The following is a 461373-nucleotide window of genomic DNA, read 5'->3' on the forward strand; positions in this document are numbered from 1 at the left end:
CTTCTACATGAACTCTGGAGATATGGTCTTCGTTGACAACACCAAAGTCCTACATGATCGGGATGGATTTATTGATACTCCGGATCAGAAGCGGGTTTATACCAGGGTATGGATTGATTAGGCTACATCTAATCAACCCATAAACCATATATTCTTTAGCAGAACACCATCACTTTGTGAGCTAATAATTTGCGAAATGCTGATTGGCAGCCTAAGAAAAACTGGAGAAGTACTTTAAACACTTCTCCAGCTTTAACGGGTGAAAGACTTCCCCGCAGAAATTTCTATTAACTCCCAATTAAACCTAACGATACCGGATACCTACTAAAAGCAAGCTAGTCTTTTTATTAACACCTCAAACACTTGACTTATGAAGTTGGAGGCTTTTTTGTCGGCAAAACGAGGCCAGCTTTTCAAAGCTTCATGCTTTAACTTAAATGGTTTCACTTGCCTGATTTTGACCCATGCATACAGCAAAAAAATAGATTGCATGACATGGGATTATAAGGTATTACAGGCGCTGTATTTGAACATGCTGAATTTTACCGCCATATACAACCACATCTTCCAAACCGGAATACTCTACTTTCTCTCCAGCATGTGTTTCACCTGTAAAGTTAAAGTTGAAATGAACTATCCCGGGTTTGGTTTCTGTAACACTGCATACTTCCCACTCAAGCTTTGAAAACATACCATGATGAAGTCTCTGCATAGACATGATGTCATTCACACCTAAGAATAGATCTCCTTTTCCTGACCTGAATGTGGAGCTTTCACAAAATAGTTTTGTGATTTCATCAAAGTTACTTTCGTTTGAGAGTTTGAAGTAATACTCTGCTACTTCCAAAGAACTCATCATCTTTTATTCCTCTCGATTACACACATCTGAGTTGTAGCATAGAGCTACTCATAAGTGCAACGCTTTACTCAGGCCATCACCGGGATAAAGCTGCTTTGGTCTACAGCACAAAGCGAGCAGAACATAGGATTCAGCAATTTGTTATGCTTTACTCCAAACAATTGAAAAAACAACCCACATGAATATAGGAGTATTGATTCCTAGTGATAAAACACCAAAATGTTGAAAACGTTTAAGCTTGGGTTTCCATCTGCTTTTGTAAATTTTACTAAACCGAAACGGTTCGTCTATTTCCTTACTTGAAATAAACATCGAAGTTATCATTATCAAAGCAGCGACAACCAATATGATTGATTTTATCAAACCACTCAGCTGAGTAAAAATCACAACCCACCAAGAAATCGGAACTACACACCCAACAAAAAACCTACCGCAAATAATGCTCTATATTTCATCCGACCTTTTTAAAAATATAACAATTCAAACACATATGTGCTTTAGCGCGTCTGTTTGATTTGATTTACTAAAGCTTGGCACCATCTACTTCCATTGCTGCTTTCGATAAGCCTTCCAATTCCTGAGCCGCATATTACTGCGATAATAATCATCCCAAGAATTGGGCAAACACTTAGGATGTCGACGCCCTCTAATTTTAATAGAAACATCAACTTCATTTATACCGGAAGCATAAAATTGCTTCATTTCATTTTTTGTATGAGGATAACGAAAGTAGTCGGTGTAGCTCATACTAACCTCCAGTAGCTATAAATTGCTAATGGAAGCCATACACTTTTCTCCAAGTATTATTCTATAATTCACGATCTTATTCTCTAAACAGTTTTAAAGAACCTTTGATCATGCAGGTCTTTTTTCTGAAGAAGTCTCAGCCGATAAAAACGGGCTTTTTTGTAAGGAAAAAGTTAATTTCAGCAAAATACCCCTCTAATTTTTTGCCCAGAGCCCGCTTTAGACAGATTTCAGGCGCACTGCCCCTAGGCGGCTAAGTATCTCCCTCCTATTAGTAAGTTAGTAAAGCCTGCCTGCAAGTGCAGGCATTCTGAATTTTTGCTAATCCACGATATCGTGTCTTAGTATACCCAAACACTCGATATACCAAAGGGGGTGCTCCAGCTTAGCCCTAACCTGGGCCTTAATTTTTTTCCTTACGGAGAGGTTCTCGCCATGGAAGCGCTTTTCACTTGCTAGGATTCATCGCCATATACCAGTCCAATTTTCGATCTTTCAGCGCTTCACAATTTCTGCACCGGTATATCCTGAGTCACCCCAAGCTCTTTTTTCTTAACTATGACGAACCCGCTCTGTCGCCGTTACGTCGTAATCGTTCGCCGGTGTAGCGTCTTCACTATGTATAATTCCTGTCACATCATCGACTACGATATGCATTTTCACACCAAAATGCCACTGCTGTAGTGGTCTACTAAACCCGGACACCAACTTAGGTGGTAAAGTTGCCATCGAAAATAGAGGTATTCAATGAGTAGACAACGTCGATCCTTTTCTCCTGAATTTAAATTAGAGGCTGCCCGCTTGGTAGTAGACCAGGGCTATTCAATTGCTGAAGCAGCCCGGTCGCTGGATGTTGGTACAATGCCTATCCTCCATTGGGTGAAGCAACTAGAGGCAGAGCGGAGTGGAGAGATGTCTGCAGGTAAAGCGCTTACCACTGAGCAACAGAAAATTCAGGTGCTTGAAACCCGCATCAATCGCCTGGAAAGGGAGAAATAGATACTTAAAAAAGCTACTGCTCTCTTGATGTCCGACAAGATGAATCGTACGCGCTGATAGACCGATTGAGTGAGCAGGAGCCAGTGGAACTGGTCTGCAAAGCGTTAAAAAATACCTCGATCATGCTACTACGAATACAGGAAAAAGAAGAACTCCGTTGATGTACCTAGAATGCAGCTCCGCTCCAAAGTCATTGAAGTCTTCGAGCGCAGCCGTGGCTCTGCAGGAAGTCGTACAGTCGTAGGTTTGCTTTATGAGCAAGGGATATCAATCGGACACTTTAAAATCCGAAGACTCATGTGTGAGGCCGGCTTGGTGTGTAAACAACCTGGTCCTCATAAGCATAAGAGAGCAATAGTCGAGCACTTAGATATACCGAATGAACTTGATCGCCAGTTTAATGTTGAGAAACCCAATCAAGTTTGGTGCGGTGACATTACCTATATCTGGGCTGGTTCAGGCTGGTGTTACTTGGCTACCATTATAGATTTACACGCTCGCCGTATCGTTGGATGGGCCCTCTCAGGGAAACCAGATACTGCACTAACGATAAGGGCACTGGAAATGGCCTGGGAGCAGCAAGGAAACCCCAATGGAGTTATGTTCCACTCGGATCAAGGCAGTCAGTATACCAGTCATCAGTTCCGCCAACGTCTGTGGCGCTACCGAATGACCCAGAGCATGAGTCGACGTGGAAATTCCTGGGATAATGCACCAATGGAAAGACTGTTTCGGAGTCTGAAAAGTGAATGGATACCCTCTCTCGGTTACACCTCTATCACAGAAGCAAGCCGAGACATCAGCCATTACTTGATGATTTACTATAATTGGGAACATCCCCACCAACACAATGACGGATTACCGCCCGCAAAAGCGGAAGAAAAACTAAACTTACTGCCCGGAAATAGTTGACCACTACATGCTGACCTTTTTTAAATCTGGTACATCTCAGGATCAAGTGTTCTCTCTTTATTTTTAGTGGAGCTGGGCGCAGCGATAATGGTTTCATCTACACTACTGCCTTTTTTCAGTAGCATAGCCATCTCTCAAAGGTACTGCTTAATTTCCTCAAAGATCTGACGACCAAGCTGGTGCGTCTCAAGTAGATACCGGAAATTGAGAATAGTTGTTTCGTCTGGAATAGGCTTTGTCAGCGTTAGGCCTGCAAAACGGCGCATCGATTCAATCTCGTAGAGAGTATCTCTCCATCGCCGGATCAATGAAATTGTAAAAGAGTTACATGCAGTGAATACTCAGCATAACCCGCAATGGATAAGGGCGGCGGCCTTTTCCTGATTTTGCTTAGAGGGGGGGCAATTTGACTCTCAAGGCGCCCCTAGGGAATTAACGAATCCATTCGCTCAAGGAACATCTCTTTACGAGTTCCACAACGTTTGTATCGGTATTCGGCTTCTACAAAGCTGACTTGAGATATGGTGTGTTACGTTATCTGTCTTGCGTTAGGCTGTTATTCTACCTCGTTTTGGGCACAAACTTATTCAGAGATTCCTTAGATTGTTAAAGTGCGCCTATTTAATATTGAGATATGCTATTGCGCAAAAGGAATAATTATATTTTTTCATAATCATGAAATTTAGACACAATTAAATCAAATTGGTGTTAGTGTTAGAACGCGCATATTCCACCCCTGGATAATTTCATTGAGTAAAGTTTCAGTCAAGGGGATATTAAGTATATTACAGCTTTGTTCAATTGATACGCCTATACCATACGACAACAATCCGAATAGTTCCTTAGTTATTTCCAGCTTCTCAACCTGAAAAAAACGAGATGCCTTTGATTCAATAGTGTAGATATCTGTATACCCTCTTGAAGATTGGAAACAACCCTTAGTAACTACATAGCTTGGCTTAATCGATAGATGTAGAGACTTAATGCCTACAGACAAGGAGCAATTTCTTGTTATCAAAAAATCACCAATAACTAAGTGAGTCAAATCAGTCGTCAAATAACAACTTATAGCGTCATCAATGGAATCCACGATCGGCTCTACATTATTGTTGAAGGAGGTATTGAGAAGAATAGGCACTCCAGTAATATCACCAAAGCACTTTATCAACTTCCAATATTTTTCATTATATTCTGGTTTTACCGCTTGAATTCGAGCAGTTCCATCCACATGGGTGATTGCCCCCAAAAAGGATTGCTTATCCTCCACCACATCTACGACAACATTCATATATTGCAAACTCCTCGACTCCATAGGTATATGGAAAAATCGGTCAGCTTCCTGAGCAAGGACAGAGGGTGCAAATGGTCGATAACCTTCTCTCTTTTTTATCATTTGATTTATACGAGTCTTATTCTCTAGTGGCCTTGGGTCAGCTAGAATACTTCTGTTACCTAAGGCTCGTGGACCAAATTCTGACTGGCCTTGAACCCAACCCACGACAGAATTATTCGCAATAAGCTGCGCCACCTGTGTACAGGTATCATCCATCTTAGAAACATTAAGAAGGGCACCCCATTTAAGGATATATTTAAACTGCTTATCCTGATTTGGTAGATTAGTACCCCAATAAATATGGGACATTGGCTTTGGCGGATTTCGAAATACCAAATGGTATGCATAGTAAGCAGCACCAATAGCACATCCAGCATCATGGGCTGCTGGCTGAACATAGACTTCATCAAATAATCCGCTTTCTATTATCTTCTTATTTAACGTGCAATTATGAGCGACGCCACCAGCGAAGCTCAACTTATTAATACCCGTACTTTTTTGAAAGTATCGAATGCAATGTAATGCGATATCTTCAATAACATACTGAACTGAAGCTGCAAAATCTTTGTGAATCTGAGTAAAAGGTTCACCTTTTCGTCTGGGTGGAATTAATCCAGTAGATAATTCTTTCTTCCATATTTCTAAGGATGGATTTCTGACAATCGTAAATTTCCCATCCTCTTTTAGATCATAAAATTCTTTCATTAGGGGAAGAAATCTATGAGGATTCCCATAAGGAGCTAACCCCATCACCTTATATTCATCAAATCGATTATAACCGATAGAGCGTATTATATTTCGATAAAATGTACCTAAAGATTGGCTATCACTCAACTCACGTATAGTTGTATATTGAAAGCCATCATTAATTCCAATAACACCTGATAGTAATCTGCCATCACCTGATGGGCCATTTCCATCAAACACGACGACCAAGCTTTTATGGAAACCGCTGGGCACAAATGCACTCCAAGCATGAGCCTCATGATGAGAGCAATAAATTAATTTTGACTGTAAATCAGTTTTAAAAAGGAGGCGTAGGTATTCAGCATTTACTTCATCACCAGTCTGCCAAGACTTAGAGCTATTATTATAAACATCAAATGCATTTTTTATCTCTCCATCATATTTTGAACAGTTTAAAGCGATATAATCAACATCCGATATTGTTATTCCCGCAGAATCCAAACAAAATTGAATAGCCCGTCTAGGGAAGAAATTGCAGTGCTTTACACGACTTAAACGTTCCTCTTCTATACCAGATATGATTTCTCCATCCTTTAGTAAAACGGCAGCCGCATCATGTCCAGTAAATTGATTACGATTAAATTCAGCTTCTAACTTATCACCAACATGCAAACCTAATATATACACAATACCTGCCATTCCCAAAAGATGAAAAAAACATTGAATATTTATTAACTAAATATATACACAAATAGTATGGGGGTCATTCTCTATAATTGAATACATCCGAACTGAAGTCAACTTCATAGTTCTCTCTAATGAACTCTACCAACAGCGGCACCGGTCTACCGGTAGCAGTTTTTCTTCCCTTTCCTTTAGCTACGACACCTGCAATATCCAGATGAGCCCAAGGCACCCTCTCCGTGAATTGAGATATAAAGCTGGCTGCCGCAGAAGCACCTGCATTTCGGCCACCGACATTAGCTATATCCGCAAAAGGAGATGATAAGTGCGATTTATGCTCGGACACTAGCGGCAGACGCCACACTAAATCACCTGATTTAATCCCGCAAGTAATGAGTGCATCAGCAAGTTTGTCATTAAAGGTAAACAGCCCTCCAAATTCCTCTCCCAACGCTACTACACAAGACCCTGTTAAAGTAGCAACATCAATCACCAGTTTCGGAGCGTATTGTCTAATCGAGTAAGTTAAAGCATCACACAAAACCATGCGGCCTTCTGCATCTGTATCCAATATTTCAATTGTCTTTCCAGACAAAGACGTTACTACATCGCCTGGCCGACATGAGTTACCGTCTGGCATATTCTCAGCGTTGGCTATCACTCCAATAACATTAGCATTAGTCTTACTTGCAGCCAAGGTGTACAACGTACCGATAACTGCTGCAGCTCCCCCCATGTCAAATTTCATATCACTCATTTGATGACGAACCTTAAGAGATATCCCTCCTGAATCAAAAGTAATTCCTTTTCCTACCAATAGAATCGGACAAGCATCAGGGTTCTTAGCGCCACGATATTCAATGATAGTTATATTTCCAGGGTTAACACTTCCTTTGGAAATAGCCGAAAATGCACCCATTCCCATTGATTCAATTTTGTCCTGACTCAGAACCTCAAAATTCAAACTATTAGATTCACTAACAACAGAAATGGCAGCTTTACTAAGGTAATCAGGCGTACAAATATTACCAGGCAAATTAGAAAGTTCTTTAGCAATCATTATACCATTTGCGGTTGATTGACCTAAACAAACAGACTTTTGAGTTAACGCTTGTGAGCTACTTAATATAACTCCTGACAATTTAGTTGATTTTACTTGCTCTTCTTTTTTATTTAACTGATAACCATATTGGCTCAGGAATAAAGCCTCACTTACCCACTCAACTAATTTATCAGCACTATGACGACATTCCTCCAAAGATAATATTGTATCTATAGAGATGCAGCAAGTAGAGTCTACCCTATGGATTTCTCGTATTACGATATTTAGCAATCTAATTATTCTGGCTCTTGATAGTACTTCATAACCAACCCCAACTACCATAAGTCTTTCAGCTTGAATTTTATTTATACTAAAAAGCGATGCAACTTGACCAAATTCACCTTGAAAACCTGCAGATTCTAGTTGATTAGAAATCTGCATGATCTCAGTATTACTTAACCCATAATATGCATGAGAAGAAAGTAACGGTGAAGTAAAAATGATAGCCACTCCGCAATCAAGAGTCCAAATTAACTCCTGCGTAAGCCCGATTTCAATTTGCATTCTACCCATAAAAACTAATCCTCCAACTATGGTAAATATCTTTTAGATCAAACACCTATATACTTGACAGCAAACTCGCCCAGAAAATAATATTTTTTAAGTTGAGAGCATACCCTTATCAAACCTAGAAAAATCAACCACAAAGTCACTTCAGGGAAAATAAATTTGAATCGAAATTAATCCTACTTAATACGGCATAGTAGCGCCACCACCACAAAACACAACAATTCAACTCTTGAAAGAAACTTCGAACACCCCTACATTTTAGAAAAAATCTAACAAGATCTTGAATAGAAATTTTTATAATAAATTTAAAACTAAGAGCCACTCTCAAAAGAAACCTTGACTACTATTTTTCACCACTTCCTTACCAACTTCATAGGTGGCTTTTCCAGCTCTTCATTCAATGGCGCATGCGATAGCTTCAACTAAAAACTGACTCACATTGTAAGCCAAATTCTTCATATAGAGCTTAATCACGGATCGGACTATCTCAATTGTTTTAACCCACATACCGCTTTGCTCAAGCCTCATAAAATAAAATGCACACTAAACTGAAGCTTGAATTCTTAACGTTTAGTGTTTAATTATCTGCGCTTCCATTAATAAATTGATTACCATTGCAGCTCTTCAAATGTACACAGTAGCGCCCCGTAACCAATGGATACACTCTCATCACTCTCGTAGACACTATCACCCCAAACATCATCGAAACTATATCTATCCAGCAATTTTCATTACTTATGGTCCGTGAATTCCGCCAGAAGTGGCAATGTAATCTCGAATGAAATTATACTCGTTATCCATGCAAGAATTAGTTTTTATATCAACAGAAAACCTAATCACTTCTATTGATTTCAGGGCGCCGAGATCTTCTTAGTGATCGGACTTTAGATTTTTCGCCTATCCTTTTGTGCTTGGTTTATTTTATTATCATTTCGAAAAACTTTTATAATATAGCCTTGGAGGTTATGTGAATCCTTAATCTATAAAAATGGTTATCAAATTCAAGCTAATCAATAATAACTAGAGCCTGAACACCAAAGAGAAGCCCTTTAGATTTTACAGCCGACGTTCTTCTAATATAAGTTACTACAGCTCTTGTTGAATCATTATTATTTGTGGGGCATAAATGCCTAGAACTATTCTCTTTAGGGTGCATCACCGACTTAAACCCAAGTAAATCCAAACAGGCTTCACTAGATTTTATTTCATTCAAAATAAAATGATAGTGAGCAATATTTTAAAATAGAAAAAATCGCCTACAAATTCTTCATGAAAAAACACTTTACAATAAACAAAGAGGATTTGCTAAACTTTAAACCAAATTAAAGTAGCGACCTGGGTGGTCACTCACACCCCACCCAGGTCAACCTAACTATAGTACAGCGTGTGAGCAGCCATCACATCCATCACAACCGCCACAGCTGGTAGCAGACTCAAAAGACGCATCTTCAACTACAGAATTCTCTGCGACTTCAAATATTTCATTCTCAAAAGACATAATAACTCCCTAAATTTTAGGCCTATATTAAAGTTTAATGATTAATTATTAATGATTAGAAAATCTAAACCTATACAGTGAAGGTTCTTAGCAATTAAAGCCAATGGATATATTGCAATCATTGACAACAGCCTAACTACATCATTTCAGTTTCAGAGCATCCATCACAACCACTACAGCTGTCATTTGACTCAGCCAGTATACTTTCTACAGATACCGCTTCCTCTGCCTCGAAAATTTCGTTAATCATGGAATCATCCTATTACATTTTTAAAATTTACCGTCCATTCACTTATGCCTAAAGGGTATCACCCACTGCACTGAAAACAAACGGTGTTCAGATGCGCAAAAGCGCGACTTATCATTTAGCTGTTGATAAAAGCAACCGCCAAAGATAACCTTCACTGAAAGAGGGGCACCCTCTTACAACCTAATTGCTTATATATGATATTGAATGTCATGCAAATTTTATCACGGGTATACTTATAGTTTTCTTTTTCTTATTGTCTTACCTAAATAAAAAATCTATAATAGTCAGTGTTAACTGCAACTCTTCCCGACAGAGATTTGTCTGCTGGACACAAATCTAGCGAGTAGTAGATGAAGAGTGCCGGATGGAGGCTAGTTACAACCCCATCAGCTTCATCTACTATTGATGACTACCTTCTACCCCTTGACTCTTGCTACACTCTCGAGTCATCTATATACATTGAACTCTAATATAATCACTCAGCAACCTAGAGAAAAAGTCTCTTCCTGCAGATTACCTTTTCAGATATCCAACAGGATATAAATAGTTAAATCTCTAAGGAATCAATAAATTTATGAATACGACCCTCCATTTCATCCCCCTCATCCAACTCGAGGCCCTATCGACGGCGTCGGTATCGAAGTGTCGATCCAATCTTCCACCTCAATATCCCAAATCATGCTTTCTCTCGATACTTAGACATAAATACCACGTGGTAACCGCAAAATACTTCAAGCATAGTTAATACTCACGATTTGGCATATAGCTTCCTTATATAGGACCTGCAAGCTCATGGAAGTCATACTTTTAATCTCCCAACCGAATCAGCAGAGTCTTATCAAGTCTGACTACCAGAGGGGGAGACCTACCTATGCGTCGAAAAATCGGCATGCTGGAAAAATTTTAGCGGCTCCAGCGCTTAATAACTAAGAGTTATCATTGAACTTAATTAACCTCAAGCACACACAGTGCCACTTGATGTGCCTGTTAAAATTAACATAAACGAATTTTGACAATGCGGCCAAACTGATAATTCAGATACCTCCCTGATCAAATTCTCAGCATGGGACCAGCGCAAAATTTAATGTCAACACATGCTTACTCCATCTATACAAAATTATTGAGACAAGCAAATAAAAAATGACTATCTGGTTTCTAAAATTATCACACCCCAAAAATTATGCTGATCCATATAATTATCCACACAGCCAACACCAAAAAATTATCCTAATGTAAAAGCACAACCAAAAACTTAAATTCGAAACTCTACACTTACGAAGCTGAGCCCCTTTTGACCACACCCCTCTATGTGTCTAATTTAATTTTCACAATATCCTAGCAACAAATTTCCCAAGAAACTAGCATCATACGATTATGCAATGCAAGAAATATTACTGTATGTTTTTCGTGAGGACTTACTGCAAAAAATTACACTAACGGCTAGTAGTAGTATGCACCCTATAAAGAAATAGATGGCTGTCATAAAAATGATGCGGATGTTCCACGCAAATAAATATCTAGACATAAACAAAACATACTAAGCCGAGTTTCTCAGGCAAAAAACCTAAAATTTCTTCCAACCTTGGCCCCACTAAAGAGTGCTCGCAATATTAAGATTAAAATCAACTTCCAATCAACAGAAAAAACAATAAAAAAACGAAACTATAGTGCAATGTCGCAGTGATACTAAAGAAATACGGCGTACTTTGCATAAGTCCAAACTAATAAAAAATTATAAACCCTAGCAGCACTCAACCGTCATACATGTCATACCTGTAAAATTTTTTTTGTTCCAACTTAAGTCTCCAAAAAAAAATAACAGAATACAAAATGGCACTTGATTAAAAATAAAAATAATAACAATATACAAGAAGACGGTATTTATATTTATAAATCTACTGTACTTGAGGTTGGTTAATCTATAGGTTTAAGTACACTCTAATTTATAGCGCATACGGAACCTCCAGATGCTCCATGACAATAAGTGTGAGTTATAACTAAGTCTAGTGTTTGAAGATTTGAAACAGGAAAACAGGGTATCTGGTTAATTTGTTATCGCCAAACAAAGCAATCAAGAGTGCACAACTATGGACAAGAATACCGTTGTTAAGTTTACAGGTCGACAGGAAACCACTTACCGAGCTTTTGCGCCGAGGCGGACCGAAGTTGGCCCGATAAACCAGGGGCCGAGCAAGGGCGGGGAGACGGTAACCTTCCGCTCAGCTCAGGTGCCGCCGTACGTTCGCAAGGCCCGCTCACTAGAGGCGGCGCTACCGTGGCTATACCTGAAGGCTGTTTCAACCGGCGAGATGGATTGGGCTCTGTCGGTGCTGATTGCGGCCCGGAAGCGAAAGGTATGTTAACCAGCACAGTGGCTCGCCTGAAGGCCTGTGGAAAGGCGAATATGATACTTGGAGAGCCAAATATCTGGATAGAAATCACTGGGTATGCATTTGGACAAACGGCATACATAGCGGCCTGCCCTTGGAAGAAAGCAAGCTTTTGCGCTCTGGTAGTTATTTATGTAAATGAGCCTGGAGGGAAGTACTTTCTGGCGATTGAAGATGGAAAGCGAGAGTCGAGGCTAAGCTGGGAAGGTGTACTGGGTAAGCTGAAAGAGCGTGGCATGAACGCCCCAGAACTGGCCGTTGGCGACTGCGCCTTGGGGCTCTGGGTGGCACTACCCCGAAACCCGCCAGCAACGTTTCTGGGTACACAAGACGGCCAACGTCCTGAACAAGCTGCCGAAGACAAGTCAGCCGAAAGCCACACACTTCCTGCGCGAAATCTGGAAAGCAGAGACGCGGGCGAACGCGGTGAAGGCATTCGACACGTTTATCAGGACGCACAAAGGCAAATACCCAAAGCCTGTTAAAGAATCACGAAGAGTTAATGAGCTTCTACGACTTCCCGGCAAAACACTGTCAGAGTACCCGAACAACGAACCTGATTGAGTCGACATTCGGGACGATACAGCACCGGACCAAGCGTTCAAAAGGCTGTCTATCGAGAGAAGGAATACTGCACATGCTGTTCAAGCTCGGGATGTGTGCGGAAGGAAAATGGAGAAAGCTCCGAGGTTTTGACTGCCTTGCGAAAGTTATCTCCGGAGTGAAATTCAAAGACGGAGAAGAGATGTCAACCGCTAACCAGAGTACTGCCTGATCAAGCCTGCTGAACACCAGAATTGACAGTAACTCAATAAATATTACTTTGAGTAAGCACGATGTTATGTATCAAAAAGTTTATCTGCCAGGCTTTCTAGTCAAGTCATTTAAAGAGTAACGTGGTATCTCTTCGGCCTATAGTTCAGCCTCAGAATATATAGTGCTGAAGGAGTCCACCCAAAAAGAGTTAGAAAGAAGTGGATGTTTATAAAAAAACAATCAGTCGCAAGAAAGTCATTGCTTCTGTATTGTTCGTAATAGCTATTCTATACGTATATTTTCGAGTATTTATTTCATCTAGCGATGAACTTTATGATATACCAGCTAATGAAATGATTACCGGCGTTGTTCAACGAGGTGACCTTGAGGTTCGATTGGATGCCTATGGTATTCTTAAGTCTAATTCACGTCGCCTGTTAACCTCACATAGTGATGCAGTTGTTGAAGAAATTATCTTGAAACCAGGCTCATTAGTAAGTATAGGTTCTACCATTCTTAAGCTACAATCCCCAGAGCTAAAAGAAACTCAACAGAGACTACATCAACATTATCTTAGCTCTATTGCAAATAAGCGTCATCTAAAACTAGAACAAGAACAAGAGCTTCTTGAAGAAAACCTCAATTTAGTCAAACTTACATCAAAGCAGAAGACAGTTGAATTTAACTCTTTAGAGGTAGACAAGCTGGCTGAAAAAGGAATAATTAGCAAGTTCAAACACTTGGAAATGGTAGCTGAACGAGAAGAGATTAAAACATTAATCCAAATTTCCAAATTAAAATTAAATAAAATGAAAGCTTCGCATGAAGAGGCAATGGAAATTGAGGACGTTAAGATTGCTCAAGCCAAGGCGGATTTAGTTGCAATTGAAGATAAAATTGACAGATTGACTGTTACTGTTGATAGCTCTGGTATTGTACAAGAACTATATGTCGATCTAGGGCAGAGCGTAAAAGTAGGTGATAAGCTGGCAACAGTTTCCAAATCTGATGACTTGATAGCTTCATTGAGTATTTCTCAAACCCAAGCTGTAAATTTAAACCTTGGCCTACAAGCTGAAATAGATGTTGGAGGTCAGATCATTCGAGGTGAGATAGTTCGTATTGATCCAGCAGTAAAGAATGGTACCATCACGGTAGAAGTAGAATTTTCGTCACAATTACCATCGGCAGCACGACCAAGCTTGGCTATAGAAGGCCAGATTATTGCGCTTCAAGTTAAGGATACATTGTTTGTTAGTCGCCCCCTCAATTCAAATCCGAATAGTAAAAATTTCATATTTAAAGTTAATAAAGATAATTCTATAAGTCGCCCAGAAGAAGTGGAGTTTGGAGCAGCCAATAATACGTACATTGAAATTATTAAAGGGCTTGAACAAGGCGACAAAGTTATAATATCAAATACCCATAAACTACAAGAAATGTACTAACTAAATACTCCAATATATCTTATAAAAAAAATTTGCCGGAACCCAGCAATGAATATTATTGAAATTAATAATCTTTCGAAAGTTTTTACAGTAAAAGAAATAGAAACTCATGCGCTAATAAATATCAATTTAGAGATTAAGAAAGGAGAATATGTTTCCATTTCTGGGCCATCTGGATCAGGTAAATCAACATTATTATCAATATTAGGGCTATTAGATAGACCTACTTCTGGGACTTACAAGCTAGAAAACTACGATGTTCATGAACTAAATTTAGCAAGCCTCTCAAGAATGCGGAATGAAAAGATTGGTTTTGTTTTTCAGCAATTTAATTTGATTGACCAATATAACGTTTTTGACAATGTAGCATTACCATTACTCTACGGGAAAGAACGATTATCAAATGTTGAGATAAAAGAACGAGTCCTTCAGTGTATAAATACCGTTGGCCTTAGCAGTCGTGTGTATCATAAACCAAATCAACTTTCTGGAGGGCAGCAACAGAGAGTGGCTATCGCCAGAGCGCTAGTTAGAAACCCTTCTGTTCTTTTGGTCGATGAACCTACTGGAAATTTAGACTCGAAGATAGGTGATCAAATCATAGCTATGTTAGGTAGTTTACATGAGCAGGGTACCACCATTGCAATGGTAACTCACGATTCTCGCTATGCCGATTGTGCTGAACGCAAAATTGAATTACTGGACGGAAGAATTGATTACAAACGCGAGGGAATTAATATAGAGCGTGAAAGATATTTGGAAAAGGAGGCATAAATAAATGAATCAAATATTCCAATATTTTCGATTAGGCTACAAGAGCACTTTAAAATCTCCCATTTTCGCTTTGACAATTTCTCTAACTATCGGTTTAACAGCTGGTTCATTAGGTAGTATCTTTAATTTGAGCTACCTACTGATGTATAAGCCTCTTCCTTATGATCAGGCTGATGAACTATATCTAAGTAATCATGCGCGTATAAAAGACAATGAGAGGATCGGGGTTGGATTTCAAAGTTATCCAGGATTAATTGATATTTACAAAAAGCAAGATACTTTTGAGGAATCAGCATTAATTCAATTAGGTAGAATTAAAATTGACCAGGGAATGACCTTACAGAAAAAAGGCAACCTAAGTGTTAGTACCAGTTTTGTAACACCTGAATATTTCTCATTTTTTTCTGCTGAGTTCAGCAATGGGAACGGATTTACTAGCAAGAATGGACTAAATACCTATACACCTGTAGCTGTAATTAGTCATAATTTTTGGATGAAACATCTAGGCGGCATAAAAGAAGTTATTGGTCATTCACTGTTAATTGAAGATAAATCATTTAAAATTATTGGTGTATTATCAAAAGATTTTATTGAGCCAAAATTCGATAGATTACAAAGAAATTCCGAATTGTGGCTGCCAATAGATTTCAATATACATGATAATGAATTTAGAAATGACTGGACAAATTTTTTACCCCATAACTATTTAGTTGGAAAAATTAGCTCTTCGCAAGACAGCGGTATAGTTGATAACCGTATTAATCAATACCTTCTAGAACGTTTTTCACAAGAAACCAAAGGGAATAGTTATTGGAGTCATATGAAATTAACTCATCATATGATTACTCTAGAAGATGCAATCATTGGCGAAAGTCGTCGTACGGCTAGCTTAATCTTTCTTGGTTTGTTAGGAATATTCCTACTTGCCTTAGGGAATGTAACAAATTTATTCGTAGCAAGAAGCATAGAAAATAAGCGGTTTTTTTCTATCAAAATAGCTTTAGGTGCATCTAGAGATCAATTGTTTTTGTCAATATTATGTGAAGCACTTGCCTTACTGTCTATTGCATTTGTTTTCTCATTATTAACACTTGATGCGGGCTCCTCATTAATCAAAAGTTATGGAAATTCTTTATTTCCGAGATTACATGAATTTGGAGTGAATCTAACAGCAATTACTTTCTTATTAATACTACTGGTAATAGTTGCATCAATTTTTTCATGGTTTACAATCAGAAGTCTAAGTTACACAGATCTTATAAAAGAGATTCAAGGCAGCGGTAAAGGTGTTAGTCAACAAATATCAAAAAAAACGATTAATCCAATTTTGATAGCCCAGATAACATTTGCCGGAATTATACTCTGTGCTAGCATTGAAGTAACATTAAGAACAATTGACAATATTAAACGTCCTCTTGGTTTTAACATTGACGACACATATTTCTTAACGTTAGAAACTCGTACAGATAGCCTCTCAGGTTCGGAACTACGCAATAAAGTTTTAGAAGTTAGAGAAAGCCTGAAAAAACTGACTGAAATTAAAAATGCCTCTTTAACTAATGCAACGCCATTACAGGCATATTTACGCCGCTCAGTAACCTCTCTTGAAAAGAACGAGCAGGTCAGAACATTTCTAATTAGTACTGATGAAAATTTTTTTGATTCTACATCAATACCAATCATATCTGGCCGAGCCTTTAATTCTGAAGAATTTAACAACAAAACCAGTGTAGCTATAATTAGCGAGGCTTTGAGTGCATCATTATTTGGAACGGATTATCCGGTTGGTAAAACTATTATTTTTGGTGGTCGCCAGCTGCCCTTTCAAATTATTGGAGTCGCAAAAAATACTGGCCACCCATCACCAACATATGATACAAAAGTTCTATATCTTCCTGAGACAAGAATAGGAACTAAACTTCTATTAAAGGTTAAAGATGGCAAATATTTATCAAAAAAAGAACTTGAGAGCAAAATCACCTCTATAGATAAACGATTAACAGTTTTTCGTCTCAATTCACTCGGCCAATTATATAATTCTTTGACGGGAAATGATTACAAGCTTTTAAGTATTTCTTTGATTCTGTCCATCGTCGCCGCGTCCATAACAATGATAGGAATATATGGAGCGTTAAGCTATGCAATGAGTTTAACCAAGTATGAATTAGGTGTTAGAATGGCTATTGGTGCAAGCCCAATAGAAATAATAAAAAAATTAATTATAGATAACTCCCATATATTAATATATGGGATACTTTGCAGTATTATCCTAGGCGGCATACTCTACATGTATTTAAATGCAAATATTGAAGCCGTAAAATCAATAAGTATCTGGTCCCCCATATTGGCTTTGTCGGTTTTATTCGCTTCTACGGTGTTAGCCATTAGTGGCCCTATTTATAAGCAATTAAACAGACTACCCATTACATACCTAAGGGATTAAAATATGAATAATTTAAAATGTCTTGTAAATGGAGAAGTACTAGGTAAGGGTCTCCCAAAGACTAAAGAGGAAATATTTAAATACGTATTTAGAGGTCTTGATGTAGAAACCTTCTATGCAGAATACTGGGAAAAGAAACCACTCTATATTAAAAGCGACAAACCAAACTACTATAAAGATATTTTAGAGGAATCAGATATAGATGAATTTCTTTGCGGCCGTTTTTTACATGAAGGAGATATACGTGTTTTCAAATGTGAATCACAAGCCCCTTTTAATACCTATTCAAAGCCTTTGCCGGGCTTATATAGCCACCGAAAAGTCGTTCAGGCCTCCAAAGCGTTAGGCCTATATCAAGATGGTTATACATTAATTTTTCAAAATGTTAACAAGTATAGTAAATCATTTGGTTCGCTAGTTAGATCATTTGAACGGGAAGCTCAGTTTTCAGCCAGATCAAATATATATGTTACCCCTCCCAAAAACCATGGATTTGGTAAACACTGGGATCATATGTGTTCCATAATTCTCCAGCTAGATGGAGAAAAAGAATGGCGTGTATATGAGCAAGAGGTAACATATCCTAATCACATACTTGGACCAGATCAAGGGAAGGGCAAATCTTCAGAGTTAATATTTACTAAAGTACTGAAACCGGGTGATTTACTATATATCCCAAGGGGATTCCCTCATGCTCCTCAAACTAATAATTGTCATTCCGTACATGTAAATATTGCTTTTAAACCAATTTATGTTTCGGAGCTATTAAATACTTTTGTCCATCATGCTACTGCAACAGAGCCATTGCTAAGTCGAGGTATTCATCCCTTAAGTTCAGATATTGATGAAGAAACGACGGCCATCGTTACGTCTTTGCTTGAGAATTATGATTGGAAATCGGCACTCCAATTAGCTAGGCAAGATATATTACAAGATCGACCACCGATGTATCAACAGTGGTGGCGTCAGGAAAAATTGCTTTCTCACGTTTCTAATAAGACAACATTTCACTTCAACCCGAAGATGGAATGGTGTTTTAGAGAACTAGAGAATCATATACTTATAGTTACTAATGGAAATAAAATTGCTGTAGAAAAGGAGAATAAGGAGCTACTTTTATTTATACAGGCTTGTGATCACAAGTTTAGTTACGAAGATCTGAGCTTTTTTAATGATAATATTTGTAATAAATTACTCTCTGAGCTTATTAAGCTGGGTGTTATTTTCATCAAACAGGAACAAGAAAAAATATGATTTCATCATTTATAGATAGCTCATTTAGTCAGAAAGTTCTAGAGCCTGATTTTTTAGACTCATGCAAAGCAAGCTATCAAGATAAAGGTTTTTTTAACGTACCTGATATCGTTAATGCCGATCTTTTTAACGATCATATTTACCAGTTTTACAAATCAATAAAATCAATTTTGGTTAACAAAACTATTCGAAAGCATGATGAATTCACATTCAAAGACGTTGAAATGATTAGTAATGCTGGATTTAGCTTTTATCGCCTACTTATGAAGTCACGCTGTATCCCAAAAGAACATCAGGATACTTATATAGATATATGCAGGGAGTTTCAACTTGTCGAACTTGCAAATCTCTTAAATAAATTTACCGGCCCGCTATTGAACTACTGCACTGATAAAGCAATGAAATTAGTTGATGTGAAGTGCTTTATCTACGAAGAGGGTGACTATATTGGAGTCCACAATGACAGACATGTTGAGCATCATATTAATTTTCAGTTTCCTGTAAACATAAATACTATTGGTACGTTTCGCTATATGAATGATGGAAACTTAAAACTTAACTATGATCAAGATGGTGGAGCTAAGGCCATGTGTGGGGATATTTGGCATGATGTACCACCTATAATTAGATCTGGTGAAGGTGAGGATCCTGTACGGATCGTTTATATGTTGGTCTACCGTTAGTAAAATATTGTTTACAGGAAAGCTTTGTGAAAATTTGCCTTATAGGAAAAATTACTCCAATCCAAGGCGGTGTGAGTCGCCAGAATTTTTGGTTAGCCTATGCACTTGCCAAGTGTGGTCATGAAGTACATTTAGTTACCAACGCCAACGAAGTTGAGGAAGAGTATCGCTTAATAGGTGGCCGTATAAATAAAACTCTAAACAACACACCACTAGAAGATGTCAAAGATAATTTAACAATTCATTTCACCCATGATCGTCTGAATTATTCATATATTCCTTATGCTAACCCTTATGTCAGTAAATTAACCTCCAAAGCGGTTGAAATTGTTAGAAAATATAAATGTGATATTATTCTTGCTTATTATTTCGAACCATATGGTGTTTCTGCATATTTTACATCAAATATAACTAAAGTACCTTTTGGCTTACGTCATGCAGGTAGTGATGTTGGTCGTCTACTTCGCCATCCAGATCTGAATTATCTTTATAAAGATATGATAAGGCAGGCTGACTTCATTTTTTGCTCACGCACCACTGGACGTCGCTTTATGGAGATGGGAGTTGATCATGAAAAATTGAGTATTCTCTCGATGGTCAGCTATCCATCACATATTTATAATAATGAGCAACCATGCCTAGACCTCGAAAGCCATATGAAACTTGCGGACGAGGAAATGGAAAGCAAAATATCGAAATTGCTTAGAGAGCATCTGCCAGTTAGCAATTACAAAAAATCTTTACCAACCATAGGAATTTATGGGAAGGTTGCTAAGGAAAAAGGAAGTTTTGACTTAATCTCAGCTTTGGGAAAATTAAAGCAGCAAGGCTTAGAATTTAATTTCCTGGCTTTATGTAGTGGTAAACCAAAAGTACTTCATGAATTCAAGATGAAAATCTTGGAAGCTGGAATACAAGATATGACCACTTGGCTTCCCTTTGTGCCACATTGGGACATTCCTCAATTTATAAAGGTTTGCGATGCCGTATGTTTTCTAGAACGTGATTTTTCTATCCCTATACATAGACCAGGAGTAGCAATGGAAGTCATGCTATGTGGTGGATGTTTAGTGGTATCTAATGAAATTGCTGATAAACAGAGCTTTTGTGACGCATTGATTGATGAAAAGAATGCTCTGGTTGTTGACCCAACTGATATCAATGCACTATCTGAAAAGCTTAAATTTGTCATATCAGATACTAACAGAGCACACAATATTGGGGCAGCTGGTAGGTTGATGTTAAAAAAACTGATGCCAGATTTTGATCAAATTATTGTTCAAATCGGTCAGCATCTAGAATCAACATATGAAAGAGTTAAGTCACAGGAACTTGAAATGAGCATTATTGAATATCAATCATTTATCAATCGTTTATATACTGATGAGATATTCAGAAAATTAAACGATGTCTCACCAGCAGAAGCTGAATCTATATATCAACTAACAACTGAAGAGAAAAATCTACTTAAAAAACTTGACAAAAAAATGATTGCTGTTTATTCAGAATCCCTCAAGGGTAAATCTATGACAAAATTGCGGGGCATGTACCCGCTATTATCCAAATCATTGAAGGATCAGGAATTTGTGAAGCATTTTTCTCGTTACTATAGTATAAATTCCACTTATCCTGGAGAGGAAAAAATATCCCTGAATGACAAATTTGGGTATTTTATGGAACAAAGTGTTATTCCCGAAAAAAACTACCTTTCTGAGCTGGCGAGATTTGAGCGGATCCGGAATAATATTTTACTTTCGACGACGCCAGAGGATAGCTTTGAACAGATAAATGAGCGCAAATCAAATTTACCTATTGATATTAACTCACATATTAGCATCAACCCAAGCGTTAAAATTATAGATTTTGACTGGGATATCGACTCGATTGTAAATGCACTCAATACTGATGATTTTAGATATCTTGAAGAATTATCTCCTAGAGAAATAACTCTAGTTATATATTCTATTCCCAACGAATTTAAAACGAAAACCTTAAAAGTAAACAAGGCAACTGCAAGTATTATTAAACTTGCTAAAAAAGAAAGTGGCATCTCTACAATTATAGATTTATTTGAGACCAATAATAACCTCAAAGACACAACTCAAAAGGTAATTGATCTTATGAACTTCTTAATGGAAAGTGGGATTGTCAGGGTCAGGAAGAAATTAGCATGAGCCAATTAGATAGCATACCATTTCTAGGGGGGGGGATTGGCTACCGTCCCGAATTACATCACGAGATTCTAGCAGCTAAAAATAATATAGATTTCCTCGAGATTATTGCAGAACGTTACGCTTATGGAGCTAAGCAAGCCCTATATAATTTATCTGAAATTTCTGAAAGATATACTGTAATCCCGCATGGTGTTTCACTATCTATTGGTACATGTCAATTACCATCAAAAAGTCATTTGGCAAAAATCAAAAAAATAATAGAAATTACAAATGCTCCATATTTCAGCGAACACTTGGCAGTTACTCAATGTCCAGGTATTGAATTAGGGCATCTATCACCTATCTGCTTTAATGATGTAGTGTTAGAACATGTAATAGAAAATATTGATCATGTACAATCCTTCCTCAATGTACCGCTAGTACTTGAAAATATTACTTTCACACATAAGATCCCAGGATCCACGATGACACAAGAGGAATTTTTCAATGAAATTTGTCGTCGTACAGGTTGCGGCTTATTATTGGATATAACCAATCTTTATACAAACAGTGTAAATTGGAATACCAATCTGGAAGGACAGCTGGATAGCTTTCCTATCAACCATTTAGTCCAAGTTCACCTTGCAGGAGGCTTTTGGTCGGGTGGAAAATTGGTCGACTCTCATTCAGAAGCGATCCCCAAGCAGGTTTGGCAGCTTTTTTATAGCCTTCTGGAGATGACATCGATTAAAGCCGCAATCGTAGAAAGAGATAGTAACTTTCCAGAATTTAGTGAGCTTTTAAATGAAGTTACTCACATTCGTAATGCATTGAATAAGGCTCATCAGCCTTCACAATAGACAGAAATATGACAAGAAAGGATTTTAGCGCTTTCACCTGGTATTGGAAGTATTTGCGACCCTATAAATGGGTCGCTTTCAAAGGTGTATTTTTTTTAACCCTTGCAGTATTATTAAGTTTGTTGCCACCTTTAATGATTAAGGAGATGGTTGATGATGCCCTGCCAAATAAAAATTTGACGCATTTGCTTTATATTTTTACAGTATTGATCATAACATTAATTGTTATAGCTATTTCACAATCGTTGGAAGAATACTACACGGGCATGCTTGGTCTAAGTGCCACCAAAGATATACGTATAGACCTTTATCGCCATATTCAGTTCGTTTCCAATAATTTTTTCTTAGAGACCAAAACTGGTGAAATAGCTAGTAGGTTCACTAGTGACATCTTGAATATTCACAGAGTAATTAGTAAAACTGTACCAGGTCTATTCACTAATTCGGTATTACTCATCGGCGCAGTGGTCATAATGCTCAATTTAAATATTGAACTTACATTGGCAGCCATTTCCACTCTCCCTTTTTACTTTATAGTACTGTTTCTAATTGTTCGTAAAAATACTGAATTATCTAGAAAAGCCTTCAATCTTTCAGACAAAATCAATGGGAATATTACCGACAACTTTAGTTTTGAAGGTCAACTGCATTCTCGAGTAAATGGTCTCCATGGTAAAAATTTAATAGAGTTTTCTTCTTTTGCCGAGGGTATTCGTCTTATACGCTTAAAAATTGGTCTTTTAACTCGAGGTAATGAATCTATTTTTCATATGTTATCAATGAGTGGTATTGCTATCGTATATTTAATTGGAGGAATTATCTTTATCGAGGGTGAAGTTAGCATCGGTACGATAGTTGCTTTTAGCGTATTTGTCACCAGAATGTATCAACCTTTGTCCTTTTTTTCAACATCCGCAATCGAGCTATCAAGTGCATTGGTTAGCATGAAACGTTTAGCTGAATACTTTTCAATCCCTAAAGAGAATTCACATCAAACAGAAAATAAAAGTGAAAATACCAATTTCATTAAGCCTTCTGATATAGCTATAAAATTTGATAATGTTACCTTTTCTTATACTCATAAAACTGAAAGGAAACTCGTTTTTGACCGCCTAAATTTAACAATTTTCAGAGGTAGTAAAATTGCTATTACAGGTGCAAATGGTGTAGGAAAATCTACATTAACACAACTTATTGCTGGGATTTATAAGCCCCAACAAGGCACAATATATATTAATAATAACACTATAGATAGAATGGGCTTTTTGGCCTTTAGTCAAAATGTCAGCATTGTATTTAGCAGCAGCTTCTTTAGTAATGGCTCAATTTTAGATAATTTAATTCAAACCAATCCTGATGCTTCTGAAGATCAAATACAAGAAGCATTATTACTTTCAGAAAGTGATTCTTTCGTATCAGAGCTGAGTAATGGCATCCACACTCAAGTAGGTCAAGGTGGCTATAAGCTTAGTAGCGGACAGCGGCAACGACTCGCCTTAGCTAGGCTCTTTATTCACTCAGAAAATATAGTAATTTGTGATGAAATTACATCAAATCTAAGTGCTGACGTAGAACAAAGAATACTACGGAATCTTTTAGAAAAACTACGGGAAAAAACCGTATTATTTGTATCTCACAATAAAAATATTATGCAATTTTTCGATGAAGTAATAACCCTTGATGCAAGTAATAAGATTAACTCTAAGATACTTTCTAGCAAAATAAGTTAAATTAATTCAAATGACAGTATGTATGTCATGGAGTCTTCTATGTGTGGAATTACTGGAATTATTAATATTGATGGGCAGCCGATATCAGATGGGCAAATAACTACATTTAACAATTCACTTACACATCGAGGCCCTGATAGCGGCTGTATTTGGGTGGATAATTCAGCTCCCATAGGGCTTGGTCATCGTCGTCTTGCTATTGTTGATTTATCGGATAAAGGTAAACAGCCTATGCATTATAACAATCGCTATCATTTAACTTATAATGGAGAAATATATAATCACATTGAACTACGTCAGGAGTTAGAATCTCTTGGACATCACTTTATTTCAGATTCTGATGCCGAGGTCTTACTTATTGCTTATGCTCAATGGGGTGACGAGTGCCTGAACAAACTAAATGGCATGTGGGCCTTTGCTATTTGGGATAGTATTGAAGAAGAACTAACTATATGTGTTGATCGTTTTGCTATCAAATCTTGTGTTTATGTATCCAATGAATTTTACTTTGCATTTGCTTCCGAAGTAAAAGCATTCTTACACCTAGATCGATTCAATTTGGTGATGAATGAGGACGAAATATACCGTCGTCTCTATTCAAAAGAACATGATACCATAGAAACTATTGTTAAAGATGTATTTCGGATTCCGGCCGGACATTTTCTAAAGGTCTCAAAAAAGCAACGCCCGAGATTAGTTCGGTGGTGGAATACACTTGAACATACTGCCAATCTTGCTGAGTATCATGGTTGTAGAAAGGAAATGCTGCGCGATCTACTAGAATCATCAGTACAGCTTCGAATGCGCAGTGATAAACCTTTCGGCATTCCCATCAGTGGCGGTATGGACTCCAGCTCAGTCTTAATGATGGCAGATAAAGTTTTATCCAAAGGTGACATTTCTTATAGCCATATCGACATCTTTCATATTGTGAAAAACGGGCCAAGAAGCGAATTACCTGCAGTTGAGATTTTAAACTCAAAAACCCATTCAAAATTACACAAAATAGAAGAATTTTCACGTATGTCTTATACAATGATGAGAAAACTTCTATTTAACAATGAAAATATTGGAGTAACTTCTGAAGGGCCTTATCGTGTATATCAGCGCATGAGGGAGAATAATATTGTTGTATCTTTAGATGGACATGGTGCTGATGAGTTGATGGCCGGATACCATTTTTATACTCCTGCGGCAATGTTAGATGCTTTATCTGGAATACCTGACCCATTTCGTGCAGCCGATATTTCACAAGTGTGGTACCAGATGGCCAAAAACTCAAGTGCAATATCTACTCTCCAACAGTTAAAATCTAGAGTTAAGTTTCTAAAGCAGTTTGTTGGTTCACAAAAGAGAAAAAAGCAGCAGATAAACATCCCGGATTATATAGTATCACGTCAAATCCGTCCGCGATTCTCACTTTTGGATCAAGACAAACATCTTTTAGGAGGGCTGGATGATAACCTTAACTGTAAGTTGTATGAAGAATTTCATTTCGGGTTTTTACAGAAAATATTGAGGGCTTTTGATTATGCATCTATGGCGAATGGAGTGGAAGCAAGAACTCCGTTTCTTGACTGGAGGATTGTTTGCTTTCTTTTCTCTTTGCCTTCCAAGACAAAAATGGGAAAAGGACTGAACAAATTACTACTACGTCAAAGCATGAAAGGAATATTGCCGCCTGAAGTAAATGGCAACCCAGTAAAAACTGGATTCATCACATCCAACTCAAACTACTTCTTAAATTCTGAAATCTTAGAATGGATAGGTGATAGCCTTCATTCATGTAGTGGAATCCTACCTAACCTGGTTAATATAACCAAGGTACGTGAGAACTTTAATTTATATAAAAGAAAGCGCCTTAGTTATGCGGAAGGGTTGCAACTATACCAAATTGCTCAAATAGTGGAACTTGAAAATATGTATCATGAAATCCATCAAAATAATAATTGGGCTGTAGCTTAGAATTTTAAATGTTAATTAATTATTAATTAATTATTACTGTAAAAGCCTATAGTATTTAAATAAAATTTACTTGCGCCACCAAGAAATATCTAAATGATACTTCTGCAAATTTTTGCTCCTTTGAATTCAAAAATATGGCAGGGGGGGGGAGCCGATAAAATCGAAGGAAATAGACTTTTTAGTGCTGCCCTTATGCCTCCCCCCCCTATATAGGACTATATATAAGCATTATTTAAAAATCAAAAAATAAAATATTACCGATTTTTTTTTGGAAAGATGGAAGCTGGTATAGTTTTCGCTGAGATTGAAATAATTTGGATTGGTTCAGGCCAAATCTGACGCATTCTCTTGAAAAAGCAGAGTTTACCGGTTTTGATGAGGGTACCTAAAAGTAAAACCAAGAATATACCCCATAATCCATACCAATGATCGCATCATCAAACACAAAACCGGATTACTAAACCTAGCAGAAAAGCTCAGTAATATATCCAAAGCTTGTAAGACGCTAGGAGTATCGCTAGACACTTTCTATCGGTACAAGGAAGCGGTTTCAAGAAGCGGCATGGACACCCTTCTTGAGAAGAACTGGCCCGTGACCAACCACAAAAACCGCGTTGACACAGTCATTGAAGAGGCAGTGTTAACTCATGTCGCCCAAAAGCCTACCCATGGGCAGGTTTGAGTTTCCAATGAAATGCTCAAACTCGGTGTATTTGTGTCCCCTAGTGGCGTTCGGAGTATCTGGTTACGTCATGACCTGGCTAAATTCAAATTGCGATTAAAGGCACTTAAGGCCAAGCTAGCTGAGGAGGGACTGATCCTCACGGAGTCACATGTTCAGACTTTGGAGAGAAACCGTCATGATGATGAAGCCTGTGGTGAAATTGATACTCAACACCCTGGTTATCTAGGCTCGTAAGATCCTTCTATGTAGGGACCTTTAAGGGCGTTGGGCGTGTCTACTAAACGTGGGTAAGTCTTACACTTAACGCCGGCCACAGCGGCCGCAGAGCCTGGCACGTAATTGCGAATGCAATTTAAGTTACAGGTTTTGCGGTCCGTTGCTGGCCCTTGTTCAATTCTTTATCTCGTAACTGTTCCAGAATTATTTTTCCTTTATCTATCCAGTCAGAAATCATTTGGCTACCTCCACACCTGGAGATAAGCCTATGTTCTCTGATGAAAAGAATATACTTTGCTCCAGTTCTTACTCCTAGAGCACAGTTATGAAGGCCTTCATATACATGGCCAGTTTCAGAATCATCACCTTTGAATTGCTCAATGACTTGATACTTGATCCTAACCCGTTCTTTATCCCTTTCAGGGTCGTTTTCCAAAGAGGTTCCGACAATCTTCACATGAGCCACTTCTATAGAATCGGAGTACCACTTATCCATATCTCCTGGAACGCACTTACAAGCGAACGTGTAACTAGATACGAATAGCAGAAATATTGATATCAAATACTTCACGATCTTCTTTATAGAATTGAACGCCCAGCTTTGGGGCGGACTTGGAGCCGCTAAGCGGCGGAAAGACCGTCACAGCCCCGCAGGGGCGATAACAGCCGCTTGTTATGTTTCGATCCCCTTTTTTACACGCCAATAGAGGTCCACGGAAACCAAAGGGATATACGCTGTACAAATTGCTAGTATTCTCCGTGTAAGCTCAAACCTTCCCGAAAACAGATCAACTGGCATTTTTCCCTCAAAAAATTTAAACACTACGCCCATCGCGACAAGAGCGATAACCAATGGAGTTTTTGACTCGATAATTCTCAGTACTATCGCTAAAAATAATACCCCATACTCAACAATTTGATACTTCTCAACCGAGACTAGCAAAGCGCCAAGTGTTGGTAATACAGCCAATGCCGTTCCAGGTATGTAGGCTCCGTAATTCGGTTTCACTCAATGTCCTTGCCAGAAACATACGCCCGCCAACACGGGCCGGAGCTGCGAAGCAGCGGAGATCCTGCAAATGCTTGCATTTGCGGTCGTGCTTGACCTTGTATGGTTGTTCTTACCCAATTCTGATGTTGAAAATCCTTTTCGTTAACGGGTAAATTGAGACCCACCTTCGGCGGCCACCGAAGGCCTTGTTTATCACAGTTCGCTGCCTGGCCGGTTCGTAAAAGACCGATAACAAGTATGAACGTGATAAGCACTCACTAGGCATAACTCGAATAGTCATGTGGGCCTCGAGCCCGAATAGCAAGGCGGAGATAGCTTATCTTATGGAACCTCAAGAGATCAATGTCGGTATCGATACCAGCAGTAAACAACTCGATATTTATGTGAGACCTACTGGCCAATTCTTTAGTGTTGCCAATGATAAAAATGACATTAAGGATGCCATTAAACAATTACAACCTCTTAAACCTCAAAGAGTATTAATAGAGTCTACAGGAAGACTCGAATTCGAGTTTGTTTGCGCCGCTGACAAAGCAGGATTACCTGTTGTTGTTTGCAACCCTTCACAGATAAGAAGCTTCGCTAAATCCGCAGGGCGCCTCGCCAAAACTGACAAGCTAGATGCAATGGATATTGCACATTTTGGTGAGGCCATGAAGCCAAGGCTGTCGGTGCTAAAGCCAGAAAAGCTTAGGGAGATCAGTGACTTACTGGCGGTAAGAAGTCAGTGTTTAGAGATGAGCACAATGCAAAAGAATCGGCTTCAAAGGATGCCGAAATCAGTACACAAGCCTATCCAGACCATTCTAAACACCATCAAGAAGGAGATACAAGGTATCGACAAGCAACTGGATAAACTGGTTAACAGTGTGTCTGAGTGGCGGCAAAGGCGCGACCTATTGTTGAGTGCTAAAGGGGTCGGAAATGTATTGGCTTATACGTTGATGAGTGAGCTTCCCGAGCTAGGAAAATTGAACCGTAAAGAAATCGCTGCACTTTTAGGTGTCGCCCCGATGAACCGTGATAGCGGGAGCTTCCAGGGAAAGAGATATATTCGAGGCGGAAGGCATCGTGTACGAACGGTTTTGTTTGTTTCCATTATGTCGACCATACAACATCACCCTAAATTAAAACCGATGTATAAGCGATTGGTCGACGCTGGCAAACCTAAAAAGGTCGCTCTGATTGTCTGCATGAGAAAGCAGATTACGATCCTGAATACGATGGTGAAAAATAACACCTACTGGGATGAAAGTATGGCTTAAAAACTTGACGAGCAACCATAGTCACTTGTTAAGCATTGCGACGCTATAAGCCAGAATAACTTTGATAAACTTCATGATCTTTGTAGTCCCCTTGCTTATTTAAGTTGATATATATTTGAATGGCACATTCATAGAATAGCCAAAGAAATATAGATTCAAATTTACAGTCAGCCTCATTTTCTCGTACTACGGCCTGGTATCTAAAAGAATACTTATCGTAAGAATACACAATGTTTGCTGAGGCTAAATATTCTTCAATTGCTTTCGTACTATCGCCTTGCGATAGATTAGCAGAAATACTTTCCTGTATTTTCTCGACTGTATTGAGACTATTACCCCAAACAGGATTGCTAATCATTACTAGTGCTAAAATGGTAGCTATCTTCAATGCTCCTCCTTGAACGCTTAACGTTGCCAACAGGGACGGCCGAAGCATAGCGTGGGCCGTCCAGCCCAGCCAATAGCTGGGCGAGCCTGCTTGGCCTGGTTATGTGGTTGGGGGTATATCAGAATGCTCGCCATTTTTAATTACCGCACGCATGAAATCAACTAAGTGCACTAATACCAAAGCCATTAAAACGCCTATGAATTCAGCACCAAGAGGTATTATTTCATCTTTCCCAAGTAAGGCGCGAATCAATCCTACAAGAACTATTGAAGCACACAATGTAAAAATAAGCTTAAATAAGTGTCTGATAAAAATTTTACCGCAACCACCTGCTTTAAACCCATCAATGACATCAATCATATTTCCTACTCACTGACACATAACGCCTTGATCTGCGGCAGGCCGCGCGAAGCGTGGACTGTCCGGTGTAGGCCCGCAGGGCCGGAACGAACAGCATCAACTTGTTACGTTTAATACTCTTCGCCTTCATCACCAACTACAACCGCCCCAACTTTACTGGCAATTTCTTTTGCCTTTGGTATTTGAGCATCTTCACCACCGAATGTTATTCGCCCAGAATTATAGCTAAATACATGTGTGCCATTCTTGGAATCAGTCCAATGGCATAAAATACCAGGCATCGAGATTTCTTCACCTGTATAGGGGTTAACACCGCTGATCTCTGTCTCAATTTTTAAATCTTGATCATTTTTACAAATGTTCAGCCATTCCGCTTCTGATATTCGATTTTCTTCAGAATCCCAATGGCCTAGTTTTTCAATGTGCAGGTTATATGCCATAGAGGCTCCAGAAAAAGATATTGAAACAAGTAGAAGTATTAGATTTTTCATCTTGGAAACGTAACAGTTAATTCAAAAGCAGCGCCTATATATCACCCTTCTATATAATTCTACCGCCCTCAATCAAAGTCCGCTTAAAAACCCAATAAAATAAAAAAAATACATTGTGTGTCACGAAACGAAACAAGTAGATATAAAGCAGCGTCTTTTGAATTCTGATATACGAAGCAGGACTTAGTTATCAGTACTGTATTTCATCAGCCTACTATGCACATATGTCCCAGCTGGAGGGATGCGCTACCGCGTAAAGAATTGGCTTGTTTAGTACTCGACCTTACTGAGTCAGGAATCTTTTTTGTTGAGATCAGCAGCAGATTCATTAGAGGAAAGAAAAGTGACGGTCCTTACCTCAAAGACGAAAACGTCCCGCTTCCCTACAAGGCTCTCATAAAATCACAGGGTCGCTGCTGGTCATTCGACTTTCAGTTGATAAGCCATCCATAGTGGTTTGCCCCCCACTCTGCTATTCTGCGCTCCCGATAAAGAAGCCCTTCGAACTTTAGCCTGGACCTTTCTGTTCAGATCTATCCCGATTGCATGCTTCAAGAACATCAGGTTTGGGCTTGCCGTTCATTATTTGATCGAACGCTTCTGCTTATTAAGCCCCCGAGGAAACCTGCCCCCTACCCCAATCTGAGCCGGCCGCCACTCCTGCGGGGCTCTTGGGGTTTGCGAACACTTTTGTAACTTACTGATTTTCTTAGAGAAAAATGCCAAAAACCGCAAACAAGACCAAGGCCGCGAAACCCGAACACACCCCCATGATGCAGCAATACATGCGCATCAAGGCCCAGCACCCCCAAGAGCTGGTGTTCTACCGCATGGGGGACTTTTACGAGCTGTTCTTTGATGATGCCAAGAAGGCGGCAGAGCTGTTGGATGTCACTCTTACTGCCCGTGGCAAGTCCGGGGGTGAGCCTATACCCATGGCCGGTATTCCATACCATGCAGCTGAGGGCTACTTGGCGCGGCTGATTAAAGCTGGGGTTTCCGTTGCCATTTGTGAACAAATCGGTGATCCCGCCACCAGCAAGGGACCGGTTGAACGCCAAGTAGTACGTATTGTTACTCCGGGCACGGTCACGGACGAGGCACTTCTCAACGATCGCCGCGATAACCTCCTGGCTGCTATTTCACACTTGGGCGATGTATTTGGCCTGGCACTGCTGGACCTGGCAACCGGTCGTTTTGTGGTTCAGGAAACAGATACTCTGGAAGCTCTGGCCGAGCAGGTGCAGCGCCACAATCCCGCTGAACTGCTTGCGCCGGAAGACCTTAGCCTGCCGGTTGAAATCGAGCGCCGCGCTGGCGTGCGCCGCCGCGCACCTTGGGAGTTCGAACTTGAGAGCGCTTTGCGTCTGCTCAACCAACAATTCGGCACCATGAACCTGGAGGCCTTTGGTTGTAGCCATATGCACGGCGCTGTGATCGCTGCCGGCTGTTTGCTGCAATATGCACGGGACACCCAGCGTACCGAGCTGCCCCATATTCGCGGCCTGCTGACGGAAAGTGGTGATGAGACAGTCGCCTTGGATGGTGCCAGCCGCCGCAATCTGGAGATTGATCTGAACCTGAACGGTGGCGATGACAATACCCTATTGTCGGTCTTCGATAGCTGTAAAACCGCTATGGGTAGCCGCTTGCTGCGCCGCTGGTTTAACAACCCCTTGCGCCAGCTGACTAGCTTGCGCAACCGCCAGGATGCCATCGCAGCATTAATTGCCGATTATGGCTTTGAGCCTCTGCGTGATGCCCTCAAACCTGTGGGCGATATGGAGCGAATCCTGGGCCGTTTGGCACTGCGCTCTGCACGTCCTCGGGATTTGGCTCGCCTGGGCCAGTCCCTAGCTCAATTTCCGGAAATCCAGCAACAGTTAGCGGAATCTGACGCAACTTTATTGAATGAATTGTGCAGCCAGATCGGCGAGTGGCCTGGAACCGTAGAGCTGCTGCAAGATGCCATTATTGAAAACCCTCCGGTAGTAATTCGCGACGGTGGCGTTATTGCTTCCGGCTACGACGAAGAGCTGGACGAGCTGCGCGCTATCAGTGAAAACGCCGGCGATTACCTGGTGCAACTGGAGCAGCGGGAAAAAGAGCGCACCGGTATCCCCACCCTTAAGGTGGGTTACAACCGGGTGCACGGCTACTTTATTGAAATCAGTCGCGGGCAAAGCGATAAGGCGCCAGCTGAATATATTCGCCGCCAGACCCTGAAAAATGCAGAGCGCTTCATTACTCCCGAGCTGAAGGAGTTTGAAGACAAGGCGCTCTCCGCCAAGAGCCGCGCGCTAGCTCGTGAAAAGGCGCTGTACGAAGAGCTGATCAATCAGTTGAATGAGTCCCTGGCAGAGCTCCAAGCCGCCGCTGCGGGTATCTCCGAATTAGACGTGCTGGCATGCTTGGCCGAGCGCGCTGACGATTTGCGCCTGTGCCGCCCCGAACTGGGCACTGAGCCTGGTCTGCATATTACCGGCGGGCGCCACCCGGTGGTGGAGCAGGTATTGGACGAGCCCTTTGTGGCCAACGATATTGATTTGCACAATGACCGCCGCATGCTGGTAATTACCGGCCCGAACATGGGCGGTAAATCTACCTATATGCGCCAGACAGCATTGATTGCCCTGTTGGCCCACTGCGGCAGTTACGTGCCCGCCGACAGTGCCCAGATCGGCTTGCTGGATCGTATCTTCACTCGCATCGGCAGTGCCGATGACCTGGCCGGTGGCCGCTCCACCTTTATGGTGGAAATGACCGAGACCGCCAATATCCTGCGCAATGCCACCGAGCACAGCTTGGTACTGATGGATGAGATTGGCCGTGGTACCAGCACTTACGACGGCCTGTCCTTGGCCTGGGCCTGTGCCCACTACCTGGCAGGGGAAGTGCGTGCCTTTACGCTGTTCGCCACCCATTACTTTGAACTGACTGACCTGCCCAGCCAATGCTCTGAGGCCGCCAACATCCACTTGGATGCCACCGAGCACGGCGAGGGAATTGTCTTCCTGCACCGCATCCAGGAAGGGCCCGCCTCTAAAAGTTACGGGTTGCAGGTGGCCAAACTGGCCGGCATCCCCAGTGATGTATTGACCGAGGCCCGCGCGCGCTTGGCAGCATTGGAAGCCGGCGCCCAGTCGGTAGATGTGCCAGCTCCTATTGCTACGCCTGCACCGGCCCCCAAACAGGAGCCGGAAGAAGCCGCTGTGCCAATGGCCGCAGCCCCTGGCTCCCCCCAGCAGGTAGATCTGTTTGGCAGCCCGAGCCACCCGGCCGTGGATGCCCTTGAGGAGCTTGATCCGGACGATTTGACGCCACGCCAGGCACTGGAAGCGCTCTATTCTTTACGCAAGTTACTGAAGTAAAAGACCGGGCGACCCTGGTCGCCCAATTCATCCTGTTATAAACAGTGAACTAAATCGACTGAAAAGCCACTACAATTCGCGCCAGTAATTGATAAAATCCGCTGCACGAAGAATTCAGTGGCACTATCGAGGGACAAACATGACATTCGTAATTGGGGAAAACTGCATTAAGTGTAAATACACCGACTGTGTAGAGGTTTGCCCGGTAGACTGTTTTTACGAAGGCCCCAACTTCCTGGTAATTCACCCAGACGAGTGTATCGACTGCGCCCTGTGTGAGCCGGAGTGCCCCGCCAACGCGATTTTCTCTGAGGATGAGGTTCCGGACGATCAGCAGGAGTTTATCGAGTTGAACGCAGAACTCGCCGAGGTATGGCCCAATATTACTGAGAAGAAAGACCCATTACCGGATGCCGAGGAGTGGGACGGCAAGAAGGGCAAGCTGGACCAGCTAGAGCGCTAAACAAGTTCAAAGAAAAAAGCCGTCATTGACGGCTTTTTTTCTATCTGTGGAAACCCTAAAAAATGAAAATAATAATTAATGCTATTTGCATTTGGCTTTTTGTATTTTCAACCTGTGCCCAGGCAATTACCGGCAAGGATAAATGGGTAGCGCTTATTTTTGATGAGGGGCCCTCCCCCGACAAAACCGAACCGCTGTTAAAGCGGCTCGAGTCTTTAGAAGTAACCGCCACTTTTTTCCCTACTGGGCAGGAAATGGAAAGGTACCCGGAGCAGACCCAGGCAATCATTCAGGCTGGACATCAGTTAGGTAACCATGGTTACTCACACACAAACCTTTCCCAGATGCCTTTGAGTAGTGCCAAGGAAGAGATTAAAAAAACCTGTCGGCTACTACAAAGTAATGGCTATACCAGCAAGCCCATGTTTCTCCCTCCTCACGGAAAGATGTCTGACGAGCTGGGCACGCTTTTAAGCGATCACCAGTTCAAGATTGCTCACTGGGATATCGATCCTACTGAGCAACTGCAAGCAGGCGGCGCTCAAGTCGCAGCTGACTATATATCCCAAAAGGCAAAAGACGGAAGTGTGGTTCTGCTGCACCCCATGTATGGTCAGCACCATCAGGTAATGGAGGCCCTGCCCCTCATTACTGCGCAACTCAGGCAAAAGGGCTTCCAGTTTGCCACACTGGAGCAACTAACCCTGATGAAAGCAGGCGACCATTTGGAACCTGTGGAGCGGGACTCTATCAATTAGCGGAACGGGAGCCCAAGGCTCCCTCCACTCTATTGGGAGCCTCTTATGTTGCGCTGGGCTGTCACCTTCCTGGTTATTGCGCTGATCGCCGCCTTCTTTGGCTTTAGTGGCATCGCTTCGACCGCAACTGAAATAGCCAAGATTCTTTTCTTTATTTTCCTTGTGATGTTTGTGCTGGCACTAATTTTCGGCAGACCCAAGTAGAACAGCCGCCCAAGGGCGCCTGTTATTACTTCTTGTGAGGCACTCGGGTCGGCGCCAGGCTGAGCACTTCAGCAATGTGATTGGCCCCCAGTACCATCTCCATTACCCCCAACGCCTCAAGAATCTCATCATCACCGGCACCGAGCTTTCGCGCAGCGGCGATCAGGTGCTCGCGATGGTCATCAGGGGCGCTGTTGGCATTGCGCGCCAAGTCAAACAGGGCGTGCTCTTTTTCAGAAAAGTGCACATGCTTGGGGTCAGTGCGAATCCGCATCACTTCATCGGTTTCCACCCCAAGCATTTGCAGGGACATACTGTGATGGTAAATGCCATAGTCACAGTGGTTATCGGCTGAGACTGCCAGGCCAATGGCTTCTTTCAGCTGCGCCGACAAACAGCCGTGAATCATCACCGTCTTAAACTTGTACCAGTTTGCCTCAAGCAATCCCGGGTGTTGGGCGTAGACACGGAACAGACTGGGGATTCCCCCCAGCTCGTCATCAATCTCAGCAAAAACCCTGGCTACATCATCGGAAGTTGGGTGCTCGACCAACGGAATACTGCTCATTATTCACCTACCTGTCATCGCCGGGTGTCCAAGTGGCATAAATTACTTTCTGGCACGACATAACACTGTATATAATCACAGCATGAGAAAGATTATCCACTGTGATTGTGACTGCTTCTACGCTTCGGTCGAAATGCGTGACGATCCCAATCTTCGTGGACGCCCTTTGGCCGTTGGAGGCAGTAGCGACCGCCGCGGAGTGATCTCTACCTGCAACTATGAAGCCCGCAGCTATGGGGTTCGCTCCGCAATGCCTACCGCCCAGGCCAAGAAACTGTGCCCTGATTTGATTGTAGTACCCGGCAACATGGCTAAGTACCGGGAGGTCAGCGGGCAGATACGGGAGATATTTCTCGACTACTGCGATGATATTGAGCCCCTATCCCTGGACGAAGCTTTCCTGGATGTCACCGACAGTGGCCGCTGCCACGGCAGCGCTACCCTAATCGCTGAGGAAATCCGGCAACGGGTGCGCGATACCCTGGGTATCACTATTTCTGCCGGGGTGGCCCCGAATAAATTCCTGGCCAAAATTGCCAGTGATTGGCAGAAGCCCGACGGATTGACAGTCATTACGCCAAGCGAGGTCGATCAATTTGTTTTGCGCCTGCCTATCAACAAAATACACGGCGTGGGACGGGTGACCGCAGAGAAAATGCATCGACAAGGCATTCGCACTTGCGCGGATTTACGCAATTTTTCGCAAGTTGAACTGAGTAAGAAGTTTGGCAAATTTGGCCGCCGCCTTTACGACCTTTGCCGTGGTGTTGACGATCGCCCGGTAAGCGGCGATGGCTCCCGCAAGAGTGTTAGTGTCGAGCGCACCTTTTGCGAAGACTTATCCAGTTTTGACGAATGGCTGGAACAGCTGACAGAGCTGTATATGCGTCTGCTGGAGCGGCTGGAAAAACTCGGCGATCGTTACGAAGTAAATGGTGCCACCGTAAAAGTAAAGTACGCGGATTTTACTACCAGCACCCACGAGCGCAGCAGCCGTGCCGGGCGTATTTCTGAATTCCGCCAGCTACTGCAGGAATGTCGAGAAAAACGCCCTGCTCCCATCCGCCTTCTTGGGGTAGGCTTGCGACTCACAGACCTCCGGGCGGGACAAGGCCCTGTTCAATTGCCACTACCCTTGCCGGAGCAAGCCTCTTTTTGACGTTTGATTGCTTAATTAGGCGCATCATCACTTATTGATAAATCTGGCGTTGGCCCTTACCCGAGCAACCACCTCTCAAACCAGGGGCAACTATACTTCGCAAGCCCGAAGATTCGTATCTGTCGTACCGTGACATCGGCTGAAATTATAAGTACTGGCCAGAGAATAATTGCGACGCAGAACCATACTACAATCTTCTTTATTGACGCCGCATAAACCAATACTCGGCCAGTGGTTCGAGGCGGGATAATTTGCGTACGGAGGCTCAAGACATTGTCTCTCAAAGAGTTACGCCAGCTATCTGACGAGGCGCTATTCCAATACTACAAGGAGTCGCGCAAACCTGCTGTGTTCCATCAACTCTACGGCCGTCATAAAGATTCCCTGTATCGCTACTGTATGCAAATGGCGCCGTCTTCATCCACTTTACTCTTGCAAAAACTCTGGCGTGGTCTTTTGGAAAATCCGCCAGAATTGCACGGGCGTCTGCTTAAAAGTTGGCTTTACATCCAAGTCAATAAATTGCTCAAGCTTGAGGAATTTTCCAGTTCGAAGAAATCCGCGCAAGAGTCTCCCCAGCAGAATAGAATTCTCGCAGCGATTCAAAATTTACCTTCTCAATTGCGCAATGTTTTATTACTGCATATGGAATGCAAGCTGCCACTGGCAACCGTGGCCGATATCGAGCAGCTCTCTCTCAATAAATGCCGCACCCTATATCATCGCGCCCGAACCGCACTGGACGAAGCGATATACGGTTCGGAGAGAAGACCTTGGCAAGTAGAAGTTATCGAAGAGTAATCGAGTTAATGCTATGAGCAATTGGGAAAATCAATATTTTAAAGAAGCCGAGACGTTGACTTCCCCGCAGCAGCTGGATGACGATCTATATAAAACAGCCCAAACCTATAAGCCGAAAGTAAACGTCAATCATCTACTCTCTCGTGCAACAGTAAGTTGTAGCTTGGTAACCGCCTTGCTATTGCTTCTTCATCCAGCCCAACACCTAGGTGCCTTCACTCACAAGGCAAATTCCACCGAGCAGCATTTGTACGAGCCGGCGTTAAGGGATTGGAAAGAAACTGTGATGGCAGTTACCCCAGCGCCAGATCCCTGGCTCGTACTACGCAATCAGGTAAATAGTGGCGAGTATGTTGCCTTGTGCCACTTTTGGCGGACTGAACAGCAGGATGGAAGTGAAGAATCCCTGCCCGATGAATTACGTAAAAGTGCTAAGCGTCACTGCCGAATTTTATCGAGCACGGCTTCAAGGAGCTAGAAACAACTGATATCAAGTTCAAGCGGCCAGTTCGAATTCTCACTTCCTATACAGTCTCAACTTAGCCACTACACTGTGGTAGGCATCTACGGTGCCGGTGGTCCTTCTGCCGGAGAAAATCCAGTACTAAAGTCAGTAATCAACCAACTTCATGGGCGGATATTCTCCCACACACGAAAGCTCACTATTTACCGTTACCTTAAAAATGGGGTTTCGCGCAAAAAAGCAGCGATATTGTTTGGCTACAGCAGAGGGGGAAATGCTGCGATAAAAATCGCCAATGCACTTGGCAGGCAAGGCATCTCTATACAATGCCTGGTGATATTTGACGCCCACAGCATCAATGACAAAAGAAAATTCAAACTCAAATATGACAATATCAAAAGGGCTTACAACTTCTTTCAAAGAAACCCCAGAACCGCTGGGAAATATGGCTGGTGGGGTATAAACCCCTATTGGGGATGCACCCTATTCTCACCATTTATCGAAGTCCAACAATTTGACTTTACTGGTGAGTACTACAAAAAAGGTATTCCCGCTTCTCACTTGAATATTGTTCGCATGGGTCTCAACACCCTTAAACAAGAAGAAACATTTATGTAAACTCGCCTTAAACAACTCTCAAACAGATCGAAACCACCACTTTCCACCACGACTTAGAAAAATGGTGGTCCGGCCTTATACTGACCCCACTAGGTAATCTGCAGAAAAATCCACTCTGCAACTAAAGCTGGCTTCGCCTCACCCTCTATTTCCATAGTTACCATCAGCTTAATTTGATACTGGGACTCTTTTTTCTCCGTAATATCCAGTATTTTCCCGGAGACGCGCACCCGGCTACCGGTCTTTACAGGGTTGATAAAGCGGACTTTATCCAAGCCATAATTCACCCCCATATAAGCACCTGTAACCGTTATCTGTAGAGCACCTACAAAATAAGGCAGCAGTGACAGTGATAGAAATCCATGGGCAACCGTTCCACCAAAAGGTGTTTTCGCAGCGGCCTCTGGGTCTACATGAATAAACTGTCGATCCAAGGTGCACTCAGCAAAGCTATCAACTCTCTGCTGGTCAACTTCAAACCAGTCTGTGGGCTCTGTTTCAAAACCAATGTAATAGCCGAGGCTATCAGGTGAAATTTCTACAGGCATCGAAGGCTCCTTTTCGATTCTCTATTCGCTTTCTCTGCGACTCCCAACCTCAATAGGCCGAGAGACCGCCATCTACTGCCAGTGCCTGCCCGGTAATGTAAGTCATTTTTGGGGAAACCAGCATCAACATGGCCGCTACGACTTCTTCCGGCTTGCCCAGGCGTTTCATCGGGCATCCCTCAGCGAGAAACGCTTGAACTTGTTCAGGGCTGGCATCTTCAGTTGCAATATCGGTAACCATCGGGGTTAGACAATAGAAGGGGCAAATCGCGTTTACACGGATACCGTACTTGGCGTTTTCCATCGCTGCCGTTTTGGTCAGGCCGATCACACCATGTTTTGCCGCTGCGTAAGAGGCTATCTTGGGAGCACCGCCCAGCCCCGCCATAGAGGAAACATTCAGTACAGCTCCGCTGGTCATCTTCAATAGGGGCAACTGGTGTTTAAGCCCCAGGAAAACCCCCTTAAGGTTAACGTTGTACTGAAGATCCATCATGGCCTCATCTGTCTGCTTGAGAGACATCATCGGAGGCGCGATTCCGGCATTGTTAACAGCGATATCCAGCTGTCCAAACTCTGACTGAGCCAATTGCGCCAGAGCAGCGCAATCAAACTCTTGGGAAACATCACAGCGCTGGGCGCGCACAGCAATATTTTGGCTTCCCAGTTTGTCTGCCAACTGCATCAAGGCCTCTTCATTGATATCTCCCAATACCAAACGAGCGCCCCGAGAACCAAGTTCCTCGGCCAATAATTTTCCAAATCCACTGGCAGCACCGGTAATCAATGCGACTTTATCACTAAAATCGAGAATTGGATCATGCATGGTTAAATCCCCCCACAAGAAGTCAAACCACCATCCACAACGACACATTCGCCGGTCGTATAACTGGAAGCATCGGAGACCAAGTACAAAACGGTGCCCGCCATCTCTTCCGGCTCCGCATGACGGTGCATGGGAATATGGCCAACAGCAGTTTTATAAATATCCTCGTGGGAAAACAATGCCCCGGCGAATTTGGTTTTTGTAAGCCCTGGTAGTAGAGCATTCACCCGGATATTAAATTGCGCACACTCCTTGGCAAACGCTTTGGTCATATTGACCACCGCCGCCTTGGTAATTGAATAAATACCCTGCCCAACACCCGGCTGCAAGGCATTCACTGAGGCAGTATTTACAATAACGCCACCACCCTGCTCTCGCATCAATTTGCCGGCTTCTACCGACATAAAGAAATAACCGCGTATATTGACCTCTACCGTCTTTTCGAAGGCCGCTAGATCAGTATCAAGAATATGGCCAAAATAGGGATTAGTCGCCGCATTGTTGACCAAAATATCCAAGCGACCAAATCGCTCGCGAATATCGCCAATAACCTGCTGGATATTATCCATGTTGCCAATATGGCAGGGGATTGCATCGGCACAGCCACCGGCATCCACAATTGCATCGGCTACGGCCTGACACCCTTCAATTTTTCTGCTGGAAACCAAAACATGGGCACCCTGCTCAGCCAAAAGTTTTGCGATGGCCTCACCAATACCCCGACTAGCACCCGTCACCAGGGCAATTTTTCCCGAGAGATCAAAAATATTCTTTGCCATTTCTTATCCTTATAATTTCACAAGTTAACCGTTAGCAGCGATATCCAATGCAGCTTGTGCGAGGGGTTCTACCAGGGCTCCCAGTTTTGCCGCATTTTTATTGGAGGCATTGCCGTCTTTTGCACGCTTCACCACCCCCTGAACAATCGCTGCCAGGCGAAAGAAGCTAAAAGCCAGATAAAACGGCCAATTATCAATCCCATCAATACCCATTCGCTGGCAGTATTTGGCCACATACTCTTTTTCGGAGGGGATACCCAAGGCCTTTATATCCAAGCCTAATAGGCCGGACATTTTGTCTTTGCCAGCGGGCATTCGCATTTGCATACACTGGTAAGCGAGGTCGGCATAGGGATGTCCCAGTGTGGAAAGTTCCCAATCCAAAAGCGCTATGACCTTGGGCTCCTGAGGATGGAAAATCATATTGTCGAGCCGGTAATCACCGTGCACCAATGCGATACGCCCATCATCATCCGGTAAAACGTCACCCAACCAGGCCATCAACTCATCCATTGCGGCAATGGGCTCCAGCTCAGAGGCTCGATATTGAGTGCTCCAGCGGTCCAACTGCCGCCGGAAGTAATTACCTGGTCGGCCGTAATCCGAAAGGCCTACGGCATTAATATCCAAACTGTGCATGGCCGCCAGTACACGATTCATTTCATCGTACATAGCGCTACGCTGCTCGGCGTCAACTTCCGGCAGTGCCGCATTCCAGAATATCCGACCCTCACAATATTCCATTAAATAAAACATAGAACCGATTAGGTCCCGGTCCTCACAGAGGTGCAATACCCTGGGCACCGGCACATTAGTATCGGCGAGTGCCGACATTACCCGGTACTCCCGATCTACGGCATGGGCAGATTTCAATAACTTGCCCGGAGGCTGGCGTCGCAAAACATATGATCGCGCCGGGGTCTGCAACTTGAAAGTGGGGTTAGACTGGCCACCGGGAAATTTGGTGACCGTTACAGGCCCATTGAAACCGTCGACTTTGCCGGACAAATATTCTTGCAGTCGCTCAACAGGCAGCTCTTCCACAGAGCTGCGCAAATTCTTTACCGTCTCAGTCACTGAGTCCTCCCTGATTTTCTGCGGCGGCATAGTGAGCTGCCAGGTTTCTGCCCAACTGCATCATATGAACTTGATCGGGACCATCCGCCAGACGGATGGTCCGAGCATAGGCATAGTGATGGGCGAGACTGTAATCCTGCCCCAATCCCGCGGCGCCGTGAATCTGTATGGCGCGATCTATCACCTTACAAGCCATCTGTGGCGCAACAATTTTTATCATTGCGATTAAACCTTTGGCCGCCTTATTGCCAAGTCGATCCATTTGCGCAGCGGCCTTCAGAGTCAGCAGGCGTGCCTGCTCGATTTCGCAGGCGGATTTGGCAATATCTTCCCGTACCGATCCCTGCTTGCTCATCGGGCGGCCAAAAACAATGCGCTGCTCCGCGCGTGCCGACATCATCTCCAGTGCTCTTTGAGCCTGGCCAATTAACCGCATACAGTGGTGTATCCTGCCCGGCCCCAAGCGTCCCTGTGCAATTTCAAAACCGCGCCCCTCTCCAAGAATTAAATGGCTGGCAGGCACCCGGACATTTTCAAAAATCACCTCTGCATGCCCTTCCGGTGCATCGTCATAACCGAATACCGTCATCGGGCGAACTATTTTGACTCCAGGCGTATCGGTGGGTACCAGGATTTGCGACTGCTGCTGGTGACGATTGGGATTTTCCGGGTCGGTCTTACCCATCACGATCATCACTTTACAGCGTTTATTCATCAGGCCACTGATATAAAACTTGTGGCCGTTAATAACGTAACTGTCGCCATCGCGGGTAATCGACGTTTCGATATTAGTGGCATCGGAGGAGGCAACCCGGGGTTCGGTCATAGCAAAGGCAGAGCGAATTTTTCCATCCAAAAGCGGGGTTAACCATTGTTCCCGCTGGGCCTCAGAACCGTATTGAGCCAAAACTTCCATATTGCCGGTATCCGGGGCATTACAGTTAAATACCTCCGATGCAAAAAGTACTTTCCCCATTTCCTCAGCCAGGGGTGCATACTCCAGGTTATTGAGCCCGGCACCGTAACGGGAATCCGGTAAAAACAGATTCCAGAGTTCCGCTTCCCGGGCTTTAATCTTTAATTCTGCCAAAATCGCCGGCTCTCCCCAGCGATCCTCCTGCAACTGCTGCATAAATATCGCTTCGGCGGGATAGATATACTCCTGCATAAAATTTTGCAGGCGTTCCAGCAGTCCTTTTACCTTGTCTGAGTATTCAAATTCCATCGTTACCTGCCCAATCAACTGTAAGTGATATATTCGTGACGCCCATCCCGATCCAGGTGCGGCACATGATTGAAACTGTGCAGACTGATATTTTCTGCACTGAAAAATAAACGGCTAACGGCTGTGTTTTGGATTTGCATATTGAGATTGGCGACGGTGGAAATTGAGCCGCCCAATATTTGCGTCAACATCATGGCAATGGCACCGCCCGAACTAACAACCAGGGTTCGGCTGCCTTTGGGGCTATCGCAAATGTTTTTAAGTGCATCTGCGATTCTGGCTTCAAAATGCGACCAGGTTTCCGGTGGACTGATCTCACCGGCGGCCCAAGCCAGCATCCCCTTCTTCAGGAATCGATAAAAATCGGCGCGACTGGCACCTGCTCCCGGTGCCTGACCCGGGTATAGCTCGCTGTAATGCTTGGCAACCGCTAGAAAATCAAATTCATTAAGCTGGGTGAGTACACTGCGGGTATTTTCACCGGGGATTTCCAGCCCCTCGCAAATGCCGTCCAAAGTTTGCCGGTGCCGGGTTAGATTGCCACACAGCAACCGGTCGAAACGAATACCCTTATCCCGCCAGTATTCACCCAACCAGCGCGACTGTTGCCAGCCGGTATCGGAGAGATTGTCATAGTCATCGGCCCCAAATGAAGCCTGTCCGTGACGTACCAGAATAAATTCAGCCACCTATTTCCCTCCCCTTTTGATCTCCCCAACCCTATCTCCAGCATTTGAATCATCAAAGTTTATTATGCGAATATTGAATCATTCATGAGAGTGATGATGGTGACAGCAATGCAATTACAGCGGATCGACATGAACCTCTTTCCCGTGCTGGAGGCGATATACACAACCCGAAACCTGACTCGTGCCGCTGAGCAACTGCACATCACCCAGCCGGCTGTCAGTAATGCCCTGGCGCGACTTCGCCGTACGTTAGACGACCCACTATTCACTCGCAGTCCCACCGGTATGGCACCGACGCCACTGACTGAAAGTATTATGCCGAAGGTCCAGGAAGCTCTTTCTCTACTGGGGGCAAGCCTTAGCGAGCAGCGTCACTTTGTGCCACAGGAAGCCAGAAAAACCTTGCGCCTCTCCATGAACGATATGGCGGAGACTTTCCTTTTACCCAGGCTGCTGGAAGTGCTGGAGCAGGAGGCCCCAGGTATTACTGTCGAGTCTTTCCAGGTCCCAAGGGAGCAGCTGGTCAAGGAACTGGCCGCCAACACCCTGGACTTTGCCCTGGATGTTCCCGTACCCACTTCCCCACACATAAAACAACAGCGACTGATGAACGATCGCTACCTGTGTATGTTGCGCCAGGATCACCCCTTGGCGGATTCCGCCAGCCTTACCCTGGAACAGTACCTCAAGCTGGAACATATCCATGTCTCCAGCCGTCGCAGTGGTCCGGGCCTGGAAGATATTGCCCTGAACAAGTTAGGGCGCCGTCGCAATGTGAAATTGAGGGTCCAGCACTACCGGGTCGCACCGTTAGTGGTATTGAGAACCGACCTGGCACTGACAGTCCCCGCCAGCCTGGCGCGACAGTACTCAGCCCGATTGTTTGAGCTTCCGTTTCAAATCCCACAAATGGACTGGCACCTGCTGTGGCATAAAAATCAACACGACGACCCAGCCAATCAATGGCTGCGAAACAAGTTGGTAAGCTTGGTAGAAGAGTAAACGAGCCTCTGTATACGTCGAGACAGGGAACCCTTAAAAAACACTTTATTTATAGATGAGAATGGGACGCATCAAGGTTAGATAAGGTCCGTAATTGATCACTGAATTCGACCGGTTAAGTCACTGTTTCACAGTGGGCCGTCTTGTTATCCTGCTGGGCAACGATATGCACTTTTTTGCATATACATAAATGAACCCTAAAGGTTACAAGAAGAGAAATTTGCCATGTCCCAAGCCTACCCTAATATGCTTGCCCCCCTGGACCTGGGCTTCACCACCCTGAAAAACCGGGTGCTGATGGGCTCCATGCACACCAACCTGGAAGAACACCCCAATGGCTTCACCCGTTTGGCGGCCTTTTTTGCCGAACGTGCCCGCGGTGGCGTTGGCCTGATTGTAACCGGTGGTATTGCCCCGAACGAAGAGAGTGGCGTATTCCAGGGCGCTTCGAAGATGACCACTTCGGAAGAAGCCCAGCAGCACCGCGAAGTCACCGATGCTGTTCACGCTGAGGGCGGCAAGATCTGTATGCAGATCCTGCACACCGGCCGCTACGCCTACAACGAAAACCTGATTGCACCCTCTCCCATCCAGGCGCCGATCAACCCCTTCACCCCGCGCGAATTGACCAGCGAGGAAATCGAAGGCCAGATCGATGACTATGTACGCTGCGCCACCCTGGCTCGCGAAGCCGGCTACGATGGTGTGGAGATCATGGGCTCCGAGGGTTACTTTATTAACCAGTTCATCGTGAAACGCACCAACAAGCGTACCGATGAATGGGGCGGCTCCTTCGAAAACCGTATCCGCCTGCCGATCGAAGTTGTGCGCCGCGTACGGGAAGCCGTCGGTGAGAACTTTATTATTATCTACCGCCTGTCCATGTTGGACCTGGTAGAAGATGGCAGTGACTTCGATGAAGTAGTGGCTCTGGGCCAGGCTATCGAAAAAGCTGGCGCCACAATTATCAATACCGGTATCGGCTGGCACGAAGCGCGCGTTCCCACTATTGCCACCAGTGTTCCCCGCGCGGCATTTACCGACATTACTGCCAAGGTGAAAAAGCACCTGTCTATCCCGGTAGTTGCCAGCAACCGTATCAATGTGCCGGAAGTCGCCGAAGAAGTTCTGTCCTCCGGCCAGGCTGACATGATCTCCATGGCACGCCCCTTCCTGGCAGACTCTGAGTTCGTCAACAAAGCCGCCGAAGGCCGCGCCGACGAGATCAACACTTGCATTGGCTGTAACCAAGCGTGTCTGGACCACACTTTCCAGCTGAAACTGACCTCCTGTCTGGTAAACCCCCGCGCTTGTCACGAAACCGAATTGAACTACCTGCCTACCGACAACGTGAAAAAGGTAGCTGTAATCGGCGCCGGCCCTGCGGGCATGGCCGCATCTACCGTTGCCGCAGAGCGTGGACACGAAGTAACCCTGTTCGAAGGCAGCGATAAGATTGGTGGCCAGTTCAATATCGCCAAGCAGATCCCCGGCAAGGCAGAATTCCAGGAAACCCTGCGCTACTTTAAGCGCCGCCTGGAAGTCACCGGTGTTGAAGTAAAACTTAATACCATTGCCACAGCAGAAGACCTGCAATCTTTTGATGAAGTGATTATTGCTACCGGTATCGAGCCGCGCACTCCACCGATCCCCGGCATTGAGAGCGATAAAGTCCTGGGTTACCTGGATGTACTGAAGCACAAGAAGCCGGTTGGCGAGAAGGTTGCCATTATCGGAGCCGGCGGTATCGGCTTTGATGTAGCGGAGTACCTGACCCACGATGGCCCCCACTCCACTGAAGATGAAGTGGTCGCCAGCGATAAAGAAGAGTTCTTCAACGAATGGGGTGTCGATATTGCCCTGGAGAATCGCTCCGGCCTGAAGCCTCGCGAAGCAGTGAGCTCTCCACGCCAGGTATATTTGTTGCAACGCAAAACCACCAAAGTGGGCGCAGGCCTGGGTAAAACCACCGGCTGGATTCATCGCGGCAGCCTACAGCATCGCAAGGTAGAGATGATTGCCGGTGCCCTTTACGACAAAATTGACGATAAAGGCCTGCATATCCGCGTTGGTGAAGAGGAAAAGGTACTGGAAGTCGACAATATTATTGTCTGCGCCGGTCAGGAGCCCGCACGCAAGCTATACGAAGCTCTGCAAGAGCGCGGCGTAACCACCCATCTGATTGGTGGCGCTGATGAAGCCGCAGAACTCGATGCCAAGCGCGCTATCGACCAGGGCTCACGTCTCGCTGCCGAGATCTAATTTCCCGGCGATCACAAAATAAAATACCCCCGTCGACCAGAGTTGGCGGGGGTATTTTTTTGCCCTTAAATTCTGTATCCGGTGCTAGGACACATTGGCGACTCGATCCGCGACTACCGTTCCCTCAGGCTCAGGCCATTCAGGGCGAGACAGATACTCGGTAAGGCGATAGAGCACGAACACGACTCCACATAACACCACTAACAAGCCGTATAGGGCCGGGCCACTCCACCATTGGATAATCACGCCACCAATTAATGGCGCCATCGACCAGCCAATAGCATAAAAGGAAGAGGCCCCAAAATAGGTACCACGTAAATGGGACGGTGCCAGCCGATCAATTTGAATACTCATGGTTGGAAACAAAATTGCCTCAGCCAGACTCAAAATAAAAGTCGCTCCGAGCCAACCCCAAAACCAATCTACCGGATTTAGGGCATACCAAAGCTGGGAGATCGACAAAATACCCAACCCAATCACAATACGGGTGTTAATGGCCAGCGGTCCCATTAACTTCATAATGGGAAACTGCAGTAATACTATCGTCGACGCATTAACAAAGATCATGCTGGATATCAGCTCTACCAATCCCGGCGCTTCAGCGCGGGTGAGGTATTGCACCAAGCTTGAATCCATATGCGCATAGATAAACAGCGTTAAAATATTCGCAATAATCACCACCAGAAATACCTGATCACGGCGCAATACCGAGAGCGTATTTCCCAGAGATACGCCCGCATCCCTTTGCTTACTCGCTAAACGCCCGCTCTCGGTTCTGGCAAAACCCCAAACAAAGGCCAGGGCTAAGAGTAAGTAGCTGAGAGAGGTGAGCCCAAAAGTGGATTGCTGCGCACTCAAACCAGCCCAGACACCCACAATCGGCCCCAGCGCGGCCCCCACATTAATCAGGAAGTAGCGGAATTGCAGCGCCAATTCACGGCTGGCTTGATCGTCAATTAAGTCGCCTATCAGCGCACTCGCCGGCGGCTCCCACACCGCGCGACCAATAGCACACAGGGTCATCGCACAGATAAATCCTACCAAGGTTTGCGTCACAGCCAACAAGGCAAAGGAAAAAATACTCACAATACAGCCAAGCAATAGCATATTGCGACGCCCATAGCGATCCGATAGCGCACCGGTAAAGAAGCCCAACACAGCAGCACCAACGGCAGATGCACTTAAGATCAAACCAATTTCAGCCGCGCCGAGGTGAAACTTTTCAAATAGAAGGATGGCCAGGAAAGGCCAGACCATAAAATAAGTTCCACGGCTAAAAAAACTGCCAATTAAAATAATCCAAACTAACGGAGGGAAGCTCCTCAAGCTTCTCCACCACTTCCCATTCATGGTTACTACTCCAATAGATTCACTGCCAACAATTCGATAGAGGCACCTGTCCTGTATGGTTTAAGTTGACTGGTTCCAGATAAAAGAATGGCGCTAAGGCCACTCGGCGAGTGCCCGAAAGACATTGGTACAAATACAAACCCGGAAGGTTCTCTCACTATTCGGCCAAGGTGCCCATCTTTCTGGGGAGGGCAAGCAGCCTACCTCAGAAAATTAAGAGGCAGACAAAGAAGAGTTTCAGTAAGCAAGATGAATTTGAGACAAACAACCTATATTTACCGACAAAAAAACCCGAGATGATAAGATCCCGGGTTTCCTTCTTGGCAGAAAATGCTCCTGCCCTACGGCTAAACCTTGGTATTAACCCACACTGTTAATTACAGTGTTAATAGAGAATAATCTGAGCGAGTTGCACAACAATCATTCTGAATACGGTTACCCAATACTATCCGACAAGATTTGTTTTGAAAACCCAAATTGACAGATAAAACAAAAAAATATTTGCCACACCACCACCCCAGTACAAACCACTAAAAGCAGAATCTTCCCCCCCGTCTATACTCGTTCAGGAAAAGCACCCGAGCCGACCAGCAGAAAAAATACTGCCACGCTTTTTTAATAGAGAGATAAGTCGCGACATGTCCCTATCCAACATGCTCGTTCAAGTGCGTGCTCAGGTTGAGCAGGCACTGGGTAAGCAACGCCCCCCCTATACCTTGTTTTTTTCAATTAGTGATGCCAAGCATCGCGCCATCGTGAAGCATAAAACGGCGGCGGATATTTCGGAAGCCTGGCAAGCCTTAGCAAAGACAACCCAAAGGGCAGCAAAGTCGCACAAGATGGAACCCTGTTGGTTACGTGTCGATTGGGTCACCCAAAAAAGCACAATGACATTTGCAGGCCTGGAAGAAATCCTTAAAGACACCAAGAGGTCGTATTTCCGCTATGGCCTCGCACTTGATATGGACTGCGAAATAGCATTCCTGGAGCAAGAGCTAAATGCTAATGCCATGCTCTATGGCGGAAATCAGATTGATCATGTCATTATTAATGAGAACAATTTTCTTGCCTACGCTAAGCAAAGATTCGGTATAAATACCGAGCTGGATTTTTCAGAAGAAAAGACTGTGCTTCTGCTTTCAACTCAGGGAGTTTTCTGTGAATCCAAACGTCAGCCCGTTTGCCTCTACGGACCCGGTTTAGATGCCGGCCGACGTGTCATAGAAAAATTAGATACTAATACTGTCTCTGAATTGATTAGAAACAGCAGTAACTACTTAAGCTCTCAAGTCAAAAAGAATGGCTCCTTCCACTATGGTTGGCACGCCTGTTTCGACCGGAAGATCGATACCTATAACAACTTACGACATGCCAGTAGTACTTATTCGATGATTGAAGCCTGGGAGGTTACTGGCGACAAAGCTCTAATGAGCTCCATACATCGATCACTGGAACACCTTACAACAGAGCTAATTCAGACCGCCACCCTCCCCTCAGGCGCTGAGGGAGCTTTTTTGGTAGAGGCAAATAATGAAATAAAACTAGGTGGCAACGCAGTATCACTGTTAGCCCTGGTAAAGTACTCTGAGGCAACGAAAACCGACAAGTATTCCAAACTGATGGAGCAATTAGCACTTGGGATAGAGTATATGCAGGACTCAATCACCGGGCAGTTCTCCCATGTTCTTGAATTTCCAGATCTTCAAGTTAAAGATAAACATAGGGTCATCTATTACGACGGTGAAGCTGCCTTTGGCTTGATGCGCCTCTATGGCTTTACTAAAGATTCACGCTGGCTAAATTTGGTTGAAAAGGCATTTGATTATTTCATTCAAGCCAATCACTGGCGCGCCCACGATCATTGGTTAAGCTACTGCGTTAATGAATTAACCCTTTATCGCCCCGAAGAGAAGTACTACCAGTTCGGTATTCGAAACTTCGCCAGCTATTTGGATTTTGTGGAGAATAGGATAACCACATTCCCTACTCTGCTTGAATTGATGATGGCAGCTGAAAAGATGGTAACTCGCTTGGGCAAAGAGCCCGAGTTCCAATATTTACTTGACCAGGTAGACCTAAAACTCTTTTACAGAGCACTACATAAGCGTGCGATGTACCTTCTAAATGGGTATTTCTGGCCTGAATTCGCCATGTATTTCAAGAATCCCAAACGTATATTGGGAAGCTTCTTTATCCGGCACCATGCCTTCAGAATCCGTATTGATGATGTCGAGCACTATCTATCTGGTTTTGTCGCTTATCGAAAGTACCTGCTTACGCCCAAAAATGCACCCGAGGATATTGAGGAGGCATACCAAGAAATGACCGTCGAGCCAACTGCCGGCTCCCACAAGTCACTACCAGTGCTCGCTTGGGGAGGAGATGTTAACTTAGCCCGGAGGCAGCATTACCGTACGGCCCAATTTGGCACCGAAAAAGTACTCGGCACAGTCATTGCCCTAAAAAACGCAGATATAAGCGTCGTTAACTTAGAGTGTGTCGTCGGAACTGAGGGTGAGCAAGGGATCAGTAAAGGCGAATCGTCCCCATACTATTACCGAGCCCGGCCCGAAATGCTTTCGGTATTAATGGAAGCCGGTATTGATGTTGTTGTCACTGCAAATAATCACAGTGGAGACTATGGCACTGCTGCGTTAATGGAACAGCAGTATTGGCTCAACGAAACCGGTATCGGGCACACAGGCTCAGGCATCAATATCGAAGAAGCTCTGGCCCCAGTATATCGCCCGGCAGGCCGACTTAATATAGCCATTTTTTCTCTTGATGCTACACAACCCCGATTTGCAGCAGGTCCAAATACTCCCGGATGTGCACACTTGCCACTAACCATGCCCAGTCTCTGGTTCGACAATTTGAAGCCTCGAATTGAGGCCGCGCGAGAGAAAGCTCATATAGTACTTGTCGCTGTTCACTGGGGAGGCAACAGAGAACCCGAACCCAGCGAAGACGAAATCGCTATTGGTCATGCCATTATCGATGCAGGGGCAGATGGTATTCTGGGTACCAGTGCGCATAACCTACAAGGTATTGAAGTCTATAAGAATCGGCCAATCATCCATGACGCCGGGGATCTATTATTTGATGCAGTTCGGCGAAGCTTGGCAGATAGTGGAGTCTTTCGGCTTTACTTAAGTGAAAAAGGAGTAGAAAAGGTTGTCTTTGTACCTGTAGGTGTCGGATTTGGCTTTAGCAAGCAGTTGAGTGGAGATAGCGCAAAAGAGCTTACCCAACGATTTTCCAAATTCTGTTCAGCTCTGGGAACAAACCTAGTACCGAATTCAGATGGTAGCGGAACCATTTTGCTTTCGCCTCCGGATAGACAATACCGTAAATTACCACATCTCTTTAAAACCCATTACAAACGGGACCCGATTAAGCAGCAGCGTCCATTGAGTCCAAACTGGACAGTAGATCAAGTACCCCTGGATGCGCAGATCCCTCCGCTTGAATGCGGACCGCTTAAATTATTAGGTGTCAGGTTTTATCCCCGTGAAATAAAAACTCGCCAGATGCTGTGGGTAGAATCCTTCTGGACTACTGACGAGAAAGTACAGGAAGATTTTCGCCTGGACTTTCGAGCTATCCCCATTAAGGAAACATCTATGCCTTATTGGGGAAAATCGATGGACCATGATCCCTGTGATTGGCAGGTACCCACCACAAAATGGCAGCCAGGGGTAATCTACCGAGACCTGTATGGAATAAGAGCACCAGCAAAGAATGAACTTCAACCTGTACATTTACATTTAGCCGTAGGCCTAATTTCAAACACCACCCAGATTAAACCCATACTCGTAGGGGGAATGATTACCCAACTGAATCTACTGGGGAAGAAGCCCTCCACACGTCCCAGAGTCCCCAATTATATGACCGAGTTCCCATCGGTTATTTATCAACATCATCCAGGTCAAACTTGGAACGAAGAACAAATTAATGCAATTGCAGGTGGCAGATGGTTGGTCCCTCCCCCAAAGGGATGGTTTGTCCGAAGTGTAATCTCAGGGAGCAGTTTTATAGAGGAGTCTCTCGACCCGATTCTATTCGTTGCACACACTAATCTTGATCGAGCTTACCATGAACAAAGCTCAAAAAAGCCAACCAAATTTTGGGATTTCCACCAGAAACTCCCTTCTTTTGCCGATCAAATTGCCGGAGTAATTGTATCCAAACCCGTTGCTGGACTTCCAAAAGATCTCCCTGTACTCCAGGTAAAAGACCCAATCAAAGTCATTGTCGAATTAGGTTTAGCGGCAAGGGAGCGATTTACTGGTGATGTAATAGCAATTACTGGCACTGCGGGAAAGTCAACAACACTCAAGATGATTACCCAAATGCTGGGAACAAGAGAAAAAATACTTTCCAGCATGGGGAACTATAACTCTCGCGTAGGTGCGCCGTCGATGATGGCTAGCCTGAATCAAGATCATGAAGTCGCAGTTATAGAAGTTGCTCAAAGTGCCCTATGGATGAAACGTGGCCCTATTACACATCAAGTAAAACCCACTATTGCCTTAATAACCGAAATTGGAATGTCTCAAACTAGTCACCACGTAAAATGTGTCGAAGATACTGCTCGTTGGAAGTCGCGAATTTATGATGGTCTTACTGGCTCCGCTATCGCTATTGCTGGAGAGCATCTAAAGTGCTTTGACTATGTATTGAAGAAAGCCAAGAAACATGCAAAGCGAATCATCATCTTTGGGGAAAGTCCTAATGCTGAAGTTCGTATTCTGGGAGTACGTACCGATGAATCTGGTAGCTGGGTCCAACTGAAATTTCCTAAGCGGGAATTGGAACTTCGCGTTCCTGCTCCAAGTATCGGTATGCTACACAATGCTGTAGCCTCCATTTGCGCAGTCTATGCCTTGGGCAGAGATATCGATGCAGCGGCATTAAAACTACAAGAACTACAGTTAGATGACAGCCACCTACAGCGCACCCGTATAAAAGTGCATGGGAAATCCATTAGTCTGATCGATGATAGTTGGAATGCTACTGTCAGCTCAATGCTTAATGCTTTTTCCGTATTTGCACAAACTGAAACTCAAGATAAAGGAAGAAAGATTGCCGTTCTAGGCCGAATCGTTCATTTAGGCGAAAAAGCCAAGGAGCTTCATGAGAGCCTTGCTGGCCCCCTTATTCAAAGCAAGGTAAATTGGGTAATAACCCATGGCGAGGAGATGGAGTATCTTCGCAAGGTGCTGCCTGATGAATTATTAGGCCCTCACTTTTCCGAAGCTCCCGCCTTGGTAAGTTATCTAACAGACTTTTGTCAGGATTCAGACCTTATCCTTTTAAAAGGCTCAAGGCGGGATTCAGATTTTGGCTCTATTCCTGCACTGCTAGATAAACTCCAAAAAACCGGGCAGACTTTGGAAACAGAATAAAATTCAGTCTACAAAATATATCAGAACAAGTAGTCGCTATTGTAAGCTCCACTCAATAGCGACCTTTGTTTGGTCTACATTTCCCCTAAATTCTTTAGGCCACAAATTGGACCACACCCAAGTAAAATCGCGGGTAAGGGTAATTTTACTGAGCTGTCCTCTACCAAATCCATATCCAAATCGAGACTCTTGAGCTAAATTAGGGTCTACCGGCATCCAGCGTCCATTCATGTAGACTTCAGCAGCATGATGATTGGGTTGTTTAAATTGCTTTCTTTTAGTAAAAAGAAACTCAGAAGTGACCCTTGCTGGATAGCCCATTGAACGGGCCAAAGCAACAAAGAGAGCTGCATACTCTGTACAATCGCCCTTTCTTGACTCGAGTGCCGCAAGTGCGCCTTTTGTCGATTGGATTTTATATTCGATAACAGCTTGAGGTAAGAGAAATGCAGCTCGCAATCGCCCCTCTTCATCAGAAAACGTATTCTGAATTTCCAAGGACAATTTTTTTATTGCCAAAGCATCTGATTCAATATATTTTGCTGGCTGAAGATATTGTTTAGCCGGATAAGGCTCACGACCTCGAGAAATTTTGGCATAATCATAAGAACTCAACAAAAGGTCAAAATGAAATTTTCGCTTGACGACCTTTCCTGCAGGTATGTCTAGTCTTACCTCTAAATACTTGGAATCTCCCTTCTTATGATCTTTGATAACAAAATTTTCAGGGTAATCGTATCTTATCTCTTTTAATGACTGCTGCAATCCAGTTTCAACTGGCATCGACAATCTGTGAATATACCCTATGACATCACGCTCAGAGTGATTTTCAATAGTAACTTCTGCGGACAAGGTAACCTTCTTGCTATCAGCTGCTGCACCGCACCAAAAACCAAAAAGGCCGAGAAAAATACAAAACACCGAAAACGCGATTTTGCTACCAAGCATCAATTCCCACCGCTATCTCTCTCGTAAAGCTTCACCTGCTCTGTTAATCGGCTTTAACAGATAATCAAAGATGGTTTTTGATCCTGTTTTGATATCCACCGTAGCAATCATCCCTGGCACAATTGGGAATTTCTTTCCAACTTTATTTATCAAGGAATCTTTTTCAGTTAGGATAAAAACCCGATAATAATACTCCCCTGGTGTAAATTCATCTTGTATTGTATCTGGAGATATAGTCGTAACCTCACCATCTAAGCCTCCATATACTGCATACTCATAAGCTGTTATTTTTACCTTGGCAGCCTGCCCAGGACGGATAAATGCCACATCTCTAGGTGATATTTTTGCCTCAATTAAGAGCTGATCGTCCAGAGGAACTATCTCCATTAATTTTCCATTGGGTGGCACAACTCCGCCTATTGTCGTAACTTCAATAGCCTTAACGATACCCCTCACAGGAGATCGATGAGTCAACCGGGTCAAGGAGTCAGACCGCCCCTCTTTTACGGAAGAAAGTGACTCAACTTCTGCTCTAACATTGGCAAGCTCTTCTCGAGCCTTGACCATATAATCGGACTTGATTTCCAGAATTTTGGTTTCCAGCTCTGACTTCTGTCGTTGCAGACGCAACACATCGACACTACTAGCCGCCCCGGAATCAAGTAAAGAAGTTGTGATAGTTAGCTCCTTGCTAACCAACTCTAATGTTTCTTTTGAACCACGAAGGGATTCCGCCAGACCTCGCTGTCTTATATCAAATAACTTCTTTTCTGTAGCAATAAGTTCGGTGAACTCTGAAAGTTCTTCCGGGAATTTTATTGGTATTCCATTTACTTCGGCACTTAGGCGGGAAACGCTTGCAAGAGCAGCTCTATATCTTGCTGAAATTTCATCTACATTTGAGCGAAGCTTTGTTGGATCCAGTTGTGCTAACACCTCTCCTTTCTCGACAATATCTCCCTCAGATACTTTTAAATCAGCAAGTATGCCCCCCTCCAAAGACTGAATAATTTGTGAACGTGAAGTTGGCACTACTTTTCCACTACCCGATGACACTTCATCCACTTTAGCGAGATATGACCAAGTCACTGACGTTGCGAGAAGTAGGAAAAACACCCAAACAATTCTTCCAGAACGAACCAGAGATGCATCATCAACATCATCGCCATACTGCTTTTCGTCATTTTGTGAGTCTATATCTAGTAGGGCAACGCGTTTTGGTTCTCGCCGAGGGTGTAATAGCAAATCGTGACCATCTGCGTTTGACATGGCTACCTCGCCAAAATTTGTCTATGAAACCTTCTCACCCTGTTGGGTATCTTTGCCTTTTTGTCGTGACAATATGGAAATCGCCTTATCTTTGGGCTCATCTAAAGCAACTCTGCCGCTATCTAAAACTATTACGCGATCCACAAAATTTAGAATACTTGTTCTATGAGTAGCGACTACAACTGTCCGCTCAGCACTCCACTGTGAAAGAGCATGAATAAACCGCTTCTCAGTAGCTTCATCCAGGGCTGACGTTGGCTCATCTAACAAAAGAACATTTGGTTGGCGTAGAAGCAGGCGGGCTAGAAGTAGAGATTGCTTTTGTCCTCCAGAGAGTCCAAACCCTCCTTCCTGGATCAAGCAACCCAACCCTTTTGGAAGCTTGTTAACAAAAGCCTTGGCGCCTGTCATATCAAGCGCCCACATAATTTCCTCATCACTGGCATACGGGGCGCCTAGCACCAGGTTTTCATAAATAGTGCCATGGAAAAGGCCTGTTTTCTGACTAAGCAGGGAAACATCACGCCTGACATCAGCAGGATCTATGTGGGCAAGGCTCACATCATCAAGCCGCAACTGCCCCCTGGCAGGCTCAATGTATCCCGATAAAGCATGTAAAAAGGTTGACTTCCCTGACCCATTTCTGCCCAGGATCGCAATTCGCTCACCTTGATGTATTTTTAGGTCGGAAATAATCAGTGCCGGTTCAGCAGCACTATCTCCGTAGTTATATACCGTTTGCTGAAAGTGATAATTGCCCTGGATAACTGATTTTTGTACTTTTTTTTCATTTTCAGGATTATCAACCGGCAGCTGCATAATTTGATCAATACCCTGCATCGCAAACCTAGCCTGCTGCCACCGACTAAGAACTTGGGTTATATTTGCCATTGGCGCCATCATTCTGGAGCCCAGAATCGAGGCCGCTACCAAAGCACCGGTCGTCATACCCCCTTCCATTACCATCGGCGCCCCAAAAAGAACAACAACAGCAAAAACCGATGATTGAACATTGTGAGTCCAACTCAGTAACAACCCTACCAAATACCGCAATTTAAGACTGGATTCGGCGGTAATGGCATTGAAGTGATTCCACTGCCCCTGAAATCTCTGCTCTGCCTGCATGGCTTTTATATCTTCAAGTCCCTGCACTGTCTCAATTAGCATGGCATTGCGCAGAGCACCCTCTCTGATTGATTCTTTGGAGAGAGTTGCCAATTTTGGCTGAAGTAGCAAACCAGGAATTATCAGTAGGAAGACTGCTACCAAAGGAATTAATGCCAGGCTTCCTGCAATCCACCACATAACAAACAGAAAAAGTATAAAAAATGGAAGGTCCGCGAGTGCCAGTATTGTCGAGGATGTAAACAACTCTCTTATTCTTTCAAGATCTCTAATTTGTGAAATAAAGGTCCCTGTAGACTTTGGCCTTGCCTGATCTTTGACCCGAATAGCATGGCCAAAAACTAAATCTGACATACGAATATCCGCACGTTTTCCCAACAGATCCGTTACCCTGACCCGCATGGTTCTCATAATGAAGTCAAAAACAATGGCAACTACAACACCACTAAAAAGGACATAAAGTGTTGGCAATGACTCGGCGGGGATTACTCGATCATAGACTTGCTTGGAAAAAATGATGCCTGCTAACGCCAATGAATTAGCGATTGTAGTAGCAATCATCACATGAAAGTAGGGTTTTAAGTCCCGTAATATAATACGTCGAAACCAATGTTTATCGTGGGGCTTAATGTACTCATCAATTCTAGAATCAGTCGCTGTACGCCTAGGCCGGAATATTGCCAAACTTAAAATTTGACTCTTCAACTCACACAGAGGCACACTCGTTTTTAGGCCTTTATCGCCACAGTAGGTAACACTCAGTTGCTCTTGCTTGGATACAGAATCGATGACAATCAACTGTCCATCTATCGTTTGTGCTACAACAGGCAATCTCCAAGAATTAATCGCAGACTCTGTGAATGGGCAAAATTTAACCGTTAGGCCTGCTTGCCGCGACATCTGACGAATAACACCTTCTACCGAATCACAGCCCCCCCAATTTCCCGCTATTCGTACTCTCTCAGCCGAACAGTCGATACGATAATGTCGTGCAATGGCAATAATTGCCTCACACCATGGATCAAAGTCAGATGCCATATTGGAGGTATCTAAAGATGAACCCTCACCATCATTAGTACTTTCAATTTGGTTATTATTCAAGGCAACACCTCCACGCCCTGAATTTGAATACCTTCTAGCTTGAAGGCTTCACGCATACCGCCACGACTATGTAAGCAGTCAATTTTTAATAAATGCAAATCAAAAATCGTATTATTTTTTTCCAGACGAGCAAGGTGTAATTCCTGCTCTGAATTTAGCAAATCAATTAAAGTTCTTGTTCCCAAGGTGGAGTATTGCTGCTTATACAGATCCCTTGTTTCTGCAATTGCACTTTCCCTGGCACTAAGCGCCCCCAAACTTCGCATTAACCCTTCTGCCTCCTCTTGTGCCTCCCGATACTTTTGGGTTGCTGACAGCTGAGCTGAATCCCGAGCAGCATCCGCTGACTGTAAGGCATAATTAGCGCCTTCTCGACCAGCAGATATTTTTCCGCCTTGGTATATAGGCATGGAAACATTTAGGAAGATGGCTTTTTCATTTTCATTGAGGGCGTTGGCATCTACATAGTTTTGATCCAAATATTGATTTACATTACCGTCCAAAGTGAATGTCGGCCAAGTGTTTGCTTTCGCCAACTTTAGTTTCGCTTCTGCCTCAGCTCTATCTGCTTCGGCAACCAGAACCTCTGGAACAGAGGACAGATTAAACGATTCAACGTCACAAGCTTGGGCGACATCTTCCGGAACATACATAGCAACTCGAAAAGGGGACTGAAAGCCTGTTAATTTTTGTAGCGTGCTACGCCACCGACGCAACAGGGCTTCAACCTGTTGCTTGGAGGCCTGCGCAGCATCTACTCTAGACTGAGCTTGTAAAACATCTGAACGAGAACTCACCCCTCGTTCTTTTCGAATTTGCACAAGTCTGGCAATAGCAGATACACCTTGAACTTGTGCATCAGAAGTAATTAGAAGTGACTGGTAACGTTGAACTTCAATCGCAGCTTTTGCAGTTCTCCTTGCAACTTCATCAATAGATTGGAGAACTTCAGCTTGCGATCTTTGCACCCCAGCTTGGGCAACAGAAACGCTACTGGATACTTTGCCAAAGTCATAAACCATCTGTGAAACATTCATCTGAAATGCGTGACCATCACCTTCACGCTTATATTCAGAATCATGCCCAGCCACGACACCAGCACTCAACTGCGGGAAATATCCTGACCTTGCGGAACGGACGCCCTGCCTCTGCTGGTAAAGACTACCTATTGCTTCTGCAATTAGGGGGTGCCAACCCACCGCTTGATGCACGACTTCAAGGATATTAAGTTCATTTCGTTTAATTCCCCTTTCATACTCACTAAACGATAACTGCCTAAGTGAATCATTCACTTCGACATCCATTTTACTTGGACTAATTACTTCAGCTGTGGGAGACGAACCAAAGAGGTCAGCTTCAGCAAGGAGAGCCCAAAATGCCAGAGCAAATAGCATTGACATTTTCCATAGTCGTTTAAACACTTCCACTATGTTCACTTTTCACTGATTATTGGAGAGATAAAACACGCACTCACCGCTAGACATCAACGGTTTCGTAGAGTGGCTACGAAAGTCTAGCCAAAAAAAACCGGGCCTTGCGGCCCGGTAAATAAGTTAATGAAAGGCTATCTGATCTAGGTGTCACTCAAGCCATTTTGTTGCCACATATCTCCAACAGGATCTTCAAACGCCGCTGCATTATCTGTCGCTGTCAGGGCATCAGTGCCACCAACCATGCCACTGGAATCTAAGGTCGGGCTCACACCCTCCTCATTTTCACCCGACTCAAATACCTGAGCATCTTCACTCGTTGACTCAAGTAGCTCATCGATTGACAGGTTAGAACCGGCACCCAGCATACCTTCGCCCGCATCTGCAGTAACGTCGATATCGAGGAACCCATCAGATCCAACGGTTGAATCAGAACCGATATTGATGATGGTGATATCAATATCAATGTCGATATCAAGGTTGATATCTATGTCGATATTTATATCGATGTCTACATCGGCATCAGCGTCTGCATCAGCGTCTGCATCAGCATCTGCATCAGCGTCTGCATCCGCGTCTGCATCAGCGTCTGCATCAGCGTCTGCATCAGTGTCTGCATCAGTGTCAGCGTCTGCATCTCCATCGGGCACCCAAGCGAACAACGCATCGGACGACGTTCCAGCTTCGCTATCGAGAGCTTCTACATCGCTGTCTTGAAGTTCACCAGGCTCTTGCGAATCCGATCCGATATTGATGATGATAATATCAACGTCAATATCAATATTGATGTCGATATCAATATCAATATTTATGTCGATATCGACATCTGCATCTGCATCTGCATCTGCATCTGCATCTGCATCCGCGTCAGCATCCGCATCTGCGTCAGCGTCGGCATCCGCATCGGCATCGGCATCAGCATCAGCATCAGCATCAGCATCAGCATCAGCATCAGCATCGGCATCAGCATCAGCATCAGCATCAGCGTCGGCATCCGCATCAGCGTCGGCATCCGCATCGGCATCCGCATCGGCATCCGCATCGGCATCCGCATCCGCATCGGCATCGGCATCGGCATCGGCATCCGCATCAGCGTCGGCATCCGCATCCGCATCCGCATCCGCATCCGCATCCGCATCCGCATCCGCATCAGCGTCGGCGTCCGCATCGGCATCCGCGTCGGCATCGGCATCCGCATCGGCATCCGCGTCGGCATCCGCGTCGGCATCCCCATCGGGCACCCAAGCGAACAACGCATCAGACGGCGTTCCGGCACCGCTATCGAGAGCTTCTACATCGCTGTCTTGAAGCTCACCAGGCTCTTGAGAATTTGATCCGATATTGATGATGATAATGTCAACGTCAATATCAATATTGATGTCAATATCAATATCAATATTTATGTCGATATCGACATCTGCATCCGCATCCGCATCAGCGTCTGCATCGGCATCCGCATCCGCATCGGCGTCAGCGTCGGCGTCGGCGTCGGCATCCGCGTCAGCATCGGCATCGGCATCGGCATCGGCATCGGCATCAGCGTCGGCATCGGCATCTGCGTCAGCATCCGCGTCGGCATCAGCATCCGCATCGGCATCCGCATCCGCGTCGGCGTCGGCGTCGGCGTCGGCATCAGCATCCGCGTCAGCATCGGCATCGGCATCTGCGTCGGCATCAGCGTCAGCGTCAGCATCAGCATCCGCATCGGCATCCGCGTCGGCGTCGGCGTCGGCGTCGGCATCCGCATCCGCATCGGCATCCGCGTCGGCGTCGGCGTCGGCATCCGCATCCGCGTCAGCATCAGCGTCTGCATCGGCATCGGCATCGGCATCAGCATCCGCGTCAGCATCGGCATCGGCATCGGCATCCGCGTCGGCATCCGCGTCAGCATCGGCATCGGCATCGGCATCGGCATCGGCATCTGCGTCAGCATCCGCGTCGGCATCCGCATCGGCATCTGCGTCGGCATCCGCGTCGGCATCCGCATCTGCGTCGGCATCAGCATCAGCATCTGCATCGGCATCCGCGTCGGCATCCGCATCTGCGTCAGCATCCGCGTCGGCATCAGCATCCGCATCTGCGTCAGCGTCGGCATCGGCGTCAGCGTCGGCGTCAGCATCGGCATCGGCATCGGCGTCAGCGTCGGCATCGGCATCGGCATCGGCATCGGCATCCGCGTCAGCGTCGGCGTCGGCATCCGCATCCGCATCCGCATCCGCGTCGGCATCGGCATCGGCATCCGCATCCGCATCCGCATCGGCATCGGCATCGGCATCGGCATCGGCATCGGCATCCGCATCAGCGTCCGCATCGGCATCAGCATCAGCATCAGCATCAGCATCAGCATCAGCATCTGCATCTGCATCTGCATCGGCATCGGCGTCGGCATCCGCATCCGCATCAGCATCGGCATCGGCATCGGCATCGGCATCCGCGTCGGCATCGGCATCGGCATCGGCGTCGGCATCAGCATCCGCGTCAGCATCCGCGTCAGCATCGGCATCGGCGTCGGCGTCGGCGTCGGCGTCGGCATCAGCATCCGCGTCAGCATCGGCATCTGCGTCGGCATCGGCATCGGCATCGGCATCGGCGTCGGCGTCGGCGTCGGCGTCGGCATCAGCATCCGCGTCAGCATCGGCATCAGCGTCGGCATCTGCGTCAGCATCCGCGTCGGCATCAGCATCCGCGTCAGCATCGGCATCCGCATCCGCGTCGGCATCCGCATCCGCATCCGCATCCGCATCCGCGTCAGCATCGGCATCGGCATCGGCATCGGCATCTGCGTCAGCATCCGCGTCGGCATCGGCATCGGCATCGGCATCGGCATCAGCATCAGCATCCGCGTCAGCATCGGCATCCGCATCGGCATCCGCGTCGGCATCCGCATCCGCATCCGCGTCAGCATCCGCATCCGCATCGGCATCCGCATCCGCATCCGCATCCGCATCCGCATCAGCGTCCGCATCAGCATCAGCATCAGCATCAGCATCAGCATCAGCATCAGCATCAGCATCAGCATCAGCATCTGAGTCAGCGTCGGCATCAGAATCAGGAATAAAAAAACGATCGCCGTTATTGTCATCGTCATCACTAGCCGCAACAGCTATAACAACAACTCCAAGGGCAATTAATGCTGGAATCCACCAAGAAAAACCGGGATTGGCCGGCGCTGGTGCGGGATAAGATGCACCACCAGCCGCAGCAAAGGCGGAGATTAAGTCTCCATTAGAAGCTAACATAAGAGGCTCTTCAGCCCCTGTTAGCACTAGCTCACTATGGTCACCTTCTTCATCTAACAGGTAAAACCCTGAAATAATGATGATTTGACCGGACTTTAAAACAATAACAAGGTCTACTCCGTCCTTGGAAAAAGACGCAATATCCTCAGGATCTGCGGGCATTTCGACAAGACCAGGAGAGGTCAAAGATAGCCCTTCCAGTGATCGCTCGTCGATTGAGCCCGTGGATTTGTCAAAGATTTTCGCAATCATGCTCTCACCAACTTCAAACGGTGCAACTTCCTAAATACACAGTTCATGGCCTGAGCTTAAAGACGGAAAATACCCCACTTTGAGCCCATCCGTGACTAGATTCACTAATACATTGCCTTACTAATTTCCCTCCATAAAAAAACAATTACGCCAGTACGTTTTTACGCGCACTACTTTTGTATGGACGTAATTCAAAACGTTTTCAAGGAGGAGTTAGGCTGCGGCAGGAGAAAAACAGTTTTCGTGCTAACTTCAGCAAGATTAGGAAGTTACAAATGACTACAGACCCGGAAATTGGCAGGCACTTAAACAAAAAGCCTACCCCCGTTGTTGATACGCCTGCCGGGCCAATCATCGGAACCACAGATGAAGAAACTGGCGTATATAAATTCTTGGGTATTCCCTACGCTCTCCCCCCTGTAGGGAATTTACGTTGGCTACCACCGCAAGAGTTGGACCGCTGGAAAAATCCTTTCCAAGCGCATAGCTTTGGTTCACCAGCAGCGCAAAACTCATCCACCCTAATGGAAGTTCGAGATCAAAACGGGAATCTTCCTGAAAGGGAGGAATGCCTCTATTTGAATGTATTCTCTCCCGCAATGTCGCAAGGAAAAAAGCTGCCAGTAATGTTTTGGGTTCATGGCGGCTCTTTTTACATGGGATCAGGATGCCAAGAAATTTACAATGGTAAATACTTGGCAGCTAGCGGTCGGACAATTGTTGTCACTATAAACTACCGCTTAGGCGCCCTGGGATTTCTGCGCCTAAAGGATATTAGTGATATACCATCAACCGGCAATGAAGGGCTTTTAGATCAAATAGCCGCCCTACAATGGGTTCGGAAAAATATCTCAGCATTTGGCGGAGATCCAAACAATATCACTCTTTTTGGCGAATCAGCCGGGGCAATGAGTATTGCCTCCTTACTTGAAACTCCACAATGTAAAGGCCTTATACGGCGTGCAATTGTCCAAAGTGGGCACCCAAGAGCCTCTCACTCCCAGCAAAGCGCTAACCATGTTGGTAAGACTTTCATTCAACAATTTGAGAAAATCTCTGGTGGCATCTCACTAAAAAATTGTCCGACCAAACTTCTTCTGAAAACCCAAAAAGCAATACTCTCTGACACGTCTATGACAGCAAAATGGGGGCAACTGCCATTTAAACCTGTCGCAGACAGGGAACTTTTTTCCCCTGAAAAAAAGCTCTCCCCGACACACCAAACATCCCTTTTGTTAGGGAACAATTTGGAGGAATGGAATCTCTTCAGCGCGATAAACCCTCAAAGCTTTAACATGGACTACCGGCAAATATGCACTCATCTCGAATGGCTTATCCCAGAGTCCGAGTTAAAGCCCCTACTCAGACATTACTATCAACTAGCAAAAAAAATGACAGACAATCCCTGGCCAGAGTGGAGTCGAGCCTGGAACCTTTTGCTCACTGATATGGTATTCACCTTGCCTGGGCTGAGACACCTACAAAGTCATCAGGGGGAAAACTATCACTATCACTTTGCACAACCTCTCGCCGCACAGCCTTTACTAGGGGCCTGTCACGCCGTTGAGCTTGGTTATGTATTTGGAACCCATAGCGATCAGTCCTTGAAAACACTATATGGTGCTGAAGAAAACCCCCATTTATTAAGTGCCTCAATGCAACAAGCTTGGCTGAATTTTGCTGAAACAGGGAAACCCGGCAATGATTGGCCAGAGTTTTCAGGAAAACACAGTAAGCGATTTGGCAATCATCCCTCAGCCAGGGCGTTTAATTCACCAGAGCTTCTCAGTTTATGGCAACATATACCCGACGATAGGTTGAATGGTTATCTTTAGGCTGGCATAGATGGCAAGAATTTTTTTAATCAGGCATGGAGAAGCAGCGAAAGGGGAGCACATCCCCGATCCAATACTCACAGACGAAGGTTACAAGCAGGCAGAAGAGCTAGCCCTAAAACTTTCCACACTCGAGAAAGTTCAATTAATAAGCAGCCCCAAACTCCGTGCACAGCAAACAGCAAAGCCCTTGGCCGAAGTTTGGGATATAGAGGTTGTAATTGAAAATGCAGTGACGGAAATACCTACACCAGAGGAAATACCCAAAGCTCAACGCCTAACCTGGTTACGAACATTACTTACTGGAGAGTGGGACCCCTGCGACAGAGAACAAAAAGATTGGCGCGATGGAATAATCAGGTATTTGGAAAGTCTTTCAGAGGACACCTTTATCTTCTGCCATTTTATGGTCATCAATTCAGTTGTTGCACATATCCGAAACCACCAAAAAGTACAACAGTTTAGGCCCGACTACACTTCAATCACTGAGCTAAAAAATGATGGAAACAAGCTACATTTAGTCCAGCTAGGCGAAGAAAAAGATAACAAAATTCTATAAGAAAATGGGGTATGTCCAGCATACCCCAAGCGGGCATTTATTTTAAATCAAGCTTTTGCTGACTACCTCAAACAAATCCTTAGATAGGTCTCCCGAATCAGCAATCCTTTGCAGGGCAACTTTCATCTTCTCACCCAGGCTACCAGAGTATTTTTTCCAACGTGTGATCGGTATAACCAGTCTTGCTGAAATTTGTGGATTTAGCTTGTCCAAGGCCAGAACCTGATCGGCAACAAACTCAAACCCGCTACCATCGCTCTTATGGAATTGCTTAAAATTACGATTAGCAAAACCACCTATTACAGACCTTACTTTATTGGGGTTTTTCATTTCAAAAGCAGGGTGATCCATAAGTGCACGAATATTTTCCAATGTACCGCGCTTGGGACTACAACTCTGCTGACTCAGCCATAGTTCTACGACTTGAGTATCGGTTTTCCAGCGCTCATAAAATTGCTCAATCAACGCCCTGGCTCGATCTTCCGGTGCATGATTAATAATAACAGCGAGAGCCTCCGCACTATCTGTCATATTACTAGCGCTCTCAAACTGAACCTGGGCTATATTTAACGCCTCCTCAGTTTCTGTTATGCACATATAGGATAAACAGGTATTTTTAAGTCGTCTTTGCGCAATATCTAACGCATTCGGGCTATAGGGCGTAGTCGTATTCAATTCTAGATAGCGCGTGCGAAATTCATCAAATAATTCACCTGCAATTACCTTCCTTACAAATTCCCTCGCAACAATTATTGCTTCCGCATCAATAGATGATGACTCTTCAGCGATAAACTGCTCGCTGGGCAACTGCAAGATCTCTGCAACCAGCGCTAGATCGAGATCAACATCCTGTAAAACCTCTTTATAAGCACTAATTAAACTTGGTTGTACCTGTAGCTCCTCACCTTTACGAAAAGCCACCTGAAGCTCACACAAAGCATTTAATGCTAGGCGCTGACTTGCATCCCAGCGGTTAAACGTGTCCTTATCCTTCCTCATTAAAAATTGAAGCTGCTCATTACTATAGTTGTACCTTATTTTTACTGGAGCGGAGAAGCCTCGCAGCAATGAGGGTAAAGGCTTCTCCGCAAGTCCGGAAAACTCAAAAGATTGCTCATCTTCTGTTAACTGTAAAACAGTTTCAGTATCACCCTGCTCATTGAGTACAAGCTCTGCGCCATCAGCCCCCAGCAATCCAATTCTTATTGGTAAGTGGAAAGGTAACTTCTCTTCCTGACCTGGCGATGAAGGGCAAGACTGGCGAATAGTTAGACTATAAGTGCCATCAGTTTCATTAAAGCTATCTGTCACATCAAGTATCGGCGTGCCTGCTTGGCTGTACCAGTTGCGGAATTGCTTCAGTTCAACCTTGTTAGCATCTTCCATCGCCTTGACGAAATCTTCACAGGTTACCGCGCAACCATCGTGCCGCTGAAAGTACAAGTCACTTCCTTTGCGGAACCCTTCTGCACCTAAGAGTGTATGAATCATCCGTACAACTTCCGCACCCTTTTCATAAATTGTCAGAGTGTAAAAGTTTGAAATTTCTATATAAGAATCTGGCCTGATAGGATGGGCCATAGGGCCGGCATCTTCAGCAAACTGGGTAGTACGCAAAAGGGATACATCTTCAATACGCTTAACCGCTCGGGAATTAAGATCAGCGGAGAACTCCGCATCACGAAATACGGTAAAACCTTCCTTCAGACTCAACTGAAACCAATCCCGGCAAGTAACCCGATTGCCGGACCAGTTGTGAAAATACTCATGTCCTACAATAGACTCAATCCGCTGAAAAGCTGAATCCGTTGCTGTTTCCGGGCTAGCGAGCACACAGGCCGAATTGAAAATATTTAATCCTTTGTTTTCCATAGCCCCCATATTGAAATGATCAACAGCAACAATCATAAAGATGTCTAGGTCATATTCCTTTCCGTAAGTTTCCTCATCCCAACGCATCGCATTTTTAAGTGAGCGCATAGCATGATCACACTTCCCAATATTTTTCGCTTCCGTAAAGATCTGTAACTTAACCTTTCTACCAGAGGCTGTTGTGAAGCTATCTTCCACATGCTCCAAGTCCCCGCCTACCAACGCAAATAAGTAAGCCGGCTTGGCGAATGGATCTTCCCAAGTTACAAACTGACGACCATCTTCATATCTACCCCTTTCAACTTCATTGCCATTTGAAAGTAGTACTGGGTGGTCCATCGGCGCGACGATGGTGGTGGTAAATTTGGACATAACATCCGGCCGGTCAGGATAGAAAGTTATTTTTCTAAACCCTTCAGCTTCGCATTGGGTGCAATACATACCATTAGAGAGATATAATCCCTCTAGAGATGTGTTTTCCTCCGGATTTATCCGATTGCGGATTTCCAGCAGAAATTCTGGTTTCTCTACAGGGATAGACAGGCCCTCAGGTAGAACCTGATAATCAGATTTAGACAACAAAACTCCATCCAAAGAAACCGAAAGTAATTCCAGCTCGACACCATCCAGCACTAAAGGCGGCAGCCCTGCACCCGCTTGCGGATTTCTGCGAATATTCAAACGAGATTTGACCAAAGTTGCCTTGGGTTCCAGCTCAAAATGTAAATCAGTAGCATCCACCAGGTAATCTGGTACTTGATAGTCTTTCAGGTAAATGGTCTTTGGCTGGCTATCTTTCATTATTGAAACACCTTCAGTCATTCTATGCCCTTCCGGGGCAGTATGAATTCGATTAATTGGACCAACAATATCGTTACCCGGGCTAATACTATTTATCACCCAAGTTAAAAACCGGACTATAGCTTCCCAGCGCGATTGGTGCCACGCATAGATAAGTTAGATTACTGCTTGCCCTTGCAGCCTTGCCCACAGCCACTCTTGGCACATCTGCCTCCACAAGCACAGAGGTAACATCGACGGAGAAGGCAAAAACTATCAGTGCGCCACCTTAAATAGATTAACGCTATATAATAGTGGTCGATTATATACCCATATAGAGCACTTACTGTCTGCCCTACCCCACAGCACAGTAGATACTGACCAACATGGTGAGAAATTGCAGCCAGTATAATTATCCAATCTGGTAAACTCGTCATAAGGTAGAAGTAAGGAAATAAAGTACTCCTACTTCGCCCTTTCGTAACGAATAATAGATTTAAGTTTGAGCTAATCTCTTGCGGGAATTCCGAGGTTCAGTGTGCGTAAACTCCGTATCTCCATCATAACTCTATCTTGTTTTTTAGCTGCCCTCATAGCAGCTAGCTGGTGGAAAAAGGATATCGTTGCCTCTCAGCTAATCAATATTTTCTCAGGAGAGGTAGTTATTCAGGAGCTGACAGGACTACGACTGGGTTTTAAAGAAGTTTCTATCCAGGAAGTTCGCCTAAAGTCCAGTGTAAATAGTATTATCCTCCTCGAGGGAGTAAAAATTGTCTATCCTTTCCATATTATTTATGACCGAGATAACACTCAAAAAATTGAACTATCAATAGAAAAGCTAACCAGGAGCATGGAAGCTGAAGATATCGTTACCAAAGCCCATATCGACGAGCAGCTCCCGGAAAATAATGTCAAGACAAATAATACATTATCGTTAAGTACCCTAAGCCAAAGTCTAACCCGCTTTTTGCCAGGCAAGATATCTGTTAAGCAAATAGTACTCGATAGCCAATTGATTGGCGGTCCACTAAATATAGCTCGCGACAACACAAAAATTCATGCCGAGACTCCCCTTAAACACCCCCAGTTTGGCGAGCTTAATTTATATTTTGAGGCTTATTTAGGTTTGTCAGAAATCAAACTAAAACCCAGAATACTAACTAACAACTCAAAGATTCTGTCTGAAGCTGATATAACTATTGCTAAACTAGAAACTGACACATGGGTTTTAAACAGTGAACTTGTATCAGAGCTGGAATCTATAGCCCCACTGATAGAGATATTTGAACCTAAAGCTAGCTCCACAACTAAGCCGACAGTATCAGGCAAAATTATAGCTACCACCGCGATTAGCTTGCCAGACAATCTGCTATCCATTTCAAGCTACCGAGAAATTGACATTCAACTTAATGGCAATGATCTAAAGGCCACAATCCCATACGCTCAACCAAACTCCAATATAGAAGCCAAATTATCTATAAGCAATCCAATAAAAATAACACTTGAATCACTATTTCCGTTTAAACCTCGACATATCAAGGGGAGTGGCGAGCTTGATATAGCTTTAGGTACTGATAAAAACACCAATACCCCGCTATTAAGTGCGGACTTTAGCTCGAGCACATCGGCGACATCTCCCGAATTAGATATCGAAGGTACTTTTCATCTAACAAGTGCAAATACTATAGTTAATTCCCCCCTATATCTCAGGCACTTGCCAGCACTACCTATAGATAGTGTTAATGGAGATGTGGCATTTAAGGGTAAACTTCAACTTAGTTCGCTTAACAATATTAACTCTCCAGAAGTAAATAGCTTTCAATTAGAATTGATACCAAACCAAACTATTCAATTGGATATTTCAGCTTCCACATCAGGAAAAAACTCGCCTTTAATTACTACTGGATTACATCAGAGCAAGATACAGGCAAGCATTAAAGATCTTATCTCCATTACAGGTGACCTGACCAATCCCAACCAAAGAGATATTAAGGTCGAACAAGGATCTCTAACTGCAACGATACAAGGCTCCAATGGGGACTCGACAGTACAGTTAACCGCTAGCGACATACAATGTCACTTCTCTGACATCAGTGCCTGTAACTTTGACCTAAAGACAAAAATACCCCAACTTTATGAGCGATCCAGAGAATTAGCAGTTACTAATTTGAGTTCAACTGCCAAGGCAAAGATTGAAAGCAATCTTAAAGGTCAAAAATTCACGCTAGAGAGCATTAAAGTATCTGGAGAAAAAATAGCAACCAAAACATTGGCGGCTGACAGGGTAAACTTAGATATACCAACAGTACACTGCGAAGTAACAGAACCTACAATCTGTACTCTCCCAGAAATAAGCAGTCAGTTTGGAATTATCAACACCGAGCAATTTTCCCTTTCTGGAGACCTCAATTTTCTTGATAGTATTGTTACCATCAAAAATGGTGCTACAGCGCTGGACAGTGAATTTAATAGTAACAATTTAGAGATTGAGACACCGGAAAAGTACAAGGTTAACTCTTCAGCCAAAGGCAAGCTATCCCTGCAACACAATAAGCTAACAAGTCATAGTCAAATTAAAGCAGGTGCAATTGAAATTGATTTAAGCGGCTCTTACGACTTATCAAAATCCTCAGGTGGAGTTGAATTTACCGTTCCTGAAGTTACCTTTAGTACGGATCGCTCTCTAAACGATACGATCCAGGGCCTTCCCCTCAATATCGTCTCGGGTAGACTTTCTGCCGGTGGTTCTGTGTCTTTGCCCTCCCAGTCCAAAGATAGTATCCATGTTTCATTGGACGATATTGCAGCAACCTATAAAGATAGTTTTGCCACCGGAATCAGTGGAGATCTAAAAGTAGAAAACGAAGATGGGCACTGGATCACACCTACAGCATACCCACTATCGATAGAATCTATTAACGCGGGCTTACCAGTGAAAAATGTCCAGTTATCACTGCAACTGGACAAACAGAAAGATATTACATTGCATAATTTTTCTGCTGATTTTTTGCAAGGCAAGGTTACTTCATCAGCCCTTATTTGGAATCTCGCTGAAGAGACTCGAAAAAGCATTGTACATGCACAAGGTATTTCTCTAGGGGCTTTAGCTCAGGAGACGGACTCAGAGAACTTTGAGGCCAGCGGGCTAATTAATTTGGAAATCCCCATTGTAACGGGGCCTGAGGGTATCACTGTGGAAGCCGGCCACCTTCAGGGTGAAGCTCCAGGCGGACGCTTGCGCTACTACGGAGCCTTCTCTCCGCAGATGCTGGCAAGCAACCCCCAACTCAAGTTGATAGCCAATGCATTGGAAGATTATGAGTTTCAATCACTGGAAGGCAGCATAGACTATCCAGCCAGCGGAGATCTCCAACTACAGCTAAAGCTGGTTGGGCGAAGTGAGGCTATCGATTCTGATCGAGACCTGGTGATCAACCTGAACCTGGAAAACAATATCCCAGACATGCTGCGCTCATTGCAAGCCAGTCGTGATTTGACTGAAACCCTGGAAAAGCAGCTGGACCAATAGGTCAGGAGTGAAGTAGCCTTTATTGGTATGTACAAGCCTGCTTGGTTCATTACCGGTTAAGGTTGACTCAATAAAATACTTGGGTCTGCCGGCATCCAACTCACCTGCTGAACCAGGCAGGTAACACGGGCTAGGTACAAAAAGTAAAAGGGTACCAAAGAGGTACTGTGAGGAGTGTCAGATGAAAGCCAGCCGACTGATTCCTATGGGGCTGCTATACGCTATGGTTGCTACAGGGTGTACACCCACTGTAGCGGTAAAGGCTCCCAGTGAGCCAATTACAGTAAACCTGAATGTGAAAATTGAGCATGAAATTCGGGTCAAGGTCGACAAAGACCTGGACAACCTGTTTGAAGACAAGGAAGGGATTTTCTAAGGAGGCAAATATGAAGACATTAATGAAAGCCTTTTTGGCACTGAGCTTATTAATCGCCCTGCCTGCAATGGCAATTTCCCTAAATGAAGCCAAAAGTAAGGGACTGGTTGGTGAAGCCAATAGCGGATACATCGCTATCGTAGATGCCAGCTCACCAGAATTGGAAAAGCTGGTCAAAGAAGTGAATGCCAAGCGAAAAGCTGCTTACGCTCGAATCGCTGAACGCAATAAAATTGATATAGCCCAGGTGGCAACACGCGCCGCTGAAAAGTTGGAAGCACGCTTATCACCTGGAGAATACTACCAGGACAATCTGGGACGCTGGGTCAGGAAGTAACTCGTAGCCCGAAGACTTCAGCTCAGTAAGAAGAGATGATAAAAAACCCCACAGCCAGAAACTGGCAGTGGGGTATTATCAAGGAGTAGAGGCTACAAATTGCCAAATAGTGAATGCCCGTCGAGCCCCTGCTTCTCCATAACCTCTCTTAAACGTTTCAGTGCATCCACCTGTATCTGCCTGACCCGCTCCCTGGTGAGACCGATTTCACGCCCTACTTCTTCCAGGGTGCTCGCTTCAAAACCGCGCAAACCAAACCGCCTAGAGACCACTTCACACTGCTTGTCAGGTAACTCTCCCAACCAGCGGTTGATGCTGTCAAAAAGGTCCCTGTCCTGTAAAAGCTCTGCTGGGTCAGATTCCTGCTGATCGGGGATGGTATCTACCAAGGTCTTCTCAGAAGAGGGCCCAATGGGAGTATCTACAGAAGTAACCCGCTCATTGAGCCCCAGCATACGCTCGACATCTTCGACTGGCTTCTCAAGGAGGGTGGCAATTTCTTCTGCAGATGGCTCGTGATCCAGCTTTTGCGCCAACTCTCGAGATGCACGCAAGTACACGTTTAACTCTTTCACGACATGGATGGGCAGGCGTATGGTCCGGGTCTGATTCATTATGGCCCGTTCTATCGTCTGACGTATCCACCAGGTGGCGTAAGTGGAAAAGCGAAAACCTCTCTCTGGATCAAACTTCTCAACTGCTCGAATCAGGCCCAGATTGCCTTCCTCAATAAGGTCCAGCAGTGCCAAACCTCGGCTAACGTAGCGGCGAGCAATCTTTACAACAAGGCGAAGATTGCTCTCGATCATTCGTTTTCTTGCCGCAGCATCTCCACGCAAAGCCTTGCGCGCGTAATACACCTCTTCTTCTGCGGTCAATAGGGGGGAGAATCCAATTTCATTGAGATAGAGTTGAGTAGCGTCGAGATTTTTCTGCAAATGGCCATCGCCATCCAATCTACAAACTCTACTTTTCTCTGCCTGGGAGGGTGCGGAACTCTTTTTAGCCGCAGATTTCCGCGTGCGACTAACACCTGCTTCAGTTGAACCTAATTTCTGCTCATCATTTTCAACGTCTAACTCAGGAGGAAAGTCTTCTGCCTGGCCAGTCACAGACTGGTCTTGCCGTTGTGCTTCCATTTCCCCTGCTCCTTGTACTTTGCCAATTTCAGCCGCACAACACACTCGTGCATTGATAACACAACTATCAATGCCGCAGGTATGTGGCGACAGCCACTGAATCGGCTGACCCTGGGATGGCCACGATTACAGTGACTACCTCAAGTGGTACTAGTTAAAAGTCCATTTTTATTTGCAGAGCTTTACTGCGGCCGTGAACTTACGGTAAGTAGGCAAGAGGGTCTACTGGCTGACCGTTTTTGCGAATCTCAAAGTGGAGCTTGTTGCGGTCGGTACCACTCGAACCCAGTTCCGCTATCCTTTGCCCCGCCTTTACCCTGCTGCCCTCCTTTACGAGCAACCGGTGATTGTGTGCATAGGCACTGAGGTAAACCTCGTTGTGCTTGACGATCAGCAGCTTTCCATAACCTCTCAAGGCGCTTCCTGCGTAGATCACGGTGCCATCAGCCGCTGCCAGTACAGACTCACCCTTTTCACCCGCGATATCAACTCCCTTACGCAATGGGTCCCCAGAGCGGAAGTGACTAATCACTTTCCCCTTGGCGGGCCAGCGCCAGTTGACCGATCCGCTCCGGCGAGATGCTGTTGATTGGCGCTTTGGGCTTGGTGTTAAAGATTTTTTAGCAGTGGTCGTTTGAGTTGTTTTTGGTTTGGCTTTTGTAACCGGCGCTTTTTGCTTCTTCTGCGTGCTGGCAGTGCCCTTGATTGGCACTGAGCCCGTCAGCCTGATTCTCTGTCCAGGATATATCTGGTAGGGGGAGCGGATACCATTTATCGCCGCCAATTGGCGAAAATCCTTGCCGTAACGCCAGGCTATCGAATAGAGGGTATCCCCTTTACCAACCGTGTGGTGGGTAATTTTGATACTCGGGGGCTGGCGTAGGGAGCTTGAGGGAGCTTTGTGGCTGGAACAGGAGGAAACGGCCTGCAGCAGAACCAGCAAGCCTATTATTTTAAACACCCCCCACAAACAATGACCGATTTTAGGGAGTTTGTTCCGCCAATATCGGCGCTCAAGAGGTTGCAAAAGATGACATTCCATTATTCTCTTTTTACATCAGACCACGGCATTTATGGAAAAAGTGTCTAAAGAAAAGCTCCAAAAATCTCTGGAAAAGTTTGATAAAACGCTGCCATACCGAGATTTTCCAGATCTTATTGCGGAGTGGCGCAAGACTTCTCTCTGTGCACCTTGCCAAAGAAGTCTACAGCGAGAACCAAGAGCGCTGCCCCTAGAGCCGCAACAATTGCGCCCCCCAAATGAGCACTGTCGCCGGTTTGCTCGACATAAGTTAGCGGAGAAGTGTTGGATAGCAAAGGGGCCAATTTGCTTGATGCTTCGATTTCCCCAGAAATTGGCAGTTTCCAGGGCCAAATAATTTTCAGACTACCCAACAAAACCCCGGCAAGAAATGCCAATGTCCTAGCTACATATTTGTGCATCAGCCAAGACAACAAGCGACTGAAGAGCATCAGCCCTATTGCCGCCCCTGCCGCAAAGCACAATAGGTTTGAAATTTGGAGTTCATGAACTGCAGCTAAAACCTTGGGGTATATCCCGATTAATAACAGCAGGAAAGCGCCGGAAATTCCCGGCAGTGCCATCGCACATATTGCCAAAGCACCTGATAAAAACAGCGTAAGTGGAGTTGCCGGTATCTCCGAAGGCCGCATCTCACTCACTGTTACTGCAAGCGCAATACCCAGTGCGAGAAAAACCAAAACAGATGGCGACCACCGGGGGATATTTCTCACAATGGGAACAATTGAGGCGAGAACCAAACCGAAAAAGAATGACCATACAACAATTGGATAATTTTGCAGTAAGCCACTAATCAGGTGGGCCAAGCTAAAAACGCTCAACAATACCCCAAGGAAAAGAGAGAGCAAAAAGCTCCCATTAATATAGCGCCAAGTAGATAGAAACCCCTCCTTCCGCCACACTGTAATACAATGCGGGCCTATTCGACTGAGGGAGTCCAAAAGCTCCTGGTAGATGCCGGTAATAAAGGCAATAGTTCCCCCGGAAACACCGGGCACCACATCGGCAGCCCCCATTGCCATTCCCCGCAGTAGTACTCCGGGGTAGCGACTTTTTAGAACCTCAGCAAATCTCATCGAACCACGCCACCGAGTAAAGGCACGAAACGTACCGCTTCCAACTTTTCCACATCAAACTTATTACTATCCTCACGACGAGTCACCATCGTCAGGTATTGCTGCTCAGCCCCCACCGGAATTACCAAAACCCCATTCGGAGCCAGCTGTTCTCGCAGCTCATCGGGAATCATTGCAGGTGCTGCTGCAGCCAGGATTGCATCGTAAGGACCCTCTTCTTTCCAACCAAAGCCCCCACTGCTGAGCTTATACTCTACATTGCTATAACCCAGCTCCCCCAACCGATGGCGAGCGGTTTCCAATAGAGGTTCGACACGCTCGACGGAATAAAGTTGTTCGACCAAGCGAGCAAGAATGGCCGTTTGGTAGCCAGAGCCCGTACCCACTTCCAGAACCCGGTGTAGAGACTTGGCTCTACTCAGTAAGAGTTCAGTCATACGGGCGACAATGTATGGCTGGGAAATAGTTTGGCCATACCCTATGGGCAAAGCAGTATCTTCATAAGCCCGAATAGCCAGGGCCTCATCCAAAAAGAGGTGTCGAGGTGTAGATGCCATTACATCCAGTACCTCCTCGTTGGATATCCCCTCTTCCCGCAATCGCTGGATCAAGCGATTACGGGTTCGCTGGGAAGTCATCCCCAGACCTTCTTGTCTCAAGCGATCCATATTCTTTTCTTGTCCATGATTTGTACAACAGCGCCAGTCACCTAAATACAAATTTTATGTGCACTGTTTAACATTGACCAGCTGAGCTATCTCCCGTAGCAAAGCCGTAGCAAAAGTACCCGGTGGCAAGGCAAATTCGACGATTAAATGATCACCTTCCCACTCATAGCGAAACGCCTCCGGGGATAAAATCATGGCCCGGCGCTCCTGGCTAAGACCGCAGTGCTCCAGCCAGTTGCACCAAGGCTGCCACGGAGACAGCACTTGCTCTTCCAACTGCCCCAGGGCATCCGTTGACAGGTTTCTGCCACGCCCCCAAAGAGGCCCGGTTGGGTAATCTTCAGGCTCTCCAACGAGGGGGCTCTGCCAGGTTCCGGTGTTGACTCGTTCAGCCAAAACCTGATTGAACAGCCAGCTACGGGCAGCAGACATGGCGAAGGCCTTTTCGCTTTTGCGGCAGCGACCGTCTTCTTCAGCTAAGTTTTTTGCCAAGCTAAGGTTATTGCCATCAATCCCAAAGCGCTGTTCACCGAAGTAATTGGGCACCCCTTTGGGAATTAGCTGAAGTACTTCTTCTGCTTTGTCCCGATCACCTTCTACATTGCGCAGCCGAATCTTGAAGCGATTCCCTACATGCTCGCCGCGACGCAACTTGCGTGGCCCCCGGAAGGCCTGGAGCAATGAAATCTCATCGCTGTTAATTTGCGACCAGTCTGCTTCTGGCTTTTGTCCGAGCCATACACTGAACCATTGAGTGGTAACAGCATGTCGGTCTTTCAATCCATAAAAGCTGACATCCCGGCTTTGCACCCCGGCTAACTTCGCCAATTCCTTGGCAACCCAGGCGGTATTTGCCCCACGCTTTTTAACCTTTAAGTAAACATGCTCACCATCTTTATCAGCCGGTGGCATAGCCAGTTCATCGACAATAAAATCTTCTGGTTCTGTGCGAAAATCGCCAGAAATTACCGTACCCCCAAGCGCTCGGGGCCAATCCAGGTTCCAAACTTCAGACATCTTTGCGCTCTAATAAAACAGTAGCTTGCGCGGCGATACCCTCACCGCGACCAGTAAATCCAAGCTTTTCTGTAGTGGTTGCTTTGACACTGATCGCACCGCAATCAACACCACAGTCAGCGGCAATATTGACTCGCATTCCATCGATATGCGGAGCCATTTTGGGGGCCTGGGCAATCAACGTCATATCCGCATTAACCAGGCGATACCCTTTACTATCGATTAATCCAACAACATGTCGAAGCAGGTTTCTGCTATCCGCTCCGGCAAATTGTTCATCGTTATCGGGAAAGTGTTTACCGATATCTCCCTGGGCCAGAGCACCCAGTAAGGCATCCGATAGGGCGTGCAGTAAAACATCCCCATCAGAATGAGCTACCAAACCATACCCATAGGGGATTTGTACCCCTCCGAGCACTACATGATCACCAGGGCCAAATGCGTGCACATCAAAGCCCTGGCCTATTCGAAAACTCACTATCGCTTATCCTCAGTCGGGGAGTAGCGCAGACGTAAAATAGTTTCTGCAATTATGATATCGGCGGGGTGCGTCACTTTAATATTGTCACTATCACCCGCAACCAATTGCGGTGAATGGCCAAAAAACTCCAGTGCACTGGCTTCATCGGTTACAGCGACCCCTTGTTCCAGGGCTTTACCAAGGCATGTGTGCAGAGTACTGAGAGGGGCCCGCTGTGGGGTTTGCGCCAACCAAATACTTTCGCGGTCAACCGTTTCTTCCACACAGGCTACACCGCCAGTCATATGACTGCGCTTTAATGTGTCGCTTGCGGGGCGCGCCAAAAGTGCCATCGGTGAGACTTCGTCACTGAGTAAAGCGCAAATATCGCGCTCAGACACACAAGGTCGTGCAGCATCGTGGACTAAAACCGGAGTATCGCCGCTTTCTCGCTCCGCCAGGAAATCCAGGGCGGACTGAACAGAGTCTGCTCTCTCAGCTCCACCAATAACGGTGTGTACCAAGGGGTGGTTTGCTTCTTTCAGGTGAAGGAAGTAGGTATCCTGCTCCGATAGCGATACTACAACGCCAGCCAAACCTGGCCACCCAAGAATATTTTTTAAAGTCAGGGATAGCAGTGGTCGCCCGAGCAATGGCAGGTACTGTTTCGGGCGATCAGCCCCCATACGTTTGCCAACGCCGGCAGCGGGTACAATGACCCAATAATCCTTAATCAATTTTCAGCCTCTTCCTTATCCAGGAAGATAAACAGTGTTTCCCCTTCCTTGATCAGTCCCAGGTCATAACGGGCTTTCGCTTCCACACCATCAGTGCCAACTTTCAAACTGCGGACTTCCCTGAACAGTTGACGGTTTTCCCGCACCAGCGCGATATTTTTTTCTTGCTGTTGGGCTAATTGACGCTTGAGACGGGTAACTTCGGCGAGACTACCTTCACCAACCCAAAGTCGGTACTGGGTGGCGAGGAGCATAATGGTGAGTATTGCCAGCAGCCATTTCATACGAGATTACGATATTTCGCTTGTTCGTATTTATAGTACTACAAAGAGGGGCTAGCCCCTCTTTGTAGTACTTGCACGCTAATTCAAATAATGGATTACTTGAATTCAGCGCGGCCGCGATAAGGAGCGGAGCCATTCAGCTCAGCTTCGATGCGCAACAGACGGTTGTACTTGGCTACGCGGTCTGAACGGCAAAGGGAACCGGTCTTGATTTGACCAGCAGCAGTCGCAACCGCCAGATCCGCAATAGTAGTATCTTCGGTCTCACCGGAGCGGTGGGAGATCACAGCGGTGTAGCCCGCATCTTTAGCCATTTTGATCGCATCCAGAGTCTCGGACAGGGAGCCGATCTGGTTGAACTTGATCAAGATAGAGTTACCGACACCTTTCTCGATACCTTCCTTCAGGATCTTGGTGTTGGTTACGAACAGGTCGTCGCCTACCAGCTGTACTTTTTCACCAATTTTATCGGTGAGTACTTTCCAACCGTCCCAATCACTCTCGTCCATACCGTCTTCGATAGACAGGATCGGATAGTTGGCGGACAGATCGGCCAGGTAGCTGGCAAAACCTTCGCTATCGAACTGCTTGCCTTCGCCAGCCAGATCGTACTTGCCATCTTTGTAGAACTCGGAAGAAGCGCAGTCCAGAGCCAGGGTAATGTCATCACCCAGGGTGTAACCGGCCTTCTCTACCGCTTCAGCAATCACTTTCAGCGCTGCTTCGTTGGAAGGCAGGTTCGGAGCAAAGCCTCCTTCATCGCCAACTGCAGTGTTCAGGCTGTTGCTGGACAGTACTTTCTTCAGGGAGTGGAAGATCTCAGCACCTTGGCGCAGAGCTTCGGCAAAAGATTCAGCCTTAACCGGCTGAACCATAAATTCCTGGATATCCACATTGTTGTCAGCGTGCTCACCGCCATTGAGGATATTCATCATCGGCACCGGCATGGAGTACTCGCCCGGAGTGCCGTTTACCTCAGCAATGTGCTGGTACAAAGGGATTTTTTTGGAAGCAGCAGCTGCTTTAGCGGCAGCCAGGGAAACCGCCAAAATAGCGTTAGCGCCGAAGTTCGCCTTATTTTCAGTGCCGTCGGCATCGATCATCGCCTTGTCCAGGGCGCGCTGATCAGTAGCATCCATACCCTTGAGCAGGTCGGCGATAGTAGTGTTGATATTTTCAACCGCTTTCAGGACACCCTTGCCCAAGTAACGGCTTTTATCGCCATCGCGAAGTTCCAGCGCTTCACGGGAGCCAGTAGAGGCACCGGAGGGGGCGCAGGCGGAGCCAATAGAACCATCCTCCAGGATTACATCGGCTTCAACGGTAGGGTTACCGCGAGAATCCATTACTTCAAAGGCTTTAACAGCGACAATCTTGCTCATTTACAATGGGCTCCGTATTGGTACTTACTGAAAATAGGTTTTCGTAAATCAGACTTTACGCACTTTTTGCTACAGCGCTCAGGCCAAATAGCAGAGGGGAAAGTGCCGCGCGCCCAATCAGGGCGCGCAAAAATATTTCTTTTTTATTTCGTATCCAGCGGCTCAAAACCTTTAATCAGGTCATCTACCGCTTTCATCTGCGCCAGGAATGGCTCCAGCTTTTCCAGTGGCAATGCACTGGGACCATCACACAATGCTTTGTCTGGATTCGGGTGTGCTTCCAAGAACAGGCCGGCAATCCCGATAGCCAAACCTGCGCGGCCCAGCTCAGTGACCTGTGCACGGCGACCACCAGAGGCTGCACCGGAAGGATCGCGCATTTGCAGTGAGTGGGTGACGTCAAAAATCAGCGGCGCACCGCCGGAGGCATTGATCATGGTGCTAAAGCCCAGCATATCGACAACCAGGTTGTCGTAGCCAAAGCAGGCTCCGCGCTCACACAAAAGAATATTTTCGTTGCCGCACTCAGCAAATTTCTCCACCACATTTTTTACTTGCGGCGGGCTCATAAACTGGGGCTTTTTGACGTTGATCACAGCACCAGTCGCTGCCATAGCGGCGACCAGATCAGTCTGGCGGGCCAGGAAGGCCGGCAGCTGGATAATATCCACGACTTCGGCAACCGGAGCAGCCTGGTGTACTTCGTGGACATCGGTAATCAGGGGAACCTTAAAGGTATCTTTGATTTCCTGAAAAATCTTCAGGCCTTCTTCCATTCCCGGTCCGCGATAGGAATTGATGGAAGAGCGATTGGCCTTGTCAAAAGACGCTTTAAAAACATAGGGAATACCCAGTTTTTCAGTGACTTTTACATAGTGCTCAGCCACCTGCATCGCCAGGTCGCGGGATTCCAGTACATTCATACCGCCAAACAGCGCAAAGGGCTTATCGTTGGCGACCTGAATATTTCCGACTTCAATTGTTTTCACTGTCAGCTCCCTGTCATCTCACCCCCAGTCCCAGAGACCGGGGGCGGATTACTGATTAACCCTGGTTTTCACGCTGCTTCATTGCGGCGGCAACAAAGCTTTCGAACAGCGGATGGCCGTCGCGCGGGGTTGAAGTAAATTCCGGGTGGAACTGGCAAGCAACGAACCAGGGATGGTTCGGCAATTCAACCATTTCTACCAGGGTATCGTCTGCAGACCAGCCGCCAATTTTCAAACCAGCTTGCTGCAGGCGATCAACGTAGTTGTTGTTCACTTCATAGCGGTGGCGGTGGCGCTCTACAATGACGTCTGCGCCGTAGATATCGCGAGCCTTGGTGTCTTTAGCCAAGCGACATTCCTGACCGCCCAAGCGCATGGTGCCACCCAAGTCGGACTGCTCGTCGCGCTTCTCGATATTGCCTTCACTATCGATCCACTCTGTGATCAGGCCGATAACCGGGTGCGGGGTTTTAGTATTGAATTCAGTACTGTTGGCACCTTCGAGGCCGAGCACATTGCGCGCGAACTCGATAACCACAGACTGCAAACCGAGGCAGATGCCCAGGTAAGGAATATTGTTTTCACGAGCGTAGCGAACAGATTCAAGCTTGCCCTCTAAACCGCGCTCACCAAACCCACCTGGAACCAGGATTGCATCGGCATCCTTGATCAGGTCAATGCCGTTCTCACCCTCAACGTCTTCAGCGTTGATAAAGTCGATATCCACTTTGCAGCGATGCTTGATACCCGCATGGGTCAGAGACTCGATCAGGGACTTATAGGCATCCAGCAACTCCATGTATTTGCCAACCATGGCAATTTTCACTTCGTGCTGCGGGTTCAGCTTGCCATCGACCACTTCATCCCACTCGGAAAGGTCTGGTGCCTGGCATTCCAGCTGCAGTTTTTCCACAACGATATCGTCGAGGCCGTAACTGTGCAGAAGACGCGGTACGCCGTAGATGGTCTTGGCATCGGGCAGCGGTACAACAGCGCGCTCTTCAACATTGGTGAACAGTGCGATCTTGCGGCGGGAGTCCTCATCGATCTCGCGCTCGGAACGGCACAGCAGAATATCCGGCTGCAAGCCGATAGAACGCAACTCTTTAACAGAGTGCTGGGTCGGCTTGGTCTTGGTTTCACCAGCAGTGGCAAGGAAAGGCACATAGCTCAGGTGGATCAACAGGGCGCGATTGGTGCCCATTTCCACACGCAGCTGACGCACAGATTCCAGGAACGGTTGGGATTCGATATCACCTACGGTGCCACCGATTTCAACAATAGCGACATCGACATCGCGGCCACCTTCTACAACGCGGCGCTTGATCTCGTCGGTAATATGGGGGATCACCTGTACGGTGCCACCCAAGTAGTCACCACGGCGCTCTTTGCGCAGTACGGTCTCGTACACGCGGCCGGTGGTGAAGTTGTTACGCTTGGACATCCGGGTACGGATAAAGCGTTCGTAGTGACCCAGGTCCAGGTCAGTCTCGGCACCATCCTCGGTGACATACACCTCGCCGTGCTGGAAGGGACTCATGGTACCCGGGTCTACGTTGATGTAGGGGTCCAGTTTGAGGATGGTAACCTTGAGGCCGCGGGCCTCGAGAATGGCGGCCAAAGAGGCGGAGGCGATACCTTTCCCCAACGAGGAAACCACGCCACCAGTTACAAAAATATAGCGCGTCATGCAAAACCTTGGTCAGTTGAGCGCTCGATGAATGTCGAGCTTACAGGGCTGGCCCGGGCGGATAATCCAGCTTCTCCCGGTGCCTTTTAGACGGGGCGCCAGGGTAGCAGAAACCCCCTTAACACTCAATCGAAAAACCGCCAGCCGGGTGGTTCATCCGGGATGGCGCAGCCTGCTTTGCATGAAAAGAGCCCCGCGACAGCCACCAGATCATCCCCCAAAAATACCAATGGGACACGATCCCTGAGCCAGGGTTCAAGGGTCCACTCCTGCAAGAGCTTCTTAAGCGTTTGTGACCTGGAGCGATTTACCGGGTGCGCACGCTCCCCTCCTCTGCGATAACACACTCGATAATCGTCCTCTGGCCAATCCGACAAGGGCCGAAGAATGCCACCCGCAGGCAGAGCCAGATTAGAGCGGCCATCCCAGTGCCAACTTTTATCGGAGTTATTGGCAATTGGCGCCAGCTCAGGAGTCAGGTAAAGGCGATTTCGAAAACGTCGCACCACTCGCCCACCCAGATTAACTTCAAGCTGTGCGTCCTCTGCCGCATGAGTCACCTGGAAAAGCGCCTGATTTAATAGGGCTGACTCTGGCGGCTGCCCCCCTTGGCCCAATACCCAATGCCGCATAAGGTTTTTACGGCGCCCCTCGCTAAGGCTGAAGAAGCGAGGCAGGGCCAGACTTTCGCCAAATCGCTCCGCCTTTAAATCAGCCTCCTCCAGGTCAGCAAGTGCCAACTCAGACAGCAAGTCCGCAGACTCCCTCAGGTTCTCCGCTGCCCGAGCGATCTGGCGACTCACTCCCCAACGCTGGTTGAGCAGTGGCACAACTCGATGCCGCAAAAAATTACGCTCCAGGGCCTCATCAGCATTGCTGTCATCTTCAATCCAGCTCAATCCGTGAGCCTCAGCCCACTGCTCTAGTTCTTTTCGCCCCGCCCTGAGCAGAGGGCGCAGTAAGTACTTATTATCTCCAATAGTTCGGCTCTCGGACATGCTGGCCAATCCCAACACGCCCGCGCCCCGCATTAAGCGCAGCAGGAAAGTCTCAGCTTGGTCATCCGCATGGTGACCGAGCAGAATTTGATCACCTTCGGACATCACCTGATTGAAGGCGGCATATCTCGCCCGGCGAGCCCCCTGCTCCAATCCGCCATCTTTGTAATCAACAGTAACCTGAATGGCTGTAAAGGGTACCGCCAGACTTTCAGCAAACTCTTTACAGTGAGCCAGCCAAATGTCCGCATTTGCATTTAGGCCATGGTGAATATGAAGCGCACGCACAGGAACCTGGCAAGTTACCAGAAGGTGCAGGAGAACAGTGGAGTCCAGACCACCAGAAAACCCAACCCACAACTGGCCGCTGGCAGGGTGGGACTGCAGTATATTCTTTATCAGAGATGGAAGTTTTTCGCTGGGATTTACATTTTTCACTGGGAGTTAAACAAAGTCTAAGCTCCAAACAGTATACCGCCAATAGGCCAGAATGCAGATAGAAGAAAGCCCCCATAACTTCAGACGCGCCAAGACCGCAATATTAAATAGAGGGTCACTAAAGGTTAAATTTTACACAAAGGCTTTACCTTACACTTTAGGAGCAAATTATCTAACTCCTCAATTGTCCCTGCTAAGACGATTAGCTAGTCGCATATAAAAACCTCGAAAATTAGATGAAATTAATTTTGGAGTAGTTCACTTCAGGATTTGGGGCACTAACCGTAAATTATACCATTGCAATAAAAGTGATACTAACCGCACTACCGCCAATGCCAACCCCATAAAATATGCCTAAAAACTGTGACAAAAGGAGAAGGTTATTTTTTATCAGTCGACTTAAAGCTAACACTCACGACCTCCACCCCACTAACATTTAAGCCCATAAAATTTAACCATTCACTCTAATCTCCGAGCAACTAATGAATACCATCACTTTTCCGCGCTCACCTTTAACAAAAAATAAACCTGTAGACATGTAATTCAATCTTTTCATTCGGCAACTAATTTAAAAACCCAATGCAAGAAACTCAGCAATCGACAATCAAGCACCTAAAAGAACACCCAAGCCACATAGCTATAGCAAATACTTTTAGCGCTATAGCTATGTGAAAAACGCAGTCAAGCCGTTTTAGCTAGAGGACTTATTAGACTTGAGAGATACCCAGAAAGAAGCTGATAAAATTCTTCAGGCTTTTCCAGCATAGGACTGTGCCCACAATCATACACTTCACAATAATCCAAATTATCATTCTGGGAGGTCAGCGACCGCCAGGATTCAGCCGGTGTTATTTGATCGAAGTCTCCCCATATTAACTTGATCGGGCATCTCACTTTCTTCAGACTGCCATAAACATCATACTTCCTACTTATATTCAGCCATTTAACCACTGATTTAAACGTTTCGTTAGTGGAGAAAATAGTATTGATATCGGCGACGCCCTTTTCGTAGTCCGGTTTCGGCAGGCGGTTAATATCTCGGAAGACCCGCTCACAAAGTGTATTTGCTGCTCCAGGTACCGACCCGCGTAAATCAGAAAGGGAAACTCCTGCCTCCAATTCTTCAAGCCCCGGGGCTCCACTGATAACCACCCCAGCCACCAATTCAGGATATTTTGCGGCAAAATCTAACGTAATAAGCCCACTCATCGAGTTGCCGACCAAAATATTATTATCCATATCTCCATTTAACTGGAGACACTCTCTAATCATTTCGTGCGCCGAATCCAACTTACCCATAAAAACCTCGGGGATAGATGGCTCGAAAACAGTTATTTTATGCCCCTGCTGCCGGCAAGCATCTGCAACCTGATTCCAGATCCATCCACGCGCAAAAAGTCCTGGTAAAAAAACGATATGACAAGGTGCCATTAGTTCCTCCAATTCCATTTCAAGTTAATTTATCCGCACCATCCCCGGCACTACCATGACCGAGGACCTCAAAATGCACAAAAATCAAATAGGGAACCAACCCACCATAACCGCCATAATTCAATGGAAGGCCAGGTCTGAAAAGTAAACACTCGAAAAATAACCAGCAATAAGAATGCCAACTATCCAAGAGCCCTAATTTTGAAAGCGAAGCCATACTAACCAGAGTGGAATGGCAGCTTCATTTCAAATCAATTACCTTTCTGTTCCCGAGAAAATGGAATCTGTGCAAAGCCTACCCCACTCCAAAATTTAAATAAGATTAGAAAATAAAATTTATTGAATTATTTATTTGCTTGCACGTTTGCAGTGCCTGACAACTCAATACAGCACCAATAGCGGCAATAATTTTGTGACAAGTAATACTATAAAGGCGTGAAATAGCAAAAATCAGGAGAGGTAGATTTATCGTGGGATAACGCTATCCAATATACTAAAAATGGAGAAGGAAATAATACACTGCGCTCGGAACCCTATGAGGCATGGATGCCGATTAGGAGCTTACAGGGATGTATTCACAGCGTGTCTCGAGTGAAGTGTATTCTTTCCTTCCACCCCAGTAATAAATCTATGGGATAAAAGAAATAGTAATATCTGGAAAGAAGAGATTGGCGGGCAAAGAAGTGCCAACGGGATAGAACATCACACTGGCACCGTTCCTGTGAGAACAAATTGTTTCAGCCGCTAACCGGAACCAAAAAACAAGCTCCGGTTAGAACTGAGGGTAATTAGCCCTTTAAGTGTGTTGTAACTTAACCGTCACAACGAATATCAGCAGATACTCCAGCTTCCGGGGTCAACTTAACGTTGGCAACCGCAATAGCCATCGGAGCTTCACTCTCCAAGCCAAAGGCACTAAACACCTTGCCAAAATCCGCACCGGCTTTTACAAAACACTGCAGATCTACAGAAACCCGGGTCCAGCTTTTCTGCTCCATGGATTTCAGCGCAGACTCCAGCGGTACCTTGGCAGAACAACCATCGCCACAGTTCATGGTCGCTATCACCGGCTTTTCAATTGGCTGATCGACACGGATATTCAGTGTCAGCGCAGATTTCTCTTCCAGATAGACATTCAGGTCTTGCATATATTCAGCAGACAACTGAACTGCGCCAGGACGCAGGCCTTTCCAGGTAATCAGTCGAGCATCTTCCTGGGAAGACATATCGATGGAGTTAACGGTGATGTTTTCATCGCTTCCGCTAACCGCGTAGTTACCGTGTACAGGTACAACGTCCGCCCCAGCTTCAGCAATATTCAACACCCAGGGAGCCTGCGGGCGGGATACCAACAGCCAGGCTTCTTCCAAACCGCCACCGGCACTGGATTCACTGGTCTCTGGCAATTCGTTGCTCACCAGGGATTCCTGTTCAGCAGCCAGGCCATAGCCCAATTCAAACAGTGGCTCGTAATTCTCGTGGTAAGGATTCAGGACATTCTGATAGCTGTGCATTGGCCAGCTGAATGGCAGCTTGCCGGTAAAGTCGTAACGGGCTTCCCCATCGGCGCCTTTAATCAGCACATCCGCAACACCAGCACCTTCAGAGCCAGGCAGCCAGGCAGCAACAAAGGCATCGGATGCATTCAATTCACTGTTAATCCAGAGAGGACGGCCTGAAAGGAAAACGCTCACTACCTGAACACCCTGCTCACGCAGTTTTTTCAGCAACGCCAAATCCTTCTTGTTACCGCGCTGGTATTCCAGGTTGGTAATATCGCCGTGCCACTCTGCATAGGGCTCTTCGCCAAATACAACAACAGCAACCTTGGGCGCCTTACCATTGGCAAAAGTGGCATCTGAGAAACTGCCATCCACACTCAATACCGCTTCACCGCCAGCCGCTTTAACCGCCGATGAAATACCTTCAAAAATTGAAGTGGCACCGGGGAAGTCTGCGCGCGTGTTGCCGGTACCCTGCCAGGAAATCGTCCAACCACCACTCTGCTTGGACAGGTTATCCGCACCATCACCGGCAACCAGAATATTCTGGTCAGCAGCCAATGGCAGCAGCTGGTCGTTGTTTTTCAGCAATACCAGGGATTTGCGTACCGCTTCACGAGCGATTGCGCGGTGCTCCGGGTTGCCCAGGATGCCGTCTTTGCCTGCCAGCGGCATATTGCGGTCAAACAGACCTGCACGGATCTTCACTCGCAGGATGCGGCGAACAGCATCATCGATACGCTCTGCACCGATTTCACCGCTTTTGGCCTGGGCCAGGGTGTTGTTGTACAGGGCTTTCCAGTCCGCCGGCACCATAAACATATCCAGGCCGGCATTAATCGCCGCTGCACAGCTCTCTACGGTGCAACCGGGCACGAAACCGTGGCCATTCCAGTCGCCCACAACAAAACCATCAAAACCGAGACGCTCTTTTAAAACAGTGGTCAGAAGGTATTTGTGGCCGTGGAGTTTTTCACCGTTCCAGCTATTGAATGAAGCCATCACGGTCTGTACGCCAGCCGGCAGAGACGTCAGGTAACCCGCCGCATGGACCTCTGCCAGTTCTTTTTCCGGAACCGCATTATCACCTCGGTCAATTCCTCGATTCGTACCACCGTCACCGACAAAGTGCTTGGCAGTGGCAACCAGGTTTTCGCCGCGCAGGAATTCAGCGCTGGATTTTTCGCCCTGGAGCCCCTTCACCATTGCCTCGGCATAATCCGCAACAATCTTGGGATCTTCTGAGTAGCTCTCGTAAGTTCTGCCCCAGCGGTCATCGCGGACTACCGCGACGGTAGGAGCGAAAGTCCAATCGATACCGGTCACTGCCACTTCGCGGGCGGTGGCGCTGCCAATACGCTCAATCAGCTCCGGGTCTTGGGCGGCACCCAGACCAATATTATGCGGGAACAGGGTCGCACCGATCACATTGTTGTGACCGTGAACCGCATCGGAACCCCAGATCAGGGGAATCGCAACACCGCCATCGGAAGTGTCCATAGAAGCCTTAAAGAAGGCGTCAGAAAGGGCCAACCAGTCTTGCGGCGTGGCAAACTTATCGTTGTTCGGGAAGGCGCCACCACCATTCAATACGGAACCCAGGTGATAGATCTTCACATCTTCAGGAGTAACGCTGCGGATTTCCGCCTGGATCATCTGACCCACTTTCTCTTCCAGAGACATGCGGGACATGATTTCAGTGATTTGGGCTTCCAGCTTTTCATCGCGTGGTAAGGCTGGCTTGAGTTCAGGCCAGTTGTCGATGCCCTCGGCGGCACTGGTGCCAGTATCGGCCTGCGCTTTATCGGCTTTTTGCTCAGTTTGTTGGCTCTCAGAGTGACACCCGGCGAGCACAGAAGCACAGAGCACAAAGCCCAGCGAAAATCGCTTACTAAAATTCACGAATAACTCCCAAAATTATTCCACGCTTGTTAACTGGCTCTACGAGTTGCGCTCAGACAAACTTCAGAGGAAATATCTCCAAAGCCCTACACCCAGCGCGACCTACTATCGCCATATTTATTATGCCGCACATCACCTGCCCCGGCAGTTGTGCACGGTCTGCCTCCACCGAGCTGAAATATTAGAGATAACTCCAGATCCAGCTCTCGTCGGAATCTAGTTCTGCGAATGCCGCATGCACCGAACGGCCATAAAACTAAGTCATGGCTACCCTGTGGGCACAGTTCGCAATGACAACAAGTTGCAGTACTTGTCTCTACAGGCCAATAGAAATCCGATGGGCTGGTCCAAATTGCAGACAAGGCGGAAAGGATAAATGAAGGTTCTACTCCACTGCGCTACCGCGCAGGGTTCGTGAAAAAGCCCCGTAATAAACGATGTAGCAGTAACAAACCAGAGGCACCAAAAATGAATACTGTATACCGGCGCTATCAGCCAGCATTCCCTGGAAAAGAGGAATAATTGCACCGCCTACAATAGCCATGCATAAGATACCGCTACCCTGGCTGGTATGTTTGCCCAGCCCGCGCAAAGCCAGGCTGAATATAGTCGGGAACATGATCGAGTTGCACAGGCCCACTGCAACTATAGACCAGACCGCGATCGGGCCTGACGTCATCATCGCGATTGCTATAAGTACCACCGAACCCAGGCCACAAACCGCCAGGGTTTTTCCAGCAGAGACAAAGCGCAGCAAAAAGGCCCCGGCAAAGCGCCCAATCATCGCTCCGCCCCAGTAATAAGAGACATACTTTGACGCTTCAAAAGGAGCCATCTTTGCCACTGATGGTTCACCAAAGAAACTCACCAGAAAACTGCCAATAGCCACCTCCGCACCCACATAGGCAAAAATACCTACAGCCCCCAGGGTCAAGCGGGGGAAACGCCACAGAGAAAACACATCGTGACCATCCGCTCCTCCACCCTGTTGGTGCTCGGGAATGGCCGGCAACCTAATCCAAGAAAAGAAAGCGACCATCACCAGTAGTAGAACCGCTAACCAGAAATAAGGTGTCTCCACCAAAGCCGCTTCGCGGGCCCTGAACTCAATAATACTCGCCGCTGTATCCGGGTCAGCGGTAATAGTCAGTCCCGCAAAGAAAACTGCGCCGCCAATCACCGGTGCCAAGGTAGTTCCCAGGGAGTTAAAAGCCTGGGTCAGATTCAGTCGACTGGGCGCCGTGCGAGCACTGCCCAGCGCGATAACATAGGGGTTTGCGGAAACCTGCAGCAGGGTAATCCCGGAGGCCAGAACAAACAGTCCCAGCAAAAAGACTTCGTAGATTTGCAGGCGGGCAGCGGGAATAAAGACCAGGCAGCCCGCACAAGCCACCAAAAGCCCGAGCACCAGCCCAAGCTGATAGCCAACCCGCCTCAACAACATGCCTGCCGGCACAGATACCAGGAAATAGGCAGCAAAAAAGTAAAACTGCACCAAGACAGCCTTGGTGTAACTCAACTCAAAAACATTTTTTAAGTGCGGCACCAGCACATCGTTCAGGCCGGTAATAAATCCCCAAATCAGAAATAGGGACGTAAGTGCAATTAAATTGATATAGCGCGGGGCAACGCCGGCTACTACTCCAGCACGGGCATCAGTGTCATATTTAGCCATCTCGCTCGAGGAGAACCCCGATTCGGGCAACATCTGGCTCATCGGAAACCGATCCCCAAATCAAAACTATTTCTTACTAGCGGTTTGTCCATTCACCCGGAATTTTTCCGCCACCACAACATTTTCAACAGAAGCCAATATCACCCCTGCAACTGTGGATTCATTCAAGCCGTTAAAGGCCCTGCACATTTTTACCACAATTACTGGCAACTACCTATCTACTCAACCAAATTTCAAATTACCGTTTTTGACCAGATAGACAATCTACTAGTGTCGAACTGGATAAACAGAAGTACCACTGAACTTTGCTATCAAAGAAGCCCTGACCGATTTACTCGGGTTTAAAAATAGAGAGGAGTTGTCTTCTGAATCGAGATTGCCGAAAATTACTCGACTATTCACCCCGAAATCAGATAGAAAGGACTTTCTCGGGGATGAGTAGGAAGCGTGGCGCTATCCCCCCTAGCGGGTCACGTTTCTGCAAGGTAATATTTCGCGGATAATAATGAACGCGACGATGAGCGTCTATCCCGTCCTTTTCACAATACTAAATATGCGGGAAATCATGCAGTACTCGACCCGTCTGGAAACGAGACCGAACACTGAAATTCAGTCGACCCGCTGGTTCTGGAAACTGCAGCTGGTCAGCTGGCTTGGCATACTGCTGGTCACTTTTCTCTCCCTGACTCTGTGGCACTCCCCGACTGAGTGGCCCCACTTCGAGCCGGTCAATACAGTATTCCAGTGCGCTATTGCATTTTTATTATCCCTGTTTCTAAAACCAATTTTTGATGTTGCCTGGGAATCAGAACTCGCTTTCCGCACCGTAATCTACCTTTTGGCGGTGGCAGTTATTTCTGGAATATGGACCTTGGTTCGCATGGAGGCCTACATACGCCTCAGCGGTGAACACTCGATTTGGTCTGAATTCGGCGGCTGGTATTACGCTTCTTTATTTGTGTTTCTATTCTGGAGCGCCCTGTACTGCGGGGTAAAATATCACTTCCTGCTCAATGAAGAGCACAAAAAAATGCTGGAGGTCGCAGCAGTACATGAGCGGGAGCAGCTCCGCAGACTTCAGGCAGAGGCCATCGCCAATGAGGCGCAACTAAAAATGTTGCGCTACCAGCTCAACCCCCACTTTCTCTTCAATACGCTCAACTCCATTAACGCTCTAATTCGATTCCAGCAAGCTGATGAAGCGCGGGAAATGGTTGTGCGTCTCAGTGATTTTTTAAGGCTCTCCCTAAAAGAAGATCCGATGCAGAAAGTTGAACTTGAACGAGAGATCGAGGCGGTATTGCTTTATTTGGAGATTGAAAAAACCCGCTTTGCCGACAGGTTGTCCGTAGACCTGTCGATCGATGAAACCGTACGCCGCGCACAAGTGCCCAGTATGTTGCTGCAACCACTGGTGGAAAACTCAGTGAAATATGCCATAGCCCCCAACGAAATGGGGGGCACTATCGGTATCCACGCGCACAACACCGATGATCGCCTGGTGCTGGAAGTCTACGACACCGGCTGCCCAGATCACTTTGCCAGCGAATGTGACCCAGAGTCCTCCTCAACGGGAGTGGGCCTCAAAAACGTACGCGAACGGCTATCGACGCTCTACCCACAAGATTTCAAAATAGAACAAAACAAAAACTCTGATGGCGGTATGCAAGTACTCATCAATATTCCACTGGAAATTTCCAACCAATCAACCCACCTGACACAGGGAGAAGTTCAATGAGCAGACTCAGCGTCGTACTGGTGGACGACGAGCCCCTGGCTTTAAGACTACTGAAAAGTATGCTCGAAGAACGCAAGGACCTGGATATTCTCGCCTGTTGTCGCAATGGCCGGGAAGCTGTCCAAGCAGTTTCAGAGCACAACCCGGACCTACTCATTCTCGATGTGCAGATGCCCGGAATGAACGGCTTTGATGTGGTGCGCAACCTGCAGGCTGACACCATGCCCTTGGTCATCTTTGCCACAGCCTACGACCAATACGCCCTTAAGGCTTTTGAAGTCCATGCGGTTGATTATGTACTCAAGCCACTGGACCCGCGCCGACTGGAAACCGCCCTCGACCGGGCCCGCCAGCGCCAGGCACAGATGATGTCCAAAGGAGAGGATGGCCATCAGGAAGAGAAAAATCGCCTGATGCGATCTTTCGAAAGCAGTGCCGGCAAAGCCTCAAGTGGTGAGAGTACTGCTGCGGCTGCAACCCAGCGTATTGCCATTAAAGACCGGGGCAGTATTACTATGGTTAACCAACCGGATATCGAGTGGATCGATGCGGCGGGTGACTATATGTGTGTGCATGCCAAAGGGGAAACCCATGTAATGCGTAGCACTATTAAAGACCTGCAAAAACAACTCTGCCCGGACACTTTTAAACGCATTCACAGATCCACACTGGTTAACCTGAACTTTATTGTACATATCAAGGTTTTAACCAAAGGCGAATACTTTCTCACCCTGAGCAGCGGTGCAAAGCTGAAAGTAAGTCGCAACTATCGCTTACCGATTAAAGAATTTCTCGATTCCAACAAACAGTCTGATCTAACGGCCCCCCAAGCTTCCTAACCCCCAACCTCTCTAAAACTGGCAGGGATCGCCGGTACCCCCTCCCCCCACAGTCAAATACATTTCAAATTGGCCATTTATTCCGGACACAAAAAAGCCGGCATAAAAATGCCGGCAAACGAGCTCAGAAGAGAAGAAAAGAAAACTTAAGCGCGTTTATCTGTACGGTGTCCTGAGAGACCGTAGTAGAGAATATAGAGGTAACAGAAGATCGGCAGAACGAACGCCAATTGGATACCAATTTGGTCAGCCAGAAGCCCCTGTAACAACGGCACAATGGCACCGCCTACTATGGCCAGGCATAAGATTCCGGAGCCCTGACTGGTCGATGGGCCCAGCTGGGCCAGCGCCAAACTAAAGATAGTCGGGAACATAATAGAGTTGCAAAGACCCACAGCCAGTACCGCCCACATCGCCAGATAGCCGCTACCGGTAACAGTAATCAACAGCAGCACACAGGAGCCGATAGAGCAGATTGCGAGCACTTTGCCGGCAGAGATAAAGCGCATAATTAAAGCGCCGGCAAAGCGACCAACCATAGCGCCGCCCCAATACAGGGAAATATAGAAGGCGGCTTCAGACTCTTCCAAACCGGCAATGGAATCCTCAGCGATAAAGTTCACCAGGAAGCTACCGATAGAGACTTCGGCACCTACGTAGACAAAAATAGCGATCGCGCCCAACACCAAGTGACGGTAGCTCCAGGCGGAAGCGGCTTCAGTATTGGAAACAGACTCAGAAGTTGCACTACTGACAATTGCCGGCAAATTCAAAAATGCGAAGACGATAGCCAGGATCGCCAGCGCGGACGCTAGGATCAGGTAGGGAACTTCAATAACAGCAGCGCTGGCAGCACCCGCTGCAACACCGGCAGCGGGTAAAATCAGCAATGCACCAAATTGAGGGGCGATAGTGGTGCCCAGAGAGTTAAAGCCTTGGGTCAGGGTCAGGCGGCTGGGCGCCGTGCGCTCATCGCCCAGTGCTGTCACATAAGGGTTGGCGGAAACCTGTAAAATAGTAATACCGGAAGCCAGAATAAACAGTGCACCGAGGAACAGTGCATAGACTTCCATTCTTTCAGCGGGGATAAACAGCAAACAGCCAACCACTGAAATACTTAAGCCGGTCACAATCCCTTTCTGATAACCAATTTTACTGACCAGGGCACCGGCAGGCAGGGAAACGAGGAAATAAGCACCAAAAAAGCAGAACTGCACCAGCATTGCCTGGGCATAGTTCAGCTCGAAAATTCCTTTCAAGTAGGGAATCAAAATATCATTCAAGCAGGTGATAAAGCCCCACATAAAAAATAGTGAGGTCAGCGCCACCAGGGCAAACCTGTGCCCCGACTGGTCACCCGTCGGTATCTGCGCAGCATCCGTTGCTGTATTACTCTGCATTATTGCCATAATTATTAATCCTGAGACTTCAGCTCACAGGCCTCTCCGGTCGATATTTTTATCCGGGCAAACCTGTGCCTATTGCACCAATCTTTATTGTTGGTACTTTCTATCATGGAGGTAGCGCCGCCTCAGAGGGCTTTTCGATAAGGGGGTTCAAAATGGGGGCAGCGTGGACAATCAGCGGCCGCCAGGCTCCAGACTGTCTGCTATCGGGCCAGCTGAACCGCTTTCTCAAAGGCCTCCATCGAAAGAGTAGATCAACCTGTTTGAGTACTTTATTTCCTTCTAAGACTTCCCGGGAGTCCAATAACCTAGCCACATAGAGGAGACTGACCACAAGGCAGCTCTGTAAATAGTGGTTTTTTTTCAGGCAGAGGGACAGCGAAATGAAAACTCAATCGCGCGGAAAATGACACACAAGCGCAAGTATCTATGAGCAGGGAAAGAAGGGACCAGGAAGGAAACACCAACCGCACACAAGGGCAATACTTTTATACACTTGGCGCGGCAGGAAAGGATCTAGGGAGCCTCCGAACAACTCCCTAAAGCAAAAAAGCAGCTTAGGAAACGATATTGCCGTAGCTCATCAGGCGCTGATAGCGCTTCTCCAGCAGCTCATCAATGGGGATGCTGCTCAGCTGGTCCAGCTGCTCGCTAAGACGGTCTTTGAGGTTATTGGCCATTGCATCCGGGTCACGGTGAGCGCCACCGAGAGGTTCGGGGATGGTTTCATCCACAATACCCAGCTCTTCCAACACGCTGGAGGTCACCCCCATCGCCTCAGCGGCCAAAGGCGCTTTCTCGACCGTTTTCCAGATAATGTTGGCGCAACCCTCAGGGGAAATCACAAAGTAGGTGGAGTACTGCAGCATGTTCAGCTGGTCACCCACACCGATCGCCAGTGCACCACCGGAGGAACCTTCACCAATCACGGTACAAATAATCGGCGTGCGCAGGCGGGACATCACTGCCAGATTCTGGGCGATGGCTTCACTGATACCGCGCTCTTCACTGTCGATACCCGGATAGGCTCCCGGGGTGTCGATCAGGGTCAGAACCGGCATTTTAAAGCGCTCGGCCATTTCCATAACACGCAGAGCTTTGCGGTAACCCTCCGGCTTCGGCATACCAAAGTTACGCGCAACCTTCTCGTTTACAGAGCGGCCTTTCTCTTCACCAATCACCGCTACCGGCTTGCCATTTAAGCGCGCGATACCGGCGATAATCGCCTTGTCATCACCAAAGTGACGGTCGCCGTGCAGCTCATCCCAATCGGTAAATAAACGCTCGATATAGTCCTTTGAATAGGGACGTTGCGGATGGCGGGCTACCTGTACGACCTGCCACGGGCTCAGGTCGGAGTAGATGGACTCGGTCAAAGTTCTACTCTTCTCCCGCAACCGGGTAACTTCATCGGCGATATTCAGCTCGTTGTCATCACCCACAAGCTGCAGCTCTTTTATCTTGCCTTCCAGCTCTGCAATTGGCTGCTCAAACTCGAGAAAATTAAAATTCATGAAATCTGCGCCTTTAACTCTTTTTGTTACCACCGGGCTATCACAGCGGCATAGCTTAACTGTACAGAACCAGCCAGTCGAGCCCGGTAGATTTTAACGCCGTTGTGCGTATTGAAGCGCCACCTGCTCACGTCCCAGCAGTTCCCTGAGGGACTGGACCATCTGGTCGTTTGGTTCTACGTTCCACTGCGGCGGCAGTCGGTACAAGCCCCGGGCATCGTGGCGGGAAACCTCAAGGCTGACCCCGCACTGACCACCGGTATAGGGTTGCAGGCAAGCGGCCAACCGCTTAGCCAACCCCGGTGCCACACTGCTACTATCCACTCGCAAGCGCACCCCGGTCACCCGGCTCTGGCGCAACTCATCGAGCGTGGAAACGCTGTTTACTGTCATCTTCAGGCCGCCACTGTAATCGTCAGTGGCAACCGGTCCATCCAATACCAGCAGAGCATCCTTGGCCAACTTGTCTCTATGTTCGCCAAAGGCCTCGCTGAACATGGCCGCTTCAATACGGCCACTGCGGTCATCCAGGGTAACAATAGCCATGGAATCACCGCGTTTTGTTTTCATTACCCGCATCGCCACAACCAGACCCGCAACTTTTTGCGATTCCCGGCCGGGTTTCAAATCGGCGATTCGCGCCTTCACCAGGTGTTGTAACTCACCGGCATACTCGTCAATCGGGTGCCCTGTGAGATACAGACCCAGGGTATTCTTTTCACCTTCCAGGCGCTCGCGAATACTCCAGCAGCGTGTGCGGCGGAAATCCTCGTACACATCGCCTTCCGATGCCTGGGGCACCACTTCGCCAAACAGGTCCATCATGCCCGCATTGGCATTGGCCTTTTGCTGTTCTGCTGCTTTTACCGCTTCATCCAGCGCGTTAAACAGCACAGCGCGGGAATAATCCAAGCCGTCGGCACCATTGGTATCCGGGCCTATGCTGTCCAGTGCCCCAGAGCGCACCAGTGCCTCCAGCGCGCGCTTGTTCACCTTGCGTGGGTCAACCCGCGAGCAGAAATCGAACAAGTCGGTAAAGGGACCACCCTCTTCCCGCGCCGCAATAATATTTTCAATCGGACCTTCACCCAGGCCCTTAATCGCACCGAGACCGTAGATAATGCGATTGTCGATATCCACCGAGAACTGGAAGCTACCCAGGTTCACATCCGGCGGCACCAGTACCAGCTCCATGGCTCGGCACTCTTCGATAAAGGTCACCACCTTATCGGTCTTATCCATATCCGAAGACATGGTCGCCGCCATAAACTGGGCGGGATAGTGCGCTTTCAGCCAAGCGGTCTGGTATGACACCAGTGCGTAAGCCGCAGAGTGCGATTTGTTAAAACCATAGCCTGCGAACTTCTCTACCAGGTCGAAGATCTTAATCGCAAGTTCGGGGTCAATTCCTTGCTCTTTTGCCCCATTTTCAAAAGTGGCCCTCTGTTTGGCCATTTCCTCCGGTTTCTTTTTACCCATCGCCCGGCGCAACAGGTCAGCGCCACCGAGGGTATAGCCCGCCAACTCCTGGGCGATCTGCATCACCTGTTCCTGGTAAACAATAACCCCGTACGTGGGCTCCAGGATCGGTTGCAGTTTTTCATGCTGGTATTTGGCATCCGGGTAGGCCACCTGGGCGCGACCGTGCTTACGGTTAATAAAGTCATCAACCATGCCCGATTGCAGCGGACCCGGACGGAACAGGGCCACCAGGGCGATCATATCTTCCAGGTTGTCCGGCTGTAGGCGCTTGATCAGGTCCTTCATGCCCCGGGATTCCAGCTGGAATACCGCCGTGGTCTCTGCTCTTTTGAGCATTTTGAAGGTTTCTTCATCGTCCAGCGGCAGCGCGGCAATATCCAGGGGCTCCTCACCCACGCGCATACGGGTCTCATCCACCATGCGCTTGGCCCAGTCGATGATGGTCAGCGTTCGCAGGCCGAGGAAGTCGAACTTCACCAGACCCGCATCTTCCACATCGTTTTTGTCGAACTGGGTTACCAGACCCGCGCCGGTCTCATCACAGTAGAGCGGCGCAAAGTCGGTGAGCTTGGTGGGGGCGATAACCACACCACCGGCGTGCTTGCCCACGTTACGGGAGACCCCTTCGAGTTGCAGGGCCATCTCCCAGATTTCCTGCCCCTCATCGTCGTGGTCGAGGAATTCCCGCAGGATCTCTTCCTGGTCGAAGGCCTTTTGCAGGGTCATGCCCACATCGGGGGGAATCATTTTGGACAGCTTGTCGGCGAGGCCGTAAGACTTGCCCTGCACCCGCGCCACATCTCGCACCACCGCCTTCGCGGCCATGGTTCCGAAGGTGATAATCTGGCTCACCGCCTGGCGGCCATAGTTATCCGCAACGTAGCCAATTACTCGGTCGCGCTTCTCCATACAGAAGTCGATATCGAAGTCGGGCATCGACACCCGCTCCGGGTTCAGGAATCGTTCGAACAGCAGATCGTATTGCAGCGGGTCCAGATCGGTAATGTCCAGCGAGTAGGCCACCAGGGAACCGGCACCGGAACCCCGCCCCGGGCCCACCGGGATATCGTGGTCTTTGGCCCACTGGATAAAGTCCATTACGATCAGGAAGTAACCGGGGAATCCCATCTGGATAATGATATCCAGCTCAAAGCGCAGGCGGTCTTCGTAGATCTGGCGGCGCTCGGCATAGTCCGCAGCAGACTTGTCGAGGATGGTGGCGAGGCGCCGCTCCATACCTTCATAGGAGACTTTTTCGAAGAACTGGTCTTCGGTCATACCCTCGGGAATCGGATATTCCGGCAGGAAGTATTTACCCAGCTGGATCGGTGCGGAGCAGCGCTTGGCAATCTCCACGGTGTTTTCCAGGGCTTCGGGGATATCGCCAAACAGCTCCCACATTTCTTCCGGTGTGCGGAAATACTGCTGCGCGGAATAGCGGCGTTCGCGGCGAGGGTCATCGAGAGCGCGGCCTTCGTGGATACAGACGCGCACCTCGTGGGCCTCGAACTCGCTCTCGTCCATAAAGCGCACGTCGTTAGTCGCGACCACTGGCAAGTTCAGGTTCTGGGCCAACTTCACCGCCGAGTGCAGGTAGTCCTCATCGCCGGCGCGCCCGGTGCGCTGTAACTCCAGGTAGTAGCGGCCGGGGAATAACTCCGCCCACTCCCGTGCCAGCTCCTCCGCCTGAGCGCGGCGCCCCGCCACTAGGGCACGGCCCACATCGCCGTACTTGGCACCGGACAGCATCAGCACCCCTTCGCTGTACTCCTTAACCCATTCGCGCTTGATATAGGCATTACCGTGGTACTGGCCTTCCATCCAGGCTCGGGAAATCAGCTCGGTAATATTGCGGTAACCATCGGCATTCATCGCATAGAGCGTGATCAGCGTAGGCTTGCCCTCGCCGCCTTCGCTAAGCCAAAAATCCGCTGCGGTAATCGGCTTGATACCGGAGCCCAAACAGGCCCGGTAGAATTTAATCTGCCCGTAGAGGTTGCACTGGTCGGTAATCGCCAGGGCTGGCATTTCCAACTCCTGGGCGCGGGCGATGGCCGGCTTGATTCTTACCAGGCCATCGATCAGGGAAAATTCTGAGTGAATTCTTAGGTGGACAAAGGGTTGGGTCATAGTCGCATTTAGTTCCGGGCCCTGCGAGGCCCGGCCCCGACAAAGCGCTATCGATTGTTTACCAGATTCGGCCCATTTGCCGCGCGCGCTCGGTGCAGAGTTTTAACACTGCACGGCGCTCATCATTGTTCATGGAGCCCCAGAGGCTGATTTCGTTACCACTGCGAAAACAGCCCTCGCACAGGTCCTGTTCATTCAGGGCACACACGGAGATACAGGGGGATTTCACCGGGCGTTCTTTCGGCTCCACGGTTTTTACCGGTTGTTCAGACATCTTTAGCCTCAAGCGGGACCAGTTCACTGGCGAAATGTTTGCCGTTGGCCGCATAGTGATCGCTGCTGGCTTTGAGCAGCTCGTAGGTGGCGGGATCGAGAGATTTTACTACCTTGCCGGGAGAGCCCAGCACCATAGAGTAATCGGGGATTTCTGTGCCCTCGGTCACCAGCGCATTGGCGCCAATGATACAGCACTTGCCGATTTTGGCCCGGTTTAAGATCACGGCATTGATACCAATCAGGCTGTAATCACCAATGTCACAGCCGTGCAGCATCACTTTATGGCCTACGGTGACACCGGTACCGATGGTTAATGGCACACCCACATCGGCATGCAGTACCGAGCCATCCTGTACGTTGCTGTATTCACCGATAGTGATCGGCGCACAGTCACCGCGCACCACCGAGTTAAACCATACGGAGCTGTGCGCAAGCATACGCACATCTCCAATCACATGGGCACCGGGCGCAACATAGTGGCCCTCACCTTCCAGTTGTGGCTGTTTATCCCCCAATCTGTACAGCATTTGGCCTCCGGCTCGATATGATTATGAACCGCTTATTATCTCGCGCCAAAGAGGCCGTGGCTAGGGAGAGATGATTGCGCTTTTCCCAATATTACCCGCTAGAGCAGCTCGCCCTGCTGGACAAAGTTGGCACCCTCAAGAGTGAGTAAGCGCGCTTTCAAAGACAGGCCGCCGGCGTAGCCGGTAAGGCTGCCATTGGCTCCGATTACACGGTGGCAGGGAATAACGATGGCAATCGGGTTCGCACCATTGGCCCGCGCCACTGCACGGATAGCGCGGGGCTGGCCCAGCCACTGGGCTTGCTGGCTGTAACTGCGGGTTTCGCCAAAGGGAATTTGCAACAGCGCATCCCAAACCCGGCGCTGAAATTCAGTGCCCTTTGGCGCCAGAGGCAAATCAAAACTTTTGCGCTGGCCGGCGATATATTCCCGCAACTGCTGAGCGGCCAAATCTGTCAGCTCCGAGGCGCCTCGCTGCCAACCGGCCCCCAAACGCAATGGTCGTTCATCGTCATAAAACTGGAGTGCAACTATACCTCGGGAAAGACCCTCTCCCTCTTGCTCGCAGGCCGCGATGGCAACATCCCCCAATTCCGTGGTGTAACTCTCATAGACAATCATTTTTTCTCTCCAGATTTCAGGGACTGCCACAACAAAATGGCTCCATATGCCCGCCAGGGCCGCCACTGCTCTGCCCGCTCCAGGGCCTGCTTGGGTTTTGCCTTTTCGCCATCACTGCCCAGGGCTTGCAGAATACCCAAATCCGACGCGGGGAAAGCATCCGGCATCGACAGGCCACGCATAGCAATATAATGCGCCGTCCAGTCGCCAATACCCGGCAGTGCCGTGGCCTGGCTGCACCAATCCTCCAGGGACTGATCGGCAAAACTCACACGGCCATCTAAAGTTGCGGCGACAAACTCCTGTAGGGTTTTCATCCGAGCCCGGGTCAAGCCCAGATCGGCAAAGTCCGCCTCAGCGAGACGCTCCGCCGTTGGGAATAAAAACCGCTCTCTGCCAGCATCATCCACAAAAGACTCCCCGTAGCGGGCCACGATACGTCCGGCAATAGTGGTCGCCGCCGCGACACTGATCTGCTGACCGAGAATCGCCCGCAGTGCATATTCGAATGGGTCCCAGGCACCGGGCAAGCGCAGGCCCGGATTCTTCGCCAACTGATCCGCTAGCAATGGATCTTCATTTAATACCGTCTGGATCTCTTCAATATCCGCATCCAGGTCAAACAGCCGGCGCAGGCGCTGGTTCAGTAGATATAACCCTGCCCCACCTTCCTGACCAAAAACCTCCACCACCAGGCGATTTCGTTGCGGGTCGTGGGAGACCTCCATCACACCGCGACAAGCATCCAGTTCGAAACTGCGCGAATAGACCTCCCCCTCCACCTGCTCTACCCCGGCCAAAGCGCGAGTTCCCAAAAAAGCCAGGAGTTGTTGCCAATCTAATGGCGGGCGGTAATCCAGGTACAGCCGCACTCGTGTGGCACTCGCCTTCTCCGCGCGCTCTGCGTGTCCCTCCCTGCGCACCTCGGATGGGGTGCGCTGATAGATCTGTTTGAATACGCCGTTAAAGCGCCTCAAGCTGTTAAAACCAGACTCGTAGGCGATTTCAGCAATAGGCAAGTCCGTATCTCGCAGTAAGCGAAAAGCAAACAGTGCCCGCTCGGTTTGCCAAACTGCCAAGGGGCTTACGCCCAGATGCTCAGAGAACAGGCGGCGCAAGTAGCGGCTGCTGACCCCGAGACGCTCTGCCAGTCGCTCCACAGATTGAGGCTCGCGCTCACTGCGCATCAGTTTTAAAGCGCGCTGTACGGTGGTCGAAACCAATCCCCAAGCTGGACTGCCCGGCGCAGAATCGGGGCGACAGCGCAGGCAGGGCCTAAAGCCCGCATTTGCCGCCTCCGCCGCAGTCTCAAAATAAGTGACATTGCGCTCCAGCGGTGGCCGAGCGGGACAGATCGGGCGGCAGAAAATGCCGGTTGTTTTCACTGCGGTATAGAAGCGCCCATCAAAGCGCCGGTCTCGGGCCAATCGCGCACTGGAGCAAACTGCTGCATCAATCTTCATAAGTCTCTCTCGTTTCTGACTACCAGTGTATGGATTGGACGGTATCGGAACTAGTCATAAACGGAACTGACCATTTTGAGTTATAGACTTATAAGTCAGGCAGCCGCGGCCTGAAAGAGTGAAACCAATTAGATGCTCTTGAATACCTTACGCAAAAAGCCCCTCGGCCGATAAGTCTCAACTAAAGATTATTCTTTAAGTAAATTGATAAAACGGAGGCTTTTGACCATTCTAGGGAGGTATTCATAAGTGGATTAAACAACCCTGGAATAGCCCTACTCCCCATCAGGAACGCTAATTGATACAAACCCTGAAACGTAAATGCTCAAGGCAATCGCAACGGAGTCACTCATTCTTTGCGCACCTTGAAAACTACAAATAGTAAGCGCAACTCGCCGCAAATGGACCTAATCCTTTCCAAGCCCCGTAATGCAGCAACTATAACCTTCAAGACACCGCCTTCGACGCTTGTAGAGTTATTAGCAACCTGCACCACGACGTTGTAATGGTCCAGACATTTCCGTCGAACCGCGTCTTGATTGTGAAACGCCCTGTTAGCCAGAAGTATCATGAAATTATTCAGCAGCACTATAGATTTGAAATACTCAGGCCATAGCTGTTGCTCAACTCCGGCCCTATCTGCACTAACGGTCGCTAACAATTAATGGGCATACAGAGATATTTTTGATCATCTTGACTGTTATTTTTGAAGAATAGCTTTATCAGGAAAAAACTTGATGAAATACAATGAGTTACAAAGGTAGTCTTTTTTGGGGATAGTAGCCAAAGTGATCATTTTTACAATTGGTACGACTGACATAAAAGCAAATAATCTTTTGATTTAAATAACATTTTTTAGGCAAGGCGTAAGATTGATTCCAGGATAGTAATCAGGATAATAGTGATCAGAATGATTACTATATAGCTGTTATGAATAAAAACTATGTCTAATCTCAAAGACCGCCGATGGCGTCGAAAAGGCCTCGATAGAAAAATCGAGACTCCTTCATGGGGGGAGCTTGCTTTTGGGAAAAAGCTTTTCAATTTGCGGCATATGTTACTAGCTGTATTTACTAGTGGCTTCATATCTTTTGCAATGCTATATCAGCTTATAACCTATGGGCATTGGGAGGCCAAAGGAGCTAAAGTAGATGGTGCCGTGGGCTATGGTGTTGCCTTTTTCCTTCTAGTAATTTTCATAGCCCTACTTATTGCAACTATTAAAGACTGGCGGAGAGGCTAATGCATAACAAAAAGCAGCACGATTGCCCACAAAATATGTGGGCTGGACGGCCTATGCTTTGCTTCGGCCGCCCGTGTGCTAGGCGTTATAAGGCATAAAGGAGTAACGGTGAGAACTCTAACTTTCATAATTCTTCTATTACTCACGGGTTGTGAATGCGACTCAATTTGCGTAGCTAGTAAAGAAACCAAAAATTTACTTAAAAACTATTCAAATCAAACCGAGGTGGTTAGTTATCTACAAACCTACAATGGCGAAGGGCCTGGTTCTGAAAAGTTTGCAGTATTTGTGGCGTGGGGTGTAGAACACCCAGAAGAGTTCATTTCAATAATGAACCATCAAAATATAACCGAGCAAACACTAGACTTAATCTCCTACACAATATCTGACATAGGCTATAGCAAAGAGTATTGTGAAATTTATGAGCCATCAGTAAATGGTCGTAATGTTGCCACTATCCGCAAAGCCATTTTGGGGTGCAAGTACAATGCCTTATAACAAGTTGCTCAAGTACACTCCGGCCGCAAAAAGCGCGGCCTCCGCGGGACAGCCTACACCACGTTTCGGCTGCCCCTTAGCAAGGCGTTAAGGGGCAAGAATGCTGCATCCAGACTTCCCAATAGTTGAAGGTCATTATCAAATGACTAGAGAATGGTCATTGATGCTGCCTGATCAATTTAATCGCAGGGTAGATAATGACGACCTTATCATTTGGAGGCCGGGTTTTACGATATATGTGGCAGTTTGGGGCAATGATCACAACGTGTCAGCCCGAGATTTATTCCAAGAGTTAAAGGCGGATATCTCTCCGTCGTCATATGACCTTACATCAGAATCAAATAACGATGCATTGTATTTCTCATACCGGCTGGCAGAAGAATCTAATGACGAAAGAGTGGCAGCTTTCTATTGTTACGCGGTGAATGATAATGGTTATGTTCAGATGGCTATCTATTCTGATTCAGAGGAGGAAGTTGAAAGTGCCAGGGAAATTTGGAGATCATTGCGTGCTAAAGCCCCTTAACCAGTGCCAGCACGGGACAAAGTTTCCGCTGTCGCTCCAACTTCGCCCATGTGGCAAGCGTTAAACATCTAATGGATATTATCGAGTTGCATGATTTGATCTCTGAGGTTATTGAAAGTCTCCCCGAACAAGAATCTAGAGAGCTGATTGCCCTTTGTGACTCTTTAGAAGAGCTTGGCCCTAATGAATGGAGTATTAGGATTGCGAAATTCTCAAATAAAATGCTCCTAAACAATATTGGCGATACCGAAAAACTACTGAAGCTAGAGGCTTAGGCAGAGAATGCCGGCTCCATCGAGATCAAACCAATCTACCTGTTGTTACTTTTAGTTCTAGTGGCATTGGTGGTGTATTATGTTTAACAAATCAATGAACTACGCGCCTTCGGCGCCGGACAGCTTACACTGCGCTTCGCTACGTTCCTGCTGCCGGTTATTGAGGCGTTAAATTTCCTAAGGGCAATCTCCAGTGAGTCGTATTGATAACTCTCTCATTGTGATTTCACTTTTACCGTGGTTATCGGCTATGTGGGTAAACTGGTATGTCATTGAGATGGGCTTTGTCCATACAAACGAGTCTCGTGACGTTGCAAGGCTAGCTCTCCATGTAGTTGCCGGTTTTACCGCGACGTATTTGGCTATTTTATTTCTATGGTATCGCAAGCAGCGATTCAGACTGTACAATTGTTTACCATATCTGAGCTGTATCAGTTTTTTAATATGGCTTAAATCGCTGGGGTGGCCTCAATGGACATAAAATTTAACCAGGCCAGGCAAGATCGCCCAGCTTAAGGCTGGGCTGGACAGCCTACGCTCCGCTTCGGCTGCCCTTGCTGGCAACGTTAGGGTTTAAGTAGAATTTATGCCAAGAAAGCAATTGTATATCTTGTTTTCGTCAATTATATGCTTCGCGGTGTCTGTAGAGATATTGAATCGAAGCATTGGGGTTTGTCAGGGCGTTTTTATAGAGGAGCTCCCAGATCATGAGCAAGTTTTTCCTTAAGTGCTTGCCGTTTACTGTAGGAATATTTTTTACAGTTGCATTTGTATTCCTGCTCCATGAATTCGTAAGGGGTTTCGATTATGAAGACATGGAGTTTACTATTGAGGTTCTGCCTTATCTCGGAATGTCATTTCTTTGTGCATTAGTTGGAATTCCTTCAGTAATTTTTGGCATAAATCGTTTGTCTGAGCGTCAACCCTAACAAGGCGCTACAGGGGACGTCTTAGTTTGTGCATCTTTTGCGCAGTCGCTGCGCTCCATGTTCGCGCAAAAGTCACACAAACCAAGCCGTCCCTGAGCGCGGCGTTATGTGTACCGGTAATATGAAAAAGAATATTTTTATACTTTTTGTTTTTGCAATAGTGACAGCTTGCTCTGTAACTAATACAAAACCTAAAATTAGCGTTGAAGAAGCGATCGATATTGCCAAGCAGGAATGTGGCGAATGCGGTTCTGCATCCATTGAAAAAGATGGCAACAATTATATTGTTTCTTTCGCGGGTATCCTGGCGTCTGACAGTCCAATGCTTGGTGGGGACGGCGGCATGGTAATCATAGACTCATTTAGTGGCAAAGTAGTAAAAAAGCTATTTTTAGAGTGAATACTTCGAGTCGAACATCAATACATAACCAGGCTAGCCAAGCTCGCCCAACCCCTACGGGGCTGGGCTGGACAGCCTACGCGTTGCTTCGGCTGCCCTTGCTAGCGGCGTTATACGGATACTACCTATGGATAGAGAACTAGCTGAAAAAACAAGCTTGCTTGCACTTAAAATAGGGGCTGCAATGGATAATAATCTTGCTCTTATTAAGGATGGATGCTCTGAACAAGAGTTTAAAAACTACCAGCAAGCCACAGGAAAAGTGATGGGTGAACTACTTACTAGCTTCATGAACCCCATCTACGAGCAACACCCAAGCTTGAAGCCCAAGGAAATGGGTGGAGAATATGAAGTTGATCCCAAAATCTACAAATAGCCAGGGTATAACAAGTTTATTAAACATCGTTGCAGCCAGAAAACGGCTGCAACTGGACGCGCTGAAAAACGCACGCCGTTTATAAAGGCTTTATGCATCCAGATAGCATTGAGTAACCACGTAAAGATATGGACTTCGCCACATACATAATCATGGCCATATTTGCCCTGGCATCTGTTGCGTATGGTATCGTCTGGGCTATTGCCAAGAATAAGCAGGGCCAAGAAAAAGAAATCTTAAAGGCAATGGATAGATTTCAGCTGGTAGCATTCATTGTATTAGTTGTAGGAGTCGTTGGTGTTACCATATATTTTTCTTAACTCTACATGTGGAGCAAAAATGCATAACAAATTGCTGCAATTCGTTCCGGCGCTACGCGCCTCCACCGGACAGTCAAAGCGTTAAAAGGCTTTGAGAATGTCGAGAAAACTCAAAATCACGATCATTATAGCGTGCGTAGTGGCAGCACTACTTGCTGCCACATACTGGTTCCTGATTAAAACGCTAGAGCCTAAAATACCTGAACCAAAATCTGATGTACCCATAACGTATAAAATTGGGTGGTGGGGCTACCAAGACGACCTAGTAATCGACGTATTAGAAACCAAAGAAATATACTCCAACTTGTACTTATTTAATTCCAAGGCTGTTATCGAGTACAGATTGAAAGGAACTATCAAAAACAAACCAATGTGGAAACCTTATATAAAATCAGTATTCCTTAGTGAGCGCTGGCTTGGTAATCCTGAAAACTTCAAAGGAAATGCCGGGGAAGTTATTTTGACTCCTGTTGTAGGCGTGAAGGAAGATCAAGCGTATACGGGGGAAAGAGTTTCTTTCGATCTTAAAGTACAAGACTATTTACAGGCCGGAGGATGGGGTACAAATACTTATCTTGTAAAAGCACAAGACAAGGAACAAAAAATTGTACTCCAGCAGAGTAAGTAGCCTTCTAACCAGGCCAAGCAACAGGACCCGCGCAAGCGCGGGCCTCTGTTGGCGGCATTAGGTGCCTTATGAGGTTTATTGCAACACTTTTATTACTGGCATTCAGTGAAACTGTTTGGTCTGAGGAAAATAAAAATGAATACGATTTAGCCCCATTATGTAATCAACTCTACAAGATTGCGACTTCAGCACTTATTCACAAAGAAAAAGGTATGACTAAAGAACAATTACTAGCGCCTCTTCCAGATCTCACAACTTTAATTATGATGCCTTTTTCGAAACAAAAACACTTAGCCCAAAATATGCATCGGATAGCAGATGAAATTTATACATTTGAAGATTTGGAGGTGAGATCATACTCAGCTTTTACTGCTGAGTCTTGTCACAGACAACTTCAAGGGTTACATGTTCCTGGGAGCTTCGAAGTAGCTTACCCGAAACTATTGGAGTGTAATAAGCTGCCAACACCACAAGAAAGAATTGACTGTGGCATGGTTGTCTCAGGTTCAACTGTGAAACCTCAGAAATCAGCACCTAAATCGGGTAGCCGATAGTTTCTAGCTACCGGCCCCCACACCACCCATCGTGCGGGTCCGCAATGGGCGGTTCCCTATCCGTAATGAATCTCTACCCAACGATCTCGCAATGAAATCAAACCCATCTCTTCGAAGAACTCATTATTGAGCGCAATATGAATACCCTCAGTTTTTGCGCTTCGCCAGTAACTTTTACCGGACGAGCCGCAGGTAACTGCCAGCGATTCACTCACACCCATACGCAGTAAATTTCGAACTTTCGCTCTCACTCTGCGCCAATTCTTCCAATAGCTCATTCTTAATCGCCGCCGTATCCAGCAGTCTAGATCTATACATTTTTGATAGCCTTGCGCTATTCCAAAATAGTTGATCCAACCACGGAGGTATACGGTAAGTTCTTTCAGTTTCTTTTCCATCGAAATACCACGGGATCGTCCTGTAATCTGGCGGACGTGGTATTTAAATTGGCGCAGTGACTTATCATGCCAGACAAGCTTTGCTCCAAACCCAGAAACTTACAACGACTAACGGGGACTACTTGGCTTTTTGCATCGTTAACTTTGAGTTTAAGCTTGCGCTCAACAAAGCGTTTAATGCTCGTCATAACCCGATCACCCGCGCATTTAGAGGAAACGACAATCACAAAATCGTCCGCATAGCGGACGAAATTGTGTTGGCGTTTTTCCAGCTCTTTGTCGAGCAGGTCGAGTACAATATTGGACAGCAGCGGCGATAAAGGGCCACCTTGTGGCACCCCCTCATAACACGCTTGCCAACATCCATCTTCCACCCAGCCTGCACGCAAATAGCTTGCAATCAGTTTGAGTAAACGCTTATCGCTGATTCTTTGGCCAAGTAAACTCATGAGGAAGTCATGGTTGACCCGGTCGAAGAACTTAGACAAATCGACATCTACGGCTATTCGCTTCCCACCTTCGATATACTTCTGTAGCTTTTTCACCGCATGATGCTGTGATCGCTTTGGCCGGAAGCCATAACTAAACTCTGAAAAAGTCACATCGAAGATGGGGTTGGTGATTTGCGCGATAGCTTGCTGAATAACACGATCAAAGATCGTAGGTATCCCAAGGCCTCGCTGACCACCGCCTGACTTGCGAATGTAGACGCGTCTAACAGGCAGCGGCTGGTAATGACCTTGCCGAATGGCTTCGATAATTTCAGCCCCAACTGCCTTGAAGTGCTGCACAAAATCATCAACGGAAATCCCATCGATACCTGCGGCACCTTTATTGGCTCGAACGTGCTTCCATGCAGCATTGAGGTTTTCTTTGCTGAGGATAGCGTCGAGTAGATTTTCATTTGAGTTGAGTGTCATGGCAGTGCGCTACGTCAATTTTATATCCGGCTGGCAACATATCGGTAGGCTAGCCCTGTCTTTTAACTCGTGGATTTTGGGTTCAGGTCTTCACCCTGTCCAAGGTATTAATCTTGGCATTTGGCTACTATGCCGTCGGCTGACTTCTGTTCAATCACCTTGGCCATCACTGGCCGAGGCGCCGCTGTGTTCCACCACTTTTTTTTTACCCCGCGATGGTGGCTAGCGGGCTGGGCCTACTTATGAGTCAGCGGCCACGCTGACAGCTTTACAGTAGCAGGTTGAACAGATCTGCCCAGATAAGAACGTGAACTTTCACTACACAACTGCATCATTTACTTTACCCGTTAGATCACATGGCTTCAGTGTTCTTGGCCACCTCGCCTCCAGGCTAAGCCTTATATGATGTTTCTGTCCGTCAGCTCGTAGTTTTGCTAGCGGCTTCCTCCCCACAAGACCTCACGGTATTGCAGTTGCCATTCGCTAGTAGTTAGCATTTAATGAAGTCCATTAAACGGTGATCTTCCTACAGGGGACTTTCATCCCATTAGTTCACGCCCATGCTGGGCGTACCAAGCACATGCAATCTGACCTCCGGCCACTGTCACCTTTTGTGCAAAAAGCGCACAAAAGCCGCCAGTAGCCTCCGGCAGTTGATGTGGGCGTTATGCGATATGAATAGAGAAGAATTTTTAGGTGAGCTTAACCAGTCGATTGAGAATGTATATAGGACTGAGAAAAATCACGGTTTCCTCTCTCTCGGTTTCCTACGAGAAGGAGTTGGTTTTCTTGCCGCAGAATATATAGCTAATAGCTCTGACGTATCAGTATTAGAGGAATGTCCTAATTGGGTGGTAGATTATGTCCGCTCATATGGAAATGTATATGAAAAGCATGGAGAGTACAAAATTCTGTACCCAGAAACCCCCGGCGCTGACCATACAGAAATGGCAAAAAAATTGTTTAAATTGCTGGGGTCTCATTTAAATGCATAACAAATCAATCAATGGCGCACCTTCGGGGCTGGAAGAGTCGGTGAATATCGAAGTAAATTTGGTTAGCTCATTTACGGTTAATGGAAAGGGTGGAAACCCTGCAGGAGTTGTCTTAAATGCTGACCATCTTTCGGATAGTCAAAAATTAAAAATCGCGCAAACTGTAGGCTATTCAGAAACGGCTTTTGTTTCGAGTGACGAGGACGCAGACTTCGAAGTCTCTTTTTACACAACAACAGAAGAAGTCGATTTTTGTGGCCATGCCACTTTAGCTACCTTTTCTACACTGTTTAAAAAGCAAATTCTAACCGTTGGCTCTTATATTCAAAAGACAAAAGCAGGAATGCTTTCAGTGCACATAGAGTCAAATGGCAAAGTTGTTATGGAGCAACAATTACCTCAAAAAATAAATTGCTTTTCCTATCAAGAAGTCGCAAATGTTATTGGTTTAGAAAGCAATGTATTGGAAAGAACGAAGCTGCCTATTGAAGTTATTTCAACGGGTCTTCCTGATGTGATTATTCCAGTTCCAAAGGGATATTTAGATCTAATAGAACCAGATGATAAACTAATTGCAGCCTTCTGCAAAAAACATAACGTTATAGGTTTTCATATTTTTGAGCTTTGTGAGCCAGGCAATAAGCTTACAGCTAGCTGCCGTAATTTTGCACCATTGTTTGGTATATCAGAAGAATCAGCTACTGGTAGCTCTAGTGGCGCTTTAGCATGTTATCTTACAGAGCATCTAGCTTTAGGTGATGATTATATTTTTGAACAAGGTAGAGCTATGAATTGTACTTCTATAATTACAGTAGCTGTTAGCTCTAATAATTCTAAGGTAATGGATGTAAAAGTCGGCGGCTTTACAACTAGTATAGGTAAAGTGCTAATCCCCGTATAACAATGCAACTATGTGTGGGACGTCTAAAGCTTGGCTGGCGCTCATTCTTCGCTAATTATAGCCAAGCATACAAAGCGGCGTTATTGATTTTTCGTAGTAACTGAAGCTTTAGTGCCACCAAATAGCCCCCGGTATTGAGCAATTTTGTTGATTGTTATTTAGGCAGTTTCGCTCCTAGAGTGTTCGCTTAAGTGCTGTAAAAATGGGCAGTCCGCTGCAATTTCGCAGAGTGCCAGTAAGATAGGAATTGGTTGGGGAAAGTACGATATTTTTTCCTCGTAAATATTGGGCAGCGGCCAGCGAAACTATGGCTGGCAAAGTACTAGTAGTCGGTCCCGAGCGCGCCAGCCATAACCAGGCTAGTCAAGCTCGCCCAGCCCCTTCGGGGCCGGGCTGGACAGCCTACGCTCCGCTTCGGCTGCCCTTGCTAGCAGCGTTATGAGTGCCGAGAATATTGAGAGTATGGATATATCAATTTCATTAATCAGCTCAGATAGATTCTTTAGTAAGGCTTTTACTAAGTGCCATGCTTTAGTGCAAGCAGTTGAAGATATTCTATGCAATGATATTGAGAGCTCTAAATCTCTTGAGTTATGGTTTGTTGATAAAGATGCCACTTACTGCGAGGTGGTTAAAGAAAACAAAGAATTTATCGAGATTCATTTCGGTAGAGATTTAGCATTTGATTACCGGCCAATGGCTGGTGGTGATATACACTCAAAAATAAAAGAAGAACTTTCATCTCAAGTTACAAAAGCAGTTACTCTGCTTTGTAAAACGGAAGATGAAGCTATGAAAATGAATGAGAAAGTCTCATTGTGGTACAACTCATAACAAGCATAGGCAAGGGATGGACAAACCGCTGGCTTGCCCGCCCCTAATACAGTCGTTAGGCACCTAATGAGAGTAATCGCACTTTTTATAGTTTTATTTTCATCACTAGCAATGGCCACGGAATTTAAGCCCCCTACGTGGTATCCACATAAAGACTATACACCGTCAGATAAAGTAATCCTGGCCTTCGATGTCGCTCAGGAATATTATGTAAAGAATGTAGCCAGCACAAGCCAACTTATTGATTATGAGTTTCATGCTTATGCAACAGATGGTGGCTATATCGTTTCAATTATGGTGCTTTATCGTGAGAAAGATGGTAAGCATAGCGTGGCGATGGATGGCGAGCACTGTATCTTTTTGAATCAGCAATACACAATAAAAGGATCAAGGCAGTGCATGGCAGCAGGCGCAAGTCCTTTAAAGCAGTGACACCTAACAATCAGCAGCAATCGCTCCCGTTGGTCGCTAGGACAGTCAAAACGCTACGCTTATTTGTCTGTCCCTGTGCGGGTCGTTATGAGTTAGCTCTGAGGAAATTACGATTATAGGATCTATCTTCTATTCACTCTTAGTGTTTGTAGTTGTGGGGCCGTTTATCGGCACTATACTATTTTCCATCCAAGGTGGAGCCTCTCCATTGAAAATATTAGGGCTTGGTTATGTCATGGGCTTATTGCCCGCTTTAGTCGCTTGGGCATTTAATTTGGCGTTTACGCTATTAATCAAGCGTCGCAACCTACCGGGTTACACATCTGGTATGCTAAGCGGTGTTGCTTTGCTGCTAGTTGCATTGGTTATAAAGGGTTTTCCATCTGACCCTAAAGCTGGTTTGTTTTTGTTGTTTATGTTAATTATTCCATCATGTATTTGTAGCTGGCTGGTTAATCAAAAGTTGGGGAGTCTTCAAAGTTCATAACAAGGCAATTAACTATGCCACTTGCTGTGCAAGCGGCCGGACCTCCGCACACTGCGCTTGCTTCAGCCCGTTATCGCGACGTCATGAAAAAGGAAGTTGAAATATGTGGGATGAAACTGTTGTAAAGATCTTGCCTTATCTTAAAGGCTTTACTCTCTGGCAGGTAAATGAAAGAAGAGAATATGAAATAATTGATCCAACAGATATAAAATCAATAAGTGAAAATGCATGTTACTTGGCTATGAAAGAGAGTTACCTCCCTATAACACAGGTGTCCCAATAGAAGAATTACTTAATTCCTTATCGGGTGTGGTGGAAAATGATATTTTCAGACAAATAAGTAGAAGTGGACCATTTTTTGGTGAGTACCTTCGGATTGAAAAATCATAACAGCTCGGTGTTTTTGCCCCTTTGCGGCAGTTTTTTATCATAAATTAATAAAAGAGGATATATTTTGATAAAGCTCTCTGTAAGTATTGATGTTTCTAATATTAAACAAGCTGAGAATTTTTATATTGAAGCTCTTGGTTGTAAAAAACTAAGGGATCAAGGTGGAATGTCAGTAATTTCAGTAGAGAACTGTGATATTTATCTACAAGAGAAAGAGGCTCGATCAGCAGCAGTCCCCACCAAGACAGCTGAGCGAATTTATTCTCGTCATTGGATCCCCGTTCATATTGACTTTCTAACTGAAAACGTAGATGAAATAGTTAAGCGAATTGTCAAACTAGGCGGAAAGCATGAAGGCGGAGAAAGAGGTGACTGGGGTGCTATTGCATATTGCTCAGATCCTTTTGGTAATGGGTTTTGTGTAATTAATGAGTAAAACACATACAAAGCACATTAAAAGTCGCTCCACCACGTTGCACCTGATGTCATTGACGCTCCGCCTTTTATATGGCTACTAGCCTCCTTTAGGAATTTTATGAAAAATATAGATTTAAAAGGAATTTTCGTCGGTGGCTTTCTTGGGCTACTCGGTGTTTTCGTTATCATCGTAATCTCGACATTTATTAAAATTATGCTGTTTGGCTATCAACCATACAATACTCCATACACTACCGAAGAGCTTGTCATTTTGGTTTTTACATGTACCTTTAGCTATATCTGGTCAGGCTTTATAATCTCCAAAATATCCCGAAAAGGCAAATTACTTAATCCGATTATCGTCCCTTCAATAATATTGGTATTAGCTTTCTTTCCCGCTCGTGAAGTACCGTTTTGGTATATTTTACTATCTGGTTTTCTAGCACCACCACTTTTCTACTATGGTGCTAATTACCACCTTAAAAGGCTAACCAGGCGCTCAAGCAGGGAAGCCGAAAGCAGCGCTGCTTAGCCCGGCGTTGGCCTTCTAGGACATTACGGAGTACTTACATGTCGATCAATGCTGACTGGGCCTATTGGACGTATATTCTTGTAGACGGAAATGTTGCTACGAGAGGTTGTATTCTAGAGCTAAATTTAGAGAAAAAATGGATCAAATATTCTAAGGAAACAGGAAATTCCCCTCAAGACAACCCCTTTAAAAAAGGAGATCCACGGAGAAGTGAGTGGTATCTTGAAACCTGTGAAGGAACTTATAAGGAGATATGGGTGGACCCTAAAAAGTCTCTAATTCTCTCGCGTGAAGAATTCCGTGCTATTGAGTCTGGTATTAAACCCGAATCTTTTATATTTTTGAATGATACCGATCCGAGAGCATATTTCGAGAGTGAAATCCAAGTTGTATCGACAGGAGTTCCACCGAAAAAATAGCCATGAAAAAAAGTCTAACAAGGCCGATCAGTTTGTTTCAGGCCTGCAGCCTTACGCGGGACGACCAACGCTCCAGCTGCTCCTGTTGTGGTCATTATGCCCTGTTCAGCTCTCTAACATCAGTAAATAATAAAAAGGAATCAACGAATGATTGAAAGTGCCCAAATAATTCAGCCTGTAATTGCCTTGATAGCTTGGTCTATGGTTATGTGGCAGTGGATGTATGCAACACGATTACCTGCTGTAAAGAAAGCTAAATTAAAGCTTGATCCGAATGCACCTCGCGGAGAGCAAATGTCAACCCTGCCTCCCCATGTTCGTTGGAAAGCTGATAATTATAATCATCTCATGGAGCAACCAACTATTTTCTATGCTTTGGCAATATCACTTGCAGTCCTTGGCGCAGGAGATGGCATAAATTTTATTCTGGCATGGACATATGTCGGTATTCGAGTAATTCATAGTATTGTGCAAGCAACTTTCAACAAAATTGAAATCAGGTTTTTAATATTTGCTCTATCAAACATTCCATTAATAGCCTTAACAGTGAGCGCTTTGCGAACCACATTCATGTAATAAAACCAGTGGGCATAACAAGACGTCGGCGTTCGGTAGCAAGCTGCCCGGGACGCCTACGGCGCCTCATAACTTCGTGTTAGCACAATATATGAAAGCACATATACCTTATGAAGAAAGATCTGGAAGAAAGCCGGATTTTGTAGTCAAGTACAAGATAGACTTATCTGAAGAGAATAAAAATGCCAAGCCGGGACAAGGAATGAGAGTGGATTTTCTTTATGACGGGGATGATCCACAAGTTGAAGGTATACACATGATCTGGCCAGAGATTCTTGATGAAAATGGCAGAGTCATAAGAGATACTACTCCAGGTAAAATTTCTAATGAAGGCTTTGCCAATATATGGATATTAAGCGAAGGGCGCCGTGAGCATCACCATAAAAGGCTTAAGATTGGTACAAAAGGGACTTGGTGGCGCGGTGGTCGCATTGCTAATGTCACGGTAGTTCAGATCAATGCTGTTAAATAGTACTTATAAATTGTGGCACAATCGCCCACACAGGATACAGACTGGACTCGCTGCACGTCGTTCCTCTAGCCTATCATATAAGGTGTTAATAGTTATGAAAACTATCGCAGCATTTTTTTGTTTGCTATCTCTTCTAACGCCTTATCATATCAGACACTTTCAACAGCGGTCAGATCTCTATTAGAATCAGGGAGTACAGATAGCTTCGTTCACGTCGGAAACAGCACACAGCCAGAATTCAATAAACGGCGAAGTATTGCTTCGTCATGCGCCCTCAACATTCTAGAAGGTGATGCCAAACAACCAATAGGTGATGGTAGCGCTAGCAATCATGCTCTCATTGTCTGCCCTGGCTTTAGAACTCTCGGAATTCGTTTAAAACCTGAAGAGTCTGGCAAATACCATATATTGGGTTACTGGTCCCAGTAAGCTTTTAACAAGTTGCTGCATCCCACCACCTATACTCCGTTCGCTTTGTGCTGTACGCTACACTAGCACAAAGCGGCACCTGTACAAGACATTATGTGTAAGGAAGAATCGTGGATATAACTACACTGAGAGAAAGCAGGAGCAGTTTTTTCAGTCAGGTAAAATCAACAAGGCTGAATACAATGAGTTCTCATCGATTCACCAGGGGATATCTGAAATATCATCGAAGGCTGAAATGAGCCCAGAGGAAGCTGACAAGATAGGTGAACTATTGCAATCTAGCTCAAATATTCTATTAAAAGATGCTATCGAAACAGATACCACCTTTACTCAAAAGTTAACAAAACGAAGTAATCAAAGATTCAAACAATGTATCACTATATTACTTATATCCACATTTATTAGCATATCAATTATAATTATTAAAGGGCTTTAAACACATAAGAAGTTTTGGGAACGGACTGGCAAACCTGTCACCTAATTTTATTTGCGATTACGTGCCAACTTCATCAGCCCATGTTCACGGCATTATGCGTCATTAAACATAGAGTATTAATTGAAAAATGAGTAAAGATCAACCAAATAATCCGCTACACGGTATTACTCTTGAGAAAGTTGTTACACGTTTGCAGAAACATTATGGCTGGGATGGTTTGGCAGATAGGATCAATATCAATTGCTTTAAGAGCGACCCGTCAATTAAGTCTTCGCTCAAGTTTTTACGCAAAACCCAGTGGGCGCGCGATAAAGTCGAGGATCTGTATATCTCAACTTTTGAAAATAACTCTCCGTGGACTAATCGTAAATAAGCACTACTTGGTAACCACATAGATGTCGCTGTGATTAGGTAGGGATAGGCGCATAAATAGGGTATGCCGGTAGTTTTAGCTACCGGCCCCCACACCACATATCGTGCCAGTTCGCAATGGTGGCTAGCGGGTTGGGCCTATTTATTAATCAGCGTCCACGCTGACAGCCTCATAGCAGCAGGCTAAACTGATCTCTCCAGATAAGAACGTAAACTTTACTAAACAGCTGCATCATTTACTCCATCTATTAGATCGCCCGGCTTCAGTGTTCTTGGTCGCCTCCCCTCCAGGCTAAGCCTTATAGGATACTTCTATTTGCCAGCTCGTAGTCTTGCTAGTCGTTTCCTCCCCACAAGAACTCATGGTGTTGCAGTTGCCATTCACTAGTAGTTAGCATTTAATGGAACCCATTAAACGGTGATCCTCCTGCGGGAACTTTCATCCATTATTCCGTGGGCGTACCAAGCACATCAAAGTAAGTCCCACACAAACACGCGGGCCGGGCAATTTGTCGCACCAGCATTTTGTGCGTTAAAATTATCGAAAAAACACCTTCACAACAAATTGCCCTTTATGCGAGTGTTATGCGGTTAATCATTTAAATATTTATAATATATAAGGAAAACTAAGTATGTCTACAGATTGGATATTGATTTTTCAAGGAATGGCCTCTTTCTCTGCCATGATACAAGCCGCGAAAGCAGGACTAGATATAACCGGTATCACGAAAGATGAATTGGCCGAAAAAGTTCGAAGTGCAGAGTCAAATGCCAGAGCTGTTTACGAAGCCAGTGCTGAAAATAGGAAGTTTGCTTCATCCTTAAGTGAATCAGAAATAGAGTTAATAAATAAAAAATTGGACGAGGCAAAGGAGCGCTGGTATGAGGCAATATCACATAGTGATGATCAAGCCGATTGGGCTGAAGCTACCGATCGTTCAAGGTCTGATCAATGTGCCCTACTAAAAATTGCTAAGCAGTTACATCGAGGCGTTTTACCTAAAGAGTGGTACAAGCTTTGGGTAGATCTCGGTTGCTGCTAGACACATAACAAGAGCCGACACAAGCGCACCCTTCGTACACTGAACTCGCAACAATTTGCTCGTCTGCGCAGTGGGCGTTATGCATCTTAGGAAATTATGAATAAGAGAGAAGATTGTGTACTAGCTTAGACCTAAGGGCTATAGAGCAAAAATTGAGTAAAGCGGACAGAGAAGCATAACAAACAGCAGCACGTACGCCCGGCAAAGACGACAGGCTGGAAGGCCTACACGCCGCTTCGCTTTATTTTGGTTACCCGTGTACTGGGCAGGTTTCTAAAGCATGAATGACACAACACTAACAATACTTGCTGGTAGTTTTGAGTTCGGACTTCTAGCTGCTCTTATAATTATTGCTAGTCAGTTTCGATCTAAGAGGGATTTAGTCATTCCTGCTCTAGGAGCAGCCACTCCACTCTGTTTATTCATGCTTTATGGTTTGTTCCAGCATTATTTCCTAAACCCGCCAGAAAATAATATGCATATGGCAGGCTTCGTTATAGGCTTCATCCCATATATATGGTGCATTGTAGCTGGCCTTGTATTGGGGTTGGTCACGCCTCAACAGGTAAGCCCTATAGCGCGCTATTTCATAGGCCTTATTTTTGGGCCTACTGCAGTGGCTATACTGTTAGCAAGCCTATGAATCAGGTAGCCAGTAGTTTCTAGCTACCGGCCTCCACACCACTCATCGTGCAGGCCCACAAAGGGCGCCCCTTATCCGTTGAATCTCTACCCAAGCGATACTATCGTGCAGCTCTTCATTTGAGCTGAGTCTCATGGCAGTACGTTACCTTAACTTTATCCGACCATCGGTGGACTAACCTTGTCTTCTAACTTGTGGAGTTTGAGTTCAGGCCTTCACCATATCCAAGATATTGATCTTCGCGTTATGCTACTATGCCGTCGACTGACTTCTGTTCAATTAGCTTGGTCATTACTGACAGAGGCGCTGCTATGTTCCATCACTTTTATCCTCGCGATGTGTCTAGAGGGTTGGGCCTATTTATAAGTCAGCGACCATGCTGATAGCTTCACAGTAGCAAGTTAAACAGATCCCGCCAAATAAGAACAAGAAATTCCGCTACACAACTACATCATTTACTCTTCCATTGAGATCTCATAACTTCAGTGCCCTTGGCCACCCCGCCATCAAGCTTAGCCTTATATGATGTTACCGTTCGTCAGATCGTAGTTTTGCTGGCAGCCTCCTCCCCACAAAACCTCACGGTGTTGCAGTTGCCATTCGCTAGTAGTTAGCATTTAATGAAGCCCATTAAATAGTGATCTTCCTATATGGGGCTTTCACTCCATTAGTTCACGTCCATACTGGGCGGGCGTACCAAGTCAAGGCTATCGGAAGCTTCGCTCTGCAGCTTGAGGCGTTAACTGCTTTATTAGCAATTTTACTTGCAAGTGGAAAATCAAGAATACAAAAAGAGGGATTTCATTGAAAACTATATTCTCATTAGTAATATTCTTAATATTTACGACATTTGAAACTGTTGCTGAAGAAGTTGATACAAAAAAAGATTATCACACCTTTGTTTTGGTACATGGTGCTACAGGCGGTGGATGGGACTGGAAAGAGGTTGGTAAACACCTTAGCGCTAAAGGTCATACCGTCTACAGGCCAACACTGACGGGGTTAGGTGAGAGGCACCATCTTTCCTCTCCTGATATTAACTTAACCACACATATCAACGATATCGTTAACCTGATTATTTTTGAAAAATTGAAAAATGTGGTACTTGTAGGTCATAGCTATGGTGGCATGGTAATCACCGGAGTTATCGATCGTATTCCAGAACGAATTCATCATGTTACATTTTTAGACGCGAAAGTACCTGAGGATGGCATGTCAATGATGGAAGGGCAGCCAATATCTGCGGAACATAAAGTGGTAAATGGTCAAGTTCACTTCTCATGGATTGATGTTAATTCCGAATTTCCACGAGATGTTACGCAGCCATTAAAAACACTTACGGAACCTGTATCGTATAAGAATCCTCTGGCAAAAAAACTCAATGTCACTTATGTAGCTTTTATTCCTGAGGGGGTGTCGCAAGCCGATAGAGCTAAAGATCCTTCTTGGCATCGGGCAGTAGAGCGGAAATGGACAATTCGTACATTTAATGGTGATCATGTGATTTATCGGGCCAAGCCCAAAGAATTTTCAGAGATGCTTGAAGAAACCGTAAACGATACAAATAATATTTAAATATTTTGTGGCATGCAGTTAAATCGGGTAGCCGGTAGTTTCTAGCTACCTGCCCCACGCCACCCATCGTATAGGTCCGCAGTGGGCGGTTCCCTATCCGCTGAATCTCTACCCAATGATCGCGTCGAGCAGATACTCATCTAAGTTGAGTACCATGACAGTGCTCAACTTTATCTGACTGGAAACATATCGGTAGGCAAATCCGGTCTTTTAATTCGTGGAGTTTAGGTCCAGGCCTTCACTCTGTTCAAGGTATTAATCTTGGCACTTGGCTACTATGCCGTCAGCTGACTTCTATTTAATCACGCTGTTCATTTCTGACCGAGACACTGCCGTGTTCCACCACTTTTTTCTATCCCCGCGATGGCGGCTAGCGAGCTGGGCCTACATATTATTCAGCGGCCACACTGACAGGTTCACAGCAGCAAGCTAAACAGATTTCCCGAGATAAGAACGTAAACTTTATATACACAACTGTATCATTGACTCTGCCCGCTAGATCATCCGGCTTCGGTGTCCTTTATCCCCCACCTCCAGGCTCAGCCTTTTAGGATGTTTCCGTTCGTCAGCTCATAGCCTTGCTAGCGGCTACCTTCCTACAAGACCTCGCGGTGATAAAGTTGCCATTCACTAGTAGTTATCATTTAATGGAATCCATTAAATGGTGATCCTCCTACAGGGGACTTTCACCCCATTAGTCCACACCCGTTCTGGGCGTACCAACTCGCCTCACAGGAAGCTAGGCGTTATGTGCTAATCGATCCATGAGCCACTATAAGAAGAGATTAATACAGCTTTTAGCGACTGGCGCCATATTAATCCTGCTATATCGAGTGGTCGATTCCTCTGGCGCCATCTCCAATGAGCCAACAAGCTTCCCCCCATTCGGCAGGCATTGGTGGGTAGCAATGGGATACTGGTTGTTCATCGTTACATGTGTTTTGCGCTTTAATTGCTCTAAATGTAAGAAACCACAGATAATCAGGGCAGTAGTATCAAACAATGGCATTGGCCAAGTGAGTCATGCTGGTCTTGCAATCATAAATTTAGACAAAATAGTGACAACACATAAAAAATCAATCAATGGTGCCTTCGGCTGGACTTCCTTACGCTTTACTCCAGTCGACCCATTATTGAGGCGTTAGGATCTAAAAGGATTCGAGTTATGGAACCAAAAGAAGTAATTCAGGCTTGGGTTGAGGCCTTTAACAAAGCGGATGTAGAGAAAGTGGTCAGCTTCTATTCTGATGATGCAGTTAACCATCAAGTTGCTAATGATAAGGTGGTTGGCAAAGATGCTATTCGAGCCAGATTTGAAGAAGAGTTCATTGCAGCGGATATGGTATGCATAGTAGAGCATATCTTCCAAGATGGAGATTGGGTAATTTTAGAGTGGAAAGATCCTCTAGGTTTGCGTGGCTGCGGTTTCTTTCAAGTCAAAGATGGAAAGATCGTATTTCAAAGAGGATATTGGGATAAGCTTTCTTTTCTAAAACAACATGGATTGCCAATCCCGCAAGAGTAATTAGCATGGTTGCCCTAGCAAGCCGCTGTGCTGAACATTGAAGTTGTAGAAAAACTAATGTATATCTTTGCTCCCTTAGGAGTGGCCAAATAATAACTACAAATGGTGATCCTACGTGAATTCTGATTTAGCCTTTCACTGATAAGTAGGCTATTTTTCACATAAAAACAAAACACGAAAAGCGGGCTGAGTTTTCCTGCACCTTCGTTAGCACTAATTTGGTACAACCAATGAAAATGACATTACTTTTACTGGTGTTACTTGTTCTTTGTGGATGCTCTAGTAACAAGGTAATTGATAGAACCGAAAACGGTGTACTCATAAATAGCCGAGAAAAAACAGATGGCGGTGTTTCGCTCATTTTTGCTTCAATCGATGGAAAAAAACTTCATCCCGGACCATGGACGGCGCCAATTGAGGCAACCTTTCCAGTTCCGCCAGGATGGAGAGATATTGGTGTAAGAGCTGTATTTACACCAGAAAAAACCACAGCGCAAAAAATAGGTTTTCAACCCCCTTTTCACTATGTCCTTGAGTCAAATACTGAGCTATTGGCAGAGGCAGGAAAATCGTACATGTTGAAAGCTAAAAGGAGTGGGAGTTTAGCTACTTTCTGGATCGAGTCAGAATCGGGGGATATCGAGTCAGAGATTAAAACTGGCCCAGTGAAAAAAGTAACAATTATTCCAGTATTCTATTAAATTAGAATCTGTAGGTAACAGTACTAACAAAGCACAACAGAAGGACAATTTTCTTTATGTGGGCAAGACCACAGACAATAGGAGCATAGAGTGAAATTAAGAATTTTTATTATATGGTTCATAAGTAGTACTGCTTTCGCAAGTGAACACCTTGAACCTGAGGACTCTCAGTTTTCGAGAGAGCTCTTTGGCGGATATACGCATCTTGTCTTAAGTTATCTTGGTTCAGCATATGAAGAAGATGTAATAGTAAGGCTTATTGGATTCCCTTCCTTTTCTCCTGAATACGTCTTGGGTATAAAGCAAAATGATAAAGAAAATTATATATTTTTTGAGTCCCCCAAAATGCAATTATGGGGATACCAAATGATGCCTTTGATGGAAGAAGGTTCTGTGAAGGTTATGAATGATGAGGGTGAATTCGTTAAAGATGAAGCAGGGCTTAAAGAACTAGAGTCCCAATACCCTAAATCTCCCCAAGAAATTCCACGAATAAGGTGTAAAAAAGAAATTCGTCAAGAGTTAGCAGATAAAATTCAGTATGTTTGGCAAGAAATGCTGTATGAAACAAGGTATCCACGAGATTTTTCTATGGGAGCAGACGGTCAAACTTACCACTTCTCAGCAAAAATGTTTGGAAACTTGAATTACGCTGGCAAGGTATGGTCACCTTCGCCAGAGAGCAAAACAGGTAAACTCGTTAGAATATCTGATTTAATGGTGGACTACTGTCTTGAAGGCAAGAGGAGAATTAGGAAAGAGCTAGAGAAAAAAGTAAGCACTTTTAAAGTAGAATTAGAAAACATTAACAAATCAATCCAACCGTCCGCTAACGCATCAGTTGATTGAAGTGTTTTAAGTATAAATAGGTGGGAAGATGTTACAGGCTGCAATAATTGCTTTGATATTGATAGGCATCTACAAGCTAATTGACAGAAACAAGGCACAAAGTAGTGATCCAGATATTGACTGGTGGGTTGCCTTTACCTTCATTTTTGTACCTATGATTCTTATATTCATAATCAGCTTAGTAGTCATAGGAAATGCTTTTTCGGAGATCATTATTTTATCGGCCTATTCCTTATATTTTATTATTCCGTTTATCTATTTAAAGAAGATTCTAGGCTATTCAGCAAAAAAATCACTAAAGTATTCAGTATGGGCTCCAGTTACAGTGTTGGCTATCGAAATTCCATATACTTTGTTTTTCGGCCTACACAATGTTTAACAAGCTTGTGTTGTCGTCTCCGACTTGAACAGCCTACTGCATAGGTTCTCATAAAAAGGCGTTATGACCCATAGAAAATGAATATATTACCGGGTATTGGAATAGGTGAAATTAGGTACGGCATGATAGAGAAAGAAGTCATTTCTTTCTTGGGCAAGCCAGATCGAGTCGAGGAATCCGAGTATGTTGAAGGCAAAAGTGATTGGCATAGAGAATTATGGTATTCGCATAGAAATTTAACATTTACTTTCAATGATAATGATAACTTTCGCTTAGGAACAATAACAGTTATGGGAGCCGGATATTCATTATTTGAACAGCAACTATTCGGTTTAGGAATCAAAGAAATTTCAAGGTTAATAGCTAAACATACTGGAGAGATAGCAAAACTAGAAGACTGGTCTTCCGAAGAGCTTCCAGATCATAAATGCTTAATTCATGATGATTTAGGTATAATGTTTTGGTTTGATTACACTTACCTTGCAGAAATGCAGTGTAGTTATCTATTTGAGCCGGACAACGAGACTGTTATATGGCCCGTAAAGTCATAACAAGTTTAGCCAGCATCGCCAAGCCAAAAAGTAACTGGGCTGGACCTTACTTCGTTCGGCCTATGCTAAAGGCGTTGAGCACCGACAATATACGGATCAATAATGAAGCCTGATGAAAGATGGAAAAAGATTCGCTCTAAAGGGTCGTTTCATTTTACTTTAACTAGAGGTTTATTTGGAGGCGGTTGTTTACTATTTGTTAATGGGTTTCTATCAAGGCAGATGATCCATAACCAACCCATTCTCACTATGGATGCATTTTGGTCATTAATAGGGTGTTTGGCTGTTGGGTTTCTCTTGTCAGGTGTAATCTGGTCTATTAATGAGTCAAGATACAATGGGCCCAGAACCTAGATCACATAGCTGGTAGCTTCTAGCTACCGGCCCCCACACCACCCATCTTGCGGGTCAGAGATGGGTAGCTCCCTCTCAGTAATGAATCTCTACTCAACAATACTGTTGAGCAGCTCTTCATTTAAGTTGGAACAATCTTGGGCGCCCATAAATTGGTTACCTATGGCATATTGATAGGTGAGTTCAATACTAACCCAGTGATTACATCCAGCAAATAGGGATCGCTAGCAAAGGCATCCTATATCAAAACCACCACCTAGCCATGGTTTTGATATGGATGCTTTGGGAAATCCTTAGCCACAGTGGGGCTATCAACGATCTCCTCTTCCAAGTGCCCGCTCCTTTTGTACACGTATATATATTTCTTCACGGTGAACAGGCAGGGATTTGGGAGCAAGTATGCCTATCTTCACTTGATTACCCTTAACTTCCAGTACGGTAATTGAGACATTTGCTCCAATCCTTAAGTTTTGACCCGTCCGGCGCTTTAAGATCAACATATTTGTTTCCTCTAAGACTCAAACCATTTGTAGGCCGCCCTTAATGGAAGGCTTTATAAGTAACTTTTTGAGGATATATGAGGTGGTGCACGAGAACGGTAGGCATAGAAGAAGAAAAGGCGGGCACTACGCTCCCAGAGCTTGGAGAACCTCTCCAAACCGCTCAATACTCTCCAGTTTATTGAAGACGAGCGGGTTTCTAGCGTATGATCCATATAGCCATTTTGATAGTCTGCTTATCAATTTGGTTAGCTGGCCCCTGGTGTTCGAGCACCTCGGGTCAGCGCCTTTTACTTGCTTTTACGTCACAATACCGCACTCCTTTGACAGGCTGATTTTTAGAAAATCATTGACTCGGGTAAACTTCTTTGTTAACTGGCGTTTTAAAAGGCGGACCTACGCCAACCAAAACACCAATAAATATCCATTGATTTTACGCAGCTTTGACACTAAAACAAACTTAATAAAATCCAATAAGATTATTTTTGTGCCTATATTTTTTAATTTAGCGCATTAATTAATCTAAGTTACGCATAAAATTAACCACTTATGCTGGTGCCTCCATTAAGCTCACTCGAAAGAACTCAGAAGAATAGATCTTCAATACTGCTACTTACCGCAAGCCTCCTTCTGCCGGCAGTCAAAATTGCTTAGGTATTTTTAATATACTGTGAGGATTTTAGGTAATCAGTCTATTAGGAATAGCAATGGTGTTATTTTTATAACCCTTTAGGGTTTGGACTTTTTGATACGACAACCCCTATAAATTCACTTCATTCAAAGGGTGGAACTATAAATTCTAAATGTTCGCAGTGCATCTCAAATAGTGAAGTCCAAGCGAGATATACGCGCAACGATTGAAATCGCTAGGGATGGGGTTGCAGAGCAATTGAGATATAAAGCAACGATTTACGGCTAGCACTCTTATCAATTGATGATGCCAATCTGGTACCGCTCAATCAGATACAGCGAGCTGATATAAGTTCCTATGGAATCCCTGGCTTGTTTGTGTCGGAGCACGCCTGACTACTGCTAGCTTCCTTCATTACCGCCAAGTGTGTCGGTCATTGTGGGAACCTAGGCTGCAATTGATCCTCTATTTGGTCTAGAATTGGCTCCTAAGGAAAGTGCATACCTTTGAACTGTTTGAGCTTGTGAATCAGCTCCTTTGGAAAAATCGAAGCGCTAATCTATCACTCAACTAACCGTGGGTGACAATAGAAATTGGTCTTATTTTTCGAGACATGCCAAATAGTTAAGAGGAGTGGTTTACAATAAAGCCACCAGGCCATCTTACGCTGCGCTCAAAGCGGCACGTTGTAGTAGCGTTACATACACGAGGTTCAAGTGAATATATCTATAGCTGAGACAGATCAAGATATAGTGGGTTGTTATGAGGTTTTATCTCAGCTCAGGCCACATATATCAAAAGATGATTTCTTGAAAAGGATCTTATCTTTAACTCACAACTGCGGGTATAAACTGGCCCGGCTAGACGATAACGGCATAAAAGCTGTAGCAGGTTACCGTATATCTGACTGGCTACATACAGGAAAGTATCTCGAAATTGAAGACCTTATAACCTCAGCAGAGAAAAGATCAAGTGGTTATGGCGGAAAGCTTTTTGACTGGATTTTAGAGCAAGCAAAAGTTGAAGGCTGCAATCAGGTTCGCCTTGTTTCTGGTATCCAACGCGAGCAAGCTCACAAATTCTATATAGAAAAAGGCATGGTATGGGAAGCAAAGTACTTTTCCATTAATGTTTAAAGTCCATTGCCAAGCCAATAACCTAATCTCTACGTACTATCAATTTTACATAGATAACAAAAAACCATCCCAATTAGGGGTGGTTATAGAGACGTTATACCTAAGACTTACCCACGTTTACGAACAACAAGGTGAAACTTATGTTGAATCCATTTCATCTCTCTTTCGTGGTTCCCGACAAAGAGGAAGCGAAGCGTTTTTATTTAGACATTTTGGGTTGTTCTATAGGTCGTGACAACCCCACCTGGTTCGACATTTTATTTTACGGTCATCAAATTACAATTCATCAAGCTTCCGACAAAATGCCGGCCTACCAAATTGACCATTTTGGACCAATTCTAAGTAAAGAGGAATGGCTGTCCGTATTAGAAGTTTGTAAATCAAATGATGTAGAGTTTGTAGCAAGTAGCCTTATAAAGAACGAAGGCGCTGAAGATGAGTCAGGTAAGTTTCTTATAAAAGATCCGAGTGGCAATACACTTGAATTTAAGTATTATATGAACTTTGAGCGTACAGTTGGGTAGCGACATATATCAATTAGCCAGTATAGCGCATCTATTACCCAAAAAACGACCTGTTAGCTCCGTAGATGGGCCCCAACCTATCTGCTCACGGTGGGGCTTCAATATCAAATTCAGGTGAGAACAACTATACAAGCTTGCAAAGACATGTACCTCCTCAACCAACCAGCAAGCCACCAAAGAAAAGCCCATCACTGGCAAGTTGCCTTAGTTGTTAGCCCACACTAATTGGAAAATCGTATTTTATGAACAAGAAGGCACTTGGAATTAATGAAATTATTATCCTCACCACCCTACTGGCAATGCTTGGCTTGCTGGCTATCCGGTTTTTGAATCCTGAGATGCTAAATCTGTCCATTTTCAATACTCGGGCAGGCTCCTTTTTACTTGGCTGCGCATTTTGTTACTTCACTCTAAATGAGTTCAAAACGGCCATAGCTAAAGATGAGTGGGGCCCAAACAGAATTGCAGGTATTATTCGTGTACCCCTAAATCTCGCCGCTGCTTTATTCCTGTTTTACATGAGCGCAAGCGGAGGAATTAATACATAATAAGAGATTATTAGCTTCCCCATCACTGGTGAGTACAAGGCAGTTAAAATGAGCAACCAGAGAATTCCTGACAGAAATAAGAGCTCCTACGGCTGGTGGGTCGCAACAATTATAGAGAGGTTTCAATTTGATGATGAGGAACTCGACAATATGCGCCAGCGCTGCCGGGCATTCTCACATGTTGTGATATTAAATCGCTCTTAATCTATACAGATTTCTGTTGAAATATCTCTACGATGCTTAGCCCGAAACTCTCGTGGAGATTGCCCTGTCCATTTCTTAAAGCTTCTGGAAAAACTACTGGTATCACCGAATCCAAGTTTGTAGGCGATTGACGTGATCGGGGTATCGTTTTGCTTAAGGTACTGCACAGCCTGATACTGGCGTATTTCATCTAGCACAGTCTGATAACTGGAACCTCTTTCTTTTAGTTTTCTATGCAAACCACGGCAACTAATACCAAGCTCCTTGGCCACGACCTCTTGTGAAAAATTACCTGTAGCCATCAGATCAACAAGCACTCTACTGGTTATGCTAACTATGTCATTCTTCTGCAAACGCTCCAAGTAACCAATTAGGGCTTGCTCGTTGACCCTGACCAGCTCATCGTTTCCCGAAGAGAGCTTTCGATCAACAAACTCTTGTTTAAATCTAATCTCACAAGTGTCCGCCGAAAAGTTAATTGGGCACTTATACATCAATTGATGCCGCTCAAGAGTGATAGGTCTGGGCCTCTCCAGATTAATAGAAATCAAATGACGATGCACATCAGGGCATATCTTTCTGATGGACTTTATTAGCAAAGCCATAAAGGCATCTATAGCGTGAATACTTGGATCATATGGAAAATTGTCAACTTTTTCCCAGGATACTACTACTTGTTGCCGCTCATCATGAACATTGATTCGCATAGCGGTGGTAACCACTTCTGAGAATCGAGCAGACCTCAGTAAGCTCTCCCTGATGGAGCTACTGGCCAAGTGGGCATAGCTTAGAGCGTGAAGATTTGTATGATTAACATACTTAGTGACTTGCAGGCCGATACAATCATCACCTGATATGGATTCAGCGAGCCCCCATAGTTTTTTCATATTCTCTAAAGGAATTCTCTGGTTTGCATCCACTATGCATTTAGGGTCAATTTCTGCACGCTGCAAAATTTCTTGGGTGGAACAGAATGGTTTTAGGGCCTCAATAATAGGTAATACCCAGGTTGCAATGGTCGTGTGTCCATACTCAGCCATCTACAAATGTGTCCTAATTGGTCAAGAGATTGGCTTTATTTGCAAAGAAACCTAAAAGCCAAATGATTAGCATCTAATCAATCACATCCTTATTTACCAAGATTATCCTAACGATCCTGACATGTTAAGAGGATCTAATCGCCTAAAAGATAGCCAGCCGACGCTGGTAATTGGAAATATGAAAAATCCCATAAAAAGAATAGCACGTCTGGTAGGGGTTACATTATCCATCACTCACCTAAGTGTTACTGCTAGTGAGCCCACTCAGGTTTTCTGGGGAGATATGCACCTTCATACCTCCTACTCATTCGATGCCTTCTTAAGCCAAAATTATTCGGCAACTCCGGACACCGCTTATCGGTGGGCCAAGGGGCAGCCGGTTATTCACCCCTACACTCATGCAAAAGTACGTATAGACACCCCGTTGGATTTTCTCGTGGTTTCAGATCACGCTGAAGGGCTGGGAGTTATGAGGGCAGTGGTGAATGAAACAGATGAACTCGACAGCGATATGTCCTTATACCAGTCGATGATGCGCTGGTTTGCCAAGCAGCATATTAGATATAAAGTCTCAATAAATGAAGGTATGGATATTTTCAATGAGTTACTGCCCAAAAAGGCGCTAGACACAGTAGCTCCCGCTGACCCTGTCCAGGACCCAGCTAACACTCCCCCTGAGCCCGTTCTTGGAGACCTGGATAAGACCCGGACAAGCGCATGGAGTGCAATAGTCGATGCCGCAGAGCGCCATAATAACCCGGGCACTTTTACCAGTTTTATTGGCTGGGAATGGAGCTCAACACCAACTGGGGCCAACTTACATCGGGTGGTTGTCTCTCCTGATGGGGTGGAAAAAGCTAAGCAGTATCTTCCTTTTGGGTCTGATCAGAGCCAGTACCCAGAAGATTTGTGGCAGTGGTTAGATGAGACATCCAAACGAACTGGCAGTGAATTCATTGCGATTCCCCACAATTCCAATGTGTCCAAAGGTTATATGTTTGCAGAAACCACTCTGCGTGGTGAGCCAATTGATACACAATATGCGCGTACACGCATGCGCTGGGAGCCCCTGGTTGAAATAACACAAATTAAGGGGGACTCAGAAACCCATTCAACGCTTTCCCCGGACGATCCTTTCGCAGACTTTGAGAATTATCCATTCTACCTACAAGCTGACCCGGAGTCGTACCGTGTCGCTAAAGGTGATTTCGTCCGATCCGCCTTACGCATAGGACTGGAAATACAGGAGAAAATTGGTGTAAACCCCTATAAGCTGGGGTTTGTAGGATCCACAGATTCACATACGGGTATGTCAACTGCTGAGGAGAACAACTTTTGGGGCAAGTTTGCTCATGACTCAGTACCAAGCAGTAAGCGAACTAACACTGTCATTGGCGGAACCAAGGCTACAGGTTGGAACATGTCTGCTTCTGGACTGGCCGCCGCTTGGGCTGAAGAAAATACCAGAGAAAGCCTTTTTGCTGCATTTAAACGCCGTGAAGTATATGCCACTACAGGCCCTAGAATTCAGGTGCGCGTCTTTGCAGGCTGGAATTTTCCTAAGCACGCCATCGATGCTGAAAATATTGCTGAACTCGGTTATTCCCATGGAGTACCTATGGGGGGTGATTTAGTGAAACCACAAGGAACTGACCAACCAATTCAGCTACTTATACGCGCGACAAAAGATCCTAAAGGAGCAAATCTGGATCGAGTTCAGGTGGTTAAATCTTGGCTGGACTCAACAGGAAAAAGCCATGAAAAAATATTTAATGTTGCCTGGTCTGGAGAACGCACGCTTGATAACCAGGGGCAGCTAAGGCCTGTGGGGGACACGGTAAATCGAGAAACGGGGCAATACACTAACAACATTGGCTCCATAGAGTTATCAACCCTATGGCAAGATCCAAAGTTTAATATGAACGAAAGAGCCTTTTACTATGTTCGGGTATTGCAAATCCCTACCCCACGCCATTCACTCTACGATGCGATAGCTGCAAAAGAAATCAATAATGGAAATATTCAGGTACCGCCTGAAGGACCCGCCGTTATCCAGGAGCGCGCTTATACATCCCCAATTTGGTATACCCCCTAAGACTGGCAGGAACCTCGACACCAAAGCAAGCAAATAGCATATCTAAAAAAGTCGCTTACATACTGATATCAATACTCTCTGCAGGTTTCAATGGAGGAAGCTTCATGCAGCGGAAATTAGAGATTCTGAAGAGGGAGCCTCTGGTACACTTTTGTATTATCGCTTTATTTCTGTTCGTTTTCGCAGAGTTGTTAATAGAGGAAAATGGAACCAACTATGAAGATACCTTGCTTATCAGCGAGGACATACTAATTGAGCACCTCCAATTCCAGAAAAAAACATTTAACCAGAGTTTTGCACGGCGTTATTGGGAGGGCTTGACTCATCCAGAGAAGTCCAACCTGATTAATGATTACATTAAAGAAGAAGTACTTTACCGTGAAGCCCTTAATCTAGGCCTGCAGAAGCATGATCAGATTATACGACGACGCCTTATTCAAAAGCTGGACTATGTAAATGGTGGCTTTTCCAGTAACACTGATATTAGTGAAGAAGACCTGGAAAACTACTTCCAGCTTCATCTCGAAAAATATCGAATTGAAGCATCTATTACCTTTACTCATGTTTTCTTTGATTTTAGGCGGCACTCTACAGAAAAGTTAGAGGAGACTGTCAAACAGAACTTGAACCACTTAATAAAGCAGTCAGTTCCATTCGAGGAGTCCGCCCTCTACGGAGATAGATTTATCTTTCATCGGAATTATGTAGATCGCACTCCCCATCTAGTGGCCAGCCACTTCGGAGATAATTTCGCAGAAAGTATCTTTCAACTACCATTGAATACCTGGTCCGGTCCATTTGAATCTCCGTATGGTCTACATCTAATTTTGGTTAGTGAAAACAAAACAAGCCGGCTACCCAGCTTTAGAGAAGCCTCCCCCTTTGTACTTGAGGATTATCGACGGAATAAAATGGAGGAAAACAGACAATTTAGGATACAAGAGCTATTGGCAGGATACAGAATAGAGAGGGATGCCTCGATACCATATGTTCCTGTGGACATCACCTATGCCAACTAAAAATACCTACAAGATCATCAAAGCCATTCTATTCTTATTGTTACTTACAACAATTAGTAATGTTAGTTTCGCTCATGACGGAAGACCGATATACATTGAGTTAAAAGAAGTCACGGAAAGCAGATATATCCTTCGATGGAAAATCCCGCCTATCATGCAGCCAGGGACTGAACCTGAGATACACTTAAAGGGCGAATTCTGCCAAATACAACCAGAGATAACAGGGCCTGCCGGACCCAACGTGAAGAGTTACCTATGCAGGAACCCCCACCCAAACAATTTTACAAGGCTATATAATCCCCTAAAAATAAAAATCACATACCCCATTGCCAATCCAGCCTTATCGAGCTTAATTCATTTTGAAAAATCAGACGGTGACACTATTAATCTCTTTAATGGCCCCAAGGTCTCAGAGATAAATTTACCTTCCCGCCTAACTATTTGGGATTGTGTCAAACAATATATTGAAGCAGGTTTCTTACATATATTGGAGGGCTATGATCACTTACTATTCGTGTTATGTTTAGTCTTTATCGCCAGAAATTTTAGAAGCACTTTAATAGCGATTAGCGGATTTACATTAGGCCACTCCCTCACCCTGGGACTCGCAAGTTTAGACTTATTCACCATAAGAGTAGATGTTGTTGAAGTGTTGATCCCATTGAGTATTATGCTGTTAGCCGCAGAAATTGTATACGCGCATAATGGACAGAGTAAAACGAGTTTAACCCGACGCTATCCTGCGATTGTTGCCAGTGGCTTTGGGTTACTTCACGGATTTGGTTTTGCCAGTGCGCTAGCGGAATTAGGCCTTCCTCACAGCAATAAAATCACCGCATTATTTAGCTTTAATATAGGTGTAGAACTGGGGCAGATATTATTTGTCTTGGTTTTGATTTTCTTATCATCTACAGTTCAGTGGATATTCTCGAACTGGAAGATCTCAATTTTGTATCAACACTTTCTAACACAATCAAAATACGCTATTTATCCAGTTGGAGTAGTCAGCGGGTATTGGGTAATTGAAAGGACCGTTGGGCTAATTTCCTAAACAAACAAAGCTTGAATCACAAAAGCTGCTTCAAGACTTACAATCTGCTATCCTCACGCAATCACACAGATCACGGCCTGCAGTAGAGGCCAGATACAAGTATGAATTGACCGCCACTCAATAGAAATTTGTCTAGCTTTGTTAGCCCACACCAAAGTCAGATACAGGCCTTTGTAGAGTTGGAGCAGTTTTCATTACCAAATCTATCACCACTGAAAATAAAGATGTTAAATTTTAGAACAGCACTTATAGAAGACCTTCCTGATTTACTTAAGCTGGAACAGTGTCTTATCGAAGCCGAAAGGCCATACAATTCATCCATTAAAGCTGAATCAGCATTCTATTATGATATGGAAAAGTTGATACTATCTGATGACTCATATCTTCTGGTAGTTGAAATCGAAGGTGAGGTTATTGGAACGGGATATGCCCAGATTCGAAGCTCAAAAATATCTCTTGATCATGAGCGGCATGCTTATCTGGGATTTATGTATGTATCACCAGCGCACCGAGGAAAGGGCATTAACTCAAAGCTAATAGAAAAATTAATTGCATGGGGTAAACAGAATGGAGTTCAAGATTTCTACCTTGATGTTTACTCTCAAAATGGCTCAGCGATAAAAGCCTATGAAAAAGTTGGCTTCCAACCATCACTTATGGAAATGAAGTTAAATCTTAAATAGAAAGTTCACAGCTTATAAACCCAGGTGATGTCGATGCCCTTGGCTCACCTGATTTACACCAGGCGATTTCAAAGAGTGTTATTAAAAAAGCCTTAGCCAATATACTTCGATCTAAATACCTGCCTGCAAGATTTATAATCAACTTGATATGGCGGGGTAATTCCCCATCTTAGTAGCGGCTTAATCAGGCTCAGAATCAGATTCCACTTTAGAAAGAGTCAAGAGCAACAGCAAATCAAGCTGTCAAATTATCTATTCCATTATATTTTATGGCGTAAATTTGTCTTCACTAATTACACGCTTTATCACCCATAAATTATCCCGCCAAAATTTCGCCATTCATCACACTTTTAGTGAGAAAGAACGCATAGTTACCACACTCATAAACGGTTGTGCGCCATAACTTTAGTATTAGAAATATGCACAACCAAAATAATGACATCTATCTAAAAATTAGCCGGAGCCCATGTGCGTCAGCATAAATGATTTATTGCAGGCGTATTTTTTATAGGCCTACTGCGCTTGTCCGACAGATAACAAAAATGGATTTTGTTCGGGAGATTATGACCATGCGTCTACCTTCGCTTATTGCGATACTATTTTCATTGGTGCTTTTAAGTGCCTGCGGTTCTGATGGAGGCCGGGGCGATGCCGCCGATGACTTGCTCCCGCCCCCTGGCGTCACTGACTCAGATGGTGATGGTATCGATGATGATAATGACAATTGTCCGAGTGTTAGTAATTCAGACCAGGATGATTTAGATGGCGACGGCAGCGGTGATGCCTGTGACATTGATGACGATGGCGATTCCCACCCCGACACCTCAGACAACTGCCCACAAACCCCGAATTCAGACCAAGCCGACAGTGATAGCGACGGCATAGGCAATGCCTGTGACAGCGATCTGGATGGCGACAACGTCCCCAACGATTCTGACAACTGCCCTGCTGATTCAAATAGCGAGCAGGGTGATATTGATGGCGACGGCGTCGGGGATGTGTGCGACAACGACCGCGACGGGGACAACTACACCGACAGCTTGGATAACTGTCCGGATGTAGCCAACCCAGACCAATCAGATCAGGACAATGACGGTATCGGCGACGCCTGTGACGAAGATAGCGATACTGATAATGACGGCCACGATGATGGCCAGGATAACTGCCCAGCCGTATCCAACCCAGACCAAGCCGACCTTGACGGCGACGGCATTGGCGATGCCTGTGACAGCGATGACGACGGTGATGGCGTAGACGATCAAGACGACAACTGCCCAACCGCAGCCAACTCCTCACAAACCGACCAGGATGGCGATGGTATAGGCGATGCCTGCGATGACGATGCGGACAGTGACGGCGTCGATAACGAAGATGACAACTGCCCATCCACCCACAACCCAGGCCAAGACGATAACGACGGAGATGGCATTGGCGACGCCTGTGACAGCGACGACGACAATGACTCTGTCGATGATGAGGCCGACAACTGCCCCAGCCATAGCAATACCGACCAAAGTGATATTGACGAAGACGGTGTCGGCGATGCCTGTGATAGCGACCAGGATGGTGATGGTATTGATAACGACGATGACAACTGCCCTGCTACCGCCAATTCAGACCAAAGCGATATCGATGGTAATGGGCAAGGCGATAGCTGTGACAGCGACGATGACGGCGACGGTATAGACGATGGAAATGACAACTGCTCGGCCGTTGCCAACGATGATCAAACCGATACCGACGGCGACGGCACCGGCGATGCCTGCGACAGCGATCGCGATGATGACGGCATTGAAAATGAAAATGACAACTGCCCGCTGGTACCCAATGCAGATCAAACAGATACAGATGGTGACGGTTACGGCGACGTCTGCGATGACAACACCGATGTCGACGGCGATCAGGTACCTGACAGTGTCGACAACTGCGTATTCGTCCCCAACACGGATCAAATTGACCAGGATGGTGATGGTGAAGGGGACGCCTGCGACAGCGACTTGGATGGAGACGGCACCGATAACGATGCCGACAATTGCCCATCAATACCCAACTCAGACCAACTCGATACTGACGGGGATGGCAGCGGCGATATCTGTGATAGCGACGACGACAACGACGGCGTCGATGACATAGCCGATAACTGCCCCACGGCATCCAATAGTGAGCAAACAGATACCGACGGGGATTCAGTCGGTGATGCCTGCGATCCAGACCTCGATGGAGACGGCGTCTTTAATGACGACGATAACTGCCCCTACGTCAGCAATACACTACAGGAAGACAGTGATAACGACGGAATTGGCGATGCCTGTGACGGCGACAACGATAACGACGGAGTAGACAACGCCTACGATAACTGCCCGGATACTGCCAACAGCGATCAGTCCGATATCGATCAGGACGGCATTGGTGATGTCTGTGACAGTGATAAAGATGACGACAATGTGCCCAATACTTCCGATAACTGCCCGTCTATTCCAAATAGCGACCAAGCCGATCAGGATGGCGACGGCATCGGCGATGTCTGTGATGACGATAGTGATACCGACAACGATGGCCACGACGATGGTGAAGATAATTGCCCGACGACCCCTAACCCAGATCAATCAGACACGGATGGCGATGGTACCGGCGATGAATGTGATAGTGATGCCGATGGCGACGGCATAGACAACACCGATGACAACTGTCCACTAACGCCAAACGACCAAACTGATACTGACGGTGACGGTATTGGGGATGCCTGTGACGAAGACCTGGATGGTGACGGCGTTAATGATGACGTCGACAACTGCCCAATGATTCCGAATCCAGGGCAAGAGGACGGCGATAACGACGGTGCCGGAGACGTCTGCGATAACGACCGCGACGATGACGGCCTTGATGATACCGTCGACAACTGCCCGGCGATTCCAAATCCAAACCAAACCGATACCGATGGTGATGGAGAGGGAGATGCATGCGATTCAGACATGGATGGCGACGAAGTAGAAAACGATCTCGATAATTGCCCCCAGACTCACAACCCCGGGCAGGAGGATTCTGATAACGATGGTATCGGCGATGCCTGCGACCTCGAATCAGGCCTGTCCTGTGCAGCGTTTGAAGACTTGGAGATCGTTAACGGTGTAGATGCAGACCTGACCTACGGTATCGAACAGCCCTGTGATGGGTGCTCTATTACTGCAGTAGAAAGGGTATTTAACGGTGTCCTATCTGATGCAGCCAGAATGGAAGTTGTCAGCGGTGCGGGCGGCTCTACCCATATTCAAATCAACCACCACTCGGTTAAAGAGGGACGCCATGTGGTCGGTTTCCTGGTAGAGCACACCACACCACTGCTGGATATCATCTACCTCAACACCATCACAATCAGCACTTACTTGGATGGAGTAACTACTGGGGAGTCCACTAGTGGATATCGTCTCGCTCCATTCAAAGTCAACGGTGCACGCAATCACCGCCTGCTCTTAGTCACCACCAATAGTGATTTTGATCAGGTCAGGCTATCTTTGAGTGGCTTGAGCTTTATAAACAACCAACTGGATGTTTACCTGGCCTGCTCAAAACCTGTGAGCCATCCATAAATAAAAGAAGAAATAAAAAGCCCCGGTACGCCGGGGCTTTTTATTTACAATTAAATTGAAAGGAATAAAGCACATAAAGAAAACTAATTCCAACCTTTAAAACAATAAAGAACGCAGGTCAAAGAACTTATTTACCCCCATCTATTGCCCACACACCAAAAACTACAAAATCAAAAACCCTAAAAAATAATACTTTTTAAAACAATCAAGATAGGACTGATCAAATTGACAGCGGCGCACCTTATAATTACTGACCAGTAAGTTAACCATATATTGGCCGGCTTATTTTTTAGGCATAATTGACAATTAAACTTATAGTCACTCGAACGCCTCTCAGAAACCATTCCAACGGCAATAAGACTTTAGAAAAATATGGGCTTGCCATTATTAACAACATGCAGATGTATCTGTACATTCGGAGGTGAAGTACTTAACGAGGATCTCCATGGCTTTTTTTTATGATTAGCCAACGTCATCAAGTGACTTCCCCGTCATTTCTATCCGGTACTTCCAGGTTATCAGTGCGCCAATCAAGGAAGTCACCGCTAGTGCACTAAGCAACATACTTGCGCCAATGCCGCTAAGTAAAATTGGAAAAAAAAATGCGATTGCGACACCCCCGAACTTTGAGACGGATGCGGCCAATCCCGCACCAGCACCACGATAGCGGGTCGGGAATACCTCCCCAGCGATTAGATAAGTCTGAGAATTTGGCCCCAGATTATTCATCAAATTGAACAACATAAACCCCCCGAAAATGAATGGTAACTGCTGGCTAGTATTTAAAGATTCTCCATAGGCAGCAATAAGAAGGCCTAGTGCACAACCAAGGAAGCCAAGAACTTGCAATCGGATACGCCCCACCCTATCCACAAATATAATTGCTAGAATAACGCCAACTACCAGCATTACATCGATTAATGCTGCCCCTTTCGCCGCCTCGACTTTGTTATGGATTAATTCCGAAATGGAGCGTGCATGGGGTGACGCATATCCCAACACATTCGCTAAAATTACTGGCGTGAAGATACCAACGCCATAGGTTCCCAAATCCTGCAAAAACCAGGGAATAGAAGAGAGTTTGATTGCTTTTCGAGAATTCCTATCCTGAAGTAAATGCTTAACACTCGATAGTTCACCTATCTTTTTCTCATTCGTCTCCGCTGTGGCAACATTCTTCAATAAGAATCTGGACGGGTATGGCGGATCTCTTTTCAACAGTTGGCTGATAGATTTCTCCGCCTCAGGCATGCGACCTTTAGCCAGAAGCCACATCGCACTCTCTGGAATATAGAAACGTCCAACCGTGATCAAAATCGCTGGAACAATCGCCGCAGCATACATATACCGCCAAGCTTCCAGGGAGGGATACCAAGAGAGGACCAAAAATGCGAGGCCTGTACCCACCAAAATTCCAACAGCCTGAAAACTAAAGGCTCCGAGAACTAGCCTGCCCCGCATCCGCGATGCCATACTTTCAGAGATCATCATATGCGCTGTGGGATAATCACATCCAAGCGCCAACCCCAGACCAAATAATGAAATAACAATCACGAGAAAAGAGTCTGCGAAAGTCAATATCACCAGGAAAAAGATAAACATGATCATCTCAGCGATGAACATTTTCCGCCGGCCATAATGATCGCTGAGCCCGCCTAGGGTTATCGCTCCAACCAGAATTCCAAACAATGTCGCCGATGTCACAAAGCCCATACTAAAGGCGGTCAAACCAAATTCTTTAGCAATTAAAATGTGGGATACCCCAGTCATGAAGACGATCATTCCCTCGAAAAATTTACCAGCTGTCGCAAGCCACCAAATTCGCCACTGCATTGGCGTAAAAATATTCTGCGGAATCGAAGTTCCATCACACCAAACGGGAGTTTCGTCAATGTAATAGTCAGCCGAATGGTGTTCGCTGAACCGGGCATTTTCAGTCAATGACGGATTTGGAGTGTCATCGGGCTCATTTTTCTCCATAACTACTTCTTTAAATACCCCAGTGAATTATGGCGAACACTAGCATAAAGTGATGACAACTAAGTGATCGAAATATCAGTATTAAGAAAGATTCGAAACCATGGTCTGTTACTACATTAGACTAAGGCGGTCGGTGATGCTTTTGTAGGTAAAGACATACCATAAGGCAGCTACTAATATCAGCCCTTGAAGTGTAGTAGTTCAGACTTGACCCGACAGTTACCGATTTTTCAGAAGGTGTTCTGTCAGGTCAAGTCAGAACTACTACAACTAATTATATAGTGGGCATACTATTATTCAGGTAATTAGTTAACTACGACAAACTACCAACATTAAGGGTTTTAAAACTTTACTAAAATTAGAGGTGGGCACGGTATGGCATCCGCACTGCTCAACTTTTCTTTTGCCTTCACTTCCGCAATTTACAGTTTCACAAGGATACATGGAAATACCATCAGTGAAATTCGTCCCCATATCAATGACAGTCTCATTTTGTCTTCTCCTGCTATTAGACAAAAGAGGTTCTAATCAGAGCTATATAGCTTTGGATGGCATACTTATTGAGCAAGCAACACGCTATTCTCCCACCAATAACAAGAACACAATTATTTCAAGCAATTTGGGCTAGCAGTATCGAATATGTTACCAAACCAAGTATTACTGGAGAGGCAAGCATCAGGAGTCTCATCTACCAAATCACCTTCACCATTACTACCAGTCACCTGATTTCCAGAAATAATGTAGTTCATTGAGGGTGGATCCACTATATCAAAATCCATCATGATACCGCTATCTGAAGAATTCGATATCACATTCTGCACCACCAATCCATTAACAGTTGGAGGCTCTATAATAATTCCAAAAATAGATCCATCAATGGTATTCTGAATAACCTGACTGAAACTACCCGCAATGACAATCCCTGCTATGGCATCACTATTACCACTTAGAGAGTTCCCTGAAATATGACTGAAATCCCCATTGAGTTGAAAACCAATGCTACCAGGGCCACCTGAAAGAAACATTGAGCCATTAATAGAATTGTTGTCACTCTCCACTATAAAACCCACCCCTGGACTATCAGAAATCAAACCTTGAACTGAATGAAATCCATCGCCTTCTAAAAAGACAGAAATTCCACAAGTGTCTATGGTACCTCCTACTAATACAGCTCCTAAACCTTCAAGAGAGATCCCTGCGCTATCACTATCTTCACAAGTAAGTACATAACCGTTCATGTCCAGGCTTCCGGAAGGCCCTTCTATTGTGACCTGTGTTTCAAGGTCACAGGAAATATCCTGACTGAGAATTTCTGCTGTCGTTATCGTATCTCCACACTGAACATCTGCCAGAGAGAAAATTGGCTTTGAAATAAAGATTGTTAATAATGCCAATGATGCACATACCTTCAGGTTCATCTTTTCCTCTAGAATAAATATTTGTCAAAGAGCTTTGATATACGAACAAGAATAACAGCCTATAAGAAATACTTTAAATGGCTCCGAAGACCAACAGAGGAGGATTTTAGTGAAGTGTTAAAGGCCTTCACTCCCTAACAGACTCCTTAAATTGCCAATGTGTACGCTAAAAATTCCTAGCCAAAAGAGTTCTCCGAAAAATTAAGCCAGGTGATGCGCCACTGAGAATCCCCGGGAAGAAAAAAGGCGCATCAGCTGACTAGTTTGATATAGAGCACGCTATTAAACAAAGTTCTTCACAAGCAGAAACCTACCCACCTCTACACATTGAGAGTAAAACTTATTGCAAGCCGAGCACGGTATTATTGTCCCCAAACTGGACGGCGGTGGCCAGATTACTAACCGTTGCCTGACTTAATCTCAACTGATTGGTATCACCATCCTGTATAGCCACTGCGGTATTAAAACTCTGTAGCTGTACTATCAAGGAATCATTAAGCAAACCACTTAACTGTAACGTTTCTCCAAAATTAAACTCATTGCTTTGCACAGTTTCCGCAGTATTAATCCCACCGCGCTGTTCAGTTAGCGCAGTATTAAAAGCACCAATCTGCTCATGTATCACCTCAAGGCTGGTACCCCTCTGCAGGATATAGCTGTCATGACCAAGATTCTCCTGAGTAGAATCAATAGAATTAGTATTCCCACTTTGAAGGGCAAACGAACTAGATCCCGAAGCAGAGTTTTGTGTAATCTCCAAACTCATAGAGTCACCTAACTGAATCCCTACAGCAGAATTATCTATTGCCGACCTTTGATTCATCTGGAAAGTTAAGCTTTCTCCAACTTGAAGCACGAACACCTCATTCTCGGAACTATTTTGAACACCGCCCTGATTGACGGTGCCTCCGTTAGCAACACCTAGCTGAGTAACCGTCGCTGAATTCCCAACTCCATTATTCTGCCCTATACTGACATCGTTACTTATCCCACCCTGAAAAACAAAAGTAGAGCTATCGTCGACATCACCCTGAACTGAAGTTGCCGTATTCCCCTCTCCAAACTGATACTGTACAGCTATTGAGTCAATTGCTGCCTCCAGCTGTTCCGCACTAGCGGATTGATTACTGCCCACCTGTCGCTGGATAATAGTACTGTTTTCAGCAAAAGGACCTTGAGTTGCAGAAGCCCCATTATTAACACCAATTTGTAGTTGAATAATGGTACTTCCATTTACACCAGGACCACTCTGATCAGCTTCTGCCGTATTACCTTCACCAATCTGTATGAGCTGATAGGTATTATCAGCTGCTATCCCTGCTGCACTGGAAATCGAAAACAGAACGCAGGCCATTAGAGAACTGTACTTCATGAGCGGTTACTCCCTTTCATCTGACAATATTGATTACTGAAGTCCTAAAACTGTGTTGTTGTCACCAAACTGGGAGGAATTAGCCAAATTCCCCACTGTAGCCTGACTCAAACGGGTAGAGTTCGTATCCCCAGCCTGTGTTGCAATAGCAGTATTGAATGCCTCCAGCTGCAAAACAAAAGCATTGTTACGAAATCCACTCAATTGCAGCATCTCTGATGTACTAAAATCTCCACTTTGAGCCAACTCAGCAAAATTTAAAGCTCCAAACTGCTGGACTAACCCAGCACTAAAATTACCTATTTGATCCTGCATGGCGTCCAGACCAATACCGTCCTGAACTCCAACACTTAAATTACCTATATTCTCTTGCCTAACTGCATAAGAGTTTGCGGTATTTTTTTGACTCACAAGTGAGGACGAACTCGCAGCTGCACTCTGAGCTACAAAAGAACGCAATTCATTACCCGACTGCACAACAAGAACACTATTGGCCACCCCTAAATTTTGATCAACATTCGAATCATTTCTAGACCCAAACTGAAAATTAACTACAGAATTCTCAAAACCAATATTTTGTGATACTCCACTTCTATTGGAATCGCCAATTATCGTTACTCTTATAGAGTCACTGACACTGCTATCCTGTGTTAAACTTGAGTTATTGCCGTCACCAATTAAAATTGCGCTAATATCTCCAGCTACCACGCCGGCTTGAGACGAGCCAACATCGTTATTGGTACCAACTTGTTTAATAGCAATACTCGATTGTGCAGTACCCGTTTGACCGATATTTTCGGCACTATTGTTGTTCCCAATCTGTATAATGGTAATGGTGGACGATATAGCTGCGCTCTGGTTAGATTCGGTAGAGTTACTGGCACCCAGCTGTAACTGATAAATCTCACTAGACTCGGTAAACAACTGCTGCTCACCTGTCACCTCATTATCATTACCAATCTGTATCTGGCTAATCTGGCTATTACTAACTGTTAAATCACCTTGCTCACCCGTTGCTATATTTCCCGACCCTAACTGTATCAGGTTATAAGTATTATCAGCCGCTACAGAATACGTACTGACCATCGCAACGAATATGCTCATAGAGAGAGATTTGTATTTAGTCATCACCCAATCCTGAAGAGGAAAATTCAACCCAAACCGTTAATTCCAGATGGCCTCCCCAATTAACGAGGGAGGCCTTATCTACTGAACTTGAAATTATTAAAACTACTGAAGCCCCAGCACTGTATTGTTATCACCAAACTGTGCAGAGGTGGCTAAATTACCAGATGTACCTTGGCTTAGACGGGTCAAGTTAGAAGCCCCGCTTTGCGCCGCAACTGCAGTATTGAATGCATCCAACTGAAGAACAATAACCTCATTAAGAAGACCGCTAAACTGTAATATTTCACCAGTGTTGAAGTCTCCTCCCTGAGCCATCTCAGCAACATTCAAGCCTCCAAACTGCTGTACATAGCCATCATTAAAACTGCCAAGCTGCTCGATCTCCCCCTCTAAGCTGGTACCATTTTGGATGCCCACACTGACGTTACCCAAACCCTCTTGCGTGCCCACAAAAATATTATTGTTATTTACTTGAGAAACAAAAGAAAATGAAGCAAAAGAGGAAGTCTGGCTAAGTGATGCATTTAAAGAGTTACCAAATTGCAACAAAACAATATTACTTTCTGCCCCTCCCATCTGCATGGATAGAAAGTTATTATCTGAACCGGTTTGAACGCTAGTATATGCATTCCCTATCCCATCTCGCTGAAATAACACTCCATTAGAAGTGCCGATACCAACTGTATCTGCAAATGCATCCGCACTATTAACTTGAAAAATAACCATATCGCTACCGCCAACGTTATTGATTGACGCGTAACTATCTAGGACCCTTGTCTGTTCAATTGTTCCGTTATTGCTATCACCGAGCTGCTTCACAATAGCAGTCGATGATATAGCTTCACTCTGATTACTCGTTGCGGTGTTACCACTACCTACCTGAAGTTGAATAATTTCACTGGACTCAGTAAACAACTTTTGCTCACCCATCGCTCTGTTATTATCACCAATCTGAATCTGGCTAATCAGGCTATTACTGACGGTCAAATCACCTTGATCGCCCGATGCCATATTTCCCGATCCCACTTGTATCAAGTTATAAGTATTATCATCTGCTACCGAAAATGTGCTAACCACTACAGCCAAAATACCCACCGAAATAGGCTTAAACGAATTCATCACTAACTCCTTAAAGCAGCAAGCAATTAGGCTTGCCGCCGCTAATTTTTTGCAGAGCAAAAGAATGTGACAGATATGCCCCTTATCACTTCAGCACTCGAACCTATAATTTACTGAGTCAACAGACCCACATTACCGTCCCCTACTTGAGTAGTAGACACAGTATTATTAGCGTTGGCTTGTGTAAGAGTGATCTGATTTGAGTTTCCTAGCTGGGAAGTGGAACTGGCATTAAAGCTAGCCAGCTGAGTGACCATTACAGAGTTTCCTGATCCCCCTAATTGCATAATATCTACACTATTAAAGGCACCTGCCTGATCGATTTCAGCAGTATTGGTGCTGCCATGCTGTTCCGTAGAAACAACACTAAATTCTCCACTTTGAGTAATGTCTACACTATTTGATTCACCAAATTGCTGAGAGTATGCCTCGTTGTAGACACCGGACTGAGAGTGCCAGGCTTCCAGGCCTTCGCCTTCCTGGCGAATTTCACTGTAGTGCCCGATAGATTGCTGCAGAGTATTCGCGCTATTACCTGTGCCATCCTGAACCACAGTTGCAGTAGAATCAAAGGCAAGAATATGACTTATATTTAACGTATTGGAACTTCCATATTGCTCAGTGGTAATACTATTCCCTACGCTTACAGTTTGTGTCACTGCCGCATTCTGCGCACTACCTTCTTGATGCAAAGAGATAGAGTTTGCTGCCGAGCCAGTCTGCGATACATTCAGAACATTAGTATCTCCCACCTGAACAATACCAATAAACTCATTCAGTGTATTTGTTTGAGTAAATGAGGCTTCATGATTATCCCCAATCTGCACTATCAAAATAGTACTTAACTCGGCAAACTCCTGCGCAGGTGTCGCTGAGTTATTATCACCAATTTGCTCTACTAGAATGCTTGAAAAAACTGAGCCGGCTTGGGTTGCCTCAATATAATTACTATCACCCACCTGCGATTGCTGAATCAAACTGAAGGAAGTAAATAGGTTCTGGGTTGCATTCACCTCATTATCATCACCCACCTGAACCTGGATAACCGTATCACCAATAGCAGAATTGTCACTTTGATCTGAGTTAGCGGTATTACCCGATCCTACCTGAAGGACATCATAGGTGTGGTCTGCAGCAAAAGCGGCAGTTCCAATCATTGAAAGTAAAACAGTTGCTGCAACAGGTCTGTACATGCTCATCTAATACTCCTTAAAGATGACAGGTCCAGCTCGAAAGCTTTTACGACGATTTTTTCAAGAACGCAGCATCATTGAGTAGAACAAATATTGAGGTTGTGGCGCATTGCATGGGCCACTTAGGGGCGGGCGGTGACAGTTGAATGACTAGCTTCATAAGTCAAACTCATACTACTTCGCATACAAACAACAATATTGCGATACTTCTTGAGTGATAAAACGATGCTGAATTCAGTATTAATGAAAAAGGATACTTTCTCTATGAGAGAATAGTTGTGAGCGACTGGGAAGAAAGTGCCCTTCCCGGTGGAACCTCCGCCTCATCAAATAGTGGTAAAAAGTTTAGTTGTCAGGCGGGAGTATTTACAGAGCGGAAAAGTGTCTCGGTTTTGAGAGCACCAGTAAGTGTATTTAACTCCCAAAATGAAGCATACGATAACCATGGAAAACCACCAGGCATTGAAACAGGAGGAATTGCACTGTCAAAGCAACTCGCTCTGCAGATAAGTAGGAGTATTATCAGAAATATTCTATCAAATCATTTCACCACAGGTCTTATTGACCACGACAATAATACTTGCTCATCTACCAGCGTACTTTTTAACATAACCATTGATACCACCACTCCCTTTTACCGACAGTAAACCAATAAAAAAGGGCTCTAAATAGAGCCCTTTTTTAGCCAAAATTGTTAACCCGATGCCTGTGGATGGGTATCAGGTAAAGGATCTTGAATACTACTCTCTATCACGGGCTTCTCTACAAACTCAGACCAGACACTGTCTGCTTCGATTTTTGTCTGCCGCTTGCGAAGATGAACCAAAAGTAAAACAAATGATGTACCTATCAGTAACGCAACAAAGTCAACCGCCCATACCTGAGTGGCAGCTCCCAACAAATCACCTTTGATAAGTGAGCTAATTGGTATCAGGAAAATAGTGGCAATACAGAAGGCAAGAAGCTGTCGAGCAGCAGCCATGGGACGACGTATAAATGCCCAGATCAGCGCAAATAAGAACCCTGTGTAATAAGCGGCTTTCTGCCAAAACTCAATATCCACCTGCGCATGGGGCAGCCATTTAACTGCCAGCATACTGGCGGCTATGCCCAGAATAGTACCCAGACCAACGCCCACTGTTAGCCTTGCCATTACCATTGATGAGGTTGTTTGTACCGGTAGAGTCCCCTGCCCTCTGCGTTTTTTACGGCGGCTTTCAATCCACAGCAGATTGCCGGTGAAGAAGATCAGTGCTCCCATAATGCCGAGAATAAAGTACACCCAGCGCACGGCACTTCCACCAAAACTGCCAAAATGCAGGGAAAAAATGCTCAATACCGTGCCACTATAACCATTGAAATTACTGGGCAGAATGCTGCTGTAGGGAACTTCGCTCAAGTAAGGGTTGCCTAGCACATAAGCATACTCAGCACCTCGCACCACCTCACCATGCATGATTCCACCTACACGCATGCGTGGAGCGCGGGTATCCAGATTCAAATAGAGAATTTCCGCCATCTGGAATTTGGGCTCCCCCTCCTGAATCGCAGCTTCCAACTCTGTGACAGGCACCAACTCAGAGAATCTCTTCACCTCTGCTGGCGCCGGGCGAGTGAACATGGGGGAATCTCCGTATACCGCCACGCGCAGAGCACCATAAAGTGGATCATGAAAGGCAAACACGAAGGCGGTAAAAGCGATAATCAGGTGAAACGGCAGAGAGGTGATACCCAGTACATTGTGAAAATCCAGCCAGTAGCGCTTGCGGTTCTTACCCTTTCTGAGTACCAATAAGTCCTTGAACCAAGTGGGCAGGAAAACAATCAGCCCTGAAATCAATGCAACAAAATACAACGCCGCCACAACACCCAATACATAAGTACCAAAAGCATCGTGGCCCTCACCACCGGGAATACCGGCAGTGCGATGTAAATGATCGACAAATTCGCCAATGGCGGAAACCGTAAAACTTTGAGTGATCAGCTGCCCTTTTTCATCGAAGCTGGCATACCAGAGAGTATGGTCATGGGTTTCTTCATCCTCTATTTCCCAACTCACCGGTGCCGCCTGTAGACCCGCCAGTGGCAATTGGACAGTCATCTGTTTTGCTGCTTCCGGATGCGCCTGCAGAACCTCGGAAATAAGGCTGTCATACTGATCGACAGAAATACTTGGCAGGGTGGTCTCTGGCTGCAGAGCCCATTGATTGAGGGGCCCTTTAAACATGGTCAGAGCGCCAGCGACAAAAGCGATATACAGAAACAAGCCCGCAAGAATACCGGTCCAGGTATGCACGCTTTTATAAGTTTTAATCAATTCAACGCGCATATTTTTAGCCTCCGAATTTCGCTACCCACAACAGGGTAAACAGCACCAAATTTAGCCCCAGGTAAAGAGACAACATACGCCTGACACTAATAAACAGGTAAACCAGACTTACCAAAGTGAGCCAGACAGGAGTGATCAACCACATCACGAATTGACTTTTATCATCAACCACTACATCACCGGGGCCCCACAGAGCAATCAATCCAGCAATGGCAATTGCGATGGGCAATCCGAAGAAAACTGCACACAGGCTTTTTACCCACCAGTGGGGCTTGTAGCCTTCTAACCCTTTTTCAATTCGCTTCTTTTTCTTTGCCAAGACTTTGCCCGGCTTGTCCAATACGCCGCTAAAAGGCAGCAGTCCCAGCGCTAACATAAAAGTGCTAAGAAGCGTAAAGGAAGCAGACATCGCTGAAAAATTTTGGTGGAAAAGCGCCCAGGAAATGACAAGGAGCGCGAAGCTGATGAGAAGAGCGGGATAAAACTCGATTGGTCTCTGCTCACGCCACTGCTGATTGGGACACCCTAAATAAAGGACAGAAGACGCAAGGACACAACTCAATAGGCCGAGTCCCGTTAAAACTGAGGAATACATTTCTAGTTTCACTTAAGAGTTAGAAGCACTACCACTAAAGAGGTAGAAAATTGTTTGCCAGGCACTGATCAATCGGTGCAGCTAAGCCGTTCCCAGACGAAATAATAGTGAGAGTTTATTGCGGCAATCCCCTATTTGCAAATAAGAATGATTAGCATTATATTCACCGCCGATCTTCCTTGTCGTCCTGACTTCTTTACCTTGCTAGGGATTACGCTATGTACAAACGCCACCTGCTCAGCAAAGCCGTTTCACTCACTATTCTTACTTCGATTGGAGCGACAGCGATCGCTGCAGATGAGAAGAAAGAAGAGTATGCGCCGCAGGCAATGGAAAATGTCATTGTTATTGGCGAGAAAACAGAGCGCTCCCTCAAGGAAACCACGTCTTCGGTATCCGTGATTACCGAAGAAACCTTAAATAGCATGCAACACCTGAGCATTACCGATGCGGTGTCTAATATCTCTAACGTGGTGGTACTTTCCGGCGCTACTCCGGATATTCGCGGTGTGTCCGGTAACGGTTCAGCCACCGGCTTTAACTCCTTTACCGGTGGTGCCAAAGCCCGTGTCTCCACGTTAATTGATGGTGTCGCCGAGCCATTTGTCGCAGACCTCACGGGTGATTCCGGTATTTGGGATGTAGAACAAATTGAAGTATTTCGTGGACCCCAGTCCACCAGCAATGGCCGTAACAGCATTGCCGGCTCTGTATTTATCAAAACCAAAGATCCCAGCTTCGACTGGGAAGGTGCAGCTCGCGTAGGTTACCGCGACCAGGATGGCTACATCGATACTTCTGGCATGATTTCCGGCCCGATTGTTGATGATACCCTCGCCTTCCGCCTGACGGCCCAGCAACTCACCGGCGACACTATCAGTAATGCCCAAGAGTATGAGGGCAACCCCGCTGACTTCGACCTGAACACTCTGGAAACCGAGCGACTGAAAGGCAAGCTTCTGTGGACCCCCACTGAAAAGTTAAAGACATTATTTACTGTGTCCACTAACAGTGAAGAGGGAAATACCGGGCGTATGTACTACACACTAACCGGTGTTGATGACTACGAAACTTATTTCTATCGCGACATGGACACTGAATCCACAACTACCAGCGTTAAAGTGGATTATCAAATCAACGATGATATCTCTATTGAAGTCCTGGCAGCTTATATGGATTACCAGTGGGGCTTTGATTCCTATGAAGAAGAAGCCACCAGCCAACAGTATGTTCGTATGGACGAACAGAACACCACCATCGATGCAAAATTAAACTTTGGTCTCACCAGTGACACCCTGCACGGCTTTATCGGCTTTGCACACTTCGAAAGAGAGCAAGACTTTAATAGCTCAAACAGCGTTACTTATTTTGGTGACGATGAAAGTACCTCCACCGCTATTTATGGTGAAGTTACCTATGCATTAACTGATAAATTAAATCTGATCAGTGGATTGCGTGTTGAAAATGAAGAGCAAAATCGTAATTTTAACTTCAATAATGGCTTCTTAATTGCAGGTTTGGATACTGATAAAACCATCACCCTCCCTAAACTCGCTTTGCAATACGACTTGACTGAGGACACTATTGTTTCTGCCAGTGCTCGTAAAGGCTACAACGCAGCAGGTGGTGCCCTAGATTTTAGCGCAAGTGACTATTACAACTACGACGAAGAAACCGTTAACACTTATGAGTTAGCAGTACGTAGCTCTTTGGCAAATGGCACCGTCAGCCTAAACGGTAACCTGTTTTTCAATGAATACTCCGGCTATCAGGCACTCAGCTCTACTCGCAAAATTGTTAATATGGATACAGTAGAGACCTATGGCGTTGAACTCGAAGCTATCGCAATGCTGACTCCGCAATGGGAATTACGTGCCGGACTCGGACTACTGGAGACTGAAATCACCGATGCCGGTGCTGATTATGCAGATGCTGACGGCAACGAACTCAATTCCGCGCCAAATGTCACCGCTAATCTAGGCACAAAATACTGGATTAGTGATGCGCTTAGCGTAGGTCTCTCCGCCAACTATGTAGACGAGTACTACGGTGATTTCACCAATACTGAAGAGCGGGTTGCCGGCGATTACACTCTCGCCCGCCTGAATGTTAACTATGAAGGAGAAGATTGGAGCATCGCAGCCTATGTTAACAATGCCTTTAATGAAGAAGGATTCCTCACTATTGAACCGGCAGTAGAAGGTGGCCACTACCCAGATGGCTACGCAGCCATTGTTGAGCCACGCAATGTTGGTTTATCTGCTACCTACCGATTCTAAATAGCGACGTTATTACCCGCTAAAAATCCGGCCCTGAATGAGTTTATCTCACACAGGGACCGGAATTACGATATCGTCCTAAGCCTCGCCCTACTGCACAATTATTACCATATTGCTGTTTCCAATCTGGGAAACATTAGCATTTTGAAAATCGTTAACCTGGCTAACGGTAAACATATTTAAGTTACCCTGCTGTAATGCCGTGGCAACACCATTCGCTCCGCTTTGGATAGTCGAACCCATATTAGTCAAACCGATCTGAGTGGTACTTGCCAAATTAAAGCTGCCAGATTGAGCGTGGATAATAGTGTTAAATTCATTTTGCTGACTAATGGCACTGGTATTATTATTATCTGTTTGATTCACAGTAGCAGTATTACTATTCCCCAGCTGGCTTAATGTGGAAGTGTTAGTGTCGGATACAAATTGCGACACGGTAGCCACATTCAAGTTCCCCTGTTGAGCAGTTACAGCCGAGCTCGTCGTGCTATTGGTTTGAACAACCGTACCGGTGTTGTTGTCACCCACTTGATTAATAACTGCTGTATCAGTAGTACTACTCGACTGTGTAACCGTGGCAAAGTTAACCAGATTGAACTGATTTATAGTTGCAACACTGGTTGTAGATGCCACCTGATTAATTACGCCAATATTAGTATTCCCATTTTGAGTAATAACGGCAGCCACAGTATCAGATGAATTTTGAGCAACAGTGGAAGTATTTAAATTCCCTGTTTGTATCTGATTAACTGTGCTTCCGGTATTTCCGTTTACCTGAGTGGCAGTGGCTGTATTATTGTCTCCAGTCTGGGTTTGGCTGATAAAGTTAAATGTAACGGTTGGATCACTTTGATCCGCTGTCGCGTTATTACCTACTCCATTTTGGTTCTGAACCGCAACATTGTCGGAGGCAAAAACACCCTGGCTTGCAACAGCAAGCAGGACCGCAGCCGCCAACGGGGCACACCTTTTCATATTTATCTCCTTAGAATATGAAATGTCGCTAAATTAAGATTCTTATACTGCATCAACACACAAAATTAATTAGCACCATATGCAACAACATTAAGAGAAAGCAATTTACGATCAGCTGCGCTTAATTTTGCAAAAACAAATACCCGAACTTCAGCATTTATGCTTATAAACTCTTGCTTCTCAAGGACTCAATCCCCAGCTTCCTTCAGGAATCTATGCTTGATGCTGTGTTGAGTCTTATCTCCGATGGCACTTTCAGCAATAGGAGAATAGTGCGGAAAATATAGGAAGAAAGTTCCCCCCCTATTTAGGAAAACAGCCATACTGTAGGCGAATCCATTATTTTTAACGCCATCACTACACACATACAACGAAACCTCTCAAACACACCCTCTCTTAATATCAACCAGGCCACAAACCACTCTAGAAAATCACGCCCTCACTAATTGACACGCCACCAAAGAACAATTATAGAAACACTACGCATATTTGAACCGAAAAACCAACCTTTAAACTCATCTATAAAACACCAAATAATAAAAACCCAACTCCTCCAGCACATATCCCATCAACATAGTTAATCAATAGGAATTATTCTCCATAAATATGAGAAGAACTTCCTATTGTCATCAACCAAACAAAGACCAAAATTCGAGATATTTACACCCTATCAACCACTTCAAATATCAGACAATCACAATAGGAATATATCAATGAAGGCGATTTTAAATATTAAAACATCAATAATCGCAGCAGCAGGTTGTTGTTTAATGAGCGCATCGGGTATAGCCTTATCCGTAAGTTGTGGAGACACGATATCTACTCCCGAAGTATTAGATACAGATATATCTAACTGCGCAGCCTCACCAGCCATCACAATAATGGGCCCTACCGGCAGCCTAGATCTCAATGGATTTTCACTATCCTGTGATGGTCTAGCTGGCACAGGAATTCTACTTGAAGGAACTACAGCCGTACTTATTAATAGTCAAGCATCCAGTGGCATCATTTCATCATGTGATATAGGCATATCTGTAGAGGGCAGCGGCCTCCACAATGTCATCGGCGTTACAACGCAAGAAAATGGATCTTTGGGAATGTCAGTCAGTAGCAGTCGCAATATTGTCAGCGGCTCAATCAATGACTTTAATTTTGGTAATGGCATTATCGTTCTCGGCGACTGGAATAGTTTTTTTGAAGTAAGCGCCACCAGCAACGGGGAAGGTGGCATTATTATCTCAGGAGATAACAATCAAGTTTTCCAAAGCACCGCCAGAAATAATACTTTTTCTGGAATAGCAATCCAAGATGCAAACTACACCAACATTATACTAAACACTACATCAAGTAATAATGAATACGGTATTTCAGTAAGTAATTTTGGGCAAGTAGGGAATTTCGTAACAGGAAATACTGCTGAATCTAATGATATAGATGACCTATTTGATGATAATACTCCTGCCTGTGTAGGAACCACATGGTACGGTAATATTTTCAGCTCATCAAATGACACCTGCATTAACTAGCTTAAAAATAATTGCGGGATTCAAGGCATTAAACTTCTAGCCTTTGAATCCCGCATAAAAACAATTAACGCTTATCTATACCTTACTTCTGAGAATATCCCTCTACAACTGAACCAGCCTAGCAAACCAAACTCTCCTCTCACTACATCAATCCACACTGGCCAACTGGATATCCCTCAGGAATAAATATGAAAACGAAAATCTAAAGGGAGATCAGGCTTTCAGCAATTACACTAGCTGCAGTATCCGTAATACTGTGGCGACACCATTAAACTGCCTGCAAGCCTATCAACTTATCGTAAAACGCTATTAATTTGACGTTACACAATCTCCGGAGGTAGTAGCGTCAGGTGAATTCCCAACCCAGCTATTTAAACAGGGTGAACTATTATTATCTTGCAGATCAAAATCTATATTGCTGAAAACAGTATTCCCAACAATCACATTGCCAGACTGCCCCAAAAGTTCCAGTAAGATTCCAGCGGTATTCGCCCCTCCAATCCCACTCATTGAGACAGTATTTTGGGCAACCGTATTACCATCTGCTTTACCAATTAAGATACCATTTAATGTGCTTCGACTGATCTCATTGCTTACAATAAGATTGTTATTACCCTCTAACTGAATACCATTTTCTAAATTATCTAGGATCGAGCTAGAAGACACATTATTATTATCACCAGTTATAAATATGCCAGTGCCACTGTTTTTAAATATTCCTGACTGAATAACAGAGTTAAAACTACTATTAACAGCGATCCCTGATATATCTGTTCCATCTACTCTGATTGCCTGTATATTGTGGGCTCCAGTTCCATCCAACGATATTCCGATGTCACATAGTGTTACCACACCATTTGATAGGAAAGCCGCAACACCGTCAATCTGGATACCAACAGCAGAGCCATCGCACCTAAGGGTGTACTCTGCCATATCTAGGCTACCTGTAGGCCCCATTATCGTTAGTGCGGGTTCTGTTGAGCACACAAGGTCCTGATCAAGTACTTCAGGGGTAGTAATTGTGTCACCGCAGTCTACTGCAAAGGCGGAACTACCTAAAGCAAAGTATAAAATACCAGGTACCACAAAGTGCCTAGCGGATCCCCTAAATTCATACACCATACAATCCTCCTTGAATCAACTTAACAATCATATCCCTCAGCCAACCAAAAGGCTGGGCTATCTCACGCAGACAAAATAACTATAGAATATATCCCTTATAGCCTTAGGTAACCTCACCAGCAAAAAATCACACACAATAATAAAATCTATGGGAAATAGAGCTAGACGTAAGACACCTTAAAAAGACTTGCGGCACGTCTCATGAAATTTTTGTAGAGTAAAGACATTAACTCTAGAGATCTGAAGGCAAATAATGAACTGCCTTCAGATCCAAATTTGCAACTAAATTAATGTTACTGTGATGTCACACATTCACCAGAGGTAGTAGCATCAGGAGAATTTCCTACCCAGTTATTCTCACAGGGGGCAGAATTATCATCTTGTAAGTCAAAATCCACATTACCAGAGACAGTATTACCTACGATGTTGTTTCCAGTCTGGCCAAATAGCTCCATTAAGATTCCTGCAGTATTTGACCCTTGAGTGCCATTATTCTCCACCGTATTCTGGCTTATCAGACAGCTACTGGCATTATTAATTTGTATTCCAGTTAAAGTATTATCCGATACCGTATTTGACGAGATTATTGAACTGCTACCATCCACCTGTATACCCGTTATTTCATTTCGATTTATGTCATTAGAAAACAGATTATTTGTTCCCCCTGCGATTATAATACCTGTACCTGTATTATCCGATATATTTGATATGGTTAGCGTATTATTACTACTAACAAACTCAATACCAGAAGAAGTATTACCAGAGGTGTTCAGGCCGAACAAATTATGAATACCGGAACCTTCTACAGAAATACCTGTATTGCAATTAGATACAAACCCATCCTGTAACACCCCGCCCGATATTATGGCCGCAAAACCATCGACCAAAATTCCCACTGTAGTTCCATCACAACTCAGCGTATAACCATTCAAATCCAGATATCCGGTCGGCCCAGTTACAGTCAAAGCCGGGGTAACATTGCAGAGCAAATCTTGATCCAGTATTACCGGACTGGTTATGGTGTCTCCGCACTCAACAGCACCATTTGCTAGTGAACACAAAGATGCAGACAATAAAGAAGCCGCCAAAGAAGTTATCAATGCCTTGCTTATCACAGTTCGAGATATAAAGCTCACGAGAGTCCTCCCAAATAAAGCTCAAATACAGAAAAGATATGTCATGCTGATTTTGAGTCAAAAACTGGTAACAGCCATGGGAAATTTGTCCGCAAAATTTAGTAAAATAGTTTAAGCGGGGAATAGAGCATATTGATATACAAGCTACAGGAATATAAATTGTAAAAGATAACACCACTACCGAAGCCACCATAGTGGCACTATCTTTTTATATCCGTATATTTCAATCCAGGCAGCTAGGATCTACAGTATCAAAAGTATTATTTCGCCATAAATTTGTACCATTGCAGGGATCACTGTTTAAATCTTGCGCATCAAAATCTTCATTGAGAATCCCCACATTTAAAATGATCAAATTATATTGCTGATCAAAATCATTCATTAAGATTCCTGCCGTTCCCGCACCTGAAGTGCCATTATTTTCTGATGCATTTTCAACGATCCAGCTATTACTGGAATCATTAATCTCTATTCCTGAGCCCATATTCTCAAAACAGAAATTCTCTGTTATATATGACCGATCACCATCTATCTGAATGCCACTCAAGGTATTTTCTTCAAAGGTATTCTGGAAGACGTTATTCCTCTCTCCAGTAACAATTAGTCCAACCCCCGTATTTGTTTGAGCGGTACAGGCTGTCATATAGTTGCTATTGCTCACTAACTGAAATCCAGCGCTGGCATTTGCCGTGGTCGATACCGCTTGAATATTATGGAATCCATCTCCATTCGCTAAAACACCCACCTCACAATCTGCAACCTGCCCTCCTCGAAGTAGCGCAGCACGCCCCTCTAACAGCACTCCAACTTCACTACCATCACATTGAACCTCGTACCCGGTCATATTCAGGCGTCCATCAGGGCCTATCACAGTTAAAGCAGGGCTGACATCACAAGTGAGATCCTCATCCAAAGTAACAGAGGTGGTAATCGTATCCCCACATTCAACATCATCGGCAATTGCTGGCTTAGAAATGGAAATGTTGGATATCCCGATCATTGAGACAATGGCGATTTTATAGAGACTTGAACGAGGGAGTTTCATCAAATTTATCCTTAGCGCTGTGTTCGTTATTCATAGTCCAGGGTCCTGCCTAGGAGATTTTGATCCAGCACTAAGAAAGAGCCATGAGAAATTATTCCTAATAAAATAGGAATTTAGTTTGGGTTTTATTTTTAATACGCGCCAACACGACTACGAATTTATAGATTTTATTAAAGAAAGGAGAGTTAGAGAGATGACCAAATGATGGAGTAGGCGTCGCCCCTGCTCCATCATTTAGTGGATAAGAATTTAGGCTTTTGGCCGAACGGCTTTGATATCCTGATCTGCAGCCCAGTTAAGAACGTCTTCCCGACGCAGCGCCGTTGCCATCAGGTCCGGGAATTGATCCGGTGTACAGGCAAAAACCGGAGAGCCTATCGCAGCAAAATCTTCCGCCAGCGACTGGTCATAAGATGGACGCCCATCATCACTGAGTGCCAGTAAGGTAATCACATTTACATCCTGGCGAACAAGGTTAGCAACCCGTGCTTTTAACTCCTCTTCATTCCCCCCTTCATACAGGTCGGTAATCAGGATTAAATGTGTCTTGCCAGGCCGCTCAATTTTATCCTCACAATAAGCCACCGCCTGGTTAATGTCTGTGCCACCTCCCAGTTGTACGCCAAACAAAACGCTGACCGGGTCTTCCAAGTCCTCAGTGAGATCGACAATTGCGGTATCAAAGCAGATCAGTTTGGTTTTCACTGCCGGTATTGAAGCCATTACCGCTGCAAAGATTGAGCTGTATACCACCGATGTCGCCATGGAACCGGACTGATCGACACATAGAATGACTTCATCCAGATCCGCAAGCCGGCGGCTTTGTCGCATAAAGCCAATCAACTTCTCAGGCACCACTGTGTGGTAGTCATGTTGGTAGTGCCTGAGGTTTTGCTGGATGGTTCTATGCCAGTCGATATCAGCAAAGCGCGGCCTGAAACTGCGTTTTGATTTATTGACAGCTCCCCTAACCGCTTCTGTGGTCTTTCGCTCCAAGCGCTCCATCAGCTCGTCGACCACTTTCTTGATGACCTGGCGAGCAGTCTCAATAGTCTTTTCAGGCATCACTGAACGCAGACTAACCAAGTCTGCGACCAGGTGAACATCCGCTTCAATCGCTGACAAAAACTCAGGCTCCATGAGCATCTGCTTGAGGCCAAGGCGCTCAAACGCATCACGCTGGACAACTTGTACTACCGAAGTCGGAAAGAACTCGCGGATATCACCCAGCCAACGGGAAACTTGTGGCGACGAGCGAGACAAACCACCTCGACCTTTTTTACCAGACTCCGAGTCTCCGCTGCCATAAAGCGCACTTAACGCTTGGGACAAACGCATATCCCGCTCAGAAAGCCCGGATTCACCTTCATCAGCCCCCAATACCAGGCGCCAACGGCGCTCCTTTTGTTGGTCTTTATCGACCGTTACCTCATCGGGTTGTTGCCCTTCAGACACTTCGTTTACTGCGCCCATGTCTTGTCCTTGTGGATTAATTTGCCGATACGCAATAGATGCTCTGACCACAGCGGAAAAACTTCGGGATTAATGGCTTTGGATACCGAGTGGTTAGATCGGGCACCGAGTACCAGCTCCATCATGCGCCGACGCTCCATCGCATCGAGACTGGAAAATACGCGTCGGAACAAGGGCAGATACTCGATAAATACGTCTTCGTCCAGATGCAGCAACCAGCGCTGTACCGCTCCCATCAATACCGGGTCGTACAGCAGGCGCTCAACCGCTTCAGCAAAAAAGCCCTCAAAAAATCGTGCTGCATCGGCGGCAGCTACCGCTGGAGACAGGGATTTTTCCAGCAATTGCTGTAACCGATATCCATCGAATCTTTCAGCCTGATACAAAAGACGCGCACAAAGACCGCTGACCTGTAAACTGGAAAGAGAGCTGTCTACCAGTTGCTCGAAGGCTTGCCACCAGTCCTCCATAACTTCATCACCCAACTCTGCCAATTGCAGTGCCTGGTGAGCGCTGTGAATACTATTTCGCAGCCGTAGTGACTCTTCATCGTTAAGATTGCGACAGGCGTACGGCAGGGCCAGGGCAGATTGCATGGCTAAGCGTTCTACCAGGCCGGCAACTTGCTCCAACGCTAATTCTCGCGCGGTACCATAGCGTTGTACCTGGATTAACGCCGGCAGGCTGTCGAGAAGCTCGATACCGTCACTGGCCAGAGCCGCTCTCTCGGCCAATCGCTTCAGACCTGCTTCAGAAGCCCGGTGCAACTGAGATTCAAGGGACAGCAAAACCACTTCTGCTAATTTGCCCAAATGACTCTCAGCCGAGATCGCCTCGATAAGTTTATTGTTAGCCGCTTGCTCAATGGTGGAACCGTAAACCAAGTTTTCCACCAACTTAACTGCATACTCCGGCTGCCAGCTGAGCACCCAGTTTTCCCGGAAAGTACCGCGACTTTTTCCGGTATGGGAGGGTTTACCCCAAGGCACTTCCAGCACAGCAAGACGGTGCAGTAACGTAGATTTATTCAGGCCGATATCACTGCGTAAATCCAGGGAAACTTCTTTATCCAGAGCCGTGGGCTTTAGCTTGGTCTTTTTCTGCCAGCGCTGTAGATCCTCCAGCAGGGGCACCAGTGGGGCATCCTCGGGGATAGCCCCAACTTGCTCACCCAGAAGCAACTCTCTTTCTACCTGCTGCCAAATAAGGCGCTCGCCAAAACAGAGGCAGGCCACAGCGGCTTCAATAATTTCTTCAAACCCCGGAGCTGGACGATTTCTAACGGCTGCCAAACTGCGACTCAGACGCACGGCTTCAATAACCGAAGCCGTGGAGACCACTTGTCCACTTTCGCGCAATGCGCGCACCAGCCGCCCAAACCAAAGCTCCAGCCACTGCTCGCCGGTGCCCTCGCGCCAAATATGCTGATACCACATAGGTGCAGCAACCCCAGCCCCGTAACCGGAGGCCATCGCCAATCGCGGCGATGTCCAGGGAATCCAGGTGGTTTTCACTTTGCTCTTGGGCAATTTCGCCGGCAGCTGTTTAATCAGTGCGCGGTCATCTTTTGCTGTGTGCTTTTCACGAAATGCCGGTAAGTGCCAGGCCCCGCAGACTACAGCAACCTCACCTTCCACCCCTTTCTTTTCTTTGGCAATTTCCAGGCGCATATAGGCTTCGCGCAGTAAATCCCTTTGCGATAACGGCGCGGTTTCAGTTATTTCTCCGCGCAGCACGGTCATCGCCGACTCTACCCGGGCAAATATCTCCGCACTGTCATCGTTATTCTGCTCGATCAGGTCATTCCACCAGGCCTCACCATCTTCATAACCCGCCAGCTTCGCCAAAAGGCCGATAGGATCAGAGGTATCAGATGGTGGCTCTGGCTCGCCTGCCACCGCAGGGGAATCAGACTCTCCGCCGTTTTGCTCCGCTTCAGGGTCCTGGGCTTCAGATTGGAGTAACTGCGCCAGCTGGATATTAATGGGCAGATCAATGAATTTAACTTCTACCCCCTGTTGTACAGCCCATAGGCAGGCCTGGTACTCAGGGGAGTATTCCACAAACGGGTAGTAAAGGCTGGAGCCGGGCGACTCTGCAGCATAGCCGAGTAGCGCTACCGGCGGCTGCATCTGTGCGCTAGCCAGCAGAGGCAGTAATTCACTGCAATCAGCGGGGCCCTCTATCAATACTTTTTTTGGCTTCAGCTGATCCAACGCGGCGACAAGGCGCCGCGCAGAACCGGGCCCGTGGTGCCGAATACCAAAATAATGACAATCCACCTTGGACACGGGATATCCCTTACAGTACTTCGTTCATGGTGTGGTAGTAACCGGCAAAGTCTCGGCGCTTTTTCAGGACCGTTTCCAAGTACTCTTCCAATACAGCTTTATCCTGCACTGGATCTTTGACAATGGCACCCACCAAATTACTGGAAAGCTCTTCTGCACTGAATTTACCATCGCCAAACCAGTTCGCCTGGCTCAATCCACCCACCATTACCGCAATTGCCTCAGCCGTAGACAAGTTACCGGACGGTGTTTTCAGAGTTATTTTTCCATCGAGTGTTTCACCGCCGCGTAGCTCGCGGAAAATGGTCACTATTTTCTCGATCTCTTCGCCGGCGTTTGCCGGTACTGGCAACTCCAGGCTCTCACCCATTTCTTCCACGCGGCGAGAAATAATACTGACCTCTTCATTCATATCATCGGGCAGCGGCAACACCACCACATTGAAACGTCGTTTTAGTGCGGAGGATAATTCATTAACGCCCTTATCGCGGTTATTGGCTGTTGCAATCACATTAAAACCGCGCTGCGCATAAACCGCATCATTCAACTCGGGGATCGGCAACATTTTCTCTGACAGCACGGTAATCAATGTATCCTGAACATCAGAACCCATACGAGTCAGCTCTTCCAAACGACACAAGGTACCCTGTTCCATAGCGCGATATAAAGGCGTTGGCACCAGGGCTTCTTTGCTGGGGCCCTTTGCCAGTAGCTGAGCGTAGTTCCAGCCATAGCGAATCTGGTTTTCGTCAGTGCCCGCCGTACACTGGATCACACGGGTACTGTTGCCACAGATCGCCGCAGACAGGTGTTCAGACACCCAGGACTTTGCCGTACCCGGCACACCGAGTAACAGCAGTGCACGATCGGTGGCGAGGGTGGCAACGGCAGTTTCAATCAAGCGTCGATTGCCAATATATTTTGCACTGATCTCAGCACCTTCAGCCGTTGTGCCGCCCATCAAGTATTTCACGACTGCCTGCGGAGACAGACTCCAATTCTCTGGTTTTTTTCCGGTGTCTTCTGCTTTTAAGGCATCCAGTTCTGATTGGTAGGTAATTTCAGCGGGTTGACGAAGTACATCACTCATGGGGAATCCTTTTATTTTACCTGCCCGGAAATTCACTGGTTATTTTATGAATTTTGCCGGGCAACGATCGGTCTTAAAATTAAATCTGTGTTGGGTGTATGGACTAAAGCCCATCCACGCCGGCAAGCTCGCTATTAAATCGAAGACAGTCAGTTGCGGGGTCTGCCCGTAGCACACCCTGCTCAAAAAGCGCTTCCAGTAACTGCCGTGCGGTCTCTCTGGGTAACATCAAGCCCAATGCGGTCAACTCCCGCTGGAGATAAATAGACTGCAAATAACCGCTCTCACTTAACTCCTCGACAACGAGTTTTAACAGCGCCTTCCAGGGCGACGTTTTTTTCAAATCATCCCAGGAAAGCTCCGTTAACGGTTCGGGCAAAAACTTGAGTAGATCCTGAAAATCCACTTTGGCCTTTTTATTGCGCAATAGTCCAAACATCAATTCGGCACGGCGGGACTGTTCCAGGCGCGGCAATAAACTGTGCAAGAGGGACATACCGGCCTCACCGGTATCCAGGTAGCTCTCAATATTTGTGACCAACAGGGCAATAGCCTTATCTGGCAAAGTATCTACCGCATTGGTAACAAAACTGTGGTTATCATAATCGCGATTTTTATCGAGCTGCCAAGCCCCAGCTAAGTCAGTCACGGTGATATCCAGTGCTTCCGCAAGGCTTTGTAGAGATACCTTCTGCAAAAATTCCGAGCGAATGGCTTGCTGTTTTTTGCTCTTGAGCTTGCGGGGCAATAGTTGCAACTGCTTCTTTACCAAGCCCACTTTTTTTAATTCGTAAAACTCAGCCAATTCCTGCGCAGAAGACTCTTCCTGAGTATTGGATTCAAGTTCCGATGACAATCCCAATCGGGATAAATACTGATTGGCAAGACGCGCCACCTTTTGTGAACGATCTTTAAGCAGGGACTGTAAATATTCCCCATCGGACTCACTCAGCCGGATAGCAAGAACTCGCACGATCCTTAAACGTTTATCAGCGGGTTCACGCCCGGCGCAGGTCTGGATCAAATTTAAAGCGGCGGCGGGTTTACTGAAGCGCAACTCCCTGAGCTTTGCCAGGCGACTGGCGGGATACCAATCATCCCAGTTTTCCTCAGTTAACGCTTCAGAATCATCAATACTACCCCGCTCATTCGCGGCCCATTGTGACCAGGGTAAATATACTTCCGGCAAGCCTTCATCATTACTTGAGGGAAGCCAGTCCGCAGGATGGGCAATATATCCCCGCTGTAACAGCAACTTCAGGAGCAATCCAGTTTGCTCCATAGAGCGGGACTGAACGCTTTCAGTGACACGACGAAAATGGGCCCGCATTGGGTAGGGAAGCACGAGCTTATTCAACTCGGGCAACAAGGGGAATTCGCGTAACTCCCCCGGAGCCTGGGGCTGATAGAGTGCGCTTTGGTGCTGGCTGAGAAGCGCTACCGCCGCTGATGCCAAGCGCTCCTCTTCCAGGCCTTCAAACAATGGACGCCAGGACTCAGGTAGGGCGTCGAGCTCTAAGGGCAAATCACTGCCCACCATCCAACGCTGCTGTAGGCGCTCTACCAACAACTGCTCTTCCTGGATTTTCTCAGGCGTTAGCATGCGATTGTCCCCCACTCATCTGTCCGCGCGCTGTGCAGTTCAGCGCTGCTTCCATCCCACAAAATAAACGCCGCCTGTAATCTTGAACCCAGAAGTAGAGAGGGAATCTGTTCATTGTTGAGCGGTAGCGTTTGCTGCCCAGTCGAGCAGCGCCACCAGTAATTGCCGTTGGCACAGCGCAGTAGACGCCCCCCTTCAAGAAGGTGCGGTACCTGCTCTATCCAGGGCTGCTGAGACAACTGCTTTTGGTAGTGGGAGAACACACTCTCTTGCTGGGTTGGCCATCTCTGATTCACACCATCCTGCACCACTTTAAACTCCACAGGGAAAGCTCTCAGGGGCGTACGACTAGGATAAAAAACCAACTCCCCTTCTACACTGGCGCCGATACCAATGCCCACCTCCCGGCGCCCCGCAGAAGCCGGATAGTGATCCAACAACAGGGCAAATACTGGGGTATTACTATCAAGCTTGAGTAACCAGGAAGCGTGGCTCACCAAACCATCGCGGCGGGTGCTCACTTTCTCTCCTACATTCTGCCAAATACCCCTTTGTCGGGGGCTGGCTGGGTTTTCCAAGACCTGGTCACGGTTCTCGGCAACGGCAATAGCTCTGCGAGCATCCACATCTTCCTCATCGGTGAGCCAAGCACTGCTGAGCAACATCAATTGCCCCAGCTCCTTGAATACCACTTCCGCCTGTTTCTGTGGCGCAAGCCCCAGGGCCTTGGCTGGAAGCTCATCAACCCTGGACGCCAGGCCGGCGGCTTTGGCGTCTACCAAGCGCGCAGAGATATAGCGGCAGCGCTGGCGAAGTTCCTTGAGAAATCCCACCATGCCAGTGCGCAATTGATCCTCAACCCACTGCTGGAATTCACCTAGCCCAGTGGCGATACTCTTGTTGGTTTTAGCGCGTGTCTGCGCTGCCCGCTTAGCCCTGGCCGCTTCCTTTTTTTCTTGCTCCTCTTTACTTTCCGAGGTTTCCTCAGAAATACCGTGAATGTTTTTATTGGTAGAAACTTTTGTCTCAGCTTGGGCTTCAGGCTTACTCTTACGCCGCCGCCCCAACCACTCCACTACCCACTCCGGTGTTTCAGCCTCAATAAAGTCATCCGGGCCGTCGGCGAATTGCCACAAAAGGGCTAGAACATGCTTGCAGGGAAACTTACGTGAGGGGCAGGTACACTTGTAACCGTGATCTACTGTATCTGCCATGGTGTAATAGGGATTGGCCCCCGATCCTTGGCATTGCCCCCATATACAATTTACAGAAGCCGCTTTACCGCGCAAAGGCCATTTAGCCGGCTTCAACAGTTTTTTGGCTGCGTTTAAAGAAGCCTGGTCTGGAGCCAGTTCTTGCACAACCTCTAGGGAAATATTCATCTCTTGCCTTATACAGCCCAATACTGTACATAAACACAGCAACTGTATCTATGTAGCTATAGCGGCGCATAAAGTACCACGCAGCTAAGATAGAATAAAATCTAAATTCACAAAATATTAAGTTTGTCGCTACTTTATTGATTTAAAGCAGTAAGTGCATATTCCAACGATTTGGCACCATGGAGCAAATTACCAGAGCGCATAGAACGACAGGAGCAGCGACATCGAAAGGGCTAATTTTTATATTGATTCATAAAACGTCAACAGAAGTCATGTATTTTACTAATACCATCTACATTTTTCGGTAGATTCAACTCAAACCCCGCCAGACCACTCTACTGTAAAATATTTATCAACGGACAATATTGACACCAATTCTCATAAAACCTAGTCTTGCAGAGGCAATATACCCCAAAATGAAATAGCCCGCGGGACGTAATTTGCAAGCAAAAAGTACAACTAAGTTAAATACAGTAATTATCATTATTGCCACCTGCTTAACCATGTCAGCTTGCTCTAAGAGAATCGCCACACTCATAGAAAGGTCTAAAAGCCTTCCCTATACAGAAACAATAACTCCAGAAGAGATAAAGAATTTAGGATTTAAAAAGGATCAGTACTGCACAAAAAACAAAGAAAACTGCGTTAGTTATTACTACGGCTCACCAATAACTGAAAGTAAACTTAACTATTCGGTTAAATTTTATGCGCAAGATAAGGAAAGCACTGTTAACCTTCACATCAGTAGAGAACAGCTTAAAAATAAATGTAAAGGCACCATAATTTTGTTTCATGGATTCCGTGGATCTAAAGAGTATATGCTTCACTCAGCATTATATTTTCGTTTTCTGGGATTCAAAGTCATAGCTCCAGATCTTCTCGGTCACGGCGAATCAAATAACACCAAAAAATATGGTGTAGGCGATAGTAAAGTTATCAGTCAGCTTATCAGCAAGTTAATCGAAAAAGGGGATATCGAAGATAAAAACTTATATCTACTGGGAAGTTCAATGGGGGCGCTAACCGCACTTTATATTTCCACCTTAAGATCAGACATAACTGGCATAATATTATTAGCTCCCATGTTATCTTTTGAACAAGCTTTTCATAATTATGCAAAACTCAACCACCCTATACTTAGTTGGATAATTCCTGACAAAGATATTCGCCATGGAGCAAACACTGCTCTAGAGAGAGCTGGTGTAGTCCCTAATGATACCAATATATTCCCCCTGCTCAGGGCCTCCAGGATTCCGATATTATTAATTTCCTCACCTACAGATCGAATAGCACCCTACAGCAGCTATATGACTCTAGATCAGTCAAATATCGAGCTGGCTGAAGCCCCCAATAGAAACCACCCAAGCATGACTACTATAGGAAATATAGAGCACAAAGTAATTATCAATTGGCTCAATAAAAAAGGGGATATTTGTACAACACCACAAAATCTTTGAGCTTAAGGGAGATCTACATTTGTTAGGTTATGTGCATATGGGAAATGTAGAAATCCATCATTATTTATACCAGACAACAGTAAGGGTTATACAATTAAGCAGAACTAACTAACCATCTGCCTCGGTGAAAACATAATGATAGCCATACCCAGCATTGCTACAGCGGCACCACTCACATCCCAGACGGTGGGTTTAACACCGTTAACCAGCCACAACCACATTATTGAGGTGAAAATATAAATTCCGCCATAGGCGGCATACACCCGGCCCGCTGGAGCCGGATGCAATGTCAATAACCAAGCAAATATCGCCAAACTTATACCGCCAGGTACTAGAAGCCAAATACTCTTGTCCTGCTTTAACCACAAGTAAGCCGTGTAGCAGCCTATTATCTCTGCAAGCGCCGTAGCCAGGAACAAAGCTATAGTTTTTATTTCAAACAGTAGCATGAACGTCTAGGTGTTTAGCTATTTACCGGACAAACATTTTCAAGACGCATTGTGAAGGCTCTTTTCATATATGAAAATTGTTCGATGGTCTCCATATGCTTACTCAGGGAGTTTCTTGCACGCGTAAATTTTTTCTTTTCCGATGCATTCATTCCCTCGTTAAACATATATAAACTTTGCAGTGGCGCCATGGCAGTTTTCTCTGTCCGATAAAAAACATCATCAGACATCGCCAGATCAACCTTATCCCGTATGGAGCCATCCGGCATAATTTGCACCGATACGCTGGGAACGTAATTCGCAATAGGGCCGTCAAAGTTAAGAACGGAGGATTCCTTCTCACTCAACTTCTTCGCCACATAAACCTTAAGCTTGTTATTGCGCACTTCCAATTTTACAAACGGTTTAATAATTTTAAACTTCTCCTTATCCTCCTCAAATAGTTTTACGGATGCTTCAAGCATTACCAGGCTTTGAGTATTGATAAAGCGTTCATATTCTTCCAAGTGGCACGATGCCTGTACCCCACTACTCAACAAGAAACATAGACTAAAGGCTAATCTTTTCATTGATCTAAATATTATCCTTAATATTTGATAAATTGATCGCCTCAAACATCAACTGGCGCACTGGTTAACCCAGCACAGTTTAGACCTCATTGGCATCACTATTAGCCAGTGATTGCGCTTGAAACTTTCTTACGATAAAAAATACGTACCCTGCTTCTTTTTCCGATTAATTTACGCCACTAATAGTAAAAAAGGTGAAGCTGGTTCAGCTTCACCTAACGGGTTTAGTCACTAAAAAATCCTGATCTCTGCGGAAGTTAGTCCCTACCGATAATCCGACAGTACTACCGGCGGCAGTTCAGTGGCCTCTGACATCCACTCTTTTACGCTGTCACGCCCCAGCAACCGCTCTATCCACTGTTTAGTAAGCGGCCAGGGCTGCAAATCTGGGGCGTGGGAGAAAATTCTTATCACTGTTGGTACAAAGGCTAAATCTGCCAGGGACAAAGCACCCATCAAGTAAGGGCCACCACTTTGCTCAAGCTCTCCTTCCCAGGCGGCAAATAAGCGCTCCGCATCCATCTCTTCTTCGGGGGTCATTAGGCGTTTGTCGGGGTAAAATGCACTTTCAAAGGATAGGCGTGGACACAACCCGGACAACCCGGAATGTTGCCAGCTAAGCATGGCCCGGGCTCGGGCCCGCATCAATGGATCTTGAGGTAACAGTTCACCAGAGCCAATGTCATTGGCATATTCCATAATGGCCAAGGAATCAAAAATAATTATATCCCCCTCTTCCAGTACGGGTACTGATCTCGCAGGGGATAGCTCTCCTATACGCTGTAAATTCTGGAATCGCTGTGGCCGGCGAATATCTACAACCACTTCCTCAAATTGAACTTCCTGTTCACGCAATGCCAACCAAGCCCTAAAGGCCCAAGTGGATGCATTTTTAGTACCCGAGTACAGAACACGAGACATAATTAATCCATTGTTATAGTTGAATTATATTGATCAATTGGGAGCTTCACTTATACCGCTTAACCGCCAAACAATTAGAATATAGCATCAAATTTATTGTGCATTAACAGCACTACGATTCATAGCCATCAATGCCTCATCACAAACAGCTATTTTTTGAATCGCCTCACAAACTTAAAGAAAACCAAAAGGCGACTCAAGTTTAGGCTAACTCTCACTATTCAATTGAATCGCCTAATAGACACAACTTACTACTGGGGTGGAAGGAAAGACTACACCGCACTCGAGACACGCAGTGAATACATCCCTGTAAGCTCCTAATCGGCATCCATACCTCATAGGGTCCCGAGCGCGGTGTAGTCTTTCCTTCTCCCTTTTTAGTAAGTTTCGCAAATCGCGAAAAAATTCAATCCAGGCAGCTTGGACTTTTAGTAATGGCAACATTAGCGTACCAAATGTTGGTGCCACTACAATCGGGATCAACCGTATCATATAAATCAAAGGAAAGATTAAGTTCAGAGAAATTTCCAGTTATGACATTATTAGTTGAATTCGTGAATTCCAAAACGATACCTCCACCATCATTACTTGATACTAAATTTTGGGAGATTATATTACTGGATGAGCCCTCGATTAGAATTCCTGCTCCACCATTGAATGTAGATATATTATTGAACACATTTGAAAAGCTATCATCTACCTGAATTCCATCAGAGACACTGAGCGATACAACACAAGAAGAGAGAGTATTAAAATCATCATCCATATCAACACCTACCCGACCACTATCAGTGATTATGCATCCACTAATATTGTTAAAGATACTGTCAATATCAATACCATCGTCAACACTACCAACTAGCTCAGTTCCGACGACCGTGTGATAACCCACACCGTCTATAAAAATATTGTCAAAACAATCATTAATGGCACCGCCAGTCAATACCGCACCTTGGCCCAGGATACGTATTCCAGCACCGCCAAATCCCGCACCTGTAGCACAGGTCACAGAAAAATCTCCCATACTCAAACTGCCTTCAGGACCAACTATCGTAAGGGCATCAGGCTCAGCGGCAGTAAGGTCACAGAGTAAATCCTGTGTAAGCACTTCGGCGGTTGTAATAACATCACCACAGGATACCTGAGCGGATACTACAAAAGAGTATGACGCTGTAAATAGCCCCATTACGCCTAATATTAATAACTTAATAACTGACTGCTTAATATCCATGTAAAACCTCTGTCAATATTGTATAAGAGTTGGAATTCCTAGCCTGGGATACAGACTGCCTCCTTAGTTTGGACGTGACTATTAATTCCGCCATAAGAAAAAGTACCTAAAGTACTAAGCTGCAATCAGCGGGGAAAATTACAAATCGAAGGGGGATAAGCTTTAAGGGCACAAAAAAACCCGGCAGGTGCCGGGTTTTTTAAACTAAAAGATAAGGAAATTACTTCAAACCAAGTACTTCTTTACCCTGAATAAAGGTAACGTCAACCGGAATATTGGCTTCGGCCAAACGATCCAAATCAGCTTGCAGTTCAGGGCCAATTACGCCTTTGGTCTCCAGCAGTGATTTGGCCTCCTCGTAGTCACCATCACCCTGGATAGTAATGATTAAACGAGACAAGTTCGTCATCGCCTGTTGCATCTTTTCAAAATCAACACTGTATTGACCAGTCTTAGGATCGCGAGTGAAGGCACCCTGCTCCTTAAAGTAGTTAAAGCGCATCATGTTGGCTTTACCGTGGGCACTGGCCGCACCAAAACGTACGCTGCGGAAAATACCCGCCAGGAAGGTAACATAGTTATCCATCAGCTGGCCTTCTTCCAGCTCACCTTTTTCATGCAAGCGGGTAACCATGTACAGACCGAGGATATCAGCCTTACCTTCTTCCAGGGCGGAAGAGGTTTCCTTCAAAGCCTGCCGAACATTATTTCCGCCCTCTACGGTCTTTTTAATTCCCAAACCGTGGGCCACTTCGTGGAACATGGTGTTGGCAAAGAATGCCGGGAAGGTAATATTCTTGCGCTGATCTTCTGCGATCAATACATCGCTGATCGGCACCAGGATCTTGTCAAACTTGGCCTGCATTGCATTCTTCAGCTGCAAACGGCGAGTGCCTTTGGCCAGCTGTACTTCCTCATCATTGGGAAGGTTAATGGCGATAGTCTTGGAGCCAGCGTTACTGTGGCCAGCGTAGAAGAGTACATCGTAGGCATTCAAGTCTGAGTCAGTACCGGGCTCTTCAGATTTGTATTTTTCCTCAACCGGCAAACCTTTCTGCAACTCGGGCAACAGAGCGGCAAACTTGGCCAGTTTTTTACTCCACTCTTTGTCTTTCAGCAGGACGTAGGACTCATAAGCGGTACGATAGGCAAACAGCTGGTCTTCATAGTTTTCAATAGGACCAATAACCACATCGATATCATTCTCCTTCATATCCATCCAGGCCATATCACTGGGTCGGAAATTATCGGAGAGAAGTGCGTCGGCACGCATGGTGAGGTAGTTAGCAAATTCCTTGCTCTCAGCCAGTTCAGCTGCCTGGCGCAGAATGCTGGCCGCCTTATTCAGGTCCGCATTGTAAGCTTCGTTGTAAGGCACCAGTTCGAGACTGCCAGACTCATTGCGGCGTACCAGGGAGTACAAGCCGTCTTTTCCTGCCTGGTCCCATTTCTCGAACTCTTCGCGGGTCATATCCGCTGGGTAGAAGTTAGCACCCAGGGGCTTATCTCCATAACCAACAATAAACGGCTTATTGTCGTTCAGGCGATCCCAGGGGCCATAGTTGATATCGGCAAACTTACGAGCGCGGTTGTCTTCAATATCCGGGAGCAATTCCTCAGCTGGACCGTAGGATTGCAACCAGAACAAGCGATCCATAATCTGGCTGGCATCAATCAGCAGGCCAATCATTTTGCGCTGGTTGTCGGAGAGACCGCTTAGATTTGCAGTGAGCTCAACCGGTACATAGATATCAAAACGCTTATCCGCATCTTCTACCTTTTGGCCTGAGGGCACAGGTACAGTCTTGGACTCTACAATCTGAGCCTCAGCTTCCGCTTTGGCAACTTCTTCGGGCTGCTGCTCTTTTTTGGAACAAGCGCCAACAAGGGCCAGTGCCAACACTGCTGCCGCTATCTTGGTAGCCTGAAAAGGAATGGTCATATCGCTCTGCCTATCATTTTTTTGTATCGGCGCCACATTAGTCTGGCTGTAGGGATTTATCAACCGTCATGGCGTAGGCACCTCAGCCGCTTGGGTCTCAGTTCCACGCTCCTGTTGCTGCATACGCCAGAGGGCCGCGTAGTGTCCGTCAGCCTGCATCAATTCCCGGTGGGCTCCCTGCTCGACTATTCCGCCCTGATCCATTACCAGAATGCAGTCTGCATCCACAATTGTGGAGAGGCGGTGAGCGATCACTAACGATGTCTGCTCGCGGGCAATATCCTGCAGGGATGCCACTATGCCCTGCTCTGAGTGGCTATCGAGAGATGAGGTCGCTTCGTCAAAGATCATAATCGGAGGCTTTTTCAGCAGGGCCCGAGCGATAGCAACCCGCTGCTTTTCCCCTCCGGACAATTTGAGACCCCGCTCCCCCACCAGGGTATCGGCCCCCTCTGGCAGTTGCTGAACAAAGCATTCCAGTTGGGCGTGGCGGATCGCCTCATCCACCTCAGTATCTGAGGCATCTACACGTCCGTAACGTACGTTGTCCCGGATCGACTGGTTGAACAACACTGCATCCTGAGGCACAACACCAATAGCCCTGCGCAGCGACTCCTGGGAAACACTGCGAATATCTTGGCCATCGATGGAAATGGAACCGCTGTTAGCGTCATAAAAACGAAACAGGAGCTTAAAGAGGGTGGACTTACCTGCACCGCTAGCGCCAACAATTGCCACTTTTTGCCGTGGTTCCACAGCAAAGCTGATACCTTTGAGGATCTGGCGATTATCTTTGTAGCCAAACTGGACGTTATCAAACTCAATTCGGCCCTCCACCACAGTGAGGGGGGCCGCCTGGGGAAGATCTTCCACAGTAGGTTTTACCGCAAGTAAAGAGAACATCTTCTCAATATTTGCCAGTGCCCCTTTCATCTCCCGGTACACAAAGCCGAGAAAATTTAGCGGTATAAAGATCTGCATCATAAAGGCATTCACCAATACGAAGTCACCGATGGTCATAGTGCCTTTGGTGACTCCTACCGCGGCAAGAACCATTGCTGCACACATTGCGCTGGCAATAATCAGCGCCTGGCCACTATTTAGGCCAAGCAGGGACAGCCTGTTCTTACGCCGGGCCTTCTCCCAACTGGCCAGCTCCCGGTCATAGTGACCGGATTCATGTCGCTCATTGGCAAAGTACTTAACCGTCTCATAGTTGAGCAGACTATCAACTGCACGACTGCTGGCCTGTGACTCTGCCTCATTCAACTCCCTGACAAAGCGCGTACGCCATTCAGTGGCTACCACTGAAAAGCCGATATAAATAATCACTGCGGCCAACACTAATAGCGCAAATAACCCGCTGTAATTCCACCAGAGCAATCCCGCCACCATAGCTATCTCTACCAGCGTGGGTACGATATTGAAGACCATAAACCGCATCAGGAACCCGATGCCGCTATTGCCCCGCTCAATATCCCGAGAGAGCCCACCGGTACGGCGGTTCAGGTGAAAATCCAGGTCCAGCTTGTGTAAATGCTGGAACACTTCCAACCCGATCCGGCGCTGGGCCCGCTCAGTGACACGGCCAAAAATCGTATCTCGCAGTTCGCCAAACAGAGTGCTGGAAAGGCGCACAGCCCCATAGGCCAACAGCAGCCCCAAAGGTAATGCCACTGCCTGGGCCATGCCCCCAGCACTATCCAGGTCATCGACAATATGTTTGAGCAAAAATGGCAGGGTAACACCCGCAACCTTGGCGCCAATCAGGCAGAGGATCGCCAAGACTACGGCGCGGCGGAATTCCAATAGGTAAGGGAAGAGGGTTTTGAGTGCACCCCAGTGCACCTCATCCAAAGAGACAGTGGATTTGGGTCTCGGCATAATCTATCCAGGAGGAGAAAACAGGCGCCCATTATAATTCGTCAATAGAACTTATATAGACGCTTGTCTCTAAAGCGCCGCCCCGAAGCTGCTCTTTAAAGCGCATATTCTCACTCTCACACTACATTGACACTGTCGCCGATACAGCAGCAGTCATCAAACAGCAAAACGTCTGTGCCGTTTAAGAGGACCGCAAAAGACTAAATCGTCGCTAGGCTTTCATATGCTCAAGCATATAGGTCAGCACTTCATCTCGGTCATCGACTAATTTTTCTATCAGATCAAGATGGTCCCGATTATTCGCTAATTTGAAATAACAGGGATTATCCATTTTTAGCATTTTCTCTTGATACTCTTTGGCCTGCCGAAAAAATTCCAGAGTATCAAATTCAGGCACTATTAAGTGTAGCGGGTATCTTGTTGCATCAATACCAGACACTAGCATCTGGGGACTTACCTTTTCAGCAGATTCCATCGACATATTAATGAGATCATTGAAAAAACTATTGACCAATGGGCGGATATCAAATATGCCAGCGAGGGAGAACGCACCTTTAAATTTACATTGAGCAGTTGCCGGAACGCCAAATTGATTCCAATCTGTCTGATGTAATAATGCCACCAGCTGCCCCCCTACCGAGTGCCCCACTAAATATACAGATGGAGATCCTTTTTCCTCGGCCTCTTTCAGTATGGTTGCCATTGCCCACTGCATCTGTAAGACAATAGACTCCATTGGAGTATCATTTTTCCAGTCCGAGGCCATACGGTAACCCGGAATATAGACCGCAAACCCCTCTTTATTAAAAGGCTTGGCCAGAAAAGAAAATTGCTCTTTTGAAAACCACTGCCACCAACCACCGTGAATATAAATTACAACCGGAGCATTTTCAGGGACTTTATCCGACCTGAATACATCCATCGAGCCAGAGTAGTCCCCCTCTCCAAAACTGACAGTTTGTAAACCGTCCTTAATCGCTTTGCGATAAGTTAAACTGCGACTTCCTGTAAACTCTGCATGAGATGGCAAAAGAAGATCTGCAGGGAGGCGACGTGTCCACAAAACGGGATTATATTGTTCGTCCGTTTTCTCACGAGTAAAGCAATTCCAAAATTCACTCACGGGTAACACCCTCACTTTTCGCTAAGATTGATAGCTTTGCGTCTATATAGGTTACATCCGCTAACTCTTGACCGATTGGGCTTTGCCAAAAAAGGTTTTATTTGTTTTCCCGATCTTTGGGTAGGCCAAAGTATTTATGCCTACTCTACATACATAGATGCATACCCAGTGGCATTACCGTTCCAAATTATGGGTATCCTCTATCGTGATAACCACCGTTTCATCAAACACTCGATTTTGAGTGATCACTTCGGTGTTTTAATGTGTTGGTACTGCCTTCCGTATCATGATGGCTTTTCGTCAAAAGTAGGCCAGCCTCCCGTAGTAGCCGTAGCGCATCAGCATCATTAATATCATCTACGGTAGAAGCAATAAGGTTGTACCCTATATGATAGGGGTCCGTATCGACCCCAGCATGCAAGCCTTCCAAATAGACACAACCTTTCCTCGCGACAGGCCGGGCTGCTCGAATAAGTTCACCATCATGTTCGACATTGAATTTCCCATTTAGCGCATTAACAATATTCATCAGGGCCTTTTGTCTCTTATCTGGATCTCGAGTAATGGCGGTCGAAAACTTAGTGCGTATGCAAGGGCCTTTCCAGCTGTCATCGAGATATTTACTGTTAAAAAATACGCGCACCATAAATCTCTCGCAAACACGATTTAAAAGGTATCGGGCAACCCAAACATCGTCTGCTATCGTTAGAGCATCGCAACATTCACCATCAATGCCACGATAACCGATTCGGAATACCCACTGCCCCAGCGTTATAGTCTTGATCTCACTGATAAGAATTCCAGCATCGATACAGGCTCTCGCATGAGCCTCAGCAACTTTTCGCCCATAAACCGATTCACTGCCTACACCACAATAATAAACTCTTTGTAATAAAAAGGCCTCAACCCCTGAAAAACGAAACGGATAGCAATCAGAAATAAGTTTATATTCCTGCTCAAAACCCAGCTGTGGTTCAATAATCGCTCCCAAACAGTCTAGCGTTTTCCTCATTCGGGCACGTATATTTGACAGGTGAATTTTTTTACCTTCCTCAAGCACCTCACAAAGTACGATATAGTCATTTAGCCCACGTAGTGGGTCCCGATAGATTCGTATTGGATTCAGGATACAACCAGAATCACTGTCATCCAACTGCTCTGTCTTGGACCGGTCAAAAGTCCACAACGGGAAATCCGTTACTACCGGACAATCTGGCAAACTAAGAGCTCTAGCCTTCGAACGAATCTGCTGCATCGGACTCGCTCCATCAATCCAAAGGTATTCTACGAAACTGAGTTTACTCATACTGATGAACCTTTTTGAGTTTCTACGTCAGCAGAATATGCCCTGCCTACTCTAGTATCTGGAAAATGTACTTACATAGATAAATTATCGATTAGCTTTAGACCCTACACATAACAGGACTGCCAACGTTATCTACTCACTTCCAGACCGAAAAACACTTAAATCTTCATAGCATCCTTCATATAGAAATTTATTAAAGAGTAAACCTGAATCGTGTTATCTACCGTTTAAACTATCGAGGTATTTTTCGTAATGACTAAACTAAAAACACTGAGAATTTTGAACCGGCTTGATTTCTGCTAGTAGTAACTATCTATGCCCTAACTTAGAACATTCCAATCAAAGCGGGCACCAACCCTCTAATGAATTCGATCAAACCCTACTAGCTCCCTATCGGACACCCCCCGAAATAGACCATGTCAACATGGCCAGTTTCGATATCTATAATCTGAGACACAAACGCGTTCAAATACCACTCTGATTCAAACGATCCCGAATTACTCTATAAATACGACAAACCTCTAAGCAACAACTTGACTTTAAGGTCCTAGCTAGATTCGGAGCCATATACACTATGTAAAACATCTACACAGAGCATAAAATCTGATAGGAAAAGCCTATTCCTGCGAAACTTATTGGTGAGCAGTAGATACAAGTTAGGGCACCTGTTCGCAATTGTATTTTTTCAATTACAAAATTATGGTGACGAAAATAGTAGCCCGCGCTCTTCCCATAAAAAGGGCGCACTCTGAGTCGGCCACTAGATAACCTAGCAACTAACGATAAGTTTTATAACAAACACTCCTCACAGGGTGGGGCCGCGCCAGTTTGGGCGGCCAAATTTTCTATAGTAAAGTACAGGTCACAAGTAGAATATTTTGTGAATAGGCCCTGCACATCAATGGAATCATTTTTTGTGTAAAGCCCCCTTTCCCTCAACACTTACAAACGTTTCAGCAGTAATTCCTAGACTCTAAAATCTCTATCAGAGGAACCTACGGTATCCCCCCCAGCTAGTAATTATAATTTACGATTTTGATGTAATTTGTGGGAGGTTCTTTTTCCATTGTATGAACTACAGCGGCAAGAAGGGAGGCCTATTGATTGAGGGGTAAACTGCTCAGTACAAATACACAACACCCGAATCTTCCACTGAGTCATTTGCCTGAACGCCAATAATACCAACGGCCGAGCTATCTTCATTGGGAGCTCCTGCGACTAAAATATGACCATCCGCACTCAAGGCTATCGACCCACCGAAACTATCACCTATTTCGGTATTACTTGTCTTGATGTATGCCTGCTGGTGCCAAACGCCGTCCGCACGGGCAAACATATAAACCGCTCCAGAACCAACAGAATCATTGTTCACCTGATCGCCATCGATTTCGGTTGTAGCGCTAGCCTCTCCAAAAGCGCCTATGACCAGGGTATGACCATCCGCACTCAGAGCTACAGACCCACCGAAACTATCACCTGCCCCGGTATTACTTGCCTTGATATACGCCTGCTGATGCCAGACATTATCCACACGAGTAAACACATAGACCGCACCGGAATTCCGAGCATCATTATTAGTCTGGTCGCCATCAATACCGGTAGCAGCACTAGACTCTCCGAAAGCACCTACCGCCAGTGTATGACTATCCGCACTCAGGGCTACGGAGATACCGAAACGGTCAAATACATCAGAATTACTCGCCTTAATATACGCCTGCTGATGCCAGGAGCCATCCTTGCGGGCAAATACATAAACTGCCCCGGAACCAACTGCATCATTATTTTCATGGTCATCATTGATACCGACAGCAGAGCTAGCCTCATCGGGGGCCGCTACAGCGAGGGTATATCCATTCGCACTTAAAGCTACAAACCTGCCGAAAAAATCACCAACCCCGACATTAAATATATCATTTCTCGCCTGGCCGCCATCGATACTGGTATCGACGCTGTTTCCCACCCGCGTGGCCGCCCTCCTTTTCGTCTCAACTGCATATTTTAGGGTGTGAGTTCCGATGGCTGGTCCTGCGGCTGGGCTGGCCACCTTATCGACCATACTGGTCGTGGCATGACCCTGACCGTCACCGCCAAAGACTGTGGACAGAATAAAAGCAACCGACAGTGCAAGCCCCAACAACAGGCGTATTAATATCATCGCAGCAGGCTCAAGTTTTGACACTACGTAATACATAGCCATATTTCCTTTTCTTTTTCCCTTAGGCATGGCAAGAGGGATTCCCCGGTTGAAAAGGGAGATAACAAAGCCCCAAAGACACCACCTTCTAGCAGATAACTGGATTCATCAGCAGTGAAACAACCGACCGTGGGATTCAGCGTTGAAAAAAATTGGAGTTTCGGAAATGAGGAGCCAGCACTGGAGTAAAAAAAGCCCGGCAAGCTACCGGGCAAAGGGGCTTGTGCGGGGCCAGCACAAGCAGGGGAGGTTGCGTAAAAGTGCTAAAACATTAACACCCGATACACTATTGAATTTCAACCAGTAAAACAGTCAAACATGGTACTCATCGTGTAACCGACTAAGTAAATAAGTTATATTTTTGTTTGAGTATCGTTTGGATTACTATTCGGCAGTCAAATTGATTTAACTGGAAGGAGCTTCTGAACAGCTCTCTAATATCACTGCAGACTTTAAAGGTTACAGATATTAGGCGCAGCTCACCTCAAATAGCTGTAGCCCTTTGCAAAAGCTGCAACACAGCAGGCGTAGGTAGCCTTCAAGGCCTTTTACCGTATTGACCGCGCCCTCAAAACATCAAACATTGACTTAACCTTTATTACCTTTAGGTTCATTCTCCACCTTAAATTCCTCCCCCATGAAAACAACACCAGCCAATTTGTTTAACTCAACACTAAATCTATGCTTGGCTGTAACGATGGCGACCAACAAAACATGTCGGTCTCCATAGATCGACCTCGCTCGCTTTGGGGTCTGAACAACCAGAACACAATCTTTGGTTAAACCAACGCGCAGCCAACTTTCTGCATGTCCCGGCAGGGTGATTGGAGACGTTACAAAACGGACGCCCTCCAAATCTATATAAAGAAGAGTAAGGTCCGATTTTACGTTTAGCTCTCTCAAATTCATTCCTATTTCCTCATTGAAATCTTATCCTTTATCAAGAAGCATTACCCTATTGGGCTCATCACCAATTAAGATCAGGCAAGAAGTTTTCCCCTCGCCCTGGAAAATCTACCGCTTTAATGTACCTTTTACCCACAATACATAACCAGACTCACTACCAGTGAACCAATAAAACGTGGCACTAAACATGTATACCACGGCAAAAAAACTCTAATCGTGTTTGAATTACGTTTGAATCAAAAAAAATAATAGAGTCAAATTGCCAGATAAAAATACCGGAACTTACAGTCTCAATGTAGCACCTGGAAGTATTAGCGACCTACAAAACACCCACGCACATCACAGAAAGATGAACCCTCAAGCACACAGCTATCCATACTAGAATTGTGACAGTCTAGCCAGCTGAATTCAGAAAGAATCTGTCTGCATAATCCAGCAGTAAATATCACGATCATTTAAACGATCACTCACATTATTGAAATTTAACATCTTGCTCAAACCGCTCATCCAGCCAACCCAGCACTTAGATACATCCTTGAAATTTAATACAAAATGCAAGGAGCTAGCAGTTATCTTGTGCAATCCAGAAAATAGGTTTTCCATGCAGCAAGATACAACAACCTGGAATTTAGATACCTTCAACAACAAACAACTAACCTATAACTTTGCCCGTAGCATTGAAGGATTTTTCTCCATCTACTCCCCAGCCTTAAAACATATCTATGGGGATTTCACAATAGAGCTACTGCATGGCCAGAAATCACGTTTGGTGGCAACACCCTCGATATATGGCCTTGACCGCTATATCAATATTCCCGAAAACACTCTGCGCCCCTCAGGACTTTATATTTTTCCAGGAGATTTTTTCGACCTCCACCAATATCAATTTAGGGCTGCTTTTTTAGCTAAAGATTTAACATTCCCGAAAAACCCCATGATCGGACCTCCCAGCGCAGGCTTCGATCTATTTAGGAAATTCAGCAATAACAACGAATTATTCCCTGTATTCACCAAAAACGACCTCCACGAATTTAGCTCTATGACGCCCTGCCTACACATTCACCTTATTGACCTAAGAAAAATAGACTTGTCTAACCCAGAACGAAAAACCCTTAAATTGATGTTTGAGGAAAAATATACACGCCTAAAAAGCATTGGTTGTTAAGGTGAATGTAGAAGTACCCCTCTGGGATAAAATCTTCACATACCCACCCCGTATTCTGTCGAAAATCTTCGGAGAATTCTCGCTGGTTGACCAGGCGTAATGTAACTGTTGAGAGCAGGCATTAAATGCCCGCTCGCGATATGCATCCAATATAGGGGGGGGAAAGATCTTATTAAGCTTATTGCTCCCCCCAAATAAGGTCGCCCGATTTTTCTATCGGCGGTTCAGATACCGCCTAGATTACAAAGCATTCTCTAAGGAGCCTCTGAATAACTCCCTAATTACCAACGCTTCCTGCTTTATCGCTGTACCACTCTGCACCTGTATATATGCCCGACCTAAGCAGAACGGGCACATGCGTCCATCAATAACGTGCAGTAAAGTTGACGAACCAACCCTTATGGTCGTAATCAAAGTTCGTCAGGTCATCACTAAACTCTGTGAAGTTGTAACCTGCACCGATACGAATGTTTTTTCCAATATCTCGATCGACACCGACCAGGAATCCCTGCCGAGTGCCACCATTATCTACATTGAGCCAACGATACTCAGCCAGCGCGTGCCAATTCTGGTAAAACTCAAAACGGACCTGTCCTGCAGCAAAAGTGGTGGACGAATCGAGCCAGTCACCGGTATTACGCCCAAAGCGAACTTCGCCCTCGCGCCGCGCCAGTTTGGCAGCCAGCTCCCAATGGTGGTCTAAGCGGTATACACCTTCAAATGCCAGCACTTGAGTCTTTTGGTCGTAGTCCACCTCACCCAACTGCCCCGGCGAGGCCAAGTCATAAAGATAGGTGTAACGCCCGAACAGCCCCCAACGACTGTTGCTCCAAGGCCGGTAGGCAAAACCAGCATTACCCTCAATGAACTTTGCTCCCTCAGACGAGTTCAGCTCGTCTTCGGTGTCAGCGTAGTTAAAGCGTGCAGCAATCCTCCAACTCTCATTGAGTTTATGGGATAGGCGATGGGTACTGACCCATTGTGTGCGCCGCTCAGCCCCACTATCGCGCCGCCATTCCAACTTGCTCTGCCAGTCAGTTTCGGGCGAAGTACGCCCGCCGGTCAGGCTAACCGAATTCCGGGATACCTCCTCGCCGATGCTGTTGGTCAGCTCGCCATCACTCAGGATTAAACCCAGGTTCCAACCAATTGCCGGGTAAAAGTCCATACCGAAGGTATGCGCCAGCCCTGACTCATCACGACTTCTGATGTGCTGACTTTCGTTGAACAAATTTACTTGGTTCGACAATCTCCAGCGCTGGCCGAAGGTCCAGCCGTTCTGGCGATTAGGGTTGAAGAGCGAGTCGTATTCGGTACTGTCGGTCGAGTAGGTATAGCCGCCGTAGAAGCTGTGCTGTGAAGTAAGCCGGTATTCGCCGTTGAGCGTCGCCGCATCACCGCGATCACCAGTGGTTATCTCAGTTCCCAGGGTCGACAGGTTGGCGAAATTGTAGCGCGCCGCCAGCGAATAAGCATCGTTGTCGGCGTAGTCACCATCATCGTTACTCAGGGTCATCTGGGTAGTGCCGGACACGTCCAGCGATGTACCGAATCGATGAGAATAACGCAGCGCACCCAAAAGGCCGGTGGCATCGCCTTCTCTGCGCTGCTCCTCAATACCGCGCACTTCAGCGCTCAGGGCACTGTTGTCACCAATACGCAACTCGCTGTTGAGGTGCGCTTGAGCCAGTGTTTCACCATCGCGCTCAGCCTCGCTATAACGGGCGTTGATACCGAGACCCGAGTTGAAATGGCCCAACAGCTCCGCGCCGTGCTCCTCGATATCGAGACCAGTGTCATGCCTTGAGATCGAGTAGCCACCGTCGACCTGCCGCCACCAAGTGGCGGCGCTCCACTCCTGCTCGGTCCAACCCAGCTCGCGGAAATTCACCCGTGATTCAACAGAACTGGCCTCGCCCTCGCGCAAGCCGTCCGGGTTAAGTCGGGAGAAACTCAAGCCGCCGTTGTCGGAGAAGAACACTGGCGCAATAGTGGACTCGGTCCGACTGTGTTCGAATTTCAGATAAGTGCCTTTGCCAAACTGCTGGGTAAGGTCGGCCCCCATCAGCGTGTAATCCTCACCGGCGCGGTTCTCGTCGATATAGGTAAGCCCTATTCCCACATGGTCACCAAACCAGTGCTTGGCACGCACACCTCCAGTGACCTCATCGGCATCGAAGCCCGATGGCACCCACTCGTAGTCCACCAATAGCCTCTGCTCGAATCCATCCAGTGGCGTGTCGCGGGTAATGAAAGGGATGTTTTCCCGGGTAATTTGCGACAGCGCCCGAGTCAGCAGGATACGGCCTTGCAGTTCATCAATCTCGTAGTCAGCACCGCGCTGTAGCTCGATGCGCCGCTCCACCAGCCCGGTTCCCGGGTCGCGCACCTCCAATACGACGTGATCTGAACCGGGCAGCACGTCGGTATGGCGCAGGTAATACAAGCTGCCGCCGGTACCGATGAATTCGCTGTGGCCGGGCGCGGTCTGCGCCTCGGAGCCGAATACTCGCAACTCGGTATCCGCATCCCCCCAAGGGTTGGCCGAACTTGAGCGCCAGTTCAGCCCTGCGCCATACAGCGAGCGCCCGTATTGCGCATATTCAGTGCCAGTGATTCCGGTGTAGTAATTGCCCCACAGCGCTTCGTTCTTGTCCCATTCGGCGCGCAGGTAGAACCGCCCCATAGTGTCGACGTCCCGGGAGGTGGTCGAATCGTCCCCGTAGGTCGGGTAGTACAGGTCCGGGTCCAGGCGCCGGAAGACATCCTGTGGGTCGGCCTGGGTAAATCCGTCGAATAGATCTTCCAGAGGCCGATCCTGGGTGTCTGCCTGGGCGGTGATCAGGTATTTGCCCTTCGTTTTGGCTTTTAGGTAGAACGCCAACCGGCCGTCACTGAGAAGGTCATCATCGCGGCCATCCAGCACCAAGTCGCGGCCGGGGCCACTGGCCCTGTTCTCTCGCACAGTTACATCGGCGATGCCCACACCGAAGAAGTAGCGCCCGCTCACTTCTATCGGCAGCTCGCGTTCGACAACGGAGCCCCCAGGACCTTCAAGCCTGACATCAAAGCGGTACTGGCCCACCGGCATCAGGTACTCGGCAACGAACTTCCGCTCCAGGTCGACCGGGTAGCTGTCGCCGTTGATCCACAGGGTGTGAGCAGCCGGAATATTGCGGCCCTGTATACGCACTCGCGATCCGTAAATCGGGATATTCTGGTAGCGCAGGTTACTCTCGTCGAACACATCGTCGATCAGGCGCTGGGTCTCAGCTTCCTCCTCGCTCAGCGCACTGCCGAAGGAGCGTTCAGTCGAACTTCGCAGGAGTTGTTGGCTGCGCTCAGCTTCGTCGGGGCGTACCAGTTGCAAGCGCTGGGGATAGGTCTCGTCAACATGCCCCTCGACATCAAACGCACGCAGTACATAGACCAATTCATCACCGACTCGAAACGGAATTTCCCGGGGCAACGCGCTATCCCACTGAGCCTCCACCACTGGAGCTAGATCAACCGCAACTTTTGCCAGCGGGCTGATCAAGTCGACGTCGGTGCTGCGGAACACTGCCAACTCCATACGCGAGACAAAGCTGCTGTAATTACTGCGCACGAAAAAACGCACCGGCCGGGTGATGGCGCCATTTTCGAATGGCACCATGGTGGGGGCCGACACCGACAAGTCGCGCCGGCCCAGTGTGGGATCTTCGGTAGCCCAGATTACGCCGTTATCAGGCAATGACACAGAGAACCGCCCCTGCGCTACAGCTCGTCCCGGCTTTTCCAATCCGATTGCGACCCTGCGATCAGGTTGCAGCTCCTCGGATGAGGACTGCTTGCTTGTGCCTACCGTAAGAGGCTCATCGTAACTGCGTGTACGCAGCTGGAATAGCAATCCATCACCGGTACGACAACCGTCGGCAGCGCACACCAGTTCCGGCGACACACCACTACTAACAGCGGTAATAGACGATCCATCAGCCGGTGACGGAGACAAACGCAGGCGCTGACCGGAGTAGATTTTGTAGGGGGAATCGATGCTATTCCAGCGCGCGAGTTCCTTTAAACTCACACCAGCACGGGCAGCGATAGCATATAAATAGTCGCCGCTCGCAACGGTATAAAAGTCATCGTTCATAAAACCCTTGGCATGCGGCGCTGCAGGGGCATGTTCGATGGTGGCGCCTTTTGGAGTGACATCGTTCAAGGCTGTCGCTTGCTTCGCCAGCCTCTTCTGAGGTGACACCGATGCACTCGGCGGCGGCGACAAACGCAACTGTTGTCCAGGATAGATTGTGTAAGGGGAATCAATGAGATTCCAGCTAGCGAGTTCAATTAAGCCCACACCGGCCCGGGCAGCAATACTAGATAAATAGTCACCACTGGCGACGGTATAGGATTCGCCATCCATCAAACCGCTGGCATGGGGGGGCACTATGGAGATAGGTTCCATAGTAGCGCCCGTATGCAATGGCTCGGAGCTTCCCGTCATGGTTACTGGTGTTTGCTGTGCAAGTACCTGTGCTGTACAACTGGCCAGATTACTGATCACGACGGCATAGAGTAATTTCATCTGCATGATCGGCCCCTTATTTATCTTCAGAAGTGACAGGCAAAGTGACAGACGCTGTCGGGTCATCACTGGACTCGACCCGTATCCGGGAACGCACTTCCGGGCTCAACCTCATAGCCAGGGCGTTGTACACAGACCTGGCCCTTCGCAAACCCAGGGCAATGTTGTATTGGTAACTGGCGCGCACATCGGTATGGCCCACCACTGCCACAACGCCACTACCCATTTCCTCCAGGTGGGCAGCCACGTTATCCAACAGCTCCTCAAACTCCGGTCGGATCTCGGAGCGGTCGGTGTCGAACAGCACCGTGCCCAGCAGTAGCTCACCCGCGCTGATACCACCGACCAACTCATGAACCTCGGTGCGCACGGTGACCCTCAACATCTGTGCGTGCTCTGCTTCAACCTGCTTGAGCAGCAGGTCGCGCACTGCGATCGCACGTTGAAAAGCAAGTGCCTGACTTCGTCCATCGGCAGTGATGACAACCTCGCCGCCACCGTAGGCATCCACCTCCTCAGCCATGCGGGCAATCGCCGGCCGGTACTCGGCGCGCACCTCCGCACTGCCCGGCGCAAAGATGACTTCCCCCAGCGCCAGCTCAACCTCCTCGGTACGGCCGGGCAACAGGGTTACCGGCAAATGAACACCGAAGTCGAAGCGCACTGGCACGCCCGGAGTAATCTTCCGTACCAGTGGATTTTCGGTGGTGAAAACTGTGTCTGGAGGCAGCGTGGATGGATCGACCTTGAGGATAAAATTGCGATAGCCGCGTTCGCCGCCTTGCACATCAACCAAGTGGTAACGGCCGTACTGATCCGTTTCAATCAGCACACCCTCCACGGATGCGAGGCGGACACCCGGCAGGCCACGCTCGTCTATGCCGGCGTTACTGATCACATAGTCAACGACCAGCCCCTCCTCACTCTGGAACAGGCGACGCTCCACTGTCGGTTCGGCGGCGTTAAGCCCCTGAGCTGCCTCACCGGATTTCTCAACCCAAGTGTTGCCGGCAGCGTCCATTCGAACGGTCACGCCCTGGTCGCTGGTAAGCACGAAGTCATCGGTAAATGCGGGCTCGACCAGACTATTTCGAATTACTATCTGGTGCCGCTCTACAGGATCACCCTCGGACTGGCGGGCTGTGATACGGCCCAGATTGATGCCCTGCAGCAAAGGCGCAGTAGCACCCGCCACCGGGGGAGCATAGGCACTGGATGCGAATCCACCCTGCACTCGCACTCCCGTCAGCGCAGCACTATCCATCCAGCCATCGGCGTCGCGGTCGTCAAACACCGTGCCGAAAATTAAACTGTCATCAAGCAGTGGACCCGTTTCGACCGTCACCTGCGCGGTGGCCACATTTGAGATTGAATCACCGGTGTCGCTTTGCACCACCGCCGAGTTAATTTGTGTACCGAGCCGAGCACCAGCGCCGACGCGCAGCACATAGGCAATGGTGGCCTGCTCACCCACATCAATGTCGAGGCCACCTATCCTGAGCGGGTAGCGACCGGCTGACAGCTCGAAGGCATCATCACCGTCATCCACGGTGATCGAGCCTTCGACATAGTTGAATCCCGGCGGCGGTGTATCGACCAGGGCTGCATCCGTCACGGGCACCACGCCGACGTTCTCGACGGTCAGCACGTAACGCACCAGGTCGCCGATCCGCGCAGATCCCACGCCCGCAGTCTTGACCAACCGCAATTCCAAGTGGTTGTCCACCGGGTGGCCGGTGTTACAAACGGTGCAATCGGGATCATCTCCGCCCCCGCCCGACGCGACCACGTTGTTGCTGATCGTATCGCCTGCATCGGGGTCCACGAGAGTCTGGTAGCTAAAGAGGTAGACACCTGGCGCAGTACCCACTGCCAAAGTGCACTCGAGACCACCAGACGCGACAAGACAGTTTCCGCCTGGTGGGGAGATGATGGAGTCCGTCAATAAACTCTGACCATCACTCAGGGTATCGGACAGGGTCAGCACTTCGGTGGTCGGACCATTGCTCACCGTCACGTTAAGCGTATAGGTGACTGTGTCACCTACCGTGACTTCAATACCATCTTCCGGATCTGAGGTTTTGCTTATTTGCACTCTCGGAAGTACCGGGTGCGATGTGCTACAGGTCTCGCAAACTCCGGTGTTGGGGACAACACTGTTATCAACTTCAGTGGTTGCGCTGTCGTTTAATGTGGCGGTGTAATCGAAAGTGTGCGAGCCGATGGCCGCACCCGCAGCCAGGGTGCAGGTGATCTCCTGCTCCGATGCTGAACAGCCACTTGGTAGAGGGCCGAGGTCAAGGCCCTCGTCCAGGGTGTCGGTCAGCACCACATCCCCATCGGTGACAGCATTGGCAACATCTACCGTCAGGGTATAGGACACAGTGTCACCCACCAGCACCGCCGTGCCACTGGCAGGGCTCGCGCTTTTGCTGACCAAGATCGTCGGATCGACCGGGTGGTTGGTGGTGCAGGTCCCGCAGTCTCCATTGTCAGTGACGACGCTATTGTCAACTTCGGTGGTCGCATCCTCGTTCACGGTAGCGGAGTAAGCGAAGGTGTATGAGCCAATGGCCGCGCCTGCAGTCAGGGTGCAGGTGATCTCCTGCCCCGACGCCGAACAGTCACTTGGCAGACTAGTAATATCAACGTCAAGGCCTTCACCCAGGGTGTCGGTCAGCACCACATCCCCGTCGGTGACAGCATTGCCGACATCCACTGTCAGGGTATAGGCCAGAGTGTCACCCACCGAGACCACCGTACCACTGACAGGAATCGCGCTCTTGCTAACTGAGATCGTCGGGTCGACCGGGTGATTGGTGCTGCAGGTCCCACAGTCTCCAGTGTCAGTAACGACACTGTTATCTACTTGGGTAGTCGCATCCTCGTTTACGGTGGCGGAGTAAGCGAAAGTATGCGAGCCAATGGCCGAGCCTGCAGTCAGGGTACAGGTGATTTCCTGGCCCGATGCCGAACAACCAGTTGGTAAAGGGCCAAGGTCAAGGCCCTGGTCCAGGGTGTCGGTCAGCACCACATCGCCGTCGGTGACAGCATTAGCGACATCTACCGTCAGGGTATAGGCCAGAGTGTCGCCCACCGAGACCGCCGTGCCACTGGCAGGACTCGCGCTCTTGCTAACTGAGATCGTCGGATCGACCGGGTGGTTGGTACTGCAAGTCCCACAGTCTCCAGTGTCAGTGACGACACTGTTATCTACAGCGGTGGTCGCATCCTCGCTCACGGTAGCGGAGTAAGCGAAGGTGTATGAGCCAATGGCCGCGCCTGCAGCCAGAGTGCAGGTGATCTCCTGCTCCGATGCCGAACAGCCACTTGGTAGAGGGCCGAGGTCAAGGCCCTCGTCCAGGGTGTCGGTTAGCACCACATCCCCATCGGTGACAGCATTGGCGACATCCACCGTCAGGGTATAGGACACAGTGTCACCCACCAACACCGCCGTGCCACTGGCAGGGCTCGCACTCTTGCTGACCAGGATCGTCGGATCGACCGGATGGTTGGTGGTGCAGGTCCCGCAGTCTCCATTATCAGTGACGACGCTATTATCTACTTCGGTGGTCGCATCCTCGCTCACGGTGGTGGAGTAATCGAAAGTGTACGAGCCGATGGCCGCGCCCGCAGCCAGCGTGCAGGTAATCTCCTGCCCCGACGCCGAACAGCCACTTGGCAGGCTGGTAATATCAACGTCAAGGCCTTCGCCCAGGGTGTCGGTCAGCACCACATCGCCGTCGGTGACAGCATTGGCAACGTCCACCGTCAGGGTATAGGCCAGAGTGTCGCCCACCGAGACCGCCGTGCCGCTGGCAGGGCTCGCACTTTTGTTGACTGAGATCGTCGGATCGACCGGGTGGTTGGTACTGCAAGTCCCACAGTCTCCAGTATCAGTGACGACACTGTTATCTACTTCGGTGGTCGCATCCTCGTTCACGGTGGCAGAGTAAGCGAAGCTGTGCGAGCCGATGGCTGCGCCCGCAGCCAGGGTACAGGTGATCTGCTGCCCCGATGCCGAACAACCAGTTGGTAGAGGGCCAAGGTCAAGGCCCTCATCCAGGGTGTCGGTTAGCACCACATCGCCGTCGGTGACAGCATTGGCAACGTCCACTGTCAGGGTGTAGGCCAGAGTGTCACCCACCGACACTGCCGTGCCGCTGGCTGGGCTCGCGCTTTTGTTGACTGAGATCGTCGGGTCGACCGGGTGGTTAGTGATACAAGTCCCGCAGTCTCCAGTGTCAGTGATGACACTGTTATCTACTTCGGTGGCCGCATCCTCGTTCACGGTAGCGGAGTAAGCGAAGGTGTATGAGCCAATGGCCGCACCCGCAGCCAGGGTGCAAGTGATCTGCTGCCCTGAGGCCGAACAGCCATTTGGCAAAGGGCCTGGGTCAAGGCCGTCATCCAGGGTGTCGGTCAGCACCACATCCCCGCCGGTGACAGCATTGGCGACATCCACCGTCAGGGTATAGGCCAAAGTGTCGCCGACCGATACCGCTGTACCACTGGCTGGGCTCGCACTCTTGTTGACTGAGATCGTTGGATCGACCGGGTGGTTGGTACTACAGGTCCCACAGTCTCCAGTGTCAGTGACGACACTGTTATCTACAGCGGTGGTCGCATCCTCGTTCACGGTAGCGGAGTAAGCGAAGGTGTATGAGCCAACGGCCGCGCCCGCAGCCAGGGTGCAAGTGATCTGCTGCCCCGATGCCGAACAGCCACTTGGCAAAGGACCTGGTTCAAGGCCGTCATCCAGGGTGTCGGTTAGCACCACATCACCGTCGGTGACAGCATTGGCAACGTCCACTGTCAGGGTATAGGCCAGAGTGTCGCCCACCGAAACCCCCGTGCCGCTGGCAGGGCTCGCACTCTTGTTGACTGAGATCGTCGGGGAGACCGGGAAAACTACGCTTGCGTTAACACAATTGGCGCCATCATTGGTATCAGCACCCCCGACATATTCAGTGCCTCTGATATCGGAGATCAGCGTACTTACCCCAGTTTGCGTATTAAACCGATAGAAACCTCCGCCATTGTAGACACCAAACACGCCGTTTGTTGCGCCAATCAGGGCACCAAACCCATCCGTAAGGTTCGCCCCGAATGTCCCGTTTCCAACCTGATTCGTCGCCCCTGTTCCAGGATTGATTTTGAACAACCGATCCCTATCACCAAATAAGCTTCGATTGCCGACAGCGTACAAAGAGCCTTTGTGCCATGCCAGATCCGCCGCCAAAAACGCGAAAGTCATTTTAACCTCACGTGCAGTGCGATCAGATATATCTATTCGATAGAGACTATTATTCACGCCATCAGCCCTGACGTAGTAGCGACCATCTGGATCGATTACACCTGAGACGTAGCCCACTGTATTAGTATTAGGGATTGGAAGCCCCTGAATAGGTGCTAGCCCCTGGACACTGCCATCCCGACCAATTCTTAACAGGACATTAGTCCTGCTCCTAATGGCATACAGATAATTGTCCGAAGGATTAAATGCGAGGCCGTTATAGACCACATTGTCAGCTCTTCCCAACGATATATCATCGATCGGTTTCGAACTCGTATCGAAACTTATTAACTCCATTGGGGGAGTGTCCTGCTGCTCAGCTTGTGCATGGTAAAGACTCGAATCACACCCAGGAAATGGCTGCACTTGTGCCTGCGTGCTCGCCGACCAACCCATCAAGCCATAGGCAATGGCCAACACAACACGGAGCACCTGCAAAACCCCTTTACCCAAAGATGCCACCGCCTTGCCGCAGCAAGACCTAACCGTGCATCCTCCCCCCCACAGAAAAGCCAACTGCCCGCTATACACTCTCATCAAACGTCTCCCCCAATCGTTTGCTGTTCAAACCGCGTATTCAGGTGCTTTTGCATTAAATAGCGGTGCCGTAGCACATTTTTATGCTGAGCAATCATGTGATTGAGCGAGGTACTCTCCGTGGAAAAAACATGGGTATAGGAATTCTTGCTATTCACACACAAATTAATACCGCAAATAACCATCTGTTTTAGGCGGACGGATTGTCGGTCTAATTTGATATGAACTGCAGTACCGAAATGATCAAAAAATGACTTAAACAAAAGAGATTGTTACTACCCCGGCAACTGGATATTGCGCCAATACCTACATAAATAAAGGTGAAAATTTCCATTTCGGCTGTGTAAGAAGAGAGTTCTATCTTAAAAGATCGCAGATACCCGTTGGTGCGCTTAAGCTATCAATCAATAAGCAAGTCGAACGATGCTGAAAAGGCCGTACTCTATCGTTTGAATAATGACAACCTGGAATGCCGGATGGCAGTAATCATCTATTCAGCGATAAGTGCATAACTTAATATAAGACCTGTTGGAAAATAAGGTACTGGATCAGCTGAAAACCCCTTGACCCGCAAATTAGCAATTGAACTAGTTAAACAAGATAGGCTAAAAAATGCTAATTCATACAACTCGTGAATACCTGCAAAAACTCATCGAATACCAGAAAACCTGCCAACAAGTAGAGTTGGAAAGTAGATATTTTGATTGGATTCAGTCAGCGGCCTATTAATTCTGCAAAACGTTATATGACTTTGGTACTAAATACCTGATTACATAGCGCCAAAGTTTTCAAAGCTTAGCTGGCGTGACATAAAAGAGAAATCGAACCACTTTATTTATCAGATTTATCTCCGAAGTTGAACTCAGATGAATACCTAAATTGTGACCTGAAAGCTGGAGCCCACAGAGAGAAATCCTCCTGCTAAAATAATTAAGCAGCATGTCGACATCCGGCTTTCGGCTTTCGGCTTTCGGATAGTCAAAAAATATTTCAGCTCTGAAAAATTCGCTGTATATCTTGAATATAAAATGTACTCAAAGGTCACAACATACGAAGCATGCTACATCCCAGCTGCCAGTGTTACCCTACATTTGTCGGGTTGTCCGCCCCGCCCTCCAAAATTAATATCCACCAAGTCACCAAAAGAAAAAACAATCTGTGGGAAATATGTCGAGGTCGGAACTTTCATACCAGAAATCCGTACCACTATTTTGACTAATTACGACATCAACCCCAGGTAAATAACTATTTCTAAGTCTGATACTGGGTCAAAGATTGTACATGGAGAGTTTCCCGAAACACAAAATGAGTCAGCTTAGTAACAAAAGTCACGAATTTCACTACAAATAGGGAGAAAATATAAATTCAGTCAAGACTTTTGCAAGCGTCAATAACGGGATCACGAATGGCAGCTTACCTATAACAGGCAACCCAACACTGGGGTTACTATTAAAATGAAAATTTTTCTGAAGATGCTTGGGGAATTAAGTGTTCTTCGCGATGGCGTAGCTGCGGATTTACCAGCCTCAAAAAGGACACGCGCTCTTCTTGCCTATCTTGCGAAGACCGCTAAACCACATCGTCGCGAACGCCTGTGTGAAGTTTTCTGGGAAACCCCAGATGATCCGCGCGGGGCGTTGCGCTGGTCATTGAGTAAGCTCCGCCCCTTGGTGAATGACACATCCACTGAACGACTAGTAGCAGACCGGGAACGCGCAGGCATTGCGGCTCCTGATATCGAAATCGATATCAACATCCTGAAAGAAAAGATCGTAGCCAAGAATTTAACACCTGTGGAGTTAGCCTCGCTTGCGGACAGCTTACAGCAACCCTTTCTGGATGGTATCGACTTGCCAGACCAGGAGTTATTCCAACAGTGGTTAACAGCAGAAAGACAAGAAATAATTCGTTTGCAAGGCAAAGTGCTAGCCCGACTGTCATCACATCCAGATATTAACCTCCATGAACGACTAAATAAGGCCCGTGAATGGGAAACCTTGGAACCACTCAACCCTAATGCTGCGACTCAACTTCTAACTCTACTGGATCGCCTTGGTCATACTTTTGAAGTCACAGCTTTAACTCATGATTTGGCAAGGCGGTTTCACAATGCGGGAATTACCTGGTCCCCAAATACACGGTCCGAGATCGAACTTACAAGAAAAGTGGTCGAAGAGAACAGTCCAACTACCACCGATGTCGACAAAGGTTCTAAAGCAAGTGACCTTATTGCTCGGCAAAAGATCCATTTTTGCACTTCAGATGATGGTGTACGCATCGCTTATTCTTCAGTGGGGGAAGGGCCGCCCATTATCAAGGCTGCTAATTGGCTCAGCCATCTTGAACATGACTGGGATGCCCCAATTTGGAGCCCCCTATTTCGCGATCTTGCTTCTGACCATCATTTTGTCCGCTATGACAAACGTGGAAATGGTCTTTCCGACTGGAATGTGGACAATATGTCCTTTGAAAAATTTGTGAGTGATCTTGAGACTGTTGTATCGGCTGTCAAAATCGACAAATTTGCCCTGCTCGGAATATCGCAAGGCGCAGCTGCTTCCATAGAGTACGCTGTCAGACACCCGGAACGAGTATCACATTTAATCCTGTTTGGGGGCTATGCCGCAGGCTGGCGAATAGATTCGACAGACGATATTCGCAGAGAGCACGAGGCATTGATAACTTTGACCGAGGTAGGCTGGGGAAAAGAAAATCCTGCATGTCGACAGATATTTTCATCTATCTTCATGCCCAGCGCCACGCCTGAAGAACTTTCTTGGTTCAATGAATTCCAGCGTTTAACGACATCCGCAGAAAACGCAGTTCGGTTTTTATCTATATCCGCTAATATTGATGTGCGTGAACGACTCAAGCAAGTGAAAGTACCAACCTTAGTAATTCACTCATTGGGAGACCAGCGTATTCCAGTCGAAACCGCTCGCGATATTGCCGCTACAATTCCCAATGCCGAATTCATAGGGCTGGATAGCAACGGGCATCTGCTACTGGGGCGAGAGGATGCATCAAAGATTTTTGTAGAGAGTGTACGAAATTTTATTGCTCGCAGCTCACAACAACCCTCAGAAAAAGAAGAGATATAAAGCCTTTAAAGAGGTTGTATAATACTACTTAGCATCAAGTAATAACTCCTACTCTATCATGCTGCAAGTAAATCATCTTGCAGCATGATAAACAATTCATTTGATAACATCCTCCCCCGGATTACCTTTATCCTATCAATCCATTACAAATTAAAAGTTATCCTTGGCGACATCTTATTGCCGCATTCAATAAAGCACGTAACTGAGCTGGTGGGGCAGTCGGAGACAGGGTAATCCAATTGTCCGGCAAATTAGTATCAGAGTCACAGGTGCAGGCTGCCAAGATTTCCTGAGCCAGCGCACTTGCCTCATCTGAAGATAGAGACGAATTTTTGAGAGTGGCATATTCACACAGCAATATGGAGAGGGGGGCGTTGGATTGACAAACATCCTCTACCGAAGTAAATGTCAATACTGGACAGCGCCACTTTTGCAAACAATGAGAAAGCGTATCCTTAAGGTCATCATCTTGAAAAACCAACGCAACTACAGGTAGGTCCTCTTTTGGCTCAGTTTCCTTTTCATCCTTCATCGAAACATGTTCAAGTCTAGGTACGCAAATCGAAAAATTACTCCCACTTCCAGGGATGGATTTAATTTCCACAGGATGATTCAACAATTCAGAAATAAGTTTGACAATGGATAGGCCGATACCAGAACCACTAGAATCCGATGAGTCTCTACCTGACCGTTGATAAATCTCAAAAATTCGCTTCAGATCTTCATTGTCAATGCCACATCCGGTATCCGTAACATGAATAACAACATTATTTCCTTGCCGCCGGCAGCCAATAACCACCTTACCTTCGTCCGTATATTTGATCGCATTGGTAATCAAATTACGTAGCATCCTTTCTAGCAGTATTGGGTCGCTTAGGACCTGTAGGGAGCATGGCTGAAACTTCAATTGAATGGATTTGGCTTCCGCCAGTATCTGCATCTCACTCTGAAGTTGAGAGAAAAGACTTGTCAACTGTATTGATTTAACTTCAGGTATTATACCCCCATATTCTAGTTTGCATAAATCAATGATGGAATGAAAAGATCCACTCATCTGGTGGTGCGTATGTTTCAATTGTTCAAAAATCATTTTTCCATCCACACCATGAACGTGTGGGTTCAAGTGCTCCAGGAAAATACCCATTGAATAGAGTGGCTGGCTCAAGTCGTGACTGCTCTGCGCAATGAAACGAGACTTTTCATGACTAAGCTGTTCCATTTTCAGCTTTTCCATATACAAAGCTTTTATACGCAGTATTAGTGCAATCGCCTGTATAAGCATATGCAAAATCTGGATATAGAGAACTTGAATCATTTCATAATGCTCATTGATATCCTCAATAGAATTGGAAGGCCGATCAACAACTAATGTTATTTCCAAAATAAACATTATCAGCAGAGGCCACCCACAAATATAAATCGTGTAATAATGACCATCACTGCGAACCTTGGAAATACCAGAGATTAGGATAAGCAGCCATACAAATATTGAATTGAAGATATATAGAACTGTACTTTCTTTAAATGAAATCATGGTACTAGCTACTGCAACAGACACTGTTATCAGGACCGCCACCACAAACGCACAATTCCATATTCCAGAACTACGCTTGATTTGTAGGAAACTTGCAGAAAATGCCAATAGAGATAAAAGTGACGAACTAACTAACAACCAAAACAGAGTTGCTTTTTCATAAGTTGACTGCCATAAAATAGCTGGCATACAGCTAAATTCTATGTAGTAGATCAGCATTAAGAGAGAGGAGAGAGACCCCCAAAAGAAGGTCATTTCTGCCATTAATAGCCAACAAAGAAAGCCTAGCAGGATGAATCCAAGAATAATGCCGATCATTATTTTAAATACATAATCCATCTGCAAATTCCAGAGCCTGTATTGTTGTTCTCCCATCAATGCCAAGTATGGATAGCCAGTAGTAAATTTAGCATTCAGCTCAATAACCAATAAATAGGATTCATCCTTTTTTAGCTTGATATTTACTGCACGACCTATAGTACTGATGTCAGTAGAGTCAAGATAGTCAGTATCTCTTAGGGTATGAACAACCTGCCCATCTCTTCCCCTGATCAATACCCTAAATTGCTGAAAGTCGAAATTTCTAATGTGCAATACCCAGTCACTATTTTCTGAATAATTGACTATATTAGCATAGAGCCAAAATCGGTCGTGTTGCTCAAAGTCCGGAGTCTGACCAAATGCTTTCCCCTGGGGAACAAGATCCGGAGCATTTTCTAATAACAAACCTTCTGAAGCGACGATGAAATCAGAAGAATGATTAAGGGAGCCCAATCTGTAGCGAGTATCAGGTTTAGTTAACTTTATAGGTGAGAAGAATTCAGCCGTGTGCTCTGTGGAATACTGCCTGCTTACTTGGGAAGAGCTAAGCCCCATTACCAATACTACCAAGAATATGATCAGGAATAGATTAAGTTTATTTGTAGGTGGACACATTACCTTGCGAGTCACGCTACCTCCGAAAGAAACTGCTAAATAATTCGATGCGAAACTAAGTTGATAAGAGGTGGGCTACCATCTTAAGAGAAGAGGATGGAAAAGTAGATATGTAGTATATTTGGGACCACTTGGCTAATCGGAACTGTCCGTTTTCCACGCTTATAAAGTCTGTATTCTCCGTCGAATGCAGTCGAATGAGATGATTGGTATTTTTATTAGCTCCTCTCTTCCAAGATGAATATACATAGGGGAGAAAGTCATTAGCTTCTAAGCCTTTTGCAATCGTTTGAAAAACTCTGAATTTAAAACGTACCATGTGGCTAATCGGTACTTTAACCAACAATTCTGAATAATTACTTTTTAATTTAACAAAAACAGCAAATAACAACTTGCTCTCAACCATGGTCAGCAACGCCCTTATACATCCCTTACCTGTTACAGTAGCATCTTCCCTATTGCACTTACCATAGACTCTGCAATATGATTTTGATGCAATTCTCAAATTAGTACATAAGTCATCACTACTTGCCCAATCTGAGTAAATTAGCAAGTAGACCATATCGTAGTCTTTATATCTCTTTAAATAGCTTGCTGCCTGTTGGGGACTTAACTCCTTAGAGCTAGTGTATCTATTCGTTGCAGCATACCTTCTGTTACTTTCCGTATCTTATACCCTTACAGGCGTCAAAAATACGTAAGCCTGTGTACTTTTTCTAGACGATTCCGCCCAATTCAACATTGCCTTGTAACTCTAGCCCAATCATCGAATGTTACCTTCCTAGCAGTTCTACTGTTATTCTCTAAAGTTGTCCGGCTTTTTTAGGCTGTAAACTTGATATCGATCATTCTCGTTCAGTGGGTAGTAGCTCATAAGAACCAATCGCATTTATTAACTAAACCAAGAGTATTTCTAATCACGAAAACCCTACTCCAAGCCAAAAACACTGACTGCTCTATAGCCCCAAGACAGAACATCTAGAAGTTCTAGTATCCTCAAGATGCCTCAAGAGTTTATTCTATAACTACAAATCATTCTATCCTATGCAAACAGTAGACAGGCAAAAGTAGAAAGAGCTAAGTAAATGACTTTTAAAGTACTTATAGTCGAAGATCATGAACTCTACCGGGATGCATTGTTCTTTACATTGCAAGAGACATTTCCCAATATCCAGGTTATCAAAGCGGGTGACTTCCCTACAGCCACAACCGCCTTGGAAAATCATAATGATATAAACCTTATCCTGTTGGATATCCACATTCCCGGAACCAGTGGACTCAAAGGCCTTAAAGAAATAAAAACCCGATATCCAGCTCTGCCACTAGTTGTCATTTCCACTATCGATCAACAAGCCAGCATTCAACAGATGCTGCTGTTGGGTGCTGATGGTTTTATTTCAAAAGCAAGCTCTAAAACTACAATAATCAAAGCATTGAATAGTTTTATGGAAGGTGAGGTTGTCATAATAGAGGGACCTAGTAATTCTAGCTCTCCAATACTTTCTCCTCGCCAGATTACTACCCTGGAGTTTCTTTCTCTCGGCCTGTCAAACAAAGAAATAGCTACTCAACTCAACATCTCCCCCTCCACCGTCAGAGAATATGTTTCAGATTTACTAACACTGTTTAACTGTAGTAATCGAACACAAACAGTCCTAAAAGCCCGCCAATTAGGATTTATTTTAGATTGATCTATCTCTTGATGAAGGTAATATGCCCTTTCCATAAAGGAGTGCGAGAGGGTTCTGCACTGGGCTCGCTCAGTGTCACAAAGCTCGTCAAGCAGAGTCCCAGCACTATACAGATAATCGACAATATTCTTTAGAAAAATTGGGAGGAAGCTGTTAAGGCTGCTGCACCACGACACTCCAGCATGTGGAGGGAGAGGATTTTTAGCATCTCATCGAATGAGACAACACCGGCAGGGCATCACACTAGCGTTTTGAACAGCACAACCGCGAAAGTCATTAAATGGCAAAAACGTCAGTGAAGCCCTGCCGGAACAAAAGGTGGTAAGTCGTCGCTAACTTTTCATATGCTCCAGCATATAAGTTAGAACTTCGTCTCGGTCATCTACCAACTTTTCTATCAGGTCAAGATGATCCCGATTATTCGCTAATTTGAAATAACAGGGGTTATCCATTTTTAGCATTTTCTCCTGATACTCTTTCGTCTGCCGAAAAAACTCTGGCGTATCAAATTCAGGCACAATTAAATGCAGCGGGCATTCAGTTGTGTCAATACCAGGCTCTAACAGTTGGGGGCTTACTTTTTCGGCGGATTCCATCGACATATTGATGGCGTCATTGACAAAACTATTGACCAGTGGGCGAATGTCAAATAGCCCCGCCAGGGAAAATGCACCTTTAAACTTACTTTGAGCAGATGCCGGTACGCCAAATTGACTCCAGTCCGTCTGATGCAGCAGTGCTACCAGTTGGCCACCTGCCGAATGCCCTACGATGTAGACAGATGGAGCCCCTTTTTCATCGGCCTCTTTCAGCACGCTCGCCACTGCCCACTGTACCTGCGAGACAATAGACTCCATAGGAGTATCATTTTCCCAATCCGGGGCCATATGGTAACCCGGCATATAGACCGCAAACCCCTCTTTATTAAAAGGCTCGGCCAGAAAAGAAAACTGCTCTTTTGAAAACCACTGCCACCAGCCACCGTGAATATAAATTACGACCGGTGCATCCTCAGCAACTTCGTCTGACCTGAAAACATCCATCGAGCCAGCTAAATCACCTTCCCCAAAATTGACAGTTTGCAAACCACCCTTAATCGCGTTGCGATATGCCGAGCTACGACTGCCAGTAAACTCAGCATGAGAAGGCAGCAGCAGATCGGTTGGAAGGCGGCGGGTCCACAACGTAGGGTTATATTGCTCGTCCGTTTTCTCACGGGTAAAGCTATTCCAAAATTCACTCACGGCTAGCACCCTTACTTTTCGCTAGGATTTATAGCTTCGAACTGGTCATCACGCAGTAGCATAGTTCCGTCCTCCTGAAGGACCCAGAGTTCACGAGTAATGACACCTTCTGCGTTGTTCATTTTCCAATTACTTGAGAGTACGGTTGAGACTTCATCCACTACTTCAATTTTTGCGCCAATATAGGTCACATCTGCAAAACCCTGATCTACCAGATTTTGCCAGAAAGCTTGTATATTCTTTCGACCTTCGAACAGACCAAAGGGTTTGGCAGTCATCTGAGCCCGCTCTTCATACATGGATGCACACCCAGCTGCATTGCCACTATTGAAGTAAGACTTCCACTGTTCACTGGCAGCTTTTGTTTTCTCAATCAGAATGTCGCTCATATCAAAATCCTCTTCTGTAATAGGTAACGACCTTGTGCCTATAGATTGCCCCATGGCCATGGTTGTGATAAACATCCATTAATTGATATTAGTGTTTAGGAAAATTAAACAATGAAGCCAAGCCTGGAGGATATGCAGGTATTCCTAGCTGTTGTAGAGGCGCGCAGCTTCACACTGGCAGCCGACCGCCTGGAGCGCACCAAATCGGCAGTAAGCCAAGCAGTTACCCGGTTGGAGTCTGATATCGGCACCCGCTTGCTTTACCGCAGTACCCGCTCCCTATCTCTCACCGAGGCCGGCTCAGAGTTTTACGCCCATTGCCGGGAGATCAAAGATATTTATAACTCAGCAATAGCGGGTCTTAGGAATAGCGGTGACAAATTGGCGGGCTCCCTATCGGTAACAGCGCCTCACGCACTGTGCGAGCCAGTAATTATTCCTGCAATCATTAAGCTGGCCGAGCAGCACCCGCAACTGAGAATCAGGCTGTTAGCCAATGACTCCCCCATGGATTTGATTGAATCGCAGGTAGACCTGGCCATTCGCGTAGGCAGTCTTGCACTTCAATCGGCTAAAGTTTCAAAGTTAGGATTGTTAGGAGAAAGCCTCTACGCCAGCCCGCAGCTTATTGAAAAGCTATGTGGCATTCCCTCAGACCTTACTGAACTACAAAATTGGCCGCATATCGCTAATGATTGGCAGGGCATGCCATTAAAGTATGAATTGAAAAATGGGATTCAGGTAAAGGCCACGCCTAAGGTTCGCTGTAACTCCTTACACGATATAGTACAGTTAACCGAAGCCGGAATTGGGATTGCCAGGTTGCCCGATATTATCGCTCGAAAAAAAGTGGATACCGGCACACTTTGCCCTATAACATCTGTTGCCGCTGCGCCCATCCATTATATGCATCTGTTTTCCAAAAGGCCGCCAACAAAAGTACAGACTTTTATTAAGGCTATTAAATCCCAATTGCAAACCTGTAGTAAAAATTAATGGTAGAGAAAGGTTTAGTCTATTTATAACTGTCAAGCTAACCTCATAGCAGCCCAAATAGACCTGCATTTGAAACTTTAGAAATTCACTCTATCGGGAGCTACCTGCAGCCTGTTAACTCAATGGGTACAAAGGGGGGGTACCCATTTAACAAAGAAATGCAAAGATGAATTGGTGGTATAGGCTGAATAGATATTTTACCAGGCAACTCCATATTTAAATGACCAGAGCTGCAAGCTCCAGTCATTTAAACAACTGAGTTCTAACCCAGCCTTCAATTCCAATCAATTGCAGCGGAAATACTTAAACGTAGAATCCTGGGTATAACGCACTAGTACCTTTCCGCCAGATGTCAGAGAGTACACCTCCTCTGACTTCCAAGCTTCTCCTTCACCTTGCATATTGAAAACCAGATGAAGATTGCCATCACTTTGGCTAGCAGACATCAACTGGCCTGAAGACTCCGTAAATTGAATACGACTACCTGCCAGAGTCATCGAGTCGGCCGATGAAGAAGCGTTACAGGATTCCTCGGTTCCAGCCCATTGTCCCTGATACTTAGGAGGTACAGTGGACATTGCACAAGCCTGGATTAATCCGATTCCCAGCAACACACAGAAAAAAGAGAGAGATCTCATTCAAGCAATCCAATAACGTATATAATAAGAAAAATTAAGGATATAAGAACCTTACAGTATATCTAGTACTTACGTCTCAAATAAATCCCACCATTAGCTAAAACCGTGAAATAGTCACCAAACGACAAAGGATTTTAGGGCTTGGTATTGCTTCACTTTACACAAACAAACACTTCCCAATTTTATTAATAATTCTCTCAAGGTTACTTACAGGATTCCGGGTTAGATAACAGGTTTTGATTAATACTCAATTAATATCCTAGGTGCGCCCCCAAAAACCATCACTAGAAACTATCCTCTTCAATAGCTACTGGCGATAAAGGTCAAGGTGAAGAAATGGATGAGATTCAACAGCTAAAAGATCGACTAGCGATTAGTGATCTACTCGCCCGTTATACATTAACTATCGACAGCAATGATGCCCGAGGCTGGGCCTCATTATTTACACCCAATGGCCGATTTGAGCATGGCAATATTATGATTCGGGGAAGAGAAAAACTGGAGCGCTACGCAGCGGTTCACAGCAAGTTGGGAAGCCGGCATATTACAAGCTCGCCCCTACATTTTATTTCTGAAGATGGGCAATCCGCCTCAGGGAAAGCAACGACCGTAGAAATCATAGCAACACGATCCGGCTATCGCATTTCTGCTGTTGGAGAGTACCGGGACAAACTCGTTAAAGTCGATGACAACTGGTTAATCGAATGTCGACGAGGAGAAGAAGTTAAACTTCCTGAAGCCCCTGATTTCCCAATCCTCAGCGCCGATCCCGATGCCGGAAAAATAATGAAAATACTAATCGATGCTTGGGATGACTTAGGTGAGCCGATACCAGGGCTTCCCAAAAAATAAAAAAATTCTAATTAGTAAGCCGAGCTAATTAAGTGCACGCAGCGGCACATCATCGCGGCGCCCTATTGATGCCCCTAATATTTTTACTAAAAATTCGGTTAATACGCCTGCAGTAAAGCCCCAAATTTCGAAGTCTTCATACATATACGCCGGAAGGTATATTTCCTGGTTATCAATAATAATACGATCAGTGCGAATACGCGGGTCTGCAAGAAAGAAAGACAGGGGGACTCGAAATACTGCATCCAATTCTCCTGGGTTTGGGAATAATTGGATATCCGGTGAAATTATCCCTACCCAAGGGGTCACATGTACCTGCCAGCGGGTAGTCCGCGGCCAAAGGGGGCCGAGTACGCGTACGTCATCCATAGGTAGGCTGACTTCTTCTTCCGCCTCACGCAAGGCGGTAAATTGAAGCGATGGGTCCGTGGCATCCCAGCGCCCCCCAGGGAGAGAAACTTCACCGGAATGTGTGGAGAGATTTGCAGAGCGCTTAGTTAGAATTACTTGAGGGTCCGGCTCTTCTGTCAGGGCAATCAGTACTGCGGCATGGCCTTGCAGGTCAGGCCCTGCCGGAACCCTTGCTTCCAAGTCCTCAATTTGCCCTACGATTTTCTGTTCAATAATCTCTAGCATAAATCTGTGCCCTGCCCCGATCGCTGCGGGGGCTCCATAACATTCATCATACCGTTTTTCAGCGGTAACACTGAGCGATATGCCACAATATCCATTTGTGACTTACCACCCTACCACACAATCAACAGCTTGGCTCAGGTGGATTCAGACCCACCATTCGCGGTCTTATCCTCATCAATTTTGGGGGTATAGCCCCCTTTCAGCTTTTCCCGCACCGTTTGCACCAAGGCGTAATACACAGGCACTAGCAAAGTGGCGAAGAGACTCGCAGCCAACATACCGCCAAAGACCACTAGCCCCAGGGAAACCCGGCTTACTGCGCCGGCACCGGTGGCGACCAGTAGTGGAATTACCCCTAAAATAAAGGACATGGCCGTCATTAATACCGCGCGGAATCGCAGGCGCGTAGCCGATAGAGCCGCATCCGCAATAGACCGACCCTTATCGCGTTCCACGCAGGCAAACTCTACTATCAGAATCGCACTCTTTGCTGCCATCCCAATCAGTAATACCAAACCGATCTGCGTATAGAGATTGTTGATAGACCCCGCGATAAATACCGTAAACATAGCGCCACCAATCGCAATGGGGACGCACAACATCACTGCAAAGGGGATAGTCCAGCTCTCATATTGGGCGACCAAAAACAAGTAGACAAATATAACGGCCAAAGAGAACAGGATTGGGGCCAGATTACCCGCGGTCACCTCCTGTAAGCTGATGCCCGTCCACTCGTATCCATAACCTTCTGGCAACTTTGATGCCAAGTCTTCCATAGCATCCATTGCCTGGCCACTGGAATACCCCGGTGCCGGTGATCCATTGATAGTGACGCTGTTATATAAGTTGTAACGGGTTATTGTTTGTGGCGCGACCACCGGAGTAATAGTTGAGATAGAAGTCAGCGGTACCAAACCGCCACTATTGGCACGAACATAAAAGCCAGCCAGATTTTCCTCTTTATCGCGAAATTGTGCATCGGCCTGAGCGATTACACGAAAGACCTTTCCATATAGGTTAAAGTCATTGATGTAATAGCCCCCCAAAAAGGTTTGCAACGTTAAATACACATCTGGCAAGGGGACCCCAAGCACATGCGATTTTTCTTTATCCACCTTTAATTCAAGCTGCGGTGTAGCGGCCTGAAAACTGGTAAAGGCCTGGGAGATTTCACTGCGCTGATTGGCATTGCCCAGCAGGTCAAACAAGACCTGTGACAATTCAGTAATACTGCGCCCCTGTAGATCTTCGAGTACAAATTCAAATCCACCAACGGTGCCAATACCCGGAAGTGGTGGAATGACAAACGGCAGCACTTGGGCATCGGGAATTGCAGATAACTTTTTCTGTACCCGATCCATAATGGCAAACTGGCTATCTTCTCTATTCGTGCGGTCATCCCAGGGTTTTAACACAGCAAACATCATTGCCGTATTGGAAGAAACACTGCTGGTAAGCAGGTTGTAACCGGGCACTCCAACCACATGAGCCATACCTGGCTCTTCCATTAGAACATCGGTCACTTGATTGACAATGGGTCCGGTTCGCTCCAGGGAAGAACCATCTGGCAACTGCACGTGCAACATAAACGTGCCCTGATCTTCATCGGGAATAAAACCGGTGGGGATTCGGGTAAAGAGTAAATAACAGAATAGTAAAATCAGAATAATTGAGGCAATACCGATGAGCGGTATTTTGATACAAGCCCTCACCATTCCCACATAAAAACCTGTAGAAATATGCAGAGCTTTATTAAAGAAACCAAAAATACCGGTCTCTTTAATACCGGCTACTTCCCCGTCTTTGCTCGGCTTTAACAAACTGGCACAGAGGGCCGGACTTAATGTCAGTGCATTCAGGGAGGAAATGGCCACCGCCATTGAAATGGTGACAGCAAACTGTTGATACATTTTCCCCGTAATTCCCGGCATCAACATTACCGGGACAAAAACTGCAAACAAAACAAGGGTAGTAGCAATAACGGGGCCGGTAACTTCCCGCATCGATTCCAGCGCGGCTTCCTTTGGCGGGAGGCCATCAGCCATTAACCGCTGGGTGTTTTCCACCACGATAATCGCATCATCTACCACTATGCCTATCGCCAGGATTAAGGCAAACAATGTGATGGTGTTAATCGTCATCCCAAATGCCAGCATTAAGGCAAAGGTGCCTATCAGGGATACGGGAATAGCAATGGCTGGTACCAGCGTAGAGCGCCAATCCTGCAGAAACAAAAAAACCACCAGGATTACCAGTATCAACGCAATAATCAGGGTTTCCACGACTTCTTTAATTGACGCTTCTACAAACAAGGTGGTGTCGTAGAGAATCTCTGCTTCCAATCCATCGGGAAAACGCTTAGACAGTTCCGCGACTTTAGCTTTAATACCATCGGCTACTTCAATCGCATTTGCCTCCGGCAGCTGGTACACCCCAATCACTGCTGAAGCCTGGTTATCCAATTGCCCATAGGAAGAATAAGATTCACTTCCCAGCTCCACCCTCGCCACATCCTTGACTTTTACCATGGCGCCATCGGGCTTGGCGCGGATGGTGATGTCCTCAAATTCGCTGGGAGATACCAAGCGCCCCTGCACCAAAATATTGTATTGGAACTGCTGATCTTGGCGGATCGGTGGCGCCCCGATCTGACCGGCGGCTACCTCTACGTTCTGTGCCTGCACAGCAGAGATAACATCCTGGGCGGTCACATCTAACGAGGCCATCCGGTTGGGGTCGAGCCAGAGGCGCATGGCGTAATTGCGCGAGCCAAAAATAACAACACTGCTCACCCCCAGCACCCGCGCCAATTCATCTTTTAAATAAATCTCGGCGTAATTTGCCAGAAATAATTCATCAAACTTTTCATCTGGGGAGAACAAATTGACTACTAGTAACAGCGTGGTGCTCTGCTTGGAAACTACCACCCCATCTCTTTTCACATCCTCAGGTAGCTGGGGAGTGGCCTGCTCCACCCGGTTCTGAACATTAACCTGGGCGATGTCATCGTCGTAGCCAGGCTTGAATGTCACCGTGAGACTGTAGGAGCCATCATTGCCACTGGTGGAAGACATATAATCCATGCCCTCCACACCATTAACTTGCGACTCAATCGGCACAGCCACACTATCGCGCACTACTTCGGCGCTGGCACCGGCAAACGTGGCGGCGACATTGATGGTCGGTGGCGTTATTTCAGGGAATTGCGACACCGGTAATTGTGGCAAGGAGAGTATCCCAGCGAGGGTGATCAATATGGAAATAACAAAGGCGAATCGTGGCCGCCGGATACAAAAGGCGCTAATCATGGGCAGCGACAGCTATTTGTAGTCATCGTCATGCCCCTCAGATTCAGGGCTTGCTGGTGCCGCTTCCCCATCAATTACCGGTAGTTCTCTCTCCCCTTGACTGTCTGTAGAGCCAGATTTCGCCGCAGAACTACTACTTTGCTCAGCGGGAGGGGCTGGTGGCGCTTCAACATCGTAGGGGTTTCTAGGGGTGTTTTGCGGCGTCACCGGCTTCCCTGCGACAACCCTCTGTAAACCATTAACGATTACAGATTCACCGGCGACAAGCCCGCGATCTACAGCCCACAACTCCCCTTCCCTCTGCCCCAAGGTCAGGTAGCGCTTCTCCGCAATATTATCTTTGCCCAAAACAAAGACATAACGCCCCTGCATATCCTCCATGACCGCTGACTGGGGTACCAGCGGCCTCAGGGCGTCATTGCCGGTGTAGACGCTTATGGAAACTCGGGCAAACTGGCCCTGTACTAATAGTTGGCCTGGATTGGGAAACAGGGAGCGCACCGCTACCGATCCGGTATTGGGATCGATCTGATTATCGATAAATACGATTTTGCCCTTATGGGGGTAGTAATTGCCGTCGGGTAACTCAATGCGGACATCCAGGCGAGTGGGACTTAAACCCTCTCGCTGCCGCCGCTGGGAATCCACCTGCACCGCATAAAGTTGCTCTTCTGGCACTTCAAAGAGCACATAAATGGGATCCATTTTTACTATGGTGGCCAGGGGATCGGTGCTTGGCCCTACCAGGGAACCCACTGGAAATTCTGTACGCCCGATTCTTCCAGTGAGTGGCGCGTAAACTTTGGTATAAGAAAGATCCAGCTCAGCGCTTTGAACTTTGGCGCGATTGGCATCGACTTGGGATTCCGCTTCCTCAAAATTACCTTCAAGCTCATCCATCTGTACCTGACTGATAGCCCCTGTGGCCACCAAACGTCGGCCACGCTGGAAGTTCCGTTCAGCAACTCTCAGGGAGGCTTGGGATTGTTCCAGAGTGGCGCGCTGATTCGCCAGTTCGGCAATAAAAGGGCGCGGGTCAATTTCAAACAGTAACTGCCCTTTCTGGACGGTTTCCCCCTCGGTAAAATTGCGACTCTGGATATATCCTTGTACACGTGGGCGGACTTGATATTCATCAGTTGCCTCTACCCGTCCGACGAATTCAAAGCGGGGGATAACAGGCTCCTCCCTAACAACCAGTACTTCTACTGGCGGGGGAGGTGGCGCCTTTTCCTCTTCGCCTTTACCACCACAGGCGCAAAGGGCAAGGAGCGCTAGTCCGAGCAGAAAAAAACGCGCCATCGCAGGGTAGATACCGCCTTTATACTTCAACATCACTAACAACTATAGGCGTCAACCGGTCCGGAAGCTGGCGCTCAAATCTCGCATGGGTATACTGACGCCATGAAATTTTGCAGCCAATGCGGCAGTAACGCCGTAACACTTTCCATTCCCAAGGGCGATGACCGCCCCCGCCACATCTGTGGCAGTTGCGGCGCCATTTACTACATCAACCCCCGTGTTATTGTCGGGGTTGTCCCTTACGTTGGCGACAAGGTGATGCTGTGCAAGCGCGCCATACAGCCGCGCCTGGGGCTCTGGACTCTGCCTGCCGGGTTTATGGAGAGTGGCGAAACTAGCGAAGAGGGCGCCTTGCGAGAGTCCTGGGAGGAAGCCCGGGCCAGTATCCGCGTGGACGAGCTCTACTCCGTCTACGATATTCCCCATATCAATCAGGTCTACATGATGTACCGGGGTGAATTGACCGATATGAATTTCGGACCCGGGCCTGAATCGCTCGAAGTTGAGCTATTTCGCGAAGACGAAATTCCCTGGAGGGAGATTGCATTTCCCATCATGCACCGCACTTTGGAGCACTATTTCGAAGATACCCGTATCGGGCAATACCAGTTACACCGCGGTGTCATCAATCGAAAGCTGTAAACCACTTTACTTAGTTAGTTAATGACCCTGCATTAAAAGGATGTTTGCATGAAATACTTTCCAATGCTCGGTGCCTTGTTACTGGTAGGCATTGTCCTGCCTATGATCTTACCGGGCCCAGATGGCAAACCCATTATGTCACCCTCCGACTGGCTGCCACAAAAACCGGATATTTCAGCGATTCGCGAAACCGGTGAGCGAGCTATGCAAAGTGTGCGCGAAACCACCCAGGAATCAGTGTCAAAAATTGAAGAGTTGGCAACTTCCAGCGGGCTTGTATCTCAAGGGGATTCTGACAAGCAAACATCTGAGGTTTTTACCTGGAAAGATAAAGATGGGAACTGGCACTTCTCAGACACCGTGCCGGAGGGGTTGGATTCTCACGTGCGTATTCACCGCGTCAAGCCTCTAAATACAGTCACTGCCAATGACCCTATTGAGTTGAGATCCGACTCGATCGTTGAAGACAGTAGCCCCGCCGAAAATAAACTGCCGACCCACCACACCAGTGTTTCAAAATTACTGGAAGATGCGAAAGCGATCGAGCAAAAAAGCCACGAACGACAAAAGGTACTCGATAGCCTTTAAGAGACCTCTGCTTTATTTAAGCCGGCACTACTGCAGCGATCATCCAATCGCCAGAGGTCAAACGCCGGTTCTTCATAGGGGTGGGCTGCTCGCATTGCATTGAGAGCAGCATCCACCAGCTCATCGGCACAGACCATCTCCACACGGTATTCCATTACAGTCTCGACCTGTCCCGACTGACCAATAAATGGCTGACTCCCATCCAGCGGCCTGAACTGCCCCTCTCCCAGGACTTGCCAACAACAACTATCGTAGTCACCAATACGCCCAGCCCCCACGGAAAATAGCGCTTGCTTTACCGCTTCCAAGTGAGACTCGGGAATATAAACACATAGCTTATACATAAATAATCGTCCTTCTCTCCCCCAAAAACAAAGAGGCCTCTTGGGCCCCTTTGTTTACCGGTAAAGTATTTTTTAAAACATCATAGTCATTAACTTGCGCTGGTACTGAGTGGCAACAGGGTCGCCAGCACCCAAACTTTTTACAATATCCAGGAACGTCTGCTTGGCAGCACCATCGGCAAAGCCCATGTCTTTACGCAAAATATCCAGCAATAATTCCAATGCTTCTTCATGGCGGTTGGCTTGGCTGTACTGCACGGCCAATTGATAAGCAGAATCGCTATCCGCAGGGTTTTCTTCCAGCGCCTTTTGCAGAGCCTGAATTTCTGGAGTTTCTGCTGCCTGTTGCTTCAGCTCTAATTGAGCCATCAGCTGCTGATATTCCGCGTCCTGATCTGCCAGCAGAATTTTACTGAGCACAGTCTCCGCTTCCTGGGCACGGTTTTGGTCGAGCAAGATAGCAGCCAGTTGTTTGGCGATATCAGTGCGTTCAGACGATTCCGTATAAGCCTGACGCAACAGAGGCAGGGCTTCCGCCACTTTATCTTCACCGATTAACGCCTGTGCCTGCTGCAACTTTATGTCCCAGGGTTTTGGCAGATACTTATCCAGCATCTCACGAATCTGTGTCTCTGGCTGCACACCGGCAAAGCCATCTACCGGCTGGCCATCTTTTAAAACCATTACCGTGGGCAAACTGCGTACACCCAGCTGACCCGCCAGCATTTGCTCGGTATCTGCATTGACCTTGGCCAATAAAAACTGACCGCTATACTCATTGGCCAGTTTTTCCAACACCGGCATCAACTGCTTGCACGGCTCACACCAATCGGCCCAAAAGTCCACCACTACCGGGCGCTTCATGGACTCTTCAATCAGAATTTGCTGGGCGTTCTCTGCCGTTACATCGACAATAAATTCGTTCACATCCTCTCCTAGACTAAATCTGGGTATTTCTATTCTCAGGGGCCTCTAGCGGTAGAGCAGCTCCGCTCCATAGGCCAGTTCCAGGGACTCCCGCTCAAGCTTGCGAAGCCCCTTAACCACCAAGCCATATGAGCGATCCACCATTCGCTCAATCTCATAATCGGGCACTGTGCCATCCAACAACACCGTATTCCAGTGTTTCTTGTTCATATGGTAACCCGGGATAACACCGGAAAAGATGTCCCTTAAGGCCTGGGCTTCATCGGGATCGCACTTGAGATTACTGGCGTTCACCCCGCGGTAACAGCTTAAGGTAGCAAACATACGCCCCTTAATCTTAAATACCGCTACATCCGGGCCAAAAGGAAAATCCTCGATAGCTTCCGGGCGCGATAGTAAATACTCTCTCAAAGTGCCTTTTTGCATGATTACCAATCCAGGGATGACGGCAGGCGCGGCGAGGACAATAAGCGGGTAAAGCGCTGCCAGCGCTCTTCACTATTTTGACTGCCCTGCTCTACATAATCAGCAACCAGTGTCTTACCCCAATTGTAATTAATTACGTAGGCGCCGTAGGCATCTACAAAATCCTTCCGCTGTGCTGCCTTGGCGGGGCTCATCAAGGTATATTTCTCAAACAACGCAGGTACCTGCGCGCCCTCAATTTCCCCGTCGATATACTGGCGGGCAATCTCATTGCCGGCAAAACCCAACTTATCTACCAGGGCCATTACCTGCTCATACTTTTCCGCCGTTTTCGGATCCAGGCCAGCTAGGGGGTAGAGAACTTCCATTTCAAAACGGGTTTTCTCTTCACCGGGGAAAGTCAGCTCAATCCCGTAGTTTGCACTTCCTTCGGCAATCAGTGACTGTGGACTGAAAAGCGGGTAAACGCTGTACTCTGCCCAACCCCGTTCCTTGACCAGAGTTTGCTCCAACAGCGCGTTATAGGTGTGATGCCCCGGATACCCTTCGTGACAGCCCAGATCAATAGCCCTATCTATCGTAATAGGCAGGCCATTGTTCACCTGTATAAGACTGTGCGAACGCCCCTTATACCAGTTGTAGCCACTCCAGGGTTTGTCGCTGACATACTCCAGAACAAAACTCTCATCCGCTGGGAGTGAAACATACTGCTTGGTGCGCGCGCGGCATTCTTTAATGGCGGCATCAAATACGGCCTGAAGGCGATCGGCAGGAATTTCATAAGCTTTGCGGAAGCTGGCTACCCTCTCACTCAAGGGCTGCTCACCTGGGAGTAATGCTTCCAACTCCTCCAGCATGGGTTCAAAACTTTCCAAATCCTGCTGCGGGGGCTCGGTGTCGTAGAGGGTTCGAGCTTCATTGGTGAAGCTTCTCGGGCTCTCTCCTGCCAGACTACGAGCATGGAACACCAGGGCCCGCAACTGTGTCTTCAGGTAATGCATGCGCAGGTTTTCGATAGACCCATCGCCGTCGATTACCGCTGGCAGCTCTGCCAGTAAAGACTCACCGCGCCGGGCGATATCTGCAGCGCTCGCCTTACTCTTGGTGGCAGTTTCACGCAATTCAGCCGGACCGTAATAGGCATCGACATAGCTGTCGTCATGATTTCCCAGTTCAAGTACTAGAAGGACATAAGCCTGGGCCAGACTATCCATCGCACTAACTCCATTATCGGATTTGGGATTGGTTGTAGTCGATTGATTATCAACCCCGACTTCAGAATCGGCTTTTTTATTAGCTGTAGTTTGGCCATCACAAGCCCCGAGCAGAAGGGAAATAGCCAGCACTGGTAGCGCCTGTGCCAGTGTTCTCAAATACATAATTCTTATTTCTCTCACGTACATTAACAATGGGAGCTGGAAACTAATGGAATCAGGCCCCTCCAGGACCGAGACGCAGTGACATCAGGAACGCTAAAACAACTTAACCCTGGCGGCTGGGCTGCTGTTCTACGTCCTCCCCTTCCCCAAGGCTATCGCTGCCACCTTCATCCAGGGGCTCCCCCTCCCCATGAACTTCAAACTCATCGGCCACCGGAGCTTTGCGCAAGACCAGGAACCCCGCCACTCCAGCAATTACTGATGCCAGTAGGATACCCGCTTTAGCTTGGATCAACAGCTCATATTCAGAGCTAAAGGCCAGCTCGGCAATGAAGATCGACATAGTGAAGCCAATCCCGCCAAGGAGTGCAACACCGACAATATGTTGGAAATTGGCGGACTTAGGCAACTTGCCCCAGCCAAGCTTCCAGCCAATCCAGGTGGCGCCAACGATACCCACCAGCTTGCCCACAACCAAGCCGGAAATGACCCCTAGGGTGACAGGATTTATCACTGCCGAAGAACTGGTAAAACTACTAAAGGGAATACCGGCGTTAGCCAATGCAAAAATAGGGATTATTACGAAACCCACCGGTGTGTGCAGGCGGGTTTCCATGCGCTGTAGCGGCGATTGCGCCAGGTTGACGCCATTTCCCAGCGCCATCACTCGGGCGCGCAACGCATCGTTAGCAATAATCTTATCGCCTGGACGGAAACAGCGGTCAAAGCTGCGAATAATATCCTTTACAAAGGTACTAAAGGCCACCGGGTCATATTTGGGTTTGGCCGGCAGTGCCATTGCCGTAATCACCCCCGCAATAGTCGCATGTACCCCCGCCAGGTAGAACTCATACCAGAGCAGCACACCGACAAATACATAGGCCGGAGAACTGCGAACCCCCGCCGCTTTTAGCAGCCACATAATCACTACCAGGCAACCCGCCGCAATCAGCGCGGTGATATTCACCTGTTCGGTATACCAGATTGCAATCACTAAAATTGCGCCCAAATCATCCACAATGGCTAGCGCAACCAGGAAAGTAACTACCGCACGAGGCACCCGATTCCCCAAGAGGGCAATACAGCCGACAGCAAATGCTATATCCGTGGCCATGGGAATGCCCCAGCCACGCTCTGCACCACTATCCGCATTAAAAGAAGCGTAAATAAGTGCCGGCACCACCATTCCGCCAATTGCCGCCATCACCGGAAGTACAGCCTGGCGAAGGTCGGACAGCTCTCCCACCATAAATTCGCGCTTTAATTCCAATCCCACCAGAAAGAAAAAGATCGCCATCAAGCCATCGTTGATCCAGTGATGTAAGGAGAGAGAGAATTCCCAGTTTCCCGCGCTGAGGCTGATGGGCATGTGCAACAGGTGTTTGTAAGCCTCCTGCAAAGGAGAGTTGGCAATAACCAACGCCGCCAGAGCAGATAGCATCAACAAAATACCACTGCTACTTTGGCGATGGATAAATTCTTCAAAGGGAGTAACCAAGCGCCCAAAGGCACCCTCAAGTGGCGCCTCAAAGACCTTTCCCTTGCGAATTTTGAACTTATCCAGAACGCTTTTTGCCATCAGCTAACATCCTCCTTACTAAAGATTAGTCCCACAATTTGCGGAGCCGCACTTCTACCTGCTGGAGCCAGAGGTTAGCATGGGCCCTGTATTCTCAATTATGTAAACAGGATTGCACCGCGAAACATGACCCGATTGGATCAACTGCTTGTACAGAGAGAGCTGGCAAACTCCCGCACCCATGCAAAGAAACTGATTGATGCCGGAAGGGTCATGGTATCCGATGGCGGTACCCTCCAGCCCGCGCGCAAGGCCGGGCAAAGCATTCCAGAAGATTGCGCCCTTGAAGTCACCCCCCTACCGGAAGACCAGTATGTTTCCCGAGCGGGCGTGAAATTGGCCGCCATCCTCGACCAGACAGGACTAAACCCCTCTGGGTGGCACGCACTGGATGTTGGCTGCTCTACTGGCGGTTTTAGCGACTGCCTACTTCAACGGGGAGCAGCATCAGTCGTCGGTGTTGATGTTGGGCGAGATCAGTTGGCGCAGAAGTTACTGGATGACCCCCGTATGCACCTATTTGAAGGGGTAAATGCACGCCACCTGGAAGCCTCCCAAATCTCCCCCCACGGAGACACAGGTTTTGATGCCATCGTTATGGATGTCTCTTTTATTTCCCAAGCACTCATTCTGCCGCAGTTACCCGCCTTGCTTAAACCTTCGGGGCAACTCTTAAGTCTGGTTAAACCGCAATTTGAAGTGGGCCCGGAGGGGATTGGCAAGGGTGGTCTGGTGCGTGATGCCAAATACTACCCGGAGGTGCACGAGCGCATTACTGCCTTATGTGAAGACTTGGGACTTGAGGTGAAAGAGTATATTGATAGCCCAATAAAGGGCGGCGATGGCAATCGGGAGTTTTTACTTTGGGCAAGTCCACGCCAAACCTAAAGTACCTTTGAATATATCAACCCTATTTCCAACCCCGATAGTTCTAGAAGATAAGAGCTATCGGACCCGTCAAAATAAAAAATAACGCTACTATCTTAACGCTTACTATCGCTTCATATACTTTTTGCATAGTGCCCAGCAGATGTTTTACCAAATCGTTAAAAGCAACCCTCCCTATTAAAAATGTGACTTCACTATCCATTTAATAAAAATCCATTTTTTATATCACTATTTATACATAGGGTCGTAACAACTCCTACCTATTCTCCGCCATGCAACTCTATCCAGGATAATCATAATGAAAAAACTACTTATCATGGCGGCCCTATCCACTTCTATACAGGCGGCTCCGCTAATAAACTATCAAGTTATTGATGGCGATACAGTTCACGGTTACGTCGACAATGAGTATGTAAAAATACGCTTGAATTGCATTGATGCCCCTGAGACCAACCCCAGTACCCAACCGTACAGCCCCGAAGCCACTCAAACCCTAAGCGACCTATTGTCATTTGGTTCAGTTGATTTTGAATCTACAGGGAAAGACATCTATGGTCGGGAAACTGGGTACCTGCATGTGAATGGGTACAATATCAATCAAGAAATGGTAATACGGGGAGCTGCCTGGAATTATGAATACTATTGCGGCAGCGAGTTTGAACTCGAGCAGGAATTTGCTTACTACTACGGCCTTGGGTTGTGGTCGAACACTGATGCTATAGACCCCTACTGTTTTCGCAAGAACTTGGACTACGATTACTGCTACTACAATCCAGAGAACAACTTAATTTTAGATAACTAGGTCAAACGCAATAAAAGTCAGAAAAATACAGCATCAAATAGCTTGGAGATCTGACTTTAGGGCAACGGCAGCACTTCAGATCACCAAGTTAAGCATAACTACTGAAAATAAATCTAATCGACCTCAAGTTGAGCCATTCTATTTCTTGCTGTTTCATTATCAGGATTAATTAACAATGATTTTCTATAGCAATCTATAGCAAGCTCTTTCTTCCCCTTTACCATATAAGCTTCAGCCAAGCTATCCCAGGTCTTATATGAACCTGGATAAAACTGTGTATTCAATTCGAAAAACTCTATTGCCTTATCAACATCTATGCCAAACTGATCATTATAGAGACGATCATAGCCAAAGAAACTAATAACATCTTCCCTCAACATGAACGTTCCTCCGAGCTTTCTTGAAAACTGTTCGAAGTGATTTTTAACATTCACTGCGGGGCGAAATCTAGCTTGATCATCGATCATATAACCATCAAAAATTGATCGAAGCCCTCTATAAAAGCTAATAACGGGCATGGTATGATGATTTTCTTCTGCCCCATATGTTACTGAATCTACGTACAGCCCTTTCTTGGGCTCCTCATTTAGCTGCCTAATAAATTCTGCAACATAGTTTTCATCAGGATATACACCTTCTACTCTCTCTGAAGTAGAGATAAACAGCCTGCGCTTTTCAGTTGATTTACCTTGTAGGAATTCAGAATACCGCTTTAACATAATCTGCTCATCCCACCACATACTTGGATCAATAGCGATATACGCATTAAAATCTTCAGGCGATGAATATAAGCTATGAATAACAGGTAAACCTGTAAATGAGTAACCTGCAAGAATTTGATAACCGGATGTCGGATATTCTGCGTTTATCTCTGGGATAAGCTCCTCTCTTAAGAACTCAAGGAATTCATCAGCGCCCCCTGTATTGGAAAGCGCCTGATTTTTACGCCCGCCATATTCAATTAGCGATCTAGTAGGTGAGCTATCTCTAACACGTTCTTGGCTTACGATACCTACGACAATCATTTCAGGAATTACTGGGGTGGCATCAGAGCTCAGCTGCCGAACCATACCTGTGAAGACATGAAAGAAGCTATTAAAATCTGCATCAAGCAAATAGAGAACCGGGTAAACTTTATATCCATCGTTTTTAAAGGATGCGGGAAGAGAAATCCAATACTCCCTTCTCTCTTCGAGAGTTTGCGAGACAATAACCTTGCGCTCACCAATAGTTAACTCATTGGATTGAGCAGTCAAACTCCAAACTGCGGCAATTAAAATTGCTATAAATTTTCCTTTCATAGGAACACTCCATCTTTCCACCAGCTAACCATTTAACCCACTAATAATTTAATAATCAGAAGAGGAAGAAATCATACGCCGCGTTCTGGACTCAATGAGAATGAAGAATTCACGATGTGTTTAGAATGCAGCTTAGTCTTTCCCTCTGCCCAAAAAGTAAGTAGTTAAACTGCGATATATACTCAACTAATCATTTGGATCTTTTAGGCATTAGTCCAAAATATTTCCTGCTTTGCGAAGGGATCCTTGTAAGAATCCTGGCTGACCTGGGTTAAACCAAGCCTTTGCATGGACATTTCAGCTACATGTCTATTAAATGCTGAGATATGCCCTCCATTTAAGTAGTGGTCAATATCTACCCAGGAAGCATGCTTAATTTCTTCCGTATCTGTTATTGAAATATCCCGATTTAAGGCACTTAATTCACATACGAAGTAGATATCCGTATAGCCTAAATTCGTAGGAAATCGGGTAGCAAATCCGAGTACTGAGGAAAACTCGCAGGACACACCGGTCTCCTCATAAACCTCACGAATCACCGCATCGGCTATCTTTTCACCCAGATCAACAGTTCCTCCAGGCAGCTTCGGGCTCGATGCTGCACTGTGGCCCTGGACACAGAGCAGTTGCCCATCAAGAAGTACGAATCCCCCAACTCCCACCGTATGGGTTGGGTAGAAGGGAACATATGCATCTTCCTGAAGCTTAAGAACCAGCCTTGTAGCAGAATCCCGACAGCTATGAAATGTAAAACCATGCTTTAGGCATATCGGGATAAACCGGGTAAGTGCATCTCGGAGATCTATCCATATCAACTTTCGTCTGTTAACTCTGGATACTTCTATAATGGCTACCAGTTCAACCAAGAACTGATTTTCCGTACCAGAAAAATTCTCGAGATCCAAAGTAACGCAATTAAAGGAATCAACTGTATGATGAAACACAAGCAACCTATTCAACACCTAAATGATTTCAATACCATAAACGATATAGCCAACACTGAATCAATCATTCGTTCATTGATGTAAAGCCAACTTCGAATCCAAAATAATAGCTCTGTGCCATTATTTGATAAGATACATCCCTTCAGTATCTGGACGGCTCAATTCAAATCCAAATTTTCTATAAAGCTCGGGAACATCTGCCATCAACGTAATATATGCTGAAGGAAGGGCTTCTCGATCCAGGTAAGCCATAATGTGCTCCATGATCTGACGCCCCAGGCCAACACCTTGGAATTTGGGATCGACAGCAACATCCACTATCTCAAAATTAAGTGCGCCATCCCCCACTACCCGCCCCATAGCGACAGTTTCAGATTGTCTTTTTATATGGATACCATACAAACTATTTGGAAGGCCTTTTTCCGCTGCTTCACGGCTTCTGGGGGTTAAGCCTGTTATCTCTCGCAGTTTGAGGAAATCCTCGGTAGAAGCTACTTTCTCAATAATTGTGTACATACATCGCCGAAAAAAATAAACAAATTAATAGTGCCGCTAAGCCTACCTAGTACCCAGCGACAACCAAACCGCTATAGGCTCCTTAAATTGGAACTTCCTGGATCTCTGTCACCACTTCAGCTTTCACGGAGTTCGCAATAAAACACTGTTTGTGGGAAAGATGATGTATTTTTTCTAACTGCTCGCGACTGGGTTGTTTTTCACCGGAGAAGCGCACTGAAGGACGCAGGGTAACTTTAGTCATAGCAATTCGACCATCCTTATCAGCCCCCATAATTCCTATAGCTTCATCGCAATATTCATCAACCACAAACCCTCGCTTGGCTGCAATCGATAGAAAAAACAACATATGGCAGCTGGAAAGAGCCGCTACAAAAGCTTCTTCTGGATCAACGTTTTCAACTACTGAATAGGGAATGGGTACAACATGGGGGGAAGAGGAGGCTGGGATAGATGCCCCACCATCAAATTGCCAGGTGTGGGCTCGACTGTATTGATTATCGGTGAAAATCTGCTCGTCGCGTTTCCAGGTCACCGTTGAAGTATACTCTGACAAGACTTACCTCCCTTTAGACGACACCCCTAGTCTTGGGGAAAAGGGGCTAAATTGGGATGCTCACCAGCCCTAAGATTACCAAGAACCGGTGAGTGCTATTTCAAATGGTCCATCGCCTCCCAAAGCCGGATATAGGCGCCACAAGAAATACTAGTTAAGCGGCATCCACCTGCTCATCGGTGCGAGCAGCCATGATAAAGTCATTTTTGTGCAGGCCCTTAGCCTCGTGACTCCACCAGGTAACCGTAACCTTACCCCATTCAGTCAGCAGTGCGGGGTGATGCCCCACCTCTTCAGCAATCGCGCCGACACGGTTGGTAAACGCCAGAGCCTGCTTGAAGTTACGAAACTTAAACACGCGTTCCAGCTGCATAATTCCGTCACGGGTCATCGGCGTCCAGTCGGGAATCTGCCGTAGCAGTCCTGGCAGTTCGTCATCACTCACCAGCGGCGCATCGGCACGACAGGCTTCACATTGTTGTTGAGCTAGTTCGGTCATGAATCGGTCCTCAAAACCTTGTTTATTATCGGCTCAATTGGGCCGGCCTCACTCTACCCGCCCCCCCTTAACGAAACAAGTACAGGGCTCAAAAACGCATTTTATCCGGTTTTACCATCACAAAATGGAACCGCATGCTAAAAATATTGGACGATCTATGGCCACCGCAGCCTTGGGTCGACATCGGCAGATTAACGTGAGGATTGTCATGAAAGCACACCTCAGCCTATTACTACTTCTAGTATCTCTAGGAGCCTGTGAGCGCCAGCAAGTGGATAGAGAGCGCCTTCCTCCACCTGAGAAGGTTATCCTGGAGGAAATGCGCTCCGAGACAAACCTGGCATTCGAGCAGCTCTGTCAGCAATTTATACACGGCTTATGGAATTTATTCCCATCCTGGGCGCTCAGTGAAGGCTACTATGAAGTAGCCAAAGAGCTTCAGGTGCCCGATAAGAGTTATCGTGAATTTGTATTGGATTTTGCTCAAATCTATGAACGCAAATTTGCAGCCTTGGATAAAAGCCAGCTCAATATCAATTCACGCAGTAATCTCGCTCTTATAGAAAATTTTCTGCAGCGACTGCAATGGCAATATACCCGCTTTAAGTCATACCAATGGGACCCATCCATATATAATGTTTCCCATTCTTTTGCCCTGATCCTAAACACCGACTATGCGCCACTTCTAAAGCGCCTACATACCGTTAGCACTCGTATGCTGCAAGTGCCCGAGTACTACCAGGCCGCTAAGGCAGCTATCTATCGTCCGGCAGCGCCACAGCTTGAATTAGCAATTCAACAGAGTACAGGCTCACTGGAAGTCTTTGGCGAAGAGCTGGAAAAAACGGTTAAAGAAAGTCAGATGCCTGCGGACGCAAAGGAGATTTTCCTGCGGCGAATGCAGGATTCTCGCTTAGCGATACAAAGCTATATCCACTTCCTACAAAACTTGCAAAAGAAATTGACTAAATCCGGAAAATTCCGTGATTTTCGTATCGGTGAAAAACTCTACGAAGAAAAATTCCAGTTTGATATCAATATTGGAATGAGCGCTGCTGAACTATACCAGCGCGCCATCATAGAGAAGCAGGTAACCCACGATAAAATGACCAAGCTTGCCGATCAACTCTGGCCAAAATACTTTCCTTCTGATTCCCCACCCAACAAGCCACTGGTAAAAATTGAAAAGCTGCTGAACAAGCTTTCCCAATATCATGCCACCAAAGACACTTTCAAGAAAAAAGTAGAGCAACAGATCCCGGAGCTGGCAGAGTTTGTGACCGAAAAAAACCTGTTAAGCCTGGACAAGGAAAAGCCACTGGTAGTTCGAACAACTCCAGCCTATATGCAAGGCTTTGCTGTAGCTTCCATTAATGCGCCTGGCCCCTACCATAAAAATGCAAATACCTATTACAACGTGATGCCCATAGAGACCTACTCCGATCAACGGGCGGAGAGCTTACTGCGAGAATACAACGACTATATCCTGCAGATACTCAATATCCATGAAGCGATCCCCGGGCACTACACTCAACTGGTTTACGCCAACCAGTCCCCCAGTATCCTGAAAACTATTCTCGGCAATACTGCCATGATCGAAGGCTGGGCAGTCTATGCGGAGCGTATGATGCTGGATGCGGGTTACGGTAATTTTTCCCCCGAGCTGTGGCTGATGTACTACAAGTGGAACTTGCGCACTATCACTAATACCATCTTGGATTACGAGGTACAGGTAAAGGGTATCAACCAAGCAGAGGCGATGAAGTTAATGGTCAGGGATGCCTTTCAACAACAGGCTGAAGCAGAGGGTAAATGGCGCAGGGCGACCTTAAGCCAAGTGCAGCTCACCAGCTATTTTGCTGGCTTTACAGATATTTTGGCCCTGCGCGAAGAAATCAAAAAGAAAATGGGCAACAACTTTAGCCTCAAGGGATTCCACGAGATGTTCCTGAGCTACGGCAGTGCACCTATACCAATTATTCGCGAACTGATGCTGGCGGACTTAGCCAAGCAAGGCAATAAATTCCAATAAAAAAGGCCCCTGTTGGGGCCTTTTCTTTAAATGGCGGAAGCGTTACACCTCACCTTCGGCAATCTTGGCTTTCCAGATCAGCGGGCCAGTAGTGTGTACTGACTCACCCTGACTGTCGACAGCCACAGTTACCGGCATATCTTCTACTTCGAACTCGTAAATCGCTTCCATTCCCAGCTCGGGGAAGGCGATAACTTCGGAGCCCTTAATCGCCTGGGCAACCAGATAAGCAGCGCCACCGACGGCCATAAGGTATACCGCTTTATTATCGCGGATCGCCTCAATTGCTATGGGGCCGCGCTCCGCCTTACCGATCATCCCCGCCAAGCCAGTTTCTTCCAGCATAGTGCGAGTGAATTTATCCATACGGGTAGCGGTGGTTGGACCAGCGGGACCAACAACCTCATCGCGCACCGGATCTACCGGGCCTACGTAGTAGATAAAGCGGCCGGTGAGATCCACAGGCAACTTCTCGCCTTTGGCGAGGATATCTACCATTTTCTTGTGCGCCGCATCGCGACCAGTCAGCATCTTACCGTTCAGCAGCAGGGTCTCACCGGGCTGCCAGCTTTGGATATCTTCTGCAGTAATGGTATCCAGGTTTACCCGACGGGTATTGCTGCCCGCTTCGCGGGTAATTTCCGGCCAGTCTTCCAACTTAGGCGGAGTCTGGCGCGCGGGCCCGGAGCCATCCAGGGTAAAGTGGGTGTGACGGGTAGCCGCGCAGTTGGGGATGATCGCTACAGCCTTGTTGGCTGCGTGGGTAGGATAATCCTTGATCTTCACATCCAACACAGTGGTCAATCCGCCCAGGCCCTGGGCACCGATGCCCAGTTTATTGACGGAATCATAGAGTTCCAGACGCAGCTCTTCAGCGCGGTTAGAGGCTCCGCGCTCTTGCAGCTCCTGAATGTCGATGGGGTCGAGCAGGGATTCTTTGGCCAACAGCATCGCTTTCTCAGCGGTACCGCCAATACCAATACCCAGCATGCCGGGCGGACACCAGCCGGCACCCATCTGCGGAACCATCTTCAGCACCCAGTCAACCACCGAGTCAGATGGGTTCAGCATGGCAAACTTGGTTTTGGCTTCGCTGCCGCCGCCTTTAGCTGCCACATAAACTTCTACGGTATCACCGGGAACGATTTCATAGTGAATCACCGCCGGAGTATTGTCTCCGGTATTCTTACGGGCACCATCTGGATCTTCCAGAATAGAGGCACGCAGCACGTTGCTGGCATTTTGATAGGCCCGGCGAACACCTTCGTTAACCATATCGGTAACGCTCATATCCGCTTCCCAACACACATTCATGCCCACTTTCAACTTCACGGTGACAATGCCGGTATCCTGACAGATTGGGCGGTGGCCCTCGGCACACATGCGTGAGTTGATCAAGATCTGGGCCATGGCGTCCTTGGCCGCCGGGTTGACCTCTTTCTCATAAGCCTTGTTCAGGGCCTGAATGAAGTCCTGTGGGTGGTAGTAAGAAATAAATTGCAGCGCATCGGCCACGCTGCCGATCAGATCATCCTGGCGGATAGTGGTCATTGCCAACTCCGATTAACGTCTCGAGGCCGGCGATTCTACACGAAATGTAGGGTTATTGACCCAGATATTCCCATAAATCCCATCCACCTAAAGGGAAAACGGAATAAAAAAAGGCGGACACCAGGTCCGCCTTTTTTAACTCAACCGGAAAATTACATGGATGAAGCTGTGGAGTCACCGCTGGACTGCAGGGAGCGAATCGCATCGCGGAGCTGCACCAGATCCTTATTCACCGAACGGCGGTAAGCATCGATAGACTCTACAGCCTCTTCATTCGCACCGACACGCATAGTCAGGTCACTGCGCACTGAAGCCAGCTGGCGCTCCAAGCGTGCAAGCTTATCGGTCATCTCACGCTGGGAATCTGTATTGCCCTTGCGCAACTCTGCCAGCGAAGCCTCTACAGCAGCGATTTTCTTCACGCTGGACTCGAGGCCGCTGAGCTTGGTGCTGAGCGCGGCGACTTGCTTTTTGTTAGCTGCGACTGCTGTTTTATTGGCGGAGATACTCTTGCGGTTGGTGTCATAGGCAACACCCCACAACTTGCGGATCTCCGAGGAATTTTCCTTGGCTTTTGCATTCAGTACTTCAACCGATGCCGTAGATTCCTCGTCGGAGAGACTAAAGCGCTTCTCCAGTTCAGCAATACGGTTTTCCGCATCGGCAATACGAGTCTCTGCATCACTCAACAGGGTCCGGCTGTCCTGCCATTGCTGGTACAGGAAACCCGAGGCACCCAGGCCACCCATCGCCATAATCAGGGCACATAGACCCAAGAAAGAGAAACCACCTCGGCGCTCCTCCACGATCACCTGTGGCTCTGGTGAATCACTCCTTTCTTCGCTGGTAGTGAGATCCAGTGACGGTTCAAGAGCGGCGCTGCCGCCCAGTGTGGGCTCTTTGCGTTGCATGGTTCGATACACCCGATAACTGTGCTGATGAGTCCGGTACCCGCCAGTTCTATGCTGCTCTTTCCGGTACCGTATTTTCAGAAATATATGACAATAGAATCCATTCAGATTCGTCGAATTCTGCGGCAGTTATACCAAAAATTGACGAAAAAGTAAGCGGTCGTCAGTAATAATAGACGACAGTCGAATAGAGCTGACAGCAAAAGCTTCCCCCCTTGTGTTTGAGGAAATCGTCCCAAACTTCCCTAATCCATCGCGCCGGCTTAATTCTGAGATGCGGCACGTGTAGAATGCCCTCACCAATAACCCTCAGACAAAGGAAGGAAAACACCATGGCTTTCGAATTGCCTGAACTCCCCTACGCTAAGAACGCCCTGGCACCGCATATCTCCGAAGAGACTTTGGAGTACCACTACGGCAAACATCATAAAACTTACGTAGACAAGCTGAACGGCCTGCTGGAAGGCACTGCTGACGCTGACAAGTCCCTGGAAGACGTGATCAAGTCCTCTTCCGGTGGTGTGTTCAACAACGCAGCCCAGGTTTGGAACCACACTTTCTACTGGAACTGCCTGAGCCCTAACGGTGGCGGCGAAGCCACTGGCGCTATTGCCGAGGCTATCAACGCAGCCTTCGGTAGCTTCGACCAGTTCAAAGAAGCATTTACTACCAGTGCTGTGAACAACTTCGGCTCCGGCTGGACCTGGCTGGTAAAAAATGCTGACGGCTCAGTCGCTATTGTAAACACTTCCAACGCAGCAACCCCGCTGACTGAAGAAGGCGTTACTCCCCTGCTGACCTGCGATGTTTGGGAACACGCTTACTACATCGACTACCGCAACCTGCGCCCGAAGTACATGGAAGCTTTCTGGGCCCTGGTGAACTGGGAGTTTGTAAACCAGAACTTCGCTTAATCCCGAAGTCACCAGAAAAAGCGGGCCATGTGCCCGCTTTTTTTATTTCTTTAATGCCCTCCTCCCAATCAAATTCTCCCCACTACTGGCCAAATGCTGCTCCAGTCAGCACAATACCTGCTGATCTGCACTACACATCCCGCATAAAGTGTGGGGGATTTAGGCAGGCAACCTAAAGAATGCCACTGGAGTGGCACAAATTAGCAACGAAGAACCGAACACTGGGAATATGCTCATGAAGTTGAAACCAACCCTGATCGCAGCCGCCATAAGCGCGCTGGTAATCAGCGGCTGTGACCGCGCCCCGAACACAGCCGAGCAGAGTGCAACCGCCACAGCCACGGAAAGCACAGCGACTCAAGAAGTCGCAGGAAAAGTGGACCCAGCCGCAGTCAAACGCGTAAACCAGATGTTCGAGGACTTCTTCCAGGAGCACCTCGCCCGCAGCCCCGAGTACAAAACTTTCCTGGGCAAAAAAGAAGACTACGATAAGTGGAACGACCTCTCCCCAGAGTTTGCCAAGGAAACCCTGGAGATCGACAAGCGCCAGCTGGCGGAACTGAATAAAATTGATCCTTCCACCTTGGATGACGCTACCCGCCTGAGCCTGCGCCTGGCAAAACGCAACTGGCAACAGGATATTGATGGCTACAAGTGGCGTAACCACGGCTACCCTGTTAACCAGATGTATGCCACCCATACCAGCGCCGCCACACTGTTGATCAGCCAGCACCGTATTGATGATGTCAGCGATGCAGAGGCCTATATCGCCCGCTTGAATGGCATGCCCAAGTATTTCTCCCAGCTGGAAGAACAACTGAAAGCCAATGCTGCAGCCGGCACCATCGTACCCAAATTTGTATTCCCTTACGTTATTAGCGATTCCCGCAACCTGATCACCGGTGCACCTTTTAACGGTGAGAAAGACAGCCCGCTGTTTGCAGACTTTAAGGAAAAAGTAGAAAAGCTGGAAATCAGTGAAGATCAAAAGAAATCTCTGATCGATAAAGCCAGCCAGGCCCTGACTGAAAGCGCCGGCCCCGCTTACGAAAAGTTGATCAGCTACCTGCAAGAACTTGAGAAAAAAGCCAACACTGACGACGGTGCCTGGAAACTGGCAGACGGTGAAGACTTCTATAAATTCCGCCTCGGTGTTTACACCACTACGGATATGACTGCCGATGAGATCCACCAAACCGGTCTTAAGGAAGTTGCCCGTATTCACGACGAAATGCGCGAGATTATGCGCAAGGTGAAGTTCGAAGGTAACTTGCAGGAATTCTTCGAATTCATGCGTACCGACAAGCAGTTCTATTACCCCACCACTGAGGAAGGTAAAGCGGAGTACCTGGAAAAGGCCACCGCAATTATCGACACCATGAAGGGCCGCCTGGATGAACTGTTTATCACCAAGCCCAAAGCCGATCTCGATGTAAGAGCCGTAGAGGCCTTCCGCGAAAAATCTGCGGGTAAGGCCTTCTACCAGCGCCCGGCTCCCGATGGTTCGCGCCCAGGTATCTACTACGCCAACCTGTACAATATGAACGATATGCCGTCTTACCAGATGGAAGCATTGGCCTACCACGAGGGTATCCCCGGCCACCATATGCAGCTTTCTATCGCTCAGGAATTACAGGATATTCCCAAGTTCCGTAAATACGGTGGTTACACTGCTTATACCGAAGGCTGGGGTCTCTATTCCGAGCTGGTACCCAAGGAATTGGGCTTCTATGAAGACCCCTACTCTGACTTTGGACGCCTGGCTATGGAACTGTGGCGCGCTGGCCGATTGGTGGTAGACACCGGCCTTCACGCCAAGAAATGGACCCGCGAGCAAGCGATCGACTACCTCGTAGAGAACACCCCGAACCCGAAAGGCGACGTGGTTAAAGCGATCGAGCGCTATATCGTGATGCCTGGCCAAGCAACCGCATACAAAATCGGTATGCTGAAAATTGTCGAGCTGCGTGAAAAAGCCAAAACAGAACTGGGTGATCAGTTTGATGTTCGCGGCTTCCACGACACTATCCTGGCCAGTGGCCCAGTCCCCTTGGATGTACTGGAAGAACTGGTTAATGAGTGGGTTGCAAAAGTAAAAACCCAACAATAAATGATAGAAGCGACAGATAAGTACCTGATAACTACTTGTCTGTCTTTTTCTTATCGTCAGTAGAGCATTGCAGAAGTAATAATTCTGTATAGTTTTTACAATACGGCATTTATTGTTTTACAGGGAAGTCCGGAATGACACTCCGGACTTCTTATTAAACAATCACCAGCTCCCAGCATGATTGGCACTGGGGTCTGATTTCAACTCCCCCACCTATTTTCAGCTCACCTTACCCGCCACTGTCGTATAAAAGCACCAAAATAAAACATACCCAGTATTCCCCATACCAAAAAAGTGCACCGCTCTTAGTTTCTGCTGAATTTATATCCACAAAACCAAATAATGGGATGCTTTTACATAAAAAAGTCCATTAACTGCAAAAATAATGATAAAAAAGTAAGAGCTACTCTTTGAACGCAAGGATTGTACTCATGAAGTTAAAAGTAACTCTGATTGCAGCGGCAGTAAGCTCACTCATTCTCACGGGCTGCAACGATAGTACCAACAATGCGGATACACATAATGTTGCCCCCTTAGAGGAAAGTGCACTTAATCGGTCACCTCCCCCGAAAGTCAGCAAAGAAATGAGTGAGGCCAGCAAGAAGGTCAATTTGCTATTCGATAAGTTCTTCCAGGAGCATCTAGACCGCAGCCCTGAATTCAAAACATTCTTGGGTCTGAAAGAGGAGTACGGCAAATGGAATGATCTAACTCCTGAGTTTGCGCAAGAAACCCATGAAATTAATAAGCGTCAATTATCCGAGCTGAATAAAATTGATCCCGCTATACTGGATCGACCTACCCAACTTAATCTTCGACTGGCAAAACGCACTTTGCAACAAGAGATCGAAGCCTATAAGTGGCGAAATCATAATTATCCAGTCAACCAAATGTTCGCCACCCATACCGGCGCCGCTTCAACACTTATCAGCCAGCACCGTATCGATAACATCAGGGATGCCGAAGCTTATATTTCCCGCTTAAATAGAATTCCCCAGTATTTCGCACAGCTGCAAGACCAACTGGAGGAAAACGCCAAAGCTGGCACCACTATTCCAAAATTCGTTTTCCCCTATGTTATTGGAGATGCACAAAACCTAATTACTGGTGCTCCTTTTGACAGAAAAAAGGACAGCCCTCTATTTGCTGACTTTAAGGGAAAAGTAGAAAATCTCGATATCAGTAAAGAGCAGAAAAAGTCCTTAATAGATAAAGCTAAAACAGCACTAAAAGACAACACTGGCCCCGCCTATAAAACCCTAATCGACTACCTGCAAGAGCTTGAGATACGCGCAACTACTGATGATGGCGCCTGGAAACTGGCAGATGGCAGTGACTTTTATAATTTTCGTCTCGGCTTTTACACTTCTACCGATATGACAGCCGAAGAAATTCATAGGATTGGCCTTGAAGAAGTGACTCGCATCCATGATGAGATGCGTGAAATTATGCGTAAAGTAAAATTCGAAGGTAAATTGAAAAACTTCTTCGAATTTATGCGCACCGACCAGCAATTTTATTACCCGACCACAGAACAAGGGAAAGCTGCATATCTTGAGAAGGCTACTACCATTATCGATACCATGAAGGGTAGGCTGAACGAGTTATTTATCACCAAACCTAGAGCGGACCTCGATGTGAGAGCGGTCGAACCATTCCGGGAGAAATCTGCCGGTAAAGCTTTTTACCTGCAACCTGCTGCCGACGGCTCACGCCCAGGCATCTACTACGCCAACCTCTACAATATGGACGATTTGCCCAGTTACCAGATGGAAGCACTGGCATACCACGAGGGCATCCCCGGCCACCATATGCAGCTCTCTATCACCCAGGAATTACAGGATATCCCTAAATTCCGTAAATATGGTCACTATACCGCCTATACGGAGGGTTGGGGCCTTTACTCTGAAATGGTGCCAAAAGAGATGGGACTCTACCAAGACCCCTACTCAGATTTTGGGCGCCTCGCCATGGAGTTGTGGCGAGCAGGACGCCTTGTAGTCGATACCGGGATCCACACCAAGAAGTGGACCCGAGAACAAGCCATACAATACCTGATGGAAAACACCCCTAATCCTGAGGGGGATGTTATTAAAGCTGTCGAGCGCTATATCGTATTACCCGGCCAGGCAACAGCCTACAAAATTGGCATGCTCAAAATTTTACAGCTTCGTGAGAAAGCCAAAAAAGAACTGGGAGAGAAGTTTGATATTCGTCAATTCCACAATGCAGTTCTGGCCAACGGCCCAGTACCACTGGATGCCCTGGAGGAAATTATTGACGAGTGGATAGCAAACACCAGAACTCCAAAAGTATAACTAAAAGGTTAAAACAGAATTAAAAAAGGCCACTATCTGTGGCCTTTTTTAATTTAAGCTAATAGCGCTCACTCTTATACTGCAAACCGCTGCCGGTATGTAGAATGATCTTATCTCTTAGGTATCGCATGGCTTAGCGATACTGTGCTCAGTTGGCTGCGGGGTAATAGTCATAACTTTTACTTCGCTAGGCGTTTCAAATCGGTGCCAGATACCTTTTGGTATAACCAATATTTGCCCGGCTGATAATTCGTTCCGCTTCTCATCACCGTTAACGAGAAGAATTAGAGCTGTTTCCCCACCTATAACTTGAACAAACTCATCTCCATTGGTGTGTCTTTCCCACTCGCTATTCCCTGAATAATGGGCTACGTATATTCCACCATCCCTATACTCGGACAATAAGGCAAATGCATCTTTAGCTTCCTCATCCGTTGTTTCGGGAGTTCTTCCTTTTAGAAATTTAACTCTAGAAAACCCATCATCTATCGTAATAGCTTTTGACTTCGGCACTTACCAACCCCTTACAAGTACTACTCTTACTACTGGGGTGGAAGGAAAGAATACACCGCACTCGAGACACGCTGTGAATACATCCCTGTAAGCTCCTAATCGGCATCCATGCCTCATAGGGTCCCAAGCGCGGTGTATTCTTCCCTTCTCCCTTTTTAGTTACTAAAACCACATAATCCGAGCACCTTCACCCTTTCTAGCGGTAAAGATGCTCAAACTTTTAAGTTACTCTTTTGACGATCCTATAGCCGAATACTCTGCAAAAGTGAATCCTAACTCTTGTTGGTTGCTATCCACTGATCTACCTGCTGCTCCAACACTGCCAATGGCAAAGCGCCATTGGTGAGAACTACATTGTGGAAATGGCGGATATCAAACTGGCTACCAAGCGCTTCTTTAGCGCGTTCACGCAACTCAAGAATCTTCAGCATACCGGTTTTGTAGGCCAGTGCCTGACCGGGCCAAACCATATATCGCTCGATCTCGGTGGTGACTTCAGACTCAGTCATACCGGTCTTTTCCAGCATATACTCAATCGCTTGCTCGCGACTCCAGCGCTTATAGTGCATTCCAGTATCCACGACCAACCGCACAGCCCGGAACATTTCCGCCTGCAACCGACCCAAATCATCATAGGGGTTTTCCTGGAAACCGGCTTCTTTAGCAAGCTTCTCGGAGTACAGTGCCCACCCTTCCGAGTAAGCATTAAACAACCCCATTTTACGGAAAGTCGGCACACCTTTTAGCTCTTGTGCAATTGCCAACTGGAAGTGATGCCCAGGTACCGCTTCATGGTAAGCCAAGGTGCGCATTCCAAACTTTTTGGTTTCATAAACATCCCGCAAGTTTGCATAAAATACGCCGGGGCGAGACCCGTCCATTGCTGGAGGGTTGTAGTAGGCTCCCGCCGAACCTTGCTCTTTAAACTCTGGGACTCGGCGCACCTCAACACCCATTTTGGGTTTTAAATCAAAATAGTCACCCAGGCCTGCATCAATTTCATCAATCATTACCTGGTAATCGGCAATAATTTTCTCCCGCCCTAAATCTGAATCCTCATAAAGAAACTGGGGATCATTATTCAGTGCAGAGAAACGTTCGCTAATAGTGCCACTGGTTCTACCAACGGATGAAAAAATTTCATTCATTTCCGTTTCAATTCTTGCAACCTCTTCCAACCCAATACGATGGAGTTCCTCCGGTGCAATATCTGTACTGGTAAAGTTGCGTACTTGATAGGCATAGTAGGCATCCCCATCCGGCAATGCCCAAACACCATTGTTCTCTCCAACTTTTAACCGGAGAGTACTGGAATAATCGATTAGCCCTTGATACGCGGCGTAAACTTCTGTACCAATCAGCAACTCAGCTTGGCTGAGAATACGTTCCCGCTCCTGTTTATCCAGCTTTTCAATTTTGTTAAGTCGCTCCAGTAATGAGGTATAAAGTATATTTTCTTTTACCGGCGCGGCGATAAAACCCTGCATTTCCTCTAAAACACTATCGACAACAAAGCGCGGGGGCAGGATATCTTTCTCTTCCCTTATCTTCAGACCATCCAGCAATTGATCAAACTTACGTCCGACCTCTCCCAGACGAGACAAGTAATAATCAGCTTCTTTTACATTGTTGATCTGATGTACTTCAGCGAGAAACTCCGGCAACCTATTCTGCTCACCCGACATTTGGTTAAGCGGGTAATCATGGTGCCTCCAGCGTTCAACTTCCGCCTTTATACTGAGAAGATGCTCTAACACATCATAGGAAATGGCCTGCTGCCCTTCCAAACTTTCGCGATCATAGCTGCGCAATACCGCCAGCTCGCTCTTCATCATTTCAATAACACGCAACTGCTCTTCTTCAGACAAATCATCGAGATGCGCATTGTGTCCATCAATTCCAAATTGTTCCAAAATTCTAATTTGTGAAAGGATTTCCGGACTGCTACTGCCGATTTTTATAAAGACACGTTCAAAAAATACATCTATAGACCAAGGCTTGAAATAAACTGCATTAATAGCAAAAGCAGAAACTGCCAAAACCCCCACAAAAAATAAGCCGCCAAACCATTTGGCAATAGTCTTAATCATTATATTTCTCCCGAATTCTTAGCTGTAATTTTGTCCCGGTATCAGGATCACCTCAACTCCCGCAGCAGAGAATTCCGATAGAGCGATCAGCGCAGGGGCCAAGCTGAATTAGACCCATAATTCACAACTATTTTATCGGCGATACAAAGTCACTGGGCTTTAGAGCCAGCAGGGAGCAACTGACCTTCTGCAATATATTCTCTGCAGTATTCCCCATAATGAAACCGGGAATACCCGCCCGTCCAACAGTGCCCATAACCAGCAAGTCAAGACCTTCTTCATCAATCAGCAATGGAATAAAGTTATCTGGATGGGCAACCACATGGTGAATACGTATTTCCCCCTCAATCCCGGATGCACGTATCAATACATCGAGCTTTGATCGGTGCTGGGCCCGCGCTGATTCAGTGGCCTCATCCAACTCTTCCTCAGAAGCGCTCAGGGGAAAATGGCGCCGCAAGTATTCATCGATATCGAAGTCCCAACAGGAAATAACATTCAACACCCCACTGCAACTGTCAGCGAGTACTCTCGACCAGCGCAGCAACCGGATCGCCAAGTCATAAGTGCTGCCATCCTCGCATTCAGGGTCGAGAGCTACAGCCACCTGAATCTTGTTGCGATGCTCCTTGATTGGGCGGCACAGCCATACCGGGCAGGGACACTTTCGCAGCAGATCCATATCCATTGCCTTGAAACCCTTAAGCTGACTGCGACCCTCAACGTTCTTGATCACCAGGTCATAGCCCTCAGCCAATACCCGGCGGATCACCCGCTCGGCAGGTCGGGCACCACAATCTGACTCAATCTCCAAATTGGTCCTTTCCGCCGATAACTCCATATGTACGCGGGCCGACTCAATTTCACTCCTGACCCTATCAAGCATTGTCCTCACACAGAGCCGACTAAACTCCTCAAACCCTTCCGGCACCTTCGGACAGACCAGTAAAACCTTTATCTCCGCCTGATGATTGCGCGCCACTGCAAAAGCCTGCATGAGTCCACTGCTTTCATCCTCAGCAGCATGGCTGACATACAGGATTTTATGAATGTTTGGCATAACGCTGCCCTCAACCAGAGACATTTGGGAGCAAACAGGGGCAAGACTCACCATAAACCCACTCGCTGCCTCAAATTGGTATCGTGAGCAGAGCAGATTTCACACGGAAATACACAGGTGAAGGAGATGAAGCAGGAGTAGATAGGGGGAGGTGAAGTGAGTAAACACCAACCATAATAGGCGGAAAAAGCGTCTAGTGCCGCTAAAACACAAGACAGAGGAGCCCAAATGAGCTCAGGGAGCTAAAGCAGGTCGGCCAGGACCCAATTCTGGGGTCAGATATCCAAAACCTGCTTAACAAAAGGAATGGTGATTTTACGCTTAGCCATAAGTGAAGCCCGGTCCAGCTCCTCCAGACACAGAAAGAGTGCTCGAGTATCCCTCGGGGCGCGGTGCAATATGTACTGGGCCACATCTTCCGGCAGGTCAAAACCGCGCAGACGGCTGCGACGGCGCAGGGCGGCAACTTTATCGCTGTCATTCAGGGTTTTGAGCTGGAATACCAGGGACCAGTGCAGGCGTGACTGCAAATCAGCCAGGGCAATATCCATACCGCGGGGAGACTTGCGAGCCCCCATTAGTAGCTGCCTTCCGCCATCCTTAACTCGGTTATAGAGATGAAAAATAGCGGTCTGCCACTCGGGCTGCCCCTCCAGCAAATGAACGTCATCTATACAAACAAGGTCCAGGCGTTCGAGTCCGTCGAGAATAACAGCCGGGTCCATGGTCATTAGGTCTGCGAGAGGGAGATAATGGAAAGAGCGACCATTGGCCTCTGCGCACTGACAAGCAGACTGAAGCAAATGGCTAATACCACTACCCGCCTCACCCCAAATGTAAATCACAGACTCGGGATTCTCGCCACTGGCAAAAGACTGCAGCAGGGCAACTACCTGTCGATTTGGATCTGAATCCGACAGGTAGAAGTTATCAAAAGTGGCGTCATCCCGCAGGGATACCCCCAGCGGCAATTGTTGCGGAATACTCATCTCAATCCCAGTGATAGCGCAACGGATTCTCAGCGCTGCCCAAGGGTGAACGGTATCCATTCAGGTTAATGGCGTCTCCGTCCGCTTGTGCTCGCAATTTATGGTTTAGAGCCAGGGTATCACGCAAATTGCTCAACCCTGCCGAAGTGACCAGTGCCAGGCGCATTCGGTCCCCTTCAACAGAGAGCAGGTTAGCACTGCTGACCTGTGCCAACCCCTGTAGATAACCAGATGCCTTGGCATAATCAGCAAAACTGTCGATACCAGATAACTCAACAATCACCGCGCCCAACTGATTGTCCTGGCCATTTGGGGACACCGCATAGCGCTGCGCGAGAATATTGGCCAGCTGGTTAACGCCGCGCAGAGCGACCTCTTCCAGCGAACCTCCGGCAGTATCGAAGGCATAGCTGCGACCGCCGTGAATTAGCAGCCAATCTGCCTGCCAGCGATGGCCTGAAGCTTGAAGCACCCGCCCCATCAAAGTGGCATCGGGACTATAGCGAAAACCCGCCTTCTCAGCTGCTTGCTCATCCTGGGCCCAGAGAGATCCCAGGGGCATATTGCGCTGATCATTCAGGTCCATTACCGGGAAATCCAGGGGGACACCGCGCTCGATAGCCATTGCCTCGAGTACAGAGAAGAGCTCGGGGGTCGCCTCTTCACTCAGAGTTCTGCGACCCTCTTGCAGCGTATCTACTGCAAGCCACACCAGAGTGCCGGGGCGATTGTTAGGCCACATGGGCAAGTTCATTTGATTAACTTGCCGGGAGATCGCTTGGGGATCAAAGGAAAGGTGCAAGTAGAGCTGATTGTCTTCGCGGGTATAGCGATACCCCTGAACAAACTGCTGTGCATTCTTTAATACCGGCTGCACATTTGGGTTACTACCGACAGCGGCATCTCCCGTAACACGTACGAACACACGTTCCAGGCCGCGACTTCCGGCTGCTGTACGATCCGTGGCTCCGCGACTCGACACAGCCTCGACAACTTCGTACAAATCCGAGATGACTCGAGCTTGAACCGGTAGGGCTAGAACACTGATGATCAGAGCCAGCAACTGCAACACCAATCCCTGCCGGAGCAGCTTGTGCATAGGACTTCTCTCCAAACCTCTTATTTTCCGCCCCTGAGCTTGCAGAAATTATTATCGATGTGCAAGACGCCAGATTTTAGGGCGGACTAAAAATTGCGGCTATTGTATCAGCGTCAGACGTTTCTCTCAGCCCCGAGTTCTCACTATCGGAGTGATTTCACAGTTCAAATGGCGAGAAAATGCCGAAATCCCCCTTCGAGATGCCGTCTGGGCGTGGCTACCAAGGCAAGACCCAGATAGAATACGCGCCCTTCGAATACCCACCGCAGGAAGAATCATGAGCGATTCCAAGCCGCAATCTACGCAAACGTCCCTTTCTTATAAAGATGCCGGTGTCGATATCGACGCAGGTAATGCACTGGTAGAGCGCATCAAAAATGTCGCCAAACGCACATCCCGCCCCGAGGTCATGGGCGGACTGGGCGGATTCGGCGCCCTGTGTGAAATTCCAAGCGGTTACAAACAGCCGGTTTTGGTTTCTGGCACCGATGGTGTAGGTACCAAATTACGCCTGGCAATGGACCTGGGCATTCACGACAGCATCGGTATCGATCTTGTCGCTATGTGTGTGAATGACCTGATCGTAGCCGGGGCTGAACCCCTCTTCTTCCTCGACTATTACGCAACCGGCAAACTCAATGTCGATATTGCCGCAGAAGTAGTTACCGGCATTGGCAAAGGCTGTGAGCTGTCAGGCTGTGCACTGGTCGGCGGCGAGACCGCCGAAATGCCCGGCATGTACGAAGGCGACGATTATGACCTGGCAGGCTTCTGCACCGGTGTCGTAGAAAAATCTGAAATCATCGACGGCAGCAAAGTTAAAGCTGGCGACGTATTGATCGGCTTGGCCTCCAGTGGCCCCCACTCCAATGGCTACTCCCTGATCCGCAAGGTTCTCGAAGTCAGCGGTGCCGATCTCCAGCAGGACATCGGCGGTGAAACCCTGGCCAAGGCGCTGATGGCCCCGACCCGTATCTACGTTAAAAACCTGCTGCAATTAATGAAGACCTTCCAGGTGAATGCGCTAAGCCATATCACTGGCGGCGGCTTACTGGAAAACCTGCCCCGCGTACTGCCCGAAGGCTGCAGCGCGCGTATTGATGTCACCAGCTGGGAAATGCCTCCTGTATTTAATTGGCTGCGAGATGCAGGCAATATCGATAGCCGCGAAATGTACCGCACGTTTAACTGCGGTGTTGGCATGGTTATTTGCGTGCCTGCAGAGCAATCCGAGTCGGCACTATCCGCTCTCAAGCAAATGGGCGAAGACGCCTTTGTCGTTGGCACTATCGAAGATGCCAAAGAAGGGGCGGAAGCAGTAGAGCTGGCGGGGCTGTAATGTCTTGTAGAGTTGCCGTATTAATCTCCGGTAGTGGCAGCAACCTGCAGGCTCTGCTGGATGCCGCCGCACAAAAGGACGCGCCTTTTTCCGTGACTGCAGTTGTCAGTAATAAGGCAGATGCCTATGGGCTGACTCGCGCAGAACAGGCAGGCGTTCCCACCTCTGTGGTGGATCACCGGGATTACTCCAGCAGAGAAACCTTCGACCACGCCTTGATCGAAGAGATCGACAAGTGCAAACCAGATTTGGTTGTACTGGCTGGGTTTATGCGTATTTTGACACCCGACTTTGTGCGCCACTACAACGGCCGCCTGATCAACATTCACCCCTCCTTACTGCCGAAGTACCAGGGCCTGCATACCCATAAGCGGGCACTGGAAGCCGGAGAGAAAGAACACGGCGTAACCGTGCATTTTGTCACCGAGGAACTCGATGGCGGGCCACCTATCGTCCAGGCCATTGTTCCTATTAAGGAGGGAGACACTCCTGAGCTGCTGGCAAAGCGAGTGCAGGTTCAAGAGCACATCATTTACCCCATGGCGGTTACCTGGTTTGCCCAGCAGCGCCTGCAAATGGCGGATGATCGAGTTCAGCTGGATGGCGAATTACTACCTCACCACGGGGTTCAGGTTTCCGCATAAAACCAGCCCTTGATAGCTGGCGGGGTAAAAGTCCTTCAATGTACTTTGCGCGCCTCGCCAGCTAGTATTCAAAAGGGTTCAGTTTTTTGTGGGATATCACAGTGCGCCTTTTTGCTACCTCTCTGTTTCTTTTTTTAATTACCGGCCAGGCAATTGCTGCTGAGCTGGAACCTTTCAAAGCCACCTACGCCGCCCGATTTAATGGGATCAGCATTACCGCTACTCGGGAATTGTCCGGACAGGACGGCAACTGGCGCCTGGACTTCGATAGCAGCGCCCTTTTTGCCAGCATTAAAGAGTACTCTCGCTTTACCAGCCAGGATGGCCATATCACCCCCCAACATTACGAATATCGCCGCAAAGGCCTTGGTCGAAATCGCGCCACGGTACTTAATTTCGAACCGTCAAAAGGTATGATCTTTAACGTCCATAATCCGGAGCGGGATCTCAAAGACGCCCCACCCAATACTCTTGACAAGGTGAGCTATCAAATCCAACTGGCACTCGATGTCGCCGCAGGAAAAACAGACCTTCAATACAAAGTTGCCGACGGCAAAAAAATTCGCGATTACAAATTCAGTCAAGTTGGCACTGAAACCCTAAAAACACCTCTGGGTTCGGTGGAGACAATTAAAGTCGCTCGAGTGAGAGATAAAGACTCTGGAAGAGAGACAACTGTCTGGATCGCACCGCAATGGAACTACGCTTTGGTGAAACTTATCCAAAGAGAAGAAAATGGCAAAAGATATCAAATCAACCTGACAAATTTATCCATCAACGGCGAAAAAGTCGCTGCCAGCCAATAAATGGCCACATTTTCGACTGATGAAAAAAAATCCGTCGACTTGGATAGATTTTTGTCCCCATTGTCTTTATAAAGTCACTCCTCTCCCTCACTAGGGCAATGACGTATTGCTAGACTTTTTAGTAAGGGATTTGCTACGGAAGTGGAAGGTACTTATATAAGTCTAAAGGCCTTCCTGCCATGGCAGAGTTTTTTCCAACCTGTTTATGGCTTTCAGTAATCAGCAGACTTAGAGATGGGTTCTCATGAATAAAAAATACCTGCGACACGCAGTTCTGGCCGCAGCTATCAGCTCCGTTTCCCAAGGCGCTATGGCTGCAGGTTTCTACTTGCAGGAAACCAGTGCAACAGGCCTTGGCCGCGCATTTGCTGCCGAAAACACTATCGGCGACAACGCTGCAATTCTGGCGCGCAACCCAGCCGGTTCAGCTCTATTCAATACTTACACCATTTCTCTTGGTGCGACTTACGTTGACCCCGAAATCGATGTTGATGGTGATGTCACCTACTATGTCGGCAGTGAGGAAACTGGCTACCTGGGATTCGAAACTCCCGCGAGCGCCAAAGACTACGCCACCAGCGCGGTAATCCCCAACGGCTACCTGGCCGCCCCCATCAATGATGAGTGGTCCTGGGGCCTTGCCATGTACACCGACTTTGGCCTGGAAACTGATTTCCCGGATAACTTCCCTGCAACTACAATCGCCAACAAAACCTCTCTGCTGACCGTAAACATCCAGCCATCTGTTGCTTACGATTTTAACGATCAATTCAGCATTGGCCTGGCAGCGAATATTTTCTACGTTGATGCAGAACTGAACACCACCTTCCCCGATGACTTCCTGATCGGTGACGTTGTAGAACCCGTCTTAGGATTTAACCCCGCCGGCGCCACCGTGTTGGACGTAAAAGGGGATGCCTGGGACCTGAGCTGGACCATCGGCGGCCTGTGGCGCATCAGCGACAACACTCGCGCAGGTATTTCTTACCACGCTAAGTACGACCCCAAAATTAAGGGTGAAGTAAGCTCCGACATCGCTCCGAGCCCGCTGGATTCATTTGACGATACTTCCGGCAACCTGACCCTGAACCTGCCTGACACCCTGGAGCTGGGCTTCTACCACCGCTTCAACAATAACTGGGGTGTGGCGGTAGGCTACATGTGGACCAACTGGGACCGTTTCGAGCGCCTCGAAGCCTTTATCCCCTCCGCTGGTGAAGAGTACAACCCGCTTCTGCTGAAAGAAGAAAACTTCCAGAGCGGTTCTCGCTTCAGCATCGGTGGTGAATACTACCGCAATGACGAGTGGACCTTCCGCTTTGGTTACGCTTACGACCAAGGCGCAGCCCGCGACGGCTTAAACCGCGAAGAAACTGAAGAGCTCTCAGAGCTGGTAGATGAAGATCTCCCGATTACCTGGCGTACCCTGTCTATTCCTGACACTGATCGCCAGTGGCTGACTGTTGGCGGTACCTACTCACTGACTGACAAACTTACCGTTGATGGTGCTTTCGCCTACATCTGGGGTGATGACGAAGTTATCCAGGAAGCTAACAACATCAGCGACACCCTGATTACCTACTTCGATGGTGGCACCACCAAGACCGAAGCTTACCTGTTCAGCTTGGCTCTGAATTACCAGTTCTAAGTCACCTTAGATCTGATGAGAAGAAGGCTCTACCCCTGGTAGGGCCTTTTTTATTTCCAGCTATTATCCTCCTCACCTAAGCCTCCATTAACCCCACAACAATCCACTCACCAGAAAACTCCCCCTCACCCCCAATCCAAATACCACCAAAGCGTTAACACCGAAAAAAAGGGTTAGATATCTCCATCCTTAAATTTGATATAAGGAACGTCAAATCCTAAAACCAGATGAGTTTGCAAAATCATATTTCCTAACAACGTATTTAAATTATTTATTTTTGCTCAATCAATGGAATTTGGAGCTTATTTGTTTAACTTATCAATATTGTTCAAAATCGCCTTATTCAGAAAGCAGCCCCTATAAGCTCACATCACTGTTACTCAAGGATCTCTGAATAACTCCGTAATACCCCTGCAACCTCTCATTAACCGAGAGGGCTCACGCATGCATTGCAAACATAAAACCCACTTAAATTGTGAAGTAAGTCAAACTACAAGAGTAAAATCATGAAGTTGTCAGCAGTATTTATCTTGTTAATTTTAAGCCTGGATGTCGCAGCCTTCTCTATGGGAGACGCCATCAATACGGCTGGTCGACAAAGAATGCTATCCCAACGCATCACCCAGACTTACATCTTGCGCGGGATTCAACCGGATGCAGAGCGCCACGAAAAGGTATTTGCCCGATCAATTCACGAATTTAAAAAGAATCACGAGAAACTAAATAATTTTCATGGCGCAGAAAAGATCAGGGATCAACTTGTTAAAGTTGAAAGAGAATGGAAAGCGTTTGAGTCTGTCGCCTTACAACCCGTCAATAAACAAAGCGCCAGCGAATTATTTCAGCGCAGCAACTCCCTTCTTTCTGCTGCTCACACCTATGTGGTCCAACTCCAACAAGTCGCCAATCACAACAGCGCCGAACTCATTAATATCGCCGGCCGCCAGCGTATGCTCTCCCAGAGAATCGCCAAGAACTACGCTGCTAAACTTTGGGAAGTATCCTTGGATGATGCCGAAACCGGATTGCAAGAAGATCTCTCCGAATACTCCAACCGACTGAATCAGCTATTGGAGAGCCCCCTCAATACGCCAGAGATCAATGACAACCTACGAAAGGCAAAAGACCATCTGAGTTACGCCAGCCGGGGGTTTGAGGGAAATATGAAAATATCTGAAAAGCGCCAAATTCAGGTAATTACCGGCACCACGGATCTAATGCTACGCAATATGAACATCATTACTGAACAATATGCTGAATTGCTAAATTCAGGGGAGTAGGGATGAGAACGGATATTGAATTCAGGCCCAGCACCGAGGAAATCCTCCATAAACTGGCAACCCCTGAATTCCAAGCACTTAATCAGCAAGCTAATGACGAATCCATTAAACGTATGAAGCAAGCTGTGCCGATTTTGATCGGAATAGGTAAAGCTAGCGACAACATTCCCGGAATGCGGAAGAATTTAATTTTGCATGCCGGCCCCCCAATAACCTGGCAGCGGGCATCAGGTCCGTTAAAGGGCGCAATAATTGCCGGTCTAATTTATGAGGGGTTCGCTAAAGATAAAGCCGAAGCCGAACAGGTTATGGAGGAAGGCCAAGTTGATCTTGAGCCCTGCCACAACCACAATGCCGTCGGGCCAATGGCAGGTATTATTACCTATTCAATGTCTGTGTATATTGTCGAAGATAAGCTATCTGGTAATCGCGCTTACTCCAATCTCAGTGATGATCGTGCCGATTACCGCGGCAGCTCTATCCGCTTTGGTGTCTACGATAAATCAGCAATCAATTACCTTCGCTGGATAGAGGACGAAATTGCTCCCGTATTAAATCAAGCAATTCTAGATGAAGGCGGGATTGATTTTATACCGATCATTGGCCGCAGCCTCCTTATGGGGGACGACTGCCATGTCATGACTAATGCCGCAACACTGATTTTCTCCAGAATTTTAATGCCGGGAGTTATTCGGGCCAGTAAAAAGCGAAAAGATATTGAAAAGATTGCGAACCAAATTTACAAGGATGAGACATTCCCGTTGAACCCAATCATGGCCACCTGCAAACTTGTTTCCGATGCAGGCAGCGGTATTCCTCACAGCAGTATTATCACAACCATGGCTCGTAATGGGACGGAATTTGGTATTCAAGTTTCAGGGTTGGACAAGGCCTGGTTTACCGGTTTGGCTGGGGTTGGCCATGGATTATTAATGCCGGGCATCACTCCTGCAGATGTCAATCGAGATATGGGAGACAGCGCCATCACAGAGACTATGGGTTTTGGCGGCACCCACAAAATATTCTCAGGAACATACCAAGATAACATCGACAACATACTGAAAATGTACGATATCTGTCACTCGGAAAGTGACTTTGTCGTTACTCCGGGCATCGAGGGGAGAGGCGCCCCTCTTGGATTCGACCTACTTAAAATTATCAGGACCGGTACAACACCAACAATTAATTCTGGCTTGGCCCACAAAAGCATGAACCGTTATCAAGTCGGTACTGGGTCTCTCCACCCCCCGCTGGAAGCATTTTTAAATGCTGCTGCCAGCTTTCTAAATTCTGAGGAAGAGCAACCCCCTGTCCACTAATAACTGAGTCTCACAACTAATTCCTAAGATTCATATTTCACGTGCGCATAAAACAGAAAAAGGGGCAAAGCCCCTTTTTCTAATACCGACAAAATTGAAAGCTCAGATTACCAACCGCACTGACGCCCTTGGTTCTGCTCTTCCAGGTATGCCATCAGCGGCTGGAAGTAATCGATAATGGCGGAAGCATCCAGGTCGCGCTGACCGGTGAGCGCTTCCATAGCATCCGGCCAGGGCTTGCTTGCACCCATTGCCAACATAGCGCGCAGCTTCTTACCAGCCTCATCATTCTGGTAGATGGAGCAGCGGTGCAGCGGTCCGGTTTCACCAGCGGCTTCACACAGCGCACGGTGGAATTGAAACTGCTGGATACGCGCCAGGAAGTAGCGAGCGTAAGGTGTATTACCGGGGATATGGTACTTGGCACCCGGATCGAAGTTCTCTTCGGAGCGCTCTACCGGAGCGGCAATGCCCTGGTAATCTTCACGCAGTTTCCACCAGGCTTTGTTGTAATCTTCCGGCTTCACCTCACCGTTGAATACCTGCCAGCGCCACTTATCAACGAGCAGACCAAATGGCAGGAAGGCGATCTTATCCAGCGCCTGCTGCATCAGGTAACCGATATCTTTACTCTCATCCGGCACCTCATTCATCAGACCGATTTCCTTCAGGTACTTCGGCGTGATGGAAAGCGCGATAGTGTCGCCAACAGCTTCGTGGAAACCGTCGTTAGCGCCATTTTTATAGAGGAAAGGCTGATCTTTATAGATGCGCTGGTAGAAGTTGTGGCCCAATTCATGGTGGATGGTAACCAGGTCTTCACCCGTTTTATTGATACACATCTTGATGCGGAGATCGTCCTGCCCATCCATATTCCAGGCACTGGCATGACAAACTACATCGCGATCGCGTGGCTGGGTGAACTGAGAGCGCTCCCAGAAAGTTTCCGGTAGAGGCTTAAAGCCCAGGGAGGTGAAGAACTTCTCCCCCACTTTAACCATGTCTTTTTCACTCATGCCGGAATCAACCACCAGCTGAGTCAGATCATAGGGCGCCTGCATGTCATCGTCTTTGACTATGTCATAGACGTTACCCCACTCCTGGGCCCACATATTACCCAGCAAGTGCGCAGGGATTTTACCCTGAGCCGGCACTACGTCATCGCCGTAATGCTCATTCAACTTGGCGCGAACATGGCAGTGCAAAGCTTCGTACAACGGCTTCACTTTACCCCACTGGGTATCCATATCCGCAGCAAAGGCATCCGGAGCCATATCGTATTTGGAGCGCCAAAAAACACTTAGGTTGTCATAACCCAATTCTTTGGTGCCGGCATTACCAATCTCCACCTGGCGCTCATACAGAGGCTTCATGGGAGGAGAAACTTTACGCCAACCAACCCACAAATCCTTAAGCAACTCAGGATCGCGATTAGTCGCCATCACCTGCCCCATCTCGGTCAGGGTATAGCACTTTTCTTCACCGGCATCTTCGCGGCAGTATTTACCGGCACCGTACATGCCCTGCATTTTTGAGCCAATTTGCGCCAACTCAGAAGTTAGTGCCGGATCTTTCGGCGCCGGGAATACCAACCCCTGCTTCAACATGGTCAACTGGCGACGGGTATCCGGGTCCAGGTCCAAGTCGTTAAATTTGGCGGCCTCTGAAGCCAGCTCCACGGCCAGGGTGGTGTATCGCTCTGAAGCCAAAGCTTCTACGTATTGGGAATCAATATTGATATAGGTAGAAGCAAGCCAAGCGGCATGGCTTGCCTCTTGTCCCATTTTTTCCATGCGAGCCTGGGCATCTTTTAAGAAAGCTTGCGCATCTTTGACTGTCAGCTGGGAATTATCAGCTGGGCTTTCCGCAGTCGCCTGGGCTACACCAACCGGTTTTACCGCTTGCTGCCCACTGTCACAGGCAGACAGTGCAACGGCAACCGCTATCGAGAGAGCAACTTTTTTCATTTTCTCCTCAAGAATCATTTTTAGATCTGCTTATAGTTGACGCCGTTTATAGCATAAGCCCCACACAATCAGCGACGACGAGGCCGAAGATCGAGCCAGATCGACACAAAATCCCCTTTTATATCGTCTTTGCGAGAAAAAATTTGGTGAGGAAAAGAGCAAAAACCCAGGATACGGTCGAGCAAAACACTCTCAACGGGGAATTTCAGGGGATGATTTTTGAAACAAAGAAGGGAGAGATTGGAGGCAGCCCAACCAGCAACACCCTCGGCACATGATACCACTGCTACCGTTGCTCCCTTCCGGGCCTGGCGGAGTTCACAGCTGCTCATTGCGAGGGGACCGGGAGGGCCGCCACAACGATCTTCGGTGTCAGTGCATCCGAAGAGGGCGCGATTATAGAGGCATAAACGAATAAGATCCAGCCCTATTAACAGGTTATAATAAACGACTACTATCTCACCCCCTGCAAAGAGTTACTCATGCACTTGTTTGTCGATAATTTAACCAACGTTGACTTCAGCTACCTCGACTCAAAACGAGGCATCGTAGGCGAGACCTGGCTGGCAAACGCAGCCCTCGATGGCGCCTTGGATGAACAGGGGATGGTTTGCGACTTTGGCATAGTGAAAAAGACCCTAAGGCACTGGCTGGATGATCAAGTCGACCACCGCCTCCTGGTACCTACCCGCTCACCCCAACTGACCCTGGAGCACAGTGGAGACCAGGTTAACCTGACCTGGCTATTGGAAAACGGGGCATCTATTAAAGTGTCAGGTCCGGAACAAGCTTTTGCCTTAGTGGACGCCGAGGTAATTACCCCTGAGAGCGTCGCCGTCTGGTGTGTCCAGCAGCTGGCCAGCCACTTCCCCGACAGCGTGGAGAAGCTCAAGCTCAGCTTCCACTGTGAAGTGATTGAAGATGCCTTCTACCACTACAGCCATGGCCTGAAAAAACACCTTGGTAACTGCCAACGTATCGCCCATGGACACCGTTCACGCATTCAGGTCATGACGGGTGGCCAACGCGATACAGAGCTGGAAAAGTACTGGGCTGGGTGCTGGGAAGATATCTACCTGGGCACTCGCGAGGATCTGGTTTCAACAACTGCCGATGATCGCGGTGAGGAAATCCATAACTTTGCTTACAGTGCGCAACAGGGAAACTTCACCCTGTCCATCCCTGCCAAAGTTTGTGAAATTCTTGACTGTGATACCACGGTGGAGCAGTTGGCCCAATATATCGCCAACACCCTGGCGGCAAGAGAACCGGGGAAAGCGATTACCGTAAGAGCCTACGAAGGTATTGGCAAAGGCGCGATTGCTTCAGCTCAAACCAGCTAATCCAGCCCCATAGCATCGACACCATTATAAATTGAAGTACCAAGGCGCCCGACTTTGAACCTGATTGTTTTACAAAAGTACGACTTTATTAGTCCCAATCGCGTCCGCCTTAGTGGACGCCAATTGGAGCACATCACTAAGGTTCACAGAGCAGCACCGGGACAACAACTTCGTGTCGGGCTGCTCGACGGGCAAATAGGTAGTGGCGAGATTGTTACGCTCGACGAGAAGTGCGTTGAGCTTGAAGTGGCATTCGCAACCGATCCGCCCCAGCCATTACCTCTCACACTTATTTTGGCCCTGCCTCGCCCCAAAATGCTCAAGCGGGTTATCCAGCACCTGACTGCGCTCGGGGTCAAAAAACTGGTTCTGATCAATAGTTACCGGGTCGAAAAGTCTTACTGGCAAACCCCTTGGTTGCAGGAAGACAAACTCTTTGAGCAATGCCTGCTCGGACTCGAGCAGGCTGTCGATACGCAAATGCCGGAAATTCTGTTGCGCAAACGCTTTAAACCGTTTGTCGAAGACGAACTCCCTTCCCTTTCCAGTGACTCCCGTAAACTGGTGGCTCATCCAGTAGGGGGAACGGCTTGCCCTGTGGACATAAAGCAACCGACCACTTTAGCCATTGGCCCTGAAGGCGGCTTTATCAGTTATGAAGTCGAGAAACTCCAGGAAGCAGGTTTTCAATCCGTTCACCTGGGGCCACGTATTTTACGGGTAGAAACTGCACTGCCAGTGCTAATTAGCCGGTTATTTCCCGCGTTTTAAATTATCGGACTTTACGAGGCTCTGCTGCATATCCACAGGAGCCCCTGAGTACTTACCCGACGTATTGCTTTTTAAGCTTTTACGAAAGCTTAACTACCCATACTTCAATTGTTCAAATAACCCCCAGTAAAGTTACCTATCTCTTGCGATGAGACATTTGCACAATTCAGCAATCAATATTTCATCAATTTGTCACAATTAAGTCATATTTTGCGCCCTCGTTTTACCACCTTACGGTCGAATTACTATGAGCGTATTCTTAAGCCGGCTAAAGCAAACCCTTACCTTACTTCTTATTGGGGGGGCACTGGCTGCTGCAACTTCTACAGCCCAAACCCGTTTCCCTCCCGATACAACGGGCCTGCTTTTTACTCTACACGGCTCCAATACTGTCGGTGCAAAGCTGGCACCCAACCTGGTGAGTAATTACCTGGAATCCCGAGGTGGCAGTAATCTGGAGGTTATTCCTCTAGAGAAAGAAAATGAGGTTCGAGTACAGGGGGATCTGGGCAGCAATAAAATTTATGTCGATATTGCGGCACACGGTTCAAGCACTGGATTTAAAGGCCTTGAACGGTCCCAGGCAAATATCGCCATGGCTTCGCGACCAATAAAAGATGCTGAGCATGCAGCGCTGAGTCGCTTTGGAGATATGCGCGGTCAAGGTGCAGAACATGTCATTGCCATCGATGGACTCGCCATTATTGTTCACCCTCAAAACCCCATTACTCAATTAACCCTGCAACAAATAGCAGCAATATTTTCCGGGAAAATTACCGACTGGTCTGAAGTGGGCGGGCGGAAAGGTCGTATCAAAGTTCTGGCGAGAGATAATCAGTCCGGCACCTGGGATACGTTTAAAAGCTTGGTGCTCGGGAAAAAGTACTCCCTTATTACTAATGCAAAACGCTTCGAATCGAATGATCAATTGTCAGACCGTGTTTCGGCGAATCCCAACAGTATTGGATTTGTCGGCTTGGCGTCTATTCGACGAGCCAAGGCCGTATCGGTATCTGACCAGAACACCCAACCGCAAGCTCCAGAGCATCTGACAATTGCAACCGAGGACTACCCCCTCTCCCGCCGTCTATTTCTCTATACCGCAGCTTACAATTTAAAACCCGTCGCCGAAGAGTTCCTGCACTTTGTACAGAGCGAGCAGGGGCAGGAGCTGGTAAAGGCCACTGGATTTGTCGCGCAGACGCCAATGGGTGTAAAACCTGAAGCCAACCGGGAGGGGCCCAGCGAATACCTGAAATTAACGGAAAATGCAGAACGCCTGAGTATTAACTTCCGTTTCTCTGAAGGCAGCGCCTCTTTAGATAACAAGGCAAAACAGGATATACAGCGACTTGTCCGCTTTATGCAAAAGCCTGAGAACAGCCACAAGCGACTGCTATTGATCGGATTTGGCGATGAGAAAGTGAGCGAGGGACGCTCAATCGTTTTATCAAAACTACGCGCAGTTACCGTTCGCTCCGCACTCAGGGATCACCAGATTAATACAGCACCGGTTCAGGGCTTTGGTGCCTATCTGCCGGTAGCCTCCAACAGCTCAAGCTCAAAGATAAAAAATCGCCGGGTAGAAATCTGGGTTATTTAATCCTAGCCCTTCTCCCCCGTGAGGCGACAAGGAAGTCCCTCAGCATCCTTTTTCTTTTCCTCCTCCCCTTCCCCAGTTTTTCCCTAAACAACAAGTCCAACTTTCTCCAAAACATAAATAACGCGCATAAAAAAGCCGCGTAAATACGCGGCTATCAATTAGTGGCTATGCCACCAGGTCTCACAGAGAGGAACGCAAAGAGCGCTCCGGGGGAAACTTCCCAACAACAAGCGCGTTACCGCTTATTTACAATGCGGCCGCCCGCAGGCGGCCACCGGGGGCAATTAAGCTACAGCGTCTTCCGCTACTGCTTGTTTTTGCAGAGCCAATTTGGGATCTACAAACTCGTAACCCAATACGTCGGCTACGGCTTGGTAGGTCACCATGCCAGCGTGAACATTCAGGCCTTCCAGCAGGTTGGAATCGTCCAACAGTGCCTGCTTGGCGCCTTTGTTTGCCAGGGCTACCGCGAAAGGCAGGGTGGCATTGTTCAGGGCCATAGTAGAGGTGCGAGCTACACCACCGGGCATGTTGGCAACACAGTAGTGAACCACACCATCAACTACGTAAGTAGGCTCTTGGTGGGTAGTCGCCTTGGAAGTCTCGAAACAACCGCCCTGGTCAATAGCAACGTCAGCTACAACTGCGCCTTTCTTCATACGGCTGATAATGTCGCGGGTCAGCAGTTTGGGGGCTGCCGCGCCAGGAATCAGAACCGCACCAACAACCAGGTCAGCTTCCAGTGCGTGCTTTTCAATAGCATCGTTAGTGGAGTACTCAGTGCGAACCGCACCACCGAAAATATCGTCCAGCTGACGCAGACGCGGCAGGGAACGGTCGAGGATAGTAACGTCAGCACCCATACCCAGGGCCATCTTCGCTGCGTTAGTACCAACAACACCACCACCGATAATCAGGACTTTAGCGGGAGCTACACCGGGAACACCGCCGAGCAGTACGCCGAGACCACCCTGGGCTTTTTCCAGGTGGTGGGCACCGCACTGTACAGACATACGACCGGCAACTTCAGACATAGGCGCCAGCAGAGGCAGGCCGCCGAAGCGGTCGGTTACAGTTTCATAAGCGATGCAGGTAGCGCCGGACTTCACCAGCAGCTCAGTTTGTTTGGGGTCTGGAGCCAGGTGCAGATAGGTGTACAGAACCTGCCCAGGGCGCAGCATTTCGCACTCGTGGGGCTGGGGCTCTTTTACCTTGACGATCATATCGGCAGTGGCTAAAATCTCTTCCGGAGTATCGATAATCTTGGCGCCGGCTTGAACGTACATCTCGTCGGGGAAACCAATAGCGGCACCACCATCCTTCTGTACGATCACTTCGTGGCCGTGGCCAACCAGTTCGCGAACACTCGACGGCGTCAGGCCAATACGATACTCGTGGTTCTTAATCTCTTTAGGGACGCCAATCAACATTTTCCTTCTCCTCGCTCTGTGCGCTCGGTACTGCCTTAATCAAATAGGAGTACCTAATTTCTATGTTTTCCCCAGTATAAGAACAGATAAGAAGTGGATATTTAGTAGATTTTTGATAAAACTAGTGGAATCCACTATACAACCTATCGCCAAGTCTACTTTTTGACCATGTCGACCAATTCGGAGTCAGCAGTTATGCGCAAACGTGCGGGAGAGCTAAGCACTATCGACCGGAACATATTGCGTGTTCTACAAAAGAATGGACGAACCAGCTATGCAGAGCTGGCCCGACAGGTAGGTCTGACCGCGACCCCCTGCGTCGAGCGAGTCAAACGCCTGGAAAGTGACAATGTTATTCAGGGCTACACCGCCCTGATCAACCCGGAGTACCTTGATGCTGCCCTGGTGGTTTTTGTGCAGATCAGACTGAATCGATCCGCACAGGACGCCTTTGAGGAATTTCGCAATGCCGTGGCCGCCCTGCCGGAAGTGCAGGAGTGTTACCTGGTATCGGGGAATTTCGATTACTTAATCAAAGCCCGGGTGGCGGATATGAGTGCCTACCGTAAGTTCTACGGTGAAACGCTTTTGACACTGCCGGAGGTGCAGGAGTGCACCAGCTATGTGGTGATGGAAGAAGTTAAAGAGACACTGGAAGTACCGGTTCACTACAACCGATAGCAGGATAGATCGATGAGTGGCCACAGCCACTCATCTGCATAAACCGGCAATCAGTATTGAATGCCCAGTTTCCGGTAAATAAAACCAATCACCCAGGCTGGGCCGATCAACAGGAATTGTAAGTCCTTAAAGAAAGAGGGTTTCTTGCCTTCGATATGGTGACCAATAAATTGGAACACCCACATGATCACGAATAGGGCCAGTGCCGTCTGCCAGATAGGCACCCCCAGCCGCTCTAATACCGACCAAGCCCACAAACACAGAACAGTTAATCCCGTCATTCCCAGGGCAATGGGAAACGACATCGCGAAATAAAACAGAAGAATCGGGATTGTCACCACGACAGCCCAGTTCAGCCAGGGAATTGTCGCCATAAATTCCGGCTGCGGAACTGCCCACAAAAGTCCGGCCACAGTTGCATAAATTACGGGAACAGCAATCCAATGAATGGATTTGTTGATCGGATTCTGATGACTCTCACCATACTCGGAAAACCACTGCTGGGCACTGCGCATGACAATCTCCTCATTCTTATATTGTTATTGTCAGAGTAATAATAATCCCCAACCCATGGATATCAATCAATGGCCGAAAATACCACGAGGCCTACAAAACGTGGCTTTTAGCGCCTAACGTAGGCATCCAACTGGGATAGATAGAGATCCGCCATCGATTTATCGAAACAACAGAATACAACCTGCTGCGGCGCCCCCTCCTTCTCCTGGAATTGCTGCACCTGCTCTACAGCCACCTCTACAGCCAGCGCCGGGGGGTAGTCGTAAACGCCACAACTGATCGCCGGAAAAGCAATCGAGCGCATATTTTCGCGCCGAGCCAATGCCAGGCAGTGCCGATAACAGCTGGAGAGCAACTCGGGCTCACCCAAACTGCCGCCACGCCAAACTGGCCCAACCGTGTGGTAGATACGTTTTACGGGAATAGAATAAGCGCCAGTGGCGCGTACTTCACCAACAGGACAGCCGCCCAGACTGCGGCAGGCCTCCAGTAGATTGGGCCCCGCTGCGCGGTGTATGGCCCCATCGACACCACCGCCTCCCAAGAGACGGCTGTTGGCAGCATTGACGATTACATCGACGTGCAATCGAGTGATATCACCGAGATGAACTTTGATCACTCAGCATCTCCAACCGCTATTTGAATAATTGCTGCGGATGGAAATCCATTTCACTTCACAACAGTCGCACCTTTGCCAGAGATGCGTCCCTAGCGCGGCTGGTCTGTCTCGGCCCGATCGAGTCGCTCGGGCTCAAGTCCTGCCCTGCCCCCTCAACCAAGCAACTTGCGGTGCTGTGAGGCAACGGCTTCCGGGCACTTCGTCAGCGCGCTCACTAACACGATAGCAGCTGAAGAGAAAACAAAACCCGGCAACAGCTCATAAACATCAAAAATGCCACCGGAGAGTTGCTCCCACACCACAACGGTGAGGCCGCCAACGATAACACCGGCAATAGCGCCACTACCGGTCATACGGGACCAGTAGAGACTGATCAACAACGCCGGGCCAAAGGCGGCACCCAGGCCAGCCCAGGCGTAACTCACCACATCCAGAACCTTGGAATCCGGGTCCATCGCAATCCACACAGCGACCAGTGATAAAGCAACCACCGCCCATCGCCCCACTTTCACCATGGCTTCCGGAGTGGTCTCACGCCCAAACCAAACGTGGTAAATATCCTCCGCCAGTGCAGCCGAGGACACCAACAGCTGGGAATCTGCCGTACTCATAATGGCAGACAAAATCGCCGCCAAAAGAACACCGGCAACTAGCGGATGGAACAGCACCTGCACCATTTCCATAAACACAGTTTCGCCATCTGGCAGACTCTGCTGGATTTCCAGGTGGGCAAACAGGCCTACCGCCATTGCACCCAAGAAACCGGCCAGGGACCAAACCGCCGCCACTGTCGCCGCAACCGGAATATCGTTAGGGCTGCGCACCGCCATAAATCGCGCCAAGATATGCGGCTGGCCGAAGTAGCCCAGTCCCCACGCAAGGGAACTGAGTATCGCCACCAGGCTTAAGGTTTGCCCGGTGTTATCGGTCATCCAATGGGTCAGCTGTGGCATCTCCGTTTGCAGGCGAGTCCAGCTGGCAGAAAAACCACCCTGGTCAGAAATAACAACGAGAGGCACCGCAATCAGCGCCGCACTCATCAGCAGTCCCTGGAACACATCGGTCCAGGACACCGCCAAAAACCCGCCAAACAGCGTGTAAGAAATAACGGCAACCGCACCGATAATCACCGCCCAGCGATAATCCCAGCCAAACACCGTTTCAAACAATTTGCCGCCGGCAATCAGACCCGAAGCCACATAGAAAAGGAAAAATAGAAGGATGAATATCGCGCAGACGGTGCGCAGATAGGGGTGCCCCATCTTAAACCGACGATCCAGATAGGCTGGCACCGTCAGGGAGTCGTCCAGCTCATAGGTGTAGATGCGCAGGCGCCGGCCCATTGTCACCCAGCTCAGAACGATGCCGGAGAAAAGGCCAATTGCGATCCAACCGGCAGAGAGCCCCGCTGCATAGGCCGCGCCAGGCAAACCCAGAAGCAGCCAGCCACTCATATCCGAGGCTCCGGCAGACAGGGCCGCCACAGCCGGCGGCAGGGAGCGTCCGCCGAGGAAATAGTCGCTGGCATTTTTCGTACGCATGTAGGCGTAAATACCGATAACAACAATCAACGCCAAATAGGCGACAAAAGTAAGGGCGATCAGCCACTCGGCGGCCATAAGGGATTCCTTCTGATCAAAGTGGGGTGGTACTTGGCGCGGGAATAGTCTGCGTTTTCCTGCTCAATTTTTCAGCGCATTGAGCTATGGAAAGAGCACCACCTAAAAATTGTTATGTTTATTGCGCGTAAATCTACCCATAAGGTGGCGCCGACTCAATCAGCAAACTACATATATGTTGGATACAACTACAGAAAAAAAGACAACACTATGGGCATTTGTCTGGACGAGCTCCGACTCCAGGTTATCCGTCCAACCCTCAAGCACTTGAGAGCCTGGAGCCAGGGCATGGAGAATCTCCTTCTGGGAACCGCTGCCCAGGAGTCGCAATTGGGCTTCCACCTCAAACAGGGACGGCGCCACGGGCTGGGTATTTACCAAATCCAGCCCCACACTCATCGGGAAATCTGGGATCAATACCTGATCGATCACCCAAGCCTCGCCTCAAAAGTGCGAGGGCTAGCGAGCCAGCGGGATTTTCTCGATCACCCCCACAGCGAATTGACCACCAACCTGCGCTATGCCACAGCTATCGCCTGGCTGATTTACAGGTCGGCCGAAGTCCACAAGATCCAGGACGAGGAAACCTCAGACGTGGCCAATATGGCGCGCCTCTGGCATCAGCACTTTCACCACGGGCCCAGTGCCAGTCCCCGGGACTTTGAATGCAGTTACGCGCAACTGGTCAGCGGTGCAGATCCTACAGATTCAGCGCCTCGATATACTGGGGCTCCACTTCCTGAGCATCCTCAGGCTCCCAAGAATTCACCTGGCGCTGGATTGAATGGTCAGGACGCTCGACAGCCGACGGCTTAGAGCGATCCAGTTCCAGACTCTCAAAATCGTAGAGGTCCCTGTCCGCCAATTGTGACGGGGACACCCGGGTAATCGCGGCGAAAATATTCTCGCTGCGGCCTGGGAATTTCTTATCCCACTCCCGCACCATCTGCTTGATCGCCTGGCGCTGAAGGTTCTCCTGGCTGCCGCACAGGTTGCACGGAATAATCGGGAACTGCTTGTACTCGGCGTACTGGGCGATGTCCTCTTCGCGGCAATAGGCGAGCGGACGAATCACGATATTGCGGCCATCGTCGGCGCGCAGTTTGGGCGGCATCGCCTTGAGGCGACCACCGTAAAACATATTCAGGAAAAGGGTCTCGACGATATCGTCTTTGTGATGGCCCAGTGCCACCTTAGTGGCGCCAATTTCTTCAGCAAAGCCATACAGGGTGCCACGGCGCAGACGGGAGCAGAGCCCGCAGGTGGTCTTGCCCTCGGGCACCACTTCCTTCACGACCGAGTAGGTATCTTTCTCGACAATATGGTGAGGAACACCCAGGGACTGCAGGTATTCCGGCAGGATATGCTCGGGGAAACCCGGCTGTTTCTGGTCCATATTGACCGCCACCAGTTCAAAGTTAACCGGCGCTGTCCTCTGCAAATTCAGCAGCACGTCCAGCATGGCGTAGGAATCCTTACCGCCGGACAAACAGACCATAATCTTGTCGCCCTCTTCAATCATGTTGAAGTCGGCGATGGCGCGGCCCACATGGCGGCGCAGGCGCTTTTGCAGCTTATTAAACTCGAGCCGCTCGCGGCGGTTTTCCAATTCGGGCATGGTGTCTCTCTAACTCATTCGCGACCAGTGACCGGGCCCAGAGTACCGGCACAAAACCTTAAACTTTGGGACCAGAGCCAGGCTTTCCTGTTCCTGGGGGCGCGATTGTACGCATTTCGATCACGGAGTACACGACTCACCAGCCGCCTTCTCCCCCAACAGAGACTTCACGCAGGGCCAGACATGATCCAGCAGGGCCGGCTGCGCCTTGGCGGTGGGGTGGATACCGTCGGATTGCATAGCGCCCTGCTCCAGGGCCACGGTTTCCAATAAGAAAGGCACCAGGGCGACCTCTTCGGCCTTGGCCACTTTGGGGAATACAGCGGCAAAAGCCTCGGTATAAGCGCGGCCGTAGTTGGGCGGGATACGCATCCCCAACAGCAGGACTTCGGCCCCGGAATCTTTAGCCAGCTTGACCATCTGCTGCAAATTGCGCTGCAAACTTTGGGGTGGGTAGCCGCGCAGACCGTCGTTACCGCCCAACTCGACAATCAGCCACTGGGGATTGTGCTCTTCCATCAGGCGCGGCAGCCGGGTCAGGCCGCCTGCGGAGGTCTCCCCACTGATGCTGGCATTGACCACCTTCACCGGGCGCCCCTTCTCCTGCAAGCGCTCTTGCAACAGGTTGACCCAGCCCAACTCCTCATCGATACCGTAGGCTGCACTTATGCTATCCCCTAATACGAGCAGAGTGCCGGGCTTGTTGGCACTCAGTGCCAGATTGGGGACCGACAGCATCAGCACCAAGCCGAACCGAGTCAGTAACTGCCGAAAAAAGGCTGTTGTCATGTCATACTCTCCAAAAATCTCGCGTATCCGCAAAGGGAATACAGTATGTCCGCCATTCTCACGGCAGAAAACCTCTATCACAGGGTCTCCACCAGCGAAGGGCCACTGACCCTATTAAACAATATCTCCCTGAAAGTCGCCCGTGGCGAGAGCCTCGCTGTGACAGGGGCCTCAGGTTCCGGCAAGTCCACCCTGCTCGGCCTGCTGGCAGGATTGGACAAACCTACCGAGGGCAAGATCTGGCTGGCGGGGGACGAGATCACCGCCATGGACGAAGAGCAGCGCGCAGCAGTGCGCGCCCGCTGCGTGGGCTTTGTATTCCAGACTTTCCAGCTGCTACCCGGCCTTACCGCCCTGGAAAATGTGATGCTGCCGAGCGAATTGCGCGGTGAGCGGGGCGCCGCCAAGCGGGCGGAAGAGTTTCTCGCCCGGGTGGGCCTGGAACAGCGACTGCGCCACTACCCGCGCCAGTTATCCGGCGGTGAGCAACAGCGGGTGGCCATTGCCCGGGCCTTTGCCAGCTTTAGCAGCAAAGATGCCATCCTCTTTGCCGACGAACCCACCGGCAGCCTCGACGCCGGCAACGGCGCCAAAATTATCGACCTGCTGTTTAAACTCAACGAAGAGTCTGACACCACCCTGGTGCTGGTGACTCACGAACAGCGACTGGCAGAGCGCTGTGCCTCCCACCTGCATATGTCGGCCGGTGCCGTAGATTCCTACGCTCCCCTTATCGACGGGGACAACCTGTCGGAGGTGTCCGCCTGATGCTGCCACTCAGACTGCTGTTCAGGGACTGGCGCGGTGGCGAGTTAGCGCTAATTGCCTCAGCCCTGGTTTTAGCTGTTACCTGTGTCACTGCGATCGCCCATTTTACCGACCGCCTTACCCGCGCCATGGAGCAGCAATCCCTCACTTTCCTGGCCGCAGAGCGGGTGCTGCGCAGCAGCAAACCCGTGGATAGCGCATGGCTGGAAGAGGCCGACAAAAAGGGATTGGAACAGGGCCAGATAGTCCAGTTTTCCTCCATGATCTCCGCCAACGACCAGTTCCAATTTGTCTCGGTCAAAGCCGTCGACAAAGGCTATCCATTGGTGGGGCAACTGGAAATCAGCAAGGCCCAGGGCGGCCCTAGTGAAGTGGCACCACAAGGACCTCCCCCTGGAGAAGCCTGGGTGGAGTCCCGCCTTCTACCTTTGATGGGAATCCAGCTCGGCGATCCTATCGCCCTCGGCGACACCCAATTAAAAGTGACAGCCATACTGGAGCGGGAACCCGACCGGGGCACCAGCCTGTTTGATATGGGCGCGCGAGTATTAGCCAATACCGCCGACCTGCCCGCCGCAGGTGTGATCCAGCCCGGCAGCCGAGTGCGCTACCGCTACCTGTTTGCCGGTGATGACCAAGTCCTGAAGGATTACTTTGACTGGCTCAAACCTCAACTGACTGAACATCAGCGGATACTGGACCTGCGCGAAGGCCAGCCCCGTGTTGCCTCAGCCCTGGATAGAGCCGAGTCCTTCCTGTTTCTCGCCGCCAGCCTGGCTGTACTGCTCGCCAGTGTCGCCGTCGGCCTGGCAGCAAGGCGCTACGGACTGCGCCATGGCGCCTACGTAGCCGTAATGAAAAGTCTCGGCGCCGGGCGCAATAAAATCCTCGGTATCTACCTGGAGCAGCTGGCCGCCCTCACCCTGATTGCCACTGCTATCGGGCTGGCACTGGGCACCTTTATCCAGAGCCAGGCGGTCAACCTGATGGAAGGGTTCTTCCCGGTTCAACCCCCGGCCACCAGCTGGAGCCCACTGCTGATTGGACTCGCTACCGGCCTCGCCTGCGCCCTGGGCTTTGCCCTGCCACCGCTGTTCCGTTTGGCGCGTACAGACCCGATGCAAACCTTGCGACATGACTGGAGTAATCCGGACAGACGCGAATGGCTCGGGCTGATTCTCGGCCCCAGCGCCATGCTGCTCCTGATCTGGTGGCTTTCCGGCAGCCTGCTTATGACACTCGCCCTGTTTGTCGGCATGCTCCTGTTGGTAGCGGGCAGCGCCCTGGTTAACCGACTCCTGGTGCGCGGCAAATTGGCTTCCCTGGGGGGCGCCTGGCGCATTGCCCTGGGTAGCCTGCAACGCCGAGCCGCGTTCAACACTTTATTGATTGCCGCTTTTGGCACCGGATTATTGGCCATGCTGGCCATGGTCTTTGCCCGCACCGCCCTGGTGGACGAATGGCGGATGCAATTACCGGAAAAAGCCCCCAACCACTTTCTCCTGAATATCGCCCCCCACGATGTTCCAACCATGGAAAACATGCTGGCAGAGGGCGAGGTAAGCAGCACCGAGTTTTACCCCATGGTGCGCGGCCGCTTGGTAGCGATTAACGGTGTTTCGATTAAAGAGAAGAAAGATCGTCCCGGTGGCGTTCGCCGGGAGTTAAACCTGAGCTACACCGATACCCTGGCACCGGACAACCGTATCCTGGAAGGCGAGTGGTGGGACAAGGCCAGCGAAGGTGTTTCCGTAGAAGTGGAGCTGGCAGCCCAGCTGGAACTGTCACTGGGAGATCAATTGCGTTTCTCTATCGGCGGCCTCGAAGTAGAAGCCCCGGTAGCCAGCTTCCGCTCGCTGGACTGGAACAGCATGCGCCCCAACTTCTATATGATATTTGCACCGGGCACTATCGATGATTTCCCGGCTACCTATATCACCAGTTTTTACCTCCCACCGGAGGACAAGCTACTGGTCAACGACCTGGTTCGCGCCTTCCCCAGCGTCAGCGTGATAGAGCTGGATAAGATCATCCAGCGTATCCGCGACACCATTAACCAGGTGTCCTTTGCCATCGAATCGGTAATGGCCCTGATGCTGGTTGCCGGGGTCCTGGTTTTAATCGCCGGTGTCCGCGCCAGTATCGCCGAGCGATTGCAGGAAGCGGCAATTATCCGCACACTGGGAGGCCGCAGGCGCTTGTTGCTGAGAAGCCTGATACTGGAATTTGGCCTACTGGGTTTTGCCGCCGGTTTGCTCGCGGCTATCGGTGCGGAAGCCACCTTGGCCGTGCTGTCTTATTGGGTCTTTGAACTGCCGGTGATATTGCACCCAGTCCTTTGGCTAACCGGACCACTCACCGGTGCAGTACTGGTGGGCACCGCCGGTACCCTGGCCTGTTACAGCTCGATCAGCCAGCCCCCGCTCAGAGTACTGCGCGAACTGGCCTAACTGATGATTATCGGCTCTTGAGAATAAAGATTTAGTTTTTATGGACCTGGATTTCGATCGCAAACATATTTGGCACCCCTACTCCTCCCTGATCGACCCGCCTCCGGTATACCCGGTGACGCGGGCCGAAGGGGTACGTATTTACCTGGAAGACGGGCGCGGCCTGATCGACGGTATGTCCTCCTGGTGGAGCGCCCTGCACGGCTACAATGTGCCCGAGCTAAACCAGGCCATGCGCGATCAGATGGACAAAATGTCCCATGTCATGTTCGGCGGTTTAACTCACGAGCCCGCAATCGAGCTGTGCAAGAAATTAGTGGAAATCACTCCAGCCGGCCTCAACCGGGTATTTCTTGCTGACTCCGGTTCAGTGTCTGTGGAAGTGGCTATCAAGATGGCCGTGCAATACTGGCACTCCCATGGCAAGCCCGAAAAGAACCGCCTGCTGGCCCTGCGCAACGGTTACCACGGTGATACTTTCGGGGCCATGGCCACCTGTGATCCAGTCACCGGAATGCATCATTTGTTTGCTGAGCATCTGAACCAGCACCAGTTTGCACCCGCTCCGCAAACACCATTTGGTAGTACCTGTAGTGACAGTGATATCGCCGAACTGCGCCAGCAAGTGGAAGAAAACCGCGATCAACTCGCTGCGATTATTTTAGAGCCCATTGTCCAGGGCGCCGGCGGCATGCGTTTTTATTCTGCCGATTATTTGCGCCGGGTGCGCGAACTCTGCGACGAGCACAACGTACTGCTTATCGCCGATGAAATCGCCACCGGCTTTGGCCGCAGCGGTAAAATGTTTGCCTGTGAGCACGCCGATATCACCCCCGATATCCTCACACTGGGCAAAGCCCTCACCGGCGGCACCATGACCCTCGCCGCCGCCCTCTGTACCGATAAAGTAGCCGAAGGTATTTGCAGCGGGGAAGCCGGTGTGTTTATGCACGGCCCCACTTTTATGGGCAACCCCCTGGCTTGTTCCGTCGCTAACGCCAGCATCCAATTGTTACTCAACAGCCCTTGGCAGGAGCGAGTAACCGCAATCGAGCAACAGCTGACCGAACAGCTAGCCCCATTAAAATCCGCACCGGGTGTCACCGATGTTCGAGCCCTAGGAGCAATTGGCGTGGTGGAAATGCGCGAGCCGGTAAATACGGCCAAAGTGCAGGAAGCCCTAATCGAACGCGGAGTTTGGCTGCGTCCCTTCGGCAAACTGGTCTACGCCATGCCGCCCTATGTGATTTCGGAAGAAGACCTTAGCCAATTAACTTCGGCAATGGTTGATGTACTGGGAGAGATTTCCTAGCCTCCGTACCAGTTAATTTGTGAAGCCGGTCTCAATAATCCCGAACTAACCGACTCATCCTATAAATAACCCTCTCTTTGCTACCGCGAAGAGAGGGTTAACAGATCAAATTCCATAACACGGAGGCGCCACTTCCGGGCTAAAAACCTCCGTTGCCCCTCCCCTGCGCATCCTTTCCAGATTCAATTTTCTTATTCCTTACAAATTTCGATCAGCTTGATCGCAATTTTTACGCGAAGTGTTTTGAGCACCTAAAAATTCCTGTATCATGAATGTTAATGATAGTTATCCTCATTTACGATAGCGATCAAAGTGGCCAGAATGATCACTGAAAAATGTTAGGCATTCACCTCGCCCGATCAATGCCTTATCAACCCTTAGCGTTTGGGCGTTAGAGAGGAAAAATGAGAACTTTAATTGCGTTACTTTTTGCTGTTACTTTTGCTACCACTGCTCAAGCTAGCCCCGCATCAGACGAAAAGCCCATCCAGCATCTCAAAGTAGCGGACGTTACTTCTATGAAGGATGCCAAGAAGATTTTCATTGAGAAAACAGCAGAAATTAAAAGCAAGCAAAAGCTGAATCCTGCTGAACTTCACCAGATTCATGTCATCACCTACACCCTCGAAAAAAGTGTTGAGTACTTCGCTGAGAACCTGAAAGGTGAAAGACAGAAGCTTGCAAAAGACATCGCCGTTGTTGTGGAAAATATCCACATTAACTCCGAAAACAACCGCCCAGAAAAAACCCGCAAGGATCTGAATCACTACTTTAAATTAGCAGATAAGTTTGAAGCTGGATTTAAGCATAAACATCACTAATACAGAGCATTCCCGAGCTTAACCAGCGGGCTTAATCGCAGCGATTGGCTCGACTGAAAGCGCTAACTAACAGTAGTTAGCGCTTTCATAGCAACACCACCCCGCTACAATCTCGATCAACTTCTCAACGATTCCCACTGACCAGATTTCCTTCCTGTCTGATCCACACATAAATCTCTTCGCGGTGTACTGGCAGGGATTTTGGAGCAATTATTCCTATCTTTACCTGATTGCCCTTAACTTCTAATACAGTGATTGAGACATTCGCTCCAATCCATAAGTTTTCGCCTGTACGGCGCTTTAAGATCAACATATTTTTTTCCTACTGATATTCAAACCATAGGTAGACCTTCCACAATTGGAAGTTCGAATAGAAATGTTTTGAGTAACTGCGAGGTGGTGCGCGAGAACGGTAGGCATAGAAAAAGAAAAGGCAGACGCAACGCCCCCAGGGCCTGGGGAATCTCTCCAAGCCGCTGATTGTGCTCCACTTTATTGAAGACGAGCGGGTTTCTAGCGTACTATGCATATAGCCATCTTGATAGGACTGTTATCAATTTGGTTAGCTGGCCCCAGGTGTTCCAGCACCTTGGGTCAGCGCCTTTTACTGTTTCTTACTTCACGCTACCGTTCTCCTTTGAAGGTTGGTTTTTAGAAGATTCTTGGGTTCTTGATTCTCTCGATACTCTTGAACCGAGCTGCTTTGATTATTGCCTTTAGATAGCTTCTTAATCGCGGCCAAACTACCAATAAATATCTATCGATTTTACGTGGCTTTGACACTAAAACAATCCTAATAAAATCTAATAAGATTATTTTTGTGCCTATATTTTTCATAAATTGAGATATGTTGACGGGCAATATCATTGCAGCGACTTTTGAAGCCACTGATTAAAAGCTGAAAAGAGTCCTCAATAAAGGAAGTCACATCCAATATATAAAGAGTGAGCGAAGACAGCTTTCGGTTAGTTCTGGACGAGACCTAAAATCCAAATACTCTGTATCAAACGTCCGATTAGTTTTGGTTTTGTCGTAGTAGCTTTAAGCGTTTATCGAATAAAGAAAAGTAACTCTTACAGAAGTTTACTGTGTCCCCACCTACTTCGACACCTTCCCCCGAAATATCACCAGCCCACAAACGTTAGCAAGTGATAACTTAGGAGTTTATGATTATCTTGCCCTTATATTAAGGAACAAGAACATACGCATAAAGATTTCTTTTAGATCAATAGGTTACAGGCCAGACTTGAAATCTGGATAGCAGTCAAAGCGATCATTTTCATAGTTTGCACGAACGTATAAGATTGCATTAAGCATTTAAATTAAAATGAAATTTTTTGCTGCGGCGTAGAAATTGATTATAAGATAACAATCATAATAATAGTGGTCATGACTGATTACTATATAAGTGTTAAGTACTAAAAGGAAATTGGTATGTACCAATATTATAAGGATTATTTTGAAGGGACTGAAGATAAAGACGCACACTTCTTTGAAATAGCTGCATCCCCTTATGAATCTATGTTTTACTCTGAATCAAAGGTGTTCGGCACTGGTTCTCACAAAATACATATAGTCGATCAATTTTGTGGAAAGAGGCCAGCTCTTTTTAACCACGACTTTTGCACAAGTGATAATGAATTAAAACTAAAGTTTTGGTGCTCTATTACTCTAGACTCCAATGTGGTAAGTCTACTTCATCAGTATGTCACCAACAGGGAGTCTATGAAAGATGGGCAGCGTGTAGCGACACATTCATTTCTGGCTCATCTGTCTGAGGTCAATTGCGATTATAGTCCAATCTTCTATGTAATGGAGTCATTCTTTAAATCGGATGAATCTGAATTTTATGAGAATGTGCCAAAAGCTTTGGCATCAATATTAAAACTTCATTCAATGTGTGAAAGCACCTTTGTCAGCAAAGGATTGATATCAGTTAAAGATAAAGAAACCAAACATTACTTTGACCTGTATGAAGCAAGTGATTATGAAGGTTGTGGCTTAAATTGGGCTAAAAAGATTGTCAAGAATATAAAAGACACTGATATCGAGTACAAAATAAAATTAATATATTCCTGCCTTTTAAAAATGGTCTTAATTAAGTTTGAAGATAATAAGGGTGTTTACAAGAAAAGCGAAGCTTTTGAAAATTTTATGATCAACGACCTTGGTGTCAGGTTAGCTAGAGAATCGAGTTTGGCTATATATTACTTCTGCAATTTGGCAGGAAAATTTATAAACACTCAGACCAACATGGCTGCTGAAGATGCTAAGCATGACTTAAAAGCTACTGCTTGGGATCTTTATCTTCTCAAGCTACCGGAACAGCTACTAACACCAAATCATTTGCCTGAGCTAAATACTGCTTATGTAGCAACTTCTGAGGTAAAGCTCTACGAAATAGGCAAGTTATTTGATATCCAACATTTGGCATGCCGCACAGATGATGATGGAACCGGCATGCCTGTATTAAGTTTCGATATGGTCGATATAGGAGAAAAGGTTGGTGACAAAGCAGTAACTAAGCTTTTAAAGAGGAACGAAGAAATATCGTTTCAAAGAATGTCTAGGGAACCGATAAAAAATATAAATCCATTCAAGCTAGATAATTTGATTGACGACCTAGAAAGACAGCTCTCATACTTATGTACCTAAAATAATTAACAAACGCATCAAATAGGACGCTCGCAAGCTCGGATCTATTACGCGGGTATTATACGGCATTGAAATCACGTTCACGTGTAACTTATGCGGGCTAAGCAAATTAAATAATCATGAGTTCATGATTATCGATCACTAAAAGGAGTAAATATGTCTGGTTGGCATGTCACGGAGAATGATATAAAAAACTGGACTGCGACAGATAAGCGCAGGTCAGAAGAGTTACTTCCTCGGCTTATATATAAACTTATACTGGCTTCATCAAATCCAACAAAAATTAATTTTCCATTTGGGGACTCTGTATCCACCGGTGGTTGGGATGGCGAGCTTGAAGTTGATCAGGGTAGTCTATTTGTACCATCGGGATTGTCAGCTTGGGAGTTTGGAACCGATAAAAGTGTTAACTCTAAAGCTAATGATGACTATGAAAAAAGAACCAAGGATCCTGACCCATTTGATAAAAAAAACACTACCTATGTTTTTGTAACATCGAGGCATTGGAAAGATAGATCAAAGTGGGAAGCCGAAAAAAACCTTGAAGAAGAATGGGGTAGTGTAAAAGCAATTAATGCAAAATTTTTGTGTGACTGGCTAGAGCAATGCCCGGCGGTACATCGTTGGTTTGCAGAGTTAATCGATAAACGATGCCCTAATTTATGGGATATTGAACAAAGCTGGTCAAAGTTTTCGAATATCACAGAGATTTCACTTACTGATGATTTTTTCCTTCATAGTAGGGATGAGCAAGCCGATCGCTTAAAAGATTCTTTAATGGGTGGCCCTGCCAGTTATGCAGTATGTGCCAAGTCTATTAATGAATCTCAGGGTTTTATCCTTTCAGTCATATTAAATGGTGATTCATTAAGCTCAAAATTTCTAACAGTACTCGACCAGTCGGCTTGGGATGATATTGCTTCATCTAAATCTCCGCTCATATTGATGCCTATTAATTTTCAACCAAACGGTGTCGGTGACGCAGTTAGTAATGGACACACTGTTATTCTGCCTGTGGATGAATCAAGCCAGCAGACCCCTCTTATTCGTTTGGAAAAGAGGCCTCGATTGATTCAGCAGGAGGCAATACAAAAGCTCGGTTTTAACGATAGCCAAGCCTCTAAGCTATATTCTGATACTAAAGGCTATTTGGAACCTCTGCTGAGACATGAAATTTTAAGGCCTCGTGAATATATTGCGCCAAAGTGGCCAACAGAAGTTGATGTAGATGTTTTGTTTGCAGCATTTTTTGCTACAGAATGGAATTCAAATAATGATAATGACAAGGATATTTTGTCCGCTTTATCAGGAATGAATTACAATCAGCTTGAAAGTCAACTAGACAAACTTTCCAGTTATTCTGATACGCCTATCCGTAGAGTTGGTAGGATTTGGCAAGTGATATCTAAGATTGACTATTGGCTGAACATAAGAGGTTTAATGTCCGTGTCCCATATCGATAGGCTTGGTGACATTTGCGGCAAAGTAATAGGAGATATTGATCCATCGTATGATATGGATTCAAATGAAAGGTGGATGGCTTCTGTCAAGGGAAATACACCAAAATATTCCGGGTTATTAAAAGGGGGGATAGCCGATACTTTAGCATTACTATCAACTTATAGTGATGATCATGCATCTCAGCTTGGTGGGGTGTCCGTAAAGAATAAGATTGATGTATGGCTGAGCCACCTTTTCAATGAAAATAATACGACAGAATTTTGGTATTCACTTGGAAAGTCCACATCATCTTTGGCGGAAGCTGCGCCAGACGTTTTTCTAGATGCGGTAGATAACTCCTCGTTAGGTGAAAATTCACCATTACTCGGCCTATTTAACGCGGAAGCCGAAGATAGTTTTGCAGGCGGCTGTTATCACTCTGATCTTTTATGGGCCTTAGAAACTATATCCTGGAATAAAAACTACCTAACTAGAGTCTGTCAGGCTTTAGCGAGGCTTTCAGAAATAGACCCTGGTGGCAGATATAGTAATAGGCCATTTTCCTCCTTAGTCAATATTTTTATTGGCTGGATAACATATAGCTCCGCTACGCATGATGAACGGGCCAATCTAATTAAAGAAGTTCTTTTAAAACAGTATTCTGAAGTTACCTGGAGGTTGATGAATGAATTATTAGTTGGTAGTGCTAGATCGTCAAGTGGGTTATCTAGTCCAGATTATCAAGATTGGGCTGAAGGGGTTGATGAATCCACAAAACAAAGCGATTACTTTTCATACATCGGAAGGATCGTTGACATGATAATCGCTGAAGCTGACAAAGATATAGACAGCAGATACATTGATCTCGCGAGTAACTTTGATTCCTATACCATTGCTCAACGCGAAGTTATCATTAACAAATTACTGTCAGTTAATATCGATATGATATCTGACGAGTCTCGCAAAGAATTACTTAAACACTTAAGGGACTTAATCTCTAGGCATAGAGAGTTTTCAGATTCAGATTGGGCATGGCCAGATGAAGTAATAACCAAATTAGAAAAGGTATATCTGCACCTTGATTTTGAAAGCCCAGTACTCAACGCGAAATATCTTTTTGATGATCATTGGCCCGATTTGATTGACCCTACAAAAAGAAAAGAAGTGCCATATAATGAAAGACAGGAATACTTAGATTCACTGCGAGTTGAAAAACTAGAGGATTTATACGATGAGTCTGGGATTGATGGCTTTAAAGAGCTGTTAGAAAGTTGTAAATTTCCTCGCCTAGTAGGTCTCTCATTATATAAATCTAAGATCAAGGATTTTTTTATTGATGAGTTGGTTGTTTGGTTAGGTCAAGATGGTGGCTATCAAGAATGTGCAAATGGATATTTTTCAGCAATGGCGCACTCTGATTTTGCTGGTGCCAAGAAAATTCTTAGCGATCATCACTTGATGAATGAAATCATTAAAAGCCAATTATTAGTAAACTTCCCTGTTTTTCAAGAAACATTCGATATTCTTGAAGAGTGTGATGGCTCTGTAAAAGAGAGTTATTGGCAGAAAGTTGCATATTACTTTGTTCAGGATAAAGATTCGTCCTTGGTCGAGTATATTTCTAGCAATCTGTTAAAGAATGGAAGGCCTCTAGCAGCCATTGATGCCTTTGCCCAATCGCTTCACAGGGGAACCAGTGCGGGAGATATGAATGCCAAGCTTGCTTATCAAATACTTATAAAAGTAGCTACTAACGCTGAAGATATAGATAGGGTTTCAATACAGAGTGTAATTCATGATATCACCCGGACGATAAAGTTTATTCAGGATTCTGGCCAGTGCAGTGATGAAGAAGTGATGCAGGTTGAATGGCTATATGCAAAAGCATTTCGCCATCATGATTTCTCTCCAACTTTTATTCATAAGTCAATTGCAACAAATCCATCGAACTTTATTCAATTCATAAAGTGGATGTGTTTAAGGAAAGATGGCATTGAAGAAGAGGAGACCATGCAGGAAGGACAAGCCAAACAAGTAGCTGGTGCCGCATGGGATATACTCAATTCTTTACACCTTTTGCCAGAAGATGATTTTACCGACGAGTGGGTTTCACTGGCTAGAGAACAGTTAATAGAATGCGGCAGGTTAGAAATTGGGGACTTGTATATAGGGAAATACCTATCCAAGTGTCATTCAGATGAAGAAGATGGTATATGGCCTAAAAAATCTGTTAGAGATGTTATAGAATCTCTAAAGAGTCAGTCTTTTGAAGAAGGTATAATCAATGGAAAACTAAATTCCAGAGGGATTACCACAAGGCATCCATATGCTGGTGGACAACAAGAGAGGACGTTGGCTGATCGATATCAAACGGACTCAGAATCAGTGCAGTTGATTTATCCACGAACAGCTAAAATATTAAGGGAACTTGCAGATCACTATCGTTCAGATGCTAATCGTCATGACCAAACAGTAGATTTGGATTAGCTAAATTTTCGGTAGACACTTAAATCGAGTAGCCGGTAGTTTCTAGCTACTGGCCCCACACCAACCATCTTGCAAGTCCGCAATGGGCAACAAGAGAACCAACCCTAGGACACTCACAGATTGAAAGATGAGATCGGAAATAGTATAGGCCTTCCACCTTAACGGCCATTTCTCCTGGCTTGGTGTAGGGCAAGGTGAAATGCTGAAAAATAAGATTTAGATTTGAAAATTACGTGATTTTGGCCAAACCAGAAGGAACAGCATCTAAAGGTTTGGAGGGAATTAGTGGGGCATTGCAGTAAGGAAACGTTGGCAATCGCCTATGCCATTTACCCAGCGTTTGTCGCATCAAGAGAGATCTATGATGCGGCGAGGCTGAGTCATGGGGGTATAGGTTTAACTGTTTAATGTCCAGTATTTTTATTATGATTTCCGTATTGTGTCAATGGCTGTGGCACCTTAAGCTCTACCTTTTATAGGTGTCCCGAAGCGGCTTTCCTACAGGGGACTTTCACCCCATTAGTTCACGCCTATGCTGGGCGTATCAAGCAAGGACACCCGACTTCAAAATCGTCGCTTCGCTATGATTTCAACGCAAGTACTTTAAACAGTATCTATAAGCCTGAGAAAAAATATCATGTCAAACTCACTAGCATACTTTTTAGGATCCCTAGCCGGAATAATGGTTGACCCATTACTCATAATTGCAGCCCTAGTTTTTCACCTTTCAACAAAAGACAAAAAATTTGGTGAGCTATTCGGTATTATGCTTATTTTTGGGGCTGCTGCAGGTGCTATATGGGGGTACTTACTTAGCAATTCGACATATGGATTCTTTGCATTTCTAGCATTTATTACTGAAGTTGCTGCTTTTAAAATTGTAACCGCCATGATTAGAAGCGGTTCAGTCGAAAGCACCGAAGGTGGTCGCGGGCTATTTGGCTCTCTAAAACCTAATTGGGACTTGGCGGGCGGAGTTGAGCTCAGAAAAGAATTCATAGATATGATTGAACATCTGCAATCTCGCAATCTTGTCGGCAGCCCAATTCTTATTGAAACCATTTATTCTTTGATGGGTAACCTACATAAAGAGTATGGAAAAAGTGTGTTCGAACTTCCAGAAATAGGAAGAAAAGAATCGTCGAAACTCCTTATGAAGCAAGCTAGAGAAGTTTTCAATAAAAGCTTTGAGGCTGCAGTAGGCTTTTCCTTTGTGGCAATGGCGCTAAAAGCGTCAACTTTGCCTGGTGAAGATGCTAAATTCGTTCTAGAAAAGTCTATGGAAATTATCAGTTCAGCTGAAAATATTGGGAAAGAGGTTACTGCAGCTAGTGAGGCACAGCAGGTTTAGGCTGATAAAGCGCTGCAGACCGGCGGCCACCTTTGTGCACTTTATGCGCGGTTAATCACGGAGTTAAGTATTATTAGAATAGCAACACTAGGACACCCATAGACTGAAATATGACACAGGAAAAAGTACAGGCCTTCCATCTTGACAGCCATTTCTCCTGATCAAGTATAGGGCAAAGTGAAATACTGAAAAGTTATGCTTTAGGTTTAAAAATTGCATGATTTTGGTCAAGCCGGAAGGAATAGTATCGAAAGGCTGGGGGGAATTAGGAAGGACTTAACGAAAGGAAACGTTGGCAGTCGCCTATACCATGTACACAGCGTTTATTGAGCCGTACAACCTCTGCTGATCCCACCAGTCCTTTAAAGCGGCTTTCAACGTTCCGGTTGAGATAGAGCCAGTGTTTTGCTGAGATGCCCAGCCGCTCATGGATAGGGGGCGCGTTTTGAGAAATGGCACCGCGCTTTTTGGGGTCTAAATGCCGGCCACTCCAGTCTACTAACGCCAAATAGTGTTCCAATTGAAAGGGCAACCCTTTCGGCATATTAAGGCGCTCGCCGCCCACAAACGGTAGTAACTCTTTGGGCTTCTCACCTGAGATCACAGCGCGAACACGCTGCTGAATGGACGTGTGATCGGAGTCCTTCGGGATTTTTGCAATATCGGCACGGATAGGATTGAGATCGACATAGGCCATGCAGGCAACCAAGGCTCTTTCATCCAATAGCGCCTTAGACTTGAAACGGCCCTCCCAGAAGCGGCCAGTACAACGGTCTTCTGTATTGGCTTGGCGAGCAATAGATTCGTTTAGGCAGCGCATAAACCAACTGATATCCATTAATCGCTCTCGCCACAGCTCAATCAGCTCTTTAAGCTTGTTCTTTTCACTGCAGTCCAGTTAGGCCTGAATGAAGCGCTGAGCCACATTATTAGCGGAAGAAGCAGAAAGGTTTAGATCAAAATTTTAGGAGGGTTTTATGCAAGAAATCGAATGGAAGGACGGAAACCCTTCACTAGAAGGTTTATATTTTGTAGCGGTTAAAATGGGACCGGCAGCGGGATGTTATGATTTCGCAAGTTGGAATGGCGTGTCATGGGAAAAAAACATTGAAGGAAGTGTAATCGCTTTTTGTGACGCAGGAAGTTTTATACAACAAATTTCAATTAAATGGCCTTTTGCTGATAATGTGGCAATAGATATTAAACCGATACCTGGCGGGGAGTCAGAGTTTGAAGAAGTATAGCTAAATCGGATAGCAGGTATTTCCTAGCTACCGCCCTTCACAAAACCTCATGATGTTTAAGTTGTCATTTGCTAATAGTTAGCATTTAATAGTGTCTATTAAATGGTGATCTTCCTGCAGGAGACTTTCACCTCATGAGTTCACACTCATGCTGGGCGTACCAAGTTAAGGCATGTTCAGCTTCGGCTGGTTCTCCGCCTCAGCACTTTGTGCCCACGCTGCGTGCCCATATTTACCACGTTAGAGTAAACCAATTTCAAATATTCAATGGAGTGAATTTATGAAAAAAAGCAAGAAGGAAGAAGAGTTCTTTATTAAATAGAGGGAACTTGGTGAACTTTTTGACTCCGAATTTAATTTAAACGTAAATTTGTGGAGAGGGCAGCGTAAAGCTGATCGAGGATCAGCCTGTTTTGTATCCTATACTAAAGTCTTTTAGGCTTTCTAACGGAAAAATTAGAAATCCTGATATAGACACATACTGGAGCAATGGTGAGTGGTGGGTAGACTGTACTTCAGGGGGTGTTTCATTATTTGATGTGCTGGGGGTACCGGTTTCTCGTTGGGATTATTATAGGCTATCACCAAACATTGTAATCCCTCATGGCCTAGTTATAACGAAGGATTCATATAATCGAAGTTATGAGGCTACACATTACTCAATCCGTCCTCATTGGGATATGCCAGTCGCTAAGTTTGTATACCCTTAGATAAACTTACTAAAGAAATAATATTCGAGAATTAATTATGGAACTAAGTCTTTCACACTTGTCACTCATGATCGAGCTAACTGAGTCAGAAATATATCGAATGAAGTTGATAATAGATAATCCATCTTCAACAGAAGAGGAAGTGGATGCAAGTGGAGAGCATTCCATGCAACTGTTATCTCTATCGACAGCACTTGCGGAATTGTATAAGCATAAGTGGAGCGATAACTGTAATTATCCTAGTTATGAGGATTTAATTTCTTCAGTCCAACTGGAGAATTGAACTCTAAATCGGGTAGCCGGTAATTTCTAGCTATCGGCCCCTACACCACCCATCGTGCGGGTCCGCAATAGGCAGCTCCCTATCCGTAGTGATTTTCTATTCAATGATAGTCTTGAGTAGATATTAAGTTGAACTGAGTGTTATGGCAGTACGCTACCGCAACTTTACCTGGCTGGAAACATATCGGTAGGCTAGCCCTGTCTTTTAACTCATTGAGTTTGGCTCCAGGCCTTCACCATGTCCAAGGTAATAATCTTGGCGCTAGGCTACTATATCGTCGGCTGACTTCCGTTTAGTCACTTTGGTCATTACTGACAGAAGCGCTACTATGTTCCACCACTTCTTATATCCCCACGATAGTGAAAAGCGGGTTGGGCCTGCTTACAAGTCAGCAGCCACACACAATTTCATAGCAGCAAGTTAAACAGGCCTTACCGGATAAGAGGCTCTACCTGATTGTAGCCACCAAGAGAATGAGGGTTGAAGACTTGGTAAGTAAGTTAACTTGGGTTGCTGATCGGATGTCAGTAATTAAAGAGGCTCAAGACGCACTATGATTGAATATAAATAGCCAGAAGAACGCGAGATCCTTATTCACTACGCTGAAAAGATGGTGAATGAAACTGCACTAGATATTCTTAAGAAAGGCGTAGTTTCTAATCGAGAGCAGGCATTAGCTCTTTCTCAATTCTATTGGGGAATGATAGACGTTGCTGCTGATGATCAAGGTTCTGGATTCCCTCTGCTGGAGAAAGAAGGAATCGAGCAGTGGATGGAGTATATTTTTCACTCTCTGAATGGATACTTAGTGAGTAATGGCTATGAAGAAGAGTGGGATCAAGAGTAAGGCTCTGAATCGGGTAGCCGGTAGTATCTAGCTACCGGCCCCCACATCACCCACCGTGCAGGTCCACAATGGGAAATTCCGTATCTGTAATGAATTTCTACTCAACGATCACTACTGTGTTCAACCACATTTTTTAACCCACGATAGTGGCTAGCGGATTGGGTCTATTTGTGAGTCAGCGGCCACCTGATAGCTTCACAGCAGCAAGCTAAACAGATCTCCCCAGATAAGGGCGTGAACTTTCACTACACAACTGCATCATTTACTCTACCCGTTAGATCAAATGGCTTCGGTGTCCTTGGCCACCTCTCCTCCAAGCTAAGCCTTATATGATGTTTCTGTTCGTCAGCTCGTAGCTTTGCTAGCGGCTTCCTCCCCACAAGACCTCGCGATGCTGCAGTTGCCATTCGCTAGTAGTTAGCATTTAATGGAACTCATTAAATGGTGATCCTCCTACAGGGGACTTTCACCCCATTAGTTCACGCCCATGCTGGGCGTACCAAATCAATCAACTACGCGCCTTCGGCGCCGGACAGCTTACACTGCGCTTCGCTTCGTTCCAGCTGCCGGTTATTGAGGCGTTAACCGATACAAGTATGGATAGCTACGAAACAAGTTTCACAGGAAAAATACTAGAAAGAGGCTTTTGGCTTTATGTCTGGCGCATATCGTCTAGTGAAAAAACAGTTTGGTATGTTGGGCGCACAGGGGATAATTCTTCTGCAAATGCAGCCTCTCCATTTGGTCGTCTCAGCCAACACCTAGATTTAAGACCATCTGCTCAGGCTAATATGCTTGCTAAGAATTTACGAGCTTCGGGAATGACTCCCGGTGAATGTGAGTACGACCTTTTGACATTAGGCCCTATATTTCCCGAGCAGAGCAATTTCGAAGATCATAAGCCCTACCGAGATATCGTCGGAAAGCTAGAGGCCGAGCTAGCTTATACGTTAAGCCAAAGAGGTATGGTAGTTCTTGGTAAACATCCCAAACGGGGCGACTTCGATAAAAACCTTTTTACAGAAGCACTAAGTAAGGTAAATGCGTTCATCAAAAACGGTTAACAAACGCGTGAATTTCGTTCCAGCCCTACGGGCTTCCACCGGACTGGCCACGCTTCGCGCGTCCAGCCGATTACGCGGGCGTTAGGAAATTTGAATGGATACAGTAGCATCTGTTACAAAAAAGGAATTGTCTGAAGACCCCAGAGCTAAGCTCTGGGCATTAATTATGTACCTAGCAGAAAACGTTGAAGCTCAATCAAGCGAGCAATTCAGGACGCTTTGGCTTACGTACATTTATGATGCACAAGTGATGAATGGTGGGCATTTACAGTATTTCGTAAATAAAGGGCTTGATGAAACTGAAGAGACGATAGCAGCTCTGATAGCCATCGGTGCTAAGGAGCAAGCTTTAATATTGGAGGAATGTTTTAAGGAAGCATTGCAAATGAATATACCAAAGATTAATACGCTTCAAGAGTACTCGTCTTTGGCTGAGGCAAGCTCCTTTTCGCAAGATTCTAAATACTATAGTGTTAAACCTGAGGTTCTTGAGGTATTAGAAGCAAAGTTTGGCAGTGAACTTGATGATTGGGTAGAGGTGTGTTCCTAAATCGGGTAGCCGGTAGTTTTTAGCTACCGGCCCCCACACCACCCATCATGTGGGTCCGCAATGGGCGGTTCCCTATCCGTAATGATTCTCTACCCAACGATAGTGTCGAGCATCCCTTCATTTGAGTTGAGTGTCATGGCCGAGCAATACCTCAACTTATCCGACTGGAAACATATCGGTAGGCTAGCCCTGTCTTTTAACTCTTAGAGTTTGGCTCCAGGCCTTCACCATGTCCAAGGTAATAATCTTGGCGCTAGGCTACTATACCGTCGGCTGACTTCCGTTTAATCACTTTGGTCATTACTGACCGAGGCGCTGCTGTGTTCCACCACTCTTGTCTACCCCTCGATGGTGGCTAGTGGGTTAGGCCTACTTATGAGTCGGCGACATGCTGACAGCCTCACAGCAGCAAGCTAAACAGATCCCCCCAGATAAGAACGTGAACTTTCACTACACAACTGTATCATTTACCATACCCTTTAAATCATATTGCTTCGGTGTCCTTGACCACCTCGCCTCCAGGCTAAGCCTTACAGGATGTTTCTATTCGTCAGCTCTAGTTTTGCTAGCGACTTCCTCCCCACAAGACCTCACGGTGTTGCAGTTGCCATTCGCTAGTAGTTAGCATTTAATGGAACTCATTAAACGGTGATCTTCCTACAGAGGACTTTCACCCCATTAGTTCACGACCATGATGGGCGTACCAAGTTTGTCAAACATCGCTACACACCTTCGGTGTTCCGCTGGACTCACTCCTGCGCCGCGCGCCGTTTACAAAAGCGTTAACACCATGAAACACATGAAGCTTATAGTCGTTCTCTTGTTGGGTTGTTCCTATACTATGGCAAAGGAAGTGTACGATATTCCCATAGATTCATCACTTAAATACTCTCACTCAGCGTACGGTGGAATGTGGGATTATTTTTCGGGTGAACACCTCATTTCTTCGAAATATACGATACAGGGATCATTTAACTCTCCTGATCAAAGTGGATTGATTGTTATTCTTACTCCCGATTTGAGCGAAATTAGCAAGCTCCCTAGTCCAATCAGGATAAAGCCTATTCCTCCAAAAAAGATAGAGATCAGTAATTCAGGTGAAATAGCTAGAAAGCTTGCTCCTTCATCGGAATTAGATAAGGTGTTGGAATTAAAGGAGCATCCCTACCTAATTGTAGGCGAGGCGCAGTTCTTGATTACAAATTTTTCGACGGGCATTGAATGTGACTACAGAGAATATCAAGCAAAAGCTATTGCTATTGTTCAACAAATGGAAGTCGCAAAGAATGGCGGAAAGAGAATCAATGTGTGTTAAATCGGGTAGCCGGTAGTTTCTAATTACCGGCCCCCACAGCACCCATCGTGCATGTCCACAATGGGCAACTCCCTATTGTAATGAATTTCTCCTCAACGATCACTACTGTGTTCTACCATGTTTTTTAACCCACGATAGTGGCGACCTATTTATGAGTCAGCGGCCACCTGACAACTTCACAGCAGCAAGTTAAACAGATCTCCCCAGATAAGAACGTGAACTTTTACTACACAACTGCATCATTTACTCTACCCGTCAGATCACATGGCTTCGGTGTCCTTGGTCACCTCGCCCCAGGCTAATCCTTATATTATGTTTCTGTCCGTCAGCTCGTAGTTTTGCTAGCGGCTTCCTCCGCACAAGACCTCACGTATTGCAGTTGCCATTCGCTAGTAGTTAGCATTTAATGAAGTCCATTAAACGGTGATCTTCCTACAGGGGACTTTCACCCCATTAGTTCACGCCCATGCTGGGCGTACCAAATAAAGACACCGGACGTGGTTAAGCTACGCCGGTGCTTTAAGCGTAAAACGTAAGTGAGTTTCGGTGTCGTTTCTCAGCAATATTTTCACTAAGAACAAAGCGAAAACTATGCGACTTGATAGTCTGGGTGAGTTTTCGTATTTCAACGATGGTAGAGACGAATATTGGAAGGTGGAAAAACCTGTAGGCCTATTACCGTCTAGGTTTGATTTTGGTGCTGTTAGCGGGAGTCTAGAAGGTCCATATCAAGTAGCGCTTGACGTTTTTCAGTTCTATGCAGAAAGACCAGAAAATTTGTACTCCTACCTAAATGATCTCTTTTATTCCAAGCTTAAAGAAAAATATGGAGATCTCACTATAAAAGATATTCAATCAAATTTTTACCTTAAGTCTCTCACATGTGAATCCAAAGAAGAATTTGAGTTTGGATTTCACTCATACAGTGATGACGTATTTGTAGAGCTATTTTGCAAAGCTGGTTCGGTAACAGAAGTACATATTGATGAAGGCTGCTGTGAATACGTATAACCAATTAATCCACTACGCGCTTACGGCGCCGGACAGCCTACTCGCCGCTACACGGCGCTCCGGCTGCCGGTTATTGAGGCGTTAAGTGCAACCGTTAATAGAGTGCTGTATGTATAAATTAGTATTTCTAGTAGGCCTGATATTTTTTCCATTCCAAGCTGCAGCGGGCGTATGGGGAGTCGGTGCATTTGAGAACGATACAGCTCTAGATTGGGTGAGTGAAGTATCCAACTCAGATAATTCGCTAGTACTTTTTAAAAGTGCAATCGATGCGCCCTCTAGAGGTGGATATATTGATGCTGACATTTGTTTCAATGCTATTGCAGCATCAGAAGTAGTAGCAATCATATTCAATGTACCGAGTGGGAAATATAATGAAGATATATTGAGCCTCGCAAAATCTCTCAAGCCACAATTGAGCGAAGAGGCGGTGCCAAGAGCAGAGAAGGCTGTGGTAATTTGTAGTAGTGAGCCAGACTCGGAATTAAAACAGTTGTGGAATGAATCGAAAGAATGGAGTTTCTATGTTAGTGGGTTACAGCTTCGTCTGAAATCCGCACTTAAATCGGGTAGCCGGTAGTTTTTAGCTACCGCTCCCATGCCCACCCAGTGTACAGGTCATGAATGCTAACCGGTTGGATCTACTTACCAGCCAGTAGCCACGCTGGCAGAATCAATGAAACAAATTACACAGATTACCCAAGATAAGAGTATAAAATTTCACAAATCAGCTGCATCACTAACCCTATCCATTAGATCACGCGGCTTTGGCACCCTTGGCCTACAGACTAAGCCATATAGGATGTTTCTGTTCGCCAACTCATAGTTTTGCTTGCGGCTTCCTTCCCACAAAACCTTATGGTATAGCTATTCGCTGGCAGTTAGAGGTCATTAAACGGTGATCTCCCTACTGGGGGGTTTCACATGTCAAGTGCAATTCTTATTGCCCCCATCCTTTACGCGGGCATTATAGGGCCCCATAATCGCTCTTTATCCATAAGCAAGATTAGATTTCTTGCCTCAAATACACATAGAAATATGTCAATAGCATATATGATTAATTGCCGAACACTCAAAGCTGGTATCTAGTGAAAACTCCCAAACGTCTACAGCCTCTCATCGATGATGGCTTAATTGATGAAGTTATCAGCCGCCTAATGAGCGGCAAAGAAGCCGATATATTTATTGTCCGTTGTCGTGACGAAATTCGTTGCGCCAAAGTCTATAAAGACGCGAATAAGCGTAGTTTTAAAAAGGCCGCACAGTACCAAGAAGGGCGTAAAGTTCGCAGTGGTCGTCAAGCACGTGCCATGCAAAAACGGTCAAATTATGGCCGCCAACAGCAGGAAGAGATTTGGCAAAATGCCGAAGTTGATGCTTTATCACGTTTAGCACGCGCTCATGTACGAGTTCCCAAGACTTTTGGTTGTGTTGACGGTGTATTATTGATGGAGTTAATCACTGACGAAGCAGGCAATGTCGCACCACGGCTTGGCGATGTGACAATGTCAGAAGAGCAAGCAATTCAAGATCATGCATTAATGATTCATTACATCATGCTCATGCTTCACGAGGGAATTGTACATGGTGATTTATCCGAATTTAACGTCCTAGTGGATGATTCCGGCCCTGTGATTATCGATTTACCCCAAGCTGTTAATGCCGCTGCCAATAACAGTGCACAAGAAATGTTCACTCGCGACGTCGACAATATGCGTCGTTACTATGGCGGATTTGCCCCCTCTTTATTACAGACTCAATACGCCAAGGAAATGTGGGCACTGTTTGAAGAGGGTAACTTAACGACTAGCTCAACGCTCAGCGGCAAGTTTGATGATGACGATGACAGCGCCGATGTCGACGCCGTGCTAGAAGAAATCAAAGCGGTGATGCAAGAGGAACTGGAACGAAAAGAGCGCATACGTGAATCTTCAGAAGATGTATAAATTTAGATGAAGGCAACCGGTTTAGTAACCTTATTGGTTGCTGTGGGTATTGTTTATTACCATATTGCAAAAATTAGTGCACACACATTAGGACACCCAAAGGCTTGAGGATGCTGTAGCAAGCTCCCTTTCTGGGGGCTCTTACCCATTGATCTATAGGTAAGATAGATTAAGTTCTGGGAATTGATATGCAGATTTTTGGAAATGCTATTTTGGATAAAAGAGTGGTAATCGTGTAATAGAGTATTTGGGGTAGGAGTAGATTAGCAGAGTGTGGCTGAGAGGAAACGCCGGCAATCCCTATTCCGTGTACCCAGCGTTTATCGAGCTGGATGCAAGCTTGCTTTACAGTCTCCACTGATCCCACCAAACCTTTAAAGCGGCTTTCAAAGTGCCAACCGAGATAGAGCCAGTGTTTTGCCGAGATGCCCAGCCGCTCAAGGATAAAGGATGCCTTTTGAGAAATGACACCGTGCTTTTTGGGGCCTAAATGCCGGCCACTCCAGTCTACTAACGCCAAATAGTGATCCAGCTGAAAGAGCGACCCTTTCAGCATATTAAGGCCAAATTTCCACTAAGCCCCTCATTGAGCAATATCTTGTAAAAACACACCAGAGAATTGAAGCGTAAAGCCCTCGACTAAATAACGGCTGCCCTAGTAAGGACTCGGTCGCTAAGTAACTAACTCCAAAAATGCTAAGTGGCTAAATACTACCCTTAAACTTAACTAAAAATTAATGGTCAAGTAACTCTGCATTAGTCGGGTACTTTTCAAGGAGTTCAATAAGCTTTTTAGTGCCATCTACAGGCTTTAGGCTAACAAGCGTTCTTCGTAAAGCTCTTATCCTTGCAATATCTTTCGAGTTGAACAGGATTTCTTCACGGCGAGTACTGCTTTTGGAAATATCCAAGGCAGGGAAAATTCGCTGTCTCGCAACTTCCTTTGACAATACTACCTCCATATTTCCCGTGCCCTTAAACTCCTCAAATATCACCTGGTCCATTCGGCTTCCGGTATCCACGAGTATCGTTGCCAGAATCGTAAGTGAACCACCACCTTCAATCTTCCTCGCAGCACCAAACAGCTTTCTGGGTACCTCCATAGCCCTGGCATCTATCCCGCCAGACATCGTACGTCCCCTACCACTCCGCTGCGCATTGTGTACCCGTGAAAGCCTTGTCAACGAGTCAACCACGATCATTACATCCTGACCTTCACCGGCTTCCTTGCAGGCCCTATCATGGAGTTCATTAGCTACTCTCACATGCTCTTCATAGCTATGATCAGAAGAGGACGCATAAACTTCGGCCGGTACACTTCGCTTAAAGTCAGTAACCTCCTCTGGCCTTTCATCAATAAGCAAAGCGTACAACTTTATTTCGGGGTAAGCCTCCCCCACTGCTTGGCAGATATGTTTCAGGATAGTGGTTTTGCCACAGCCCGGTGGAGCCACAATCAAGCCTCGCTGCCCCTTACCAATTGGCGTAATCAAATCCATCGCCCTTACCGTAAGTTGCTGAGAACCAGACTCAAGGCGAATAGGCTCAGATGGATTAATAGCTACTCCATTTAAGAAGCGTTTCTTTGGATCAGAAGTATCCTCTTGCTTTTTATCAGCCTTCTTAGGCTCCGTATTTCTCTTTACCTTTAAGGATAATATTTTTCTGGACATAACATGCTCTTTATAAATCAGTCGAGACCGGGGAGATTATTAATGATTGTCGATGGCTGGACAAAAGATTAGCGCTCCCCCAAATTGGATACTATAGCCAGAACTTGCGGCTAAGCGATTACCCTTCCGACCCCAAGGCAGACAAATAGTCCTATTAAAACCCGAGAACACCGATTAACGTCAGCCGTAACCATCGAAACACAGACCAGAAGGTTGAAAAAAACGAAGAATCGTTTCTGATTGAGGGTTCACACCAGGACACCCACAGATTGTAAGATGACACCGGAAATAGTACAGGCTTTCCTCCTTAATGGCCATTTCACCTGGTCTGGATCGGACGAAGTGAAATGCTGAAAAAAGATACTTTAGGTTGGAAAATTGCGTGAATTAGCCAACTCGAAAGGAATAGCATCGAAAAGCCGGGAGGAAATAGTGGTGTGTCACCAAAAGGAAACATTGGAAGTCACCTATGCCATGTACCCAGTGTTTATTGAGCTGAATACAGCCCTGCCGTACAGCCTCTGCTGATCCCACCAGGCCTTTAAAGCTACTTTCAAGGTCCCGATTGAGATAGAGCCAGTGTTTGGGCAAAATGCCGAGCCGCTTCAGAACGGAAGGCATTTTTTAGGCAATATAACCTCGTTTTCCGATGTCTAAATGTCGGCTACTCCAGTCCACTAGCTCCAAGTAGTGATCCAGCTGAAAAGGTAGCCCGTTCGGCATATTCAAATGTTCAGTGCCGACAACCAGGAGTAGATTTTGGGGCCGCTCATTTGAGGCTGCCGCACGGATACGCTGTTGAATTGAAGTGTAATCAGATTCTCAGGTGTCTTGGCGATATTGGCACGGATCGAGGAGGTCTACATAAGCCATAGAAGCAGCCTGGGCTCTTTCATCCAGTAAGGCTTGGGACTGAAACGGCCTTCCCGAAATCAACCTGTACAAGTGTCTTCAGCATTAGCTTGGCGAGCGACAGATTCATTTAAATATCGCATAAACCAGCTGATATCCGTTAGGCGCTCCCGCCATAGAGAGAGGATTTCTTTATTTCATCACTTCGCATCGGCGCCACATAGTTAAGGAACAATTATTGGATCAAGTCAGACTAACTAAAGCGCCGCTGTAAATTATCGACTGCAATTGAAATTCGCCCACCCAAATTTAATTTCATCTCTTTTATTACATCAGAGTTAGAATCGAGAATGTCACTTCGAGAAAAGTACTTCAGGTTGAACCTGGTTGACTTCGGTGTTTCAGCATTAAACTCCATTAGCATGGCGGGTAATAGAGGGAGAAGATCACCCTCAGTGTAGAAATCTTGATTCAATCGGCTTTTCTTAACTTCTATAACAAGGGTTGCTTCTCCTTCAGGCATGACGATCACTTCTTGATATGTTTTTCCGATCATGCCATGGGGAAGTTCGTTGTGAGAGGCAATAGAGGTTACCCCTGGGAACCATTCTCCGTAATTTTCCATGTTGGTGACGTACTCAAAGAACGTGTTAATCGGACGTTTAACCGTGATCGCGACTTCCGCTAATAAAATCATTATTTACTCCGGGTTCGTTATTTACGAGTCCACTATATTGTTCTTTTTGAATGACAAAAAGTGACCTATAATGCGATCGGAGTTTCCATTTTGGAAAGTGATATGTCGAAGTTTACCCAGTATGAGTCTTTTGTGGCTGTTGTTGATTCTGGCAGTATTCGGCTTGCCGCTGACAGTCTAAACAAGACGCCATCAGCGCTTAGTAAGCAGATTACAAACCTGGAGTATGATCTTGGCGTGCAGCTATTTGATCGCTCCAATAAGCAAATGGTACTTACAGAGCATGGCGCAAGCTTTTACAAAAGCAGTGCTGCAATACTAAGGCAAATCAGCGAATCAGAAAGGCGCATTCAGTATGATAACGAGCGCGTCGAAGGGGACCTCAAAATAACGTTATCCCGGTCTTTGGTTGACTCAAGCTTGTCTTCTTGGTTAAGTGAGTTTTCTGAGCGTTATCCAAATGTTAGATATCGGCTGGAGTATTCCGAATCCATTATAAACTTTAGTGATTCTGATCTTGATTTTGCTTTTAGAATTGGTGAGATTGCGGACAGTACACGTTTAATCTCCCGCGAGCTATGTGAGGTTCGACCCACATTTTTTGCAACGACAGAATATCTCGCGACCCATGGTACGCCTACTCAAATCTCTGAACTTACTTCCCATCGCGTTGCCATGCCACCTCTCGAGGACCTTTCACCAGAAGTAAGAAAGTGGTTAAAGAACAACAAATTTAATAATCAGACGTATGCTCACCATAGAATAAATGATGTTCACGCCATTCAAACCATGGCGCTAAAGAATATCTGTATTGGGTTCCAGTTGCATCAGAGTATTATTAAGCTAATTGAATCGGGACTGGTAATACCTCTTTTCCAAAACAACAAGTTACCACCTAAGAAACTCAGCCTTGTATATCGTCAATCTCAATACAAAGCTAAACAGATCGAAGTTTTTAAACGATTTATTTTCGAGAAATATAATAAAGAATAAGATGGCGGAGGGGCTAAATGATATTTCCTCTGCTCTAAATTCACACGATAATCGACATATATCAGCCCACGATGGGGCAACCAAAGACTGGGGGATGTTGCCAACAGTGTCTTATATTATGCTTCTGTTCGTCAGATTGTAGCTTTGCTAGCGGCCCCTCCCCTCATGGATGGCTTTATCCTAGAGAGAGGCGTTGTGCAATTCTTTCTGGGTTCGATCAACTTTAGATGTATAACAAATACTGGTAGCTTTATTCGACCCCTCAGGTCTCCGAAGGATACCCAATATTATGCATGTTTATGTGGCTCCCTGTGGTCTCAGTTTCGTAAAAAAAGGGACAGGTAATATTTGGTTGCTCTGCCTCGGTGGCCATCAATCAAAACGCAGAAAATATCTATTCTAGTTATTAATAAAAAATTTTTTAAATTTAAGAATTTTTATAAATCTTAAATTGTTAAGTGCAAGCTTGATTGATTTAAATGGGAATCTACCCACTATTACCTTAAAGCAATTATTATTCGATATCGCATAACGTTCTTCATCACCTTCCATACGCAAAAAAACACCATTGATACCCTTCAGTCTGCCTTAGGTTATGAGCCCTTGCTATTTTCATTAGCAAGCTTAGTAAGGATCTTAATTGCTTGATTAAGTAAAACTACAGAATATACTTCATGGGGTGGTTAATTTATGGAAAGGGGCTATAAAAATATTTTTTTAAACACAGCTAATAAGGCACTTATAAAGTGCTTCATTCTCACGTGTATGTGTTTGGCTCTAGGCTGCGATAATAGTGGTTCTGACAGCAATGACTCACCCAAGGATACCACAACAGCAAGTGAATCGTTGCTGGCACAATTTGGCGATGCTCAGGGCCGCTTTAGCAAAGAAACAATGCAGGCGCTATTAGAATATGAGGATACGTCGAACACATTGGCTCTTGTGCAGCTTATCGCCGTGAGTGATACCTATGGATTTAGCAATTACGAGAGCTCGATTGAATCAGTATGGTCTAACGTAGGTGGAGGCACTGTTTTTGCGAGTACAGTAGCGGCAACTATGTTCGCTGAACGGGAATTTAGTGCGATTCGTATCGCCGAATTTCCGAACATTGATGCACTACTAGAAGCTATTAATTCAGACGATTTTACAACCGCTATAAATACGCTGTATGGAGCTTCAACTGATCAAACTTGGATATTAGGAATACCTGGGAATCTTCCGTTTGAACCTTCCGGTTCCTTCTCTGACCCAAGCCTGGATAATCTTGATGAAGACGAAGCCATTGAACTACTTCTCAATACAGGCGTATTGGATGATAGCGGCGATGCGGTATCGCTTTACACAAATATCGATGTCATGATCGACATGATTGTCAGCGACTCACCCTCCCCGTTTTTTATGATGAACCTCATCGATTTTTATGAAACAGCACAATATTCTGACGGGCGAGAAACAGAATTAACCGGCGAAGAAGCTAATAGCATCTATGGTGAAACCATTGGGCTAATACTCTTTTCTTACAACAGCGGCCCTACCTATTCAATGGATGTTGATATTGTTTTGACTGAAGATACTATCGACTGGGAAAAGATTATGATTGTGCGCTACGCCAGTCGTGATGCCTTTTTAAATGCTTTCTTAAACCCTGCCGCACAGGAGGCTTTAGAACATAAAGAAGCTGGGTTAGAGAATACTTTTGTTTACGTAACAGAGCTAGCTGAAACCAGCACGGAAAATTAACTATCCTTTTCAAGGCAGTTAAAACCATAACAGGACAAGCTAATGGATACTACGTAACAATACTTCCGGTGGGAAGCCTTCCTCCATTGAGTAGACGCCGACCATTTGAGCAGGCTACACACTGGGACACCCATTTATTGAAAGATGACAGCAGAAACAGTACAGCGCTTCTGTCTTAACGACTATTTCTCCTAGCCTGGTGTAGGGCAAGGTAGAGTACTGAAAAATTGTACTTTAGGTTTAAAAATTACGTAACTTTGGTCAAATAGGCCTTTGGATTGCTCAACTGAGGTGGCAGCACGAATACGCTACTGAATGGAAGTGTGATCAGAGTCCAGCGAGGTTTTTTCAATGTCAGCTCGGATAGGATTGAGATCGACATAGCCTATGCAGGCAGCCAAGGCTCTTTCATCCAGTAACGCCTTAGACTTGAGCCAGGAGAAGCCTGTACAGTGATCTTCTATGTTGGCTTGGTGGACAATAGATTCGTTTAGGCAGTGCATGAACCAGCTGATATCCATTAATCACTTTCGCCATAGCTCAATCAACTCTTTAAGTTTGCTCTCTTCACAAGGGTCCAGAGAGGCACCATGAATGAAGCGCTGAGCCAAGTTAGATGCTTTAAATGGTTCTTGCCAGCCGGGAATGACCTCAGTATCAGACCAAGTATTGGCCGTTATAGCATCAATATAGAACACCACATGATAGTGATTGCTCATTACCCCATAGGCAGCGATATCTCCCGCAAAGATAACAGCCAGCCTTTGCATTTCAATCTCAATCCACTGACGTCGGTGCTCATAGTCCCTCCCCCACCTCCATAAAGGAATGCTCTGCTTACACAGCGGGAGACTCAGTGACAGTTTGGAGTCATATCAAGAGAGATCTGTGAGCGGCGAGGCTGGGTGATGGGGTATGGGCTTAACTGTTGATTTTCGTATTGTGTCAATGGTTGTGAAGCCTTAAGCTCTACCTTTGATAGATGTAAAGAAACGGCCTTCTAAGATAACATAAACCGGCTCATTTCTGTGGCGGCTGAGTAAAACGTTACGTGAAATCGATATGAACAAAGTAGAGCTTGCTCGAAAATATATGGACATATTCTATGAAACAAAGGACTTTGATTCATTAGACCTAATACTATATGAAAAGCTGGATTTTGAAGGGCCATTGTTTAAGTGTAAATCGGCCAAAGAATATATAGAATCTCTGAAAGCTTCGCCTCCAGTTGATGTATCGTATGAGATGGTAGAAGAGTTTCACAATCCGAATTCAACATGTTACATATATAAATTCACTAAAAACTGTAGAAGTACATTAATGGCTCAAACGTTTCATTATAAGGTGGGTCGTATTAGCAAAATTCGTCTTGTTTTTAATCCAGAGGAAATCTCATAAACCAGGTCGATAGTTTCTAGATACCAGCCCCATATCATCCATCAGGTGGGCAGGTCCGCAATAGGCAGCTCCCTATCCGTAATGAATATCTACCCATTGGAGATGCCCCCTAGCCATCGCATCTCCAAGCTAAGCGTTGTAAGGAGTTTCTGCTCTTCAGTTCACAGTTTTTTACTGGCGGCTTCTTCTCCACAAGACCTCTCGGTGTTGCAGTTGCCATTCGCCAGTAGTTAGCATTTAATGGAACCCATTAAATGGTGATCTCCCTACAGGGGACTTTCACCCCATTAGTCCACGACCCTACCGGGCGTACAAAGTAGAAGTGCCTGATACCAAAACCTTTGATATCAAGTGCCTTAAGAGTTACAAACCTAGAGATAGCAATGATAAAGTACATTTTTCCTTTTTTGTTTCTGATTACTTTCAGTAAATATTCCATCGCGAACGGCTTTGTTGAAAAAAGTATTTTTGGCAACCAAGTAAAGATACCCACATTTCATGAGTATAAACCAATTTGTGAATCTGATTTTGAAATCTGGGATCACTTAAACACAATATATGGCCGCCCTGGGAGTGTACATCTTTTATCATGCTTTTCAGATATTGACCTTAAAGACTCCGAATCTGATGGGGCGGGCGGTATTGTAATGTTATTTTTTGATAATCGATATAAAGATGGCGATATATCTAAACAGAGTTTTGTTGATGTCAAAAATAATTTTTCTGATGAGCATCAAAAAATAATTGAACTCACAAAAAAACAAGTCAATTCAAATACTAATATTCAGCTAAGAACAGGGATTTCGATGGACAACATATCGGGATCTGACAATGTTAGCACCAGGGTTCTAAAAGATAGCAACAGCACTTATTTATGGCAAGTTGATATGAATGTATCGTATGAGCTTGACGGCAATCAAATAGAAGAGCGTACATTTAAGATTATTGGATATATTCTAGTTGATGGATGGCCGATAAAAATTAATGCAATATTTACGGACTACCCTCAAGATGAAAAGCGTCACACCATAAATATGGTACTTGAGTGGGTGGATATGATTACGCTCGAAAACAATAGTTAACTAATTATATTGATCTCGCTGGATTAAAGCGAATAGCCGGTAGTTTCTAACTACCGGCCCTACCCCACCCATCGTGTGGGTGCTCAAAGGCAGATTTCTTATCCCTAGTGAACTTCTACTTAGCGGTAGTGCCAAGAGATTCTTCATTTGAATTGAGTGTCATGACAGTACATTAGCTCAACCTTATACCCAAATGAAAACACGCGGGCTGGGCCTAACTATTAGCCAGGAGCGACCCTGACATATTCATAGCACCAAGATAAACAGACCTCCCCAGATAAGAACACTACACAACTACATTATTGACTCTACTCATTAAATTATGTAGCTTCGATATGCTTGACCACATCCCCTCCAGACGAAGCTCTATATACTGCTTCTATTTGTCAGATCGTAGTTTTACTAGCGGCTACCTTCCCACAAGACCTCACGGAGTTGTAGTTGCCATTCGTTAGTAGTTAGCATTTAATAGCCCCCATTAAGCGGTGACCTTCCTACAGGAAACTTTCACTCCATTTGATCACAGCTATGCTGGCCGTACCAAGTTGCCGCGCAAACACGGAGTAAAGCTGGGGTAGGCTCGCCAGTGTGCGGTCCGCCAGTGGGTAAGATGTTATGCATTGAGGGATAAAAATGCCGATTGATGAAATTGGGATAGGTATTTTCGGAGCTATATTTAGGTTTCTTGGATGGCTATTATTCGAAGTCACTATTGAAGTACTAATAAAAGGTCTAGGGTATCTAATTTGTCGCCCCTTCAAGAAAGTAGATATAGATGGTGCTTTCTGTATTGTTATGGGGCTTATAGCTTGGGTAGTAATATTAATCTCAGTAATGTTAGTTACAGATTGGGTATCTAAGAATATAGAAATTCACTCATGCCTCGATGGTGGTGGTCACTTTAATTACCAATCAAGCGTATGTGAATATGAATAATTAAAGAGCACTAAACAAAGCTACCAAAATTGACAGAAGATCACTGAATCTGCTGTTACAATGCTCATTTTGTGCTTAATAATACAAACAACCCCCGCCTTTTATAGCCTCGTTATAGGTCCTAGAGTATGAGCAAAGTATGGAGAGAAACTGCAGACCCCCAAAAGCACATTGACTACATAAGCACACGAAACGAAGGTGGTGTTACAGTCAAAGCTTCAAGAGATAATTTAATTGACAACTGGGTTTACTTCGCAACCGCGTGTAATTTCACCTTCCAGTTTTCGAGTATTGATCAAGTACAAGAATGCAAGGACTATTTTTTAAAGTCCATACACCCTTCTACCCAAGAAGCAGGTCACGATTTAGAGCATTATTGGCACCCTTGGTATTCAAAACTGCCCAAGGGTATAAATAAAGGTGTTAAGCGTCAGAAAGTTATCAAAGTGTTAGACAGTATTTTAGATAAGTGGAGCTATCCATAACAATTGCAAACAGGCTGCTACGGTCCTTTGGCCCTTCACGGGATGGTGTACACTATTCACCAGCGTCCTTGTTGTAGCCACAACGCATAAACAACAAAGCAAAAAGAGTATGGAAAACATAGAAATACCCAAAGATATTGTACAGTTTGTAGATAATCTTATCGATTCAGGTAAAGAAGAATTCGAAGTAATAAAGATACAAGTACTCCAGGATGAAACCAAGCAGCATGACGATGATCTAATTAAATCGATAGTTCATGAGTTCACCCAAATATTACAACGTTTGGCATCGGTTTTAGAGAATAAGTACGGTCCAGCCAAAATCGTATTAAATGCAGATTTTGACGAAGAAGAGGAAGATGAGTTCGAAGAAGGCGACGAAGAGTTTTACATCCCATGCTCGTTTTCATCCGCAGTCTGGACTACTGATGACTTCACTCTTTATCTGGGTGTATGTCAGGAAGATAGAGAGTTTCCTATAGTTTTAGCCGTTGGTGTAGAGTACTAAAAATGCCTAACAATGAATCCAAGTATGTTCCGGCGGCAAAAAGATGCCGTCGAAACGGGATGTGAGCCTATGAAGAAGTTAAAAATATTCGGTTCTTTGATTGTAATTTTGGCTTGTGAATCTGCGACACTCTCGCTCTTAACCTTTCTGGGAGATCACGTATTTATAGGAGGCCGGTTAGCGGAAGACGCAGAAAATATACTGATACTTTTTCTCTTCTTTTTCTTCTACAAGCTATTATTCGAGATATTACCACTCACTCTCGTTTATCGTCCGGAAGCCATCGAAAGGGGATTAACTGCTACGCAGTTCTTGAGACGACGCACATACCTGTCAGCGGCAACCACATTTGTATTGATATTGTTGGCTATGGATATGCCTATGGGGGGGCTAGCGGTGTATCATTTTATACATATATTGCCGGTTCTATATATTCCATCAGTCTTTATAGCATTTTTGTTTTATCGAAATTTAGTTGTCGGATGCTGGTTAAGAGGGAGCCCTAGTGCGCGCACATGACAAACGCAGGCTAAATGCTCCACCCTACGGGCCTCCGTATAAGGCCCAAGACTACTCATTAAGCAATATAATGCCCAGCAGAGCATAAGCACAAATGCGCATTGTTAGAGCGCCTACTTTTTGTGGGCAAGGCCAACGTAGAGAGTATGAATAAAAAACAGCTATTTGATAGAGTGATTCACTCCGAATTTCCTGCCAAGAAAGATTTATTGCAATTACTTTCCAAGGACGCAGTACTTATTAACTCGAAGGAAGACGTTCCGCTAAAAGTAAGATCTTTTCTTGGACCAATTAGAAGTAAGATTAAAGTCATGGAAGAGCAGTATGAAACTACACTCTATATTTATAATGCTTTGAGACAGTCAAAGCATCTTATATCTATGTGGAAGGATATTAGCTATCAACCGTGTGCTACGGTACGCCTAGAAAAAAATCAGGATTTTTACTATTTGATTTTTTACAATCCAGACAGTATCGACGTGTACGGAGCTATTCAATACGTAAATAGCATATCTAAAGAAACTCATATTAGAAGGATCTCGCAAAATTTATAACAACTAGCTATACTCGATCACCCACACTCCGCTCATTTTGTATTGTACGCTATGCTAGCAAAAATTGGGACCATTCCGATGGCCGCTGAACAAGGCATCTTGGCGACTAGTGAAAGAACGCAATATGGACAATACAGATTACAAAAAAGAAAAAGACACACTTAGGACTCTAGAAAGAAGAGAGAGCTTATGGGGCATGCTAATTGCCACCATTATTGGCTCTGTTCCAACTATCGCTATCTTCTATTCTGCTCCAGAATTATTCATATCAGTATTTGGCTGGGTTATTCCTGGAGTAGTATTAGGCGGATTTGTTCGTCTGGCAATAAGTGCTCACAGCTTGAAGTTACGCCTAATACCCGCCATTTTAATATTTCTACTTGGGCCCATGCTATTCTATGTAACCATGAATCCGTTTACACTATTCATTGGCTTGATGAACATGTTCATAGTTTTGCTGATAACTAGGCCTAATCTCTCAAAAGAGGAAGAGCGCGCACTTTGGTTGCAGAGGCAAGGGAAGCTCCAGCCATAACAATGCCAGCCAGTATACTACGAGCCATCGGCCTGCGTGGGACAATAAACATAAGGTCATTTTAAATTGAGAATCTATGTATTTTTAATAATCATGTTTTCTGCTCAGGCAGCACTCGGTTGCTACTGCGTAGAATCTCCACTTAAGGAGAGATATCTGGAGTCTGACTATGTCTACCTTGGCCAGGTTCGCTCTTCTACTCTCGGCGACGATGGTGTCGTCACAAACAAATTAGTTGTACTTGAGAAATTAAAGGGCACTGCAGATACTTTGGTAGTAAAAAACACACTGTTTGCCGATGACATGTGCGCATCCCACATGGTGGTCGGGTACCAATATTTGGTTTTTGGAGAATTTGGCTCAACACCTGAGATTCACTCATGCTCACACACTCGTTTGCTCGGGGACATTGGTAAAGAAGGGTTGGCTCTACTCCGAGAAATGTCTAGCAAACAGTAAGCTACTACCGGCTGGGCCTTCGCATGACGTTACTTTTCAAGAGAAATATGAAATATATACCTCAGATTTTAGCTTTCGTAATAGGTATAGCTATTACTGCAGGATCAGGATTGTATTTTCTCAAACGAGAAGTCGCTTCACAAGCAGCTTACATGAATGCTTTAGCGATCTACCAGATAATCGATGGGCTCGAAAAAGACAGAATTACAAAAGCTCCGAAAACTGAAGAGTGGTTATGTCATATCGCATTTAGAATGGAGTACAACCTACAGTCAGTATGGCCTGAAGTAGCAAAAGAATATGTCTTTCCTGCTAAAGCCAAATTAGTATCACATAGGAAAAACGTAGGGTTACAAGAGTGTGAGAATCAACAAAGAAATCAAAGCAAGTTATAGCTACGCCGTAAGAAGCCTTCCCCATCGAATAGATACCTACCTTATTTGCTCCACCTATTAAAGCACATAGCTTCGCCGTCTCTGAACGCCCCACTTCCAGACTAGGCTTTATAGAATGTTTCTTTTCGTTGGATCAAAGTTTCCTTAGCTACTTTCTTCCCACAAGACCTTGCGGTGCTACAGTTGCCATTCGCTAGTAGATAGCATTTAATGGGACCCATTAAACGGTGGTCTCGCCACAAGAGACTTTCGCCCCAACGCTTTAAGAGAAGTGATGAAAGCCACCATCAACAGCTATGATTGTGTTGACCATCATCCAATTGACCAGTGGGTGCCAAATGACCCATATGATGTGGATATATGGGTTAATTTTAGAATTGGGCCTGATACTGATACCGAAAGCGGGGATAACTTTCAAGTTCATATCGTTACACCAAACAACCTCCACGGCAAAGGTTCTACCAAATACGCCATCATTCTTTATGAATACAGTTGGAAGAAGGTGCTTCGCACGGTAGAGTCAATGCTTGAACAATGTCAATGTACAAGCTGGATAGGTATTAGCAGGCAATTGGCTAATCTTATGCACTGGGAATATGAAAACTACAAGCCATAAGTAAGGGCTTAGCCGTGTTACTACATAACATAGCAGTGCATCATTTCCCACTACGTGGACAGGGTATCCATTTCACAGCTCCACTACTAAATAACAGCAGATACTTACCGTACTAGGTTTTCAAATGTATCAAGAAAGTCATTCGCTATTAAGGAAAGTAATTTTCGATTGTGCGTTCCTAGCACTCAATTCAGTTTTACTTCTCAGCGGCTCACTCATAATTTTTAATGGAGATACAGCAGGCAAGCCTCCTGAGGTAATCAAGCTATTGCTCTCTAGTGTGTGTTTTCTTGGCGCGGCCCTAATGCTTTTTGGGTTAATTTGTCAGATTAGAAGAATTAGCAACTTACAAGGAGGTTGGTATATTGAACTAAATAGCCAATCTATCAGATTTGAAACACCTGATGATGAGGTAGATCCATTCGATTTGGACTTCACAAAAGTCAATAAATTATCTAGGGAAGCATATGAAGATGACGGAATATGGTACAAATGGTTTATCTACACTGAAAACGATGATAAAGAATTAAAGAGACCATTTGACCTTGGTCCATTTTCGGAAGAGAAAATTGCAGATAAAATTAATAGACGTTACGGTATAAGGGTGGTTGAAGTCAATATTAACGGTCATAGTTCTGAATGGCAATATACCCTATGGTTTAGACTAAAGTCACTGCTTAGCTCGATTTTTGGAGCTTTAATATTTTCATCTTTTGTCATTCCTGGGTTATTTTATCTTCTAAAGGTGATACAGTAGTTTGATTATTGGCCAATTTGGCGCGAGCAGTTTGCTTTAGCCTTTTGGACCTCTGCGGACGTTATGGAGTAAGAGATATCAAGCAATGATCACAAGATTGGAAATGTTCAAACCATTAACATGGTAGACAAAGATATGCCAGAAAAGGTTGAAACCTATTTGCTGCCCAAATCAAAGACATACAGTTGCGCAAAGAGTTAGAGAGCCCCCAAATTTTAGACTAGGTTTAGCATGATAATAAAACTAGATAATTCAAACGAAGAAATAGCAAATCGGATTTTCATAATATTTCAACGCTCCTATAAGGTTGAAGCTCAATTGATAGGTGCCGCTGACTTTCCTCCACTATCGCGAAGTGCGCAAGATATAGAGAAATCCAAATCGCAATTTTATGGATTTATTGACAATGAGTGTCTGGCCGCAACTACTGAGATTGCTATAGAAGATAAGCGATTAGAAATTAATAGTTTAACTGTTGACCCAGATTATTTCAGGAAGGGAATAGCAGGTAAATTGCTGAGCTACATTCTAGATGAATTTGAATTTATAGAAGCAATTGTAGAAACAGCTGCTGTAAATGAGCCCGCAATTAATTTATATAAAAAGTATGGTTTTGTTGAGTTTAAACGATGGGTTCCGCCTCATGGTATTAAAAAGGTGGCATTATCATTAGAAAATGCGCTCTAAAACAAGCAGCCGGTAGTTTCTAGCTACCGGCTACCCACACCATCCATCATAGAGTCTGTAATGAATTTCTATCCGTTGACAGCATCAAGCAGGCCTTAACCATCTCCAGGGTAATAGTCTCGGTATTAGGCTATTAGACGATCAGATGACTTCTGTTTAATCACCTTGGTTATTACGCGGTATTGTTCCACCACTTTTTCTATTCCTGTGATCGTGGCTAGTTGATTGTGCCTATTTATATAATCAGGAGTGACAGTGACAACTTAATAGCAAAAAACTAAGCATAACTTCCTAGATAAGAGCGTGAACTTTCACTACACAACTACATCATTTACTCTACCCATTTTATCACTTGGCTTCGCTGTCTTTGGCCACCTCGCCTCACGGCTAAACTCTGTATGACGTTCTCTTTCGTCACTTCATAACTTTGCTAGAGACTTCCTTACCATAAGATCTTACGGTGTTTCAGTTGCCATTCGCTAGTAGTTGGCATTTAATACCGCCCTTAAACGGTGATCTTTCTCCAGCGGATTTTCACCTCATTAGTCCGTACCCATACGGCAGTACCAAGACAGCATGCTGTGTGCCCTCGGCACCGGACAGCTTACGCTTTGCTACGGGTTACTAAGGCGTTAAATGCTAAGGAAACTATGAATATTACATTACGCTCAACCGGGTTATTTGGAGTTCTATTTTTTGGAATTCTATTCTCTATTACATTCTTGTCGCCTGAGAGCATAGAAGAATCAGCAAAAGGATTTGTAAAATACCAAATAGAGAAGGAGGTTCGAGAAAAGCAGCATCTTGTAAGCGAATCTACAGTTGCAAATCAAGCGCTGAGCATTGCTAATAGACTTGGACTGGAATCGGAAAAAATTAAAGAAAACTTAGATAACAATCTACCGCAAAAAATAGCAAGTGTAATTGCCTCTATGTGTGGTTATGACTGTGAAAGACAAAAGGCTTTGGCTCAGTCTATCACAGCAGGCTACTTCGATCGCCTTAAGAGCATTAAAGTTGCGCAACATACACTCGGCGATCTTATTAAGGGAAAGTACCTTGAGATAGTGGGAAATTTAAAACTTGACCTTCGTATATTCCTTGGGTCAAATTTTCTAATGTTTCTTATCCTCTTGGCCGTATCTTTCGCCAAACCAAAAGCAATAGCTCACTTGTTCTTACCTGCAGTGCTTTTGTTTGTTGCTACCATCATATCTTCCGCCATATACACATATGGTCAAGATAGGTTTTATACCATCTTATACAATGACTATATGGGTTTTGGATACCTGGCCTATATCTCTGTCATTTTTGGCTTGCTGGTTGACATCGCACTTAATAAGGCACGAGTCACAACTGAGCTAATAAATGGTATAGCAAATGCCTTGGGCTCGGCGCTTTCGGTACTTCCGTGCTAAAAATATATTGAAATTGGGCAGCCGGCAGTTTCCAGCTTCTGGCTACCCACTATCTATCATTCGGTTCTATAGTGTGCGATTCTCTATCCACAATGCATTCCGACTCGCAGACAATTATCTGTTTTAGGATAAACAGGCATCCCCCCGAGTAAACCATGCATCCATGCGTTTATCCAACCCAGAACAGACTAAACGTTTGAAATGGCTTTTAGAATTTCTGATTTAGGTAGAGCTTGAGATTATATGCCTAATCTGCTTGAACGTTTTTTTGATAAAAGACTAAAAGGCCTGAAAAGCTTTTATATTACTGAGTGTTTAGGGGCCGCTCATGCACAAGGAATAGTAACCAAATCGCTGTAATCGCACTTAACACCATCGCTACAATTTAGATATAACCCACTGATTCTTAATGGTTTTTGAGTGCTTTTATGGTAGATTGATCCTTGAATAGTATAAAGCGGTAGTAAAATATGAAAAGTAAATTTTTGCTTTGTGGTTTAGCTGTTTTAGCTTTGCCTTTTGTTTTTCATCAGGAAATAATTGAATTTACCTTTGTAAACCCATATGCAGAGTGGGCTGAAAAAATTGATACTGAAGGCCTTCAAGTTGGTCACCCTCTAGATCAGAAGCACCTTGATATTGCGAAAGAGATAGGCATTAAGAACCCTGAAAAAATAAGACTGGTTTATGTGGATGAAGTGCCATTTCCACGTGAGAATTCACTTCTAAAGTTTATTGGCGAGACAGCCGGACTTATTGGCGATGGAGTTGTGAATAATGCTCAGGTATTTGGTTATTCTATATACATAAGACAGGGATTCCAGATGGATACTCCGAAGTTGGCACATGAGCTTGTTCATGTTTTGCAAGTAGAGCGAGCTAGCTTTAAGGACGTTCTCTCCGGTCATTTGTTAGGTGTGTTAGAGCATGGGTATGAGGATTCCCCTATTGAAGCCGAAGCATTTAAAGCAAATGTTAAATACAGAGAATACTAGTAAGAAATTATAGAAAATGAATCCAGTGGATGCTTTGAGGTCCACTTTATTTTGGGCGGGAATTTCTAGCGTAGCCAAAACTACGCTACCGTCCAATGAGCCGCTAAGCAATGCATTATATATATAAACAAGGAAGGTAATTATGGATGAGTTAATTGGGGAGATAGGTAGGGGATTTCTCCGAGGTATAGGATATATCTTAACGGAAATATTCTTTGGCACCATCTGCTACTGGACTGGCTGGCCCATCTGTAAACTAATCACTCTCGGCCGCTACCCTTCACCAAAACAAACTGTCTATCTAGATAGTTATAACGGCAATAGTCACGGTTTTTGGTGTAGTGCCACCGGCCTTGTTGCAATAGTTATAGCGGGCTTATTTGCTGCCAGACAGTTTTAATATGTACAAAATATATAACAAACAATAGCTCGTACACTCTTAAAAAACACTGAGTTGGACTGCCTACGTACTACTTCGCCCTGCTTTGGCCGCTGATATACTGCGCGCTAGCAGGCAAGGAAAAATCGATGATGATCGACCCGTTATTCAGAAACACGCATAATCAAGATCAAGAAATGCTTAAGGCATTCGCTCAAGCATCGAACACTATTGGTGATTTCATCAATCTTGTGAAATCCGGCCCTAAAGCCATTTACGCAGCAAAGCTAAGGTTTAGAGATCCGGATTTATCTGAAAAGCTTGGAGAAGACCGGTTTCTATACCTCTGGTTGTCAGATGTATATTTCCATGTCGAAGAAAACTTCCTTTCAGGAGTATTCTTCGAAGTGCCAGAAGAGCTTAGAAAGTGGCAACAAGTAGGTGAGCGACTTGGTTTCGATCCAGAAGATGTATTTGATTGGATGGTGATTGAAAACGGGCATGCAATAGGCGCTTACACCTTGCGGGTAACAAGAGAACAGCTTGGTTCGGAAAAAGAAAAACAGGAATATGACTCATGTATTGGAATTTCATCATATGAGCCAATTTAGAAGGCTAACGCCTAACTAGCGAATGCTGTTCGTTGCTATCGCGATCAGACAGCTTACGTCACACGCCAGCCACAGCAAATTCTAACTTCATTCGACCACCCAGCAATGAATCGTTAAACAACTAACCCTTTTCGCACACCTCCAAGCCATATTCGCCTAGCGATTTCTCAAGGCCAGAATTTCTTAAATGGTCGTCAATTTACATCGATATGGCAGAGTTGAGTTTGGTGTGTGTAAAGCTTCGTGCTGGCGCTGGAACATCCTGAGTGGGTACTCTCGGCACAGCAGCGAGAGGCGACCTTATACCCTTGATGGAGGCACTATGCGATGCTCCAGACTAAAGATTTCAGTCCAGTAAGCGTTTCCATCTAGTATCTTTCTTTCAAGGACAGCTGATTGGTACGGATTCCCATTATCTTCCTGCCCTAGATATTTGAAAGCTGACCAGTCTACAGTGCCCAGCTGCCGGTCTTTACTTTTGCCAAGTGTGTCGGTTTTTGTGACACTCTAGATTCAATAGATTGGTGCCGTCAGCTCAAAATTATTTAAAAATCATAAGTACTTCAGGTGTTTTCATGTCGAACTGATTAAATTGCCCGCAGTTCATTTATTCGTTGATGTAAAAACAAGGACAAGCTGTGAAGCATTTTTGTAGTTCTATCATACTCCTGATCTCTCTTCTTGCGGTGAGTAGCCACGGTTGTAGCCAAGAAGCACTTCCCCTGCTGGAAGGCCCCTACCTTGGGCAAACACCACCGGGACTAACACCCAAAATATTCGCGCCGGGCTATGTCGCAACCCGGCATCGAGACTATAGCGGCTCTTTCACACCAGATATGACCGAGTTTTACTTTAGCCGAATGGATGTCGACACTGAAAAGTGGTTGCTCATTCGTTTCAAGCAGATAGGTAACCAGTGGCACGAATCCGTTGTTGGCCCAAGGGTCGGCCGCCCTCTACTTGCCCCAGATGGCAAAACCATGCACTTGGGGAACAAGTACATGGTGCGTACCGAATCAGGCTGGTCAGATATTAAAAGTATGGGGGCGATGTTCGACCGCAAAGATTGGGGTATCATGCGTCTGACGTCATCAGCTGATGGCACCATAGTGTTTGACGACTACAAGAGCAATGACGTGCTACGTATATCAACCGTTAGCAACGGCAAGCGGCAACCACCTGTATTATTGGGGCCGCATATCAACTCTGGTAATTGGACGCCCACCCCTTCATTGCCGCCGATGGCTCTTACCTCATCTGGGACAGCGAAAAAGACGACGGTTACGGTGACAAAGATCTCTACATCAGTTTCCGCCAACAAGATGGTTCCTGGGGTAAGGCAATAAACCTGTGAGATACCATAAACACCGCCGGTAATGAGGCCAGCGCGTATGTGTCACCAGACGGTAAGTATCTGTTCTTCAATCACAACCCCATTAAGAGAGAAGATGGTGTCGATCCTGAGGGCGACATCTATTGGGTAGATGCCCAAATCATCGAAAAACACAGACCCAAATTCTAATCCGCGTAATACAAAGATACAGCCAGCCTAAATCGGGTAGCCGGTAGTTTAAAACTACCGGCTCCAACACTACTCATCTTATGAGTCAGCGGCCACACTGATAGCTTTATAGTAGCTCGCTATATAAGAATCTGAACTTTCATAATACAACCTCCGCATTCACGATCATATAGTTTTGGTGTCCCTTACCACCTCACCTACAGGTCAAGCCTTATATCGTTTTCTGTTCGTCAGCTCGTTACTTCTATAGGGTGTCTTTCCTTCAGAATCTCGCCGTCTTTTGGTTGCCATTCTTTAGTAGTTGGCATTTAATGGGAGTCATAAACGGCGGTCTTGCTAAAGGGGCTTTCATTCCATTAATCCAAGCTCAGCCAGAGGAAATTCCACTTCTCTGCGGCCACTGCTGGCGGGTATTCTTCCGTTCTGTGGAGTATCCGATTTTGAAGGGAAGATATGCGCTGTATTGCTGATGATTGGTGTTAGAGGGGCTTACTTTGGGGTGATGCCGAATGTGATGATCAAGAACCAAAGTGGAATATAGATAGACTCGGCAGTTGTTCAGCTTCCAAGCAATAGACTTAGGTTTGATGCTGTAGCACCAGAGGAGTCCCGGACAATTTACCGGTCATTGAGCAAAATAATGGAAGCTACAAATACACAATTACTTTGAACTCTGGTGTGGATTTGCCTGGGGAATGTGGTTACTTAACTGCGAGTGAGTTTTTCACCAACTTCGTAATTGTTGTTGGGGGGGCAAACGATGTGTCCTGTTCAAGCTGAGCGGCATTACAATCAAATGAACCAGGCATTCGTTGCTACAGTCCTTACGGTGGCAGGTGCGATATAGCTGTCGAGACGCTGCACTTGCCCATTATACAAACGTTATGCTTCATCATAATTGGAACTAATTTTTATGCTCTTTAAGGGATCGTGTGAATGTAACCGTTGGCACGTTGAAGTTCAGTTAGCAGAGCCGCTCGAAGCCTTGAATCCAAGCATTTGCGATTGCAATTATTGCCAATCCAGTCCTTCCCCTATTATAAGTGACCCAACTATGTCTGCGGTTTTCATTGGCGATGGAATTTCAACTAATCAAAATGGAGATCAGCTTGCAGTTTTCTACCATTGCAAAGGTTGTAATCAACTGCTAGCCGTAGCCTGCAATATAAATAGCCAGCTTCGTGGAGCAGTAAATCTCAACTTATTGAAAGGTGTAGATCAACTTGGCGACTCTATTCAAGTTCAGCCGAGGCTATTGAGCGCTGATCAAAAGCTAGAACGCTGGGGTAAGTTGTGGGGTTTCCTTAGTGGGCTATAAAAACATAACACATCTAAATTTTCAGACACTTCGCTCCGCATCTCAAGACGTTAAGCGCTAAGGTGATCACTTGCTAGTAACCGTTGCTAGATTCTCATTTCCATATGAAGCGCAGATTGCAAAAGCACGACTTGAATCTGAAGGAATACACGCTTTCATTGCAGATGAGCACACAGTTAATATGCAGTGGCTATATTCTAATGCTATGGGTGGAGTCAGGCTTCAAGTGTCGGAAAGAGACCTTGATGAAGCCAATGAAATACTAAATCAAGACCGTTCCATTCTTGTAGACCAAGAATTAGGGCATGATGAAGAAAGAGTATGCGAGTCCTGCTCATCACGAAATGTCGAGCCGTTTACCAAGGGGAAAAAGCCCGCATTTTTGGTTTTCCTACTTTTGGGGATGCCTTTATTTTTCTATCAACATGGAGTTAAGTGCAAGGACTGCGGCCACTTCCAAAAGCTTGATAATCAGCGATCATAAAATATTGGCCCTTTAATGTTGAACATAGCGCAATACCCCCACCCATACTCTTTGTTAAAAGCCTATTGATTTGAGTATGAGTTTTAGACTAAACAAATATGGTATGGCCAATCATCTGGAAAAATATGGGACTGAATGGACTTGATTGCCAGCACTAACCGTAATGTCCACAGTGAATCGTAAAGCATGTCCAGGATACCGTGGCTTATGGGAGTGATGACCTTCGACTGTCAGCTCTGGTTTACGGTAGACAGGCTTATTCGTGACAAGCACATCTGAAATCTAAAATGTCTTGAATAAAAGGCAATTACTCTGATGTCAACGACTTATTAGTGCCCCCTGCTAAAGGTGTTCATCGTAATGACCGGCAAGTATCGAATGGGTTAACATCCCCAATGTATTTAATTTAACGGACGTATTAAGGTTGTTAAGCGTAAAAGCCAACCCCACACCCAAGAGGCAAAACTGAGACCCACTTTGATTAACTAAATAGATAATGCAACTACCCCCAGCGGCATTACACTAGCTTGTTTAACCCTCTCGGCATAGATTTTACTTATATAGGTATCAACCTATATAAGTAAACTCAATATAGCTTTATTAGTCTTTTCAGCTTAACTCATAAGATGAATTGAAAACGTTGAAGTAGACTTAGCCATCACAGACTAATTCATAAGCTTAGTACAAATTAGCAAAGTCAACTGATTTTCTAGGTTATGGATATTGTTATGTTACATATCAAATTATATGGCTTTGGCTTAAGTTAGAATATCTTACATATAGAGAAAATCATTATGTGTTTTTCAGCCACGGCATCGTTCGGATCAGCAGCTCTGCTTATTGTCGGTGGTGCTTTGTGTACAACACATGCTATGAAAAATGATAAAACCTATTTATTACTCGCAGTTACCCCCCTCCTTTTTGCGTTACAGCAAGCAAGTGAAGGGGTAGTATGGATTGGATACAACGAAAATTTAGTGTCACTGACTGCAGCGTCTTCTATTTTTTATTTATTTTTTGCTCTATTTTTTTGGCTTGTCTGGATACCAATCGTTGCCTATAGTCTTGAGACAAAAAAATGGAAAAGGATTTTCTTTATTACATTAATAATCATAGGTTTTATTTTTGGCTTATATCTTTGGATACCTATCCTATTGGAAACAGGGCCAAGACACTTGATAAAAACGAGTGTATGCGGACATAGCTTATGCTATATCACATCCGATTACAGCTTGTTCGCCATTACAACTGGACATATTATTTATTCCATGCTTGGCCTTTTGTTTTTATTATCGAGCAATAGAATTTTCAGGAAGTTTTGGGCGCTTGTCATGACACTAGGTGTTATCGTCTATTTCACTCAACGCGAAACATGGGTATCAACCTGGTGCTTCTTTGCTGCGATATCGACCTTATGGATTTACTTTCTATTAATAAATTATTATAAATCAAAAATAGAAAAACAACCCTCATAATTGGGGCAACGAAGTTAGGCGTTAACAGGCAGTACTAAGCACATTAATTTTGGATTCCCACAGATTGAGACTGTTGCCATTCAGACCTTCATCTAAAATGAATGTTCGATTTATGTCTTTTAGGCTTTTTATCACTTTCATACCTGTTGTTGTTTTTTTAATAAGTCGACCCAGTAGAAAACCATAACAAATATGTCCTTTGCCAGCTACCGAAGGCGAGAATCAATTTACTCGCCCACGAAGAGCATCTTAAATATTTAAACCTAGGAAAAACTAAACAAGCGAAATTCTACCTTTATTTATTCGACTGAAAAAGAATACTCTTATCAAAAAAGAAACCGTTTCTTAAAGAACTCTTAGCGCGTTGCAGATAATGCACCCTTAGGTGTCATCGGATGATGATCTCAAAAACTACCATCACCCGGAGATGGACAAAGAATACCGACACACCTTACTTGTACAAATTGGTGCTCAGATACCGATAGGACTAAAAAACGGGCAGATAGCATTGAGGATCCTATCATTTATATGTGTTAAGGGGCTGCTATTGAGTACCCCCTATGGAGCATTATTACCAATGATAATTGATTTATTTCTAGTTACATGAAAAATAAGATTTGAGACTAAGAATAGTTATTCAGCTTAGTCCATTGTGCTGTATCATTAATGAAACATTGCGAGTTAAAATACTTCAAAATATTCCAACAAGTATAGCTAGATGATATCATCTAGCCTCACCTGAAATTATTATCTAGTGAAGCCCCGGGAATAAAAGATTTTTCAAGGCCTGATTTTTATAATTTCGCTACGCAACCATTGAAATAGTATAGGAAAAACATGTCCATCCTTAGAAGCCTCTTGGCAACAACAGCTCTTTTACTTCCACTTTCGGGCAATGCTGCATTTACTGAAGCTCATAAGATAGAAGATCTGAAAGCTCAAACCAATGGTGTATATGTAAAATTAAGCGGATTTGAAAATGATCCCAGTATTAGTAATTTGGATTGCACCAACAACAAGACATTTGTAATGTTAGAAACTTCTGAGAACTATGAAGGGAGATTGTCATTCCTAATTTCTGCATACATGGCAGATAAATCAATACAATTAAGTTACTACGATTGCCAAGGATCATACTTAAATTTGAGTTCTGTGATTTTTAAATAACTCACATCATATAGCGGGTATGCCGGTAGCTTGTGGCTACTGGCCTCGCGCCACCCATCATGAAAATCTACAATAGGCAATCTCCTACCTGTAAGGAGTTTTACCCAACAACCATATAACAAACTCAATTCTATTTTTCAAAAAAAACATCTCCAAGCGTGAAATATCTATCCCTTTTATTTGTCTAATGTAAATAACTTTTAATGCTGGCCAATACATTGCTGCTTAGGTTCGAGTAAATTACACTTTACCTTGTAATCGATTGAGCTTCAATAATGGAAAGAAATTAGAACAAATAAGCTCAACCATCCTAAACACCATGAATAATTCCAGGAATTAGTGACAAAAATGCCTGGCGGTAAAGCAATATACTAGACCATTTATTGGTCAACAAACGTTAGCGGAAGTTCGGTTAGCCCCTTCAAAGAATTTTCGCTTCAAATTTTCCTCATATAAAAAGAAGATTGCGCTCGTCATATCGACCTCAGTATTGATGAACGACCAGCGAAGATATCCCTCCCTGAAACATTCAATGTATGTGATGTACTGTTATCTTCACTCGAAATCTCTCACAGTCCAGTACACGCACCAAATACTGAGGCTAATGGTATAATCGGGATTAGACTCGCTTAAACACTGCTGCACAACTAAAAGCATGCATCACTCTGGACTGGCTATCGGTCAGTTTGGTGATAGCTATGATCAGGAACTAGATCCAGTAGCTGCCCAAGTTGTTTACAGGCCAAACTACTGGAAAACCCGTGCATCCCATACTCACTATTGAAGACCTGCCGTGCCACTAAGGTGAGCAGGTAGTTATCGAATCAGTCTTCTTTGCTTTACAGGCGGGGAAATTGCCTTTTTGTGGGCCCCAGCGGTTGTGGCAAGACAACGCTGCTACACGCATCGCTGGATTTCAACCAGTCGCAGCGGGGAATATCCAGCTATCCGGGGAAGTGATTTCCTCTCGTGGAAAACAGATTCCCACAGAGAAGTGGAAAATTGGGATGGTATTTCAGGACTACGCCCTCTTCTCACACCTCACCGTTGAACAGAATATTGCCTTCGGTATCCAGTCACTGCCAAAAGCAAGCAAAATCCGAGATGTTTGAATACATTGAGATTTTCTATCTTAGGGTTCGTAGGTGTTCTATATTAAGCTATGAAAGTCCAATAGGGTATGAACGCAAAGGCGCATAGTCAAAGTTTCCACTTTTTGTGGGCAAGACCACCTTATGCGACGGCCATCTCTGCACCAAATATACACCTTTCCTTTCAGCAATATTCACCCTAAAAAATAATTTTTTATTAGAATTTTTTTTCAATCATTCTAATGTAAATCGTTAATAGCGCAGTAAAGCTTTAGGGAGACTGTAAAGCCACATCAAATTCCAGCACTCAACTCCCCCTCGTATTTTGAACTAACACCGTGCTGCTCATATCTGCGCGCGCGGGGGGGGGGACGCTTGCGCAAGACCATAAACCAGCTTTCTGGACGCCCATCATATTTAGCAACAGAGAAAATCTCTGAGCAATTTGTTATTTGACTTATGGGGCATGAATTTTTCACTCTTAATACGTGAAAATATGGAAGTTTGAGGGGAAAGTCTTTAGAATCCGCGAGCCCGCGCCATTTGTAACTTAATTGCCGCAATGCTATGGCCATTTTAAAATCTATCACTAACGTACAATTTTTGTATATTTTACCCTCCCCCAGCACGGAGAGTTTAAAAGTGCAACAAAATAATGACGGGGGCTAAAGCGGTCAAGTTAGTCATTAGATAAATGTTATAACATTAACCAAAATATATTATGAGAGTTTAAAGTGAAACTAAAAATCACATCGATTTTTTTAGCAATTATTATGCTGGGCGGATGTACTAGAGCTCTGGTAGCCACATACGAGCCAGGTGTTAACCTAGAACACAACGGTATCTCTGGCACAAAGTTAGCTGTTTATCAATTTGAGGATTCACGCTCTTGGATTGATAAAAATGATGAGAAATCAAAGAGCTTTATAGGCAAGCAAGGCGCTTGGAAGTTTGGCCTAAAGTATGAAGGCATTGACTACCAGCCAGTTGCCCAAATACTGCAAGATGTTTTTATTAAAGATTTTAAGATGGTGGGGGTTGACGCCTTTAAAGGTGAGGGATCAACCTCTCCTTCTTATTCTTTGAAAGGTAAAATATTAAATTTTGAGTTTGAAAATGAAACTGGACTAGTGACAGTAACAAGCAGAAGACATGTTTCACTGGTTTTGACTCTATCTGACAAAGAAGGCCGAGTTATATTGGCAAATGAGTTATTCAATGAAGTCAGCAGAGAAAATGAAGGAATGGGTGTTTTGCACTCTACGAATGTCGATAAACTAATGAAAGAAGCTCTTAAAGAAGTAGTAGTTAGTGTGATCAATCGTACAAATACTGAATTGGCTCACGTCGGACTGGAAGCTATGAGTGTCAGTCTTAATGACGTAGATATAACCCCATTTTTAGACTCTATGTACTATGCCGGAATAAACCTAAGTCAATAGGGTCATTCAAATCCCTAAGTGCCGAATGGTCGGCACTTAGGGTATTATTAATTGGAACTGTCTTTCTTTATCCTCGCTGAAATCGATAAGAAAACAATGTAAAAATCAGTGTGTTCAAAACTTCCCCCTCATCTTAAGCCAAGGTAATCACCTATCAAAATAAGTGCGGGTACAAACATTTATTTCCTAACTGCTCAAATGGCAGGCGCTAACAGCTTATCAGATTACTCGATTTCCGCCTGTAATAGCTTCGGTAAATCAGGCCACATTTATGAGCATTGCCCTAGATAAAGAGCTATCAAAGTTATATTCAATATATGTATAATGGCTGTTAGTTCTGGTTAACCCTAGATATATTTACGAAAAATTTTTTTGATTATATCTTGCTTCACCACACTATTAAATTTAGTTTCTGGCGACTCTACGCTTTGTGTTACCTGTTTATGGATCCCATCTTCAGCTTTGCCTCTGAAAATTGCTTGAAGTGTCGAGAATGCAAACTATTGGAAAACCCGTGCATCCCATACTCACTATTGAAGACTTGCAGTGCCGCTACGGTGAGCAGGTAGTTATCGAATCGGTTTCCTTTGCTTTACAAGCGGGAGAAATTGCCTGTTTGTTGGGCCCTAGCGGCTGCGGTAAGACAACTCTGCTACATGCCATTGCCGGCTTCCAGCCAATCGCTGAGGGGAATATTCAGCTATCTGGAGAAGTAATCTCTTCTCCTGAATTACAGATTCCCGCAGAGCAACGGAATATTGGGGTGGTATTTCAGGACTACGCCCTCTTCCCACACCTTACCATTGAACAGAATATTGCCTTCGGTATCCAGTCAATGCCGAAAAGCAAGCGGCAATCCCGCACCCAGTCTTTGCTAAAGTTAGTGCGTCTGGAAGGCTTTGGGCAACAATACCCACATCAGCTCTCTGGCGGTCAGCAGCAGCGTGTTGCTCTGGCTCGGGCACTGGCACCGCGCCCCAAGCTGTTACTTTTGGATGAGCCCTTCTCAAACCTGGATACCGAGTTGCGCCGCAGTCTCGCCGCTGAAGTCCGCCATATACTGCGCGAAGAGAAGATCCCTGCAATTATTGTTACCCACGACCGCCACGAGGCCTTTATTGCCGGGGATAAGCTGGGAGTACTCAGCCAGGGACAATTACAGCAGTGGGACAGCCCTCAAGACACTTATCAAACACCTAGAAATTTGGCAGTTGCAAGGATTGTTAGTGAAGGGAATATCATTTCCGGTACTGTTGTGGGCAATGGCCTGATCAGTACCCCTCTGGGGGAAGTGAAGGTGCCAACAGCCGCATACGAAAGTGGAGATCAGCTCGAACTGTTTGTGCGCAGTGAGGATATTGCCGCAGGCGAACATCCCGGTGCTGTGATGGCTCAGGTTGTGGAAAAGAATTTTCTCGGCAACCAGGTGAACTATCGCTTTCAGTTAGCTGCAGGGGAAACTGTCGAGGCCGCTTTGAATGCAGACGTTCAAGCCGCTCCTGGTGATAAACTTCCCTTGCACCTTTCCTCTGCTCTGGTGTTTGACCAAGCCCGATAAAAGCTATTAGGACAGGGCGGGCGCTTCTGAGTCCGCCACGGCTGTGCGCTCCTCACCTCTGCGCCAACCAATGGAACGGCTTAGTAAAATCACCGGTATCAACCCCACCAGGACAATCAATAAAGCCCCCAGGGCCGAGCGTTCCAGCATCTCATCGGAAGCGAACTGGTAAACATAAGTCGCCAGGGTGTCAAAGCCGAAGGGGCGCAGTAGCAAAGTCGCCGGCAGTTCTTTCATACAATCCACAAAGACCACCAAGCCACCCGTTAGTAGACCTGTACGCACCAAAGGTAGATGTACAGCCCACAGGGTTTGCCAGCTATTGCGTCCCAGGGAGCGGGCAGCGCGATCCATTGAAGGGGTTACTTTCTCCAGGCTAGATTCTATGGCCCCTGTGGACACTGCGAGGAAGCGCACCGTGTAGGCAAAAATAATGGCGAAAATACTGCCGCTTAACAGCAGCCCTATGGAGATATCAAAGTGTTCACGTAAAAAAGCATCCACCGCATTATCAAAAGCGGCCAGGGGAATCAGGACACCAATCGCCAGTACTGCCCCGGGCATTGCATAACCCAGCTTGGAAAAGCCGACCAAGACCCGTACGGATCTTTTGGGTTGCAGTCGCTTACCGTAAGCCAACAGCAGGCCCAGCAGTACAGATACCAGTGCCGCTGCGATTGATAGTAACAAGCTATTGCTGGCGATCTGTATAAAATCTTCGCTCCAATAACTGGAGAAGTTGCTGAGTGCGTAACCTCCCAGAACCAGCAGGGGAATAATAAAACCGGCCACCAACAGTAACCCGCAGAACAATAGGGCTACACCGGATCGCCAGCCGCGCAAATCATAGCGTTCACGCTGGGAATTTGGCGATTGTACAAAGTGCTTCTGTCTCGCCCGCCCCATTCGCTCCAGCGTAATTAACAGAACAACAAAAATCAGGGTGCTACAGGCAATTTGCGCCGCACCTCCTAAATTGCCGTGGCTCAACCAGGTATCGTAAATTCCGACACTCAAGGTGCGTACGGCAAAGAAGTCCACGGTGCCGAAATCATTCAGGGTTTCCATCAATACCAGTGATAAACCCACCGCAATTGCCGGGCGTGCCATTGGCAGGGATACGCGCAAGAAGCTCTGCCAGGGCGTACAACCCAATGACCGGCTCGCGACACGTATACTGCCGCACTGCTCGATAAAGGCTGCTCGCGCGAGCATATAGACATAAGGGAAGAGCACCAGTGACAGCATGGCAATCGCCCCACCCATGCTACGGATCTCCGGGAACCAGTAATCCCTGGCTGTCTGCCAACCAAACCAGGCGCGCAGGGACTTTTGCACAGGGCCCGCATATTCCAGCAAGTCCGTGTAAACGTAGGCAATCACATAGGCGGGAACAGCAAACGGCAATAACAGCCCCCACTCAAACAAACGACGCCCGGGAAACTGGCACATGCTCACCAGCCAAGCACTGCCCACGCCAGTTATCAGCGTTACCAAACCGACACCGCCAGCCAGAATCAATGTGGAGGACACATAGTGAAACAACACCGTGTCCACCAGGTGCGGCCAGATATTTTCTTCAGGGAAAAATGCCAACCAAAAAATGGATAGCACTGGCAGAGCTACCAGAAGGGAGATAGTAGCTACCAGTAGCAGCCAGCGGGAAGCTGATAAGTTGGCTCGGTTTAGCATGGATTAAGGAATCAAAAGCTCATTATAAAAGAACGGCCCTGGTCTCTCGACAGGGCCGTTCGAATAAGGCTGAGATAGTGCTGTCAATTTACTCGGCAGCAATTCCCATTCAGTTAACCATTCTAAAAGTCAAAGCGTACTTCATCAACCATGCGGGAAGCCGCTGGAACGTAGGAACCGATCTCCGTGAGACTCAGATCGTCTTCTTTAAACTCACCCATATACTCCTTAATCAACTCAGAGCGGGCAGTGCCCGGGCGTACCGGGAACTCAAAGTTTTTCTCAGCGTAAGAGTATTGAGCATCGGCGCCGCTGAGGAATTCCAGCAGCTTAACGGCATTTTCACGGTTGGGGGCATGCTTGGTCAGCGCCGCACCGGAAATAAACATATGGGTACCGCGATCTTTCTGGTTAGGGAAGACCAGATTTACAGACTTGGCCCAATCCACCTGCTCCGGCTGCTCCTTATTGGTAATCATTTTACCGAAGTAGTAGCTGTTACCCAGGGAAAGGTCGCAGACACCTTCGCTAATAGCTTTAACCTGAGCGCGGTCATTACCCTGGGGCTTACGCGCCAGATTCGCTTTCACACCTTGCAGCCACTCTTTGGTTTCTGCTTCACCGTGATGGGCGATCATGGAGGCGATCAGGGACAGGGTGTAGGGATGCTTGCCGCTACGAGTACAGATTCGGCCCTTCCACTTAGGGTCTACCAACTCTTCGTAGCGAGTAATTTCACCGGGCTTAACGCGGTCTTTGGAGGCGTAGATCAAACGCGCCCGAGTGGTCAGGCCGAACCAGTTGCCGGCCTTATCGCGAAATTGTGATGGGATATTGTCTTCCAGGATTTCACTGCTTACCGGTTGGGTCAGCTGCTTATTAAGCAGATCCATCAGGCTGCTGGTATTGGAAGTCAGGACCAGGTCAGCGGGGCTATTGCGCCCTTCCCTTTGCAAACGCTCGTTCAAGCCTTTGCTGGCGTAGACCACTTTGGCCTCAATACCGGTTTTTTCGGTGAACTCCTTTAAGATCGGCTCTATAAGGAAAGGCTGTCGGTAGGAGTAGATATTTACCTGCTCGGCCGCACTGGCACCCACAGCACCCAACAAGCCGGCTACAGCCAGCACTTTTTGAAATAGAGCTCTGGTAGACATTATCGTAGATCACCCTTGGATTAAACGAGAAACATTCTCATTTGATTTAATGGCAATGTCAATAAAAATACATATGACCTAAGGCGATAAGGCAAAGTCGTCAATTTCCTCCTATGCTTAGGCTTGATACCGCCACCCATAGAGGTCCTATGTACCGCTTTGGCCCTTTAATAGCACTGATCTTTGTCCTCTGCAGCTGTGGGGGCCCGAAGGACTCCAAGTCACCTGCAACCCCTCCTGCAGATGAGTCGGCTACCAGCGCCATGAAGGAGCCCATTGCCCCACCGGGCAATGGAGCGGAAGCGGAAAAGAAAGCTGCAGCTATATGCACCCCGGAATGGTTTGCCTGGGTTCAACAGCAAGTGCTTGCCCAGCAAAATGGCGATATGGCGAAACTATACCCATCCGGCATGCCAACTACCGGTAGTGAGGAGTGGTTCACAGCCATCACCCGGCTCAGCGGAGCCAATACCAACGGTCTCAAACCCGGAGGCATGGAGTGGTGCGAGGCTATCCAGAAGCATCTTACCGAGGGCAGTCCACAAAACCCGTTGTAAGTGCCTGGAGACCAAACGCAGACGCATCAGTTTTTATTTTACAGTTTGGAAATACCGATCGCTCGGTTAAGGGAAGATTTGACTCATAGGATACTGCGATTTAGCAAATAGACAGCGAGGTAATAGCACCATGCAGCCTATCAGCAAGTTGTTGCTGGCCTTTATCGCCGCAACAGCACTACCCTATGCACTCGCCAAAGAAAAGCCCCCACCCGGAGCTATGGCCCTTTCCACCGTATTGACCAAATTGGAACAGCAGGGCTACACCCCAATTGTTGAGGTCGATCTGGACAAGGGTAAGTGGAAGATTGAGGCCTATAAGGGTGACCAAAAGTACGACTTGCACGTAGACCCCAACTCTGCGGAAGTTTTGTCGGAAAAACCGGACAACGATTAAGGATTACTGTCCTCATTCCGAGCTATCCTGCCAGGGCCGGCTGCCAAAGCCGGCCCTAACCTATTCTGCTTGAACATTGCGATGTAATCCGCGCCATAAATTGCGATGGCAAAACAAACTTGGCCATACCCCGGATAAAATTTGTTATCCGATCATCAAAGGAATTTACCGGATTGGTCAATCACTCCGATTCAATTTCGTTTAGTCTTTCTGAGATCAACGCCACAGGATAATAAAATGACAACACAAACCCTGACCCGGCAGGATGCAGACAAAGCGGTACTGCAAAACTATCTGGACAAACAGCGCAGCGCCTACCTGGCCAACCCGGTTCCCAGTTATCAGCAACGTGTGCAGGATCTTAAAACCCTTGCCCAACTCCTGCGTGAACAGCAGGAACCCATTATCCAGGCGATCAGTAACGACTACGGCAATCGAGCCAGGGAAGAGATACTGCTCTACGATATCTACCCAGCGCTCTCCGGCATTAAAGAGACTATCAAGCGCCTAAAGAAGTGGATGAAACCCAGGGGGCGCCATACAGATTTTAAATCCTATCCCCTCTCTAAAAATCGTGTGGTCCCACAACCTCTGGGGGTAATTGGCGTCATAGTGCCGTGGAACTTCCCAATAAACTTGAGCCTTTCACCACTGACCAATATTTTCGCCGCAGGCAATCAGGCGATGGTCAAGATGTCCACCAATTCCAAGCACCTTGCAGAATTACTCAGTAAAGTCTGTGAACAATACTTCCCAGAAGAAAAGCTGGTTTTTATTCCCGATGCCGATGAAATAGGCCCGGTGTTTTCCAGCCTTAAATTCGATCACTTAATTTTTACCGGCTCCAGTAATACCGGCCGTGCAGTAATGCGCTCCGCCGCAGAAAACCTAACTCCAGTCACATTGGAGCTTGGTGGTAAATCACCGGCAATTGTTGGCCCGGATTACCCGGTTAAGAAAGCCGCCGAGCAACTAATTTACTGGAAGCTGGTAAACGCCGGGCAGATCTGTGTCAACGTGGATTATCTTTTCTTGCCGGAGGAGTATCTCGAAGAGTTTATCGAGCACGCAAAAAATTATGTTCAGAAGCGCTACCCCGACTTAGATGGCCAGGATTACACTTCTATTATCGACGACACATCTTACCAGCGAATCTGGGCAACCCTGGATGACGCCAAGGCTAAGGGTGCTAATGCCATAGATTTAAGTGCTGGCAAATTGGATAGGGACAATAAACTGCGAAAATTCCCTCCACATATCCTGACCAACGTAAACGGCGAGATGCTGGCAATGCAGCGTGAGATTTTTGGCCCTCTATTGCCGATTATCACTTACTCCAAGCCAGAGGAAGTTATTGATTATATTAATGCTCGCCCCAGACCCCTGGCGATTTACCCTTACACTCACGACAAAACCTTACAAGATTTATATATCAACAAAGTAATGTCTGGGGGCGTGTCGGTAAACAATTGTGTACTGCACGTTGGCCAGCACGATATTCCATTTGGCGGCGTTGGTGAAAGCGGTATGGGCCACTACCATGGCTACGAGGGGTTTTTAACCTTCTCTAAACTTCGCCCGATCTTCTATCAGGGCCCAATCGATCTATTAAAATTACTGCGGCCTCCCTATGGCAAACTCTCAACCCGTGTTATCGATTTTATGCTAAAACTTACCCGCTAGTATTTTTATGGCCCGGCTACACCCTGTAGCTGGGCCATCCACTGCTATAATCGCGCTCAGGAAAGACCTAAATCACTACAGCCCCTGGCACTGCGATAATCCCTAGTCCAAACTAATACTATGGCTTGTTAGCAGTATGGAGCCGTAGATGATTTTTCTTACCGCCATAGCTTTAGTTGGCAATCTCACTAACCCAATCCCCCCCGGCCTCGATCCCAATAAACCCGCCCCCATCTACGACAGCCCCGACCTTTACGGAGCAGAACCCTCAGTCATTGCCTTGGACTTATCCACTATTAAAGCGAAACTGCATGGTCTTGGGTTTAATCCCATCACGCATATCGAATTTGTGGGCGGAAGATGGAAAATCCAGGCGGTCTACGGAGGAGAATTGAGGGCTTTGGAAGTGAATCCGGACAACGGAATAATTATTGCTGACCGGCCAGCCAATTAATCGCCGTTTAAATGTTAAAACTAAACCTCCAGGTCCAAACTGGTCATAAAAATTTACAGTGATATGCAAACATTCGTTTTTAACTAAGGGATCTATTCAGTGAATAGAGTCCCGGTATTGCAATGGTGTCATTCCTTTCCAGCCCCGGTAGGCCCGAATAAATGAATTGGGTTCTTTAAATCCCAGCATAAAAGAAATCTCCCCCAGATGAAGGCTGGATTTGGCGAGGTAGTGATCAGCCAAACTTGACCTAACTCCCTGTAATACTGTCTGGAAGGATTGATTTTCCTCCCCCAGTTTCCGCTGCAAAGTCCTTTTACTGATAGCCAAGCGTTCAGACACCGCTTCGACAGAACTCTCTCCAGCCGGTAGTAACTCCATCAATACTGAACCTACCCGCTCTCCCATTGTGGCTTCGCTATCCAGATCCTTGAGCTGTTGGCTCAATTTACCTTCAAAGAAATCCCACATAGGGGCATTGGCAGTCAGAAATGGTTTTTGTGCATCTTGCGCTGAGAAACAAATTCTCACCCGGTCTGACTGCTTAATTGAACAACCAAAAAACTCCCGATAAGGCATTTGATCTTCAGGCAGCTGCGGTAGTGCCAATTCCAATGGTTGAATTTCCTCCCGGGTTCCCAACCTAGCCAGGCGGATATAGAAAATCAATTCGCTCAAGCCCAAAGCTTCAGGGATATTTCCATCACTTCCATAGCACTCTAAATTGAGCTTGGTGTACTCATCAGCAATATCCAAGTGCAATTCCATGGGGCCGATCAATGGTTTGTATTGCTGTATCCGCAGTAGAGCTTGATTCAGATTTGCACTGCACAGGCTCGCAAATATGGGAGGGTCAAACGACTCAGCCGAAAGGTGCTCCGCCAGTAAAAGCGGTAGTGGCCGATCCTTCGAGGCCTGATCAATACCACACCAGAAACGGAAATATTCCACCGGAGTGAGTGTCACAGCCTCCCGCTGTAACAGGTCCGCAGGTAACCCGGCATAGGCAAGAGCCAGCGCTGTATCGATATTCATATCGTGTAATATCAACTTCCAGCTGGGAGGTACCAGGAATTTCGCTGCACGTTTGATCATTACCGGACCTGCCTGCAATTAAGACTTTTCCATCGTCTGACGGGAAAACTTCAGTACCATTTTACGGGGCAGTAAAGGCATTATCCAATTCAGAAACAACTTGAGCCGTGTCTCATTAAAAGCAATCAGATCTCCCCGCTCCATTGCCTGATAACCACATCTGGCAACAGACTCAGCCGAACGGGCATTTTTCCAAATATCGACACCCTGAAGATCACCAGCCGCCACAAACCCTGTTGCAACAGCACCAGGGCACAAAGCCGTTACTGTTACACCTGTGCCTTTCAACTCTTCCGCGAGTGCCTGGCTAAATGAAGTTACATAGGCTTTAGTTGCGTAGTAAACCGCCTGTAAAGGGCCGGGAATAAAAGAGGCTGTAGATGAAACATTAAGAATATGCCCACTATTGCGGCCAACCATCCCCTTTAAATACAGGTGGGTGAGATTAGTAAGGGAAACCATATTCACCTGCATCATACCCTGCTCAGCTTCCAAATCCCTTTGATGGAAAAGACCATGACCACCAAAACCCGCATTGTTGATTAGAGTGCCAATCTCCACACCCTCACTTTGGGTTCGCTCAAAAATTCTCTGCGCGGACATGGGGTCAGAAAGGTCTTCGGCAATAACCATTGCCTGGATACCAAACTCCTTCTCCAGCTGCTGTTTGAGTACTGAAAGCTTCCCTTCAGACCGGGCAACCAGAACCAAGTTGCCACCCTTAGATGCATGTATCCTGGCCAGCTCAAGGCCAATGCCACCAGAGGCCCCAGTAATAAGTGCCGTTTCCATCTATCTGTCTCCCAAGCGTTAATCTTGAAATCAGTATATGATTAGAAGGCGCCAACTAAGAATCCGATGATGCCAAGTGACTATCCAATCGTGACATCATTGATTAGTAGAGTGTCGGTCTTAGAGTCAAATTATTTAAAAGAAAAAGGTTTTACCCCTACTTCCTCTTACCAATAATTAAGGTATTGTCCTCGACGGAGTAGCTGGGAACAGCTAGGTCAGCAATGTACCAGGATTGACTCCTACCATTGAGGTCAAAGATCATATACTTCTCCCAACTCTCCCACTCACTCTCAACACACTGTAGCGCCCCAGCTAAGTCCTGCCCCTCAATAGAAACACCCTCTGACAAATACGTAAATTCAGAACATGGGATTATCGAGCGATAGTAATCACGCTCGGCTAGCCTAGGTACACCATCCTCAGAGTTCACTTGAAGCATAAACACTTTTATTTCATGATCTAGTCGATCCTGAGCTTTAGGTGGCTGCTTTCCATGTTTTTTAGGTTCAACTAAAACATCAAGTTGCTGTAGAACTTCATCTCTTGGCTTAACAATAATTAAACGATACCACGACCAATCTAGGGAGATGATGGTATCTTCTCTAATATCATCAAGATCTATATATAAAAAATATTCCCTATCTGCTACTGAGTTTGGAAACAAGGATAAGAAAAATGGAGAACCACCTAGAGCAATACCTGTAGTCACAAGAAAACCCATGCAGCCCCACAAAATCTTTTTTCGAAGCCCATCCATAGCCGACATCCGTAAGTCCTGCTTTTTAAAAAATTAGAAAGCTAGGTTTGTAGTTCAGTAAAGAACTTAAAAAAACTCTAATCTAAAAACCTTCTCGCCTCTATCAACCACCAAAGTGGCTAGATACTAGCAAATCTTTTCCACACCAATAGCAGTTGGCCCTTTGTTTTCTCACCTTATGACCACAGGAAGGGCACTCTTTCAGGTTACCAGTTGTTATTTTTCCATCGCGCTTACCATCTCGCAGATCAATCTGCCCCATCTTTTCAATAAGCTCAGCCTCGGTTACCCCTAATTTTTCCGATAGAAGCTCCCACATAGCCTGATTCGCCAACACTAATGTATCTATGCGCCCCTGAATATCACCGACTTCCAGTTCCAGGTTAGCGGCCATCTGCTTTGCATTTTGAGCTCGATATCTCGCATCATCGATTTCTCGCTGCTGAAAATAATCCCAAATAGTGTCTAACATTTATTTCACCTAACTTTACAAATCAGAAAAAAGTGGATCAAATCTGCATTTACGATTTTCGTTTAATCAAAATTATTAACAGATATATCAAACCAAATAGTGTCCCAAACGGAAAAGAGCTAATCCAAATCAGTGAGAGTATTAAAGAATACCAGAACAACCACTTAGCTCGAAAAGACGATAAAAACAAAGCAGTACAGGAAATCAACAAGCCTGGACCAGACAATAGACCTCCTATAACAAAATTAGAGAGGGATTGACTCATCATGCCTGCCATTACTTCAGGGGATGCATCAAGTGATTGGGCAATCTGAAAAGTTTCCCAAAAACTCAACATCCCCAAATAAAAGAACACAATAATCGGGGTTTGAAGAACAGCACCCGATATAGAAAGAACGCTCCCCAACTTAACCCGCTTCTTCCCCTCCGGGCAAAGCTCACTTTCCGGGGAGCTATATATGCTTTGTTCAAAACTCATTCTTACCTCAGAAAACATCACATCCTTCATCAAGGATTTATAAGTTGTGTCCCTTTATTAAAGCGGTAGCGGTTGCCCTAGCAATAAGCTTCCCCTCTTGAAGAAGCTCTCCTTCCAGAAAGCAGACAGTTCCACCTCTAGATACAACTCTGCCAACACCCTCAACTGGCCCCACTTTAGCTGGGCGAACAAATTGAGTCTTTAGCTCTAGTGTCGGAGCAAACTGACCAATATTCAGCGAAAATACAAGTGCAGGACCCATTACGTCGTCGAGCATTGCACATAGAAACCCACCCTGTATTGTTTCCGCAGGGTTTAAGAATGACTCCCTGGCAAAAAATCGGGCTTTCATCTCCATTTTTTCACGTGAATAGCTTATTAGCTCAAATCCCAGAGTTTTCGCACACTCAGGTACTGGCAGATCTCCCGACTCAACCATTTCGTAGATATCCATATTTCCGCACCGATTCCATTCTATGTTTGTTATTTCAACTTAAGTCAGATTCACCATCACTTACCAGCCCTGCTCCACTCGATTTTGCTGCTGCCCTGTATCACACCAAGTTCCAGCAGTTAAGTGCTCTCATCTACACCAATTCACACCATAGATAAATCTGCCCCCAGTAAACCACTTTCCACAAGGCAAAAAAAAGCCCCGCAATTGCGGGGCTTTTTAGATAGGCTTAAGGCCGACTTACATCATGCCGCCCATACCGCCCATGCCACCCATACCGCTCATGTCAGGAGCAGCCGGCTTGTCTTCCGGAATTTCTGCAACCATGGCTTCGGTGGTGATCATCAGGCCAGCGATAGAAGCTGCCGCTTGCAGAGCAGAGCGGGTTACTTTAGCTGGGTCCAGGATACCCATTTCCAGCATATCGCCGTACTCACCAGTAGCAGCGTTGTAACCGAAGTTGCCTTCGCCTTGCTTGATCTTGTCAACAACTACGGAGGCTTCGTCACCAGCATTGGAAACGATTTGACGCAGAGGCATTTCCATAGCGCGCAGGGCTGCTGCGATACCGTGGTTCTGGTCTTCGTTGTCGCCAGTTACAGAGATAACCTGGGTAGCGCGAACCAGAGCGGTACCACCGCCAGGTACTACGCCTTCCTCTACTGCGGCGCGGGTAGCGTGCAGCGCGTCTTCAACGCGGGCTTTCTTCTCTTTCATTTCCACTTCAGTAGCGGCGCCTACTTTGATTACCGCAACACCGCCAGCCAGCTTGGCTACGCGCTCTTGCAGCTTCTCTTTGTCGTAGTCGGAAGAGGACTCTTCGATCTGTGCACGGATCTGGCTAACGCGAGCTTCGATGTCTTTAACATTGCCAGCGCCGTCAACGATTACAGTGTTTTCTTTGGACAGGGTTACGCGCTTAGCAGTACCCAGGTGCTCCAGAGTGGTACCTTCCAGCTCCAGGCCAACTTCTTCAGAAATCACGGTGCCGCCAGTCAGGATAGCGATGTCCTGCAGCATGGCTTTACGACGGTCGCCGAAACCAGGTGCTTTAACAGCAGCAACTTTAACGATGCCGCGCATGCTGTTAACAACCAGAGTTGCCAGTGCTTCGCCTTCTACGTCTTCAGCGATGATCAGCAGCGGCTTGGAAGCTTTAGCTACTTGCTCCAGCAGGGGCAGCAGGTCGCGGATGTTGGAGATTTTCTTGTCTACCAGCAGGATGAACGGATTGTCCAGCTCGGCAGTCATGTTCTCTTGGTTGGTGATGAAGTAAGGAGACAGGTAGCCGCGGTCGAACTGCATGCCTTCTACTACGTCCAGCTCGTTTTCCAGGCCGGAACCTTCTTCAACAGTGATAACGCCTTCTTTGCCAACTTTTTCCATGGCTTCAGCGATGATGGTACCAACGCTCTCGTCGCTGTTAGCGGAGATAGTACCTACCTGAGCGATAGACTTGGTGTCAGCGCAAGGAGTGGACAGGCCAGCAATGTGGTCAACAGCTGCGGTTACCGCTTTGTCGATACCGCGCTTCAGGTCCATTGGGTTGAAGCCAGCGGCTACGGATTTCAGGCCTTCAGTTACGATAGCCTGGGCCAGAACGGTAGCGGTGGTGGTGCCGTCACCAGCGGTGTCAGAAGCTTTGGAAGCAACTTCTTTAACCATCTGTGCGCCCATGTTTTCGAACTTGTCGCTCAGCTCGATTTCTTTCGCTACGGAAACACCGTCTTTGGTTACGGTAGGAGCGCCGAAGGACTTGTCCAGAACTACGTTGCGGCCTTTAGGACCCAGGGTAGTTTTTACAGCGTCTGCCAGGATGTTTACGCCTTTCAGCATTTTCTGACGAGCGTCGTCACCAAAAATTACGTCTTTAGCTGCCATGATTCTTATTCCTCAAATTCTTTTTGCGAGTAAAGTTAAAGGCTGGCCTTAGCCTTCCAACACGCCGTAGATATCACCTTCGCTCATGATGATCAGCTCTTCGCCTTCCACCTTGAGGGTATTGCTGTCGGCATAGCGACCGAAAACAACAGTGTCACCTACCTTCACAGACAGTGCGCGAACGTCGCCATTGTCCAGCTGCTTGCCCTCACCCACGGCTACCACTTCACCTTGGTTCGGCTTTTCTTTGGCAGCGCCTGGCAGCACGATACCGCCAGCTGACATCGCTTCTTCTTCCTTACGGCGTACTACGACGCGGTCGTGTAAAGGACGAATTTTCATGGATAAGTTCTCCATTGAGTCGTTTTAATGGTTTCCAACATGGACGGCACTGGCCCTTTGGGCCGGTAACCTCACCCCTCTCTGATCCCCAGAGGCGGGGCTTAATTCTCAGTTGAACCCTATCTATGGGCGGGAATAAGGATTTCAACACCATCAGGTGAAAAAACTGCAAAGCAAATTCTCATCACTGATATTTTGTATATTTTTTAACCCAATCAGGACTTGGGGCGCTTATCTTCAACGGAATGTTGATTCTCTCCGGGGCGCTTCTCATCTTTTGAATACTCCCCCTCGATAATGTCGTCACCACGCTTGTGGTTTGGCGACTGGTTAAAGTTCTGCGTGGGAACTACTTTGACATGGCGAAGGATAAAACCAAGCAACAGGTTCCTGAGCCCCGGAATCAGGCAGATAAAGCCGAAGAAATCAGTGATAAAGCCCGGGGTGAGCAACAGCACACCACCCACCGCGAGGAATATCCCTTCAACCATCTCTTTGGCGGGAATATTTCCAGCCTGCATCTTCTCCTGGGCCCGCATCAGGGTAGAGATCCCCTGGCGGCGAAGCAGTGTCACTCCTACCACTGCGGTCAAAATGACCAGGCCGATCGTTGGCAGGGCGCCAATTTCACTGCCTACGGCAATCAACACCCACATTTCGAGTACAGGTAGGGCTATAAATAGAAGTAATAATGGGCGCATTGCGGAAATTCCTAGTTAACCAGCTTCGCTGAGAGCCGGGACGATCACGGTTTTTTCAATATGCTGTAGTAAATGGAGTGGGGAGGCAAATTATTCAAGGGCGCCTTATTCCACCCCAAGGTAACTGGAGAGAGGAAGGATTGAATGGCAAGCGAGCAACAGGATGCTATAGAAGTGCCAGCCATCGGACGCAGTCGCCACTTAGTGGACGATATATTGGCGAAAGCGGACATTCAAATTAACGGGGAAAGACCCTGGGACCTGCAACTTCATCGGGAAGCAGCCCTTGATGAGGTCATCGCCCGGCACAGCTTGGGCCTGGGTGAGACCTATATGCGCGGCGATTGGGATGTCCAAGACCTGGATCAATTCTTCCACCGGTTACTCAGTGCTGAGATTCATCACAGTATCAAAAACTGGCGCTACTTTTGGCGCGCCACACGCAGCTATCTGATGAATCTACAAAGCAAAAACCGCTCGTTTAACGTGGGAGAGCAACACTACGATCTGGGTAATGAATTCTATAGTGCCATGCTCGACAATCGGCTTACGTACAGCTGCGGCTATTGGAAAGAGGCTGCAACCCTCGACCAAGCCCAGGAAGCCAAGCTGGACCTGATTTGCCGCAAACTGGAATTGAAACCCGGGATGCGCTTGCTCGATATTGGCTGTGGCTGGGGCAGCCTGGTTAGCTATGCCGCGCAAAAGTATCAAGTGGAGTGTGTTGGGATTACGATTTCCCGAGAGCAAAAAGCCTATGTGACAGAGCGCTATGGTGAACTGCCAATTACTGTTCGCCTTCAGGACTATCGAGAACTCAAAGAACCTTTTGACCGCATCGCCAGCGTAGGGATGTTTGAGCATGTCGGCCGCAAGAACTACCGCACATTTATGGAAACAGCAGCGCGCTGTCTGAACAAAGATGGATTGATGATGCTGCACACGATCGGCAACAACCAGCGCACCGCATCTACGGACTTGTGGACAGAAAAATACATATTCCCAGGTGGTGAGCTACCTTCCGTAGGACAGCTGGGCGACGCGACCGATCGCTTACTAGTGTGCGAAGACCTGCACAACTTTGGATACTACTACGATAAAACCCTGATGGCCTGGCATGAAAACTTTGAGAAAAACTGGCCGCGCTTTGCCGATCGCTACGGCCAGCGCTTCTACAGGATGTGGCGCTACTATCTACTATCTTACGCCGGTGCATTCCGGGGGCGCACACTTCAGCTATGGCAGCTAATGTATTCGAAGTTCCGCGCCGATGGTGTTACGCGTTTGAGTTAAAGCACTATTTGCTGTAAATCCAGAAACTAATTACAGAATCAAAAAAGGGTGAACTCAGTTCACCCTTTTTATGCTGGGGAAGAGGGAAGCTTACAAACGGGCTCCGCCATCAATATCTATCACTCGACCGGTGACGTAGTCGTTCTCCAGAATAAACGCTACTGTCGAGGCGATCTCATCCTGCTCACCCAACCTGCGCAGGGGCACTTGTTTTACCAGACTCTCAAGAATCTCAGGGCGCATTTGCGCAACCATATCGGTGCCGATAAAACCCGGGGCAATCCCGGCAACACGCACGCCGTAGCGCGCCAGTTCGCGTGCCCAGGATACCGTCATCGCTGCAACACCCGCTTTACTGGCGGAGTAGTTGGTCTGCCCCATATTGCCCGCACGGGACAAACTGGAGATATTGACCATCACCCCACCCTTGCCGCTTTCCGCCATAATGCCCGCTGCAGCACGGCCACAAAGGAATACACCGGTAAGGTTCACATCGATCACAGACTGCCACTGTGCCAGGGACATGCGATCTGTCACTTTGCCGTCTTTACACTTGAGCAACATGCCATCGCGCATAATGCCGGCGTTATTAACCAGAACCTGGAGCCCGCCAAAGTCTGCTGCGATTTTCGCAAAACCGGAGTCCACCGCTTCCTCATCGGCAACATTGATCAAGTAGCTGCGAGCCTCTGCACCGAGCTTTTCACAAGCTGCAACGCTGTCTTTCAGGCCTTCCTCATTAACATCGATCAGGGCCAGGCGGGCGCCCCGCGCAGCCAGATACTCGGCCATGGCTCGGCCCAACCCCTGGCCCGCACCGGTAATCGCAACAATACTGTCAGCGATTTGCATATTGAACTCCTCGTCGTCGCTCGTTTTTTAGATTTATCGTTTATGACTGCCTTCGAACCTGCCCTATGCAGGCTCGAGGGGGAATTACCATTCGTAACCGACACCAACGGTCACTTTGGTATCTTCTTTTTCACTTTCCAGGGAGGGCGTATTGTCGTACTGCCACTCGTAACCGATCTCCATCAGCACGCCTTCAACCAGCGGTGTGCGCACCCCCAGCTTGGCGTTAGCTTCGTAGTCGTTACTGTGATCAAAGGATTGTAAGGTTTCCTGGTCGAAATAAATTTCCGGCCCAAGGGAAAACTTGTAGCGGTAGTTAAGTGCAATTCGACCGGCGACATAGCGCTCATCCTGGTCTTCACTCAACTCTTCGTCGATAAAACTCTCATGCAGGCTACTCACACCACCTTCGAGGGAAAAAGTGGTTTTACTGGTATCGTAAAACAGATAACCCATACCGAGACCGAGCGTAGTTCCCAAGTCTAAGTTCTGGGCCTCTTCCCTTTCCAACTCACTATTAGCCGCGGCAAACCACTTCTCAGCAAAGATCCAGCGGAGATCATAATTGAGCTGGTATTTCTCCAGATCACCTTCTTCCTCATTGTCCTGGTTCTGATACACAGAGCCGATTAGATGGTGGAAATCTCCATGGCGAATATCCAAGTTTATACTGGCATCCAAGTCTTCACGTTCACGGTTACCGCTCTCGAATACGCCCCCGGCGGTAACATTACCGCTGAATAACACCGGACTGGTGGTAAACGTACTGTAAGGCTCTGCTCGTTCAATGCCCGGAAAATCGATCAGCCAGCCGCGACCTTCAGCGCAGTACACTTCCCAGCGCTCCTGGCGGTGGCCGGCCAAGGTACAGGGTTCATCCCTGCCGGCAATTTTGATGTCGGTATCGATATCCATCGACACCACTTTGGATTTGTCGACTTTTACCTCACCAAAAGTCTCTGACTTCCAAGTGACCTGATCCTTTTCCACAAGTACCAACTCACCTTGAATACGATCGCCATTTTCCAGGGTCAGCACACCGGCATAGACCTGGAAGGGCACAAGAAATAAGAGAGTTCGAGCAAAGAACCTGGGAAGTCGTGTCGATAAAACCACTAAGAAACCTTGGACTTTTTAGGTGTATGAACGGTGCAAATAGCCGCAGTAATCGCACCATGATGCCATAACTAGAATCATGTGGCACGCTGTCACAACAGAGGCTTTGCGCCAGTAAACTGTGACCTTGCAAGCTGGTAAAGTATCCATTAATGGCGAATAAAAATCTCGGTTTCAGGAGATTTCCAAGTAAAAAATTGCGCCCAGTCAACGTAGTTCTCCGATATTCAGAGCTTTTTTTATGGAAAAACAGAACTCCCTGGAAAGAATATGCCAAGCCTTGGCGGCGATCCCCAAAGGGCGGGTTGTCACCTACGGGGACTTGGCTGAGATGGCCGGCTACCCACGCGCTGCGAGACTTGCAGGTCAGACCCTGCGTAAATTACCCCAGGGTACCAAGCTGCCCTGGCACCGGGTGATCAACGCCCAGGGGCGCATCTCCCTGCCGGAACCCGGCGCCAGCCGCCAGCGTGAAAGACTGGAAAGAGAGGGGGTCATACTGCTGAAAGGGCGAGTGGATATGGGCAAATACCGCTGGAAACCTTAGCCCCAATCGCAGACAGAAAACTACGCTACTTCATCAGCCCTCCAGGGCGCTACCCAAAATAGCAGGATCATTCCAGGCACCGCCAAAACGGCACACAGGAGAAAGAAATGTGTCCACCCCATTCCCTCCACCAAATAGCCAGTGGAGGCATTGGCGAAGGTGCGCGGGAGCGAGGTCAACGCAGTAAACAAGGCAAATTGAGTCGCGGTGTGCAACTTGCTGGTAGTTCGGGCGATAAATGCAATAAACACCGCTGTCCCCAACCCCACCCCGAGATACTCAAAGGCAATTACTATCGCCAATAGCCAGAGGCTCGGATTGAAATCTGGAGTGCCCACCAGCTCGCCATTCACTTCAGACAAAATCATAAATCCGAAAATTGAAACCAGCTGTACCACCCCGAAAATCCATAGGCACTTATTAATCCCGATCTTCACAATTAATAAGCCGCCAAAGAAACCGCCAATTACCGCAGGCCATAAACCGGCATTCTTTGCCACTATGCCGATATCCGTATTGGAATATCCCATATCCAGGTAATAAGGCGTCGCCAGTGCCGTAGCCATGCTATCGCCAAGCTTGTACAAAAACATAAAAGCCAGTACGAGCACCGCCTGTTTTACTCCATTGCGATTAAAGAATTCGACAAAGGGTAAAACAATGGCCTCGCGCAAAGATTTAGGACGACCTGCTGGATGGTCTGGCTCCGCCACCATCAAGGTCATAAAGACGGCAATCAACATAAAGGCCGCAGTAATCATAAACACCTGGTCCCAGGCCAGGTGGTCCGACAGGATCAAGCTGAGGGATCCCGGAATCAAGCCGGAAATACGATAGGCGTTGGCGTGAAAGGAATTGCCCAGACCCAACTCCTGGTCCGGCAGAATCTCTCGTCGGAAAGCATCCAGGACTATATCCTGGCTGGCGCTAAAAAAAGCCACGGCAAAGCAAATTGCGGCAATTGACCAGATATCAAACTGGGGACTGAACATCCCCAGGACGCCAATGGAAACAATCAGTAACAGCTGCATTACCAGCATCCAGCCCCGCCGGCGGCCGAGCATCGGGAATGCGTAGCGCTCCATCAGCGGAGACCAGATAAATTTCCACGTATAGGGCAATCCGAGCAATGCAAAAATACCGATAGTGGCCAGATCCACGCCTTCGGTACGCAGCCAAGCGGGCACCAACTGTATCAATACAAAAAGAGGCATCCCCGAAGAGAAACCGGTGCCAATACAAATCAGCATACGCCGATTAAACACCGCCTCCCGGATGGTTTCGTGGGCCATAGTTTGTCGCTTTTATTCGCTGAGCATCGTCTACCAGTGATACCCGACCCGACAGGCAACAGACACACAATCAAACATAAGGGCGAGTCTATGGAGGGGTGGGTTTCACCTTTACAACCACCATAGACACAAGCCGGGCAGAATGCCCGGCGAAGAGTTTTGATATGACATAGGGATTTAGAAAAGAGCTGAATTCAGGATGTACTCTTAGAGAGGAAATAGCATCCCTGTAAACCTTAGGTAGTGCCCGCTCCCGGCTGCACTTCTTCTCCCGGCCAGTCGCGCTGCTCGCGGCGCCAAAAATAAATGGACAGCAGAATGGCTGGAATTCCCATAAGCGCTGCATAAATAAAGAAGTAGGCATAACCCTGAGCATCCACCACTATGCCGGAAAAACCACTGATAAATTTCCCCGGTAAGGTCATCAGGGAGCTGAACAAAGCATATTGAGTGGCGGTATAAGCTTTATTGGCAAGACTGGAGAGAAACGCGATCAGTATCGCATTGGCAATTCCTCCACTGATGTTGTCCGCACTAATTACCAGTGCCAACCAGGCTTTATCGGGACCGATCACAGCGAGCTGGGCAAATAACAGGTTGGTACAGGCAACCATAACCGAGCCCAGTATCAGCGGACGCACAACACCGTATCGCACCACTAACAGCCCACCTAGAAAGGAACCGATAATGGTACAGAAGAAGCCAAACAGCTTACTGATTTCAGCAATTTCTGTTTTGGTAAAGCCCAGATCCAAATAGAAGGGATTGGCCATCACCCCCATCGCAATATCACTTAAACGGAAGATGCCGATAAATAACAACAGAATGATTGCAAAGCGACCATTGCGCTGAAAAAACTCGATAAAGGGGCAGGCCACAGCGCGAATAAACCATTGCTTCAGGCGACCATGCTCCCCCTTGCCCAACAGACGCTGGGCCCACTCGCTTTGCAGCTCATCGGCTTCTTTATTTACCTTGCTGTGATCGGGCTCAGCAATAATCAGAGTGGTAATCAGGCCCACGCCCATCAGTCCAGCCATCGCAAGATAAGCACCGGACCAGCTAAAGATATCCGCAATAAACAGGGCGCCCGCTCCGGCTATCAGCATTGCCACCCGATAGCCAAATACATAATTGGCAGCCATAGCGCCCTGGTAGTCGTCATCCATGGCCTCAATTCGATAGGCATCAATCGCCACATCTTGAGAGGCCGAACAGAAAGCGACCCACAGGGCCAGTAGGGCTACGTGCATCAGGGAGAGCTGGGGATTTACACTGGCCATACCTATGAGGCCAATCGCTATCCCGATTTGGGATACCAGCATCCAGCCCCGACGCTTGCCCAATTTATCCGTGAAAAAAGGCAGACGCAGCTGATCGACAATAGGGGCCCAGAGAACCTTGATCGAAAAGGTGATCCCCACCCAGGCAAAAAATCCGATGGCGGTACGGCTGACACCGTAGTCCCGCAGCCAGGCAGTCAAAGTAGAGAAAACCAGCAGTAATGGGAGGCCGGCGGAAAAGCCGAGGAAAAACATGGTTAGTACACGGGGCTTCAAATAAGCGGCCAGCGCTTGCCCCCATGTCATTTGTTTTTGTAAGTTGGTCAAGCGCGGGCCTCCAGAGCCTCAGCCGCTGCAACAGGTGTTCCTGTGCAGCGGAGTATTAAATTAGTTTATTTACTCAGTGGCCCCACAAAACTTCCAGCTCCGCTTCGGCCAACTTATTGGCATTGATATTGAAGCCAACTTTAGCAGGAGAAGTGTTTTCATCCAGCGGCAGGGATTCCACTTTCAAGGCATAGACACGAAAACGATAGCGATGATCCCCGTGCCCCTTGGGCGGGCAGGCACCACCGTAACCGGAATTACCATAATCATTGCGCCCTTGCACTGCTTCTGGAATCAGGCCGTTTTTCAGGTCACCGGCCCCTTCCGGAAGATTGGTAGTATCCACTGGGATATTAAATACCACCCAGTGCCACCAACCGCTGCCGGTAGGCGCGTCGGGATCGTAAGCGGTAATAGCAAAACTCTTTGTGCCCTCCGGTGCCCCACTCCAGCTCAATTGGGGAGACAGGTTCTCACCGCCGCAGCTGCCATAAACATGAGCCATGGGCATTTTCTTTCCAGCTTGCAGGGAGCTGGATGACAGTGTCAGCTTCTCAGCAATCGCGTTGGTTCCAGTCAGTGACAGCGCAGCAGCACAAAGCAACCCGGCCAAACCCCGGCCGCCCTTTTTCAATAAATGGCTCATATCCCAGTTCCCCTTTTAGTTTTCTTCACTGGACAGCAGTGGGCCCACTTTGTCCAGATCCATATTTCCGCCGGTCAGAACAACCACGACATTCTTATTGCGAAAGCGCGCGCTGTGCTCAATGATCGCAGCGAGACCCACCGCAGCCGACGGTTCTACCAGCTGTTTGGTTCGCGTCCACAATAGCCGCATCGCATTGACGATACCAGCTTCGCTGACTGTCACAATATCCCGCACCGTGCGCTCAATAACGGCGTAATTTTTGCCGCCCAATGTTGTGCGCAGACCATCGGCGATCGTATCGGGTTGTTGTGTGGTGATATGAACGCCACCGCGCAGTGAACGCTGGGCATCATCCGCTCCGGCGGGTTCCGCACCAATTACCAGGATATCGGGGGCAAGCGCAGCCATAGCCAACCCCACGCCGGACAAAAGTCCACCGCCTCCCACTGGCGCCACGATAACGTCTGGAGCAAATCCCTGCTCGCGACTCTGCTTGAGCACTTCCATGGCTACAGTGCCCTGCCCTGCAATAATGCGCTTATCGTCATAGGGCGGGACTTCGTGCGCACCGGTTTCCTCAAGTACCTTTGCCAAAGTGGATTCGCGATCAGCCAGGCTGGGGCCCGAAGTCACCACTTTGGCACCGTACCCCTCAACCGCCATGCGTTTCGTCTTGGGAGCCGTTTCAGGCATCACCACCGTGCAGGCCAATCCCCGCTGGGCTGCTGCCCAGGCGAGCGCCGCACCGTGATTACCGGACGAATGGGTGGCAACTTCCTCGACCCCGTCTGGGAGCAGCGAAAGCGCATTAGCCGCGCCCCGCGCTTTAAAGGCACCCACTTTCTGCAAGTGCTCACACTTAAACCACAAATTGGCGCCCGTCAGCTCGTTCAGCTGCCGAGAGCTGAGCAGAAGGGTCTCGTGTACCATGCCTGCAATATTTTGTGCGGCACTAAATACATCCTCACTGGCAGGTATCTCGTTGCGATCCAGGGGCATAACACTGTGTATCCTTTTCGACTACATGGGAATAATCCAGCTTATCCACCGCCGATAACATCCAGTGTTCTACGGAGCAGGCACAGTGGAAAACCGTGCCTGTCGATAAGGAATTATTTGCTGAGCATACGCAGGAATTTCATTTTCCTGTCGTTGAAGGGTGCATATCGTATATCGATATCGAGGATATTTCTGCGCCGCATTACGGCCTTGTAATGACTGAAAGTGCGGAAGCCATGCTCTCCATGGTAGGACCCCATACCGCTGGCACCGACGCCTCCAAAAGGCAGGTCCTGGGCCAGCATAAACATCATGCAGTCATTCACGCAGGCGTTGCCGGAGCTGCAACGGGATAGAATCCGATCCGCCAATGCTTCATCCTGGGTAAATACATACAGGGCTAGGGGCTTCTCTCGCTCATTGACAAACTCCTCCGCTTTGGAGAAATCTTCCAGTTCAATAATGGGGAGTATCGGGCCAAAGATCTCCTCCTGCATAACTCCCGCAGAGAGATTGACGTTGCGCATTATGGTGGGCGCCATATAGCAGTCGTCCACATCGACTTCACCGCCAAATACCACCTCTCCATCCCCCAGGTAATCCGACAGGCGAAGGGTGTGCTGGCTATTAATAATGCGCCCATAGTCGGCAGATTCTCGCGGATGCTCCCCATACATTTCCCAGAGCACCCGCTGCAACATGGGGGTGAGCCGATCGGCTGTACGCCGACTACAGAGAACATAATCCGGGGCGATACAAGTCTGCCCCGCATTGGTAAATTTACCCCAGGCAATTCGCCGTGCAGCCACTTCCAAGTTGGCATCGTCGGCAACAATACAAGGGCTCTTTCCGCCGAGTTCCAGGGTTACCGGAGTCAGGTATTTAGCCGCCGCACTCATTATGATTTTGCCAACCCGGCCACCGCCGGTGTACATAATATGGTCCCAGCGCTGCTCCAGCAGCGCCGTGGTTTCTGCCACACCACCTTCGACACACGCAAAGGCATCGTTGTCGAGGTAACGCGGTAATAATTCTGCGATTAACCGGGAGGTTGCTGGCGATAACTCAGAGGGCTTTACCACCGCACAATTGCCGGCGGCAATCGCCGGTACCAGCGGCGATAACAATAATTGCAGCGGATAATTCCAGGCACCGATAATCAGCACAACACCCAGTGGCTCCGGTTGCACATAGCTCTTGGCCGGCTGGGTCATCATCGGCGATTGGACCTTGCGCGGGCGCACCCACTTCTTCAGGGACTTCAGGGTGTGATCGATATCGTTGTAGAGAAATGAAATTTCAGTGAGGTAGCTTTCCTGGGGAGCTTTGCGCAAATCATCGTGAAGGGCTTGGACGAAATGTGCCTCGTTCTCGGAGATCATCTTGCGCAGCTGAGACAGTTGCTTGCGCCGCCAACTCAATTCAGTGGTGCTGCCGCTGCGAAAATAGGTTCGCAAGCCCGCCACTAATGTGGCTGCGTTCCAATCGTTTGCCCTAGCCAGATCTGACAACATTTGCGGTTCCAATACCGAAACTTCCAAACCCTACTTCCTCCAATGAGTATAAGCCGTCGCAGGCAATGACTAGCTTCGCTTTATTGATATGGCAAAGCGCCAAAGTCCGGCCGCTGGGGCGCGCAATTTCGTAGGAAGGGGGGGATAAGTCAAGATAGGAAGGAAAGAAAATTTTGAAAATGGCGACAAATTCAACAATCGCCCCAGCAGACAAAAGTAGCTCTGGGGCGATGGTACAGGCATTGTGGGATTATTCAGAGGCTCCTCAGATAAACAGAACCAGAAGGGCCAAACCAGTGATCCACAGTAGCAAGGTTCTGGATAGCAGCGCTTGCAGCCCTTCAATCTCCGCACCACTTTGGCGCTGCATCTGAGACAGATCGGAACCCCCACTGCACTCACTGGCGTCAATACCGCCGAGAGCTCCTTCCAGGTAAGCCTCGAGAACCTGATCGGTATGGCTCTCACGACACATCAACACCCTGCGCCAGGCGCGGTAACAACCGGCAAAGTTACCCACAATGGCAAAGCTCAGCCCCATCACACGGACCGGCAGCCATTCCAACAACCACAACCAACGCGCCGCCGTCGCTTCTTCGGAGGAGCCCCGGGTATTTTCTGCGTACAAAGCACTCAAGCGGAAGAGTACAGCCCCGGGAATACCCAGCAAAATAAACCAGAACAGCACGGCGAAGAGTCTCTCAAAGGCGCAGTAGGCAGCGCCGCGAAATACCTGCTCATGCAGACAAGTGTCATCGGAGGGCGCTTCGTGTAACTCACGCAAAATGGGCGCTGCCGCTTTGGTGGCACCTTCCAGGTCTCCGCTATACCAGTGGCGCAGGTAGTTTGCGACGATATCGTTGAAGTTGCCGCGACCGAGACAATAGAGCAGCAGTGGCACCCCCAACAGCAGGTAGCCCAGACCACCCGCAGCGCCCTCTGCCAGCGTCATCGCAATTGCAGAGATCAATACTGGAACCAGGATAGTGATACCAAGCAGCAGACCGCTATTGCCATTAGTACTGAGCAATGCCTGTAAGTACTGACTCCAGCGACTGAACCAACCATCGCGATGTAACGGAGCCCCTGAGCCCCAGATTTGCACCAGGGCAACGGTGATCAGAACAATTAACAGAGTCATAAATAATCCGAGACTGTTTCAGTTATCAAAATCGTGCTGCGGCTCCTGTTACAGAAACCCTTCCCCTTTTTAAGGTCCGCTACTGGGTATCAGACGATTTCTTTCAGCTTGTTGAGGTAGCGCTCCCAGTCAAACCCCGGACCCGGGTCCAATTTCCTTCCGGGAGCAATATCCGAATGACTGGCAATTCTATCGATATCAATAGCGGGATAAGCTTGCATAATCGCAGCACTCACCTCGGCAAGTGCGTGATATTGGGAGTCGGTGTAAATATCGGTATCCAAACCTTCCAGCTCAATACCAATGGAAAAATCATTGCAGTTAGTGCGACCTTTAAACTCAGACTTGCCTGCGTGCCAGGCACGACGATCAAGGGGCACGTATTGAGTTACCAGGCCATCGCGGTCGATCAAAATATGCGCAGACACCTGTAACGCAGCAATATCGGCAAAATAGGGGTGCGCATCGATATCCAACTGCCCCAGGAAAAAGGCATCAATGTAGGGGCCGCCATACTGTCCGGGCGGCAAGCTGATACTGTGAATCACCAATAGATCCACCGCACAGTCTTCCGGGCGGCTATTGCAATGAGGACTCGGAACCCGGCGCGCGCCCGCCAACCAGCCAGACTCCACTTGATATTTCAATCTGCGATCTCCGCTGCAACCTATTGATAGCCCCGGTATCGCCCGAGGCTTCAGCAGTTACCATTCTATGGAAGCGTTGATCGATATGCCAATCTGATCGGAGCAGTATCGCGACATAACTTGCGGAAAACCACTGGCCACTGAGTATCCCTGCTAAATACTCAACGTCCGCTCGTTACATTCCTGAAAATTAGCGCTGCTCACTGCGCTTCTTGCGCACATTGCCAATTACGGACTGCAGCGCCCGCTCAAACAACATGCCGTCATCTAGCGGCAGCAGTTGTGCCGAACGCAGCGCATGGGCCAGCTCTAGTCGGGCGAATTCAGCGACTTTGGCGCCATTGCGATTAACGAAGATAAATTGGTCGATATCGCGAATTACCGCCGCCAGACGACAACGGAACTGCTCGTCCTCAGAGCGCTTCAGCTCGAACCAACTGCCCTGTGCCAGGCGGAAGGTCATCTGCCAGTGGGGATCATCTTCGTCAAGGGGGGCCAGTCCATCCTGCTCCGGTGCAGCCACCTCTGCTTCAGCAACTGCCTGCTCAAGCTCTTCCATCTGCGGCACGGCCACTTCCTGGGGTTCGGCTTGGACAGCTTCAACAGTAACTTCACCTGGCTCATCTGGAAGTTGATCTTCGGCAGTGTCTGAAATCACTTCCTGGGTAACCACGGTTTCTGCAATAACCGCTTCAGTCACTGCAATTTCATCAACCGTAGCTTCAGTAACATCAGCGGGTCCGGCATCAGCAGCAGTTTCCTGCTCCACGACAGGGGCAACAGGCTTGTCAGCAACATTATCAGCAACAACAGGCGCAGGCTCAGCAGATTTCGCTGCGCGCACTTCGCGGGCAACCTGCTCTGCCACTTCACGTTCACGCTGCTCAGCCAATTGCTGGGCCAGGGCAAAGCGCTCGCGATAAACTTCTTTGAGGCCGGTGAAAAGGGTACGCGCTTCGAAAGCGTTATAGGAAAGCGCCTCAATTCCCTCGCGCAATCTCTCCTGCAAAACAGGCAGTAAGCTCAATAACTGTTTGCGGGAATCCGGCATTGGGGCCTGCACACTCCACACGAGATCTCTCGCTGTGCGCACGTCGCGGTTCCAGGCGTCGCTCTCTGTACCCTCTTTGACGCAAGTCAGGAACAGCACGTTGTTCCAAACTTTGTTCAACCAATCCTGCACCACCTGTGGCAGATCCCGCTCTGCAACCAAGGCATCCATTACTGCGGCAACCCGTGCGCGGGCAGCTTGGGTTTTAGCCCGACCATCCGCCTCATCCACAACGCGGCGCTCCAACATCTCGGCACGCTTGCGCTCGCGGACGATAAATTCGCGCAGGGATTCCAGTAAAACGGCAAAGATATTGATATCCCGATCAAACTCATTAAGCACGCGCTCAACAATTTCGGATATCTCTTTGTACAGGGGATCGGATTCGTAGTTATCCCCTGCCTGCCATCCGGTAGCGGCATCGGCCAACTCGTTCAGCAATTTGCGCGCAGGGTGACCGCCTTTACTGAAAAATGACTTGTCTGCAATGGCTACTTTCAACAGCGGCAGTTGCAGGCGGCCCAGAAGTGATTTGATTTGGGTGGCAAGGCTGCGGTCCTCCAGGATAAAGGAAAACAACATCTCTACCAGCTTGATCACATCGCTATCGACTTTTGCCAGCGAAGCGGCTTGGTTGGAGTCCACCAAGCGCTGCTGTAGCAATTCGCCCACATTCAAAAGCTGTACCGCACTTCCACCTTGATAGTGGCTGCCACTTTGCAGTGCACCCAAGTGGGAAAGCAGATCCCCTGCAGGCATTGGAGTAACACCTGCGGCTGCGGGCACTAACCCTGGGGGGAAGTGCCCCGTAGCTGCGACTCCACCTTGTACTGGCTGGCTGCCAGCTTCTACACCGCCGGCACTACCAGTGGGGGCACTGGCGGCGTGGGGAGCGCCGTTGTAGGCCGAGCGCTGCCTGGCTACTCGCTGCTGCTCACGCAGAGATGGCAGTACGCCCTGCTCTACAAGTAATTGGTTACAGAATTCATAGAAGTCCCGCAGCTGCAGCATGACCACCTGCTCGAACTTTTTCAGCAGCGTGAGGCGAGCGCGGATAAAGAGGTCCAGATCCTGAATCGCCTCTACAAAGGCGTCACAGATTACGTCTGGCCCCAGAGGGTTGTTCTTGTCGTACACCTTGACGGAGTAGAGCGTATCGAGCCTCATGCACAGCTCGGTAAGGGGCTCGGCGAAATCGCGCTTGGCATTGGCCACCATGGTGTCGGCAGCGACCAACTGCTCCAGGTCATCGTTGTGAACCAGCGACAGGTTATCTGAGGCGAAACTGCTTTCCGTCTTTTCTTCCTGGCGGACCTGAAAAGCGCGGGAGACGTTCTGGATAAAGTGCTCGGCAATATTGCGGCGCTCAACGCGCAGCAGGCGCAGTGCCTGGAAAAGCCCATCCTGCTCCTCCTGGCCATGAGCTCGCTCGGCCATTGCAAACAGGGAATCATCCACCTTGCCAAACAGCGCTTTAATCCGCTCCAGCAGCTGTGCCGTCGCTTTGTCCTTCAGCATTGTTACTGCGGCGGGCAGAACAGGGGGCTTACCTGATGCAGAAATATTTCGCGCTCCACTTTTCTCTGAGAGGGAAACTACCTTTCTGGATTCACTCATTTCCAAGAGGTCCTTCGAATGCCGTCCGACTTGTAGCGCTGAGGCCAAAAGCAAAAATTAGTGAGTGGAAAAGTGGTCTCCCAAGCGGAAACGGGGGCTTTCTGTTCCCCGTTAACCACATTCCCAAACTGTTGAAATCCCGCCGCGATCATGCGCGAAAAATCTGCCGAAGTTCTTGATTTCACTCAAGTTTTGACCGCGAGAGAACAGCGTTTACCGGCCCTGCTCTGAAACTATTCAGGCTGCGATCAAGCCTAACTCTTCGGTCATTCTACTCGCGTTATAGGACTGTTTTACACAGTTCTGCGACATATTTGAGACACTTGTCACAGCTATTCGTAGAGCCAACTGCTACTTGCCAGTGACTGAGTTGAGCAGTCAAAACCCCGAGTGTTTTGGTAAACTGCGCCGGCGTTAATTTCGAGGTTTCCCAATGCGACCACAAGACACGGCTATTCCCAATATCACTACCGACCTGCAACGCTCAGTTCAGGTGGCCCTGGAAGAAGATATTGGTAGTGGCGATATCACCGCCCAGCTGATCCCAGAGGACCGCAATGCGCGGGCCCGGGTAATCACCCGCGAAGATTGCACTCTGAGTGGTCGCGCCTGGGTAGAGGCTGTATTCCACGCCCTGGACCCGGAACTCGTCCTCACCTGGCACTTCGAGGATGGCGACCGCATCAGCGCCAATGCCGTTATTTTTGAGCTGGAAGGCAATGCCCGCGCTATCCTGACCGGCGAGCGCGCCGCACTGAATTTCCTGCAAACCTTATCCGGTACTGCCACAACCGCTGCGGAGTTCGCCGCGCGAGCTGAAGGCACTGAGGTGAAGATTCTCGACACCCGCAAGACCATTCCCGGTCTGCGCAGCGCACAGAAGTACGCCGTACTTTGCGGTGGCTGCCACAATCACCGCATCGGTCTTTACGACGCCTTCCTGATCAAAGAGAACCATATCTTCGCTGCCGGTGGCATTGAACACGCCGTCGCCCAAGCGCGAGTGATCAAGCCGGAAGCCCTGATTGAAGTCGAAGTGGAAAATATTGAAGAGTTGGAGCAGGCGCTCGCCGCCGGAGTGGACGTTATTATGCTCGACGAATTCAATGATGAAGACACTAAAACTGCCCTGAAATTGGCCAAAGGCAAAGCCAAAATTGAGCTTTCCGGCAGTGTCGACCGGGATCGCATCGCCCAGTTAGCTGAACTGGAAGTGGACTATATCTCTTCCGGTAGCCTGACCAAGCACCTGCGCGCTATCGACCTATCCCTGCGAATCGATCTCTAGCGCCCACAGGACCCATCATCACTGCGCTTAGTGATGGTGATGATGGTGTCCCTGCTCTTCCGTGTCTTCTGCGGGAGCTTCCATCCCGCTCATCTGCCCGTGGTTGGCGTGGTCTCCGTGTCCACCGTGGCCCATAGCCCCCCAAATGGTCCAGATACCAAACAGCAAAATCGCTGCGGCGAAACCATAGCGAACCCCCGGCTTTTGCACTAAGCCACGCACCTGTGCCGCCGCAGCACCAGTAGCCAGCATGGCGGGCACAGTGCCCAAACCAAAAGCAAACATCGCCAGGGCAGACCGCTCAGCACTGCCCTGGGCCAGGGCGAAAGTCAGCGCGCTATAAACCAAACCACAGGGCAACCAGCCCCACAGGGAGCCCAGTGCCAGTGCCTGCCCCGCAGAGCGAACCGGCAGTAATTTGGCCGATAGTGGCTGCACATAGCGCCAAAGGTAGCGGCCCCCTTTTTCAATCCAAGCCAATCCCTGCCAGATACCGCCGATGTACAGCGCCATCAGGATCAACATGATCCCGGCAGCAAATCGCAGCGGAGTTAGTGCCGGCAGTATCGCCGCACCGAGGGCACCGGCTAGCGCTCCCATCAGCGCATAGCTACCCAGGCGACCCAATTGGTAAGAACCCAGCTGCACCCAAGCAGTCTTTTTCCCCGGTACCGCCATACCCAGCGCTCCGGAGATTCCCCCACACATACCGATGCAGTGACTGCTACCCAAAAAACCGATAGCCAGAGCCGCCGCTAAAAAACCCCAGTCCCCCACTTACTTCTCCTGCTTCCTTTCCGCGTCAGATTTGTCCTGCTGAACATCATCGTCATCAAACAAAATGCGACGACCTTCCGTTTCCAGGTCATCGTACTGTCCGTTATTCACGGCCCAGAAAAAGAGCTTCACCGCAAAGCCAACCAAAATCACCGCAATGGGAATCAGGAAATACAGACTTTCCATCAGTTACACCTCCTCTCTTTCTGTGAGCACGGGATTAAGCCGCGGCGCTCACAGGGTTTTCGTCGACTTCCTGTCCACGGGACAGACGCAACGCATTTAGCACTACGATCAGAGAACTCAGGGACATACCGATTGCCGCAGCCCAGGGCGGCACCAGACCGCAAAATGCCAGCGGCAGGGCAATCACGTTGTAACCTAGAGCCCATGCCAGGTTTTGCCGCACAATTCGGCGGCATTTGTGCGCCAGCTCTATAGCTTTGGGCAGCACTTCAAGATCTCCGTTCAGCAAAATGGCATCGGCGCGGGACTGGGCCAGATCCGCCGCTGACATCATCGCCACAGAGGCATCGGCACCGGAGAGCACTGGCACATCATTGATGCCATCCCCCACCATCAACACCTTCTCACCATCGCTTTGCAGCTGCTTCATATGGCTGAGCTTGTCCTCTGGCGAGGCTCCGGCGCGGTAGTTGCTGATACCCGCTCGCCCCGCCAGTCGCTCAACTTCCGCAGACTGGTCACCACTGAGCAGTTCCACTGAAAGACCTTGCTCAGTCAAACCCTCAACAGCGGTGGTTGCCGAGTCCCGTAACTTATCCCCCAACGCAATCCAGGCAATAGGACCCAGGGAGTCGCCGAGCAGCAGCCACTGCCCCTCCCCTTCGGGTGTAGAAACATCCTCACTGGAGACAAAGCTCGCCTTACCCAGTCGGTAACTGTCCCCCTCGATCTGCCCTTCCAGGCCGGCTCCGGTATGAACTTTCAGATCAGTGGCGATGAGATTGCCACGCCAGGCACGGAAGGCCCTGGCCAGGGGGTGATTGGTCTGGGATTCCAGGGCAGCGGCAACATCCTTAACCCGCTGCTCGCTCCAGTTGGCCCGCAGCAAATCAATATGCAGGATTCTCGGCTCACCGCGCGTCAGGGTACCGGTCTTGTCGAACAGCACCCGGCCGATACGCGGCAGCGTTTCCAGTAGGCTGCCTCCAGCCACAAGAAGTCCCAACTGCTGTAAACGCAGGGTGGCGGAGGCCAGGGCAGCAGGGGTTGCCAGCGACAGTGCACAGGGGCAAGTCACCACCAGCACAGACAGGGATACCCAAAAAGCGCGACTGGGATCGATTTGCCACCAGACAACAAACGCCGCTAGTGCCGCGAATAAAACGACACCGACAAAAATACCCGCGACCCGATCTGCCAGGGCCACTTGGTTGGGTTTATCTAACTGCGCCCGTTCTACCAGGCGCTCAATGGCGGACAGGCGAGTCGACTGCCCCGCTGCCGTAATTCGAATAGTCAGGGTGGAATCGCCGTTGACACTACCGGCATAAACCGGACTGCCTGCAGACTTCTGCTGCAGTGCCGATTCACCACTGAGCAGGGATTCATCCACACCACTAACGCCCTCCAGCACCTCCCCATCGGCGGGGATAGTGTCTCCCGGGCGCAATAAGACTTTATCCCCAGCGACCAATGCGGCCACCGGTACATGGACAATATCGTCACCTTGGTATTTGGCCGCCGTCATCGGCAGCAACTGAGCCAGACCACCGCTGGCTAAGCCAGCCCGATGGCGGGCGCGCATCTCCACCGTTCGTCCCAACAACAGGAAGAAGGTGAACATGGAGATAGATTCGAAGTACACCTCGCCGGTGCCGAATACCGTGGCGTAAAAGCTGGCGACATAGGCCATACCAATCGCCAGGGACACCGGCACATCCATACTCAGGTGTCGAGCGCGCAGACTGCGCAAAGCGGCACTGAAAAATGGACGCGCCGCATAGAAAACCACTGGCGTTGCCACCAGCAGAGAAACCCAGCGGAAGTAGCGCTCAAACTCGCCGACGCCCTCTTCCGCTGCAGCACCAAAATACAGGGCGATGGCAAACATCATCACCTGCATGGTGCCGAGTCCGGCGACACCCAGGCGGCGCAGGGCGGCGCGGTGCTCGCTCTGGATCACACTTTCCTGGTTGGCCGCAGTAGCCGGGGCCGGCCGGTAGCCAATCCGTTCCAGTTCGCCAAACAGCTCACTGGGTTTGATCTTGTCGGGATTAAAACCGATCTGGGCACGCTGGGTACTGGCGTTGACAGAGACCTTCTCAATCCCGTCCAACTGCCCCAGGTGCTTTTCTATCAGCCACACACAGGCCGCACAGGTAATACCGCCAATCAACAGCGAGGCAATCTTGTTGCCGCTATCCCAATCGTGAACGAACTGCTGCTGCACTTCCGGCAAATCGTATGCCGCCCAGCGGTCCTGGAGTTGAGCTTCCTCCGGCCTGTCGCTCTCCTTCTCCCGGAAGCGATAAAAGCCATCCAGACCACCGGAAACGATAGCGCTAGCTACCGCCTCACAGCCTGGACAACACATATCCCGGGCGGCCCCGTCGATAACCACCGAGTGGTTGCTGCCGGGAGGGACTGGGAGTCCGCAGTGATAACAGGAGGAGGAAGACGAAGTCATTGAGTTACTGCGTTCAGTGGCGCGGCATTGCCGAGATCGAAGTTGATTTCACCTTTCAGGCGCCAGTTGGCGTCCTGATGCGCATCGGGATCAAGCTCCGGCATCAAGCGCAGATACCAGCGATTCCCAACGCCTTCAGGCAAAGTGCCCTGGTAGCGGCCCACGGAGAGCTGGGAGAGCTCGATATGCTTATCCAGGTCAGACTCCACTGGGTGGCTCAATGTGAGCAGTAGGGCCTTGGGGTAGTCGAGGTCGCCATTCAGCTCCACGACAACCGATTTTTCAGACGGCTGAAACTGGACCAAAGCGGCCAAACCCAGCTCTTTCGCACGCAAGTCCTGCTCGGCGCTGAAGTGATACATGCGGCTGTCTTTGTAGTAAGTATCACTGACTTTATCGTCAGCAAAGCGCACCGCTATCGAGACTGTAATTGTGGAGACAACCACCACTGTAATCAGTGGGGCCAGTACCATCCACGCCCAAGGTTCCCGGTACCAGGGTTTTGGGGTTGATTCATTCATCGCGTTACCAAAAAGTTACCGTTTGTGCACAAAAGTCGAGCCCGCCTGGGCGGGCCCGTACTTTGCAACGGGATTGGCGTCCCGTCTACTGCTTTGGACCAATAAACACCGTTCGGTGCTTATCAACCAGCTCAGGATTGTCGACTGCTTGGACAACAATCTCGATATCGTGCTTGGTATCCTTCAGCTGGTCTCTGGGAACGCTTACCCGAATGGGGACGGAGAACATCTCTCCAGGCACCAGGTAAATCGTCTTCGGCTTGCGAATGGAGTAATCGTATTCAGGCTTACCTTCCACCTTGATGGTGAATTCGTGGGGAGCCTGATCCATATTGTTGATTTTTACCGTGTAGACGTTTTGCACCTGCCCCTGGGACTCACGGAACATACGAGCACCGCGGTCGCGAGTGATTTCTGCCTCGATTGGGCTTCGAGTCATCACTTGCTGTGCAAACAGGCCGGTCATCGCAACCAGTATCAACGCGTAGCCAAATAGGCGCGGGCGCAGGAAGCGGGTCTTTCCACCCTGCAATTCGTCCTCAGAGGTGAAGCGAATCAAGCCCTGCTCATAGCCCATCTTGTCCATCACGCTGTTACACGCATCGACACAGAGGCCACAGTTGATACATTCGTACTGCATGCCGTCGCGGATATCGATATCCACCGGACACACCTGAACACACCAGTAGCAGTCGATACAGTCGCCCATACCTTCCGCCTTGTAATCCACGTTCTTCTTGCGCGGACCACGGGTCTCACCCCGCTTGGCATCGTAGTAAACCGCCAGCGTATCCTCGTCGTACATCACCGACTGGAAACGGGCATAGGGGCACATGTATTTACACACCTGCTCACGCAGGAAGCCGGCGTTCATATAGGTGGCAAAAGTGAAGAAAGCGACCCAGAAAACACCCTGCGGGTGCGCGTTAAACGTCGCCAGATCCACGACCAGCTCGCGCACACCGTAGAAATAACCCACAAAAGCCAGTGCAGTTGCCAGCGAGATCAACAGCCAGATGGTATGTGTGCCACCCTTGCGCAGAACCTTTTCCAGGTTCCAGGGGGCCTTGTCGAGCTTCATTCGCTTGTTGCGATCGCCTTCACAAACCCTTTCTGCCCAGATAAACATCATGGTCCAGACGGTCTGCGGACAGGTGAAGCCACACCACACCCTGCCCAGCAAAGTGGTGACCGCAAACAGCGCGAAGGCGGCAATGATCAGCAGCCAACCTAAAAGGAAGCCGTCTTGGGGGCCGAAAGTAGTCCAGAAAATATGGAATTGGCGGGTGGGGAGATCAAAGAAGACCGACTGGCGCCCGTCGATATTGATCCAGGGTAGGAAGAAGAAAGCCAGCAGCAAAGGCAGGCCGGTATATTTGCGAACACGGGTGAAAACACCCTTGATATGTCGGATGTAGACTTTGTCTTCCGACTCATACAGCATGCGATAGCGAACTTCGCCATCACCTTCCTGTTCCTCACGGGTTGGAATTAAATCACTCACACAAACCTCACTCTCGCACGGGCACATCTTGTACGTGGGCCAGGTAGCCCCTTATGTTGAGGCTTTTTTCTCCGTCCCTGCAGCGCCCGGAGTCCCTTGATAAAACAAGGCCCAGCAAATGCCGGGCCTCAATAGTTAATTACTGCTTTTCTTCTTCCTGCTGGGACAGGCTGTAGACATAGGCCGCTACGAGGCGGATTTTGTCTTCACGCAATTTATCTTTTTGCGCGGGCATCATATTTGTACGACCACCGCGAATAGTGTGTTGGATCTGTTCGCGATTGCTACCGTACAGCCAGATGTCATCGGTCAGGTTCGGCGCACCCAGCATTTGGTTGCCTTTGGCATCCATACCGTGACAAGCCATACACACGGTGTTGAATACCTTCTGACCTTCGGCGGCCATGGCGGTGTCATGCTCCAGGCCGTTCAGGGAGAGAACATACTCTGTCGCATTTCTAACACCTTCTTCACCGATCACCGGACCCTGAGGAGGCATCATGCCCTGACGACCGTTGTACAGGGTTTCCAGGATTTTCTCCGGAGTGCCGCCGTACAGCCAGGCGTTATCGGTCAGGTTCGGGAAGCCGAAGTTACCGCCGGCATCTGCACCGTGACATACCGCACAGTTGTTAGCGAAGATCCGGGAACCCATCTTGAGAGCTTCAGGGCTCTGAGCAATCTGCTCGATCGGCATATTTTCGTACTTACCGAAGGTCTCGTGGAACCTCTCCTGAGCCTTAGCCTGGGAAGCTTCCAATGCACCGACAGAAGTCCAGTTGCCGACACCTTTGAAGTTACCCAGACCCGGGTAAACCACCAGATATCCCGCAGAGAACACCAGGGTGGCGACGAACAACATGAACCACCACTTGGGCAGCGGGTTGTCGTATTCCTCGATGCCGTCGTAAACGTGGCCCGTGGTTTTGTTTTCCGGTTCAGCCTGGTCATCCACTGCCACCTTTCGGTTGGCAAACAGCACCCAGGTAATCAACGCCAGATTGGCGAGGGTGAGCACAATTACCCACACACTCCAGAATGTACTCATTACTTATCCTGCCCCTGTTTTCGATTGGCTCCGGGTTTATCCCCGGAATTGGATTCGTCCTGCTGAGCGGCCGACTTGTCCTTGTCGGCTTGTCGCTCTTCATCGGCAAATGGCAAATTGGCATCTTCTTCGAAGCGCTTCTTGCGCTTCGGAGAGAAGGCCCACCAGCAGATAGCCAGAAAAGCCACAGAGCCCAGAACCAGACCGATTTCCCGCAAAGTTTCAATAGTCACGAGTTTCCTTCCTCGCTATTAGCGTTTTTGGGTAACCAGGGTACCCAGCTGTTGCAAGTAAGCGACCAGCGCGTCAATTTCCTTGACCTTGCCACCTTTGAAAGGCTCAGCGGCGTTGGCGATGTCGTCATCGGTGTAGGGCACACCGACGAAGCGCAGCGCTTCCATCTTACGTGCGGTGTATTCGCCAGTTACCACATTGTCGAACAACCAGGGGTAAGCAGGCATGATTGACTCAGGCACAACGCTGCGCGGGTTGTACAAGTGCGCGCGCTGCCATTCATCAGAGTAGCGTCCACCTACGCGCGCCAGGTCTGGACCGGTACGCTTGGAGCCCCACAGGAAGGGGTGCTCGTAAATGGATTCCTGAGCCATGGAGTAGTGGCCGTAACGCTCAACTTCCGCACGCAGAGGACGAATCATCTGAGTGTGGCAAACGTGGCAGCCTTCGCGAATGTAGATATCGCGACCTTCCAGCTCCATTGCTGTCAGCGGCTTCTGCCCCGGCAGCGGCGTGTAGTTATCCTTGGTAAAGAACTGCGGAACGATCTCAACCAGGGCGCCGAAACTGATGGCGATAATGGTGAAAAAGATCATCCAGCCGATGTTTTTTTCTACGAGGTCATGATTCTTCACGATCTAAACTCCTATGCCGCAGGCACTGCTCGAACGGTGTTATCGGCTTCGGCATCGTTTACCTTCTCGGTAATCGTGCGGTAAACGTTGTAAGCCATCAGCAGCATACCCACCAGGAACATGGCGCCGCCCAACCAGCGAACTACATAGCCCGGATGGCTGGCTACAACACTCTCTACGAAGCTGTAAGTCAGGGTGCCGTCGGCGTTAAATGCACGCCACATCAAACCCTGGGTAATACCGTTAACCCACATAGCGGCGATATACAGAACAGTACCTACAGTGGCCAGCCAGAAGTGCGCGTTGATCAGCTTGGAGCTGTACATTTCGCGGCGTTTCCACAGAACCGGAACCAGGTGATACAGAGCACCGATAGAGATCATGGCAACCCAGCCCAAAGCGCCGGAGTGTACGTGTCCAACGGTCCAGTCAGTGTTGTGAGACAGAGCGTTTACAGTCTTGATGGACATCATCGGACCTTCGAAGGTAGACATACCGTAGAAGGACAGGGATACCACCAGGAAGCGCAGGGTCGGGTCGGTGCGCAGCTTATGCCATGCGCCGGACAGGGTCATGATGCCGTTGATCATACCGCCCCAGGAAGGTGCCAGCAGAATCAGGGACATAACCATCGCCAGGCTCTGAGCCCAGTCGGGCAGCGCTGAGTAGTGCAAGTGGTGACCACCAGCCCATACGTACAGGGAGATCAGTGCCCAGAAGTGAACGATAGACAGCTGGTAGGAATAAACCGGACGACCAGCTTGCTTAGGTACGAAGTAGTACATGATGCCGAGGAAGGCAGCAGTCAGGAAGAACCCTACTGCGTTGTGGCCATACCACCACTGGATCATTGCGTCCTTAGTGCCCGAATAGATAGAGTAGGACTTGAACGGGCCAACAGGAATCTCCAGGTTATTAACGATATGGAGAACAGCAATAGTTACGATGTAAGCACCGAAGAACCAGTTCGCCACGTAGATGTGAGAAGTCTTACGCTTCATGATGGTGCCGAAGAACACCAGCGCGTAAGCAACCCAAACCAGGGCAATCAGGATATCGATAGGCCACTCGAGCTCAGCGTATTCCTTGGTGGAAGTGAAGCCCATCGGCAGAGTAATTGCCGCGGCGACGATAACGGCCTGCCATCCCCAGAAGGTGAAGGGGATCAGCCAGCCACCCCAAAGGCGGACCTGACAGGTACGCTGTACCACATAGTAAGAAGTGGCAAAGAGAACACTACCACCAAAGGCGAAAATTACCGCGTTGGTGTGCAGGGGCCTCAAGCGCCCGAAGTGCGAGAAGGGCTGCCAAAAGTCGTTGAGTTCAGGCCAGGCTAGCTGGGCTGCGATCAATACGCCCATGCCCATACCAAAAATGCCCCAGACCACGGACATGATGGTGAACTGGCGCACGATATTGTAGTCATAGTCCGGCACAGGGCCGGTCTTTGCCACCGTTGTCGTCATGTTTTTACTTCCGTTGCTTTTAAGATTCGGTTCCACTGTGCGGGACTGGCCCACCACAGAAGGTGTGTAACCACAATGTGTGAGGCACTGTGGTTACTATTGGCCGGATAAGGATTTAAGCGCATCCTTGCCCGGTGATTGCTGATCTAAATCAACTAAATCAATTTTCTTCCTTTACCTGCGGCAATGCGCAGACGCAGGGCGTTGAGCTTGATAAAGCCCTCCGCATCCTTCTGGTCGTAAGCGCCAGCATCGTCTTCGAAGGTAGCGATACGCTCATCGAAGAGGCTGTCCGCAGAGCGACGGCCCACAGCACTCACGCTGCCTTTGTACAGTTTCAGGCGAACTTCGCCGTTAACCACATCTTGGGACTCATCGATCGCAGCCTGCAGCATGCTGCGCTCCGGGGACCACCAGTAACCGTTGTAAACCAGCTCGGCGTAGCGCGGCATCAGGGAATCCTTCATGTGCGCAACTTCGCGATCCAGGGTAATGGACTCAATGGCGCGGTGCGCCTTCATCAAAATGGTGCCGCCCGGTGTTTCGTAGCAGCCGCGGGACTTCATTCCCACGTAGCGGTTTTCCACGATATCCAGACGACCGATACCGTTGGCTCCGCCCAACTTATTCAGCTTCTCAAGCAAAGTAGCAGGGCTTAAGCGCTCGCCGTCGATAGAAACGGGATCGCCCTTCTCAAAACCCAAAGTAATGTAGGTGGGTTCTTCCGGAGCCGCCTCGGGGCTCACACTCCAGCGCCACATATCCTCTTCGGCTTCCGCCCAGGGATCTTCGAGGTTGCCGCCCTCGTAAGAGATGTGCAGCAGGTTGGCATCCATCGAGTAAGGGGATTTCTTCTTGCTGGAAGAGAAGTCCACCGGAATATTGTGCTGCTCGCAGTACTGCATCAGCTTTTCGCGGGAGTTCAGGTCCCACTCGCGCCAGGGGGCGATTACCTGAATGCCCGGCTTCAGCGCGTAGGCGCCCAGTTCGAAGCGCACCTGGTCATTACCTTTACCGGTAGCACCGTGGGAAATGGCATCGGCGCCAGTCTCGTTGGCAATCTCAATCAGGCGCTTGGCAATCAGCGGGCGCGCAATAGAGGTACCCAGCAGGTACTCCCCTTCATAAATCGCATTGGCGCGGAACATCGGGAAAACGAAATCGCGCACATACTCTTCGCGCAGATCGTCGATATAAATCTCTTTAACCCCGAGGGCCTCGGCCTTGGCACGGGCCGGTTCCACCTCTTCACCCTGGCCGATATCAGCGGTGAAAGTCACCACTTCACAACCGTAAGTCTCCTGCAACCATCGCACGATTACTGACGTATCCAATCCACCGGAGTATGCCAGTACCACCTTTTCGATTTTGCTCATTGCTGTCCTCTGCTGCCGGAAATACGCCGCCGCGACAAAAACGCGGAGACGGGGAATGCCACTACGCGAAACTAGTGTCGGTCTGGGGGAGTTATTCTTGGAGATATGCCCAGGATCGGTAAATTGCGGGCACAACAATACCCACACTCTTTGTCGGGGCGCGATTGTAGCGCCTAAGCTCGCGATCGACTAGCGCCAAGGCGCGAGTAAGCACAATTGATTGATTTTTAACCTTTTCGTGCATCGCAATTTTGTACAGCTTCGGGTAGCATTCGCGCCGCACAACGACTCACTACGCTAAGAAGCTTTACGGAGTACCATGACGGAGCAAATTACCCTGCGCGCCCCCGACGACTGGCACATTCACCTGCGCGACGGCGCCGCTCTCGGGCGTACCGTGCCCGATGCTGCAAAACAATTCCGCCGCGTGATTGTAATGCCCAACCTGGTACCCCCTGTGACCGATGCCGAAAGTGCAGTGGCATATAAGGAACGTATCAACGCCAATGTTCCCGCCGACACTCCTTTCGAACCCTTGATGGTGATCTACCTCACCGACAAGACTGACGCCGCCGTCATTCGCAAGGCCCACGAAGCCGGTGTTATCGCCGCCAAACTGTACCCAGCGGGCGCGACCACCAACTCAGATTCCGGCGTTACCGATATCGCCAACATCTACCCGGCCCTGGAAGAGATGCAGGCCTGCGGTATGAAGCTGTTGGTACACGGTGAAGTGACCACCAGCGATATCGATATCTTCGACCGCGAGCAGGCTTTCATCGAGAAAACCCTGTCCCGCCTGGTAGATGATTTCCCCACGCTGAAAGTGGTGTTTGAACATATCACCACCGCCCAAGCAGTAGAGTTTGTACAAGGCGCCCGCGAAGGCGTTGCCGCAACCATTACCGCACACCACCTGCTGTACAACCGCAACCATATGCTGGTTGGTGGTATCCAGCCGCATTTTTACTGCCTGCCAATCCTCAAGCGCGGCTACCATCAAAATGCACTGATCGAAGCGGCCACCAGCGGTAACCCGAAGTTTTTCCTCGGCACCGACTCAGCCCCCCACGCCCACCACAAAAAAGAACACTCCTGTGGTTGCGCCGGTTGCTATACCGCCTACTCCGCGATTGAGCTCTACGCCGAAGTATTCGAGCGCGCGGGCAAACTGGACAAGCTGGAAGGCTTTGCCAGTGAGTTCGGTCCCGACTTCTACGAGCTGCCGCGCAACGAGGGCACCATCACCCTGGTCAAGAGCCCCTGGACCCTGCCGGAAAAACTGGATATGGGTGGTGAAAATCTGATTCCCCTCGCAGCCGGTGAAACCTTAAACTGGCAACTTGCGTAATCAGCGAATGGCCTGATTACAGCGCCTGCGGGGAGAACACTCCCGGCAGGCGCCGCAATTCGAATACAATACCCTGCCCCACCAGCGCCAAATGCTGCTGGCCTGAAGACAAGATTTACAAGGAACCACCGTGACACCCGCCGAAGAACCCACAGGACCAAAAAGCTCTCTCGCCCAGCGATTCCGAGGCTTTCTGCCCGTGGTCATCGACCTTGAAACCGGCGGCTTTAACGCCCGCACCGATGCACTGCTGGAAATTTCTGCGGTTATCCTCGACATGGATGACTCCGGCAACCTCTTCCCGCTGGAGACCCACAGTTTCCACCTGGAGCCTTTTGAGGGCGCCAATGTTGAGCAATCCGCTCTCGACTTTATTGGCATCGACCTGGAATCCCCGGACCGCGACGCCTGGCCGGAAGAAATCGCCATCCCCGAGCTGTTCCGCAAGATTCGCAGCGCCGTGAAAAAGCACAGCTGCACCCGCGCCATCGTGGTTGCCCACAATGCCCACTTCGACCTGGGCTTCGTCAATGCAGCTGTTGAACGCACCGGCATCAAGCGCAACCCATTTCACCCGTTCTCCTGCTTCGACACCGCTAGCCTCGCCGGCCTCGCCTACGGCCAGACCGTATTAGCCAAAGCTTGCCAGGTTGCTGGAATCGAGTTTGATAACAACTGCGCCCACTCCGCCGAGTACGACGCAGAAAAAACCGCAACCCTGTTTTGCGGCATCGTGAACAAGTGGAAAGAGATGGGCGGTTGGCCGCTGGAAACCGAAGAGACCACAGAAGAAGCCGAATAACGCACTATCTTCCGGGCTGCCTCAAAGCGGCCCGATTTATCCAAAAACGACAAAATTATTCGAAAGCTGTCGACAAAACACCCGCTATGTGCAGACTCTGGCCACTTGGGTGATTTTTTGTGCAAGCCGTGCTAATATGGCCCGCTTACACATAAAAACCGGATAGCGCCGTGGCCAAGAAACCTTCCTCTTCCTCCAATCGCAAACAAGCCGCTCCCCTCGAGACCAGCGAAAGTATCGAGGAGCAGGTAAAGGCGTTCCTCGCCGGTGGCGGTGAGATCGAGCAGGTGCCCAAAGGGGTGAGCGGCCAGACCAATACTTCCGGCCCCAAGCACATCACCCTCGGCAAAAAGCCCAGAGCCTAAACTCCACGCAATAAAAAACCCCGACGGCGCTCCGCTGACCAGCAGCAAAGCGCGGCCGGGGCCGCTCGAATATGGCTGCGTCAACGCAGCCATTTCTCATTTACATCAGGGCATTTCTTCCAGTTCCGCGCCCTCTTTCACCGGCGGCATCAGATCTTCTTTGTTGATATTCAAAGCCATCAGCACGTTGGCAGCTACGTAAACAGAGGAGTAAGTTCCCACAACCACACCCACGATCAAGGCCAGGGAGAAGTTGTGGATCAATTCGCCACCAAAGAACTGCAACGCCCACAGTACCAGCAAGGTGGTGAAGGACGTCATAAAGGTACGACCCAGGGTCTGGCTGATAGAAATATTGATAATTTCCTCAGACTCAGCCTTGCGCACCTTGCGGAAGTTCTCGCGGATGCGGTCCGATACCACAATGGTATCGTTCAGGGAGTAACCGATCACCGCCAACACGGCCGCCAGCACGGTTAAATCGAAGTCCAATCCCATCACCGCAAAGAAGCCCAGCACGATAATCACATCGTGGCCCAGAGCCGCTACAGCGCCGAAAGAGAACTTGTACTGGAAGCGCAGGGCAACGTAGATCATCACCATAAACAGGGCCAGCATCATGCCCAGGCCGCCGTCGTCACGCAGCTCGGCACCTACCTGTGGGCCCACCATCTCGACACGGCGCAGCTCAACATCACCCTCACTGCCCTCTCTCAGGAGAGCCACAACCTTGTCACCGATCGGCGTCGTTGTTTCCTGATCGGTAGCGCTGATCTGGATTTCTTCCTCGGTCACCGCAGGAGGCAACTTGATCAGCAGGTCCTTCTCAGAACCAAAATTCACTACCGTAGCACCGTCGTAACCCGCTGCTTCCAGCTGATCGCGCACATCGCTGATAAAAGGCGTTACCTCGTAGCCCACTTCAACCTGGGTACCACCGGTAAAGTCCAGACCGAACTTCAGGCCGTTCATTGCCAGTGCGGCGATGGAGGAAAGTACCAGCACCACCGAGACAATCCCGGCGATCTTGCGCCAGCGCATAAAGTCGTAGACGCGCTTGCCCATGTACTCGGTAATTTTGCCGTTATCCACTTTGGTCTCACTCATGACTGACTCCCTTAAATCCAGAGCTTCTGCACACGGCGACCGCCGTAGAACAAGTTAACAATTGCTCGCGTACCCATGATGGCACTGAACATGGAGGTGAGAATACCGATAGACAGGGTTACCGCGAAGCCCTGTACCGGGCCGGAACCGATGGCATACAGAATCACCGCCACAATCAGGGTGGTGATGTTCGCATCCACAATGGTGCTGTAAGCATTGTCAAAACCGGCACTGATCGCTGTTTGGGGAGGCATCCCATTCCTGAGTTCCTCCCGTATTCGCGAGAAGATAAGCACGTTGGCATCCACCGCCATACCCACGGTCAATACGATACCGGCGATACCAGGCAACGTGAGGGTTGCACCCAACAGCGACATCACCGCCACCAGCAGGATCATATTCACCGCCAGGGCCAGGTTCGCGGCCAAGCCAAATACGCGGTAGGAAATCAGCATACAGATAATCACGGCCAGCAGACCGATCTGTACGGATTGCACACCCACCTTGATGTTATCGGCACCCAAAGATGGGCCGATAACACGCTCTTCCACAAAGTACATGGGCGCAGCCAGGGCGCCAGCACGCAGCAGCAGGGCCAGTTCCTGAGCTTCAGCCGGGCTGTCCAGACCGGTGGTGCGGAACTGCTTGCCCAAGGCACTCTGTACCGTGGCCAGATTAATAATCTTCTTCTCTTCGGTGCGCTTCTGCACGGTAACTTCGTTACCGTTTTCGTCGATCTCGGTTACCGGCTCAAAGCGAGTCTCGATAAACAGGGTACCCATACGGCGACCGACATTTTTCCAGGTAGCGCGGTGCATCATCTCGCCGCCACGGGCATCGAGGGTGATATTTACCTGCGGGAAACCGCTCTCGTCGTAACCGACGCGGGCATTGGTAACGCTGTCACCCTTGATAATGATCTGGCGCTCCAACCAGGCACCGCCATACATCTGCGCCTGACGATCATCGCGGTAATCGAAGTATTCCTTGTTGGAAACCAGCTCATCCGGGCGAGCTTCCATACGGTATTCGAGGTTGGCAGTTTTACCGATAATACGCTTGGCCTCTGCGGTGTCCTGCACACCGGGCAGCTCCACAACGATACGGTTGCGGCCCTGACGCTGTACGATCGGCTCAGCAACACCCAGCTCGTTCACCCGGTTGCGCAGGGTGGTGAGGTTCTGGGTTACTGCGTAATCTTCCAGCTGCTTGATTTCCTGATCGGTCAGGGTTGCGCGGATCTCCAGGTTTTCGCCGCTGCCGGACTCGCGCAGTTGAAGCTGCGGAAATTCCTTGCGCATAGTGGACATCGCCCGGCTGCGCAGCTCATCGTTGCGGAAGCGGGCAATAATCTCACGATCATCCACCAGCTCCACATTGCGGTAACGGGCCTTGGCTTCGCGCAGTTTGCTCTTCACTTCCTGCTCGTAGCTTTCCATGTTGTTCTTGACGATGGTGTTGGTGTCGACTTCCATCAGGAAGTGCACACCACCCGCCAGATCCAGACCGAGCTTCATCGGGCTAGCGCCGATATCTTTCATCCACTGGGGCGTGGTGGAAGCCAGGTTCAGGGCGACAACATAGTTGGTGGTACCAAGCGCTTTTTGAATCGCCTCTTTAGCCGGCAACTGCTCCTCCATGGAGTTCAAGCGGATCAGTACTGACTTGTCCCCAACTTCGCCGCCGAAGTGAGCAATGCCCGCTTCATCCAGGGCTTTTTGTGCATTCGCAAGGACATCGGGGCCGATGGTGAGTGCACTGGATTGCCCGGAAATCTGCACGGCAGGGTCCGGCTTGTAGAGATTGGGCGCGGCGTACATCAGGCCAAAGGCCACAACCGCGAGAATCAGAAAGTACTTCCAGATCGGGTAGCGATTCATGCTGTTCTCATTGTTCTAGTGTGACCCCGAGGGCCGGTAAATCTTGGCAATCTGCCTAAGCAATTTGCCTGGATATGCGGGCAGTATACGCAGAATGCAAGGTACACCGCCCCCAATAAAAGTGGGGGCTGATTATACGGGGATCGTGGGAACGGACAAATTACAGGGGTGCCGCAATGAGACGGGCAGCACCCCAGGCAGGGTAAAAGCGACGCCTGATCAGGCCTCCAGCGCCGGAACCTCGCGGCCCAGACCTCGGTAGAACTCGGCGACATAAGCCTCCAATTCATTGGCGGCAATGGCATCGCGCAGTTTTTGCATCAGGCGCTGGTAGTGGCGCAAATTGTGAATCGTATTCAGCTGCGCACCGAGAATTTCACCACAGCGATCCAGGTGGTGCAGGTAAGCGCGGGAGAAATTCTCACAGGTGTAGCAATCGCACTCTTCCTCCAAGGGACCCGTATCATGACGGTGCCTGGCGTTGCGGATTTTCACCACACCTTCGAAGGTAAACAGGTGGCCGTTGCGCGCATTGCGAGTGGGCATGACGCAGTCGAACATATCCACACCGCGGCGCACCGCCTCGACAATATCCTCCGGCTTGCCCACGCCCATCAGGTAGCGCGGCTTATCTTCCGGCATCTTGTGAGCCAGGTGATCCAGCACCTTGATCATCTCATCTTTCGGCTCCCCCACAGACAGGCCGCCAATGGCATAGCCATCGAATCCAATCTCGGTCAGGCCGCGCAGGGACACATCGCGCAACTCCGGGTACATACCGCCCTGCACAATACCGAACAGCGCCGACGGGCTATCGCCGTGAGCCTTCTTGGAGCGCTCCGCCCAGCGCAGGGACAACTCCATAGATTTGCGCGCTTCATCGGTAGTGGCCGGATAAGGGGTGCACTCATCGAAGATCATGACGATATCGGAACCCAGGTCCCGCTGAACGCGCATGGACTCTTCCGGGTCCAGGAATACCGGGCTGCCATCGATAGGCGAACGGAAAGAAACCCCCTCTTCCGTAATCTTGCGCAGTTCACCCAGGCTAAACACCTGGAAACCGCCGGAGTCGGTAAGGATCGGGCCGGACCATTGAGTAAAGTCGTGCAGGTCGCCGTGGGCTTTAACCACTTCGGTACCCGGGCGCAGCATCAGGTGGAAGGTGTTGCCCAGAATAATCTGTGCACCGATCCCTTCGATATCCCTCGGCAACATGCCTTTCACGGTGCCGTAAGTGCCCACCGGCATAAACGCCGGGGTTTCCACTACACCGCGAGGGAAGCGCAAGCGACCGCGACGGGCCTTGCCATCAGTGGTATCCACTTCAAACTGCATAAAACATTCGCGGCTCACTGGGTATCTCCTTTCGCTGGTGCTACTTCTTCTTTTTTGGCATTGGGATCGCGGGTAATAAACATGGCATCGCCGTAACTAAAGAAACGATAGCGCTCCTCAACTGCGGCCTTATAAGCGGCCATCGTATGCTGGTACCCCGCGAAGGCACTCACCAGCATCAACAAGGTGGATTCCGGTAGATGGAAGTTGGTGACCAACTTATCCACAACCTGGAATTCATAACCGGGATAAATAAAGATATCTGTCTCCCCTACCGTGGCCTGTAACTGGCCACTGCGCGCCGCACTTTCCAGCGCGCGCACGCTGGTGGTACCCACAGCAATCACGCTGCCATTGCGAGCGCGGCAAGCAGTTACCGCATCCACCACATCCTGGGAGACATCCAGCACTTCACTGTGCATCTGGTGCTCATAAATATTGTCCACGCGCACCGGCTGGAAAGTACCGGCACCCACATGCAGGGTAACGAAGACAACCTCGACACCTTTATCCCGCAATGCGCCGATCATCTCATCATCAAAGTGCAGCCCCGCCGTCGGCGCGGCCACAGCACCGGCGTTGCGGCCGTATACGGTTTGGTAGCGCTCGCGATCGCTGGCATCGTCTTCACGATCAATATAAGGAGGCAGCGGCATATGGCCGAGGCGATCCAGAATCGCCAGCACACCCTCTTCTTTGGGGAAGGACAATTCAAACAGCGCATCCTTGCGGCCGGTCACCTCTATACGGGTGCCGTCTTCAAGGACGATGGTAGAACCGGGCTTAGGCGACTTACTGGAGCGCACGTGGGCCCAGATATCCGTCTCGTTGAGCACCCGCTCCACCAGGATTTCCAACTTACCGCCGGTCTCCTTCTGCGCGAACAAACGCGCCGGGATCACCCGGGTATCGTTAAAGACTATCAGGTCACCAGCTTGGACCTGATCGAGAATATCTGGGAACTGCCGATGTGCAATGGCCCCGCTGGGCCCATCCAGACACAAAAGACGGCTGCCACGGCGCTCCTCGGTGGGCGCGCGGGCGATCAGCTCATCGGGCAGATGAAAGTCAAAGTCCTGACGCTGCATGGAATCCTGGAAATCTAGAAACTATGGAGAGGTCGCGAAGGTTATAGGAAATTTTAGGAGCTGTTAAGGAGCCTCTGAAAAACTCCGTGATACCTCTGGCATGCAGAGCAGTTCACAATCAAGGCGCGGCTTTGCAGGAATGTCTAGACCTTGCAAGAAGCCGCAACGCCGAGTGTGAATTGCTCTGCAAGCCCCAAAGGGTGGGCCTTGAGGGCTACAGCTGCCACGTTGCAGCTCTAGCAAAGGACTGTGCCATTCGCGGCGAGCTGCGCCTAACATCTGCAGCCCTCAAGACCCACAGAGGCATTACGGAGTTTCTCAGAGGCTCCTCAACTAGGACGACAGAAAATGCGCTAAGTTATTGAAATCACTGGTTGACCCAAGCGAAAGCATTGCTATAATCACGCCCTCTTCGCACCGACCCCAAGGTCGAGCAGCGAAAGTGCCAGAGTGGTGAAATTGGTAGACACAGGGGATTCAAAATCCCCCGCCCTTAAAAGCGTGCCGGTTCGAGTCCGGCCTCTGGTACCATCTCTCAAACCCGCGATAGCGTAGGCTTTCGCGGGTTTTTTCGTTTTTGGCTTTCTAATCACATCACTCCATTTAACACCCTTTTAGAAGCTAAACCGCCTTCAGGTTGAAGTTTTCCACCCCAACTTTCCTGCCCAAGAAAACCAGCCATATCAAACCACTCAGGCGGTACAAGACTTCGAAAATACCTCTTAAAGGGGCAAGCAAATAATCTTTTAGGGCAAGCAACGTTATATACACTCAATTACAATTAAAAATCTATTTCTTACACAATCGCCCTAACATCCATTTACCAGTGTAATATCCTTGATATTCAACACTCATCTCAATTAGAAAAAAATCCATTTTTGAAAGTCATACTTTTCAATTGAAAAGTTAAAAAAATTTATTCGAAGTGATATAAAAACCATTCTTAAAGTACAACCATAAAATCTAGCGTTTCTTATTGAATAGGGATATAAAAATGAAACTGCATAAACTACACATAAACAACTTCAGAAAACTTAAGAACTGCAGCATAAATTTTAGAGATAGCACATTTTTAATTGGACCAAACAATTCTGGAAAATCGAGCGTTTTTGCAGCGCTAAACCATCTACATAAAAATACCAATTTGGATAGAGAAGATTTTTCAAAGGAATACAATGAAGATGAAGAGAGCTATACCTATGAAGATAAAGTCGAAATAATAGCAGAATACTATAACGTTCCTGATGATGCTCACGGATGGATAGGATTCAAAGGAAGAGTAATTTCTTCAGAAAACCCAAAAAATGGAGAGACCGGAAATTCAATAACATATAAAAAAGTATGGGCGCTTAACTCAAGCAAACCAAAAATATTTATGAAGGAGCACCCTAGAGAAAGGAGCGGCTTGTACTCTCAATGCCAAAAGGTATCTGACTTAATTGGCGAACACTATAATGAAGCCTTCCTAAAGGAACATTTTGGTGAATCCAACTACACAAAAAATCTTACAACCTCAGCAAATAAAGCTAAACTTCTAGACTTACCAGAATGTTGGGATATCAATGAGAACGAAGAGGCAATCTGGGTAGAAAATCCAGGTGGAATTCCTGGAAATGTACTCTCGAAACTACCCAAGATCGTTATCATTCCTGCAGAATCATGCATTTCTGAATTAACCAGCCCAGGTGGAGCCTTGCATTCCTTACTTGGAGACCTTTTTGCCAAAGTAAGAGGGAGTTCCGACAACTATAAACAAGCCCAGATTTTTTTAAATAATCTGGCCTCGGAATTAGATCCAAATGACGAAGATACAGACTTTGGCAAGTTAATAAAAGATCTGAATGGAATGGTCGACTCTCTATTTCCAGACTCATCTGTTCATGTGAGCGCCACACTCGACGTTCCTGAAAAATCTATCAAACCTCAATTTAATGTAGAACTGGAAAGCAATGTAAAAACTGCTGTAAATTACCAAGGCCACGGAATGATAAGAGCCACTGTGTTCCAACTTCTAAGATTTATTCAGGAATTTATAAACCAAGGGGTAGACACTCCTAGATCGGCCATATTCTGCTTTGAGGAGCCTGAAATTTATTTACACCCTGCCGCAGCAAGTCAAATGCGGGATTCCTTATATGATTTAGCGGGACCAAGCTGCCAAATTATTGCAACAACTCACTCTCCATACATGGTGAATCTTGGCTCCGAGAAAAGTATGAGCCTTACCAAGTTCAATATCACAGAAAGCAATTTTTCACACACATATTCATTTAATTTAGAAGAGGCATTCCTTTCCTTAGTCGAGGATGAAAAACAATATCTCAAGATGTTACTCAAGGTAGATGACTACATTTCAAGAATGTTCTTCTCTAAAAAATGTATTTTCGTTGAAGGAGATACTGAGGAAGTTGTAGTACGTGAAACAATCAAAAGATTATCTCCTGAAGACAAAGCAAAAGTCATAGGCAACTGCGAATTCTTAAGAGCCAGAGGAAAAGCGGTGTTAATATCAATCGCCAAATACCTTAACGCACTAGATATTGACTATATATTTATGCATGATCGGGATTCTGGCACACCTAATGCAGCAGCAATGAATACCCCAATACTAAACCAGACGGGTCATGAACGCAGAATAATGATTGAAGAGTGTATAGAAGATTTACTAGGATATACCGCACCCAGCAGTGAGAAACCCTATAAAGCCTACGTACATATCAAGGATAACTGGGGCGATGAATTTTCCAGTCTACCTGGGGACTGGAAATCAATTTTTATCAAGTTATGCTCACCTTATCTTGATCATATCCAAACAGCTTAGTAATCGAAAAGGGCGGGAAATTTTTCACGCCCTCTTTAAAAGAACCGAAGAATAAGCAAGAACAGCCTTAAAAAGTATACGCACCGTGTAACCCTGAACAGATTAAAGCGCAATCCAATCTACTTCGCGCTCATCACACCAATGTCAAAATCCACCTCCTCCAAATATACCTACAATAATTATCACCACTAAAGTATCTTTAAAGAAATAAGAAAATCAAAGGAAAGATGTTACCCTTTCGAGAAATGAGAACAGCACAATAAAATAATTAGCGCACACACCATTCAAAATGGTGGCCAATTAAACAATACCTATGGAAATAGACACGCACACCAGCAGACTCCTCAACATTAAATAGAAGCCAAGGCAAACCACAGTAGAAAAAGTATGCCTCGCTAAAAAATTGCAGCGTCAATCGAAATCCGTATTGACACCGTACAAAGTGCTAAAACAAAAACTATATAAATAACCAATAAAATAAAAAAAAGATAAGGGGGGGCAATATCGCTTCTACGCAGTGCTTAAGCTTCACTAGAGCCCCCTCTATCATCACTGCACACCCGCTGCATACAAGGGACATTGCTCTACGACAGAGATATAGATCCAGGGAAAGACCATGAACATCACCACGCATGGATTGAATACTGGGCACATAATCTGGCATCAAATTTAGCAACATATATGTAATTAGGAGGCCACTATCATCTTGTAATTTGTATCAAAAAAAAGGGATAAATAGCTAGCCAGAATATCAGCAGGTATGTTTACATTACTTTATTAGAGCAGCACTTACAATTTAAACAGAGCATCTTCTCGATAAAAAAGCATACTTGATTTAGTTTCTTGTTTTAGGTAAAAGTTTACATCTACGGGCTTAATAAATGAAAAATGAGAATTCAATTACTTCCGGTGGTTGCTTATGTGGAGCTGTGCGATATGAGGTTAAAGGGCCACTACGCAACGTAGTTAACTGTCATTGTAGTATGTGTCAAAAATTGCATGGCAGTTTCGGCCCCCACACAAAAGCTCGCAAGGTCAATATTAAGATAACAAGAGATGATGGACTGGCGTGGTATAAAACATCAGAAGTAGCCCGCAGAGGCTTCTGCCAGCAATGTGGTTCAAGCCTATTCTGGGAACCATTTAATCTCGATGCAACTGGAATTATTGCAGGATCACTAGATGGCCCAACCGGGTTGAAAACTATGGGGCATATTTTCACTGGCGAAAAATCTGATTTTTACGAAATTGATGACGAACACCCTCAATTCAAGGAGTCATCTGATGGGCAACTAGTCAACGACTACAAGTAGGTTATTATTATTTGAAAGAGAGAAACAGGGGGGGCAATGCTTCTTCCACGCAGTACTCAAATCTAATCAGAGGCCACTCCCTATTACCACTGCGGCACCCGCTGTGTGCTATGAGAGTTTTTATGTAACAGAGATTTACACTATTAGAAACACTGTGTAAATCTCCCTAGTCAGACTTACTAGTTTTTAGTTAAGCCCCGCCCCGGCAGGAGCCAGCCTTAATAATCTTCACAAAACTTTTATTCTTTTATCAAAAAATCACCATATCCTCTAGCATACTCAAGGGAAAGTATCATTCCAAATTTAGCACAACCTCCATTATTCTTTGGTGCATTTAGCTCCGCTTTCATATTTGAAAAGATCTTCCGTAATTTTCCAGATATATTATCATCATCAACTTCTAGTAACACTATTTTTTCAATTTTACCCCAATGATTAATCACTACTGAAATCCTGAATTCCATATTAGGAAAAAATGATTTATTTAATTCAAGCTCAAGCAGTTTCGGCAGCTTTGCTGCCGCATAAGCAAAATATTCTTGCTCATTTATAGTTTTTTCACTGAGGTGAGCAAACCATTTAACTGGGCATTTTTTTCGCAAATGCTCATATTGCAACCTCTGGCTCTCAAGCCGACTCTCTAAAGCACGAAGAGTTCCCAGTGAATCTTGATTGGAATCTACTGCTAAAACACTAACGTTTACTACACATAACAATAAAGTGACAATAATTTTCCTAGACACCAACGGCCCTCTCAACCTCAACGAGGCACATATCAAATCAACCTTTGCCGAGCAAATCCAAACCTTGCTTAAAATACGTATAAAGACAATCACTTGTCCCCATAAAACCACCGCGCCCAACATCTATATTTTTTTCAGGCCAAATTAATTTCATCGGCAGCCCCCCAAATTTTACGGACTCAATATTATGAACAAGCCCCACTTGTGCATAAAATATGCCTTCTGATTTCAGGTAGATATAAAATTCAACTACCTCCCCACCAAATGCCGTTCCTTTATTGTTTGCCTTATGAAAGCAATTCGCAAATTCAGCATAGTATTTAGGCAACAACTCAAATTCCTGACCTCTCGCTAAAAATACTACACCTTCTATGCTTTCAGCATCTATTAGTTTTGTATTATCAAAAAATACTTGCCGGGATTGCTTTGTCGACCAAGAAAGATAAAAAATAAAAGCAGAGAAACATAAAAACAAAGCGATCCTAAAATCCTTGCCACCCATAAAAACCTCTAACGTGAAAGGCTTGAAGATCACAATAATAGACCTTAATAACCCCTAAAGCACTTACCAAAGGTATACTATACAGTACTATTAATATTCAGCAAAGCCGTAAACTTGGATTGAATAACAATTCTGGATATCCACAAAATCAATAATTTTAATCGCAGGCCATATTGATATCAGACAAATTGCTATAGATAGGCTACTAGATAGAAGATAACAAATGCCACTTCCATGCGGCTCTTAAAATTCACTAGAGCCTCCTATCAAATCTACGGATGCCCAATTTTTTCAGGCCCATATATTATTTAATTCGTATACCTAGTGGGCACTTAAGGATCTAACTGAGATAAACCCACCTCTTCTAATATCCTTCAAATTAGAACCTCCGCCAAATACAACCAGTAGAATTCCAGCCCCAAGTATTGGCAAATGCCCTATCAATTCATGAACACCAAGAATAGACGCGGTCAAAATGAAGAAACTCAATACCGTAATAGTTGCCAACCGTGTTGACCACCCGAGCAAGATAACCAAACCAAAGCAGAATTCAGCCATTCCCGCAGAAAAAACGAAGGTCAAATCGGAGAAAGAGTGCCACCCCAGATTAGACATGAAGTTCCAATGATAGTGCTGCAGAAATTCAAGACCCAAGTGAGGATTGAGCCACTTATTGTGAACTGCCAGAGTCATAAGCTGAAGGCCTAGCCCACAACGTAAAGCAAGCAATCCAAGACCTGGCTTTTGATACAATATAAATGCTAGTGAAAGCCCTAAAAATTCAAAGCCATAGTCAATCCAGATTGAGAATGGGTAAGTAGCCATTATTGAGAGCAAAAGCGCGAAGATTAGATATCCGGAGCTTCTTAGGCTGACATCTAAAATTAACACAATACCAATTACCAGCTGAAACTCATTAACAAGACTTTGCGTGGCAGAGAATTCCAGGTTTGGGGCCAGTAATACACCCGAAAAATAATTAAAAACAAAGGTCAACCCAATCAAGGCAGACGTGATATGCCAAATTTTGTGGCGGCCAATGTCGGACCAGAGGTTGGGAAATTTATTAGATACTCTGTGAACAGCTACTGTTTCAAGCGACTGTAAGGATCTATTCACCATACAGTATAGAAAGCCCCCCAAAAGAACTAACGCATATATCCAATTCCACACAAACTCAACTGCATTACCATCGTTTTGTACAAACCAGCGTACATGAGACCACGCAGGAGGAGAAACAAAGTAGCCCATAAAAGCTATAACCAGTAGAAAGCTGTAAGACTTCCTCCGTGTAAACATAATTATTACCTCAGTGAATACTGCTTTTAGCCTACAGAAACTTATGCAGGCAGATCTTGTACCTGATCATATATAGTTCACGTATTTAGAGTAAATAAGGTAGCGTTCACATTGCTAGGCACTTAACAAATGTGAAAAAAATAGCATTCTGAGGGAGTTCTCTGTCAACCAAAAAAAATCTTAGGATAACTTCACAGAAAATAAAATTATCGATCTTTGCTGGAACTATTTAATTAATCTTAACTGAGTTTCATACTTCAAGAGAATCTAGTTGCTGTTCAAATTTCTACTGGATGTAAAATAAGATGCTGATTATTTATCTTGATTTCGGATAATAAGTGCAGTTGGTAAGGGAGTACTCAACTGGTAGAGTCGGCGCCTTTACCAGCTAAGAGTCACGACACAACACTTGTTTGCTAGGGTACCACCCATGGAAAGCACATAAGCTTACTAAGATTTTCTAACTATGATTGAACGCAAGTGGCACCTACTTTTATTATTACATTGATAGAAAAACGTTCAACCTTGCTGGCTGAAGTGCCTATTAGTTAGGCAAGGAGCTTCAAAGATTAAATCACAACAATTATCTTCGACAAACGTCTTGAATTGAGTTTACAGCATAAAAAGATTGCAGTTATTACTTGAAATCAAGGCATACACAAAAGTCGAGACTGTATGTTATCCACGTCAATGAAATATAAACCTAAAGATAACCACATAAGCAGGCAATCGCTCTAGCCCAATTAGATGATTTAGATTACCATGCTTATGTGCATACCTTTTAATCCGAGGTAATCACGTTATGTATTCAAAGAGAAATATATATGAACTGGAAAATATTCTCAATTGCAGGATGGGTATCTTGTCTAGGCTTAGCCACCATTATCTACTTTAAAGACCCAGCCATTACAGCCAAGGAGGAATTTAAAGTTAATGCTCAACCAACCAAACTAGAAGGGCTTTCACCAAAGTCCATTAAGGCTGATAAGACCTACAATACAGGAAGCATTGCTGCCGAGGATGCCATAGAGATAGCAGTAAATGACCTTCAACTAGAGCCCGTTGCAGCCAAAGAAGTTACACATAAAAACATTTCTACATTTGAATCTACAGAGATCTTCGACCGAGTTAGGGAACAAATGTCTAACGAAGCACTATTTAGCTTAGACAATATTGAAAGTTTCGAATGTAACAAAGGCGAATGCAATTTTGTAACAAACTTTACTTCGGATGAATTGAACCTTACCTTTCATAGAGCAGAACACATACAAAATCTTGCCAGAGCATCTGCCAAAGAGGTTTTAGGACCTGAATACAGTACATTTATAAGCATAGATAATATAGAAACAGCCGGCGATGGCAATACTCGAGTGGAGTATCGACTATTTGCCCATCGCTTAGTGGACCAAGATCATGTTCAGAATGTTTTGGATGCTCTTGAAGCCGCTCAAAAGCTAGAGGCAGCTAACCCTCAATAGTATACCCTTCGAATGGATAAGAAATCATAAGGCGACTTATATAAAGTATCATTGACCACCACAGAAAGTTACAACCCCTAAGACACTCTACAGCCACAAAAGTACTAGATCAAAGGCGGAGGTATTTATACTCAAAATACCGATTTTTAACATTTAAAATTTTTTAAATTAATTCAGCATCAGCTTAAAAAGCTCACCAATTACCACTGCGAAAAAGAAAGTTAAAAAGGGTGATCTCGCCACCCTCCAACTTTGACTGGATCAAGATTTAATTTCTTTATTCTCATGCTATCCAGTATTTTCTCTACCATGTCTCTGTCTGCTTCAATTTCCCTATTGCTACGTTCCTCTATAACAATAACAGACCTGTCCCCCTTATGAATAAGGTACAAGGTAGTTCTCACAGTGTTAACTTTATAAAAACCATCAGTTTTATAAATATTGATAATACCTGGAACCATCTTACCATCTATAGGGGTAATGGTTTTACGCGTCTCCTTTTCAAGCACTTCTATTCTGCTGTATTCTTCTAGCATAATCCTACTAATATTTTCGGCTAGATCTGGCAGTGGCAATTCAACTGGATATGGTGTTACAGTAATAAATACTGACGTACGGTTTGGACCATCAACAAAGATCTCCTTGAATCCATCTTTATCTACCTCATAACTTACACTGAAGCTGTCAGGATAAAATAAAAATAGATGTTCGTCTTCGTACTTCTTTAACTTATCGGCAAGGGAATGGGCGCTAAACGCTAGCAACAACACTAGCACTAGAAGATTTCTAAACATTAAGTTTTACTGAAATGGTTTGTAGTTGATAGTGCTAAATAATATATGAATTTTGCACTTTAAGTTGTGAACTTTAGATGCCTGATGTCATCTTATGAAAAGTTATATAAACAATGTCGCCAAATGGTAACTTGACTGGGATTGGTATGGGATACCGGAAAGTTGGCTATTAATACCACCTCATAAGCACTATCAAGCAATCATCTTCATATCGACAAGAGTGAAGTGCTGAACCAATTCAATACATTTGGAAAGACACAGGAGCCTCTAAAACTAGCCCAGCATTTCTTTAAGTGGAAATAAGAGTTTCGATATTCAATTATTCAAGAGACTCTTCAAATTCCTTTTTGCTCTCTAATTCGTAATAAAGAACATCACTCCAATACAAACCCATCGGAGGCTCACTCTCAACGTTGTCAAATTTATCATTGAACTGGAGCCCATAAAATGGACTTAAAGCAGATTCTGAATTGTTTTCTGCCGCACTCTTTACAATATCAGCCGAGACCTCTGGGTCTTCAGGAAGTGCATCAATAGCTGCTCCAGCTTCACAGCAAGCGATAATTTCGGATTCAACGTAGCCACGCAGAACTGACTCTTCAGAGTCATCCATACAGTCCAGCTCGATAGTCTCAAGCAGTAGATACCTATCTTTATGCTCTTGAAGGAATTCTAACGTTTCATTTAGCATTGAATCCGGCAGATCCGTAATGTCTTTGCTAATAACTCGCAGAACTTCAACAAATTTCTTTAACCGCGCAAATCCTGCCTCAAAGTCACTACTAATAGCATAAAGTTGAGTTTTATCATCAGGTGAATCGTCCTCAAAGCCATCTGAGACCAATGACGCGCACAGATTGGGATTCCCGGACATTAGTACACGGTAGGTGAAGGGAATACTATATGGCCATTCAGATAAGCCTGAGATAGTCTCGGGGCGGTCTGAATAGGATTTAGGTTGATTACTAAGGCTATAAAGATAAGAACGATTTGCCATTTTGAGGCTCCCTATAAATACTGCCAACGGCACGACCTTATCGTTGTCATGCCTTTTTTGATTAAGAAAAATATTAGATGGAAACTTTCTGGGCCAAGAAAGTCGAGTGTAAAGTTAACTTTGTGTGCCAACCATCCAGTTAGTTGTTAATAACAATCGATTTGTTCGCAAAATTAAGTAGATAGATAAGTTAGGTACTGACCGCCAGAGTTCTATTTATGTTAGAACTAGACTCTACCAATACTGAGCCTGATTATGTACAAAGGGGCTTTATTTTAATGATATTTTTCAGAAATTGATTTTAATCAATTTCAGCTTGGAGTTTTTCTAACGGTGCTGTAGCCAGAGCTATTCAACTTTACCCCTGCAAATAGCTCTGGTCACTCGGGAGATTATCAAACCACAACCTGCCTTAACCTGAACTTTAAATTACTCACACTATACATGTAACTGTTACTTACTTTTCCTACCCTCTGTCTTCGTTCATTAAGTCTATCTTAGTTACCAGGCTCCTATTATTCTGGGCACTCCCTTTCTTCCAATACCCCACCCCTCTTGATTGAGTATTCTGTATAACTCCCAGTCATTATATCGAGAATTTGTAGCCAGGAATAAAACAGTGCTTTTTCAGATTTAGCAATTTCTCCTGCCAGTTCCTTTGCGGCTTCCTCTGTTGGTGCAGAATCCCTAAAGCTTTTTGCACCACCATTCATTAAATGGACCCGCTCTGCAAAAATTGCAAACCGATTGATTTTTCTTCCCATAATTTGCTCCTTATCCATAAAAACAGCTTAAGTCCTTACATTCCTAAGCTGATACTTCCATCCAATTTATACTTCGCTCAACTCCTCGCATTTGCGCCAGGGTCAGCTCTAACTCCTCGCGTAGATTCATCTCTACTGATACCGAAAAGCTGCGTACGTATTTTGTATAGTTAAGGATACAGATAGCGTACATTGCCCGGTTGTTATAACCCGATCGGTAACGGCAGATCCGGATCGGCTCCCCGTCAATAGTGATACTTCTGGCTCTCATTGCTACCTCCACTCAAGATACTGTACATGCATACAGTATACGGTAAGAGGTTCAGGAACTGTCAAGTCACTATTGCCGCCAGTCCAGAGCCCACTCCGCCCATATCGCCCTTCTGCACGCGAAATTACCAGTGTTATCAAGGAGTTTGGTACGAGGGTAATCACCGTTTACGCCATAGCCGCAGATATACACTTCCTGTGTATTGGCAACCCAGTCGTATAAGTGCTGGGACAAGCCATAGACTGTATAAGAAACGATCAGCGATCTATTTTTTGATTAAAAAATGATTAACAAGGCTTAAGGTGAGGGAACACCGGTGAGTAGTACAAAGGCTACACCGCTCAACTCAATGCAAGGGAGAAGCAGAGGGGTTGTCGTAGAACAATGTGTATCCTGCTAGCTACCAGGAGTATTTTGAGGAAAGCTGTGGTAGTCAGCCCTTAGGAGGGTTTTGCGGTACTTCTAAGCTCTCGATGCTTTTAGTCAGCCAGTCTTCATACCAGTTAAGATAGCTACTAGACCAAGGCTGTGGCTCCCGGTAACTCTGAGTAACCCATACTTCCCCACGATGAACACCGTTAATAACTAACATAAATTCAATACCACAGCCTATTTCTGCAATATCAATGGTGCCTTCTGACATCGGATATTCATCTTCATCATCCTGGTAGTAGTGCGGAAGACCCTCTACGTTAGCACCATAAGAATCCGCAGCCCCAAAACCAATCTCAAGAAGAAAGGCTCGAAACTCCTGCGGTAAAGAAATGTTGTACTGTTTCTCGATACCGTTAACTTCTTCCTCCGAAAACCGACGGAAGTTATATTTCCAGCGCTCTGCACCAAAGAGAGAACAATCCTTATCCAAACCACTCAGCTGTTTAAGTTGTTGTTTGATGCCCAGAAGCCGGCTTTCTATATCTTGTGTACTCATACCGTCTATATTTTAAATATTGATAAGTTTCAATACTGCCTAGATTATAACTTTTAACTCAACAGCTGAAGCACCTACTCCACACCCTACCGCACTGTAACTTAACGAAGAGTTAGATTGCCTCAATTTATGAAATTTCGTTAATCTTAATTCACAACTATTTTTTTTCGATACCAAGCCCTACAAATAAAACAGAAAAATAAAAACCACCCTTAAACTAAGGCACATACGTGTTTACAAAAATCAAAAGCAACATTTATGATTTAGACTATTGATTTAAGTTGTTTTGATCAATTCAATCTCGACCAACTATGACCCAACAATATCAAACTCCAACAGCAGATAGTATATTTTTAAAACCTTAAACACAGCTGAAAAGATAGGCGTCAAAATGATCTTATTGGAATTTATTCAGATTGTTTTCAGTAACAAAACTGCGTAAAGTAAGTGAATATTTCTCGATATTTTGTTCGTTGCTGAGCAGCGTTATTTGTGAAAAAGTCGAATTCAAAATACTGAAGAACTTTATAAATTGCCTATTCCCTCAAAGGAGAACGGTAGCGTGACATAAAAGTAAGTAAAAGTCGCTGACCCAAGGTGCTACCAACACCAGGGGCCAGCTAACCAAATTGATAAGCAACCTATCAAGATGGCTGTATGGATGATACGCTAGAAACCCGCTCGTCTTCAATAAAGTGGAGCACATTCAGTAACTTGAGGCAATTGCTCAGGTTCTGGCAGCGTTGTGTCCGTCTTTTCTACTTTTATGCCTACCGTTCCCGTGCCCCACCCCGCATTCACTCTTCAACTTTCTTTCTAAGCTTTCCCATTGCGGGAAGGCTACCCATGGTTTGAGTATCATTAGGGAATAACATATGTTGATTTTGACTCGCCGAATTGGCCAAAACCTAAGAATTGGGGCTAATGTCTCAATCACTGTATTGAATGTTAAAGGCAATCAAGTACAAGTAGGGATAAAGGCCCCTAAATCTATAGCCGTTCACCGCGAAGAAATTTATAACCGTATCCAGATGGAACAAGATAGGCAAGTAAAATCTGCGAGTGGAAAACCTGGACCAATTATTGGAGGCAGAGTCGAGTAAGTTAAGGGGTTACACTGCCACCAATTATTGGCCTTTCGCGAGAGCGATCATACTTATCGTCAAGAACCCAATCATCTTGAAACTTTGGGATTATCACGAATTGGAGATACGCCATCTTCGAAGACTATATGTCGTCTTCGAAACTTCTTATCCTGAAGGTATTCCGGTTGGCTAATCCGATCCATTCGAAAATGACGAAAGTCATTGCGAGCAGGGTCCCAAGCTACCAGATACCATAGGGGTGGTAAGATCAACATAGCTTGCGGTTCAACAACCCGGCTAGTTACTGCCCCTTTCGCATCACGATATTGGAAGCTCAGGTATAGTCGCTGAAGAAAAGCCGTTTCAAATGTAGGCAGTAGTAAGGGCGACATCTCTCCGACATTAGATATGTCTACCTCCGGTGAAAGCTTACCGATGTACAGGCAATTCATAAACCTGCGTAAATCACGCACCTTATCAACGGGTAAAGCCTTCTCTATTTTTGCCAGCCCGGCATCCGCAAGATCTGAAAAGGGCAAACTCCCTGCTGCACGCACGGATGCAACGCTGATAAGCAACGCAAAAATCTCAGCGACCGAGAGCCGAGCTGTAGTTTGAACCGATTGCGGATCAAGTTGCAGGCCGCCCCCAGGGCCAGATTCAGAACGGATAACAAAACCCTCATCCCGCAACGAGCTGATATCACGCAGCACGGTGCGCCTGGATGCGCCAACTTCAGCGGCTAAATCGGCAATCGTCAAAGTGCCCTTTCGCCGAAGGCTTCGCACTATGGCGTCTTGTCGGAGACGTACATTCATTTTACACAGACATTAATAAATGGTGACAGTTTTTGGCACCATTAGATTCTAGCCTATGCACTCACGATCCAGCAAAGGGATGTTGAAGTTAGAACAACCCTTAAGGATAGAAAGCGGAGCCTGCTGGTAAACAGCAGCTCTCAAGGCCTCCCCAAAGAAGAGGAAGTAAATTGTCTAGAATACCCGATTTCCCCACACCTACTCTTATCTCAGTGAATGGCATAGAGCTGGAGGTCTTTGAAGCGGGCCAACAGAACACAGGAAACCCCGTTGTGCTTTGTCACGGATGGCCGGAACATGCCTTTTCCTGGCGCCACCAAATACCCGCTCTCGCCGCAGCGGGCTACCACGTTATCGTTCCCAATCAGCGAGGCTATGGCAACTCATCCCGCCCAACGGAAGTAACCAGCTATGACATCGAACAATTAACCGGCGACCTAGCTGCACTTCTGGATCACTACGGATACCAAGATGCCACTTTTATCGGTCATGATTGGGGTGCAATGGTCATTTGGGGAATAGCGCTATTACACCCAAGCCGTGTTAATAAAATTATAAACCTCGCACTGCCTTATCAAGCCCGAACAGAAAAACCTTGGATCGAGTTTATGGAGGAACTCCTTGGGAGCGATTATTATTTTGTGCACTTCAATAGGCAGCCAGGTGTTGCGGACGCAGTGTTAGACAAGAACGCTTCCCAGTTCCTTCACAATTTGCTCCGCAAAGACGTGCCTCCTACCCCGCCGGAGCCTGGTATGGTAATGATCAATCTCGCGAGAGCAGCATCACCGCTTGGTGCCCCCTTGCTGAATGATAGTGAACTGGCTGTATTCGTTTCCGCATTTGAAAAAACGGGTTTTACAAGTAGCATAAATTGGTATAGAAACCTGGATCGCAATTGGCACATCTTGGCAGATGTAGACCCAGTTATCCAAAAGCCGACCCTTATGATTTACGGCGATCATGATTTGATACCTAGGTCTCCAGATATCAAAGATTTCGTTCCCAATGTAGATGAGGTGAACCTTAATTGCGGCCATTGGATTCAACAGGAAAGACCGGAAGAAACCAATCAAGTGATTTTAAACTGGCTGGAACAACAATCCGCTACTTAGTATCCATTTCTCTAGAAAATTCCCTTTCTGATTATCCACACAGAATCCCGCAAAGAAGGCGTTCACGGTAGGATACCCACTGTAAAGTGGCCATCTGGGGATAGCATGTGCATATAAGCGAGACATGCTACTTCATAAGGCCACTGCTCAACACTATATATCTCGACACAACTCATCAGCTACTGATAAATTGGCTTTGCTGCCGAGATGTTCCTCACCTCTAAATTTGGCTGACAATCATCGCTTAAGTATGTAAAACTAGTGGCTTAATGCATCCACCCTGGTGCAGGCAGATCATAACTTCACTGTCAATTTCAGAATTTTATAATAACTGGATTCCCAAATGGAAAAGGTTGCCATATTTGTTGATGTGCAAAATGTTTATTACACATGTCGACAAATCTATAAACGAAACTTTGATTACAACAAGTTTTGGCGGGAGGTGACAGGGGGTAAAAAAGTTGTTAAAGCCATAGCTTACGCCATCGACCGTGGTGATAGAAAACAGTATGAATTTCAAAACATCTTAAGGTCGATTGGTTTCGAAGTGAAACTAAAGCCCTTCACCCAAAGATCCGACGGATCAGCTAAAGGCGACTGGGATGTGGGCATAACTATTGATGCTATGGAATATTCGAGCTCGGTAGATACCGTGATTTTAGTGTCAGGAGATGGCGACTTTGACATTCTTGCCCATAAGCTCAGGTTAGATAGAGGCAAGAAAGTTGAAGTATATGGTGTTCCGGAATTGACGGCTGGAGCATTAATTAATGCGGCGAGCAAATTCACTCCAATTGAAGATAGGTTATTGCTGTAATAACTACCAAGGCGACTAACTGGCGCTCTTATACGCCTCTATGTATTTATTACACTCTACCCTTCATATTGAGGTGCGAATGCTGTCTGAAGAGCTATCCCTCCATCAAATTCAAATAGGCAACTGGTACTTAGTGGCTTTAAATAAATTTCGCTCAAAATAACCATCTAGTCACTTATGTGATTTTAGAACAAATACCTATGCTATTAGTCAACAGACAAGTCTATTATTGGCTTTTATACTATCTAATAACACCTTAGTAAGGCTCAAGGCGTCAACAAATGAAGAACTCATTAGTTATAATTTTGACCCTATTCTCTATGGCTTCTATAGCAAGAGGGGATGTAAATAATTGCCCTAAATTAAATCTCAACATTCCTGAATCTAAAGCCAACCCAGTAATAAAGGTCGCACCACTGCGTCCGATAGGCACTAACAGGAACTTACCCGTATGCGTAGTCGTGTCCTTTAGACTGGTAGAGAAACCGACGTCTGAAGGTGGAGGTCTTGTTCCTGGGGAAATAAAGATCGAAGGTTCATCTGATAAAGCATGGGATACCCCCGTTAAAGTCGCCGTATCAAGATGGCTTTACCTTTCAGAAGGTATCGACTATCGTGGGCGTCAGTATGTGATCTATAAGATTCCCTCACAATCCCCATAGTCAAAAACTAGAAAAGCTAAATGGTACCGTTTAGAGATTTTATGCGTATATTGGTACTCTTGATTACATTTATCCCCGCAGCAGTTTTTGCAGGAGGTATAAATTGTACTAGCGACGGAGACTCAGATCGCTATAAAAATCAGCTCAAAAAATTCAATGCTCAGCTACTATGCGGCCTAAGTCCTGAGTATGTTGCAGGATTTCGTATTGTTTTTGCTCCATCATTCGGACAAGCCAAGATAACAACGGTTTACCAACGCCATGACGGGACACTAGATGTAAATGGTAAATATCCTCTATCGTTATCTCAGTACATGGACATGGTTTCCCAATTTAAGGATCTCAACCTCTTTGAATTAGAAAGTTATGATAGATTAATTGATTTGTACTGTGCCAAGCCTCCAAAATTATCAACGAAAATAGATTCCTCCGAACCTAATAAATGCCCTTTGGGGTTCGATGGGGAGACCGTTTATATTGAGGCTGCCTATGGAGGCCAAAAAAGGACCGTTCAGCGCTGGAATGGACTAAGTGTTGCTCCCGATGTGGAAAGGGACTTTAGTAAAACTGCAAATTTTCTCCTAAATATACTTGACTCTGAAATTAAGGAATAATTTATTTTTATATATACTCAATGAGAACACTCAAGATTCTATTATTTTACTTTAGGGAGTGGAAAGGATTTAGCCTAATAGTTCTCCTTCTATTACTGGTGTTACTTCATGTTATTAACCTGGCCAGTAACACCGAGAAGGTTGTAAAGCAAAATGGTACAATCAAATCAAAATTTTATATTGGTCGCTCCAATGCCGCTCACATACCAAAATACCAATATCAAGTAGAGCTGAAGAATCGCAAGGTGATTGATGTGGGCAGCGATATGAACCTACACCCAGGTGATACGGTTTGTATTGCAAGCATCACTTATAAAAATAGCGTAAGAGTCGCCAAATATACCATAGAGACTTCAAACGGCTGCACCGGTGCACAGTAATCGGCGTTGCGTAAGAATCTACTTTTGTGTTCCGACTAACTTCACGACACTCTAGCCATTGAACTTTAGGCGTCAGCTCAGAGACCCGCTAATCCCCATGCCTGTCAATCCTTATATGAGTTTCTTTACCTTAACCATATTAATAAACTCAGCATGGTGATAGATGCGCCTAACTTATTGATATTATGAGATTTTTTAATGGTATTCAGGGTATATGAAGTATTACCCCTGTTACCAAATGCTATGTTTCTAGAGTCGCGTACAATCTACGGAACCAGAAGGCAATGGCTATCAGAATCCTTTCTATCGATGGTGGAGGAATCCGGGGAATCTTGCCTGGCCAGATACTGGTGTCCCTTGAGCACAAGCTAAAGGTGAAATCAGGCAATCCTGACGCCAGGATAGGCGAGTACTTCGACCTGGTGGCCGGAACAAGTACCGGTGCAATATTAGGTGCCGCCTACATCTGCCCTAACAAGCAAGGAAAACCAAAATTTTCTGCCCAGGATGCTGTCAGCCTCTACCTTAAGGAAGGCGAGAAGGTATTTGGCTCAGGCTCATGGCCTTTTCTAGAAAAGTTAAAGTTATTGAAGGAGGAAAAGTACTGTTCCATGGAGTTGGACAGGGTTTTATCGCAATTCTTTGGGAAAATGAAACTTAGTAATCTATTAAAGCCCTGCTGCTTTGTTTCCTATGATATCAAAAAGCGGGAACAAATCATTTTTAGGCAACATTGTGCCATAGTAAAGAATGAAGACTTTCTGGTTAAAGACCTTCTACTGGGAAGCACCGCGGTACCAACCTATTTTGAGCCAGCACGCATCTTTTCACTCCCCCCATCCAACAATAAATATGTCTTAATTGATGGCGGCATGGTAGCCAGTGATCCTGCTCTATGCGCCTACTCCGAAGCCATCAAATTCAGCGGGGTCTCTGGGATGAAGGATATGGTTATTGTATCTCTGGGTACTGGCAGGCAACTTTCAGGATACAAATACAAGGAGGTTAAAGATTGGGGAATACTCAATTGGGCAAGGCCCGCCATTGATATCGCCGTAAATGGAAGCTCGCAAATGGTTCATTACTATATGAAGCAAATTTCTTCTACCGTAGAGAATTCAAATTACTACCGGATACAACCAAAGCTTTACGCTGCTGACTCAGCCATGGACAATGCGACACCAGAAAACCTGAAGAAGTTAAAAAAAGCGGGAGAGAGGAATGCAGAGTATTTTGATAAAGAGCTGGAAGAAATAGCTACTATATTAGTCAACAACCAAGGAAGCCATAGGTATCAGTAATGCTACTGATCGGGACCAGCGCTGGCTTTATCAAATTACAGGCACAGAAAGTCATACTACTTATCAGAGCTTAGGTATTTTTCTCGAACCTGGTTAATCATACCTCCGGCTTCAAGTACTTCAATTTCGTCCTTAGCCAGATCACTCCGTAAGTTAATACAATCTCCAGATGATTTAATAATCAACTTAATTGAATTGCTTAACTTTATCTGTGCAATTGGGCTGTCAATTTCCAGAGCTACACCCTGCTCAAGCCGATCGTAATCATCAAAATCTTCAAATAGCAATGGCAGCACACCGAAGTTAATAAGATTACGCCGGTGTATACGGGCCATACTTTTTGCAATTATGCACCTCACCCCAAGAAAACGTGAAGATACCGCCGCATGCTCACGGCTGGAGCCTTGTCCATAATTCTCACCACCGACAACAAAACAGTCTCCATTGAGCTTCACTGCCCGATCGTAAAATGATTCATCGATTCGTGAAAATGTATAGCGGCTGATGGCGGGGATATTTGAGCGTAGCGGTAAGATTTCTGCTCCAGCAGGTAATATTTCATCTGTGGAAACATTGTCCCCTGCTTTCAGCAATAATGGGCCAGTTAAAATTTTCGGTAGCTTTTCGAAATCAGGAAGGGGCTTGATATTTGGCCCTTTAATTAACTCCACTGCTACTGGGATTTCTTGAGGTGGCTGTAATAACGGACGTATATCAAGTAGATATTCCGGCTCATGGAAGCTGGGGTAGTCCATATCCAGGTCACGAGGGTCGGTGATCACCCCTCTCAACGCACTGGCAGTGGCTACTTCGGGACTGCACAAATAGACTTGGTCATCTGCGGTGCCGGAGCGGCCGGGGAAGTTGCGAGGGACTGTACGTAGGCTGATACCACCACTGGCGGGAGCCTGCCCCATGCCAATACAGCCGCCGCATCCTGTCTGATGCAAACGAGCTCCAGCTTGAAGCAATTTTGTTAGATCGCCGCTCCGACTGAGTTCTTCGAGTAACTGACGTGAGGTTGGGTTAATGTCAAAGGAAACGTCATCGGCTATTCGGCGACCTGAAACCATACGTGCCGGTATCGCAAAATCTCTCAATCCAGGGTTGGCAGAAGAGCCTATATAGCTCTGGTAGATCGGACGGCCCGCCACTTCTCGGACCGTCACAACTTTGTCTGGGCTTGATGGGCAAGCAATTAGCGGCTCGAGAGTTGATAAATCAATAGTATCTTCTTCGTCGTAACTCGCGCCTTCATCAGCCTTCATCTCGACAAAGTCACTTTCACGATGCTGCTGTCTAAGGAAAGCTCTCACAGCCTCATCCGCAGGAAAGACGCTGGTAGTGGTACCCATCTCCTGCCCCATGTTGGCGATCACATGGCGATCCATCGCAGTCAAATGGGCTAGACCTGGGCCGTGATACTCAACAATCTTGTTGACACAGCCCTTGACGGTCTGCCGACGCAACATTTCCAGAATGATGTTCTTAGCGCTAATCCATGGCGGCAGCTCACCTTCGAGCTTCACACCGAGTATCTTGGGCATTTTCAATGCAAAGGGGACCCCAGCGATGGCCATTGCTACCTGTAGGCCACCGGCACCAATCGCCAGCATCCCCATAGAACCCGCTGCACAAGTATGGCTATCGGCGCCAAGTAACGTCTTACCAGGCACATCGAAACAAGCCATCTGTACTGGATGGCTGACACCATTACCGGGCCGCGAAAACCAAATTCCAAATTTACGACAGGCACTTTGCAGGAATATATGGTCGTCGGCGTTTTTAAAATCCGTCTGTAACAGGTTATGGTCTACATATTGTGCTGAAAGCTCAGTCTTGATTTGAGACAAACCAAGTGCCTCAAGCTCCAACATAATAAGTGTTCCCGTCCCATCCTGAGCTAGCGTCTGATCGATCTTTATCTCTATTGGGCTGCCAGGCTCCATTGATCCACTCACAAGGTGGCTTTGGATAAGTTTCTGCGCAAGATTCATAGGCATAAAGGGATACCCGGTAAGTGAGCTGGAGCTTTCTAGTATTGATATAACTAGATCTTGATCATTGTAGCTCTAGGGAGCCTCTGAATAACTCCGTGACGCCTCTGGCATGCAGAGCGGTTCACAATCAAGGCGCGGCTTCGCAGGAATGTCTAGACCTTTCAAGAAGTCGCAACGCAGAGTGTGAATCGCTCTGCAAGCCCCGAAGGGCGGGCCTTGAAGGCCACAGCTGCTGCGTTGCAGCTCTTGCAAAGGGCTACGGCCATTCCCTGCGAGCTGCGTCTAACATCTGCAGCCTTCAAGGCCCGCAGAGGCATTACGGAGTTATTCAGAGGCTCCCTAGCCTCCTCGGCTGAAGCACCGTTATAGCTGCAGGACTATGTAAGCGCCAAGGCTATACCCCCGGACTCTTAGTAGCCCTAACATTCGCTAGCGCTACCTGAACCGTTTGCTTCCGCAGTTTTGTAATCTCTGACAAATGACTGAGTATATGCAGCCACATACGCTAGATAGGGGAGTAATTACTAGAAGATAGGGAGTTAATTCAATCCAGAGCTTCTATTTAATCAGTCAAAATGAAAAGTGTTCTTCGGAAAGACACAATTTTCAAAGATTGGCAATTGCTTATGGATTCAGCTCACACACAATTATATTAATTTTCTTCTCCACAAGCTGCCCTGTATTACTTTCTCCATACTCACTATGCTTCCCGCGGGATACAACTTTAAATCCAGCGTCAGACAATTGAGCACAAATATCACCTTCATCAAACAGCCTGAATCCATATTGAGTGAACGGTAGATTTTGCATAAAAGATTTATCGCCAAAAGCCAGGCATAACTTTCCTTTAGGTGCTAGTACTCTGGAGATCTCTGCAAGATGAGTTTTTAGGGTGTCCCAAAAGTATATTGTGTGTACGGCTAGAACCTTATCGAACTGTTTATCGGCAAACGGCAGGCTTTCTGAGCTACCAACTAAAAAGTCTATTTGCCCCAACTCTATATATTCAAAATTTAGGCCCTTTGCGGTTGCAACCATTTCACTCGACCAATCAATGCCGGTATAGCGGACACAAGATCCCTTACGAATTACGTCGACTGCAAATTTTCCATTGCCCGGACCAATTTCTAGAACAGAATCACCATCTACCACATTGAGAGCTGTTAAAGCGGCAAGATTCGTTGCTTTATTCGCTTTGTTCATTTGCTGCGCGGTTTCTGAAGCCAATGTACCAGATGGTTTTCTAAGCTGCTCAGCAACGAGCTTTGGATCTTTTGACATTACTATTCCTTCAGCGTCAAAAATAAAGTACTAACCAGATAATTTATTCTTTAAATTAACCAATCACTTCCTAGTTAACCGTTTTGTTTTGAATACAGATGTAAAATACAACTTATTCTACCTACTATATTGCCCAATATCTATATTGATTATGTTAGGCAAAAAATAGGTACAGGCAGAATACCTATTAAGATATTCTGCCTGCGTATCTCAGCATTTCCTGCAATACAAATTACTTCAATATGAAAATTTGTTTTTTAAGTATCCCTCTCCAAAATAGATTGCAAATTAAGCAAACTAGAACTTGTTATCTTTAATTTGGTTAGATTGTACTTAAAACGATATTTAAACATCCACAGTATGTGCCATGAGCTTGCAAGCAATTATCATAATGACAGCAGCCACAATTGTTGGGACCACTGTAGGGATAAATTCTGGATAAGATCCATCAATAAAATAGCCTACTAATCGGCCAACCAGAACCAACATCAATGCAATAAATCCAACCATAATATAGTCCACGTTAGATCTTATCGCTCCAAGAAGAACCATTGCCCAAATTGCGATTGTTGTCCCACCCCAAAGAGAGCGAATACTCGATAGCCCACTCACAGAATCAATAGGTTCGATAAATGTGTGGGTCAGCATGACAGATGGACTGATCATAAGAACCAATCCAGTCCCCATAAAAAATAGCGCTAAGATACCTAAAATACACCGTCCAATAGTTGCCTTCGCCATATACCCAAAACCTCCAATCAATTTGTAATCATTCAATATCACCGAACGAGGTATAGGTTATGGATAAATATGACACTATATGGCATATTTTGATAACTATGCGCACATCTACCCTCTCACGAATAGATAGACTTGAAGTTATCACTGCCCGATTAAAGTCGGACGAATCCATCACGATTGGTGAAATTGCCAAGGAAGTGGGCGTTAGCATTCGGACGCTGAATCGAGATATAGAGGTGTTGAGAAGCCGAGGCTTGCCGATTGAAACGGACGTGGGGCGCGGTGGTGGAATCCGTTTGGACCAGCGCTGGGGCGTTGGTCGTGTCAACTTAAACTATACAGAGGCTGTTGACCTGATGATCAGTTTGGCTATTGCTGAACAGATGAAGTCCCCCCTCTTTATGGCACACCTAAGTAGCATCCGCCACAAAGTAATGGCTTCCTTTTCACCGTCCATGAAAAGTAAAGTGAATGGTATAAAGACACGTATCATCATCGGAAAATCGGCTTCCGAGGTTGTGCTCTCAAATTTCTTAACTCCAAAGCGTAAAACTGTCGAGAAACTCCACCAGGCTTTCTTAATGCTTCAACGCATAAAGATCACCTACTGTGACGAAAGCGGAAAAGAAACACTACGAACTATTGAACCCCATTACCTCTTTCTTAGTTATCCCGTATGGTACATCCTAGCCTGGGACAAGCTCCGTGAGGATATTCGGGTATTTCGCTGTGACAGGATTAGGAAAATTCAGGCTCTGAATGAAGACTTCAAGCTAATTCCACTTATTAAATTTAAAAATAAGAGAGATAAAATACCTCCATCTTAAGGTCATTTTGTTTAAACTTCATCGAAAACCACCTTAGAGCAGTATAAGTAATAAGCCTTATATTTAGCCAAGGGCGATAACAAATAAATTGTATACGTTACTATATGTACTGACGATACAAGTCCAAGAAATCCACAGAGTTGACCTGTTAATTTGACTTGTAGCGAGATACATATTTGCATAGCTCTATAAGTATGGCTAGGATGGCTGCCAACCATTAACTCCATCGCATAAAACAAAGAAGCCTCTTAATTTAGGTATAGGTACATGAGGATAGCCATTTGAATCCTAGGTCACTTTTCTTTTGGTTCTGCGGCTTATCGGCAATCATTATTCTTGGATTCACACCAAGTTATGTTATGGCATACCGAAACCTATCCACAATGCATCATATCCATGGAATAGTTTCCCTTCTATGGATTGGAATCATGTGCTTACAGTCTTATTTAATGCTCAAAGGGAGCACATCTCTTCATAAATATCTAGGTTGGCTGTCAGTTGTCGTTGCCACAATATTTATAGGCACTTCATACTGGGCATTTTTCAGCACTATTGAATCAACCTTAGAGAAGAGTGAAATATTTAAACTTGTATATTGGGTTGACTTATTCTTATTACCACTTTTTGTATTCTCTCTGTTATCTGGGTTCCAGCACCGAAAATCTCCCCAAAAGCATATGCTCTGCATGATGCTGAGCTTGGTAGCTATACTACCGCCGGGACTAGGAAGGCTTATCTACGGTTTATTTCTATTTCCCTTCAATGCTCCTATTAGGTATTTTTACGAGCCTATGATGCTAACCACTATAGGAATACTAATATACTTAGGAATTCGTGAGCAATGGAGATTTGGTCAAATAAAGGTGGCTCTTGGGGTAACGACATGCTCATTTATAACTTCCTATTGGGTAGTCAATATGGGATTTTTTGAGAGTGGAGTAAGATGGATTTTGCGCACTTAATGTTGACTCCATTTTGTTCCACTAACTATTTATCTCATTAAATATTGGGACATTATTGACGGCATGCTACTTCTTAATTAGACCAATAATTAGCACGCTATTCCCAAAATCCCATCCTTTCGCATACCAATAGAAAAGAACAGATCAAAAATCCAACTACAAAGATAATAAATATAGTCTTGGAACTATAAGGGCGGTGATTTACTCTACCTACAGGACCTTTAACCCAAAGCTATTTTATATGCACTCAACAAGGAAGCAGAGATGTCAGGCAGTTATCCAAGTAAAATTAAGGAATTACCTCTCTACGATGGTCGCTTTGATGCTTACAAGCTTAAGGCAGAAAACAGTGATGTTCTTTTCGCATCATATCCAGCTGGAACGTTCATTCCGCCCCATACTCATGACACAGATAATCATGGCGTTATCACAAAGGGGGAACTAATACTCACCATGAATGGTGCCACCCAACGGATTGGCATTGGACAGTGGTACCACGTACCGGCAAATGTGGAGCACTCTGCGACTTTTGAAGTCGAAACAGATGAAATTGAATTTTGGTTTAAGGATAAAACAAGCTAAATCTCTACACGCACATAAACTATGAGCTTTAATAGCCAAGTAGGCAACCTGTAGATACAGTGTCATTTATCATGAAATAAAGCTGTACATGCAGCTTGAAGAAGGACTTTAGGCTTATAAAGCCTAAAGTCCTAATCGATAAAGGTATAGCAGTATCACGTGTGGCTTAAAGCTAAGGTGCAGGCGAGTTAATTACTGCGTTAAGTATTCGTCAGCACTGATAACCTCTGCATAGGCAAATTGTAGTGCTGCCATATAAGCCGCATGTATATGTGCAGCGGGAACATCGACACCATTGAAGTACATGTCCCGACTGGCGCAGGCATCATGAATAACGGTATTTTCATATCCAAAGTCACTTGCCGCTCGGGTGATAGCATCGATACACATATGGCTCATCGCACCGACAATGACCAATTTATTAACACCTAGCTCATCCAAGTGCTTTTTAAGATCCGTACCTTTGAAGCTGTTAACTTCATTCTTGAGTACTACCGGCTCACCTTCAACAGGCAGAAGGCTTTTGTGTATTTTCGCACCCTCACTACCGGCAATAAAGAATGGAGCATCCTCACTGAGAAATTCATGGCGAACATGAATAACTGGCCATTGCTTTTTGCGAAATTCAGCCAGCACTTTTGCGACTTGGTCTGATGCTTGACCAATGCCTTCAAGAGTCCACTTTCCGCCTTCAAAGTAGTCGTTTTGCATATCGACGACGATTAGCGCTGTCTTGCTCATAAGATTGTCCTTTGGTTGTGTCTTTGGAATGTACAAGCGCATGTTAGGACGATGGCTAAGATACAGGCGTGGCAAGACCGACATAAAACGGGCAAGAACTGACAGGGGGGCTAGTGACCCAAACAATCCACATTGCAATACTGATGATCCCCGGAGCGGCTCAGTCGGCTACTTATGGCCTAATCGACCTGTTCCAAACCGCAAACCACATCTGTCAGGAGTCAATTCCAGAACCCAAGGCGCTATTTGAGGTATCACGGTGGCTAGTTAATGACGGAAAAGTCATACCCGAGAAAAAAGGGGTTGCTAAAGACCCAAATATCGTTATTGTACCGCCGGTACTGGAAGGTCAGGAGTACATGGAGCCACCGAAGGATGTCAGTACCTGGTTGTTAAAGCGGCACAAAGAGGGGGCCGTAACCTGTTCCGCTTGTGCTGGGGCTTTTATGTTGGCCGACGCAGGACTATTAGATTGACGCCAGGCGACCACTCACTGGCGACTGGCCGATGCCTTTAAGAAGAAGTTCCCGGATATAGAGCTGAATATCGATTCCATCCTGATTGCAGACCCGGATGTTGTCACCGCAGGAGGTGTAATGTCTTGGATTGACCTTGGGTTACATCTGGTTGGACGATACATGCCCCCCCATATAGTTATGGAGTTGGGACGTTTTCTGTTGGTGGATACGGGAACCCGTTACCAAAGTTATTACCGCAGTTTTCTACCTCCTGTAGATCATGGTGATAAAGCAATTTTAAAAGTACAACAGCAAATTCACCGGGATTATCAACAACCAATCTCTGTTGCAGAGATGGCTCAACTCGCCAATCTGGGCGAGCGCACCTTTCTAAGAAGATTTCAAAAGGTTACCGGCTATAGACCCGCCGAATATCTTCAACAGCAACGTCTGCAAAAGGCTCGCGAACTATTGGAAACGGTCACATTGCAAGTCGAACAGATCGCTTGGCAAGTGGGGTATGAGGATGTCAGCGCATTCCGGAAAATGTTCCACAAACAGACCGGACTCTCCCCTAGGGAGTATCGACAGAGATTTTCAGATGGCTCTTAAATGTAATTCTCAGGAAAGGTTGAGTCTTGTACGTTCCAAATGCCTTAACTCACTGAGAAGTGATTAATTCAACCATACAGCATCGAATTTAGAGGAATGTTTAAAACAATCGAAAAAAACTTGAATCTGTAATATCCTATCAACAAACACCCATTATTAAACATGAGTAAATATGACAGTTGGATACTCACTTGTAAATAATACAAAAAAAGAGCAGATCATATTCCTTCATTTACCCGTCAATACTATGGGTGAAATTCTTAGCAACCCCTTATCTGCTTATATAGTAAATTGGTACAAGGCTCAACATCACAATGATAACGTGGATTTTGTATCAGATACGTACGACGACTGGCCGTTTATCAACGGATCGCGAAGTGACCTTAAGCACTATAAAGAAGTGACAAATAAAGTTGTTGATTCTTTGATAGCTCAAGGAATCATTCTGGATAAAGGCATTGCTTGGAGAGATGATGATGATCCAGATACAGTATTCATCAGAGACCTTTCCCTTGTCAGTAGCCCTAAGTAATTCGACAAAGATAACTTTATCTCTTTAAAGCAAGATAGAATTATAAAGTAACTTAGAAAGACATGTGGAAATTTATACTTAATTATATAAATGGTGCTCTTGATATAAGCTCCATTGAAAGCGGCGAAAGAATATCCCCAAAGGAAGAACGCTTTCCAACAGACGGAATTGTACGCGCACCCTCTTTTGATTCGATTCCGCACAAACAAGAACCTTTGTCCGGCTCAGTCCGCCCAAAAGAACTTGGTGAGGTAGTAGAAGTCATGGTTGGTGTTGATTATCCAATTTACGGTGGACAAACGATACTCGTTGCCGATTTTGGAACTTACACAATTGAGCTGCCCAGCCCTTGCAGCGGAATAGTCGAAGAGATTCTTATTAAGCCCGGCAGCTTGATAGGTAGCGAAACGCCTCTATTTAGAATACGTAGACCAATATAAAAGTTAACCAGATATAACAATAAGATTAAAAGCTTCCTAAAACCTAAAGGTCCTACCTAAAAAATTAACCACATTCAGATAGTTAATGAGTCTTTAATCTTCGAGTAGATATTACACCACCAACCGGCTAGCAGAAATACGAATCATTTCCCTTTGGAGATATCGATAAGCATCCCCTAAACCCTACCCCTCCGCGCCATCTCAGAAATTGCCCTGCAATTTTTAAAGGTAAATAGCAAGACTTCAATCTCGCAAATCCAGTGCACTCAATGTATAGGCCGAGTTCTGAATAATATCTGAAAAAGTATTTTGTGAACGATTCTGGATATTCTAACAATACACGGCTTTTTTTGTTAAAACATGGTATCAGCTGAACGAGCTTCCCTATATAGTGGCGCCGCCTAACTTTGATTAAAAATAGGTTAGTTGTCATTGTTTTTTGAGATGTGGGAGAGATACCAAAGTGATTAAGAAAATTTTTTCGAAAAGAGATCTCAAGCTTCCAATCATTGGCGGCTTGATAGCGGCAGCAAGCTTGCTATCAACAACTGTATCGGCAACGGCCGAAGTTGATATAAGTCAATTACGTCAACAATCAAAAATTATGTTCGGCACTCTCTCAGAAACTATGCCAGGCAGTGAGAATGACACCCCAGCGATGGTTGAGCTTGGAAGAACACTGTTCATGGACGAACGGCTTTCAGTCAATGATAGCCAGTCCTGTAACAGCTGCCATCAAGTAGGGAACTACAACGGCTCGGGTGTCGACAATGAAGCGACATCACCGGGAGCTTTACCTGGCACCAAGGGTGATCGAAACTCTCCAACGGTCTGGAATTCCGGATTCCAGGTGGCTCAATTTTGGGATGGTCGCGCAGAGGACCTGAAGGAACAGGCCAAAGGTCCAATTCTAAACCCTGTAGAAATGGGAATGCCTTCAGAAGAGGCTGTTGAGGCAAAGATTTCAAAAATTGCCGAATATCAAGAAAGTTTCAAACACGCCTTTGGTAAAGAGAATGCTATCTCTTACGACAATATTGCTCAGGCCATAGCTGCGTTTGAGCGCACACTGATTACAAATGATCGTTTTGATGATTTTATAAATGGTGATGATCAGGCTATGACAAAAAGTGAGTTAAAGGGCCTGCAAACCTTTATCAACACTGGTTGTTCAGCATGCCACAATGGTGCAACCTTGGGTGGGAACATGTACCAGAAGATGGGGCTGGTCAACCAATATCCACACCAAGAAGATTTAGGTCGTTATAAAGTTACAGGCCTTGAAAACGATAAAATGATATTTAAAGTTCCAATGTTACGCGACGTAAGCAGAAGCGCTCCTTACTTTCACGACGGGCGTGTAGAAACCATTGAGCAGGCAATTTACGATATGGCTTGGTACCAATTGGGACAGAAATTGAGCACACAACAGGTAAGTGATATTGCAACTTTCCTAAACGCTTTAGAACATCAAGCTCATTAAACTATTTCCCACCCTTCGGGGTGGGCTTCTTTCGCTCTAATCAATTTTGGCTGAGCTCGCGGGTTTCCAGTCACTAGCTCATTGATAACTTGTAACCATTCAACCCTGCGGTTACTTTGTGTATATGACATAGCAGTCAGTAGACTAAACGGTTTCCTAGTTAACGACCAACTTATAATGTCTAGCGCTCCACCAATGCTTATATCAAGCCCGTAAAATAAAATTCGAAGGGAAATGTACAACCTTCAGCTACTAACTTGAGGGAGTTCCATTAAATTACTGTTCACTACCCGGGCATTCAGTCATCAGATTACTTTATGTGCTTTTGCTTTATAGATAGAGAAATTTTCCATAAGGGGCTAAGAGAATAGAAATTAAGAACTTCCCTCTTACCAATTAAAACCACTCACACTGCTTAACTCCTTATCTCCCCCCCAAAACAAGACAATAAAACAGCCTTAAGTAACTTTTAAATAACCCAAAGAAATAAAACTAATCTGCTTTGTCACACTCACTGTATTAAGAGTTTAGCGTTCAGGAAGATCAATGAGATTTCGGCTAGCGTCAGCCCTCACCATATTAGTTATCGTAGCGTTTTTAGGCTTGGTGTACGTCTACAATTATCGACTGACCCAAAGTATTCAGTATGATGCCCACCCTGTTGCTAAAGAGTTCATCAAAAGTAATGCTTCCCTTAAAGACAAAGATACTATCAACATCCTTATTATTGATGGCGGTGGAATACGTGGTTTGATACCACTCTATGTCATTCAACATATCGAAGAGCAGACCGGCAAGCCTATTGATGAATTGTTTGATGTTTTTAGTGGAGTATCCACTGGCGCTATCATCGCTACTGGTCTCAATGTGACTCAAAAATCATTTGACGATGATCATCCAGAGATTGAAAACCTTAAATCCCAAAGTGATAAAATTATTGATATTTATAAACAAGATAGCAGATACGTATTCTCCGTACCCTGGTATCACAAATTACTAACCTTTAATGGTTTTATCTCTCCTCGCTTTAGCGGTGAGCGTTTAAGCGAAACTATGGAAAAGCATTACACTGAAAAATTGAAGTTTACGAGCTTGAAGAACTACGTAATCATCCCTTCTCTCAATATTCATATGGGCCAGCTTCAACTATTCAAAAACCGTGGTGAAGCCGTCAGTAAACTACCCACAGACACACTGTATCAACTTGTAACAGCGGCAACTAGCGCGGAAACCCTATACCCACCTGTCGAGTTCGTAACTACTGGACGGGACATTCATCAGCGCTATTATGCCGACGCTGGTATATACGCAAATAATCCAGCCAGTATTGTTTTACGCGAAATTATTAGAGAGTTCCCTGAAAAAAACTACTATGTGCTGATTCTCGGGGCCGGTACGTCTCCACTAAGTACAATGGAAGCTAACTACAGAAACTTAAAAAACTGGGGCAGGATTAATTGGGTGAAAGACCTTATATCTAATGTACAGAGATCCATGGATGATCAACAAGTATACACCTTGGAAATCGCACAATCCCTTAGCCCTAAAGGGACAATAAAATATAACTACTTAAATGTAGATCTTGTTAATCCATATGTTGATCCATTTGACTACACAGCAAGTAAGAATCTGAAAGTTCTAGCAGATAGGCTTCTTGAGGAAAATAAAACGGAGGTTGATCAGGTAGTAAACATCCTCAAGGACAAAGGGTAACTATAACGCTGGAGAATACTCTACCTGATCAGTTGAACTTGCCTTTCAGTGTTACCTTGGATGAGAAGCCATAGTGGGTTTGCATGCATTAAAGCCAGAAGATTTGAATTGAATCACACTGAATACAGATAGTGTGTTCAACTAAGGCAAGGTAAGATCATACCCATACCTTCTTGGATTGACCATGGATATAGGTCGTTAGCAATGAACACACGCCTTCTTAATCTCGATGTACTACGGGGGCTTGCTGCAACTTTGGTTGTCTGGCAACACAGTAGTGAAGTCTTTATCCGCAACCCATCCATCGCCCAGCACAGCTCGGCACTGGCTGAATTTATCAGTCAACTGGATTTTGGCAGGATAGGTGTACTTTGCTTTTTCCTAATATCCGGCTTTGTCATTCCCCACAGTCTTCTTGCATCTAACCGTACTCTCAAAAGCTTTGCTATCCGTCGCTTCTTCCGCTTGTATCCCGCTTACTGGTTATCTCTAACTGCAATTATCGGACTTACATGGTTACTCGCTGACCGAACATTCTCTGCATCTACCATTCTTGCCAATACCACAATGCTGCAAGGGCTTATGGGGTTTGAAAGTGTTCAGATTCTATATTGGACTCTCACTGCAGAGCTGCTTTTTTACTGTCTCTGCGCACTGATGTTCACTCTTCGACTACTAGGGAATCCCAGATATCTACTCTTAGTGTGCTGGGGGGCACTATCGGTATTTGTCAGCATGCAACTTTTAGAGCAATCATCCACTCCAATTTCCCAGCTTCCCGCCATCACTACTTACCTCCCCTTTGCTATCGCAGTTATGTTCTGCGGAACCCTACTCAGGTATTGCTACGAAACAAGGCGCGGTTATCGTTATATGCTTTGGGGCCTGGTTTCGACTTTCTCGATACCACTACTCGTTTTGGCCATGCACTTATTAGGTAGGTCGATCAGCGAAACTCCCCTCCGCTTTGTATCATCTCATTTCATCGCTTTAGCTATCTTCCTCGTTTTTGTATTACTTCCACCTAAGCCAATACGACATTTAGCCGCTTTGGGGACTATCAGCTATTCCATTTACCTGTTTCATTTAATCGTTGTCTTTCTCGTCAGCTGGGCCATAAGCCAACCTTGGGGACAAGGGCTTTCAAGTATTTCTCTATCCACGTTACTTGTGGCAGTAACACTACTTAGCTTCGCTTTGGCGGCAGCCATTTATTGGTTGGTGGAGAGGCCCTGCATGCAATTTGGGCGATTTTTGAGCGATCGAAACGACGGGTTAAACAGGTCAGGGGAAATGTTAAGGGGGAGTTAGTGTGGAAAACTATCGGAATAAGTTAGGGGCCTGGAAGCAAAAAAATAGCCGTAGACTTATTAGTCTACAGCTATTTTTAGCAGCCATTATTGAGTGTCTACTGCGCCCACAACAAGCTGATAGCAATAGTCCACATCATAATGCCCACCAGTACATCGAGTACCTGCCAGGTTCTGGGGTTCTTAAATAGCGGCTGCATCATGCTGCCACCCACTGAAAGAAGAGTGAACCATAACAGGGATGCACTACATGCCCCCAGCACAAAAAACCAGGTTCCATTGCCAGCATACTGCGCCCCTACAGAGCCAATCAGTACAACCGTGTCCACATACGCGTGTGGATTAAGCAGGGTTAAGGCTACTGCGGTAATCAAGGCAGAGCGGCGGGATTTCATCCACTCTTTTTGCTCTCCAAGACCTTTGTTAGTGAAGGCCGAACGGAAAGCCATGGCACCGTAGGAGAACAGGAAAGCAGCACCGAGCCAGGTCAGCCAGATCATCCAGTCGCCACCCGCTTGTGCGAGATTTGCAACCAGGAACACACCACCTGTAATCAAGGCAATATCCATCAGTACGCATAAAGCCGCGATACTAAAGTGATATTGTCGACGGATACTCTGCGTCAGCAGAAACGCATTCTGCGCTCCGATCGCCATAATCAAACTGATGGTAGTCAAAAAACCTTTTGCGAGCGGCGCCAGCAACAACCCTGAAAACACGATGCCTCCTGTGTTTCATTCTCTAATTTGGAAGTGCCCGCAGGGCTGCGGGCCTGAATAGTGGCGCGAGATTAAGAGTCAAACTAGAATAAGTAAACTTAATTATACTGATCCCTCATAAGAAATTCTTATGCTAGACCTAAAGCAACTCCAAGCCTTTGCCTTTGTCGTAGAGGAGCGCAGTTTTGACAAGGCTGCCGCCCTACTCCATGTCAGCCAGTCTGCGATTTCCCAACGAATCAAAGCCTTAGAAAGCCAGGTTGGCCAAGCCCTATTGATACGCTCCAACCCTTTGCGGCCCACTGAAGCCGGCCTCAAAGTGCTGGGGTACTACCAGCAAATGCACTTGTTACAGCAAGAGCTTCTCACTGATATCGATCCAGAGGGAGGCAAGACCCGCTATAGCAACCAGAATAAGGTTCGTATCGCACTGAATGCAGATAGTTTGGATACCTGGTTCCTAGCCGCCATCACACCATTGATTCGATCCCAGCAGTTGCTCGTGGATCTAAAGGTTGACGATCAGGACGCTACCCATGAACTGCTGAAGAATGGTGAAGTCATTGGCTGTATCAGTTCAACAACCAGTAACCTCCAGGGCTGCCAATCAGTACTGCTCGGTCATATGGCCTATTACCCGGTATGCACCAAGGCTTTTAAGAAGAAGTTTTTTTCAGACCCGATTAAAGTTGAAGAGCTCCACTACGCTCCCACAGTGGAGTTCAACTATAAGGATCAATTGCAGAGTCGTTACCTTAAACAGTTTTGGGGAGTGGAGACCGGTCAGTACCCATCTCATGAAATCCCCTCTTCAAAGAGCTTCCTCAGTTTCTTAACTCTGGGGCTGGGTTGGGGAATGGCGCCAGATATTCAGATCGCGAGCCTGCTAAAAAGTGGAAAGTTGGTAAAACTCGCTGAAGACCAGTACTTGAAGATTCCTCTTTACTGGCATGTTTGGAATTTAAAATCGAAATTGATTAAAGAGATCACTATCAACCTCACAGAGCATGCTCGAAAAGCACTAAACCAATAGTCGAATAGTTAGTGATGGTGATGGTGCGACTGCCAGGATGGACAGTAATCCAGCTGCAGTTCACCATTTTCCAGCTGTTTTAGGGTTGAAAGTGCTTGGCGATATATATACCGATTTTCCTTATGCCTAATATCCAGATTTTTGAAGTTCCGAAAAGCTCCCTGATAAATTTCTTTAGCATCGTCACTCAATAGGAAGCTAACAATATAGTCTCCGTGTAGTAATTCATAATTAAAGTAAGCCCCATCCAGCTTCTCTTTCTGTAAAAGCTTCGATGGTTCTGAAGTTATACGGCGAGTGTAATAATTTCCCGGTTTATCTACGATACACTGAGAATGTTCATAGCCACAATTTTTGTCAAAGCTTTGCTTAAGTCGTTCGATGCTTTGACCATAGTCTGGATCAGTTTGCCCGTATACAACACCTGAAACGCCCAAAAAAATCATCATTCCGCTACACATCATACAGGGCTCTAAAGATGTGTAGATCGTAACATTGGCCTTGGTCAAATATTGGCTTTTTTCTCCGAGACATTTCTCTGATAAACACTGCTGCATTAAACGCACTTCAGCGTGTTGAGTTTTGTCATCGCAACGCAAAACTGAATTTAGTTGGGCCCCGACTATCTTCCTGGCATCATTATCAAATAAAACCGCACCAATATTATGGCCTCTTTTATTTTTATCAGTAGGTCTGACCCAGTCCTGGAATACTATAGAATAAGCCAACAACATCAGTATCTTATCTTGCTCATCCTTAGCACTCTCAGCTTTAGCTATTCCCACAAGAGAAAGTTGTGATAGAGCCAAAAATAGCAGGAAGCGAAACAACCCGGTATTTTTACCAAAACTGTTCAGCTTTTTGATACTTAGGAGCCCGATTACAGCCATTTCTCCATTTCACCAATAATAAACCTGACTCTGGCGGGTACAAGTTGAGTGCGCCTAAGCGCCAAATACAGTGTCTCACTAACGGGATTTTCAAGGCTATGTGCCTTAATCAATTTCGGCTTTCGAAATGCACTTACCGCATAGGCGGGTAAAACTGTGAAACCCAATCCCATACTAACGGGCTCCAGTATTAAGCTGATCTGGTTGGAAAACCCTTTTTGTTGAAAAGCTTCAAGACTTCTAAATTGTGGGAAGTTCGCTCCCAATAATAGACTCGCATGGTGTATACCGTCTGGATGGCCTATGTACCCCAGCGCTAAAAGCGACTCCCAATCAGGGGTTTTCACTTCAGACGGCGTCACTAGCAATAACCTTTCACTGGCGATCGGCCGACTGTCAATCTCCTCTGCTTGTGGCGGGCTGGTCATTAATCCAATATCAGCACCGTTTTCCGCAATGGCCTTCTCTACATCCAGGTTGGGTGCGAAACGGCAGCTAATCGATAAACCCTGGTGGATTTTCTGCAGGGACAACAACTTGGGGTAGAGCTTCAGCCCCACACTCCCGGGGCACATCACTCGCACATCCCCATGGTGGGGAGGGTCTTCACCAACAATTTGCCCCAGCCTGGAAAGCTTCTGAATAATCCCCTGCCCTTCCCGGTAGAGCCGATCACCAGCATCCGTGAGAGTGAAGTGTTTACCCTGCCTGACTAACAGAGCGACACCTAAGTGCTCCTCTAACTTGCGTATATGCTGACTGACCCCAGACTGAGTCATATGCAAGCGATCCGCCGTACGAGTGAAGTGCCCCTCTTCAGCTAAAGTACAGAAGCTTCTTAACCACACTGGATTTATCATTACGAATGCTACTTAAAAATATTACAAATGATAATTATACGTAATGAATCAGAAGCTGTAACTTAACCGCATTCAACAAAGGAGACAGCTATGAGTAACGCATACCCGAGAACCTTTTCTCATATCGGTATTTCAGTGCCAAACCTTGAAGAAGCTGTGAAGTTTTACACCGAGGTACTTGGTTGGTACCTGATTATGAAGCCCACAGATATCACCGAGGACAAAAGTGCTATCGGTGAAATGTGCACCGACGTATTTGGCCCCAATTGGGGTAGTTTCCGCATCGCCCACATGTCGACAGGGGATCGGATTGGCGTAGAGCTATTCCAGTTTAGCAATCAGGAAAACCCAGAAGATAACTTTGAATACTGGAAAACCGGGATCTTTCACTTCTGCGTGCAAGACCCCAACCTGGAAGAACTGGCGGATAAGATTGTGGCGGCCGGTGGTAAAAAACGTATGCCGGAGCCCCGTTATTACTACCCCGGTGAAAAGCCTTATCGTATGATTTATATGGAAGATCCTTTTGGCAACATTCTGGAAATTTACAGCCACAGCTATGAGCTGATCTACAGTGCTGGTGCCTACTAATCTTAAGCACTCAAGAATTCACTCAGCATCACTCTAGCGATGCTGAGTGAAATGCCGGCACAGAGTTATTCAGAGGCTCCCTAATTTATTTTGGTATTACTCAATCACTCTGGTCTGCTGTGATGCTGACTACATTACGCAAAACCAACCAGGAAACCACAAAGGCCAAAATTCCACACACCGCAATTACCCCAGCAAGCGACCCTGGTGTTCCATTAAAAACCAAACTGGTTATCAGGATAGCTACAGCCCCGATTGACAACTGCATAGTACCAGCCAGGGCAGAAGCCGTTCCCGCTATAGGGCCATGTCTTTCCATGGAAAGAATAAATGCCGTCGGAAGAACCAAACCGAGAAACATATTGCATACGATAAGCATGCATATCAGTAGTACGAGATGATCAAAACCGGCCTCTATCACTAAATACATAGTCACCGAGCTTATTACAAATCCAACTACACCCCACTTCACCAGCTTCACCATCCCTAAACGGGCACCGAAATTTGCCGAAAATTGACTCGACAGGAAGAAACTAAGCGCATTCAGAGCAAAAGCTAGGCTAAATTCGGTTGGGGTCAATCCGTAGTAATTCGCATATAAGAATGAAGCTGCCGCAAAAAAAGCAAGTACACTGGCGAAGCCAAACCCTCCTATACAAGTAAGCCCTATATAGATCGGGTCACGCAGTAATATTGAATAAGATTCAAGCAGCGCACCTATTTTAAATGGTATGCGCTTATTCACTGGTAAGGTTTCATGAAGGCTTGTAATAGCAAGTATCAGACTTAAAAAAGTAGCAATGGATATCCCCCAAAATATGCTGCGCCAGCCAAATGAAATTAATAGCAGACTACCAATTAATGGCGCCAACATAGGAGAAATTGAAAGGACAAGAATTGCTGTGGTAAGAAGGCGAGTTGCTTGAGTACCCGTATAAGAATCTCGAATTATTGCTCGGGGAATCGACATTACCGAGGCGGCACCCACCCCTTGTAGGAAGCGAAAGGCAATCAACCACTCGATAGTGGTTGCCAGGGCACAACAAATAGATGCGAAAGTAAAAACCAGCAAACCAAAATAGAGCGGCGGTTTGCGGCCAAACATATCGGAAGCGGGGCCATAAAAAATCTGACACACCCCGAACGCAATAAAATAAGCCATCAACGTATAGGACGCGACCTGGGTTGAAGTGTCGAGGGCCTTTGTCATGGCCGGTAATGCAGGCAGATACATATCAATGGCCATAGGACCCACAGAGCTCAAAAGCCCCAGGATCAACGCCATTTTTATAAAGCCTGAGTTCATCCACAGTCCTTATTGAGCCAACTCCACCTTGGCACCTCTACAAGACACCTCTCACAATTACTAAAAAGGGAGAAGGAAAGAATACACCGCGCTTGGGACCCTATAAGGCATGGATGCCGATTAGGAGCTTACAGGGATGTATTCACAGCGTGTCTCGAGAGCGGTGTATTCTTTCCTTCCACCCCAGTAGTAAGTTCCCTCATCCTTTTCGGACTGGCAGGTCAAACCTTAACCTTCAATCGTAGCAACTTAACTTAGGACCATAAGATCAGGGGAGTTAATGGCCCATGACGCTTCTATACCGTCTGCAGACGGTATAAATAAAGGTGTTTCAGCCCTGACCTCCAAGCGTCCAGGGGGCTCCTGTGGTGCACGGCTCTTCTTCAGCGCCTCTTGGTGGAAAAGCCCTGTCATTCTAGCAACTGTGGTAGCTCAGGAATTTTTGCCTGGCCTGCTGGCTGCTACCAGCCACAAGCCCAAGCGGAACCCGCTTTCCCCACCAACAAGACAACGTCGCCGCCTCCCTTTAAGCTCCAGACGCCCAATTACCCCGCGCGGCCGCCGTCAGCGACCCTATATCGCCAATACCCCCTGCTGGATTATCACTCTGCAACCAAACAGTGATGACGTTGACCTATTACTCAGCGCCGGGAAAATACAGCGACTGCATATCAACACAATTGAAGGGATTGATGGGCGCTCAGGCATTCCGGAACTGGAAGATGATGAGCATATCGCGAGTAACGTCACCCGGTGGCGCCACTTGTGCGAACTCAAAAGCTCCGAGATTGGATGCTATCTCGCCCACTTGAGAGCAATTCGCCGGGCATACCGCTCCGGCTTGGACCGGGTCTGTATTCTGGAAGATGATGTACAGTTAGAACCCTCATTTGGCCGCGTCTTAGCGGAGTTAGAGCAACTACCTGAAAATATCGAGATGATTAGACTGATGGGACTTAAGGTCCGCAAGCGAAAAGTCATGCAAACCTTGAATGATGGTGTTCATCAGTTAGTGCGACCAGAGCGGGGGTGGTGTGGGGCACAGGGATATCTGATTAACCGGCGCGGTATGGAGAAAGTCTTAAAATATGCCAGCCGTATTTTCGAACCTATCGACAAGGTATTCGATCACTTCTGGCAATTTGACCTAAAACTGTATGGCGTTGAGCCCCACCTTCTGTGGGAAAACGAACACATCTCCAATATTGTTAAATCCAATATCCACCGCACGAAAGTCGCCCGGTGGCTCTATTGGCTGCACCCTTTCGGAAAACTCTGGCGCAGTGTGGGCAGGCACTTTTATTTAAGGATCCACTCAAAAGAGTTCTATCCAGCAGAAAAACCCACACAGCGCACAGGGCGTACGGCGCGGATTAAACCTTAAGAACCCTATGATCAATTCTCCCAATAACGCTGCATTTTTAAAAACATAAAAGAAGCGGTCCAGGTAATCATCACCAGTCCCGTAAGGGCTTCAAGGCCAGCAGTAAAACGCAGATGCCCCAGGGGCTCAATATCACCAAAACCCAGTGAGGTATAAGTGGTGAATGAGAAATAGGCGCAGTCCAACAGGCTGCCATTAAAGTTGCCCACCAAAGTACCAAAATAAGGCGAATTCACCATAAAGTAGTAGCAGTAAGCAAACAGCCATATTTCAGCCACGTGGGCGATCAGAGCGCCAAACACCCCCAGGACAATCGCCAGGTTATGCTTGATCGGAATCCAGCGGCCAATCCGGGCAAGGGCACTCAATACTTCGTGGTGAATCAGGACGACGGTGGCGACAACTATTGAATTCACCACAAAAGCAAATGCCAGATCAGCGTCGATCATGAAAGAACTCGCGCACTAAATTGCTTGCCTCTTCCGCCATGACTCCCGACTCCACCGTAATCTTGTGATTGAAAAAGTTGGCTTGTGCCAATTCCAGCTGGCTCTCAACAACACCGGCCCGGGGTTCGGTAGCGCCGTATACCAGCCGCCCTACCCGCGCATGTACCATTGCGCCAAAGCACATAGTACAGGGCTCAATCGTCACATATAAAGTGGTGTTTGGCAGGCGGTAGTTTTGTTGTTTATCTGCCGCTTGCCGCAGGGCTACGATTTCCGCATGGGCACTGGGGTCACAATTCCCAATCGGGCGATTACTGCCCTCCCCTATGATTTTTCCATCCTGGACCAAAACCGCACCCACCGGTACTTCACCGCGCTCAGCAGCGAGTTGTGCAAGCTCCAGGGCTCGCCGCATAAATCCAAAGTCTCTGGGAGTCGCCATAACGCTGCTCTATTACTTCTACCTAGCAAATGCCTGTTATTTATGTTTAATAAAACGACGAATAACAAAGTCCGCCTCCAGCTCCAGGCTGTCGCGCTCTTCGAGTTTCTGCCGTTCTTCACGGTTGCCCTTCCAGGCAAAAGGCGTCATAGCGAGAAAATCTGCAATGGCCTGCTTGCCCTTCAATACGAAAGGGAAACAGCAACGCATATCGACTTCCGGGGTCAACTTCTCAATCACTTTGGGTGCGGGATGTTTACGCGGCTCTTTATAGAGGTACTTCTTTAGTGACCACAAGTGATCGGGGCCAGGGGATACGTCTACCAAATGGCCACCGGTTTTGATTACCCGTTCCATTTCATGATCGGGGGCTGGGGCAAAGATCTTCAGCAGGTTATCCACCGACTCCGAGACCACCGGCAAATTTACATTGCTGGCAACCACAAACTGAGCGCCACTGTCGCGCTTGGCCGCCATTCGCACGCCGGATTTTGAAATGTCGATACCGGCAAGGCCGTGACCATGCCAGCCAGCGGACTCAAGCTCCCGCAGGTAATACCCCTCACCACAACCGATATCCAGTAAACGGCGGCCAGGCTTGTAAGGCAAGAGTGCCGAGATACTATCAACCAGGGGCCGATAGTAACCGGCGTGAAGAAAGCGCCGCCGCGCGTGAAGCATCTCCGAAGAGTCACCGGGATCTTTGCGGCGCTTGCGATAAACGGGCAACAAATTGACGTAGCCCTCACGCGCGCGATCAAAACTATGTCGGTTGGTACAGTGCCAAGTATCTTTTCCTAAAGTTAAGGGGGCAGCACAAAGCGGGCATTGCCAAATCATTCAACTTCCTGAGTGTGTCTATTCTCTTTTACAAACGAGCGCGAAGACCGCTGCATAATCAAATCTGCCGCCTTCTCCGCAATAGCGATCACAGGCGCATTGGTATTGCCACTGATCAGGGTGGGCATTATGGAGGCGTCCACAACCCTCAGTCCATCCACACCGTGTACTTTTAGCTCGCTGTCCACTACAGCCAATTCATCACTCCCCATGCGACAGGTACCTATCGGATGGTAGATGGATTCTGCATGCTGGCGAATATAGTGGATGATTGACTCTCTATCACTCAACTTCTGCTCTGGACGCAAAGACTTTTTCTTGTAGCGACTCAGTTCCTCCTGGGCGAGGATATCCTGTGCCATTTCAAATGCCTCCACCATTACCTGCAGATCCTCGGGCTCACTCAGGTAGTTGGGTTCAATTCTGGGCAGTTTGCGTGGATCGGTGGAGTCCAAAGTGATCTCACCGCGACTCTTAGGCCTCAGGGCACAGGCGTGAAGGGAGTAACCGTAGCAGGTGCGCTTATTAAACCCATGCTGGAAAGTTGGAACTGCCGTCATGTGGAACTGAATATCCGGGTTACCCCCCGCCAGACTGGAACTGGCAAAGCCCCCTGCCTCGGCCACATTGCTGGTTAAGGGCCCTTTATTTAAAAAGATCAGTTCTGGCAGGCGCATTGCGGTGAGAAGCTTCGGCCACAGTGCCTCGGAAAAGCTAACCGCTTCAGAGGCTTCCACTACTTGTATGATATCCAGGTGGTCCTGTAGGTTTTTTCCAACACCGGGAAGGTGCGCTTGCGAAGTCACTCCAGATTTACGCAATTGGTCCTGATCTCCAATACCAGACAGCATTAATAGCTGTGGCGACTGGATAGCACCGGCACTTAAAATCACTTCCTTGTTCGCCAGGATTTTAGTGCCATCAAGCAATTCGACGCCGGTCGCTTTCTCTCCCCTGAGAATAATCCTCGCCACCTGGCTGTTGGTACGAACATGTAGGTTAGAGCGGCTGGAAACTGGGTGCAGATAAGCTGTAGCCGCAGAGCAGCGGCGTCCGCGCCGTTGGGTTACTTGGTAAAAACCCACGCCATTTTGCTGGCTGCCATTAAAATCATTATTCGGCCGGTGTCCCAGGGACTCAGCTGCGCGTAAAAAAGCATGGCCCGATCGGGTTTTCCACTTTAAATCCGAGACCGACAGAGGGCCGTAGCCACTGTGGTGCGCATCAGTACCCCGTTCATTGCCTTCCGACATTAAGAAGTAAGGCAACAAACCCTTCCAGCCCCAACCGGGATTACCCTCTGCTTCCCAGGCATCGTAGTCATCGCTATTACCACGGATATAAACCATGGCATTGATAGAGCTACTACCCCCAAGGGTCCTGCCCCTCGGCCAAAACAATTTCCTGTCATTCAGGTGCTTTTGTGGCGTGGTATGGTGGTGTAGGTTATAGCGAGTACCCGGCAGTAACTCGCCAATACCCACAGGGATGGAGATCAAGGGGCTCCGATCTTTAGGACCCGCCTCCAGAAGACAAACTCGATTCTGCTCTTCGGCACTGAGCCGATTTGCTAAAACACAACCGGCGGAGCCGGCACCTACGATCACATAATCAAAAATCATTTGAGTGGACATGGGACCTCAGCACCTTTGTAGCTGGATGGTCCACTGACGGTACACTCAAGCTGTGAATAATGACAGGCTGGAGGTCACCCAAGCATGCCCAATTCCGAATTCAGTGATGATCAGGTACTCACCTGCTGGCATAAGAATGCTCATGAGTGGACTAAAGTAGTAGACAATGCCGCCATTCCCAGCCGCCGACTGGTCACTGATGCCGCCATTGTCAGCACAATCATGGCGTACCAACCTGCAAGCATTTTAGATATCGGTTGCGGTGAAGGCTGGCTCAGTAGAAAACTGGCGGAGCAAGGTATTCGAGTCTGTGGTGTCGATGGCGTTAAAGATTTAGTGGATATTGCCAGCGCTCGAGCAGGCGCCAATGAGTCCTACCGGCGATTGCAATACGAAGAAATTTGCGCCGAAAAACTGGAACAGCAGTTTGAACTTATCGTGTGCAACTTCTCCCTCATCGGAAAGAAATCTGTCGAGCAACTATTCGGCAATGCACGCGAGTTAATGCTGCCCGGTGGGTATTTTGTCATCCAAACTCTTCACCCCCATCAGGCCTGCGGTAATGAGCCCTATCGAGATGGATGGCGCCCGGGATCTTGGGAAGGTATTGAGGGAGATTTTGAAGAGGCCGCTCCCTGGTATTTCCGCACCCTGGAAAGTTGGGTCCAGCTATTTCGCAACAACAGCTTTGCCATAGAAGCGATTTACGAACCCAGAGCCGATAGCCAACCAACCCCATCCTCACTGATTATTTGTGGGAGAATTTTGCGGTAGCGCATTTTGGAACTCTTTCCTGGCACCTAAGCCCCGATCCGGTGGAAAGAGGAGCTATTCAAGACAATTTTTTCATCAGCATTGGCACAGAAATACCAAAACAATAATAAAAAAACATTGGCGGGCTCCTGCTCACGCTCGCGACCACTTAGACAAAAATGAAAAAGTATCCATTTCATGCGGCCTCCAAGGAAAGAGATGACTTTTTCGGACTGTCCAGTAAGTGGAGTTGCATCAGCCGCCTAATTAATTCGAAAAAATGCTTTGTTAAGGGTGACCCATAATAAATTCAACGACCGCTTGCGGCCATCGAAATGAGAAGTTGACACCCAGGGGTAAACAGAATGCTACTCTGCAGTTTCCGATTCAGCGCCAATCAACTAGTGCCAAAAACCGTTGGCCTATTTCTTCTGCCCGCGTGCTGCGTCTGTTCTGCCGATGAGTTATTTATCCCGGATTCCCATGAAACCCTGAATATGGAATCCGGCAGTCTGTTTTTCTCCGACAGTGCATTTGCAATGGATAACGAAGCCCTGGTCCAGGCCGCCGAGTACTTGCGCACCAATAGCATGAGCAACGTACAGCGACGCCTGAATTACCAGTGGCTGCAGATGCACACCAATCCAGATAAGTTTAAGCCCCTGAAAGGCGGCAAAGCCCTGTCCAAAATCCTGCGAATGGGCCTTGAGACTTACAAAGCACAAAACTCCCGTGCCGCACGTACAGGCTTGCTCAGGTACACCAACAACGAGGGCAAGATTGGCCGCTCAGTGGACTACGGCATCTCTCTGTCCGACGACAAATTCAAGTTCTCTTTTGAGCTGGAGTTTTAGGGAGCCCCTGAACTCAGGCGCGCTACCTCTCCTTCCCCGTTTACAGGTTTGTTAGAATCTCCGCCACTTAAAACCGGCGGAGATAACCGTGAGTAGCTCGAACACCCCCAAATCCTTTCCTGAACTCCCTGTTGCCGGGGTGGGTCCACGCCTGGCCGCACTGCTCTACGACCTGCTGATACTTATGGGCCTACTGGTGGTTTACGGCTTTATCGCGCTGATGGTTGCCTCTACCGTGGTGGGCCTCAACTGCCAGCCCGAGGCAAATGACTACAACCCCTGTGTCAGCGGACCATTCTTCCAGCTGGGCGCTCTAGCGGTTATCGTAGGGTATTACTTCTGGTCCTGGAGGGCTGCGGGTCAAACTGTGGGGATGCGCGCCTGGCGTCTGCTGCTGGCGAGTCCAAACGGAGCCCAGCTCACTTGGCGCCAGTGCATCCTTCGCGCCATCGTAGCGCCGCTGTCTATTGCTTGTTTGGGACTCGGTTACTTCTCTGCCTGGGCCAGATCCGACAAGGCCACATGGCATGACCTTATCTCCGAATCCGAGGTGCGCGTACTTCCAAAGAAGTCGAAAAAGTAGAAGGCTAGGGGCCCTAACGGGCCCGCTGCAGTAGATACCATCCCGCGCCAAAGCACAGCAATATCGGTAGTAACACCGCGAGGAAAGGCGGGAAGCCAAATACCAGGGAAGATGGCCCCAGCATATCCTGGACAAATTGGAACACCAGGCCAACCACCAATCCGGTAAACACACGCAACCCGGTGGTTACTTCCCGCAGGGGGCCAAAAATAAAGGAAATCGCCACCATCACCAGGCTGGCGATAGTGAGAGGCTGCAATACCTTTTTCCAGAACTGCAACCAGTAGCGACTGGAATCCTCACCCTTACGATCGAGGAATTTGCCGTAAGCCCACAAGCTGCGGGGTGACAAATCCGCTGGTAAAGGCACTACCAAGGCAAATAACTCTGGCGAAATCTCCGCCTTCCATTCGGTCGTAGGCAGCGCCTCACTCTCGGTATGCTCACCGGTGAAGATGGTCGTGCGGCTATTCTCCAGCTCCCAGCGCTTGCCATCAAAATGGCCGCGCTCAGCAAACTCCACCTGCTCCAGCTCTCGATCAGCACCGAAGTGGTAGCGGGTAACACCGTAAAGTTCACCATCCGGCAGCGCCGCGTTGAAGTGAACAAACTCGCCACTGTCTTTCAGCCACAGGCCACTTTCCAGACCGCTCGCCTCCAGCTCACCCAATGCCCGGGCTTTGTCACTCTCGGCAATTACATTGGTCTTGGGAATAACAAATTCCGCCAGGCCCAAGCCCAGTAAAATCAGCAGCATAATGGGCTTCATCACCGCCCAGGTAATCCGACCGATTGAGACGCCGGCAGACCGCATAACGGTCAGCTCACTGGTACCTGCCAATGAACCCAGCCCCACCAGACATCCAACCAGGGCGGAAAAGCCCAGCTGTTCATAGATACGCGCCGGCAATGTCCAGCCCACATACTTCAGGGCATCGATAAAGCCGTAATCCTTCTTCAGCTCCCCCAACTGGTCCACTAATGCAAAGACCACAGTGAGGCCAAGAATAATCATCAGTGCGCCACCCACAGCAACAATAACGGTGCGGGCGATATATAAATCGAGCTTACTCACCTGGCGACTCCTTCACACCCTCGGGCAAACGCTTGGGCGGCGCCTTGCGCCAATTTCTTCCCGCTAACAACAGCAAGCCGAGCAGTAAGAATGGCGGGTGAACCAGCCAGATCATTGCCGGATTGGAAATCTTGCCATCCTCAATCGCCCCCCTGACACCCTGCAGGATTACCAGGTAGGTGATATACAGCAGAATGGCCGGGATCATCTTCGCAAAACGCCCCTGGCGAGGGTTGGTACGGGATAATGGCACTGCGAGTACTGCAACCACTAATACCAATATCGGAAGGCTGAAGCGCCAGTAGAGGTAGGCCCGCTGCTGCGGATCATCGCCTTTAAGGAGATCCAGGGTTGAAGCCGATTCCATCTGGTCCTGCAAGCGGCTGCGCTCGCGAGGCACTTCCAGAATCACCGAGTAACTGTCAAATTTCATCTGGCGATATTCCCGCTCACCGGGAACACCCTCATAGCGAAAACCGTCGCGCAGTACCAAATAGCGCAGGCCTGTCTCAGGATCTATCTCCTGTACACCTTCACGAGCACGGATGACAATCTGCTGGTCTGCCTCAGTTTCCTCTTCCGCACCACCCAACTCAGCCAGGAACACCCCCAACATGGTGGACTTGTCTTCACTCAGCGTATCGGCGTAATAAACCGCGCGGCCGCCCTGGGAGGACACAAATCTCTTTGGTACCAGGTGATCAAATTCGTTGCGTGCCTTTTCTGCATTTAACAGGCTGGTGGAACGCTGCATACCCGCCGGAGAGAAATACAGGCTCATGGACGCCACCACCAGCGCCAGCATCAGTGCTGGAATCATGGTATAGCCCAGCAAACGCCAATCACTAAAGCCACAGGCGTGCAGAACCGTCATTTCACTTTCTATATAAAGGCGGCCATAGGAGAGGAGAATCCCCACAAACAGGCCCAGCGGTAGTACCAGTTCCAGGAATCCCGGCAAACGGAATCCCATCAGGGAGAACAGGATATTCGCCGAAATATCACCGGCGGCAGCTTCCGCCAGGTATTTCACGAATCGGCCGCTCATCACAATTAACAGCAAAATTGCGCTAACCGCTAGCGTGGCAAACAGCAGCTCGCGGCAGAGATAGCGAAAAATAATCACAGGGCGAACAAATTCCTTGGTGACAGCGGTGTGATGGTGTCTGAATCAAAAACGAGCAAGTTTCCCTCTAGGTACAGCAATCCACAGGCAGGCGGGTTAAACTTGTGCGACGCATTATCACTAAAAATTCTTGCTATGTCTCGGCCTAGAGACATGCAATCTATTGTCAGATTTTAAGGAAAGCGAAAAATGCAGTTCTCCGCCAAGGTTGCAGATATCAGTAAACAACGCAGTGCCTGCTCTATTATTTCAGCAGATGCCAAAAATAACCTCAGCGAAAGTGGAAAAAGCCTGGATAAATTGACCGGGGGAATGATTGCAAAAATCCTCAAGCGCGGGGACTTGGGGGCCAAATCCGGCAGTACCCAACTGATCAATCTTATCGACGCTCCCAGCGAGCGCGTTCTGGTCGTACGCACCGGTAAAGGCACCATCAGCCAGGCGGAATTCCGCAAGCTGGCAGCCAGCAGTGCCAATGGGGTAAAGAACTTTAAAGAAGCCGCGAGCTACCTCTGCGAAGTAGAGGTTGAAGGTGCCGATAATCGCTGGAAAGCACAGCAAATCGCCATGGCCGCCGGTCTGGCAAGCTATCGCTATACCCTGTCCCGCACCGATGCAAAACCCTTACCCCTGGCGAAATTCACCATCCACGCCCCGGAGAAAAAGCAGCTGAAAGCTATTCAAGGCGGCATGGAAGTGGGTGCCGCTCAAGCACTGGGCAGCAATGTCGCCCGTGATTTGGGGGATCTCCCAGGCAATATCTGCACCCCCAACTACCTGGTTGCCCAGGCGAAGGCGCTGGCCAAAAAACATGCAAAACTCACCACCAGCGTGCTGGACGAAAAGAAAATGAAAGCCCTGGGCATGGGTGCATTCCTCAGCGTATCCAAGGGTAGCGACGAGCCCCCCGCGCTGATTGCCATGAACTACAAAGGTGGCAAGACCAGCGAAAAACCTGTGGTATTGGTCGGTAAAGGCATCACCTTCGATAGCGGCGGCATCAGCATCAAGCCGGGCCAGGCTATGGACGAAATGAAATACGACATGGGCGGTGCCGCCAGTGTCTTCGGCGTAATGAACGCCCTGGTTGAACTGCAGCCTTCTATCAACGTAGTAGGCCTGGTTGCCGCTGCTGAAAATATGCCCAGCGGCCGCGCCAGCAAGCCCGGTGATGTTGTGACTTCCATGTCCGGCAAAACCATCGAAATCCTCAACACCGATGCCGAAGGCCGCCTGGTTCTGTGCGATACGATCACCTACGCAGCCAAGTTCAAGCCCAGCGCAGTGATTGATATCGCCACCCTCACCGGTGCCTGTGTTATTGCCCTGGGCCACCACGCCACCGGTCTCTACGCTAATAACGAAGAACTGGCCAAGAGCCTTCTCCAGGCTGGCGAAACTACTGGCGACCGCGCATGGCAAATGCCACTGTGGGACGAGTACCAGTCCTCCCTGGATTCCAATTTTGCCGATATCCAAAACATCGGTGGACGCGAAGCCGGTTCAGTAACCGCTGCCTGCTTCCTGGCGCGTTTTGCCAAAGACTACAAGTGGGCACATATGGATATTGCCGGTAGTGCCTGGAAGTCCGGCGCACAGAAAGGTGCAACCGGCCGTCCGGTTCCTCTACTGGTTGAATATCTACTGGGCAAATAAGTAGCCAAAGCGCACAATAGCCGCCGGCACCATCGGTGCCCGGCGCGCCGGGCGGTCCATTGATTAATGGGCCGCTTTTGTTTTTGGCAGCGTATCAATATGGCCGGGATTATTTGACCAGTATCTGTAATGACTCGCATTGATTTCTATATTCTCTCTTCCGACCAACCGGAACACGCCGATGTTTTTGCCTGCCGCCTGGCTGAGAAAGCCTTCCGCGCGGGTATGCGGGTATTAATCGCGGTGGACGACGCGCAACGGGCGGAGCAGATGGATCAACTGCTGTGGACATTTCGCGAGGACAGTTTTCTGCCCCACGCCCCGCAAACTGAAAACCAACAGGCGCAAATAGAAATTAATAGCGGAGAAGACCCCGCAGATCACCACGGCTTACTGATCAATCTCTGCTCCAAAGTACCCAAGTGGTTTAGCCGCTTTGAACGCTTGGCAGAAGTTGTGATCCAACAACCGGAACCATTAAAACGGTCCCGATTGCGATTTGGTCACTTCCGCGATCGCGGATATCCGTTACAATCCCATAAGATCAATTAGAGCCTCTAACTACGTCCGAGAGTCATGTCCGGCAAGAAAAACAAACACAAGCAACGCGGACAGCAGCGCAAGCAGCCCAGTGAATTTCTGGATGAACTTAATTCACTGCACAACTTGCTTGTCACCGACGAGAACAATGAAGAAATCCCCGTGCTCAGCCAGGTGGCCAAGCAGGGTAATCCTGTAACCCCTGAGCCCCCCACTCTTCCCACTATTGCCGACATACCAAAACCCAGTGGGACACCGGCTACCAGTGAATTCGAAGATATCGATACCTCACTGGAAGATATCGACTTGCCGATTTTATTTTCACCGGTTGAAGAAGAGATGCTGGCCCAGCAATCCCTGTCGCTGGCGGAGTCTGACCTCGCTCTTTTGCGCCCGCTTCAAGAGCTGGCTGTAGAGGATGAGGAGCCTCAGGCATCCACAGATACCGGGCAAATCGAAGAAAAGCCCGTTGAAGATAAACCGGTTGAAACACACTTAGAGCAGAATTCCCGGGAAACCAAAGCTGAAAATATCCCAGAGGCCGAACCGGAGAGAGAGCCCGAACCGCAGCCGGAGCCCCGAGCGGAAAACCCGTTCCTGCCAAATCATATTCGCTCCCGCCTCACCGGTGGACGGCCCCTGCCAGTTGAAGAAAATACCCAAGTAACCGAAGCCCCAGTGCCCCCGGAAACAGAAGCCCCAGCAACAGTGGCCCCGGCCCCTGAAGTAAAGGAAGAAGCTGAACTTCCAAGCACTGAGGCCCAAGCCGCCGAAGAAGATCCGGCCGCAGACCCTGAGCCCTCCGCCAAAGAGCGCCAGCGCCAGGAATTGATCGAACAACTCGTCGCCCAGCAACTGCCCAAACTGGAGCGCCGCCTGCGCGCCCAAATAGAACACGTGGTCGACGAGCTCGGCGTTTGGGATTAAGAGACGGCCTAAGGGAGCCTCTGAATAACTCCCTAAGCTCAAATACCGCCTTTTTCCCACCAGACCCCGGCGGTATAATTGCCGCCTTTTCCGCGCAGCCCGAGCAAGCACCAGACTATCCTGAGCCAAAACGCTGTGCACGCAGTCAGTTAAACACAAGGTTTCCCGCCCGCATGGACAAAACATACCAGCCCAACGCCATCGAACAGCAGTGGTACAAAACCTGGGAGGAGAACGGCTACTTCAAGCCTTCCGGGGATACTGAGGCCAAGCCCTACAGCATTATGATCCCGCCGCCGAACGTCACCGGCAGCCTGCATATGGGCCACGGTTTCCAGGAGTCCATCATGGACGCCCTGATTCGCTACCACCGCATGCAGGGAGACAACACCCTGTGGCAAGTGGGCACCGACCATGCCGGTATCGCCACCCAGATGGTGGTAGAGCGCCTGCTGGGCGCCGAAGGCGTATCCCGCCACGACCTGGGCCGCGACAAGTTTATTGAGAAGGTCTGGGAGTGGAAGGAAGAGTCCGGCGGCACCATTACCCGCCAGCTGCGCCGCCTGGGCGCCAGCCCCGACTGGTCCCGCGAACGCTTCACCATGGACGACGGCTTCTACAAAGCAGTGCAGGAAGTCTTTATCAAACTGTATGAAGACGGACTGATTTATCGCGGCAAGCGCCTGGTGAACTGGGACCCGAAATTCCACACTGCGATCTCAGACCTGGAAGTACTAAACGAAGAAAAGCAGGGTCACCTGTGGCACTTCCGCTACCCACTCTCCGACGGCTCCGGCCACTTGGTAGTTGCCACTACCCGCCCGGAAACCATGCTCGGCGATACTGCCGTAGCCGTACACCCGGAAGACGAGCGCTACCAGCACCTGATTGGCAAGACCATCAAGTTGCCCCTGGCGGATCGAGAAATCCCGATTATTGCCGACGAATACGTCGATCGTGAATTCGGCACCGGCTGTGTAAAAATCACCCCAGCCCACGACTTCAACGACTACGAGATGGGCCAGCGTCACAACCTCGAGATGATCAACATCCTCGATGCCGACGCCCACCTGAACGACGCAGTGCCGGAAAAATACCGAGGCATGGAGCGCTTTGCCGCGCGCACCCAAATTGTCGATGACCTGGACGCCCTCGGCCTGCTGGAAAAAGTAGAGCCCCACACCCTCAAGGTACCTCACGGAGACCGCTCCGGCGCCGTGATCGAGCCCTGGCTCACCGATCAATGGTACGTAAAAACCCAGCCCCTGGCCGATGAAGCCATCGCCGCCGTTGAAGATGGCCGCGTTGAGTTCGTACCGAAAAACTACGAAAACATGTACTTCTCCTGGATGCGCGATATCCAGGACTGGTGTATTTCCCGCCAGCTGTGGTGGGGCCACCGCATCCCCGCCTGGTACGACAACGAAGGCAATGTCTACGTTGGCCGCAGCGAAGAGGAAGTGCGCGAGAAGCACAACCTGGGCGCCGATATCAGCCTGCGCCAGGATGACGACGTACTCGACACCTGGTTCTCCTCCGGCCTGTGGACCTTCGGCACCCTGGGCTGGCCAGAAGATACCGAAGAACTGAAAGCCTTCCACCCCAGCTCCGTACTGGTCACCGGCTTCGATATTATTTTCTTCTGGGTCGCGCGCATGATGATGCTGACCCTCTACTTCAAGAAAGAAGTACCGTTTAACACCGTGTACGTGCATGGCCTGGTGCGCGACAACCACGGCCAGAAGATGTCAAAATCCAAGGGCAACGTGATCGACCCTATCGACTTGATCGACGGTATCGACCTGGAGACCCTGGTAGAGAAGCGCACCTCTGGTCTGATGCAACCGCACCTGCGCGAAAAGATCGAAAAGCAAACCCGCAAAGACTTCCCCGAAGGTTTCTCTGCTTTTGGTACCGATGCCCTGCGCTACACCTATTACTCACTGGCTTCCACCGGCCGCGACATCAAGTTTGATGTGGGCCGTATTGAAGGCTTCCGCAACTTCTGTAACAAGATCTGGAATGCCTCCCGCTACGTACTGCAAAACTGCGAAGAGCACGATTGTGGACAGGACGGCAGCACGGATTTTGAACTGACCATCGCCGACCGTTGGATTATTTCCCAGCTGCAGCGCACCGAAATCACCGTACGCGAAGCCATGGACACCTACCGCTTCGACCTCGCCTCCCAGGCCCTGTACGACTTTATCTGGAGCGAGTACTGCAGCTGGTACCTGGAGCTGTCCAAACCGGTACTGTGGGACGACAACGCCTCCGACGCAGTAAAAAAAGGTACCCGCCGCACCCTGATCCGCGTACTGGAAACCATTTTGCGTCTGGCCCACCCGCTGATGCCGTTTATCACTGAAGAAATCTGGCAGCGTGTAAAAACCCTCGCCGGTTCCAACGGTGACACCATTATGCTGCAGCAATACCCAGAGGCCGATAACAGCAAGATCGACGAGGAAGCGGAAGCGGCTGTTGCTTGGTTGAAGCAAGTTATTGAAGGCGTGCGTAATATTCGCGGTGAAATGAATATTTCCCCAGCGAAGAAAATCCCACTAATCCTGCGCGGCGGTTCCAGCCGTGACCAAGAACTACTGGAGCAAGCCCGCAGCCTGCTGATCAAACTAGCCAGCCTCGAAGAAATCACCTGGCTGGAAAGTGGAGAAGCTGCACCAGCCTCTGCCACGGCCCTGGTAGGCGATATGGAATTGCTGGTACCCATGGCCGGCCTGATCGACGTTAAAGCCGAGAGCGCCCGTCTACAAAAAGAGATTGATAAACTTTCCAAAGAACTCGCACGAGTCGAAGGCAAACTCAACAATCCTAAGTTCGTAGACAAAGCCCCCGAAGCCGTTGTCGCCAAGGAAAAGGACAAGCTTGCAGAAATGAAAGGTGCTCACGAGCGTCTGCAACAGCAACTTGAGGAAATCAGCAACCTTTAATGGTTCTGATAATCCGCTCCATTAAAGAGCGGATCTGATTTAAAAAAGGGGGGCTCTGCCCCCTTTTCTTTTTTTGATATAAATCAAGTAACCCCTTCTTGCCCTAGTGCCTTTTGATTTTCTATCAAGGTCAGAACCCGAATATGTGCTCAATGTACCTGTATCACTTATGGGTTTGTCAGCTCCAAAATCAGCTTTACCGAAGTGGTATACGACCTAAAGCGCACGAAAACGCTTCAAGCTACGCTCAATGTTTCGACCCTCCTGAGTACCTGATAAGAAATCAACATGATTTCCGATCGGCTTGGCTGATATTTTTTATAAAGATCCCGATAGATTGAAAGGTCTAGGGAGTTAGAGAAAGTCTATTCCGTGGGGATAGTGGGCAAAGTGATCATTTTTGTATTTGGGACAAGAGTTCAAGCTTATGTGTGATTTATTGATTCCTCAAGGTTTTACGCATTTCTTCGCTAGATTGATTCCAAGATGGTAATCATGATAATAGTGGTCAGAATGATTACTATATAAATGTTAGTGCTCCATACACTCTGGAAATACTCAAATGTGTAATGCATGGAATCATCATCCAGATTGCAGGTGTGGATGGGGAGGAATAGGTAGCAAAGGCGACGGAAACCGTGGAGTACCAATAGAAAGATATTTTGAGCCTATGGAATTTTCTTGGGTTCCTCCAATATCTGAGTCATTAGAAAGTTATACTATTCCCAATGCATCATGCCCAGTTTGTGGTCAATTGGTGTTTTTTTACCGATCGCCGTATGGCGGTCGAGTATTCTTTGAAGAGCTTGGCCCTCCTTGGACAAAACATCCTTGCACTGATTCATCCAGTGTTCCGAGCCCAGCCAACCTAAGCGGGCGAGCTCTAGTTCGATATAAGTGGCAAGTTGATGGTTGGTCTCCTTTCTTTATTGAAAAAGTTGAAGATATCGATAGTAGAATCCTAAAGATTTACGGAAGGGAAAATAAGAAAGAGTACACGTTCTATATTGGTAGAGTAGTGAGCAGATTTCAAAGTAACCCTATAGTTCCGGGAGTTATCGCCCAGATTAAAATCCGGGAAAATGAAAACGCTAAAATATCAATTATTACAAATTTTGGAAGCAGTACTGTTATTTATGGATATAAGTTTAGATCTGACGTTGTCACAGGGCCAGGTCGTAAAAGAAGATCAAGAAAAATAAGGTATAAATGTTGAGATCTACCTTCGTAGATATATCAGTTCTAACCAAACGCTGCACGGGAGACGGCCAATACTATGCACCTTTGTACTGGCCGCTCCGCTCCCATTTTCGCATAAAAATTGCACAGCCTCGTCTACCCGTGAGTGCGGCGTTAAGGCTATAGATTATCTATCGAGCCGGTGCGGAAATTATCAATAAGGGGCTGAGTCCATTCACTCGTATACTACTTGGCTTTGCATCAGGAATTTTTGGCTTTGCAATGATCACCTCTGCACCGCCAACCGATAAAGAAATCGGCTTCTATGCCTTTTCTGGTGCTTGTATAAGCATTTCATTTACTTGTACCTTTACTGGTAAAGTTCGTCAATGTTTCGGTAGCTTAATTGGTCTTGGATTGTTTTCTGCATCAATGTGATATCTTTTAACTCAGCTACTACATAGCCCGCTATTCTCTGCACGCTCAGAGCAATCGGTTCTAAATGCAGTGTTATTTCTCGTTTTCTTCGGTGTTCCAGGTGTTTCCTATATTCAAAGTTAGATTTGGTTTTGTGCGTAAAAAGTCCTAACAAACGCAATCATGCGGACCGGCTTCAATCTGTCTCCGCTTCACTACATCAGCTTAAAGCCATCCAGCGTTGCGGGCGTTAACCCTATCTCCCTGCAGACTGAACACGCCAACGCGCGCCCTTGCCTAGGGCGCTCCGCAATCTCAACCAACTCCATCCCCTAACACCCTCTCCTTTTGCAAACGTCTATAGATTTCCTCACGGTGAACGGGCAGAGATTTGGGAGCACGTATGCCTATCTTTACCTGATTACCCTTAACTTCCAACACTGTAATTGAGACATTCGCTCCAATTCGTAAGTTTTCACCCGTCCGGCGCTTTAAGATCAACATATTTGTTTCCTATTAGTACTCAAACCATGCGTAGACCTCCCTTAATGGAAGGATTTGAAAGTAACTGTTAAGGAAGTATCAGGTGGAGCGCGAGAACGGTAGGCATAGAGGTAGAAAAGGCAGACGCAACGCTTCCAGAGCCAAGGGACACGCCCCAAACTACTGAATGGACTCCACTTTATTGAAGACGAGCGGGTTTCTAGCGTATGATCCATATAGCCATTTTGATAGTGATGATATCAATTTGGTTAGCTGGCCCCAGGTGTTAGCGCACCTTGGGTCAGCGCCTTTTACTTACTCTTACGTCACGCTACCGTTCTCCTTTGAGGGAATGGTTTTTAGAAAATTCTTGAATCTCTCAAATCTCTTTGGTCATCGGCCTTTAGTGGGCTGTTCAATGACGACCCAAATATCGATAAATATCCACCGATTTTACGCAGCTTTGACACTAAAACAAACTCTAATAAAATCCAATAAGATTATTTTTGTGCCTATATTTTTTATTTCTCACGCTTTGGAACGCAGAAGCAATAGATCACCCCTAGCAGTTGTGCTTTGATGCTTTTATATACAGCTTGTTGTTTTTCTGTGCTCTCGATTTCGAAGATCAAGAGCAGCCGCAATATATCCACTAGAATAATTGTCCACCGGTGCAGACTAAGATACTGATTTATATATTACTTTCTGGCTAGAGGGTTTTTCTACTCTTGGGATATATTGACTGGTGATATAATGCAGCCTTTTTCGAATACACAGCTAGGCATAGGAGATAGCATTGGCAAATTTCGTTACCGGAATTGATGATATAGGAACCATGAATGCCAAATGTTCTGGCTGGACAGTTATATCAATTGATTATTCTCTTGTTGGAAAATTCGAAGAGGAAGCTCGGAAAATTCTTCAATCAGCCAAGTTGAAAAGTTTTCATGGAAAGGAATTTAAACGCAAGAAAGCAGATTCTTACACTGCATTTCTAAAGCTTGTCCGATCTACGTTAGAGTCAGGCAACGGTTTCGTTAGCTGCACCCTGCTTGGAAAAGATTGGAAATCAGATTTTGAGAGTTTCTGCAATAATGTAATTGGGGGTTCTTTTACTCGAGCTGGAGTCACTGCAGGAGAGATTACGGAAGCATCAAAAAATATCGCTGCTCCATTATTTACTTATCAGAGGCTGGCCTCCGTAAAATTAAGGGGAGGAAGCACCCAAATTCAAATAGACCGTCATGTACTTATAGATCAGCTTAAATCATCGAAGGTGGGCGTGAGCGGAACTGAATTCTCGGGGCAGCTGCCCATAGTAGCTGCGCTTCGAGCGTACGGTCGAGATAGATTTCCACGCGCCCCTGAAATTGAGCGGGAAGGTATCTTAATCTGCCCAGACGAAGAATCAATCTTGGTGCAAGCTGCGGATATCATAGGCAACTTCTCAACAGCATTTGCCTTCAAGAAGCTTGGAAAAAAATCTAAGTCGAATGATCTTAAATGTTCTGTCTTTGAGGAGGCATTTGGAGATCTCATCAATCTTGATGACTTTCCTGGTTCAGTAAAGCTAAATGGTGATGATCTTGAACTAGAGGAAGGTAGAGCGTCATTTACTTTTAGCATAGGCGGCGCAGATGCCTAAATCGGGTAGCCGGTAGTTTCTAGCTACCGACCCCCACACTACCCATCGTGCGATTCCCCAATAGGCGGTTCCCTATCCGTAATAAATCTCTATCCAAAGATAGTATCGAGCAAGGGCAATCTAAGGGCAATCTAGGACAGCCAATGACTAGAGAGTGGTGCCGGCAATAGAGCTAGCTCCCTCTCTGGCGGCTCTTTCTCTTTGGTTTACAGGTAAAGGAGATTAAATACTTGGAATTGGCCTTCAGGCTATTGGGATCGCTGTTTTTCGATAAAAGGGCGGTAATCGTGCTGTTGAGTACTTGAGGCCGGGGTAGATTAGCAGGGCGTAGCTGAGAGGAGGCGCCGACAGTCGCTTATACCGTGTACCCAGCGCTTATCGAGTTGAGCACAAACTTTTTGTACAACCTCTACCGATCCCACCAAGCCTTTAAAGCGGCTTTCAAAGTTCCGGCTAAGATAAAGCCAGTGCTTGGGTGAAATGCCGAGTCGCTCCAGAATAGGAGGTATGTTTTCGGCAATACAACCCCGTTTTCTTGGGTCTAAATGCCGGCCGCTCCAGTCCACTAACTCCAAATAGTGATCCAGCTGGAAAGGAAGCCCTTTCGGCATATTCAAACGCTCACCGCCGACAAACGACAGCAATCTAGGACAGCCAATGACTGGAGGGTGGTGCCGGCAATAGAACTACCTCCCTCTCTGGCGGCTCTTTCTCTTTGGTTTACAGGTAAAGGAGATTAAATACTTGGAATTGGTCTTCAGTCTATTGGGATCGCTGTTTTTCGATAAAAGGGCGGTAATCGTGCTGTTGAGTACTTGAGGCCGGGGTAGATTAGCAGGGCGTAGCTGAGAGGAGGCGCCGACAGTCGCTTATACCGTGTACCCAGCGTTTATCGAGTTGAGCACAAACTTTTTGTACAACCTCTACCGATCCCACCAAGCCTTTAAAGCGACTTTCAAAGTTCCGGCTGAGATAAAGCCAGTGCTTGGGTGAAATGCCGAGTCGCTCCAGAATAGGAGGTATGTTTTCGGCAATACAACCCCGTTTTCTGGGGTCTAAATGCCGGCCGCTCCAGTCCACTAGCTCCAAATAGTGATCCAGCTGGAAAGGTAGCCCTTTCGGCATATTCAAACGCTCACCGCCGACAAACGGAAGTAGATTTTTGGGCTGCTTACCTGAGACTGCCGCACGAATACGCTGTTGAATCGAAGTATAATCAGACTCTTCAGATGTCTTGGCAATATTGGCACGGATGGGGTTAAGGTCTACATAGGCCATACAGGCGGCGAGTGCTCTTTCATCCAGTAAAGCCTGAGACTTAAACCGGCCTTCCCAAAAACGGCCGGTACAGTTGTCTTCAGCATTGGCCTGGCGGGCGATAGATTCGTTTAAACAGCGCATAAACCAGCTGATATCCATTAGACGCTCCCGCCATAGGGAAACGATCTCTTTTAGCCTGTCTTCCTCAGCGTGATCGAGAGTATCGCCTTGAAGATAGCGCTGGGCCAAGCTAGAGGCTTTGAAGAGTTTTTTCCAGCGAGTAATTACCTCTGTAAGAGACCACTTGTTAGCCGATTTTGTGTCGATATAGAGCACTATATGGTAGTGATTACTCATTACCGCATAAGCGCCAATATCTAGAGCAAACACCTCGGCCAACTTATGCATACGGCTTTCAATCCATGCGCGCCGATGCTCGTAATCTTTTCCGGATTCAGTATCTCTGCCACAGAGAAATGCACGCCGTACACAGCGGGAGACACAGTGATAGTACGGTGTTGCATCAAGAGATATCTGGGTGCTTCGCGGTAGAGTCATCGGCTGCACGCGCATTTGCATGTATAAAAATACAGTATTTTGTGGAATTTCAATCTTTTGTCAATAGGGATGGCGGTTTGTACCTTCTATTTGGTGGGTGTCCAGGATTAACTAACAGCAAAAGTTTGTCGGTCTTCCAGGCATCCCTGCATCTAATTAATAAGCGAAGGCTCTGAATCTGCAGATTAATATCTGTACGATTGGTCAGCATTAAAAGAACCTATCCCCCAAGATTCGACTCTGTATGCCGTATTCATCTAAGTACGTAAGGTGAGTTTTTCTTGTGCTTCAAACCGCACCGATATTAATCGTAATTTATTTATTAGCAAATTTATCACACAAATCATCCCAATTTTTATTATTAGGGGGGAGGGTAATGGAAACATAGAAAATACAATTAATATTTTCGGAGGGCTGTATAAATGAAATAAACCTAGCACACAACAAAGAAACCTCCATTATATACGAATTACTGGAGATATAGATCGCAACCAATTGTGGCTTGCGGTAATAAACAGGAGTACTATTGAGGTAGAAAAAAATCTTTATTGAAGTTGAGCATTTTTTTCTGTGGCAGAAATCAACATTAAACCTAACTACCAGCTAGAAATATAGCTACACAATCGACTTGATTAAACATCTAAAACTTGTGTTTATTTAAACAACTACCATTAACACATTAACTTTGAGCACACAAAATGAACGAACTAAAAGAGCGGAACGAAATAGTAAAAAAGCCAACTTACGTTAAAAAACATACTGAGGAAGATTATTCATACATTCCCGGTATAAGGGTGATAGGTCACGCATTTAACGTTTTTGGCGACCTTCAGGTTAGCTCTAGGGATCAATTATTTGATTTGGGTGCTAATGAATACAGGGAAGTTACAATAGCAGGAAAAATCTATCGTGTGCCAAAATATGTAAAGGTTAACGAGCAAGATCAATATGCAGAAACCGAAGATATAGTTACAGAGTCTAGACTAGAGTTTCAGAATAAATTTTCTTCATCAATGGGTGCATCAGGTACATATGGTGCTTTTAGCATGCAGTTCAATGCATACTTTAATCGTAATATTTCTGGGAGAACTAAGAATTACTACTCTTTATACTCAGAAATTCATCAAGACTTCACAATTGAACTAAATTTTGGAGAGAAAGATCCATCGGAATTTTTAACGGAAAAAGCAAAGCAAGCTTTTGAAGAGGCCCATTCATCTAAAAATTACGACAAACTATTTGATGAGTGGGGTACCCACTACCCTAATCACGCTGTATTGGGTGGTCGATGTGATATTACTAGTTTAGCATCCCAGAAGTCTATTAGTACTATTTTTGAATTTGGTGCTGAAGTTAAGGCCGTGTACAACGCTATCTCTAATGCTGCTGAAGCGGAAGGGAAAGTGGATTACAAAGACGTTAGCGATGAATTTATGTCTTATGCTAGTTGGAATACTAGCTGTATAGGGGGTGATACTTCTAAAGCTGCACTTATTAAAGTAAATGGAGAAGCACTAAAGTCTTGGAGGGATACTGTACAGAGCTACCCGGATGTTATTGGATTTAGGTCATACAAAAATACTATGGAAAAAAATGACCTAGGTATAAATTCTCCATTGCAAGAAATTTGGCGGTTAGAGAAAGATGATAAAAAACAGGAGTTAATGAAAGAGCATTTTCAAAAATATATGGCTAAAATGTCAGTTAAGTTTCAGCTGAGGGGTGGAGCAGATGGGACTGTAAAAGAAGGAAATGTACACATTGGTGACAAAGTGTATAAGGCTGATTCTAATTTAGTCGGCTTATATGTCCTTACTCTGAATAGATTAACCCTTCTTGCTGACCCCGAAAAAGCTTCAGAGGATAGAAAGACTACTCGGCAATTCTTCACGTGGTACTATGAAAGTGAGCAGAAAAGACTAGCGAAATACTTAAATGGTCTAAATTCAGATAAGATTGTAATAATTGTTAGTTATGATTCTGGTTGGTCATCATATATCACCAGTGATTTAATATATGCATTTGAAAGATGCGGAGCAAATGATAAGATTTTGAAAGAACACGTTTTTGATTGGCGTCAACCATTTTGCATGATTGGTGTACCAGGGGATTTTGATGCAGGCGTTTATGAGTTGCATGATACGAGTGCTGATGGAGCGGCTATGATAGATGGACATTTAATGAAATCTGAAAGCGATATTAACTATTCAATTGAAATTGAGCGTGATTAACTTCTGCCAACCTACTTCTAAAAGCCACCCATTCCGTCTGGGTGGCTTTAACTTCTTCTTTTATTTGTAGTAGTTCAGACTTGATCCAACAGTTACCGGTTTTTCAGGAGGTGCTTTGTCAAGTTTAGTTTAATTAAATATCTATTTGATGGGTGTCTAGATATTCAAACAGATCTCCCCAGGTAAGAACATGGACTTTCACTACACAACTGCATCATTGACTCTACCCGTTAGATCACATGGCTTCGGTGCCCTTCGCCATCTCACCTCTAGGCTAAGCCTTATAGGATGTATCTGTCCGCCAGCTCGTAGCATTACTAGTGGACTCCTTCCCACAAAACCTCACGGTATTGCAGTTGCCATTCGCTAGTAGTTAGCTTTTGATGGAGCCCATTAAAAGGTGATCTCCCTACAGGGGACTCTCACCCCAATAGTCCACGCCCATGCTGGGTACATTTTGTTCGCCGCTATCGCGGTCGGACAGCTTACGCTACGCTTCACCCGCTGCAAATACGAACGTTAAATGATATGAGTGAGTCGACTTACAATGAATTCTTAGAGTTCCTATTCAACAGGAATGAATCTCTTGGTGAGTGGAGATGGGATATTGATTTGGATGAACCTAGAATCTCCGGAGAGTCATTGGTTTCTTATATTATTCGCATGTTTGATAATTATGACAATGATTTAGCACAGTACAGCGACTGGCAGTTAGCGTTAGGATTAGAGTACGTTTTTAACAATACTTTCTCAGATCTATCTTTCTATTTAAGAGATGGTCCATCTTCTTTAGAAAAGCGACTGCAAGCTATACACTCGTTAAAGCACTTGTATTCAAAGTGTTTAAATTTGCGGTGCCGAGATTCTCTCGGACACCTTTCTGAGGAAGGAAATCCACTCAATAATTTTTGCTATATGCTTTGGGATACAACCCCCCTTAGCTACTGTGAGGAACTTCCTGATTCAGATGCTCTATATTCAGCTGTTGCTGAAGTCATGGAATATGCTTTATCGCTAGATAATCTTGCATGTATCGAAAGTGCTCTTCATGGATTGGGTCATCTAGAGCTTTACTACAAAGATGCCCAAAAAATAGTGGAAAAATTTATAAAGGATGCAAGAGTTAAAAATAGTAGACTGCTCGAATATGCAATAAATGCGGAAAGTGGTTGTATTCAGTAAAACAATTAAATCCGGGGGCCGGTAGTATCTAACTACCGGCCCACACTCCATACGAGTCCGCAATGGGCGGTTCCCTATCCGTAATAAATCTCTACCTAACGATAGTGTTGAGCTGTTCTTCATTTGAGCTGAGTGTCATGGCAGTCCGCTACTTCTGAGTCAGCGGCCACGCCAACAACTTCGCAGCAGCAAGCTAAACAGATCTCTCCAGATAAGAACGTGAACTTTCACTACACAACTGCACCATTGGCTTTAGCTATTAGATCACCCGGATTAGGTGTCCTTGGCCTCCTTGCCTCCAGGCCAAGCCATATAAGATGCTCCTGTTCGCCAGCTCGTAGTCTTGCTAGCGACTTCCTCCCCACAGGACTCACGGTGTTGCAGTTGCCATTCGCAAGTAGTTAGCATTTAATGGCGCCCATTAAATGGTGATCTTCCTACGCGGGACTTTCACCCCATTAGTCCACGCCCATGATGGGTGTGCCAAATTTAAGAAAGCGGACAAATTACTAGGCCTTCGATTCCGTAATTTGCCGTTGCTAAAGGTGTTATGTGGAGCTAAGTCGAGAGCTTATTGATAGATGTGGCGTAATTGACATTAGCTTAAAGAATCACCCTGGCACTCACTGTAGCGCTACGACAAATTTACCAGACACAATAAGTTGTTTTTATGCAGCCTTTTAATACTCAATTTACCTTATCTAGAGATTACTTTGCCGAATGCTATGATCAGTCTCTACCCTATGGGAAAAATGTCAAGCCCAATTATCTTCTTCCTACATTATTATTATCTTCTGGTGCGGGATTACTGTTATTTACTGAGCAACCTAAGATCGCAAGTTGCACGTTAATTGCATTAGGCGCGCTGGAACTGATTCACATTCGATATCGACGAGCTTGGTGGTTAGCACGGCAGATGCTTGGGAAAAGTGCCGGTAGTGAAGTGAAATTAACCATAGATAATGACGGAATCCAGACACAGAATCCTTATACGATAACAGTTCTGTCGTGGGCAGATATCGAGCGTATTATTGAAACTGATTTAGGTCTTATTTTGGTGGCTAAATCTGGGGGGCAGCAGTACTTGTCTAAATCGTTATTACCAGCTGAATTAATTAATGAGATAGTTACCAAGATTAAGGGTAAACATTGATTTCAATAAAAATTAGAATCTTGCCTAGCGCACCAAGGCGAATCAGATCTTTCCGACCCTACGGGCCTCCAACAGATAGCTTTCTTTGTGTAATTTTTGGAAAAATCATGCGAAATTCAATTTTATTAATTTTGGTTCTATTCTCGGCACCTGTGTTATCAAAGGAAAATTGCGGGCTAGAATCTATCGGCTTAGAGAAGTCTTCAACTGTTGCCGAAAAACTGTATTACACAGGTACATGCCATTATCGAAATAAAGACTATGAACTATCAGCTAGGTCTTGGGAAGAGCTATCTAATCTGAAAAAGGTTGATCCAGAATTTCAGGGCTTACAAGTAGATGTGCTAAATAATCTAGGGTACTTAAAGTTCTTTGGTTTCGGAATTAAACAAGATCAAAAACTAGCGGTTTCGTACTGGGCAAAAGCTGTGTCTCTTGGCCATTATGAATCTGAGTATCATTTGTGTCATGCTTATGCGGATAAAGAGCAATTAACCTATAACCTTGCCAAGGCAAAGAAGCATTGTGAAAAGGCATTGCTGATATACAAGGGGATGGAAAATCCCGACAAGGATATAATGTCAACGCTTAAAAAATATAATGCTCAAGTAAATGGGTAAAAATGCATAAATCGAGTATCCGGTAGCTTCTAGCTACCGACCTCCATACCGCCCATCATCCGGCTCCGCAATGGGCGATTCCCTATTCGCAATGAATTTCTACGCAACGATAGTGTCGATCAGCTCTTCATTTCAGTTGAGTACCATTGAAGTGCACTACCTCAACTTTATCCGACTGGAAATATGTCGGTAGGCTAGCCCTATCTTTCAACTAAAGGATTTAGGTTCAGGCCTTCACCTTATCCAAGGTATTAATCCTGGCATTTGGCTACTATGCCGTCGGCTGACTTCTTTTTAATCACCTCGACCATTGGTGACCGAGGCGTCGCCATGTCCCACCATTTTTTTCTATCCCCACGACGGTGGTTAGCGGCTTAGGCCTACTTATGACTCAGCAGCTATACTGACAGCTTTACAGCAGCCAGCTAAACAGATCTCCCCAGATAAGAACGTAAGCTTTCACTACACAACTGCATCATTGACTCTACCCGTTAGATCACCCAGCTTCGGCATCCTTATCCACCTCGCCTACGGACTAAGCCTTATAAGATGTTTCTGTTCGTCAGCTCGTAGTTTTACTAGCGGCTTCCTCCCCACAAGGCCTCGCGGTATTGTAGTTGCCATTCGATAGCAGTTAGCATCTAATGGGCCCCATTAGTTCCCACCCATACGGGGAGCACCAAGCAGCAGCACTTAAGCCCAGCAAAAACATGGGCAGGACGGCCTACACGCCGCTTCGCTCTGTTTCGGCCTCCCATGTGCTGGGCGTATGTGTAAATATGGTTAAGAAACCTTTTTCGTGATGGTGATAACGAAAATAGGTAATAGCAATCACCCAAGAAGAGTCATATTTAGTATGAGTACAGGTACAGTAAAGTGGTTCAATGGTGACAAAGGTTTTGGTTTTATTACTCCAGATGATGGAAGCAAAGATCTATTTGTTCACCATTCTGAAATTCAAATGAGTGGTTTCAAATCTCTGGATGAAGGGCAAAAAGTAGAATATGTTGTGGGGCAAGGGCAAAAAGGACCGTGCGCCAACAATGTAAAGTTGCTGTAAGATAGTTAACAGCATAAATCGGGTAGCCGGTAGTTTCTAGCCACCGGCCCCCACGCCACCCATCGTGCAGGTCCTCAATGGGTGGCTCCCTATTCATAATGAATCTCTACCCAACGATAGTGTCGAGCAGCTCTTCATTTGAGCTAAGTATCATGGCAATGCGCTACTTCTGAGTCACCGGCCACGCTGACAACTTCATAGCGGCAAGTTGAACAGATCTTCCCAGATAGGAACGCGGACTTTCGTTACACAACTGCATCATTTACTCTGCCCGCTAAATCGCTCGGCCTCGCTGCCCTTGGCCACCTCGCCACCAGTCTAAGTCTTACAGGATGTTTCTGTTTGTCAGTTCATAGTTTTGCTAGCGGCTTCCTCCCCACAAGACCTCGCGGTATTACAGTTGCCATTCACCAGTACTTAGCATTTAATGGCGCCCATTAAACGATGATCTTCCTACGCGGGACTTTCACCCCACTAGCTCACGCCCATGCTGGGTGTACCAAGTGCACGTTGCCGGACTAGTTTTCCGCTGCGCTCCAAACCAACCGCAAATACGAACGTTAAGTGCTGCAAGTAGTAAAGAGTGATGAAATTTGAATAGTTTAAGTACATATGCGCTACTAGTTTTTGCGCTTATAGTTGGAGGATCACTAGCATCCCAAGCAGGAGTAAACTCGCAGCTTCGTGTAGCTTTGAATTCGCCTATTCAAGCTGCATTTATTTCGTTCTTAATCGGTACAGTAATTTTGGGGACGATCTCAATTTTTCAAAATGAAAGCTGGTTTACGAAAGAATCGATTTCTGCTTTGCCGTGGTGGGCTTGGCTCGGTAGTGCTTTTGGGGCTTTTAATATCGCAATGTCGGTATTTCTTGCTCCAAAGTTAGGTGCGTTGGTATTGGCAATTTCAATTGTCTGCGGTCAAGTTATAGCTTCGATCGTTTTGGATCATAATGGATGGCTCGGGTACCCAAAAATCGAGCTATCTCTCACAAGGATTTCAGGAGCTGTTCTCATTGTTCTGGGAGTCATACTGGTAGCACGGCGATAAGCACTTAAATCGGATAGCCGGTAGTTTCTAGCTACGAGCCCCCATACAACTCATCGTGCGGGTACGCAATGGGGGCTTCCTATCCGTAATGAATTTCTACCCAACGATAGTGTTAAGCAGATCTTCATTTGGCTACCCCACGATAGTGGCTAGTGGGTTGGGCCTACTTATGAGTCAGCGGCCACACTGACAGCTTCACAGTAACAAGCTAAACAGATCTCCCCAGATAAGAACGTAAGCTATCACTACACAACTGCATCATTGACCCTACCCGTTAGATCACCCGGCATCGGTGCCCCTGGCCACCTCACCTCTAGGTTAAGCCATATAGGATGTTTCTATTCGTCAGCTCGTAGTTTTGCTAGCAGCTTCGTTCCCATAAGACCTCGCGGCGTTGCAGTTGCCATTCGCTGGTAGTTAGCATTTAATGGGCCCCATTCAGCGGTGATCTTCCTAACGGGGATTAGTCCACGCCCATACTGCCCGTACCAAGGCCAAGCTGCATCACCCCTTCGGGCCTGGACCTCACTACGCTCGGCCGCTGTTAGCGGCATTGGATTTTCTGCTCATCGGAGATAGGGAATGTCAACGAGAGAAATCTCCAAATATTATGACTCAACAGAACACAGTGATACTCGAGAAGATTTAATTTTTGCTCTTAGCGAAGTAAAAGGAAGAAAGGTTGCTGTTGATTGTGGCTGTGGAGCAGGATCAGATATCGCTTATTTGCGCGGTAAAGATTTCACAGTTCATGCCTTTGATATCGAAAATGAATCTATATCTAGATGTCATAAACGATTCAAAGATGATGAGCAGGTTATTCTATCAAAGGATAGTTTTAATACTTTTAACTATCCTGAGTCCTCGCTGGTAGTTGCTGATGCCAGTCTTTTCTTTTGTCCTGAAAAAGATTTTGAGTCAGTTTGGTTGAAAATAACTAACTCTTTGGCAGAGGGTGGAATCTTTTGTGGTTCATTCCTAGGGCCGAAAGACACAATGGCTGGGCCTGAGTATGATAAGGAAGCATTTTGGAGTGATACTCTAGTTATGAATGAATCGAAGATAAGAAAACACCTCAGTAACTTTGAGCTATTAAAGTGGACTGAACATGACTTTTCAGGAGAAACTACAGATGGTACACCGCATCATTGGCATATACTCTCCATCGTAGCGAAAAAAAATCTAAATCGAGTAGCCGGTAGTTTCTAGCCACCAACCCCCATGCCACCCATCGTGCAGCTCCGCAATTGGCGGCTCCCTATCCGTAATGAATCTCCGTTTTACTAGCGGCTTCCTCTCCACAAGATCTCACAGTGCTGCAGTTGCCATTCGCTAGTAGTTAGCATTTAATGGAATCCATTGAACGGTATTCTTCCTACAGTGGGCTATAACTCCATTAGTCCATGCCCATGCTAGGTGTACCAATTGGCTGCTAGACTTAGCATTGTGTGCTTCGTCATCGCGCCAGGTGTTAAACACACGCAAGATTAGGAGCCCTCTCCGTTTTATCGCGGCTGCTGAACCCGATAATTGATAGAGGAAAGAATAATGGATGATTTAAGAAGCAGGGCTGCGAGAAGATCCAAGACCAAAGCTAAGCCCCATAAGAATAGTGCTAGAACTGAAAAGCCATGGATTTCGGAGAAAAACTGGAAGTTGATGTATACACGCTCTGAAAAGCTTCGTAGAGCTAAGCAATTAGGGATCGAGTACCCCAAGCGAACTATGCTTCAAATCCTAAATACTGAGCTTCCTGAGAAAGATTAAGATATGCGAAATCTCCTATTCATATGTAGCCGGAATCAGTGGCGTAGTCCTACAGCTGAAGCCATTTGGAGAAAACACCCTGATTTCAACGCTAAATCTGCTGGTACCAGCCCGCGAGCTAAAAAAACAGTCAGTTCAGCGGATGTTCGCTGGGCTGACGTGATATTCGTCATGGAACAAAAGCATAAAAATAGGCTAATAGCAGAATTCTCTAGAATGCTGGATCATAAGCCAGTTCATGTCTTAGATATTCCAGATGAATACAAGTACATGGACCCGGAGTTAGTTCAAGAATTAGAATCCATTGTTGGGACGTACTTGGAGAGTTAGTGCCGAGGTTCAGTCCTTAACAAATTTAGGTAAGCTGAAAAATTACTACACCTGCGGTTCCGCAATTTCCCTTTGCTAAAAACATTAGGTGCGTAATATCGATAACCTATTTGAGACATAATAATGAAGAAACTCAAAAACGAAAAAGAGTTAGTGAAAAAGGCTATAGCACTCGGTACTGCATATGGAACCAAGCGAGGAGTTGTCGAGTTCGAAGCTACCGATTCAGCTCACGAGAAACTCGAATATATTTACCGTCTTTTAGTTCACGATAAAGTAATTCAACCACTTCCAGAAGACAAGATATCACAGAAGGCTATCATGCATAGGTTGGCAATTTGGGCCTCAAAGCACTGAGCGCTCTAATAGGGTTCTCAGCTAAATCAGGTGGCCGCTAATTTCTAGCGAACCGCCCGATTCATGCCGCCATCAGACAAGATACTTTGCCCATTGATGTATCGGGCTTCATGTGAAGCAAGGAAGACACAGGTCTGCCCGATTTCTTCGAACGTGGCAGTGCGCTGTGCGGGTATGGATCTGCGGGCAAACTCCGACAGGTTTACGTTTTCACAGAAGCCCGGCATTAAATTATTCATGCGAATATTGTATCTTGCATAACGATCACCATAGAGCTTGGCAAAACTGTGTAAAGCGCCACGCAGCATGCTCATCGGATAAGGCGCTCTCGGCTCAACCGTATTCATTGAAGAAATATTGACGAATGCCCCTCCCCCCTGCTCGATATAAATCGGCGTGACGATACGGGCAAGCTTGACGACATTGAGCACGTACATATCGAGGCTCTCATGCCAGAGATCATCACTTAGCTCGAGCAGGGGGCCGTTGAAATCAGGATCGAACCCTACTGTTTTAATTTCTTCCGGCACCCCGCCACCATGGCCCATATTGCTAACGACGGCGTCGATACGGCCATAGGTTTGCATCGTGTCGTCGACCATTGCTTGCAGATCTGCGGTTTCGAGAACCGAACCCTGCCGCCCTATACCACCTAATTCCTTGGCCAGTTCAACACTGCGGTTGGAAGGGGACATCAACGAGACTTTGTAACCCGCCTTAGCCATTTCGCGGGCGCAGCCGGCACCAATTCCCTGACCAGTTCCAGTCATAATAGCAACTCTTGTTTCGGACATTACGCTATCCTCTAGTGCAAATAATTCATGGGTGGAGATCAATATACGATCTTTAAAAGTGGCAGCAAAAGGATATAATTACATGTACTTATGAGTGTAATTCATACCAAAACACGATCTTTACCATCTTTGGCCGGCTTGCGTGGGTTTGAGGCTGCGGCAAGGCATATGAGTTTTACCGATGCTGCGAAGGAGTTGAGCGTTACGCAAACGGCGATCAGTCACCAAGTGAGAAATTTGGAGTCGAGACTGGGTGTAAAATTGTTCCATCGTGCGGGAAAGTCGATTTCATTGACCGATGCTGGGAAAAAGCTGTTATCCGAAGCCAGTGCATGTTTTGATCGACTCGAAAATACGCTCCACCTCATCAAAGCCGAGAGTCAATCTCCGGTGGTAACCGTGAGCGTAACCCCCAGTTTTGCCAGCAAATGGTTAATACAGCGGTTAGGTAACTTCTGGAGAGCCTACCCTGATATACAGTTGAATGTTCACCATACCCTGGCTCTCGCCAATTTCACTAACGATGGCGTCGATATTTCCATTCGAGCTGGTGACGGAAACTGGCAAGGTTCAGTGACTAGGCTTTCGTTGCCGCTCGATTTAAGCCCGATTTGCCACCCTTCGCTGCTTAACGGCAAAAATCCTTTGAAAGAGCCTTCCGACCTCAAGCATCAAACCTTGCTGCATGAAGATAACTTTGACGATTGGGCATCGTGGCTCAAAGCAGCCGGGGTCGACGATGTCAATCCGCGATCAGGTAGCGTCATGAATGATAGTAACTCTCTCGCAATTGCAGTCGAAAACTGCCAAGGCGTTGCACTGGGCCGATTATCGCTAATCGAGGATGACTTAAAATCTGGAAGAATCGTAAAACCATTCGATGTAAGTATTGATTCCAACTTCTCTTATTATCTTGTCTGTCCATACGAAAAATTTGATACTCCTGGAGTACAGGCTTTTCGTAACTTTATACTCAGCGAGGTAAATCAATCTGTTCAACGCAAGTCAGGAGAGAGATAAGGTATCGCTCAACAACAATCAATTAGCTGGACACGGCAAAGCTTTACAGATAACCCCAAGCGTTAATGACTTCATACAAATTGGAATTGGATTGATAATTCGGAATACATAATTGTGGCATCCAACTTTAGATAGTTTGTAGTTACTGCAAGTACCTATCTAAACTTTAACTCCCACTTTCAAAAAAACTCTCTGAAAACTGGTACCACAGCTTCATTCAAGTACTCTCGTTTTAAGTCAACAAGCCCTACGACCTTGCTACGCCATCATAGAGTGCCCATAAGAGTTAATTGGCGGGAAAGTATGGTATTTTCCCCTGTGAACTTATATGGCAGTAGCCAACTAACGTTGGCTACTAAAGAGTAAATAGGTCGTTCCGAGAGCGTTAGCTATAATCAGGCAGCGCAAGCTTATGCTGAAGAGTGGTTATCCAAAGGAGCTGTCTCGGAAGAATGCTTTCTTACCCTATTTAATGAGATTGAATCTTTTGAAGATAAAAATTCAGAACATTATCGAAATAGTGGATTTCGTTATTTTTTAAGGTCCAAACATTCGCTCAGTGAAATGGAGTTGTCTACAATTTTTGAATTAAAAGACAACGGTCCAGATAAATACAATCTACATGAAAACCGTATTGTCAAGCTGATCACTCTAATATACTACCTGACAGTCGACTTGATTGGATTGTACAATATCGAGAGACATCAGAAAGGCCAGTAGAAAAAAAGTACTTTAGAGAAAAACTAACTAGAGAAGTCGAAAATAGCTCTGTCAGCGAATGCTTTGAAGAAATAAAGTTATGTGGTGATAGTTATATCCAAGTGTATATTATCCTCCGTAGCGTTCTAAAATCTGAGCATGTAAAATGGCTTACTAAAAATGACAGCAATAGAAAGCTTCGAAATATTGCTAAGGAGTTATTAAATAGCAGAAGATTTAAGGAGTCAGTCGCCTTTATTGCTCCGAAAATCATCCAACTGCATGAACCCGGCGCTTAAAGTATTAGCAGTAAATAGGTGGCGAAGACAATAGAAAAATTGAAAACTGAGTATTAAAGGATTAAATATATGAAGTATTTTTTAGCATTTTTTGTTGCGTATGTTGTTTCCAGGCTTATTTTTAGCAGTTTTGATTTTCAGTATTTTTTATTTAGCGAGCCATTTGATATAAGGAAGCTGGCTATAGATGCTGGAGTTTTTGGGATTCTATTCTTTGGGGCCACCCACGCATTCGGATGGCTAGTGCCAAAAAAGAACAATAAGAGTGGTGCATGACCAGTTAAAAACTTGCAGCGAGGGGCCCAGCTACGTCCGGTTCGCTACGCTGGACGCGCTTTACAAAACGTTAAATATATACATATATAAAATGTCAAATGGAGAAAAGCTAAACCATATCCAACCTTGTTTTTAGCCATGGTCGAAACCGTTAACACAAGAAAACAGGTAGTCAGCCTTAATAGGGGAATAAACGCTCAGCCTGAGACAGGAAAGTATGAAGTGGCTTAAGATAAGCCACTTCTATCACAAACGGCTAATATCTACTAAAGCGGTAGCGGCATAGGTTTTTCATTCACCTTAAGCTCACTGTCTTTCAGGCTGACATTTGAGATGTAGCCGTCATTGGTAGACACTAACAAACCTTGCTGTTCAAGGGACCCTAATATGGTCGGCACTTGTTGAGCAGCAATTTGCTCCAGTTGCTCTTCACTCATACCTTGAGTTTGAGGGTTATTTTTCAATTGAGCTTTCATCACTTGTACGGCAATAAATTCAATCACAGCTTTATCGCCACTTAGCTCTCCGTCAACTAAGGTATGTGACAGCCAAAAAGCCGGATCTAGCGGTTGCTCCGGTAACGCACTGATGCCAACTAAGCTAGTATGAAGGTTACTGTTAAAGCTGCCTTGTGGGAAAGTGCCACGTAAGCTGGTAATGTTCAGTTGAGGCTCACCAGCCACTAAAGATAGCAAGTTTTCGCTCATAAACTCCATTGTCTTAGCGGTTGCTTCTTCCGTAGGTAGTTTATTGAGTGAGACGGCAAAGTCCTGATAAGACTTCAAAAATTCCTGGCTGATATTGGTGACCTCAAGCTCAAGGGCCAGGTCTTCACCATGGAATTCAGCTATATCAACCTTTTTAGTTCCATAGGCAACTTGCATATTCCTCAGCTGATTTTCTGGGTTGAGTTCAGTACTGGCCTTTATATATAAATCAGCAATGTCAATATTTTCGTTTTGCTCTCTATCATTAAACTTTACGGCACCAAAGTTAATTGTTGTATCAGAATCATAAAAAGCACTTTCAAACATTGCTTCAAGGGAGGAAGGCATGGTCATATCCATAGTCAACCTTTCAACCTTAAAATCCCTTAGCTCGGAAGTAACAGTAAGGCTATCGGCACTCCCCTGGTAAGCTAGTTGCTCATCCTGATATTGCCCTTTTCCTTGAAAACCGCTAAAAGTTAACTGAGCTTTTTGATTCTCAACATCAGTAGTAAATGGCGTAATGCTATCGTTATAGTAATAACCACCTAAGGCATTCATATTACCATGAACCTGGTAAAAAGGAGCTTCCTCAGCCCAAACCAAATGTTCACGCAATTGATCACCGGCAACTTCTAGCGACCAGCCGAGCCAACCAAAACCAGCATGCTCGCCGAAACGGAAGGGGCCATGGGAAGCACTAAAGTCTACTTCTACAGAAAAAGGATCAATTTCAGGGGCACCTGATACATCCGAGAAAGCACTGACATCCATGCTCACCAAAAAGGTGGTCTGGGTTGAAAACCAGGATGAATCCATGCTTTTTACTTCAACCGTGTATGCCGAATTTTCATTCGCGGCAGTGACTATTTCATCAATGGATGACTCTAGTTGAGTGCCAACAATTTTCGGCGCAACAACACCTGTAAGCACTGCTGCCGGAAGCAATACTGTTAATACTTTTTTCATTGAGATAAATCCAATTTACAAATGGGATGGAAGACAGGTCTATTATCGACAGAGTTATTTCCAGTATTATCTCATATTTACAGACGACTGTAAGTCAAAATATATACTTTTCTGGTAAAGACTTCAGGCGTAATAGATATCAATTGCAAAACAAGCGTACCTATAATGGCAATAAGTAATGCAAGCTCTATGAATTCTATTGCGTGCGTTATCTTGACCGGTGCGCGGTAATAGTGGAAGAAATTTACTAAGCAGTACTTGGAAAATCGTGAATCAAATCTTGGATGAAATTTTGCTCCGTTGAGTAGTCGCCTCCTCTTTGAATATATCGGGAGAAGGTGTCGAAAATACTTGCAAGGAGCAACTTGTTGCGTTCTCAACAGCGTTCATAGTTAAAGTGATAGCTATCATTAATCAACTAATGGTAGATACGAGTACCACCGCCGACATCATCGGCCCGCATCCAGAAATGGTGTATAGATGACAACAGGAAAGTAGAGAGAAAAAGTTGGTCTAGAAGACCAGCCGTAGTATGAGTATGCAAAGGGATGAAACCTCAACCTCTGACAAAAGACAAATATCTAGCAAAACAAGTTGAGAAACTGCATAAGGAAGTCGATTCTCCAAAAAAGTGCGACGCGTTTCTAAAAGCTGAAAGATTTACATTCATTGCCCACAAATAATGGCACATTGGTACCACATACCTGTATAGATATTCAATTACACCCTCTCACGTCTTTTACAAACAGCTTAGCCGTGAGGAGAGCATGCGAGACAGAGAAAACCGTCGAATTACAGGGTACCTAACCCCAGTGTAATGGTAGTTATGCAACCCAAAATTTGGTTAGAGCCGAAAGTTAATGATGCACTAATAAACCACAAATGCGTTGAGTTCCATAAGAGTGAGACTGAAACCTTGTGTAAAGCAGTAAGTATCTTTCGTTAACTCTCTTTACTGGGATCTCTTATATTAGGGTTGAAAGTTTATAAAGAGAATCAAGTATACCGACTGAGCTAGACTCCTAATGGACAAGTGATGTGTCCTTCCTTAAGATCAATATGAAAAAATGACCGCATAAGATGAATATAAGCTAGCGTCTACTTTACCGGTGGAGGCTTTATGTAACAGGACGTGCAAAAGGCGTAAGTAATCCTATGAATCGACGCAAGCTATTATCACTAGTTACCACTTTGAGCATCTTAATTGGCTTAGTCTTTGTCGCAACACCATTTTTTGCCTCTATGAACCGAAATAAAGCTGCTAAGAGCAGCTCAAAAATCAGAATAGATTTGTCCGAGATTCCAGAGGCTGGAGCACTAGAAGTCGATTATCAATGGTATAAAGCTCTCGTGGTCAAAAATCCTAAAATGACAGTTTTCGTAGTGCCCTACTCCGATGGGACCTACTGGTTACCAGACCCCACCTGGGAGCGCCCTTTTCTGCCATGTAACAAATTCCTCATTCGAGAAGATGGCTTTTATTGCAAAGATCCCAGCCTCCATGAAGGTTGGCATGAACAAACTCAATGGGATTCTCAGGGGAGCAATAAAGGTACATGGATGCCCGATCTACAAAAGCTAAACTTTAGGATTCAGGGAAAGTACCTAGTACTGAGCCCAGAATACAACTAATTACCAACAAGTCAATACAGCCAATCGATTAAAGTGTCAGGAGTAAAAAATAGCTGTAATGAAAAACATATTTTTACCTATGGTTTTAATTCTATGCTCCTGTTCGTCAAGTATAGATGAAGACAGCATAAATATAAAAGCAGCGACTGAGTCTTTGGAGCGGCTATTATTAAAATATGCAGAGAAAGGGGAGTATTTTTCTAGCGAGGTAGAGCATATCGAGCCCATTGGAAAAAGACATTCCTATTGCGATCAAAGTGGTGCTTATATCAAATATGGTAGTGCATTCGTTTCAGAGTACGGTTTATATATGCCTGCAAAGGGAGTCACTATTGTAGAGTCTGATGGCTCTGATCCCAGCCACAAAAAAATCCACGGATCTGTCTATAGCTACAAAATTCGTGGGTAAAGTACCTAACTGACCAAGCAGGCGGCATGAGGGTATATCAGGTGGAGTATATTTTAAGAGCGATGGAAACTACTACTTAATGAAAACTAAAAAAGTAGATAGCCTGCTAGAATCTTACAAAACAGTGCGTTTTCCAGGATACTATGCGTCGTTCTTATTATTTTAGTAATAGCTACTGCTATCAGTTGCAAAATTCAGGTACCTTACGAAGGTGACGACAACCTTACCAGAAGCCTGTTAATTCAAACTTGGAGTAGGCCCGGAGAACATTGGACCTATCAAGAGGGAGAGAAAGGCGAGTTCAATACATATATTGGCCACCCACACTTTCCGCTCACTTATGATTTTGTTTAGTCTATAGAAGACTCTGTGCTGTATATAGAATACGATCAATATTATGAGAAAGAACAAAAAGAATATACGTACAATATCCTTGAGCTACAACAAGCACACATGGTCCTTGAGCCTTTACACGGAGGGCGTAAGATTGTCCTCAATGTATATAATTTTTAAAAAGAATTGCCAGCAGCCCCTGAAAATTTTATTGGAGGCAAGTCGAGGCTAACAGATAGAGACTCCTGACTGTAAATGCAATGTTTAAATCCTTCAGGACACTCACTCGAGCGACAGCTAATACGGCCTGAACCGGTTACCTCATCTTCCAAGGTATCCTGAAGAGTGTCAGGTGAGGCTATTTTCCCAGTGATCCAACATTAGCAACCTCCATAAAACTGTATTCCTGTTGATTACTACTCTTGTCAAATCAATCAACGGAGTAAGCCGACATATTTCTATCCAATACACCGTAACTGGTTATATCTTATTGGCCTCTGACATTGCTCTTTGCGATGAGGAGATATTATTTCTGACTTCCTCATCAGAAAAATTAAGGCGAGTCAGTCTCGCATTCAAGGTTATAACAACCGCTAAAACGGCTAATAGGACAGTAGCTGGTAAAGCGGTGCTGAGCGCTTGCCCGGCCAGTAGGTGCGATCCCGAAGCCCCGATCAGAGCTATCGAGAAGCCTGCATATCCCCACTGTTTAAGTGTTTTGAACTTTGGTTGAAGAATTGCAATCGAGCCAATCAAATAGGCGGTTCCTAAGATTTGCAACAAATAAAGCGGGTAGCCTAAATCAACCGTTGCCTGAACAATGGCTTCCTGTCCTGTTAGTTTGGCCATGCCTGATATCATCATCAGCACCGCGAACATAGATGAGGCCACGTAAAAGATGACTACCTGTGTTCTCATGAAGGGAACCCTATTTCGTTAAATGACGAGCACAGACTAGGTGTTCTCTTGTTGCAGTTATATAGACAAAAAGGCAAACTTCTATTGCATGAATGCAACGTCAGGGTAATGTCATGGATTGGAACGATTTGAAGGTCGTTATCGCGCTTGCAGAGAAAGGAACCTTAAAGGCGGCTTCTAGGCAGTTGAATGTTAATTCAACCACTGTTTGGAGGCGGATCCAGCAGCTTGAAAGCGAGCTTTCAACGCAGCTATTTATTGTTAGTCGTCGCGGCTACCAACTGACTGAGGCGGGGCGAACTATTTTGGATAGTGCCAAGCGAATGGAGTCATTGGCCGATGGCATCCTCATTCAAAGTTCTCTGCAACATGATAAAGTTCAAGGTTTAATTTGTGTTACCGCACCCTCAACAATGGCAACGACCACTTTGCCCGAGTGGGTTAGTGAATTCCGGAGGTCATTCCCCGACATTGAATTTGAGATCCTTGAAAGTGAGCAGGCTCTGGATATCGAGCATCGCGATGCGGACATTGCCATTAGGGCAAGTCATACAGCACCGGAAAACCTTATTGCACGTAAAATGAGAGATGTAAATTTAAGCATCTATGCCTCTGAAGACTTTTTGAAGGCTAGTGGGTATAACGCTCCTTTCAAGTTGTCCGAAATTGAACGCCTAACAGCTATTGACTACGTGCACTTAGATAACCCAGCAGTGCATTGGTATCAGAAACGAATTAAACACAATGCTAAATCCATATATTGTAATTCTATCACTACAGCACTGAACGCTGCGTTTAATGATCAAGGAATAGCTTTGCTACCAACTGATGATTTGTAGTAGTTCAGACTTGATCTGACAGTTACCGGTTTTTCAGAAGGTACTCTGTCAGGTCAAATTCAGTTTACGAGTTTCTCCTTCCAGATACTTTTACCCTCTTCAAGGGTTACCATCGGTGTGCGACCACAACACTTTTTACCCTGATGAGTTCGATCATTATTGTAATATACGAGCCATTCGTCCAGATCCTTTTGTAGCTCTTCTATTGATCCATAGATCTTTCGTCGTAACGATGGCTGGTAGAACTCTTGTAATATAGTTTTATGGAAGCGCTCACAGATACCATTTGTTTGTGGGTGCCTGGCTTTTGTCTTGGTATGTTCTATCTCGTTGATGTTCAAGTACAACTGATAATCATGCTGCTCCAGCTTACCGCAATATTCAGTACCGCGGTCAGTCAAAATACGCAACACCGGCAGATCATGCATGGCGTAAAACGGTAATACACGATCATTCAGAAGATCTGCTGCTGTGATTGGCGTCTTAGTGGTGTACAACTTGCAATGGGCTATCTTTGCATAGGTGTAGACATAGGTTTGTTGGTAAACACGCCCAACCCCCTTAAATGTTCCTACATAGAAGGTGTCCTGAGAACCTAGATAGCCGGGGTGTTGAGTATCAATTTCCCCGCAGGCTTCATCATCATGTCGCTTTCTTTCCAAGGCCTGAACCTGCGACTCCGTGAGGATTAGCCCCTCCTTAGCCACCTTGGCTTCAAGTGCTTTTAATCGTAACTTGAAGTTAGCCAGGTCGTTCCGTAACCAGATACTCCGAACACCACTGGGGGACACGAATACGCCACGTTTACGTAGCTCATTGGAGACTCGAACCTGTCCATGGGCAGGCTCTTGGAGGGCATAAGTCAACACGGCCTCTTCAATTGCTGTGTCAACACGGTTCTTGTGGTTAGGCACCCGTCGACTCTTTTCAAGAAGGGCGTCCACACCGCCACTTGAAGCAGCTTCCTTGTACCGATAGAAAGTGTCTCTCGATACACCAAGCATCTTGCAAGCTTTTGAGATGTTGCCAAGCTCTTCTGCAAGATTGAGCAATCCGGTCTTGTGTTTGATGATACGATCATTAGTATGGATCATGGGGTTTATCCTTGGTTTTGTTTTTAGGTTTAGGCACCTTCATCAAAACCGGTAAACCCCTCTTTTTCAAGAGGATGTGTCAGATTTGGTCTGAACTAATACAGATGATTCGTATGATCTTGTCGAACTCTATCGATTGGATGCTAAGTACAACTCATCTTTGTGGATTCTAGCTAATAAGGATCTGAGAAACACAGCACGTATCAAGGCTTTTTGGGACTTCTTAATTACTAAAATGGAAAATTATAAAGTTCAATGATTTGCATATTCCTATGCATGGAACTATCAGGGGGAGATAAAATCCTATGTATGACGATATGTTACAACACCAAAGGTTCCTCTATCTCTTCTTCATTCTCTTGTCCTCTTATTTTTCCGCCTCAAGTCCAAACCTGACTATGTAATTTACGCTTAATAGGTTTCTGATAATTCCCTGTTTATGCGGGCTTTGATAGGCTGGCTGTCAAACAATATGTTACAAATCAAGGACTTCGGTTACCATTGAATATGGGTTTTCATTTCCCGCTAACAAAAAGGAATTCAGTATAAGAATCAGGCAAGAACAACCATACAAAGCCAAGCACGATCGCAAGAACAAGTATTTGTTGGACCACCACCATTTTGCAGCCATGCTCCATATTGATTAGCGCTTGCTGTACAAGCAAGAATTTGGAATTATCAAGCAATGTCAGGAATTCTAGAACTAGAGCGTCTTTTGAGCGAAATGAACCCCGTACTTATTGAAGACGAATTTGTATTTTGCACTGTTTCAGGCTCATTAGCTCAATATATTGAATGGAACCCACTTGCAAGCTTCAACGAAAAAGAAGGATTAACACTTGTCTTAACAAAAGATATCGCAAGCCGTGAGGGCTTGCAATTTAAAAATACTTACAAGCAAATAACTTTAACCGTACATTCTAGTTTAGAGGCTGTTGGGTTAACAGCCGCTGTTTCAAACAAACTGGCTTCTAAGGGTATTAGCGCAAATGTAATTGCAGCATACTTCCATGACCATATTTTTGTACAATCAGAAAAAGCAAAGGAAGCGTTAATTGCATTGAAAGAATTCGGCAAAAACGGCTTATAAGTGCTCCAACAAGGGCATATACTGGCTGACTACTACGCTGCGTGTCAGATTTTGACTACCTCGTATATGCCTATTAAGCAAGTGTTAAGATTTAGGGTTGAGAAAGTATGGCAAAGGAAATTGAGCGGAAGTTCTTAGTAGATAAAAAGGCTATTGCTTCTTTTACAGGTGGAAAGAGAATCAAACAAGCCTATGTAAGTACGGAGTCCAAAGCTGTAGTCAGAGTTCGCGTAATCGGAGAGCATGCATATCTAACATTGAAAGGTGAAAGTAAAGGAATTACACGGACTGAGTTTGAGTATCCAATACCCTTTGAAGACGCAAATGAAATGATTGCGGAGCTATGTGATGGTCCCATCATAGATAAAACGAGATTCATAGTAGAGCACGAAAAACACACCTGGGAAATAGATATCTTTCATGGAGACAATGACGGCTTGATTGTTGCTGAGGTCGAGATGCAAAGTGAATCTGAAAGTGTGGAGTTGCCGGAGTGGATTGATAAAGAGGTTACTGGAGATCCAAGATATTACAATTCCAATTTATTATATTTTCCATTTAAAGATTGGGACAAATCATAACCAGAACGTACACAACATTGACACATGCTTCGCTGAGCTAATCACAAAATAAATTCTGTATGCCCTCGGCTCAGCGAGGCATCATGAGTAAATCACTATGAACCCAGCCATAGAAGAATTAAAAAGATATTTAACCGAGCTAGAATCGGTGAATGACTTTGAATCGATAGAACTTAAAGCTGAGCATATTGGCATTTTAATTCAGATAAAGTCGGCGATAGGACAGCTTGAACTTTGCGAAAAATATGGTATCAGTGCAAGTTCACTAGTAAGTAGTTTACCCAAAACTGAAAATCCAAATTTTTGCTATTTAGTGGTACATGAAAACGAATCGTCGAACCCTGATAGCTGGGAGGAAGTTATCTTCGAAGGACAGAAAATTCAGTTTAGTGGTGGTGACCTTGTAATTCGCAAGTACTCTACACACAGCATATCATTGTCGCCAATCAACAAACTGCTTGTATGTTACAATTCTTATAGAAGTTAAGCGCTATAGTCCTACGCCGAAAGCATGCCTAAAAAGAGACTAAAAGTTACTCAGAAGCAAGCGATGACTACCACCACAATAAGAGCAATTTGCTTATTAATTTTGGCTTTAGGAATCACATTCCTCTTTGGCATTATAAAAATCCACAACCCCGATGTAAGCTTTGAAAGCTCAGATGGCCATTGGGGTGACTCTGAAGTTCAGTTTAAGGGGCGAGATTATTCCGTGATAGAAGAAGGGTTCCGTAGGTACAAGCTTCAATGTAACGCAAGCGATGTGTACCTTGTTAGAAATACCGAGAAGAATTGGATAAATGTACTTGCTTGGCCAAACTACCTCACTCATAACAAGTGGAAGGTCCCATACAGAACCGCAAGTGGAGTGCACTATGATGGAATTATTAGGTGCCAAACAAATCAATAACATCACATTCTAATTCCAGTACAGCGTATCCCTAAAATACCGATCTGCTTTTAATCAGAGGAATAGTTTAATAGCAATAGGACCCTCCTTCATCTTCTGAATACTGGCGCACATTTTCATTTATCGAACTGTCGCAAGACATTACATAACCCTACCGAATAAAAAGTATATACATAAGAATTAAACGTTCCTTCGCACCACTGGCGCTATCTCCCGCAACGATTTATAAATCAGACAAGCGAAAAGGATTACCGACAACTAAAAAATTTCGCAGAAAAGCAATAATCGTTTTTCAAATTATCTCTTCTTGCGTGAGAGCACCCTCAAAATCAGAATTCTTGATTTGCCCTTTTACTGCAAGACCAGTGATTGATACGGGCTTCGCCCGCAGAAACATGGGAGAGCGAAGTTGAATTACCCGGATCAGTTCACTCCTCAGATTTGGCCATTGATTGTTTATTGCCTGGCCGTATTTGCCCTAATTACCTTAATGCTCAGCCTCTCCTATTTTCTCGGTCAGAAACGCAGAGACCCGGCTACCGATGAGCCCTATGAGTCAGGTATTGTTTCCCAGGGCAATGCGCGTCTGCGCCTATCTGTCGCCTATTACCTTGTTGCCATCCTGTTTATCGTCTTCGACCTGGAGGCGATTTACCTGTTTAGCTGGTCCATCGCATTTTATGAAACTGGCCTGCTCGGGTTTATCGAGGCCACCGTATTTATCGTGATACTGCTGGTGGGGCTTATTTATCTGTGGCGCCTGGGCGCACTTGACTGGGGCGGATACCAGAAGAGTTTGGAGAAACGCCAAAAACCCCGATAACAACAATGAGAATTCATAATGCGCTGGAAGCTGAGCAAAGCCGACGACCTGATTGCTACCGAACACGGCAATCCTTCTGAAGAAATAAGCACTCAAGATTTAGAAAAAAATATTCTCCTTACCAAACTCGAAGAGCTGGTTTCCTGGGGCCGTTCAAATTCCCTGTGGCCATTTAACTTCGGGTTGTCCTGTTGCTATGTAGAAATGGCCACCGCCTTCACCAGCCGCCACGACATCTCCCGCTTTGGCGCTGAGGTCATCCGTGCAACCCCACGACAAGCGGATTTGATTGTAATTTCAGGGACGGTTTTCCTGAAAATGGCACCAGTGGTACAGCGACTCTACGAGCAAATGATCGAACCCCGTTGGGTCATCTCCATGGGTTCCTGCGCAAATTCCGGCGGTATGTACGATATCTACAGTGTGGTTCAGGGAGTCGATAAGTTTCTCCCGGTCGATGTTTATGTGCCCGGCTGTCCACCACGCCCAGAGGCTCTACTGCAGGGATTGACCTTGCTGCAAAAGTCGGTGGCTGCGGAGAGACGAGCCTTCAGCTGGGTTGTGGATGATCAAGGAACTCACAAGGTTCCAAAGCCCAGTCAGCGTGATCTCCATAGGGAGGAACGTATGAAAGCTGACATGCTACGTGCGCCCGACAGTGTTTAGGCTTCATGGAATAAGAAAAAAACAACGGAATAGCCAATGACTGGCGTAATTGCGAAAACTGTCCACACAGCAACTCCCTACAGGAAAGCAGCAGAGGCATTTATTCGGGACCTCGACACCGGATATAAGCTTCACTCGTTCTGGTGGCAGCCACACTGTGATGATATGCCCACACTGTGGATCGAGAAACATGCCTTGATCCCTCTTTTGCTCTTTCTCAAGCGGGATATCGCCCAGCCATTTGAAATGCTGTATGACCTGAGTGCTATCGACGAACGGCTGCGGGTCAACCGTGGGGAGGGAACCGAAAAACAGCCTTCCAGCGATTTCACCCTGGTATATCAACTACTTTCATTTACCCGCAATTTATTTATCCGTATCAAGGTGGCTCTTCCCGAGAGTGATCTGAGCGCACCGACTATTACTGCCGTTTGGGAGAATGCCAACTGGTATGAACGGGAAGTGTGGGATCTATTCGGTATCGACTTTCCCGGTCATCCCCATTTACAGAGAATCATGATGCCGCTGACCTGGAAGGGGCATCCACTGCGCAAGGATCACCACGCCCGAGCTACCGAAGTCGACCCATTTAGTCTGTCAGAAGAGAAGGAGCGCAAAGAACAAGACGCCCTGCTGTTCCGGCCGGAAGACTGGGGCATGGCCAGGAGTAATGAAGACTCAGAGTTTATGTTCCTCAATCTGGGCCCGAATCACCCCAGTGTGCACGGGGTATTCCGTGTAGCCCTTCAGCTGGATGGTGAACAGATTGTCGATGCAGTGCCGGATATCGGTTACCACCATCGCGGTGCAGAGAAGATGGCCGAGCGCCAGGCCTGGCATACCTATGTGCCCTACACCGACCGTATCGATTACCTCGGCGGTGTCATGAACAACCTGCCCTATGTGATGGCACTGGAGCAACTCGCCGGCATTAAGGTCCCTGAACGCGCACAGATGATACGGGTGATGATGTGCGAGTTCTTCCGCATATCCAGCCACCTGGTATTTTTTGGCACCTTTGCCCAGGACGTGGGGCAGATGTCTCCCGTGTTCTATATGTTTATCGATAGGGAAAAACTGTTTGGAATAGTTGAGGCCATTACCGGCGGCAGGATGCACCCGGCATGGTTCCGTATCGGCGGAGTAGCGCAGGACTTACCCCAAGGTTGGGACAAGATGGTGCGGGAATTTCTTGACTATATGCCCGCACGCTTAGCCGATTACGACGGCATGGTAATTAAAAACAAACTCCTGCAACGCCGCACCCGTGGCATTGGTGTCTACGATACGGCGGAGGCGTTTGAGTGGGGGGTTACCGGGCCAGGGCTTCGCGCCACGGGCCTGGATTGGGATCTGCGCAAAAAGCGCCCTTACAGCGGCTATGATCAGTTCGAGTTCGAGATTCCCAGCTACGATGGTGGGGACTGTTTCGACCGCTGCCGGGTCCGGGTGGACGAGATATGGCAGAGCCTGCGGATTATCCGCCAGTGCCTGGAAAATATGCCGGCAGGCCCTTATAAGTCGGACCATCCTTTGACCACCCCTCCGCGAAAGGGGCGCACTATGGAGGATATCGAGACTTTAATTCAGCACTTTGTGAATAACAGCTGGGGACCGGTAATGCCAGCCGGCGAAGTGTGTTATCCCATTGAGGCCACTAAAGGTATCAACAGCTACCAAATCGTTAGTGATGGGGGGACCACCTCATACAGGACCCGAATTCGCACCCCTTCATTCCCACACCTGCAAATGATTCCGTTGATGTCCAACGGACTGTTGATTGCTGACCTTATTGCCATTATTGCCAGCATCGACTTCGTCATGGCGGATGTGGACAGATAACAATAAAAAACTACGGCACGCGCAGGGCCGTACAGCAGCGGAGTAGAAAAGTGCACGGAAATACACCCAGCGTTTCAGTCATCGCACACACAGATGGCAGCAGCGCCTCAATGAAACCTCCGCAAGTTCTATCTCGGGGGCGACTATGTCCAGCTTACTAGAACCGGAATTGATTGAAGTAATGGAGCAAGGCAATAGCAATTCAGCAGACAACCTGGCGACCTTAACAGTACAAGAAAAAGAGGAAATTGATCAGGAAGCCACCCACTACCACGAAAAAACTTCAGTGGGGCTCGAGGCGTTGCGGATTGTACAGAAACATCGCGGCTGGATTTCCGATGAGAGCCTCCAGGCAATTTCCAATTATCTGGATATTCCCGTTGCAGAACTTGAGAGTGTCGCCACCTACTTCCAGTTGATTTTCCGCCAACCAGTAGGCAAGGAAGTGATCTACCTGTGCAAAAGCTCCAGCTGCTGGATTATGGGTTGCGATAATTTGCAGAAAAAAATATCTGAGCGCTTAAATATCCAGCCTGGAGAGACCTCCGAAGATGGGATTTTCACCCTGCTGGAAACGCCCTGCCTGGGAGATTGTGACAAAGCCCCAGTCCTTATGCTCGGCGAGGAGATGCACCGCCATTTGGATGAGAAAGGTATTGATGAATTAATCGATAAGAAGAAAAAATACCATGCTGACAAATCCACTGACTAAGAATATTTCCAGTGAAAATATTGCCGCCACTATTGAGCAATATGTGGAAAACGACGGCTACCAGGGCTGGCGCAAAGCCATCACCATGGTACCGGACGATATTATCAACGAAGTAAAAGATGCAGGCCTGCGCGGACGCGGTGGAGCGGGGTTTAACACTGGGCTGAAGTGGAGTTTTGTGCCTAGGGGTGAAGATTCGCCCAAGCAAAAGTACGTTGTCTGTAACGCCGATGAAATGGAGCCCGGCGCCTTCAAAGACCGATTGCTAATGGAGCGAGACCCCCACCTCCTTCTTGAGGGAATGGCTATAGCCGCCTATGCCATTGGCGCCTCTCACGCCTATATTTTTATTCGTGGTGAATACCACCTGGCTGCAAAGCGGCTCGAACAGGCAATCGATGAAGCCAAGCAGCAGGGCATGATTGGAGAAAATATTTTCGACAGTGGCTTTAATCTGGAGATCTGTCTGCACCGCAGCGCCGGTAACTATATCTGTGGTGAAGAAACCGCACTGCTAAACGCCCTTGAAGGCAAGCGGGCCATTCCCCGTGCCAAGCCCCCCTTTCCACAGGTCAGCGGGCTTTGGGGCAAACCCACCGTCGTTAACAATGTAGAGACCTTGTGCAACCTTCCCCATTTAATTAGCCACGGCGTGGAGTGGTACAAAAACCTTAGCCGGGGTGACGATGCGGGAAGCAAAATATTTGGTGTTAGCGGCAAGGTTAATAATCCAGGGGCTTGGGAACTCCCAATGGGGACGCCCATTCGCGAAATTATTGAACAACATGCCGGTGGCATGAAAGATGGCCTGCAACTGAAGGGCATTCTTCCCGGTGGAGGATCGACCGACTTCCTCGGCCCGGACCACCTCGATCTTCCCATGGATTACGACGTTATCGGCAAGGCCGGCAGCCGTATGGGGACCGGCACGATCACTGTGCTCGACGATAAAACCTGCCCCGTTGGCTTGGTACTGAACTTGACCCAGTTCTTTGCGCGGGAATCCTGTGGCTGGTGCACCCCCTGCCGGGACGGCTTGCCCTGGGCGGTCAAAATTCTGGAGAGAATAGAGTCTGGCCAGGGGACTAAAGAAGACTTGGAACTCCTCAGGGAACAGTGCGAGCGTATTGGCCCCGGCAATACCTTTTGCGCCCTGGCTCCCGGCGCTGCAGAGCCTATACAAAGTGCGTTAAAACTCTTTGAACAGGATTTTATCGACCATATTGAAGGCGGTTGTTGCCCCTACCAATAAATTAGCGCGACAACCCTGCCCCTGAAAGCATTAATAAAAAGAAAATGGATTTCAAATGCCAACCATCACAATAGACGGTAATAAATACCAGGTTGATGGAGATCAAAACCTGCTCACTGCCTGCCTGTCCCTGGGTTTGAATGTCCCCTATTTTTGCTGGCACCCCGCCATGGGTTCTGTTGGCGCCTGCCGCCAATGTGCGGTTATCGAGCATAAGGACAGCGAAGATCAACGGGGCCGGTTGATTATGAGCTGTATGACGCCGATAAAAGACGGCGGTATTTACAGTGTCAGTTTGGAAGCCGCGAAAGATTTTCGCGGTTCTGTGATAGAAGACTTGATGACCAACCACCCTCACGATTGCCCGGTTTGTGAGGAGGGCGGCGAGTGCCACTTACAGGATATGACTGAAATGTCCGGTCATACCATGCGCCGCTATCAGGGTACCAAGCGCACCCACCGAAACCAGTATCTCGGCCCCTTTATCAATCACGAAATGAATCGCTGTATTACCTGCTATCGATGTGTCAGGTTCTATCACGACTATGCCGGCGGCGAGGATTTGCAAGCACTGGGTCGCAATCACCAGGTCTTTTTTGGCCGCAATACCGAGGGCATGCTGGAAAATGGTTTTAGTGGGAACCTTGTCGAAGTGTGCCCCACCGGAGTATTTACCGATAAGACCTTCAGCCAGCACTTTGTCCGAAAATGGGATTTGCAAACAGCTGCCTCAGTCTGTGAACACTGTGCCGTGGGTTGCAACACCGCGCCTGGAGCGAGGGAATCCGGCAACAACCAAGACCCGATGTTGCGCCGTGTGGTCAACTTATATCACCACGATATCAACGGCTATTTTCTCTGCGATCGGGGGCGCTTTGGATACGAATATGTCAACAGTAAGAGCCGGATAACCCAAGTACTTTCTGCGCGCAAAGATGATGTGATTAGCTCTACAGCAGAAACTGATGAACGTTTGCACAAAGAGGTTTCTCCCAAGGACGCGGTGTTCTCACTTTCAGAAAAACTCGCATCTGCGCAAAGAGGTGAGCATCACTTAATAGGCATAGGTTCACCCAGGGCATCATTGGAAAATAACTTCGCCCTATTAAAGTTTGTAGGGCGGGATAACTTCTTCTCTGGCCTCAACCAGCGGGATATGCAGCTACTACACCTTGTCGATAGAATTCAGAGCGATGCCAATATCCACAGCCCGACCATCCCTGAGATAGAAAATTCAGATGTTGTATTGATACTCGGAGAAGATATCTACAACACAGCCCCCAGGGTTGCCCTGGCAGTTCGCCAAGCAGCACGGAGCCGCCAAAAAGAACAAGCTGAATCATTAAGAATACCCTTGTGGCAGGATGCTTCTGTTCGACAATTAGAGGGTGAACCCAGCCCGATTATTTTTATCGGCACCGAACTCAATCAGATCTCAGATATTACCTGTAAAGCGATCTATACCCTGCCGGAACAGGCTGCCCAAATCGGCCAGGCAATTGCCAATAATATTCTGGAGGTTAAAAGCAACAAAACTTCACTGAATGCAGAGAATCTGGAGGAAGCTGAAAGAATCTCTGCAATATTAACTGCGGCCAAGAACCCAGTGATCATCTCTGGAACCAGCAGCAAAAATATCCACCTTACCCACAGCGCAGCCAAAATCGCCAGTGCACTGGCAGAAAAAAATGGCAAACCTACTTCTCTATACTTGTGTTGTGAAGAGGCTAATAGCTTAGGAGTTATTCAACTGTTTGAGCCCGAAACCGGTTCCCTTGAGCAACTGATCACTGAACTCAAGAATGACAAAACCAATATCGATAAAACCCTAGTGATTCTGGAGAATGACCTCTCCTTAAGAATCGCGAGTGAAGAGTTAAACAGTCTGTTTGCCAGCGTCGACCATATCATTCTGCTGGACACCCTGCTCAATGAAACCGCCAAACATGCCGACTTAATCTTTCCTGTATCCGCAACGGCCGAATCCCAAGGGACATTTGTTAACAATACTGGTTTGGCACAGCGATTTTATGCGGTCTATGAAGGCACTGGCTATATCCAGGAGAGCTGGCGCTGGCTGGTAGATGCCGCTGGTTTTTGCACAGAACACTCCGAGAGTATCGACACTATTATCAATTGGAATCACTGCCCGGATATCACCGATTCCCTAGCGGAAAGTGTTTCTTCACTCAAGGTCATCAAAGATTTAGGGCCGGATGAAAACTTCCGGATTGACGGGCTCAAGGTTGCTCGACAGACCGCTCGCTACAGTGGGCGCACGGCTATTCACGCAGAGCAACATGTCTCAGAGGAGCCCCCACACCAAGACCCCGATGCTCCCATGAGCTTTAGCATGGAAGGTGTGCACAATCCGAACCGATCACCGCTGCAAGCCAATATCTGGTCTCCCGGATGGAACTCCAACCAATCAATTTTCAAGTTTCAGCAGGAAGTGGGTGGCGAACGCCGTGGTGGTGCCTCGGGTAAATATATCCAGCGGCGAGAGCAAGCACTATCGGAGTGGTCCTTGCCCATAGCCTCCGATGGCGATACAGATAGCGATAACCACAGTCTAGCGACACTGCCGATTTACCGAATGTTTGGTTCGGAAGAGCTCAGTAACCGCGCAATGGCCATCGCTAAAGTGATCGATAAGCCATTCTTTACTTTAAATCGCGGTGATGCCGAAAGTGCCAACCTCAACCAGGGAGACACAGTGGCGTTAGACACCAATAGCGGTGTTTTCCGGGGCAGTGTGGTTATCTCCGATAGCCAACCTTCGGGCAGCCTGGGTGTGCCCTATGGTCTTCCAGGGCTTGAAACTCTTTCCCCCGTATTACCGGGTGGCGCCAATCTGTTGCCAGTGGAAGAAAGCTCCGCAATCGGGCAAGAGGACTAATTATGAGCACAAATATCTGGATCATATTGCTCAATATTTTCGGCGTATTGATAGTTACCGTGCTGCTAGCAGCCATTTTAACTTGGGGCGAGCGCCGCCTATTGGGCTTTTGGCAAGATCGCCCGGGCCCTAACCGGGTAGGGAAATTTGGCACCCTGCAAGTTATTGCAGATATGATCAAGCTGTTCTTCAAGGAAGACTTCACTCCGAAATTTGCAGATATTCCCGTATTTGTACTGGCACCCACTGTAGTTATGGCAACCATGTTGATTGCCTTTGCCGTAGTGCCCATATCGCCCAATATTGGGGTCACCGACCTGAATATCGGTTTACTGTTTGTGCTGGCTATGAGTTCTATTGCGGTCTATAGCGTAATTCTTGGGGGATATGCATCAAATAATAAATATGCTCTGCTCGGAGGGCTAAGGGCTGCCGCTCAAACCGTGTCCTATGAAGTATTTATGGGTTTGAGCCTGATGGGCGTTGTTATGCTTTCTGGCAGTTTCAATCTGCGCGAGATTGTTAATGCCCAGGCAGATGGTTGGTTTATCATCCCTCAATTCCTTGGTTTTATTGTTTTCTTTATTGCCGGTATTGCCGAGAGCCGCAGAACTCCATTTGATCTTCCGGAAGCTGAGCACGAACTGACAGCGGGATTCCATACCGAATACTCCGGTATGAAGTTCGGCATGTTCTTTGTGGGTGAATACCTGGCAGTAATCCTAATTTCAGCACTAATCACCACCCTGTTTCTCGGTGGATGGCACGGCCCCCTACTGCCCCCATTTATCTGGTTTTGCCTGAAGACTGCCATTCTGGTTGGTGTGTTTATTCTGTTAAGGGCGGCGATTCCACGCCCCCGCTACGACCAATTAATGAAATTTGGCTGGAAGGTCATGCTACCTCTGGCCCTGATCAACCTACTGGCTACCGCAGCGGTACTTTTGTGGACAGCCTAGAAAATTAAAATAAGCGTGCGAGGCCAAAGAAATGATTTCAAGCCAGATTCGCAGCATGTGGTTGGTATTTAAACACCTGTTCCGGAAGAACGTTACCGTACAATACCCTGACCAAAAGCCCTACCTGGCACCCAGATATCGTGGCAGGATCGTGCTCACCCGAGATCCCAACGGTGACGAGCGCTGCGTTGCCTGTAATCTCTGTGCCGTTGCCTGCCCTCCTGATTGTATTTCACTACAAAAAACAGAAGATCCAGACGGCCGCTGGCGTCCCGAATATTTTCGTATCAACTTTTCCCGCTGCATTATGTGTGGGCTTTGTGAAGATGCCTGCCCAACCTATGCCATTCAGCTAACACCTGACTTTGAGATGTGCGAGTACGATCGGCAAAACATGGTGTACGAAAAGGAAGATCTTCTAATCAGTGGCCCCGGTAAGTATCACGACTACAGCTTTTATCAAATTGCAGGAAAGGCCATCTCAGGTAAGGACAAGGGCGAAGCTCAAAATGAGGCCGAGCCCATTAATGTAAAAAGCCTAAATCTCTGATTTCAATAAGGCTAATAACTAAAAAGAGGTTTTCCCAGTGAATTACATTTTCTACTTAACCGCTGCGGTTGCCATTGTCTCAACCGCCATGGTTATCTTTCACAAGAACGCGGTCCACGCGCTACTTTATCTTGTCACTTCACTTTTATCGGTTGCCGTTATTTTCTACCAGTTTGGCGCCCCCCTGGCGGCAGCTTTGGAAGTTATTATTTATGCCGGCGCAATCATGGTATTGATTATTTTTGTCATCATGATGCTCAATCAGGGAGACGCTTCAGTTGCACAGGAGCAAGCCTGGTTACAACCCCACACCTGGATTGGCCCAGCCCTTCTATCAGCCATTTTGTTAATCCAGCTACTTCTGCTGGTTAGTAGCGGGCAAATTCCTTCAGAGCAAACCTATCACTATATCGGGCCCAAACAGGTCGGTATTGCACTTTTTAGCCATTACGTTCTCGCTGTCGAACTGGCTTCAATGCTGCTTTTAGCGGGGCTTGTTGGAGCTTTTCACCTCGCCCGACACAGAAGAACAGTTAAACCGGAGTGAAGCTATGCCTATCGAATCTGCACCTGGTTTGGAGGCTGGCGTGCTGTTGGCCTCCATTCTATTTTGCTTGGGGTTAGCCGGATTACTCATCCGAAGAAATATTATTTTTATGCTGATGAGTATTGAAATTTGCACCAATGCCGCAGCATTAATGTTTGTTGTCGCCGGCGCACACTGGGGCAATGCTGATGGGCAGGTGATGTTTGTTTTTGTTGTCACCCTGGCCGCTGCCGAAGTAGCCATTGCACTGGCGCTAGTCTTGCAATTTTATTATCGCAAACACACGGTCGATATTGACCAGCTCAATGGATTGAGGGGTTAATATGAACGGATCACTTGCCTGGATACCATTGCTTCCCTTTCTTGGTTTCCTAACCCTCATCAGCATTCCACTCTTTACACAAAAGGAGCCCTCACAAAAGTTAGTGAGTCTGATTGGGGTGGGCAGTGTGGGAATCGCAGCGATTCTGGTTTTTAACCTCGCACTCTCCACCTTTCTGGGCAACCCGGAATCGGTCGTTACGCTGTCAGTTTGGCAGTGGATGCGAGTATCTGACCTCCAACTCGGCTTCACCTTTCATGTGGACTGGCTAACCCTGGTAATGCTGATGATCATTACCGGAGTGGGCTTCCTTATTCACTTATACTCAGCCGGATATATGCGTGAAGATCCGGATTTCCGCCGCTACTTTTCCTACCTGAATCTATTTGTCTCTGCCATGTTAATTCTTGTAATGGCGGACAACCTGGTACTTCTCTATCTGGGATGGGAAGGCGTTGGTCTTTGTTCCTACTTGCTCATTGGCTTTTGGTATAAGGACCCTGCAAACGGCGCGGCCGCGCAGAAAGCATTTATCGTCACCCGGGTCGGCGATACCGCCATGGCGATCGGCTTGTTCCTGCTGTTCTTTGAGTTCTCAACACTAAATATACCGGAGCTCATCACAGCGGCAGGGAATCCCGAGGTCAATACTCAAATTGTCACTATCGCTATGCTGCTGTTACTGGGTGGCGCTGTGGGTAAGTCAGCACAGATTCCACTCCAGACCTGGCTCCCCGATGCGATGGCAGGCCCCACTCCCGTCAGCGCCCTTATCCACGCTGCCACCATGGTGACGGCCGGGGTCTACTTGATCGCCCGCATGCACCCGCTTTATCAGCTGTCTGGAACCGCCATGACAGCTGTAGCCATTGTCGGCGCTTTGACTCTATTAATCTCCGGATTCAGTGCTATCGCACAAAGTGATATCAAACGGGTCCTGGCCTATTCAACCATCTCCCAGATTGGATATATGTTCCTGGCCCTGGGTGTCGGTGCCTGGTCAGGAGCCATCTTCCATTTGATGACCCACGCCTTCTTCAAGGCTCTGCTCTTCCTCTCCGCAGGGTCAGTAATCCTGAGCGTACATCACGAGCAGAATATCTTTGCCATGGGCGGCCTCTATCGCAAAATCCCCTTTACCTTTATCTGCTTTACTATCGGTTGCGCCTGCCTGGCAGCGCTCCCATTTACGTCCGGTTTCTACAGCAAAGATCATATTTTGCTCAGCGCTTATGAATATCATCAAGGAGTAAACCTGCTTTGGCTTGCCGGTCTATTAGGTGCGCTGGTCACAGGGATTTATAGCTTCCGGGTTCTGTTTCTTGCATTTCTGGGCAGTGAGGGCAGCGCTTCCTCACACTGTAAAGACGCCAATAACACGGTGATGATGCTTCCCTTGGGCCTCCTCGCTGTACTTGCCCTATTTGGTGGAATTCTCGCTCCACCTCTCCAGGGAGTCTTTGGCACCCCAACCGACGAACACCACTCCTGGGTCATTGAAGCTATTGCCATTGCCATGCCACTGATCGGCCTGTTTATCGCCTGGAAAATGTTCCTATTCGAGAAGAAGGTTGGGGAGCAGCGCTCTCCACTAATGCAGTTTTGGTTTAAGGGATGGGGGTTTGACTGGGTCTATGACCGGGTCTTTGTAAGACCTTTTAAATTTATCACCGCCCTTAACCACAAAGATATTATCGACAGCATCTACAAGGGTACCGCTTCGCTGAGTGCACATCTAAATAACGCCCTCAGCTCTTCACAAAATGGCCAAATACGTTGGTACCTGGCCACCTTTGTAGCCGGATCAATTTTATTCCTAGCCCTGTTGGTGGCTCTATGACATTACTGGCAATAATTATAATTTTATTTGTTGGGGGAATATTAGCCTGGCTGGCAGAGAGATATCTCTATGAAGGGGGGCGCTTAATCAGCCTGGTTTCCCTGATAATCGCATCCCTGCTCTTGATCAGCTATTTCCCCCAGGCAGAGTCCACAGCTGTTACAGGTGACAGTCAGTGGTGGGATAGCCTTTTGATATCGTGGATACCCAGGTTTGGGATCAGCTTCCATCTGGCGATTGATGGACTCAGCTTTCTTATGCTGCTACTGACAATGGGGATGGGAATCTTTGGGTTAGTAATGACCTGGAATGATGTCACCTTCCGGCGCGGCTTCTTTTATTTTAACTACCTGTGGACACTGGCCGGTATTGTCGGTGTGTTTACCGCTATCGACCTGTTTTTATTCTTTTTCTTCTGGGAAGTCATGCTGATTCCCATGCTGCTGTTGATTGCAGTTTGGGGCTATGAGGGCAGAGTCTACGCTGCGATAAAGTTCTTTATTTTCACCCAGGCAAGCAGCTTGTTAATGCTGATTGCCATCGTTGCCTTGGCATTTATCCACTATCGGAATAGCGGACAACTGACCTTTAACTATATGGATTTGTTGGGTGCTCAACTGTCTGCAACAGCAGCTTATTGGTTAATGCTCGGTTTTTTTATTGCCTTTATCGTCAAGTTGCCAGCGCTGCCCTTCCATACCTGGTTACCTGACGCCCATACCCAGGCCCCTACTGCCGGCAGTATTCTGCTGGCAGCGATTCTATTGAAAACAGGAGCCTATGGTTTATTACGCTTTACACTGCCCTTATTCCCGGAGAGTTCACAAGCTTTTGCACCGGTTGCAATGACCATTGGAGCCATCAGTGTGGTCTACGGCGCATCGCTGGCATTCGCTCAGAAGGATATGAAAAGACTTGTGGCCTATTCCAGTGTGAGCCATATGGGATTTGTTCTATTGGGGCTCTACGCGCTGAATACTATCGCCCTGCAGGGCGCAGTGATGCAAATGATCGCCCACGGCTTGAGTACTGCTGCTCTCTTCGCATTAGTAGGCGCACTACAGCATCGTCTCCATACTCGGGATATGAGCCAGCTCGGTGGTGTCTGGCCTCTTCTGCCAAAGCTATCCGCCGTTGCACTCTTCTTTGCCATCGCCTCTCTGGGACTGCCTGGACTGGGTAATTTTGTTGCCGAATTCCTGGTGCTTGTTGGTAGCTTTAAAGCTAATCACTGGTTAACGGTTATTGCAGCAATTGGGCTAATTGGAGCAGCACTCTATGCACTATTAATGATGCAGCGTGTCTTCTTTGGCAAGTTTAATGACAAATTGAAACCCGCTACAGAGGGAAAAACTGTCAGTGATCTAAGCCTCAGGGAGATCTCTGCGCTTCTTTCACTGGCGGTGCTTCTCGTGATCTTCGGGCTCCGCCCCCAGCCTATCTTTGATATCGCCGAGCCTACGATTGCTAAATCAATGCAAAAATTTCAGGCCCCTGAAAATGAAGAAGTCGTTATAGAAAAGACAGGGCCGGAAACTTCAGCAAGCTTATCCTCTCCTACTGCTAAAAGCGCTAATACAGGTACATCTCTATGAGTGCCCAAGAACTATTTTCTATCCTACCGCTTTTACTGATTAGTGCCGGTATTGTAATTTTGCTGCTCCAAGTATCCTTCTGGAGAAATCATGCGGGCGCTCTGGTTACAACTCTTATCACTTTGGTAGCCGCTATCATTGCCTGTTTCTGGGTTGGAGCCACCCTATCGGGCAATAACGGGTCCATTCAAGTGACTGCCCTACTCTCGATTGACTACAACTCATTGTTCTTCTGTCTGCTGATATTAGTTACCGCCATAGCCGTCAGCGTTATGGGATACAACTACTTAAAACTTCGGTGTGACCTGAATAGAAACCCGGATAGCTATCCAGAAGAGTTTTATATACTACTTTTACTTGCCATTTTGGGAGCAAGCACCCTGGTATTTGCCAGCCATTTTGCCACCTTTTTCCTCGGTATAGAGTTAATTAGCCTCGCACTTTATCCACTGTTGGGATTTGCGGTTACTGGCAATTTATCCTCAAGTAAAGATCAAGTAAATTCCCTGGAATCTGCCTTTAAATACTTAATCCTTTCAGCACTTTCTACCGCTCTCGGGCTATTCGGTATCGCATTAATTTATGCGGCGTCTGGGGCACTGGACTTTGGCAGTATCGCTACACGTATACAGGATCTTTCACAGACTTCTGCTCTTTTTGCAACCGGCGCCACTCTGCTGATCATTTCTGTTGCTTTCAAGTTATCACTGGTTCCATTTCATATCTGGACACCCGATGTATTCCAGGGCGCACCTACGCCTACGACGGCGTTGATCGCCACAGTGGGAAAAACAGCCGTAATTGCCTTTCTGTTGCGATTCTTTAATACCTTAAATCTCTACCAGAGCCCTATTCTTATTGACTTGCTGTCAATCGCAGCCATAGCCAGCATGCTGATCGGAAATTTATTGGCCCTGATGCAAAACAATATCAAAAGGCTGCTGGCCTACTCCTCAATCGGCCATATAGGCTATTTAATTGTGGCGTTTATCATCGGCAATAGCGCGTTTGGTACAGAGGCAGTTATTTATTACATGGTCGCCTATGTCATTACTACACTAGGAGCCTTTGCAATTGTTGGCCTGATAGCCGATTCAGTGGAGGCCGCCCAACTAACCCATGGAACAAATGTCAGTGACGTGACCGACAGTGCAGATGATCCCTATCACAGAGACTTTTACCGGGGATTACTCTGGCGTAGTCCATGGCTGGCGAGCTGTCTTGCTCTAATGCTGTTATCTCTGGCTGGAATTCCCTTAACTATTGGGTTTATTGGGAAGTTTTACATCTTTACCGCAGGTGTTGAAGGAAAAATGTGGGCTCTTCTCGCTGGTGTGGTTATTGGTAGTGCATTGGGCCTCTTCTATTACCTTCGTCTTCTACTTACGATGGTACAAAGAGATGCCATTGACACTAGCAGTAACAGCGAAACGTTACAAATTACCACTTCAGGGCAGTTTTTAATCGCAACTCTCGCTGCCGTACTGGTTTTTTTCGGAATATTTCCACAGGTCCTTATTAACTGGATAAATGCTATATAAAGTAGAGAGCGAGTGCTGATGTAAAAATATTTTAAAGCCCAGGCAATAGCCTGGTCATCAGAGGGTACTTACTATGAAGACTTTCAAACAAGCATTTGAAGTCATCAAGGATGCTGAGAGATTTCACCTGGAAATGGCAGCTGTTTACGAGACCTTACTGGACAAATCAGAGGACTACCGAACCCAATTGCTATTAAAACACATGCTTGAGCATGAGCAGAGAATGGCGAAAAACCTGCAGAACTACAATGATGTAGCGCAAAATAAGGTGATGAAGACATGGTTGCAATACACCCATGAAGAAAGTGCCAATGACTTTATTCGCCGCCTCAATCTGAGTGATCCACCGACAATTCGTGAAATTAATAATATGGGACGAGAGGTAGATCGCTATTTCTCAGAACTCTATCAGGCGGTGTATGGGGCAATTGAGTCGATGGAGGTGAAAGAGGTGTTTGAAGACCTAAAGCAAATACAAGATAAGGAAAGAATTACCTTATCTATGGCCACAAATTCACTGTGGGATATGTAAAAATCCCGCTACTTACAGCGGGATCTAATCGTCACATAATTCTGCAGTCGGCTAACCCGGTATTAAGAAACCCCAGGTTAGCCAGCTACAAAATTCCAGCTACAGCTGGGATTACTTAGAACTCATACTGCGCTCTTACGTAGTACAGAGCTCCATTGAATCCCATAGGTGCCGTTTCCGGATATTCCGCTCCAGCAACACCGGACCAGGGGTTTTTATCTGGATAGTTGTTGAATACGTTTTCCGCACCTGCGATCAAGGTCATGGAATCATTGAAGTCATAAGCAGCCTCAATATCCACAGTCCACTCATCACCGGCATCAATGGGCAAGCTGTAATCGTCCAAATGTGCTTCCCAGTAGCTACCGTAGTAGTTGAGTCGCACTAAGCCCCGCCAGCTGTCACCACTATGGGTGACAGATGCATTACCGCGCACCTCTGGTAGGCCGTCCTCCAGCTGCCTGATACGCATTTCATCCATGGTATCCGTACTGAAATCGGTAACTTCCGTTTCCGTCCAGTTGAAAGCCAGGTTGAAATCTGTTGCATCACCGAGTGGGTAAGTCGCCACCAAGTCGATACCCTGGGTTTGGGTATCGAAGTCATTGGTGTAGAAACGGAAATATTCAAGGGAATCAGCACCACTGATGCCATCCTGAACCAACTGATCCCGCTCTTCATCAGTCAGTTCCTGGTTAGCAGATTGAGTGATTCGATCTGTTACATCGATGAGGAAGTAATCCAGGGTAATATCCCAATCACCTGCGGCAATAATTGTACCGAAAGTGAAACTCTGAGACTCCTCTGGCTGCAGCTGCTTACCGCCTTTCAATACTGCAATGGGGTTGGTTGCCGGAATAGTTCCCCGGTTAGCCAATGCGCCATTGGTGTAAGCCGTAGTGACATTGGTAATGTTGGACTGACCCGGAGTCGGAGCACGGAAACCGGTGCTCAGCGTAGAGCGCAAGGCAATCACATCGTTGATTGTATAGTGGGCTGACAATTTGAAATTGGAAGTATCTCCGAAATCAGAGAAATCTTCCCAACGCAGTGCCGCACCTAATCGAAGAGCTTCGACGACTTCGAGTTCTAAGTCGGTGTAAAGTGCAATATTATCCCGGTCAAATGTGCCTACAACCTCAGGACCAAAACCAGAGAATCCATTCGAACCAATCAGGAAACCCTGCTCCGCCAGATCACCAACTTGCCAGGAGGCAGTATCACCCTGTTTGACTTCAAACTCTTCTTCACGCCATTCAAAGCCCGTGGCCATGAACAGAGGCATTCCGGCAAGTTCAATGCTCTTAGTCAAATCGATATTGAAGTTGTTTTCTTCCTGTATATAACCACCAGGGCTAAATCTGGTCGGGCTGTCAGGTCCCAGCGTGGCGTTAACGGTGTTGTAGATTACAAAGTCTACTTCGTTGTGACCGGTACTGGCACTTACGTCGTAGCCAATGCCATTTGCAAATTCACCACGAACACCAAATACTGCTGAGTAGTCCTCTAGCTCACCGCCAAAGCGCGGAGTAAATCCGCCTGGGAACATTTCGGTGTATGAGAAGCACTCATCACTAGACTGTGCTTCCTCATGGGTCATGCCAATACAATCATAGATACCATTGCTAGCATCCAGATCACCAATTAAGGGCTCATCATCAAGCGCATAAACGCCGGGACGAGTTTCCGGGTTCCGGAAGTAAAAGCCCCCATCTGTTTCGCGGCTGGCATAGTTACCAAAGGCATACAGCTCAGCAGTATCATTTAGCTCTATGGCACTGTTAACAAAGAACTTGGTGTCGTCATTAACTTCTGGCTGGCCCCAGATCTGCGCAGGATTGGCAACATAGGTATTGCCATCGGCGATCAACTGGGCTGCATCATCCCGCTGCACACTGCGGCTGGTAGAATCCTGCTCACGATACTCAAGGCTGACATTCACAAAACCAGAGTCTGTCAGAGGCAGGCCAAAATTCGCCGCTATCGTACTCTGATCACCATCACCTTCAGCGGTAGTTGCATACTTGGCTTCAACCGTGCCGCCCTCAGCTGCATCCTTTAACTGAAAGTTGATAACGCCGGCAATCGCATCGGAGCCATATTGGGCTGCGGCACCGTCACGCAGGACCTCAACCTGTTTCAGAGCAATCGCCGGAATTGCAGAGATATCTGGCCCCTGGGCACCATCTGAAACACCACTTCCGAGGAAGGAAATGACGGCAGCGCGATGGCGACGCTTACCATTTACCAGAACCAGTGTGCTATCGGGTGGCAGTCCACGCAGGTTTGCAGGGCGAACGATTGAGGCAGCATCAGAAATTGGCTTTGCATTAACGTTGTAGGATGGAACAACGTTTCTAAGCAGGTTACTGAGATCTCCATCACCCTGGTTTACAAATTCTTCTCCGGTCACGATATCGATGGGAGCGGAGGAATCTGTAGCGGAACGCCCTTCAACACGGGTACCGATTGTTATCACTTCCTCAAGGAGTGCATCTTCAGCAAAAGTGGGACTGCTTAATGCAGCAATCGAAGCTGCCAGCAGAGAGGGAGCGCCACAGGCCGTAAGCCAGCGCTTCTTTTTTTCATTCATAGGAGAAATACCCTGTTTTAGTTATCTCTTATTTTCTTCCGAGCCAAATCAACCAGCTTTCACTTAAACCAATTTGTGCGTTACAGCAAAAATAAATTGGCTAATTAAGGTAGTGCTCCAGGAGATCAATAAAAATTTTTTACGCACTTGAAAGCTCGCTTATGCAGAGGGAGGTTACCACCAATACATTCACTGCAAGAAGTGTGACAACCAGAGAAAATGCCAGAAAAACTACAATTTGCAAGAGCAAAAAAGGCAATTTAAAAATTAAGAACGACTAAAAATGTAGATACTGACAAAACTGCCAAAAATAAAATAAATCTAATTAAATAATTAAATTAAATTCTATTACAAGAGGAAGCAAAATAGAGCGCACATACACAAGAAGGGTATATCCCAAATAATAACTTCTACAGAGGACAAATGAAACTTATTTGATGACTTGAGGTAAAAAAACAACCTTAGCCTACCGTAATAAACATGATAAATATCATTTCCACAAACAAATACTGTGAAGATATTTTATCTTGTCAGCTCTAACTCACAGACAAACATCCACAGAAAACCCACTTAACAAAAGAGGTTAATACTAAAAAACTAACGAATATGGGACAAGAAAACCTAACAAGAGTAGATTTGTGTTATAAAAAAACCACCCACTGATACACTTCGAAGCTAGTAGAGTGGCTTTAATGGATGTCACAGTGGAGCATCAGTCTAACTTTTGGTTGACAAAGATATCTCTAAGTAAACCTAGCAACACTATTCAACAATCAAGTGCGAACTTTATTGCGGCTTGAGCGTGAATCTCTGTGGAGTTCATCAGGTGAGTAGAGGTATCCTCTTGCGAAAGCAACATGCAAATCTCTGTACACCCTAGGATCACACCTTCGGCACCTCGATTGGATAGCAAATCCACAACACGAATAAATTCCATTTTTGAACTGTTAAGGACTCTCCCCTTACAGAGCTCTTCGTAAATAACCCTGTGGACTATCTCTCTATCGCTGGGCTCCGGAATCAAAACCTCAATCCCATACTTTTCCTGCATATAGCCACGATAGAAATCTTGCTCCATAGTAAAAGCTGTCGCCAACAAGCCGACGGTCTTTATCCCTCTGTTCTTAAGTGCTTCAGCTGTAGCATCACCAATATGTAAAAAAGGTACATCAATAGTCTCGATAATATCTCCAGCTACTTTATGCATAGTATTAGTGCACAATAAAATGCCCTCAGCACCAGCTTTTTCCAGGCATATTGCCGCCTCAACCAATAGATTACTTGCCTGAGCCCAATCACCCTCCATTTGTAACCGTGCAATTTTTTCAAAATCGACGCTATAAAGTAGAATTTCAGCCGAGTGCAGCCCTCCTAACCTTTGAGCAATTCCTTCATTAATCAGGCGATAATAAATTGCTGTACTCTCCCAACTCATTCCACCCAAAAGGCCAATCTTCTTCATCTTTGAGCTCATCTAATATCCCTTAATACATGTTGCAAATACTAACATGAGAGAGTCGAAAGACTGATTGTAAATTGAGGGCATTCAGGAATAGCGACAACTTAATTAAAAGTACCAATTTATATAAAATCGGTACTCACTTATAAATTACATACGGACGAGATTTAATACTTTTCTTATTCTTAGTGAAAGATCAATAATCAGACACTTCTGTAGGATCAACCCGCATACAAGAAGCTATTAAGTTTCTCTTACTGAAGTTGTAACCGGACACGACACTCATCAAGTTTTCCCTTCCCAATAGCCGGTGGGTAATCTCACCAAGAGGCAATCCTTGCCGGTCCAATTCCCGTGCTTCAGTTGCAAGATTTAACAAATAATCATACTTGGCTTGTAAGCGGATTTTTCCTTTTTCTACAATCCCTCTATGAGGACAAAATATAATATCAAAATCATAGGTGAGCACTTTTTTGATACTGTGCATTAAAGTTGGAATACTTTCATCTTTACGCAATAGCTTTAACTTACTAGCTACATACAGATCAGCAGTGAATATCCACCCTCGATCCTGAACCAGATAACAGGTCATGTCTTTGGCATGCCCTGGTGCGGGGATAACAACTACCTTTTCGCCGGAGAACCTTAAATCTTCCGGTAGTGGCGCAGCTTCCGCACGCCCGGCCCTCCCCCAAATCAGCATCTGTATTGGCGGTATTCGAAAACCTCTCTTTAATATCTCTACTGTCGCCTTAGGGGCTCTTGGCTGTATACCAGTAAGCTTATAAATTGCGCCGGCGTTACCACTATGATCTTCGTGGTGATGGGTGAGGACTAATTGCCGAAAAGGTTTATTTTTTACAAACCACTTGACGTATTTCCACTGGTTACTGGGGCCGGCATCGATAATAGTGTCACCCAACCTATATACAATAAACGTTGTATTGATACCAAAGTCGAAACGGCCGACCCTTTGCGCATCCAGATCTTGATAGTCAAAAGAATCAATAACCGACACGCCACTCTCCAGCGCAAGAGACAGACCTTTAAGGAATTATAGAAGCATATCTATAAGGGCTGTCCTCCCCGGCAATTGAGCAATTTTTACGCCAACCATCGCAGGCTCAGGGAAAGAGAGTTTGATATAAGCTTAAATACGACACAGTGACCTTAATGGTGACAAGCTACTTTGTCATCTTTAAACGCAACTGCAAACCCAACTTGGATGTGGCGCCAGTGGTGACCCAGGCAACGCGCCCGTCAGTGTCGACAATCAGCAAGGTTGGCGTCACTTTAATGCCCCATTGGGCGCTTAAAACACCATATGGATCATTTAGAGAAGGAAAAGCAAGTTTGTGATTCCGCATATATTCAGTAACCACCTCTTCTGTTCCAGATTGCATCGCAACACCAACAACCTGGTAATCCCGAGACAGGTCAGTCACAGCGGGGGAAACTATCCGGCAATAGGGGCACCAGGTTGCCCAAAAATAAATTAATACTGGACCTTTAGAGTACATTTGCTTTAAGTCAATAAGATTTCCCTGCAGCGATTGCCCCTCTAACTGAGGGGCCTGGTTCTCAGGGATATCTCTTTGGTGGAAATAACCCACGGCAGTAACCATTAGTACCGCCAAGGTGATAAATATCAACGCCTGAACCAGGAAGCTATAACGAGCTTTTTCCACCCCAAATAAACTCCTTTAGTACTTCACACTACATCCATAAGCCCGCGACGAAGACTTGGGCACAGCCAGTCCCTTCAGTGAAGCATCCAGTGCAGCAGAAACATAATTGTGTGAACTGCCTAGAACCGCAGGATTGGCTGAGTCATTATCATCAATGGCTCCAGCATATACGACTTCACCCTGAGGATTAATGATAAACATATGCGGAGTAGTTTTAGCTCCATAAGCACGCCCCATAACTCCAGAGGTATCCAGCAAGAAGGGTACGCTTGCGCCGAGGTTATGACTCTGTGCAACTGCCATAGCCTGCTCTGGCTCCAAATAGCCCTGCTTTCCTTTAGCTGAAGAAATAACCGTGAGCCAATTTACTTTCTGTGCTGTATACCTTTTTTGAAGGGACTGCATATTACCACTGCCATAGTGTTTCCTGACATAGGGGCAATCTTTATTAAACCATTCAATAACTAACCATTGGCCTGTGTAATCGGAGAGATTGTGAGTTTTTCCAGCAGCATCCACTACTGAGAATTCTGGCGCTTTTTGTCCAGGAACGGCTGCTGCCAACACAACACTCGGCAACATCAGGAATAAAAGCAAAACTCCTCTAAGTATCGAATTATTCACGTTGAAAAGTAATTTCATAATTAACCATCCTCACTATTAACAGTTAAGAGCTTACTAAACAGTGCTGCAATTAAAGACTCTTGCAGCAGTGGTGGAAGTAACTCTGGTTTTTTCTCTCCTGCAGGATACCATGCATATACAGGTACAGAGTTCCTCCCTAAATCCTGCAAAGCTTGGGTAATTTCAGGGTTATAACGCGTCCAGTCAGCCCGAATTAGAAGCACGTTATTCTTTTTAAATAATGCTTGTACACTTGGGGTATCAAGCACCAGCTTTTTATTTACCTGGCAGGTAATACACCAGGCTGCGGTATAGTCAATAAATACAGGGCGCCCATTATCCAAGGCTTCCGTCAACAGTGCCTTGTCATAACGATGCCAGTCATACGCCATTTCTGCAGGTTGCTCACCACCCTCCATACGGATTGCCGGTAGAGATATTAGCAAAATAGCAGCGACACAAATCAGACCCGCTGCTCCCCCCTTTTTGGAAAAATTTTTTACTAGCCAGATTGCAAGAGTAACAACGAGCAACAGGCTTAAACCGGCCAACCAACCTGAGTCCCCAGCTAGGCGCCCTAAAATCCATAGTAGCCATATCACCGTTGCGTAAAGCGGAAATGCAAGAAACTGACGCAACTTCTCCATCCATGGACCTGGAGCTGGCAGATGCCTCAGTATTACAGGACTTGCACACATCAAAATAAATGGCGCAGCGAGCCCTAAACCGAGGCATAAGAAGATGAGTAGAGCCTGAAGTGGAGGAATCACCACCGCAGCTCCCAGAGCTGCTCCCATAAATGGACCGGTACAGGGGGCGGCAACAAAGACAGCTAAAACACCGGTGGTAAAGGAGCCACGGCTACTGGAACTAGCAAGCCCCATTAATCGGTACCCAAACTCCAAAAAGCCGCTAAAGGATAGGGCCATCAGCCAGAAGAGCATAATTAACCCAATTACCACAACCGGTGACTGAAGTTGAAAACCCCAGCCAACGGCCAACCCTCCCCAGCGTAGAGCCAATAAAGCAAGCCCCAGGGCAAGAAAAGTCACCATAATGCCGGCGCCATATAGGAAAGATTCACGCAAGCGTTCGGCTGGACGATTACCACCGTTAATCAGTCCAAATAGCTTTATGGACAGCACCGGGAAAACACAGGGCATCAGATTCAATAGGATACCGGCAATAAATGCTGACAGGAGTAAAAGCCATATAGAGGTCGCACTCTTCTCAATTTCCACTTGGGATAAGAGGGGGGCAGTGACTTTCCAAGCCCGGCTCGAGTCTGTAATCACAAACTCACTGCTTTCACTAATCTCAGAGCCCGGAAGGCGCTTGAACTTGTAGAGGAGAGTTTCATCTTCGCGCTGAACTTCTGGCTCAGACGCAGAGTACAAGTCACCATTTATGGGGAAAATACTTGGTATTTCATCGCTACGATTCCCACTGAGCTGCAAAGTAATATGCTCACTACCTCGCGCTGAAATGGATACTGGTTGCCACGGGCTCTCACTTTCTCCCCCTGGAAGCCTGTTGGCAAAGTAATTCCTTAACGCCAGATCTGTAGCTGGCCAAGCCGCCTGCTCTGCAACCGGCCGTACAAGGCTCATAGTGGCAAAGCCCGGTATGCAATCCACTTTACAAACCAACCACTCCAGGTCCGCATGCAGGGTCACCTCTTGCGTGCGCTTATCTGGAAGGAGCTGGAACAGGTAGGCAACATTCCCGGAGTACCCTAGGTTAGTAAGATGCTCTACCCGGAGGCGCGTTGGGAATGGCCATTCGATCGGCCCTAATAAAGCGCCCTGAGCCTCCATATCAAACCGGGGAGCCGCCCCTGAATCTCCAGCATTACGCCAATACACATGCCATCCAGGATCTACCTCAAAGTAGAACCCAACCGTCTCTCTCATTCCTTGGCGAAATGTATCAGGTGCCAGCCAACGCACCTTGACGTGATCACCAGATGCCGTCTCCTGTGCTACAGGGAGACCCGCAACCAACAGTAACGTCAAACAGCAGATGTTGATCAGCGTGGTCTTTATTTTCAATGTGATTCTCCTTCTCGCCTAATCAACTGGTACTCCCCCTTTGGGTCAGATACAAGTTACAACATTGGCCTCCCCCATCACAAAACGAAGTCTCACTATACTCCGATCATACCTAACCTAAAGAAGCGCCCAGAATGCCTGCCTTGCAGATAAGTGACGGCCGTATCCTTACTTATGATGACTATGGTGATCCAAATGGCTGGCCTGTGCTTTTCAATCATGGCTTCTCAGATTCGCGACTAATTCGCAATCCTGATAGAGACCTTACCGCATCTCTTGGCGTAAGAATCATCTCTGTAGATCAACCTGGTGTGGGGGGATCATCTCCCCATAGAGGCCGGCGAATGGTTGATTGGGGGGCAGATATCGAAGAACTGGTTAATCGTCTAAATATTGAGACATTTTCGGTAGTCGGCCATTCAGGTGGTGCCCCTCATGCACTTTCTATCGCTAACAAACTTCCCCACAGAGTCTCTAAAATTGCCCTTGCAGCCCCAGTTGCGCCACTGGACTACCCAGGAATGACTGACCTGCTAAAAAACCCGGATATCAGACTTATCGCAAAGATCCATCGTTGGCAATTTCTTACTCGTTGTCTGTGCCGATTAAGTGCATACCAAGCCAATAGCAATATACAAGATTATATTCAGCTCTTTGCAAAGAAAGACGCCTCTGATGCCGCACTGTTTATTCGAGACCCGGCACTTAAGAAAATGTTTGAAGAATCATTTTCTGCTGGAGCAACGCAGCATGGGGAGGGTTTTTTTGAAATGATAATGGCGCTTTGGGATTGGGGGTTTGATCCTCGTGAAATCACCACTTCCACCAAAATATTTTATGGTGATGCCGACGATATAATTGATATTAAAATGCCAGAATATCTCTCAAGTATAATGCCAAATAGCTCAACTCAAAGCTGGCACCAGCTGGGACACTATGCATTTGTTAACAAGTACTGCTGGGTTGAATTGCTCAAGTCAGCTCGCAAGTAAGCCTTGCGAACTTTACGAGCAACGCTTTTATCTAGCCATCAACAGGCAAAGCCTCTACTGCACTTACCGGGACCAGGCTTGAAATAAAATCCTCAGTGGCAACATCCCAGGAATAGGTCCTGGCATGAGTAACACATTCCGATCGGTCCAATAATAGTGCCTTTTCTATGGCCACTTGCAGATTGCTATCCAACGCTCCAACGGGGGCATCACCAATGATATCTTTCGGACCTGTCACAGGGTAGGCGGCAACGGGCAAACCACAGGCTAAAGACTCAAGATTAACCAGACCAAAAGTGTCAGTTACCGAAGGAAATACAAAAACATCTGCAGCGCTGTAGCATTCAGTTAAGTCCTTACCCTCTTTAATTCCCAGATATACCGCCTGTGGAAACTTCCTCTTTAATTCATTGAGTTGAGGACCATCCCCCACGATAACTTTTGTTCCCGGTAACTCAAGAGATAAAAACTTGTCCAGTGATTTTTCCACTGCAACACGCCCTACATTGAGCATGATAGGTCGAGTTAGGCCCTCAAAAAGTTTTGTCTCAACCGGGTGGAATTTTTCTAACTCTACGCCTCTTCGCCAGCGGGTGACACGGGCAATCCCCAAGGTTCGAGCTTCCGCTGCCATACCATCTGTAGTCACCATTGTTTGTGCTGCGGAATTATGAAAGCGACGAAGGAGACCGTGTAACCACTTCAGTGGAACTTTATAGCGAATCGATACATATTCAGAGAGACGGGACAGCCAAGATGTCGTAAAACGCAAATTATTCCGCTTGCAGTAGCCACGAACAGCCCACCCCACAGGACCTTCACTCATAATGTGAATAGCGTCCGGTGAAAAATCCTCAATAATTCGGGCAGCTTTCCCACCAGGAAATACTGCAATTTTCACTTCTTTATAGCCCGGCCAGGGGAAATTAGTAAAATCAGTAGCAGAAACAATTTTTACTTGGTGCCCCCTTGCTATGAGTTCTTTCTCAGTTTTTTCCAGTACTCTGGAAACACCATTTAGTTGCTCCGGATATGTATCCGTAGCAATCAAAATCTTCATATTTTGCACTCTTCAGCTATAGACATTAAACCTCACCTTCCACAGGCAGCCTTGATTTCATATAAAACCAGGACCATTGAAGTATAAAAAAATCACCACTTCGACACACAAGGGATTTTAGCTTGGTCACATCGATGTGAATATTTTTTGGCAATACCCTCAACTTCAGTGAGAAGATTATCATTCAGAGTTATAGGCTTGAGCCCCATCTCGATAAGCTGATCATTATTTACCAACAAATCATTTTCTGCTGACTCTTTTCTGGGGTTGTCCAAGTAGGCAATTCCCACCCCTGTCTTGTTGGAGATTAAATTTGCTAGATCCCTGATACGATGCGTCTCTGTCATTTGATTCAGAATTTTGACTCTATCGCCTATCTCTGGAGGATTTTCAATAGCTAACTGAATACATTGACAGGTATCCTGAATATGAATAAATGCCCGCTTCTGGCCGCCAGTGCCATGAACGGTAAGTGGGTAATTAATCGCCGCTTGCATCAGGAATCGATTGAGGACTGTTCCATAATCACCATCATAATCAAATCGATTAATCAGAGATTCATCCCTCTGTGTTTGTCGGGTCTGGGTACCCCAAACGATCCCTTGGTGTAAATCAGTGACACGTACCTGATCGTTCTTGTTATAGAAGGAAAATAACAATTGATCCTGAGCCTTTGTCATATGATAGATAGAACCTGGATTACTAGGGTAAAGAATCTCCTGTTCATTCAAATACCCTTCAGTCTCTACCTGGATTTTTAAATATCCTTCGGGAATAGTGAGACCAGCTGTTCCATACCCGTATACACCCATAGTACCCAAGTGAATCAAATGTATATCCAATCCGCTTTCTACTATAGCCGCCAGGACATCATTGGTAGCATTCAAGTTATTATCAAGTGTATAACGTCTATGCCGGACAGATTTCATCGAATAGGGTGCGGCACGCTGTTCAGCAAAATGTACAATCGCGTCTGGTTTTTCCTCTTTTAAGAGAGTGACCAATCGCTCAAAATCCTGTCCGAGGTTAATATAAATATGCCTGATGGACATACCGGAAACTTCACGCCATACACGAAGCCGCTCAGACAGGTGCCTGATTGGTGTCAATGAATCAACTTCAAGCTCAATATCAATTTTTCGCCGTGATAAGTTATCAACAATAATAACTTCATAACCCACCTCTGAAAGGTGGAGAGATGTAGGCCAACCACAAAATCCATCACCTCCCAAAATCAATACTTTCCTCACCCTACCCCCTAAAAACTCTTAGGAATTTATACAATTCGAATACACTAATATTTTTATCAGCTTCGAATTAACCTACCTCATTCAAAAGTACCAGCCACAGTTAAACGAAGCCATACGGGCAAATTTATTCGATTTTTTGTGACATTGTCGTGACAATCCATATCACTATCCATGTTCCTTGTACGCCACAATGAGAAAAAACGAACCACTCGTTAAAAATATCTCTCAGCAGCTTTGTAGTTGATAGTAAGTTGGGGGCTTCCTCGCCTACAGGCGCAATGATAGAACTATCTCATTGTTTCTATATTGAAATATATGGCGACAAAGATCTTTATCGCGCCATTCAAAAGAATAGTGCGCCAATTTTACTTTAAGCCTAAATTCATTGAGCACTCGAACGGAAACACCATTGTTTTAGACCGATCACTCTATCCCTCTACTAGAAAGGAAAATACGCCAATAATGTTTTCAATAAAGCTAAACTTTTTTGACAGTTATACGGTTCACATTAGTCGCCCCCCCAAAGCACCTTTCTGTAAGTAAGAGAGCGATCAAATACCCTTCATCTCTGTATCTACGCTCACAAGCGCATGCTGAAATTTGATCTGGTATAACGAACTGGCACGCACCGAAGGTAAGAAGTGTTTCCATAAACCCTATCTACAAAGGTGATATTAAATTCCACAAACAGATAAGTTATTAGCCTCCAAACCATGTGTCACCTGAAGACAATACGAATTCAC

The 461373-nt window shown here is 46.8% G+C and carries 401 protein-coding genes, 1 tRNA gene, 1 other RNA gene and 4 pseudogenes (1 of these 407 running past the window's edge); 211 read left to right on the top strand and 196 right to left on the bottom strand.

What is annotated here, in order from left to right; genetic code table 11:
* A protein-coding gene (locus ACJJI3_RS09950; RefSeq protein WP_444942313.1) for a TauD/TfdA family dioxygenase crosses the window boundary here: on the top strand, nt 1-121 show its 3' portion. It extends 815 nt beyond the left edge of the window; only the last 121 of its 936 coding nucleotides appear in the window; its start codon lies beyond the left edge, outside the window; its stop codon occupies nt 119-121.
* Between the two features lie 390 nt (nt 122-511).
* Here the strand turns inward: ACJJI3_RS09950 and ACJJI3_RS09955 are convergent, their stop codons facing one another.
* From ACJJI3_RS09955 to ACJJI3_RS09965, 3 genes are all read right to left on the bottom strand, one after another.
* A complete protein-coding gene (locus ACJJI3_RS09955; RefSeq protein ID WP_444898083.1) occupies nt 512-859 on the bottom strand; it encodes a hypothetical protein in 348 nt (115 codons plus the stop codon).
* Between the two features lie 540 nt (nt 860-1399).
* On the bottom strand, nt 1400-1606 hold the full coding sequence (locus ACJJI3_RS09960; protein WP_444942314.1) for a hypothetical protein: 207 nt from the start codon (nt 1604-1606) through the stop codon (nt 1400-1402).
* Nucleotides 1607-2158: 552 nt separating this feature from the next.
* The gene (locus ACJJI3_RS09965; protein ID WP_444942315.1) at nt 2159-2335 is read right to left on the bottom strand and encodes a transposase; all 177 of its coding nucleotides are present in this window, start codon (nt 2333-2335) and stop codon (nt 2159-2161) included.
* 18 nt (nt 2336-2353) lie between these two features.
* Between ACJJI3_RS09965 and ACJJI3_RS09970 the strand changes: the two are divergent.
* Nucleotides 2354-3517: pseudogene (locus ACJJI3_RS09970) on the top strand (IS3 family transposase).
* A 134-nt stretch (nt 3518-3651) separates the two neighbouring features.
* Here ACJJI3_RS09970 and ACJJI3_RS09975 read toward each other — a convergent pair.
* The 4 genes from ACJJI3_RS09975 to ACJJI3_RS09990 all read right to left on the bottom strand — a co-directional run bounded on the left by ACJJI3_RS09975 (nt 3652) and on the right by ACJJI3_RS09990 (nt 9331).
* The gene (locus ACJJI3_RS09975) at nt 3652-3825 is read right to left on the bottom strand and encodes a transposase (RefSeq protein WP_444942316.1); all 174 of its coding nucleotides are present in this window, start codon (nt 3823-3825) and stop codon (nt 3652-3654) included.
* 389 nt (nt 3826-4214) lie between these two features.
* Nucleotides 4215-6224: a carbamoyltransferase family protein gene (locus ACJJI3_RS09980; RefSeq protein ID WP_444942317.1), complete on the bottom strand. Its 2010-nt coding sequence runs from the start codon at nt 6222-6224 to the stop codon at nt 4215-4217.
* Between the two features lie 76 nt (nt 6225-6300).
* Complete coding sequence (locus ACJJI3_RS09985) at nt 6301-7836, bottom strand: leucyl aminopeptidase (RefSeq protein ID WP_444942318.1); 1536 nt, start codon at nt 7834-7836, stop codon at nt 6301-6303.
* Between the two features lie 1369 nt (nt 7837-9205).
* Nucleotides 9206-9331: a hypothetical protein gene (locus ACJJI3_RS09990; protein ID WP_444942319.1), complete on the bottom strand. Its 126-nt coding sequence runs from the start codon at nt 9329-9331 to the stop codon at nt 9206-9208.
* Between the two features lie 2400 nt (nt 9332-11731).
* Between ACJJI3_RS09990 and ACJJI3_RS09995 the strand changes: the two are divergent.
* From ACJJI3_RS09995 to ACJJI3_RS10045, 11 genes and pseudogenes are all read left to right on the top strand, one after another.
* A pseudogene (locus ACJJI3_RS09995) lies at nt 11732-12746 on the top strand (IS256 family transposase); the annotation flags it as partial.
* Nucleotides 12747-12945: 199 nt separating this feature from the next.
* Complete coding sequence (locus tag ACJJI3_RS10000; RefSeq protein WP_444942320.1) at nt 12946-14175, top strand: efflux RND transporter periplasmic adaptor subunit; 1230 nt, start codon at nt 12946-12948, stop codon at nt 14173-14175.
* Between the two features lie 48 nt (nt 14176-14223).
* The gene (locus tag ACJJI3_RS10005) at nt 14224-14949 is read left to right on the top strand and encodes an ABC transporter ATP-binding protein (RefSeq protein ID WP_444942321.1); all 726 of its coding nucleotides are present in this window, start codon (nt 14224-14226) and stop codon (nt 14947-14949) included.
* A gap of 4 nt (nt 14950-14953) precedes the next feature.
* Nucleotides 14954-17392 (top strand): ABC transporter permease, encoded by a 2439-nt coding sequence (locus ACJJI3_RS10010; RefSeq protein WP_444942322.1) that lies wholly within the window; start codon nt 14954-14956, stop codon nt 17390-17392.
* Nucleotides 17393-17395: 3 nt separating this feature from the next.
* The gene (locus ACJJI3_RS10015) at nt 17396-18646 is read left to right on the top strand and encodes a cupin domain-containing protein (RefSeq protein ID WP_444942323.1); all 1251 of its coding nucleotides are present in this window, start codon (nt 17396-17398) and stop codon (nt 18644-18646) included.
* A complete protein-coding gene (locus ACJJI3_RS10020; RefSeq protein WP_444942324.1) occupies nt 18643-19329 on the top strand; it encodes a hypothetical protein in 687 nt (228 codons plus the stop codon). The genes ACJJI3_RS10015 and ACJJI3_RS10020 overlap by 4 nt, the downstream gene beginning before the upstream one ends.
* A gap of 26 nt (nt 19330-19355) precedes the next feature.
* A complete protein-coding gene (locus tag ACJJI3_RS10025) occupies nt 19356-21503 on the top strand; it encodes a glycosyltransferase family 4 protein (RefSeq protein WP_444942325.1) in 2148 nt (715 codons plus the stop codon).
* On the top strand, nt 21500-22342 hold the full coding sequence (locus tag ACJJI3_RS10030; protein WP_444942326.1) for an MbnB/TglH/ChrH family RiPP precursor modification enzyme: 843 nt from the start codon (nt 21500-21502) through the stop codon (nt 22340-22342). Before ACJJI3_RS10025 ends, ACJJI3_RS10030 begins: the two co-directional genes overlap by 4 nt.
* 8 nt (nt 22343-22350) lie before the next feature.
* Nucleotides 22351-24072, top strand: coding sequence for an ABC transporter ATP-binding protein (locus ACJJI3_RS10035; protein ID WP_444942327.1), 1722 nt, complete (start codon nt 22351-22353; stop codon nt 24070-24072).
* A gap of 39 nt (nt 24073-24111) precedes the next feature.
* A complete protein-coding gene (gene asnB, locus ACJJI3_RS10040; protein ID WP_444942328.1) occupies nt 24112-26037 on the top strand; it encodes an asparagine synthase (glutamine-hydrolyzing) in 1926 nt (641 codons plus the stop codon).
* A gap of 412 nt (nt 26038-26449) precedes the next feature.
* Nucleotides 26450-27000: pseudogene (locus ACJJI3_RS10045) on the top strand (helix-turn-helix domain-containing protein); the annotation flags it as partial.
* A gap of 74 nt (nt 27001-27074) precedes the next feature.
* On the opposite strand, the gene ACJJI3_RS10050 reads toward ACJJI3_RS10045, so the two are convergent.
* Both ACJJI3_RS10050 and ACJJI3_RS10055 read right to left on the bottom strand, forming a co-directional pair.
* Nucleotides 27075-27434, bottom strand: a complete 360-nt coding sequence (locus tag ACJJI3_RS10050) for a hypothetical protein (RefSeq protein ID WP_444942329.1) — start codon at nt 27432-27434, stop codon at nt 27075-27077.
* A gap of 177 nt (nt 27435-27611) precedes the next feature.
* Nucleotides 27612-27947, bottom strand: coding sequence for a hypothetical protein (locus ACJJI3_RS10055; protein ID WP_444942330.1), 336 nt, complete (start codon nt 27945-27947; stop codon nt 27612-27614).
* 326 nt (nt 27948-28273) lie between these two features.
* Between ACJJI3_RS10055 and ACJJI3_RS10060 the strand changes: the two genes are divergently transcribed.
* The gene (locus ACJJI3_RS10060; RefSeq protein WP_444942331.1) at nt 28274-29215 is read left to right on the top strand and encodes an IS110 family RNA-guided transposase; all 942 of its coding nucleotides are present in this window, start codon (nt 28274-28276) and stop codon (nt 29213-29215) included.
* Nucleotides 29216-29258: 43 nt separating this feature from the next.
* On the opposite strand, the gene ACJJI3_RS10065 is transcribed toward ACJJI3_RS10060, so the two are convergent.
* From ACJJI3_RS10065 to ACJJI3_RS10075, 3 genes are all read right to left on the bottom strand, one after another.
* The gene (locus ACJJI3_RS10065; RefSeq protein ID WP_444942332.1) at nt 29259-29603 is read right to left on the bottom strand and encodes a hypothetical protein; all 345 of its coding nucleotides are present in this window, start codon (nt 29601-29603) and stop codon (nt 29259-29261) included.
* A 99-nt stretch (nt 29604-29702) separates the two neighbouring features.
* On the bottom strand, nt 29703-29963 hold the full coding sequence (locus ACJJI3_RS10070) for a hypothetical protein (RefSeq protein WP_444942333.1): 261 nt from the start codon (nt 29961-29963) through the stop codon (nt 29703-29705).
* A 110-nt stretch (nt 29964-30073) separates the two neighbouring features.
* Entirely contained in the window at nt 30074-30403 is a 330-nt protein-coding gene (locus ACJJI3_RS10075) for a hypothetical protein (RefSeq protein WP_444942334.1), read from the bottom strand.
* A gap of 770 nt (nt 30404-31173) precedes the next feature.
* Between ACJJI3_RS10075 and mutS the strand changes: the two genes are divergently transcribed.
* From mutS to ACJJI3_RS10095, 4 genes are all read left to right on the top strand, one after another.
* Complete coding sequence (gene mutS / locus ACJJI3_RS10080; protein WP_444942335.1) at nt 31174-33825, top strand: DNA mismatch repair protein MutS; 2652 nt, start codon at nt 31174-31176, stop codon at nt 33823-33825.
* Nucleotides 33826-33964: 139 nt separating this feature from the next.
* Nucleotides 33965-34288 (top strand): ferredoxin FdxA, encoded by a 324-nt coding sequence (gene fdxA, locus ACJJI3_RS10085; protein WP_108732342.1) that lies wholly within the window; start codon nt 33965-33967, stop codon nt 34286-34288.
* A 62-nt stretch (nt 34289-34350) separates the two neighbouring features.
* Entirely contained in the window at nt 34351-35046 is a 696-nt protein-coding gene (locus ACJJI3_RS10090; protein WP_413664917.1) for a polysaccharide deacetylase family protein, read from the top strand.
* Between the two features lie 45 nt (nt 35047-35091).
* Nucleotides 35092-35250, top strand: coding sequence for a DUF1328 domain-containing protein (locus ACJJI3_RS10095; protein WP_282931841.1), 159 nt, complete (start codon nt 35092-35094; stop codon nt 35248-35250).
* A gap of 25 nt (nt 35251-35275) precedes the next feature.
* Here ACJJI3_RS10095 and ACJJI3_RS10100 read toward each other — a convergent pair whose 3' ends face one another.
* Nucleotides 35276-35818 carry a carboxymuconolactone decarboxylase family protein gene (locus ACJJI3_RS10100; protein WP_444898118.1) on the bottom strand — a complete coding sequence of 181 codons (543 nt, stop codon included), beginning with the start codon at nt 35816-35818 and terminating at the stop codon, nt 35276-35278.
* Nucleotides 35819-35900: 82 nt separating this feature from the next.
* Between ACJJI3_RS10100 and dinB the strand changes: the two genes are divergently transcribed.
* The 4 genes from dinB to ACJJI3_RS10120 all read left to right on the top strand — a co-directional run bounded on the left by dinB (nt 35901) and on the right by ACJJI3_RS10120 (nt 38859).
* Nucleotides 35901-36977, top strand: a complete 1077-nt coding sequence (dinB, locus tag ACJJI3_RS10105; protein ID WP_413664915.1) for a DNA polymerase IV — start codon at nt 35901-35903, stop codon at nt 36975-36977.
* A gap of 273 nt (nt 36978-37250) precedes the next feature.
* On the top strand, nt 37251-37778 hold the full coding sequence (locus ACJJI3_RS10110) for an RNA polymerase sigma factor (protein WP_413664914.1): 528 nt from the start codon (nt 37251-37253) through the stop codon (nt 37776-37778).
* Nucleotides 37779-37791: 13 nt separating this feature from the next.
* Nucleotides 37792-38256 (top strand): hypothetical protein, encoded by a 465-nt coding sequence (locus ACJJI3_RS10115; protein WP_413664913.1) that lies wholly within the window; start codon nt 37792-37794, stop codon nt 38254-38256.
* 234 nt (nt 38257-38490) lie between these two features.
* Nucleotides 38491-38859, top strand: a complete 369-nt coding sequence (locus tag ACJJI3_RS10120) for a hypothetical protein (RefSeq protein WP_413664912.1) — start codon at nt 38491-38493, stop codon at nt 38857-38859.
* A gap of 89 nt (nt 38860-38948) precedes the next feature.
* Here ACJJI3_RS10120 and ACJJI3_RS10125 read toward each other — a convergent pair whose 3' ends face one another.
* Genes ACJJI3_RS10125 through ACJJI3_RS10150 form a run of 6 tightly spaced genes read right to left on the bottom strand, consistent with a single transcriptional unit; the run spans nt 38949 to nt 44003 of the window.
* Nucleotides 38949-39407 (bottom strand): MaoC family dehydratase, encoded by a 459-nt coding sequence (locus ACJJI3_RS10125; protein WP_413664911.1) that lies wholly within the window; start codon nt 39405-39407, stop codon nt 38949-38951.
* 49 nt (nt 39408-39456) lie between these two features.
* Nucleotides 39457-40233: an SDR family NAD(P)-dependent oxidoreductase gene (locus ACJJI3_RS10130; RefSeq protein ID WP_444942336.1), complete on the bottom strand. Its 777-nt coding sequence runs from the start codon at nt 40231-40233 to the stop codon at nt 39457-39459.
* A 2-nt stretch (nt 40234-40235) separates the two neighbouring features.
* Complete coding sequence (locus ACJJI3_RS10135; RefSeq protein WP_282931833.1) at nt 40236-41012, bottom strand: SDR family oxidoreductase; 777 nt, start codon at nt 41010-41012, stop codon at nt 40236-40238.
* A gap of 24 nt (nt 41013-41036) precedes the next feature.
* Nucleotides 41037-42089, bottom strand: a complete 1053-nt coding sequence (locus ACJJI3_RS10140) for a phosphotransferase (protein ID WP_444942337.1) — start codon at nt 42087-42089, stop codon at nt 41037-41039.
* Nucleotides 42082-43314: an acyl-CoA dehydrogenase family protein gene (locus tag ACJJI3_RS10145; protein WP_444942338.1), complete on the bottom strand. Its 1233-nt coding sequence runs from the start codon at nt 43312-43314 to the stop codon at nt 42082-42084. The genes ACJJI3_RS10140 and ACJJI3_RS10145 overlap by 8 nt, the downstream gene beginning before the upstream one ends.
* A gap of 14 nt (nt 43315-43328) precedes the next feature.
* Entirely contained in the window at nt 43329-44003 is a 675-nt protein-coding gene (locus ACJJI3_RS10150) for a histidine phosphatase family protein (RefSeq protein WP_444942339.1), read from the bottom strand.
* 108 nt (nt 44004-44111) lie between these two features.
* Between ACJJI3_RS10150 and ACJJI3_RS10155 the strand changes: the two genes are divergently transcribed.
* Together ACJJI3_RS10155 and ACJJI3_RS10160 are read left to right on the top strand one after the other, a co-directional pair.
* Nucleotides 44112-45005: a LysR family transcriptional regulator gene (locus tag ACJJI3_RS10155; RefSeq protein ID WP_444915918.1), complete on the top strand. Its 894-nt coding sequence runs from the start codon at nt 44112-44114 to the stop codon at nt 45003-45005.
* A 225-nt stretch (nt 45006-45230) separates the two neighbouring features.
* Nucleotides 45231-47267, top strand: a complete 2037-nt coding sequence (locus tag ACJJI3_RS10160) for an oxidoreductase (protein WP_413664906.1) — start codon at nt 45231-45233, stop codon at nt 47265-47267.
* An 84-nt stretch (nt 47268-47351) separates the two neighbouring features.
* On the opposite strand, the gene ACJJI3_RS10165 is transcribed toward ACJJI3_RS10160, so the two are convergent.
* Entirely contained in the window at nt 47352-48617 is a 1266-nt protein-coding gene (locus tag ACJJI3_RS10165; protein ID WP_444942340.1) for an MFS transporter, read from the bottom strand.
* A gap of 638 nt (nt 48618-49255) precedes the next feature.
* Between ACJJI3_RS10165 and ACJJI3_RS10170 the strand changes: the two genes are divergently transcribed.
* Nucleotides 49256-54025 carry a CapA family protein gene (locus ACJJI3_RS10170; protein WP_444942341.1) on the top strand — a complete coding sequence of 1590 codons (4770 nt, stop codon included), beginning with the start codon at nt 49256-49258 and terminating at the stop codon, nt 54023-54025.
* Between the two features lie 36 nt (nt 54026-54061).
* On the opposite strand, the gene ACJJI3_RS10175 is transcribed toward ACJJI3_RS10170, so the two are convergent.
* From ACJJI3_RS10175 to ACJJI3_RS10195, 5 genes are all read right to left on the bottom strand, one after another.
* Nucleotides 54062-54973, bottom strand: coding sequence for a transglutaminase-like domain-containing protein (locus ACJJI3_RS10175; protein WP_444942342.1), 912 nt, complete (start codon nt 54971-54973; stop codon nt 54062-54064).
* Between the two features lie 12 nt (nt 54974-54985).
* Nucleotides 54986-56242 carry an HlyD family type I secretion periplasmic adaptor subunit gene (locus ACJJI3_RS10180; protein ID WP_444942343.1) on the bottom strand — a complete coding sequence of 419 codons (1257 nt, stop codon included), beginning with the start codon at nt 56240-56242 and terminating at the stop codon, nt 54986-54988.
* A 21-nt stretch (nt 56243-56263) separates the two neighbouring features.
* Entirely contained in the window at nt 56264-58468 is a 2205-nt protein-coding gene (locus tag ACJJI3_RS10185) for a type I secretion system permease/ATPase (RefSeq protein WP_444942344.1), read from the bottom strand.
* Complete coding sequence (locus tag ACJJI3_RS10190) at nt 58465-59895, bottom strand: TolC family outer membrane protein (RefSeq protein ID WP_444942345.1); 1431 nt, start codon at nt 59893-59895, stop codon at nt 58465-58467. The genes ACJJI3_RS10185 and ACJJI3_RS10190 overlap by 4 nt, the downstream gene beginning before the upstream one ends.
* Nucleotides 59896-60041: 146 nt before the next feature.
* Nucleotides 60042-63389 carry a BapA/Bap/LapF family prefix-like domain-containing protein gene (locus tag ACJJI3_RS10195; RefSeq protein ID WP_444942346.1) on the bottom strand — a complete coding sequence of 1116 codons (3348 nt, stop codon included), beginning with the start codon at nt 63387-63389 and terminating at the stop codon, nt 60042-60044.
* 275 nt (nt 63390-63664) lie between these two features.
* On the opposite strand from ACJJI3_RS10195, the gene ACJJI3_RS10200 reads away from it, so the two are divergent.
* Nucleotides 63665-65224: a carboxylesterase/lipase family protein gene (locus tag ACJJI3_RS10200; RefSeq protein WP_444942347.1), complete on the top strand. Its 1560-nt coding sequence runs from the start codon at nt 63665-63667 to the stop codon at nt 65222-65224.
* Between the two features lie 10 nt (nt 65225-65234).
* Nucleotides 65235-65783, top strand: coding sequence for a histidine phosphatase family protein (locus ACJJI3_RS10205; RefSeq protein ID WP_444942348.1), 549 nt, complete (start codon nt 65235-65237; stop codon nt 65781-65783).
* 42 nt (nt 65784-65825) lie between these two features.
* On the opposite strand, the gene pepN is transcribed toward ACJJI3_RS10205, so the two are convergent.
* Nucleotides 65826-68456 (bottom strand): aminopeptidase N, encoded by a 2631-nt coding sequence (pepN, locus tag ACJJI3_RS10210; RefSeq protein ID WP_444942553.1) that lies wholly within the window; start codon nt 68454-68456, stop codon nt 65826-65828.
* A 517-nt stretch (nt 68457-68973) separates the two neighbouring features.
* Between pepN and ACJJI3_RS10215 the strand changes: the two genes are divergently transcribed.
* The 3 genes from ACJJI3_RS10215 (at nt 68974) to ACJJI3_RS10225 (ending at nt 72677) form a co-directional block, all read left to right on the top strand.
* On the top strand, nt 68974-71964 hold the full coding sequence (locus ACJJI3_RS10215; protein WP_444942349.1) for an intermembrane phospholipid transport protein YdbH family protein: 2991 nt from the start codon (nt 68974-68976) through the stop codon (nt 71962-71964).
* 181 nt (nt 71965-72145) lie between these two features.
* Nucleotides 72146-72340: a YnbE family lipoprotein gene (locus ACJJI3_RS10220; protein WP_282931815.1), complete on the top strand. Its 195-nt coding sequence runs from the start codon at nt 72146-72148 to the stop codon at nt 72338-72340.
* 10 nt (nt 72341-72350) lie between these two features.
* The gene (locus ACJJI3_RS10225; protein ID WP_282931814.1) at nt 72351-72677 is read left to right on the top strand and encodes a YdbL family probable chaperone protein; all 327 of its coding nucleotides are present in this window, start codon (nt 72351-72353) and stop codon (nt 72675-72677) included.
* A 92-nt stretch (nt 72678-72769) separates the two neighbouring features.
* Here the strand turns inward: ACJJI3_RS10225 and rpoS are convergent, their stop codons facing one another.
* From rpoS to ACJJI3_RS10300, 15 genes are all read right to left on the bottom strand, one after another.
* Nucleotides 72770-73816: an RNA polymerase sigma factor RpoS gene (gene rpoS, locus ACJJI3_RS10230; protein ID WP_444894557.1), complete on the bottom strand. Its 1047-nt coding sequence runs from the start codon at nt 73814-73816 to the stop codon at nt 72770-72772.
* A 199-nt stretch (nt 73817-74015) separates the two neighbouring features.
* Nucleotides 74016-74777 carry a peptidoglycan DD-metalloendopeptidase family protein gene (locus tag ACJJI3_RS10235; protein ID WP_444942350.1) on the bottom strand — a complete coding sequence of 254 codons (762 nt, stop codon included), beginning with the start codon at nt 74775-74777 and terminating at the stop codon, nt 74016-74018.
* Nucleotides 74778-74971: 194 nt separating this feature from the next.
* Complete coding sequence (locus ACJJI3_RS10240; RefSeq protein ID WP_444942351.1) at nt 74972-75934, bottom strand: DUF368 domain-containing protein; 963 nt, start codon at nt 75932-75934, stop codon at nt 74972-74974.
* A complete protein-coding gene (locus ACJJI3_RS10245) occupies nt 75931-76602 on the bottom strand; it encodes a protein-L-isoaspartate(D-aspartate) O-methyltransferase (RefSeq protein WP_282931810.1) in 672 nt (223 codons plus the stop codon). Before ACJJI3_RS10245 ends, ACJJI3_RS10240 begins: the two co-directional genes overlap by 4 nt.
* Nucleotides 76603-76656: 54 nt before the next feature.
* A complete protein-coding gene (truD, locus tag ACJJI3_RS10250) occupies nt 76657-77619 on the bottom strand; it encodes a tRNA pseudouridine(13) synthase TruD (protein ID WP_444942352.1) in 963 nt (320 codons plus the stop codon).
* Complete coding sequence (gene ispF, locus ACJJI3_RS10255) at nt 77612-78097, bottom strand: 2-C-methyl-D-erythritol 2,4-cyclodiphosphate synthase (protein ID WP_444942353.1); 486 nt, start codon at nt 78095-78097, stop codon at nt 77612-77614. The genes truD and ispF overlap by 8 nt, the downstream gene beginning before the upstream one ends.
* Nucleotides 78097-78816 (bottom strand): 2-C-methyl-D-erythritol 4-phosphate cytidylyltransferase, encoded by a 720-nt coding sequence (gene ispD / locus ACJJI3_RS10260; RefSeq protein WP_444942354.1) that lies wholly within the window; start codon nt 78814-78816, stop codon nt 78097-78099. The genes ispF and ispD overlap by 1 nt, the downstream gene beginning before the upstream one ends.
* On the bottom strand, nt 78813-79100 hold the full coding sequence (locus ACJJI3_RS10265) for a septum formation initiator family protein (protein WP_282931806.1): 288 nt from the start codon (nt 79098-79100) through the stop codon (nt 78813-78815). The genes ispD and ACJJI3_RS10265 overlap by 4 nt, the downstream gene beginning before the upstream one ends.
* 95 nt (nt 79101-79195) lie before the next feature.
* The gene (gene eno / locus ACJJI3_RS10270) at nt 79196-80482 is read right to left on the bottom strand and encodes a phosphopyruvate hydratase (protein ID WP_444898143.1); all 1287 of its coding nucleotides are present in this window, start codon (nt 80480-80482) and stop codon (nt 79196-79198) included.
* Nucleotides 80483-80625: 143 nt separating this feature from the next.
* The gene (kdsA, locus tag ACJJI3_RS10275; protein WP_413664888.1) at nt 80626-81471 is read right to left on the bottom strand and encodes a 3-deoxy-8-phosphooctulonate synthase; all 846 of its coding nucleotides are present in this window, start codon (nt 81469-81471) and stop codon (nt 80626-80628) included.
* Between the two features lie 55 nt (nt 81472-81526).
* Nucleotides 81527-83161 (bottom strand): CTP synthase, encoded by a 1635-nt coding sequence (gene pyrG, locus ACJJI3_RS10280; protein WP_252085084.1) that lies wholly within the window; start codon nt 83159-83161, stop codon nt 81527-81529.
* A gap of 125 nt (nt 83162-83286) precedes the next feature.
* On the bottom strand, nt 83287-84597 hold the full coding sequence (gene tilS, locus ACJJI3_RS10285; RefSeq protein WP_444942355.1) for a tRNA lysidine(34) synthetase TilS: 1311 nt from the start codon (nt 84595-84597) through the stop codon (nt 83287-83289).
* A 681-nt stretch (nt 84598-85278) separates the two neighbouring features.
* On the bottom strand, nt 85279-86028 hold the full coding sequence (locus tag ACJJI3_RS10290) for an alpha/beta fold hydrolase (protein WP_444942356.1): 750 nt from the start codon (nt 86026-86028) through the stop codon (nt 85279-85281).
* 812 nt (nt 86029-86840) lie between these two features.
* Entirely contained in the window at nt 86841-89432 is a 2592-nt protein-coding gene (locus ACJJI3_RS10295) for a glycoside hydrolase family 3 protein (protein WP_444942357.1), read from the bottom strand.
* Between the two features lie 385 nt (nt 89433-89817).
* Nucleotides 89818-91149, bottom strand: coding sequence for a sugar MFS transporter (locus ACJJI3_RS10300; RefSeq protein ID WP_444942358.1), 1332 nt, complete (start codon nt 91147-91149; stop codon nt 89818-89820).
* A gap of 523 nt (nt 91150-91672) precedes the next feature.
* Between ACJJI3_RS10300 and ACJJI3_RS10305 the strand changes: the two genes are divergently transcribed.
* On the top strand, nt 91673-92845 hold the full coding sequence (locus tag ACJJI3_RS10305; protein ID WP_444942359.1) for a sensor histidine kinase: 1173 nt from the start codon (nt 91673-91675) through the stop codon (nt 92843-92845).
* Nucleotides 92842-93684, top strand: a complete 843-nt coding sequence (locus tag ACJJI3_RS10310; protein ID WP_444942360.1) for a LytR/AlgR family response regulator transcription factor — start codon at nt 92842-92844, stop codon at nt 93682-93684. Before ACJJI3_RS10305 ends, ACJJI3_RS10310 begins: the two co-directional genes overlap by 4 nt.
* Before the next feature lie 146 nt (nt 93685-93830).
* Here ACJJI3_RS10310 and ACJJI3_RS10315 read toward each other — a convergent pair whose 3' ends face one another.
* The 7 genes from ACJJI3_RS10315 to ACJJI3_RS10345 form a co-directional block, all read right to left on the bottom strand.
* Nucleotides 93831-95093, bottom strand: a complete 1263-nt coding sequence (locus ACJJI3_RS10315; RefSeq protein WP_444942361.1) for a sugar MFS transporter — start codon at nt 95091-95093, stop codon at nt 93831-93833.
* Nucleotides 95094-95647: 554 nt separating this feature from the next.
* Nucleotides 95648-96604 carry an acetyl-CoA carboxylase carboxyltransferase subunit alpha gene (locus ACJJI3_RS10320; protein WP_282931792.1) on the bottom strand — a complete coding sequence of 319 codons (957 nt, stop codon included), beginning with the start codon at nt 96602-96604 and terminating at the stop codon, nt 95648-95650.
* Nucleotides 96605-96697: 93 nt separating this feature from the next.
* Nucleotides 96698-100216, bottom strand: coding sequence for a DNA polymerase III subunit alpha (gene dnaE / locus ACJJI3_RS10325; protein ID WP_444942362.1), 3519 nt, complete (start codon nt 100214-100216; stop codon nt 96698-96700).
* Between the two features lie 58 nt (nt 100217-100274).
* Nucleotides 100275-100490 carry a DUF1289 domain-containing protein gene (locus ACJJI3_RS10330; protein WP_444942363.1) on the bottom strand — a complete coding sequence of 72 codons (216 nt, stop codon included), beginning with the start codon at nt 100488-100490 and terminating at the stop codon, nt 100275-100277.
* Nucleotides 100483-101019: a gamma carbonic anhydrase family protein gene (locus ACJJI3_RS10335; RefSeq protein WP_444942364.1), complete on the bottom strand. Its 537-nt coding sequence runs from the start codon at nt 101017-101019 to the stop codon at nt 100483-100485. The genes ACJJI3_RS10330 and ACJJI3_RS10335 overlap by 8 nt, the downstream gene beginning before the upstream one ends.
* Nucleotides 101020-101117: 98 nt before the next feature.
* Complete coding sequence (locus ACJJI3_RS10340) at nt 101118-101639, bottom strand: methylated-DNA--[protein]-cysteine S-methyltransferase (RefSeq protein WP_444898157.1); 522 nt, start codon at nt 101637-101639, stop codon at nt 101118-101120.
* Nucleotides 101636-103102 carry an AlkA N-terminal domain-containing protein gene (locus ACJJI3_RS10345; protein ID WP_444942365.1) on the bottom strand — a complete coding sequence of 489 codons (1467 nt, stop codon included), beginning with the start codon at nt 103100-103102 and terminating at the stop codon, nt 101636-101638. The genes ACJJI3_RS10340 and ACJJI3_RS10345 overlap by 4 nt, the downstream gene beginning before the upstream one ends.
* Before the next feature lie 943 nt (nt 103103-104045).
* Here ACJJI3_RS10345 and ACJJI3_RS10350 point away from each other — a divergent pair.
* The 9 genes from ACJJI3_RS10350 to ACJJI3_RS10390 all read left to right on the top strand — a co-directional run bounded on the left by ACJJI3_RS10350 (nt 104046) and on the right by ACJJI3_RS10390 (nt 108851).
* The gene (locus tag ACJJI3_RS10350) at nt 104046-104345 is read left to right on the top strand and encodes a hypothetical protein (protein WP_252082806.1); all 300 of its coding nucleotides are present in this window, start codon (nt 104046-104048) and stop codon (nt 104343-104345) included.
* A 108-nt stretch (nt 104346-104453) separates the two neighbouring features.
* Entirely contained in the window at nt 104454-104843 is a 390-nt protein-coding gene (locus tag ACJJI3_RS10355) for a hypothetical protein (protein WP_444942366.1), read from the top strand.
* 100 nt (nt 104844-104943) lie between these two features.
* Nucleotides 104944-105369, top strand: a complete 426-nt coding sequence (locus ACJJI3_RS10360) for a hypothetical protein (RefSeq protein ID WP_444942367.1) — start codon at nt 104944-104946, stop codon at nt 105367-105369.
* A 71-nt stretch (nt 105370-105440) separates the two neighbouring features.
* Nucleotides 105441-105644 carry a hypothetical protein gene (locus ACJJI3_RS10365; RefSeq protein ID WP_444942368.1) on the top strand — a complete coding sequence of 68 codons (204 nt, stop codon included), beginning with the start codon at nt 105441-105443 and terminating at the stop codon, nt 105642-105644.
* Nucleotides 105645-106351: 707 nt separating this feature from the next.
* A complete protein-coding gene (locus tag ACJJI3_RS10370; RefSeq protein ID WP_444942369.1) occupies nt 106352-106573 on the top strand; it encodes a hypothetical protein in 222 nt (73 codons plus the stop codon).
* A gap of 121 nt (nt 106574-106694) precedes the next feature.
* Nucleotides 106695-106973 (top strand): hypothetical protein, encoded by a 279-nt coding sequence (locus ACJJI3_RS10375; RefSeq protein WP_444942370.1) that lies wholly within the window; start codon nt 106695-106697, stop codon nt 106971-106973.
* A gap of 127 nt (nt 106974-107100) precedes the next feature.
* Nucleotides 107101-107349, top strand: a complete 249-nt coding sequence (locus tag ACJJI3_RS10380) for a hypothetical protein (protein WP_353376763.1) — start codon at nt 107101-107103, stop codon at nt 107347-107349.
* 417 nt (nt 107350-107766) lie between these two features.
* Nucleotides 107767-108297: a hypothetical protein gene (locus tag ACJJI3_RS10385; RefSeq protein ID WP_444942371.1), complete on the top strand. Its 531-nt coding sequence runs from the start codon at nt 107767-107769 to the stop codon at nt 108295-108297.
* Nucleotides 108298-108365: 68 nt separating this feature from the next.
* On the top strand, nt 108366-108851 hold the full coding sequence (locus tag ACJJI3_RS10390; protein ID WP_444942372.1) for a hypothetical protein: 486 nt from the start codon (nt 108366-108368) through the stop codon (nt 108849-108851).
* A 56-nt stretch (nt 108852-108907) separates the two neighbouring features.
* Here ACJJI3_RS10390 and ACJJI3_RS10395 read toward each other — a convergent pair whose 3' ends face one another.
* The 3 genes and pseudogenes from ACJJI3_RS10395 to ltrA all read right to left on the bottom strand — a co-directional run bounded on the left by ACJJI3_RS10395 (nt 108908) and on the right by ltrA (nt 110169).
* On the bottom strand, nt 108908-109129 hold the full coding sequence (locus ACJJI3_RS10395) for a hypothetical protein (protein ID WP_444942582.1): 222 nt from the start codon (nt 109127-109129) through the stop codon (nt 108908-108910).
* Nucleotides 109130-109135: 6 nt separating this feature from the next.
* Nucleotides 109136-109249, bottom strand: a pseudogene (locus ACJJI3_RS10400) (group II intron maturase-specific domain-containing protein); the annotation flags it as partial.
* The gene (gene ltrA / locus ACJJI3_RS10405) at nt 109234-110169 is read right to left on the bottom strand and encodes a group II intron reverse transcriptase/maturase (RefSeq protein ID WP_444942373.1); all 936 of its coding nucleotides are present in this window, start codon (nt 110167-110169) and stop codon (nt 109234-109236) included. The gene ltrA and the pseudogene ACJJI3_RS10400, both read right to left, overlap by 16 nt.
* A 674-nt stretch (nt 110170-110843) precedes the next feature.
* Here ltrA and ACJJI3_RS10410 point away from each other — a divergent pair.
* The 19 genes from ACJJI3_RS10410 to ACJJI3_RS10500 all read left to right on the top strand — a co-directional run bounded on the left by ACJJI3_RS10410 (nt 110844) and on the right by ACJJI3_RS10500 (nt 125127).
* Nucleotides 110844-111164: a hypothetical protein gene (locus ACJJI3_RS10410; RefSeq protein ID WP_444942374.1), complete on the top strand. Its 321-nt coding sequence runs from the start codon at nt 110844-110846 to the stop codon at nt 111162-111164.
* A 40-nt stretch (nt 111165-111204) separates the two neighbouring features.
* A complete protein-coding gene (locus tag ACJJI3_RS10415) occupies nt 111205-112065 on the top strand; it encodes a PhzF family protein (RefSeq protein WP_444942375.1) in 861 nt (286 codons plus the stop codon).
* A 462-nt stretch (nt 112066-112527) separates the two neighbouring features.
* On the top strand, nt 112528-112899 hold the full coding sequence (locus ACJJI3_RS10420) for a hypothetical protein (RefSeq protein WP_444942376.1): 372 nt from the start codon (nt 112528-112530) through the stop codon (nt 112897-112899).
* A gap of 66 nt (nt 112900-112965) precedes the next feature.
* Nucleotides 112966-113331, top strand: a complete 366-nt coding sequence (locus ACJJI3_RS10425; RefSeq protein ID WP_444942377.1) for a hypothetical protein — start codon at nt 112966-112968, stop codon at nt 113329-113331.
* 208 nt (nt 113332-113539) lie between these two features.
* Nucleotides 113540-113818 (top strand): hypothetical protein, encoded by a 279-nt coding sequence (locus ACJJI3_RS10430; protein ID WP_444942378.1) that lies wholly within the window; start codon nt 113540-113542, stop codon nt 113816-113818.
* Between the two features lie 103 nt (nt 113819-113921).
* Nucleotides 113922-114101 (top strand): hypothetical protein, encoded by a 180-nt coding sequence (locus ACJJI3_RS10435; protein WP_444942379.1) that lies wholly within the window; start codon nt 113922-113924, stop codon nt 114099-114101.
* A 171-nt stretch (nt 114102-114272) separates the two neighbouring features.
* A complete protein-coding gene (locus tag ACJJI3_RS10440; RefSeq protein ID WP_444942380.1) occupies nt 114273-114644 on the top strand; it encodes a VOC family protein in 372 nt (123 codons plus the stop codon).
* 99 nt (nt 114645-114743) lie between these two features.
* Nucleotides 114744-115157 carry a hypothetical protein gene (locus ACJJI3_RS10445; protein WP_444942381.1) on the top strand — a complete coding sequence of 138 codons (414 nt, stop codon included), beginning with the start codon at nt 114744-114746 and terminating at the stop codon, nt 115155-115157.
* A 38-nt stretch (nt 115158-115195) separates the two neighbouring features.
* On the top strand, nt 115196-115576 hold the full coding sequence (locus ACJJI3_RS10450) for a hypothetical protein (RefSeq protein ID WP_444942382.1): 381 nt from the start codon (nt 115196-115198) through the stop codon (nt 115574-115576).
* A gap of 147 nt (nt 115577-115723) precedes the next feature.
* Nucleotides 115724-116152, top strand: coding sequence for an MAPEG family protein (locus tag ACJJI3_RS10455; RefSeq protein WP_444942383.1), 429 nt, complete (start codon nt 115724-115726; stop codon nt 116150-116152).
* A 91-nt stretch (nt 116153-116243) separates the two neighbouring features.
* Entirely contained in the window at nt 116244-116624 is a 381-nt protein-coding gene (locus tag ACJJI3_RS10460) for a hypothetical protein (RefSeq protein WP_444942384.1), read from the top strand.
* Nucleotides 116625-117616: 992 nt separating this feature from the next.
* Nucleotides 117617-117862 carry a VF530 family protein gene (locus ACJJI3_RS10465; RefSeq protein WP_444942385.1) on the top strand — a complete coding sequence of 82 codons (246 nt, stop codon included), beginning with the start codon at nt 117617-117619 and terminating at the stop codon, nt 117860-117862.
* A 631-nt stretch (nt 117863-118493) separates the two neighbouring features.
* On the top strand, nt 118494-118904 hold the full coding sequence (locus tag ACJJI3_RS10470) for a hypothetical protein (RefSeq protein ID WP_444942386.1): 411 nt from the start codon (nt 118494-118496) through the stop codon (nt 118902-118904).
* 1447 nt (nt 118905-120351) lie between these two features.
* Nucleotides 120352-121122 carry an alpha/beta hydrolase gene (locus ACJJI3_RS10475; protein WP_444942387.1) on the top strand — a complete coding sequence of 257 codons (771 nt, stop codon included), beginning with the start codon at nt 120352-120354 and terminating at the stop codon, nt 121120-121122.
* A 1165-nt stretch (nt 121123-122287) separates the two neighbouring features.
* On the top strand, nt 122288-122647 hold the full coding sequence (locus tag ACJJI3_RS10480) for a nuclear transport factor 2 family protein (RefSeq protein WP_444916449.1): 360 nt from the start codon (nt 122288-122290) through the stop codon (nt 122645-122647).
* Between the two features lie 230 nt (nt 122648-122877).
* A complete protein-coding gene (locus ACJJI3_RS10485) occupies nt 122878-123348 on the top strand; it encodes a hypothetical protein (RefSeq protein WP_444942388.1) in 471 nt (156 codons plus the stop codon).
* 90 nt (nt 123349-123438) lie between these two features.
* Complete coding sequence (locus ACJJI3_RS10490) at nt 123439-124197, top strand: hypothetical protein (protein ID WP_444942389.1); 759 nt, start codon at nt 123439-123441, stop codon at nt 124195-124197.
* A gap of 28 nt (nt 124198-124225) precedes the next feature.
* Nucleotides 124226-124576: a hypothetical protein gene (locus tag ACJJI3_RS10495; RefSeq protein WP_444942390.1), complete on the top strand. Its 351-nt coding sequence runs from the start codon at nt 124226-124228 to the stop codon at nt 124574-124576.
* Nucleotides 124577-124653: 77 nt separating this feature from the next.
* Nucleotides 124654-125127 carry a hypothetical protein gene (locus ACJJI3_RS10500; RefSeq protein WP_444942391.1) on the top strand — a complete coding sequence of 158 codons (474 nt, stop codon included), beginning with the start codon at nt 124654-124656 and terminating at the stop codon, nt 125125-125127.
* Nucleotides 125128-125792: 665 nt separating this feature from the next.
* Here the strand turns inward: ACJJI3_RS10500 and csrA (ACJJI3_RS10505) are convergent.
* Entirely contained in the window at nt 125793-125981 is a 189-nt protein-coding gene (gene csrA, locus ACJJI3_RS10505; protein WP_444915871.1) for a carbon storage regulator CsrA, read from the bottom strand.
* A gap of 1347 nt (nt 125982-127328) precedes the next feature.
* Here csrA (ACJJI3_RS10505) and ACJJI3_RS10510 point away from each other — a divergent pair.
* From ACJJI3_RS10510 to ACJJI3_RS10520, 3 genes are all read left to right on the top strand, one after another.
* Complete coding sequence (locus tag ACJJI3_RS10510) at nt 127329-127748, top strand: GNAT family N-acetyltransferase (protein ID WP_444942392.1); 420 nt, start codon at nt 127329-127331, stop codon at nt 127746-127748.
* A 140-nt stretch (nt 127749-127888) separates the two neighbouring features.
* A complete protein-coding gene (locus ACJJI3_RS10515) occupies nt 127889-128272 on the top strand; it encodes a VOC family protein (RefSeq protein ID WP_444916442.1) in 384 nt (127 codons plus the stop codon).
* 242 nt (nt 128273-128514) lie between these two features.
* Nucleotides 128515-128820 (top strand): hypothetical protein, encoded by a 306-nt coding sequence (locus ACJJI3_RS10520; protein WP_444942393.1) that lies wholly within the window; start codon nt 128515-128517, stop codon nt 128818-128820.
* 200 nt (nt 128821-129020) lie between these two features.
* Here ACJJI3_RS10520 and ACJJI3_RS10525 read toward each other — a convergent pair whose 3' ends face one another.
* The gene (locus tag ACJJI3_RS10525) at nt 129021-130064 is read right to left on the bottom strand and encodes an AraC family transcriptional regulator (protein ID WP_444942394.1); all 1044 of its coding nucleotides are present in this window, start codon (nt 130062-130064) and stop codon (nt 129021-129023) included.
* Between the two features lie 178 nt (nt 130065-130242).
* On the opposite strand from ACJJI3_RS10525, the gene ACJJI3_RS10530 reads away from it, so the two are divergent.
* The 5 genes from ACJJI3_RS10530 (at nt 130243) to ACJJI3_RS10550 (ending at nt 138499) form a co-directional block, all read left to right on the top strand.
* The gene (locus tag ACJJI3_RS10530; RefSeq protein ID WP_444942395.1) at nt 130243-132159 is read left to right on the top strand and encodes a DUF3604 domain-containing protein; all 1917 of its coding nucleotides are present in this window, start codon (nt 130243-130245) and stop codon (nt 132157-132159) included.
* A 104-nt stretch (nt 132160-132263) separates the two neighbouring features.
* Complete coding sequence (locus tag ACJJI3_RS10535; protein ID WP_444942396.1) at nt 132264-133178, top strand: peptidylprolyl isomerase; 915 nt, start codon at nt 132264-132266, stop codon at nt 133176-133178.
* Nucleotides 133168-134229, top strand: a complete 1062-nt coding sequence (locus tag ACJJI3_RS10540; RefSeq protein ID WP_444942397.1) for a HupE/UreJ family protein — start codon at nt 133168-133170, stop codon at nt 134227-134229. Before ACJJI3_RS10535 ends, ACJJI3_RS10540 begins: the two co-directional genes overlap by 11 nt.
* Nucleotides 134230-134357: 128 nt before the next feature.
* Entirely contained in the window at nt 134358-134912 is a 555-nt protein-coding gene (locus ACJJI3_RS10545) for a GNAT family N-acetyltransferase (RefSeq protein ID WP_444942398.1), read from the top strand.
* 542 nt (nt 134913-135454) lie between these two features.
* A complete protein-coding gene (locus tag ACJJI3_RS10550; RefSeq protein ID WP_444942399.1) occupies nt 135455-138499 on the top strand; it encodes a thrombospondin type 3 repeat-containing protein in 3045 nt (1014 codons plus the stop codon).
* Between the two features lie 462 nt (nt 138500-138961).
* On the opposite strand, the gene ACJJI3_RS10555 is transcribed toward ACJJI3_RS10550, so the two are convergent.
* The 6 genes from ACJJI3_RS10555 to ACJJI3_RS10580 form a co-directional block, all read right to left on the bottom strand.
* Nucleotides 138962-140479: an MFS transporter gene (locus tag ACJJI3_RS10555; protein WP_444942400.1), complete on the bottom strand. Its 1518-nt coding sequence runs from the start codon at nt 140477-140479 to the stop codon at nt 138962-138964.
* Between the two features lie 605 nt (nt 140480-141084).
* Nucleotides 141085-141897, bottom strand: coding sequence for a right-handed parallel beta-helix repeat-containing protein (locus ACJJI3_RS10560; RefSeq protein ID WP_444942401.1), 813 nt, complete (start codon nt 141895-141897; stop codon nt 141085-141087).
* A 340-nt stretch (nt 141898-142237) separates the two neighbouring features.
* A complete protein-coding gene (locus ACJJI3_RS10565) occupies nt 142238-143269 on the bottom strand; it encodes a hypothetical protein (protein ID WP_444912410.1) in 1032 nt (343 codons plus the stop codon).
* Between the two features lie 33 nt (nt 143270-143302).
* The gene (locus ACJJI3_RS10570; RefSeq protein WP_444942402.1) at nt 143303-144397 is read right to left on the bottom strand and encodes a hypothetical protein; all 1095 of its coding nucleotides are present in this window, start codon (nt 144395-144397) and stop codon (nt 143303-143305) included.
* A gap of 102 nt (nt 144398-144499) precedes the next feature.
* The gene (locus ACJJI3_RS10575) at nt 144500-145516 is read right to left on the bottom strand and encodes a hypothetical protein (protein WP_444942403.1); all 1017 of its coding nucleotides are present in this window, start codon (nt 145514-145516) and stop codon (nt 144500-144502) included.
* A gap of 110 nt (nt 145517-145626) precedes the next feature.
* Nucleotides 145627-146715 (bottom strand): hypothetical protein, encoded by a 1089-nt coding sequence (locus tag ACJJI3_RS10580; protein WP_444942404.1) that lies wholly within the window; start codon nt 146713-146715, stop codon nt 145627-145629.
* A gap of 272 nt (nt 146716-146987) precedes the next feature.
* Here ACJJI3_RS10580 and ACJJI3_RS10585 point away from each other — a divergent pair, with 272 nt between their 5' ends.
* Entirely contained in the window at nt 146988-147356 is a 369-nt protein-coding gene (locus ACJJI3_RS10585) for a hypothetical protein (RefSeq protein ID WP_444942405.1), read from the top strand.
* Between the two features lie 47 nt (nt 147357-147403).
* Here the strand turns inward: ACJJI3_RS10585 and ACJJI3_RS10590 are convergent, their stop codons facing one another.
* Nucleotides 147404-149038 carry a PepSY-associated TM helix domain-containing protein gene (locus ACJJI3_RS10590; RefSeq protein ID WP_444942406.1) on the bottom strand — a complete coding sequence of 545 codons (1635 nt, stop codon included), beginning with the start codon at nt 149036-149038 and terminating at the stop codon, nt 147404-147406.
* 4 nt (nt 149039-149042) lie between these two features.
* Nucleotides 149043-149447 (bottom strand): hypothetical protein, encoded by a 405-nt coding sequence (locus ACJJI3_RS10595; protein WP_444942407.1) that lies wholly within the window; start codon nt 149445-149447, stop codon nt 149043-149045.
* A 404-nt stretch (nt 149448-149851) separates the two neighbouring features.
* On the opposite strand from ACJJI3_RS10595, the gene ACJJI3_RS10600 reads away from it, so the two are divergent.
* Nucleotides 149852-151912, top strand: a complete 2061-nt coding sequence (locus ACJJI3_RS10600; RefSeq protein WP_444942408.1) for a TonB-dependent receptor — start codon at nt 149852-149854, stop codon at nt 151910-151912.
* A 90-nt stretch (nt 151913-152002) separates the two neighbouring features.
* On the opposite strand, the gene ACJJI3_RS10605 is transcribed toward ACJJI3_RS10600, so the two are convergent.
* Nucleotides 152003-152887 (bottom strand): hypothetical protein, encoded by an 885-nt coding sequence (locus tag ACJJI3_RS10605; RefSeq protein WP_444927061.1) that lies wholly within the window; start codon nt 152885-152887, stop codon nt 152003-152005.
* A gap of 713 nt (nt 152888-153600) precedes the next feature.
* Between ACJJI3_RS10605 and ACJJI3_RS10610 the strand changes: the two genes are divergently transcribed.
* Nucleotides 153601-154413 carry a right-handed parallel beta-helix repeat-containing protein gene (locus ACJJI3_RS10610; protein WP_444942409.1) on the top strand — a complete coding sequence of 271 codons (813 nt, stop codon included), beginning with the start codon at nt 153601-153603 and terminating at the stop codon, nt 154411-154413.
* Nucleotides 154414-154722: 309 nt separating this feature from the next.
* Here ACJJI3_RS10610 and ACJJI3_RS10615 read toward each other — a convergent pair whose 3' ends face one another.
* From ACJJI3_RS10615 to ACJJI3_RS10650, 8 genes are all read right to left on the bottom strand, one after another.
* Nucleotides 154723-155535, bottom strand: coding sequence for a NosD domain-containing protein (locus tag ACJJI3_RS10615; protein WP_444942410.1), 813 nt, complete (start codon nt 155533-155535; stop codon nt 154723-154725).
* Nucleotides 155536-155828: 293 nt separating this feature from the next.
* On the bottom strand, nt 155829-156671 hold the full coding sequence (locus ACJJI3_RS10620; RefSeq protein ID WP_444942411.1) for a right-handed parallel beta-helix repeat-containing protein: 843 nt from the start codon (nt 156669-156671) through the stop codon (nt 155829-155831).
* 223 nt (nt 156672-156894) lie between these two features.
* Nucleotides 156895-157716, bottom strand: coding sequence for a right-handed parallel beta-helix repeat-containing protein (locus ACJJI3_RS10625; RefSeq protein WP_444927055.1), 822 nt, complete (start codon nt 157714-157716; stop codon nt 156895-156897).
* Between the two features lie 249 nt (nt 157717-157965).
* Nucleotides 157966-159189, bottom strand: coding sequence for a VWA domain-containing protein (locus ACJJI3_RS10630; protein WP_444942412.1), 1224 nt, complete (start codon nt 159187-159189; stop codon nt 157966-157968).
* The gene (locus ACJJI3_RS10635; protein WP_444942413.1) at nt 159177-161480 is read right to left on the bottom strand and encodes a DUF5682 family protein; all 2304 of its coding nucleotides are present in this window, start codon (nt 161478-161480) and stop codon (nt 159177-159179) included. The genes ACJJI3_RS10630 and ACJJI3_RS10635 overlap by 13 nt, the downstream gene beginning before the upstream one ends.
* Before the next feature lie 10 nt (nt 161481-161490).
* Complete coding sequence (locus ACJJI3_RS10640) at nt 161491-162570, bottom strand: ATP-binding protein (protein ID WP_444942414.1); 1080 nt, start codon at nt 162568-162570, stop codon at nt 161491-161493.
* Nucleotides 162571-162673: 103 nt separating this feature from the next.
* Nucleotides 162674-164173, bottom strand: coding sequence for a DUF5691 domain-containing protein (locus ACJJI3_RS10645; protein WP_444942415.1), 1500 nt, complete (start codon nt 164171-164173; stop codon nt 162674-162676).
* Nucleotides 164167-165555 (bottom strand): SWIM zinc finger family protein, encoded by a 1389-nt coding sequence (locus ACJJI3_RS10650; RefSeq protein WP_444942416.1) that lies wholly within the window; start codon nt 165553-165555, stop codon nt 164167-164169. The genes ACJJI3_RS10645 and ACJJI3_RS10650 overlap by 7 nt, the downstream gene beginning before the upstream one ends.
* Before the next feature lie 440 nt (nt 165556-165995).
* On the opposite strand from ACJJI3_RS10650, the gene ACJJI3_RS10655 reads away from it, so the two are divergent.
* Nucleotides 165996-167012 carry an alpha/beta hydrolase gene (locus ACJJI3_RS10655; RefSeq protein WP_444942417.1) on the top strand — a complete coding sequence of 339 codons (1017 nt, stop codon included), beginning with the start codon at nt 165996-165998 and terminating at the stop codon, nt 167010-167012.
* Nucleotides 167013-167116: 104 nt separating this feature from the next.
* On the opposite strand, the gene ACJJI3_RS10660 is transcribed toward ACJJI3_RS10655, so the two are convergent.
* The 10 genes from ACJJI3_RS10660 to ACJJI3_RS10705 all read right to left on the bottom strand — a co-directional run bounded on the left by ACJJI3_RS10660 (nt 167117) and on the right by ACJJI3_RS10705 (nt 179540).
* Nucleotides 167117-167461 (bottom strand): YnfA family protein, encoded by a 345-nt coding sequence (locus ACJJI3_RS10660; protein WP_444942418.1) that lies wholly within the window; start codon nt 167459-167461, stop codon nt 167117-167119.
* A gap of 14 nt (nt 167462-167475) precedes the next feature.
* Nucleotides 167476-167967, bottom strand: coding sequence for a hypothetical protein (locus ACJJI3_RS10665; RefSeq protein WP_444942419.1), 492 nt, complete (start codon nt 167965-167967; stop codon nt 167476-167478).
* Between the two features lie 327 nt (nt 167968-168294).
* On the bottom strand, nt 168295-168951 hold the full coding sequence (locus ACJJI3_RS10670) for a glutathione S-transferase family protein (RefSeq protein WP_444942420.1): 657 nt from the start codon (nt 168949-168951) through the stop codon (nt 168295-168297).
* A gap of 406 nt (nt 168952-169357) precedes the next feature.
* Nucleotides 169358-170182, bottom strand: coding sequence for a right-handed parallel beta-helix repeat-containing protein (locus tag ACJJI3_RS10675; RefSeq protein ID WP_444942421.1), 825 nt, complete (start codon nt 170180-170182; stop codon nt 169358-169360).
* A 220-nt stretch (nt 170183-170402) separates the two neighbouring features.
* Nucleotides 170403-172124 (bottom strand): DUF8614 domain-containing protein, encoded by a 1722-nt coding sequence (locus ACJJI3_RS10680; protein WP_444942422.1) that lies wholly within the window; start codon nt 172122-172124, stop codon nt 170403-170405.
* A gap of 66 nt (nt 172125-172190) precedes the next feature.
* On the bottom strand, nt 172191-174008 hold the full coding sequence (locus ACJJI3_RS10685) for an ABCB family ABC transporter ATP-binding protein/permease (protein WP_444942423.1): 1818 nt from the start codon (nt 174006-174008) through the stop codon (nt 172191-172193).
* 211 nt (nt 174009-174219) lie between these two features.
* Complete coding sequence (locus tag ACJJI3_RS10690) at nt 174220-175131, bottom strand: alpha/beta hydrolase (protein WP_444942424.1); 912 nt, start codon at nt 175129-175131, stop codon at nt 174220-174222.
* A gap of 223 nt (nt 175132-175354) precedes the next feature.
* A complete protein-coding gene (locus ACJJI3_RS10695) occupies nt 175355-176437 on the bottom strand; it encodes a glutamine synthetase (RefSeq protein ID WP_444942425.1) in 1083 nt (360 codons plus the stop codon).
* A gap of 1120 nt (nt 176438-177557) precedes the next feature.
* Complete coding sequence (locus ACJJI3_RS10700; protein ID WP_444942426.1) at nt 177558-178628, bottom strand: FG-GAP repeat protein; 1071 nt, start codon at nt 178626-178628, stop codon at nt 177558-177560.
* 591 nt (nt 178629-179219) lie between these two features.
* Nucleotides 179220-179540, bottom strand: a complete 321-nt coding sequence (locus ACJJI3_RS10705; RefSeq protein WP_444942427.1) for a hypothetical protein — start codon at nt 179538-179540, stop codon at nt 179220-179222.
* A 532-nt stretch (nt 179541-180072) separates the two neighbouring features.
* Here ACJJI3_RS10705 and ACJJI3_RS10710 point away from each other — a divergent pair.
* Nucleotides 180073-180702 carry a hypothetical protein gene (locus tag ACJJI3_RS10710; RefSeq protein ID WP_444942428.1) on the top strand — a complete coding sequence of 210 codons (630 nt, stop codon included), beginning with the start codon at nt 180073-180075 and terminating at the stop codon, nt 180700-180702.
* A 364-nt stretch (nt 180703-181066) separates the two neighbouring features.
* Here ACJJI3_RS10710 and ACJJI3_RS10715 read toward each other — a convergent pair whose 3' ends face one another.
* Nucleotides 181067-185275, bottom strand: coding sequence for a LysM peptidoglycan-binding domain-containing protein (locus ACJJI3_RS10715; protein WP_444942429.1), 4209 nt, complete (start codon nt 185273-185275; stop codon nt 181067-181069).
* Between the two features lie 10 nt (nt 185276-185285).
* Nucleotides 185286-191102, bottom strand: coding sequence for a DUF6923 family protein (locus tag ACJJI3_RS10720; RefSeq protein ID WP_444942430.1), 5817 nt, complete (start codon nt 191100-191102; stop codon nt 185286-185288).
* Nucleotides 191103-192556: 1454 nt separating this feature from the next.
* Between ACJJI3_RS10720 and ACJJI3_RS10725 the strand changes: the two genes are divergently transcribed.
* On the top strand, nt 192557-194203 hold the full coding sequence (locus tag ACJJI3_RS10725) for a bifunctional AfsR/SARP family transcriptional regulator/alpha/beta hydrolase (protein ID WP_444942431.1): 1647 nt from the start codon (nt 192557-192559) through the stop codon (nt 194201-194203).
* Nucleotides 194204-194360: 157 nt separating this feature from the next.
* Here ACJJI3_RS10725 and ACJJI3_RS10730 read toward each other — a convergent pair whose 3' ends face one another.
* Both ACJJI3_RS10730 and ACJJI3_RS10735 read right to left on the bottom strand, forming a co-directional pair.
* Nucleotides 194361-196688 carry a sensor histidine kinase gene (locus tag ACJJI3_RS10730; RefSeq protein ID WP_444942432.1) on the bottom strand — a complete coding sequence of 776 codons (2328 nt, stop codon included), beginning with the start codon at nt 196686-196688 and terminating at the stop codon, nt 194361-194363.
* Nucleotides 196689-196728: 40 nt separating this feature from the next.
* Nucleotides 196729-197079, bottom strand: coding sequence for a hypothetical protein (locus ACJJI3_RS10735; RefSeq protein WP_444942433.1), 351 nt, complete (start codon nt 197077-197079; stop codon nt 196729-196731).
* Between the two features lie 679 nt (nt 197080-197758).
* Between ACJJI3_RS10735 and ACJJI3_RS10740 the strand changes: the two genes are divergently transcribed.
* Nucleotides 197759-198364 (top strand): response regulator, encoded by a 606-nt coding sequence (locus tag ACJJI3_RS10740; protein WP_444942434.1) that lies wholly within the window; start codon nt 197759-197761, stop codon nt 198362-198364.
* 332 nt (nt 198365-198696) lie between these two features.
* Here the strand turns inward: ACJJI3_RS10740 and ACJJI3_RS10745 are convergent, their stop codons facing one another.
* Together ACJJI3_RS10745 and ACJJI3_RS10750 are read right to left on the bottom strand one after the other, a co-directional pair.
* A complete protein-coding gene (locus ACJJI3_RS10745) occupies nt 198697-199608 on the bottom strand; it encodes an alpha/beta hydrolase (protein ID WP_444942435.1) in 912 nt (303 codons plus the stop codon).
* An 11-nt stretch (nt 199609-199619) separates the two neighbouring features.
* Nucleotides 199620-199997: a Cif family virulence factor gene (locus ACJJI3_RS10750; RefSeq protein WP_444915837.1), complete on the bottom strand. Its 378-nt coding sequence runs from the start codon at nt 199995-199997 to the stop codon at nt 199620-199622.
* Between the two features lie 111 nt (nt 199998-200108).
* Here ACJJI3_RS10750 and ACJJI3_RS10755 point away from each other — a divergent pair, with 111 nt between their 5' ends.
* Complete coding sequence (locus tag ACJJI3_RS10755; protein WP_444906062.1) at nt 200109-200993, top strand: LysR family transcriptional regulator; 885 nt, start codon at nt 200109-200111, stop codon at nt 200991-200993.
* Between the two features lie 284 nt (nt 200994-201277).
* On the opposite strand, the gene ACJJI3_RS10760 is transcribed toward ACJJI3_RS10755, so the two are convergent.
* Complete coding sequence (locus ACJJI3_RS10760; protein WP_413664818.1) at nt 201278-201571, bottom strand: hypothetical protein; 294 nt, start codon at nt 201569-201571, stop codon at nt 201278-201280.
* A gap of 396 nt (nt 201572-201967) precedes the next feature.
* Between ACJJI3_RS10760 and ACJJI3_RS10765 the strand changes: the two genes are divergently transcribed.
* Nucleotides 201968-202483: a nuclear transport factor 2 family protein gene (locus ACJJI3_RS10765; protein WP_444915836.1), complete on the top strand. Its 516-nt coding sequence runs from the start codon at nt 201968-201970 to the stop codon at nt 202481-202483.
* Between the two features lie 24 nt (nt 202484-202507).
* Here ACJJI3_RS10765 and ACJJI3_RS10770 read toward each other — a convergent pair whose 3' ends face one another.
* The 3 genes from ACJJI3_RS10770 to ACJJI3_RS10780 form a co-directional block, all read right to left on the bottom strand.
* On the bottom strand, nt 202508-203119 hold the full coding sequence (locus ACJJI3_RS10770) for an NUDIX hydrolase (protein WP_444915835.1): 612 nt from the start codon (nt 203117-203119) through the stop codon (nt 202508-202510).
* A 134-nt stretch (nt 203120-203253) separates the two neighbouring features.
* Nucleotides 203254-206427 carry an efflux RND transporter permease subunit gene (locus tag ACJJI3_RS10775; RefSeq protein WP_444912383.1) on the bottom strand — a complete coding sequence of 1058 codons (3174 nt, stop codon included), beginning with the start codon at nt 206425-206427 and terminating at the stop codon, nt 203254-203256.
* 12 nt (nt 206428-206439) lie between these two features.
* A complete protein-coding gene (locus ACJJI3_RS10780) occupies nt 206440-207762 on the bottom strand; it encodes an efflux RND transporter periplasmic adaptor subunit (RefSeq protein ID WP_413664814.1) in 1323 nt (440 codons plus the stop codon).
* A 69-nt stretch (nt 207763-207831) separates the two neighbouring features.
* On the opposite strand from ACJJI3_RS10780, the gene ACJJI3_RS10785 reads away from it, so the two are divergent.
* Both ACJJI3_RS10785 and ACJJI3_RS10790 read left to right on the top strand, forming a co-directional pair.
* Complete coding sequence (locus tag ACJJI3_RS10785; RefSeq protein ID WP_413664813.1) at nt 207832-208371, top strand: NUDIX hydrolase; 540 nt, start codon at nt 207832-207834, stop codon at nt 208369-208371.
* A gap of 48 nt (nt 208372-208419) precedes the next feature.
* On the top strand, nt 208420-208959 hold the full coding sequence (locus ACJJI3_RS10790) for a DUF4124 domain-containing protein (RefSeq protein WP_413664812.1): 540 nt from the start codon (nt 208420-208422) through the stop codon (nt 208957-208959).
* Here the strand turns inward: ACJJI3_RS10790 and ACJJI3_RS10795 are convergent.
* The 5 genes from ACJJI3_RS10795 to nhaA form a co-directional block, all read right to left on the bottom strand.
* Nucleotides 208956-209303, bottom strand: coding sequence for a YqfO family protein (locus ACJJI3_RS10795; RefSeq protein ID WP_413664811.1), 348 nt, complete (start codon nt 209301-209303; stop codon nt 208956-208958). The genes ACJJI3_RS10790 and ACJJI3_RS10795 overlap by 4 nt on opposite strands.
* 72 nt (nt 209304-209375) lie before the next feature.
* Nucleotides 209376-210230 (bottom strand): thioredoxin, encoded by an 855-nt coding sequence (gene trxA / locus ACJJI3_RS10800; RefSeq protein WP_413664810.1) that lies wholly within the window; start codon nt 210228-210230, stop codon nt 209376-209378.
* Between the two features lie 45 nt (nt 210231-210275).
* Nucleotides 210276-210656, bottom strand: coding sequence for an MmcQ/YjbR family DNA-binding protein (locus ACJJI3_RS10805; protein WP_413664809.1), 381 nt, complete (start codon nt 210654-210656; stop codon nt 210276-210278).
* Nucleotides 210657-210658: 2 nt separating this feature from the next.
* Nucleotides 210659-212035 carry a hypothetical protein gene (locus tag ACJJI3_RS10810; RefSeq protein WP_444906065.1) on the bottom strand — a complete coding sequence of 459 codons (1377 nt, stop codon included), beginning with the start codon at nt 212033-212035 and terminating at the stop codon, nt 210659-210661.
* 103 nt (nt 212036-212138) lie between these two features.
* Nucleotides 212139-213614, bottom strand: coding sequence for a Na+/H+ antiporter NhaA (nhaA, locus tag ACJJI3_RS10815; protein WP_444906066.1), 1476 nt, complete (start codon nt 213612-213614; stop codon nt 212139-212141).
* 126 nt (nt 213615-213740) lie between these two features.
* Here nhaA and ACJJI3_RS10820 point away from each other — a divergent pair, with 126 nt between their 5' ends.
* Nucleotides 213741-214502 carry a TlyA family RNA methyltransferase gene (locus tag ACJJI3_RS10820; protein ID WP_444942436.1) on the top strand — a complete coding sequence of 254 codons (762 nt, stop codon included), beginning with the start codon at nt 213741-213743 and terminating at the stop codon, nt 214500-214502.
* Between the two features lie 298 nt (nt 214503-214800).
* Nucleotides 214801-215304 (top strand): thermonuclease family protein, encoded by a 504-nt coding sequence (locus tag ACJJI3_RS10825; protein WP_444942437.1) that lies wholly within the window; start codon nt 214801-214803, stop codon nt 215302-215304.
* Nucleotides 215305-215417: 113 nt separating this feature from the next.
* On the opposite strand, the gene ACJJI3_RS10830 is transcribed toward ACJJI3_RS10825, so the two are convergent.
* The 5 genes from ACJJI3_RS10830 to ACJJI3_RS10850 form a co-directional block, all read right to left on the bottom strand.
* Complete coding sequence (locus ACJJI3_RS10830) at nt 215418-216605, bottom strand: alpha/beta hydrolase-fold protein (RefSeq protein ID WP_444942438.1); 1188 nt, start codon at nt 216603-216605, stop codon at nt 215418-215420.
* Nucleotides 216606-216808: 203 nt separating this feature from the next.
* Nucleotides 216809-217549 carry an NUDIX domain-containing protein gene (locus tag ACJJI3_RS10835; protein ID WP_444942439.1) on the bottom strand — a complete coding sequence of 247 codons (741 nt, stop codon included), beginning with the start codon at nt 217547-217549 and terminating at the stop codon, nt 216809-216811.
* A gap of 120 nt (nt 217550-217669) precedes the next feature.
* Nucleotides 217670-218065 carry a GNAT family N-acetyltransferase gene (locus ACJJI3_RS10840; RefSeq protein ID WP_413664801.1) on the bottom strand — a complete coding sequence of 132 codons (396 nt, stop codon included), beginning with the start codon at nt 218063-218065 and terminating at the stop codon, nt 217670-217672.
* 82 nt (nt 218066-218147) lie between these two features.
* Nucleotides 218148-218621, bottom strand: coding sequence for an OsmC family protein (locus ACJJI3_RS10845; protein WP_413664800.1), 474 nt, complete (start codon nt 218619-218621; stop codon nt 218148-218150).
* 154 nt (nt 218622-218775) lie between these two features.
* Entirely contained in the window at nt 218776-219120 is a 345-nt protein-coding gene (locus ACJJI3_RS10850; protein WP_108732232.1) for a 4a-hydroxytetrahydrobiopterin dehydratase, read from the bottom strand.
* Between the two features lie 208 nt (nt 219121-219328).
* On the opposite strand from ACJJI3_RS10850, the gene ACJJI3_RS10855 reads away from it, so the two are divergent.
* Nucleotides 219329-221152: a DUF885 domain-containing protein gene (locus tag ACJJI3_RS10855; RefSeq protein WP_444942440.1), complete on the top strand. Its 1824-nt coding sequence runs from the start codon at nt 219329-219331 to the stop codon at nt 221150-221152.
* A 42-nt stretch (nt 221153-221194) separates the two neighbouring features.
* Here the strand turns inward: ACJJI3_RS10855 and ACJJI3_RS10860 are convergent, their stop codons facing one another.
* Together ACJJI3_RS10860 and ACJJI3_RS10865 are read right to left on the bottom strand one after the other, a co-directional pair.
* Nucleotides 221195-222703 (bottom strand): fumarate hydratase, encoded by a 1509-nt coding sequence (locus tag ACJJI3_RS10860; RefSeq protein ID WP_444942441.1) that lies wholly within the window; start codon nt 222701-222703, stop codon nt 221195-221197.
* 152 nt (nt 222704-222855) lie between these two features.
* Nucleotides 222856-223614 (bottom strand): coiled-coil domain-containing protein, encoded by a 759-nt coding sequence (locus tag ACJJI3_RS10865; protein ID WP_282931689.1) that lies wholly within the window; start codon nt 223612-223614, stop codon nt 222856-222858.
* 332 nt (nt 223615-223946) lie between these two features.
* Between ACJJI3_RS10865 and sodB the strand changes: the two genes are divergently transcribed.
* The 3 genes from sodB (at nt 223947) to ACJJI3_RS10880 (ending at nt 228956) form a co-directional block, all read left to right on the top strand.
* Entirely contained in the window at nt 223947-224528 is a 582-nt protein-coding gene (gene sodB, locus ACJJI3_RS10870; protein ID WP_108732228.1) for a superoxide dismutase [Fe], read from the top strand.
* A 235-nt stretch (nt 224529-224763) separates the two neighbouring features.
* Entirely contained in the window at nt 224764-226638 is a 1875-nt protein-coding gene (locus ACJJI3_RS10875) for a DUF885 domain-containing protein (RefSeq protein ID WP_444942442.1), read from the top strand.
* 431 nt (nt 226639-227069) lie between these two features.
* Entirely contained in the window at nt 227070-228956 is a 1887-nt protein-coding gene (locus ACJJI3_RS10880) for a DUF885 domain-containing protein (RefSeq protein ID WP_444942443.1), read from the top strand.
* A gap of 117 nt (nt 228957-229073) precedes the next feature.
* Here ACJJI3_RS10880 and ACJJI3_RS10885 read toward each other — a convergent pair whose 3' ends face one another.
* From ACJJI3_RS10885 to ACJJI3_RS10905, 5 genes are all read right to left on the bottom strand, one after another.
* Nucleotides 229074-229469: a cupin domain-containing protein gene (locus ACJJI3_RS10885; protein WP_444942444.1), complete on the bottom strand. Its 396-nt coding sequence runs from the start codon at nt 229467-229469 to the stop codon at nt 229074-229076.
* 272 nt (nt 229470-229741) lie between these two features.
* Nucleotides 229742-231559, bottom strand: coding sequence for a DUF885 domain-containing protein (locus tag ACJJI3_RS10890; protein WP_444942445.1), 1818 nt, complete (start codon nt 231557-231559; stop codon nt 229742-229744).
* A gap of 127 nt (nt 231560-231686) precedes the next feature.
* On the bottom strand, nt 231687-232619 hold the full coding sequence (locus tag ACJJI3_RS10895; RefSeq protein ID WP_413664792.1) for a universal stress protein: 933 nt from the start codon (nt 232617-232619) through the stop codon (nt 231687-231689).
* A gap of 275 nt (nt 232620-232894) precedes the next feature.
* Nucleotides 232895-233608, bottom strand: a complete 714-nt coding sequence (gene hda / locus ACJJI3_RS10900) for a DnaA regulatory inactivator Hda (RefSeq protein ID WP_444942446.1) — start codon at nt 233606-233608, stop codon at nt 232895-232897.
* Between the two features lies 1 nt (nt 233609).
* Nucleotides 233610-234707: a DUF2066 domain-containing protein gene (locus tag ACJJI3_RS10905; RefSeq protein ID WP_444942447.1), complete on the bottom strand. Its 1098-nt coding sequence runs from the start codon at nt 234705-234707 to the stop codon at nt 233610-233612.
* Nucleotides 234708-234984: 277 nt separating this feature from the next.
* Between ACJJI3_RS10905 and purM the strand changes: the two genes are divergently transcribed.
* The 6 genes from purM to ACJJI3_RS10935 all read left to right on the top strand — a co-directional run bounded on the left by purM (nt 234985) and on the right by ACJJI3_RS10935 (nt 241743).
* A complete protein-coding gene (purM, locus tag ACJJI3_RS10910; RefSeq protein WP_444942448.1) occupies nt 234985-236046 on the top strand; it encodes a phosphoribosylformylglycinamidine cyclo-ligase in 1062 nt (353 codons plus the stop codon).
* Nucleotides 236046-236690 carry a phosphoribosylglycinamide formyltransferase gene (purN, locus tag ACJJI3_RS10915; RefSeq protein ID WP_444942449.1) on the top strand — a complete coding sequence of 215 codons (645 nt, stop codon included), beginning with the start codon at nt 236046-236048 and terminating at the stop codon, nt 236688-236690. Before purM ends, purN begins: the two co-directional genes overlap by 1 nt.
* A 101-nt stretch (nt 236691-236791) precedes the next feature.
* Nucleotides 236792-237496: a DUF3108 domain-containing protein gene (locus ACJJI3_RS10920; protein WP_413664790.1), complete on the top strand. Its 705-nt coding sequence runs from the start codon at nt 236792-236794 to the stop codon at nt 237494-237496.
* A 244-nt stretch (nt 237497-237740) separates the two neighbouring features.
* Nucleotides 237741-239144: an OmpP1/FadL family transporter gene (locus ACJJI3_RS10925; protein ID WP_444942450.1), complete on the top strand. Its 1404-nt coding sequence runs from the start codon at nt 237741-237743 to the stop codon at nt 239142-239144.
* Between the two features lie 506 nt (nt 239145-239650).
* The gene (locus ACJJI3_RS10930; protein ID WP_444942451.1) at nt 239651-240424 is read left to right on the top strand and encodes a type IV pili methyl-accepting chemotaxis transducer N-terminal domain-containing protein; all 774 of its coding nucleotides are present in this window, start codon (nt 239651-239653) and stop codon (nt 240422-240424) included.
* A gap of 2 nt (nt 240425-240426) precedes the next feature.
* A complete protein-coding gene (locus ACJJI3_RS10935) occupies nt 240427-241743 on the top strand; it encodes a YlbE family protein (protein WP_444894813.1) in 1317 nt (438 codons plus the stop codon).
* 107 nt (nt 241744-241850) lie between these two features.
* Here the strand turns inward: ACJJI3_RS10935 and ACJJI3_RS10940 are convergent, their stop codons facing one another.
* Both ACJJI3_RS10940 and ffs read right to left on the bottom strand, forming a co-directional pair.
* Nucleotides 241851-243710: a M2 family metallopeptidase gene (locus tag ACJJI3_RS10940; protein ID WP_444906087.1), complete on the bottom strand. Its 1860-nt coding sequence runs from the start codon at nt 243708-243710 to the stop codon at nt 241851-241853.
* 250 nt (nt 243711-243960) lie between these two features.
* An RNA gene (gene ffs, locus ACJJI3_RS10945) (signal recognition particle sRNA small type) lies at nt 243961-244058 on the bottom strand.
* A 134-nt stretch (nt 244059-244192) separates the two neighbouring features.
* Here ffs and ACJJI3_RS10950 point away from each other — a divergent pair.
* The 3 genes from ACJJI3_RS10950 to ACJJI3_RS10960 all read left to right on the top strand — a co-directional run bounded on the left by ACJJI3_RS10950 (nt 244193) and on the right by ACJJI3_RS10960 (nt 247427).
* On the top strand, nt 244193-245053 hold the full coding sequence (locus ACJJI3_RS10950) for a 6-carboxytetrahydropterin synthase (RefSeq protein WP_444942452.1): 861 nt from the start codon (nt 244193-244195) through the stop codon (nt 245051-245053).
* A gap of 54 nt (nt 245054-245107) precedes the next feature.
* Nucleotides 245108-245824: a 16S rRNA (uracil(1498)-N(3))-methyltransferase gene (locus tag ACJJI3_RS10955; protein WP_444942453.1), complete on the top strand. Its 717-nt coding sequence runs from the start codon at nt 245108-245110 to the stop codon at nt 245822-245824.
* 247 nt (nt 245825-246071) lie between these two features.
* Nucleotides 246072-247427, top strand: coding sequence for a substrate-binding domain-containing protein (locus ACJJI3_RS10960; RefSeq protein WP_444912359.1), 1356 nt, complete (start codon nt 246072-246074; stop codon nt 247425-247427).
* Nucleotides 247428-247711: 284 nt separating this feature from the next.
* Here the strand turns inward: ACJJI3_RS10960 and ald are convergent, their stop codons facing one another.
* The gene (gene ald / locus ACJJI3_RS10965) at nt 247712-248857 is read right to left on the bottom strand and encodes an alanine dehydrogenase (protein WP_444942454.1); all 1146 of its coding nucleotides are present in this window, start codon (nt 248855-248857) and stop codon (nt 247712-247714) included.
* A gap of 195 nt (nt 248858-249052) precedes the next feature.
* Here ald and ACJJI3_RS10970 point away from each other — a divergent pair, with 195 nt between their 5' ends.
* Nucleotides 249053-249538: an Lrp/AsnC ligand binding domain-containing protein gene (locus tag ACJJI3_RS10970; protein WP_282931670.1), complete on the top strand. Its 486-nt coding sequence runs from the start codon at nt 249053-249055 to the stop codon at nt 249536-249538.
* Between the two features lie 50 nt (nt 249539-249588).
* On the opposite strand, the gene ACJJI3_RS10975 is transcribed toward ACJJI3_RS10970, so the two are convergent.
* The 3 genes from ACJJI3_RS10975 to putP form a co-directional block, all read right to left on the bottom strand.
* Entirely contained in the window at nt 249589-250053 is a 465-nt protein-coding gene (locus ACJJI3_RS10975) for an Mpo1 family 2-hydroxy fatty acid dioxygenase (RefSeq protein ID WP_108732210.1), read from the bottom strand.
* A gap of 107 nt (nt 250054-250160) precedes the next feature.
* Nucleotides 250161-250673, bottom strand: a complete 513-nt coding sequence (locus tag ACJJI3_RS10980) for an O-acetyl-ADP-ribose deacetylase (protein ID WP_444942455.1) — start codon at nt 250671-250673, stop codon at nt 250161-250163.
* Between the two features lie 152 nt (nt 250674-250825).
* Nucleotides 250826-252292: a sodium/proline symporter PutP gene (gene putP / locus ACJJI3_RS10985; RefSeq protein ID WP_282931667.1), complete on the bottom strand. Its 1467-nt coding sequence runs from the start codon at nt 252290-252292 to the stop codon at nt 250826-250828.
* Between the two features lie 210 nt (nt 252293-252502).
* Between putP and ACJJI3_RS10990 the strand changes: the two genes are divergently transcribed.
* On the top strand, nt 252503-253108 hold the full coding sequence (locus ACJJI3_RS10990) for a hypothetical protein (protein WP_444894819.1): 606 nt from the start codon (nt 252503-252505) through the stop codon (nt 253106-253108).
* On the opposite strand, the gene ttcA is transcribed toward ACJJI3_RS10990, so the two are convergent.
* Together ttcA and ACJJI3_RS11000 are read right to left on the bottom strand one after the other, a co-directional pair.
* Nucleotides 252993-253910, bottom strand: a complete 918-nt coding sequence (gene ttcA, locus ACJJI3_RS10995; protein ID WP_444894820.1) for a tRNA 2-thiocytidine(32) synthetase TtcA — start codon at nt 253908-253910, stop codon at nt 252993-252995. The genes ACJJI3_RS10990 and ttcA overlap by 116 nt on opposite strands.
* Before the next feature lie 120 nt (nt 253911-254030).
* The gene (locus tag ACJJI3_RS11000) at nt 254031-254699 is read right to left on the bottom strand and encodes an arylesterase (protein ID WP_282931664.1); all 669 of its coding nucleotides are present in this window, start codon (nt 254697-254699) and stop codon (nt 254031-254033) included.
* Between the two features lie 45 nt (nt 254700-254744).
* Here ACJJI3_RS11000 and ACJJI3_RS11005 point away from each other — a divergent pair, with 45 nt between their 5' ends.
* The 4 genes from ACJJI3_RS11005 to ACJJI3_RS11020 all read left to right on the top strand — a co-directional run bounded on the left by ACJJI3_RS11005 (nt 254745) and on the right by ACJJI3_RS11020 (nt 260050).
* Entirely contained in the window at nt 254745-255467 is a 723-nt protein-coding gene (locus ACJJI3_RS11005) for an ABC transporter ATP-binding protein (protein WP_413664779.1), read from the top strand.
* Nucleotides 255467-257917 (top strand): ABC transporter permease, encoded by a 2451-nt coding sequence (locus tag ACJJI3_RS11010; RefSeq protein WP_444942456.1) that lies wholly within the window; start codon nt 255467-255469, stop codon nt 257915-257917. The genes ACJJI3_RS11005 and ACJJI3_RS11010 overlap by 1 nt, the downstream gene beginning before the upstream one ends.
* Nucleotides 257918-257957: 40 nt before the next feature.
* Entirely contained in the window at nt 257958-259229 is a 1272-nt protein-coding gene (gene bioA / locus ACJJI3_RS11015; RefSeq protein WP_444942457.1) for an adenosylmethionine--8-amino-7-oxononanoate transaminase, read from the top strand.
* Nucleotides 259230-259633: 404 nt separating this feature from the next.
* Nucleotides 259634-260050 (top strand): DUF6746 family protein, encoded by a 417-nt coding sequence (locus tag ACJJI3_RS11020; protein ID WP_444942458.1) that lies wholly within the window; start codon nt 259634-259636, stop codon nt 260048-260050.
* 124 nt (nt 260051-260174) lie between these two features.
* On the opposite strand, the gene csrA (ACJJI3_RS11025) is transcribed toward ACJJI3_RS11020, so the two are convergent.
* Nucleotides 260175-260363 (bottom strand): carbon storage regulator CsrA, encoded by a 189-nt coding sequence (csrA, locus tag ACJJI3_RS11025; protein WP_444942459.1) that lies wholly within the window; start codon nt 260361-260363, stop codon nt 260175-260177.
* Between the two features lie 1121 nt (nt 260364-261484).
* Between csrA (ACJJI3_RS11025) and ACJJI3_RS11030 the strand changes: the two genes are divergently transcribed.
* The 3 genes from ACJJI3_RS11030 (at nt 261485) to ACJJI3_RS11040 (ending at nt 267983) form a co-directional block, all read left to right on the top strand.
* A complete protein-coding gene (locus ACJJI3_RS11030) occupies nt 261485-262705 on the top strand; it encodes a hypothetical protein (protein WP_444932508.1) in 1221 nt (406 codons plus the stop codon).
* Between the two features lie 156 nt (nt 262706-262861).
* Nucleotides 262862-266632, top strand: coding sequence for a hypothetical protein (locus ACJJI3_RS11035; RefSeq protein ID WP_444942460.1), 3771 nt, complete (start codon nt 262862-262864; stop codon nt 266630-266632).
* Nucleotides 266633-267269: 637 nt separating this feature from the next.
* The gene (locus ACJJI3_RS11040; protein WP_444932506.1) at nt 267270-267983 is read left to right on the top strand and encodes a hypothetical protein; all 714 of its coding nucleotides are present in this window, start codon (nt 267270-267272) and stop codon (nt 267981-267983) included.
* A 265-nt stretch (nt 267984-268248) separates the two neighbouring features.
* On the opposite strand, the gene ACJJI3_RS11045 is transcribed toward ACJJI3_RS11040, so the two are convergent.
* Entirely contained in the window at nt 268249-268821 is a 573-nt protein-coding gene (locus ACJJI3_RS11045) for a hypothetical protein (RefSeq protein ID WP_444942461.1), read from the bottom strand.
* 139 nt (nt 268822-268960) lie between these two features.
* Here ACJJI3_RS11045 and ACJJI3_RS11050 point away from each other — a divergent pair, with 139 nt between their 5' ends.
* The 9 genes from ACJJI3_RS11050 to ACJJI3_RS11090 all read left to right on the top strand — a co-directional run bounded on the left by ACJJI3_RS11050 (nt 268961) and on the right by ACJJI3_RS11090 (nt 276953).
* Complete coding sequence (locus tag ACJJI3_RS11050; protein ID WP_444942462.1) at nt 268961-269227, top strand: hypothetical protein; 267 nt, start codon at nt 268961-268963, stop codon at nt 269225-269227.
* Nucleotides 269228-269640: 413 nt separating this feature from the next.
* Nucleotides 269641-269937 carry a Tse2 family ADP-ribosyltransferase toxin gene (locus ACJJI3_RS11055; RefSeq protein WP_444942463.1) on the top strand — a complete coding sequence of 99 codons (297 nt, stop codon included), beginning with the start codon at nt 269641-269643 and terminating at the stop codon, nt 269935-269937.
* 893 nt (nt 269938-270830) lie between these two features.
* The gene (locus ACJJI3_RS11060) at nt 270831-271067 is read left to right on the top strand and encodes a hypothetical protein (protein WP_444942464.1); all 237 of its coding nucleotides are present in this window, start codon (nt 270831-270833) and stop codon (nt 271065-271067) included.
* A 596-nt stretch (nt 271068-271663) separates the two neighbouring features.
* A complete protein-coding gene (locus ACJJI3_RS11065; RefSeq protein WP_444942465.1) occupies nt 271664-272131 on the top strand; it encodes a hypothetical protein in 468 nt (155 codons plus the stop codon).
* Between the two features lie 94 nt (nt 272132-272225).
* The gene (locus tag ACJJI3_RS11070; RefSeq protein WP_444942466.1) at nt 272226-272681 is read left to right on the top strand and encodes a DMP19 family protein; all 456 of its coding nucleotides are present in this window, start codon (nt 272226-272228) and stop codon (nt 272679-272681) included.
* Nucleotides 272682-273471: 790 nt separating this feature from the next.
* Nucleotides 273472-273996, top strand: coding sequence for a hypothetical protein (locus ACJJI3_RS11075; RefSeq protein WP_444942467.1), 525 nt, complete (start codon nt 273472-273474; stop codon nt 273994-273996).
* A gap of 546 nt (nt 273997-274542) precedes the next feature.
* Nucleotides 274543-275007: a hypothetical protein gene (locus tag ACJJI3_RS11080; RefSeq protein WP_444942468.1), complete on the top strand. Its 465-nt coding sequence runs from the start codon at nt 274543-274545 to the stop codon at nt 275005-275007.
* A gap of 109 nt (nt 275008-275116) precedes the next feature.
* Nucleotides 275117-275587 (top strand): DUF4259 domain-containing protein, encoded by a 471-nt coding sequence (locus ACJJI3_RS11085; protein ID WP_444942469.1) that lies wholly within the window; start codon nt 275117-275119, stop codon nt 275585-275587.
* A gap of 508 nt (nt 275588-276095) precedes the next feature.
* Nucleotides 276096-276953, top strand: a complete 858-nt coding sequence (locus tag ACJJI3_RS11090) for a PA4780 family RIO1-like protein kinase (RefSeq protein ID WP_444942470.1) — start codon at nt 276096-276098, stop codon at nt 276951-276953.
* 169 nt (nt 276954-277122) lie between these two features.
* Here the strand turns inward: ACJJI3_RS11090 and ACJJI3_RS11095 are convergent, their stop codons facing one another.
* The 3 genes from ACJJI3_RS11095 to ACJJI3_RS11105 form a co-directional block, all read right to left on the bottom strand.
* Complete coding sequence (locus ACJJI3_RS11095) at nt 277123-277509, bottom strand: hypothetical protein (RefSeq protein ID WP_444942471.1); 387 nt, start codon at nt 277507-277509, stop codon at nt 277123-277125.
* 178 nt (nt 277510-277687) lie between these two features.
* The gene (rho, locus tag ACJJI3_RS11100; protein ID WP_444942472.1) at nt 277688-278626 is read right to left on the bottom strand and encodes a transcription termination factor Rho; all 939 of its coding nucleotides are present in this window, start codon (nt 278624-278626) and stop codon (nt 277688-277690) included.
* Nucleotides 278627-279731: 1105 nt separating this feature from the next.
* Nucleotides 279732-280175 carry an SRPBCC family protein gene (locus ACJJI3_RS11105; RefSeq protein WP_444942473.1) on the bottom strand — a complete coding sequence of 148 codons (444 nt, stop codon included), beginning with the start codon at nt 280173-280175 and terminating at the stop codon, nt 279732-279734.
* A gap of 102 nt (nt 280176-280277) precedes the next feature.
* Here ACJJI3_RS11105 and ACJJI3_RS11110 point away from each other — a divergent pair, with 102 nt between their 5' ends.
* Entirely contained in the window at nt 280278-281168 is an 891-nt protein-coding gene (locus ACJJI3_RS11110) for a LysR family transcriptional regulator (protein ID WP_413664753.1), read from the top strand.
* A gap of 690 nt (nt 281169-281858) precedes the next feature.
* Complete coding sequence (locus ACJJI3_RS11115; RefSeq protein ID WP_444942474.1) at nt 281859-282911, top strand: hypothetical protein; 1053 nt, start codon at nt 281859-281861, stop codon at nt 282909-282911.
* A 308-nt stretch (nt 282912-283219) separates the two neighbouring features.
* On the opposite strand, the gene ACJJI3_RS11120 is transcribed toward ACJJI3_RS11115, so the two are convergent.
* Together ACJJI3_RS11120 and ACJJI3_RS11125 are read right to left on the bottom strand one after the other, a co-directional pair.
* Entirely contained in the window at nt 283220-283414 is a 195-nt protein-coding gene (locus ACJJI3_RS11120; protein WP_444942475.1) for a hypothetical protein, read from the bottom strand.
* A 21-nt stretch (nt 283415-283435) separates the two neighbouring features.
* On the bottom strand, nt 283436-283681 hold the full coding sequence (locus ACJJI3_RS11125; protein WP_444942476.1) for a hypothetical protein: 246 nt from the start codon (nt 283679-283681) through the stop codon (nt 283436-283438).
* A 292-nt stretch (nt 283682-283973) separates the two neighbouring features.
* Here ACJJI3_RS11125 and ACJJI3_RS11130 point away from each other — a divergent pair, with 292 nt between their 5' ends.
* From ACJJI3_RS11130 to ACJJI3_RS11245, 24 genes are all read left to right on the top strand, one after another.
* On the top strand, nt 283974-284309 hold the full coding sequence (locus ACJJI3_RS11130; RefSeq protein WP_444942477.1) for a hypothetical protein: 336 nt from the start codon (nt 283974-283976) through the stop codon (nt 284307-284309).
* A 383-nt stretch (nt 284310-284692) separates the two neighbouring features.
* Nucleotides 284693-285391, top strand: a complete 699-nt coding sequence (locus ACJJI3_RS11135) for a hypothetical protein (protein ID WP_444942478.1) — start codon at nt 284693-284695, stop codon at nt 285389-285391.
* A 633-nt stretch (nt 285392-286024) separates the two neighbouring features.
* Nucleotides 286025-286327, top strand: a complete 303-nt coding sequence (locus ACJJI3_RS11140) for a hypothetical protein (protein WP_444942479.1) — start codon at nt 286025-286027, stop codon at nt 286325-286327.
* 128 nt (nt 286328-286455) lie between these two features.
* Nucleotides 286456-286812, top strand: a complete 357-nt coding sequence (locus ACJJI3_RS11145) for a hypothetical protein (protein WP_444942480.1) — start codon at nt 286456-286458, stop codon at nt 286810-286812.
* A gap of 109 nt (nt 286813-286921) precedes the next feature.
* Nucleotides 286922-287320, top strand: a complete 399-nt coding sequence (locus tag ACJJI3_RS11150; RefSeq protein WP_444942481.1) for a hypothetical protein — start codon at nt 286922-286924, stop codon at nt 287318-287320.
* A 69-nt stretch (nt 287321-287389) separates the two neighbouring features.
* Nucleotides 287390-287839: a hypothetical protein gene (locus tag ACJJI3_RS11155; RefSeq protein WP_444942482.1), complete on the top strand. Its 450-nt coding sequence runs from the start codon at nt 287390-287392 to the stop codon at nt 287837-287839.
* A 146-nt stretch (nt 287840-287985) separates the two neighbouring features.
* Nucleotides 287986-288393 carry a hypothetical protein gene (locus ACJJI3_RS11160; RefSeq protein WP_444942483.1) on the top strand — a complete coding sequence of 136 codons (408 nt, stop codon included), beginning with the start codon at nt 287986-287988 and terminating at the stop codon, nt 288391-288393.
* A gap of 109 nt (nt 288394-288502) precedes the next feature.
* On the top strand, nt 288503-288928 hold the full coding sequence (locus ACJJI3_RS11165; RefSeq protein WP_444942484.1) for a hypothetical protein: 426 nt from the start codon (nt 288503-288505) through the stop codon (nt 288926-288928).
* Between the two features lie 66 nt (nt 288929-288994).
* Complete coding sequence (locus tag ACJJI3_RS11170) at nt 288995-289387, top strand: netrin-like domain-containing protein (RefSeq protein WP_444942485.1); 393 nt, start codon at nt 288995-288997, stop codon at nt 289385-289387.
* 47 nt (nt 289388-289434) lie between these two features.
* Nucleotides 289435-289782 carry a hypothetical protein gene (locus tag ACJJI3_RS11175; protein WP_444942486.1) on the top strand — a complete coding sequence of 116 codons (348 nt, stop codon included), beginning with the start codon at nt 289435-289437 and terminating at the stop codon, nt 289780-289782.
* A gap of 274 nt (nt 289783-290056) precedes the next feature.
* On the top strand, nt 290057-290398 hold the full coding sequence (locus tag ACJJI3_RS11180; protein ID WP_444942487.1) for an Imm8 family immunity protein: 342 nt from the start codon (nt 290057-290059) through the stop codon (nt 290396-290398).
* Nucleotides 290399-290522: 124 nt separating this feature from the next.
* The gene (locus ACJJI3_RS11185; protein WP_444942488.1) at nt 290523-291155 is read left to right on the top strand and encodes a hypothetical protein; all 633 of its coding nucleotides are present in this window, start codon (nt 290523-290525) and stop codon (nt 291153-291155) included.
* A 231-nt stretch (nt 291156-291386) separates the two neighbouring features.
* The gene (locus ACJJI3_RS11190) at nt 291387-291842 is read left to right on the top strand and encodes a GNAT family N-acetyltransferase (protein WP_444942489.1); all 456 of its coding nucleotides are present in this window, start codon (nt 291387-291389) and stop codon (nt 291840-291842) included.
* 650 nt (nt 291843-292492) lie between these two features.
* A complete protein-coding gene (locus ACJJI3_RS11195) occupies nt 292493-293260 on the top strand; it encodes a hypothetical protein (protein WP_444942490.1) in 768 nt (255 codons plus the stop codon).
* Between the two features lie 470 nt (nt 293261-293730).
* Complete coding sequence (locus tag ACJJI3_RS11200; RefSeq protein ID WP_444942491.1) at nt 293731-294255, top strand: hypothetical protein; 525 nt, start codon at nt 293731-293733, stop codon at nt 294253-294255.
* Nucleotides 294256-294783: 528 nt separating this feature from the next.
* Nucleotides 294784-295245, top strand: a complete 462-nt coding sequence (locus tag ACJJI3_RS11205; RefSeq protein WP_444942492.1) for a DUF2314 domain-containing protein — start codon at nt 294784-294786, stop codon at nt 295243-295245.
* Nucleotides 295246-295883: 638 nt separating this feature from the next.
* On the top strand, nt 295884-296591 hold the full coding sequence (locus tag ACJJI3_RS11210; RefSeq protein ID WP_444942493.1) for a hypothetical protein: 708 nt from the start codon (nt 295884-295886) through the stop codon (nt 296589-296591).
* Nucleotides 296592-297821: 1230 nt separating this feature from the next.
* A complete protein-coding gene (locus ACJJI3_RS11215) occupies nt 297822-298085 on the top strand; it encodes a hypothetical protein (protein WP_444942494.1) in 264 nt (87 codons plus the stop codon).
* Between the two features lie 70 nt (nt 298086-298155).
* Nucleotides 298156-298569 (top strand): putative signal transducing protein, encoded by a 414-nt coding sequence (locus ACJJI3_RS11220; protein ID WP_444926975.1) that lies wholly within the window; start codon nt 298156-298158, stop codon nt 298567-298569.
* A 794-nt stretch (nt 298570-299363) separates the two neighbouring features.
* A complete protein-coding gene (locus ACJJI3_RS11225) occupies nt 299364-300044 on the top strand; it encodes a DUF6629 family protein (RefSeq protein ID WP_444942495.1) in 681 nt (226 codons plus the stop codon).
* A gap of 837 nt (nt 300045-300881) precedes the next feature.
* Nucleotides 300882-301211, top strand: coding sequence for a hypothetical protein (locus ACJJI3_RS11230; protein WP_444942496.1), 330 nt, complete (start codon nt 300882-300884; stop codon nt 301209-301211).
* 854 nt (nt 301212-302065) lie between these two features.
* Nucleotides 302066-302323: a hypothetical protein gene (locus ACJJI3_RS11235; RefSeq protein ID WP_444942497.1), complete on the top strand. Its 258-nt coding sequence runs from the start codon at nt 302066-302068 to the stop codon at nt 302321-302323.
* A gap of 713 nt (nt 302324-303036) precedes the next feature.
* A complete protein-coding gene (locus ACJJI3_RS11240) occupies nt 303037-303744 on the top strand; it encodes a hypothetical protein (protein ID WP_444942498.1) in 708 nt (235 codons plus the stop codon).
* A gap of 493 nt (nt 303745-304237) precedes the next feature.
* Nucleotides 304238-305302, top strand: a complete 1065-nt coding sequence (locus ACJJI3_RS11245; protein ID WP_444942499.1) for an ABC transporter ATP-binding protein — start codon at nt 304238-304240, stop codon at nt 305300-305302.
* A 6-nt stretch (nt 305303-305308) separates the two neighbouring features.
* Here ACJJI3_RS11245 and ACJJI3_RS11250 read toward each other — a convergent pair whose 3' ends face one another.
* Together ACJJI3_RS11250 and ACJJI3_RS11255 are read right to left on the bottom strand one after the other, a co-directional pair.
* Nucleotides 305309-306994 carry an ABC transporter permease gene (locus ACJJI3_RS11250; protein WP_444942500.1) on the bottom strand — a complete coding sequence of 562 codons (1686 nt, stop codon included), beginning with the start codon at nt 306992-306994 and terminating at the stop codon, nt 305309-305311.
* 122 nt (nt 306995-307116) lie between these two features.
* Nucleotides 307117-308148, bottom strand: coding sequence for a Fe(3+) ABC transporter substrate-binding protein (locus ACJJI3_RS11255; RefSeq protein WP_282931603.1), 1032 nt, complete (start codon nt 308146-308148; stop codon nt 307117-307119).
* Between the two features lie 149 nt (nt 308149-308297).
* On the opposite strand from ACJJI3_RS11255, the gene ACJJI3_RS11260 reads away from it, so the two are divergent.
* The 4 genes from ACJJI3_RS11260 (at nt 308298) to ACJJI3_RS11275 (ending at nt 311239) form a co-directional block, all read left to right on the top strand.
* Complete coding sequence (locus ACJJI3_RS11260) at nt 308298-308705, top strand: hypothetical protein (RefSeq protein WP_444894717.1); 408 nt, start codon at nt 308298-308300, stop codon at nt 308703-308705.
* A 130-nt stretch (nt 308706-308835) separates the two neighbouring features.
* Nucleotides 308836-309102: a PepSY domain-containing protein gene (locus ACJJI3_RS11265; protein WP_282931601.1), complete on the top strand. Its 267-nt coding sequence runs from the start codon at nt 308836-308838 to the stop codon at nt 309100-309102.
* 237 nt (nt 309103-309339) lie between these two features.
* Nucleotides 309340-310785 carry a coniferyl aldehyde dehydrogenase gene (locus ACJJI3_RS11270; RefSeq protein ID WP_444942501.1) on the top strand — a complete coding sequence of 482 codons (1446 nt, stop codon included), beginning with the start codon at nt 309340-309342 and terminating at the stop codon, nt 310783-310785.
* A gap of 148 nt (nt 310786-310933) precedes the next feature.
* A complete protein-coding gene (locus tag ACJJI3_RS11275; RefSeq protein ID WP_413664728.1) occupies nt 310934-311239 on the top strand; it encodes a hypothetical protein in 306 nt (101 codons plus the stop codon).
* A gap of 96 nt (nt 311240-311335) precedes the next feature.
* On the opposite strand, the gene ACJJI3_RS11280 is transcribed toward ACJJI3_RS11275, so the two are convergent.
* The 9 genes from ACJJI3_RS11280 to ACJJI3_RS11320 all read right to left on the bottom strand — a co-directional run bounded on the left by ACJJI3_RS11280 (nt 311336) and on the right by ACJJI3_RS11320 (nt 318214).
* Nucleotides 311336-312334 carry an AraC family transcriptional regulator gene (locus ACJJI3_RS11280; protein WP_444942502.1) on the bottom strand — a complete coding sequence of 333 codons (999 nt, stop codon included), beginning with the start codon at nt 312332-312334 and terminating at the stop codon, nt 311336-311338.
* 18 nt (nt 312335-312352) lie between these two features.
* Complete coding sequence (locus tag ACJJI3_RS11285; protein ID WP_444942503.1) at nt 312353-313126, bottom strand: SDR family NAD(P)-dependent oxidoreductase; 774 nt, start codon at nt 313124-313126, stop codon at nt 312353-312355.
* 157 nt (nt 313127-313283) lie between these two features.
* The gene (locus tag ACJJI3_RS11290) at nt 313284-313895 is read right to left on the bottom strand and encodes a hypothetical protein (RefSeq protein WP_444942504.1); all 612 of its coding nucleotides are present in this window, start codon (nt 313893-313895) and stop codon (nt 313284-313286) included.
* Between the two features lie 94 nt (nt 313896-313989).
* Entirely contained in the window at nt 313990-314358 is a 369-nt protein-coding gene (locus ACJJI3_RS11295) for a zinc ribbon domain-containing protein (protein WP_413664724.1), read from the bottom strand.
* Between the two features lie 49 nt (nt 314359-314407).
* Nucleotides 314408-314836, bottom strand: coding sequence for a hypothetical protein (locus ACJJI3_RS11300; protein ID WP_444942505.1), 429 nt, complete (start codon nt 314834-314836; stop codon nt 314408-314410).
* A 37-nt stretch (nt 314837-314873) separates the two neighbouring features.
* Nucleotides 314874-315290: a PaaI family thioesterase gene (locus tag ACJJI3_RS11305; protein ID WP_444942506.1), complete on the bottom strand. Its 417-nt coding sequence runs from the start codon at nt 315288-315290 to the stop codon at nt 314874-314876.
* 240 nt (nt 315291-315530) lie between these two features.
* Nucleotides 315531-317171 carry a chaperonin GroEL gene (gene groL, locus ACJJI3_RS11310; RefSeq protein WP_108732154.1) on the bottom strand — a complete coding sequence of 547 codons (1641 nt, stop codon included), beginning with the start codon at nt 317169-317171 and terminating at the stop codon, nt 315531-315533.
* A 48-nt stretch (nt 317172-317219) separates the two neighbouring features.
* Entirely contained in the window at nt 317220-317513 is a 294-nt protein-coding gene (locus ACJJI3_RS11315; RefSeq protein ID WP_020412315.1) for a co-chaperone GroES, read from the bottom strand.
* A 215-nt stretch (nt 317514-317728) separates the two neighbouring features.
* A complete protein-coding gene (locus tag ACJJI3_RS11320; RefSeq protein ID WP_444942507.1) occupies nt 317729-318214 on the bottom strand; it encodes an FxsA family protein in 486 nt (161 codons plus the stop codon).
* Between the two features lie 144 nt (nt 318215-318358).
* On the opposite strand from ACJJI3_RS11320, the gene cfa reads away from it, so the two are divergent.
* Entirely contained in the window at nt 318359-319507 is a 1149-nt protein-coding gene (gene cfa / locus ACJJI3_RS11325; RefSeq protein WP_444926957.1) for a cyclopropane fatty acyl phospholipid synthase, read from the top strand.
* Between the two features lie 90 nt (nt 319508-319597).
* On the opposite strand, the gene ACJJI3_RS11330 is transcribed toward cfa, so the two are convergent.
* Both ACJJI3_RS11330 and ACJJI3_RS11335 read right to left on the bottom strand, forming a co-directional pair.
* Nucleotides 319598-320359, bottom strand: coding sequence for an SDR family oxidoreductase (locus ACJJI3_RS11330; RefSeq protein WP_413664719.1), 762 nt, complete (start codon nt 320357-320359; stop codon nt 319598-319600).
* A gap of 84 nt (nt 320360-320443) precedes the next feature.
* On the bottom strand, nt 320444-321475 hold the full coding sequence (locus ACJJI3_RS11335; RefSeq protein WP_444926956.1) for a DUF481 domain-containing protein: 1032 nt from the start codon (nt 321473-321475) through the stop codon (nt 320444-320446).
* A gap of 241 nt (nt 321476-321716) precedes the next feature.
* On the opposite strand from ACJJI3_RS11335, the gene ACJJI3_RS11340 reads away from it, so the two are divergent.
* The gene (locus ACJJI3_RS11340; RefSeq protein ID WP_444942508.1) at nt 321717-322022 is read left to right on the top strand and encodes an MGMT family protein; all 306 of its coding nucleotides are present in this window, start codon (nt 321717-321719) and stop codon (nt 322020-322022) included.
* Nucleotides 322023-322042: 20 nt separating this feature from the next.
* On the opposite strand, the gene ACJJI3_RS11345 is transcribed toward ACJJI3_RS11340, so the two are convergent.
* The 8 genes from ACJJI3_RS11345 to ACJJI3_RS11380 all read right to left on the bottom strand — a co-directional run bounded on the left by ACJJI3_RS11345 (nt 322043) and on the right by ACJJI3_RS11380 (nt 332542).
* Nucleotides 322043-323314 carry an AmpG family muropeptide MFS transporter gene (locus ACJJI3_RS11345; protein ID WP_444942509.1) on the bottom strand — a complete coding sequence of 424 codons (1272 nt, stop codon included), beginning with the start codon at nt 323312-323314 and terminating at the stop codon, nt 322043-322045.
* A gap of 236 nt (nt 323315-323550) precedes the next feature.
* The gene (locus tag ACJJI3_RS11350; protein WP_444906129.1) at nt 323551-324924 is read right to left on the bottom strand and encodes an AmpG family muropeptide MFS transporter; all 1374 of its coding nucleotides are present in this window, start codon (nt 324922-324924) and stop codon (nt 323551-323553) included.
* 73 nt (nt 324925-324997) lie between these two features.
* Nucleotides 324998-325570 (bottom strand): YbhB/YbcL family Raf kinase inhibitor-like protein, encoded by a 573-nt coding sequence (locus ACJJI3_RS11355; RefSeq protein ID WP_413664714.1) that lies wholly within the window; start codon nt 325568-325570, stop codon nt 324998-325000.
* A 15-nt stretch (nt 325571-325585) separates the two neighbouring features.
* Nucleotides 325586-326572, bottom strand: a complete 987-nt coding sequence (locus ACJJI3_RS11360; protein ID WP_444942510.1) for a threonine ammonia-lyase — start codon at nt 326570-326572, stop codon at nt 325586-325588.
* Between the two features lie 113 nt (nt 326573-326685).
* Entirely contained in the window at nt 326686-328113 is a 1428-nt protein-coding gene (locus ACJJI3_RS11365) for an aldehyde dehydrogenase family protein (protein WP_444942511.1), read from the bottom strand.
* A 238-nt stretch (nt 328114-328351) separates the two neighbouring features.
* The gene (ampE, locus tag ACJJI3_RS11370) at nt 328352-329227 is read right to left on the bottom strand and encodes a regulatory signaling modulator protein AmpE (RefSeq protein ID WP_444942512.1); all 876 of its coding nucleotides are present in this window, start codon (nt 329225-329227) and stop codon (nt 328352-328354) included.
* Between the two features lie 89 nt (nt 329228-329316).
* Nucleotides 329317-329874, bottom strand: a complete 558-nt coding sequence (gene ampD, locus ACJJI3_RS11375; RefSeq protein WP_413664710.1) for a 1,6-anhydro-N-acetylmuramyl-L-alanine amidase AmpD — start codon at nt 329872-329874, stop codon at nt 329317-329319.
* A 190-nt stretch (nt 329875-330064) separates the two neighbouring features.
* Nucleotides 330065-332542, bottom strand: a complete 2478-nt coding sequence (locus ACJJI3_RS11380) for a DUF1631 domain-containing protein (protein ID WP_444942513.1) — start codon at nt 332540-332542, stop codon at nt 330065-330067.
* 433 nt (nt 332543-332975) lie between these two features.
* Between ACJJI3_RS11380 and nadC the strand changes: the two genes are divergently transcribed.
* Nucleotides 332976-333830 (top strand): carboxylating nicotinate-nucleotide diphosphorylase, encoded by an 855-nt coding sequence (gene nadC, locus ACJJI3_RS11385; RefSeq protein WP_444942514.1) that lies wholly within the window; start codon nt 332976-332978, stop codon nt 333828-333830.
* A gap of 27 nt (nt 333831-333857) precedes the next feature.
* Here the strand turns inward: nadC and ACJJI3_RS11390 are convergent, their stop codons facing one another.
* The 10 genes from ACJJI3_RS11390 to ACJJI3_RS11435 form a co-directional block, all read right to left on the bottom strand.
* Nucleotides 333858-334607 carry a sulfite exporter TauE/SafE family protein gene (locus tag ACJJI3_RS11390; protein WP_444942515.1) on the bottom strand — a complete coding sequence of 250 codons (750 nt, stop codon included), beginning with the start codon at nt 334605-334607 and terminating at the stop codon, nt 333858-333860.
* Nucleotides 334608-334793 (bottom strand): cbb3-type cytochrome oxidase assembly protein CcoS, encoded by a 186-nt coding sequence (gene ccoS / locus ACJJI3_RS11395; protein ID WP_108732140.1) that lies wholly within the window; start codon nt 334791-334793, stop codon nt 334608-334610.
* Nucleotides 334794-334827: 34 nt separating this feature from the next.
* Nucleotides 334828-337260: a heavy metal translocating P-type ATPase gene (locus ACJJI3_RS11400; RefSeq protein WP_444942516.1), complete on the bottom strand. Its 2433-nt coding sequence runs from the start codon at nt 337258-337260 to the stop codon at nt 334828-334830.
* Nucleotides 337257-337781 (bottom strand): FixH family protein, encoded by a 525-nt coding sequence (locus ACJJI3_RS11405; RefSeq protein ID WP_413664705.1) that lies wholly within the window; start codon nt 337779-337781, stop codon nt 337257-337259. The genes ACJJI3_RS11400 and ACJJI3_RS11405 overlap by 4 nt, the downstream gene beginning before the upstream one ends.
* 85 nt (nt 337782-337866) lie before the next feature.
* Nucleotides 337867-339285 carry a cytochrome c oxidase accessory protein CcoG gene (gene ccoG / locus ACJJI3_RS11410; protein WP_413664704.1) on the bottom strand — a complete coding sequence of 473 codons (1419 nt, stop codon included), beginning with the start codon at nt 339283-339285 and terminating at the stop codon, nt 337867-337869.
* Between the two features lie 139 nt (nt 339286-339424).
* Nucleotides 339425-340333 carry a cytochrome-c oxidase, cbb3-type subunit III gene (gene ccoP, locus ACJJI3_RS11415; protein WP_444912289.1) on the bottom strand — a complete coding sequence of 303 codons (909 nt, stop codon included), beginning with the start codon at nt 340331-340333 and terminating at the stop codon, nt 339425-339427.
* Nucleotides 340333-340566: a cbb3-type cytochrome oxidase subunit 3 gene (locus ACJJI3_RS11420; protein ID WP_413664702.1), complete on the bottom strand. Its 234-nt coding sequence runs from the start codon at nt 340564-340566 to the stop codon at nt 340333-340335. Before ACJJI3_RS11420 ends, ccoP begins: the two co-directional genes overlap by 1 nt.
* A gap of 18 nt (nt 340567-340584) precedes the next feature.
* The gene (gene ccoO, locus ACJJI3_RS11425) at nt 340585-341202 is read right to left on the bottom strand and encodes a cytochrome-c oxidase, cbb3-type subunit II (protein ID WP_413664701.1); all 618 of its coding nucleotides are present in this window, start codon (nt 341200-341202) and stop codon (nt 340585-340587) included.
* Between the two features lie 11 nt (nt 341203-341213).
* Nucleotides 341214-342668 (bottom strand): cytochrome-c oxidase, cbb3-type subunit I, encoded by a 1455-nt coding sequence (gene ccoN / locus ACJJI3_RS11430; protein WP_413664700.1) that lies wholly within the window; start codon nt 342666-342668, stop codon nt 341214-341216.
* Nucleotides 342669-342823: 155 nt separating this feature from the next.
* Nucleotides 342824-344044, bottom strand: a complete 1221-nt coding sequence (locus ACJJI3_RS11435) for an argininosuccinate synthase (RefSeq protein ID WP_413664699.1) — start codon at nt 344042-344044, stop codon at nt 342824-342826.
* Between the two features lie 319 nt (nt 344045-344363).
* On the opposite strand from ACJJI3_RS11435, the gene pyrC reads away from it, so the two are divergent.
* The 3 genes from pyrC to ACJJI3_RS11450 all read left to right on the top strand — a co-directional run bounded on the left by pyrC (nt 344364) and on the right by ACJJI3_RS11450 (nt 346562).
* Complete coding sequence (gene pyrC, locus ACJJI3_RS11440) at nt 344364-345395, top strand: dihydroorotase (protein WP_444894895.1); 1032 nt, start codon at nt 344364-344366, stop codon at nt 345393-345395.
* A 130-nt stretch (nt 345396-345525) separates the two neighbouring features.
* Nucleotides 345526-346197, top strand: coding sequence for a ribonuclease T (rnt, locus tag ACJJI3_RS11445; protein ID WP_282931564.1), 672 nt, complete (start codon nt 345526-345528; stop codon nt 346195-346197).
* Between the two features lie 170 nt (nt 346198-346367).
* Nucleotides 346368-346562, top strand: coding sequence for a PFL_1563 family small protein (locus ACJJI3_RS11450; protein WP_413664697.1), 195 nt, complete (start codon nt 346368-346370; stop codon nt 346560-346562).
* Nucleotides 346563-346667: 105 nt separating this feature from the next.
* Here ACJJI3_RS11450 and secF read toward each other — a convergent pair whose 3' ends face one another.
* From secF to queA, 4 genes are all read right to left on the bottom strand, one after another.
* A complete protein-coding gene (secF, locus tag ACJJI3_RS11455) occupies nt 346668-347669 on the bottom strand; it encodes a protein translocase subunit SecF (protein WP_444894896.1) in 1002 nt (333 codons plus the stop codon).
* A gap of 11 nt (nt 347670-347680) precedes the next feature.
* Nucleotides 347681-349549 carry a protein translocase subunit SecD gene (gene secD, locus ACJJI3_RS11460; protein WP_444942517.1) on the bottom strand — a complete coding sequence of 623 codons (1869 nt, stop codon included), beginning with the start codon at nt 349547-349549 and terminating at the stop codon, nt 347681-347683.
* Between the two features lie 219 nt (nt 349550-349768).
* Nucleotides 349769-350887 carry a tRNA guanosine(34) transglycosylase Tgt gene (gene tgt / locus ACJJI3_RS11465; RefSeq protein ID WP_444894765.1) on the bottom strand — a complete coding sequence of 373 codons (1119 nt, stop codon included), beginning with the start codon at nt 350885-350887 and terminating at the stop codon, nt 349769-349771.
* A gap of 14 nt (nt 350888-350901) precedes the next feature.
* Nucleotides 350902-351975 (bottom strand): tRNA preQ1(34) S-adenosylmethionine ribosyltransferase-isomerase QueA, encoded by a 1074-nt coding sequence (gene queA / locus ACJJI3_RS11470; RefSeq protein ID WP_413664693.1) that lies wholly within the window; start codon nt 351973-351975, stop codon nt 350902-350904.
* A 444-nt stretch (nt 351976-352419) separates the two neighbouring features.
* On the opposite strand from queA, the gene ACJJI3_RS11475 reads away from it, so the two are divergent.
* From ACJJI3_RS11475 to ACJJI3_RS11485, 3 genes are all read left to right on the top strand, one after another.
* Nucleotides 352420-352506, top strand: a tRNA-Leu gene (locus ACJJI3_RS11475).
* 463 nt (nt 352507-352969) lie between these two features.
* Nucleotides 352970-354796: an AAA family ATPase gene (locus tag ACJJI3_RS11480; protein WP_444942518.1), complete on the top strand. Its 1827-nt coding sequence runs from the start codon at nt 352970-352972 to the stop codon at nt 354794-354796.
* A gap of 881 nt (nt 354797-355677) precedes the next feature.
* Nucleotides 355678-356109 (top strand): GFA family protein, encoded by a 432-nt coding sequence (locus tag ACJJI3_RS11485; RefSeq protein WP_444942519.1) that lies wholly within the window; start codon nt 355678-355680, stop codon nt 356107-356109.
* Nucleotides 356110-356348: 239 nt separating this feature from the next.
* Here ACJJI3_RS11485 and ACJJI3_RS11490 read toward each other — a convergent pair whose 3' ends face one another.
* From ACJJI3_RS11490 to ACJJI3_RS11500, 3 genes are all read right to left on the bottom strand, one after another.
* Nucleotides 356349-356852, bottom strand: a complete 504-nt coding sequence (locus tag ACJJI3_RS11490; RefSeq protein WP_413664688.1) for a hypothetical protein — start codon at nt 356850-356852, stop codon at nt 356349-356351.
* Between the two features lie 37 nt (nt 356853-356889).
* Entirely contained in the window at nt 356890-357354 is a 465-nt protein-coding gene (locus tag ACJJI3_RS11495) for a hypothetical protein (RefSeq protein WP_413664687.1), read from the bottom strand.
* A 321-nt stretch (nt 357355-357675) separates the two neighbouring features.
* Nucleotides 357676-358605: a hypothetical protein gene (locus tag ACJJI3_RS11500; protein WP_444942520.1), complete on the bottom strand. Its 930-nt coding sequence runs from the start codon at nt 358603-358605 to the stop codon at nt 357676-357678.
* Nucleotides 358606-359477: 872 nt separating this feature from the next.
* Between ACJJI3_RS11500 and ACJJI3_RS11505 the strand changes: the two genes are divergently transcribed.
* The gene (locus tag ACJJI3_RS11505; protein ID WP_444942521.1) at nt 359478-360131 is read left to right on the top strand and encodes a hypothetical protein; all 654 of its coding nucleotides are present in this window, start codon (nt 359478-359480) and stop codon (nt 360129-360131) included.
* 221 nt (nt 360132-360352) lie between these two features.
* On the opposite strand, the gene ACJJI3_RS11510 is transcribed toward ACJJI3_RS11505, so the two are convergent.
* The 5 genes from ACJJI3_RS11510 to ACJJI3_RS11530 form a co-directional block, all read right to left on the bottom strand.
* Complete coding sequence (locus tag ACJJI3_RS11510; protein ID WP_444942522.1) at nt 360353-360925, bottom strand: hypothetical protein; 573 nt, start codon at nt 360923-360925, stop codon at nt 360353-360355.
* 319 nt (nt 360926-361244) lie between these two features.
* Nucleotides 361245-361922, bottom strand: a complete 678-nt coding sequence (locus ACJJI3_RS11515; RefSeq protein WP_444912277.1) for a DUF7822 domain-containing protein — start codon at nt 361920-361922, stop codon at nt 361245-361247.
* A gap of 515 nt (nt 361923-362437) precedes the next feature.
* Nucleotides 362438-362686: a hypothetical protein gene (locus tag ACJJI3_RS11520; protein ID WP_444894954.1), complete on the bottom strand. Its 249-nt coding sequence runs from the start codon at nt 362684-362686 to the stop codon at nt 362438-362440.
* Nucleotides 362687-362729: 43 nt separating this feature from the next.
* Nucleotides 362730-362957 carry a hypothetical protein gene (locus ACJJI3_RS11525; RefSeq protein ID WP_444942523.1) on the bottom strand — a complete coding sequence of 76 codons (228 nt, stop codon included), beginning with the start codon at nt 362955-362957 and terminating at the stop codon, nt 362730-362732.
* Nucleotides 362958-363390: 433 nt separating this feature from the next.
* On the bottom strand, nt 363391-363888 hold the full coding sequence (locus ACJJI3_RS11530) for an SMI1/KNR4 family protein (RefSeq protein WP_444942524.1): 498 nt from the start codon (nt 363886-363888) through the stop codon (nt 363391-363393).
* A gap of 875 nt (nt 363889-364763) precedes the next feature.
* Here ACJJI3_RS11530 and csrA (ACJJI3_RS11535) point away from each other — a divergent pair.
* Nucleotides 364764-364991, top strand: a complete 228-nt coding sequence (csrA, locus tag ACJJI3_RS11535; protein WP_444942525.1) for a carbon storage regulator CsrA — start codon at nt 364764-364766, stop codon at nt 364989-364991.
* Nucleotides 364992-365062: 71 nt separating this feature from the next.
* On the opposite strand, the gene ACJJI3_RS11540 is transcribed toward csrA (ACJJI3_RS11535), so the two are convergent.
* Nucleotides 365063-365791 carry a helix-turn-helix transcriptional regulator gene (locus tag ACJJI3_RS11540; RefSeq protein WP_444942526.1) on the bottom strand — a complete coding sequence of 243 codons (729 nt, stop codon included), beginning with the start codon at nt 365789-365791 and terminating at the stop codon, nt 365063-365065.
* 170 nt (nt 365792-365961) lie between these two features.
* On the opposite strand from ACJJI3_RS11540, the gene ACJJI3_RS11545 reads away from it, so the two are divergent.
* The 5 genes from ACJJI3_RS11545 to ACJJI3_RS11565 all read left to right on the top strand — a co-directional run bounded on the left by ACJJI3_RS11545 (nt 365962) and on the right by ACJJI3_RS11565 (nt 370680).
* Nucleotides 365962-366906: an alpha/beta fold hydrolase gene (locus tag ACJJI3_RS11545; RefSeq protein ID WP_444942527.1), complete on the top strand. Its 945-nt coding sequence runs from the start codon at nt 365962-365964 to the stop codon at nt 366904-366906.
* Between the two features lie 343 nt (nt 366907-367249).
* A complete protein-coding gene (locus ACJJI3_RS11550; RefSeq protein ID WP_444894959.1) occupies nt 367250-367723 on the top strand; it encodes a LabA-like NYN domain-containing protein in 474 nt (157 codons plus the stop codon).
* A 703-nt stretch (nt 367724-368426) separates the two neighbouring features.
* Nucleotides 368427-368999, top strand: coding sequence for a hypothetical protein (locus tag ACJJI3_RS11555; RefSeq protein WP_444894961.1), 573 nt, complete (start codon nt 368427-368429; stop codon nt 368997-368999).
* Between the two features lie 20 nt (nt 369000-369019).
* The gene (locus ACJJI3_RS11560; RefSeq protein WP_444894962.1) at nt 369020-369379 is read left to right on the top strand and encodes a hypothetical protein; all 360 of its coding nucleotides are present in this window, start codon (nt 369020-369022) and stop codon (nt 369377-369379) included.
* Between the two features lie 284 nt (nt 369380-369663).
* Nucleotides 369664-370680, top strand: coding sequence for a patatin-like phospholipase family protein (locus ACJJI3_RS11565; protein ID WP_444942528.1), 1017 nt, complete (start codon nt 369664-369666; stop codon nt 370678-370680).
* 56 nt (nt 370681-370736) lie between these two features.
* On the opposite strand, the gene ACJJI3_RS11570 is transcribed toward ACJJI3_RS11565, so the two are convergent.
* From ACJJI3_RS11570 to ACJJI3_RS11580, 3 genes are all read right to left on the bottom strand, one after another.
* Nucleotides 370737-372683, bottom strand: coding sequence for an aconitate hydratase (locus tag ACJJI3_RS11570; RefSeq protein WP_444942529.1), 1947 nt, complete (start codon nt 372681-372683; stop codon nt 370737-370739).
* 621 nt (nt 372684-373304) lie between these two features.
* On the bottom strand, nt 373305-373961 hold the full coding sequence (locus tag ACJJI3_RS11575) for a class I SAM-dependent methyltransferase (protein WP_444942530.1): 657 nt from the start codon (nt 373959-373961) through the stop codon (nt 373305-373307).
* A gap of 345 nt (nt 373962-374306) precedes the next feature.
* Entirely contained in the window at nt 374307-374702 is a 396-nt protein-coding gene (locus ACJJI3_RS11580; protein WP_444935112.1) for a DUF4345 family protein, read from the bottom strand.
* 59 nt (nt 374703-374761) lie between these two features.
* Between ACJJI3_RS11580 and ACJJI3_RS11585 the strand changes: the two genes are divergently transcribed.
* Both ACJJI3_RS11585 and ACJJI3_RS11590 read left to right on the top strand, forming a co-directional pair.
* Nucleotides 374762-375529 (top strand): helix-turn-helix transcriptional regulator, encoded by a 768-nt coding sequence (locus ACJJI3_RS11585; RefSeq protein ID WP_444939801.1) that lies wholly within the window; start codon nt 374762-374764, stop codon nt 375527-375529.
* A 1226-nt stretch (nt 375530-376755) separates the two neighbouring features.
* Entirely contained in the window at nt 376756-377073 is a 318-nt protein-coding gene (locus ACJJI3_RS11590) for a cupin domain-containing protein (RefSeq protein WP_444939802.1), read from the top strand.
* A 192-nt stretch (nt 377074-377265) separates the two neighbouring features.
* On the opposite strand, the gene ACJJI3_RS11595 is transcribed toward ACJJI3_RS11590, so the two are convergent.
* A complete protein-coding gene (locus ACJJI3_RS11595) occupies nt 377266-377814 on the bottom strand; it encodes a cysteine hydrolase family protein (RefSeq protein WP_444939803.1) in 549 nt (182 codons plus the stop codon).
* 113 nt (nt 377815-377927) lie between these two features.
* Between ACJJI3_RS11595 and ACJJI3_RS11600 the strand changes: the two genes are divergently transcribed.
* From ACJJI3_RS11600 to ACJJI3_RS11630, 7 genes are all read left to right on the top strand, one after another.
* Nucleotides 377928-378290 (top strand): type 1 glutamine amidotransferase family protein, encoded by a 363-nt coding sequence (locus ACJJI3_RS11600; RefSeq protein ID WP_444939804.1) that lies wholly within the window; start codon nt 377928-377930, stop codon nt 378288-378290.
* Between the two features lie 120 nt (nt 378291-378410).
* A complete protein-coding gene (locus ACJJI3_RS11605) occupies nt 378411-378884 on the top strand; it encodes a GlxA family transcriptional regulator (RefSeq protein ID WP_444939805.1) in 474 nt (157 codons plus the stop codon).
* 172 nt (nt 378885-379056) lie between these two features.
* Complete coding sequence (locus tag ACJJI3_RS11610; protein WP_444939806.1) at nt 379057-379416, top strand: hypothetical protein; 360 nt, start codon at nt 379057-379059, stop codon at nt 379414-379416.
* A 62-nt stretch (nt 379417-379478) separates the two neighbouring features.
* Nucleotides 379479-379856, top strand: coding sequence for a biotin/lipoyl attachment domain-containing protein (locus ACJJI3_RS11615; RefSeq protein WP_444939807.1), 378 nt, complete (start codon nt 379479-379481; stop codon nt 379854-379856).
* Between the two features lie 463 nt (nt 379857-380319).
* Nucleotides 380320-381339: a cytochrome-c peroxidase gene (locus ACJJI3_RS11620; protein WP_444939808.1), complete on the top strand. Its 1020-nt coding sequence runs from the start codon at nt 380320-380322 to the stop codon at nt 381337-381339.
* Nucleotides 381340-381885: 546 nt separating this feature from the next.
* The gene (locus tag ACJJI3_RS11625) at nt 381886-383052 is read left to right on the top strand and encodes a patatin-like phospholipase family protein (RefSeq protein WP_444939809.1); all 1167 of its coding nucleotides are present in this window, start codon (nt 381886-381888) and stop codon (nt 383050-383052) included.
* 204 nt (nt 383053-383256) lie between these two features.
* Nucleotides 383257-384363: an acyltransferase family protein gene (locus ACJJI3_RS11630; RefSeq protein WP_444939810.1), complete on the top strand. Its 1107-nt coding sequence runs from the start codon at nt 383257-383259 to the stop codon at nt 384361-384363.
* A 97-nt stretch (nt 384364-384460) separates the two neighbouring features.
* Here ACJJI3_RS11630 and ACJJI3_RS11635 read toward each other — a convergent pair whose 3' ends face one another.
* Nucleotides 384461-385081 carry a LysE/ArgO family amino acid transporter gene (locus tag ACJJI3_RS11635; protein ID WP_282933969.1) on the bottom strand — a complete coding sequence of 207 codons (621 nt, stop codon included), beginning with the start codon at nt 385079-385081 and terminating at the stop codon, nt 384461-384463.
* Between the two features lie 130 nt (nt 385082-385211).
* Here ACJJI3_RS11635 and ACJJI3_RS11640 point away from each other — a divergent pair, with 130 nt between their 5' ends.
* Entirely contained in the window at nt 385212-386114 is a 903-nt protein-coding gene (locus ACJJI3_RS11640) for a LysR family transcriptional regulator ArgP (protein ID WP_444892969.1), read from the top strand.
* Nucleotides 386115-386122: 8 nt separating this feature from the next.
* Here the strand turns inward: ACJJI3_RS11640 and ACJJI3_RS11645 are convergent, their stop codons facing one another.
* Both ACJJI3_RS11645 and ACJJI3_RS11650 read right to left on the bottom strand, forming a co-directional pair.
* Nucleotides 386123-387004, bottom strand: a complete 882-nt coding sequence (locus ACJJI3_RS11645) for a nucleoside deaminase (RefSeq protein WP_444939811.1) — start codon at nt 387002-387004, stop codon at nt 386123-386125.
* Nucleotides 386995-387864: a LysR family transcriptional regulator gene (locus ACJJI3_RS11650; protein WP_444939812.1), complete on the bottom strand. Its 870-nt coding sequence runs from the start codon at nt 387862-387864 to the stop codon at nt 386995-386997. The genes ACJJI3_RS11645 and ACJJI3_RS11650 overlap by 10 nt, the downstream gene beginning before the upstream one ends.
* A 90-nt stretch (nt 387865-387954) precedes the next feature.
* Here ACJJI3_RS11650 and ACJJI3_RS11655 point away from each other — a divergent pair, with 90 nt between their 5' ends.
* The gene (locus ACJJI3_RS11655; RefSeq protein ID WP_444939813.1) at nt 387955-388455 is read left to right on the top strand and encodes a lactoylglutathione lyase family protein; all 501 of its coding nucleotides are present in this window, start codon (nt 387955-387957) and stop codon (nt 388453-388455) included.
* A 100-nt stretch (nt 388456-388555) separates the two neighbouring features.
* Here ACJJI3_RS11655 and ACJJI3_RS11660 read toward each other — a convergent pair whose 3' ends face one another.
* Nucleotides 388556-389761 carry a multidrug effflux MFS transporter gene (locus ACJJI3_RS11660; protein ID WP_444939814.1) on the bottom strand — a complete coding sequence of 402 codons (1206 nt, stop codon included), beginning with the start codon at nt 389759-389761 and terminating at the stop codon, nt 388556-388558.
* A 280-nt stretch (nt 389762-390041) separates the two neighbouring features.
* Between ACJJI3_RS11660 and ACJJI3_RS11665 the strand changes: the two genes are divergently transcribed.
* A complete protein-coding gene (locus ACJJI3_RS11665; RefSeq protein WP_444939815.1) occupies nt 390042-391145 on the top strand; it encodes a glycosyltransferase family 25 protein in 1104 nt (367 codons plus the stop codon).
* A gap of 11 nt (nt 391146-391156) precedes the next feature.
* On the opposite strand, the gene ACJJI3_RS11670 is transcribed toward ACJJI3_RS11665, so the two are convergent.
* Genes ACJJI3_RS11670 through ACJJI3_RS11685 form a run of 4 tightly spaced genes read right to left on the bottom strand, consistent with a single transcriptional unit; the run spans nt 391157 to nt 394510 of the window.
* Nucleotides 391157-391594, bottom strand: a complete 438-nt coding sequence (locus ACJJI3_RS11670; protein WP_192879377.1) for an ion channel — start codon at nt 391592-391594, stop codon at nt 391157-391159.
* Nucleotides 391581-392036, bottom strand: a complete 456-nt coding sequence (tadA, locus tag ACJJI3_RS11675) for a tRNA adenosine(34) deaminase TadA (protein WP_413664653.1) — start codon at nt 392034-392036, stop codon at nt 391581-391583. The genes ACJJI3_RS11670 and tadA overlap by 14 nt, the downstream gene beginning before the upstream one ends.
* 36 nt (nt 392037-392072) lie before the next feature.
* Complete coding sequence (locus ACJJI3_RS11680) at nt 392073-392876, bottom strand: putative RNA methyltransferase (RefSeq protein ID WP_444939816.1); 804 nt, start codon at nt 392874-392876, stop codon at nt 392073-392075.
* Nucleotides 392873-394510, bottom strand: a complete 1638-nt coding sequence (locus ACJJI3_RS11685) for a GMC family oxidoreductase (protein WP_282933980.1) — start codon at nt 394508-394510, stop codon at nt 392873-392875. The genes ACJJI3_RS11680 and ACJJI3_RS11685 overlap by 4 nt, the downstream gene beginning before the upstream one ends.
* A gap of 84 nt (nt 394511-394594) precedes the next feature.
* On the opposite strand from ACJJI3_RS11685, the gene ACJJI3_RS11690 reads away from it, so the two are divergent.
* Nucleotides 394595-395284, top strand: coding sequence for a class I SAM-dependent methyltransferase (locus ACJJI3_RS11690; protein WP_444939817.1), 690 nt, complete (start codon nt 394595-394597; stop codon nt 395282-395284).
* A 26-nt stretch (nt 395285-395310) separates the two neighbouring features.
* Here ACJJI3_RS11690 and ACJJI3_RS11695 read toward each other — a convergent pair whose 3' ends face one another.
* Complete coding sequence (locus ACJJI3_RS11695) at nt 395311-395463, bottom strand: hypothetical protein (protein ID WP_413664650.1); 153 nt, start codon at nt 395461-395463, stop codon at nt 395311-395313.
* Nucleotides 395464-395628: 165 nt separating this feature from the next.
* Here ACJJI3_RS11695 and ACJJI3_RS11700 point away from each other — a divergent pair, with 165 nt between their 5' ends.
* Nucleotides 395629-396117 (top strand): hypothetical protein, encoded by a 489-nt coding sequence (locus ACJJI3_RS11700; RefSeq protein ID WP_444939818.1) that lies wholly within the window; start codon nt 395629-395631, stop codon nt 396115-396117.
* A gap of 88 nt (nt 396118-396205) precedes the next feature.
* On the top strand, nt 396206-396700 hold the full coding sequence (locus ACJJI3_RS11705) for an RDD family protein (protein ID WP_444906181.1): 495 nt from the start codon (nt 396206-396208) through the stop codon (nt 396698-396700).
* A gap of 13 nt (nt 396701-396713) precedes the next feature.
* Here the strand turns inward: ACJJI3_RS11705 and lptG are convergent, their stop codons facing one another.
* Both lptG and lptF read right to left on the bottom strand, forming a co-directional pair.
* Nucleotides 396714-397775 carry an LPS export ABC transporter permease LptG gene (gene lptG, locus ACJJI3_RS11710; protein WP_444939819.1) on the bottom strand — a complete coding sequence of 354 codons (1062 nt, stop codon included), beginning with the start codon at nt 397773-397775 and terminating at the stop codon, nt 396714-396716.
* Complete coding sequence (lptF, locus tag ACJJI3_RS11715) at nt 397768-398901, bottom strand: LPS export ABC transporter permease LptF (RefSeq protein ID WP_444939820.1); 1134 nt, start codon at nt 398899-398901, stop codon at nt 397768-397770. The genes lptG and lptF overlap by 8 nt, the downstream gene beginning before the upstream one ends.
* Before the next feature lie 189 nt (nt 398902-399090).
* On the opposite strand from lptF, the gene ACJJI3_RS11720 reads away from it, so the two are divergent.
* The 5 genes from ACJJI3_RS11720 (at nt 399091) to ACJJI3_RS11740 (ending at nt 406188) form a co-directional block, all read left to right on the top strand.
* Nucleotides 399091-400557 (top strand): leucyl aminopeptidase, encoded by a 1467-nt coding sequence (locus tag ACJJI3_RS11720; RefSeq protein WP_444939821.1) that lies wholly within the window; start codon nt 399091-399093, stop codon nt 400555-400557.
* A gap of 129 nt (nt 400558-400686) precedes the next feature.
* Nucleotides 400687-401109, top strand: a complete 423-nt coding sequence (locus tag ACJJI3_RS11725; protein ID WP_444919233.1) for a DNA polymerase III subunit chi — start codon at nt 400687-400689, stop codon at nt 401107-401109.
* A gap of 24 nt (nt 401110-401133) precedes the next feature.
* The gene (locus tag ACJJI3_RS11730) at nt 401134-402024 is read left to right on the top strand and encodes a hypothetical protein (RefSeq protein WP_444936528.1); all 891 of its coding nucleotides are present in this window, start codon (nt 401134-401136) and stop codon (nt 402022-402024) included.
* A gap of 173 nt (nt 402025-402197) precedes the next feature.
* The gene (locus ACJJI3_RS11735; protein ID WP_444939822.1) at nt 402198-404972 is read left to right on the top strand and encodes a valine--tRNA ligase; all 2775 of its coding nucleotides are present in this window, start codon (nt 402198-402200) and stop codon (nt 404970-404972) included.
* A 562-nt stretch (nt 404973-405534) separates the two neighbouring features.
* Nucleotides 405535-406188: a hypothetical protein gene (locus tag ACJJI3_RS11740; RefSeq protein WP_444939823.1), complete on the top strand. Its 654-nt coding sequence runs from the start codon at nt 405535-405537 to the stop codon at nt 406186-406188.
* Between the two features lie 695 nt (nt 406189-406883).
* Here ACJJI3_RS11740 and csrA (ACJJI3_RS11745) read toward each other — a convergent pair.
* Nucleotides 406884-407072, bottom strand: coding sequence for a carbon storage regulator CsrA (gene csrA, locus ACJJI3_RS11745; RefSeq protein WP_444908923.1), 189 nt, complete (start codon nt 407070-407072; stop codon nt 406884-406886).
* A gap of 775 nt (nt 407073-407847) precedes the next feature.
* On the opposite strand from csrA (ACJJI3_RS11745), the gene ACJJI3_RS11750 reads away from it, so the two are divergent.
* Nucleotides 407848-408696: a hypothetical protein gene (locus ACJJI3_RS11750; RefSeq protein ID WP_444939824.1), complete on the top strand. Its 849-nt coding sequence runs from the start codon at nt 407848-407850 to the stop codon at nt 408694-408696.
* A 317-nt stretch (nt 408697-409013) separates the two neighbouring features.
* On the opposite strand, the gene ACJJI3_RS11755 is transcribed toward ACJJI3_RS11750, so the two are convergent.
* Complete coding sequence (locus tag ACJJI3_RS11755; RefSeq protein WP_444939825.1) at nt 409014-409340, bottom strand: hypothetical protein; 327 nt, start codon at nt 409338-409340, stop codon at nt 409014-409016.
* Nucleotides 409341-409527: 187 nt separating this feature from the next.
* Nucleotides 409528-410514, bottom strand: a complete 987-nt coding sequence (locus tag ACJJI3_RS11760) for a transposase (RefSeq protein ID WP_444939826.1) — start codon at nt 410512-410514, stop codon at nt 409528-409530.
* 698 nt (nt 410515-411212) lie between these two features.
* On the opposite strand from ACJJI3_RS11760, the gene ACJJI3_RS11765 reads away from it, so the two are divergent.
* From ACJJI3_RS11765 to ACJJI3_RS11805, 9 genes are all read left to right on the top strand, one after another.
* Nucleotides 411213-412745, top strand: a complete 1533-nt coding sequence (locus tag ACJJI3_RS11765) for an MAC/perforin domain-containing protein (protein WP_444939827.1) — start codon at nt 411213-411215, stop codon at nt 412743-412745.
* Between the two features lie 528 nt (nt 412746-413273).
* Nucleotides 413274-413927: a hypothetical protein gene (locus ACJJI3_RS11770; protein WP_444939828.1), complete on the top strand. Its 654-nt coding sequence runs from the start codon at nt 413274-413276 to the stop codon at nt 413925-413927.
* 670 nt (nt 413928-414597) lie between these two features.
* Nucleotides 414598-415080 carry a YcxB family protein gene (locus ACJJI3_RS11775; protein WP_444939829.1) on the top strand — a complete coding sequence of 161 codons (483 nt, stop codon included), beginning with the start codon at nt 414598-414600 and terminating at the stop codon, nt 415078-415080.
* Between the two features lie 107 nt (nt 415081-415187).
* The gene (locus ACJJI3_RS11780) at nt 415188-415700 is read left to right on the top strand and encodes an SEL1-like repeat protein (protein WP_444939830.1); all 513 of its coding nucleotides are present in this window, start codon (nt 415188-415190) and stop codon (nt 415698-415700) included.
* Nucleotides 415701-416556: 856 nt separating this feature from the next.
* Nucleotides 416557-416760 (top strand): cold-shock protein, encoded by a 204-nt coding sequence (locus tag ACJJI3_RS11785; protein WP_444919221.1) that lies wholly within the window; start codon nt 416557-416559, stop codon nt 416758-416760.
* Nucleotides 416761-417353: 593 nt separating this feature from the next.
* Nucleotides 417354-417809 carry a DMT family transporter gene (locus tag ACJJI3_RS11790; protein WP_444939831.1) on the top strand — a complete coding sequence of 152 codons (456 nt, stop codon included), beginning with the start codon at nt 417354-417356 and terminating at the stop codon, nt 417807-417809.
* Between the two features lie 582 nt (nt 417810-418391).
* Nucleotides 418392-419018 (top strand): class I SAM-dependent methyltransferase, encoded by a 627-nt coding sequence (locus ACJJI3_RS11795; RefSeq protein ID WP_444939832.1) that lies wholly within the window; start codon nt 418392-418394, stop codon nt 419016-419018.
* A gap of 339 nt (nt 419019-419357) precedes the next feature.
* A complete protein-coding gene (locus ACJJI3_RS11800) occupies nt 419358-419576 on the top strand; it encodes a hypothetical protein (protein WP_444939833.1) in 219 nt (72 codons plus the stop codon).
* Between the two features lie 453 nt (nt 419577-420029).
* Nucleotides 420030-420263, top strand: coding sequence for a DUF5062 family protein (locus ACJJI3_RS11805; protein ID WP_444939834.1), 234 nt, complete (start codon nt 420030-420032; stop codon nt 420261-420263).
* A gap of 44 nt (nt 420264-420307) precedes the next feature.
* Here the strand turns inward: ACJJI3_RS11805 and ACJJI3_RS11810 are convergent, their stop codons facing one another.
* Nucleotides 420308-421057: an SDR family oxidoreductase gene (locus ACJJI3_RS11810; protein WP_444895008.1), complete on the bottom strand. Its 750-nt coding sequence runs from the start codon at nt 421055-421057 to the stop codon at nt 420308-420310.
* Nucleotides 421058-421147: 90 nt separating this feature from the next.
* Here ACJJI3_RS11810 and gcvA point away from each other — a divergent pair, with 90 nt between their 5' ends.
* Together gcvA and ACJJI3_RS11820 are read left to right on the top strand one after the other, a co-directional pair.
* Complete coding sequence (gene gcvA, locus ACJJI3_RS11815; RefSeq protein ID WP_444939835.1) at nt 421148-422077, top strand: transcriptional regulator GcvA; 930 nt, start codon at nt 421148-421150, stop codon at nt 422075-422077.
* 1067 nt (nt 422078-423144) lie between these two features.
* Entirely contained in the window at nt 423145-423351 is a 207-nt protein-coding gene (locus tag ACJJI3_RS11820; RefSeq protein ID WP_444939836.1) for a hypothetical protein, read from the top strand.
* A gap of 266 nt (nt 423352-423617) precedes the next feature.
* On the opposite strand, the gene ACJJI3_RS11825 is transcribed toward ACJJI3_RS11820, so the two are convergent.
* Complete coding sequence (locus ACJJI3_RS11825) at nt 423618-425027, bottom strand: YdgA family protein (RefSeq protein WP_444939837.1); 1410 nt, start codon at nt 425025-425027, stop codon at nt 423618-423620.
* A gap of 1155 nt (nt 425028-426182) precedes the next feature.
* On the opposite strand from ACJJI3_RS11825, the gene ACJJI3_RS11830 reads away from it, so the two are divergent.
* On the top strand, nt 426183-426659 hold the full coding sequence (locus tag ACJJI3_RS11830) for a hypothetical protein (RefSeq protein ID WP_444939838.1): 477 nt from the start codon (nt 426183-426185) through the stop codon (nt 426657-426659).
* A gap of 58 nt (nt 426660-426717) precedes the next feature.
* Nucleotides 426718-427068, top strand: coding sequence for a hypothetical protein (locus tag ACJJI3_RS11835; RefSeq protein WP_444939839.1), 351 nt, complete (start codon nt 426718-426720; stop codon nt 427066-427068).
* A gap of 813 nt (nt 427069-427881) precedes the next feature.
* On the opposite strand, the gene ACJJI3_RS11840 is transcribed toward ACJJI3_RS11835, so the two are convergent.
* Nucleotides 427882-428319 carry a DoxX family protein gene (locus ACJJI3_RS11840; RefSeq protein WP_444939840.1) on the bottom strand — a complete coding sequence of 146 codons (438 nt, stop codon included), beginning with the start codon at nt 428317-428319 and terminating at the stop codon, nt 427882-427884.
* A gap of 113 nt (nt 428320-428432) precedes the next feature.
* On the opposite strand from ACJJI3_RS11840, the gene ACJJI3_RS11845 reads away from it, so the two are divergent.
* Nucleotides 428433-429158, top strand: a complete 726-nt coding sequence (locus ACJJI3_RS11845) for a LysR family transcriptional regulator (RefSeq protein WP_444939841.1) — start codon at nt 428433-428435, stop codon at nt 429156-429158.
* A gap of 59 nt (nt 429159-429217) precedes the next feature.
* Here the strand turns inward: ACJJI3_RS11845 and ACJJI3_RS11850 are convergent, their stop codons facing one another.
* On the bottom strand, nt 429218-430252 hold the full coding sequence (locus tag ACJJI3_RS11850) for an IS481 family transposase (RefSeq protein ID WP_444939842.1): 1035 nt from the start codon (nt 430250-430252) through the stop codon (nt 429218-429220).
* A 685-nt stretch (nt 430253-430937) separates the two neighbouring features.
* On the opposite strand from ACJJI3_RS11850, the gene ACJJI3_RS11855 reads away from it, so the two are divergent.
* The 17 genes from ACJJI3_RS11855 (at nt 430938) to ACJJI3_RS11935 (ending at nt 448913) form a co-directional block, all read left to right on the top strand.
* Nucleotides 430938-431342 carry an ACT domain-containing protein gene (locus ACJJI3_RS11855; RefSeq protein ID WP_444939843.1) on the top strand — a complete coding sequence of 135 codons (405 nt, stop codon included), beginning with the start codon at nt 430938-430940 and terminating at the stop codon, nt 431340-431342.
* A gap of 107 nt (nt 431343-431449) precedes the next feature.
* Nucleotides 431450-431923: a CYTH domain-containing protein gene (locus ACJJI3_RS11860; RefSeq protein WP_444939844.1), complete on the top strand. Its 474-nt coding sequence runs from the start codon at nt 431450-431452 to the stop codon at nt 431921-431923.
* 97 nt (nt 431924-432020) lie between these two features.
* Entirely contained in the window at nt 432021-432410 is a 390-nt protein-coding gene (locus ACJJI3_RS11865) for a hypothetical protein (RefSeq protein ID WP_444939845.1), read from the top strand.
* Nucleotides 432411-433242: 832 nt separating this feature from the next.
* Nucleotides 433243-433656 carry an NADH-quinone oxidoreductase subunit A gene (ndhC, locus tag ACJJI3_RS11870; RefSeq protein WP_282934024.1) on the top strand — a complete coding sequence of 138 codons (414 nt, stop codon included), beginning with the start codon at nt 433243-433245 and terminating at the stop codon, nt 433654-433656.
* An 18-nt stretch (nt 433657-433674) separates the two neighbouring features.
* On the top strand, nt 433675-434322 hold the full coding sequence (locus tag ACJJI3_RS11875) for an NADH-quinone oxidoreductase subunit B (RefSeq protein WP_282934025.1): 648 nt from the start codon (nt 433675-433677) through the stop codon (nt 434320-434322).
* Nucleotides 434323-434358: 36 nt separating this feature from the next.
* Nucleotides 434359-436164, top strand: a complete 1806-nt coding sequence (nuoC, locus tag ACJJI3_RS11880; protein WP_444939846.1) for an NADH-quinone oxidoreductase subunit C/D — start codon at nt 434359-434361, stop codon at nt 436162-436164.
* A gap of 145 nt (nt 436165-436309) precedes the next feature.
* Nucleotides 436310-436876, top strand: a complete 567-nt coding sequence (gene nuoE, locus ACJJI3_RS11885) for an NADH-quinone oxidoreductase subunit NuoE (protein WP_444935065.1) — start codon at nt 436310-436312, stop codon at nt 436874-436876.
* Nucleotides 436854-438128, top strand: a complete 1275-nt coding sequence (nuoF, locus tag ACJJI3_RS11890; RefSeq protein WP_444939847.1) for an NADH-quinone oxidoreductase subunit NuoF — start codon at nt 436854-436856, stop codon at nt 438126-438128. The genes nuoE and nuoF overlap by 23 nt, the downstream gene beginning before the upstream one ends.
* A gap of 55 nt (nt 438129-438183) precedes the next feature.
* Nucleotides 438184-441027: an NADH-quinone oxidoreductase subunit NuoG gene (gene nuoG / locus ACJJI3_RS11895; RefSeq protein WP_444939848.1), complete on the top strand. Its 2844-nt coding sequence runs from the start codon at nt 438184-438186 to the stop codon at nt 441025-441027.
* 2 nt (nt 441028-441029) lie between these two features.
* A complete protein-coding gene (nuoH, locus tag ACJJI3_RS11900; RefSeq protein WP_282934030.1) occupies nt 441030-441986 on the top strand; it encodes an NADH-quinone oxidoreductase subunit NuoH in 957 nt (318 codons plus the stop codon).
* Nucleotides 441987-442017: 31 nt separating this feature from the next.
* Entirely contained in the window at nt 442018-442536 is a 519-nt protein-coding gene (gene nuoI / locus ACJJI3_RS11905) for an NADH-quinone oxidoreductase subunit NuoI (protein ID WP_282934031.1), read from the top strand.
* A gap of 37 nt (nt 442537-442573) precedes the next feature.
* Nucleotides 442574-443083: an NADH-quinone oxidoreductase subunit J gene (gene nuoJ, locus ACJJI3_RS11910; protein ID WP_413664586.1), complete on the top strand. Its 510-nt coding sequence runs from the start codon at nt 442574-442576 to the stop codon at nt 443081-443083.
* A 4-nt stretch (nt 443084-443087) separates the two neighbouring features.
* Complete coding sequence (gene nuoK / locus ACJJI3_RS11915; RefSeq protein WP_413664585.1) at nt 443088-443405, top strand: NADH-quinone oxidoreductase subunit NuoK; 318 nt, start codon at nt 443088-443090, stop codon at nt 443403-443405.
* A 1-nt stretch (nt 443406) separates the two neighbouring features.
* Nucleotides 443407-445245, top strand: a complete 1839-nt coding sequence (nuoL, locus tag ACJJI3_RS11920) for an NADH-quinone oxidoreductase subunit L (protein ID WP_444939849.1) — start codon at nt 443407-443409, stop codon at nt 445243-445245.
* A complete protein-coding gene (nuoM, locus tag ACJJI3_RS11925) occupies nt 445242-446840 on the top strand; it encodes an NADH-quinone oxidoreductase subunit M (RefSeq protein WP_444936567.1) in 1599 nt (532 codons plus the stop codon). The genes nuoL and nuoM overlap by 4 nt, the downstream gene beginning before the upstream one ends.
* The gene (locus tag ACJJI3_RS11930; RefSeq protein WP_444939850.1) at nt 446837-448381 is read left to right on the top strand and encodes an NADH-quinone oxidoreductase subunit N; all 1545 of its coding nucleotides are present in this window, start codon (nt 446837-446839) and stop codon (nt 448379-448381) included. The genes nuoM and ACJJI3_RS11930 overlap by 4 nt, the downstream gene beginning before the upstream one ends.
* A 73-nt stretch (nt 448382-448454) precedes the next feature.
* Entirely contained in the window at nt 448455-448913 is a 459-nt protein-coding gene (locus tag ACJJI3_RS11935; protein ID WP_282934036.1) for a hypothetical protein, read from the top strand.
* Nucleotides 448914-449028: 115 nt separating this feature from the next.
* On the opposite strand, the gene ACJJI3_RS11940 is transcribed toward ACJJI3_RS11935, so the two are convergent.
* The 6 genes from ACJJI3_RS11940 to ACJJI3_RS11965 form a co-directional block, all read right to left on the bottom strand.
* Nucleotides 449029-451506, bottom strand: coding sequence for a TonB-dependent receptor plug domain-containing protein (locus ACJJI3_RS11940; RefSeq protein ID WP_444939851.1), 2478 nt, complete (start codon nt 451504-451506; stop codon nt 449029-449031).
* Between the two features lie 766 nt (nt 451507-452272).
* The gene (locus ACJJI3_RS11945; protein WP_444939852.1) at nt 452273-452980 is read right to left on the bottom strand and encodes an aspartate/glutamate racemase family protein; all 708 of its coding nucleotides are present in this window, start codon (nt 452978-452980) and stop codon (nt 452273-452275) included.
* 181 nt (nt 452981-453161) lie between these two features.
* A complete protein-coding gene (locus ACJJI3_RS11950; protein WP_282934039.1) occupies nt 453162-453983 on the bottom strand; it encodes an MBL fold metallo-hydrolase in 822 nt (273 codons plus the stop codon).
* 166 nt (nt 453984-454149) lie between these two features.
* The gene (locus tag ACJJI3_RS11955) at nt 454150-454653 is read right to left on the bottom strand and encodes a protein disulfide oxidoreductase (protein ID WP_444939853.1); all 504 of its coding nucleotides are present in this window, start codon (nt 454651-454653) and stop codon (nt 454150-454152) included.
* A gap of 15 nt (nt 454654-454668) precedes the next feature.
* Entirely contained in the window at nt 454669-455295 is a 627-nt protein-coding gene (locus ACJJI3_RS11960) for a thioredoxin family protein (protein WP_444939854.1), read from the bottom strand.
* A gap of 2 nt (nt 455296-455297) precedes the next feature.
* Entirely contained in the window at nt 455298-457328 is a 2031-nt protein-coding gene (locus ACJJI3_RS11965) for a protein-disulfide reductase DsbD family protein (RefSeq protein WP_444939855.1), read from the bottom strand.
* A gap of 134 nt (nt 457329-457462) precedes the next feature.
* Here ACJJI3_RS11965 and ACJJI3_RS11970 point away from each other — a divergent pair, with 134 nt between their 5' ends.
* On the top strand, nt 457463-458320 hold the full coding sequence (locus tag ACJJI3_RS11970; protein ID WP_444939856.1) for an alpha/beta hydrolase: 858 nt from the start codon (nt 457463-457465) through the stop codon (nt 458318-458320).
* Between the two features lie 31 nt (nt 458321-458351).
* Here the strand turns inward: ACJJI3_RS11970 and ACJJI3_RS11975 are convergent, their stop codons facing one another.
* Together ACJJI3_RS11975 and ACJJI3_RS11980 are read right to left on the bottom strand one after the other, a co-directional pair.
* Nucleotides 458352-459380 (bottom strand): glycosyltransferase family 4 protein, encoded by a 1029-nt coding sequence (locus ACJJI3_RS11975; protein ID WP_444892920.1) that lies wholly within the window; start codon nt 459378-459380, stop codon nt 458352-458354.
* 92 nt (nt 459381-459472) lie between these two features.
* A complete protein-coding gene (locus tag ACJJI3_RS11980) occupies nt 459473-460630 on the bottom strand; it encodes an NAD-dependent epimerase/dehydratase family protein (RefSeq protein WP_282934046.1) in 1158 nt (385 codons plus the stop codon).
* Between the last annotated feature and the right edge of the window lie 743 nt (nt 460631-461373).

It is taken from the genome of Microbulbifer maximicatervae (SeqCode), from assembly GCF_052466985.1.

Coding starts and splice junctions, on each gene's coding strand:
- rho (WP_444942472.1), bottom strand. CDS start 278,626: ATGTCCAGAAAAATATTATCCTTAAAGGTAAAGAGAAATACGGAGCCT.
- ACJJI3_RS11840 (WP_444939840.1), bottom strand. CDS start 428,319: ATGAGAACACAGGTAGTCATCTTTTACGTGGCCTCATCTATGTTCGCG.
- ACJJI3_RS11590 (WP_444939802.1), top strand. CDS start 376,756: ATGTCAGGCAGTTATCCAAGTAAAATTAAGGAATTACCTCTCTACGAT.
- ACJJI3_RS10825 (WP_444942437.1), top strand. CDS start 214,801: ATGAAAAAACTACTTATCATGGCGGCCCTATCCACTTCTATACAGGCG.
- ACJJI3_RS10360 (WP_444942367.1), top strand. CDS start 104,944: ATGCTGCATCCAGACTTCCCAATAGTTGAAGGTCATTATCAAATGACT.
- ccoS (WP_108732140.1), bottom strand. CDS start 334,793: ATGGAAAGTCTGTATTTCCTGATTCCCATTGCGGTGATTTTGGTTGGC.
- ACJJI3_RS10770 (WP_444915835.1), bottom strand. CDS start 203,119: ATGCTAGAGATTATTGAACAGAAAATCGTAGGGCAAATTGAGGACTTG.
- ACJJI3_RS10785 (WP_413664813.1), top strand. CDS start 207,832: ATGAAATTTTGCAGCCAATGCGGCAGTAACGCCGTAACACTTTCCATT.
- ACJJI3_RS10630 (WP_444942412.1), bottom strand. CDS start 159,189: ATGGGCGCAGTAAACGAAGTGTCTGAAGGGCAACAACCCGATGAGGTA.
- ACJJI3_RS10570 (WP_444942402.1), bottom strand. CDS start 144,397: ATGACTAAATACAAATCTCTCTCTATGAGCATATTCGTTGCGATGGTC.
- ACJJI3_RS11030 (WP_444932508.1), top strand. CDS start 261,485: ATGTACCAATATTATAAGGATTATTTTGAAGGGACTGAAGATAAAGAC.
- ACJJI3_RS10660 (WP_444942418.1), bottom strand. CDS start 167,461: ATGCTACTGTTTGAAATAAAAACTATAGCTTTGTTCCTGGCTACGGCG.
- ACJJI3_RS11340 (WP_444942508.1), top strand. CDS start 321,717: ATGGAAAAACAGAACTCCCTGGAAAGAATATGCCAAGCCTTGGCGGCG.
- ACJJI3_RS11575 (WP_444942530.1), bottom strand. CDS start 373,961: ATGTCAAAAGATCCAAAGCTCGTTGCTGAGCAGCTTAGAAAACCATCT.
- ACJJI3_RS10650 (WP_444942416.1), bottom strand. CDS start 165,555: ATGAATATTTCCCTAGAGGTTGTGCAAGAACTGGCTCCAGACCAGGCT.
- ACJJI3_RS11760 (WP_444939826.1), bottom strand. CDS start 410,514: ATGACTCTACCGCGAAGCACCCAGATATCTCTTGATGCAACACCGTAC.
- nuoC (WP_444939846.1), top strand. CDS start 434,359: ATGACTGGCGTAATTGCGAAAACTGTCCACACAGCAACTCCCTACAGG.
- ltrA (WP_444942373.1), bottom strand. CDS start 110,169: ATGACACTCAACTCAAATGAAAATCTACTCGACGCTATCCTCAGCAAA.
- ACJJI3_RS11075 (WP_444942467.1), top strand. CDS start 273,472: ATGAAACACATGAAGCTTATAGTCGTTCTCTTGTTGGGTTGTTCCTAT.
- ACJJI3_RS10425 (WP_444942377.1), top strand. CDS start 112,966: ATGAGAGTAATCGCACTTTTTATAGTTTTATTTTCATCACTAGCAATG.
- ACJJI3_RS11250 (WP_444942500.1), bottom strand. CDS start 306,994: ATGCTAAACCGAGCCAACTTATCAGCTTCCCGCTGGCTGCTACTGGTA.
- ACJJI3_RS10300 (WP_444942358.1), bottom strand. CDS start 91,149: ATGAGCCAGATGTTGCCCGAATCGGGGTTCTCCTCGAGCGAGATGGCT.
- ACJJI3_RS11215 (WP_444942494.1), top strand. CDS start 297,822: ATGTCTGCGGTTTTCATTGGCGATGGAATTTCAACTAATCAAAATGGA.
- ACJJI3_RS10445 (WP_444942381.1), top strand. CDS start 114,744: ATGAAAAATATAGATTTAAAAGGAATTTTCGTCGGTGGCTTTCTTGGG.
- ACJJI3_RS10095 (WP_282931841.1), top strand. CDS start 35,092: ATGTTGCGCTGGGCTGTCACCTTCCTGGTTATTGCGCTGATCGCCGCC.
- ACJJI3_RS11135 (WP_444942478.1), top strand. CDS start 284,693: ATGATAAAGTACATTTTTCCTTTTTTGTTTCTGATTACTTTCAGTAAA.
- ACJJI3_RS11800 (WP_444939833.1), top strand. CDS start 419,358: ATGGATGATTTAAGAAGCAGGGCTGCGAGAAGATCCAAGACCAAAGCT.
- ACJJI3_RS11735 (WP_444939822.1), top strand. CDS start 402,198: ATGGACAAAACATACCAGCCCAACGCCATCGAACAGCAGTGGTACAAA.
- ACJJI3_RS11300 (WP_444942505.1), bottom strand. CDS start 314,836: ATGAGTTTTGAACAAAGCATATATAGCTCCCCGGAAAGTGAGCTTTGC.
- ACJJI3_RS10340 (WP_444898157.1), bottom strand. CDS start 101,639: ATGATTGTCTATGAGAGTTACACCACGGAATTGGGGGATGTTGCCATC.
- ald (WP_444942454.1), bottom strand. CDS start 248,857: ATGTTGATTGGCGTCCCTAAAGAGATTAAGAACCACGAGTATCGTATT.
- ACJJI3_RS11060 (WP_444942464.1), top strand. CDS start 270,831: ATGGTGAATGAAACTGCACTAGATATTCTTAAGAAAGGCGTAGTTTCT.
- ACJJI3_RS11175 (WP_444942486.1), top strand. CDS start 289,435: ATGAAATATATACCTCAGATTTTAGCTTTCGTAATAGGTATAGCTATT.
- ACJJI3_RS10290 (WP_444942356.1), bottom strand. CDS start 86,028: ATGGCACCTTGTCATATCGTTTTTTTACCAGGACTTTTTGCGCGTGGA.
- ACJJI3_RS10550 (WP_444942399.1), top strand. CDS start 135,455: ATGGATTTTGTTCGGGAGATTATGACCATGCGTCTACCTTCGCTTATT.
- ACJJI3_RS11530 (WP_444942524.1), bottom strand. CDS start 363,888: ATGAGTACACAAGATATAGAAAGCCGGCTTCTGGGCATCAAACAACAA.
- ACJJI3_RS10990 (WP_444894819.1), top strand. CDS start 252,503: ATGGGCATTTGTCTGGACGAGCTCCGACTCCAGGTTATCCGTCCAACC.
- secD (WP_444942517.1), bottom strand. CDS start 349,549: ATGAATCGCTACCCGATCTGGAAGTACTTTCTGATTCTCGCGGTTGTG.
- ACJJI3_RS11480 (WP_444942518.1), top strand. CDS start 352,970: ATGAAACTGCATAAACTACACATAAACAACTTCAGAAAACTTAAGAAC.
- ACJJI3_RS11200 (WP_444942491.1), top strand. CDS start 293,731: ATGAAAAGTAAATTTTTGCTTTGTGGTTTAGCTGTTTTAGCTTTGCCT.
- ACJJI3_RS10865 (WP_282931689.1), bottom strand. CDS start 223,614: ATGCAACGCAAAGAGCCCACACTGGGCGGCAGCGCCGCTCTTGAACCG.
- ACJJI3_RS11740 (WP_444939823.1), top strand. CDS start 405,535: ATGTGTAATGCATGGAATCATCATCCAGATTGCAGGTGTGGATGGGGA.
- ACJJI3_RS11595 (WP_444939803.1), bottom strand. CDS start 377,814: ATGAGCAAGACAGCGCTAATCGTCGTCGATATGCAAAACGACTACTTT.
- truD (WP_444942352.1), bottom strand. CDS start 77,619: ATGTCTGAAGTTTGGAACCTGGATTGGCCCCGAGCGCTTGGGGGTACG.
- ACJJI3_RS10200 (WP_444942347.1), top strand. CDS start 63,665: ATGACTACAGACCCGGAAATTGGCAGGCACTTAAACAAAAAGCCTACC.
- ACJJI3_RS11185 (WP_444942488.1), top strand. CDS start 290,523: ATGTATCAAGAAAGTCATTCGCTATTAAGGAAAGTAATTTTCGATTGT.
- ACJJI3_RS11850 (WP_444939842.1), bottom strand. CDS start 430,252: ATGATCCATACTAATGATCGTATCATCAAACACAAGACCGGATTGCTC.
- ACJJI3_RS10160 (WP_413664906.1), top strand. CDS start 45,231: ATGTCCCAAGCCTACCCTAATATGCTTGCCCCCCTGGACCTGGGCTTC.
- ACJJI3_RS10470 (WP_444942386.1), top strand. CDS start 118,494: ATGTCTACAGATTGGATATTGATTTTTCAAGGAATGGCCTCTTTCTCT.
- ACJJI3_RS11045 (WP_444942461.1), bottom strand. CDS start 268,821: ATGGATATCAGTTGGTTTATGCGCTGCCTAAACGAATCTATTGCTCGC.
- ACJJI3_RS11770 (WP_444939828.1), top strand. CDS start 413,274: ATGAGTGAGTCGACTTACAATGAATTCTTAGAGTTCCTATTCAACAGG.
- ACJJI3_RS10365 (WP_444942368.1), top strand. CDS start 105,441: ATGGATATTATCGAGTTGCATGATTTGATCTCTGAGGTTATTGAAAGT.
- ACJJI3_RS10070 (WP_444942333.1), bottom strand. CDS start 29,963: ATGATTGATGTCATTGATGGGTTTAAAGCAGGTGGTTGCGGTAAAATT.
- ACJJI3_RS11485 (WP_444942519.1), top strand. CDS start 355,678: ATGAAAAATGAGAATTCAATTACTTCCGGTGGTTGCTTATGTGGAGCT.
- ACJJI3_RS11315 (WP_020412315.1), bottom strand. CDS start 317,513: ATGAAAATTCGTCCTTTACACGACCGCGTCGTAGTACGCCGTAAGGAA.
- ACJJI3_RS11265 (WP_282931601.1), top strand. CDS start 308,836: ATGCAGCCTATCAGCAAGTTGTTGCTGGCCTTTATCGCCGCAACAGCA.
- ACJJI3_RS11560 (WP_444894962.1), top strand. CDS start 369,020: ATGAGAACACTCAAGATTCTATTATTTTACTTTAGGGAGTGGAAAGGA.
- ACJJI3_RS11830 (WP_444939838.1), top strand. CDS start 426,183: ATGAATCGACGCAAGCTATTATCACTAGTTACCACTTTGAGCATCTTA.
- purN (WP_444942449.1), top strand. CDS start 236,046: ATGTCTTGTAGAGTTGCCGTATTAATCTCCGGTAGTGGCAGCAACCTG.
- ACJJI3_RS11785 (WP_444919221.1), top strand. CDS start 416,557: ATGAGTACAGGTACAGTAAAGTGGTTCAATGGTGACAAAGGTTTTGGT.
- ACJJI3_RS11105 (WP_444942473.1), bottom strand. CDS start 280,175: ATGATTTTATTAGCGGAAGTCGCGATCACGGTTAAACGTCCGATTAAC.
- ACJJI3_RS11070 (WP_444942466.1), top strand. CDS start 272,226: ATGGATACAGTAGCATCTGTTACAAAAAAGGAATTGTCTGAAGACCCC.
- ACJJI3_RS10790 (WP_413664812.1), top strand. CDS start 208,420: ATGAAATACTTTCCAATGCTCGGTGCCTTGTTACTGGTAGGCATTGTC.
- ACJJI3_RS10780 (WP_413664814.1), bottom strand. CDS start 207,762: ATGTTGAAGTATAAAGGCGGTATCTACCCTGCGATGGCGCGTTTTTTT.
- ACJJI3_RS10090 (WP_413664917.1), top strand. CDS start 34,351: ATGAAAATAATAATTAATGCTATTTGCATTTGGCTTTTTGTATTTTCA.
- ACJJI3_RS10890 (WP_444942445.1), bottom strand. CDS start 231,559: ATGATTAAGACTATTGCCAAATGGTTTGGCGGCTTATTTTTTGTGGGG.
- ACJJI3_RS11510 (WP_444942522.1), bottom strand. CDS start 360,925: ATGTTTAGAAATCTTCTAGTGCTAGTGTTGTTGCTAGCGTTTAGCGCC.
- ACJJI3_RS10555 (WP_444942400.1), bottom strand. CDS start 140,479: ATGGAGAAAAATGAGCCCGATGACACTCCAAATCCGTCATTGACTGAA.
- ACJJI3_RS11020 (WP_444942458.1), top strand. CDS start 259,634: ATGAGAACTTTAATTGCGTTACTTTTTGCTGTTACTTTTGCTACCACT.
- ACJJI3_RS11035 (WP_444942460.1), top strand. CDS start 262,862: ATGTCTGGTTGGCATGTCACGGAGAATGATATAAAAAACTGGACTGCG.
- ACJJI3_RS11085 (WP_444942469.1), top strand. CDS start 275,117: ATGTATAAATTAGTATTTCTAGTAGGCCTGATATTTTTTCCATTCCAA.
- ACJJI3_RS11610 (WP_444939806.1), top strand. CDS start 379,057: ATGACAGTTGGATACTCACTTGTAAATAATACAAAAAAAGAGCAGATC.
- ACJJI3_RS10020 (WP_444942324.1), top strand. CDS start 18,643: ATGATTTCATCATTTATAGATAGCTCATTTAGTCAGAAAGTTCTAGAG.
- ACJJI3_RS11150 (WP_444942481.1), top strand. CDS start 286,922: ATGGAAAACATAGAAATACCCAAAGATATTGTACAGTTTGTAGATAAT.
- ACJJI3_RS10100 (WP_444898118.1), bottom strand. CDS start 35,818: ATGAGCAGTATTCCGTTGGTCGAGCACCCAACTTCCGATGATGTAGCC.
- ACJJI3_RS10205 (WP_444942348.1), top strand. CDS start 65,235: ATGGCAAGAATTTTTTTAATCAGGCATGGAGAAGCAGCGAAAGGGGAG.
- ACJJI3_RS10245 (WP_282931810.1), bottom strand. CDS start 76,602: ATGGATCGCTTGAGACAAGAAGGTCTGGGGATGACTTCCCAGCGAACC.
- ACJJI3_RS10385 (WP_444942371.1), top strand. CDS start 107,767: ATGTCGAGAAAACTCAAAATCACGATCATTATAGCGTGCGTAGTGGCA.
- ACJJI3_RS11225 (WP_444942495.1), top strand. CDS start 299,364: ATGTGTTTTTCAGCCACGGCATCGTTCGGATCAGCAGCTCTGCTTATT.
- ACJJI3_RS10970 (WP_282931670.1), top strand. CDS start 249,053: ATGCGCAAACGTGCGGGAGAGCTAAGCACTATCGACCGGAACATATTG.
- tadA (WP_413664653.1), bottom strand. CDS start 392,036: ATGGCGACTCCCAGAGACTTTGGATTTATGCGGCGAGCCCTGGAGCTT.
- ACJJI3_RS11625 (WP_444939809.1), top strand. CDS start 381,886: ATGAGATTTCGGCTAGCGTCAGCCCTCACCATATTAGTTATCGTAGCG.
- ACJJI3_RS11570 (WP_444942529.1), bottom strand. CDS start 372,683: ATGCCTATGAATCTTGCGCAGAAACTTATCCAAAGCCACCTTGTGAGT.
- ACJJI3_RS11330 (WP_413664719.1), bottom strand. CDS start 320,359: ATGCAAATCGCTGACAGTATTGTTGCGATTACCGGTGCGGGCCAGGGG.
- ACJJI3_RS11615 (WP_444939807.1), top strand. CDS start 379,479: ATGTGGAAATTTATACTTAATTATATAAATGGTGCTCTTGATATAAGC.
- ACJJI3_RS11120 (WP_444942475.1), bottom strand. CDS start 283,414: ATGCACTGCCTAAACGAATCTATTGTCCACCAAGCCAACATAGAAGAT.
- ACJJI3_RS10500 (WP_444942391.1), top strand. CDS start 124,654: ATGAATATATTACCGGGTATTGGAATAGGTGAAATTAGGTACGGCATG.
- ACJJI3_RS11540 (WP_444942526.1), bottom strand. CDS start 365,791: ATGAATGTACGTCTCCGACAAGACGCCATAGTGCGAAGCCTTCGGCGA.
- csrA (WP_444915871.1), bottom strand. CDS start 125,981: ATGTTGATCTTAAAGCGCCGGACGGGTCAAAACTTAAGGATTGGAGCA.
- ACJJI3_RS11585 (WP_444939801.1), top strand. CDS start 374,762: ATGGATAAATATGACACTATATGGCATATTTTGATAACTATGCGCACA.
- ACJJI3_RS11380 (WP_444942513.1), bottom strand. CDS start 332,542: ATGAGTGAATCCAGAAAGGTAGTTTCCCTCTCAGAGAAAAGTGGAGCG.
- rpoS (WP_444894557.1), bottom strand. CDS start 73,816: ATGGAAGCACAACGGCAAGACCAGTCTGTGACTGGCCAGGCAGAAGAC.
- ACJJI3_RS10495 (WP_444942390.1), top strand. CDS start 124,226: ATGTTACAGGCTGCAATAATTGCTTTGATATTGATAGGCATCTACAAG.
- eno (WP_444898143.1), bottom strand. CDS start 80,482: ATGAGCAAGATTGTCGCTGTTAAAGCCTTTGAAGTAATGGATTCTCGC.
- ACJJI3_RS10305 (WP_444942359.1), top strand. CDS start 91,673: ATGCAGTACTCGACCCGTCTGGAAACGAGACCGAACACTGAAATTCAG.
- ACJJI3_RS10480 (WP_444916449.1), top strand. CDS start 122,288: ATGGAACCAAAAGAAGTAATTCAGGCTTGGGTTGAGGCCTTTAACAAA.
- pepN (WP_444942553.1), bottom strand. CDS start 68,456: ATGAAAGATAGCCAGCCAAAGACCATTTACCTGAAAGACTATCAAGTA.
- ACJJI3_RS11000 (WP_282931664.1), bottom strand. CDS start 254,699: ATGACAACAGCCTTTTTTCGGCAGTTACTGACTCGGTTCGGCTTGGTG.
- ACJJI3_RS10530 (WP_444942395.1), top strand. CDS start 130,243: ATGAAAAATCCCATAAAAAGAATAGCACGTCTGGTAGGGGTTACATTA.
- ACJJI3_RS10525 (WP_444942394.1), bottom strand. CDS start 130,064: ATGGCTGAGTATGGACACACGACCATTGCAACCTGGGTATTACCTATT.
- ACJJI3_RS10805 (WP_413664809.1), bottom strand. CDS start 210,656: ATGCAAAAAGGCACTTTGAGAGAGTATTTACTATCGCGCCCGGAAGCT.
- ACJJI3_RS11260 (WP_444894717.1), top strand. CDS start 308,298: ATGTACCGCTTTGGCCCTTTAATAGCACTGATCTTTGTCCTCTGCAGC.
- ACJJI3_RS11820 (WP_444939836.1), top strand. CDS start 423,145: ATGAAGTATTTTTTAGCATTTTTTGTTGCGTATGTTGTTTCCAGGCTT.
- ACJJI3_RS11345 (WP_444942509.1), bottom strand. CDS start 323,314: ATGGCCCACGAAACCATCCGGGAGGCGGTGTTTAATCGGCGTATGCTG.
- ACJJI3_RS11565 (WP_444942528.1), top strand. CDS start 369,664: ATGGCTATCAGAATCCTTTCTATCGATGGTGGAGGAATCCGGGGAATC.
- ACJJI3_RS10435 (WP_444942379.1), top strand. CDS start 113,922: ATGTGGGATGAAACTGTTGTAAAGATCTTGCCTTATCTTAAAGGCTTT.
- ACJJI3_RS11320 (WP_444942507.1), bottom strand. CDS start 318,214: ATGCGCCCATTATTACTTCTATTTATAGCCCTACCTGTACTCGAAATG.
- ACJJI3_RS11275 (WP_413664728.1), top strand. CDS start 310,934: ATGATTTTTCTTACCGCCATAGCTTTAGTTGGCAATCTCACTAACCCA.
- ACJJI3_RS11145 (WP_444942480.1), top strand. CDS start 286,456: ATGAGCAAAGTATGGAGAGAAACTGCAGACCCCCAAAAGCACATTGAC.
- ccoN (WP_413664700.1), bottom strand. CDS start 342,668: ATGACGACAACGGTGGCAAAGACCGGCCCTGTGCCGGACTATGACTAC.
- ACJJI3_RS11010 (WP_444942456.1), top strand. CDS start 255,467: ATGCTGCCACTCAGACTGCTGTTCAGGGACTGGCGCGGTGGCGAGTTA.
- ACJJI3_RS11730 (WP_444936528.1), top strand. CDS start 401,134: ATGTCCGGCAAGAAAAACAAACACAAGCAACGCGGACAGCAGCGCAAG.
- ACJJI3_RS11230 (WP_444942496.1), top strand. CDS start 300,882: ATGTCCATCCTTAGAAGCCTCTTGGCAACAACAGCTCTTTTACTTCCA.
- ACJJI3_RS11865 (WP_444939845.1), top strand. CDS start 432,021: ATGAACCCAGCCATAGAAGAATTAAAAAGATATTTAACCGAGCTAGAA.
- ACJJI3_RS10390 (WP_444942372.1), top strand. CDS start 108,366: ATGAGGTTTATTGCAACACTTTTATTACTGGCATTCAGTGAAACTGTT.
- ACJJI3_RS11690 (WP_444939817.1), top strand. CDS start 394,595: ATGCCCAATTCCGAATTCAGTGATGATCAGGTACTCACCTGCTGGCAT.
- ACJJI3_RS10960 (WP_444912359.1), top strand. CDS start 246,072: ATGAGCGTATTCTTAAGCCGGCTAAAGCAAACCCTTACCTTACTTCTT.
- ACJJI3_RS10755 (WP_444906062.1), top strand. CDS start 200,109: ATGAAGCCAAGCCTGGAGGATATGCAGGTATTCCTAGCTGTTGTAGAG.
- ACJJI3_RS11660 (WP_444939814.1), bottom strand. CDS start 389,761: ATGAACTCAGGCTTTATAAAAATGGCGTTGATCCTGGGGCTTTTGAGC.
- ACJJI3_RS10695 (WP_444942425.1), bottom strand. CDS start 176,437: ATGAGTAAACTCAGTTTCGTAGAATACCTTTGGATTGATGGAGCGAGT.
- ACJJI3_RS11855 (WP_444939843.1), top strand. CDS start 430,938: ATGTCAGGAATTCTAGAACTAGAGCGTCTTTTGAGCGAAATGAACCCC.
- ACJJI3_RS09960 (WP_444942314.1), bottom strand. CDS start 1,606: ATGAGCTACACCGACTACTTTCGTTATCCTCATACAAAAAATGAAATG.
- ACJJI3_RS11825 (WP_444939837.1), bottom strand. CDS start 425,027: ATGAAAAAAGTATTAACAGTATTGCTTCCGGCAGCAGTGCTTACAGGT.
- ACJJI3_RS10795 (WP_413664811.1), bottom strand. CDS start 209,303: ATGTATAAGCTATGTGTTTATATTCCCGAGTCTCACTTGGAAGCGGTA.
- ACJJI3_RS10060 (WP_444942331.1), top strand. CDS start 28,274: ATGGAACCTCAAGAGATCAATGTCGGTATCGATACCAGCAGTAAACAA.
- dinB (WP_413664915.1), top strand. CDS start 35,901: ATGAGAAAGATTATCCACTGTGATTGTGACTGCTTCTACGCTTCGGTC.
- csrA (WP_444942459.1), bottom strand. CDS start 260,363: ATGTTGATCTTAAAGCGCCGTACAGGCGAAAACTTATGGATTGGAGCG.
- ACJJI3_RS11605 (WP_444939805.1), top strand. CDS start 378,411: ATGTCTTGGATTGACCTTGGGTTACATCTGGTTGGACGATACATGCCC.
- tgt (WP_444894765.1), bottom strand. CDS start 350,887: ATGCAGTTTGAAGTGGATACCACTGATGGCAAGGCCCGTCGCGGTCGC.
- ACJJI3_RS10315 (WP_444942361.1), bottom strand. CDS start 95,093: ATGGCAATAATGCAGAGTAATACAGCAACGGATGCTGCGCAGATACCG.
- ACJJI3_RS11195 (WP_444942490.1), top strand. CDS start 292,493: ATGAATATTACATTACGCTCAACCGGGTTATTTGGAGTTCTATTTTTT.
- ACJJI3_RS10455 (WP_444942383.1), top strand. CDS start 115,724: ATGATTGAAAGTGCCCAAATAATTCAGCCTGTAATTGCCTTGATAGCT.
- ACJJI3_RS11360 (WP_444942510.1), bottom strand. CDS start 326,572: ATGCCCCTGGATCGCAACGAGATACCTGCCAGTGAGGATGTATTTAGT.
- ACJJI3_RS10590 (WP_444942406.1), bottom strand. CDS start 149,038: ATGCGCGTTGAATTGATTAAAACTTATAAAAGCGTGCATACCTGGACC.
- ACJJI3_RS11495 (WP_413664687.1), bottom strand. CDS start 357,354: ATGGGTGGCAAGGATTTTAGGATCGCTTTGTTTTTATGTTTCTCTGCT.
- ACJJI3_RS11355 (WP_413664714.1), bottom strand. CDS start 325,570: ATGAGCCATTTATTGAAAAAGGGCGGCCGGGGTTTGGCCGGGTTGCTT.
- ACJJI3_RS10720 (WP_444942430.1), bottom strand. CDS start 191,102: ATGAGAGTGTATAGCGGGCAGTTGGCTTTTCTGTGGGGGGGAGGATGC.
- ACJJI3_RS09955 (WP_444898083.1), bottom strand. CDS start 859: ATGATGAGTTCTTTGGAAGTAGCAGAGTATTACTTCAAACTCTCAAAC.
- ACJJI3_RS11305 (WP_444942506.1), bottom strand. CDS start 315,290: ATGGATATCTACGAAATGGTTGAGTCGGGAGATCTGCCAGTACCTGAG.
- nuoH (WP_282934030.1), top strand. CDS start 441,030: ATGAGCACAAATATCTGGATCATATTGCTCAATATTTTCGGCGTATTG.
- mutS (WP_444942335.1), top strand. CDS start 31,174: ATGCCAAAAACCGCAAACAAGACCAAGGCCGCGAAACCCGAACACACC.
- ACJJI3_RS10375 (WP_444942370.1), top strand. CDS start 106,695: ATGAAAAAGAATATTTTTATACTTTTTGTTTTTGCAATAGTGACAGCT.
- ACJJI3_RS10575 (WP_444942403.1), bottom strand. CDS start 145,516: ATGAATTCGTTTAAGCCTATTTCGGTGGGTATTTTGGCTGTAGTGGTT.
- ACJJI3_RS11695 (WP_413664650.1), bottom strand. CDS start 395,463: ATGAAATGGATACTTTTTCATTTTTGTCTAAGTGGTCGCGAGCGTGAG.
- ACJJI3_RS10975 (WP_108732210.1), bottom strand. CDS start 250,053: ATGCGCAGTGCCCAGCAGTGGTTTTCCGAGTATGGTGAGAGTCATCAG.
- ACJJI3_RS10850 (WP_108732232.1), bottom strand. CDS start 219,120: ATGACCGAACTAGCTCAACAACAATGTGAAGCCTGTCGTGCCGATGCG.
- ACJJI3_RS11435 (WP_413664699.1), bottom strand. CDS start 344,044: ATGAGCAAAATCGAAAAGGTGGTACTGGCATACTCCGGTGGATTGGAT.
- ACJJI3_RS11500 (WP_444942520.1), bottom strand. CDS start 358,605: ATGGGCTACTTTGTTTCTCCTCCTGCGTGGTCTCATGTACGCTGGTTT.
- ACJJI3_RS10680 (WP_444942422.1), bottom strand. CDS start 172,124: ATGACCATTCCTTTTCAGGCTACCAAGATAGCGGCAGCAGTGTTGGCA.
- ACJJI3_RS11670 (WP_192879377.1), bottom strand. CDS start 391,594: ATGATCGACGCTGATCTGGCATTTGCTTTTGTGGTGAATTCAATAGTT.
- ACJJI3_RS10840 (WP_413664801.1), bottom strand. CDS start 218,065: ATGTACACAATTATTGAGAAAGTAGCTTCTACCGAGGATTTCCTCAAA.
- ACJJI3_RS11780 (WP_444939830.1), top strand. CDS start 415,188: ATGCGAAATTCAATTTTATTAATTTTGGTTCTATTCTCGGCACCTGTG.
- ACJJI3_RS11155 (WP_444942482.1), top strand. CDS start 287,390: ATGAAGAAGTTAAAAATATTCGGTTCTTTGATTGTAATTTTGGCTTGT.
- ACJJI3_RS10180 (WP_444942343.1), bottom strand. CDS start 56,242: ATGTCAAACGCAGATGGTCACGATTTGCTATTACACCCTCGGCGAGAA.
- ACJJI3_RS10380 (WP_353376763.1), top strand. CDS start 107,101: ATGGATAGAGAACTAGCTGAAAAAACAAGCTTGCTTGCACTTAAAATA.
- ACJJI3_RS10895 (WP_413664792.1), bottom strand. CDS start 232,619: ATGCCAAACATTCATAAAATCCTGTATGTCAGCCATGCTGCTGAGGAT.
- ACJJI3_RS11940 (WP_444939851.1), bottom strand. CDS start 451,506: ATGAATGAAAAAAAGAAGCGCTGGCTTACGGCCTGTGGCGCTCCCTCT.
- ACJJI3_RS11960 (WP_444939854.1), bottom strand. CDS start 455,295: ATGAAATTACTTTTCAACGTGAATAATTCGATACTTAGAGGAGTTTTG.
- ACJJI3_RS11160 (WP_444942483.1), top strand. CDS start 287,986: ATGAATAAAAAACAGCTATTTGATAGAGTGATTCACTCCGAATTTCCT.
- csrA (WP_444908923.1), bottom strand. CDS start 407,072: ATGTTGATCTTAAAGCGCCGGACGGGTGAAAACTTACGAATTGGAGCG.
- ACJJI3_RS10010 (WP_444942322.1), top strand. CDS start 14,954: ATGAATCAAATATTCCAATATTTTCGATTAGGCTACAAGAGCACTTTA.
- ACJJI3_RS11845 (WP_444939841.1), top strand. CDS start 428,433: ATGGATTGGAACGATTTGAAGGTCGTTATCGCGCTTGCAGAGAAAGGA.
- ACJJI3_RS11065 (WP_444942465.1), top strand. CDS start 271,664: ATGGATAGCTACGAAACAAGTTTCACAGGAAAAATACTAGAAAGAGGC.
- ACJJI3_RS11280 (WP_444942502.1), bottom strand. CDS start 312,334: ATGATCAAACGTGCAGCGAAATTCCTGGTACCTCCCAGCTGGAAGTTG.
- ACJJI3_RS11110 (WP_413664753.1), top strand. CDS start 280,278: ATGTCGAAGTTTACCCAGTATGAGTCTTTTGTGGCTGTTGTTGATTCT.
- nhaA (WP_444906066.1), bottom strand. CDS start 213,614: ATGGCAAAAAGCGTTCTGGATAAGTTCAAAATTCGCAAGGGAAAGGTC.
- ACJJI3_RS10600 (WP_444942408.1), top strand. CDS start 149,852: ATGTACAAACGCCACCTGCTCAGCAAAGCCGTTTCACTCACTATTCTT.
- ACJJI3_RS11720 (WP_444939821.1), top strand. CDS start 399,091: ATGCAGTTCTCCGCCAAGGTTGCAGATATCAGTAAACAACGCAGTGCC.
- ACJJI3_RS11400 (WP_444942516.1), bottom strand. CDS start 337,260: ATGACTTCGTCTTCCTCCTCCTGTTATCACTGCGGACTCCCAGTCCCT.
- ACJJI3_RS11645 (WP_444939811.1), bottom strand. CDS start 387,004: ATGGCTGTAATCGGGCTCCTAAGTATCAAAAAGCTGAACAGTTTTGGT.
- ACJJI3_RS10015 (WP_444942323.1), top strand. CDS start 17,396: ATGAATAATTTAAAATGTCTTGTAAATGGAGAAGTACTAGGTAAGGGT.
- ACJJI3_RS10615 (WP_444942410.1), bottom strand. CDS start 155,535: ATGGTGTATGAATTTAGGGGATCCGCTAGGCACTTTGTGGTACCTGGT.
- ACJJI3_RS11205 (WP_444942492.1), top strand. CDS start 294,784: ATGATGATCGACCCGTTATTCAGAAACACGCATAATCAAGATCAAGAA.
- pyrG (WP_252085084.1), bottom strand. CDS start 83,161: ATGACGCGCTATATTTTTGTAACTGGTGGCGTGGTTTCCTCGTTGGGG.
- ACJJI3_RS10925 (WP_444942450.1), top strand. CDS start 237,741: ATGAATAAAAAATACCTGCGACACGCAGTTCTGGCCGCAGCTATCAGC.
- ACJJI3_RS11775 (WP_444939829.1), top strand. CDS start 414,598: ATGCAGCCTTTTAATACTCAATTTACCTTATCTAGAGATTACTTTGCC.
- purM (WP_444942448.1), top strand. CDS start 234,985: ATGAGCGATTCCAAGCCGCAATCTACGCAAACGTCCCTTTCTTATAAA.
- ACJJI3_RS10565 (WP_444912410.1), bottom strand. CDS start 143,269: ATGAAGTACAGTTCTCTAATGGCCTGCGTTCTGTTTTCGATTTCCAGT.
- ACJJI3_RS10240 (WP_444942351.1), bottom strand. CDS start 75,934: ATGAGATTTGCTGAGGTTCTAAAAAGTCGCTACCCCGGAGTACTACTG.
- ACJJI3_RS10765 (WP_444915836.1), top strand. CDS start 201,968: ATGGATGAGATTCAACAGCTAAAAGATCGACTAGCGATTAGTGATCTA.
- putP (WP_282931667.1), bottom strand. CDS start 252,292: ATGGCCGCCGAGTGGCTGATCGCCCTTACTTTTGTCGCCTATTTGGCG.
- ACJJI3_RS11520 (WP_444894954.1), bottom strand. CDS start 362,686: ATGGGAAGAAAAATCAATCGGTTTGCAATTTTTGCAGAGCGGGTCCAT.
- ACJJI3_RS10610 (WP_444942409.1), top strand. CDS start 153,601: ATGAAGGCGATTTTAAATATTAAAACATCAATAATCGCAGCAGCAGGT.
- ACJJI3_RS10750 (WP_444915837.1), bottom strand. CDS start 199,997: ATGAGCGACATTCTGATTGAGAAAACAAAAGCTGCCAGTGAACAGTGG.
- ACJJI3_RS10125 (WP_413664911.1), bottom strand. CDS start 39,407: ATGCCTGTAGAAATTTCACCTGATAGCCTCGGCTATTACATTGGTTTT.
- ACJJI3_RS11245 (WP_444942499.1), top strand. CDS start 304,238: ATGCAAACTATTGGAAAACCCGTGCATCCCATACTCACTATTGAAGAC.
- ACJJI3_RS10905 (WP_444942447.1), bottom strand. CDS start 234,707: ATGCACAAGCTGCTCCGGCAGGGATTGGTGTTGCAGTTGCTGGCTCTG.
- ACJJI3_RS11115 (WP_444942474.1), top strand. CDS start 281,859: ATGGAAAGGGGCTATAAAAATATTTTTTTAAACACAGCTAATAAGGCA.
- ACJJI3_RS10265 (WP_282931806.1), bottom strand. CDS start 79,100: ATGAAATGGCTGCTGGCAATACTCACCATTATGCTCCTCGCCACCCAG.
- ACJJI3_RS11555 (WP_444894961.1), top strand. CDS start 368,427: ATGCGTATATTGGTACTCTTGATTACATTTATCCCCGCAGCAGTTTTT.
- ACJJI3_RS10760 (WP_413664818.1), bottom strand. CDS start 201,571: ATGTCCACTGTACCTCCTAAGTATCAGGGACAATGGGCTGGAACCGAG.
- ACJJI3_RS11975 (WP_444892920.1), bottom strand. CDS start 459,380: ATGAAGATTTTGATTGCTACGGATACATATCCGGAGCAACTAAATGGT.
- ACJJI3_RS10170 (WP_444942341.1), top strand. CDS start 49,256: ATGTCCCTATCCAACATGCTCGTTCAAGTGCGTGCTCAGGTTGAGCAG.
- ACJJI3_RS10640 (WP_444942414.1), bottom strand. CDS start 162,570: ATGAGTGATGTACTTCGTCAACCCGCTGAAATTACCTACCAATCAGAA.
- ACJJI3_RS11680 (WP_444939816.1), bottom strand. CDS start 392,876: ATGATTTGGCAATGCCCGCTTTGTGCTGCCCCCTTAACTTTAGGAAAA.
- ACJJI3_RS10935 (WP_444894813.1), top strand. CDS start 240,427: ATGAGAACGGATATTGAATTCAGGCCCAGCACCGAGGAAATCCTCCAT.
- sodB (WP_108732228.1), top strand. CDS start 223,947: ATGGCTTTCGAATTGCCTGAACTCCCCTACGCTAAGAACGCCCTGGCA.
- ACJJI3_RS11725 (WP_444919233.1), top strand. CDS start 400,687: ATGACTCGCATTGATTTCTATATTCTCTCTTCCGACCAACCGGAACAC.
- ACJJI3_RS10310 (WP_444942360.1), top strand. CDS start 92,842: ATGAGCAGACTCAGCGTCGTACTGGTGGACGACGAGCCCCTGGCTTTA.
- ACJJI3_RS10950 (WP_444942452.1), top strand. CDS start 244,193: ATGCACTTGTTTGTCGATAATTTAACCAACGTTGACTTCAGCTACCTC.
- ACJJI3_RS11640 (WP_444892969.1), top strand. CDS start 385,212: ATGCTAGACCTAAAGCAACTCCAAGCCTTTGCCTTTGTCGTAGAGGAG.
- nuoI (WP_282934031.1), top strand. CDS start 442,018: ATGATTTCAAGCCAGATTCGCAGCATGTGGTTGGTATTTAAACACCTG.
- ACJJI3_RS11935 (WP_282934036.1), top strand. CDS start 448,455: ATGAAGACTTTCAAACAAGCATTTGAAGTCATCAAGGATGCTGAGAGA.
- ACJJI3_RS10050 (WP_444942329.1), bottom strand. CDS start 27,434: ATGGATAAGTGGTACTCCGATTCTATAGAAGTGGCTCATGTGAAGATT.
- ACJJI3_RS11180 (WP_444942487.1), top strand. CDS start 290,057: ATGAAAGCCACCATCAACAGCTATGATTGTGTTGACCATCATCCAATT.
- ccoP (WP_444912289.1), bottom strand. CDS start 340,333: ATGAGTACATTCTGGAGTGTGTGGGTAATTGTGCTCACCCTCGCCAAT.
- ACJJI3_RS10875 (WP_444942442.1), top strand. CDS start 224,764: ATGAAGTTGAAACCAACCCTGATCGCAGCCGCCATAAGCGCGCTGGTA.
- bioA (WP_444942457.1), top strand. CDS start 257,958: ATGGACCTGGATTTCGATCGCAAACATATTTGGCACCCCTACTCCTCC.
- ACJJI3_RS11125 (WP_444942476.1), bottom strand. CDS start 283,681: ATGCAAAGGCTGGCTGTTATCTTTGCGGGAGATATCGCTGCCTATGGG.
- ACJJI3_RS11665 (WP_444939815.1), top strand. CDS start 390,042: ATGGCCCATGACGCTTCTATACCGTCTGCAGACGGTATAAATAAAGGT.
- ACJJI3_RS10535 (WP_444942396.1), top strand. CDS start 132,264: ATGCAGCGGAAATTAGAGATTCTGAAGAGGGAGCCTCTGGTACACTTT.
- ACJJI3_RS10035 (WP_444942327.1), top strand. CDS start 22,351: ATGACAAGAAAGGATTTTAGCGCTTTCACCTGGTATTGGAAGTATTTG.
- nuoK (WP_413664585.1), top strand. CDS start 443,088: ATGCCTATCGAATCTGCACCTGGTTTGGAGGCTGGCGTGCTGTTGGCC.
- ACJJI3_RS10740 (WP_444942434.1), top strand. CDS start 197,759: ATGACTTTTAAAGTACTTATAGTCGAAGATCATGAACTCTACCGGGAT.
- gcvA (WP_444939835.1), top strand. CDS start 421,148: ATGAGTGTAATTCATACCAAAACACGATCTTTACCATCTTTGGCCGGC.
- ACJJI3_RS11005 (WP_413664779.1), top strand. CDS start 254,745: ATGTCCGCCATTCTCACGGCAGAAAACCTCTATCACAGGGTCTCCACC.
- ACJJI3_RS10460 (WP_444942384.1), top strand. CDS start 116,244: ATGAAAGCACATATACCTTATGAAGAAAGATCTGGAAGAAAGCCGGAT.
- ACJJI3_RS10515 (WP_444916442.1), top strand. CDS start 127,889: ATGTTGAATCCATTTCATCTCTCTTTCGTGGTTCCCGACAAAGAGGAA.
- ACJJI3_RS10605 (WP_444927061.1), bottom strand. CDS start 152,887: ATGAAAAGGTGTGCCCCGTTGGCGGCTGCGGTCCTGCTTGCTGTTGCA.
- ACJJI3_RS10725 (WP_444942431.1), top strand. CDS start 192,557: ATGAAAATTTTTCTGAAGATGCTTGGGGAATTAAGTGTTCTTCGCGAT.
- ACJJI3_RS10005 (WP_444942321.1), top strand. CDS start 14,224: ATGAATATTATTGAAATTAATAATCTTTCGAAAGTTTTTACAGTAAAA.
- ACJJI3_RS11050 (WP_444942462.1), top strand. CDS start 268,961: ATGCAAGAAATCGAATGGAAGGACGGAAACCCTTCACTAGAAGGTTTA.
- ACJJI3_RS11930 (WP_444939850.1), top strand. CDS start 446,837: ATGAGTGCCCAAGAACTATTTTCTATCCTACCGCTTTTACTGATTAGT.
- ACJJI3_RS10395 (WP_444942582.1), bottom strand. CDS start 109,129: ATGAGCTATTGGAAGAATTGGCGCAGAGTGAGAGCGAAAGTTCGAAAT.
- ACJJI3_RS10220 (WP_282931815.1), top strand. CDS start 72,146: ATGAAAGCCAGCCGACTGATTCCTATGGGGCTGCTATACGCTATGGTT.
- ACJJI3_RS11805 (WP_444939834.1), top strand. CDS start 420,030: ATGAAGAAACTCAAAAACGAAAAAGAGTTAGTGAAAAAGGCTATAGCA.
- dnaE (WP_444942362.1), bottom strand. CDS start 100,216: ATGACCCAACCCTTTGTCCACCTAAGAATTCACTCAGAATTTTCCCTG.
- nadC (WP_444942514.1), top strand. CDS start 332,976: ATGCGACCACAAGACACGGCTATTCCCAATATCACTACCGACCTGCAA.
- ACJJI3_RS11795 (WP_444939832.1), top strand. CDS start 418,392: ATGTCAACGAGAGAAATCTCCAAATATTATGACTCAACAGAACACAGT.
- ACJJI3_RS10810 (WP_444906065.1), bottom strand. CDS start 212,035: ATGTATTTGAGAACACTGGCACAGGCGCTACCAGTGCTGGCTATTTCC.
- ACJJI3_RS10540 (WP_444942397.1), top strand. CDS start 133,168: ATGCCAACTAAAAATACCTACAAGATCATCAAAGCCATTCTATTCTTA.
- secF (WP_444894896.1), bottom strand. CDS start 347,669: ATGAGTGAGACCAAAGTGGATAACGGCAAAATTACCGAGTACATGGGC.
- ACJJI3_RS10715 (WP_444942429.1), bottom strand. CDS start 185,275: ATGCAGATGAAATTACTCTATGCCGTCGTGATCAGTAATCTGGCCAGT.
- pyrC (WP_444894895.1), top strand. CDS start 344,364: ATGACGGAGCAAATTACCCTGCGCGCCCCCGACGACTGGCACATTCAC.
- ACJJI3_RS10705 (WP_444942427.1), bottom strand. CDS start 179,540: ATGAATTTGAGAGAGCTAAACGTAAAATCGGACCTTACTCTTCTTTAT.
- ACJJI3_RS10775 (WP_444912383.1), bottom strand. CDS start 206,427: ATGATTAGCGCCTTTTGTATCCGGCGGCCACGATTCGCCTTTGTTATT.
- ACJJI3_RS10155 (WP_444915918.1), top strand. CDS start 44,112: ATGCAATTACAGCGGATCGACATGAACCTCTTTCCCGTGCTGGAGGCG.
- ACJJI3_RS10145 (WP_444942338.1), bottom strand. CDS start 43,314: ATGGAATTTGAATACTCAGACAAGGTAAAAGGACTGCTGGAACGCCTG.
- ACJJI3_RS10930 (WP_444942451.1), top strand. CDS start 239,651: ATGAAGTTGTCAGCAGTATTTATCTTGTTAATTTTAAGCCTGGATGTC.
- fdxA (WP_108732342.1), top strand. CDS start 33,965: ATGACATTCGTAATTGGGGAAAACTGCATTAAGTGTAAATACACCGAC.
- ACJJI3_RS10595 (WP_444942407.1), bottom strand. CDS start 149,447: ATGTCTGCTTCCTTTACGCTTCTTAGCACTTTTATGTTAGCGCTGGGA.
- ACJJI3_RS10195 (WP_444942346.1), bottom strand. CDS start 63,389: ATGATTGCGAAAATCTTTGACAAATCCACGGGCTCAATCGACGAGCGA.
- ACJJI3_RS11835 (WP_444939839.1), top strand. CDS start 426,718: ATGAAAAACATATTTTTACCTATGGTTTTAATTCTATGCTCCTGTTCG.
- ACJJI3_RS10410 (WP_444942374.1), top strand. CDS start 110,844: ATGAATAGAGAAGAATTTTTAGGTGAGCTTAACCAGTCGATTGAGAAT.
- ttcA (WP_444894820.1), bottom strand. CDS start 253,910: ATGCCCGAATTGGAAAACCGCCGCGAGCGGCTCGAGTTTAATAAGCTG.
- ACJJI3_RS10820 (WP_444942436.1), top strand. CDS start 213,741: ATGACCCGATTGGATCAACTGCTTGTACAGAGAGAGCTGGCAAACTCC.
- ACJJI3_RS11295 (WP_413664724.1), bottom strand. CDS start 314,358: ATGTTAGACACTATTTGGGATTATTTTCAGCAGCGAGAAATCGATGAT.
- ACJJI3_RS10670 (WP_444942420.1), bottom strand. CDS start 168,951: ATGTCTCGTGTTCTGTACTCGGGTACTAAAAATGCATCCACTTGGGCC.
- ACJJI3_RS11405 (WP_413664705.1), bottom strand. CDS start 337,781: ATGAATGAATCAACCCCAAAACCCTGGTACCGGGAACCTTGGGCGTGG.
- ACJJI3_RS10135 (WP_282931833.1), bottom strand. CDS start 41,012: ATGGCAAAGAATATTTTTGATCTCTCGGGAAAAATTGCCCTGGTGACG.
- ACJJI3_RS11655 (WP_444939813.1), top strand. CDS start 387,955: ATGAGTAACGCATACCCGAGAACCTTTTCTCATATCGGTATTTCAGTG.
- ACJJI3_RS11130 (WP_444942477.1), top strand. CDS start 283,974: ATGAACAAAGTAGAGCTTGCTCGAAAATATATGGACATATTCTATGAA.
- nuoL (WP_444939849.1), top strand. CDS start 443,407: ATGAACGGATCACTTGCCTGGATACCATTGCTTCCCTTTCTTGGTTTC.
- ACJJI3_RS09965 (WP_444942315.1), bottom strand. CDS start 2,335: ATGGCAACTTTACCACCTAAGTTGGTGTCCGGGTTTAGTAGACCACTA.
- ACJJI3_RS11190 (WP_444942489.1), top strand. CDS start 291,387: ATGATAATAAAACTAGATAATTCAAACGAAGAAATAGCAAATCGGATT.
- ACJJI3_RS10130 (WP_444942336.1), bottom strand. CDS start 40,233: ATGCATGATCCAATTCTCGATTTTAGTGATAAAGTCGCATTGATTACC.
- ACJJI3_RS11515 (WP_444912277.1), bottom strand. CDS start 361,922: ATGGCAAATCGTTCTTATCTTTATAGCCTTAGTAATCAACCTAAATCC.
- ACJJI3_RS09985 (WP_444942318.1), bottom strand. CDS start 7,836: ATGGGTAGAATGCAAATTGAAATCGGGCTTACGCAGGAGTTAATTTGG.
- ACJJI3_RS10450 (WP_444942382.1), top strand. CDS start 115,196: ATGTCGATCAATGCTGACTGGGCCTATTGGACGTATATTCTTGTAGAC.
- ACJJI3_RS10485 (WP_444942388.1), top strand. CDS start 122,878: ATGAAAATGACATTACTTTTACTGGTGTTACTTGTTCTTTGTGGATGC.
- ACJJI3_RS10700 (WP_444942426.1), bottom strand. CDS start 178,628: ATGTATTACGTAGTGTCAAAACTTGAGCCTGCTGCGATGATATTAATA.
- nuoM (WP_444936567.1), top strand. CDS start 445,242: ATGACATTACTGGCAATAATTATAATTTTATTTGTTGGGGGAATATTA.
- ACJJI3_RS10030 (WP_444942326.1), top strand. CDS start 21,500: ATGAGCCAATTAGATAGCATACCATTTCTAGGGGGGGGGATTGGCTAC.
- ACJJI3_RS10320 (WP_282931792.1), bottom strand. CDS start 96,604: ATGAATTTTAATTTTCTCGAGTTTGAGCAGCCAATTGCAGAGCTGGAA.
- ACJJI3_RS11550 (WP_444894959.1), top strand. CDS start 367,250: ATGGAAAAGGTTGCCATATTTGTTGATGTGCAAAATGTTTATTACACA.
- ACJJI3_RS10175 (WP_444942342.1), bottom strand. CDS start 54,973: ATGCTTGGTAGCAAAATCGCGTTTTCGGTGTTTTGTATTTTTCTCGGC.
- ACJJI3_RS10420 (WP_444942376.1), top strand. CDS start 112,528: ATGGATATATCAATTTCATTAATCAGCTCAGATAGATTCTTTAGTAAG.
- queA (WP_413664693.1), bottom strand. CDS start 351,975: ATGCAGCGTCAGGACTTTGACTTTCATCTGCCCGATGAGCTGATCGCC.
- asnB (WP_444942328.1), top strand. CDS start 24,112: ATGTGTGGAATTACTGGAATTATTAATATTGATGGGCAGCCGATATCA.
- ACJJI3_RS10625 (WP_444927055.1), bottom strand. CDS start 157,716: ATGAAACTCCCTCGTTCAAGTCTCTATAAAATCGCCATTGTCTCAATG.
- ACJJI3_RS10165 (WP_444942340.1), bottom strand. CDS start 48,617: ATGAATGGGAAGTGGTGGAGAAGCTTGAGGAGCTTCCCTCCGTTAGTT.
- ACJJI3_RS10685 (WP_444942423.1), bottom strand. CDS start 174,008: ATGCCGAGACCCAAATCCACTGTCTCTTTGGATGAGGTGCACTGGGGT.
- ACJJI3_RS10580 (WP_444942404.1), bottom strand. CDS start 146,715: ATGAGCATGTACAGACCTGTTGCAGCAACTGTTTTACTTTCAATGATT.
- ACJJI3_RS11140 (WP_444942479.1), top strand. CDS start 286,025: ATGCCGATTGATGAAATTGGGATAGGTATTTTCGGAGCTATATTTAGG.
- ACJJI3_RS10675 (WP_444942421.1), bottom strand. CDS start 170,182: ATGGATATTAAGCAGTCAGTTATTAAGTTATTAATATTAGGCGTAATG.
- ACJJI3_RS11650 (WP_444939812.1), bottom strand. CDS start 387,864: ATGATAAATCCAGTGTGGTTAAGAAGCTTCTGTACTTTAGCTGAAGAG.
- ACJJI3_RS09990 (WP_444942319.1), bottom strand. CDS start 9,331: ATGTCTTTTGAGAATGAAATATTTGAAGTCGCAGAGAATTCTGTAGTT.
- ACJJI3_RS11505 (WP_444942521.1), top strand. CDS start 359,478: ATGAACTGGAAAATATTCTCAATTGCAGGATGGGTATCTTGTCTAGGC.
- ACJJI3_RS11255 (WP_282931603.1), bottom strand. CDS start 308,148: ATGTCTACCAGAGCTCTATTTCAAAAAGTGCTGGCTGTAGCCGGCTTG.
- ACJJI3_RS11270 (WP_444942501.1), top strand. CDS start 309,340: ATGACAACACAAACCCTGACCCGGCAGGATGCAGACAAAGCGGTACTG.
- ACJJI3_RS10520 (WP_444942393.1), top strand. CDS start 128,515: ATGAACAAGAAGGCACTTGGAATTAATGAAATTATTATCCTCACCACC.
- ACJJI3_RS10075 (WP_444942334.1), bottom strand. CDS start 30,403: ATGGCATATAACCTGCACATTGAAAAACTAGGCCATTGGGATTCTGAA.
- ACJJI3_RS10940 (WP_444906087.1), bottom strand. CDS start 243,710: ATGAAAAAAGTTGCTCTCTCGATAGCGGTTGCCGTTGCACTGTCTGCC.
- ACJJI3_RS11700 (WP_444939818.1), top strand. CDS start 395,629: ATGCTACTCTGCAGTTTCCGATTCAGCGCCAATCAACTAGTGCCAAAA.
- ACJJI3_RS11860 (WP_444939844.1), top strand. CDS start 431,450: ATGGCAAAGGAAATTGAGCGGAAGTTCTTAGTAGATAAAAAGGCTATT.
- ACJJI3_RS11285 (WP_444942503.1), bottom strand. CDS start 313,126: ATGGAAACGGCACTTATTACTGGGGCCTCTGGTGGCATTGGCCTTGAG.
- ACJJI3_RS10370 (WP_444942369.1), top strand. CDS start 106,352: ATGAGCAAGTTTTTCCTTAAGTGCTTGCCGTTTACTGTAGGAATATTT.
- groL (WP_108732154.1), bottom strand. CDS start 317,171: ATGGCAGCTAAAGACGTAATTTTTGGTGACGACGCTCGTCAGAAAATG.
- ACJJI3_RS11810 (WP_444895008.1), bottom strand. CDS start 421,057: ATGTCCGAAACAAGAGTTGCTATTATGACTGGAACTGGTCAGGGAATT.
- nuoG (WP_444939848.1), top strand. CDS start 438,184: ATGCCAACCATCACAATAGACGGTAATAAATACCAGGTTGATGGAGAT.
- ACJJI3_RS10465 (WP_444942385.1), top strand. CDS start 117,617: ATGAGTAAAGATCAACCAAATAATCCGCTACACGGTATTACTCTTGAG.
- ACJJI3_RS10345 (WP_444942365.1), bottom strand. CDS start 103,102: ATGAAGATTGATGCAGCAGTTTGCTCCAGTGCGCGATTGGCCCGAGAC.
- ACJJI3_RS11945 (WP_444939852.1), bottom strand. CDS start 452,980: ATGAGCTCAAAGATGAAGAAGATTGGCCTTTTGGGTGGAATGAGTTGG.
- ACJJI3_RS10830 (WP_444942438.1), bottom strand. CDS start 216,605: ATGAAAGGAAAATTTATAGCAATTTTAATTGCCGCAGTTTGGAGTTTG.
- ACJJI3_RS10645 (WP_444942415.1), bottom strand. CDS start 164,173: ATGCTAACGCCTGAGAAAATCCAGGAAGAGCAGTTGTTGGTAGAGCGC.
- ACJJI3_RS11525 (WP_444942523.1), bottom strand. CDS start 362,957: ATGAGAGCCAGAAGTATCACTATTGACGGGGAGCCGATCCGGATCTGC.
- ACJJI3_RS10560 (WP_444942401.1), bottom strand. CDS start 141,897: ATGAACCTGAAGGTATGTGCATCATTGGCATTATTAACAATCTTTATT.
- ACJJI3_RS10330 (WP_444942363.1), bottom strand. CDS start 100,490: ATGTCTGAACAACCGGTAAAAACCGTGGAGCCGAAAGAACGCCCGGTG.
- ACJJI3_RS11630 (WP_444939810.1), top strand. CDS start 383,257: ATGAACACACGCCTTCTTAATCTCGATGTACTACGGGGGCTTGCTGCA.
- ACJJI3_RS11580 (WP_444935112.1), bottom strand. CDS start 374,702: ATGGCGAAGGCAACTATTGGACGGTGTATTTTAGGTATCTTAGCGCTA.
- ACJJI3_RS11040 (WP_444932506.1), top strand. CDS start 267,270: ATGTCAAACTCACTAGCATACTTTTTAGGATCCCTAGCCGGAATAATG.
- cfa (WP_444926957.1), top strand. CDS start 318,359: ATGGCAAGCGAGCAACAGGATGCTATAGAAGTGCCAGCCATCGGACGC.
- ACJJI3_RS11875 (WP_282934025.1), top strand. CDS start 433,675: ATGCGCTGGAAGCTGAGCAAAGCCGACGACCTGATTGCTACCGAACAC.
- ACJJI3_RS11765 (WP_444939827.1), top strand. CDS start 411,213: ATGAACGAACTAAAAGAGCGGAACGAAATAGTAAAAAAGCCAACTTAC.
- ampE (WP_444942512.1), bottom strand. CDS start 329,227: ATGACTCTGTTAATTGTTCTGATCACCGTTGCCCTGGTGCAAATCTGG.
- nuoF (WP_444939847.1), top strand. CDS start 436,854: ATGCTGACAAATCCACTGACTAAGAATATTTCCAGTGAAAATATTGCC.
- ACJJI3_RS10115 (WP_413664913.1), top strand. CDS start 37,792: ATGAGCAATTGGGAAAATCAATATTTTAAAGAAGCCGAGACGTTGACT.
- ACJJI3_RS10855 (WP_444942440.1), top strand. CDS start 219,329: ATGAAAGCACACCTCAGCCTATTACTACTTCTAGTATCTCTAGGAGCC.
- ACJJI3_RS10735 (WP_444942433.1), bottom strand. CDS start 197,079: ATGGTTGAGAGCAAGTTGTTATTTGCTGTTTTTGTTAAATTAAAAAGT.
- hda (WP_444942446.1), bottom strand. CDS start 233,608: ATGAGTATTCCGCAACAATTGCCGCTGGGGGTATCCCTGCGGGATGAC.
- ACJJI3_RS11290 (WP_444942504.1), bottom strand. CDS start 313,895: ATGTCGGCTATGGATGGGCTTCGAAAAAAGATTTTGTGGGGCTGCATG.
- ACJJI3_RS11970 (WP_444939856.1), top strand. CDS start 457,463: ATGCCTGCCTTGCAGATAAGTGACGGCCGTATCCTTACTTATGATGAC.
- ACJJI3_RS10225 (WP_282931814.1), top strand. CDS start 72,351: ATGAAGACATTAATGAAAGCCTTTTTGGCACTGAGCTTATTAATCGCC.
- nuoE (WP_444935065.1), top strand. CDS start 436,310: ATGTCCAGCTTACTAGAACCGGAATTGATTGAAGTAATGGAGCAAGGC.
- ACJJI3_RS10350 (WP_252082806.1), top strand. CDS start 104,046: ATGTCTAATCTCAAAGACCGCCGATGGCGTCGAAAAGGCCTCGATAGA.
- ACJJI3_RS10335 (WP_444942364.1), bottom strand. CDS start 101,019: ATGCTGTACAGATTGGGGGATAAACAGCCACAACTGGAAGGTGAGGGC.
- ACJJI3_RS11095 (WP_444942471.1), bottom strand. CDS start 277,509: ATGCTGAAAGGGTCGCTCTTTCAGCTGGATCACTATTTGGCGTTAGTA.
- csrA (WP_444942525.1), top strand. CDS start 364,764: ATGTTGATTTTGACTCGCCGAATTGGCCAAAACCTAAGAATTGGGGCT.
- ACJJI3_RS11685 (WP_282933980.1), bottom strand. CDS start 394,510: ATGTCCACTCAAATGATTTTTGATTATGTGATCGTAGGTGCCGGCTCC.
- ACJJI3_RS10880 (WP_444942443.1), top strand. CDS start 227,070: ATGAAGTTAAAAGTAACTCTGATTGCAGCGGCAGTAAGCTCACTCATT.
- ACJJI3_RS10860 (WP_444942441.1), bottom strand. CDS start 222,703: ATGACCACTATCCGCCAGGATGATCTGATCGGCAGCGTGGCCGATGCG.